This is a genomic window from Longispora urticae (assembly GCF_053902585.1).
Genome location: NZ_JAQZSH010000035.1, coordinates 172,559 through 588,810, shown reverse-complemented (window position 1 = coordinate 588,810; position 416,252 = coordinate 172,559). Strand labels below are relative to the sequence as shown.

Annotated in this window: 412 protein-coding genes, 6 tRNA genes, 1 other RNA gene, 7 pseudogenes and 1 riboswitch (1 of these 427 cut by a window edge); of the genes and pseudogenes, 287 read left to right on the top strand and 139 right to left on the bottom strand. The window is 69.7% G+C overall.

All coding sequences use genetic code 11. The features are described 5' to 3' along the window. The 4 genes and pseudogenes from PT931_RS25435 to PT931_RS25420 form a co-directional block, all read left to right on the top strand. Positions 1-223, top strand: a pseudogene (locus PT931_RS25435) (hypothetical protein); the annotation flags it as partial. 271 nt (positions 224-494) lie between these two features. Then, the gene (locus tag PT931_RS25430) at positions 495-968 is read left to right on the top strand and encodes a hypothetical protein (RefSeq protein ID WP_456248185.1); all 474 of its coding nucleotides are present in this window, start codon (positions 495-497) and stop codon (positions 966-968) included. Positions 969-1,225: 257 nt separating this feature from the next. Beyond that, the gene (locus PT931_RS25425) at positions 1,226-1,744 is read left to right on the top strand and encodes a hypothetical protein (RefSeq protein ID WP_456248184.1); all 519 of its coding nucleotides are present in this window, start codon (positions 1,226-1,228) and stop codon (positions 1,742-1,744) included. A 148-nt stretch (positions 1,745-1,892) separates the two neighbouring features. Further along, positions 1,893-2,483, top strand: coding sequence for a hypothetical protein (locus tag PT931_RS25420; RefSeq protein WP_456248183.1), 591 nt, complete (start codon positions 1,893-1,895; stop codon positions 2,481-2,483). Here PT931_RS25420 and PT931_RS25415 read toward each other — a convergent pair. The 5 genes and pseudogenes from PT931_RS25415 to PT931_RS25395 all read right to left on the bottom strand — a co-directional run bounded on the left by PT931_RS25415 (position 2,480) and on the right by PT931_RS25395 (position 6,280). After that, entirely contained in the window at positions 2,480-3,097 is a 618-nt protein-coding gene (locus PT931_RS25415) for an IS5 family transposase (RefSeq protein ID WP_456248215.1), read from the bottom strand. The genes PT931_RS25420 and PT931_RS25415 overlap by 4 nt on opposite strands. A gap of 5 nt (positions 3,098-3,102) precedes the next feature. Then, positions 3,103-3,336 (bottom strand): annotated as a pseudogene (locus tag PT931_RS25410) (transposase); the annotation flags it as partial. A gap of 290 nt (positions 3,337-3,626) precedes the next feature. Further along, on the bottom strand, positions 3,627-5,147 hold the full coding sequence (locus PT931_RS25405; protein WP_456248182.1) for a tyrosine-type recombinase/integrase: 1,521 nt from the start codon (positions 5,145-5,147) through the stop codon (positions 3,627-3,629). A gap of 84 nt (positions 5,148-5,231) precedes the next feature. Further along, positions 5,232-5,492, bottom strand: a complete 261-nt coding sequence (locus PT931_RS25400) for a helix-turn-helix domain-containing protein (protein ID WP_456248181.1) — start codon at positions 5,490-5,492, stop codon at positions 5,232-5,234. Positions 5,493-5,770: 278 nt separating this feature from the next. After that, positions 5,771-6,280: a hypothetical protein gene (locus PT931_RS25395; protein WP_456248180.1), complete on the bottom strand. Its 510-nt coding sequence runs from the start codon at positions 6,278-6,280 to the stop codon at positions 5,771-5,773. A 640-nt stretch (positions 6,281-6,920) separates the two neighbouring features. Here PT931_RS25395 and PT931_RS25390 point away from each other — a divergent pair. The 10 genes and pseudogenes from PT931_RS25390 (at position 6,921) to PT931_RS25345 (ending at position 20,591) form a co-directional block, all read left to right on the top strand. Next, the gene (locus tag PT931_RS25390) at positions 6,921-7,799 is read left to right on the top strand and encodes a hypothetical protein (RefSeq protein WP_456248179.1); all 879 of its coding nucleotides are present in this window, start codon (positions 6,921-6,923) and stop codon (positions 7,797-7,799) included. Between the two features lie 529 nt (positions 7,800-8,328). Continuing rightward, positions 8,329-10,825: pseudogene (locus PT931_RS25385) on the top strand (type IV secretion system DNA-binding domain-containing protein). A 174-nt stretch (positions 10,826-10,999) separates the two neighbouring features. Beyond that, positions 11,000-11,863, top strand: a complete 864-nt coding sequence (locus tag PT931_RS25380) for a replication-relaxation family protein (RefSeq protein ID WP_456248178.1) — start codon at positions 11,000-11,002, stop codon at positions 11,861-11,863. Positions 11,864-12,642: 779 nt separating this feature from the next. Next, complete coding sequence (locus PT931_RS25375) at positions 12,643-13,131, top strand: hypothetical protein (RefSeq protein ID WP_456248177.1); 489 nt, start codon at positions 12,643-12,645, stop codon at positions 13,129-13,131. Positions 13,132-14,087: 956 nt separating this feature from the next. Beyond that, the gene (locus PT931_RS25370) at positions 14,088-14,891 is read left to right on the top strand and encodes a hypothetical protein (RefSeq protein WP_456248176.1); all 804 of its coding nucleotides are present in this window, start codon (positions 14,088-14,090) and stop codon (positions 14,889-14,891) included. After that, complete coding sequence (locus tag PT931_RS25365) at positions 14,888-16,084, top strand: ImmA/IrrE family metallo-endopeptidase (protein ID WP_456248175.1); 1,197 nt, start codon at positions 14,888-14,890, stop codon at positions 16,082-16,084. Before PT931_RS25370 ends, PT931_RS25365 begins: the two co-directional genes overlap by 4 nt. Before the next feature lie 213 nt (positions 16,085-16,297). Next, the gene (locus tag PT931_RS25360) at positions 16,298-16,939 is read left to right on the top strand and encodes a 5' nucleotidase, NT5C type (protein WP_456248174.1); all 642 of its coding nucleotides are present in this window, start codon (positions 16,298-16,300) and stop codon (positions 16,937-16,939) included. A 505-nt stretch (positions 16,940-17,444) separates the two neighbouring features. Continuing rightward, on the top strand, positions 17,445-18,626 hold the full coding sequence (locus PT931_RS25355) for a DNA cytosine methyltransferase (protein ID WP_456248173.1): 1,182 nt from the start codon (positions 17,445-17,447) through the stop codon (positions 18,624-18,626). 53 nt (positions 18,627-18,679) lie between these two features. Continuing rightward, positions 18,680-19,051 (top strand): very short patch repair endonuclease, encoded by a 372-nt coding sequence (locus PT931_RS25350; RefSeq protein WP_456248172.1) that lies wholly within the window; start codon positions 18,680-18,682, stop codon positions 19,049-19,051. Between the two features lie 40 nt (positions 19,052-19,091). Further along, a complete protein-coding gene (locus PT931_RS25345) occupies positions 19,092-20,591 on the top strand; it encodes an AAA family ATPase (RefSeq protein ID WP_456248171.1) in 1,500 nt (499 codons plus the stop codon). A 1,928-nt stretch (positions 20,592-22,519) separates the two neighbouring features. Here the strand turns inward: PT931_RS25345 and PT931_RS25340 are convergent. Continuing rightward, the gene (locus PT931_RS25340; protein ID WP_456248170.1) at positions 22,520-23,740 is read right to left on the bottom strand and encodes a DNA cytosine methyltransferase; all 1,221 of its coding nucleotides are present in this window, start codon (positions 23,738-23,740) and stop codon (positions 22,520-22,522) included. Between the two features lie 549 nt (positions 23,741-24,289). Between PT931_RS25340 and PT931_RS25335 the strand changes: the two genes are divergently transcribed. The 3 genes from PT931_RS25335 to PT931_RS25325 are packed head-to-tail and all read left to right on the top strand — an operon-like array spanning position 24,290 to position 32,609. Further along, positions 24,290-26,122, top strand: a complete 1,833-nt coding sequence (locus tag PT931_RS25335; protein ID WP_456248169.1) for a hypothetical protein — start codon at positions 24,290-24,292, stop codon at positions 26,120-26,122. Next, positions 26,122-27,573: a hypothetical protein gene (locus PT931_RS25330; protein ID WP_456248168.1), complete on the top strand. Its 1,452-nt coding sequence runs from the start codon at positions 26,122-26,124 to the stop codon at positions 27,571-27,573. Before PT931_RS25335 ends, PT931_RS25330 begins: the two co-directional genes overlap by 1 nt. Then, positions 27,570-32,609 carry an FtsK/SpoIIIE domain-containing protein gene (locus PT931_RS25325; protein ID WP_456248167.1) on the top strand — a complete coding sequence of 1,680 codons (5,040 nt, stop codon included), beginning with the start codon at positions 27,570-27,572 and terminating at the stop codon, positions 32,607-32,609. Before PT931_RS25330 ends, PT931_RS25325 begins: the two co-directional genes overlap by 4 nt. A gap of 734 nt (positions 32,610-33,343) precedes the next feature. Here the strand turns inward: PT931_RS25325 and PT931_RS25320 are convergent. Both PT931_RS25320 and PT931_RS25315 read right to left on the bottom strand, forming a co-directional pair. Further along, positions 33,344-33,877 (bottom strand): nucleoside monophosphate kinase, encoded by a 534-nt coding sequence (locus PT931_RS25320; RefSeq protein ID WP_456248166.1) that lies wholly within the window; start codon positions 33,875-33,877, stop codon positions 33,344-33,346. Between the two features lie 170 nt (positions 33,878-34,047). Further along, positions 34,048-35,244, bottom strand: a complete 1,197-nt coding sequence (locus PT931_RS25315) for a tetratricopeptide repeat protein (RefSeq protein ID WP_456248214.1) — start codon at positions 35,242-35,244, stop codon at positions 34,048-34,050. Positions 35,245-36,876: 1,632 nt separating this feature from the next. Between PT931_RS25315 and PT931_RS25310 the strand changes: the two genes are divergently transcribed. Then, complete coding sequence (locus PT931_RS25310) at positions 36,877-37,620, top strand: hypothetical protein (RefSeq protein ID WP_456248165.1); 744 nt, start codon at positions 36,877-36,879, stop codon at positions 37,618-37,620. A gap of 21 nt (positions 37,621-37,641) precedes the next feature. On the opposite strand, the gene PT931_RS25305 is transcribed toward PT931_RS25310, so the two are convergent. The 3 genes from PT931_RS25305 to PT931_RS25295 all read right to left on the bottom strand — a co-directional run bounded on the left by PT931_RS25305 (position 37,642) and on the right by PT931_RS25295 (position 39,797). Continuing rightward, positions 37,642-37,962 carry a hypothetical protein gene (locus tag PT931_RS25305; protein WP_456248164.1) on the bottom strand — a complete coding sequence of 107 codons (321 nt, stop codon included), beginning with the start codon at positions 37,960-37,962 and terminating at the stop codon, positions 37,642-37,644. A 298-nt stretch (positions 37,963-38,260) separates the two neighbouring features. Then, positions 38,261-38,473, bottom strand: coding sequence for a DUF7639 domain-containing protein (locus PT931_RS25300; protein WP_456248163.1), 213 nt, complete (start codon positions 38,471-38,473; stop codon positions 38,261-38,263). A gap of 319 nt (positions 38,474-38,792) precedes the next feature. Beyond that, the gene (locus tag PT931_RS25295) at positions 38,793-39,797 is read right to left on the bottom strand and encodes a response regulator transcription factor (protein WP_456248162.1); all 1,005 of its coding nucleotides are present in this window, start codon (positions 39,795-39,797) and stop codon (positions 38,793-38,795) included. 453 nt (positions 39,798-40,250) lie between these two features. Here PT931_RS25295 and PT931_RS25290 point away from each other — a divergent pair, with 453 nt between their 5' ends. The 3 genes from PT931_RS25290 (at position 40,251) to argS (ending at position 43,773) form a co-directional block, all read left to right on the top strand. Further along, positions 40,251-40,928, top strand: a complete 678-nt coding sequence (locus PT931_RS25290) for a hypothetical protein (RefSeq protein WP_456248161.1) — start codon at positions 40,251-40,253, stop codon at positions 40,926-40,928. Between the two features lie 377 nt (positions 40,929-41,305). Then, positions 41,306-41,908, top strand: coding sequence for an AAA family ATPase (locus tag PT931_RS25285; RefSeq protein ID WP_456248160.1), 603 nt, complete (start codon positions 41,306-41,308; stop codon positions 41,906-41,908). Between the two features lie 125 nt (positions 41,909-42,033). Continuing rightward, the gene (gene argS / locus PT931_RS25280) at positions 42,034-43,773 is read left to right on the top strand and encodes an arginine--tRNA ligase (RefSeq protein WP_456248159.1); all 1,740 of its coding nucleotides are present in this window, start codon (positions 42,034-42,036) and stop codon (positions 43,771-43,773) included. A gap of 50 nt (positions 43,774-43,823) precedes the next feature. On the opposite strand, the gene PT931_RS25275 is transcribed toward argS, so the two are convergent. Next, positions 43,824-45,491: an insulinase family protein gene (locus tag PT931_RS25275; RefSeq protein ID WP_456248158.1), complete on the bottom strand. Its 1,668-nt coding sequence runs from the start codon at positions 45,489-45,491 to the stop codon at positions 43,824-43,826. A gap of 2 nt (positions 45,492-45,493) precedes the next feature. Continuing rightward, entirely contained in the window at positions 45,494-46,438 is a 945-nt protein-coding gene (locus PT931_RS25270; RefSeq protein ID WP_456248157.1) for a hypothetical protein, read from the bottom strand. A 242-nt stretch (positions 46,439-46,680) separates the two neighbouring features. Between PT931_RS25270 and PT931_RS25265 the strand changes: the two genes are divergently transcribed. Together PT931_RS25265 and PT931_RS25260 are read left to right on the top strand one after the other, a co-directional pair. Continuing rightward, complete coding sequence (locus tag PT931_RS25265; protein WP_456248156.1) at positions 46,681-47,277, top strand: ClpP family protease; 597 nt, start codon at positions 46,681-46,683, stop codon at positions 47,275-47,277. Between the two features lie 4 nt (positions 47,278-47,281). Beyond that, on the top strand, positions 47,282-47,905 hold the full coding sequence (locus PT931_RS25260) for a ClpP family protease (RefSeq protein WP_456248155.1): 624 nt from the start codon (positions 47,282-47,284) through the stop codon (positions 47,903-47,905). A 134-nt stretch (positions 47,906-48,039) separates the two neighbouring features. On the opposite strand, the pseudogene PT931_RS25255 reads toward PT931_RS25260, so the two are convergent. The 6 genes and pseudogenes from PT931_RS25255 to PT931_RS25230 all read right to left on the bottom strand — a co-directional run. After that, positions 48,040-48,285, bottom strand: a pseudogene (locus tag PT931_RS25255) (helix-turn-helix domain-containing protein); the annotation flags it as partial. A gap of 169 nt (positions 48,286-48,454) precedes the next feature. Continuing rightward, on the bottom strand, positions 48,455-49,285 hold the full coding sequence (locus tag PT931_RS25250; RefSeq protein ID WP_456248154.1) for an SDR family oxidoreductase: 831 nt from the start codon (positions 49,283-49,285) through the stop codon (positions 48,455-48,457). Between the two features lie 204 nt (positions 49,286-49,489). Further along, the gene (locus tag PT931_RS25245; RefSeq protein WP_456248153.1) at positions 49,490-50,395 is read right to left on the bottom strand and encodes a 5'-methylthioadenosine/S-adenosylhomocysteine nucleosidase family protein; all 906 of its coding nucleotides are present in this window, start codon (positions 50,393-50,395) and stop codon (positions 49,490-49,492) included. Further along, positions 50,392-52,116 carry a hypothetical protein gene (locus tag PT931_RS25240; RefSeq protein ID WP_456248152.1) on the bottom strand — a complete coding sequence of 575 codons (1,725 nt, stop codon included), beginning with the start codon at positions 52,114-52,116 and terminating at the stop codon, positions 50,392-50,394. Before PT931_RS25240 ends, PT931_RS25245 begins: the two co-directional genes overlap by 4 nt. A 203-nt stretch (positions 52,117-52,319) precedes the next feature. Further along, positions 52,320-52,898, bottom strand: coding sequence for a hypothetical protein (locus tag PT931_RS25235; protein ID WP_456248151.1), 579 nt, complete (start codon positions 52,896-52,898; stop codon positions 52,320-52,322). Positions 52,899-53,058: 160 nt separating this feature from the next. Further along, entirely contained in the window at positions 53,059-53,757 is a 699-nt protein-coding gene (locus PT931_RS25230) for a LysR family substrate-binding domain-containing protein (RefSeq protein ID WP_456248150.1), read from the bottom strand. A gap of 58 nt (positions 53,758-53,815) precedes the next feature. Between PT931_RS25230 and PT931_RS25225 the strand changes: the two genes are divergently transcribed. Next, complete coding sequence (locus PT931_RS25225) at positions 53,816-54,184, top strand: DUF5997 family protein (RefSeq protein WP_456248149.1); 369 nt, start codon at positions 53,816-53,818, stop codon at positions 54,182-54,184. 81 nt (positions 54,185-54,265) lie between these two features. On the opposite strand, the gene PT931_RS25220 is transcribed toward PT931_RS25225, so the two are convergent. Then, positions 54,266-54,964 carry a nitroreductase family protein gene (locus tag PT931_RS25220; RefSeq protein ID WP_456248148.1) on the bottom strand — a complete coding sequence of 233 codons (699 nt, stop codon included), beginning with the start codon at positions 54,962-54,964 and terminating at the stop codon, positions 54,266-54,268. A 186-nt stretch (positions 54,965-55,150) separates the two neighbouring features. On the opposite strand from PT931_RS25220, the gene PT931_RS25215 reads away from it, so the two are divergent. The 7 genes from PT931_RS25215 to PT931_RS25185 all read left to right on the top strand — a co-directional run bounded on the left by PT931_RS25215 (position 55,151) and on the right by PT931_RS25185 (position 66,329). Further along, positions 55,151-55,300 carry a hypothetical protein gene (locus PT931_RS25215; RefSeq protein ID WP_456248147.1) on the top strand — a complete coding sequence of 50 codons (150 nt, stop codon included), beginning with the start codon at positions 55,151-55,153 and terminating at the stop codon, positions 55,298-55,300. A gap of 6 nt (positions 55,301-55,306) precedes the next feature. Next, on the top strand, positions 55,307-55,930 hold the full coding sequence (locus tag PT931_RS25210; RefSeq protein WP_456248146.1) for an SdpA family antimicrobial peptide system protein: 624 nt from the start codon (positions 55,307-55,309) through the stop codon (positions 55,928-55,930). 13 nt (positions 55,931-55,943) lie between these two features. After that, complete coding sequence (locus PT931_RS25205; RefSeq protein ID WP_456248145.1) at positions 55,944-56,873, top strand: sporulation-delaying protein SdpB family protein; 930 nt, start codon at positions 55,944-55,946, stop codon at positions 56,871-56,873. Positions 56,874-56,964: 91 nt separating this feature from the next. Then, entirely contained in the window at positions 56,965-60,039 is a 3,075-nt protein-coding gene (locus PT931_RS25200) for a BTAD domain-containing putative transcriptional regulator (RefSeq protein WP_456248144.1), read from the top strand. A gap of 126 nt (positions 60,040-60,165) precedes the next feature. Then, positions 60,166-62,733, top strand: a complete 2,568-nt coding sequence (gene lanKC / locus PT931_RS25195) for a class III lanthionine synthetase LanKC (protein WP_456248143.1) — start codon at positions 60,166-60,168, stop codon at positions 62,731-62,733. A gap of 132 nt (positions 62,734-62,865) precedes the next feature. After that, positions 62,866-64,614 (top strand): ABC transporter ATP-binding protein, encoded by a 1,749-nt coding sequence (locus tag PT931_RS25190; protein WP_456248142.1) that lies wholly within the window; start codon positions 62,866-62,868, stop codon positions 64,612-64,614. Continuing rightward, positions 64,611-66,329: an ATP-binding cassette domain-containing protein gene (locus tag PT931_RS25185; RefSeq protein ID WP_456248141.1), complete on the top strand. Its 1,719-nt coding sequence runs from the start codon at positions 64,611-64,613 to the stop codon at positions 66,327-66,329. The genes PT931_RS25190 and PT931_RS25185 overlap by 4 nt, the downstream gene beginning before the upstream one ends. 241 nt (positions 66,330-66,570) lie before the next feature. Here the strand turns inward: PT931_RS25185 and PT931_RS25180 are convergent, their stop codons facing one another. From PT931_RS25180 to PT931_RS25160, 5 genes are all read right to left on the bottom strand, one after another. Continuing rightward, positions 66,571-67,572, bottom strand: coding sequence for a CU044_5270 family protein (locus PT931_RS25180; protein WP_456248140.1), 1,002 nt, complete (start codon positions 67,570-67,572; stop codon positions 66,571-66,573). Then, positions 67,562-68,155, bottom strand: a complete 594-nt coding sequence (locus PT931_RS25175; RefSeq protein WP_456248139.1) for an RNA polymerase sigma factor — start codon at positions 68,153-68,155, stop codon at positions 67,562-67,564. Before PT931_RS25175 ends, PT931_RS25180 begins: the two co-directional genes overlap by 11 nt. 127 nt (positions 68,156-68,282) lie before the next feature. Next, the gene (locus PT931_RS25170; protein WP_456248138.1) at positions 68,283-69,299 is read right to left on the bottom strand and encodes a hypothetical protein; all 1,017 of its coding nucleotides are present in this window, start codon (positions 69,297-69,299) and stop codon (positions 68,283-68,285) included. After that, positions 69,296-69,778, bottom strand: coding sequence for a SigE family RNA polymerase sigma factor (locus PT931_RS25165; protein WP_456248137.1), 483 nt, complete (start codon positions 69,776-69,778; stop codon positions 69,296-69,298). The genes PT931_RS25170 and PT931_RS25165 overlap by 4 nt, the downstream gene beginning before the upstream one ends. Next, positions 69,775-70,245 (bottom strand): hypothetical protein, encoded by a 471-nt coding sequence (locus PT931_RS25160; protein ID WP_456248136.1) that lies wholly within the window; start codon positions 70,243-70,245, stop codon positions 69,775-69,777. The genes PT931_RS25165 and PT931_RS25160 overlap by 4 nt, the downstream gene beginning before the upstream one ends. Positions 70,246-70,337: 92 nt before the next feature. On the opposite strand from PT931_RS25160, the gene PT931_RS25155 reads away from it, so the two are divergent. Both PT931_RS25155 and PT931_RS25150 read left to right on the top strand, forming a co-directional pair. Beyond that, positions 70,338-70,814: a zinc-binding dehydrogenase gene (locus tag PT931_RS25155; RefSeq protein WP_456248135.1), complete on the top strand. Its 477-nt coding sequence runs from the start codon at positions 70,338-70,340 to the stop codon at positions 70,812-70,814. A 60-nt stretch (positions 70,815-70,874) separates the two neighbouring features. Further along, positions 70,875-71,078, top strand: coding sequence for a hypothetical protein (locus tag PT931_RS25150; RefSeq protein ID WP_456248134.1), 204 nt, complete (start codon positions 70,875-70,877; stop codon positions 71,076-71,078). A 178-nt stretch (positions 71,079-71,256) separates the two neighbouring features. Here the strand turns inward: PT931_RS25150 and PT931_RS25145 are convergent, their stop codons facing one another. Next, positions 71,257-71,442: a DUF3073 domain-containing protein gene (locus PT931_RS25145; RefSeq protein WP_363732434.1), complete on the bottom strand. Its 186-nt coding sequence runs from the start codon at positions 71,440-71,442 to the stop codon at positions 71,257-71,259. A gap of 358 nt (positions 71,443-71,800) precedes the next feature. Here PT931_RS25145 and PT931_RS25140 point away from each other — a divergent pair, with 358 nt between their 5' ends. The 10 genes from PT931_RS25140 (at position 71,801) to PT931_RS25095 (ending at position 80,333) form a co-directional block, all read left to right on the top strand. Continuing rightward, positions 71,801-72,973 carry a bis-aminopropyl spermidine synthase family protein gene (locus PT931_RS25140; protein WP_456248133.1) on the top strand — a complete coding sequence of 391 codons (1,173 nt, stop codon included), beginning with the start codon at positions 71,801-71,803 and terminating at the stop codon, positions 72,971-72,973. A gap of 5 nt (positions 72,974-72,978) precedes the next feature. Continuing rightward, entirely contained in the window at positions 72,979-73,437 is a 459-nt protein-coding gene (locus tag PT931_RS25135; protein ID WP_456248132.1) for an N-acetyltransferase family protein, read from the top strand. Further along, positions 73,434-74,462 carry a hypothetical protein gene (locus PT931_RS25130; protein ID WP_456248131.1) on the top strand — a complete coding sequence of 343 codons (1,029 nt, stop codon included), beginning with the start codon at positions 73,434-73,436 and terminating at the stop codon, positions 74,460-74,462. Before PT931_RS25135 ends, PT931_RS25130 begins: the two co-directional genes overlap by 4 nt. Next, a complete protein-coding gene (locus PT931_RS25125; RefSeq protein WP_456248130.1) occupies positions 74,459-74,758 on the top strand; it encodes a phosphopantetheine-binding protein in 300 nt (99 codons plus the stop codon). Before PT931_RS25130 ends, PT931_RS25125 begins: the two co-directional genes overlap by 4 nt. Positions 74,759-74,860: 102 nt before the next feature. Further along, positions 74,861-75,238: an adenosylmethionine decarboxylase gene (speD, locus tag PT931_RS25120; protein ID WP_456248129.1), complete on the top strand. Its 378-nt coding sequence runs from the start codon at positions 74,861-74,863 to the stop codon at positions 75,236-75,238. Positions 75,239-75,281: 43 nt separating this feature from the next. Continuing rightward, positions 75,282-75,818 carry a SigE family RNA polymerase sigma factor gene (locus PT931_RS25115; RefSeq protein WP_456248128.1) on the top strand — a complete coding sequence of 179 codons (537 nt, stop codon included), beginning with the start codon at positions 75,282-75,284 and terminating at the stop codon, positions 75,816-75,818. Beyond that, the gene (locus PT931_RS25110; protein ID WP_456248127.1) at positions 75,808-76,539 is read left to right on the top strand and encodes a hypothetical protein; all 732 of its coding nucleotides are present in this window, start codon (positions 75,808-75,810) and stop codon (positions 76,537-76,539) included. Before PT931_RS25115 ends, PT931_RS25110 begins: the two co-directional genes overlap by 11 nt. A gap of 129 nt (positions 76,540-76,668) precedes the next feature. Then, positions 76,669-77,772: a C45 family autoproteolytic acyltransferase/hydolase gene (locus PT931_RS25105; RefSeq protein WP_456248126.1), complete on the top strand. Its 1,104-nt coding sequence runs from the start codon at positions 76,669-76,671 to the stop codon at positions 77,770-77,772. 313 nt (positions 77,773-78,085) lie between these two features. Further along, positions 78,086-78,703: a DUF6230 family protein gene (locus PT931_RS25100; protein ID WP_456248125.1), complete on the top strand. Its 618-nt coding sequence runs from the start codon at positions 78,086-78,088 to the stop codon at positions 78,701-78,703. Positions 78,704-78,794: 91 nt separating this feature from the next. Next, positions 78,795-80,333 carry a DUF6114 domain-containing protein gene (locus tag PT931_RS25095; protein ID WP_456248124.1) on the top strand — a complete coding sequence of 513 codons (1,539 nt, stop codon included), beginning with the start codon at positions 78,795-78,797 and terminating at the stop codon, positions 80,331-80,333. Positions 80,334-80,455: 122 nt separating this feature from the next. Here the strand turns inward: PT931_RS25095 and PT931_RS25090 are convergent, their stop codons facing one another. Continuing rightward, entirely contained in the window at positions 80,456-82,120 is a 1,665-nt protein-coding gene (locus PT931_RS25090) for a DUF885 domain-containing protein (protein WP_456248123.1), read from the bottom strand. A 92-nt stretch (positions 82,121-82,212) separates the two neighbouring features. Beyond that, positions 82,213-83,070, bottom strand: coding sequence for a prephenate dehydrogenase (locus PT931_RS25085; protein WP_456248122.1), 858 nt, complete (start codon positions 83,068-83,070; stop codon positions 82,213-82,215). Positions 83,071-83,237: 167 nt separating this feature from the next. Here PT931_RS25085 and PT931_RS25080 point away from each other — a divergent pair, with 167 nt between their 5' ends. From PT931_RS25080 to PT931_RS25055, 6 genes are all read left to right on the top strand, one after another. Then, positions 83,238-83,549, top strand: a complete 312-nt coding sequence (locus PT931_RS25080) for a hypothetical protein (protein WP_456248213.1) — start codon at positions 83,238-83,240, stop codon at positions 83,547-83,549. A 79-nt stretch (positions 83,550-83,628) separates the two neighbouring features. Beyond that, positions 83,629-83,796, top strand: a complete 168-nt coding sequence (locus tag PT931_RS25075; RefSeq protein WP_412541328.1) for a hypothetical protein — start codon at positions 83,629-83,631, stop codon at positions 83,794-83,796. A 79-nt stretch (positions 83,797-83,875) separates the two neighbouring features. Beyond that, positions 83,876-84,379 carry a tRNA adenosine deaminase-associated protein gene (locus PT931_RS25070; RefSeq protein WP_456248121.1) on the top strand — a complete coding sequence of 168 codons (504 nt, stop codon included), beginning with the start codon at positions 83,876-83,878 and terminating at the stop codon, positions 84,377-84,379. Beyond that, a complete protein-coding gene (locus PT931_RS25065; RefSeq protein WP_456248120.1) occupies positions 84,357-84,821 on the top strand; it encodes a nucleoside deaminase in 465 nt (154 codons plus the stop codon). Before PT931_RS25070 ends, PT931_RS25065 begins: the two co-directional genes overlap by 23 nt. A gap of 62 nt (positions 84,822-84,883) precedes the next feature. Further along, on the top strand, positions 84,884-85,705 hold the full coding sequence (locus tag PT931_RS25060; protein WP_456248119.1) for a helix-turn-helix domain-containing protein: 822 nt from the start codon (positions 84,884-84,886) through the stop codon (positions 85,703-85,705). Then, positions 85,702-85,893 (top strand): DUF397 domain-containing protein, encoded by a 192-nt coding sequence (locus PT931_RS25055; RefSeq protein ID WP_456248118.1) that lies wholly within the window; start codon positions 85,702-85,704, stop codon positions 85,891-85,893. Before PT931_RS25060 ends, PT931_RS25055 begins: the two co-directional genes overlap by 4 nt. Positions 85,894-85,952: 59 nt before the next feature. Here PT931_RS25055 and PT931_RS25050 read toward each other — a convergent pair whose 3' ends face one another. Further along, on the bottom strand, positions 85,953-86,540 hold the full coding sequence (locus tag PT931_RS25050) for a pyridoxamine 5'-phosphate oxidase family protein (RefSeq protein ID WP_456248117.1): 588 nt from the start codon (positions 86,538-86,540) through the stop codon (positions 85,953-85,955). A 265-nt stretch (positions 86,541-86,805) separates the two neighbouring features. Then, positions 86,806-86,895: transfer RNA gene (locus PT931_RS25045), tRNA-Ser, on the bottom strand. Between the two features lie 187 nt (positions 86,896-87,082). Between PT931_RS25045 and deoD the strand changes: the two genes are divergently transcribed. Continuing rightward, positions 87,083-87,790: a purine-nucleoside phosphorylase gene (gene deoD, locus PT931_RS25040; protein WP_456248116.1), complete on the top strand. Its 708-nt coding sequence runs from the start codon at positions 87,083-87,085 to the stop codon at positions 87,788-87,790. Between the two features lie 51 nt (positions 87,791-87,841). Here the strand turns inward: deoD and PT931_RS25035 are convergent, their stop codons facing one another. Further along, positions 87,842-89,254, bottom strand: a complete 1,413-nt coding sequence (locus PT931_RS25035) for a hypothetical protein (RefSeq protein ID WP_456248115.1) — start codon at positions 89,252-89,254, stop codon at positions 87,842-87,844. 184 nt (positions 89,255-89,438) lie between these two features. Further along, a tRNA-Ser gene (locus tag PT931_RS25030) sits at positions 89,439-89,523 on the bottom strand. A gap of 61 nt (positions 89,524-89,584) precedes the next feature. Here PT931_RS25030 and ffs point away from each other — a divergent pair. Then, positions 89,585-89,681: signal recognition particle sRNA small type (gene ffs / locus PT931_RS25025), an RNA gene on the top strand. A 149-nt stretch (positions 89,682-89,830) separates the two neighbouring features. On the opposite strand, the gene PT931_RS25020 is transcribed toward ffs, so the two are convergent. After that, positions 89,831-90,322, bottom strand: coding sequence for a DUF402 domain-containing protein (locus tag PT931_RS25020; protein WP_456248114.1), 492 nt, complete (start codon positions 90,320-90,322; stop codon positions 89,831-89,833). Between the two features lie 199 nt (positions 90,323-90,521). Continuing rightward, on the bottom strand, positions 90,522-91,409 hold the full coding sequence (locus PT931_RS25015) for a sigma-70 family RNA polymerase sigma factor (RefSeq protein WP_456248113.1): 888 nt from the start codon (positions 91,407-91,409) through the stop codon (positions 90,522-90,524). A gap of 31 nt (positions 91,410-91,440) precedes the next feature. Here PT931_RS25015 and PT931_RS25010 point away from each other — a divergent pair, with 31 nt between their 5' ends. The 3 genes from PT931_RS25010 to PT931_RS25000 all read left to right on the top strand — a co-directional run bounded on the left by PT931_RS25010 (position 91,441) and on the right by PT931_RS25000 (position 94,014). Beyond that, positions 91,441-92,286, top strand: coding sequence for a polyphosphate kinase 2 family protein (locus tag PT931_RS25010; protein ID WP_456248112.1), 846 nt, complete (start codon positions 91,441-91,443; stop codon positions 92,284-92,286). A 115-nt stretch (positions 92,287-92,401) separates the two neighbouring features. After that, entirely contained in the window at positions 92,402-93,028 is a 627-nt protein-coding gene (locus tag PT931_RS25005) for a DUF47 domain-containing protein (RefSeq protein ID WP_456248111.1), read from the top strand. Next, the gene (locus PT931_RS25000) at positions 93,025-94,014 is read left to right on the top strand and encodes an anion permease (protein WP_456248110.1); all 990 of its coding nucleotides are present in this window, start codon (positions 93,025-93,027) and stop codon (positions 94,012-94,014) included. Before PT931_RS25005 ends, PT931_RS25000 begins: the two co-directional genes overlap by 4 nt. Positions 94,015-94,214: 200 nt before the next feature. On the opposite strand, the gene PT931_RS24995 is transcribed toward PT931_RS25000, so the two are convergent. From PT931_RS24995 to PT931_RS24985, 3 genes are all read right to left on the bottom strand, one after another. After that, a complete protein-coding gene (locus PT931_RS24995) occupies positions 94,215-94,376 on the bottom strand; it encodes a hypothetical protein (protein WP_456248109.1) in 162 nt (53 codons plus the stop codon). 65 nt (positions 94,377-94,441) lie between these two features. Continuing rightward, positions 94,442-95,077: an NUDIX hydrolase gene (locus PT931_RS24990; protein ID WP_456248108.1), complete on the bottom strand. Its 636-nt coding sequence runs from the start codon at positions 95,075-95,077 to the stop codon at positions 94,442-94,444. Beyond that, positions 95,074-95,859 carry a GNAT family N-acetyltransferase gene (locus tag PT931_RS24985; protein WP_456248107.1) on the bottom strand — a complete coding sequence of 262 codons (786 nt, stop codon included), beginning with the start codon at positions 95,857-95,859 and terminating at the stop codon, positions 95,074-95,076. Before PT931_RS24985 ends, PT931_RS24990 begins: the two co-directional genes overlap by 4 nt. Before the next feature lie 23 nt (positions 95,860-95,882). Between PT931_RS24985 and PT931_RS24980 the strand changes: the two genes are divergently transcribed. After that, the gene (locus PT931_RS24980) at positions 95,883-97,040 is read left to right on the top strand and encodes a thiolase family protein (protein WP_456248106.1); all 1,158 of its coding nucleotides are present in this window, start codon (positions 95,883-95,885) and stop codon (positions 97,038-97,040) included. A 175-nt stretch (positions 97,041-97,215) separates the two neighbouring features. Here the strand turns inward: PT931_RS24980 and PT931_RS24975 are convergent, their stop codons facing one another. After that, on the bottom strand, positions 97,216-97,731 hold the full coding sequence (locus PT931_RS24975) for an RNA 2'-phosphotransferase (RefSeq protein WP_456248105.1): 516 nt from the start codon (positions 97,729-97,731) through the stop codon (positions 97,216-97,218). A 51-nt stretch (positions 97,732-97,782) separates the two neighbouring features. Here PT931_RS24975 and PT931_RS24970 point away from each other — a divergent pair, with 51 nt between their 5' ends. Beyond that, positions 97,783-98,508, top strand: coding sequence for a hypothetical protein (locus PT931_RS24970; RefSeq protein ID WP_456248104.1), 726 nt, complete (start codon positions 97,783-97,785; stop codon positions 98,506-98,508). A 31-nt stretch (positions 98,509-98,539) separates the two neighbouring features. Here the strand turns inward: PT931_RS24970 and pstB are convergent, their stop codons facing one another. From pstB to PT931_RS24935, 7 genes are all read right to left on the bottom strand, one after another. Next, positions 98,540-99,316 carry a phosphate ABC transporter ATP-binding protein PstB gene (gene pstB / locus PT931_RS24965; RefSeq protein WP_456248103.1) on the bottom strand — a complete coding sequence of 259 codons (777 nt, stop codon included), beginning with the start codon at positions 99,314-99,316 and terminating at the stop codon, positions 98,540-98,542. A gap of 6 nt (positions 99,317-99,322) precedes the next feature. Beyond that, positions 99,323-100,366: a phosphate ABC transporter permease PstA gene (pstA, locus tag PT931_RS24960; protein ID WP_456248212.1), complete on the bottom strand. Its 1,044-nt coding sequence runs from the start codon at positions 100,364-100,366 to the stop codon at positions 99,323-99,325. Beyond that, positions 100,366-101,331, bottom strand: a complete 966-nt coding sequence (pstC, locus tag PT931_RS24955; RefSeq protein WP_456248102.1) for a phosphate ABC transporter permease subunit PstC — start codon at positions 101,329-101,331, stop codon at positions 100,366-100,368. Before pstC ends, pstA begins: the two co-directional genes overlap by 1 nt. Next, positions 101,331-102,434 carry a phosphate ABC transporter substrate-binding protein PstS gene (pstS, locus tag PT931_RS24950; RefSeq protein WP_456248101.1) on the bottom strand — a complete coding sequence of 368 codons (1,104 nt, stop codon included), beginning with the start codon at positions 102,432-102,434 and terminating at the stop codon, positions 101,331-101,333. The genes pstC and pstS overlap by 1 nt, the downstream gene beginning before the upstream one ends. Before the next feature lie 177 nt (positions 102,435-102,611). Next, a complete protein-coding gene (locus PT931_RS24945) occupies positions 102,612-104,090 on the bottom strand; it encodes a hypothetical protein (RefSeq protein ID WP_456248100.1) in 1,479 nt (492 codons plus the stop codon). Positions 104,091-104,132: 42 nt separating this feature from the next. After that, positions 104,133-105,044, bottom strand: a complete 912-nt coding sequence (mshD, locus tag PT931_RS24940; protein ID WP_456248099.1) for a mycothiol synthase — start codon at positions 105,042-105,044, stop codon at positions 104,133-104,135. Next, a complete protein-coding gene (locus PT931_RS24935; RefSeq protein ID WP_363729850.1) occupies positions 105,041-105,745 on the bottom strand; it encodes a winged helix-turn-helix transcriptional regulator in 705 nt (234 codons plus the stop codon). Before PT931_RS24935 ends, mshD begins: the two co-directional genes overlap by 4 nt. A 153-nt stretch (positions 105,746-105,898) precedes the next feature. Between PT931_RS24935 and PT931_RS24930 the strand changes: the two genes are divergently transcribed. From PT931_RS24930 to PT931_RS24910, 5 genes are all read left to right on the top strand, one after another. Further along, on the top strand, positions 105,899-106,729 hold the full coding sequence (locus PT931_RS24930; RefSeq protein ID WP_456248098.1) for a hypothetical protein: 831 nt from the start codon (positions 105,899-105,901) through the stop codon (positions 106,727-106,729). Positions 106,730-106,765: 36 nt separating this feature from the next. Then, the gene (locus PT931_RS24925; RefSeq protein ID WP_456248097.1) at positions 106,766-107,491 is read left to right on the top strand and encodes an LmeA family phospholipid-binding protein; all 726 of its coding nucleotides are present in this window, start codon (positions 106,766-106,768) and stop codon (positions 107,489-107,491) included. Between the two features lie 51 nt (positions 107,492-107,542). Next, a complete protein-coding gene (locus PT931_RS24920; protein WP_363729929.1) occupies positions 107,543-107,617 on the top strand; it encodes a putative leader peptide in 75 nt (24 codons plus the stop codon). A 164-nt stretch (positions 107,618-107,781) separates the two neighbouring features. Beyond that, complete coding sequence (locus PT931_RS24915) at positions 107,782-108,621, top strand: sulfurtransferase (protein ID WP_456248096.1); 840 nt, start codon at positions 107,782-107,784, stop codon at positions 108,619-108,621. Between the two features lie 2 nt (positions 108,622-108,623). Then, positions 108,624-108,947 (top strand): DUF1416 domain-containing protein, encoded by a 324-nt coding sequence (locus PT931_RS24910; RefSeq protein WP_363729840.1) that lies wholly within the window; start codon positions 108,624-108,626, stop codon positions 108,945-108,947. A gap of 169 nt (positions 108,948-109,116) precedes the next feature. Here PT931_RS24910 and PT931_RS24905 read toward each other — a convergent pair whose 3' ends face one another. Further along, positions 109,117-110,622, bottom strand: a complete 1,506-nt coding sequence (locus PT931_RS24905) for an Ig-like domain repeat protein (RefSeq protein ID WP_456248095.1) — start codon at positions 110,620-110,622, stop codon at positions 109,117-109,119. Between the two features lie 112 nt (positions 110,623-110,734). After that, positions 110,735-111,454, bottom strand: coding sequence for a TetR/AcrR family transcriptional regulator (locus PT931_RS24900; RefSeq protein ID WP_456248094.1), 720 nt, complete (start codon positions 111,452-111,454; stop codon positions 110,735-110,737). A 118-nt stretch (positions 111,455-111,572) separates the two neighbouring features. Here PT931_RS24900 and PT931_RS24895 point away from each other — a divergent pair, with 118 nt between their 5' ends. The 4 genes from PT931_RS24895 to PT931_RS24880 all read left to right on the top strand — a co-directional run bounded on the left by PT931_RS24895 (position 111,573) and on the right by PT931_RS24880 (position 116,394). Beyond that, the gene (locus PT931_RS24895; protein ID WP_456248093.1) at positions 111,573-113,027 is read left to right on the top strand and encodes an MFS transporter; all 1,455 of its coding nucleotides are present in this window, start codon (positions 111,573-111,575) and stop codon (positions 113,025-113,027) included. A 148-nt stretch (positions 113,028-113,175) separates the two neighbouring features. Beyond that, a complete protein-coding gene (locus PT931_RS24890; protein WP_456248092.1) occupies positions 113,176-114,405 on the top strand; it encodes an MFS transporter in 1,230 nt (409 codons plus the stop codon). 234 nt (positions 114,406-114,639) lie between these two features. Further along, positions 114,640-115,395, top strand: coding sequence for a hypothetical protein (locus PT931_RS24885; RefSeq protein WP_456248091.1), 756 nt, complete (start codon positions 114,640-114,642; stop codon positions 115,393-115,395). Positions 115,396-115,506: 111 nt separating this feature from the next. Beyond that, positions 115,507-116,394: an SdrD B-like domain-containing protein gene (locus PT931_RS24880; RefSeq protein ID WP_456248090.1), complete on the top strand. Its 888-nt coding sequence runs from the start codon at positions 115,507-115,509 to the stop codon at positions 116,392-116,394. Between the two features lie 48 nt (positions 116,395-116,442). Here PT931_RS24880 and PT931_RS24875 read toward each other — a convergent pair whose 3' ends face one another. Then, entirely contained in the window at positions 116,443-116,805 is a 363-nt protein-coding gene (locus PT931_RS24875; protein ID WP_456248089.1) for a DsrE family protein, read from the bottom strand. 22 nt (positions 116,806-116,827) lie between these two features. On the opposite strand from PT931_RS24875, the gene mtfM reads away from it, so the two are divergent. Further along, the gene (mtfM, locus tag PT931_RS24870) at positions 116,828-116,929 is read left to right on the top strand and encodes a small membrane protein MtfM (protein ID WP_018347585.1); all 102 of its coding nucleotides are present in this window, start codon (positions 116,828-116,830) and stop codon (positions 116,927-116,929) included. A 15-nt stretch (positions 116,930-116,944) separates the two neighbouring features. After that, entirely contained in the window at positions 116,945-117,520 is a 576-nt protein-coding gene (locus tag PT931_RS24865) for an FABP family protein (RefSeq protein ID WP_456248088.1), read from the top strand. A gap of 64 nt (positions 117,521-117,584) precedes the next feature. On the opposite strand, the gene PT931_RS24860 is transcribed toward PT931_RS24865, so the two are convergent. Further along, the gene (locus PT931_RS24860) at positions 117,585-120,638 is read right to left on the bottom strand and encodes a Kelch repeat-containing protein (RefSeq protein WP_456248211.1); all 3,054 of its coding nucleotides are present in this window, start codon (positions 120,636-120,638) and stop codon (positions 117,585-117,587) included. Positions 120,639-121,127: 489 nt separating this feature from the next. Between PT931_RS24860 and PT931_RS24855 the strand changes: the two genes are divergently transcribed. Continuing rightward, positions 121,128-121,520: a winged helix-turn-helix domain-containing protein gene (locus PT931_RS24855; protein WP_363729927.1), complete on the top strand. Its 393-nt coding sequence runs from the start codon at positions 121,128-121,130 to the stop codon at positions 121,518-121,520. A 209-nt stretch (positions 121,521-121,729) separates the two neighbouring features. Here PT931_RS24855 and PT931_RS24850 read toward each other — a convergent pair whose 3' ends face one another. The 7 genes from PT931_RS24850 to PT931_RS24820 all read right to left on the bottom strand — a co-directional run bounded on the left by PT931_RS24850 (position 121,730) and on the right by PT931_RS24820 (position 127,927). Continuing rightward, positions 121,730-122,569 (bottom strand): aminotransferase class IV, encoded by an 840-nt coding sequence (locus PT931_RS24850; protein ID WP_456248087.1) that lies wholly within the window; start codon positions 122,567-122,569, stop codon positions 121,730-121,732. A gap of 100 nt (positions 122,570-122,669) precedes the next feature. Then, the gene (locus PT931_RS24845) at positions 122,670-123,779 is read right to left on the bottom strand and encodes a tyrosine-type recombinase/integrase (protein WP_456248086.1); all 1,110 of its coding nucleotides are present in this window, start codon (positions 123,777-123,779) and stop codon (positions 122,670-122,672) included. After that, positions 123,763-124,335, bottom strand: coding sequence for a hypothetical protein (locus PT931_RS24840; protein WP_456248085.1), 573 nt, complete (start codon positions 124,333-124,335; stop codon positions 123,763-123,765). The genes PT931_RS24845 and PT931_RS24840 overlap by 17 nt, the downstream gene beginning before the upstream one ends. Positions 124,336-124,804: 469 nt before the next feature. Further along, a complete protein-coding gene (locus tag PT931_RS24835; RefSeq protein ID WP_456248084.1) occupies positions 124,805-125,206 on the bottom strand; it encodes a hypothetical protein in 402 nt (133 codons plus the stop codon). 1 nt (position 125,207) lies between these two features. After that, positions 125,208-125,756 carry a hypothetical protein gene (locus tag PT931_RS24830; RefSeq protein ID WP_456248083.1) on the bottom strand — a complete coding sequence of 183 codons (549 nt, stop codon included), beginning with the start codon at positions 125,754-125,756 and terminating at the stop codon, positions 125,208-125,210. Positions 125,757-126,282: 526 nt separating this feature from the next. Next, the gene (locus PT931_RS24825; RefSeq protein ID WP_456248082.1) at positions 126,283-127,383 is read right to left on the bottom strand and encodes a hypothetical protein; all 1,101 of its coding nucleotides are present in this window, start codon (positions 127,381-127,383) and stop codon (positions 126,283-126,285) included. A gap of 205 nt (positions 127,384-127,588) precedes the next feature. Then, positions 127,589-127,927, bottom strand: a complete 339-nt coding sequence (locus PT931_RS24820) for a hypothetical protein (protein ID WP_456248081.1) — start codon at positions 127,925-127,927, stop codon at positions 127,589-127,591. Positions 127,928-128,172: 245 nt separating this feature from the next. Here PT931_RS24820 and PT931_RS24815 point away from each other — a divergent pair, with 245 nt between their 5' ends. The 3 genes from PT931_RS24815 (at position 128,173) to PT931_RS24805 (ending at position 131,184) form a co-directional block, all read left to right on the top strand. Continuing rightward, entirely contained in the window at positions 128,173-128,880 is a 708-nt protein-coding gene (locus PT931_RS24815; RefSeq protein WP_456248080.1) for a hypothetical protein, read from the top strand. 517 nt (positions 128,881-129,397) lie between these two features. Further along, positions 129,398-129,940, top strand: coding sequence for a DUF4365 domain-containing protein (locus PT931_RS24810; RefSeq protein WP_456248079.1), 543 nt, complete (start codon positions 129,398-129,400; stop codon positions 129,938-129,940). Between the two features lie 167 nt (positions 129,941-130,107). After that, complete coding sequence (locus PT931_RS24805; RefSeq protein ID WP_456248078.1) at positions 130,108-131,184, top strand: hypothetical protein; 1,077 nt, start codon at positions 130,108-130,110, stop codon at positions 131,182-131,184. Positions 131,185-131,352: 168 nt separating this feature from the next. Here PT931_RS24805 and PT931_RS24800 read toward each other — a convergent pair whose 3' ends face one another. From PT931_RS24800 to PT931_RS24785, 4 genes are all read right to left on the bottom strand, one after another. Continuing rightward, positions 131,353-131,766 (bottom strand): Imm1 family immunity protein, encoded by a 414-nt coding sequence (locus PT931_RS24800; RefSeq protein ID WP_456248077.1) that lies wholly within the window; start codon positions 131,764-131,766, stop codon positions 131,353-131,355. Further along, entirely contained in the window at positions 131,763-132,287 is a 525-nt protein-coding gene (locus tag PT931_RS24795) for a DddA-like double-stranded DNA deaminase toxin (protein WP_456248076.1), read from the bottom strand. Before PT931_RS24795 ends, PT931_RS24800 begins: the two co-directional genes overlap by 4 nt. A 27-nt stretch (positions 132,288-132,314) precedes the next feature. Continuing rightward, positions 132,315-132,575: a hypothetical protein gene (locus PT931_RS24790; RefSeq protein ID WP_456248075.1), complete on the bottom strand. Its 261-nt coding sequence runs from the start codon at positions 132,573-132,575 to the stop codon at positions 132,315-132,317. A gap of 327 nt (positions 132,576-132,902) precedes the next feature. Continuing rightward, positions 132,903-133,190 carry a hypothetical protein gene (locus PT931_RS24785; protein WP_456248074.1) on the bottom strand — a complete coding sequence of 96 codons (288 nt, stop codon included), beginning with the start codon at positions 133,188-133,190 and terminating at the stop codon, positions 132,903-132,905. Between the two features lie 333 nt (positions 133,191-133,523). Here PT931_RS24785 and PT931_RS24780 point away from each other — a divergent pair, with 333 nt between their 5' ends. Both PT931_RS24780 and ygfZ read left to right on the top strand, forming a co-directional pair. Further along, the gene (locus PT931_RS24780) at positions 133,524-134,657 is read left to right on the top strand and encodes a helix-turn-helix domain-containing protein (protein WP_456248073.1); all 1,134 of its coding nucleotides are present in this window, start codon (positions 133,524-133,526) and stop codon (positions 134,655-134,657) included. A gap of 185 nt (positions 134,658-134,842) precedes the next feature. Further along, complete coding sequence (gene ygfZ / locus PT931_RS24775; protein ID WP_456248072.1) at positions 134,843-135,850, top strand: CAF17-like 4Fe-4S cluster assembly/insertion protein YgfZ; 1,008 nt, start codon at positions 134,843-134,845, stop codon at positions 135,848-135,850. On the opposite strand, the gene PT931_RS24770 is transcribed toward ygfZ, so the two are convergent. Together PT931_RS24770 and PT931_RS24765 are read right to left on the bottom strand one after the other, a co-directional pair. Beyond that, the gene (locus tag PT931_RS24770; RefSeq protein WP_456248071.1) at positions 135,776-136,999 is read right to left on the bottom strand and encodes an MFS transporter; all 1,224 of its coding nucleotides are present in this window, start codon (positions 136,997-136,999) and stop codon (positions 135,776-135,778) included. The genes ygfZ and PT931_RS24770 overlap by 75 nt on opposite strands. Before the next feature lie 54 nt (positions 137,000-137,053). Continuing rightward, a complete protein-coding gene (locus PT931_RS24765; protein WP_456248070.1) occupies positions 137,054-137,593 on the bottom strand; it encodes an ArsR/SmtB family transcription factor in 540 nt (179 codons plus the stop codon). Here PT931_RS24765 and PT931_RS24760 point away from each other — a divergent pair. The 8 genes and pseudogenes from PT931_RS24760 (at position 137,574) to PT931_RS24725 (ending at position 143,870) form a co-directional block, all read left to right on the top strand. Then, on the top strand, positions 137,574-138,554 hold the full coding sequence (locus PT931_RS24760; RefSeq protein WP_456248069.1) for a dihydrofolate reductase family protein: 981 nt from the start codon (positions 137,574-137,576) through the stop codon (positions 138,552-138,554). The genes PT931_RS24765 and PT931_RS24760 overlap by 20 nt on opposite strands. Continuing rightward, entirely contained in the window at positions 138,551-139,378 is an 828-nt protein-coding gene (locus PT931_RS24755; protein WP_363729801.1) for a BKACE family enzyme, read from the top strand. The genes PT931_RS24760 and PT931_RS24755 overlap by 4 nt, the downstream gene beginning before the upstream one ends. 46 nt (positions 139,379-139,424) lie before the next feature. Continuing rightward, the gene (locus PT931_RS24750; protein ID WP_456248068.1) at positions 139,425-140,390 is read left to right on the top strand and encodes an asparaginase; all 966 of its coding nucleotides are present in this window, start codon (positions 139,425-139,427) and stop codon (positions 140,388-140,390) included. A 42-nt stretch (positions 140,391-140,432) separates the two neighbouring features. Continuing rightward, positions 140,433-140,768 (top strand): annotated as a pseudogene (locus tag PT931_RS24745) (helix-turn-helix domain-containing protein); the annotation flags it as partial. Positions 140,769-140,797: 29 nt separating this feature from the next. Further along, entirely contained in the window at positions 140,798-141,409 is a 612-nt protein-coding gene (locus PT931_RS24740) for a hypothetical protein (protein WP_456248067.1), read from the top strand. A 229-nt stretch (positions 141,410-141,638) separates the two neighbouring features. Next, positions 141,639-141,974, top strand: a complete 336-nt coding sequence (locus PT931_RS24735; RefSeq protein ID WP_363729794.1) for a DUF2516 family protein — start codon at positions 141,639-141,641, stop codon at positions 141,972-141,974. Continuing rightward, positions 141,968-142,750 carry an alpha/beta fold hydrolase gene (locus PT931_RS24730; RefSeq protein ID WP_456248210.1) on the top strand — a complete coding sequence of 261 codons (783 nt, stop codon included), beginning with the start codon at positions 141,968-141,970 and terminating at the stop codon, positions 142,748-142,750. The genes PT931_RS24735 and PT931_RS24730 overlap by 7 nt, the downstream gene beginning before the upstream one ends. A gap of 349 nt (positions 142,751-143,099) precedes the next feature. Then, a complete protein-coding gene (locus PT931_RS24725; RefSeq protein ID WP_456248066.1) occupies positions 143,100-143,870 on the top strand; it encodes an EI24 domain-containing protein in 771 nt (256 codons plus the stop codon). On the opposite strand, the gene PT931_RS24720 is transcribed toward PT931_RS24725, so the two are convergent. Together PT931_RS24720 and PT931_RS24715 are read right to left on the bottom strand one after the other, a co-directional pair. Beyond that, positions 143,835-145,034, bottom strand: a complete 1,200-nt coding sequence (locus PT931_RS24720; protein ID WP_456248065.1) for an allantoate amidohydrolase — start codon at positions 145,032-145,034, stop codon at positions 143,835-143,837. The genes PT931_RS24725 and PT931_RS24720 overlap by 36 nt on opposite strands. Continuing rightward, the gene (locus PT931_RS24715; protein WP_456248064.1) at positions 145,031-147,826 is read right to left on the bottom strand and encodes an AAA family ATPase; all 2,796 of its coding nucleotides are present in this window, start codon (positions 147,824-147,826) and stop codon (positions 145,031-145,033) included. Before PT931_RS24715 ends, PT931_RS24720 begins: the two co-directional genes overlap by 4 nt. A 118-nt stretch (positions 147,827-147,944) precedes the next feature. On the opposite strand from PT931_RS24715, the gene PT931_RS24710 reads away from it, so the two are divergent. The 4 genes from PT931_RS24710 (at position 147,945) to PT931_RS24695 (ending at position 150,457) form a co-directional block, all read left to right on the top strand. Further along, positions 147,945-148,307: a nuclear transport factor 2 family protein gene (locus PT931_RS24710; RefSeq protein ID WP_456248063.1), complete on the top strand. Its 363-nt coding sequence runs from the start codon at positions 147,945-147,947 to the stop codon at positions 148,305-148,307. Between the two features lie 163 nt (positions 148,308-148,470). Further along, complete coding sequence (locus tag PT931_RS24705; protein WP_456248062.1) at positions 148,471-148,842, top strand: hypothetical protein; 372 nt, start codon at positions 148,471-148,473, stop codon at positions 148,840-148,842. A gap of 9 nt (positions 148,843-148,851) precedes the next feature. Continuing rightward, a complete protein-coding gene (locus PT931_RS24700; RefSeq protein ID WP_456248061.1) occupies positions 148,852-149,361 on the top strand; it encodes an O-acetyl-ADP-ribose deacetylase in 510 nt (169 codons plus the stop codon). Between the two features lie 103 nt (positions 149,362-149,464). Further along, a complete protein-coding gene (locus PT931_RS24695) occupies positions 149,465-150,457 on the top strand; it encodes a UDP-N-acetylmuramate dehydrogenase (RefSeq protein ID WP_456248060.1) in 993 nt (330 codons plus the stop codon). Between the two features lie 173 nt (positions 150,458-150,630). On the opposite strand, the gene PT931_RS24690 is transcribed toward PT931_RS24695, so the two are convergent. Then, entirely contained in the window at positions 150,631-150,831 is a 201-nt protein-coding gene (locus PT931_RS24690; protein ID WP_456248059.1) for a hypothetical protein, read from the bottom strand. Beyond that, complete coding sequence (locus PT931_RS24685; RefSeq protein WP_456248058.1) at positions 150,810-151,136, bottom strand: hypothetical protein; 327 nt, start codon at positions 151,134-151,136, stop codon at positions 150,810-150,812. The genes PT931_RS24690 and PT931_RS24685 overlap by 22 nt, the downstream gene beginning before the upstream one ends. A gap of 257 nt (positions 151,137-151,393) precedes the next feature. Here PT931_RS24685 and PT931_RS24680 point away from each other — a divergent pair, with 257 nt between their 5' ends. After that, positions 151,394-152,008 carry an SRPBCC family protein gene (locus PT931_RS24680; RefSeq protein ID WP_456248057.1) on the top strand — a complete coding sequence of 205 codons (615 nt, stop codon included), beginning with the start codon at positions 151,394-151,396 and terminating at the stop codon, positions 152,006-152,008. Between the two features lie 13 nt (positions 152,009-152,021). Here the strand turns inward: PT931_RS24680 and PT931_RS24675 are convergent, their stop codons facing one another. The 3 genes from PT931_RS24675 to PT931_RS24665 form a co-directional block, all read right to left on the bottom strand. Next, positions 152,022-152,144 (bottom strand): hypothetical protein, encoded by a 123-nt coding sequence (locus PT931_RS24675; RefSeq protein ID WP_456248056.1) that lies wholly within the window; start codon positions 152,142-152,144, stop codon positions 152,022-152,024. A 140-nt stretch (positions 152,145-152,284) separates the two neighbouring features. Further along, positions 152,285-153,037: a class I SAM-dependent methyltransferase gene (locus PT931_RS24670; RefSeq protein WP_456248055.1), complete on the bottom strand. Its 753-nt coding sequence runs from the start codon at positions 153,035-153,037 to the stop codon at positions 152,285-152,287. Positions 153,038-153,092: 55 nt separating this feature from the next. Beyond that, positions 153,093-153,827, bottom strand: coding sequence for an SDR family oxidoreductase (locus PT931_RS24665; protein ID WP_456248054.1), 735 nt, complete (start codon positions 153,825-153,827; stop codon positions 153,093-153,095). A 144-nt stretch (positions 153,828-153,971) separates the two neighbouring features. Here PT931_RS24665 and mshA point away from each other — a divergent pair, with 144 nt between their 5' ends. Then, positions 153,972-155,246, top strand: coding sequence for a D-inositol-3-phosphate glycosyltransferase (gene mshA, locus PT931_RS24660; protein ID WP_456248053.1), 1,275 nt, complete (start codon positions 153,972-153,974; stop codon positions 155,244-155,246). After that, positions 155,243-155,743 carry a type III secretion system chaperone family protein gene (locus PT931_RS24655; RefSeq protein ID WP_363729761.1) on the top strand — a complete coding sequence of 167 codons (501 nt, stop codon included), beginning with the start codon at positions 155,243-155,245 and terminating at the stop codon, positions 155,741-155,743. Before mshA ends, PT931_RS24655 begins: the two co-directional genes overlap by 4 nt. Positions 155,744-156,055: 312 nt before the next feature. On the opposite strand, the gene PT931_RS24650 is transcribed toward PT931_RS24655, so the two are convergent. From PT931_RS24650 to PT931_RS24640, 3 genes are all read right to left on the bottom strand, one after another. Further along, on the bottom strand, positions 156,056-157,237 hold the full coding sequence (locus PT931_RS24650; protein ID WP_456248052.1) for an MFS transporter: 1,182 nt from the start codon (positions 157,235-157,237) through the stop codon (positions 156,056-156,058). Between the two features lie 488 nt (positions 157,238-157,725). Continuing rightward, positions 157,726-158,940, bottom strand: coding sequence for an MFS transporter (locus PT931_RS24645; protein WP_456248051.1), 1,215 nt, complete (start codon positions 158,938-158,940; stop codon positions 157,726-157,728). After that, a complete protein-coding gene (locus PT931_RS24640) occupies positions 158,937-160,190 on the bottom strand; it encodes an MDR family MFS transporter (RefSeq protein ID WP_456248050.1) in 1,254 nt (417 codons plus the stop codon). The genes PT931_RS24645 and PT931_RS24640 overlap by 4 nt, the downstream gene beginning before the upstream one ends. 107 nt (positions 160,191-160,297) lie before the next feature. On the opposite strand from PT931_RS24640, the gene PT931_RS24635 reads away from it, so the two are divergent. Next, on the top strand, positions 160,298-161,041 hold the full coding sequence (locus PT931_RS24635) for a phosphoglyceromutase (protein ID WP_456248049.1): 744 nt from the start codon (positions 160,298-160,300) through the stop codon (positions 161,039-161,041). Between the two features lie 194 nt (positions 161,042-161,235). Here PT931_RS24635 and phoU read toward each other — a convergent pair whose 3' ends face one another. After that, entirely contained in the window at positions 161,236-161,883 is a 648-nt protein-coding gene (phoU, locus tag PT931_RS24630; protein ID WP_456248048.1) for a phosphate signaling complex protein PhoU, read from the bottom strand. 162 nt (positions 161,884-162,045) lie between these two features. Between phoU and PT931_RS24625 the strand changes: the two genes are divergently transcribed. Both PT931_RS24625 and PT931_RS24620 read left to right on the top strand, forming a co-directional pair. Then, the gene (locus PT931_RS24625; protein WP_363729919.1) at positions 162,046-163,194 is read left to right on the top strand and encodes an ATP-binding protein; all 1,149 of its coding nucleotides are present in this window, start codon (positions 162,046-162,048) and stop codon (positions 163,192-163,194) included. Next, the gene (locus tag PT931_RS24620; RefSeq protein ID WP_363729736.1) at positions 163,191-163,871 is read left to right on the top strand and encodes a response regulator transcription factor; all 681 of its coding nucleotides are present in this window, start codon (positions 163,191-163,193) and stop codon (positions 163,869-163,871) included. Before PT931_RS24625 ends, PT931_RS24620 begins: the two co-directional genes overlap by 4 nt. A gap of 222 nt (positions 163,872-164,093) precedes the next feature. Here the strand turns inward: PT931_RS24620 and PT931_RS24615 are convergent, their stop codons facing one another. Next, positions 164,094-164,843, bottom strand: a complete 750-nt coding sequence (locus PT931_RS24615; RefSeq protein ID WP_456248209.1) for a hypothetical protein — start codon at positions 164,841-164,843, stop codon at positions 164,094-164,096. A 64-nt stretch (positions 164,844-164,907) separates the two neighbouring features. Here PT931_RS24615 and PT931_RS24610 point away from each other — a divergent pair, with 64 nt between their 5' ends. The 3 genes from PT931_RS24610 to PT931_RS24600 all read left to right on the top strand — a co-directional run bounded on the left by PT931_RS24610 (position 164,908) and on the right by PT931_RS24600 (position 167,375). After that, complete coding sequence (locus PT931_RS24610; RefSeq protein ID WP_456248047.1) at positions 164,908-165,504, top strand: hypothetical protein; 597 nt, start codon at positions 164,908-164,910, stop codon at positions 165,502-165,504. 2 nt (positions 165,505-165,506) lie between these two features. After that, positions 165,507-166,406 (top strand): Ppx/GppA phosphatase family protein, encoded by a 900-nt coding sequence (locus PT931_RS24605; protein WP_456248046.1) that lies wholly within the window; start codon positions 165,507-165,509, stop codon positions 166,404-166,406. Between the two features lie 159 nt (positions 166,407-166,565). Next, the gene (locus PT931_RS24600; protein ID WP_456248045.1) at positions 166,566-167,375 is read left to right on the top strand and encodes a sugar phosphate isomerase/epimerase family protein; all 810 of its coding nucleotides are present in this window, start codon (positions 166,566-166,568) and stop codon (positions 167,373-167,375) included. On the opposite strand, the gene PT931_RS24595 is transcribed toward PT931_RS24600, so the two are convergent. Next, positions 167,339-167,944: a CGNR zinc finger domain-containing protein gene (locus PT931_RS24595; protein ID WP_456248044.1), complete on the bottom strand. Its 606-nt coding sequence runs from the start codon at positions 167,942-167,944 to the stop codon at positions 167,339-167,341. The genes PT931_RS24600 and PT931_RS24595 overlap by 37 nt on opposite strands. Before the next feature lie 133 nt (positions 167,945-168,077). On the opposite strand from PT931_RS24595, the gene PT931_RS24590 reads away from it, so the two are divergent. From PT931_RS24590 to PT931_RS24570, 5 genes are all read left to right on the top strand, one after another. After that, positions 168,078-168,998, top strand: coding sequence for a proline dehydrogenase family protein (locus PT931_RS24590; protein WP_363729725.1), 921 nt, complete (start codon positions 168,078-168,080; stop codon positions 168,996-168,998). A 406-nt stretch (positions 168,999-169,404) separates the two neighbouring features. After that, complete coding sequence (locus PT931_RS24585; protein ID WP_363729722.1) at positions 169,405-169,614, top strand: helix-turn-helix domain-containing protein; 210 nt, start codon at positions 169,405-169,407, stop codon at positions 169,612-169,614. A gap of 84 nt (positions 169,615-169,698) precedes the next feature. Beyond that, positions 169,699-169,800: a 30S ribosomal protein bS22 gene (locus PT931_RS24580; protein ID WP_007465623.1), complete on the top strand. Its 102-nt coding sequence runs from the start codon at positions 169,699-169,701 to the stop codon at positions 169,798-169,800. 57 nt (positions 169,801-169,857) lie between these two features. Then, complete coding sequence (locus PT931_RS24575; RefSeq protein ID WP_456248043.1) at positions 169,858-170,886, top strand: NAD-dependent epimerase/dehydratase family protein; 1,029 nt, start codon at positions 169,858-169,860, stop codon at positions 170,884-170,886. Next, positions 170,849-171,688 carry a lysophospholipid acyltransferase family protein gene (locus PT931_RS24570; protein WP_456248208.1) on the top strand — a complete coding sequence of 280 codons (840 nt, stop codon included), beginning with the start codon at positions 170,849-170,851 and terminating at the stop codon, positions 171,686-171,688. The genes PT931_RS24575 and PT931_RS24570 overlap by 38 nt, the downstream gene beginning before the upstream one ends. A gap of 115 nt (positions 171,689-171,803) precedes the next feature. Here the strand turns inward: PT931_RS24570 and PT931_RS24565 are convergent, their stop codons facing one another. The 3 genes and pseudogenes from PT931_RS24565 to PT931_RS24555 all read right to left on the bottom strand — a co-directional run bounded on the left by PT931_RS24565 (position 171,804) and on the right by PT931_RS24555 (position 174,708). Next, positions 171,804-172,631 (bottom strand): HAD family hydrolase, encoded by an 828-nt coding sequence (locus tag PT931_RS24565; protein ID WP_363729719.1) that lies wholly within the window; start codon positions 172,629-172,631, stop codon positions 171,804-171,806. A gap of 297 nt (positions 172,632-172,928) precedes the next feature. Beyond that, positions 172,929-173,786: pseudogene (locus PT931_RS24560) on the bottom strand (DUF5667 domain-containing protein); the annotation flags it as partial. 106 nt (positions 173,787-173,892) lie between these two features. Then, complete coding sequence (locus tag PT931_RS24555; RefSeq protein ID WP_456248207.1) at positions 173,893-174,708, bottom strand: ECF subfamily RNA polymerase sigma factor, BldN family; 816 nt, start codon at positions 174,706-174,708, stop codon at positions 173,893-173,895. Positions 174,709-175,124: 416 nt separating this feature from the next. Between PT931_RS24555 and PT931_RS24550 the strand changes: the two genes are divergently transcribed. The 3 genes from PT931_RS24550 to PT931_RS24540 are packed head-to-tail and all read left to right on the top strand — an operon-like array spanning position 175,125 to position 177,528. Continuing rightward, a complete protein-coding gene (locus PT931_RS24550) occupies positions 175,125-176,615 on the top strand; it encodes an AMP-binding protein (protein ID WP_456248042.1) in 1,491 nt (496 codons plus the stop codon). Then, positions 176,612-176,839: a glutaredoxin family protein gene (locus tag PT931_RS24545; RefSeq protein ID WP_456248041.1), complete on the top strand. Its 228-nt coding sequence runs from the start codon at positions 176,612-176,614 to the stop codon at positions 176,837-176,839. The genes PT931_RS24550 and PT931_RS24545 overlap by 4 nt, the downstream gene beginning before the upstream one ends. Positions 176,840-176,889: 50 nt before the next feature. After that, on the top strand, positions 176,890-177,528 hold the full coding sequence (locus PT931_RS24540) for an HAD family hydrolase (protein ID WP_456248040.1): 639 nt from the start codon (positions 176,890-176,892) through the stop codon (positions 177,526-177,528). 73 nt (positions 177,529-177,601) lie between these two features. On the opposite strand, the gene PT931_RS24535 is transcribed toward PT931_RS24540, so the two are convergent. Together PT931_RS24535 and PT931_RS24530 are read right to left on the bottom strand one after the other, a co-directional pair. Then, positions 177,602-178,243 (bottom strand): response regulator, encoded by a 642-nt coding sequence (locus tag PT931_RS24535; protein ID WP_456248206.1) that lies wholly within the window; start codon positions 178,241-178,243, stop codon positions 177,602-177,604. Positions 178,244-178,250: 7 nt separating this feature from the next. Continuing rightward, positions 178,251-179,498 (bottom strand): sensor histidine kinase, encoded by a 1,248-nt coding sequence (locus PT931_RS24530; RefSeq protein ID WP_456248039.1) that lies wholly within the window; start codon positions 179,496-179,498, stop codon positions 178,251-178,253. Between the two features lie 436 nt (positions 179,499-179,934). Here PT931_RS24530 and PT931_RS24525 point away from each other — a divergent pair, with 436 nt between their 5' ends. From PT931_RS24525 to hemB, 5 genes are read left to right on the top strand one after another with little or no spacing between them, the layout of a single operon-like run. Further along, positions 179,935-180,633 carry a redox-sensing transcriptional repressor Rex gene (locus tag PT931_RS24525; RefSeq protein WP_363729703.1) on the top strand — a complete coding sequence of 233 codons (699 nt, stop codon included), beginning with the start codon at positions 179,935-179,937 and terminating at the stop codon, positions 180,631-180,633. After that, positions 180,630-181,937, top strand: coding sequence for a glutamyl-tRNA reductase (locus PT931_RS24520; RefSeq protein ID WP_456248038.1), 1,308 nt, complete (start codon positions 180,630-180,632; stop codon positions 181,935-181,937). The genes PT931_RS24525 and PT931_RS24520 overlap by 4 nt, the downstream gene beginning before the upstream one ends. A gap of 34 nt (positions 181,938-181,971) precedes the next feature. Then, positions 181,972-182,880: a hydroxymethylbilane synthase gene (gene hemC / locus PT931_RS24515; protein ID WP_363729697.1), complete on the top strand. Its 909-nt coding sequence runs from the start codon at positions 181,972-181,974 to the stop codon at positions 182,878-182,880. Then, positions 182,877-184,475 carry a uroporphyrinogen-III synthase gene (locus PT931_RS24510; protein WP_456248037.1) on the top strand — a complete coding sequence of 533 codons (1,599 nt, stop codon included), beginning with the start codon at positions 182,877-182,879 and terminating at the stop codon, positions 184,473-184,475. Before hemC ends, PT931_RS24510 begins: the two co-directional genes overlap by 4 nt. A 22-nt stretch (positions 184,476-184,497) precedes the next feature. Then, positions 184,498-185,481 carry a porphobilinogen synthase gene (gene hemB / locus PT931_RS24505; RefSeq protein WP_456248036.1) on the top strand — a complete coding sequence of 328 codons (984 nt, stop codon included), beginning with the start codon at positions 184,498-184,500 and terminating at the stop codon, positions 185,479-185,481. A gap of 1 nt (position 185,482) precedes the next feature. Here hemB and PT931_RS24500 read toward each other — a convergent pair whose 3' ends face one another. From PT931_RS24500 to PT931_RS24490, 3 genes are all read right to left on the bottom strand, one after another. Beyond that, entirely contained in the window at positions 185,483-185,818 is a 336-nt protein-coding gene (locus PT931_RS24500; protein WP_363729691.1) for a helix-turn-helix domain-containing protein, read from the bottom strand. Then, complete coding sequence (locus tag PT931_RS24495) at positions 185,815-186,183, bottom strand: type II toxin-antitoxin system RelE/ParE family toxin (RefSeq protein ID WP_363729688.1); 369 nt, start codon at positions 186,181-186,183, stop codon at positions 185,815-185,817. The genes PT931_RS24500 and PT931_RS24495 overlap by 4 nt, the downstream gene beginning before the upstream one ends. Before the next feature lie 186 nt (positions 186,184-186,369). Then, positions 186,370-189,069 carry an ATP-binding protein gene (locus tag PT931_RS24490; protein ID WP_456248205.1) on the bottom strand — a complete coding sequence of 900 codons (2,700 nt, stop codon included), beginning with the start codon at positions 189,067-189,069 and terminating at the stop codon, positions 186,370-186,372. Positions 189,070-189,480: 411 nt separating this feature from the next. Here PT931_RS24490 and PT931_RS24485 point away from each other — a divergent pair, with 411 nt between their 5' ends. The 8 genes from PT931_RS24485 (at position 189,481) to ccsB (ending at position 197,060) form a co-directional block, all read left to right on the top strand. Further along, positions 189,481-190,137 (top strand): lytic transglycosylase domain-containing protein, encoded by a 657-nt coding sequence (locus tag PT931_RS24485; RefSeq protein WP_456248035.1) that lies wholly within the window; start codon positions 189,481-189,483, stop codon positions 190,135-190,137. A gap of 83 nt (positions 190,138-190,220) precedes the next feature. Next, positions 190,221-191,207, top strand: coding sequence for an N-acetyltransferase family protein (locus PT931_RS24480; RefSeq protein WP_456248034.1), 987 nt, complete (start codon positions 190,221-190,223; stop codon positions 191,205-191,207). A 72-nt stretch (positions 191,208-191,279) separates the two neighbouring features. After that, the gene (gene hemL, locus PT931_RS24475) at positions 191,280-192,581 is read left to right on the top strand and encodes a glutamate-1-semialdehyde 2,1-aminomutase (protein ID WP_456248033.1); all 1,302 of its coding nucleotides are present in this window, start codon (positions 191,280-191,282) and stop codon (positions 192,579-192,581) included. Continuing rightward, a complete protein-coding gene (locus PT931_RS24470; RefSeq protein ID WP_456248032.1) occupies positions 192,578-193,231 on the top strand; it encodes a histidine phosphatase family protein in 654 nt (217 codons plus the stop codon). Before hemL ends, PT931_RS24470 begins: the two co-directional genes overlap by 4 nt. A 1-nt stretch (position 193,232) precedes the next feature. Further along, the gene (locus PT931_RS24465) at positions 193,233-193,787 is read left to right on the top strand and encodes a TlpA family protein disulfide reductase (RefSeq protein WP_456248031.1); all 555 of its coding nucleotides are present in this window, start codon (positions 193,233-193,235) and stop codon (positions 193,785-193,787) included. Between the two features lie 2 nt (positions 193,788-193,789). Further along, entirely contained in the window at positions 193,790-194,545 is a 756-nt protein-coding gene (locus PT931_RS24460) for a cytochrome c biogenesis CcdA family protein (RefSeq protein WP_456248030.1), read from the top strand. Beyond that, positions 194,545-196,077: a cytochrome c biogenesis protein ResB gene (resB, locus tag PT931_RS24455; RefSeq protein WP_456248029.1), complete on the top strand. Its 1,533-nt coding sequence runs from the start codon at positions 194,545-194,547 to the stop codon at positions 196,075-196,077. The genes PT931_RS24460 and resB overlap by 1 nt, the downstream gene beginning before the upstream one ends. Next, positions 196,077-197,060: a c-type cytochrome biogenesis protein CcsB gene (ccsB, locus tag PT931_RS24450; RefSeq protein WP_456248028.1), complete on the top strand. Its 984-nt coding sequence runs from the start codon at positions 196,077-196,079 to the stop codon at positions 197,058-197,060. Before resB ends, ccsB begins: the two co-directional genes overlap by 1 nt. 133 nt (positions 197,061-197,193) lie before the next feature. On the opposite strand, the gene PT931_RS24445 is transcribed toward ccsB, so the two are convergent. The 4 genes from PT931_RS24445 to PT931_RS24430 form a co-directional block, all read right to left on the bottom strand. Then, positions 197,194-197,616 (bottom strand): Imm1 family immunity protein, encoded by a 423-nt coding sequence (locus PT931_RS24445; protein WP_456248027.1) that lies wholly within the window; start codon positions 197,614-197,616, stop codon positions 197,194-197,196. Beyond that, positions 197,613-198,020, bottom strand: a complete 408-nt coding sequence (locus PT931_RS24440; protein ID WP_456248204.1) for a DddA-like double-stranded DNA deaminase toxin — start codon at positions 198,018-198,020, stop codon at positions 197,613-197,615. The genes PT931_RS24445 and PT931_RS24440 overlap by 4 nt, the downstream gene beginning before the upstream one ends. A 105-nt stretch (positions 198,021-198,125) precedes the next feature. After that, on the bottom strand, positions 198,126-198,386 hold the full coding sequence (locus PT931_RS24435) for a hypothetical protein (RefSeq protein ID WP_456248026.1): 261 nt from the start codon (positions 198,384-198,386) through the stop codon (positions 198,126-198,128). A 357-nt stretch (positions 198,387-198,743) separates the two neighbouring features. Further along, positions 198,744-199,031, bottom strand: a complete 288-nt coding sequence (locus tag PT931_RS24430) for a hypothetical protein (protein ID WP_456248025.1) — start codon at positions 199,029-199,031, stop codon at positions 198,744-198,746. A 194-nt stretch (positions 199,032-199,225) separates the two neighbouring features. Here PT931_RS24430 and PT931_RS24425 point away from each other — a divergent pair, with 194 nt between their 5' ends. Genes PT931_RS24425 through mqnP form a run of 4 tightly spaced genes read left to right on the top strand, consistent with a single transcriptional unit; the run spans position 199,226 to position 202,669 of the window. Next, positions 199,226-199,882 carry an NUDIX domain-containing protein gene (locus PT931_RS24425; protein ID WP_456248024.1) on the top strand — a complete coding sequence of 219 codons (657 nt, stop codon included), beginning with the start codon at positions 199,226-199,228 and terminating at the stop codon, positions 199,880-199,882. Next, the gene (locus PT931_RS24420) at positions 199,866-200,279 is read left to right on the top strand and encodes an NUDIX hydrolase (protein WP_456248023.1); all 414 of its coding nucleotides are present in this window, start codon (positions 199,866-199,868) and stop codon (positions 200,277-200,279) included. Before PT931_RS24425 ends, PT931_RS24420 begins: the two co-directional genes overlap by 17 nt. 39 nt (positions 200,280-200,318) lie before the next feature. Then, the gene (locus tag PT931_RS24415) at positions 200,319-201,779 is read left to right on the top strand and encodes a menaquinone biosynthesis decarboxylase (protein WP_456248203.1); all 1,461 of its coding nucleotides are present in this window, start codon (positions 200,319-200,321) and stop codon (positions 201,777-201,779) included. Continuing rightward, on the top strand, positions 201,776-202,669 hold the full coding sequence (mqnP, locus tag PT931_RS24410) for a menaquinone biosynthesis prenyltransferase MqnP (protein WP_456248022.1): 894 nt from the start codon (positions 201,776-201,778) through the stop codon (positions 202,667-202,669). The genes PT931_RS24415 and mqnP overlap by 4 nt, the downstream gene beginning before the upstream one ends. A 145-nt stretch (positions 202,670-202,814) precedes the next feature. On the opposite strand, the gene PT931_RS24405 is transcribed toward mqnP, so the two are convergent. Then, positions 202,815-203,258 carry an Lrp/AsnC family transcriptional regulator gene (locus PT931_RS24405; RefSeq protein ID WP_456248021.1) on the bottom strand — a complete coding sequence of 148 codons (444 nt, stop codon included), beginning with the start codon at positions 203,256-203,258 and terminating at the stop codon, positions 202,815-202,817. A 136-nt stretch (positions 203,259-203,394) separates the two neighbouring features. On the opposite strand from PT931_RS24405, the gene PT931_RS24400 reads away from it, so the two are divergent. Further along, positions 203,395-203,637, top strand: a complete 243-nt coding sequence (locus PT931_RS24400) for a BldC family transcriptional regulator (protein WP_456248020.1) — start codon at positions 203,395-203,397, stop codon at positions 203,635-203,637. A 150-nt stretch (positions 203,638-203,787) separates the two neighbouring features. Here the strand turns inward: PT931_RS24400 and PT931_RS24395 are convergent, their stop codons facing one another. Beyond that, positions 203,788-204,408: a UbiX family flavin prenyltransferase gene (locus tag PT931_RS24395; RefSeq protein WP_456248019.1), complete on the bottom strand. Its 621-nt coding sequence runs from the start codon at positions 204,406-204,408 to the stop codon at positions 203,788-203,790. 221 nt (positions 204,409-204,629) lie between these two features. Here PT931_RS24395 and cds1 point away from each other — a divergent pair, with 221 nt between their 5' ends. Then, positions 204,630-205,715, top strand: a complete 1,086-nt coding sequence (gene cds1, locus PT931_RS24390; protein ID WP_456248018.1) for an L-cysteine desulfhydrase Cds1 — start codon at positions 204,630-204,632, stop codon at positions 205,713-205,715. 59 nt (positions 205,716-205,774) lie between these two features. Here the strand turns inward: cds1 and PT931_RS24385 are convergent, their stop codons facing one another. Next, a complete protein-coding gene (locus PT931_RS24385) occupies positions 205,775-207,367 on the bottom strand; it encodes a DEAD/DEAH box helicase (protein ID WP_456248017.1) in 1,593 nt (530 codons plus the stop codon). Positions 207,368-207,622: 255 nt separating this feature from the next. Between PT931_RS24385 and PT931_RS24380 the strand changes: the two genes are divergently transcribed. After that, on the top strand, positions 207,623-208,765 hold the full coding sequence (locus PT931_RS24380; protein WP_456248016.1) for a MalY/PatB family protein: 1,143 nt from the start codon (positions 207,623-207,625) through the stop codon (positions 208,763-208,765). Positions 208,766-209,172: 407 nt separating this feature from the next. On the opposite strand, the gene PT931_RS24375 is transcribed toward PT931_RS24380, so the two are convergent. Next, positions 209,173-215,232, bottom strand: coding sequence for a hypothetical protein (locus PT931_RS24375; protein WP_456248015.1), 6,060 nt, complete (start codon positions 215,230-215,232; stop codon positions 209,173-209,175). Positions 215,233-215,439: 207 nt separating this feature from the next. After that, positions 215,440-216,843 carry a C40 family peptidase gene (locus PT931_RS24370; protein WP_456248014.1) on the bottom strand — a complete coding sequence of 468 codons (1,404 nt, stop codon included), beginning with the start codon at positions 216,841-216,843 and terminating at the stop codon, positions 215,440-215,442. A 183-nt stretch (positions 216,844-217,026) separates the two neighbouring features. Between PT931_RS24370 and mqnE the strand changes: the two genes are divergently transcribed. Next, positions 217,027-218,196 carry an aminofutalosine synthase MqnE gene (mqnE, locus tag PT931_RS24365; protein WP_456248013.1) on the top strand — a complete coding sequence of 390 codons (1,170 nt, stop codon included), beginning with the start codon at positions 217,027-217,029 and terminating at the stop codon, positions 218,194-218,196. Here mqnE and PT931_RS24360 read toward each other — a convergent pair. After that, positions 218,193-218,996 carry an arylamine N-acetyltransferase family protein gene (locus PT931_RS24360; RefSeq protein WP_456248012.1) on the bottom strand — a complete coding sequence of 268 codons (804 nt, stop codon included), beginning with the start codon at positions 218,994-218,996 and terminating at the stop codon, positions 218,193-218,195. The genes mqnE and PT931_RS24360 overlap by 4 nt on opposite strands. Positions 218,997-219,049: 53 nt before the next feature. Continuing rightward, positions 219,050-219,595, bottom strand: a complete 546-nt coding sequence (locus tag PT931_RS24355; RefSeq protein ID WP_456248011.1) for a hypothetical protein — start codon at positions 219,593-219,595, stop codon at positions 219,050-219,052. 65 nt (positions 219,596-219,660) lie between these two features. Between PT931_RS24355 and PT931_RS24350 the strand changes: the two genes are divergently transcribed. From PT931_RS24350 to PT931_RS24340, 3 genes are read left to right on the top strand one after another with little or no spacing between them, the layout of a single operon-like run. Next, entirely contained in the window at positions 219,661-220,617 is a 957-nt protein-coding gene (locus tag PT931_RS24350) for an endonuclease/exonuclease/phosphatase family protein (RefSeq protein WP_456248010.1), read from the top strand. Positions 220,618-220,620: 3 nt separating this feature from the next. Beyond that, positions 220,621-221,043: a hypothetical protein gene (locus PT931_RS24345; RefSeq protein ID WP_363729624.1), complete on the top strand. Its 423-nt coding sequence runs from the start codon at positions 220,621-220,623 to the stop codon at positions 221,041-221,043. Positions 221,044-221,047: 4 nt separating this feature from the next. Then, positions 221,048-221,335, top strand: a complete 288-nt coding sequence (locus tag PT931_RS24340; RefSeq protein WP_456248009.1) for a DUF4229 domain-containing protein — start codon at positions 221,048-221,050, stop codon at positions 221,333-221,335. On the opposite strand, the gene PT931_RS24335 is transcribed toward PT931_RS24340, so the two are convergent. The 3 genes from PT931_RS24335 to PT931_RS24325 all read right to left on the bottom strand — a co-directional run bounded on the left by PT931_RS24335 (position 221,332) and on the right by PT931_RS24325 (position 225,447). Beyond that, positions 221,332-222,567, bottom strand: a complete 1,236-nt coding sequence (locus PT931_RS24335; protein WP_456248008.1) for a metallophosphoesterase family protein — start codon at positions 222,565-222,567, stop codon at positions 221,332-221,334. The genes PT931_RS24340 and PT931_RS24335 overlap by 4 nt on opposite strands. An 82-nt stretch (positions 222,568-222,649) precedes the next feature. Continuing rightward, positions 222,650-223,480, bottom strand: coding sequence for a DUF2510 domain-containing protein (locus PT931_RS24330; protein WP_456248007.1), 831 nt, complete (start codon positions 223,478-223,480; stop codon positions 222,650-222,652). Next, positions 223,477-225,447, bottom strand: coding sequence for a HelD family protein (locus PT931_RS24325; RefSeq protein ID WP_456248006.1), 1,971 nt, complete (start codon positions 225,445-225,447; stop codon positions 223,477-223,479). Before PT931_RS24325 ends, PT931_RS24330 begins: the two co-directional genes overlap by 4 nt. A gap of 212 nt (positions 225,448-225,659) precedes the next feature. Here PT931_RS24325 and PT931_RS24320 point away from each other — a divergent pair, with 212 nt between their 5' ends. The 8 genes from PT931_RS24320 (at position 225,660) to PT931_RS24285 (ending at position 233,127) form a co-directional block, all read left to right on the top strand. Next, entirely contained in the window at positions 225,660-226,505 is an 846-nt protein-coding gene (locus PT931_RS24320) for a menaquinone biosynthetic enzyme MqnA/MqnD family protein (protein WP_363729613.1), read from the top strand. 232 nt (positions 226,506-226,737) lie between these two features. Further along, entirely contained in the window at positions 226,738-227,823 is a 1,086-nt protein-coding gene (gene paaA, locus PT931_RS24315) for a 1,2-phenylacetyl-CoA epoxidase subunit PaaA (RefSeq protein ID WP_363729612.1), read from the top strand. Then, positions 227,820-228,107, top strand: coding sequence for a 1,2-phenylacetyl-CoA epoxidase subunit PaaB (gene paaB / locus PT931_RS24310; RefSeq protein WP_363729609.1), 288 nt, complete (start codon positions 227,820-227,822; stop codon positions 228,105-228,107). The genes paaA and paaB overlap by 4 nt, the downstream gene beginning before the upstream one ends. Before the next feature lie 35 nt (positions 228,108-228,142). Continuing rightward, positions 228,143-228,805, top strand: a complete 663-nt coding sequence (paaC, locus tag PT931_RS24305; RefSeq protein WP_456248202.1) for a 1,2-phenylacetyl-CoA epoxidase subunit PaaC — start codon at positions 228,143-228,145, stop codon at positions 228,803-228,805. Positions 228,806-228,873: 68 nt separating this feature from the next. Then, complete coding sequence (gene paaD, locus PT931_RS24300) at positions 228,874-229,338, top strand: 1,2-phenylacetyl-CoA epoxidase subunit PaaD (protein WP_456248201.1); 465 nt, start codon at positions 228,874-228,876, stop codon at positions 229,336-229,338. A 2-nt stretch (positions 229,339-229,340) separates the two neighbouring features. Next, positions 229,341-230,420, top strand: a complete 1,080-nt coding sequence (gene paaE / locus PT931_RS24295) for a 1,2-phenylacetyl-CoA epoxidase subunit PaaE (protein WP_456248005.1) — start codon at positions 229,341-229,343, stop codon at positions 230,418-230,420. A 71-nt stretch (positions 230,421-230,491) separates the two neighbouring features. Next, on the top strand, positions 230,492-231,658 hold the full coding sequence (gene mqnC, locus PT931_RS24290) for a cyclic dehypoxanthinyl futalosine synthase (protein ID WP_456248004.1): 1,167 nt from the start codon (positions 230,492-230,494) through the stop codon (positions 231,656-231,658). A 131-nt stretch (positions 231,659-231,789) separates the two neighbouring features. Further along, complete coding sequence (locus PT931_RS24285; RefSeq protein ID WP_456248003.1) at positions 231,790-233,127, top strand: hypothetical protein; 1,338 nt, start codon at positions 231,790-231,792, stop codon at positions 233,125-233,127. A gap of 63 nt (positions 233,128-233,190) precedes the next feature. Here the strand turns inward: PT931_RS24285 and PT931_RS24280 are convergent, their stop codons facing one another. Next, positions 233,191-234,423, bottom strand: a complete 1,233-nt coding sequence (locus tag PT931_RS24280) for a hypothetical protein (RefSeq protein ID WP_456248002.1) — start codon at positions 234,421-234,423, stop codon at positions 233,191-233,193. A gap of 21 nt (positions 234,424-234,444) precedes the next feature. Continuing rightward, positions 234,445-235,818, bottom strand: coding sequence for a hypothetical protein (locus tag PT931_RS24275; protein WP_456248001.1), 1,374 nt, complete (start codon positions 235,816-235,818; stop codon positions 234,445-234,447). 118 nt (positions 235,819-235,936) lie between these two features. Here PT931_RS24275 and PT931_RS24270 point away from each other — a divergent pair, with 118 nt between their 5' ends. From PT931_RS24270 to PT931_RS24190, 17 genes and pseudogenes are all read left to right on the top strand, one after another. Next, the gene (locus PT931_RS24270) at positions 235,937-236,623 is read left to right on the top strand and encodes a demethylmenaquinone methyltransferase (protein ID WP_456248000.1); all 687 of its coding nucleotides are present in this window, start codon (positions 235,937-235,939) and stop codon (positions 236,621-236,623) included. Positions 236,624-236,808: 185 nt separating this feature from the next. Next, positions 236,809-238,092, top strand: a complete 1,284-nt coding sequence (locus PT931_RS24265) for a geranylgeranyl reductase family protein (RefSeq protein WP_456247999.1) — start codon at positions 236,809-236,811, stop codon at positions 238,090-238,092. Positions 238,093-238,153: 61 nt separating this feature from the next. Beyond that, positions 238,154-238,519 (top strand): NADH-quinone oxidoreductase subunit A, encoded by a 366-nt coding sequence (locus PT931_RS24260; RefSeq protein ID WP_197006597.1) that lies wholly within the window; start codon positions 238,154-238,156, stop codon positions 238,517-238,519. 1 nt (position 238,520) lies between these two features. After that, positions 238,521-239,165 (top strand): NuoB/complex I 20 kDa subunit family protein, encoded by a 645-nt coding sequence (locus PT931_RS24255; protein ID WP_363729593.1) that lies wholly within the window; start codon positions 238,521-238,523, stop codon positions 239,163-239,165. A 73-nt stretch (positions 239,166-239,238) separates the two neighbouring features. Next, complete coding sequence (locus PT931_RS24250) at positions 239,239-239,907, top strand: NADH-quinone oxidoreductase subunit C (RefSeq protein ID WP_456247998.1); 669 nt, start codon at positions 239,239-239,241, stop codon at positions 239,905-239,907. Beyond that, on the top strand, positions 239,904-241,226 hold the full coding sequence (locus tag PT931_RS24245; protein WP_456247997.1) for an NADH-quinone oxidoreductase subunit D: 1,323 nt from the start codon (positions 239,904-239,906) through the stop codon (positions 241,224-241,226). Before PT931_RS24250 ends, PT931_RS24245 begins: the two co-directional genes overlap by 4 nt. Beyond that, positions 241,226-241,903, top strand: a pseudogene (gene nuoE, locus PT931_RS24240) (NADH-quinone oxidoreductase subunit NuoE); the annotation flags it as partial. The gene PT931_RS24245 and the pseudogene nuoE, both read left to right, overlap by 1 nt. Before the next feature lie 11 nt (positions 241,904-241,914). Beyond that, complete coding sequence (gene nuoF / locus PT931_RS24235; protein ID WP_456247996.1) at positions 241,915-243,216, top strand: NADH-quinone oxidoreductase subunit NuoF; 1,302 nt, start codon at positions 241,915-241,917, stop codon at positions 243,214-243,216. Position 243,217: 1 nt separating this feature from the next. Next, on the top strand, positions 243,218-245,602 hold the full coding sequence (locus tag PT931_RS24230) for an NADH-quinone oxidoreductase subunit G (RefSeq protein ID WP_456247995.1): 2,385 nt from the start codon (positions 243,218-243,220) through the stop codon (positions 245,600-245,602). Continuing rightward, complete coding sequence (gene nuoH / locus PT931_RS24225) at positions 245,599-246,924, top strand: NADH-quinone oxidoreductase subunit NuoH (protein ID WP_456247994.1); 1,326 nt, start codon at positions 245,599-245,601, stop codon at positions 246,922-246,924. Before PT931_RS24230 ends, nuoH begins: the two co-directional genes overlap by 4 nt. Before the next feature lie 2 nt (positions 246,925-246,926). Beyond that, positions 246,927-247,472: an NADH-quinone oxidoreductase subunit NuoI gene (nuoI, locus tag PT931_RS24220; RefSeq protein ID WP_197006605.1), complete on the top strand. Its 546-nt coding sequence runs from the start codon at positions 246,927-246,929 to the stop codon at positions 247,470-247,472. Further along, positions 247,469-248,239 (top strand): NADH-quinone oxidoreductase subunit J, encoded by a 771-nt coding sequence (locus PT931_RS24215; RefSeq protein ID WP_456247993.1) that lies wholly within the window; start codon positions 247,469-247,471, stop codon positions 248,237-248,239. The genes nuoI and PT931_RS24215 overlap by 4 nt, the downstream gene beginning before the upstream one ends. Further along, positions 248,239-248,547 carry an NADH-quinone oxidoreductase subunit NuoK gene (gene nuoK, locus PT931_RS24210; protein ID WP_456247992.1) on the top strand — a complete coding sequence of 103 codons (309 nt, stop codon included), beginning with the start codon at positions 248,239-248,241 and terminating at the stop codon, positions 248,545-248,547. The genes PT931_RS24215 and nuoK (PT931_RS24210) overlap by 1 nt, the downstream gene beginning before the upstream one ends. Positions 248,548-248,592: 45 nt before the next feature. Then, on the top strand, positions 248,593-250,467 hold the full coding sequence (gene nuoL, locus PT931_RS24205; RefSeq protein ID WP_456248200.1) for an NADH-quinone oxidoreductase subunit L: 1,875 nt from the start codon (positions 248,593-248,595) through the stop codon (positions 250,465-250,467). Beyond that, a complete protein-coding gene (locus PT931_RS24200) occupies positions 250,464-251,999 on the top strand; it encodes an NADH-quinone oxidoreductase subunit M (protein ID WP_456247991.1) in 1,536 nt (511 codons plus the stop codon). Before nuoL ends, PT931_RS24200 begins: the two co-directional genes overlap by 4 nt. Positions 252,000-252,040: 41 nt before the next feature. Then, positions 252,041-253,555, top strand: a complete 1,515-nt coding sequence (nuoN, locus tag PT931_RS24195; RefSeq protein ID WP_456248199.1) for an NADH-quinone oxidoreductase subunit NuoN — start codon at positions 252,041-252,043, stop codon at positions 253,553-253,555. Between the two features lie 26 nt (positions 253,556-253,581). Further along, entirely contained in the window at positions 253,582-254,586 is a 1,005-nt protein-coding gene (locus PT931_RS24190) for a polyprenyl synthetase family protein (RefSeq protein ID WP_456247990.1), read from the top strand. A 141-nt stretch (positions 254,587-254,727) separates the two neighbouring features. Here PT931_RS24190 and PT931_RS24185 read toward each other — a convergent pair whose 3' ends face one another. Continuing rightward, positions 254,728-255,933 (bottom strand): MFS transporter, encoded by a 1,206-nt coding sequence (locus tag PT931_RS24185; protein WP_456247989.1) that lies wholly within the window; start codon positions 255,931-255,933, stop codon positions 254,728-254,730. Positions 255,934-256,189: 256 nt separating this feature from the next. Here PT931_RS24185 and PT931_RS24180 point away from each other — a divergent pair, with 256 nt between their 5' ends. Then, positions 256,190-256,939: an IclR family transcriptional regulator gene (locus PT931_RS24180; RefSeq protein ID WP_456247988.1), complete on the top strand. Its 750-nt coding sequence runs from the start codon at positions 256,190-256,192 to the stop codon at positions 256,937-256,939. A gap of 99 nt (positions 256,940-257,038) precedes the next feature. Here PT931_RS24180 and rarD read toward each other — a convergent pair whose 3' ends face one another. The 5 genes from rarD to PT931_RS24155 all read right to left on the bottom strand — a co-directional run bounded on the left by rarD (position 257,039) and on the right by PT931_RS24155 (position 262,899). Next, entirely contained in the window at positions 257,039-257,953 is a 915-nt protein-coding gene (rarD, locus tag PT931_RS24175; RefSeq protein WP_363729571.1) for an EamA family transporter RarD, read from the bottom strand. 211 nt (positions 257,954-258,164) lie between these two features. Then, a complete protein-coding gene (locus tag PT931_RS24170) occupies positions 258,165-258,542 on the bottom strand; it encodes a phage holin family protein (protein WP_456247987.1) in 378 nt (125 codons plus the stop codon). 101 nt (positions 258,543-258,643) lie between these two features. Further along, the gene (locus PT931_RS24165) at positions 258,644-259,915 is read right to left on the bottom strand and encodes an acyltransferase family protein (protein ID WP_456247986.1); all 1,272 of its coding nucleotides are present in this window, start codon (positions 259,913-259,915) and stop codon (positions 258,644-258,646) included. 139 nt (positions 259,916-260,054) lie between these two features. Further along, on the bottom strand, positions 260,055-261,065 hold the full coding sequence (locus PT931_RS24160) for a 2-oxoacid:ferredoxin oxidoreductase subunit beta (RefSeq protein ID WP_456247985.1): 1,011 nt from the start codon (positions 261,063-261,065) through the stop codon (positions 260,055-260,057). Beyond that, complete coding sequence (locus PT931_RS24155; protein WP_456247984.1) at positions 261,052-262,899, bottom strand: 2-oxoacid:acceptor oxidoreductase subunit alpha; 1,848 nt, start codon at positions 262,897-262,899, stop codon at positions 261,052-261,054. Before PT931_RS24155 ends, PT931_RS24160 begins: the two co-directional genes overlap by 14 nt. 128 nt (positions 262,900-263,027) lie before the next feature. Here PT931_RS24155 and PT931_RS24150 point away from each other — a divergent pair, with 128 nt between their 5' ends. Next, on the top strand, positions 263,028-264,599 hold the full coding sequence (locus PT931_RS24150; protein WP_456247983.1) for a molybdopterin-dependent oxidoreductase: 1,572 nt from the start codon (positions 263,028-263,030) through the stop codon (positions 264,597-264,599). Positions 264,600-264,664: 65 nt separating this feature from the next. Here the strand turns inward: PT931_RS24150 and PT931_RS24145 are convergent, their stop codons facing one another. Both PT931_RS24145 and PT931_RS24140 read right to left on the bottom strand, forming a co-directional pair. Next, the gene (locus tag PT931_RS24145; RefSeq protein WP_456247982.1) at positions 264,665-265,705 is read right to left on the bottom strand and encodes a hypothetical protein; all 1,041 of its coding nucleotides are present in this window, start codon (positions 265,703-265,705) and stop codon (positions 264,665-264,667) included. Then, entirely contained in the window at positions 265,702-266,202 is a 501-nt protein-coding gene (locus tag PT931_RS24140) for a SigE family RNA polymerase sigma factor (RefSeq protein ID WP_363729553.1), read from the bottom strand. The genes PT931_RS24145 and PT931_RS24140 overlap by 4 nt, the downstream gene beginning before the upstream one ends. A 99-nt stretch (positions 266,203-266,301) precedes the next feature. Here PT931_RS24140 and PT931_RS24135 point away from each other — a divergent pair, with 99 nt between their 5' ends. The 13 genes from PT931_RS24135 (at position 266,302) to htpX (ending at position 277,168) form a co-directional block, all read left to right on the top strand. After that, positions 266,302-266,673, top strand: coding sequence for an NADH-quinone oxidoreductase subunit A (locus tag PT931_RS24135; RefSeq protein ID WP_363729551.1), 372 nt, complete (start codon positions 266,302-266,304; stop codon positions 266,671-266,673). Positions 266,674-266,722: 49 nt separating this feature from the next. Continuing rightward, the gene (locus PT931_RS24130) at positions 266,723-267,238 is read left to right on the top strand and encodes an NADH-quinone oxidoreductase subunit B (protein WP_456247981.1); all 516 of its coding nucleotides are present in this window, start codon (positions 266,723-266,725) and stop codon (positions 267,236-267,238) included. Between the two features lie 105 nt (positions 267,239-267,343). Next, positions 267,344-267,913, top strand: coding sequence for a DUF4352 domain-containing protein (locus PT931_RS24125; RefSeq protein WP_456247980.1), 570 nt, complete (start codon positions 267,344-267,346; stop codon positions 267,911-267,913). A gap of 263 nt (positions 267,914-268,176) precedes the next feature. Further along, positions 268,177-268,782, top strand: coding sequence for a DUF4352 domain-containing protein (locus PT931_RS24120; RefSeq protein WP_456247979.1), 606 nt, complete (start codon positions 268,177-268,179; stop codon positions 268,780-268,782). A 28-nt stretch (positions 268,783-268,810) separates the two neighbouring features. Then, positions 268,811-269,374 (top strand): NADH-quinone oxidoreductase subunit C, encoded by a 564-nt coding sequence (locus PT931_RS24115; RefSeq protein WP_456247978.1) that lies wholly within the window; start codon positions 268,811-268,813, stop codon positions 269,372-269,374. Beyond that, positions 269,356-270,324, top strand: a complete 969-nt coding sequence (locus PT931_RS24110; RefSeq protein ID WP_456247977.1) for a complex I subunit 1/NuoH family protein — start codon at positions 269,356-269,358, stop codon at positions 270,322-270,324. Before PT931_RS24115 ends, PT931_RS24110 begins: the two co-directional genes overlap by 19 nt. After that, on the top strand, positions 270,317-270,817 hold the full coding sequence (locus tag PT931_RS24105; protein WP_456247976.1) for a NuoI/complex I 23 kDa subunit family protein: 501 nt from the start codon (positions 270,317-270,319) through the stop codon (positions 270,815-270,817). The genes PT931_RS24110 and PT931_RS24105 overlap by 8 nt, the downstream gene beginning before the upstream one ends. Beyond that, entirely contained in the window at positions 270,814-271,311 is a 498-nt protein-coding gene (locus tag PT931_RS24100) for an NADH-quinone oxidoreductase subunit J family protein (RefSeq protein ID WP_456247975.1), read from the top strand. Before PT931_RS24105 ends, PT931_RS24100 begins: the two co-directional genes overlap by 4 nt. Continuing rightward, complete coding sequence (nuoK, locus tag PT931_RS24095; RefSeq protein ID WP_456247974.1) at positions 271,311-271,688, top strand: NADH-quinone oxidoreductase subunit NuoK; 378 nt, start codon at positions 271,311-271,313, stop codon at positions 271,686-271,688. The genes PT931_RS24100 and nuoK (PT931_RS24095) overlap by 1 nt, the downstream gene beginning before the upstream one ends. Continuing rightward, complete coding sequence (locus tag PT931_RS24090; RefSeq protein ID WP_456247973.1) at positions 271,685-273,484, top strand: NADH-quinone oxidoreductase subunit 5 family protein; 1,800 nt, start codon at positions 271,685-271,687, stop codon at positions 273,482-273,484. The genes nuoK (PT931_RS24095) and PT931_RS24090 overlap by 4 nt, the downstream gene beginning before the upstream one ends. After that, positions 273,481-274,881 (top strand): complex I subunit 4 family protein, encoded by a 1,401-nt coding sequence (locus PT931_RS24085; RefSeq protein WP_456247972.1) that lies wholly within the window; start codon positions 273,481-273,483, stop codon positions 274,879-274,881. Before PT931_RS24090 ends, PT931_RS24085 begins: the two co-directional genes overlap by 4 nt. Then, positions 274,878-276,263: an NADH-quinone oxidoreductase subunit N gene (locus tag PT931_RS24080; protein ID WP_456247971.1), complete on the top strand. Its 1,386-nt coding sequence runs from the start codon at positions 274,878-274,880 to the stop codon at positions 276,261-276,263. Before PT931_RS24085 ends, PT931_RS24080 begins: the two co-directional genes overlap by 4 nt. A gap of 41 nt (positions 276,264-276,304) precedes the next feature. Continuing rightward, a complete protein-coding gene (htpX, locus tag PT931_RS24075; RefSeq protein ID WP_456247970.1) occupies positions 276,305-277,168 on the top strand; it encodes a zinc metalloprotease HtpX in 864 nt (287 codons plus the stop codon). Positions 277,169-277,265: 97 nt separating this feature from the next. On the opposite strand, the gene PT931_RS24070 is transcribed toward htpX, so the two are convergent. Further along, positions 277,266-277,757 carry a YajQ family cyclic di-GMP-binding protein gene (locus tag PT931_RS24070; protein WP_456247969.1) on the bottom strand — a complete coding sequence of 164 codons (492 nt, stop codon included), beginning with the start codon at positions 277,755-277,757 and terminating at the stop codon, positions 277,266-277,268. Between the two features lie 126 nt (positions 277,758-277,883). Here PT931_RS24070 and PT931_RS24065 point away from each other — a divergent pair. From PT931_RS24065 to PT931_RS24055, 3 genes are all read left to right on the top strand, one after another. Next, positions 277,884-277,964, top strand: a tRNA-Tyr gene (locus tag PT931_RS24065). A gap of 288 nt (positions 277,965-278,252) precedes the next feature. Continuing rightward, positions 278,253-278,666 carry an SSI family serine proteinase inhibitor gene (locus PT931_RS24060; RefSeq protein WP_456247968.1) on the top strand — a complete coding sequence of 138 codons (414 nt, stop codon included), beginning with the start codon at positions 278,253-278,255 and terminating at the stop codon, positions 278,664-278,666. 291 nt (positions 278,667-278,957) lie between these two features. Next, positions 278,958-279,257, top strand: coding sequence for a hypothetical protein (locus PT931_RS24055; protein WP_456247967.1), 300 nt, complete (start codon positions 278,958-278,960; stop codon positions 279,255-279,257). A 42-nt stretch (positions 279,258-279,299) separates the two neighbouring features. Here PT931_RS24055 and PT931_RS24050 read toward each other — a convergent pair whose 3' ends face one another. From PT931_RS24050 to PT931_RS24030, 5 genes are all read right to left on the bottom strand, one after another. Further along, positions 279,300-280,520 (bottom strand): ABC transporter permease, encoded by a 1,221-nt coding sequence (locus PT931_RS24050; protein ID WP_456247966.1) that lies wholly within the window; start codon positions 280,518-280,520, stop codon positions 279,300-279,302. Further along, positions 280,517-281,209 (bottom strand): ABC transporter ATP-binding protein, encoded by a 693-nt coding sequence (locus PT931_RS24045; protein WP_456247965.1) that lies wholly within the window; start codon positions 281,207-281,209, stop codon positions 280,517-280,519. Before PT931_RS24045 ends, PT931_RS24050 begins: the two co-directional genes overlap by 4 nt. Then, a complete protein-coding gene (locus PT931_RS24040) occupies positions 281,206-282,570 on the bottom strand; it encodes a peptidoglycan-binding protein (protein ID WP_456247964.1) in 1,365 nt (454 codons plus the stop codon). The genes PT931_RS24045 and PT931_RS24040 overlap by 4 nt, the downstream gene beginning before the upstream one ends. Beyond that, positions 282,567-283,511 carry a hypothetical protein gene (locus PT931_RS24035; protein WP_456247963.1) on the bottom strand — a complete coding sequence of 315 codons (945 nt, stop codon included), beginning with the start codon at positions 283,509-283,511 and terminating at the stop codon, positions 282,567-282,569. The genes PT931_RS24040 and PT931_RS24035 overlap by 4 nt, the downstream gene beginning before the upstream one ends. Before the next feature lie 79 nt (positions 283,512-283,590). Further along, positions 283,591-283,998, bottom strand: coding sequence for a hypothetical protein (locus tag PT931_RS24030; RefSeq protein ID WP_456247962.1), 408 nt, complete (start codon positions 283,996-283,998; stop codon positions 283,591-283,593). Between the two features lie 537 nt (positions 283,999-284,535). On the opposite strand from PT931_RS24030, the gene PT931_RS24025 reads away from it, so the two are divergent. The 9 genes from PT931_RS24025 (at position 284,536) to PT931_RS23985 (ending at position 291,110) form a co-directional block, all read left to right on the top strand. Beyond that, positions 284,536-286,098, top strand: coding sequence for an MFS transporter (locus PT931_RS24025; protein ID WP_456247961.1), 1,563 nt, complete (start codon positions 284,536-284,538; stop codon positions 286,096-286,098). A 95-nt stretch (positions 286,099-286,193) separates the two neighbouring features. Continuing rightward, positions 286,194-286,709 (top strand): TetR/AcrR family transcriptional regulator, encoded by a 516-nt coding sequence (locus tag PT931_RS24020; protein WP_456247960.1) that lies wholly within the window; start codon positions 286,194-286,196, stop codon positions 286,707-286,709. A 185-nt stretch (positions 286,710-286,894) separates the two neighbouring features. Further along, positions 286,895-287,059: a hypothetical protein gene (locus PT931_RS24015; RefSeq protein ID WP_456247959.1), complete on the top strand. Its 165-nt coding sequence runs from the start codon at positions 286,895-286,897 to the stop codon at positions 287,057-287,059. A gap of 66 nt (positions 287,060-287,125) precedes the next feature. Further along, a complete protein-coding gene (locus PT931_RS24010) occupies positions 287,126-289,648 on the top strand; it encodes a putative bifunctional diguanylate cyclase/phosphodiesterase (RefSeq protein ID WP_456248198.1) in 2,523 nt (840 codons plus the stop codon). A gap of 63 nt (positions 289,649-289,711) precedes the next feature. Then, positions 289,712-289,784 (top strand) — tRNA-Thr (locus PT931_RS24005). A 66-nt stretch (positions 289,785-289,850) separates the two neighbouring features. Next, positions 289,851-289,923, top strand: a tRNA-Met gene (locus PT931_RS24000). 97 nt (positions 289,924-290,020) lie between these two features. Beyond that, entirely contained in the window at positions 290,021-290,188 is a 168-nt protein-coding gene (rpmG, locus tag PT931_RS23995; RefSeq protein WP_197006641.1) for a 50S ribosomal protein L33, read from the top strand. Positions 290,189-290,268: 80 nt separating this feature from the next. Continuing rightward, positions 290,269-290,709, top strand: a complete 441-nt coding sequence (locus PT931_RS23990; RefSeq protein ID WP_456247958.1) for an FAS1-like dehydratase domain-containing protein — start codon at positions 290,269-290,271, stop codon at positions 290,707-290,709. Then, complete coding sequence (locus PT931_RS23985) at positions 290,709-291,110, top strand: MaoC/PaaZ C-terminal domain-containing protein (RefSeq protein ID WP_363729503.1); 402 nt, start codon at positions 290,709-290,711, stop codon at positions 291,108-291,110. The genes PT931_RS23990 and PT931_RS23985 overlap by 1 nt, the downstream gene beginning before the upstream one ends. Here PT931_RS23985 and PT931_RS23980 read toward each other — a convergent pair. Then, positions 291,107-292,348 carry an RNA polymerase sigma factor gene (locus PT931_RS23980; protein ID WP_456247957.1) on the bottom strand — a complete coding sequence of 414 codons (1,242 nt, stop codon included), beginning with the start codon at positions 292,346-292,348 and terminating at the stop codon, positions 291,107-291,109. The two genes, PT931_RS23985 and PT931_RS23980, sit on opposite strands and share 4 nt — an antisense overlap. A 213-nt stretch (positions 292,349-292,561) precedes the next feature. Between PT931_RS23980 and PT931_RS23975 the strand changes: the two genes are divergently transcribed. The 40 genes from PT931_RS23975 to map all read left to right on the top strand — a co-directional run bounded on the left by PT931_RS23975 (position 292,562) and on the right by map (position 324,505). Then, positions 292,562-292,634 (top strand) — tRNA-Trp (locus tag PT931_RS23975). 114 nt (positions 292,635-292,748) lie between these two features. After that, positions 292,749-293,123 carry a preprotein translocase subunit SecE gene (gene secE, locus PT931_RS23970; protein ID WP_456247956.1) on the top strand — a complete coding sequence of 125 codons (375 nt, stop codon included), beginning with the start codon at positions 292,749-292,751 and terminating at the stop codon, positions 293,121-293,123. 27 nt (positions 293,124-293,150) lie between these two features. After that, complete coding sequence (nusG, locus tag PT931_RS23965) at positions 293,151-293,906, top strand: transcription termination/antitermination protein NusG (protein WP_456247955.1); 756 nt, start codon at positions 293,151-293,153, stop codon at positions 293,904-293,906. 74 nt (positions 293,907-293,980) lie between these two features. After that, positions 293,981-294,415: a 50S ribosomal protein L11 gene (gene rplK, locus PT931_RS23960; protein WP_197006647.1), complete on the top strand. Its 435-nt coding sequence runs from the start codon at positions 293,981-293,983 to the stop codon at positions 294,413-294,415. 71 nt (positions 294,416-294,486) lie between these two features. Beyond that, entirely contained in the window at positions 294,487-295,206 is a 720-nt protein-coding gene (gene rplA, locus PT931_RS23955; RefSeq protein ID WP_456247954.1) for a 50S ribosomal protein L1, read from the top strand. 174 nt (positions 295,207-295,380) lie between these two features. Next, entirely contained in the window at positions 295,381-296,670 is a 1,290-nt protein-coding gene (locus PT931_RS23950; RefSeq protein ID WP_456247953.1) for a S8 family serine peptidase, read from the top strand. 108 nt (positions 296,671-296,778) lie between these two features. Then, positions 296,779-297,366, top strand: a complete 588-nt coding sequence (gene rplJ / locus PT931_RS23945; RefSeq protein ID WP_456247952.1) for a 50S ribosomal protein L10 — start codon at positions 296,779-296,781, stop codon at positions 297,364-297,366. Positions 297,367-297,426: 60 nt separating this feature from the next. Then, entirely contained in the window at positions 297,427-297,810 is a 384-nt protein-coding gene (gene rplL / locus PT931_RS23940; protein ID WP_456247951.1) for a 50S ribosomal protein L7/L12, read from the top strand. A gap of 463 nt (positions 297,811-298,273) precedes the next feature. Further along, on the top strand, positions 298,274-301,708 hold the full coding sequence (rpoB, locus tag PT931_RS23935; RefSeq protein ID WP_363729487.1) for a DNA-directed RNA polymerase subunit beta: 3,435 nt from the start codon (positions 298,274-298,276) through the stop codon (positions 301,706-301,708). A gap of 83 nt (positions 301,709-301,791) precedes the next feature. After that, positions 301,792-305,679 carry a DNA-directed RNA polymerase subunit beta' gene (locus PT931_RS23930; RefSeq protein WP_363729484.1) on the top strand — a complete coding sequence of 1,296 codons (3,888 nt, stop codon included), beginning with the start codon at positions 301,792-301,794 and terminating at the stop codon, positions 305,677-305,679. Positions 305,680-305,741: 62 nt separating this feature from the next. After that, positions 305,742-306,095, top strand: a complete 354-nt coding sequence (locus tag PT931_RS23925; protein WP_456247950.1) for a hypothetical protein — start codon at positions 305,742-305,744, stop codon at positions 306,093-306,095. A 239-nt stretch (positions 306,096-306,334) separates the two neighbouring features. After that, complete coding sequence (locus PT931_RS23920) at positions 306,335-306,712, top strand: hypothetical protein (protein WP_456247949.1); 378 nt, start codon at positions 306,335-306,337, stop codon at positions 306,710-306,712. Positions 306,713-307,094: 382 nt separating this feature from the next. Next, entirely contained in the window at positions 307,095-307,469 is a 375-nt protein-coding gene (gene rpsL / locus PT931_RS23915; protein WP_197006655.1) for a 30S ribosomal protein S12, read from the top strand. Continuing rightward, positions 307,469-307,939 (top strand): 30S ribosomal protein S7, encoded by a 471-nt coding sequence (rpsG, locus tag PT931_RS23910; RefSeq protein WP_197006656.1) that lies wholly within the window; start codon positions 307,469-307,471, stop codon positions 307,937-307,939. Before rpsL ends, rpsG begins: the two co-directional genes overlap by 1 nt. Before the next feature lie 142 nt (positions 307,940-308,081). Then, the gene (gene fusA / locus PT931_RS23905) at positions 308,082-310,187 is read left to right on the top strand and encodes an elongation factor G (protein ID WP_456248197.1); all 2,106 of its coding nucleotides are present in this window, start codon (positions 308,082-308,084) and stop codon (positions 310,185-310,187) included. Positions 310,188-310,280: 93 nt separating this feature from the next. Further along, a complete protein-coding gene (gene tuf / locus PT931_RS23900) occupies positions 310,281-311,474 on the top strand; it encodes an elongation factor Tu (protein WP_363729476.1) in 1,194 nt (397 codons plus the stop codon). 284 nt (positions 311,475-311,758) lie between these two features. Further along, entirely contained in the window at positions 311,759-312,067 is a 309-nt protein-coding gene (rpsJ, locus tag PT931_RS23895) for a 30S ribosomal protein S10 (protein ID WP_018347762.1), read from the top strand. A gap of 10 nt (positions 312,068-312,077) precedes the next feature. Then, entirely contained in the window at positions 312,078-312,740 is a 663-nt protein-coding gene (gene rplC / locus PT931_RS23890) for a 50S ribosomal protein L3 (protein ID WP_363729472.1), read from the top strand. Further along, positions 312,740-313,384: a 50S ribosomal protein L4 gene (rplD, locus tag PT931_RS23885; RefSeq protein WP_363729471.1), complete on the top strand. Its 645-nt coding sequence runs from the start codon at positions 312,740-312,742 to the stop codon at positions 313,382-313,384. The genes rplC and rplD overlap by 1 nt, the downstream gene beginning before the upstream one ends. After that, complete coding sequence (gene rplW / locus PT931_RS23880) at positions 313,381-313,689, top strand: 50S ribosomal protein L23 (protein WP_197006660.1); 309 nt, start codon at positions 313,381-313,383, stop codon at positions 313,687-313,689. The genes rplD and rplW overlap by 4 nt, the downstream gene beginning before the upstream one ends. 14 nt (positions 313,690-313,703) lie before the next feature. Then, positions 313,704-314,543, top strand: coding sequence for a 50S ribosomal protein L2 (gene rplB / locus PT931_RS23875; protein ID WP_363729468.1), 840 nt, complete (start codon positions 313,704-313,706; stop codon positions 314,541-314,543). 17 nt (positions 314,544-314,560) lie between these two features. Further along, on the top strand, positions 314,561-314,842 hold the full coding sequence (gene rpsS, locus PT931_RS23870) for a 30S ribosomal protein S19 (protein ID WP_018347767.1): 282 nt from the start codon (positions 314,561-314,563) through the stop codon (positions 314,840-314,842). A 34-nt stretch (positions 314,843-314,876) separates the two neighbouring features. Continuing rightward, positions 314,877-315,326: a 50S ribosomal protein L22 gene (gene rplV / locus PT931_RS23865; protein ID WP_197006662.1), complete on the top strand. Its 450-nt coding sequence runs from the start codon at positions 314,877-314,879 to the stop codon at positions 315,324-315,326. Beyond that, positions 315,326-316,183, top strand: a complete 858-nt coding sequence (rpsC, locus tag PT931_RS23860) for a 30S ribosomal protein S3 (RefSeq protein ID WP_363729466.1) — start codon at positions 315,326-315,328, stop codon at positions 316,181-316,183. The genes rplV and rpsC overlap by 1 nt, the downstream gene beginning before the upstream one ends. Positions 316,184-316,189: 6 nt before the next feature. Further along, a complete protein-coding gene (gene rplP / locus PT931_RS23855) occupies positions 316,190-316,615 on the top strand; it encodes a 50S ribosomal protein L16 (RefSeq protein ID WP_197006664.1) in 426 nt (141 codons plus the stop codon). Then, positions 316,615-316,848, top strand: coding sequence for a 50S ribosomal protein L29 (gene rpmC, locus PT931_RS23850; protein ID WP_363729464.1), 234 nt, complete (start codon positions 316,615-316,617; stop codon positions 316,846-316,848). The genes rplP and rpmC overlap by 1 nt, the downstream gene beginning before the upstream one ends. Continuing rightward, complete coding sequence (gene rpsQ / locus PT931_RS23845; RefSeq protein WP_197006666.1) at positions 316,845-317,132, top strand: 30S ribosomal protein S17; 288 nt, start codon at positions 316,845-316,847, stop codon at positions 317,130-317,132. The genes rpmC and rpsQ overlap by 4 nt, the downstream gene beginning before the upstream one ends. 70 nt (positions 317,133-317,202) lie before the next feature. Then, on the top strand, positions 317,203-317,571 hold the full coding sequence (gene rplN, locus PT931_RS23840; RefSeq protein ID WP_363729462.1) for a 50S ribosomal protein L14: 369 nt from the start codon (positions 317,203-317,205) through the stop codon (positions 317,569-317,571). Positions 317,572-317,574: 3 nt separating this feature from the next. Beyond that, positions 317,575-317,889: a 50S ribosomal protein L24 gene (gene rplX, locus PT931_RS23835; protein WP_363729459.1), complete on the top strand. Its 315-nt coding sequence runs from the start codon at positions 317,575-317,577 to the stop codon at positions 317,887-317,889. Then, the gene (gene rplE, locus PT931_RS23830; protein ID WP_363729457.1) at positions 317,889-318,452 is read left to right on the top strand and encodes a 50S ribosomal protein L5; all 564 of its coding nucleotides are present in this window, start codon (positions 317,889-317,891) and stop codon (positions 318,450-318,452) included. The genes rplX and rplE overlap by 1 nt, the downstream gene beginning before the upstream one ends. After that, positions 318,452-318,637 (top strand): type Z 30S ribosomal protein S14, encoded by a 186-nt coding sequence (locus PT931_RS23825; protein ID WP_197006670.1) that lies wholly within the window; start codon positions 318,452-318,454, stop codon positions 318,635-318,637. The genes rplE and PT931_RS23825 overlap by 1 nt, the downstream gene beginning before the upstream one ends. A gap of 79 nt (positions 318,638-318,716) precedes the next feature. Next, positions 318,717-319,124, top strand: a complete 408-nt coding sequence (gene rpsH / locus PT931_RS23820; RefSeq protein WP_197006671.1) for a 30S ribosomal protein S8 — start codon at positions 318,717-318,719, stop codon at positions 319,122-319,124. An 11-nt stretch (positions 319,125-319,135) separates the two neighbouring features. After that, entirely contained in the window at positions 319,136-319,678 is a 543-nt protein-coding gene (rplF, locus tag PT931_RS23815; protein WP_363729454.1) for a 50S ribosomal protein L6, read from the top strand. Beyond that, positions 319,675-320,070 carry a 50S ribosomal protein L18 gene (rplR, locus tag PT931_RS23810; protein ID WP_456247948.1) on the top strand — a complete coding sequence of 132 codons (396 nt, stop codon included), beginning with the start codon at positions 319,675-319,677 and terminating at the stop codon, positions 320,068-320,070. The genes rplF and rplR overlap by 4 nt, the downstream gene beginning before the upstream one ends. A gap of 24 nt (positions 320,071-320,094) precedes the next feature. Beyond that, a complete protein-coding gene (gene rpsE, locus PT931_RS23805; protein WP_197006673.1) occupies positions 320,095-320,733 on the top strand; it encodes a 30S ribosomal protein S5 in 639 nt (212 codons plus the stop codon). 1 nt (position 320,734) lies between these two features. Continuing rightward, positions 320,735-320,917 (top strand): 50S ribosomal protein L30, encoded by a 183-nt coding sequence (gene rpmD, locus PT931_RS23800; RefSeq protein WP_197006674.1) that lies wholly within the window; start codon positions 320,735-320,737, stop codon positions 320,915-320,917. A gap of 2 nt (positions 320,918-320,919) precedes the next feature. After that, positions 320,920-321,363, top strand: a complete 444-nt coding sequence (gene rplO, locus PT931_RS23795) for a 50S ribosomal protein L15 (protein ID WP_363729450.1) — start codon at positions 320,920-320,922, stop codon at positions 321,361-321,363. A gap of 263 nt (positions 321,364-321,626) precedes the next feature. Next, positions 321,627-322,958 carry a preprotein translocase subunit SecY gene (gene secY / locus PT931_RS23790; protein ID WP_456247947.1) on the top strand — a complete coding sequence of 444 codons (1,332 nt, stop codon included), beginning with the start codon at positions 321,627-321,629 and terminating at the stop codon, positions 322,956-322,958. A 37-nt stretch (positions 322,959-322,995) separates the two neighbouring features. After that, positions 322,996-323,649, top strand: coding sequence for an adenylate kinase (locus tag PT931_RS23785; protein WP_363729447.1), 654 nt, complete (start codon positions 322,996-322,998; stop codon positions 323,647-323,649). A 10-nt stretch (positions 323,650-323,659) separates the two neighbouring features. After that, positions 323,660-324,505 carry a type I methionyl aminopeptidase gene (gene map, locus PT931_RS23780; RefSeq protein ID WP_456247946.1) on the top strand — a complete coding sequence of 282 codons (846 nt, stop codon included), beginning with the start codon at positions 323,660-323,662 and terminating at the stop codon, positions 324,503-324,505. 205 nt (positions 324,506-324,710) lie between these two features. On the opposite strand, the gene PT931_RS23775 is transcribed toward map, so the two are convergent. Further along, on the bottom strand, positions 324,711-325,259 hold the full coding sequence (locus tag PT931_RS23775) for a DUF1707 SHOCT-like domain-containing protein (RefSeq protein WP_456247945.1): 549 nt from the start codon (positions 325,257-325,259) through the stop codon (positions 324,711-324,713). A 173-nt stretch (positions 325,260-325,432) separates the two neighbouring features. On the opposite strand from PT931_RS23775, the gene PT931_RS23770 reads away from it, so the two are divergent. From PT931_RS23770 to truA, 9 genes are all read left to right on the top strand, one after another. Further along, positions 325,433-326,209, top strand: coding sequence for a class I SAM-dependent methyltransferase (locus PT931_RS23770; protein ID WP_456247944.1), 777 nt, complete (start codon positions 325,433-325,435; stop codon positions 326,207-326,209). Between the two features lie 204 nt (positions 326,210-326,413). Continuing rightward, on the top strand, positions 326,414-326,635 hold the full coding sequence (gene infA / locus PT931_RS23765; protein ID WP_007073013.1) for a translation initiation factor IF-1: 222 nt from the start codon (positions 326,414-326,416) through the stop codon (positions 326,633-326,635). Positions 326,636-326,679: 44 nt separating this feature from the next. Further along, on the top strand, positions 326,680-326,793 hold the full coding sequence (gene rpmJ / locus PT931_RS23760) for a 50S ribosomal protein L36 (protein ID WP_197006680.1): 114 nt from the start codon (positions 326,680-326,682) through the stop codon (positions 326,791-326,793). A gap of 184 nt (positions 326,794-326,977) precedes the next feature. Continuing rightward, positions 326,978-327,358 carry a 30S ribosomal protein S13 gene (gene rpsM, locus PT931_RS23755; RefSeq protein ID WP_197006681.1) on the top strand — a complete coding sequence of 127 codons (381 nt, stop codon included), beginning with the start codon at positions 326,978-326,980 and terminating at the stop codon, positions 327,356-327,358. Between the two features lie 37 nt (positions 327,359-327,395). Beyond that, the gene (rpsK, locus tag PT931_RS23750) at positions 327,396-327,800 is read left to right on the top strand and encodes a 30S ribosomal protein S11 (protein WP_197006682.1); all 405 of its coding nucleotides are present in this window, start codon (positions 327,396-327,398) and stop codon (positions 327,798-327,800) included. 19 nt (positions 327,801-327,819) lie between these two features. Continuing rightward, a complete protein-coding gene (gene rpsD / locus PT931_RS23745; RefSeq protein ID WP_363729437.1) occupies positions 327,820-328,446 on the top strand; it encodes a 30S ribosomal protein S4 in 627 nt (208 codons plus the stop codon). A gap of 84 nt (positions 328,447-328,530) precedes the next feature. Beyond that, positions 328,531-329,619: a DNA-directed RNA polymerase subunit alpha gene (locus PT931_RS23740; RefSeq protein ID WP_197006684.1), complete on the top strand. Its 1,089-nt coding sequence runs from the start codon at positions 328,531-328,533 to the stop codon at positions 329,617-329,619. A gap of 30 nt (positions 329,620-329,649) precedes the next feature. Next, positions 329,650-330,180 carry a 50S ribosomal protein L17 gene (gene rplQ, locus PT931_RS23735; RefSeq protein ID WP_456247943.1) on the top strand — a complete coding sequence of 177 codons (531 nt, stop codon included), beginning with the start codon at positions 329,650-329,652 and terminating at the stop codon, positions 330,178-330,180. A 257-nt stretch (positions 330,181-330,437) separates the two neighbouring features. Beyond that, on the top strand, positions 330,438-331,280 hold the full coding sequence (truA, locus tag PT931_RS23730) for a tRNA pseudouridine(38-40) synthase TruA (protein ID WP_456248196.1): 843 nt from the start codon (positions 330,438-330,440) through the stop codon (positions 331,278-331,280). Positions 331,281-331,350: 70 nt separating this feature from the next. Here truA and PT931_RS23725 read toward each other — a convergent pair whose 3' ends face one another. Then, positions 331,351-332,403 carry a hypothetical protein gene (locus tag PT931_RS23725; protein WP_456247942.1) on the bottom strand — a complete coding sequence of 351 codons (1,053 nt, stop codon included), beginning with the start codon at positions 332,401-332,403 and terminating at the stop codon, positions 331,351-331,353. On the opposite strand from PT931_RS23725, the gene PT931_RS23720 reads away from it, so the two are divergent. Both PT931_RS23720 and PT931_RS23715 read left to right on the top strand, forming a co-directional pair. Continuing rightward, positions 332,402-333,070 carry a class I SAM-dependent methyltransferase gene (locus tag PT931_RS23720; protein WP_456247941.1) on the top strand — a complete coding sequence of 223 codons (669 nt, stop codon included), beginning with the start codon at positions 332,402-332,404 and terminating at the stop codon, positions 333,068-333,070. The genes PT931_RS23725 and PT931_RS23720 overlap by 2 nt on opposite strands. A 16-nt stretch (positions 333,071-333,086) precedes the next feature. Next, a complete protein-coding gene (locus PT931_RS23715; RefSeq protein ID WP_456247940.1) occupies positions 333,087-334,763 on the top strand; it encodes an ABC-F family ATP-binding cassette domain-containing protein in 1,677 nt (558 codons plus the stop codon). A 43-nt stretch (positions 334,764-334,806) separates the two neighbouring features. Here PT931_RS23715 and PT931_RS23710 read toward each other — a convergent pair whose 3' ends face one another. Further along, positions 334,807-335,157, bottom strand: coding sequence for a hypothetical protein (locus PT931_RS23710; protein ID WP_456247939.1), 351 nt, complete (start codon positions 335,155-335,157; stop codon positions 334,807-334,809). After that, entirely contained in the window at positions 335,154-335,333 is a 180-nt protein-coding gene (locus PT931_RS23705) for a hypothetical protein (RefSeq protein WP_456247938.1), read from the bottom strand. Before PT931_RS23705 ends, PT931_RS23710 begins: the two co-directional genes overlap by 4 nt. 196 nt (positions 335,334-335,529) lie before the next feature. On the opposite strand from PT931_RS23705, the gene PT931_RS23700 reads away from it, so the two are divergent. Beyond that, entirely contained in the window at positions 335,530-336,603 is a 1,074-nt protein-coding gene (locus tag PT931_RS23700) for a hypothetical protein (protein WP_456247937.1), read from the top strand. Here the strand turns inward: PT931_RS23700 and PT931_RS23695 are convergent. Continuing rightward, a complete protein-coding gene (locus PT931_RS23695; RefSeq protein ID WP_456247936.1) occupies positions 336,592-337,611 on the bottom strand; it encodes an NAD-dependent epimerase/dehydratase family protein in 1,020 nt (339 codons plus the stop codon). The genes PT931_RS23700 and PT931_RS23695 overlap by 12 nt on opposite strands. Positions 337,612-337,724: 113 nt before the next feature. Then, positions 337,725-337,834: riboswitch (TPP riboswitch) on the top strand. Between PT931_RS23695 and thiE the strand changes: the two genes are divergently transcribed. From thiE to PT931_RS23655, 8 genes are all read left to right on the top strand, one after another. Continuing rightward, positions 337,829-338,437, top strand: a complete 609-nt coding sequence (thiE, locus tag PT931_RS23690; protein WP_456247935.1) for a thiamine phosphate synthase — start codon at positions 337,829-337,831, stop codon at positions 338,435-338,437. Its footprint overlaps the riboswitch before it by 6 nt. Further along, on the top strand, positions 338,434-339,483 hold the full coding sequence (gene thiO / locus PT931_RS23685; RefSeq protein ID WP_456247934.1) for a glycine oxidase ThiO: 1,050 nt from the start codon (positions 338,434-338,436) through the stop codon (positions 339,481-339,483). The genes thiE and thiO overlap by 4 nt, the downstream gene beginning before the upstream one ends. Then, positions 339,480-339,662 carry a sulfur carrier protein ThiS gene (thiS, locus tag PT931_RS23680; RefSeq protein WP_197006695.1) on the top strand — a complete coding sequence of 61 codons (183 nt, stop codon included), beginning with the start codon at positions 339,480-339,482 and terminating at the stop codon, positions 339,660-339,662. The genes thiO and thiS overlap by 4 nt, the downstream gene beginning before the upstream one ends. Continuing rightward, positions 339,655-340,437 carry a thiazole synthase gene (locus tag PT931_RS23675; protein WP_456247933.1) on the top strand — a complete coding sequence of 261 codons (783 nt, stop codon included), beginning with the start codon at positions 339,655-339,657 and terminating at the stop codon, positions 340,435-340,437. The genes thiS and PT931_RS23675 overlap by 8 nt, the downstream gene beginning before the upstream one ends. 69 nt (positions 340,438-340,506) lie before the next feature. Continuing rightward, on the top strand, positions 340,507-341,028 hold the full coding sequence (locus PT931_RS23670) for a thiamine phosphate synthase (RefSeq protein WP_456247932.1): 522 nt from the start codon (positions 340,507-340,509) through the stop codon (positions 341,026-341,028). Then, positions 341,025-341,816 (top strand): bifunctional hydroxymethylpyrimidine kinase/phosphomethylpyrimidine kinase, encoded by a 792-nt coding sequence (gene thiD / locus PT931_RS23665; protein WP_456247931.1) that lies wholly within the window; start codon positions 341,025-341,027, stop codon positions 341,814-341,816. The genes PT931_RS23670 and thiD overlap by 4 nt, the downstream gene beginning before the upstream one ends. Further along, positions 341,813-343,429 (top strand): phosphomethylpyrimidine synthase ThiC, encoded by a 1,617-nt coding sequence (gene thiC / locus PT931_RS23660; protein WP_456248195.1) that lies wholly within the window; start codon positions 341,813-341,815, stop codon positions 343,427-343,429. The genes thiD and thiC overlap by 4 nt, the downstream gene beginning before the upstream one ends. An 8-nt stretch (positions 343,430-343,437) precedes the next feature. Further along, positions 343,438-343,677 carry a DUF397 domain-containing protein gene (locus tag PT931_RS23655; protein ID WP_363729422.1) on the top strand — a complete coding sequence of 80 codons (240 nt, stop codon included), beginning with the start codon at positions 343,438-343,440 and terminating at the stop codon, positions 343,675-343,677. A 117-nt stretch (positions 343,678-343,794) separates the two neighbouring features. Here PT931_RS23655 and PT931_RS23650 read toward each other — a convergent pair whose 3' ends face one another. Continuing rightward, positions 343,795-343,938, bottom strand: a complete 144-nt coding sequence (locus PT931_RS23650; protein ID WP_363729421.1) for a hypothetical protein — start codon at positions 343,936-343,938, stop codon at positions 343,795-343,797. A 393-nt stretch (positions 343,939-344,331) separates the two neighbouring features. Here PT931_RS23650 and rplM point away from each other — a divergent pair, with 393 nt between their 5' ends. The 4 genes from rplM (at position 344,332) to glmS (ending at position 348,882) form a co-directional block, all read left to right on the top strand. Beyond that, positions 344,332-344,775 carry a 50S ribosomal protein L13 gene (gene rplM, locus PT931_RS23645; protein WP_363729420.1) on the top strand — a complete coding sequence of 148 codons (444 nt, stop codon included), beginning with the start codon at positions 344,332-344,334 and terminating at the stop codon, positions 344,773-344,775. A gap of 14 nt (positions 344,776-344,789) precedes the next feature. After that, a complete protein-coding gene (gene rpsI / locus PT931_RS23640; RefSeq protein WP_363729419.1) occupies positions 344,790-345,272 on the top strand; it encodes a 30S ribosomal protein S9 in 483 nt (160 codons plus the stop codon). Between the two features lie 190 nt (positions 345,273-345,462). After that, a complete protein-coding gene (gene glmM / locus PT931_RS23635; RefSeq protein WP_456247930.1) occupies positions 345,463-346,803 on the top strand; it encodes a phosphoglucosamine mutase in 1,341 nt (446 codons plus the stop codon). A gap of 231 nt (positions 346,804-347,034) precedes the next feature. Further along, positions 347,035-348,882 (top strand): glutamine--fructose-6-phosphate transaminase (isomerizing), encoded by a 1,848-nt coding sequence (glmS, locus tag PT931_RS23630; protein ID WP_456247929.1) that lies wholly within the window; start codon positions 347,035-347,037, stop codon positions 348,880-348,882. Between the two features lie 157 nt (positions 348,883-349,039). Here the strand turns inward: glmS and PT931_RS23625 are convergent, their stop codons facing one another. Both PT931_RS23625 and PT931_RS23620 read right to left on the bottom strand, forming a co-directional pair. Then, positions 349,040-349,420 carry a DUF5615 family PIN-like protein gene (locus PT931_RS23625; protein ID WP_456247928.1) on the bottom strand — a complete coding sequence of 127 codons (381 nt, stop codon included), beginning with the start codon at positions 349,418-349,420 and terminating at the stop codon, positions 349,040-349,042. Then, positions 349,417-349,839, bottom strand: coding sequence for a hypothetical protein (locus PT931_RS23620; RefSeq protein WP_456247927.1), 423 nt, complete (start codon positions 349,837-349,839; stop codon positions 349,417-349,419). The genes PT931_RS23625 and PT931_RS23620 overlap by 4 nt, the downstream gene beginning before the upstream one ends. Positions 349,840-349,964: 125 nt before the next feature. On the opposite strand from PT931_RS23620, the gene PT931_RS23615 reads away from it, so the two are divergent. Genes PT931_RS23615 through tsaB form a run of 7 tightly spaced genes read left to right on the top strand, consistent with a single transcriptional unit; the run spans position 349,965 to position 355,675 of the window. Further along, positions 349,965-350,339, top strand: coding sequence for a holo-ACP synthase (locus PT931_RS23615; protein WP_456247926.1), 375 nt, complete (start codon positions 349,965-349,967; stop codon positions 350,337-350,339). A 40-nt stretch (positions 350,340-350,379) separates the two neighbouring features. Continuing rightward, positions 350,380-351,843, top strand: a complete 1,464-nt coding sequence (locus PT931_RS23610; protein WP_456247925.1) for an NAD(P)H-hydrate dehydratase — start codon at positions 350,380-350,382, stop codon at positions 351,841-351,843. Between the two features lie 4 nt (positions 351,844-351,847). Continuing rightward, positions 351,848-352,957: an alanine racemase gene (alr, locus tag PT931_RS23605; protein ID WP_456247924.1), complete on the top strand. Its 1,110-nt coding sequence runs from the start codon at positions 351,848-351,850 to the stop codon at positions 352,955-352,957. Beyond that, positions 352,954-354,042, top strand: a complete 1,089-nt coding sequence (locus tag PT931_RS23600; protein ID WP_456247923.1) for an alpha/beta fold hydrolase — start codon at positions 352,954-352,956, stop codon at positions 354,040-354,042. Before alr ends, PT931_RS23600 begins: the two co-directional genes overlap by 4 nt. Then, positions 354,032-354,604, top strand: coding sequence for a uracil-DNA glycosylase (locus PT931_RS23595; RefSeq protein ID WP_456247922.1), 573 nt, complete (start codon positions 354,032-354,034; stop codon positions 354,602-354,604). Before PT931_RS23600 ends, PT931_RS23595 begins: the two co-directional genes overlap by 11 nt. Then, positions 354,601-355,050, top strand: a complete 450-nt coding sequence (gene tsaE, locus PT931_RS23590; RefSeq protein WP_456247921.1) for a tRNA (adenosine(37)-N6)-threonylcarbamoyltransferase complex ATPase subunit type 1 TsaE — start codon at positions 354,601-354,603, stop codon at positions 355,048-355,050. Before PT931_RS23595 ends, tsaE begins: the two co-directional genes overlap by 4 nt. Then, positions 355,043-355,675 (top strand): tRNA (adenosine(37)-N6)-threonylcarbamoyltransferase complex dimerization subunit type 1 TsaB, encoded by a 633-nt coding sequence (gene tsaB, locus PT931_RS23585; RefSeq protein ID WP_456247920.1) that lies wholly within the window; start codon positions 355,043-355,045, stop codon positions 355,673-355,675. Before tsaE ends, tsaB begins: the two co-directional genes overlap by 8 nt. A 62-nt stretch (positions 355,676-355,737) precedes the next feature. Here the strand turns inward: tsaB and PT931_RS23580 are convergent, their stop codons facing one another. Genes PT931_RS23580 through PT931_RS23570 form a run of 3 tightly spaced genes read right to left on the bottom strand, consistent with a single transcriptional unit; the run spans position 355,738 to position 357,368 of the window. Continuing rightward, on the bottom strand, positions 355,738-355,992 hold the full coding sequence (locus PT931_RS23580; protein WP_363729400.1) for a hypothetical protein: 255 nt from the start codon (positions 355,990-355,992) through the stop codon (positions 355,738-355,740). Between the two features lie 11 nt (positions 355,993-356,003). Continuing rightward, complete coding sequence (rimI, locus tag PT931_RS23575) at positions 356,004-356,447, bottom strand: ribosomal protein S18-alanine N-acetyltransferase (protein ID WP_456247919.1); 444 nt, start codon at positions 356,445-356,447, stop codon at positions 356,004-356,006. A gap of 3 nt (positions 356,448-356,450) precedes the next feature. Next, on the bottom strand, positions 356,451-357,368 hold the full coding sequence (locus PT931_RS23570; protein ID WP_456247918.1) for an NADP-dependent oxidoreductase: 918 nt from the start codon (positions 357,366-357,368) through the stop codon (positions 356,451-356,453). Between the two features lie 84 nt (positions 357,369-357,452). On the opposite strand from PT931_RS23570, the gene PT931_RS23565 reads away from it, so the two are divergent. The 3 genes from PT931_RS23565 (at position 357,453) to PT931_RS23555 (ending at position 361,356) form a co-directional block, all read left to right on the top strand. Further along, entirely contained in the window at positions 357,453-357,842 is a 390-nt protein-coding gene (locus PT931_RS23565; protein WP_456247917.1) for a winged helix-turn-helix transcriptional regulator, read from the top strand. Between the two features lie 77 nt (positions 357,843-357,919). Further along, entirely contained in the window at positions 357,920-359,614 is a 1,695-nt protein-coding gene (locus PT931_RS23560; protein ID WP_456247916.1) for an ABC transporter transmembrane domain-containing protein, read from the top strand. Next, on the top strand, positions 359,611-361,356 hold the full coding sequence (locus PT931_RS23555; protein ID WP_456247915.1) for an ABC transporter ATP-binding protein: 1,746 nt from the start codon (positions 359,611-359,613) through the stop codon (positions 361,354-361,356). The genes PT931_RS23560 and PT931_RS23555 overlap by 4 nt, the downstream gene beginning before the upstream one ends. Positions 361,357-361,598: 242 nt before the next feature. Here PT931_RS23555 and PT931_RS23550 read toward each other — a convergent pair whose 3' ends face one another. Continuing rightward, the gene (locus tag PT931_RS23550) at positions 361,599-362,768 is read right to left on the bottom strand and encodes a class I SAM-dependent methyltransferase (RefSeq protein ID WP_456247914.1); all 1,170 of its coding nucleotides are present in this window, start codon (positions 362,766-362,768) and stop codon (positions 361,599-361,601) included. Between the two features lie 162 nt (positions 362,769-362,930). On the opposite strand from PT931_RS23550, the gene groES reads away from it, so the two are divergent. The 4 genes from groES (at position 362,931) to PT931_RS23530 (ending at position 366,619) form a co-directional block, all read left to right on the top strand. Next, on the top strand, positions 362,931-363,245 hold the full coding sequence (groES, locus tag PT931_RS23545) for a co-chaperone GroES (RefSeq protein ID WP_197006721.1): 315 nt from the start codon (positions 362,931-362,933) through the stop codon (positions 363,243-363,245). A gap of 63 nt (positions 363,246-363,308) precedes the next feature. Continuing rightward, positions 363,309-364,937: a chaperonin GroEL gene (gene groL / locus PT931_RS23540; RefSeq protein WP_456247913.1), complete on the top strand. Its 1,629-nt coding sequence runs from the start codon at positions 363,309-363,311 to the stop codon at positions 364,935-364,937. Positions 364,938-365,051: 114 nt separating this feature from the next. Beyond that, the gene (shbA, locus tag PT931_RS23535; RefSeq protein ID WP_456247912.1) at positions 365,052-365,624 is read left to right on the top strand and encodes an RNA polymerase sigma factor ShbA; all 573 of its coding nucleotides are present in this window, start codon (positions 365,052-365,054) and stop codon (positions 365,622-365,624) included. Continuing rightward, entirely contained in the window at positions 365,621-366,619 is a 999-nt protein-coding gene (locus tag PT931_RS23530) for an anti-sigma-D factor RsdA (protein WP_456247911.1), read from the top strand. Before shbA ends, PT931_RS23530 begins: the two co-directional genes overlap by 4 nt. Before the next feature lie 148 nt (positions 366,620-366,767). Here the strand turns inward: PT931_RS23530 and PT931_RS23525 are convergent, their stop codons facing one another. Then, positions 366,768-367,151, bottom strand: coding sequence for a DUF5319 domain-containing protein (locus PT931_RS23525; RefSeq protein ID WP_197006725.1), 384 nt, complete (start codon positions 367,149-367,151; stop codon positions 366,768-366,770). Between the two features lie 457 nt (positions 367,152-367,608). On the opposite strand from PT931_RS23525, the gene guaB reads away from it, so the two are divergent. The 6 genes from guaB (at position 367,609) to guaA (ending at position 376,028) form a co-directional block, all read left to right on the top strand. Beyond that, positions 367,609-369,111: an IMP dehydrogenase gene (gene guaB, locus PT931_RS23520; RefSeq protein ID WP_456247910.1), complete on the top strand. Its 1,503-nt coding sequence runs from the start codon at positions 367,609-367,611 to the stop codon at positions 369,109-369,111. Between the two features lie 10 nt (positions 369,112-369,121). Continuing rightward, the gene (locus tag PT931_RS23515) at positions 369,122-370,234 is read left to right on the top strand and encodes a GuaB3 family IMP dehydrogenase-related protein (protein ID WP_363729389.1); all 1,113 of its coding nucleotides are present in this window, start codon (positions 369,122-369,124) and stop codon (positions 370,232-370,234) included. Between the two features lie 250 nt (positions 370,235-370,484). Beyond that, positions 370,485-372,140: a GMC oxidoreductase gene (locus PT931_RS23510; protein ID WP_456247909.1), complete on the top strand. Its 1,656-nt coding sequence runs from the start codon at positions 370,485-370,487 to the stop codon at positions 372,138-372,140. Between the two features lie 163 nt (positions 372,141-372,303). Then, entirely contained in the window at positions 372,304-373,848 is a 1,545-nt protein-coding gene (locus tag PT931_RS23505) for a DHA2 family efflux MFS transporter permease subunit (RefSeq protein WP_456247908.1), read from the top strand. Further along, entirely contained in the window at positions 373,845-374,477 is a 633-nt protein-coding gene (locus PT931_RS23500) for a TetR/AcrR family transcriptional regulator (RefSeq protein ID WP_456247907.1), read from the top strand. The genes PT931_RS23505 and PT931_RS23500 overlap by 4 nt, the downstream gene beginning before the upstream one ends. 9 nt (positions 374,478-374,486) lie before the next feature. Then, on the top strand, positions 374,487-376,028 hold the full coding sequence (gene guaA, locus PT931_RS23495; protein ID WP_456247906.1) for a glutamine-hydrolyzing GMP synthase: 1,542 nt from the start codon (positions 374,487-374,489) through the stop codon (positions 376,026-376,028). 291 nt (positions 376,029-376,319) lie between these two features. Here guaA and PT931_RS23490 read toward each other — a convergent pair whose 3' ends face one another. Further along, a complete protein-coding gene (locus tag PT931_RS23490; protein ID WP_456247905.1) occupies positions 376,320-377,195 on the bottom strand; it encodes a PspC domain-containing protein in 876 nt (291 codons plus the stop codon). Positions 377,196-377,413: 218 nt separating this feature from the next. On the opposite strand from PT931_RS23490, the gene PT931_RS23485 reads away from it, so the two are divergent. The 3 genes from PT931_RS23485 to PT931_RS23475 all read left to right on the top strand — a co-directional run bounded on the left by PT931_RS23485 (position 377,414) and on the right by PT931_RS23475 (position 380,474). Next, positions 377,414-378,346 (top strand): NUDIX domain-containing protein, encoded by a 933-nt coding sequence (locus PT931_RS23485; protein WP_456247904.1) that lies wholly within the window; start codon positions 377,414-377,416, stop codon positions 378,344-378,346. Beyond that, positions 378,343-379,260: an NUDIX domain-containing protein gene (locus PT931_RS23480; RefSeq protein WP_456247903.1), complete on the top strand. Its 918-nt coding sequence runs from the start codon at positions 378,343-378,345 to the stop codon at positions 379,258-379,260. The genes PT931_RS23485 and PT931_RS23480 overlap by 4 nt, the downstream gene beginning before the upstream one ends. A gap of 311 nt (positions 379,261-379,571) precedes the next feature. Continuing rightward, a complete protein-coding gene (locus PT931_RS23475; protein WP_456247902.1) occupies positions 379,572-380,474 on the top strand; it encodes a CDP-alcohol phosphatidyltransferase family protein in 903 nt (300 codons plus the stop codon). A gap of 56 nt (positions 380,475-380,530) precedes the next feature. Here PT931_RS23475 and PT931_RS23470 read toward each other — a convergent pair whose 3' ends face one another. The 3 genes from PT931_RS23470 to PT931_RS23460 all read right to left on the bottom strand — a co-directional run bounded on the left by PT931_RS23470 (position 380,531) and on the right by PT931_RS23460 (position 383,326). After that, complete coding sequence (locus PT931_RS23470) at positions 380,531-381,736, bottom strand: phosphatidylserine decarboxylase (protein WP_456247901.1); 1,206 nt, start codon at positions 381,734-381,736, stop codon at positions 380,531-380,533. A gap of 85 nt (positions 381,737-381,821) precedes the next feature. Beyond that, entirely contained in the window at positions 381,822-382,046 is a 225-nt protein-coding gene (locus tag PT931_RS23465) for a hypothetical protein (protein ID WP_456247900.1), read from the bottom strand. After that, complete coding sequence (locus tag PT931_RS23460) at positions 382,043-383,326, bottom strand: PspC domain-containing protein (protein WP_456247899.1); 1,284 nt, start codon at positions 383,324-383,326, stop codon at positions 382,043-382,045. Before PT931_RS23460 ends, PT931_RS23465 begins: the two co-directional genes overlap by 4 nt. 135 nt (positions 383,327-383,461) lie before the next feature. Between PT931_RS23460 and PT931_RS23455 the strand changes: the two genes are divergently transcribed. The 3 genes from PT931_RS23455 (at position 383,462) to PT931_RS23445 (ending at position 386,582) form a co-directional block, all read left to right on the top strand. Further along, the gene (locus PT931_RS23455) at positions 383,462-384,697 is read left to right on the top strand and encodes an ATP-binding protein (protein WP_456247898.1); all 1,236 of its coding nucleotides are present in this window, start codon (positions 383,462-383,464) and stop codon (positions 384,695-384,697) included. Positions 384,698-384,701: 4 nt separating this feature from the next. After that, a complete protein-coding gene (locus tag PT931_RS23450) occupies positions 384,702-385,343 on the top strand; it encodes a response regulator transcription factor (RefSeq protein WP_363729370.1) in 642 nt (213 codons plus the stop codon). A 147-nt stretch (positions 385,344-385,490) separates the two neighbouring features. Beyond that, positions 385,491-386,582: a thioester domain-containing protein gene (locus PT931_RS23445; RefSeq protein ID WP_456247897.1), complete on the top strand. Its 1,092-nt coding sequence runs from the start codon at positions 385,491-385,493 to the stop codon at positions 386,580-386,582. A 485-nt stretch (positions 386,583-387,067) separates the two neighbouring features. Here the strand turns inward: PT931_RS23445 and PT931_RS23440 are convergent, their stop codons facing one another. The 3 genes from PT931_RS23440 to PT931_RS23430 form a co-directional block, all read right to left on the bottom strand. Next, positions 387,068-387,361, bottom strand: a complete 294-nt coding sequence (locus PT931_RS23440; RefSeq protein WP_456247896.1) for a chorismate mutase — start codon at positions 387,359-387,361, stop codon at positions 387,068-387,070. Between the two features lie 234 nt (positions 387,362-387,595). Then, positions 387,596-388,948 (bottom strand): M20/M25/M40 family metallo-hydrolase, encoded by a 1,353-nt coding sequence (locus tag PT931_RS23435; RefSeq protein ID WP_456247895.1) that lies wholly within the window; start codon positions 388,946-388,948, stop codon positions 387,596-387,598. Positions 388,949-389,021: 73 nt separating this feature from the next. Further along, entirely contained in the window at positions 389,022-391,019 is a 1,998-nt protein-coding gene (locus PT931_RS23430) for a M4 family metallopeptidase (RefSeq protein WP_456247894.1), read from the bottom strand. A 131-nt stretch (positions 391,020-391,150) separates the two neighbouring features. Between PT931_RS23430 and PT931_RS23425 the strand changes: the two genes are divergently transcribed. From PT931_RS23425 to PT931_RS23410, 4 genes are all read left to right on the top strand, one after another. Next, a complete protein-coding gene (locus tag PT931_RS23425) occupies positions 391,151-392,305 on the top strand; it encodes a helix-turn-helix domain-containing protein (RefSeq protein WP_456247893.1) in 1,155 nt (384 codons plus the stop codon). A 44-nt stretch (positions 392,306-392,349) separates the two neighbouring features. Further along, on the top strand, positions 392,350-394,815 hold the full coding sequence (locus PT931_RS23420) for a UvrD-helicase domain-containing protein (protein ID WP_456247892.1): 2,466 nt from the start codon (positions 392,350-392,352) through the stop codon (positions 394,813-394,815). A 65-nt stretch (positions 394,816-394,880) separates the two neighbouring features. Next, a complete protein-coding gene (locus tag PT931_RS23415) occupies positions 394,881-395,108 on the top strand; it encodes a DUF2809 domain-containing protein (RefSeq protein WP_456247891.1) in 228 nt (75 codons plus the stop codon). Between the two features lie 154 nt (positions 395,109-395,262). Continuing rightward, positions 395,263-395,949, top strand: a complete 687-nt coding sequence (locus tag PT931_RS23410; protein WP_456247890.1) for a DUF4386 domain-containing protein — start codon at positions 395,263-395,265, stop codon at positions 395,947-395,949. 184 nt (positions 395,950-396,133) lie between these two features. Here PT931_RS23410 and PT931_RS23405 read toward each other — a convergent pair whose 3' ends face one another. Beyond that, positions 396,134-396,928, bottom strand: coding sequence for a M23 family metallopeptidase (locus PT931_RS23405; RefSeq protein ID WP_456247889.1), 795 nt, complete (start codon positions 396,926-396,928; stop codon positions 396,134-396,136). Positions 396,929-396,984: 56 nt separating this feature from the next. Here PT931_RS23405 and PT931_RS23400 point away from each other — a divergent pair, with 56 nt between their 5' ends. The 5 genes from PT931_RS23400 (at position 396,985) to PT931_RS23380 (ending at position 401,684) form a co-directional block, all read left to right on the top strand. Beyond that, entirely contained in the window at positions 396,985-397,161 is a 177-nt protein-coding gene (locus PT931_RS23400) for a hypothetical protein (RefSeq protein WP_456247888.1), read from the top strand. A gap of 13 nt (positions 397,162-397,174) precedes the next feature. Continuing rightward, a complete protein-coding gene (locus tag PT931_RS23395) occupies positions 397,175-397,579 on the top strand; it encodes a cobalamin B12-binding domain-containing protein (RefSeq protein ID WP_456247887.1) in 405 nt (134 codons plus the stop codon). A 601-nt stretch (positions 397,580-398,180) separates the two neighbouring features. Continuing rightward, complete coding sequence (gene sucC / locus PT931_RS23390; protein WP_456247886.1) at positions 398,181-399,359, top strand: ADP-forming succinate--CoA ligase subunit beta; 1,179 nt, start codon at positions 398,181-398,183, stop codon at positions 399,357-399,359. Between the two features lie 3 nt (positions 399,360-399,362). Then, entirely contained in the window at positions 399,363-400,250 is an 888-nt protein-coding gene (sucD, locus tag PT931_RS23385) for a succinate--CoA ligase subunit alpha (protein WP_363729351.1), read from the top strand. Positions 400,251-400,424: 174 nt separating this feature from the next. Continuing rightward, on the top strand, positions 400,425-401,684 hold the full coding sequence (locus PT931_RS23380; protein WP_456247885.1) for a cell division protein PerM: 1,260 nt from the start codon (positions 400,425-400,427) through the stop codon (positions 401,682-401,684). A gap of 89 nt (positions 401,685-401,773) precedes the next feature. Here PT931_RS23380 and PT931_RS23375 read toward each other — a convergent pair whose 3' ends face one another. Together PT931_RS23375 and PT931_RS23370 are read right to left on the bottom strand one after the other, a co-directional pair. Next, positions 401,774-402,589, bottom strand: coding sequence for a DUF4190 domain-containing protein (locus tag PT931_RS23375; protein WP_456247884.1), 816 nt, complete (start codon positions 402,587-402,589; stop codon positions 401,774-401,776). A gap of 96 nt (positions 402,590-402,685) precedes the next feature. Next, complete coding sequence (locus tag PT931_RS23370) at positions 402,686-403,120, bottom strand: CD225/dispanin family protein (protein WP_456247883.1); 435 nt, start codon at positions 403,118-403,120, stop codon at positions 402,686-402,688. A 135-nt stretch (positions 403,121-403,255) separates the two neighbouring features. On the opposite strand from PT931_RS23370, the gene purN reads away from it, so the two are divergent. From purN to PT931_RS23350, 4 genes are read left to right on the top strand one after another with little or no spacing between them, the layout of a single operon-like run. Continuing rightward, the gene (gene purN / locus PT931_RS23365) at positions 403,256-403,885 is read left to right on the top strand and encodes a phosphoribosylglycinamide formyltransferase (protein WP_456247882.1); all 630 of its coding nucleotides are present in this window, start codon (positions 403,256-403,258) and stop codon (positions 403,883-403,885) included. Beyond that, positions 403,882-405,426 (top strand): bifunctional phosphoribosylaminoimidazolecarboxamide formyltransferase/IMP cyclohydrolase, encoded by a 1,545-nt coding sequence (gene purH / locus PT931_RS23360; protein WP_456247881.1) that lies wholly within the window; start codon positions 403,882-403,884, stop codon positions 405,424-405,426. The genes purN and purH overlap by 4 nt, the downstream gene beginning before the upstream one ends. Positions 405,427-405,436: 10 nt before the next feature. Next, positions 405,437-407,011 (top strand): Na+/H+ antiporter, encoded by a 1,575-nt coding sequence (locus tag PT931_RS23355; protein WP_456247880.1) that lies wholly within the window; start codon positions 405,437-405,439, stop codon positions 407,009-407,011. Beyond that, on the top strand, positions 407,004-407,264 hold the full coding sequence (locus PT931_RS23350; protein ID WP_456247879.1) for a UBP-type zinc finger domain-containing protein: 261 nt from the start codon (positions 407,004-407,006) through the stop codon (positions 407,262-407,264). The genes PT931_RS23355 and PT931_RS23350 overlap by 8 nt, the downstream gene beginning before the upstream one ends. Before the next feature lie 37 nt (positions 407,265-407,301). On the opposite strand, the gene PT931_RS23345 is transcribed toward PT931_RS23350, so the two are convergent. Further along, entirely contained in the window at positions 407,302-408,162 is an 861-nt protein-coding gene (locus PT931_RS23345) for a bifunctional methylenetetrahydrofolate dehydrogenase/methenyltetrahydrofolate cyclohydrolase (RefSeq protein ID WP_456247878.1), read from the bottom strand. Positions 408,163-408,276: 114 nt separating this feature from the next. On the opposite strand from PT931_RS23345, the gene PT931_RS23340 reads away from it, so the two are divergent. From PT931_RS23340 to PT931_RS23315, 6 genes are all read left to right on the top strand, one after another. Further along, positions 408,277-409,869 (top strand): peptide ABC transporter substrate-binding protein, encoded by a 1,593-nt coding sequence (locus tag PT931_RS23340; RefSeq protein ID WP_456247877.1) that lies wholly within the window; start codon positions 408,277-408,279, stop codon positions 409,867-409,869. A gap of 409 nt (positions 409,870-410,278) precedes the next feature. Continuing rightward, entirely contained in the window at positions 410,279-411,880 is a 1,602-nt protein-coding gene (locus PT931_RS23335) for a peptide ABC transporter substrate-binding protein (protein WP_456247876.1), read from the top strand. Positions 411,881-411,977: 97 nt separating this feature from the next. Beyond that, positions 411,978-412,904: an ABC transporter permease gene (locus PT931_RS23330; protein ID WP_363729340.1), complete on the top strand. Its 927-nt coding sequence runs from the start codon at positions 411,978-411,980 to the stop codon at positions 412,902-412,904. An 84-nt stretch (positions 412,905-412,988) separates the two neighbouring features. Then, positions 412,989-413,951, top strand: coding sequence for an ABC transporter permease (locus PT931_RS23325; RefSeq protein ID WP_363729339.1), 963 nt, complete (start codon positions 412,989-412,991; stop codon positions 413,949-413,951). A 2-nt stretch (positions 413,952-413,953) separates the two neighbouring features. Beyond that, positions 413,954-414,937, top strand: a complete 984-nt coding sequence (locus tag PT931_RS23320) for an ABC transporter ATP-binding protein (protein ID WP_456247875.1) — start codon at positions 413,954-413,956, stop codon at positions 414,935-414,937. After that, entirely contained in the window at positions 414,930-415,931 is a 1,002-nt protein-coding gene (locus tag PT931_RS23315; RefSeq protein WP_456247874.1) for an ABC transporter ATP-binding protein, read from the top strand. Before PT931_RS23320 ends, PT931_RS23315 begins: the two co-directional genes overlap by 8 nt. Before the next feature lie 73 nt (positions 415,932-416,004). On the opposite strand, the gene PT931_RS23310 is transcribed toward PT931_RS23315, so the two are convergent. Next, positions 416,005-416,252: the end of an endo-alpha-N-acetylgalactosaminidase family protein gene (locus PT931_RS23310; RefSeq protein ID WP_456247873.1), read on the bottom strand. 3,694 nt of this gene lie beyond the right edge of the window; 248 of the gene's 3,942 nt are visible here — the last part of the coding sequence; its start codon lies off the right edge, out of view; the stop codon is at positions 416,005-416,007.

Below are 416,252 nucleotides of genomic sequence, written 5' to 3'. Positions count from 1 at the left end.
GTTCGCCGAGAGCATCAAAGCGGTACGCCGGACCGCCGTCGGCAACGGGCTGCGCCTGGTTCAGGAAGTCGACGGAGAACAGCACGTCATTTCACTCACCGAGGAGTCGGTCTACCAGCCACTGCGAGACGTGGTCGCGGCGCTATTCGCGACCGAGGGCGAACCTCAGGTGTACCTCAAAGTGGGCCGGAAGGTCGCCCGCATCTCGCCGGTTCAAGGCTGACCGCGCGCCTCGGCGGTCGGGCCTACCGTTGCTGCGGGTTCAGGTGCGGTCACCGGACGGCCGCCTTGTTCTCCGGTGCCGCCGGCGGGCAGGTACGAGGCGATCCGATGCCACTCGGTGTCGTCGGCGTCCGACGGATAGTGGTGCCGACGGCAGGCGGCCAGGTGCTCGAGTGCAGGTGACAGGGGTGTGGCAGCAGGCTGGCCGCAAGTACGTCAACGCCCTGACCTAGGTGCCCTACTGGTTCTAGGGAAGGGTTAGGCTCCGCGCTGTGCGACTCCCGGAAGTCATCCCGATCAAGTATGAGCCCGACTATCGCACCAATCTCGTCGGTCGGTATGCGGGTGGACAGTTCTTCGCTGACGTCACTGGCGCGTACCAGGAAGGTGTCGCTCTGGGGTCTGATTGGGCTCACCACCAGCGGATGTATGCGGTTCTCCATCGCTTCGACGAAGCCGGGCATCACATGGGCTCGGACCTATGGTTCGCGGGAGTCAGGGCCGGCGGCGATGCGGTCGTGGAAAGCGCCGAGCAGGTGGTGTCAGGCTGGCTCTCGGACATCGGGCCGGTCACCTTCTGCGACATCGCCATCCGGCCATTCCGGGTCGACTTCGACGGTGTTCTCTTCGGTCTCATCGACGAATCCGACGACGATCCGGAAGAGGGCCACGGCGGCCCCTGGGCCGAACTCTATCCTCAACGGCTCGGGTTCCATGAGCCCTGGGACGGCGAGTACGACACCTAGAATGCCCGCCGACCTGGCTATTCAACAGGTGCTCAGGTCGCCTGAGCGGTTCGTAGGAGCGTGCGAGGGGACGCCACAAAGGTGATCTTCACCCAGGCGTTCCAGGTCAGGCGTATCGGTGGAGTTCTGACGGCCGTGCCGAAGGCTGTGTGCCGCAAATGCCAGGTCGACTATCTTGACCGGTCTAACTTCGTGCCGGGTGTGAAGGGCGAGACAGGCGGAATTCGGGGGGACAGCTAGTGGCTACGGCAGAACTTATGGGCATCGAGATCGCGTTGCGGGACTGGGGGAGCATGCGTTGCGGATGCGGCGAGCCGGCGGCGCATCTTCCGGATCTGCTCGCGCGGTTCGTCCGGGCCCGGTCGGTGGAGGAGATGGAGGCGGTCGACGTCAGGGCGCACGTGAAGCCCGACGGCTATCTGGCCGAGCCGGCTGCTCCGGCGGTGTCGGTACTGCTGGCTGCGCTCGCGGAGGGCGTTTCTCCGGTCGCGCGCTACGAGATCTGCCGACTCCTTCACGGATTCCTGGCGGCCGAGGGGCCGACCTGGGGCGTGAGTCCCGACCGGGATCTGGAGGCAGAGTGCGCGACGGCGACTCGGTGCGGGTTGTGGCTCCTCTACGCGGAGGTGCTCTCGGGACGCGACGTGGACACCGCCAGCTACGCCTTCGAGGTGCTGGACCTCGTCGAGGAGGACCGACGGCGCCTGGAACGGCTACGTGCCATAGCCGGTCACCGGTTGGCTCCCGACCTACGCGAGCCAGATGTTGAGAAGTAAGGCTCCGGAGCGGGGGCGACAGCTCTGGTACGGCAGGAGATCGCGCGGCACGACTGGGCAGCGTTCTATCCGACGTTCTGCCGACCTCTGATCCGGGCCACTGGGGGCGGATCATCACACCCCGAAGAGCGGAGTAGTGAAAGTGGCTATGACTGATTCCAGTGGTTCCCGGGCGGAACTGGTCGACGCGGTGGGCCTGTGCCTGGCCGTCGCGGCAGCGGAACGTGTGACCTCGATCGTGCCGCTGTTTTTCGGACACCTGGCGGGACTGGCGAACACCGATGCCTTCGATATTAAAGAGGGCGTCTATCTCTCGTGGCGCCGGGTGAATGGGCGGCCCGGCTCCGACGCCCTGGAACGTGAGGTGGTGCGGAGGCTACCCGGGGCGCGCCGGGTGGTGGAGGAGTGCGGCGTGCGGGGTGCGTCGGCGGTCCTTCCCGCCCTGGACGCCGTCTCTGCGCTCGTGGGGAATGCGGTGAGCGTTCAGGACCGGTTCCAGCGGGCGTTCAGGGCGGGCGTCGCTGTGGCGGTCGAATACGACTTGCTCGGGGTGCGCCCGCCCGCCGGGCACTCCACATGGCTGGCGTACGAACTGCACGGACAGGCCGTGCTCTGTGCGACGTTGCCCGTCACCGCTCGGGAACTGACGCGGGAGCTGGCCTTCGCTCTGGAAGAGTGCTCGGGGATGGAGGCCATGAACTACGGCAACGCCATGGAGGAACTGCTCCGAACGGGCTAGGTTCTGTCTCGTGGATCAAGGCCGTCGGGTACGGCACGTAGCCAGTCGAGCGCTTCGATCAGGTCGAGGGTGGCTTGATAGTGGGTGGCGAGTTTGTCGTAGCGGGTTGCTAGTCCGCGCCAGTGTTTGCGGCGGTTGAAGCCTCGTTCTACCTGGTTACGGAGCTTGTAGGCGTCGGGGTCGAAGTTCGGAGGCCTGCCTCCCGCTCGGCCTCGGCGCTTCCGGTTGGCGATCTGATCGTTGGGTTCTGGGATGACCGTGGTGATGCGTTTGTCTCGCAGAGAGGCCCGGTTGGCTCGTGATGAGTAGGCCTTGTCGCCGGTGAGGGAGTCGGGCCGCTTTCGAGGGCGGCTGATGCCGCCGGGACGGGCGACGGCGACCTGGTCCAGCAGTGGTATCAGCTGGCGGGTGTCTGCCGCCTGGCCTGGGGTGATGAGGGTGGCAAGGGATCGGCCGCGTCCGTCGGCGAGGGTGTGAACCTTGGTGGTCAGGCCGCCGCGGGACCGGCCGATGCCTTGCCGTGCCTGCGATTCGACCGCGTCGAGCCCCCTTTTCGAGCCCCGGCGGCATGCTGGTGCACCCGCACGATCGTGGCATCGACCTGGGCGTTCCAGTCGACATCACCGTCGGCCTCGGCCAGCGCGATCACCCGCGACCTCAGCATCGCCCACGTCCCATCGGCCGCCCACCTGCGGAAACGTTGATACGGAGTCTTCCACGGCCCGTAGCGCTCCGGCAGATCACGCCACGGAGAACCCGTCCGCTTCACCCAACAGATCGCGTTGATGACCTGCCGGTGATCACGCCACCGACCGCCACGAGTGGGCTGTGCTGGCAGCAACGGCTCCAGCACAGCCCACTCCGCGTTACTCAAATCCCCACGAGCCACAACAGGTCTAACGAACCAAACCCAAGATCCGCGAGACAGAACCTAGCCGAGACGGGCTGTCGTGCGGGGCGAGTCTTCGGATCTCCGGCAACGATGAGTTCGGCTTGATCTCGATCGGGCGGGTCGGATACCGACCCGCCCGGTCATGTTCGGCGGTGTCCGATGAGATGCATGAGCAGGGCAATACGGTGGAGCCCCGTCAATGGGAGTTCGGCTAGCCCCGGCCGAGAGGGCCGCTCCAACCGTCCGCGATGTCAGGCGGCCCGACGGGTCCGGGGTATCAGTTTGGCGGTCCTTTCCGCTGTTTCTAGTTCGACTTCGCGGAGTAGTGAGGTGTAGATGTCGCCGGTGGTGGAGAGGTTGGCGTGTCCGAGGAGTTCCTGGATTTCTTTGAGGTCGCCTCCGGCGGCTTTGGTGAACGTGGCGGCGGCGTGGCGGCCGTCGTGGATGCCGACGGGTGGGAGGCCGGAGCCGCGGACGTGGCGGTCCCAGCGTTCTGACACCAGGTCGGGGTTCCAGGCCCGGCCGTCGGGGCGGCGGAAGAACAGGTCGACGTCGACGTGCTGGACGCCGCAGTCAGCGGTGGGTGTGCGCATGCGGATCGTGGCCGGCCAGGCCGGTCCGGCGGCGAGTTTCTGGGCGTTGCGGCGGATGCGGTAGGCGTTGAGGTCGGCCACGGTCTCGGTGTCCAGGCCGAAGGTGCGGTCGCCGTTGCGGGTCTTGACCGGCTTGTACACCAGCTCGCTGCCGGCGTGCAGACTGATCTGGTGGGTGATGACGGCGCTGCGGTCGGTCAGGTCGAGCTGTTCGGTGGCGATGCCGATCGCTTCGCCTCGGCGTGGTCCGCGTCGCAGGATGAACGCGAACACCGGGTACAGCTCCGGGTCGCGGACCTCGACGTAGTCGAGGAACTCTCCGGCCTGTGCCGGGGTCCAGACCATCACGGAGCTGGGGACCTGTCCGGTGGCCTTCCATTTCTCCACCCTTTTCGCGGTCCAGATCCGCGGGACGGGTTTGTCGGCTGGGGGGAGTTCGGCGTGGGCGGCTGCGTTGAACTCGATCAGCCGGTCCTTGCGGATCGCGTCGTTCAATGCGGTCCGCAACGTGGCGCGGATGCGCTGCATGGACGCCGCCCCCACCGACTTCTTCCCCCGGACACTGGCGCGCACGAGCGGGTCGGGGTCCTCGCGGGCGGTGAGGAGGTCGGCGTTGCGGGTGATGATCGCGGCGAACATGGCCTGGATGTGCGCGCGGCTGAGCTTGTCCAGGGCGACGGCCCCGAGGTGGGGGATGAAGTAGTTGTTGATGTGGCCGAGGTAGTTGACCTTCGTCTTCTCATCGACGTGGCGCTGGCCGATCCAGTTGGTCAGGTACTCGGCGACGGTGACGCTGATCGCGGCGGGCACCCCGGCGCGCAGCCGGCGTGCGAGGGCGTCGCGGTCGGGGAGCGGCACGCCGGGCTTGAGGGCCTTGAGCAGGGTGGCGATCTCGTCGCGCACCGCCTTGTCATCGCCGGCGAGCCGGAGCAGCTCGCGGGCCTGGTCGCGTTCGGCGATCGCCGCGTCCTTGCTGTTGCGTTCGCCGGCCGGCTCCCGACGCAGCTGCCGGCGGGTATTGGCGAGTGTCTTGGGCAGTTCGAACTGGTAGGCCCAGCTGCCGTGGTGGGGGTGCCAGTTCCCGTCGGTGCGCCGCAGGTCGGGGCATTTGGCGCCGAGCCGTTTACCGGTCGGGGTCTTGCAGGTGCACCACTTGAAGATCGAACCTTCAGAAGCCATAACGGGGTCTCATTCTGTGCGGGGTGGCCATCGCTGGCCGGGTATCTGATTTCGTGTCGATGGACGCTCGACTCCGTGACGTGATCAAGTCACCGGCGGCGGTTCCTGCCCGTCGTTGTGCGGATCGCGGCAGGGTTGGTGTCTGGCGGCGGCGAGGATGGGCGCGGTGGGTACGCGCCATTGGCGGCCGACGCGGATGACCGGTACCGGGAAGTTGCCGGCGTTGGCCAGTTCGTAGGCGTGGTTTTCTGAAAGGGCGAAGATCTCGGCGGCGATGAGCAGCGAGGTGAAAGCACCCAGCGCTTCGATCGCCTCGACGGTCCAGGTGTGTGTGACGGGGCGCATGGGGTGCTCCTGAAACAGAAAAGGAGGCTCCCTTGCGGGAGCCCCCTGAGGGCGAAGGTGCGGATTCAGATGTGGGTGTGCCGTGCGGGTCGGATCAGTCGGCGTGCCGGCTCGGCGTGTCTGCGTCCGGGCGGTTCGGCGGGGATGCTCAGGACGCGCATGGCGGCCCGCTGGACTGCGGCGATGTCGTCGGGCGTTGGCCTGCAGGGCGCCTGGGCTGATCGCCTGCCGAGTACCTCGCCCCTGGTTCAGCTAACGTGAGCTGCCGTCTTGTCGACTCAACAAATGCATTCGAACGACAGGTGGCTGCTGACCGGGGTGGTGCTCCAGATGGCTCGCAGTTGCCGATGGCGTTGCATGTCGGTGCGCATCGCGGCGAGCTCGGCGGTCCGGACGTGTCCCACGGGGCTGAAGCACCATCCGGTGTCCGAGGTGTTCAACGCGTCGAGATCGGCCAGGTTCGGTTCGTTGTCGAAGCTGAGCCGCAGTTCGACCTGCCACAGGATCGCCTGCGAGTCCGGATAGGCCTGGTCGCCGGTCGCGATGGCGAGTTGCCTGGTGAAGGACAGTGAAGGGCGTCCGTCGTTCCAGCTCCACCGCCCCCACTGAACGATGAAGCCATCTCCGTCTGAACCCGGGGCCGGGTCGATGCCTTCCACGTCGGCTTGAAGGAATTCGCAGTACGCGTCCCATGCCGCTGCGACGTTGGTGACCGCCTCGGGATCTACGCCATGGTCGCGAAGCAGTTGCCCGAAGATCGCCGCACTCCGCTGCCAGTGAAAACGCACGGGGCAGGCTAGCAGGCGACTGATCCGACCAGCGGCCCCGTGACTCGGGGGCGACCGTCCCGCCGGCCATCGAGCCTGGGCACGCCGTGATGCGCTGACACCTACCAATCGGCATTTGGAAGAGCTGACGAACAGGCCCCGGCCGACTCGTCTCTTCCACGCTCTTCCACGCCGCCTCTTCCAAACGGCGCCCCGGCGTGGAAGAGGCCGCCGAACAGCACCGCCCTCTTTCAGCCTCTTCCACGCGAGGGCCTGGCGACCTCTTCCAAACAGGTGAACACAATGGAAGAGGATCCGATTTCAATGCTTATAAGGCTTTCATGAATTGGTGGCAGAGCCTGGAAGAGGCCGTGAGAGCCACCCTGCGCCTCGTTCTTGGTCAGCAATGGGTACCAAGGGGTGGGCGGAGGGAATCGAGGCCCTGCGTGTCACTGGCGGCAAAAGCCCAGGTCAGAGCATCGAAATGCGGTGGGATGGTCGACAGGTGTGGATAGTCCGTAGCGTACGGAGCCCGCGAACGATGGCGGGCAAAACAGGCTCTGACCTGCGGTGTTAGAGGCGTGGCAGACGTTGGTGCGTCACTGGTGGCTCCGTCCGGCGCCCGATCGGGGCCGGAGCCCACCCCGCGAGGAGCCCCGCCATGACCACCACCGCACCGAGCCTGACGACCCGGTCATCCGCCCTAGCCGCCGTCGACCACGCGTGGAACCTGCTCACGCGTGAACCTGACCCTCCGCTTGTCTTGGACTGCGACGCCCTCGCCGCACGCCGGGACATTCCGGCCGACACCCTGCCCGTGGGTGTGTGGTCGTTGCGGGGGTTGCGTGACTGGATGCTCGAGCGCCCTCACGCCCATCTGGCCCGTGACGTGATCTGGCGGGAGACCGTGACGAGGGCGCGGAAAGGTGAACCCGGCTGGGTTATCGCCGCCGTCGGGCTGGCGATGCCGGCGATGGTGCGCTGCGCTGGCAGGCTCACCGCCGGCTACCAGGGCGAGGCTGTCGACATCGACGCGGAAATCCTCGCCGGCTACCTCACCGCCCTGCACGGCGCGGACCTGGACCTGACCCGGCCTGCGGTGTACGCGAGGTTGTGCTGGGCCGGGTGGCGGGCCGGGCGTGCGCTGCGTCGCGCGGATGAGGTCGAGGTGCCGCTGGCGGACATGGACACCGTGCCCGGGTCGCGGGCGCCGGTGGTTCCGTGGCGTCATGTCGATCTGCTCGTGCACCGCGCCCGCGACCTCGGACTCATCAGCCCGGACGACGCCGAGTCCTGGATCGACGTGCGCCTCGGCGACAAAAGCTGCTACCTGATCGCCGAGACCCGCGGCCTCAACGTCGACGTGCTGCGCATGCGCTTGAACCGCGCGGACCGACGCATCGCCGCCGCGCTCGCCGACGGTCGGCTCACCGGCCACGCCTTCCACGACGCCGCCCGCGACCTCGCCCGCACCACCACCGGTGTCACCGTCCCGGCACGGACCTTAACCATCGGCCCGCGCCGGGCGACGGCAGCCTGACCGCACACTCGAGTCCTCGGCGGGCCAGCCGCTGTGGAGCATCACCGCCTACCGGGGGTGCTCGGGTTCAGGATGCGTGGCTTCGCCGGCCACGTATCCGGAACAAGGAGACCGCGAAGTGGGCGCTTCGCCCAGGTCCGGATGTCGCTGGGAGGTTTGACGCGCTGCTCTGCCAGGTCGGGATGTCGTCTGGCAGAGGACGGCGGCGGACATTGCGGACGACGCGGGCCTGCTCTCACAGTGCTCTTCCATCGGTGAAAGAGGCGTGGAAGAGACCTGGCGTGGGTCGACGCGTTCGCCAGCTCTTCCAAACGCCGATTGGTAAGTGTCAGGGCAACGCGCCCAGACCCCGGCGGGACCACCCCCCCCGCCTCATCGGCACCGGTCACGTCCCGGACATCTCGCGGGGCACGAACCCCACCTGTCAACGGAAACGGAATTCGTCATGTCCTCACCCCTCCTCGCCCCACCCACCCCTGCGCCACCCACCCCTGTCCCTTCGACGCCGGCGGTGCACGTCGAGCCGGTGATGCGTCTGTACGAGCGGCTCGAACATGCCGTCGGTTGGGTGATCGACCGGCCGTGGCTGGCCGCCGTCGCCCTCGTCGTCGTGTTCGGTGTTGTCGCCGCACGCAATCTGATCGCCACCCGCCGGCACCGGTACCACGCCGCGAACGCCCGGCTGATCACCATCGCCCCACCGCCCGACGTCAACGCGAAAGGCGCACGCGCGCTGTGGTCCAACCTCGGCGGCGCCCTGGCACCGTCGTGGTGGCGGCGTGTGGTGTTCGGCGCGCCGCACGTGGTGTGGCAGTACGCCTGGGCCGGCCGGCAGCTGACCATCTCCCTCTGGGTACCGGGCACGATCCCGCCCGGCGCGGTGGAGACGTTCGTGCGCTCGGCGTGGCCGAGCGCGTCGTGCACGATCGACAACAACCCGGAAGGTCCGATCCCCGCCGGGCGGGCCGCTGCGGGTCGTCATCTGCTGCCGCACGCCTCGGAGTGGCTGCCCTTCGCGACCGGGCATGACCTGGACCCCCTGCGCCCGGTGCTGGCCGCCGGTTCCCAGGTGCATGACAGTGGGTACGCCGCCGTGCAGATCCTCGCCCGCCCCGCCAGACCTTCTCGAGTGCGCCGCGCACGCCGTGCCGCCGAGCGGCTGCGCGCGGGCAAGTCGGCGACAGCCCAGTTCAACCCGGCCAAACCCCTCGTGTGGATCCTGGACCTGTTCGTGTCGAACAAGACGCCCGCGACGGCGGCGCCGCGGCCGCAGCCGGATCTGTTCGCCCAGCGTGATGTGAAGGGGATCGCGGAGAAGGTGTCGGCGATCCCGCTGTGGGAGACGGCCGTGCGCTACGCCATCGCCGCCGACCCCCGCCTGCCCAAGGCCAAGGCTCGGGGCAGGTTGCGGGGGTTGGGGGACGGGATCGCAGCGGCGTTCGCGATCTACTCCGCCCGCAACGGCCTGACCCGCCGCACCCGTATGCACGCCCCGGCCGCGACGCTGGCCGCCCGAAGGCTGGGCGCGGGGTTCCTGACCAGCACCCCGGAACTCGCAGCCCTCGCCGGTCTGCCCCAGGACGTGGCCGTCGCCGGGCTCACGCGGGCGAGGGCGAAGTCGGCCCCGGCGCCGACCGCCGTGACGGGCGGGGGTCGGGCGCTCAAGATGCTCGGCACGACCGAGGTCGACGGCCGCGCCGTCGGCCTGACGCCGGCGGACGCGCGGTATCACGTGCACATGGTCGGCACCACCGGCTCAGGGAAGACGACCCTTTTGGCGAACATGATCCTCGACGACATCAACGCCGGACGCGGCACCGTCGTGATCGATCCGCACGGCGACCTCGCGCTCGACATCCTCGACCGCCTCCCCCTGGACGCCGCCGACCGGGTGGTGCTGTTCGACCCGCTGCAAAACCGCACCGACCGCGACCACCCCGCAGGCGTCCTGCACCCGCCGACCCTCAACCCCCTCGAACTGCGCGACGGCGCCGACAAGGACCTGATCGTCGACAACCTCGTGTCGATCTGCGGGTCGATCTTCGCCAAAGGGTGGGGGCCACGCATGGACGACGTCATGCGCGTCGCGTGTCTGACCCTGCTGCGCAAGCCTGACGTGTCGCTGCAGTTGATCCCGCCGCTGCTCAACAACTCCCAACTGCGTGCGGAGATCACCGCCGACCTGCACGACTCCAGCGGCCTCGGCGGGTTCTGGGACTGGTACGACAGCATGCCCATCGCGCTGCGCTCCCAGGTCATCGGACCCGTCCTCGCCCGGCTGCGGGCGTTCCTGCTGCGTGACTTCGTGCGCAAGACCATGAGCTACGCGAAGTCCTCGTTCAACATGGCCGACATCCTCAACGGCGGGATCCTCATCGTCCGCATCCCCAAAGGAACCCTCGGCGAAGACACCTCCCGCCTCCTCGGCTCACTCATCCTCGCCCAGGTGTGGCAGGCCGCCACCGCCCGCGCAGCCATCAAGCCCGAACAACGTAAAGACTGCTCGGTGTACCTGGACGAGGCGCACAACTTCCTCACCCTCGCCACGGGGATCGGGGAGATGCTCGCCGAGGCCCGCAAGTACCGGCAGCATGGTCCTCGCACACCAAGACCTCGCTCAGTTCCCCAAGGACCTGCTCTCGGCGGTCAGCGCGAACGCCCGCAACAAGATCTACTTCACCGTCGCCCCCGAGGACGCCAAAACCCTCGGCGTGCACGTCGAACCCGAACTCGACATGCACGACCTCGCCCACCTCGACGCCTACACCGCCATCGCCCGCCTCGTCGTCGACGGCCGCCAGGAACCAGCGTTCACCGTCAAAACCAGCCCGCCCAAACCGATCCAAGGCCACGGTGAGGCGATCCGGCGCGCCGCCAGTGACCGGGTGCCACAGCAGAACAAGGGCACCTGGGAACTGCGCGCCGAGCACCTCGCCGCCGCCAACACCGCAGAACACGAACGCCGACAGCGTCACAACGGACCGGGCGAACCCAGCCACGGCCGGCCGTGGGAACCCGCACGTTGACCTCCACGTCGAGCCCCACGTCCTGATCCACGTCACGACACGAACACGTCCCACCCGCCAACTGGTGGGTGGGACGTGTTCGTGCAGCACACGGCCCTGACCGAGCCACCTCATACCCGTCCGCCGTTCAGACACCCTCCAACGGAGGGACCCTTCCGCATGGAGATCTCCCACATGACCCCGTCACGACCCCGCACCCACACCGCAGCCCTGTTCGACAACACCCGCCACATCACACCCCGGGACCAGCTACTTCTCGACCTCCTTGCCGAGCACCACATCCTCACCACTAGGCAGGTCGCCAGCCTGTTCTACCCGAGCCTGCGCCGGGCGCAAGACCGTCTCGCGGTGCTGCACCGTGCTGAGGTGCTGTCCCGGCACGCCTGGGCCAAGGCCACCGGCGGCGTCACCGAATACCTCTACTCCCTCGGACCCCTCGGGGCCCGGCTACGCCCCAACGCCTCCTACGACCCCGACAACCCGCGCCGAGTGTCACCCCGCAACCACATGGAACGCATGGCACGCCTCGCCGGCAGCCCCAAACTCGCCCACACCATCGCCGTCAACCAATTCTTCGTCGACCTCACAGCCGCGACCCGCACCACCCCCGGCAGCGAGCTCCTGCGGTGGTGGTCGGAGAACCACACCACCAACGTCTACGAACGCTTCGGCATCCACCCCGACGCACACGGCATCTGGCGATCCGCCGGACGCACGGTCGGGTTCTTCCTCGAACACGACAACGGGACCGAGAACCACGCCCGCGTGCTGTCCAAGTTCACCGCCTACCGCGAACTCCACCATCAAGGCGGACCCACCTACCCCGTACTTCTCTGGGTGCCCAGCACCGGCCGCCGCGACAACCTCCTCGAGGCACTCGCCGGCATCGACATCCCCGTCGCCATCGCCACCCACGGACCCCACCCCTCAGGACGGGTTTGGCACCTTGCTGGGTACGGCGGCCCCTACCCCCTCAACGACCTACCCAGCGACCACGGACCCGTTGGCCTCAGCAATCCCGGGCGCTACGACGCATAGCCCACGCCAACCCACCCCAGGCGGAAGCGGTCCACCGGGTCGGCGAGCAGCCGCCTGCGGGCAACGACTTGACCTTTCGGCGAAGTGGAGCGCTGATCGACGCACCCGCCAACCTCCCACCAGCGCGGGCGTAGACACCGACCTGAAGGGCAACGCCGTGCCAACGACTACGACACCCGGACTGCACGTCGCGGGCAGTATCGAACTCGCCCTGCTGTGGAACCTCGCAGTGCCGGTACTGGCCGCACACCAACCCGACCCCGACGACCCGCACCAGTGCGTGAGCCTCCTGTGTCGCCGCGAGACCTACCCCTGCCCAGCCGCCCGTGCCGCCCACCGCGCACAACACCTCGCCACCGGACCGACCCAGGAGGCACCGGCCGAGGCCGGCACCGTCGAACGACCGGTGCAGGCGATCGGCCGAGCCCCGGCCGGGCCCGCGCCGATGCCCGCGAACGGGACACGCTTCTGGGCTCCCCGCCCGGCACCCGACCGGGGCCCTTCTTGGCGACGCGCGTCTGACCGCTACCACGGCAGGCACCGAGCATCGCAAAGAACCACAGCCCCGCCCCAACCGTGGCAGGACGGCCGGTCGTTGAGGCAGGCCGCGGCCTGACTCCGTACACCTCTCCAAGGCTGGGGATCCAAGACGCCAGAAACTGGGATCCAGGCTTCCCGCGTGCTGGAAGCGCGCGCCCCTGGCACCTCCGGAACCGGCCAGCCTGGAGGTCGAACATGCGCACTCCGAGTATTCAAACTCCGGGTATACGCAGTCAGACTTGCTGGTCAACGCCGTTTCAGGCGCGCACGATGAGTCAACGGCGCCAACCAGCCATTGGCCAGCCGACCTCGAGGAGGCATCCGATATGAGCCAGTCCCACGCAACCGACCCTGTCGCACTCGCCCAGGCCGAAAGCGCCACAGCCGTCACACTCGTCGCCACCGCGGCCGAAACCCAGACCCGCATCCGCGAACTGGTGACCCAGCTCGCCGCCGCCGAAGCCCGCTACGCCACCGAGTACAAAGCCGTCCAGGACACCTGGGGGACCGCCAAGACCTCGAAGTTCGGACTCCTCTCCCCCGACAAGGTCACCGCCGCACCCCCGCCGAGCAAGACACGACGTACCCCCAAACGCCCGAGAGGCACCACACCTCCAGCGGCCACCGATCGTGTCACCAGTGCGGCTACGCGAACCGAAACGCCGCCCCAACCGCGTGAGGACTCCGCCCGGTCAGCCGCCGGCCAACCAACACCCGTCCTGACCTGACGAGGCACCAGTAGCTGCCCACAGTCCAGCCCGTCACCATCGCCACCGTGGCATGAGGACATTTCTCGCAGTTGTGGCAGGTGCCGTGTGCTGGAGACCATGGCCCTGGACGTGGTGGTTGACCATCGGCGTAAGCGTGCCCGGAGCCGGTGGGTTCCAGGAACCACGAGAGTTCCCGCGGCATTCAGGGCCGCTCGTAACGACGGCGACAGCGAGCTCTGGCAGGCGGTGGCGATCAATACCCGACGCCCATCAGCAACGGGATGCCCGTCTGATCCGCGCATCATCGACGGCTATCTGACCTGAGTCGATGCGGCCGGAGCGAGTCTTTCCTGGTTCATCTGACATGCCCGGAGCTGGTGCTACACGCGCGGTCGGATCGGCGTCGCGGGTCCAGCGTGAACGGCCTCGATTCGAACCCCAGCGCCCTTCGCCGAGACCCGCTCAACACGAACCCCAGTTAGATGAGGCAACAGGGCCGACATCAGTTCCACATAGGAAAGCCATCGTGGTCAGCTCACGTCGATCACTGAATGTGTGCAACAGACCATTTTCAGACGTCGTTGACACTGGGGAACATGCCGGCCGTCGGCACGTTGCTGACCGATGGTCGGCAACGGTTCGAGCAGTTGCTCGCGGGCATCCCGATCGACAACAGTCTCTTGCGGTACGAGCTCTCTCCCCGATGTCGAGCGGATCCAGGAGTGGCTTGGCGACGCGATCCGCGCAACCAGTCGGTTGAATGTTCCGATCGCGCCAATTCACCCTCGGCAGACCGGGGCGCACATCGGTCGCTTCGTCCCCGGGCGCCCTAACCGCCACCTCGAAGGCCGCAGCTTGGCAGGAGACCGTGCGGCTGGGCCAACCGTGGTTGCACCATCAGGCAAGTAAAAGTGATTCAAATCACAAAGTTCAGTTCTGCGCAAGATCTTGGGGCTTCGAGTAGAGTCTTCGACATGAATGAACGGCAGCAGGTGGAGGAGGTGCTCCGCATTGCGGGGATCCTTCCGGCGCTCGGGTGGGCTCACGGTTCGGCGGCGGCGCGCACGTACTCCGACTATGACCCGGCCGCAGGGTATGACGCGCGCCTGATGGGCTACATGGGCTACGTGCTGCTGGAGAACCGGCTCGACCGGGTGTTCTCGTGCGGCGACTTCGTGGCTGACGACGCGGGTGTGGGCCTTGACCTGGTCGCCGACGGGCTCTTGCCGGGTGAGTTCGAGACGATGCCGAGCATCTTCCCCGGCCTGGTGGTCCGAAAGAACCTCAACAACTCGCCGGGCTGGATGTACGACCGGATCCGGTGGCTGCTGACCTCCTACCAGTTCGGTGCGGTCAACGACATCCGCTGGGCGGCGAAAGGCCCGACGAAGCAGCGAGTCGCAACGCAGGACAAGACCCTGCACCCCGACCAGACGCTGCTCCTGGACAACGACATGTTCCTCGTCGAGGCGCACACCACGGTCCGTGAGCTCAACGCCCAGGACGACGACACGCTCACCCTCGTGCTCGCCCACTCCCTAGACCCAGCCACCGGCCGCATCGAGACGCACCTCGGGCGCCCCTCGATGAACCGGAACGGCGAGCCGGCCTGGGACTGGACGATCCGGATCAACGGCGACGCCGGTCCCGGCGCGGCCGGAGTCCGCCCCGGCCCGATTGACGCCACCCCGCTCGACCCGAACGACCTGCCGGACGCCCCGGTGCGCCTGCGCCCCGAGTCGGGTTCTGAGCACGGCCGCGCGGCTGGGCAGGCATGAATGGCCAGCGGACGTCGGCACAGCTGCGGGGTGTAACTCAAGGATTCAGCGGCCGTCGTCTCACGCTTGCCCGGCAACTGGCCGGGCTGAGGAAGAACGGCCTTGCCGAACGGATCGGCAGGACGGGGACCGCCGTCGCCAGCTACGAGAACGGTTCGAAGAAGCCGTCGTCGAGCACCGTGGCGCAGTTGGCCCTGGTCTTGGGCGTAGAGCCGGAGTTCTTCTTGCCCACCGGCGTGGAGAACACAGACCGCGACCCGTTGCGCGCCGCGCCACACTTTCGGTCGCTTCGGTCCACCACCCAGGTGGACCGCGACCGGGCCGGTGCGTACGGCGCTCTCGTTCACGACATCGCCGCCGTCCTTGAGCGGCACGTCGAACTACCCGAACGTGATGTACCGCCGTACCCGGTGTCACCGGACCACGCGTCCTTCGGCGAGCCGGAGGAGGCGGCCCGGAGGCTGCGCAAGGCATGGGAGATGCCGCCCGGACCGGCAGGACACCTGGTTCGGCTCGCCGAGCATCACGGGATCCTCGTAGTGTTCGCCATCGCCCAGTCGGCGTCGGTGGACGCCTACTCCATCGACACCGCCTACCGGCCGATGATCCTGCTCAATCCGCTGAAGAACGACTACTTCCGGCAGCGCTTCGACGTCGCGCACGAGATCGGGCACCTCGTCATGCACTCCGACGCCGAACCTGGAGGCCGGACCGTCGAGGACCAGGCCCACCGGTTCGCCGCCGAGTTCCTCATGCCTGCAGACGAGATCGCTGGACACCTGCCCCAGCGGGCCGACTGGCAGAAACTCCTGACCCTCAAAGCCCGCTGGAAGGTGAGCCTCCAGGCACTGCTCATGCGCGCCCGCCAACTGTCCATCATGAACGAGAACACATACACCAACGCCATGGCGGCACTGTCTAGCAAAGGCTGGCGCCGTCAGGAACCCGGAGCCATGCAGGTACAAGAACACCCATCACTCCTGCCCCGCAGCATCGAGCTGATGAGCGAAGCCGGCTACGACATCGAACGCCTTGCCCGCGAGTACAAGATTCCGCTGCAAGCCTTCCGTGCGGCAACCTCCCGCGTCCCGTCACTAGACATCCAGGAGATCCTCCCCGTCACAGGAGGAGACTTGGCCGATGTTGACACGGATGAGGCGACGCTAGTCGACCTCGCGGCATTCCGGCGGTAGCCGTCCGTCGGTGCATCAATCCTTCCTGGGCTGAGTGCTAGCTCTGCTGGCGCCTTGGCTGTTCGGGTCCGGAAGAGGGCGGGTGGGCTGTACGGGTACCGAGAGCGGAAGCTACAAATTACTCGAAGAGATTTCACAATTTTCCCCGACTGGAAGATGGGGGGCATAGGCTGATCTGGGGATGCATCGACGAAGCTGACGGCGGAGGCGGGCATGGCCGAAGAGCAGAGATTCATACTTGGGGTCGACCTGGACGGCGTTGTCGCTGACTTCTACGGCTACATGCGAAAAGTCACCGCCGAATGGCGAGGAGTGCCGGAAGCTCAGCTCACCACTGAAGTCACGTACGGACTTCCCGAGTGGGGGCTGCTACCCGGCGAGTACAAGCACCTCCATCGATTCGCGGTCGATCAACGGAGACTCTTCGCCGATGAGGATCCAATCCCTGGGGCTCCTCAAGCCCTAAGGCACCTGAGCACGGAGGGAATCCGCATCAGGATCATCACCCATCGGCTCTTCATCAGTCGCGTTCACCAGGCGGCTGTCGAGCAGACGGTGCAATGGCTTGACGGTCACGGAGTGCCCTATTGGGATCTCTGCTTCATGAAAGAGAAGGGTGACGTCGGTGCCGAGTTGTATATCGAGGACAGTCCGGACAACGTTGCCCGACTCAGAGAGGCTGGGAAGGATGTCATCATCTTCACGAACTCAACTAACCGACAGGTTCCTGATGGTCCAGGCGGTCGAGTAGACGCATGGCCCGATGCCGAGCGGCTGATCCGCGAGCGCTACTACGCCTGGCGAAACGCTCGCTCCCTCCCGCTTCCGTCCGCACCCGGCCACAAGCCAGCCTGACCCATCGACCCTGCGACGGGCGATCGTGGTGTAACTGGTTGGACTGTGTCGCCCCGCGCGAAATGCGATACGACTGACTGATGAGAACCGCAGCCTGACGTTCGGAATGACAGATGATCAATGGGCGATCGCCGCCGAGCAGGTACGCGAGAAGCGATCCTTCAGGCAGTCTACGACCGGCGGATGACGTGTCGTCATCGTCGCGGCACCCGCACCGGCGGAAGAACAAAGCACTTCCAACTATGACAAGACCTTCTTCAGTCTCATCATGACCGCGCAGCTGCCGACGCGGGAGCCGAGCCGTCAACCGTCGAACGTCTTCTTACGGTGATCTGGGTGACTCACGCGTTCGGTTGGATCTGCCTTGCGCGAGAACTTGGGTTGGAGCAGTGAACCGTCTAGGCTGCCAGCAGCTACTCGAACAGGCGTCTCGAGGCGAGTGTCGGAGATCATCATGTTGCGAGGAGATTCGCAGTCCGCAGCCGAGGGGTGTCATGATGCACACATGTCGGACGATTCGCCCCACCATGAGGCCTCATTCACAGTTGCCGGGCTATTCGCTGGCATAGGGGGAATCGAGCAGGGGTTCGTGTCTGCCGGAGGACACGCGAAGCTTCTGTGTGAGGTTTGGGAGCCGGCACGGTTGGTCTTGGAGCATCGGTTCAAAGGTGTGCCGGTCGCAGCTGATGTTCGTGAGCTGGACTCCATCCCTGAGGTGGATGTGCTTTCCGCAGGCTTTCCCTGCACAGACTTGTCGCAGGCCGGCCGCATGGCAGGCATCCGCGGCGAGCAGTCCGGGCTCGTGACTCACCTGTTCAGGCTGCTCGAACAGGCCCGTCCCCGATGGGTCGTAATCGAGAACGTCCGCAACATGCTCGTCCTTGACAAGGGCGGCGCCATGGCATTTCTGGTCGCCGAGCTCGAACGCCTCGGGTACAGGTGGGCATACCGATTGGTGGACTCCCGTTTCACCGGAGTACCCCAACGGCGACAGCGTGTAATCGTCGTAGCTTCCAGAGACGACGATCCCCGCGACGTGCTGTTCGCCGACGACGCAGGTGAGCCTGCTCCCGAGACCTTCGCCCGAGATGCGTTCGGCTTTTACTGGACAGAAGGTCTCACCGGCCTGGGGTGGGCCCAAGACGCGACGCCTACCCTCAAGGGCGGCTCTACCATCGGCATTCCCTCACCGCCGGGCATCTGGGTACGTGACGCCGCTGTCGGACGCGCAATTGTCACCCCAGGAATCAGCGCAGGAGAGCAACTCCAGGGGTTCCCTGCAGGCTGGACGGAAGCAGCCAAAGACCATGGACGCCGGAATGCGAGTAGATGGAAGCTCCTCGGCAACGCGGTGACGGTCGGCGTCGCAGAATGGCTGGGTGGGAGACTGTCGAAGCCGGGGGAGTCTATAGCGAACACCGGATCCGAGCTAGCACTAGGCGCTCGATGGCCGAACGCGGCCTGGGGATCCGCCGGAAAGCGTTGGCAGGCATCCGTTTCGATGTGGCCGACCCGGAAGACATACCGTCACCTGCTCGACGTCGTCGACCTTGCAGAAGCCGTTCCGTTGAGCCTCAGGGCGAGCGCCGGGTTCTTCAGCCGTATGGAGCGAAGCACACTCCGGTTCGACGAGTCATTTCAGCTGGCCATGAAGCAACATGTAGAGGCAATGCGGATCGCACCATGACCCTCCCGTCGACGCCGCGTCCTGCTGCGGCAGATCCAGCGGTACAGAGACGCATGAGCAGGCAGCGCCGTAGAGACACCGCTCCTGAACTTGCCCTTCGCAAGCTCGTTCATAAACGAGGCCTAAGGTATCTGGTCGACGCCGCGTTGCCCGGGATGCGACGCCGGGCGGACATGCTGTTCCCCAGGCTACGGATCGCAGTCTTCGTCGATGGATGCTTCTGGCACAGCTGCCCGCTGCACGGCACAACCCCCAAGACGAACACCATATGGTGGACTCAGAAGCTCTCCACCAACGTCGCCCGCGATCGCGACACCGACGAGCGGCTTGCGGCCGAAGGTTGGCTCGTCATACGGATCTGGGCCCACGAAGCCGTCGAGGAAGCAGCCTGCCGCGTCGAGGACGCCGTCCAGTCCAGGAGATGATCAGCGCCGAACTGTCGGAGGGCGTTGCTAGTCTCGAAAAGTGAGCATTCCCTCGCCCCAAAACGTGGACCCAGCCGTCGAGATGAACCAACTCCTCGCCTCGATCGAGCACTCATCTAAGAACGTGTCGAAGTATCGGAGCTTCGAGGCCTATGTGGCCGGCCTGACGGGCCTGGAACCTTCGGCTGTTTATGCCTCATATATTTCTAAAGCGGGCAATCTGTCGGTAAGGTTCGAGCAGTCAGGCAGGGCACGCGACGCTAAGCTCTTGATCGCGTTGGTAGACCCGAGGCAGGGCGAGACGGCCGGGCAGTCCTTCGAAGCCCTGATGCGTTTGTGTGCGAAGAAACGACCCGGCACCGAGGCTCTGATACTCCAGAGGCCTAACGAACTCTGGGAAGTGACTCACGCAATCGTTCCGAGCGGGTTGCCGGACGAGCCCCACTTGTACCAGGCCCCGAGCTTGATCACAGGCGTACACCCGCACAAATATCTGTACAAACCTGCGCGGGAAGCGCCTGACGAGGTCTCGCAGCCGTTCTTCACAGCTCCAGAGCAGCGGACGGATCGCACGCCACCGCCACTCGTGCTCGATGAGAGAGTTCTGCGGATGCTGCGCACGGCAATCGCTTCGCATCGGGCTGTAATGCTCGTGGGTCCGCCGGGCACCGGTAAATCGACGCTCGTACATCAGCTCCTGGCCCAGGTGCAGCAGTCTCCAGGTGCCATCGGAATGACGATGGCGCATGAATTGATGACTGTCACACCTGATGAAAGCTGGACGACTCGGGAACTTGTCGGGGGGGACAGTGTGGACTCCGATGGCCGTATCGGCTTCGCGCCTGGCTATGTCCTCCAGGCTGTACAGGAGGACAAGTGGCTATTGTTGGACGAGGCCAACAGGGCCGATCTCGACAGGATCTTCGGCGGCTTGATGACGTGGCTCACGGGACGGCCCGTTACGGTGGGGCGCCCGAATCCCAGCTCCGACTCCGAGATCGTGCTCGGCTGGAACGATGACGTCTCCTCTACCGTGATCGGCAAAATCGAGGAGCCTGACGACGATACCCACTATCGAGCCGGGACTGAATGGCGATTGATCGGGACCTACAATTCGATCGATGCGCATACCGTCTTCCGTTTCGGCCTGGCCTTGGGGCGGCGGTTCGCTCAAGTGCCCGTGCCTCCCCCGCAGCCAGGACTGTTCGCGGCGTTCCTGGGCGAACATCATGCCAACCACGACGAGACTGTACGAGCCCGTCTCGCCGAGGTGTACCGCGCCCATTTTGAGATCCCTGGCCTGGCGATGGGGCCAGCTTCTTTTCTGGGCATCCTCGACCAGCTCCGATCGAGCCTCCACACTGATCCTCAAGCTGAAGCCACAGAGCTTTTCGCAGAGGCTTATCTTGCGGCACTCGGAACTTGGATCCGACGCTCTGACGAAACCATTCAGGACGAGCTGGGTGCGAAGCTTTCGGTAGTCGAGGCTCTCGGCGATCAATGGGAATGGGTTAAGGAAAACCTGCGGTACCTGGCATGACAAAAAACTTTCCGGACCCGCAGGTAGACATTCACTGGGAGGGGCTGGACCAGGTCAGTCGAGGATGGAGTGGAAAGGGGCAGTTATATCTGGCGCTGGCTGCGGTTGTTGACGATTTGGACAACGTTCGCTGGCAACAGAGAGATATAGAGCGCCGCGCCAATCGGATCTTTTTCGAAGAGCTAGCTCCATGGCTCGAAAAGTGGCCGTCGACCACCAACAGCTGGATCGACGCCATCCCAGCCCAGAGCCTTCGCCGACGCAAAATTACAACGACACTTCAACCGGGCACCGATTGGGTCGCGACCCGGGTAACAAGTGGCTGGCCCCCAGACCAATACGTTGTACGTGAGCGAAACCGCGTCGCTGACCAGGCAACGATTCGCACACTTCGGTGGGCACTCGATCACCTGAGAAAGGTGCGAAAAGACGCTATCTCGGTCGAATCCAGCCTGGAGCGGACTGCGCGCGAGCAATGTAGAGCTGCTTTACGGCTCCTCCAGGCACGCGGAGCCGTAAAAGATGCCGTTCCGGCGAATCCGCTTCCTAGCGAGGTAGAAGCCCTCTCGCGCTCAGGGAAGCCTTGGACACTTCTAGCTCCGGTCGTATCGGCCATCCGCAAGCAAGAAACGGCCTCCCTCATCGAGTACGCTCGACGGCATCTAATGCCCGATAAGGAGCTCGACTGGCGTATTTTCCACCTAGGCGCACTCGGCGCACTCTTGATGAGGCTTCGTCAGTCCGGTGCCCGCATCGTGGACCACCGGCCACTATCGGGGTCGACTTTTGAAGGCCCAAATTTCAAAGTCGAAATGAACGGGGGAGAAGAATGGGACCTGTGGTTCGAGGCTTCCCGCTGTTGGAAGTACTACGACCATCCTTCGGCCTATGCTGAAGCCACCAGCGGAGTACAGGGAGGAGGGTTCGCAGCCGGAGCCGACATCCTGCTTGTCCGACCAGGGCACTCGGCGGCTGTTTTTGAGTGCAAGTATGGAACGGATGCTTTAGTCCGAAAGGGTTACCACCAGGCATGCAGCTATGGGATTGAGGTCCAAAGTCTCCTTGCACCTACAGTAGCCTCATACGTAGTAGGTCCGCCCACCATGGTTCAGCCTGCGCAACCCCGGCGCGTAGGGGGCCTCACCGTGGAATTCGTTTCACCCTCGATTATTGCCGACCCGACGCATCACCTGGCGCCATTACCTTCCCGAATCAGGTGAGGGCGACTCGGCCGGCAAGATCGGGTTGGCAACTCACTCGGCCGCTTGCTGAATCGATGAAGTTCAAGGTCGGTCATGAGCGCTGCGGGGCGCGCCTTCGTTCGGCGTACCCAGTAGGCGGTCATCGAAGCAGCCGACCGATGTCATCGCCGAGAATCGGCCTGCGGAGTCCGCAAGTAATGCAGCTATCGGGCCCTCGGCTGCTTCCACAAGAAGATAGCGGATGGATCTGATGGTGTCTGGACCCCGCGAGTGTTGGGTTCACCCTCGGACAATTTCGCCGTCAGGTCCGTCACGCGCTCGTACAACCTTGACTGGATACTGGCGTCGAGCCCTAGAAGGGAAATGCCTTCCTTGACCGACCACACTGACTCTCTCGCCGGCCGGGCAGGCGGAGCATGAAAGTGAGAGGGCCTTCGACAGTTCCTCGGGCGGACACAAAAGAAGCCCCGAGGAACATCGGCCGGCCCCAGCGCAGCAACCCGTTTCGGGCGGTCCTGGCTCCGGTCCGTGCGAAACGCCGGTCGGTAGCCGCGAGCCGTCGCGTGGGGCCGACTGCAAGGAGTGCGACGTGGAGAACGCGGTCGACCTCGGAGGCGTAGGCGTGGCTGAACCATTGGCTCTGGATCGTAGAAGGGAGCCTGGTGCCGGTTCGGGACTGGGAGTTGGCCGCGTCGTTGAAGAACTACCGGTTCCGATACGAATTCATCAGGCGAGATCAACGGTAGGGGCAGCGTAGTCGTCCTCAAGCAATTGGGGAACGTCTTCTTTCGTCTGCAGAACGCCAACGTCGAAGAGCTTGGAGGCCAGAGCTTCGCCCAGAGGCGGCGGTACAGCGTTGCCAATGATGATCTGAACCTCAGTGCGAGTTAGCTTGTACCGAGGCTTGATCCTCTCGTCAACGAAGGCAAAATAGTCCGGGAAACCCTGGATGCGCGCGGCCTCATGGGCGGTCAGGCACCGGGGGACCTCAGGGTGGACAAAACGTCCGCGACCCATAGTCCCGAAACCGCTGGTGATGGTCTGAGACGGACGGTCCCACCACAAGCGACCGTACATTGAGATGTAGTTGTGTTCGCCCTGGTGACACTCGGGACGCTCTTCGTTCGGCAGGTTGTGTTCATCGTTCTCGAAGAGATACTTCATACGTCGCTGGTTGTCTGGGCTAGGTACTGCAGCTTCATCGAAGAAGGACTTCGGTCGTGCATCAAGTAGGTCGCCAATTGCCCAACGCAGATCATGGGGTGTGGCGTCCTGGTGTTGTTCGATCTGCAGCAGGTCAGCAGCTGAAAATCCATCAGGCAACGCATCTTCGTGGATAGCAAGCAGTATGTGGCGCTTGCGTGTCTGGGCGACCCCGAGCTTGAGCAGGTCAATACGATTAGTGGCGACATCGTATCCGAGCTTCTTGAGGTGAACGATGGCGCGGGAGACCACCTGCTGCTTGTCATTCACAACGGCCAGCACGTTTTCGATGACGACTGCACGGGGAGCAAGAACCTCTGCGGCGCGAACCATGCGCAGGTACAGGCGGTTCTTGGGGTCATCGCGGCGGGTGTGGTTGTTGAGGTTGCTGTGCCCTTGACACGGCGGCCCGCCGATCAGGAGTCCCACGTCGTCACCCACAATGGAGACAGTCGCAGATTCCACATCGGACAAGGTGGAGCCGAGGGAACCATCGAAGTAGGACTCGACGGTGCCCTCTCGGACGTTGGCCTTGGGGAAGTTGGCCTTGAAGACCTTGGTGGGAGCTGCCTCGAAGTCAACCGCGAGACGCACATCGAGTGCGACGCCGTTCTTGCGGGCTGCCTGGGCAATACCGAGGGTGAGGCCACCGCAGCCAGCGAAGAGGTCCACGACTCGCAAGGAGCCGATACCCTCCTCGAACTTCGGACGCCGCTTGGCCCGCAGAGGGTGCCGCTCGCCCACGTATGACCCCTATCTGCGCTTGCTCGTAGAACTGGCGGAACGAGCCGCCATCGTACTCGATCAAGCATGAGCAGGATCGGCAGACCGATACTTGTGCGTGGATTCACCAACCAGGACCGTGAAAGCTGACTCAACCGAGAATACGTGCTTCGTGACCGGTCTACGGAAGTTCGCAGGCCAGCCCAGCACTGCGACCTGCTGGCCGGTGGCGGCCAGGTCATAGACCAGGTCATGGACCTGGACATCGGCTAGCAGATCTACGGCGTCGGCATGCAGAGCGGCGAGTACGGCAACACCAAAGCGCGGAGACTGCACTTCCCAATCGTCCGCCTCGGCTCTGCGGTCAGCCCAGACGTTCGTGGCCACCCGCCTGGGTCAGGGTTCAGCGAACTCCGCGAAGCGCGCGACCTCCCTGATCGCGGAGGCCGTGACGGAGCGCCTCCGAACCAGGGTGTACCTAGCGCTCTGACGTGGAATCTGGCCTGTCGCCAGGGGTGCTGACAGATAGACTTCAGCGGCGAACCGCGTCGGTCTACGAAGGACGAAAGCATGCCGCTTGAGGTCAACAAACACGTCCAACGGATACGGCGATACCAGCCGTTCGACGCTGACACCTCGGAGATGATCTACGAGTTGCAAGCGGACTGGACGCAGTCACTGTTCCCTGTCGTAACGCTGGACTACCTGCTAAATGTCATTGAGCGACCGACGGCGAAGACCATCGTCCTCACCGGGGACGCCGGGCATGGCAAGACGAGCCTGTGCGCCAGCCTTCTGGCCGAGCTGCGGAGAGATGCCGAGGCGATAACACCAGATGATCGAAAGATGGTTTTCCGCGAGCTGTCCGACGCTGGAGACGCCAGCCGACCTATCGGCTGGACTCGTAGCGGACGACCGCTGTACATCCTCAAGGATCTCAGCGAGCTCAGTCTGCAGGCGGGCGCTCACAAGCTCGTTGAGCTACTTGCCCCGCCGGACGAAGGCGTCGCGATCGTCTGCGCGAACGAGGGCCAGCTACGAAAGTGCGTCGCCGAAGACGACAACCTAGACAAAGGCGGCACAGGGCGCGCCAAGATACTGGTGGAGACCCTCACGGAAGGCATCGTCCGCGGGCAGGTCAGCAGCCCTGATGGCACAGTTACTGTCCTCAATCTCAACTACCAGTCCGTAGCGGCAGGTAGGTCCAACGGCGGCCTCATCTCTTGGGTCCTGAAGCAGTGGACGACGACGCAATGGTCGCGGTGGAAACCTTGCGAGACCTGTGATGCGCGGAATGTCTGCCCAATCCTGGCCAACCGCACCGAGCTGGCGGATCCCACGCGCGGACCTCAGCGCCGGACTGCGGTCCGGGACGTGTTCGCGGCGGCCGAACGAACCGGAGCGGTTGTCACGACGCGTCAGGCGCTCTCGGTGATCAGCTACATGCTCACTGGTGGTCTATCCTGCGAGAATGTCCACGCCAAGTACCAGTGGTCGCATTCGAACAGGTCTTGGCAGGCGCCCCACTTGTATCACCAATCGCTCTTCGGTGACCGACTGACCCAGCAACAGCGTCATCTGGTTCCTGCCTTCTTCGCGCTGCGAAAGCTGGACCCTGGCAAGGTCTCCCGCCGTCAGGTCGACGACCGGCTGGATCCGGACACGGCTGGCGACTTCCCTCCTGCCGACGCCACTAGTTACCTGCAAAGGGTCCGTACGAGTCGGGACGTCCAGAAGCAGGCCGAACAGTTGCGGGGCTTGTACGCATTCCTGCGACGCGCAGACTTCTTCAACAGCGACGACGACAAGGATCGGTTTGCCCGCATGGGTCTGCAGGCTGGTGACGACTTCGTCAGTGTCGAGGACGGGAATCGAGACTCGGCAGACACCAAGGTGCGAGACCGCTTCCTCAAGGGCCTGGAGGCGGTCCAGGGCATCCACCGGGCGGGGAGCAACCCTGACTTCTTCGTTCTCGACCCCGCTTTTTTTACTCACCGCGCCCGCGCGGCCGTGATCTCCCGGCGAGTACCCAGCAAGGGCGCTGAGGTTGTTGACCAGGTCAGCCAGTGGCATGCGGAAGGCCGCGCGGGTGTCACTCCAGAGATGCAGAACGCCGTAGAGTGGCTCAATCGAGCCATCTACATCCGCATCCCGGCTGTCGACCCTAACCAGGAGGCAGTCTCGGTGGAAGCGGACCTTCTACGCTTCGAGTTGCTGACACGGTGGGCCGCAGGTCTACGTAGCGAGGTCCAACACGAAGCCGAGATCCGGGGCCTGAGTGGATCCCTTGCAGAGCTGGCCGACACCTCGAACAAGGACGACGAGATCCAGGTACTCGTGGGCAACGTCATGAGAAAGCTCATGATCGACGTCGGAGACAAGATCAGGTCGGTGCGTGCGTAATGGCTGATCGTTCCAAAGCAGAGGTCGTCCTGCGTCTCTTCGGGGTGAATCTCGAGCAGCAGGGCCGCGGTTTCTACATCCCGCTTGAGATGCTCGCGATTGCACGTGGCGTCCACCAAGTACACCAGGAAGATCCGGAGAACTTCGCAGGACTCCTGGACAGCGGAGTCGACACGGTCTACAAGAGGACGTCACACGACCTGGCTCGGCGGATCGCTACCAAGACCCCCATCGTTGAGGGCGACGAGGAACTCGGCAAGGCCGTGGAGCTGGACTCCCCCGAGACGTTGGAGACCCTTCACGCCCTGTTCTCGTCCCTGTTGGTCGAGATTCCTGGGCGTCGGAGCCGGCCCAGCTGGTTTGGCGCACACATCTATCCGTTCGTCGGTGAGCTCATCCACTACGACGCAGTCGAGCGACGGATCAGGCAAGCAGATGCCTCCCCCAAGAAGGGCACGAAGAAGAGCAAGCAGGCCGGCAAGGTTGATGCGGGCATCAACGCTCCGAGTATAGAGCGCTATCTCTTCCGGGATGGTGGGAGCTGGGCATACAAGGTCCTACGCAGCGACCCCGATTGTGACCGCAAGGAAGTGACCCGACAGGGTCTGGGCGACCTCGTACAGGACAGCGGCACGCCGCTGGGCAACCTTGCCAAGGCCCTCAGTGCGCACGACTTCGACTACGACGAAACGCCCGTGGTGGCTTCAGACGAGGGAATCATGCTGCACGATGATCTGAGCCCGTGGCCTGATCTGCTTAGGGAGGGAGCTCGCAACATCGTCGCTCGAGCTGCGACAGTCCCGAGGGCAAAGCGCACCGAGAGCCTCATGCACTGGGTTCCCTACTGCTTGGCACGCCACCAGCTACACCTTGCACGCAGGAAGCTCGGCGCCTCCGATCCTGGGTTGATCATATTGGACTTCGGCAACGAAGCTACCCCGCTGCGCAGAGAGTCGCAGAAGAACCTCACCAATTTCCGCAACGACATCGTCAACGCGATCAACCGCCAGGCTTCGGAAATGATCGACGAATTCGGAACCAACGGCGACGAAGCCAGTAAGCGCCGCTATGAACGATTCACCAAGGATGCCGGCAATGCGGTCGCATCGCCCCGAGCTTTCTTCAGCGAGACCCTCGCGGCAGTGGGAGCCCTGAACGCGACGGTCGGGCGCCGACACTTCACCATGAAGCCCCCGATGCTTGAGGGGCTGGCATCTGCCACTGTCCCTCAGGGTACCGAGATGGAGTTCGACCAGTTTTGCGAGTTGCTGTATGCGAAATACGGGCTCGTGGTAGAGAGCAAGGTCGCAGTCGCGAGCCCGTTGGCTTACGAGGTCGACCCATCGATCCTTGAACACAACGGTAGGGCTTTCAGGGAGAAGCTGGCCGCTATCGGTCTGCTCACTCAATATTCAGATGCAACCAGCATGGTTCGAGGGGAGCCCCGGTGACCGGCGACAGCATCCGAGCGCTCGGTCGGTTTATCGCCGACGAAGCACTCCGCAAGGTCACTGAGATCAGCGGAGCCCGTGCCGTCCTACGAGTCAGCGGGTTTGACCGGCCGACAGTCGCCGAAGCTCTCCGCCATACAGCCCGTAAACTGCTGGAGTCGCCAGATCCGCAGGTCGTTGTGAAGGTCGGCACCTCGGACCCGATCGAAGGCGTACCTGATGATTATCTGCTAGGACCGCAGGACCAGCTGACTAAGTGGCGAAATTCTGGACAGGGTACGGCCGTGTTGCTCTTCGAGTGGGGGCAGTCTCCGGACGCGCAGGGGCTAGCGGCCATGAACGCCCTTGATGATGCCACAATTTTTGGCGACCACCACGACACCTCCGCCGAGCGGGGGTTCGACAGGTTTATGTCAGAGGCCTGGCGGGAGGCTGGCGGTATTGACACCGTTCCGGCCGTGATGGCCACCTCTCTGCCGGAAATCTGGCGCGCCGTCACCGATGAGGAGCCCAGGTCTGTGCACCGCTGGGCGGCCTTCTTGGTCGAGACCGCGCAGAAGGTCGCAGTGGCTCAGGTCCGCACTCCTGAAGTGGTCTACCTTGAGATCTCTGCAGCCCTGACCGCCCTTGACCTCTTCCCGGACCGTGGACTTTTCTTGAAGCCCGGAGCGCTGGCCATCCGAATCAAGAAGAACGTCTGGGTCAGTGCCTTCAAGCAGGCTAACGGCAAGGAGATCGCTGATGAAGACCTGATAGATCGAATCGGCATGGCTGAATTCAGCGAGGAGTCTCTGGACTGCATCGGTACAGACGCCGAGACTGCCAAAACACGCATGCGCGGACTCATAAGCAACGTTAATCGCAGTGGGCCTACCCCGCAGGAACTTCGGCAGCTGCGCTGTGAGCAGGACCTGACCCTCTGGCTCGAGGTCTTCGAACTGAAGACCAAGAAGATTGGCTTGGGCCAGCACGTCCGGCAGGAGATCGAGAAGACCGCCGGTGAGAGGGTCGACGAATTCGATGCCATGATGATCGAAGATGCGCTTGATCGCGGTGATCAGGAATCCGCGCAGCGCTTCCTTGACGAGGCGCCCGTCGGCGGGGCCGAACCACTGGCCGACCTGTTGTCCAAGCGGTCACGCCGCAAAGTTGAGAAGCTCGCCTTCCCGGACTCTCAGTTCGTTCAGGACCCGCTACGTACCCTGTTGCGCGAGCTGACCTACTTCTCCGACGAAGAGGAGGGCGCCGTCGTCGTCGGGCTTGAAGGCAATGAGGAAGCCGGGCGTTGGAGCCGTTGGCTGTTCGCCTTCCTGTACGCACGCACCCTGCGTGACATTCAGGACTCTACCGGTCTTCACTTGACCCTGGAGATCGAAGACTGCCTGCTCAACCTAATTAAGCCGCCTCTGCCGAAAGACAATGAGCCATTCGACTCGAACACTGAATGGGCCGCGCTGCGCATCCTGGTCAAGATGGACGGCGCCGCCCAGCGACGCTTTCGCTGGGACCCCCTCGGGATCCCTGGACAGATCGCCCTGGCAGCCCTCATCAACGGCTGGAAGAACCTCCCTGGCCATGCCAGCAATCTGACCTTTGACGCCTTCCTCGAGAATTTCAACGACCCCAGGCAATGGCAGACCGACGAACCTGTGCCTATCCCCGAATCGCATTTCGCCGCCCAGCTGGAGCACATCAAAAGGGACCACTTCGACCGGTTCTCCGAAGGGCTTGACGCCGAAAACATCAAAGACTACGTACGCGAGTGGCAAGGCATCCTCCTTGAAGCTCGCACCAACCTGGTACCCGAAAACGCCCCAGACGCAGACCTTGAGGCCGTCGTCCTAACCGATGTCGTCCGGCTGGCTGATCACCGCATGATGATGCTGGCCACTCACCCACTGAAGCTGCGCTGGCTGGCAGAGAACTACGTAGAGGCCGCCGGCAGCATCAAGACCGCTCTGAACAAGGTGGGAGGCCTGAGCCTCAACCAAGAGAACGAGGATCTCTTCTTCGACGCCATCGACCGTATCTCGCCACACGGAACACCGGCAGTCCTCGTCGGGCCCGGCGGCACGGTCGCCATCCCTATGCGCGAATCGGCCGGGCACGAGGAGTACGCACCGGTCCGCCACGGCGGAAACGAGTCCAAGGAATGGCTTTCCAGCATCGACGAGACCGCGATCGACGAGATGGTCCGCGTCATCACCGACTACTTGACGACCTACCCTCACAAGCTTGATGGCCTACGCGTACTGCTTTTGGATCGCAACGGCGACCCCGTACTGCCAATGCGCGTGGCCAAGCAGGTACGGGCCAAGAATCCTCGTCTGAAAGTTGACCTGGTCGTACTGGCTCCCCAGGCCACCCATCACGAGATCATCCAGGGTTTCGACCTGCAGTTCTCCGGCACAGAGATGTCCGAGGACAGCTTCCTGCCCGATGTCCAACTAATCCTGCAGGCATGGGAGCCCGACCAGGAAGCAGACCTGTCAGGGCTGGAAGACACCATCGACCTCGCCCTGGCTCCAGCGCTGTTCGGCACACAGACCAGTATCAAGGAGAGCACCAAGAAGGAATCCCTGTCGGGCTCCTTCAACCCCTGGAAGCACCCAGCTTCACACAACCTGGCTCAGACCAGCGAGAACGTCGTGAGAGCGCTATTGCCCGAGACCTCCGACGAGACTCTCGAGTCCTGGTCCACCTTGTGCGTGCGCTACGACCGCCGCTCCCCGGTATCCCGGGAGAGTGTCGACGGCATCGACTACTTCGAGATGCAGGTGCAGTTCGACCAGCACCAGGACTTGTTCGCCACTCTGCACCGCGTGGCTCATTGGGTCGTTACCCTCGACAGTTTTATCGGCCGTGAGCAGATCGACGCCCTGCGCAACCGCCCTGACGTCATCCTCGTCAAGCCCGGTGTCGGCAAGAACGAGTCCTACACCCTCATTGTCAGTTCACAGACCGGTCGGCAGTTCGTCGTCCAGAGACTGCGGCGCCGCCTGGAGCAGATCCGTGTCGTCACTTCCCAGGACTCCGAAGGCACCGCGAAGCGGATCTATGAGGTCGGCCGCAACGTGACCCCCGGCGCCGTGCTGCGCTCACTCGGCATCGGCACCACGGTCAACGAAGTCGTCGGCCTGGTCGCCACGCGGTTCGTCATTGACCAGCATTTCCCCGTCCCGCAGCAGGACACTAGCCTGGTCACCTGGATCAGCTTTGACGACCACCACCGCTGGTTCGGCCGCGGACACAAAACCCGTGCCGATCTAGGCCGGTTCGTCCTGACTGTCCAGAGCGATGGCGCGATTCGGTTGGATGTCCTCGTCGCCGAGTCCAAGTTCCGCCAGACCTTCGACGTCGGCTCAGCCGAGGAACAACTCACCCGCACCACCGACCTTTGCAGAGATGCCTTCCGCTCGGACGGCGAGGCTCGCCACGACCGTCCCTTCTGGCTCGACGAACTTGCAGCCGCGATCGCTCAAACCAGCGGGAACGCCCTACGAGCCGCAGACCTTCCGGCTCGTACCATGATCGGTAAAGAAGATCATCGCCAGCTTGAGGCGATGGTCCTTGACGCTTTGCGCTCCGAGGATGTCCAGCTCGGCCAAGTCACAGGCGTTGCTGTGGCCATCTCGGCCGAGGACGACCTGCCGGCACCTGCAGTCGGAAAACTCGGTAAGCACACTCTAGTGAGGTTGAACAAGCACGAGCTTCTGAAGCTCATCGGTGCCCTACGCGCCAACCAGGACCCCGCCGATGCCGACGCCCTTGTCGTCTCTGGGGACCTCGTTAGGACCCCAACAGATCGCGCCTCCTTCATCAACACCTCCTCAATAGGCGATTCCGTTGAACTACCTACTCCGGAAGAATCAGCGGCACCTGTCGAGGTTGCGGGGGCGACTGTGCCGACAACCGTGCCGAGCCCGGTAGTGCCGCCCACGCCTGCCTCCGAAGGCGATTCCGTCACTCTGGAAGCTCATCGTGGCGGCCTCCGCGATGAGGAGTTGAGGATTCGGTACAACAGGGTCGTCGACGTTTTCGCACGACACAAGGTTGCGGTCACCGCCCCGGAGGCCGGCAAGTGGCAAGAAGGACCCGGCTTCTACATCTTTCGGTTCATCCCCGATCCTGGGGTCACCGTGGACAAGCTGACCAACAGGCGAGATGAGATCTTTCTGGCTCTGGCTCTGCCCTCCGGGTTCAGTATTCGCACCCGCAGCGACCGCGGCTCTGTGCTCTTCGAGATTCCCAAGATCGACGAGGAGAAGTACGGGGTCGATGCCAAGGCGCTATGGCAGCAGTGCCCGGCCGATCCCGAGTGCCTCATTGCCCCACTGGGCACCGACATCGAAGGCAACCCCGTCACCATTGACCTGTCCTCCGCAGACTCACCGCACTTGCTGGTGGCCGGTACTACGGGATCGGGAAAATCCGTCGCCCTGGACACGATCCTCAAAGGGCTGGTCCGGTACGACAAGAGTGCCCTCCGACTTCGTCTCGTCGATCCCAAGGGCACCGAGCTTGTCGACTTCGAGGACGACCCTCACCTCGACGGAGTGATCGGTATGGATGCTGCCGACGCCATCCAGATTCTTGAGGAAACCGTCGAAGAGATGGCGGTGCGCTACAAGGACATGAAAGCGATCCGCACACGCAAGCTCGTCGAGTACAACGCTAAAGTTGACAAGGCAGACCGAAAGCCCTGGATCGTCATTGTCCTGGACGAGTACGCCGACCTAACCAGCGATCCCGAAGAGAAGAAGCAGATCGAAGCGCTGCTCAAGCGACTGACTCAGAAGGCCCGCGCTGCGGGCATCCATGTCATCGCGGCCACGCAGCGCCCGAGCGCGGACGTTATCTCGACAACCATCCGCTCCAACTTCCCCGCTCAGCTCGCGCTGCGAGTCAAGACAGCGACCGACAGCCGCATCATTCTGGACGAGATCGGAGCCGAAGCTCTGGCTGGACAGGGCGATGCATTCCTGCATACAGCAAAGGGCACCATACGAATGCAGGTTGCCTATGACGGCAGCTGACCAGGCCCCACGAATTTTTTGGACAGCGATGTTGCGCTCGCCGTACCAGGCATTGCCAGAAGCCACCGCCTTCCGAAGGGCGATGGTCATCGAAGCCGCCGCCGAAGAGGTCACAGTTCAAGACCGTCCTTTGACCGGTCGTGGTCGTGGCGTTGGTGGAGGGATGGCGATCGGCTGGTCTGCGGTGCTCGGCTCGTGATCGTCAGGTGGCAGGGCTGAGCGACCATGAGATGCCTGGTCGGATAGTCAACGGCGAATCTAGGCGCAGGAGCAACAACGGAGCAACAAGGCCAAGTTTCAGACCCAATGGGCTCCAATTCGATCATTGTTTTGCCAGGTCAGGATGATATTTCGAGTATCTAACCTGGAATCCTACGGATCAGAAGGTTAGGGGTTCGAGTCCCTTCGGGCGCACATAGTTTGACCTGGGCTCCTTCCGTTTGGAGGATAGGGGCCTAGGTCATTTTTCGGCCCGGCGCGGGGCGGTTTCCCGCGCTTTCCCGCCTGTTCCCGCTGGTGACCGGAACACGCGAGCAACAACGGAGCAACACAACGGGCCGCTGGTGGGTGGTTCATGGCGCCGAAGTTGTCTCGCCGGGACTGGGCGACAGCTCGGGCCGCTGTTTGAACATTTCACCCCGTACAGGAGCAGCGCCCAAAGCAGGGGTTGTCACCGGGGTCCAGTTCCGTGAAGGCCCACGGATGGTGACGGTGGGGCTCAGGACCGTCTCCGGTCAGGAGGTGCCGTTGCCGCTGGACACGATCGCGGCCAGCCTCGCCACCACGTCCTCGTCTGCTCCGCCGGCGTGCGCGAGGTGGTAGATGCCCCGGGCACGGAAGTGGTCACGCACCGGTTCCGCCCGGTTCTCGTGTGCGGTCATGCGGGCGAGGATGTCGGGGCGCTGCTGGGCCTGCCACCAGTGCCGGTCGAGGTCTTCTTCGCCCACGTACAACTCGATCATGATCTCGGGCTCGTGGCCGCACTCGGCTAGCAGTTCCGCCTGTCCGACCGTGCGGGGATAGTCCGACAGCATCCGGCCCGTTTCGGCGGCACTGAGGACTGGGGCCACGACCTCCGTGACCAGCTCCACGGGCACGAGTTCCCCTGCATCGATGTGGTTGCGAATCCGCATGCCTTGAGGCGTCCGCCGTTGCGCGTGCTCACGGATGAGATCACTCGCGCTGACAAAGGCCAGGCCCAGGTCACTCGCGAGGATCGCGGCCGGGGACACCACGCCCGGCCCCAGAAACAGGGCGATCCTCCGCATGCGCTGCTCCCGTCCTCAGCTCCTCGCAGGATAGTGCGACCACACGCGCCGACGTGTTCCCTACGGGGCCGAACGGCCGAACGGTCACACCGTCGAGCCCGGTGCGTACCTCGGCCGTCGGGCCACCACCGTCAGCGGTGGCCCGAAACTGGATGCCACCCACGAGCACGTCAACGACGCTTCTCCCACCAGGCGAGGTCGCGGCGGGTGGTGAGGGTGTGGGGGTGGTCGGGTCCGAGGACGCGGGTCTGGTCGGTGAGGAGTTCGGAGAGCGCGGCTACCGCGCCGGCAGTGTTCCCGGCTTTCCCCGTCCACCACGCGAGGTCGCGGCGGGTGATGAGGGTGTGGGGGTGGTCGGGTCCGAGGACGCGGATCCGGTCGGGAAGGAGTTCGGAGAGCGCGGCTACCGCGCCGGCAGTGTCCCCGGCTTGCCCCGTCCACCAGGCGAGGTAGCTGCGGGTGATGAGGGTGTGGGGGTGGTCGGGTCCGAGGACGCGGGTCTGGTCGGTGAGGAGTTCGGAGAGCGCGGCTACCGCGCCGGCAGTGTCCCCGGCTTGCCCCATCCGCCAGGCGAGGTCGCGGCGGGTGGTGAGGGTGTGGGGGTGGTCGGGTCCGAGGACGCGGGTCTGGTCGGTGAGGAGTTCAGAGAGCGCGGCTACCGCGCCGGCAGGGTCCCCGGCTTCGTCTTTCCACCTCGCGAGGTTGTGGCGGGTGGTGAGGGTATGGGGGTGGTCGGGTCCGAGGACCCGGATCCGATCGGTGAGGAGTTCGGCGAACGCGGCCACCGCCCCGGTGACATCCCCGGACCTTACTTTCCACTCCGCGAGGTTGTGGCGGGTGGTGAGGGTGTGAGGGTGGTCGGGTCCGAGGACCCGAATCCGGTCGGTGAGGAGTTCGGCGAACGCGTCCACCGCCCCGGTGACATCCCCGGAACTTCCTTTCCACTCCGCTAGGTTGTGGCGGGTGGTGAGGGTGTCGGGGTGGTCGGGTCCGAGGACCCGGATCCGGTCGGTGAGGAGTTCGGAGAGCGCGGCCGCCGCCCCGGCGACGTCCCCCGCGTGGCCTTGCCAGTCAGCGACGGCGGCACGGGTGATGAGGTTGGCCGGGTGATCGGGTCCGAACGTCTGGAGGTAGTAGTCCAGGAGCGCGAGCACGGGAGCGGTCCCGATCTTCCCCACCAGGTAGGCGAGCGTCAGGGCACCTAAGCCTGCAGCCGCCTCGGGTTGGTTGTCGTCGTCCTCAGCGAGCTCAGGGCTTGGGTGGCCGGTTGAGCCTGGCACCGGTGCCGGGCGCTGGGTGGGGAGGTTTTGCTCGGCACGCCGTGCGGTCTTCCACAGTTCCCGGTACTCCTCGATGTCGCCGCCCATCGCCTCCACGAGCAGCTCGACCGTGCCCCAGGACGGGACCTTCGGGCCGCGGAACGCCGCGGCGACGGTGGTGTAGGTGATCGCGGTGCCTCGGGCCAGGGCGCGGGAGCTGGGTTCACCGGCGTGTAAGTGCAGGTCGTGTAGCTGGTCGAAGAAGGTCGTGACCGGCCCTGGAGGGGTCGCTGCTCGGGTGAAAGCCACCTGCGGTTCTCCACACTGTCCGTGATCGTGTCGGGGCGTTCAACATTGTCAGGAACCGTGCGATCGACTCCAGCCGCCGTGTTGTCGGCTGTGTGACAGCGACAGGATCGTGTGCGGTGTCGGCAAGATCTGCGCGACTTCGATACGCATCGTGAACACCGCCCGTGGCGGTCACAACCTGGAAATCACCACCCCCGGCACACCGCCAGGGGCACGGGGATACAGAAGGACGTGACCGACCATGACCATCGCGTGGCGAGCCCTCCGCGACCACCGAGCCACCCGCACCGCTCTCGCCGTCGCGCTCACCGCCGTCGGTGCCGTGCTGTGGCACCACACCACCGGTGACTGGCCGACCGTCGTCGACCTTGCCGCGGCCCTGAGCACCTTGCACCAGATCCTCGCCCCCGGTCCTCGGGCACCCAGGTCCGTCCACCACCGGCGGCCGATCGCGCCCCCGCGTTCAATAGATCCGGGAGGGACAACCTGAGGTTGTCCCCTGATTCCGGGGCCAACAACCTCAGGTTGTCCCTTCCGCTGACGGGGGTTGGCGTCGACCAGGTCCTCGCGGTGGGGGAGCCGGCCCTGGCGAGCCGGGGCCCGGTCGCCGGCGGGAGTCCCGTCCCGAGCGCCCCGAGGGGTGCCGGTCCGGTACTCCGCGCCACCGCCCGGGACGGCTCGTCGGCGGCGTCGGCCCACTGCTCGGCGCGGCCTGCTGGGTGCCGCCGCCCTGGCGAGCGTCGAGCACCACGGCGGCCGCGCCTCGAACCAGGGGCCGCCACTACCGACGAGAGTGAGCTATAGGAGAGGGACGCTTATCGGGCCTGGCGGCCCTCAGCTTCCTCTCCATAGCTCGCCCCGCGCTCCCTTCGGTCGCCCCGGGGAGGATCGGTCCTACGGACCGATGGCCCGCCGCGGGGCGGCGGGCCCGGCCGTGCTCGCTGCGCTCGAACCGGCCGAACACCCATCCGTCTGCTGCGACCGTGGAGGTCAACGACCGCGGCTCAGTGCCGATGCCTGGCGAGCTCCTGGCCGACCTCGTCGTCGTGGGGAAGGGCGCGGCTCGGTCGGCGTGATCCCCCAGATGAAGTAGTGGTGCCCGGCCGACGTCGGGGCGGGCGAGCGCGACCGCCGGGGCGCGGCGGAGCTTGCCCACGTCGTTGATGACGATGGCCTCGGTCATGCCGTTCTTCACGGGGTCCGGACCACTCTCCACTGCGCCGGATCGACGTCAGGGGGCTCTACAGACAGTTGCTGCGACTACAGCTTCCACAGGCGAAAGGTCCGGTCTTTCACGCGTGCAACGACGTTTTTGTACTTGACATTGTGACGTGAAGCCACGCTCCCTTGCAGAGCGTGAGTACGCGGGTAAGGCGATTCGGACGGGCGTTCCGCAGCCTGTCGGGAAGCGGTCGATCCGTAGTGTTGTCGATGATGATGAGGTTTGGTGCCGTGCTCGGGCGGCTGCTGACACACCGTGCGGTGGATCCTGCCCAAGTCGCGCGTACGGCGCGTCTGCCCGGAGGCGAACTCGACGCCGTCCTGGCAGGCGGTCCGGCACAACCCGCCCTACTGCGTGCCTTGGCGCCCGCGCTCGGTTTCCATGTCGCGGATCTGTTCGTGATGGCCGGCCTCGACCCGCCCGGGGACCTGGCTCCAGCGGAAACCTCGCCCTGGCACGTCGGGCACGTCATCTTCCGTGCCTATCGGCTGACGCCCCCAGCCCGCCGTCGAGTGCACGAAGCCATCTTGTCCATGCCGGCTGCGGCCGCTGGGGAACCGGCGCGTTTTGACCGGGCGCGCGCCTGCGAGCCCGGCGGGCTGGCGGTCCGGTTGCTGATCAACCGGAACATCCGCCCCTGGTGCGCGAAGGCGTTGTGCGTCATCGGTGGCGGGCCGTACGTCTCGGATTCCACGGTCTCCCTGGTTGGTCAGGGCCGGGTCGAGCTGACGCCCCAGTACGTCATCGCGTTCTCCCGGTTGCTGAACTACTCTCCCGGCGACATGGGGGCGCTGACCGGCGTCGCGTTGCCGGAGAACGTCCCGCCGGCGTCTTCAGATGTTGTAGAGGTCGCGCGGATGGCCTGGGACGCCCGACGCCTGGACAGCGATCAGCTGTCCACGGTGATGGAGAGGCTTCACGTATTGCGACACAACGAGCAGCGACCTGGCTAAGAGCCGTCCCCCACAGCCTTGCTACTCGTCGAAGGGTTCATCACTCCAGCGGAACCACGCCTGACCGTCCTGGATGTGCAGCAGGAACTCAGCCACCGGCCCACCAGGGGCGACGAGTTCGACTGCAGCCCGAACCTGTCCGTAGGCCGACTCCCACGCCTGGACGGACTCATCGGTGTTGAGGTCATCGACCAGTGCAAGCTCCTGATCGAACAGGTGCTTGACCGCAGCGAACCCGGGCCCTGGAGCGAACCGACCGTTGAGCCAGGGAAATTCCGCATCCTCGATAGTGATCTCGCCAACGGGGTGCCCGTCGGACATGACTAGCCAGACCTGGCCCACGTATCCCATCGCATCTCCGCCTTCGTGAGCTGTCAGAGCTGGAAGCACTTTCGCACGCAGGTCTGACACTCCGGCCACACACGGCGCGATTCGAGCAACCACTTTTGGCGCGGCCGCCGCCCGGCTTCTTCGGCCACGCCGGCCTCGTCCAGGCCAAGGACGGCAGCCGCAGCATGACCGACCGTGGCCGCCCGAGCCTGAGGTGGTCGTGTGGTGAGGGCCGAACAGCTGTGCGGTGTCGATCGCGGGTGCGAGGTTCTAGGAGAGGGCGATGTCTGTGGCGAGTTCGGAGCGGTGATCAGGATCCGCAGGGGCCGGCCCCGTAGTCCATGTCGCCGAGCGTGTAGTGACGCAGATGCTCGGGGATGTCCAGGTACCGGTCGCGGACGATGTGCCGATTGTCCTCGGTCATGTTCGCGAGATACGCGTTGACCGCGAGCATGCACCTGCATGTGGAGTCGGGCTGGTCGTGGAGCCGGTCGATCTCGTCGGCGACCTCGGCGAGGAGCATGTCGGGGCTGATCCCGGTCAGCAGAAGGTGGCTGCCGAATTGTTCGCTACACAGGCGCGCCTCGCGGCGCGCGATGTGGATGCGGAGTCCCGTCCGGCGGAGCCACTCCGGCCTTCTCTTCGGCCGACCAGGGGGCGGGAAGCCGGCAAACCCGCCGTGCCCAACAAAACCAGGGCGACGCACCCCGGCCCGGCGGTACCTGCGGGGTGACCTGACGTTCCGCGACGCGGGCTGCCTGGACGTGAGGACCTACAACCTGGGCGAGCAGGTCTTCCAGTGGCTCGCCATGGTGGGACCGGCCGGCGGTGGCGGACCTGGTCTAGGACGCCAGGGCGGTGACCAGTTCCTCGCGGCTGGTCACGCCCGTCTTGCGGTAGACGGCCTGGAGATGATCGTTCACCGTGTACGGCGACAGGTCGAGCCGGCGGGCGATCTGCTTGACCGGGAGGCCGAGCAGGGCCTGCTCGACGACCGCTTGTTCGCGGGCCGTGATCCGGTACCAGCCGACCAGCGCTGGTAGCAGCATCGATCCGCAGGTGGGGCCGAGCGTGACCGCCACGTCGGTCGTCCCGTCGATCGCCTGCGCGCTCATCGCCACCCAGCCGTGCGAGGTCGGCACCCGGGTGAGGGCGGGTTGGCGACGGGCGGGCAGGGCCACGGTCAGTACCAGGGTGCACACCTCGTCGTCGCCGCGCACGGCCGTCTCGCGTCGCAGGATGTCCAGCCAGTGTCGGCCCGCCGGGGTGGCCGCGCCGATCCGGTTGTCCGCGCCCACCAGCACCACCCCGTGCGGCCCGGCGGGCACGACCGGGCGGAGCAGGCGTCCCGCGACGAAACACCGGACCGCCGCGGCCAACTCGCCGGCCAGCCGGCTGGCCACCTCGGCCTCCTGCGCGGAGAACGGCCGCCGACCGCGCTCGCGGAGCAGGAACAGCCTGCCCCGGGGCACGCCCCGCTCGGCCAGCGTCAGGTACAGCTCGGCGCCGAAGCCCTCCGCCGCCATCAGACCGTGCAGGTAGTCGCTGTGCCGCTCGTCCACGAAGCCCGACCCGGTCACCTCGACCGGGGAGCCGCCGCCGAACGGGCCGGGGCTGCGGTGCGGGCCGATGCCGTCGGCGTCAGCGATGCGGATCCGGAGCCGGGCACCCGGGGTGTAGCAGTCCCGCCGAGTCAACAGGCAACCGGTCCCGGTGACCGGATCCAGACCCACGAGGATGTACCCGTCGTGCGGCACGGAACTCTGCAGACATCCTGACAGGGCCTCACCGAGCTCCGGCATCGTCATCGCCTCGGTGGCCGCGCCGCGCAGATCCGCCCGCACCATGACCGCTCCCAGCCTTCGCCACAGCGGCATCCGCGCCGCGCGCCGCCTGAAAAATCGTACCCCCCGAATTTTAGGGATTGTCCGGTTTTCGGGGCTCCGGGAAGGTGCAGGAGGGCCCTGCTGTGGGGGCGGCATCGGAGGGGAGCGGTCAGATGCACACTCGGACGGTAGTGGCCGCAGGGGCGTTCGGGCCGGTGTCGGGCAGGGCCGCCTCGGCAGCGTCGGGCGAGTTCTGACCGTTGGGGTTCCCCGTTGCCGGCCAGTCCTTGAGTGGCTCCGGTGGGATGGACGCCGCGACCGGCGCTTGTCCGCAGCATTCGGAGGAGGCCGTGTTCCTCGTTGTCGAGGCCTCCTGGCGTCCCTTGGTGGGTTCGGCGTCACCCCGGACGGCAGGAACTTGAACGCGTTCAACTCTGGTGTTAGCGTGACTTGAACACGTTCAAGGGAGTGCTCATGGGCCCGACCGTCCACACCGCCCACTGGCAGCGCGCACTCGTCGCGGTCGCCGTGGCCAACACCGTCGCCGCCTCGGTGTACGCCACCGTCTACCTGACCCACCACGCCACCCAGGTCACCTGGGGCGCGGTCTGGCTCATCCACGCCGTCCTGGTCGTGCTCACCGCCCTGCCGCTGCTCTGCCGGCGCGAGGCCTCCTTCCAAATCACCAGCTGGTCGGTCGCCGGGGTGCTCGCCCTCGCCCAGTGCCCCGGCCTGTGGATGCACCTCGGTTGGTCCTTCCTGGGGGTACCGCTCCTGCTGCTGGCCGCGACCCACTGGCCCCGGCGGCTGCCCGTCGCCTGCCGGCTCGCGCTCCCGCTCCTGATGGTCGCCGCGCTCGCCTCCCTGTGGGGGCCCACGACGTACTCCACCTTCCTCGACACCCGCAACGCCTACATCGTGACGCTGCCCGACGGGACGCCGTACCTGTCGTACAAATCCCTGCTCATGGGGGACGGCTCCGGGATCGGGGCCGGAGCGGACAACGTCTTCACAGGACCCGGTCCCGGACGGATCTACGTCGGCTTCGGCGACGACAGTCAGGCGGAGGTCCTTCGGCGGCACCTGCTTGCGGTGCTGCCGCCGGGTACCCGGGTGGAGCGGTGTCACGGGAGCCCGTGTGTGGAGGGTTGAGGGGCCTGCAGCGAGGGAGAGGGTCGCGGGTTTCCTTGGCAGGGGATTGCGCGCCGACGCGGGGCCGGTCCCGAGCGGTACCACCGAATCCGGTTCTGCGCGCGGCACCTCCCGCACAGTTGGGATGGCCCGGTGCATCCACACGCCCCTGTCGCCTCCTGTTTCGAGTCAGTAGATGGACCCGGGCTCCGGAGAATAGGAGCCCAGCTTCGGAGCGGACCGGCCACCCGCGCATTCCCCCCGGCCCACGACACCCTGTCGAAACGGCCGCACCTGACCAACATCGGCCACCAGGTGCTGCTCACCAACCACAACGCCCCCCAGCGCCGCCCGCCACGATCGCTCATCGGCTGCCGCTCGGCTGGTAGTTTGGTGCGGTGCAGGCGGCCGCGTTCATCGTGGCGGGGGCCCCGGGAGCGGGAAAGAGCACCCTCGCCGAGCTGCTGCTCGCCCGTCTGGATCCGCCACCGGCGTTGCTGGACAAGGACACCGTCTACGGCCGGTTCGTGGCGACCACCCTCTCGGTCGCGGGTCGGCCGCACGGTGAGCGGGAAGGCGCCTGGTACAACGCCAACGTCAAGCCGCACGAGTACGGCGGGCTGGCGCAGACCGCTGCCCAGGTTCGTGCCCACGGTTGCGCGGTGCTGCTGTGCGCCCCGTTCACCGAGCAGATCCACGATCACGGGGTGTGGGCCGGCTACGTCGACGCGCTCGGCGGCGGGCACGTGGAGTTGATCTGGGTGCGGTCGGACGCGGACACCCTGCGGGCGCGGATCACGGCCCGGGGTCTGGAGCGCGACGCCGGCAAACTCCAGTACTGGGACGCGTTCCTCGCCGGTGTGCGAGTGGGTGCCGTGCCGGTGGTGGCGCACCGCGAGATCGACAACCGGATCGGCGCGCCCGGTCTGGCCGGGCAGGTCGATGCCCTGGTCGCGGCCCTCGTCGACCGTCGACGACCGTCGATCACGCCTGTCGGCTAGCCGCACCGTTCCCTCTCGGGCACTCGGGTGCGCCGGTCACGCGGGCGTGATCGCCCCGGGCCCTGCTGCGGTCTCTGCCTGCCCCTGTGTCTTGACGCCTGTGTGTTCTTGCGAGGAGTTCTGCCATGTCCCTGTTATCGGTGATCGAACAACACGTCCGGGTGGCGGTGGCGGGCGCGTTGGATGTCGACGCAGCTCTCGTCGACCCGATGATCCGCCGTTCCGACTACGGTGACCTGCAGGTCAACGGTGTCCTGGCCCTGGCCCGGAAGCTGGGCCACGACCCACGGACGGCAGCGTCGACCGTCGCCGACCTCCTCGGCCGAGAGGAGTCGATCGAGGCTTCGGAGGTGTCCGGGCCGGGATTCGTGAACCTGACGGTGTCCGGAAGCGCGCTCTGGCAACGGGTGTCGGTGCTCGCCCGGGACCCGCGACTCGGAGTGCCCAGCGCCGAGGGTGGTACGGCGGTGGTGGACTACTCCCAGCCCAACGTCGCCAAGTCCATGCACGTCGGCCACCTGCGCAGCACCGTGATCGGTGACGCCCTGGTCCGGTGTCTGGAGTTCACCGGCACCACGGTCGTCCGGCGCAACCATGTCGGGGACTGGGGCACCCAGTTCGGCATGCTCCTGGAACTGATGCTCGAACAGCCGGAGCGCTGGGCGGTGCCCGTTCACGAGTCCGGGTCGCAGGCCATCGCCCGGCTCAACGTCCTCTACCGCGACGCGCGGGCCCGGTTCACCACCGACCCGATCTTCGCCGACCGGGCCCGCACCCGGGTCGTGGCGCTGCAGGCGGGCGACCCGGCGACCCTGGAGGCATGGGCCGACATCGTCGGAGAATCGAAAATCTACTTCCAGGAGGTGTACGACCGGCTCGGTGTCCTGCTCACCGACGCGGACGTGGTGGGTGAGAGTTTCTACAATCCGCACCTGCACGACATCGCCGACGACCTGCACCGGCGGGGCATCGCAGTGCACAGCGAGGGCGCGCTGTGCGTGTTCTTCGACGACCTCGTCGGCCCCGACGGCAGTCCGGTCCCGCTGATCGTCCGCAAGAGCGACGGCGGATTCGGGTACGCGGCCACCGACCTCGCCGCCATCCGTGACCGGGTGGAGAACCTCGGTGCCACCCGGCTGTCGTACGTCGTGGACTCCCGCCAGGCCCTGCACTTCCGGATGGTCATCGACACCGCCCGGCGCGCCGGTTACCTGCCCGCCCACGTCACCGCCGAGCACGTCTCCTTCGGGTCGGTCCTGCGCGCCGACGGCCGGCCGTTCAAGACCCGTGACGGGGACACGTTCCGGCTGATCGAACTGCTCGACGAGGCGGTGGACCGCGCCCGGGTCACCGTGCGGGCCAAGAACCCCGCACTCGACGCCGATGCCCTCGCAGAGCGGGCGCGGCAGGTGGCCATCGCCGGGGTGAAGTACGCCGACCTGTCGACCAGTAGGACCCGGGACTATCTGTTCGACCTGGACCGGATGCTCAGTCTGCAGGGCAACACCGGCGTGTACCTGCAGTACGCCCACGCCAGGATCAGCTCCATTCTCGCCAAGGCCCCGGCACCCGCCGGCATCACCGACAGCGTCGAACTGGAACCGGCCGAGCGGGCGCTGGTACTGAAGCTCGACGGGTTCGCCGATGCCGTCACCGCCGTGGTCCAAGGATCCGAGCCCCACCGGCTGTGCGGGTACCTCTACGACCTCGCCCAGACCTACAGCGCCTTCCACGAGAGCTGCCCCGTCATCAAGGCCCCCAGCACCGGGATCCGCGACAACCGGACAGTCCTGTGCCAGGTCACCAGGGCGACCCTGCGTCTCGGCCTCAACCTGCTCGGCATCGCCGCCCCCGAGCAGCTGTAGGAACCGGCCCGGGCACCCCGTCCCGGGTGCCCGGGCCGGTGACCACCGCGTCAGCGGAGGGCGCGGATGAGGAGTCCCGCTGTCCAGAAGACCGCGATGAACGCGTAGATGCCGTTGTGCTCCGCCACCGCGAGGGCCAGGAACACCACCGCCATGACCGCCATCGCGGCCAGTTTCAGCATCCCGGCGAGGCCGCCCCGGAACACGCTGAACCGGTGCAGTCGCGCCCGCCATGGCAGCAGCCCGCCCCTGAGCCGGCGGCGCAGGCTGCGGAGCCTGGACACCCTGGGGATGTCGGCTGGATCACGGGTGGGCATGTCGACGATCGCGGAGGCGGGCACCGCGGCGTCGATCCGGGCCAGGACGTCGGCGGGCAGGCCGTACACGCCCGGTTCGATCGTGGCGCCGATGCCGTCCGCGCCGATCAGGCGCCGGGCGCCGTCGGGCCAGCGGAGCATGGCGGAGCAGTCCGCGAACAGTACGGTGACCGGGCAGTGCGGGGTGTCGAGGCTGACCCCGTCCTCGGCGACGATCAGCGCGACGTCGTGCTGGGCCCGGGACCGGTACCGGGTGCCGATCACCCGGAACCGGGACGCGTTCGGGGCGGCTTCGAAGCCGACGGGTGGCGTCCGGACCGTCTCCGGGATCATCAGCAGCGCCGTGTCGCGCACCGATCGGGCGACGTCGCGGACCTCGGCGGCGGTCACGTGCTCGAAGCCGGCGACCAGCTCCGGGGTACTCCGGCTCGGGAACCCGGTCAGGAGATCGGTGGCCCGCCGGGGCAGCAGCCGCGCCTCCACCTCCGGATCACTGAGCCCCTCCACCTCGAGGGTGCGGATCGTGTTCAGCTCGTCCTGGTCGAGGTCGGCGTCGGCGAGCCGGTCCAGCTCGGTCAGGAAGCCCGCGAGCGCGGCGTCGACCTGCTCGGGCTGGGCGTCGGCGACCGCGACCAGGGTCGCCTCCGGCCGACCGTCCGTGCGGTACGCCGTCGCGGCGGTGTAGGACAGGCCCTTGGCCTGCCGGAGTTCCCGGAACAGCGCGCGTTCCAGGGCCCGGGCGTACACGGTCGACGGCGCGGTTCGGGGCACCGGTGCGTCGAGGACGATGAGCTGCCGGCCCGCCGAGAAGTACGCCGGCACGACCGGCAACGCCGAGGACGCGGTCGGCAACGGCCACCGGCGCCCGGACGGCAGGTCCAACCGCAGCCCCTCGGGGATCCGCTCGCCGGCGATCCACAGCACCGCGTTCTCCCGGGTGAAGCGCTCGGCCGCCCAGGCGGTGACCCGCGCCGCGGTGAGGGTCCGCACGCCCCACTGCGGGTAGCTGACCAGCCCGAAGTCGCGGGCGCCGTGCCGCCACAGCGGGTGCTGCTGATCGGCGGGCATCGTCGCGCCGTCCTGCTCGGTCTCGATGATGCGCAGCTCGGTGGGGATCCGGTCCAGCGGCAGGTCGCGCAGGCCCGCGCACACGTCCGCCAGGAAGGTCACCACCGACTCGGGTGTGCCCTGGCTGATGAACTCGGTGGTGGTGGCGCTCGTCGACCCGTTGTAGTGGTAGTCGGCGGTGCCGTGCCGGTGCAGGGCGAGGTGTTCCACGAGGTGGGTGATCCCGGCGGTGGCGAGGGTCTCGTCGGCCCGGCCCACCCGGAACACGAGGCCCGCCCGGGTCGGACCGGGGCTCGGGGCGAACAGGACCGGCACGCCGTCGATCTCGGTCACGGTCATCCCTTCCGGGTGGTACGGCTGGCGGTGCGGAACGCCTTGCGCCACTTGTCGTCGAGGTTGTCCCAGCCGAAGGACGTGGCCCGCCGGCCGAGGGCGGCGAAATGGGGGGCGGCCAGGGTGCGGTAGCCGCCCTGCCAGAAGGCGAACGCGAAGGCGGAGTGGGCGGCCACCCAGCCGTGCACCGGCCGGAACTCGGGATGCAGGACGGTCTGCTCGGCGGCGGCCACCAGCTCGTCGCGGACCTGCCGTTCCCCCAGCCGGTCGGTGATCATGCTGATGTAGTCGAAGGTCAGGGCGTGCTCGATGTGCGCGTGGGCGACAGCGGCGCCGGCCAGCGTGCCCGGCCGGCCCGTCCGCAGCCGCTCCTGGGTGAACGCGTGCAGCGCACCCGTCGAGCCACCCCACTTCGGGCACAGGTTCTGCACGAGCTGGGATTCCGCGACGAACGGCGCGTCGCAGTACTCGGCGGCCCGGTCGTGACGGCGCCGGGCCTCCGCGTTCGGCAGGCTCAGCCCCCGGGCCACGATGATCCGCTCCGTCCAGGCCGCCGCGTTGGTGGGATCGAGCGCGGTCGCGTCGGCGAGTACCCGCTCGGCCCGGTTGAGCAGGTCGTGGAAGATCTGCCACTGGGCCATGCTCACGTACTGCGACTGCGCCGCGCTGCGGGCCTGCCAGGCCAACACGATCAGCCGTGCGCCGAGCAGGGTCCTGACGAGCGAGGATTCACGCTCCGTGTCGAGCATCCGCTCCAGGAACCGCTCCGAGCGGGGCGTCTCAGCGACCAGCCGGACCGCGACGGACCGGTCCGCCCGGTCGGGCAGCGCCGCGAAGTAGCCGGCCACCGCCGCCCAGTCGGCGGAGCGGATCGCCCTGCGCAGACCGGTGAGGTCCGGGTACAGGTCGGTCAGCTTGGTCTGGAGCGAGCCGGGCATCGTGAACACCGCGGCAGCCTAACGGCCGGCGCCGGACCGGGCCGGCCCGCCGGAAGAGATCCCCGTCACACGGAGTGATGAGACGCGATGCGCGGGCGCGCGGCACGGCGGATACGCGTCCTTCGTCGTGAAGTCCGCGCGGGCGCCCGGTCTGCCCTCAGCTAAGTCGCTCTCAGCAGATTGTCTTGGTGTGCCGCACCGTCGGGCCAGATCGTGGGAGGCGAACACGCCGAGGGAACAGGAGTGCGGACATGGACACCACCGCCACGTTGGATGACGACCTCAGTAAGAGGTTGCTGCACGAGCGGATCATCGTGCTCGGGTCCGATGTCGAGGACCAGATCGCCAACCGGATCTGCGCGCAGCTGCTGGCCCTGTCCGCCGAGGACCCGCGCCGTGACGTCGCGCTGTACCTGAACTCGCGGGGCGGATCGGTGCTCGCCGGGCTGGCCGTCTACGACATGATGCAGCTCATCCCCAATGATGTGATCACCGTGGCGATGGGGCTGGCCGGGAGCATGGCGCAGTTCCTGCTGTGCGCCGGTACCCCGGGAAAGAGGTTTGCCCTGCCCAACGCGCAGATCCTCATGCACCAGGGGTCGGCGGGGCTGGGCGGCACCGCCGCGGACGTGGAGATCTACGCCAGCCAGCTGGAACGGATCAGCACTGTGATGAGTACGTTGACCGCCGGGCACACCGGGCAGCCGGTCGAGACGATCCTGCGGGACGGGCTGCGGGACCGCTGGTTCAGCGCGCAGGAGGCGCTCGACTACGGGATGGTCGACCACGTCGTCGAGCGCGTCGACGACATCCGTCCGGGCATGGTCAAGCACCGGTTGGGGGCGTAGGGCGATGGGGCAGTACACGATTCCGACGGTCATCGAGCGGACCCCGCGTGGTGAGCGCGCCTTCGACATCTACTCCCGGCTGTTGTCGGAGCGGATCATCTTCCTGGGTACGGAGATCACGGACGACGTCGCCAACGTGATCATCGCGCAGTTGCTGCACCTGCAGTCCGAGAGCGCCGACCTGGAGATCGCGTTCTACATCAACTCGCGGGGCGGCTCCTACAGCGCGCTGACCGCGATCTACGACACGATGCAGTACGTCCGGCCGGACGTCGCCACGTTGTGCGTCGGGCAGGCGTCCTCGGCGGCGGCCGTGCTGCTGGCGGCGGGCACGCCCGGGAAGCGGACGGTGCTCCGGCACGCCAAGGTGGTGCTGCATCAGCCCTCCACGGAGGAGGGCTCGTTCGACGTGACCCAGGGGACGCTGCCGGACCTGGCGATCCGGGCGCGGGAGGTGTCGCGGGTGCGGGCCGAGATGGATGACATTCTCAGCCGGCACACGGGTCATCCGGTGCAGAAGATCCACCATGACATCGACCGGCACAAGACGTTCAGTGCGGCCGAGGCGGTGGAGTACGGCCTGGCCGACCAGGTCATCGAGTCGGTGAAAGCGGTGCCGGGCGGCTAGGCGGCCAGGGCGTAGGCGTCGCCGGCCCGTCGGACCGGCGACGTCGCCACCTCGAACTGGCCCGAGGTCTGCCGGCGGATCGGAATCGCCGTGGCCACGCCGTTCTTCGCCGAGATCTGGAAGGCGACGGCGACGAGCAGCTCCGACAGCTCGATGCCGAGCGCGGCGCACAGGGCCGCGAGCACCTCCGAGGAGGCCTCCTTCAGGCCGCGTTCCAGCTCCGACAGGTAGGGCATGGAGACCCGGGCCCGGAGCGCGACCTCGGCCAGGGTGCGCCCCTGTTCGAGGCGCAAGCGCCGCAGGGTGTCGCCCAGCGCGGAGCGCAGCAGCACGCGACGCGGGGTCGCCTGGGCGTGGGCACCGTCCGCCGGATTCAGCATGAGACCTTTATATCGAGGTGGGCTCCGCCCCGACACCCGAGTTCGCTACGGGCAGAGAAGACTCCGGGCCCGGGTGCAGTCCCGAACCCCGCTGGACGCAGCGGACGCGCGGCACAGTGCCGAGGCGGCCAGCGAGCTCCGGGAACACCCTTCTCCATCAGACGGGTACTCAGGCGCCGAGCAGTTTCTCCACGATCGCCCTGGAGTCGGTGAGCGCCGTCTGCCGGTGCGCCACCACCGGGGTGAGCATGTCCTCCGCGGCGCCACCGAAGACGAGCCGCAGCGGCGGTTCTGCCATCGCCGCGAGCCCGGTGACGACCGTCGCGTAGGTGTCGGGCCGGGCGATGTCGGTGTTGTCGCGCATGCCCCGCAGGCCGGTGTCCACGGGCGCGACCACGTCCCGGTACGCCTCGATCCGGGTGTCGGGTTGGAGCACCTTGTCGCCGTAGGAGGTGCTGAAGCCGCCGAGTTGCAGGATGCTCACCTTCACGCCCAGGTGGCCGGCCTCCATGTGCACCGACTCGGCGAGTCCCTCCAACGCGTGCTTGCTGGCCGTGTACGCCGACAGGCCGGGGAGGGCGAACATGCCGGACACCGAGGAGGCGAAGATGGCGTGCCCGCGCCCGGCGGCCCGCCAGTACGGCAGCGCGGCGCGTACCAGTCGCCAGGGTCCGTAGAGGTTCGCGTCGAGTTGGGCGTGCAGTTCGGAGTCGGTGACCTCCTCGACCACCCCGAACTGGCCGTAGCCGGCATTGTTGACCAGCACGTCCAGGCCGCCGAACCGTTCGACGGCCAGCTCGACGGCGGCGGTGCACTGCGCGGGGTCGGTGACGTCGAGGGCGGCGGTCACGATGTGCGGGCCCGCAGCGGCGAGGTCGGTGAGGGAGGACTCGTCCCGGGCGGTGATCACGGCCCGGGTGCCGGTGTCGGCGAGGCGTTGGGCGAGCGCCCGACCCAGACCGCTGGAGCAACCGGTTACCAGCCAACGTCGTTCAGTCATCGTGCCAGGGTGGAGACGTCCGACCACTGTGTCCAGTCAACTGGCGGTTGGCCGACAGTTCGGATCGGCGCGTCGCCCGGTGCTGGCGTCCCTGACGGTGACCCCGGGCAGCGGGCCGAGCCCGACCAGGGTTGGGAGCCCGGCGTGGCCCGCACCGGGCCCGGTCGCGCCCCGACGGCGACGCGACCGGGTGCCCCGGACGGCTCACAGGAACGGCACCAACTCCTCGAACGTCCGGGCGGCGTGCGCGGCGGCCAGCTCGTGGTCGGCGTACCCCTTGTGCTGGTCGGCGTTGTCGGAGACGCCGCGCACCACCAACCAGCCGTCCAGGTCCGAGCGGGAGTCGTACTCCTCGGCGAACGCCTGGGTCAGGCCGCCGGCCTCGGTCTCCACGGCCAGCACCTTCTCGTTGAAGGTGTTGAGGTAGTCCCGGATCGGCGAACCCTGGTAGGTGATCACCGCCTCGCCGGTGCCGATCGGGCCGCGCCGGACCAGGAACGGCCGGCCGGTCCGGCCCGGCACGACCAGCGGGCAGGGCTCGCCCCGGGTGCTGAAGAAGTCGTTCAGCGCACGGAGGATCCGGGCCGACGAGGTCGCGCTGCTGCCTCGGTGCCGCGCCCCCTGGTCGGTCTCCCTCCGGGCGTCGTAGTGGATCACCGTGGAGGCGACCACCACGTCGCCCACCTGCATGGTGGGGTTGATCCCGCCGGCGATGCCGATCAGCGCGACGATCGGCGGGCTGAAGTGCCGGCGCAGTTGGTGGTACGCGACGGCCATGGACCGCTGGCCCCGGTCCACGGTCTGCATCGCGACGGTGCGCACCGGTCGGGAGGGCGGGCCCAGGTACGCCTCGTGCACGGTGCTGCGGTCCGGGAGTTGCCGGCTGGTGTAGCCCGCGCCCCGGCGGAGCATCGCGACCACGGCCGCCGTCTCCTGGCTGAGCACGGTCAGGATGCCCAGGTCGGCGCGCTCCGCGGCGTGTGGCCCGGCGCCGGCCCGGAGGTCGGGGAGAGTGGATCCGACGGAGTTGCTCACCGGGCCGATGGTGCTGCCGTGCACCCCGGAGATGATCACTCCGTTGTTGCCGCCGCCCGGCACCGGGCCGGTCATGACGGGCTGCCCGACGTGTTGTTGGTGATCGGGCCGATCTTGCTGTCGGACACCCCGTTGATGAGCACGCCGTTGTTCAGGATCGCCTGGGCGCGCTGCCGGTACTCGGTGGTGTCCACGTCCCGCGACTCCAGGAAGTCCAGCACCGCCGCGACCACCCGCCGCTCGACGATCTTCTTGTACTTCGACACGTCCTGGAGCTGGAAGTCGTTGTTGGCCGCGTCGTCGGTCGCGTACTCCCGCATGCTCCACCGCGCGCCGTAGTCGAAGCCGCGCTGCACCGTCCCGCCCGACGTCTGCTCGCCGGCCGCCGAGGCGCCGATCAACTGGATCCCGGCCTTGACCAGGTTGGGCACCGCCCGTGCCAGGGTCCTGGGCGCGTCGGCGAACCCGGAGACGATCGCCCGCAGGTACGGCATCGCGCCGGAGTTGCCGACGTAGTCGATCGAGCGGTACAGGTCCCGGCACGGGGCCAGCGCCCAGGAGGACAGCTCGACATACAGCGAGCGGCCCTGCACGGCGATGTGCACGTACACGTTGGTCACCAGCTCGCCGTCCCAGGACACCACCCGGCACTCCAGGTAGTGCCGGACGGGGGCCGTGGGGTTGCGGATCACGTTTCCGACGGTCTGGGCGTCGAGGTGGGAGGTCAGGGCGCTCATCTCGGTACCGGCCATGAACAGCCGGTGCTCGACGGTCAGCCCGGGGATCCGCCGCTCGGGCTCGGCGTCGAAGCGCAATGCGGAGAGCCGGTCGTGCACGTACCCGATCAGGTCCTGGGCCGGGAACGGCGCCACGTCGAACTCGCGGTGCGCCTCGGGGGTGGGGGTGATCGGATTCGGGTCGGCCCGGATCAGCCGCTGGGCGAAGCTGGTGGTCTCGATCTCCTCGCCCGAACCGATGAACGGCCGGAATCCTGAGTAGACGGTCGTGTTCCCGGCCTCCTGGCGGCGGATCTCCAGCAGCCGCCGATCCTCCGGGCCCGGCCGGACGGCGGACCGTCCGGGGCCGAGCTGGGAGACGATCGTCCACGGCCAGACCCGGGCCCCGACGCTGACCACGAAGACGAACACCAGGGCCAGCAGCGTCGACACCATCGACAGGCCGGCCGGGAGCGCGGCCGAGTCCCCGGTCCCCGGGTCGACGAACATGCTGCCGAGGGTCGCGGCGAACGCGATGAGGCTGACGAGGAGGTAGAGGCCGAACACCGCCACCAGTTGCACCGATCGGAGCACGATCGTGACCAGCGCGGACACACCGCCGCCGGACCGCAGCGAGCGGAGGGCCTCGCGCTGGAGCCGGACCATGCCGACCACCAGGTGGAAGCCGATCAGGGCGGTGGCCAGGCTGAGCAGTCCGGGGAACGACAGGCAGGCCATGCCGATGAGGAGCGCGGCCAGCGCGCCGTCGCGGATCAGGGTGACCGTGCGGGCGTGCAGGCAGTGCCGGAGCACGGTCACGAGGTCGAAGCCGTGCGAGGGCGCGACGAGCCTGCGCGGCTGGTGGTAGATCTCGGCGAGGCTGAGCTGGCAGAAGTCGTCGTCGAGGTAGGCCGCGGCGCTCAGGTGCCGGGTCGCGGCGTTGCTGGACTGCCCGACGGCTACCTGCTGGGCGCTGTGCTGGCCGGCCGGCGGGCCGGCGGGACCTGGGGCGGTCTGCTGGGACTGCTGCCAGGTGTTCCGGTGCGGGTCGGGGTTTTCTGGGTACGACGGCACGGTCATCGACACTGCTCCAGGGGGAGACTGTCCACCGATTGCATGATCCAGGGTGGACTCATGGCGGGGAGCCGCATCGAGGCGACTCGTTATCGTTAGGGTGACGATAAGCTGGGCCGCAGTTTGTGTCAAGTTGACCTTTACCTGTCCGGAGAGGCGCGGCGCGCCGGGTGACGGCCCCTCGGACGTCACCCGGCGCGCCGGTCCGGTCAGTGGTTGGGATCCACCGAGACGTGGATGTGGTCGTAGTGGCAGGTCGTCCACTGGTTCTTGTACCTCGACGGGTTCGTCTTCTTCAGCTTCTGGAGCGCCGCCAGCTTGGTCCGCGGGTAGTCGCACCCGCCCCCGCCCCGGCTCGTGTTCCAGCCGCCGTCGGCGTACGCGAACGCCCCGTACCAGATCTCGTAGGCCATGCCCTTGTTGTTGCCGTTGGTCCGCAGCCAACCAGCCAGCTTGTCGCCGTTGGTCTTGTTGAGGAACAGGTCGCAGGCGTCGCCGGTGTTGTGCGCGCTGCCGGGATCCTTCCGCCGGCAGCCGTAGCTGAAGCTGTAGCCGGCCGACTTGGCGTGCGCCTGGGTGTACCTGAGGAGGTTGCACATCTTCTGCGACGTCTGGCCGGGGTTCTTCTTCCAGTCCTTGACGCACGCGGCCACCGCGGCGGACGACTCGCCCGCGACGGAGTCACCGGCGGCGCTGGCGGCCAGCGAACCCCCGGCGACCAGGGCGCCGATCGCGGCGACGGCGATGGCGAGCTGTGCGAACCGCGACAGGCCTGACAGACGTTTCATGGCGGACTCCTCCGAGGTGGCAGGGGGCGGGGTGCCCCGGTGCCACCAGCAGAAGGCCGGTCAGGGGTGGCTCACAACGCGTCCGACGGTCCGGGTCAGTCCCGGACAGTCCGGGCCGGCCGGGACCACAGTGCGAAATCACAGACCCTCGACGGGTACGTCAGCGCTTCCCCCGCCGGGGGTTCGGAGCGCCACGCCGGTGACCCGACCGCTTGGCCGACTCGGCGTCCGGCGCCTGCGCCCGGCCACGGGTGCTGTTCGCGGTCCGGCCACGCACGATGCCGATCATCTCCTCGACCAGTTCGGTCTGCCGGTCCCGCCGCCACACGAGCGCGACGGAGGACTGCGGCGCGTCGGTGACCACCCGGTACGCGAGATCGCGCCGGTTGTGCAGCCGGGCGAGGGACTGGGGAACGAGCATGACGCCGACGCTCGCGGCCACGAACTCGACCGCGGACGCGGTGGTGGCCGGGCGGTGTTCGGTCGCCGGGGCGGCCGAGGCGCCGGTCCAGTCGAGCACGTCGTCCAGGGGCTGGGTCAGGGTCTGACCGGCGAGGTCGGCGAGGCTGAGTTCGTCCTCGGCCTCGGCGAGCTGGTGATCGCGGGAGAACACGACAACCGTCGCCTCGGTGTACAGCGGAATGGCGTGGAATGTGTCTGTATCCACCGGAAGTCGTACCAGTCCGGCGTCCGCCTGCTCCGACAGCAGCGGCCCGAGCTGGGCGTGTTCGGTCGGCGTGACCCGCAGTTCCACCTGCGGCAGCCGCTCGGACCACACCCGGCTCCACTTGTCCACCGTGACGCCGGGGACGATCAGCAACCGGAAAGTCGGGGGACGGCGATCCTCGGCGGCGGGCATGCTGGTCAGGGTACTGGGGGATCCGCCCGGCCGGTTCCCGGCCCGCTAATCTGACCTGGTGAGCAAGCCTAAGAAATCCCAGATGATGAAGCCCTCGACGGCGGCGCTGAAGCTCGAGGTGTACCTGCCGGCCACCCCTCCCGAGTTCCAGGACGGCATGGTGTCCCGCGAGGAACTCGACGACCTCCAGCGCAACCCGCCGCCGTGGCTCGCCGAACTGCGCAAGAACGGCCCGCACCCCCGGCACGTCATCGCCGCCCGGCTGCGGGTGTCCAACAGCGGGCTGGCGCGCGGGGGCATCACGGATCCGCTCACGACCACGGAGATCGCGGCTCTGATCGCCGACCCGCCGGCGTGGCTGATCCGCGAGCGGGAGACGTACGCGGAGGTGCTCCGCGAGCAGCGCATCCAGCAGGGGCGCGACTAACGCTCATAGCGGGGAAGGAATCGTCGCTCGTTCGGGCGACGATTCCCGAGTAGCTCGACATTCGGGCTCGCGCCGGCGAAATTACCGTCCATTTCCTATTATTAGCATTTTGGGTGGTTCATCAGGGTCTGGCGGGTCGGCTGCCTGCCTGGTCTGCTGCCCCCACTGCCCGTAGTGGAACACGGTGCCCACCTCCTTGCGCCGCTCGTCATGCCAGGCGCTCTGTGGTTTCAGGTCGGGCGACCGGTAGCCGATGGCGATGGCGCCGATGGGGGAGTACTCGGGGGGAACTCCGAACTCTGTTCGGAAGGCATCCAGATGCTTGGTGGTGGTGCCTGGAGTGCCGAGATCGGCGACAGAAGGAAGCAGCCAGAAGAAGAAGGCACCGAGTCCCTCGTCGACGGCGGTGAGCAGCATGGACAGTGATGCCATGCCCGCGTCGATGAACCAGTACGGCGCGGGCCAGTCCTCTTCGCTCAGGCCGCCCCTGCTCGGCTCCGCGTACCTCTGAACATAGGCCTCCTTGCACGCCATCGGCACGACAATCAGCGGCGCATCCCGCATCGTCGGAGTGTGCGGGACCTGGTTCGGCGCGAACTGCCAGAGTCGATCGCGGTCGGCGCGGTCGATGAGAGCGAGGAAGGCCCAGCCGAGAGTCAGCCCAGCTGACGGAGCGCGCAGTGCGCTCGCCATGATCTTGTCAACGACCTCCGACGTGAGCGGTCGGTCACAGAACTGTCGCACCATGCGGCGGCGGCGAAGTACCTCGCTGAACTCCATGAGGCCGAATTCTGCCATGGTTCGACCAGCTTCTGGGGACTCCCGACGCGTCGGTAGGGAACGAGTAGCGCGTGGGTAGTGAATGGTCGCCGTTGGGCACGGACGTCGATGTACAGTGAGCGCTCGAACGGGGGCAGCCAATTGGCCTCCTTGCCTCAATCTCACCAAGGCAGGAGCGTGCAACAGATGAAGAAGTCCGCATTGATTGGCGCACTGATCGCCACCCTCGCGTTGATTCTGGCAGCGATGCTGGGAAACGCGAGCGGTGCTTCGGCCGGCAATCCGACGCTGGACCAAACCGACGGAACCTGCTCAGGATGCAGCGCGCAGGGGTAGACGCGTATGCACGCTGAAGAGTCCATGCGGTCGTTGGAGTCGTCATTCGGATCAGGTACCGATCAGGCCGGGCAGGGCGCGGACGAGGCTTCAGCCGAACGGGGGTTTCGCCTGACGGCGGGCATGCTCTTGACGTGCCTGATAGTGGGCCTCGTAACGCAACTGCCACTCGGCGTCGCGCCGTCCTGGTTGGAAGCTCAGCGCGGCACGTACCGGCTGATCTGGCCGCAAGGATGGGGGTTCTTCAGCGCGGCCGCAACGATGGAGGTCACAGTCGCCTACCGGGCGAGTAGCGATGGTTCTCTGATGGAAATGGCGACTCAGCCTGGGGCGGCCCCAGAGAATCTGTGGGGCCTGGACAGGCGCGGTTACTCGCAACTACTCGAGGTCTACGACTTGGCCCGTCAGATTCCAGGCAATCGTTGGGCCGCATGCAATGACGAGCGGGCCTGCGTTGCCGAGCGCCGGTCCACTACCCCGTTGACGGTGCGGAATCGGTCGCGGCTGCCCACCGTCTGCGGGGTCGTGGCACTCGTCGGAGAGCGGCTGGACGCGCAGGGCACGTACAGCGGCCGCGACATGCCGCGGAGACCTGTCAGAACCGTCGTTCTTCGCGTCACATGTGAGTAGCGAAGGAATGGGCATGGCGGCAATCAGGCAGGCGTTGGCGGCCTTCGAACCCAGGACCGTGCTGTTCGGCGCGGCAAGGTCGCTCCTTGCCCTGGCCCAGTTGAGCATCTTCGTGTTCAGCTCTGACCTGGCGCTCTTCTCGTACACGACACAGGCACCGGACGGCTTTCGCTGCGACGGTCTTCGCGCGGCCTCTCTATGGTGTCTGGGGAGCTCCGGTTCGACAGGTCTGGTTGTTACCAGGGTTCTGGTGTTCGCTGTTCTGGTGGCGGTGGCGGCTGGCTACCGTCCGAGACTGACCTGCGTGCCGCATTGGTACGTCACCTACAGCATCAGTGCGAGTGTCACCCAGACAAACGGTGGCGAGCAGGTGGCCCTGATCATGACCGTTCTCCTAGTCCCGATGTGTCTGGGCGACGGGCGTGCTTGGCATTGGAGCCCGCCAGAGCAGCTGTTGCAGCCCGCATGGCGGGGCGCGGCGTATGCCGGCGGTCTCACGCTGCGCGTTCAGGCCGCCATTGTCTACCTCTGGGCCGCAGTCGCGAAGCTGACTGTTGCGGAATGGCGGGACGGTACGGCTATCTCCAACATCGCCCACCATCCATACCATGGTTTCCTTGAGAGCTTGCAGGCCTCGATCCCGCCGGTGTTCTCGTCGCAACCTGCGGTCGCTGCCCTGACCTGGGGGACGGTATCGGTGGAGCTGCTCATTGCGGTGTTGGTGCTTGGGAGCAAACGCATGTGTTGGTACGCGCTGCTTCTCGGCATCGCCCTCCACCTGCCGATCGCGGTGCTGATGGGACTGCCGAGCTTCAGCCTCGTCATGGTTGCGCTGTTGTCCATGTTGTACGCGAGCTGCGGCGCTTCACCCCGGGAAGGTCACCGGTTGCCACGGGTAGAGCCCGCTGGGCATACTGAGCGGCGGTCGACGGAAGGCTGTTGACTGCTGGCAGGCTCAGGAGGGGGCGAGCATGCAGGCAGCACACTTGACACCAGATCCACGTGGTTCACGGAACGATCTGACATTCCGATTGTTGGGCCAGCTCGAGGCGAGTTCATCGGGCGAGGTCATTCCACTCGGGGGAGCTAGGCAGGTCCGTCTTTTGGCTGCGCTTCTCCTCAGTGAGGATGCCGTCGTTCCATTGGACCGCATCGGGGAGGTGCTGTGGGACAACCCACCGCAGTCGGCTCGCCAGCAAATCCACAACGCGATCGCCGGTCTTCGGCGCGCGCTTGCTGTTCTTCGTGATACCGACCTCATTACCTCACAGGCCGGCTATCGGTTGGTTGTCGCCGATCAAACCGTCGACGTGCGCATGTTTCACGCCGCGATGCGTGAGTCGGAACGCGAGGAGAGCGGTGGTGACCTGGCCGCGGCCAGAGAGCGGCTCCAGGCCGCGCTCGGGCTCTGGCGGGGACCGGCGTTGTCCGGAATCACGGCTGGCAATCGCTACTTGCAAGGCGTGGCAGCGCGGCTCGACGAAGAGCGCATGGTCGCAGTGGAACGTTTGATGTCCCTGCGATTGCGGCTGGACCCGTCCAGCTCTCTCGTCGGAGATCTGGTCGGACTGGTGGCAGCCAACCCATTGAGGGAATCCCTACGTGGGACCCTCATGCTCGCGCTGCAGTACAGCGGTCGGCAGAGCGACGCGTTGAGTGTCTACGAAGAAGGGCGTCGACTTCTAGCCGACGAAATTGGCCTCGATCCCGGGCCAGACCTCCGAAGAATTCAACGGTCGATCCTCCGTGGCGAACTGCCGGTTGGGCCGCCGCCCAGCGTCGGGATAGTGCACGGCGCATCCGCGTCGATGTCGTTCCTACCTCGCGACACGATCGAGTTCACGGGGCGGAGCGCGGATATCCACGCACTGCTTTCAGCTGTGGACGACCCGTCGTCCACTGCGCTGGTGATCTCGGCGATCGAGGGTATGGGCGGGGTAGGCAAGACCGCTCTCGCAGTGCGAGTTGCGCATCAGATCTCAGAGCAGTATCCCGACGGGCACTACTTTGTCGACCTGCATGGATTCACGGTAGGGACGAAGCCTGCCACGCCGAACCAGGCGCTGGAGGTCCTGCTCAGGCAAGCTGGCGTGCCTGTTGAGCTGATCCCGGCCGACATGTCGGCTCGAACTGATCTGTGGAGATCGCGGCTTGCCGGGAAACGCGCTCTGGTGCTGCTCGACAATGTGACCGATGAGGCCCAGGTAAGGCCGCTACTGCCCAGCTCGCCGGGCACCCGGGTGTTCGTCACAAGTCGACGCCGGCTGACTGCGTTGGAAGGTGCAGTTCCGTTGGCACTGGACATCCTGCCCAGAGGTGAAGCGGCAGAGCTCTTTGTGCAGATCTCGGGTCGGGAACGGTCCTCCCTACGGGTGGAGACCCTCAATGAGATTGTCGATCTCTGTGGTCGGTTGCCCCTCGCGGTACGGATTGCCGCCGCGCGCTTCCGTGACCGAGCGAGTTGGACGGTGGAGGACCTGCTCGGTCAGCTGAGAACGCATCGGCGGCGAACCCGATTTCTCACTTCGGGGGATCGCAGTGTCATGGCGGTACTACGGCTGTCGTACGAATATCTGACGGCTGTCGAACGCTCGCTGTTCAGGCTGCTCAGCCTGCATCCGGTTGCCGACTTCGACTCCCGAATCGCGGCGGCGCTCGCCAATATGAGTGTCGAGGACGCCGAGCTGTGCTTGGAAAGCCTGTTCGAGTACAGCTTGCTGTTGCAGCATTCGGCCGGACGCTACGAGTTCCACGATCTGGTGAGGGACTGCTCCCAGGAACTGTTGTATCTGCATGACGACGAACCTACCCGGCATTCTGCGACCCACCGAATGCTGGACTACTACCTGGCAACTACGCACGCGTGGTGCCGTTCGTGGGCAATCGGCGTTTTCCGTTTTGACATCGAACTGGAGAACGCGCCCAACTCTTTCGAACTGCCCTGCTCGGACGAGGAGCGGGCCGAGTTGCTCAAGCAGAACTACCAGGGGCTGGTTGCCGCAAGTCGGTTCGCCGCCGAAAATGGATGGCTTTCCCATACGTGGCAGCTCCCGTGTGCCCTGATGCCCTACCTGCCCTCCCTGAACTACGGCGGTGACGCCGCAGACCTGTTCGAGATGGCGCTGGCCGCGGCGAGAGCGACTGGTGTGCGAGTCGGTGAAGTCGCGTCGTTGGCGGCGCTCGCAGTGATCGCACGTGACCGGGAGTCGGATACCGTCACCGCCCGCAGGCATCTTGAGACGGCGATACGACTGTCGGAGGAGGCAGGTGAGATCACCTGGCAGGCCTATCTCACCACCGATCTCGGAATTGCGTGTCTGAAAGGTGGAGACGTCGAGGATGCTCGCCAGGCATTTTCCGGAGCGCTGTCGATGGCGCGGTCCGCTGACGATCAACGGTTGGCAGCCAACCTGACCAACAACCTTGGCGTCATCTGTCTGCACACCGGCCAGTACCAAGAGGCGCTGGCCCTGTTCGAATGGGTTGCGGGGCTGGGTGACGTTCTCGTTTCGCAGTACACGCAGGTACTGACCCAGGTCAACATCGGATTGGTCCATCACCTCGACCGCCGATTCGTCGCCGCATTGGAGACGCTGAGCGCGGCGGCGGATCGGAGTCAGCAAGCCGGGATGAAGTCCGCCGAGGCGTGGGCACTGTCTCGGCGCTCGGCCGTCTACCGGTCGCTCGGGGCCTTTGGACCCGCCCTGTCCGACGGACGGAAGGCGTTGGAGATCGCGCGAAGCCTGGGCCAGGCTGAGGCCGAGTGCGAGGCGCTCAATGCTCTCGGAGAGCTGTTCGTGTCGCAACGGGAGCTCCAGCCGGCATCCACGGTCTTTCTCCAGGTCCACGCACTGGCGAAAGAACACGGTTTGAGTCACCAAGCTGCCCGAGCGGCCGAGGGCCTGGCGCATCTGGCCATCGTGTCCGGGGACGCAGATGGTGCCCTGCGGTTCTGGAAGGAGGCTGTGGACAGCTATCCCGAGGGCTATGCCGCGGTCTCCTATGCCGGGGATCATCTCGACGCGGTCGGAGATCCGGATGTGGTGTGCCCTCGCTGCGAGGTACTTCCCGACGCTCGACACGTGAGGATCGCCGATCCGGTGACGTGAAACCCGCCCTGACCAGCAGTGGTACTTCGCCGGTAGCTGACGAGTAGGCGCTGCTGCGAGGCTCGTCTTGTTCGTAGCGAAGGGGTGCTGCGGATACGGGGCGGGAACACAACGGGGGGTCGGAAGTTGAGACTGAACTGGCAGGTCCTTGCGCCGTACTGTCTGGCAGACGAGGACTTCTACGAGGCTCCCGACCAGGTCGCCGACTTTGGGGACCTGTTTCCGCAAACCATGGCTCCTCCGCCGGCGGGTTGGCGAAGGCATGAAAGGGGGTGGTGGATCGTACTCCGCCCGCTCGGCGCCCTTCTACCAGCGCAAGGCTGGAAGATTCACGTCTCCGCTCGGGCGGAGGATGCGGAACAGGTGTGTCAGGTGGTGTGGGAGCACTGCGTCAGTGCCGGTCTCGCGTTCAAATTCCTCCGCAGTCACCGGGTGTCTCGATTCATGAACGGCAAGCACGTCGACCGGGGAATCAGCGGCAAACTGATCACGATCTATCCCGCCGACGAGTGTCAGATGGAGCGCGCGGTCAAAGCATTGGCGGCCGAACTTGAGGGAGTCGAAGGGCCCTACGTTCTCAGCGATCTACGGATCGGTGCCGGGCCGGTCCATGTCCGATACGGCTCGTTCACGGACCGCAGCTTTCTCGGCGAGGATGGTGAACCGGTACCCGCGATCGCCACACCCGACGGTCAACTGGTGCCCGACTCTCGACGGCCGGTGTTCACCGTTCCCGAATGGGTCACCGTGCCCGAGTTCCTCGAAGAGCATCGCGCCGCACAGCAAGCGGTATCCGAGGCGGACTTCCCGTTTCAGATTGAAGCAGTGCTGCATTTCTCAAATGGTGGAGGCGTGTATCGGGCCCGCGACGAGCGCGACGGGCGTCGAGTCGTTCTTCTGGAGGCCCGACCACATGCTGGGCTGGATGCTGATGGGTTAGATGCCGTGGCCCGTCTGTACCGACAGCGGGAAATACTGTCTGTTCTGTCGGAGACGGGTTTCGTCCCTGAATGCCTGGGGATTTTCCAGGCCTGGGAACACCACTATCTAGTGCTCGAACACATAGAAGGCAATCCCCTCACCGAGGAGATCCATGCCCGCTACCCGCTGGCGCATCATCCGGGCGGCCCGACGGCTCAGCAGCTGGCCTCCTACACGACGTGGGCTACGAGTGTGGTCGGGCAACTGCGGAGCGCCGTGGCGGAGATTCACGAACGCGGACTGTTCTACGGCGACATTCATCCACACAATCTCATCGTCCGGCCCGACGGCCGGTTGGCGCTGATCGACTTTGAGTTCGCGGGCGCCGCACGCGACAAACGTCGTAGTCGAGTTGCGGCACCGGGCTTCATGCCCCCTGAGGGGGTCGATGGCTTGGATGCGGACGAATACCAGATGAGCGCCGTGGAGTTGTATCTGCTCATGCCCATGAACCTACGTCGCGTTCGTGCACCTGCGCAGGTGGGACATGTGATCGCTGGTGCCCAGCAGATCTTCCCAGTCGATGGGGACTTCGGTGCGCGACTGGGCGTCGGTTTCCGATCAGAGGGACCCACACCCTTCGACCCGGCTGATCCGTTGGTCGCATCCGCTGAACCGGACTGGCCTGCCATCCGAGCGTCACTGATCGCGGGAATCGAAGCGAGTGCGACCCCTTCGCGTTTCGATCGGTTGTTTCCCGGCGACCCGTCTCAGTACGCCTCGGGACCGTTCACTCTCGCATACGGCGCAGCCGGGGTGCTGTATACGCTCGGAACCTGTGGGGGCAACGTCCGGCAGGAACACGTGGACTGGTTGGTTCAGGCCAGCCTTCGGGCGAAGGCTGCCAGGCCTGGGTTCTACGACGGGCTGCACGGCGTTGCCTATGCGCTCGACGCGCTTGGTGACACAGCAAACGCCCTGAACGTGCTCGACCGGGCAATGGCGCTCGACGCCTCCGGGCTACCTGTCGGGCTGGTGGGCGGACGAGCGGGCATGGGCCTCAACCTGGTGCACTTCGCCGAAGTCACCGGCGACGGCACACTGATGGAGTCCGCCGCCCGGACGGCAGACGGACTCATGAGCGTCCCGACGCGGGGCACCGGGCTATTGCGAGGGATGACCGGAGCCGCGATGTTGTACCTCAGACTCGCGGAGGCAACCGGCGACACGAGCTTCCTCGACCATGCCGCCACGGCCCTCCGCTGTGATCTGGACCGGGGCGAAATGATGGCCAACGGCACCTTCCAGCTGGTCGAGCGCGGTGCGAGAACGAGATACCTCATCTACCTTGATGGCGGAAGCGGCGGCCTGGCGATGGTGCTCGACTGGTATCTCCGGCATAGGGACGACGAGCGGATGCGAGCAGTCGTCGACGCCGTCCGCGTCGCCTGCCGAGCGACATTCGTCCGAGAGCCGGGTCTGTTCCGCGGTCGGATGGGGTTGATGGCGACCCTTGTGCAATTGGGTCGCCCTGAGGATCGGGCTGTCATCGACGGCCACATTCGCCGGCTGGCTTGGCATGCCCAGCCATATGCGGGTCACCTGGCGTTTCCTGGCCGCAAGTTGCGCCGGCTCTCCATGGACTTGGCTACCGGATCAGCGGGCATCCTGCTCGCGCTGAACGCCGTATTCAGCGGAAAGGGGTCGGTCTTGCCGCACCTTCCTCCGCTGGATCGCGGTTGCACCATCCCAACCATGAATGAGAGGAGGTGAGACATCATGGCGAACATTCTCGACCTGCAGGGCCTGGCCTCGGAGCACCCGGACCACAACTGCATGAGCCTGGTTACCGGCGACCTCGACTAGGTGGAACGCCAGTGGTGTCTTGCCGCCGGCATGGACTAGATGCCGGCGGCAAGACATCCAACTCTATGCGAGAACACGAAGGGCGGCGAGGTTTCGATGCTAGACCAGGCGGATCGGCTGCTCCTCCGACTGGCTCGCCGGGCGCCTGGCTGGACGGCGGTGCTAGCCGCAGCGACTCTCACCAGCACAGTTACGGCCCTTGTAGCGCCCAGTCTGTTGGCTGAGGCGGTGGACGAAGCTCTGCACAGTTCGGACGACGCCACGGCAGTCTCCTGGTTCGCCGCCGCAACGGTGGTTGCGGTGCTTGCCGCCATCCTGAGCGCGGTGGCGGAAGGCGGCTGTATCTCGGTCGGTACGGCATGGCTCAGGCACACCGTTCTGCGGCATCTGCTCGGCATGGGTGTGGAAGGCCAGCGCACGATCGATGCGGGTGATGCGACCAGCCGGCTGATCGCCAGCACTGGGGATGCCGCAGGGATCGTTCCTACGATGCTCCGAGCCGTCATGAGCCTGATCACCTCAGTGGGGGGAGTCGTGGCACTGGGGCTGATTGACTGGCGGCTGGCTGTGACGTTCGTACTCGCCGTCCCACCCTCGGCGCTCTTGGTCAAGCGACTCGTCAAAGGCGCCTCCACCGTGTTCACGGACTATCGGAACGCGCAGTCGGTCATCGTTGCCCGCCTCACCGACGCATTCGCAGGGGCTCGAACTATCCACGCGACTGGTCGACGTGACCAGGAGGTGGAGCGCATTCTCCGTCCGCTACCGGAGCTCAGCTCGAAGGGATATGCGATCTGGGCGGTGCAGCGTCGGGTGATCTGGCAGTCGCTGTTGCTGATGTCCGTCATCGAGGTGATCGTGCTGGCGGTGGCCGGCTTCCGAGTGGCTGAGGGCACTGTGAGTGCGGGTGACTTTCTCGCCGCGGCCGGGTACACGGTGATGGGGCTCGGGCTGCTCGGACAGGTCGAGGCGTTCATGGCGCTGTCATATGCACGGGCCGGCACCCGCCGGATAACCGAGGTTCTCGCTGAGCAACCGACGGTGCGGGCCCGGAGCCGGAGCGTATTGCCTGACGGGCCCGGCACGCTCACCCTCACCGGCGTGGTCTATCACGGCGCGGATGGAACTGCCATTCTCAATGACCTCGAGTTGGAGGTACCCGGCGGTCAGACCGTCGCAGTCGTCGGCGAATCAGGGTCAGGCAAGAGCACCCTGGCGGCAGTCGCGGGCGGACTGCTGAGCCCACACGCCGGGACGGTCTTGCTGGACGGTAGTCCGCTGGCGGACCTGGATCCCCGCGCAGCTGTCGCCTACGCGTTCGAGCGCCCACATCTGCTTGGAGCCACGATCGGTGCCACGATCGGCTACGCGAATCCAACCGCCACCACTGCGGAGATCCAACGTGCGGCGGCGGCGGCGCACGCCGACCCGTTCATTCTGCGACTACCCAAGGGCTATGACACTTCGCTTTTTGACGCTCCGATGTCCGGTGGCGAGATTCAGAGGTTGGGCCTCGCTCGAGCCCTCGCGCAGGGAGCACGTGTCGTGATTCTCGACGATGCCACCTCAAGTCTGGACACAGTGACTGAGGCCGAGGTCAGGCAGGCGATGACCACGCACCTTGCCGGCCGGACCCGTGTCGTGGTCGCACATCGGGCGGCTACCGCCGGGCAGGCTGATCTGGTTGCCTGGCTGCATGAAGGGCGAATTCGGGCGTTGGCGCCGCACAGGGACCTGTGGCTCGATGCCGACTACCGAGCGACGTTCGGTACGGAGACAGCTTCATGACCAGTGGCTGGGCCCTACTCCGCGAATGTCTTCGTGGCAGGGGAAAGACGTACGCATGGCTGGCGTTCTGGTCTGTAGTGGAGGCAGCCCCGGCATTGACCGGGGGGTGGTTGGTCGCCGCAGCCGTGGATCGAGGGTTTCTCCGCGGTGAACTTCTGACTGGGTTTGCCTTCCTCGGCCTGTTGGGGATCAGCGTTGCGGTCAAGGCGCTGGCGACCCGCCAGTTGCTGCCCTCACTGGCGGCTGTCGTGGAGCCGATGCGTGACGCGCTCGTGCGGGTCGTCGTCAGTGGCGCGCTGGACCGGGTCATCGCCGGGCAGAGGCCGGACCTCGCCGGAGCTGCCCGGATCACCGGCCAGGTCGAGTCGGTACGAACTCATGTCTCGATACTGATGCGGTCCTTGCGCGAGGTGGCCATGACCATGCTCGCGACGGCCGTGGGTCTCACAGCACTGGCTCCTGCGGCAGCCGGGATCGTACTGACCCCGCTCATTGCCGTGGTCGCCCTCTACCTACTTCTCCTGCGAGCCCTGGCCCGCCGCCAGCGTGAGCTGATCGTCGCTGACGAGGTGATCGCCACGGAAGCCGGACGGGCTCTGCTCGGGATTCGGGACGTCGTCGCCTCGGCAGCCGTGGAACGGGTGGCCACCGACGTGGGTGCCGCCATCGACGCGCAGGCCCGGGCATCGCGTGCGCTGGCCAGGGCCGGAGCGGTTCGACTGGTTGTGGTCGCTGTCGGAGGGCAACTTCCAACGGTCCTGCTGCTCGCCCTCGCACCATTGCTGGTACGGAATGGGCAACTGTCCGCCGGGCAGATACTCGGAGTGTTGACGTACCTGTTGACGAGTCTCGCGCCAGCCGTACGAACGCTGGTCGGTTCTGTCGGCACCCGGATCACACAGCTCGGCGTTGTTCTGGCCAGAATCGCACAGGCTGCGGATGCTCCGTCGGCGCAGGCGAACTCCGGGTGTTCTTTGCCCGTGGAAGCTGCTCTGGAGGCGCGGGACATCACCTTCGCATATGGCCCGCACGCGGTGCCGGTCATCGCGAAGCTGACCTTGACGTTGCCGGAAGGTGGTCATCTGGCTGTTGTCGGACCGAGCGGGATCGGCAAGTCGACGCTGGCGAGCATCCTTGCCGGGCTAACCGAGCCGGACCACGGCATTGTGACGCTGGGCGGCGTTCCCGTGAACCTCATCACGCCAAGGCTCCTGCGAACAGCCATCACAGTCATCCCGCAGCAGTCGTACGTCTTCGCGGGTACCTTGCGAGAAAATCTTTGCTATCAGCAGCCCGATGCGACTGAAGCCGACATTGACGCAGCGGTCGAGGCCATTGGCCTGCGCAGCCTTGTCGACCGGCTCGGTGGGTACGGCGCGATGCTCGTAGCCCCAACCGCCACGCTGTCGAGCGGCGAGAGACAGCAGATCTCCCTGGCTCGGGTCTATCTCTCCTCTGCCCGAGTTGTGATCCTGGACGAGGCGACATGTCACCTGGATCCGGTCGCTGAGGAGTTGGTGGAGAAGGCGTTCGCAGCTCGGCCAGGCAGCCTGATCATCATCGCCCACCGGATCTCCTCCGCCCGCCGAGCGGACCACATCCTGCTGCTCGACGGCGATCAGGCCATCTCCGGTAGTCACTCGGAGCTGATCGAGAGTTCTCCGTTGTACTCCGATCTCGCAGGCAACTGGAGCTGGGAACGGGACGCCGAGTGATCAGAACGCGGCGGTGATCTTCGGCTACACGCCAGCGTGGCGGTTGTCGTGGAACCTGGCGCGCCTGATCACGTCTGTGCTGGACCGACCAGGGCTCACGGGCGGCGGTCGGCCCCGGCATTGCACCGGGGCCGACCTGTCACGCGCTACACCCCAACCAGCACGGATCCTGCTTCGGGGCATCCAGCACAACGCGCCTGGAAGTCCCGGGGGCGGAACTGGTCAACAAGTTCTTCGGGGGTCAGGGGCGCTGGCCCAGGTTGTCCACGATGGCCAACTCCGAGACCCCCCCACCCCCACTCATCCCCAGATACTCATGCGACTGCTTGTCGAACACGAGCACCTGGAGCGGGCTCCCGTAGTGCGACCACCCGATCCCGATCCCGTGCCGCCCGGCACCGTCGACGGCGTCCGGCACCACGGTCACCCCGTCGAACCGGGACAGCGCCTCGAACAGCGCCGCCCGGGCCTTCGGCCGCAGGTAGCGGGCCTCCAGCAGGTTCAGCGCCTCCTTCGCGGCGGCGTTGGTCGGGCTGGTGTTGCCGGCGGCCTCCCCGTTCAGGTGGGCGAGCATGCCGTCGGCGGTGTCGGGCAGTTTCGGGTAGGCCGGGCTGGGCACGCACGGCTCGGTGATGCCGGGCTGGACCTTGTCGTTCTTGTCTACCGTCGCCCGGACGCCGTTCCTGCAGCCCGGGAGCGGGCTGACCTCCGAGGAACCGGTCTGGGTCATCTGGCCGTCGCGGGTGCCGTCCATGGACAGCCAGAGCTCGCCGCTGGCGCGCTTCACGTAGAGGAACTGGTCGGGGCGGGGCTCGATGTCGGGCAGGGTGGCGGCTGAGACCGCCGCCCGGTGCAGGATGTCGGCGGCGTGGGCCGGCTGCGTCGGTCCCGTGATCGGGTCGGCGGGGGCGAGGATGAGCAGGCCGGCGACCACGGCGGCGGCGGTCAGGGCGGGCACCCCGAAGCCGAGCGCGAACCGGAACTTCCGCCGGGGCGGCCGGGCGGCGCGGGCGGCGCCGAGCTCCACAGCCTGCGGAGCCGCGGTCAGTGTGGCCGCGGCCGGCACGTCCGAGGCCGGCGCGGCAGCCGCGACGACCAGTCCGGCCCGGCGACCGTTCATCGCCGGTGCCGGCTCAGAGCCGAAGGAGAGCAGCAGGCGGGTACGGACGTCCGACAGCTCGTCCGCCGTCCGCAGCGGGGTGTCCTGGCCGAGCTCGTGGACCAGGCGGAGGTCATCGACCATGGTGCAGCACCTCTTCGATCGTCGTCGTCATGGGCTCGGAGGCGCCGAGCGCGGCCCGCACCTGCTGGCGGGCCCGGTGGAGTCGGGACCGTACGGTGCCGACCGGGATCGCCAGCGCGGTGGCGACCTCCTCGTAGCTGAGTTGTTCCTGGGCGACCAGGAGCAGGACGTCCCGGTCGCCGTCGGAGATGCCGGCGAGCGCGTCGAGGAGCAGTCCGCGCAGGGCCTGGCTGGTCACGTCGAGGGCGACCCGTTCGGCGTGGCCGGGCTCGTCGCCGGCGGGCGGGACGGCCTGGACCAGTCGGTACCGGCGCACCTCGTCCCGGCGGTGCTGGGCCACGAGGTGGGTGGCGATGCCGTACAGCCAGGGTCGGGCGTCGGGCCGGTCGGCGGCGTACCTGTCACGTTTGCCGAAGGCGACCAGGAAGGTCTCGGCGAGCAGGTCGTCGGCGGGTTCGTGCCCGAGCCGCCGGGCCAGGTACCGGTGGATGTGCGGACCGTGCCGGTTGAACAGCACACCGAAGTGCTCCGGCTCCCTGAGGGAGGCGGTGATGACCTCGGCGTCGGACCCGGTATGCGTCATGCGTGGGCCTCTCACGATGGGGGGCGTGGACGCCTGTTATCCGTGATCCGCGCCGATCGGGTTCACGGGGGTCCGGCACCCCGGGCTGTGCACCGTCACGGTAGCCCGGTGGGTGCGCGGACCCGGTCTAGTTTCCGCCCGCGATGGAGCTGGTCGCCGGGAACCACGTGGCCTCGCTCACGCAGTCGGGTGCCATGGTGATCCCACGCACGAGTTCCTCCAGGTAGGGCGGGTTGGGGGCGGAGAGCGTCCGGAAGTGCAGGGTGCACTGGCCCATGTCGACGTACTGGCTGAGGTTCTTCGGGACCCACTTGGACGGGTGGCCGGCGACGGTGAGGTTCTGGTGTTCGGCGGTGAGCGAGTCGACGTCGCGGGTGGGAAGCACGTACATGTACACCGTCGTGGCCGGCTCGCTCCCGGTGGGCAGCGTCCGGAAGCTGACGTTGAAGTAGCCCCACTGCACGCCCGCCAGTTCGTGGCCGGCGGGCAGCTGCGCGATCCGCAGCGGTACCCGGGTGACGACCGGTGGGCCGAACGACACCCGCTCCGCCAACACCGGAGGCGGTCCGATCTGGGGGATGCCCTCGGACTGCTCCAGGATGGCCCAGCCGCCGGGTGCCCATTCCCAGACCAGTGCGCGGTGGGTCGCGGGCCCGGTGGGGTGCACGTCGCGGACGGCGTAGTGCGCGGGCCGCCCCGCGACCGTCACCGCCGGGGCGCCGTCGACGGGCAGGTACTTCTCGTGCAGCGGCCGGCCCTGCACGTACACCATGAGCGTGCCCTGGAACGCCGGCGCCGTCGACGAGACGTTGAACGCCTGCAGGTTCTTCGACAGGAAACTCACGTTGAAACGCGTCCCGTTCACGTCCCCCTCGCGGACGGTGATCGCCAGCGCGGGGCGGGAGCTCGGGGTCGTCGGGGTCGTCGGGGGTGTCGCCGGTGGTGCGGGGGGTTTGTGGCTCAGGGCGGGCACCAGCAGGGCCGCGAGCACGACGAGTGCCCCCAGGGTCGCGGCGACCGCGATCCGCCGCCGGCGTCGGCGCACGATCAACCGTCCGACCGCCGCGAGCATCGGGTCCGGGGAGATGTGGCCGGGTTCGTCCGCGCGGAGAGCGAGGAGCAGGTCTTCCTCGGTACGGTTCATCGGGTCTCCTGGGTGAGGTGCACCCGGGGCGATACCCGGAGCGTGGCCAGGGCGCGGGAGGCGTAGCCGCGGACGGTGCCCGGGCTGCACCCGAGGGCGTCGGCGATCTCCGCGTCGGTGAGGCCCTCGTAGTACCGGAGGACGATCACGGCGCGCTGTCGGCGGGGCAGCAGTGCGAGCTCGGCGCGGAGTGCCTCGCGGTCGGCGTGGCTGGTCGCGTGGTCGGGGGCGTCGGAGGGCGGGAGGCCGACCGAGGCGTGTGGGACGACCCGCGACCAGCGCCGCCGCCACGACAGGTACTCGTTGACGACCATGCGTCGCAGGTAACTCTCGGGTTCGTCGATCCGCCGCCACCGGGCGTGTGCGCGGACGAGGACCTCCTGCACCACGTCCTCGGCGAGCGCCCGCTCACCGGTCAGAACCGTGGCGTACCGCAACAGCGCGGGCAACCGCGCCGCCGCGTACTCCTCGAACGTCATGCGATCCCCTTCGCCAGCGGTCCGTGCCCACTACACACGCACGCCGGGGCGGATCTGTTGTGCGGGGAGCCGGAAGAGTCTCGCAGCGCCGCCGCCGACCCCAGCAGCCGCGCGGCCCGGTCCGGCTCGCCGTCGAGCAGCGCCACCCCGGCCAACCCTTCCAGCGCCAACGCCACCGCGCGCGGATCGCCACCTTCCCGGGCCGCCGCCAGCCCCTCCTTGTGCAGGGCGCCGGCCGCCGCGGCGTCGGAGCGGAGTTCGGCGGCGAAGCCCAGTTCGGCGAGGAGCAGGGGGAGGCCGTAGAACGGGACGCCGTAGTCGGTCGCGAGGCGGCGGTTCCAGGCGAGGGCGGCGCGCAGGTGCCGTTCGGCCGTGTCCAGGTCGCCCTGCCGCCGGGCGGTGAGCCCGAGCCCGACCTGGGCGAACTCCGCCGCGAACGGGTTGGCCTGCTCCTCGGCGAGCCGCATGCCCCGCTCGTGCAGCTCCCGGGCGCCCGCGTGGTCCCCGGTCAGCAGGCTGATCCGCCGGCCAGCTGGCCCGCGTACTGGGCGCGTCGAGGGTGATCGGCTCGGCGGGCGGCCCGGCGAAGACCCGGAAACTGCTCGACACCTTCGGCTACGACGCGGCGCTGGACTACAAGGCCGGCGACCTCGCCGGACAGCTCGCGGCGGCGGCCCCCGACGGGATCGACGTCTACCTGGACAGCGTCGGCGGCGACCACCTGGAGGCCGCGATCGGCGCGATCCGTCCCCAGGGCCGGATCGCCATGGTGGGCGCGATCAGCGGATACAACGCGCCGACCGCCGGCCCCGCGAACCTGTTCCTGGCCGCGTCCCGGGAGGCCACCCTGCGCGGCATGCTCGTGACCAGCTACTTCCACCTGTTCCCGGAGTGGATCGGCAAGGCCGCCGGCTGGCTGGCCGACGGGTCGCTGCGGACCGAGGAGACGGTGGTGGACGGGTTGGCCGAGGCTCCGGCGGCGCTGCTGGGCGTGCTCGGCGGGGCGAACGTGGGCAAGATGCTGGTCCGCCTCTGAGCCCCGCGCGGATCCCGGGCGCTCGCGGAGGGCCCGGGACCTGCGCGTACGCTGGAGCCCATGCCCCGCCGTCCCGCCGCGCCCGTCTGTCCCCGCAACGGCGGCCACCGGATCCGGCTGCTCGGACCCATCGAACGCGTCACCGGCCCCGAGGTCACCTACCGGGTCCGCTACGACTGCCCGGCGTGCAACGTCAAGAACGCCGTGGCCCCGGCCGACCCGGAGTGGGCGACAAGCGCCCCGCGCCCCGTCGTCGACGTCTGAGCCCCCGCGCGCTCGGCCCTCCGGCCGCCTGAGCCTCGGCTCCGGCCGACGCGCACGACGAAGACAGCTGTGCCGCGGAACGCGGAACCCCTGATCAGGGGTCCGGTCGCGGGCGGGCCGAAAAAGCCCCGGAGCGTCAGCCCCGGGACCTCCCGGTGAATAGTGTCAGCTCAGACGGTCAGAGCCGGGAGAACCGTGGTGTCCACGGGTCGTCGTCCTCGTCGACGTCGTCCCGCTGCCCGGCGGGCAGCGAACCTCCGCCGGCAAGCTCGCGTTGAAGCTGGTCGAAGTCCGTAGTGGGGGAGGAATACTTCAACTCCCGAGCCACCTTCGCCTGCTTGGCCTTCGCACGGCCGCGCCCCATGGCCGCTCCCCTCGCACACAATCGGGGCGGCCCTCAACAGGCGGGCCCCGAAGACGTCAGGTATCACTCGTGCGGACCACAGTACAGCGCTTCGGCCACGTGCAGAACTCACCCTGCCGGACACTTTCCGGGCGGTCCAGATGTCGGGATCCGGCACCGGTGGTCGGGTTCGCGGCACCCGGCCCGGCCACGCCCACGCAGGCGACAGCCCACGCCCACGCGGCCGACAGCCCACGCCCGCGCGGCCGGCAGCCCGCGCCCGCCCACCCGACCGGGTGCCCGGTCAGCAGGGCGTGGCCTGGCCCAACGGTAGACTTGCCCCGCTCGCCGGAACGGCCGCCGGAACAAAGGACAACGCATGATCAACGGCGACCTCGCCGGTCTGCTCACCGAAGTGGCCGAGGCGGTCGGCCTCCAGGAGGGTGAATCCGGGGTCGAGCGGGTGCTGCGTGCCATCCGGGAGCTGGAGCCGGCCTCCACCAAGGCCGTGAGCAGGCACGTCGGCCTGCCGCTCCCCGTGATCGCGGCGATCAACAACGAGCTGCGCACCCGGGGTGTCGTGACGAAGGACCGGCCGAGCCGGCTCACCGACGAGGGCCGCACCCTGCTGGAGAGCCTGCCGATCGACCTGAGCGTGGCGGCGACCTGCCAGTGCTGCGACGGGCACTCGGTGGAGATCCCGGCGGACTTCGACCCGATCCTCGCCCAGCTCGCCAAGATCATGGAGGGCGCGCCCGGGGTCGACCTGACCCTGGACCAGTCGTTCGCGACGGTCGAGACGAAGGTGCGCCGGGTCCTGCTCCTGATGCGGTACGGGCTGCTGCCGTCGCGCGCCGCCCTCTGCGTGGGGGACGACGACCTGATGGCGGTCGCGATCGCCGCGGTGGGGGCCGCCATCGACCGGCCGCTCGTACAGCGGCTCGCGGTGGTGGACATCTCGCCGGAGATCCTGGAGTACACCCGGGCGTGTCTGGCCGAGCTGGGGGTCACGGCCGAGCTGGTCGAGCACGATCTGCGCGAACCGCTGCCGGAGGCGCTCCGCACGGGCTTCGACCTGGCGTTGACGGATCCGCCGTACACGACGGAGGGTGCCGGGTTGTTCCTGTCCCGGGCCGTGGAGGCGCTGGTCCCGGGGCCGGGCCGGTCGGTGGTGTTCTCGTTCGGGCCGAAGGGGCCGTCGAACACGCTCCAGGTGCAGCGGGTGATCACGGAGCTGGGGCTGACGGTGCAGGCGATGCACCGCAACTTCAACGAGTACCTCGGGGCGGGGGTCATCGCGGGCGTCAGCCACCTGCAGTACCTGTCGACGACGGCCGAGACCGCGCCCCTCATCACGAGCGCGCACGCCGGCCCGCTGTACACGGCCGACCAGCGCAGCGCCTCCCGGGAGTACGTGTGCAACAAGTGCGCGACCCGGTACGCGGTCGGCAAGGACGCCGAGTGGCCCACCATCGCGGCCCTCAAGGAAGCCACGTGCCGGGAGTGCGGCGGGGACCGCTTCCGGCCCCTGCAACTGATCCGGGACAGGTGACCTGAATGGCGCACACACTCCGCCAGGCGACGGAAGCAGACCTCGACGCCCTGGTGGCCTACGAGATCGTGATCGCGGAGGTGTCCTTCGGCGCGGACGCCGTGGTCGACCCCGAGGTGCACCGGGGCAAGCTGCGCAAGGGGCTGGTCCGCGACGCCGAGGGCATGATCGTGGCCGCCGACGACGCGGACCAGGTGATCGGCTGGATGTGGCTGGCCGTGAACACCAACTTCCTCACCGAGGACCGCTACATCAACTTCCGCTCCCTGGCCGTGTCCCCGGGCCCGGACAGCGAGGCGGTCGGCGAGTCGCTGCTGGCCCACGGGCTGGAGTTCGCGAAAGCCAAGGGGGCCGGGGAGATCGTCGGCAAGGTGTACATGGGCAACCAGGGCATGCGGGTGCTGTACCGGAAGTTCGACTTCGAGCCCGTACACCTCACGCTCCGCAGGAAGATCGAACCGTGAAGTGCGTGGTCTGGGACCTCGACGGCACGGTCTGGCCCGGGGTCGCGATCGAAGGGCCGGAGAACACCCTCCCAACCCCCTTTCCCTGGGTACTCGCCGCGATGGCCGCCCTGGAGGCCCGCGGCGTCGTGAACAGCGTGGCCAGCCGGACCGACCCGACCCTCGCGGCGGCGCTCGCCGGACACCCGGACCTGGCCGACCGGTTCGTCGCCCCGCAGCTCGGCTGGGGGGACAAGAGCGAGGCCATCGGTCGGATCGCGGCGGCGCTCGGCATCGCGGTGGACGCGGTCGCGTTCGTGGACGACAACCCGTTCGAGCGGGCCGAGGTGGCGGCGCTGCTGCCCGGGGTGCTGGTGCTGTCCCCGGAGGAGCTGCGCGAACAGTTCGAGGACCTGTTCCCCGAGGCGGTGACCGACGAGGCCAGGAAGCGCCCCGACCGGTACCGCGAGGAGCAGCGCCGGCTCGCCGCCGAGCAGGACTTCACCGGCTCCCGGGACGAGTTCCTCCGCTCCTGCGGGATGGTGCTCACCGTCAGCGGGGCGGACCGGGCCGACGTGCCGAGGATCGCGGAACTGGTCGCGCGCACCCACCGGTTCAACACGACCGGCGAGCAGTGGTCCGCGGCGCAGCTGTCGGCGCTGGTCGACGACCCGGACTGGTTCGTGCCGGTGGCCCGCCTGGCGGACCGGTTCGGCGAGTACGGCCAGATCAGCACCGCCCTCGTCCAGCGCGGCCCGTCCTGGCGGCTCCGGCTGTTCATGGTGTCCTGCCGCGCGGCCGGCCGGGACGTACCGGTGGCCCTCCTCGGCTGGCTGGTCGACCGGGCCCGCGCCGACGGGGCGCGCGAACTGCTCGTCGAGATCCGCACGGACCTGGCGAACCTGGAACTCCGGATGCTGCTCCGCAGGGTGGGCTTCGAGGCGGTCCCCGGCGAGGCGCCGACCGCCGGCGGGGCGCTGCTGCTCCGCCGCGACCTCACCGAGATTCCCCCGGTGGCCCACCTGACCCTGGAGGAGAAGGCATGACCAGTGCGGAAGCCGGTTCCGAGGCCGGCACCAACGGCGCCCAGGCCGCCCCCGACGACGTCGAAACGGGCGTCCGCGCGGCCCTCACCGAGGTCCTCGACCTCGACGTCTCGGCGTTCCCGGTCGACACCCCCCTCTTCGACGGCGGCCTGGGCCTCGGCTCCCTCAACGGCGTCCGCCTGCTCGAACTCGTCAAGGCCCGGTACGGCGTGGACGTCGCCGCCGAGGACTGGGCGCTGGAGTCCCTGCGCTCGATCGGCTCGCTGTGCGCGTTCATCCGGGCTGCCGCCGTATAGCACACGGTGCCCGGTTCAGGGCCCTGAGCTGCCCGTAGTCGTCTGTACACTGGGCGGAGCGGTGCGCCGGTCGTGGCAGGCCGTCCATCGAAGGGTTCCCAGATGAGCGAGGCACCGCTGCCGGGCGAGCACGGCAAAGCGGATGAGATGTGTTCCTACGCCGTGGACGTGTGGCTGAAGGACACCGCCCTGCTCACCGACGACGCGGGCCTGATGGCGCTGATGCGCGACGCCGCCGAGGCCGGGCACGCCCAGGTGCTGGGCGAGTCGGTGCACCGCTTCCCGAACGGCGCGGTCACCGGGGTGCTGGTGCTGTCGCAGTCGCACCTGAGCGTGCACACCTGGCCGGAGTACCAGTCGGCGAATTTCGATCTGTTGACCTGCGGCCGGCTGAACGGCGAGCGGATCATCGAGCATCTGCGCACCGCGCTGGACATCACCCGGATCAACATCACCAGGGTGCTGCGCGACGTCCAGTAGAACCCGGGTGTGACCTTCCGGCCCGCCCGCGCGTGTTCTGACCATGATGATGACCTACGCCCGGGACGGGACACTGGCGACCAGCTCGTTGGAACCGGGCTTCGTGGAGTTCTACGGGGCCAACTTCTCCGACCTGGCCGCCCAGCTGTACGTGTACCTGGGCGACATGGCCGAGGCGCAGGACGTGGTCCAGGAGGCGTTCTGCCGGGCCTGGGTCCGATGGGGACGGATCAGCCGGTACGAGGAGCCCGTCGGTTGGGTCCGCCGTGTCGCCTGGAACCTGGCCACCAGTCGGATCCGCCGCATGATCATCGCCCGCCGGTACGCCCGGCTGGACCGGCCGCGCACCGTCGAGGGCCCCGCCCCCGACCGGGTCGCGTTGATGGCCGCCCTGGCCACCCTGCCGGCGAACCAGCGCCGCGCGGTCGTCCTGCACTACCTGGCGGACATGTCGGTGGCCCAGATCGCCGACATGTGCGGGGCCCGCGAAGGGGCCGTCAAGACGTGGCTCTACCGAGGTCGGGCCGCCCTGGCCACCCAGCTCCGCGAATCCGAGGAGGCATTCCCCCATGCCCGATGAGTTCCGTACCCAGGACGACATGCTGCTGCGTCGGGCCCTGACCGGGGTACACGACGAGGCCCGGCTCGAACTGTCCCCGCACCGGGTCGGCGCCGTCCGCGGGGCCGCCCGGCGGCGCACCGTCGGGATCGTGGCGGTGGCGGGGGTCGCGCCGCTGGTGCTCGCGGCGACCGCGGCCGCCGCGTTCAGCATCGGAGGCTCCGGCCCCGACACGGCGGTGAGCCCGGCCGACGGCGGCTCGGTGACCTGCATGCCCGTGCCCGGTATCTCGTGGCTGCTCCAGCCGTCCGGCACCCCCACGGTGACGACGGCCCCGCAGGGCGGTACCCCGCCGACCACCGCGCCGACGTCATCCAGCCCGGGGACGCCCGTCCCGTCGAGCCCGCCGCCGAACTGGCCGACCCCGTCCCCCGGAAGCACCCCTGGAACGTTCCCGACTCCGAGCCCGGAGCAGCCCCAGCCCTCGCCGGTCGAGGAGCCGTGCCTGCGCGTGACCCCTTCTCCGTCGGGCCCGGGTGGCTCCACGACGCACCCGACGCCGAGCCCTGCGGGCCCCGGGACGCAGGCGCCGCCGAGCCCGTCGGGCGGAGCCACCCACCCGACACCGACCCCGTCCGGGCCGCCCCAGCACCCGACCCCTACCCCGTCGAGCCCCTTCCAGCCGACCCCGGCCCCGCCGGGTCCCTTCCCGTCGACGCTGTCCAGCACGCCCGGACAGTGACCCCGGACTGAGCGCGCGGCAGCTCGTACCAGGAAAAAGAGGTGTCCTTGATCCGTTCGCGGTCAGGGGCACCCTTCCCGGGTCGGAATCCTCCTGGCTAACGCGTCCCCGCCTCGCTAGCCTCGGGGCATGACGCTGCCCCTGATCATCGCCGAAGGCACCCCCACGGAGATCGGGGTCAGCTACGGCCGCCAGGCCGCGGAGCTGATCGCCGGCAACTTCGCCGACTACCTGGTGAAGTTCCAGGTCACGGGCGGACACGACCCGGCAGAGGTGACCCGGCTGGGCGAGGAGTTCCGGGCGACGACGCTCCGGTACACGCCCAGGATCGCGGCCATGCTCGACGGGGTCGCCGAGGGCTCCGGCCTGCCGGTGGGCGACATCTACGCCCTCAACGCGCGGACCGAGCTGATGGTCCCGCCGATCACGGAGTGCACGGGCGTGGCGGTCCTGCCCGAGCACACCGCCACCGGGCACACCCTGCTCGGCCAGAACTGGGACTGGTACCCGTCCCAGAGCCCCTTCACCCTGGTCCTGGCCACCCGCGACGAACGCGGCCACGAGGTGCTCGCGCTCGCCGAGGCGGGCATGCTCGCCAAGGCCGGGCTGAACTCGCACGGCGTCGGGGTGGGCGTCAACCTGCTGACCAGCGACCGCGACGGCGCCCCGGGCGGCGTGCCGTACCACGTGCTGATCCGCGCGGTCCTGGACGCCCGGCACGGCATCGCGGGCTCCCTCGGGGTGTGCTCGCTGCCGCGCAGCGCGTCGATCAACCTGCTGGTCGGGGTGGCCGGCGGCACCGCCGTGGACCTGGAGCTGACCCCGGGCCTGACCGGTCGGGTCCTGCCCCAGGCCGGCATCCTGACCCACGCCAACCACTTCGTCTCCGGCATCGACGTCCGGGACCGGTTCTACGACCTCGGCGGCGGTTCCTCGCTGTTCCGGGACTTCCGCCTCCGCCAGGTACTGGAGACCGCCGCGGCCGAGCGCCGGGTGACCGACAAGGACGTGATGGCGGCGTTGCAGGACCACCTCGGGTTCCCGCACGCGATCTGCCGGCACGTCAACGCCGAGGACCCGCAGGAGCTGTGGTCGTTGACCGCGAGCTCGGTGGTGATGGATCTCGACGAGCGCCGGATGCTGGTCACGAGCGGTCCGCCGTGCGAGAACCCATACCAGACCATCGATCTGGGCGACGTATTCGGGAGTGCTCGTCCGAATTCCGGCTTCTAGAACCGAAGTTGTTACCTAACCGTAACTTGTAGGTTCTCGTCGCGGACAGTGAGTCGATCGAGAGCGTTCGCGCGGTGTTTCATCCGTGTTTCGGCGGAATATCCACGCCGTTGACTACCGAGCGCAAAGCCGGTCGAGCGACAGGTTACCCGAGAGTGTTACTGGCGGGTAGCCACAGGGGTTGTCCTGTGACGTGGATCGCGGCAGCATCTGCACCACTGGAGTGGGTGACCCTCATCACCCCCGCAGGAGACCACACCCCGCGCCCGTCCGCGCCCCCCGTGCGGACGGTGGCGCCGCCCGAGGAGGAATTGTGAAGGAAACACTGGTTGGTCGTACCCGGTGGCGTAAGTTCGCCATCGCGATGGTCCCCGCCACCGCCGCCGCCGCTGTCATGGTGATGGGGATGAGCAACGGGGCCATCGCCGCCTCGTTCGCGGTCTCCGGTCAGCAGTTCCAGATCTCCGCCGACGAGATGGTCGTCGACGGCTTCGCGCAGTACGGCAGCATCGACAAAGAGGTCGGCGCCGACAAGGACCCGTCGAAGGTCCACGTTGTCGCGGTCGCCGCGGCCAAGTCCGCCACCGTCAAGAACCTCTGTCAGTCGGTCGTCTCCCCGACCCCGATCGGCACCGTCACGATGCAGATCCACGCCGGTGGCGCGGGCAGCGCCCCGGTCACGGCCGAGAACCTGTTCCTCGACATGACCTCCCTGACCGGCGACGCGGTCTTCGAGAACATCGAGATCGGCGTCGACGCCTCGACGATGACCAAGGGCGCCGGCGCGGGCATGGTCGGCGGCTTCGGCCAGCAGGCCAGCCGGGCCACCATCACCAACGTCAAGCAGGTCGCGTGGGCGACCAACGCCGGCACCTTCCGGCTCAAGGGCATGCACCTCGAGGTCCTGATGGGCAACAAGCCCTGCTTCTAGGCAGTAAACGCTGACCGGGCCCGCCGGAACACTCGGCGGGCCCCGTCACGCGACATCCCCCTTTACTGGTTAGGAAAAGCAGGAGGCACGCGTGTCCACCAACCTGGGTCAGGTTTGGCGGTCCTTCGGGACCTGGCGGCGCGGCCGTCCGTTCTGGGGCGGCCTGCTCGCCCTGCTCTCCGGCTCGTTGCTCATCTGGCTGCCGTGGACGACCATCGGCACGATCATCCGCGCCGGGATGGGCGCGCTCGGCGGCGTCATCCTCGGCTCGCTGATCGCGCTCTGCGGCGTACTGATGTGGTTCCAGCCGGCGCAGCGCGTCTTCTACAGCGTCATCACGATCGTGGCGGGGCTGGCGGCGTTCCCGTTCACCAACTTCGGCGGCTTCGTCATCGGTACGCTGCTGGCGCTCGTCGGCGGCTCGTTGGGGTTCGCGTGGACGCCGGTCACCCCGGCGGGTGGCGCACCGCCGGCCCCCCGGGTGGCGGACGACGGGGACTACTCGACGGCGATCCTGCCGGGATTCGAGGACCCGGACGCCGATCTGCCCGAGGCCGACGTCCGTACCGAGGCTGATGGCGAACCCCGGGCGGCGGGGCAGGCCGAGCCCGCGGCGGAGCCGACACCCGAACACCCCGGCCAGCCTGGCCACGCCGGCCAACCCGGCCCCGGCCACGCCGGTCAGCACGACCCCGGTGCGGCCCCCGGCATCCGGCCGCACCAGCCCCGGCACCGCCAGAACAGCGACGCCCCCGCCGTCGTGGTTCCGGAGGACGCCCGGTCCGGCGCACGGTCCCGGCAGGCCATGGGCGTGGCGATCCTCGCCCTGTCCGTGGCGGCCACCGGCCTGATGGCCATGGGCATGGACAGCCCCGTCCAGGCCGCACCGCCGTCCGGCGCCGTCCCGTGCGCCCCGGGTCAGACCGCCCCGGGGCAGCCGCCGGCCGGCCAGCCCACCAAGTCCGGTCAGCCGGCCCCCGGGCCGACGACGAAGCCGGAACCCACGAAGAGCGGTCAGCCCGCGCCGACCCCGACCGCCACGGCCCCCGCCCCGGGGGCGTCGCCGGAACCCACCAAGCCGTGGTGGTGGCCGTTCGACCTCAAGCGCGAGACGGACTCCTCGGCCCCGCGCAGGGTCGCGGCGGCCCCGGCGAAGGCGACCCCGACGCCGACCGGCAGCCCCATGTGCCACCGGCAGTTGGCCGCGGCGGCCGGCGACCCGGTCCCGTCGGCGAAGTTCTCGGACATGCGTGCCGCCAAGCAGCAGATGTGGGGCATGCACTACGACGGGGTCAAGACCCTCAAGACCAAGGAGGGCGGCTCGATCCGGGTACTGAAGTTCACGATGACCAAGGCCCAGTCGACGCCGTTCGAGATGACCAGCCCCGACAAGGGCAACGGCAGAAGCGTGAACCAGAAGTCGACGCAGCTCACGGTCAGCGGCAACGTCGAGTTCTACACCAGCCGGTTCCACGGGTGGCTGTTCGGCATCATCCCGCTGACGTTCACCCCGGACTCGCCGCCGCCGCTGCAGATCGCTGACCCGATCTTCACCAGCGCGGAGATCGAGCTGGTCTACCTGAAGTGCGACCGGCTCCAGGCGGACAACCTGCGCCTCACCGAGGTCTAGGCGCCAACGACGCGAAGGGAGGGCACCCCGCCCGGGTGCCCTCCCTTCGTCGCGTCCTGCGCCCGGGAGTCAGGCGCCCGGGCCGGAGGAGGCCGCCGGGCCCGAGCCCGGCGGCGTCCGCGTCAGATCCGGGCCAGTGCCGCCCGCAACGGGTCCAGCCCCAGCGAACCCAGATCCAGGGCCGCCCGGTGGAACTCCTTCAGGTCGAAGTCGGCACCCTTGCGCGCCTCGGCGTCCGCCCGCGCCTGCAGCCAGATCCGCTCGCCCACCTTGTACGACGGCGCCTGCCCCGGCCACCCGAGGTACCGGTCCAGCTCGAACCGCAGGAACTCGTCCTGCATCATGCAGTTCGCGCGCAGGAACTCGTACGCGATCTCCGGCGTCCACGTCCGCCCCGCGTACTGGTCCCAGCCGACCCCCTTCGGGATCTCCAGCTCCAGGTGCAGGCCGATGTCCACGACCACCCGGGCGGCGCGGAACAGCTGCGCGTCGAGCATGCCGAGCCGGTCGCCGGCGTCGTCGAGGTAGCCGAGCTCACCCATGAGGCGCTCGGCGTACAGGGCCCAGCCCTCGCCGTGGCCGGAGCACCAGGAGAGCACCCGCTGCCACCGGTTGAGGACCTCGCTGCGGTACGCGGTCTGCGCGACCTGGAGGTGGTGCCCCGGTACCCCCTCGTGGAAGACCGTGGTGACCTCCCGCCAGGTGGCGAACGACGTGACGCCCGCCGGCACGGCCCACCACATCCGGCCGGGCCGGCTGAAGTCCTCGCTGGGGCCCGTGTAGTAGATGCCGCCGTCGCTGGTGGGCGCGATCATGCACTCCATGCGGCGGACGGGCTCGGGGATGTCGAAGTGGGTGTCGGCGAGGTCGGCGACGGACTTGTCGGCGACGGCCTGCATCCAGTCCCGGAACTCCTCCTTGGAGCCGATCGTGCGGGCCGGGTCGTTGTCGAGCGCCGCGGCGGCCTGTTCGACGGTGCCGCCCGGCACGATCTGGTCGGCGGTCACGAGCATGTCGGCGCGCAGCCGGGCGACCTCCTCGAAGCCCCACGCGTACGTCTCGTCGAGGTCGACGGTCGCGCCGAGGAAGTACCGCGAACACAGCTGGTACAGCTCCCGGCCGGCCGCCTCGCGCTCCTGACCCAGCGGGGCCAGTTCCTCGCGGAGGAAGCGGGCAAAGTCGACGGTGGCGGCGTTGGCGGCGGCCGCCCCGGCGTCGAGGCGTTCGCGGAGCTCCCCGGTGGCTTCGAGCCGGCGGACCAGGCCCGGGTAGAAGTCGTCGCCGTCCGGGTCGGTCCAGGTGTCGCACTGCGCGGCGACCTTCTCCATCTGGGCCCGCGCCCCGACGTAGCCCTCGCGCGCGTCGTGGAGCAGCGTCTCCTTGTACCCGTCGAGCGCGCCCGGCACGAGTGCCAGCCGGGTGGCGATGTTCTCCACGGCCTCGACGGTGTCCGTCGGCATCAGGTCGAAGGAGCCGCGCACCTCGTGCAGGGGGCTGGAGATCACGTTGATCCGGGACCGGTACCGGATCTCGTCCAGTTCGACCGAGAGCCCGAGCCGCTCGACCATGGCCTCCTGGGCGACGCGCTGGTGCTCGTCGTCGGGGGTGGCCGCGAGGAGGGCCGCGAGGGTCCGACGGTTGAGCTCCGTGAGGGCGTCGAGCCCGGCCGGACTCAGGTCGGACATCTTGTCGTCGTAGCCTGCGATGCCGACGCCGGACGCGCCGAGGGGCTCCAACGGTGCCCACTCGTCGACGTACCGGTTGGCGATGTCGTCGATGTTTCCCATGCGCAGAGACCCTACGGCACTCCTGAGGCGCCCTGTGCCCGGTTTTCCAGGCCACGGAGTGGCGTGCCCGGGCCCACCCAGCGGCCCCGCCCTCAGGTGACGGAGTGCCCCCTGCGGCCAAGATCCAGCAGCCCCTCCCGGTCCGTCGGCACCTCGCCCGCGGGGGTCGCCCGCAGCGGCCACCGTTTGCGCACCTCGTGCCCCCGGCCGAGCCATCCGGTCAGCCCCGCCCGGTCGTCCAGGGCGTCCCGGGCCTCGGTGAGCGCCGCGATCAGCTCGTCGAGCACGGGCCGCACGGCGGTGGCGTTGCCCGAGCACATGGCGGCGACCAGGGCCGGCGCGGTGGACGCCACCCGGGTGCCGTCCCGGAACGAGCCGGCGGCCAGCGCCAGCACCCCCGGTTCGGCGGCGGAGGCGGCGATGGCGGAGGCGACGAGGTGCGGCACGTGGCTGATCCGGGCGACGGCCGCGTCGTGCTCGGCGCTGGTGGCGGGGATGATCCGGGCGCGCAGGCCGCCGAGCAGTTCGGCCATGGCCCGCCAGTCGGCGAGGTCGGTCTCGGGGTCCAGGCACAGCACCCAGGGCTGGTCGCGGAACAGCAGCGGGTCGGAGGAGCCGAAGCCGGAGTGCTCCTTGCCGGCCATCGGGTGCCCGCCGACGAACCGCCGGCCGGCCATCAGCGCGGCCACCGGCCCCTTCACGGAGGTCACGTCGCTGATCAGCCCGGGGTACCCGTCGAGGTCGGCGAGGAGGTCGGGCAGCACGGGCAGGGGCACGGCGAGGAACACCACGTCGGTACCGCGCACGGCCTCGCGCACCGAACCGGCCGCCCCGGCGAGCTGCCGGGTGACCGGGTCCGCGTCGTAGCCGGTCACCTGGTGCCCGGCCGCCGTGAGCGCCCGGAGGAGTGACCCGCCGATGAGGCCGAGCCCGAGTACCGCGATCCGCATGGCCACAGCCTAAACTCCCCGCCCCCGAGCCCTTTCACCCCTTCAACACCTTTTTCCGGGTACGCGGCCCGCGTACCCCTCACCGGGTCTGGCTCCTCAGTGGACCCGGCGCGCCCACCCGATCGAGCAGCTCAGGGTGGTCCCGGTGGGCTAGGCTCGACGGTGTGATGCCCTATCCCCGGCCCGGCCGGCCGCAGTTCCGGGAGCCGAACCCGGTCCGGCTGCCGGCGCTGGCAGCGGGGGCCGGCGCGACGGCGGCATGGTTCCTGCTGTTCGCCTTCGTCTGGGGCGGCGCGGCGGGCTACGCGTGGCTGACCCTGCTCGCCGGCACCCTGGCGTCCCTCGCGGCCGGGTTACTGGCCCTGCGCGGAGATCGCGGCGTGGCGGTCGGTATCGCGCTCGCCGCCGGGTTCGCGCTCGCCGCGCTCGGTGTGGTCCTCACCACCTACTGGGTCGGCGGCGACTGGCTGCTCTGGTAGCCTTACTCAACGTATTGGTCTATGCCCAATTTGCATGTCGAGCTTGACGGACCTCCTGTGGGTTCGGCACGGTGGGACCATGTCGATGAGGCTCGAGCGACTTGAACCCGATCGCCGTCGCCGCCGGTTGCAGCTCCTCGCCGAGCTCGCCGACGTGAAGGCGCTGCGGGACAGGATGCAGCCGCGTCGGGCCCGCTCCGAGCGCCTCCGGGAGCTCATCGCACTACGCCGCCGTTGGGCCACGTAGCCCCAGCGCGCGCGCCGCTTGTTGGCACGACTGCCGGCCAGGTACGCTCCGGCAAGTTGACGACTTGGCCGGGGGGATCGTGTCGCACTTTGCTGTAGCAGTCGTACGGGATGGCTCCGGATGGACCGTCTCGGAGCTCGAGCTGCGTGGGGTCCGGGACGTCGAGGAAGCCGGCGACCGGCTCCGTGACGTGGCCGACGGAGAGCTCTCCCTACTGTTCGTCGAAGCCGAGGACGAGTATCTCGTCGTCGTGCGGATCGACGAGGACAATGACCTGCGCGTCTTCGGCTCCGACGCCGAATACGCCGAGGAGACCGCCCTCGGGGCCGCCCTCCTCGGGGACCTGGAGCCCGAGCGGCTGCCGGACCTCGACGACGAGGACGAAGACGAGGAAGAGGACGAGCGCCCCGCCGCCGACCCGGACAGCAACCCGGTGGGCGACGCGGACCTGCTCGCCGATCTGGGCATCCCCTCCGTGGCCCTGCTCAAGCTCTGCGCCCAGGAGGGCATGCTGCCGTCCGAGGTGACGACGAAGATCTGCGAGACGCTCGGCTGCGCGGATGACGTCGAGGAGCTCCGCTAACGAGCGGTGGGTTCGTCGCGCGCTGGCGGTCGCCGGCACCGCGGACCCGCTGGACGTCCCGGTCGGCGCCGTCGTCTACGACGCCGCCGGCCGTGAGCTCGCCACCGGCTTCAACACCCGCGAACGCACCGGCGACCCGACCGGCCACGCCGAGATGAACGCCCTGCGCGCCGCCGCCGACGTCCTCGGCACCTGGCGGCTCGACGGCTGCTCCCTCGCGGTGACCCTGGAGCCGTGCACGATGTGCGCGGGCGCCCTCGTCCTCGCCCGGATCTCCACGGTCGTCTTCGGCGCCTGGGAACCCAAGACCGGCGCGGTCGGTTCACTGTGGGACGTCGTCCGGGACCAACGCCTCAACCACCGCCCCGAGGTGTACGCCGGGGTGTGCGAAACCGAGTGCGCCGAAGCCCTCCGCGAGTGGTTCCAGACAAACCGCCGCTAGCGCCGCTGTCCGTGGCCGGACAAGATAGACGGGTGACTTCGGCGGCCCGAAAGGGAAACTCGATGGATGTCCGGCGGGTTCGGTTCGGTGAGGCGCTCCGGCGGCTCCGCGAGGAACGGGACCTGACCCTGGAGCAGGTCGGCGGCGAGATCGGCTGGTCCTATGTGCGGCTGCACCGGCTGGAGACGGCCGAGACCCGGCCCAGTGTGGACCGCGTGCGCCCCCTGCTGGACCTGTACGGGATCAGGGAGCCCGAATACGGCAACCTCCTCGACCAGGCGCAGGACCTCTCCGTCGAGGGCTGGTGGCGAGAACACCGGGGCTCCAAACCGGGCCAGCGCACGTACGCCGAACTGGAGAGCGGCGTCACCGCGATCAACGCCTACAGTGGCGCGATCGTGCCCGGCCTGCTCCAGACGGAGGACTACGCCCGGTACCGGATCCGCTCCGAGCTCGGCGACAGCGACCAGATCGCCACCGACGCCAACCTCGCCGTGCGCCTCGGCCGGCAGAAGGTGATCGGCTCCATCGACTTCGAGGTCATCCTCGACGAGGTCGTCCTCCTCCGCCCGTCCTGCCCGCCGGCCGTGATGGCCCAGCAACTACGGCACCTGGCGGCGGACCTGCCCCGGGTCACCGTGCGGGTTCTGCTGCTCAACCGCGTGATCGACGATTTCCTTTTACCGCAGAACACATTCGCCCTGTACCGACTTCCGGGCGGCGACGAGATCGGTTTGATCGACACGATGGCAATTGGTCCGCAGCCAATTGATGCTGACAAGTTGCCGTCCTATCGACACGCCTATGATCGGCTGCGGGACGCGGCCCTGAATATCGAGGATTCGCGGGAGTTCATTCTTCAGTCAGCGGAAGCGAAGAGATGATTATCAGCAATTGGCGGAAGAGCCTCCGGAGCGACGGCGGTGCCAACTGCGTAGAAGTGGGAACGGGCCGGGGCGTCGTCGGCGTGCGCGACACCAAGCAGCGGGGACGGGGCCCGGTGCTGGCGTTCGAGGCCCGTGCGTGGGTCAGTTTCGTGACGGCGGCCAAGCGGGGCAGCTTCGACCGCTAGGTGCCCGTCGTGACCCTGGGAGCCGGTACCCGACGGGTACCGGCTCCCAGCGTCCGCGCCTACGGGTTCCGCACGCCGCTGACCTCGTCCTGCTCCGCCCCGTGGGAGACCACGTTGACCTCGTGCGGCGGCGGGAACCGCGTGATGAAATCGCACACGGTGACATGGGTCGGAACAATGGAGATCACCGCCATCTCGGTCGTGGTCTCCCGCTTGATCCGCTCCCACTCGTCGCACATGGCCTTGTCCACGATCATCCGTCGCGAACCGTCGACGTGCGCCTGCGGCAGCCCCTGCTGGATCTCGACCGTGGCCGTCCCGCGCACCAACATGATGATCGGCACGAACTGCGCGACCTGCGGACCGAGCGCCGCCGCCACCTTCGCGCGCGCCTCGTTCCCCGCGCTGCCGGGCGCGACGTCGATCGTGAAGCTGACCTGCGGATGCGCCCTGATCGCCCTGACCTTGTACGCCGTGGTCGGACTCGCGAACACGAACGCGCTGCCATCCCAGATGTGCGCGACCGGCACCGTGCGCGGATGGCCGTCCAGCCCCACGTAGCCGAGCCGCATGGGGATCGGCGCCTCATTCAGGGTCTGTATCACCGGGTCGGTGTTCACCAGGTGCACGAGCTCCAGGTAGTCCACGGGTGTCCTTCCGGATGGGCGGAGCGGGGCGGCGGACTTCGCGCTCACCCTCGGCAGTGGTGCGGACTCCCGACGTACGGGGTGCTGGATGCGCACGAACACGGTCAGTATCGCGAGGTGTGAGGGGCGCCACTTCTCTGAGATTGCCCTCTCCGGCCGCGGCGGGGGGACAGCGCACGGGGGAAGACGAGCAGCGGGGTGAGACGAACAGCGGGGTGAGACGAGCAGAGCCGGCACCCATGGGGCACCGGCTCTGTGTTCTTGCTGGCGGTGGCGGAGGGATTTGAACCCTCGGAGGGCTTGCACCCTCACACGCTTTCGAGGCGTGCTCCTTAGGCCACTCGGACACGCCACCGCCAGCAAGGCTACAGGATCCCCCCGGGCGCTGTCCTCCTGGGTTGCGCCGGGCACTCCGAGCCGGGCGCGGGTGCCCGCTGAGCACCGGAACCTCGGCCCGCGGCGGCCCGGGGCGGGGTGATGTGGGTCGCGGGATCCGGCGAGCGGCCCGCCTCCGGGGTGCGGGGCCTGGCAGGATCACTGGCATGAGTACGCACATCGGAGCGAAGCCGGGCGAGATCGCCGAACGGGTACTGATGCCAGGGGACCCGCTGCGCGCGAAATGGATCGCTGAGACCTACCTCGAGGATGCCCAGTGCTACTCGACGGTGCGCAATATGTTTGGTTTCACCGGGAAGTACAAAGGAATAGATGTTTCTGTCCAGGGTTCCGGGATGGGAATGCCCTCGTGTTCGATCTACGTGCACGAGTTGCTCGCCGAATACGGCGTGAAGACCATCATGCGGGTCGGTAGTTGCGGCTCTATCCAGGAGGATCTGGATCTCCGCGACGTCGTGGCCGCCATCGGCGCGACCACCGACTCCGCCATGAACCGGCAGCGCTTCGACAATTTCGTCGACTTCGCGCCGGTCGCCGACTTCAGCCTGCTGCGCACCGCCGTCGACACGGCCGCCGCGAAGGGCATCGACCTCCGGGTCGGCTCCGTCATGGCGGCGGACGCGTTCTACGGCGACCAGCCGGACCTGTACGGCAAGCTCGCCAAGTACGGCGTGCTCGCGGTCGAGATGGAGACGGCGGCGCTGTACACGATCGCGGCGCGGTTCCGGGCGCGGGCGCTGACCCTGTTGACGGTGAGCGACCACATCCTGCAGGGGACGGCCATGCCGGCGGAGGACCGGGAGCGGACGTTCTCGCAGATGGCGGAGATCGCGCTGGACACGATCATCGCGTAGCGCCCGTCAGCGCCCCGCGTACGACGTGGGGCGCTGACCCGCCACGGGTCCTCAGTTCTGGTTGCCCTTGACGGGGACAGCGTCGACGCAGACCGTGGTGTTGATGACCACCGGGGAGCCGTGCGGCGAGGGGTGGCTCAACCCGTGCATCGCGCACCCGTAGATGATCACGACGCCGGCCGCCATGGCCAGGAACCAGGGCCAGACGCGCCTGCCGTCTGCCGTGCGTGCGAAGACGGTCGGTGCGCCCGCGACACCCGCGACGGCGACCATGATGATCGGCAGGGCGAACCGGGTCTCCGTGGCCGACGTGCCCACCGCCGCGCTGGCCCCGAGCAGCGCGCACAGCAGGATCAACGGGTAACCGCGCAGGCCCGACCGGCCGCCGCGTACGAGCATGAGGCCCAGAGTCAGGGCGCCGACCATCACGATCGCGGCGATCGGGATCGTCAGGCCGAAGCTCTCGTCGTTGGGCAGGGCGCTGTAGGGGGTGGACAGCGGCCAGGCGAGCGAGGCGGAGAACTTCTCCAGCAGGAACTGCGCCGACCAGGGCAGATTCGACAGGAGGGCCTGGGCCAGATCCGTTGTTGACGAGATCTTCTGGTCGCCGATCAGCCCGGCCATCCGGGGATCGCAGTAGAACTGCTGGTGGGGCGCCGTGTCGATGAGGACCGTGTCATATCTCACGACGTAGGGCGCGACGCCGGCCTGGAGATTCACCAGCCCGGCCGTGCCCGGTGGCAACGGTGTCCATCCCCAGTCGTGCCGCAGGTTGAACAGGATCTGCGGCGCCAGGCCGACGGCGAGCCCGGGGACGAACAACAGGCTGCGCAGCGGCGTCCTCGCGAACAGGGCGAGGGAGACCGCGGCCAGGGGAAGCATGTACGCGGGCCGCAGGTTGAGCGCGAGCCCCGCGCACAGTCCGGCCAGTGCGACGCCCGTCGCGGAGCGCTTCGCCAAGAACAGCACGACGCACAGGAACAGACCGACTGCGGGAATGTCCATCAACGGGTACGGCGTGAACCGCGCGCAGACCAGCCAGGTGAGCCCGACACAGATCCAGGTGGACCACGCGGACCGAACGCCCAGTGCCCCGACGATCCTGGGCAGGATCAGCGCCCCGATCAGCGCGACGAACACCGAGTTCTCGATGAGGACCGCGCTCGATCCGAGCCCAGGAACGACCTTGTCGGCCAGGGCTGTCGGCGCGTACACGAAAGGCGTCAGAATCCCGCGGATTCCCAGCATGCCCCGGGCGACCAGCGAGTCGCCCTCGACGAGCGCCGTCGACGCCTCCCGGTAGCTCCAGGCGTCGGCGTAGAGGACCGACATGGGGCGCTGGCCGACGCTGAACAGGAAGAGCAGCAGCCCTGCCACGACCGACTGGGAACGCCACCACGGCTGACCGGAAGCAACGTCACCGCTGTTCTCAGCCGTCGCCTCCGTGGAGACGGGAGTAGTCATGAGACGGCTGTTCCTTCCCGGGCGGGATCGTCGGAGTCTGCGGGGCGCCGGCTCCGGATCTGTGCCGCAGCATAGCGGGGGAGGGGGTGCAGGCCGGGCCGCCCGTCTGCTGTCCATCGTCGGGGACGCGGGGCGGTGGAAACACGCGAGGCCCGTACCGGTGGGTACGGGCCTCGCTTCCGTGCGGAGGATACGAGATTCGAACTCGTGAGGGCTTTCACCCAACACGCTTTCCAAGCGTGCGCCCTAGGCCACTAGGCGAATCCTCCGTGGGAGAGGCTACAGGATGCCCCCCGGTCCGCGCATTCCGGGACTCCCCGGTATGGTTGTCGAAGCTCCTCGTGCGGCGTGTATCTCGTGAACCTCCCCAGGGCCGGAAGGCAGCAAGGATAAGCGGGCTCTGACGGGTGCACGGGGGGCCCTTATTTTTTCCCGGGCCAGCCCCGGTGCTTCCCTCCAGGCCGCGCCGGCCCCGAGCCGCGCCGCCGGCCAGCCCAGGAGCGATCCGCCGGCCCCGAGCCGCGTCGCCGGCCAGCCCAGGAGCGACCCGCCGGCCACGCGCCACGCCGCCGGCGTCTACGGCACGAGCCGCAACCACTCCTCGTGGATCCCGTCGAAGGGCGCCTGCCGCTCCCGCACGGCACGCAACAGCCAGTCCGCCGAGGCCTGCGCGGACTTGACCACCTCGGGCGGGTAGTCGTACTTCACCTGGTGCTCGATGAACTCGTCCTCGTCGAGAAGGTTCACCGTGCCGTCGCGCCACCGGGTGACGTCGAGGTCCAGGTCGACCATGGTGACCTCGTCCGGGGTGAGGACGGGGACGGTGGTGATGTCGCAGTACAGCTCGGTGCGGGTGGGTTGGGCGTTGAAGCAGGCCGTCCACCACGCGTCCCGGGGGAAAAGCATGACAAATTTATACGAAAGCGTCTTCGGGGTCGTGTCCCGCAGGAGGGTCGCGCCGGCCGGGATCCCGAGCCACGTCCCGTGCTGGTCCTCACCCAGATAGGTCGCCGGGTGGTTCCAGTGCAGACTGCCGTCGTATTTCGTGTACCGAACGAAAGTCTCCATCTGTAGACACTAACCGGAGACTCCGGTCACAGCCGTCACATCCCGGGCCGGGGCCCGTCACCTCCCGTTCACCAGGGCGACGATCAAACCCGTTCGACGGGTACGGGGTGCCCGGCGCCCCGGGACGTGGACCCCGGCCGGCCGCACCCGGGCGTCGGGCGTCGGCGGTTCCCGGAGCGTGGGGAGCTGCCCGCGCCGCCTAGAAGGCGATCGAGCGGGTCGGATCCGCCTGGGGCAGGTGCCGGAGCTTCTCCGGGTTGAGCTGGTCGTAGATCGCGGTGACCGTCCCGTCGGCGATGGCGAACGACATCACGACCGTGGACGTCCCGTCCTGGATGAGCAGTCCGAGGTCTCCGTTGACGTGGACGAGCTCGGCGGAGGCCTGGGCCTTCCGCCCCTGTCGGGCCAGCCCGAGCATGAACCGGGCCACCCGCAGCGCGCCCCCGATCGGGGTGGCGGCGGCCGGGGCGAGTCCGTTGCTGTCGCCGGTGACGACGACGTTCGGGGCCAGGACGGCGAGCAGGCCCTCCAGGTCACCGCCCTGGACCGCGTTGAGGAACGCGCCGACGACCCTCTCCTGTTCGGCGCGGTTGGTGGTGTGCCGGGTGCGGCCGTCGGCGACGGCGCGGCGGGCGCGGGTGGCGAGCTGGCGGGCCGCGGCGGGGGTGGTGCCCAGGGTCTCGGCGAGGGTCTCGAACGGTACGCCGAAGACGTCGTGCAGGACGAAGGCGGCGCGCTGCTCGGGGCCGAGGGTCTCCAGTACGACGAGCAGCGCCATGCTGATGTCCTCGCCGAGGGTGACGCTGTCGGCCGGGTCCGGGTCGGTGGCCGGGCGGGTGACGAGGGGCTCGGGAAGCCACTGGCCGATGTAGGCCTCGCGGCGGACCCGGGCGGAGCGCAGCACGTCGAGGCAGATCCGGCCGGTGACGGTGGTCAGCCACGCGCGCGGCTCGTTGATGGTGGCCTGGTCGGCGGCCGCGTACCGCAGCCAGGTCTCCTGGACGGCGTCCTCCGCGTCGGCCCGGGTACCGAGCAGGCGGTAGGCCACGCCGAACAGGTGGGGGCGGTGCTCCTCGAAAACGTCCACACGGACACCGTAACGGGGGCAGGATTGCAGGATGTTGACCTCCGACCTGCTCAGGGCGCGACCGGGTGTGCGTCTCGCCGACATCGACCCGCGCGGCACGCCCGGGGTCACGTCGAGAAAGGACCCGAAACAGTGGTCCCGGGTCGAGGTGTCGCTGATCGGGGCGGAGCTCGCCGCGTACCAGGAGATGTTGTACGCGGACGCGAAGGCCGGCTCGGATCCGCGCCGGGTGCTCCTGGTCCTGCAGGCGATGGACTGCGGGGGCAAGGACGGCACGGTGAAGAACGTGGTGGGCCAGTTCGACCCGCTCGGCTTGCGGATCGTGAGCTTCGGGCCGCCGACGAAGGAGGAGCTGGAGCACCCGTTCCTGTGGCGGATCCGCAACGCGCTGCCGCCGGCCGGGTACGTGGGCGTGTTCAACCGGTCGCACTACGAGGACGTGCTGATCGTCCGGGTGCACGACCTGGTGCCCCGCCGGGTGTGGGCGCGGCGGTACGACACGATCAACCGGTTCGAGGCGGAGCTGGTGGCCGACGGGTACACCCTGGTCAAGGTCATGTTGCACATCTCCAAGGAGGAGCAGCGCAAACGGCTGGCCGAGCGGTTGACGGACCCGACGAAGCACTGGAAGTACAACCCGGGGGACATCGACGAGCGGGCGTTCTGGGACGACTACCAGGAGGCGTACGAGGCGGTGCTGGAGCGGTGCTCGACCGAGGCCGCCCCGTGGCACGTGGTGCCGGCCGACCGGAAGTGGTACCGGAACTACGCGGTGGCGACCCTGCTGAGGGAGGCGTTCGAGCGCCTCGACCTGAAGTACCCTAAACCAGACTTTGATCTGAAAAAGGAGGTCAAACGTCTGGAGTCCAGCGGGTGAACGCCAGGTGAACTGGCGTTGAATCGTTGACAAATTAGGGTACGCGCCTGTAACTGCCGCCGAGGTAGTGCCTAGCATTCCCCAGGACCTGCCCATACACGCTCATGAGGTTGCCGTGCGATTCAAGCTTCGTCCCAGCGAGGACGCGTTCTACGAGTTCTTCAGTCGGGCCGCGCAGAACCTTGTCAAGGGCGCGGAGATCCTGAGCGAGCTGGGACTGCCGGAGGTCGACATCCCGTCGGTCGCCGAGCGCCTGGTCGACGTCGAGCACGACAGCGACCAGATCACGCACGAGCTGTACAACAAGATCAACTCTTCGTTCATCACGCCGTTCGACCGGGAGGACATCTACCGGCTCGGCTCGCTGCTGGACGACTGCATGGACCACATCGAGGCCGTCGGCAGCCTGGTGTACCTCTACGGCCTGACCAGCCTGCCGAACCTGCCCCGGGAGATGCACGACCTGGTCGAGGTCATCAACGAGCAGGCCCGGGTCACCGCGGCCGCCATGCCGGGCCTGAAGGGCATGAAGGGCCTCAAGGACTACTGGGTCGAGATCAACCGCCTGGAGAACGCCGGCGACAAGGCGTACCGGATGCTGCTGGTCCGGCTCTTCTCGGGCGAGTACGACGCCCTGACCGTGCTGAAGATGAAGGAGGTCGCCGACGAGCTGGAGGCCGCCTGTGACGCCTTCGAGCACGTGGCGAACACCATCGAGACGATCTCGGTCAAGGAGTCATGACCGCCCAACTCGTCGGCACGATCGTGGTGATCGCGCTGGCCATGGGCTTCAACTACACCAACGGCTTCCACGACGCCGCGAACGCCATCGCCACCTCGGTCTCCACCCGCGCCCTGACGCCCAGGATCGCCCTCGGCATGGCCGCGCTCGGCAACCTGCTCGGCTCGTTCTTCGGCGCGAAGGTGGCCGCCACGGTCGGCAAGGGCATCATCGACAAGCCGGTGCTGGCGGTGGTCGGGGCCGGCCTGATCGGCGCGATCGTGTGGAACCTGATCACCTGGTACTACGGCCTGCCGTCCTCCTCCTCGCACGCCCTGATCGGCGGGCTGGTCGGCGCGGCGCTGGCGGGCGGCACGGTCGTGCTCTGGGACGGCATCATCAAGAAGGTCCTCATCCCGATGGTGGTGTCCCCGGTGGTCGGCTTCGGGCTCGGCTTCCTGGTGATGCTGGCGGTGATGTGGATCTTCCGCAACGGGCACCCGGGCAAGCTCAACCGGGGCTTCCGGCTCGCCCAGACCGTGTCGGCGGCCGGGATGGCGTTCGGCCACGGCCTCCAGGACGCGGCCAAGACCATGGGCATCGTGGTGCTCGCCCTCTACGCCGGCGGCGTGCAGGACAACCTGACCCACATTCCGCTCTGGGTGTACTTCATGACGGCGGCCGTCCTGGCGGCGGGCACGTACTCGGGCGGCTGGCGGATCATCAAGACCCTCGGCCGCAAGGTGATCGACCTGGGCCCCGCCCAGGGCTTCTCCGCGGAGACGGCGGCCAGCACTGTGCTGTACGTCGCCGCGATCGGCTACGGCGCGCCCATCTCGACCACGCACACCATCACCTCGGCGATCATGGGCGTGGGTGCGACCAAGAAGCTGTCGGCGGTGCGCTGGGGGGTGGCCGGCAACATCGTGGTCGCCTGGGTGCTGACGTTCCCTGCCGCCGCGGCGGTGGCGGCGCTGGCCTACTTCGTGTTCACGCGGTTCACGTAGCCGGCCCGGCCCGCTGTGGGGCAGCTTCCGGCCCGCTCTGGGCTAGCGTCGGGCCCGCTCTGGGCCCGCTCTGGGCTAGCTTCGGGCCCGCTGCGGGGCAGCTTCCGGCCCGCGAAGGGCACGTTTCCGGCCGGTGACGGACAAGGCGAAGGCGCGGCATCCCTGGTGGGGGTGCCGCGCCTTCCGCGTTCTGGGCCCGGTCAGGCCTTGCGGGCCCTGCGGCCCTTCGTCAGCGCCAGCCCGGCGCCCACGAGGGCGAGCGCGCCGACGAGGAGCGCGATCTTCTTCCCGCGCCCACCGTGGACCGCCCCGTCGTCGACCGTCGGATCCGTCGTCGACTCCCATGCGTCCTGCTTGGCCATCCCCGCCCCCTTCGCCACGCGCGACTCTTCGCCCGTAGCCTAAGCGACAAATCCCCCGTTACCGGTCAGTATCCGGGCTCGCCGGGCAGGACCATCCGCGCGCCGTCCGCCGTGACCACCGCGCGCGGCACGATCGGGGTCTCCGCGTCCCGGCCGGCCGCCGCCGCCAGCACGGCCGCCACGTCGGGCAGTCCGGACAGCTCGCGCAGGGTCTCCGCCGTCGGCGGCAACATCGCCAGGTCCCCGGCCGCGTGCCGGGCCACCGCCTCGGCCGGGCGCAGCCAGACCACGTGGTCGGCCTCCCCGCCCTCGAAGTACTCGGGGGCCTGGCCCTCCGGCAGCGCCGCCACGAAGAACCAGGTGTCGTACCGGCGCGGCTCGAACTCCGGGGTGATCCAGCGCGCCCACGGCACCAGGTCGGTCAGCCGCAGCCCGGTCTCCTCCAGCACCTCGCGCACGGCGGTCGCCACGATGTCCGGGTCCTCCGGCTCGGCCGCCCCACCGGGGAACGCGTGCATCTCGGCGGCGAACTTCATCGTGGTGGCCCGGCGGAACAGGTAGACCTCGGGGCCGGCCGGGGTGTCCCGCAGGATCGCCACCGTCGCCGCCCGGCGGGGCTGCACCGGGGTGCCGGGCAGCTCGGCCCAGGCTCGGGCCCGTTCGACGAGCCAGTCGGGGAGGACGCGCGCCGGGTCGGTCATGCCGGCTCCCCCGTCATCGCGGTGCCGACCTGGCGGAAGCCCACGTGCTCGTACAGCCGGGCCACGTCCGGGTCGCCGGCCGACAGGAACACCGTGCGCACCCCCGACGACAGCGCGTCGGCCGCCAGCGCCCGGGTCACGGCCGCGCCGAGGCCCCTGCGCCGCGCCGAGGGCAGCGTGGCCACCCCGACGATCTCGGTCACCTCGCCCACGGGCTGGTGGATGCCGGCGGCCACCGGGCCCTCGGGGCCGAACGCCGCGTACACGATGGTGGTGTTGGCCCTGATCCTGGCGCGCAGCGCGTCCAGCGGTTCCCCGTCGACGACGGCCGTGTCGCGTTCCGTGGCGCCGGCCGCGCCGACCGCCGTGCCCGGGGTGCCGAAGCCCACGTTCTGCACGCCGCGCACCCGGCCCAGGTCGGGGTCGTCGGCCGTGACCCGCCGGACCCGGTCGTCCACGGGGTCGGCGCTGAGCTGGTCCAGCACCAGGATCGGGTGGGCCTCGACCCGCAGCCCGGCCTCCTCGGCGGCCTCCCGCATGCTCGGGGTGAGCTCGGCCACCCACTCGAACGTCTCGGGCAGGCCCAGTTCGCGCTGGCGGTCCCGGACCTTGGTCACGTCCGCCGCGGTGATCGACGCGTCGAGGCCCAGGCCGGGGCGGGCGTAGTAGGGCCAGCCGCCGTCAATGGTGACAAAGAGGGTGAGAGGCCCATAAGTCTCCGTTCGCGCGGCCGTGCGGGGGACGGCGTCGAAATACGCCTCGAGCTGGAGAAGTTCGGTCACGCCCCCAGACTAGGCTCTGCCCCGTGGACGCCTACCTCATCAACGCCGTGCGGACCCCCTTCGGCAAGCACCGCGGCGGTCTCTCGCACATCCGCACCGACGACCTGGCAGCGTTGCCGATCGTCGAGCTGCTCCGTCGTACGCCCGGCCTGGACCCGGCGAGGATCGACGACGTCATCCTCGGCGACACCAACGGGGCGGGCGAGGACAACCGCAACGTCGCCCGGATGGCCGCCCTGCTCGCCGGCCTGCCGGTGACCGTGCCCGGCGTGACCGTCAACCGGCTGTGCGCCTCCGGCGGCGAGGCCATCACCCAGGCGGCCCGCGCCATCGGCTCCGGCGACGCCACCGTGATGCTCGCCGGCGGGGTGGAGAGCATGAGCCGCGCGCCGTTCGTGCTGGCCAAGCCCGACAAGCACCTGCCGCCGTCCATGGAGCTGGTGCAGACCCAGGTCGGCTGGCGGATGGTCAACCCGCAGTTCCCCGACACCTGGACCCGGTCGCTCGGGGCCTGCGCGGAGTCCGTGGCCGCCGAACTGGGCGTGAGCCGCGCCGACCAGGACGAGTGGGCGCTGCGCTCGCACACCCTCGCCGCTGAGGCCTGGAAGCAGGGGCTGCACGACTACGTCCTCCCCGTCGGCGACGTCACCCGCGACGAGTGCATCCGGGCGTCGACGATCGAGCAGCTGGCGGCCCTGAAGCCGGCGTTCACGAAGGACGGCACGGTCACCGCCGGCAACTCCTCCCCGATCAACGACGGAGCCATCGCGGTACTGATGGGCAACCGCGCCGTCGCCGACGAACTCGGCGGCCCCATGGGCCAGATCATCTCCTCGGCGACCGTGGGCGTGGAGCCCGACCGGTTCTCCGTCGCGCCCGTGCCCGCGATCGAGAAGGCGCTGGCCAAGGCGGGGCTGACGGCCGACGACATCGACGTGTGGGAGATCAACGAGGCGTTCGCGGCGATGGTGCTGTCCTGCCTGACCCTGCTGAAGATCGACCGGGACAAGGTGAACCCGCATGGCGGGGCGCTCGCGATCGGGCACCCGCTGGGGGCGTCGGCACCCCGGGTGATCGTGGACCTGTGCCGGGAGCTCAAGCGGCGCGGCGGCGGGTACGGGGTCGCGGCCGCGTGCATCGGGGTCGGGCAGGGGACCGCGATGGTGGTCAAGGTCGAGTAGCGCTTCGCCTCGTCGGGGCCGCGTGGGGAGCCCGCCCGCGCGGTACCCGTCGGATGGGTTTCGGGGTTGCCGGCCTGGGGCAGGCCGGGGCCGACGGGGGAACCAGTGCCGGACGGGAGCTGGCCGGCCGACCTGGGAACCGGAGCCCGGCGTGTGGTCGTCGGCTGGTCCGGGGCTACTCGGCCGTCACGTACTCCGCCGGCACATGCTCCGCCAGCCACACCCCGTTCGTCGACCGGTAGAACACGTGCCCGTCGGCGGCCATCCGCCCGGCGTGCACGGTCAGCACCACCGGCCGCCCGCGCCGCGCCCCCACCTGCACCGCCGTCGCCGTGTCCCCCGACAGGTGCACGTGGTGCCGGTTGCCCTTCAGGAGCCCCTGCGCGAGGATCGCGGCCACGTTCCCGGCGGGCGTGCCGTGGTACAACACGGCAGGGGGCTCGGCCGGCTCATACCCCAGGTCCACGTCCACGGAGTGCCCCTGGCTGGCCCTGATCCGCCCGTCGACGACCTCGAAGCGCTTCTTGTTGTTCTCCGCGACCACCACGTCGAGCTGCTCCCGGGTGAGGTGCATCGCGGCGAGCAGGTCGGCCACGTCGACCCAGCCGGCGGAATCGAGGGTGAGGCCGAGTCGCTCGGGCTGGTGCCGCAGTGCCTTCGACATCCGCTTGCTGACCTTTACTACGTCCATACCCTGCAACCTAGTGAGCCGGCCGACAGCGGGCGATGGGATATTCGACGGATGCGGGACACGGATAGCTCCTTCGAGAACTGGCTCGACGCCCTGCGTGGCCTGACCGGTAGCCGTGAGCTTCTGGAGAACTGGCAGGAACGACGTTTCGCCTTCGCCCACCGGGTGGCCAACGCGCTGGTGGGCCCGCCCAAGTCACCCGAGATCACAGGACCGGTGCTCTACGGTGTCTACCTCAGCGGTTCGCGCCTCGTCTACATCGGGCAAACCCTGGATGCCAACCGTCGACTCCGAGACCTCCTGGTGGGGGAGAGCCACCATCTGGCGAACACCGTTCCACCCGAGTTGTGGGAGCGGATCGTCGTGGTTCGGTGGCCGGAACTGCTCGACCCTGAGGACCTGGCGCAGATAGCCGTTCTGGATTCATTGCCCAGAAAGAAGAGTCCTGAGCCCCGAAACGACGGGCTCGCCGTCTGTGGCCTCGCGCTGGAGCATCACCTGCAGCTTGCCCTGCGCCCTCCGCTGAACAGCAGGCGAAGAGAGGCGGCCGGCGTCTGGAAGGTGCGGAATCTGGATGTCAGCAAGTCGGTGGGAGCGGCGAGTGCTTCGCGGTTCGCCCGCTTGTGCCAGGAGCTACGTGGCGAGTGGGAGAACCTGGAACTCATGCCGTCGAGCGGATCCCGGTTCGAGGCTTTGCGCGAAACAACCTTTGGCAGGGCCGTCTTTCCAGGGCTGATGGTTTCCGCGGAAACGGTGCAGGGCCTGCGCCAACACTGAGTGTTCGCACAGGCCCCGATGGGCGGATCCTCTACCCGAACCGGCCCGTGATGTAGTCCTCGGTCTTGCGCTCGGTCGGGTTGGTGAAGATCTTCTGCGTGTCGTCGTACTCGACCAGCCGGCCCGGGTCGCCCGTCTTCTCGATGGAGAAGAACGCCGTCCGGTCCGACACCCGCGCCGCCTGCTGCATGTTGTGCGTGACGATCACGATGGTGTAGCGGTCCTTGAGCTGCGAGATCAGGTCCTCGATCGCGAGCGTGGAGATCGGGTCGAGGGCCGAACACGGCTCGTCCATGAGCACGATCTGCGGCTCGACGGCGATGGTCCGGGCGATGCACAGCCGCTGCTGCTGACCGCCGGACAGCCCGCCGCCGGGCTTCTTGAGCCGGTCCTTGACCTCGTTCCACAGGTTCGCGCCGCGCAGCGCCTTCTCGGCGGCCTCCTCCAGGGTGGCCTTGCCGCGCACCCCGTTGAGCCGCAGCCCGGCCACCACGTTGTCCATGATCGACATTGTGGGGAACGGGTTGGGGCGCTGGAACACCATGCCGATCATGCGGCGCACGGCGGTGACGTCGACGTCGCGGCCGTACACGTCCTGGTGGTCGACCGTCAGGCGGCCCTCGACGCGCGCGCCCGGCAGTACCTCGTGCATGCGGTTGATCGACCGCAGGAACGTGGACTTTCCGCAGCCGGAGGGCCCGATGAGCGCCGTCACCGACTTGGGCTCGATCGTCATGCTGACGCTGTCGATCGCCTTGAATGCTCCGTAGTACGCGGTCACTCCGGCCGCTTCGATGCGCTTGGCCATCTCAGGTCACCTCGAGAGCTTGCTGCGGCGTGCCAGGAGCTTGGCCGCGACGGTCAGGGTCAGAACGATGACGATCAGGGTGAGCGCCGCGGTCCAGGCCCGCCCGGGGGCGAACTTGGAGGAGTCGGTGGCCTGGTCGTACACGTAGAGCGCCAGGGAGGACTGGCTGGAGAACGGGTCGAAGTTGATCGCCTTGCTCGCACCGGCCACGAGCAGCACCGGGGCGGTCTCACCGGCGGCCCGGGCGATCGCCAGCATGACGCCGGTGACGATGCCGGGGGCGGCGGTCGGGAGCACGATCTTGGTGATCGTCTTCCACTTCGGGATGCCGAGCGCGTACGAGCCCTCGCGGAGCTCGTTCGGCACCAGGCGCAGCATCTCCTCCGTGGACCGGACCACGGTCGGGAGCATCAGCACCGCCAGCGCCAGGGAGGCCGCGAAGCCGGAGAGCACCGGGCGGCCGTCGGCCGAGAACATCGGGGTGATCACCATGACCCAGAAGGCCAGGATGAACAGGCCGGCCACGATCGACGGGATGCCGGTCATGACGTCCACGAAGAACTGGATGGCCTTGGCGAGCTTGCCCCGGCCGTACTCGACGATGTAGACCGCGCCGAGGATGCCCAGCGGCACCGCGATCACCACCGCGATGGCCACCTGCTCCAGGGTCCCGATGATCGCGTGGTACGCCCCGCCGTGCGCGTCGCGCGCCGTGATCAGGTTCATCGAGGTGCCGAAGAAGTTGCCGTCCAGCCGCGCCGTGCCCTTGGTCAGCACCGTGACGATGACCGAGACCAGAGGGATCAGGGCCAGCAGGAACGCGCCGTAGATGAACGACGTGGCAACCCGGTTCCGGGCGGCCCGGGGGCCCTCGACGATCCGGGTCGCGACGTACAGGCCGACGACGAACAGGACCGCGCTGAACAGGCCCGTCAGGACCACGCCGCCCAGGCCCAGCCCGAAGCAGAGCGCGGCGGCCACGACCACGGCGGCCGCACCGACGCCGGCCGGTGCGAACCGGGGCAACCTGCGTGCGGTGAGTGCGACCATCACCGGAACTCCCTCCGCCGGTACACGATGATCCGGGCGGTCATGTTGACGATCAGGGTGATGGTGAACAGCACCAGACCGGACGCGATGAGCGCGCCGCGACCGATCTCGCCCGCCTCACCGAAGCCGTTGGCGATGTTGGCGGCGATGGAGTTGCCGCCGACCTCGATCAGGTTGAACGAGATGAGGAAACCCGCGCCGAGGGTCATCGCCAGGGCGATGGTCTCGCCGAGCGCCCGGCCGAGGCCGAGCAGGACGGCCGCGATGATGCCGGGGCGGCCGTAGGGGAGGACGGAGGTGCGGATCATCTCCCACTTGGTCGCGCCGAGGGCGATGGCCGCCTCTTCGTTCGCGGTGGGGGTCTGCATGAACACCTCGCGGGAGAGCGAGGTGATGATCGGCAGCACCATGATGGCGAGCACGACCGAGCCGAGCAGCACCGACTTGCCGAACGGGCCGTCGCCGCCGAAGATCGGCAGCCAGCCCAGGTTCTCGTTCAGCCAGGTCGACAGTTCGGCGACGGGACCGACCAGGTACTCCCGGCCCCAGAGACCGAACACGATGCTGGGTACCGCGGCGAGCAGGTCGATCACGAAACCGAGGGCCGTGGCCACCCGGCGCGGAGCGTAGTGCGACAGGAAGAGGGCGATCCCGAGCGCGACCGGCACCGCGAGCAGCAGCGCGATCGTCGCGGACAGCACAGTGCCGAACGCGAGGGACGCGATGCCGAACTTGGGGTTCGCGTCGTTGGGGAACCAGCCCTCGTAGGTGAGGAAGTTTTCCTTGTTCGCGTTCAGGGCGGGGATGGCCTTCACGATCAGGAACGTCGCGATGGCCACGATGATCACCAGGACGGTGACGCCCGCGCCGGTGGTCAGCCACCGGAAGATGGTCTCCGCGCCGAAGCGCCGCCGCCGGGGGAGAAGCTCCCCGGCGACGGGCTCGGTGGTCGTACTCGGCAGCATTAGGCTGCGATCTTCGCCGCGACCGCTGCGACCTTGGCCCGGACCGTCTCGTCCAGCGGGGCGTAGCCCAGCTTGGTGAGCACGGCCTGACCGTCCTTGCTGGAGGTGTAGGTCAGGAAGGACTTGATCAGCGGGGCCTTGTCGGTGTTGCCCGCGGTGCAGACGATCTCGTAGGTCACCAGGACCAGCGGGTACGCCTTCGCCTCGGTCGTGTTGTAGTCGATCTTCAGCTTCAGGTCGTCGCCCGTGCCGGTGACCTTGGCGCTCGCGACGGTCGCCGCGGCGGCCTCCGGGGTGAGCGCGACGGCCGCGCCGGACGCGTTGTAGACCTTGGCGATCTTCAGGCCGGCCGACTCCGCGTACGACAGCTCGACGTAGCCGATGGAGCCGGAGGTCTTCGCGACGTCAGCCGCGACGCCGTCGGAACCCTTGGAGCCGACGCCGCCCGGGGCCTTCCACTCCTTGGCCTTGCCGAACGTCCACGCGTCCTTGGCGGCGGAGGTCAGGTAGTCCGTGAAGTTGTCCGTGGTGCCCGAGCTGTCCGAGCGGTGCACGGACTGGATCGCGGTCTCCGGGAGCTTGACGCCCGCGTTGTCGGCCGCGATGAGCGGGTCGTTCCACTTCGTGATCTTGCCCGAGTAGATCCCGGCGATGGTGGCCGGCTTCAGGGACAGGTTGTCGACCCCGTCGACCTTGAAGACGATCGCGATCGGGCCGGTGACCATCGGCAGGTTGACGGCCTTGCCGGTGACGCACCGGGCGTCGGCCGGGCCCTGCTCGGTGTCCTTGAGGGCCGAGTCGGAGCCGGCGAAGTCGGCGGTCTTGGCGGTGAAGCCCTGGATGCCGGCGCCGGAGCCGTTGCCGTTGTACTCGATCTTCCCGCCGGGGCAGGCGGTGGTGTAGTTCTTGATCCACTCCGCCATCGCGTTCTTCTGCGCGGAGGAGCCAGCCACGGCGAGCGAGCCGGTCGCACACTCGATCTTGGCGGCGGCCGTGGAGTTGCTGGCACCGGGAGTCGGGGTGTTGTCCGAACCACATGCCGTCAGCGCTAGCGTCGCCGTCAGGCCTACGCCGGCGATCATGCCGAGCCGCTGGAGCTTCACTTCGGTACCTCTCAACGCAGGGAGCCGGCTTACTCACCGGATGCCTGGGACGTTAAGAGCGCCAGGTTGCGGGTTCCCCGAAGTCGGGTGAACGAAGAGTGAACAGGTCTAGCGCTCAGGGTGACGCCGTGCTGTTGGCGAGATGTATGTCACGTTAACGAGGTCACGGGTGACAGGTCAGGACAACGACGGAACTGAAACCCTGTCCGCCGAGTGCAAGCCGCTGACCAGGGACAACTTCCCGGAGTTCACGTCCCATGCGACCAACGGCCGATAGCTGGGATCCCCCAGACGGACGAGGACGACGCCGTCGGCGAGCCAGCCGAGAACGACCGGCGCCGATGGAATGGAACTGTTCAGGAGTTGCTGGACGAGCACTCCGCGCACCTTTCCGGACCGGTCGACGACGACCGTGGCGAACTGCGGAGTGCCGAAACCCTTCTTCGCCGGTACCCGCATCGAGCCCGCGTTGGCCGCGCGCACGATCAGGTCCCCGCGCAGCCACGCCGTACCCTCCCAGAACCCGACCCACTGCAACCCGTCGTTCACGGCGATCGGGGTGACCTGGCGCGGTGCGCCGGTGGGCAGCGGAGCCAACTCGGAACTGGGCGGCTCGGCCTCGGTGGCGCTCGCCGGCCAGACCGAGATCGACGGCGCCCTGCCCCCGATCGTGTGGTCGAGCACCACGAGATCCGGGCCGGAGCCGACCGCCACCGAGGACACGTCGTACGCGACCGGGCGGGCCACGACCGCCGTCGGGTCGAACACCCGGGACCGGGCGCCGTCCGCGCTGAGCAGCCGGCCGTCCGGCAGCCAGGTCAACTGGGCGTGGAAGCCCTTCACCTCGAACCGGCGGACCACCCCGGTCGGCATGTCCGCCACGAAGATCACGCCCCGCTGGCCGAACGCGGCCCGGGTGCCGTCCGCGGACAGGGAGCTGGGCTGCACCCAGCCCGGGATGGACGGGTCGAGGAACTGCACGAGCCGGTACTCGCCGTCGGCGCCCAGCACGAACACGCCGATGTCGTTGGCGACCAGGGCCAGCGCCCGGGGCGTCGGCCGGCTGGCCAGCGTCGGCGCCTCGGCCGGCGGCTTGAGCTGGGTGGGCAACGGGGTCGACCGGCGGGGCAGCACCGACAGCTCGGCCGGCTCGGGGACGAACGAGACGACCTTCGGCAGCGAGGCGGGCGGCGGTTCGACGGTCGACTCGGGGGCGGGCGTGGTGGTGACCTGGCTGCTCACGGCGAACAGCCCGACCAGGGCCACGGCCCCGCCGCCGATCAGGAACCGGCGCCGGCGGATCAGCCCCGCGCCGGCCCACGCGGCGGCGGCCAACTGCTCCGGGGTCTGCACCCAGGACCGGCCGCGCAGGCCCACCTGCACCGGTTCGCCACCGGCCGCGCCGATGTCCAGGTGCCCGCCGTGCGGGTCGTCGCGCCACTCCTGGAGGTTCTGTTCCAGCCGGTGGGTCACGAACGGCAGCCGCTGGCCCTCCGGGAGCTTCTTCCACCGGGTGGCCAGCGCGCCGAGGGCCTCGCGGAGCGCCGACTCGGTCTGTTGGTCGTGTCCGACGTAGGCGGTCGCGGCGTGACGCAGTTGCCCCACGTGCGTGGAGACGAAGTCCACGTACTCCTCAGGCGGCGACCCCTCCAGCATGGCATTGATACTGGCCGTAACCGGAGGGCAGTGGAAGGGACATCACGTGTTTGTAATGCGTTGGAAACCGACGTCGACCGTCCAACGGGAAAAGCCCAGTTTTTCGTACAGCTTCACGGCGTTCGGGTTGTCCTCGTCCACGTAAAGCATTGTTTGAGATAGACCAAGATCCCTGAGATGGCGCAATCCGGCCACTGTGACCGCCCTGCCGAGTCCGAGGCCCTGGGCGTCCGGGTCGACGCCCACCACGTACACCTCTCCGATCGGTTCTTTTCCGTCGGTGTGCACCTTTGTCCAGTGGTAGGCGAGCAATTCCCCACTGCGCACCGCGAGCAGGAAACCGGCCGGGGAGAACCACGGCTCGGCCATCCGCAGGTCCAGGTCGGCGCGGGTCAGCTTGCCCTGCTCCGGGTGGTGCGCGAACGCCCGGGCGTTGACCCGCAGCCACGCGTCCTCGTCCCTGCCCGGTTCGAAGGCCCGGAGCTCCACCCCCTCGGGCAGCCGCGGGGCCTCGATCGGCGCGAACAGCGACCGGCGCATCTGCCACAGCGAACGGTGCCGGGCGAAACCGAGCCGGATCGCCAGGGCGCTGGCCGACGGGTGGTCGCCGTGCGCCCACAGCCGCAGCCGGCCCCTGGGGTCGGCCTCCTCCGCGATGGCCACCACGGCGTCGACCAGCCGGCGGCCGTGCCCGCGCCGCCGGTGCTGCGGGTGCACGACCAGCTCGGCGGCCGGCCCGTCGACCGGGTCGGAGGTGTCGACGTGGGCGTAGCCGACCAGGTCCGCGCCCGCCCGGACCAGCGCGTGCTGGCCGGGCGCACCCGACTTGATCTGAAGAACGACATGCTCCGACAGGGGGTACGCCCCGTCGGTGTTTCCTGCGGCCGACGCGAGCGCCAGCACCTCGTCGACCTGGTCAGGCGTGAGCCGCGCCTCGCGCGTTACAACGATCACCGGGCAACGGTAACCGGCTCCGGTGCCTTGACCTGTTCGCGGCTCGACGGCGGGGTGACGAACTTGTAGCCGACCTGGCGCACGGTGCCGATCATCGACTCGTACTCGCTGCCGAGTTTGGCGCGCAGCCGACGGACGTGCACGTCGACCGTCCGGGTGCCGCCGAAGTAGTCGTAGCCCCAGACCTCGCGGAGCAGCTGGTCGCGGGTGAACACCCGGCCCTGGTGCTGGGCGAGGAACTTGAGCAGCTCGAACTCCTTGTACGTGAGGTCGAGCGGCCGGCCCTTCAACTTCGCCGCGTACGTGTCCGGGTCGATCGTCAGCTCGCCGGCCTTGATCAGCCCCTCGCCGGGGGCGACGCCGCCGAGCCGGCCCACCGCGAGCCGCAACCGGGCCTCGACCTCGGCCGGGCCGGCGGAGGCGAGCAGCAGGTCGTCGAGGCCCCAGTCGGCGGAGACGGCGATCAGGCCGGCCTCTTCGACCACGGCGAGCATCGGGACGCCCAGGCCGGTCGCGTGCAGGAGCCGGCAGGTCGAACGGGCGTCGGCCAGCTCGCGGCGCGCGTCGACGAGCACGGCGTCGGGGCTCGGACCGGACATCAGCGCCCGGACGTCGCGTTCGGCCACCCGGATCGTGTGCGGGAGAAGGTCGAGGGCGGGCAGCACGGGAAGCTGGGCGGTCGTCAGGACCAGAATCTCCACGTTCGTCACCTCCGGGCGCAATAAAACGCTACCCCGGCTGCAGTGGCGGGCGGATGCAACGAGAATAACAAGGTGACCGCCCCTGACATAGCCTTGAACGAACCGCCGCGTCGTGCCGGCCGCCACACATCGCGGCAGGCCAGGCGTGAGGCGTTGGCCTCCGGCGAGGTGCACAAGGTCCCGGTGTACAAGCTCCGGTCCCTGGTGCTGGCCGGGATCGCCGTGCTGCTCACCGGACTGCTGCTGGCCGGCGCCCGCCAGGACCACTGGGTGTACGCCGGGGTCCTGCTCGCCGTCCAGGCCCTCTGCGTGGCCACCTGGCTCAAGGCGACCAGGCCGGCCGGCTGGCCCTTCGTGGGCGGCGTGGCGCTGCTCGTCGGCGCGCTGGCCGACCTCGGCGCGGTGCTGTGGACGAGCACGTCCCTGGCCCCGGTGGCGTACGCGCTCGCCAGCGGCTTCCTGCTCGCCGTCTTCGGCCAGCTCGCCCGGCGCGACGGCCGGGCCCGGCTCACGGAGGCGTTCGCGGCGAACCTGGCCCTGAACGTGCTGGTCGTGGGGTTCCCGGTCGCGTTGGTCCTCATTCGACAGGACAGCGGGGCCCGCACCCTGGGCGTGTGCCTGCTCGCGGCCGGCGCCGCGGTGGCGGTCGCCCGGATCGTGGACATCGTGCCGGTCGGCCCGCGGCTGGCCCCCGACGTGCCCCGTCCGATCCTGGGCCTGCTGCTCGGGATCGCGGCCGGGGTCGGGGTCGCGGTGGCCGCCGCGCAGCTGCGTACGGACCTGCCGGTGCTGCACGCCGTCCTGATGGGCGTCGTCACAGCGGGTGCCGCCGTGCTCGCTGATCTGGCGGTCGCGTACTTCGAAGGGGACGAGAGTGGCAGTGAGTGGACGAACTGGCTAGCCTCGGCGCGGGGACCGGTGACCGCGTTCGCGGTGGCGATCCCCGTGGCGTACGTGGCGAGCGTTCTGATCCAAGGGGTCTAATCCGTGAAGAGTCATCGGCCAGGCGAGCGTCGGACCATGCCCAAGTGGGCGAAGGTCGTGGTGATCGTCGTGGTGATCCTCGGCATCGCCCTCGTGGCCGCCGACCGGGTGCTGGCCATGGTCGCGGAGAACGTGCTGGCCGACAAGGTCGCCGAGCAGCTCAAGAGCCGTGACATCACGGCCACGGGCAAGCCGGACGCCACGATCGAGGGCTTCCCCTTCCTCACCCAGGCCGCGGGCGGCGAGTTCGACGCGGTGGAGGTGCACGCCGCCGGGCTGAAGTCCCAGGGCGTGGCGCTCACCGACCTCACGGTCCGCGCGACCGGGGTGAAGGCCGACGTGTCCGCCCTGGCCTCCGGTACGGGCGAGGTGACCGCCGCGAAGGTCACCGGCACCGGCACCGTGCCGTACTCCTCCATCGCGGGCCTCCTCCAGCACGCCGACCTGACCATCACCGCCGAGAACGGCAAGCTCAAGCTGCGTACCCCGTTCCGGGTCGCCGGCCAGACGTTCCGGGTCGTCGCGACCGGCACGGTGGCCCTGGAGAACGGCCGGGTCCGGCTCACGGTCACGGACTTCCAGGCCGACGGCGGCGCGCTGCCCCCGGGCGCGCAGGCGCTGCTGCGGGCACTGGCCTCCAAGTTGTCCCAGGACATCGCGCTGCCGACCCTGCCCTACGACCTGAAGCTCGAGAAGATCGAGACGGGGAACGAAGGACTCACAGTGCACGCAAGCGCACTGAACGTGCCATTGTCGGGCTGAGACCCGACTCACCCTTCAGTTGACTGGCCGCCCCTGCTAAGGTCCCTGACTATGGCTATGCGGCTCACGAAGCGCCGGGCGATCGACTTGTGTCGAGTCGCCGCCGCACTGTGTCGTCAGGGCTGAGTAGACCCGTCTCTTCGACGCGGCGCCCCTGAAGCTGTGAGCCCCGGCCGTTCCGGCCAGATCTCCGTTGTTCTTCTGTGCAGCCGAACTCTGTATTCCGGCAGAGTTCGGTCGTGGCGTCGCATCCCCACACCACCTAATCTATGCACAAAAGGGGCAACTCTATGAGCCGCGACACCGCGCTCGTCTCCGCCGAGTGGGCGGAGCAGAACCTCGACCAGGCCGGCCTTGTTTTCGTCGAGGTCGACGAGGACACCGCCGCATACGCCACCGGGCACATCCCCGGCGCCGTCCGGCTGGACTGGAAGACCGAGCTGCAGGACCAGGTCCGCCGCGACTTCGTCGACCAGAACCAGTTCTCCGAGCTGCTGTCCTCCAAGGGCATCAGCAACGACGACACCGTGATCCTGTACGGCGGCAACAACAACTGGTTCGCCGCCTACGCGTACTGGTACTTCAAGCTGTACGGCCACGGCGACGTCAAGCTGCTCGACGGCGGCCGCAAGAAGTGGGAGCTCGACGGTCGGGCCCTCACCACCGAGGTGGCGGACCGCAAGCCGACCGAGTACGCGGCCCAGCCGCAGGACCTGTCGATCCGCGCGTTCCGCGACGAGGTGCTCGACGCGATCGGCGTCGCGAACCTGGTCGACGTGCGCAGCCCCGACGAGTACGCGGGCCGGCTCCTCGCCCCCGCGCACCTGCCGCAGGAGCAGTCGCAGCGCGCCGGTCACATCCCGACCGCCATCAGCGTCCCGTGGTCGAAGGCGGCCAACGAGGACGGCACCTTCAAGTCCGACGCGGAGCTGCAGGCGCTCTACGCGGATCTCGAGGACAAGCCGACCATCGCGTACTGCCGGATCGGCGAGCGTTCCTCGCACACCTGGTTCGTGCTGAAGGAGCTGCTCGGGCAGCAGAACGTGAAGAACTACGACGGATCCTGGACCGAGTACGGCTCGCTGGTGGGCGTTCCCGTCGCCCTCGGCGACAACCCTGGAGGTAAGTAGACATGGCTACTGCGACTGTTTCCGCCGCGAGCTGCGCTGCCCCCGACCAGGCGGCACCGATCCCGGCCAGTGTGGACCTGGAGAAGGAGACCGTGGTCTCCGGCGTCGTGCTGGCGGGCGACCAGCCGGTCCCGGGCGCGTACGTGCGCCTGCTCGACGCCACGGGTGAGTTCACGGCCGAGGTCGTGACGTCGGCGGAGGGTGTCTTCCGCTTCTTCGCCGCGCCGGGCACGTGGACTCTTCGGGCGCTGTCCCGGGCCGGCAACGGCGACGCCGTCGTCGCTGTCGACCGGGGCGTGTCCCAGGTGACCGTCAAGGTCGCATAGGTTTACCGGTCCGCCTATCGGGCCGGTAAGAAAAGGGAGTCGGTACGCGGGCGGCGCACCGACTCCCTTTTTCATGCCCGCGCCCCGGCGTACCCGTCAAGAGGTTGTGGCGCACGGAAAAGCGCCCGGCCCCCTGTGAGGGAGCCGGGCGCTTCGCCGTGTCGGAGAACTAGCAGAGGCTCAGCCACGCGCGGTCCGAGCGGTCGCTCGTCCCCGTGCGGTTGGCGTCGCCCGCGTAGGTCGCGTCGTACTTGCCGCCCAGGATCACCCAGGCCAGCAGCTCGATCGTGAGCTTCCGCGTGCTGCACGCCGCCTCGCCGTCCGCGTCGGTGACGGCGGTGCAGTAGACGATGCCGTTGCGGGACATCGCGACGGTCTTGCCGGCCAGCGGCGAGCCGTCACCGGCGGTGAGCCGCGCGGAGAACGTGATGCTCAGCTGCGCGATCCGCAGGTGCGCGCCCTCGGCGACCAGCTTGGAGCCGGCCTTCGAGACGACCTGGGTGTACGTGCCGGTGCTGCCCGAGTGCGTCGCGTCGCCCGCGTAGGTGGCGGTCACCGCGTGGCTGCCCACGGCCAGGGTGGCCACGGAGATGCTGGCCTGACCGGTGCCGTTGAGCGTGCCGGTGCCCAGGACGGTGGCGCCCTCGGTGAAGGTGACGGTGCCGGTCGCGACCGGGCCGGCGGAGCTGACGGTCGCGGTCAGGGTGGCGGCCGCGCCGTAGACGGTCGGCGCGCCGGTCAGGGCGAGGGTGGTCTCGTTGCTGAACGTCGCGTCGCCCTCGACGGCGGTGCTGGCGGTGTTGCCGGCCGCGTCGGTGACCCGCAGCTCGATCCGCTTCGGGCCGTTGCCGGCGGACAGCGCGAACGGCGCGCCGCTGGCGCACGGGGCCCAGGCGGTCTCGGCGGGCAGCGTGTTGCGGCACTCGGTGGCCGCGACGCCCGACAGGGTCGGCTGGTCGGCCGCGGTGAACGTCAGCGCGACGGTCGCCGTGGTGGCGTGGAAGCCGGTCGCCGGGGCGGTCAGCGACACGGTCGGGGCGACCTTGTCGATGCCGAGGACGGTGTCGACCTCGGTCGGCAGCGCGGAGACGGTGTCATTGGGGCCGATGGCGACCGTGTAGAGGCCCCAGAGGCCGTTGGCCGGCTTGTTGGGGAACGTGGACACGATCTGCCCGTCCGGGCTGTCCGGGGTCACCTCGGAGCCGCTGGTGATGTGGCTGGAGCCGACCCGACGCCCGCCGGGGCCGCACGGGTCCGCCCGGGTGTGGCTGGTCGGCATCGTGAACAGCCCGGTGGCGTCGCCGCCCGCCGGGATGGCCTCGGCCGAGTAGATGCCGCACATCACGGCGGAGTAGCGACCGACGGCCGGGTCGCCGCTGCTGGCGTAGAAGCCGCTGGTGACCTCGACGCCGTTGTACCAGAGCTTGGCGGGCGCGGCGGCGTGCGCGGAGAGCACACCGGCGGCGGCCAGGGAGCGGGCCGCGAATCCGGCCGGGGCGTCCTCGGCCTGGGCGTCGGCGTACGCGATGTCGGCGGCCAGGAGAGCGTCGTTGGCGTAGCTGTACTCGTCCTCCCAGTCGGCGAGCGCCGACCCCGGGGTGACGGCGACCAGGGCGACCGCGCAGAGGGCTGCGGTGCGCACGGCGCGACGGATTCGTACTTTCTGAGTGGTCATGCGACATCCCTGCGATCGAGGGGGAGAGTAATGCTCGCAGGAGATTTATCGTGCCGGATGCCGCCAGCGCAAATCCTGATCGGAATGGCGTCGGAACACTTGACGCTGAAAGCTATTCGTGGTTACTCGCGGCGTCCGCCGCACGCGAGGCCAGGCCACGGATCAGCAGGTCGAGTCCGAATTCGAATCGCACGTCGCCGTCACCGGTAGTCAATAGTCCGGCCAGCTCGACAATATTGGGAAAGCGGTCAGTCGGCAACTGGCGGAAATACTGACCGATGGCGGCCACATAGGCTATTCCCTCTTCCTCGCCGCCGGCCTGGAGCAGCTGTAGGCCGTTCTCGTAGGCGTATGCGACCGCGTACAGCGAGAGGATGTCCGCCGCCCACGCGCAGTCCTGGTCGGGCACGCGGCCGGCCCGCAGGATCGCGAGCAGCGCCTCGGAGGCGGCCAGCGCGTTCGGCCCGGTGGGGATGCGGGCGAGCGCGGCCCGGCCGAGGTCCTTGTGGCTGACGAGCACCCGTTCCAGTTCGCGGACGAACTCCTTGGTCCGGTCCTGCCAGCCGTCGGCGTCCGGCTCGGGCAGCCGCATCTCGCCGGCCGCCTGGTCGAGCAGCAGCGCGTACAGCTCGTCCTTGTTGGCCACGTGCGCGTACAGCGACGCGGGGCCGGTGTCGAGCTCGTCGGCGATCCGGCGCATCGTGACCGCGTCCAGCCCCTCGGCGTCCAGGATCCGGAACGCGGCGGCCAGGATCGCCTCCCGGGTCAGCGGGAGCTTGGCCGGGCGGCGCTTGGGGGCGCGCTGTTCCCAGGGGGGTACCGGAAGGGTCATGCCGGCCAGCGTACTCCATCGCGAACGGCGTTCGTCCAGCGAACAATGTTCTTGACGCGAACACTGTTCCACATGTAGAACGGTGTTCGTTAATAACGAACAACGTTCGGAGACTCCGATGACTCTGACCCAGGCCGCCCCCGCCGACACCGGCGCGGCCCCCTACAAACACCGGTGGCTGGTCCTGGCCACCGTCCTGGCCGCCGAGGTCATGGACCTGCTCGACGCCACGATCATCAATGTGGCGGCACCGTCGATCCAACGGTCGGTCGGCGGCACGTTCACCACCATCCAGTGGATCGCCGCCGGCTACACGCTCGCCTTCGCCGTCATGCTGATCACCGGCGGCCGGCTCGGCGACATCTTCGGCCGGAAACGGATGTTCCTGCTCGGCGCGGCCGGCTTCACGCTCGCCTCCGTCGCCTGCGCCGTCTGCCAGACCCCCGGCCAGCTGATCGTCGCCCGCGTCCTCCAGGGCGCCCTCGGCGCGATCATGATTCCCCAGGGCCTCGGCGTCATCAAGGCCGTGTTCCCGCCGAAGGAGATGGGCGCCGCGTTCGGGGCGTTCGGGCCGGTCATGGGCCTGTCCGCCGTCTGCGGCCCCATCCTCGCCGGCAGCCTGATCAGCGCCGACTGGTTCGGTACCGGCTGGCGGATGATCTTCCTGGTCAACGTGCCGCTGGGCCTGATCGCGTTCCTCGCCGCGTGGAAGTTCATGCCCGAGGGCGGCTCCCCCGACAAGCCCCGCCTCGACCTGCTCGGCGCGTTCCTCGTCACCGCCGGCTCGCTCGCCCTGATCTACCCGCTGGTCCAGGGCCAGGAGCAGGGCTGGCCGGTCTGGATGTACGTCCTGATGGCCTCGTCCGTGCCGATCTTCGCCCTCTTCACCTGGTACCAGAGCCGCCGCAAGGACTCCCCGCTCATCGAGCCCACCCTTCTCCGGCAGCGCGCGTTCACCGGCGGCCTCGCGGTCTTCCTGGTCTTCTTCGCCGCCATGGTCGGCTTCATGCTGATCTTCGGCCTGTTCGCGCAGTTCGGCCTGGGCTACAGCCCCCTCAAGGCCGGCCTGAACATGGCCCCGTGGTCCTTCGGGATCGCGATCGGCGCGGTGCTGGCCGGCGCGGTGCTGGCCCCCCGGTTGGGCCGCCGGGTCGTACACCTCGGACTGGTCGTGATGGGTGTCGGCCTGGTCGGGATCTGGTTCACCCTCCAGCACTACGGCACCGCCGTCACCGTGTGGAACTTCCTGCCCGCGACCCTGCTCAGCGGCATCGGGATGGGCCTGGCCATGGTGCCGCTGTTCGACTTCATCCTGGCCGGGGTGAGCGAGCGCGAGGTCGGCTCGGCCTCCGGCGTGCTCAACGCGTTCCAGCAGCTGGGCGGCGCCATCGGCGTGGCCCTGCTGGGCACGCTCTTCTTCAGGGGCCTCAGTGCCCAGGGCCACGAGCCGACGGGTACGGACTTCGTGCACGTCACCCAGAACATGCTCTGGATCAGCATGGCCCTCTACGCGCTCACGTTCGCCCTGGTCTTCCTCCTGCCGAAGCGCGCCCGGGATGAACAGAGCCACTAGACGGGACCGACACCCGCGCCAACGGTTCAGCGAGCAGGTTCGCCGCCAGGTGTCCGGGCGGCAGGGAGCCACTGGAGAGTTCGGTCGAAAGCGCCTACCGTGACAGGCGCTGTCCCGTTTCGAGGGCGTCCGACGGGGGTGGGGTTCGGTGCTGGTCCGTATCGTGTCGTCGGTCTCGGGAACCTTCGCCACCTGGCGTCGCCTTCCGCGCGCGGTGTGGTTGTTGACGGCCGCGCGTGCCGTCAACAGGCTCGGCGCGTTCACGATGGCGTTCCTGACCATCGCGGTGACCGCCCGGGGGTTCACCGTCGCGGACGCGGGCCTGCTGATGTCGGCGTTCGGCCTGGCGGGCATCATCTCCCGGCTGATCGGCGGACGACTCGCCGACCGGATCGGGCGACGCACCACGATCGTGGGCGGCCTCGTCGCCACGTCCGCCGCGCAACTGGGCCTGGCGGCGTCGACATCCCGCCCCGCCCTGATCCTCGCCGTGATCGCCGTCGGCCTGGCGTTCGAACTCTACGAACCAGCCAGCCAGTCACTCATCAGCGACGTCACCGAACCCGCCGACCGACCCGTCGCGTACGGCCTGTTCGGCGCCGCGATGGCCGCCGCCGGGATCGCCGCCGGCGCCCTGGCCACGATCCTGGGCGGACTGGACGTCCGGTGGCTGTTCGTCGCCGACGCCGTCACCTGCCTACTCTGTGCCCTGCTCATCGCCCTGACCCTGCCCGCCGTCGGCACCACCACGACAACTCCGACCGGCGACACCACGGCCGCCGCTCGCAGCCCGTGGCGCGACCCGCTCCTCCTGGCCCTCCTGGCCACGGGGACCGTCTTCGCCGTCCTGTACCTGCAACTGGTGACGACGTTGCCCCTGACCCTGGCCCGCCACCACCTCGGCCCCGACGCGTTCGGCCTGCTGCTGACCCTGTCGGCGGTCACCGTCGTCGCCGGCCAACCCCTCCTGGCCGCGCGGGTCACCCCCATGAAAGCGATGACCGCCGGGTACGTCCTGCTCGGCGCCGGCCTGGCGCTCAACGCGGCGGCGGTGAACCTGCCCACGTTCATCGCGGCCACCGTGATCTGGAGCATCGGCGACCTGTTGCTCCTCGGACACGCGTACGCCCTGGTCAGCGCCATCGCGCCCACCGCAGCCAAGGCACGCTACCTGTCCGCGTACGGCATCAGCTGGGGCATCGCCGCCCTCGTCGGCCCCCTCGCGGGAACCCAACTCCTCGCGCACGCCGGCCAGACCTGGCTGTGGACCACCGCCGCGGCCTGCAGTCTGGCCCTGGCCGCCCTCCAACCCCGACTCCACCGCACCGCCGGGCACCGCGCCGACACCCATCGACCCGCACCGGCGACAGCCGCGTAGAGCGCGACCTGTCCCTTCCGATGACTGTCCTCGGCGGGGTGACGGGGTTGGGCGCCAGCGCTGGCCGAGGAAGGTAGCGCTTCGGGGTCGGGCATCCCCTTTGGGGTAATCGTCACTCCTGTCCCCGGGCGCGCCGCTACCCGGGGTGGTGTCGGGGTGACCTGTCGCGATCAGGTTGCCGGGGGCGCGTACCCGCTGGTGGGCGATGTTGACGGGGCCTGTCACGATGTGCGGATGACCAAGCAGCGTCGGTGGCTCGTGTGGTTCAGCGTGGCGTGGGGCGTCGTGCTCGTCGTCGCGGCGCTGTACGCCGTCGCCAACGGCAAGCCGACCGTCAAGGAACAGCGCACGATCACGCAGGCGCAGCCCGTGGTGGACCGCGCGACGGAGACGGTCGTGCTGGCGGCCGGGCCGGTGGCGGTGCGGATCGGCGGGTACGACCAACGGGACACGTGTGACGTCACCGTCGCCCGGGCCGGGCTCAGCTTCCAGCGGATCATTCAGCTGTACACGAAGGCCGGCGAGGAGAAGGCGCTGCTCACGGGGCTGGCGGCGCGGCTGCCGAAGGCGTACCGGGCGTCGGTGACCGGGGACTCGCTGTACGCGGACGCCGGGGAGTTCATCCGGGTCACCGGCAGCGTGACCGGGCCCGGGCAGGTCCGGGTGCTGGCCGCCACGGGTTGCCGGCCGGCCGGGGACGGGCCGACCCGCACCAAGGAGGAGCCCGACCGCCCGCCGGTGGCCGCCGTGTTCGCGAAGCTGGGCGTCGAGCCGCTGGACTGGGCCGCGCACAGCGCCGGGTGCGTCGACACCACCATCGCCACGACCCGGAGCAAGGTGGCCGGGCAGCTGCCGGCGAAATTCGAAGGCCGAGAGCTTCTGCTGGGTACTCCGGAGCTGGTCGTCTTCCGGGACGGCGCCGCGAGCGTCGTGGTGACCGTGACCACCGACAGCGTGAGCGTCTCCCGCACGGTCTCCACCTGCCAGTAGGCGGGAGAGCCAGCTCACGAATGACGGGGCAGCGGGAACGCGGACTCTTGGCTAGGGTGCCGCCTGGATGCGCGAACACGTCCGCGTCCATGGCACCCCCGGGGGACCCCTTTGCGTACCAAGATCGCGGCGACGGCCGCCGCCCTGACACTCGGCGCCCTGCTGGTCGGCGGCCTCGCAGCGCCGGCCCAGGCCGCTGAACTACCCGACGTGCAGGTCACCGTTTCCTTCGACAAGCGCCTGGTCTCGTTCGGGGACAAGGCCGTGGAGACCATCACGGTCAAGAACGCCGGCAAGGTGGACGCGCACAACGTCAAGGTGCTCGGGTCCGACGGCAGCGGGTTCAAGTGGCTGACCCCGTGGTCGAACAAGCCGTTCGAGCTGAAGGCCGGGGAGACGAAGGTCTTCAAGATCGATGGCGAGGTCTACGACGAGGGCGGCACCAGAATCGTTTCCCACTCGATCGGCTTCGGGGCGGATGGCGGGGACGCCAACGACGAGGACAACATCGACGGGGCTCGGATGGGGATCATCGGCCTGAAGGGCTACGTGGGCGTCCGGGTCTACCACGAGGCCGACGGCAACCCCGACACGATCGAGGACGAGTCCGTGCCGGGGGTCAAGGTCGAGGTTGTCGATCCGGCGGAGAAGAAGGTGGTGCACAGCGGGGTCACGGACGCCAAGGGGATCTACCGCGTCGAGGGCCTCCAGGTCGGGGAGTACCTGATCCGCTTCACCAGCCCGGCGGGGTGGAAGGTCACCCGTCCGGAGTTCGAGCGCGTGGTGGGCTCCAGCGAGGGCGGTGAGCAGCCGATCGCCGCGACCAAGGTGGCGGTCACCCCGACCCCCTCGCCGTCGGCCTCGCCGAGCCCGGCCGCCGGTGGGCTGCCGGTGACCGGCTCGAACGCGGCACTCGTCGCCGGTGCCGGGGCGGGCGTCCTCGCGCTCGGCGCGGTGCTGTTCGTCGTGGCCCGTCGTCGCCGGACGTTCAGCGCCTGACGTGGCTTGGCGAAGGCCCCGGACTGCTGGTCCGGGGCCTTCGCCGTGCTAGTAGACGAGGGCCTGGGCGTTGTCGGTCAGGCACTCCTCGACGAAGAGGGCGGCGCCGGCGATGCGTACCCCCGGGATGAGATCTTCTTCCGTGATGCCGCGTCGGACCGCGCACTGGGTGCACAGCGTCACCGTGCCGGCGGCCAGTACGGCGTCCAGCAGGTCCGGCAGCGGCGCGGAGTGCGGCAGTTCGAACGTGGCGGCCCGGTCCGGGAGCGCGAACCAGGAGGCCTCCCCGGTCAGCCACAGCGACACCTGGGCCCCGGCGGCGACGGCCGTGGCGGCCACGGTGAACGCCTGGGCGCAGCGTTCCGGCGCGTCCGACCCGGCGGTGACCTTGACAATCAGTGAGCGAGCCATCCGGGCAGTCTAGACTTCTCCGGTGACCGAGATCGGGTTTGTCAGCCTGCTGGTGGCGGGCTTCGGCGCGCTGGCCGGTGGCCTGGGCTACCTGGCATTGCGGGTCGCGAGAAGTCGCTGGTAGAAGGAGAATCGCAGCATGGAAACGCCTCCGTGGCTCAACGCGCCGCCGGTTGAGGAGTACCCGTACGAGGAGACCCACGACCTGCGGGTCGGGCCGGACCTGCACCCGGGCCTGCTGGCGCTGCTGCCGTACGTGGGCGTGTGGCGCGGCCGGGGCCAGGGCGGCTACCCGGATATCGAGGACTTCCAGTTCGCCCAGGAGATCCGGTTCAGCCACGACGGCCGGCCGTTCCTCGCCTACGAGTCGCGGACCTGGCTGCTCGACGCCGACAGCAAGCCGATCCGGCCGGCGGCCCGCGAGGTGGGCTGGTGGCGGCCGGTGCTCAAGGACGGGCAGGCCACCGATGACGTGGAGATCCTGCTGACGGAGCCGACCGGGTTCCTGGAGCTGTACCTGGGCACCGTGTCCGGGCTGAAGGTCGAGATGTCCACCGACGCGGTGGTGCGCACGGCCACGGCCAAGGAGGTCACGGGCGGTCACCGGCTGTACGGGATCGTCGAGGGCGCGCTGCTGTACGCGTACGACCTGGCGGCCGTCGGGAAGCCGTTGCAGCCGCACCTGTCGGCCCGGCTGCTGCGGGTCGCGGGCTAGGAGACGAACGGACCGCCCCGGGAGGAGTACTCCCCGGGGCGGTCCGCTTTTCAGGCGTTGTCCGTTACTGCAGTGCCAGCCTCGAACCCATCGTGCACGGGCTCGACGGGCGCAGGTTGAAGTCCACGGTGTGGACCTGGCCCGCCGTCAACGACTGGCTCTTGACCTGCGGGATCCAGCCGTCCTTGGCGACGATGATCTGGTACGTGCCGCGCGGCACCCAGTACTGGTACTTGCCGTCGGCGACCGAGGACTTCAGCGTGAACTGGTTGCTCCCCGATCCGTTGACCTGCACGGTCGCGCCGACCGGGCTGGTGCCGCCGGAGCACGACGTGCCCGTGACGGTGCCGGTGAGCTTGCTCCAGTTGGACGGCGGCAGGGCGTGCATCAGGATGTCGACCTTCGGGGCCGCGTACGGGGTGGCCCCGGTCGCGGACAGCTCGGCCCGGTAATCGCCCGGCTGGGCCACGCCGTTCTCCGGAGTGGCGGTGAGCTGGACCAGGATCTTCGCGGACTTGCCGGGCTGCAGCGTGACCGTCTTCGGGGTCTCGTTCAGCCACGGCACGTCAGCCCCGCCGGGGCCGGCGTCGCCGCACTGGTCGTAGCCGGTCAGCTTCTCGACACCGGCGGACGGCTCGAACGGGCCCGTCCAGCCGCCGACCTTGTACGAGCCGCAGGCACCCGCGCCACGGGCGGTGGGCACCCGGGACTCGGGCAGCTCGGTCCAGGTGTTGTCCGCCGGGTTGTACGCGAAGCCCCGGTTGGTCAGCGCCGTCGACTGGCCGGTGATGCCGCCCAGCAGCAGGAACTGTCCGTTGGCCGAGGCGCCGGCCGAACCCCACAGGTCGATCGGGAGGTCCGCGATCGGGCTCCACGCGTCCGCGGCCGGGTCGTAGGAGTACCCGTCGGTGTACGCCATGTCGGCGGTGCCACCGGCGCAGTACGCCTTGCCGGCCAGGTTCGCGCAGTCGATCCACGAGACGCCGTGCGGGTACGCCGCGGCGGTGCCGAACGTGCCGGCGACCGGGTCGTACACCCGGACGTCCGAGGTGTCGGTGCACGAGGAGCCGTCGCAACCGCCCACGATGTAGATCTTGCCGCCGAGGACGGCCGAACCGGCGCCGGCCTTGGGTGCGGGGTTGGTCGCGGCGGCCGTGGTCCACGTGTTGGACGCGAGGTCGTACACGTCGACGGTGGCGTTGTTGCCCGCCGCGCCGAACCCGCCGAACGCGTAGAGCTTGCCGCCGACGATCGCGATCTGCGGCTTCGAGCGGGCCGAGGGCGCGTCGGCGGCGGCGGTCCAGGTGTTGGTCGCCGAGTCGTACACCCAGAGCTTGCGGGTGTTCGTGCCGTCCGAGTTGCCGCCGAGCGAGTAGACCTTGCCCTGGTGGCCCACCGCGGTGTTGTCGGAGATGGCACTCGGGAACGAGGCCACGTCCTCCCAGCTGCCGTCAGCGACCGCGCCGAGGTTGCCCGGCTTGTGGGTGACCCCCTGCGAGCCCTTGCTGTCGGCGGCCACGAAGCCCTTGTCGACCCCGCCGGCGACGACGACGTTGCGGACGCCGGCACCCTTCTTCTGGACGGTCGGCGTGGTCGCCCCGGCCTGCTCACTGAGGGTGACGTCCACCGGCGCGGAACCGGTGTTCTTCACCGACACGTAGGTGTTGCGGTTCGCGCCGACCGACTGGAACATCTCGATGTTCGTCGTGTCGAGTTCGAGCCGGGGCGCCTTCAGCGAGCTGTTGGCGCGTACGACACCGTCGCCCACCACGTTCGCGGTGACGCTGTCAGAGACATAACCGGACTTGGACACGGCGAACGGGTGCGAGCCGGTGATCGTCGAGAACAGCCAGTAGAAGCCGTCGGCGACGTTCGGGTCGTCCGGGGTCGGGCCCGAGGTGGTCTTCTCGGCCGGCTTGTCCGTGCTGGTCACCGACGCGCCGTTGACCGGCTTGCCCGTGTTCACGTCGAACGTGTTGCCCAGGACGATGCCGCCCGCGACCGGGTCGCAGCTCCGGTTCTGGAGCACGATGTTGTCGAGCTCCCACCAGTAGTCGTAGGAGCCGGTGAAGTGGAAGCGGAGCTGCGCGGCGGCGGCGCCGGCGGCGGCGGCGAGCGAGACCTCGTTGGTGACGGGGCCGCGCTGGCTCTGACCGGCCTCGCGGTGCCACACGTTCGTCCAGGTGGTGCCGCCGTCGGTCGTCACGTCGACGTTGACGGCGTCCCGCAGGAACGACCGGTAGTCGCTGTTGAACTTGAGGGTCGGCGCGGCGGCGGCGCTCAGGTCGACGACCGGGGACAGCAGGGAGCTGTCCTGGACCTTGCCCGAGCCGAAGCTGTCACTGTCCACGATGGCGAACTTGCCCGTGCCACCGGTCAGGTTGCCGCGGTTCTTGACGTCGTTGAAGACCCAGCCGCCCTGCGTGGTCTGGTCCACGACGGTCCAGCCGGTGGGAGCGCCGCTGGCCGAGTCGAACGCCTCGTTCAGGATCGGGGTGCCCAGGTTGACGGCGTACCCGGCCGCGGTGCAGGCCGCGTCGACCTTCAGCTTCGCGTCCTTGACGACGTTGGTGTCCGACGCGGGCAGCGTGACCGTGCCGCCGGTGTAACCCGGGTAGACCGGCGTGTAGCTGATCACGGACTTGACGCCCTTGGGCACCGAGAGGGTGTACTCGCCCGTCACCGGGTTCGTGTAGGTGCTCGCGGGCGTGCCGACGACCGACACCTTGCTGTAGAGCGGGTAGCCGTGGCCCGAGTCGTCCAGCACCTTGCCGGTGACGGCGACGCTCGGCACGGGCTGCAGGTTGAAGCCCTGGGTCACGGTACCGTCTTCGACAACGTTGACGGTGACACTCTGCGGCGCGAATCCGTACGCCGAGACGTCCACCGGCTGCGCGCCGGCCGGGACGTTCAGCGTGTAGCGGCCGTCGGAGCCGGTGACCGCGGAGATGCCGCTGACCTCGACCCGGGCGCCGACGATGACCTGGCCGGTGCTCGCGTCGTACACGAGACCCGTGACCGCACCGATGCCCTCGACGTTCTGGACGCTGTTCTGACCGACTGCCGCGGCCGGGGTGACGGGCGCGGCGAGTGCCAGCTGGTTGCCGGCACCCAACATCGCCAGCACGGTGGTGCCGACAATGACTGGTGGTGCGAGTAAACGTCTTACGTGGACAGATGCCACGTGTGACCTCCCCAACTCCGAGGTGCGGTCCGGGGCCGCGACGCTTTTCCGCCACGCCAGACCTTAAGGCGTCATGCTCCCTATAGGAGAATGAAGCATTCAAGATCGTGAGTCTGGCAGTTTCTGGGCAGGATCCTGTCAATAGGTAACGACATCGATGGTTACGCGGAGTAGTGGGGGCTTGACGTCGGCCTTCCGGACGGCTTGGCTGTACACGAACGACCCATGGGCAAGCTCGCCCGAGAGGTGGTACAGATGGCGGCTCCAGTCCTCCGATTGGTGGAGGCCGGTCGGACGCAGAAGCGTCGGACCGACCTCGGGCAGGCCCTTGACGGAGAGTTACCTCTCGTCGTCTGCGTCACGCCCGACGCCGGCCTGCGACTGCGGCTGGCCAGAGAGCTGGACGGCACCGGCGTCGTGCTGATGTGCCCCGACCTCGACACGCTGCGCTCGCTGCTGGCCCTGCCCGGCACGCAGCAGCAGGCCGCCCCACCTCCCCCGATGCCCGAGCCGGGCGTCGTCGCGGTCGGTGAGCTGACCATGGACCGGCGCGCCGCCCAGGTCACCTGGCGGGGCAGCCCGGTCGAGCTGACCCGGCTCGAACGCGAACTGCTCGACAGCCTCGCGACCCCCGTCGGTCGGGTGTGGAGCTACGAACGGTTGTACCGGAGGGTGTGGCGCTCCGCGTACCTCGGGGACGCGTCGGTTCTGCACTCGGCGATCAAGCGGCTGCGGCGCAAACTGCGGGAGGCCGGGGTGGCCGTCGGGGTCGAAACCGTCCGCGGGGTCGGTTACCGACTGCGTCAGACCGGGTGAGTGAATAGCCGCCCGGTCACCGGGCGGCTGACAATATCTGTCACGGGTCGGGCAGGCCTCAGACCGGGGCGGACCGGCCCCGGATCGGGCCGGACAGCTCCCGGGTCGAGCGCGACGGCTCCCAGGTCGAGCCGGGCAGCTCCCGGGTCCGGCGCGGGGGCCCGACGTGCCGGGCGGGGCGGACCGGCCCCGGGTCGGCGCGGCGCGGCCTAGACCGGGTACCCCACCAGCTCCTGCAACGCCCGGGTCGCCCCCGCGCCTGCCAGAGCGGCCCCGTCGATGGACGTCACCTCGACCAGCCCGCGCACGGACGACGCCAACCACACCCCGCGCGACGCGAGCAACTCGGCCGGCGTGACCAGCTTCTCGCCGGCCGTCAGCCCCAGCTCCCCGGCGTGGTCGAGGACGAACCGCGCGGTCGTGCCGGCGAGTACCCCGGTCGAGGTCGGGGTGGTCAGGAGTTCTTCGCCGACCTGCCAGAGCAGGGTGGAGGTGGGGGCCTCCAGGGCGTACCCGTCGGTGGACAGCCACAGGGCGTCGTCGTAGCCGTTGCGGACGGCCCAGCGCTGGCACGCCATGTTCATCGCGTACGACACGCTCTTCACGCCGCCCAGCAGCCACGGGGCCGGGGTGCGCGCGTGGGTGGTGACGCCCAGCGGCAGGGTGGCGGTGGACACGCCCCCGGCCCGGTACGTCTTGAGCTTGGGGGAGACGGGGGCCAGGGTCGCGTACACCGTCGGCGGGCCGCCGTCCTCCGGGCCCCGGGTGCACACCAGACGCAGCGCGCCCTCCTCGTCGTGCGGCCACGCGGCGCACGCCTGGCGGGCCAGCTCGATCAGGTCGGTGACGGGCGGCAGGTCCAGGTCCAGGCGGTCCGCCGAGTTGATCATGCGGGCGAGGTGCTCGTCGAGCAGCCAGGGGGCCCCGGCGCGGACGTGCAGCGTCTCGAAGACCCCGTCGCCGCGCACGGCCCCCAGGTCGTCGGCGCGCAGCAGCGGAGTGTCGGCGGGCACCAGGCCCCGGCCCAGGACGGCGACTATGCGGTTCACGGAAAAGGATGGTAGTCGGCCGACCGGCATATGATCGGTAGGTGTCGGTAAGACGCTCTGACCTGCGGTGACAGCTAGGCCGCTCATGCTGTACTCATGCTCAGGCAGCGAGCAGGGCCTTACTCATGACGTCGACACCGTCTAGCAGCGTGTCAGGCCGGTAGTGCCCGTAGGTGTTGAGCGTAACGGACGGGTCCTTGTGTCCCAGCCACGCGGACACGGCGAAGATGTCGATCCCGGCTCGAATCCAAGTGGTCGCTGCGAAGTGCCGGAGCGCGTGGGGCGTGAACTCCGTGGTCGCCTTGGCCCACAGGCTGTACACCGTGTCATGGCTGGGGACACGGCTACGGCCGCTCTGGAACAGCTCCCCGTTGGGTCCGGTGCCGAACTTGCCGATGTGCCAGGCAAGCATCTCGGACACGTACTCCGCCACGGGTGCGGTCCGCGTCTCGCCCTCAACGCGGTGCTTGAGAGGGGCGTAGACGCCCCGGCGGACCACCTGACGGGCCACGGTGACCTTGCGGGGCTGGAAGTCGCTCAAGCGCGCCGCCATCGCTTCAGAGATGCGAAGCCCCGAGCCTGCTTGAAGCCAGGGCATCAGCCGGTACTGCTCCGGAAGCTTCCCAGCCGCGTTTCCGATCTCGGTCAGAGTCGGAACGTAGATCTTGGCCTTGGCTATCTGGCGTGCCTTGGCGGCGCTGGGCTTGGCGGCGACCTTCAGGAATGGGTTTCGCTGGGAAGGGATGTAGTCGTTGGCTACGCCCCACTTGAAGCACCCTGCCAGCATGCCCCAGCGGCCGACGATGGTGTTCTCGGCGTAGCCCTTGCCGTTGTTGGCCTTGGTGCGCATCCACGTGAGCCAGGCTTCGAGATCTTCGCCCCGAACGGCGCTGGCTCCTCGGGTTCCCCAGTAAGGCTCAAGCGTCGTGTTGCGTGTGACCCGGATGGCCTGCTCGGTGTTGCCTGCCCTGTCGCCCAAGGCGGCCCACTTGTCGAACAGCGCGAGTAGGCCGATCTTCGCGCGCTGAGGGTCGATGTAGTTGCCGGACCGCTTCGCGTGGTCAATCTCGGTCTTCTTGGCCTCTGCCTCGTCCTTGGTGTCGAAGGACAGTTCAGACTGCTTGCCGTCTGCGGTCCAACGGCAGATCCACTTGTGCTTGCACTTGCCGGGGGTGGGGTTGCACTCGCACCGCTTAGTCACTTTGGCCACTGGATCGGCTGTCCTTAGGTATGAGGGATGAGAGGGTCTTGCGGGCAAGGCTGGTCAGCTCTCCTCCGGCGTAGCCGGTAGAAGGTGAGGTCAGGTAGTCGCGCTTGCGTGCCTCGCGGATGTGGTTCTTCAACGTGCCGGGGTTCTTGCCGAGACCGTCCGCGAGGATCTGAATCGGTCGGGCGTTGGGCACTCCGGCTAGCTGCACGTAGGCCCAGCTGAGGGCTGACAGGTATTCGGGCGTGAGGCCCGAGGCGACGCTGTCGGCTTGCCTCACCGTGTCTATGAGAGCTTCGGTGTTCTGCCCGATGCCGTGAGCGTCGTCTAGTGCCTTGCGCGCGGCCTGGGCAATCTCGGTCAGGGGGATGTCTCGAAGGACTCCCGTTGTGATGCCCCGCGCTAGCGGGGCGTTGGCGTCTGCCGGTTGGATCGTGAGCCCGATCGCGTCCGGGACGTCAGCAGTGAAGGTGAGCGTGGCCTGAAGCTCGCCAAGCTGCACTACCGCGCTGGCCGTGCCGTCTGCGTTGAGCGTGATCGCGTACGTGGGTTTTCTCATGGCGTGACAGTACCTCCGCCATGCCGGTCTGACTGACCGGCACTGATGCAACAGTCCCACTCATAGTGCCGGCCTGTCAAGCCAGCATCATTGAAGGTTGGGGAGGTTCGCCGGCTGATCGTCGGCGGCACTCGCGTGGTCGCCCTGGTGTGGGTGCCGGGCGTCCTGGTGCACGTGCCCCGTGGTGCTGATCGCGGGACGGTCACGAGTGCGGCGCGTGATGCGAGCCAGAGGCGGAGGGGCGGGGGCATGACCCCCTCGGGTTCGAATGCAGGACCGCCACGTCGTAGCAGCTCGGGCTTTGCCACGGTTCCGAAGTCGACCTGAGTGCGTGAAGCCCATCCCGACCAGGCTACTTACTGATTTAGTAGCCACCTAAACCACCGTTTTCGATTGCCGTGTTCCTCCGGCGCGGCCCAACTCGCCCACGTCTCCAACTGCACGACTCGAATGGATGCCCGCGTGCCGCTCAGGTTTTAAGCATTTTCCGGGCGGACCAGAGTCCGCCAACCTGCGCAACGCTGGAACCGGCAAGAACAACTGCAATTAGATAGACCACGCAAAAGGCTGCGAGGACAGGATCGTAATCACGCCAAGAGGGGTTCGACAACCGATGCAGAAAGCCACAGACGATACTCCCGGCAGTTGGGCCGAACACTATGACAAAGGCGAGCGCCGAGCCCGCAAGAGGTCCTGCGCGACCCATCGCCTGCCGCACTTCCTTTAGTGCGGCATCGCGGTCAAGAGTTTGGAGTTTGGGTTCTACGTTTATTGCCTTCTCAATTTGGGCGTGCCAAGTGCTGTACAGCAATCCGATAGATGCCACAAGCATCGACGCCGCCGCAAGGAGGTCCGAGTCAATTTGGCGCATTTCATGCGCCAACTATTTCTTTGAGCTTCGCATATGAAGACTTATTGACCCTGTACATCCCCAATGTTTCGCGCATCTTGATGATCGGGGGAAACTCCGAACCGCCCACAGTGCTCGCAAGCATTCCGTTGAGAATGGACACGGTTTGCGCGTCAGTAGTAATTAGCCAAACGTCCTCCCCGTTGGTTCTATGGGGCTTCGCCTTACTCAGAATGCTGCCGGCGGAGCTCCTTACTGATTCAAAGAGTTCTTCTTGGAAAGCTGCCATCGTTGACCTGATCAGGGCGACGCTCTGAGTCCTGGTTGTATGAAACAGGCGACCTACTTGATCCTCAGTGGGCATCTTGTGTTGGAATATTGTCCTAAACAGTAGTAGCAGTCTAAATTCGCGAACTTCGTCGATGTGGCGAAATGAGCGCTGCCCTAGAATGACGCGAACGTACTCCTCAAAGGCTGCCTCTTGAAGAGCCTTCTTTGCAGAAGCCAGCCCGGTGTCAGTAACACCTAATGCGCGGGCGAGCTGGGCATTCTCATCATCTGTCAGTTCCATCTTGTCCCCCCGTCAAGCTGACCTTCTGATCATGCACCCATCAGGTCGGTTCCGACGCTCGAATCGAGTAACCTATGTGTACCGTCGGTTGAGAACCCGTCATGTTGGCCGCTCTGCGGATTCCCGGGCTGGGGCTCCTCGCCACCCCGGCAACGAGCCCCTCCCGGGGTCATTCGCGTCGTCCTCTGAGACTTCCCTCGCGTGGGTTGTCGCTGCGGTTGAGTCGACAGGCTCCTTTGCGGCCTATCGGCCGCACCGCGTGTGCGCTTTGATCCAGCTCGTCACCCCGGCATCGGGAAAGCGCACAGACGCACCTACCTTCACGTACGGGATGCCTTCACGCCGGTAGTTGTGTGCCACCCAGCTCGGCGACTTTCGTAGCCGTTGGGCGAGTTCTTTCATGTCCAACACGTACATTCCTCCTTCAGTTGTCGCACGGTTGCGACATGAGCCCCCTTTCTCTCGGGTTTCCGGTCGGCTTTCCTCGCCGCGCCCTGCGTTGCATCCGGGCCCACCGCCGCCCTTGTCAGGCGTCGGGTACCACGCTGACGAAGGTGTATTCGGCAGCAAGCCTCAGCACCTTCAAGCCGTGGCGCTCAGCAGGAGCGATTCGCGCAACGCTGGCCTTTTCGATCCGGCCAAGGTAGCCCGCGAATTCCCCGTTCGCCTGCTCAACAGTGCGCGTGATTCTGTCGCCTAAGAGATTCGTCGGCAGCGTGGACCAGGCGTCCACTGTCACCTCTACGACGCGTCGCATGGTGTCGCCATCGCGTACCGCCGAGGCCAGAAGATGCCCCTCGGCGCGGGCATGGATATTGGACACCAGGTCGTTTGACGATCCGCCGCTCCTTGAAACCCCAGCCTCCCTCAACTGACCCCGGTTGACGACATCCTGCGCCACATCCTGGGCGAACGCCCGGAAGCGATCATCGGAGACGTCCTCCACGATGGTCGGGATAGCGACCTTCACGCGACGAAGTCGGATCACGATCACCAGGCACGCCGCGCTCTCCAGACTCTGTGCCTGTGAACGGACGTACTCGACATCGGCAATGCGGTGGGTGTTGACGTGCTTTTCCAGCGCCGCTTCGATCTGAGCGGAGTTGACCTCCACCCCCTTCGGCACGACAACGGCCATTTTGACTTCTCCGGCCAGGAGGCCGGAAACGTGATCTTCCTCCGTCGCCTTTTCCTGATACAGGAACACAGCAGGCCCCACGGCGTCCTTCGGCAACTCCCGGACAACCTCAATCGGGAAGCCGAATAGCCCGAAGTCGAAGACGTGCTCCTCCGCGATGTCACGCAACAGCTCCGCCAGCGTCGGAGCATCCTGCGCCCGAGCCTTGTTCGCAGCCCGCACAGCGACCTTCATTGCCGCGCGGGCATGCTCAAGCAGCTTTTCTGCACGCCTGACGGCGTGGCCGACAAGGTTCATTGATTCCGCCGTCACGGAGTCGTCACCCCTGTCAAGGCGGGCATCCAAGGCGCTCTGTTCGTCCCGGGCCGTTTCCAGTTCGGCCGCTCTCTGAGTCAGCAGTAGCCGAGCGTCGGCAGCAACCTCAGCTGGGGTGTTCGCCGGTTCGGGTTTCTTGTTAACCAATTGCGTATACTCCTTGGTTTTAGACATGGAGGGGCCTTCGGCCCCTATCGGTAGCTTGGATTCGGGGCCGAAGGCCCCAACAGAATTGGTGGATTCTGAGGTATAGCTAGTGATCTGGCCTTGTTCTGGTCGGCCCCATCTGTCTTGCCGCCGCTGCCCTAACTAGATAGAGAAGCGCTCTACGTTTCCGCAGGTCACGGCAATTCGACTTCACGTCACGCGTGAAATGGGTTCACGCCACACGTGAAGGCTTGACGGCGCCGGCCACCCTCAGCCCGTGCGTGCGACACGAACCCGTGCCGATTCCAGCCTTCTGGAACTGATGCGGCGGCAGCACCAGACATCGAGCGTTTGAGGAAGGCGCGATCAGAGCACGGTCCTTCGCCCGCGCCAGGGCGTTGGACAGGCTCTGAGCCCCCAGCGGCTTGCCGTCCTTGCCGACCAACAGACGGCCCAGGCCACCCGGCGCGAACTCCGCGTGTCCGATGCGGTTCGCCCAGCCGAGCGCCGCGAAGAAAACGCGTGTACCCAGCTCGTGCCGTTCGTCCCTGGCCATCCGCTGGAACTCCACCTGCGAAATCGCCGCCCAGGGTCGGCCAGGGCCGAACTCAATCCCTGGCACCCACTCGCCCCAGTCCTGGGGTTCTCGCGCGTGTTCCCTCGCGCACCTCGTGATCGAAGCGCAGCGCTGCCACCTCCCTCCATCGTGCGACGCGTCCGGCTGTCTGCCGATGCCAGGAACATTACACGAGATGGTGAAGGCGTCAACCCCATTCACGATATAGTGTGTTGACGGTCTCATGATATGGTCGACTCATGGCGAAGCAACCAGACACCCTCAGCACAGTTCTGGCAGATGCGGCTGAAAGCGGCGCAGGAAGCAGGCTGTGCGCCGACGGTGCGGCTCGACTCATCGCCATCCGTCACGAGCAGGACGGACAGGTGTACGTCGTCGGGTTCAGGCTCGTGCCGGCAGGTGAGCACGCCGGGGAATGGCACATGGCGGAGTTCGCGACTCGCACTGTCGATGATCAACCAGCCAGGGGGATGACGGGCAAGACTGTCCGGGAGCTGCCCATCGGGCAGCTACTCACCCAAGCTCGCAACCTGGCCGGCCAGAGCCGTGCCACCCGACCCCCCGGCCAGCCCTTTGCCTTCGCGCGCCCTGATGAACTGGCCCTGGACGCCTTCCTTACCGAAGGCCGCGGGAAACGCCGCCGTGACGACTTCGCCTTCGCGGAACTGGCGCTGACGTATGCCTTCCTCGTGGAAGAGGGTGACACCACCCCGGCGAAGACGCTTGCCGCCAGGCATGGCGGCTCGGCCGGCACGTGGGCCAACCGGATTGCCGAAGCCCGAAGGCGAGGGATGCTCACCCCTGTCCGCCCCGGAGAGGCGGGTGGGACGCTCACAGACAAAGCCATGCAGCTACTCACCGCCAACGACCCAACAGACGACGAGATCGACTACCTCAACGAACACGCAGCACAACGCGCCGCTCAGCAGACACAACCAACTCTGTGACGCCGTTGGCCACCCACTGTGGATTGCCGGGGCGACTACTCCGCACGCGCAGCGAAAGACTCCCTTCACCTAGCGAAACCAGGAACCTGGCCCACCGCACGCGCCCATAAATCCCAGCCAGCCCCGGACTGGACGTGAACAGCGCTTTACGGGTACCTAGAGGCCACCTCCCACGCTCGCACCCGAGCTTCGCCCAGCTCTTGGGCACCTGGCCACCTCCGCGCGGAGCACTCACGGACAAGGCGCTGAGCCTTCTCGGCGCATTCCACTCGGCAACTGAGTAGCATCTTCACTGGGCATCGCAAATTTGGACCAAGGCGACATCGCGACTGAGGCTCCGTGCAGCTGGATGTGGAGCCTTGCTATACCCCACTACGCCGGCACTGTCTGCTGTCGCGTCGCATAGCTGCCTCAGTGTGTTCGAGCAAGCTGTTTGTCTGTAATGAGTACCTTCGGGGGATGGACCGACCACATACGCAGCGTCATACTGTCCTCACTCGATAGGCGAGGGGTGCTGATGACGATTGTTGCGGGTGCGCCAACGCCGCATCGTGGAGACTTGGACGAGAAGCAATGCATGGAGACTCTTCAAAACGCCTATCTTCATGCAGTCGCTGCCGCCGCGCGCTGCGCAATCGCAAAACCATCACATGATCGCGGCATCGACTGGATTGTTACTCACCAATCGGGCCATCACACTGCCGACTGGGAGGCAGTCCTCCGCATTCAGCTCAAGAGTACCTATCAGACCGCGCCGGATGTCTCGTTGCAAGAAGTTCCGATCACAATACGGAACGACCGACTTCGACGCCTGACTGCATCCCCAGTGACCAATTCCTCGATATTGGTTGCGATGCTAATTCCTCGGTCGATTGACGAGTGGGTGCATGTGCAGATGGACTCCTTAACGATGCGCCACTCCTGTTACTGGGTAAACCTGGAAGGTTTTGCAATAACAGGAAAGGAGAAGACTGTCGTAAAGGTGCCCACGGCCCAGGTATTTGACGAACATGCTCTATGTGAGATGATGGACAGAATTGGCAAAGGCGGTAAGGCTTGATGACACCCTCGGATCTTGTGGAAGTCAATGGTGCATGGGTAAGCCCCAGTGGCATCGTCGGCTTCCTTGAGCGCCGTGGGTGGCAACCAAGGGGAGGCCAAGCGGGGCTCTATCTTCGATTTGCTCCACCACCTGGCATCCCTGATGTTCAATCCCTCATCGTCCCAATGGATCCACAAGCCGGGGACTTTTTGGACCTCCTCCAAGACGCATTGGCGCAACTTGCTAGTCAAAGTGGCCTAGGGGATCAAAAGCTGCTGGCTGCACTTGACGTTGTCATTGGTGACACTATCCGGTTCAGAAAAGAGCTGTCGTCGCCGTACGGCTCGATCCCGTGGCTTTCTGGGGAAGCGTTGATCACGTCTTCGACGAAGTTGCTTGAAGCTGCGGCTAAGGCAGAAAGGGAACGTGCCCCTTACTTCGGCAATAAGCAATGGACTTCGGCTCGGGCTTACCTTGAAGAGGTTCGAATGGGTCAGACTGAGGTCGGCAGCTACGTAGTGACGGCGTTTTCTCCGGTCGGTGAAATTTCTGGTCCCGCACTCCCACTTTTTGAGTATGGGGATCCTGTTACCGGAAGGGCTGTGGCGAAGACTCTCACCACTGCACTGGAGGCAACCCGAGAGGCTATTGACTACTTCAATAGCCGAGCCTCACTTGTAGCGTTTGACGCTGCTGTAGAGCACGGTGTCTCTTACGAGCTGGCCAAGGGTCTAACGGGGTTGATTGCCCAATCTGATGGCGCTGACGTAAGCGTTTCCTGGAGTCAAAATCGCGGGATCGAAGAGGTTGGCCCGGCAAGTTCGCGTTTTGAGTTCGAGCCATCTGACATTCCAGCTTTGGAGAGAGCCAGAGATCGATTCGCTATCACCGAACCCCCGATTGAAGTAACCGTGATTGGAACAGTTACGCTCCTCGACCGAGCTAGGTCGGGGACCGCAGGGGTAATACGGCTCGACGTGATCGAAGGCTCGCAGGCGAAAAAGCTGAGGGTGCGAATGCCTCAGAAGATGTATGAACTTGCTATTCAGGCGCATCGTCGCGGTATGGCAATTCGAGTAAGTGGCAGACAGAAAAAAAGTGGTCGGTATTTCTGGCTCTCCGACCCTCGCAACGTTGAGCTAATTCCAATCGAGGCGTTCCGATTCGCAGAAGTTGCCATGGCCGACGAGGAATATGAAGATGAGCCGCTGCCTTTAGGTGCGGAATACCCGAACGGCGAGTCTTGGCTAGGAACTGAATAGTGGAGCGTCGCACGCGAAACTGTTCAACCTGCGCCTCCTGTGGCATCTGCTAACGCGGCAACTAGGCGGCGGCATGCATTGCCTTGGGAGTTGAAATCCTCACCACAAAGAGTGAGAAAGCCCCGACCTGTCATCTGCGGGCGGGGCTTTCGTGCAATTACGGCATTCTTAGGCTGCCGCCCATTGCACACAGGTGGGCCGTTCACCCGTCTGCACATACTCGCTGAGAGCGCGAGCGCCGGTCTCGGGCCGAACCCGTGTCCAGTCGGGTGGATAGGGGCACTCATCTGCCCCGTACATAAAGATGATCTCTTCGGAGGTTGAGGCTACTTCAGGCTCGTAGCCATAGAACACGCCATCAGGCGTGCTAAATTCGATGGTCGCGCGGGCGGGGTGTCCTAGCCCGACATTCATCGAGTGGTTGAGGATCTCACCGGACTTTCCAGGCGGGCTCACGTGCACGATGGTTGGGGACTGGATACCTTCGATGATTGACGCAATGTCACCCACGTTAGCAACCTCGGAAGTGTGCTGTCGCTCCGGGTTTTCCGGCTGCAATCCCCAAAGAAACGAAAAGCTCATTCGTTCAGCGCCTTTCCTGTGCCTCTGAAAATGTACTGTTCAACCGCGCCCGAAGGCTTCACGTAGTAGGCAGTCAACCGGGCTCCGCCCGGTAGGACATGGCCGATGTTGGTCTGGCAGCCCAATGGGCCAGGGCACGGCGGTCGGTTGAGGTAGATGACAGCATCCATGATGCCGTCTCGGCGCATGATTGCGGCAGCGTGTCCCTCGCTGTGCTCAACCAAGCTGCTGAGTTGACGCCATCGACCATCCTCACGGATCCCCGGACCGCCTTCGGCAGGGCCTTTCTCCCCGCTCCACAGCGGTCCGCTGATCATCTTCCCCAGTCGGTTGAACAGAACCCCGATCGTCTTCGTATGCCCCCGTGACGGCTCGACAAGCGCGGCCTTGCTCTGGTCAAACTCAGGAGGAGGGCTGTTCGGGTGAGGCTTCCGCTCGCGCGCAGGCTTGGAAACCTCGTCTGTGGGCCCTCCGCGCTGCGGTGGCTTGTGGAGTGGGTCGACCGGCCCCGCTCGCGCCATGGATACGCCTGCGGCCGGTGCCGCTCCTCAAGCCGACTCTTGCGCGACGACCGTCCCGGAGTGCACCTCCTCAAGCTTCGCGGTGATGTTCTCCGTCATCGACATGGCCTCACGGGCCAACTGCGCAGCGCCACGACAGGCGGCAGCGCGGGTGTGGAAGCCCAGTGCCGCGACGGAGGAGGCCATCTCTTCGAGGAGTTCCGCGATCGTCCCAGTGCTCTCCACGACAAGCTCAACCTCTTGCTTCGTGTTCTCGATCTTCTGGTAGACGTCACCGAATTCGGCCATGGCTCCTCCGTAGGGTGCGGGGGTTTGATATGGATCGGGCTGGATGGTTGCGACATTTCCCGTGGTCAGCCGTACAGCGCCCGCGCGATGCCGGCGACCGTGCAGACGGCCAGCATCACGCCGAGCAGGGCCAGGGCGATCAACGCCGGGTGTCGGGGCTCTCTGTGATCCGCCACGGCTACGGCAGCAAGCGGAATGCCGCAGCGATGCCGTAGGCCAAGATGCCCACCACGAACGCGGCTACGGTGATCAGGCAGACGCCTTCGAGGAACGCTCCGGGGTCATCCGTTCGACTCCGGACCACTGGCAGCTCTAGTGTCCGGTCGGTCATTGCAGAGTCACCGACTCGCACACCGCATCCACGAACGCAGCCAGCCTCGCTGGAACCTCGAAGTCCTCCGGCACGAAGACATGGGTCACCATCAGCCGGTCGACCTGGGCGCGCGTGATGACGGGCTCACAGCCCGCCGGGGCATCCGGTCCGGGGCCGACGCCGAAGCGGCCGATCCGGTCGCGGAAGATCAACGCGTCCAGGTCGCCCGGTCCGTACTCGGCCACGAGGCCGACCACACACATGGACAAAAGGTTGCGCTGATCGTCGGAAAGCTTGAGCATGGGTGTTGCCCTTCGGGGTAGTAAGGAGGCCGGGCATGTCCCGGGAAGGCTTCCCGGCCTCCTGCCTTCACTGCCTGCCTGGCTAGTCCGTCTCCGGCGTCTCGCCGTCGCCCTGGTCGACGGGGTCGCCGTTCGGCTTCGTGTCCAACACGTCCGCGAGCACCCTCAAGAAGTCACGCATCCTCTCCACCTCCTCCCGGTGTAGGTGAGCGTTCCGGCGGGACCCTGTGGACTGTCCATGACCTGGGGAAGAACGGTGGTCTGTCCGGTGTAGGTCTTCCCGCCGGAAACGCTCTATGGGTAGTCTCGTGCTCACTGGGCGATATATAGAAGATGTCGACTGTCGTCATGCTGTCGTCAATTTCCGAGGGACCTCGTCAGATGACTTACCTAGGTGCGAACATGCGAGCAGCCCGGTTGCGGGCGGGGCTCAGCCTGACCGACATGGCTCAACAGACCCACTTCCACCGGGGGCACCTGGGGAACGTGGAGAAGGGCAAGCGCGCCGCGACGGCTGATGTGATCGAGGCATACGAGCGCGTCCTGGGAGAAGAGATCATGTACAGACGAGGTGTCCTCACGGGACTCGCAGCCGGTGCGTTGGCCCCACTCATCACTCCCGAGGCAGTCCAGGCGGGATTCGCTTCCGCGTTGGAGCCGGGGCGCACGATCGAGCAGTGGCGGGAACTCTTGGCCACGGTGGGCCGGGACCACATTCACCTTGGTTCCGAGGACATGTACAAGCTGCTTCTGGGTGAGCTGGCGACGATGCCCCAGCACATGACCGACCCAGCTCTCTACGACATCGCGGCCCGGTTGCTCGTCATGATCGGCAACAGCTCGTCACGCACAGCGATCAAGCACGGTGCTGGGGAGTGGTACCACCTGGCGATCAAGTACGCGGACAGGGGCGGCGACCTGTCCACGCGCGTGATGGCCCGGGGGCGTGCCGCTCTCTCCATGGCGCAAGGTGGCGCGCAGCCTGACGAGGCGCTACAGCTCTCGCGTGAGGCCCTAGAGCTGTCGGCCAACTCCTCCGTGGGTCGCCTCGATTCCTACCTGGCTCAGTCCCACGTGCTGGCCAGGGTGGGCAATGTCGCCGGCAGCCTGACGCTCCTCGGTAAGGCGAGAAAGGTCTTCTCCCAGATCGGCCATACCGGATACGGCTCGGACGACTCCATGCCCGAGTGGAGGCACGGCCTCACAGAATCCCTGATCCTGTCCCGGGTGGGCCACAAGGCTGCCCAAGAGGCTCAGAAGTGGGTGCTGGACACGATGCCCAAGGGCATAGCCCGGATCTCCACCCAGATCGAGATGCACCGGGGCATGATGCTGGCGGCCCAGGGCGACCGCAGCGGAGTCGAGTACGCGCGTGACGCGTTGAACAAGCTTCCCGAGGCGGCGCGGACCGCCACCCTCAACATGGTTCTCGCGGAGACGGCAGCGGCGGCCCAGCGCGCGGCATGAACCCAGAAAACGCGCCCCCAGCCAGGTCAGGCCGGGGGCGCGCTTCGTACTCATGAAAACTCATGACGGGGCTGACAAGCCCCAACATCACAAGGCTATGACCTGCATGTTTGTCCGCTTCACCTCGTGTGTGTTAACGAGCGAAGTTCGCATATGATCGGTAGGTGTCGGACAGGAGAGTGCCCATGACCGCGGTTTTCGGTGAGGGTCGAGACGCCAAGGTGCCCGCGCACTACGGCGACCCGGCGCGCGAGCAGCGGACCCTCGCCACGGAGGCGGGTCTCGTCGACCGGTCGCACCGGGGCGTGCTGGCCATCCCCGGCGAGGACAGGTTGAGCTGGCTGCACAGCCTGACCACCCAGTTCCTCGAGGGCGCGGTGGAGGGCACGGAGACCCTGTTCCTGTCCCCGCACGGGCACGTGGAGCACCACGCCGTGCTGGCGGACCTCGACGGCACCCTGTGGCTGGACGTGGAACCGGGCACGGCGGGCGACCTGTACACGTACCTCCAGCGGATGCGGTTCATGCTCCGGGTCGAGCCGGTGGACCTGAGCGCCGAGATGGCCGTCTGGTCCGTGGTCGGCCCCGAGGCGCTCAAGCACCTGCCCGAGCTGGGCCCGGTGAGCACCTCGCCGGTGCCGGTGGCCAAGTTCGCGTCCGTGGACGTGGCGCGGCGGCCCACCACGGGCTATCCGGTCGTGGCGCTGCCGGGCGGCGGGTTCGTCCGCCGGATGTCGTACGGGGCGGATCTCGTCCTGCCCCGGACCTCCACCTTCCTGGACACCCTCGACCTGCCGCGGGCCGGCCTGTGGGCGTTCGAGGCGCTCCGGGTGGAGGCCCGCCGGCCCCGGCTCGGCTTCGAGACGGACCACAGGACGCTGCCGGCGGAGGTGGACTGGCTGGCGCCCGCCGTACACCTCGACAAGGGTTGTTACCGGGGGCAGGAGACCGTCGCCCGGGTGCACAACCTGGGCCGCCCGCCCCGCAGGCTGGTCATGCTGCACCTCGACGGGGTGGACGAGGAGCTGCCGGCGGTCGGCGCGGCCGTCGAGCTGGACGGCCGGCAGGTCGGCTTCGTCGGCACCACGGTCCGCCACCACGAGCTGGGCCAGGTCTCCCTAGCGGTGCTCAAGCGCAACGTCGCCGACGACGCCAAGCTCATGGTCGGCGCGCGGGCCGCGGCGATCGACTAGCCGGGTCGCGGTCACGGCCAGCGCCACCAGGACCAGGCCGCCCCCGATCGCGAAGACCAGCCGGGACGGCAGCACCGAGGTGAGGATCCCGCCCGCCACCAGGGCGAACACCATCGACGTGTTGCTGACCGCCGCGCTGGCCGCCGCCGCGCTGCCCCGGTGCTCGGCGGGGACGTCCCGGCCGACCGTGGTCTGCCGGGCCACGACGAACGCCGAGCCGACCGCGCCCTCCAGTGCCATGATCACGAACAGCACCGGCAGGTGGTACGTGACCGCGATCGACAGGATCAGCAGCCCCGACAGCCCGGCGGCCACGAACGCGACCCTCGCGGTGGGCCGGTTGCCGAGGTAGTTGCCCGCGAGCCACGCCCCGCCCATCTGGCCGGCCGCGCACACCATGGTCAGGGCCCCGAAGGCGGTGGCGCTGCCGCGCAGGTCGTCGCGGACCAGGAAGACCTCGGCGACGTTCATCAGCTGTACCGAGAAGCCGAGGACGGCGCCCAGGATCAGGAGCCGGAACACGAGGCTGTGCTCGCGCATGACCCGCACGCCGACCAGGAAGCCGGACCGGGCGGGGCGGACGTGCTCCTCGCCGGGCGCGAGCCTCGGGAACGCGTACCCGGCGAGGAGGATCCCCAGGTAGCTGGCCGCGTCGATCAGGAGCACCTCGCGCAGGGTGAGCCGGTCGAGGAGGAAGCCGCCGAGCGCCGTGCCGAGCAGGATGCCGAGGCTGCCGCCCGCCGAGACCCGGGCGCTGGCCCGGCTGAGCAGCTCGCCCGGCGCGGACCGGGTGACCGCGACGAACACCGCCGGGGACACGACCGTCATCAGCGCGGACAGCACCGCGAACAGGGCCAGGAGCAGCGGGACCGACTCGACGAACGCCATTCCCGTGCACACCGCGACCAGGGCCGCGCCGACCGGGGGCAGCAGCCGGCGGGGCGGCACCCGGTCCACGATCCGGCCGGAGACCCCGGCGAGCAGGACGGCCGGCAGGGACATGGCCGCGAACAGCGCCGCGATGGCCGAGGCCCCGGCGTGCCGGTCGTGGAGGTCGAGCATCAGGGCGGTGATGGCGAGCCCGTCGCCGAGCATGGTCACGGCGAACGCGGCGGCGACGGCATGGATCTGACGCGGCAACGGGGTCATACTCCGAAGCATAAACTTCGAAGTTTTTACTTCACAAGACCCGAACGGCCCGCGTCACAGCAGCGGAACGGCCCGGAACGAGATCGACACCTTCCGCGCGTTGTCGTCCCCGGTGTCCCGGTACTCCTCCAGCAGGACGTGCACGCGCTCCATCAGTTCGAGCAGGCGCTCCGGGTTCACGGTCACCCGCACGTTGTCCACCCGGACCACGTCCCGCCACTCCTCCGACTGCTCCTGCTCCTGGTCCATCCAGTCGTCCAGGGCCTGGTCCTGCCGGGCCAGCCACGCCTTGAGCAGGTGCCGACCGGCCGTCCGCGACTCGGGCGTGTCCTGGTGCACGTGCATGTGCGTCGACCTCGACTGCCACACCGTCTCCCGGCCGTCGCCCCGGGACTCGGCCTTCTCGATCAGTCCGTAGTCGGCGAGCGCGCGCAGGTGGTAGCTCGTCGCGGACGGCGACAGCCCCGTGACCTCGGCGCACTCCGTCGCCGTGGTGGGGCCGTGCTGATGGAGGCGGGTCAGGATGGCCAGCCGGGCGGGGTGCGCCAGGGCTCTCATGACCTTCGGGTCATCGATGTGCACAGGACTCGTCACACTAGAGATTATGTATGTGGTTCTGAGCTGCGCCGCTTCCATCGACGGCTACCTCGATGACAGTTCCGACACCCGGCTCCTGCTGTCCAACGCCGCCGACTTCGACCGGGTCGACGAGGTCCGGGCCGGCTGCGACGCGATCATGGTCGGGGGGAACACGTTCCGGCGGGACCAGCCCCGGCTCCGGATCCGCTCGAAGGACAGGGTCGCCGCGCGGGTCGCCGCCGGGCTGCCGGAGCACCCGCTGCGCGTCGTGGTCAGCCGGAGTGTGGCCGCGGGGGACGACTGGTTGGCGTACCCGTCGATCGATCTGGCTCTGAAAGATCTTGCAGCTCGGGGGGTACGCCGCCTCATGGTCGAAGGCGGCGCCGACGTGCTCGCCCAGTTCCTCGACCGGGGCCTCGCCGACGAACTGCAGCTCGCGGTCGCGCCCCGGTTCGTCGGCGACCCCCGGGGCACCCGGCTGCACGGCGTCGCCGAGGCCACCCTCGCCTCAGTCACGCAGCTCGACCAGGTCGTCGTCCTGCGCTACCTGCTCCGCGACCACGCCTTCATGCGCCAGGCCATCGAACTGTCCAAGCTCTGCCCGCCCTCGGAGACGGCCTTCGCGGTCGGCGCGGTCATCGTCCGGGACGGCGAGGTCCTGTCCACCGGGTACTCCCGGGAGACCGACCCCACCGTGCACGCCGAACAGGCCGCGCTCAACAAGCTCACCGACGCCCGGGGCGCCACCGTCTACTCCTCGCTCGAACCGTGCAGCATCCGCAAGTCCGGCGCCCGCCCCTGCGCCGACCGCCTGATTGAAGCCGGAATCGCCCGGGTCGTGTACGCGTGGCGGGAGCCGCCCGTCTTCGTCCAGGGCGACGGGGACGCGGTGCTGAAAGCCGTCGGTATCGAGGTCGTGGAGCTGACCGAACTGGCAGCCGAGGCCCGGGCCACCAATGTCATGATGGGGCCATGACGCTGATCACTGTGGCCCCGACCGGGGCGGAGACGAGCAAGACCGACGTCCCCGCGCTCCCGGTGACCCTCCCCGAACTGGTCGGCACCGCGCAGGAGTGCGAGGCGCTGGGGGCCAGCGTCATCCACATCCACGTCCGCGACGCCGACGCCAAGCCCTCCCTGGACCCCGCGCTCCTCCGGGACACCGTGCAGGCCGTGCGCGCCGAGACGAACCTGATCGTCCAGCTGTCCACCGGCGGCGCCGTCACCGACCCGGAGGCCGCCCGGCTCGCCGTCGTCGACGCCGGCCCCGACATGGGCTCCTGCACCATGGGCACGCTCAACTTCGGCGACGACGTGTTCATGAACCGCTGGGAGTTCATCGTCGCCCTGCACCAGAAGATGCAGGAGAACGGCGTCGTCCCCGAGTACGAGATCTTCGACCTCGGCCACCTGCACGCGCTCGGCAAGCTGCTCGACAAGTACGGGCTGCCGGCCGGCGGGCACGTGCACGTGGACTTCGTCCTCGGGGTGCCCGGCGGCGCGCCCGGGACCGTGGAGACGCTCGTCGCGTTCAAGCACGCGCTGCGCGACCTGCCGGCCGGGGCCACGTTCTCGGCCACCGGCGTCGGGCGCTCCAGCCTGCCCGTGATGCTCGCGGCGCTGTCCGCCGGCGGGCACCTGCGGGTCGGGATGGAGGACACGCTGACGTACGCCAAGGGGCAGCCCGTCGACGGGAACATGCAGCTCGTGGCGCGGGCGGCCGGGTTCGCGCGGCTGGCGCAGCGGCCGCCCCTCACGCCCGATGAGGCGCGCAGCATGTTGGGGATCAAGGGCCGATGACCGGCCACTGTCCGCCGCCGGTCGCGGCCGGGGCGCGGTGCGGGCGATGACCCGCCGGTACCAGGGCGGGCGGCTCCTCGTCGAGGTCGTCCGCTCCGGGTTCGTCGAATGCCTGCACCACGGCTCCGTCGTCGTCCTCGGCGCGGACGGCGGGGAGGTCAGCGTGTCCGGCGACGCCGACGCCCCGATCTTCCCCCGGTCCTCCAACAAGCCACTGCAGACCGTGGCGATGCTGCGGTCCGGGCTCGACCTCGACGACACCGCCGACCTGGCCATGGCCTCCGCCAGCCACTACGGCGAGCCCCGGCACGTGGCCAGGGTCCGCGCGATGCTCAAGGCCGGGGGCCTGACCGAGGCGGACCTGGCCTGCCCGGCGGACCTGCCCCTGTTCGAGCACGCCCGCCGCGAGGTACTGGCCTCCGGCGGCACCCCGGCCCCGATCTACATGAACTGCTCCGGCAAGCACACCGCGATGCTCCTGACCTGCCGGGCGGCCGGCTGGCCCCTCGACGGGTACCGCGAGGCCGACCACCCGTTGCAGGTCGCCACCCGCCGCACCCTGGAGGACCTGGTCGGCGGGCCGGTCGTCGCGACCGGGGTGGACGGCTGCGGCGCGCCCGTGTTCTCCCTGACCCTGCGCGAACTGGCGGCAGCCTTCCTGAAGCTGGTGTCCGCCGAGCCCGGCAGCCCCGAGCGCCGGGTGGCCGACGCGATGCGGGAGTACCCGGACCTGATCGCCGGGACCGGCGCGGACGACACGCTGCTGATGACCGGGATCCCCGGGCTGCTGTCCAAGGGCGGGGCCGAGGGCGTGTCCGCGGTGGCCGTACCGGGGGTCGGCGCGGTGGCCGCGAAGATCGACGACGGGGCGATGCGCGCGCGTACCCCTGTGACGGTCGCCGCACTCCGCCGCCTGGGCCTTTCCGCCCCGGTCCTCGAAGACCTGGCTGAGCAGGTACTTCTCGGCGGCGGCCGCCCCGTCGGAAAGGTACGTGTGCTATCTCTCAGCTAGCGCTTGCTTGCAACAGTTAGCACGCCGAGGTACCGTCGGGTCATGACAGATGGCCCCCGGGACCTCGGCGAATTCATTCGCGGCCTCCGCCGCAACGCCCAGATCTCCCTCCGCGAGCTCGCGGAGCGTGCCGGGGTCAGCAACCCCTACCTGAGCCAGATCGAGCGCGGGCTCCGCAAGCCCAGCGCTGAGGTGCTGCAACAGATCGCCGCGGCCCTGCGGGTCTCCACCCCGATCATGTATCTGCGGGCGGGTCTCCTCGACATCAAGGACGACCAGGGTGTGCCGGCCGCCATCGCCGCCGACCCGGGCCTCGACGTGTCGCAGAAGCAGACCCTGATCCAGATCTACGAGTCTTTCCGGCAGCAGAACCAGCGAGCCGAAACCCCCGAGCACGAGGAGTCGAAGTGACCACCGAGACCAAGCTCCCCACCGCCCTCTACGCCGCGGCCGGCGCCGCCGACATCGCCCGCGAGCAGATCGAGAAGATCCCGGCCCAGGCCGCGAAGCTCTCGGCGAAGGTCCGCGAGGGCAACATCAAGGACAAGGCCCTCGACCTGGGCGGCCGCGCGGCCGGCGACATCGCCGAGCTGGGCGCCCGCGCCTACGTCGAGATCTCCGGCCTGCGTCGCAAGGTCCGCAAGGGCCAGGCGAAGGAATACCTGGTCAGCGAGGCCGAGAAGGCCCGCGAGGCCGCCAAGCGCAGCGCCGACAAGATCGCCGAGCGCGCCCAGTCGACGTTCGAGAAGCTCGTCGAGCGCGGCACCGTCGTCCTCGACGGCGAGCCGACCCCGGAGCCGGTCAAGGCCGAGGCCACGATCGACACCGTCGCGCACACCGCGCCCGACGCGCCGAAGGACCCGGCCGAGGCCGCCGAGTTCATCGCGTCCGCCCCGGCGGAGCCGAAGCACACGACCGAGACGCCGACCGTCAAGGCCGAGGCCGCCGCCCCGAAGACTCCGGCCAAGAAGGTCGCCAAGAAGGCCGTGAAGAAGGCCACCCCGCCCGCCGCGGAGTAGTCACCACCTCGCCGCAGGAGCCCCGGTCCACCGACCAGGGCTCCTGCGGCGTCTCCGTGCCCGGCACGAGGTCGCCGTGGTCGGTTCGTGCGCCCGGGGACGGTGTGCGCCAGCCCGCCGCGCCGATGCGCGTCGCCGTGGTCGGTTCGTGCGCCCGGGGACGGTGTGGGTGGAATCGGGCGTGGTGTGACGCGCCGGGTCCGGTGGTGGGCGGCAGTAGGCTGGGGGGATGAGCAACCTCCTTCCGCTGGGCGGTCCGTGGGTCTACTCGGTGATCACCCTGGTCAACATGGTGATCGCCATCTTCGCCATGATCATCTCGGCGGCGGCCCTGTTCCACTGCGTGCGGCAGCGCGCCGACGCGTTCACCGCCGTCGGCACCCTCGCCAAGGGCCCGTGGATGGCGCTGCTCGGCGGGGCCACCCTGATCTCCCTGGTCACGATCCTGGTCGGCGTCGGCCGGCAGGCCCCGGGCCTGTTCAGCATGCTCGCGATCCTCGCCTCCTCGGTGTACCTGCTCGACGTCCGCCCCGGCATCCGGGACGCGACCAACGGCCACTGGTGACCATCGAGGTCGCGCCCGGGGTGCGCCTGGAGAGCCTGACCACCGGCTCCGGCACCCCGGTCACCGTCTTCGCCCACGGCCTGGCCGGCGGGATCGCCGACACCCGGCCCCTCGGCGGCGGGGTCACCGGCAGCCGGGTGTTCTTCCAGTTCCGGGGGCACGGCGCGTCGACCGCCCCGCCCGGCGCGTGGACGTACGCGGATCTGGCCGAGGACCTGCGCGCCGTCGCCGACCAGTCCGGGGCGACCCGGGCGGTGGGAGTGAGCCTCGGGGCCGGCGCGCTCTGCCGACTGCTGGCCGCCGAGCCGACCCGGTTCAGCAAGATCGTGCTTTTTCTGCCCGCCGTGTTGGACGAACCCCGGCCGGCCGCCGCGCGTATCCGTCTCGGGGGTCTGCTCCGCGCCATCGCCAGCGCCGACCGGGAAGCGGTGGCAGCCGAGGTCGCCGCCGAGGTCCCGGCGGAACTGCGCGGCACCAGCGCCGCCCGCGCCTTCCTCACCCTGCGGACCACCGCCCTGCTCAGCAGCGGCCTGGGCGCCTCCCTCGCCGGCCTGCCCGACCAGACCGCCGTCGACTCCGCCGAGCCCCTGAAGGCCGTCACCGCCGAGGCCCTCGTGATCGGCTGCCGGGGCGACACCCTGCACCCGGCCGAGACCGCCGAACGCGTCGCGGACCTCCTGCCCCGCGCCACCCTGCACGTCTACGACGAACCGCACCCCCTGTGGCGCCACCGCCACGACCTGCGCGAACGCATCTCCACCTTCCTGAACACCTGAACCCCGGACCAAGACCACAAACCTCAGACGGTTACGAGGTGCCGTGGCCCCGGCATCCGGCGGCACCTCCACGGGCTGCCCGGGCCGCGCCGCCGAAACGGTGCCGGCACCCGGCTCCCGCGACACCCCGGCGTGCACCACGCCGCGCGGTGGACCGCCGCCTCCCCGCTCCGGCACGGGCATCCGGCCGGGCCTCACACCACCTGATCCCTGGCGTGCGGCGTGCCTACGGCTGGCGCCTCCCGTGGACGCGGCCCCCCGGCCGGGTACCAAGGCGGTGAGCTGCGGAGTCGCCGGCGGGGAGGCGTACCCCGATGAAGGGTTTGGGGTGGTCCCCTACTCTGTGGCGATGAGTGTCGCGCGGGACTTCTTCGCCGGGGTCGGCTATCTCGGCAAGGGGCTGGGACTGTGGTTCCGTTCGCCCCGACTGTTGGCGCTGGGCCTGATCCCCGCCGTCATCGCCGGGATCGTCATGCTCACCGCCCTGATCTTCTTCTGGGCCAACGTCGGCGACATCGCCACCTGGATCACCCCGTTCGCGGACTCCTGGGACGACACCGGCCGCGACCTGCTGCGCTTCACGGCGGCGGCGCTCCTCGTCGGGCTGTCCCTGCTCCTCGGCGTGCTGCTGTACACGGCGCTGACCCTGGCGATCGGCGACCCGTTCTACGAGAAGATCTCCGAGAAGGTCGAGGACGCCCGGGGCGGCGTGACCGGCGAGGTGGAGATCTCCCTGGCCCGGTCCATCGGACGGTCGATCGTGGACTCGCTGCGGCTCGTCGCCAAGTCCCTGCTGTTCGGGATCGTGCTGTTCGCGCTGGGGTTCATCCCGGTGATCGGTCAGACCGTGGTGCCGGTGCTCGGCGCGCTCGTCGGCGGCTGGTTCCTGACCATGGAACTCACGTCGGTGCCGTTCCAGCGCCGGGGGCTGCGGGTCTGGGACCGGCGGCGGATCCTCAAGGGGCGGCGCGCGCTCGCCGTCGGGTTCGGGACGGCCACGTTCCTGTGCTTCCTCATCCCGGGCGGGGTCATCCTGGTCACCCCGGCGGCCGTGGCCGGGGCGACCCTGCTGGCGCGCGAGGTGCTAGGCGAGCGAGCGCAGTACGTCGACCAGCGCTGACACCCCGGACAGGCAGTCGGGGATCTCGGCGTACTCGTCGGGGGAGTGCGACACGCCCGTCGGGTTCCGGACGAACAGCATCGCCGTCGTCACCCCCGCCACGGCCAGCACGCCCGCGTCGTGGCCGGCCCCGGTGCCCAGGACCGGCGCGTTGCCCAGCAGCGAGGCCAACTGGTCCCGCAGCGAGGGGTCGAACGCCGTCTCGCCCGTGTAGGACTCGTTCACCATCGTGAACCCGGTCTCGTCCCGGCCGGCGCGCTCGTTCGACGCCTTCTCGATCTCCGTGACGACCTCGCGCAGGGTCGACTCGCGGGGCGCGCGGGCGTCCAGCCAGGCCGTGACCCGCGACGGCACCGCGTTCGTGCCGTTCGGCTCGCAGACCAGCTTGCCGATCGTGGCGACCGCGCCGCCCAGCCGGGCCTTCTTGCGCGCGGCGAGCACCGTGTTCGCGTACGTCAGCATGGGGTCGCGGCGGTCCTCCAGCCGGGTCGTACCCGCGTGGTTCGCCTCGCCGGTGAAGTCCAGCCGCCAGCGGCCGTGCGGCCAGATCGCCTCGCCGACCGCCACCGGCCGGTCCATGTCGATCAGGCCGCGACCCTGCTCGACGTGCAGCTCGATGTACACGCCAACCTTCGCCATCAGCGCCGGATCCGGCCCGATCGCCGCCGGGTCGAAGCCCGCGCCGGCCATCGCGTCACCGAACGTGACCCCCGACGCGTCCGTCAGACCGAGCGCCTTGTCGACGGTGATCGCCCCCGCCATCAGCCGCGAACCCAGGCACGCGATCCCGAACCGCGCACCCTCCTCCTCCGCGAACGCCGTCACCGCGATCGGCCGCCTCGGCACGAAACCCTCCGCCCGCAGCCGGTCCACGGCCGCGAAGGCACTCACCACCCCGAGCGGACCGTCGAAAGCCCCGCCGTCGGGTACGGAGTCCAGGTGGCTGCCCGTGACCACCGCGTCCCCCGCGTCCGGGTCGCCCCACCACGCCCACAGGTTGCCGTTGCCGTCCACCCGCACCGGCATGTCCCGGCGCGCCGCCTCCGCGACGAACCAGGCGCGGCACTCCAACTCGGCGGCCCCGAGTGTGTACCTCCGGTAGCCACCCGTCGCCTCGAACCGTCCGACCGGGGCCAGGTCCCGCCACATTTCCTCGAAGCTCATGCCACCAACTTAGTCAGCTCGCCCCGGGACAGGATCCCCAGCTTGGGATACGCCTTGTACAGGTGGTGCCCGACCGTCCTCGGGCTCAGGAACAGCCGGGCGGCGATGTCCCGGTTCGACAGGCCCCCGGCGGCGAGCTGGACGATCGCGAGCTCCTGCGGGGTGAGGGTCGACAGGAGGCCGGTCGGGTGGGCGGGGGCCTGCTCGCCGGTCGCGGTGAGTTCGGCGCGGGCCCGGTCGGCCCACGGGGTCGCGCCGAGACGTTCGAAGACCTCCATCGCGGTACGCAGGTGCGGGCGGGCCTCCGCCTTGCGCCTTCCCCGGCGGAGCCATTCGCCGTAGAGGAGGTCGGTGCGGGCCTGCTCGAAGGGGCGACCGGTCGGGGGCTGGCTGGTGCCGGCCGGGTCGGGGCCGGGCTGTGCGGCGCGGTCCTGGTCGGGCGGGACGGTGCCCGGCAAGGAGGTGCCCCGGGCCGCTTCGTAGGCGGCTTCGTCGCTGGTCAGGAGGGCGTGGCAGCGGTGGACCAGGGCGTGCGCCCACGGCTGGCCGGTGTGCGCGGCCCACGTCTCGAACCGGGCCAGGGGTGCGCGCGCCCGCTCCGGCCGGCCCAGCCGGACGGCGGCCTCCACCAGGTCGGGTACGCACCGGGTCGCCGACACGTGGAACCCCAGCGGCCCGCCGGCCAGCGCCTCGAACCGGACCAGCGCCGCCTCCACCCGACCCAGCCCCAGGTCGAGCATCCCCAGCGCCCAGTCCGTCCACGGCCCACCGGCCTCGGCGCGCCGGGCGGCCGCGGCGTGCGCCTGGCAGGAGTCCTCGTCGCCCCGGATCGCGGCAAGGTACGCCAACAACGCGTTGACCTGGCTCAACCACTGCCGCTGCCCGGTGTCCTCCGCGATCCGCACCGCCTCGCGCGCCGTCGCGGTGGCCTCCGCGTGCCGCCCGGCGAACAACTCCCCCTCGGCCAGGAAGAACAGCACCGTGGGCAGCAGGCCGCACCGGCCCTCCGCGCGCCCGGCCGCCGCGAGTGCCGCCGCCTCACGGTGGGTCACGTCGTCCCTGCCGACCACGAGCGCCCCGCCGAGCACCATGGCCAGGTCGCGCGGGCTGTCCGCCACGGCCCGCAGCGCGGCGTCGAGGGTGTCGCCCACCGGCACGGGTCGGCCGGTGAGCGGCGACACGGCGGCGGTCAGGAACCGGGTCACGGGCGAGGCTTCGAGGGCGCCCAACCGGGTGACGACGTCGACCACGGCCGCCTCGTCGGTGTACCACGCGGTGTGGAACGCCTGGACCAGCAGCTTCGTCGCGTGCTCCTGGTCGCCGGCCGTCTCCGCGCCGGTCACGAGGAGCTGATGGGCGGCCCGGAAGTCCCCGCGCCAGAAGCCGACCGTGCCCCGGAGCAGGGCGAGCCGCGTGTGCCCGGCGGCGCGCACAGCCCCAGCGTCCCGCGTGTACCGCGCGGCAGCCGCCTCGTCCGCGAGCCGCCCCGCCTCGTCCAGGTCACCCGCGTCCACCGCGGACTCCGCCGCCAGCGTGAGCCGTTCGCCCCGGGCGGCCCGGTCCACACTCAACCGGGCGGCCCGCTCGTACGCCGTCGTCGCCGCCGCGTGCCCGCTCCGGGACCGGGAGCGCTCCGCCGCCCGCTCCAGCGCCGCCGCGACCTGCTCGTCCGGGCCCGTCGCGGCGGCCGCCAGGTGCCAGGCGCGCCGGTCGGAGTCCTCGCCGTCCAGCGCGTCGGCGAGCGCGCGGTGCGCGGCGATCCGGTCGAGCAGCGCCGCGCCCTGGTAGACCGCCGCCCGGACCAGCGGATGCCGGAACGCCACGGTCCCGTCGCCCTCGTCCAGCAGGTGCTCGGCGGGGGCCACGTCGGCGAGGCCCGCACCGAGGGTCGCGCCGGCCCGCAGGATCAGCCCGGGGTCCCCGGTGTCGTCGGCCGCCGCGATGAGCAGCAGGGTCCGGGTGGCCTCCGGCAGCCGGGCGGCCTGGGCGTGGAAGGCGTCCTGGAGGCGACCGGTCAGGGGGAGCGTGCCCGGGGTGGTGGCCGCGGCGGGCTCGGAGGTGAGGGCGGCGGGGAGTTCCAGCAAGGCCAGGGGGTTGCCGACGGACTCGGCGAGTACCCGGTACCGGACGGTCGGCGCGAGACCCGGCTCCCGCTCGTCGAGCAGGGCGGCGGACGACTCCGGGGCGAGGCCGGTCAGGGCCAGGGACGGCACGCCCGGGGCGGTGAACTCGGGCCGGGCGGCGAGGAGCAGACCGACGCCCTCCGCGTCGAGCCGGCGGGCGGCGAACAGCAGGACCTCGGCGGACGCCCGGTCGAGCCACTGCGCGTCGTCCACCACGCACAACACGGGACCCAGCTCGGACAGCAGCGTCAGGACAGCCAGGCTGGTGAGCAGGCGGTCGGCGGGCTCCCGGGACGCGGGAGCGGTCGTGGAGCCAGCGCCGGTGCCGGCCGCGACGACCGACGCCGACCCCGCGCCCGACCCCGCGTCCGGGTCCAGGCCGAATGCCGTGCGCAGGGCCGCGCGTTGTGGGCCCGGGAGGGTGTCGAGGCGGTCGAGGACCGGGCGGAGCACCATGTGCAACCCGGCGAACGGCAGTTCGGCCTCCGACTCGATGCCCGTGGCGCGCAGGAGGCGGAGGTCGGTGGCCTGCCCGGTGGCGTACCGCAGAAGAGCGGTTTTTCCGATTCCCGGTTCTCCACTGAGGAGCAGGGCGCCGCTCGTGCCGGCGCGACAGTCGGCCAGCAGCCTGTCGATCGCCGTTCGTTCCCCCGTCCGGCCATGCAGCATCCGCCGACCCTACCTATGGGCCACGGGTGAAGTACCTATGCGTGACAGATTCCGGGGCCGGCGGAACTCCGTAGCGTTCTCCTCAGCAGAACGAAGCACCCGAACAAGGAGAAAAGCCATGAGTGACGCAACCGAGCTGGTCGGCCGCTACCTCGCCAGCTGGAACGAGACCGACCCGGCCGCCCGGCGCGCCGCGATCGAGGAGATCTGGACCGCCGACGCCGTCTACATCGACCCGCTGGTGTCCGTCCAGGGCCGCGACGCGGTCGACGCGGTGATCGGCGCGGTGCAGGCCCAGTTCCCGGGGCTGGTGTTCACGCTGGTCGGGACGGTGGACGCGCACCACGACCTGGCGCGGTTCCAGTGGGGACTGGGGCCGGTCGGCGCCGAGCCGATCGTGGTCGGGTTCGACGTGGTCACCCTGGTCGACGGCCGGATCGGCACGGTGCACGGCTTCCTCGACAGGGTCCCGACCGCCTGACCCCGGATCCGCACCCGGATCCGCGCCCGCGCCCGGGGCCGGACGACCCCGGTTACACGTTTCCGGCCCGGGTCGGCCTACCCGACGGCTCCGGGACTCCGGCCCGACCGCCCGTGGTCGGGCGACCAGCCCCCTCCGCACCACACCCCCGATTGGACCCACCATGAAGCTCCTGCGCATCGCCCTCCGCCTCGACGCCCTGGTCACCGCAGGCAACGGCCTGGCCTACCTCGCGCTGGCCGGACCCCTGCACGACCTCCTCGGGTACCCGAAGGAACTCTTTATCCCGGTCGGCATCTTCCTGATCCTCTTCGGGGCGGGCGTGTGGCTCGCCTCGATGCCGGCGACCGCGAACCGCCCGCTCGTCGGCACGATCATCGTCGCGAACGTGCTGTGGGCCGTCGTCAGTGTGGTCGAGCTGGCCACCGGCGCCCTGGAGGCGAGCACGGTCGGCGCGGTCTGGGCCGTGCTCCAGGCCGGGACCGTCGCGGGGTTCGCGGGATTCCAGATGCTCGCGCTGCGCCGGGCGGGTTAGATCAGCGGAATGCGCATCGAACTCGTGGCCGGCGACATCACCACCCAGCACGTGGACGCGATCGTCAACGCCGCCAACTCCGCACTCCTCGGCGGGGGCGGCGTGGACGGCGCGATCCACCGCAAGGGTGGCCCGGAGATCCTGGCCGAGTGCCGGGCGCTCCGGGCCGGCCACTACGGCAAGGGGCTGAGGACGGGTCAGGCGGTCGCCACGACGGCCGGCAGGCTCCCGGCCCGCTGGGTGATCCACACCGTCGGCCCGGTGTACTCGCCCACCCTCGACCGCTCGGCCGAGCTCCGGTCCTGCTACACGGAGTCCCTGCGGGTGGCCGACGAGCTGGGCGCGGCGACGGTGGCGTTCCCCCTGATCTCGGCGGGGATCTACCGGTGGCCCGCCGAGGACGCGATCCGCGTCGCCCTGGCGGCGCTCCGCACCGCCGAAACCTCCGTGCGCACAGCCACCCTCGTCCTCTTCGAGGCCGACCGCCTGCCCCTGGCGGAGCGCCTCCTCAGGGAGTGACCGGGCAGCGCCGGCCCGTGCGACGCACCCGGCGACCGTGCCCCGAATCATCCGATCAAGAGCCATCAACGGACCGCGACAGCCCCCCGCCTAGGCTGGGGTCGTGCGCGAGACGACTGAGGACCGGCTGGACCAGTACACGACGCTGCGGTTGGGCGGGCCGGCCGAGCGGCTGATCGAGGTGGCCGACGCGGCGGAGACGGTGGCGGCGGTGAAGACCCCGGGGCCGCTGTTCGTGCTGGCCGGCGGGAGCAACGTGGTGGTCTCCGACGCCGGGTTCGCCGGCACGGTGGTGCTGCTGCGGTCCCGTGGCCTGCGGTTCCACGGGGATCAGGTGCACGTCGAGGCGGGTCACCCGTGGGATGAGGTGGTCGCCGAGGCCATCGCGGAGGGGTACTCCGGGATCGAGGCCCTCTCGGGCATCCCCGGTTCGGCGGGCGCGACCCCGATCCAGAACGTTGGGGCCTACGGCCAGGAGATCGCCGAGCGCGTGGTCAGCGTCGAGCTGTACGACCGGCGGCGCGACGTCACCGAGACGTGGGGGCCGGGGGACTGCGGGTTCGCGTACCGCAGCAGTGTCTTCAAGAATAATGACCGGTTCGTCCTGCTAGGCGTGACGCTCCAGCTCGCCAAGGATCCGCGATCAGCCCCCGTCCGGTACGCCGAACTGGCCCGCGCCCTCGGCGTCGAGATCGGGGACCGGGTGCCCCTGGCGACGGCCCGCGACACGGTGCTCCGGCTGCGCGCCGGCAAGGGGATGCTGCTCGACGGGGCCGACCCGGACACGTACAGCGTGGGGTCGTTCTTCACGAATCCGCTGGTCACGCCGGAGGTCGCGGCGGGGCTGCCCGAGGACGCGCCGCGCTGGCCGCACGGTGACCTGGTGAAGGTGCCGGCGGCGTGGCTGATCGAGCGGTCGGGCTTCCCGAAGGGCTACGCCCGGGGCAATGTCGCCATCTCGTCCAAGCACACCCTGGCCCTGACGAACCGGGGCGGGGGCACGACGGCGGAGCTCCTGGCGCTCGCCGACGAGATCGCGGCGGGCGTGTCGGCCCGGTTCGGCGTGGCGCTGCACCCCGAACCGGTCCTGGTCTGACCCGTCCCGGGTCCACGCCGGGCCACCCGGGCCCGAGCCGAGCCACGCGGGTCCACGCCGGGCCACCCGGGCCCGAGCCGAGCCACGCGGGTCCACGCCGACCCGCCCGGGTCCACGCCGCCCGAGCCGGGCCCGTGCCGGGCCACCCGGGCCCGCACCCGCGAACCCCCAGGTCAGATCCGCCACCCCCGCCTGGCCCGGGTATGGAACATCCCCGGAAACGTCGGACACTCGAACACCTCGACCCGACTGAGCTGCTGCGCGGAGAACGCCTCCACCTCGGCCCTGGTGAACCGGCTCCGTTCCATCCGGCCGTCGAAACAGCTCGGATGCTTGCACTGCGGCGGCACGGTCACCCGCACCGCGACAGCCACCAGTCACCCTCTCCGGCATGGTGTATCAGGTACTCGTGCGACGGCAGCAAAACGACCTCTCCCCGATCCGTCGGTACGGACACCAGGGGCATCCCCGCGCGGGTCAGCCGGTAGCTGTGCCCCGTCACGAACCACGAACCCCCGGTGACCTGCCAGTGGAAGCCCACGAACCGGAGCCGGTAGGTGTCGCCGGGCACCAGCCAGTACGTGTGGAACCCGTCGTTGTCGAGTCGCAGACTGACGACGGCGGCGCGGCCGGCCTGGACAGTGGTCTCCACTGTGGCAAGTCGGGTGATCGTGGGCATGGTGGACCTCCTCGTCGGTTAGTTCGTGTCGCAGGGTGGTTTTTGTTACACGCTCGGTGGAGGGATTTCGGCGGGCACCGTACGCCCAGTCAGACTCGCACCGCCTGCGGAGCTAACGCAGCGTAATCGCCGGCCCCGGCGTGAGTGAGTGTCGCCGACCGGATCCGGCGCGCGGCCGGCACCCGGCCCGTTCCGGGACTACGGTCGAGGGCGGACCGCCGCACCGGGCGGGACCTGCCACACGGAAGGGAACGGTCATGGTCGACATTGCCAGTGAGGTGGACGCGGTGCGCCGCATGGTCGGCGGGCGCGCCACGTTGACCGGCCAGGACCGCACCGTCCTCCTGCAACGCGCGTTCCCCGAGCCGGTCGCCGAGGTCTGGGCCGCCTGTACGGACCCGGAGCGGCTCCGGACCTGGTTCCTGCCGGTCACGGGTGACCTGCGGGTCGGGGGGACGTACCAGCTGGAGGGCAACGCGGGCGGTGGGATCCGGCGCTGCGAGCCGCCGCACCTGCTGACCGTGAGCTGGGTGTTCGGCGAGAGCGCCACCGAACTCGAACTGCGGCTGTCGGAGGATTCGGCGGGCGGCACGGTGCTCGACCTCGAACACGCCGTGGCGGTGGACGAACACTGGGCGGAGTTCGGGCCGGGCGCGGTCGGCGTGGGCTGGGACCTGGCCGTCCTGAGCCTGGGCCGGCACCTGCGCGGCGAGCCGATCACGGACCCGGTGGCCTGGCAGTCCTCCCCGGAGGCCCGGGAGTTCGTGACCCGCGCGGGCATGGCCTGGGGGAACGCGCACGCGCTGTCCGGGGCCTCGGCGCTGGACGCGGCGGCGGCAGCGGCCCGCACGACGGCGGCCTACGCCCCGTGACCCGTGGTACCGCCTAGGGTCGGACGATACTGATCCACATCGCGACGCCCGCGGCCGCGAGCAGGGCGGTCAGGATCGACGCGCCGATCGTCCACCACCGGTGCGAACGCTCGCCGTCGCCGGCAACTCCGTGCACCCTGCCTCCCCGCGCCGAACCGCTGGTCGAAACGCCGAGGCTACAACTCCCGGGCCACACAGCAAAAACAAGGAACAACAATCCACTTTGGAGGGTACGAGTACCCGCGGCGGCCGGGTCCCCGTGAGCAGGACCGCCCGTCAGGCTCCGGGTTGTGCGGGGACCGGCCAGTCCACGGTCAGCTCGCCCAGCCGCCAGCGCCCGGGCCGGTCGCGCACCGGCCAGCCCGCGTCCCGGAGCACCGTCACGGCGCGTACCCACCGGTCCCGGGCCCCGAACGCCTTGTACGGCGCGGCGGCCAGCCACGCGGCGTCGAGCGCGGCCAGCAGCTCGTGGACCCGTTCGCCGGGTACGTTGCGGTGGATCAGCGCCTTGGGCAGCCGTTCGGCGATCACCGCCGGCCGTTCCAGGTCCGCGAGGCCCACGGAGAACGTCAGCGACACGGGCCCGGCCGGGGTGACGGCGAGCCACGCGCACACCCGGCCGAGCTCGTCGCACGTGCCCTCGACGAGTACCCCGCCGGGCGCGAGCGTGGAGGTCATCTGCCGCCACGCGTCGGCGACCGCCCCCTCGTCGTACTGGCGGAGGACGTTGCACGCCCGGATCAGGGTCGGCCGCAGCCCGGCGAGCTCGAAGCCGCCCCGCTGGAAGGAGAGCGTGTCGGTGCCGAAGGGCTGGGCCGCCAGTACCCGGAAAGGATCTATCTCCAGGCCCACGGTGCGCGCCGGGCGCAGCCGACGGTGCATCTCGACGGTCGTGACCGGGGAGGCCCCGTAGCCGAGGTCGACGACGAGGCCGAGCAGCTCCGGGTACCGCCAGGCGATCCACCGGTCGAACCTGCGCAACCGGTTGGGGTTGGTGGTCCCCCGGGTGACCTCCCCGACGGGCTTCACCGGGCCGGCCCGGTGCTCGGGGCCGGCCGCGTGCCCGGTGTGCCTCCGACCCGCCTCACAGCACCCGGTGCACCTTGTGGTTGGCCGCCTGGGCCAGCGGCCGGAGCACGATCCGGTCGATGTTCACGTAGTGCGGCCGGGTCACGGTCCACGCGACCGCGTCGGCCACGTCGTCGGCGACCAGCGGCTCGGCGACCCCGGCGTACACCTTGGCGGCCTTCTCCTGGTCCCCGAGCCGGTTGAGCGCGAACTCCTCGGTCCGCACCATGCCGGGGTCGATCTCGATCACCCGGACCGGCCGGCCGCACAGCTCCAGCCGCAGGGTCTCGGTGAGCGCGGTCTGGGCGTGCTTGGCGGCGACGTAGCCCCCGCCGCCCTCGTAGGCCGCCAGCGCCGCCGTGGACGAGATCATCACGATCGAGCCCCGGCCGGACGCCTCCAGCGCGGGCAGCAGGGCCTGGGTGACCCGGAGCGAGCCGAGGACGTTCACCTCGTACATCCAGGACCAGTCCTTGATCTTGCCCGCCTCGACGGTGTCCGCCCCGAACGCGCCACCGGCGTTGTTGACCAGCACCTCGACCTCGCCGACGGCGGCCGCGAGGGCCTCGACCTCGGCGTCGGAGGTGACGTCGCACGGCACGGCGGTGCCGCCCAGCTCGTCGGCCAGGGCCTTGATCCGGTCGGCGCGGCGCGCGGCGAGGACGACGTGGAAGCCCTCGGCGGCGAGCCTGCGCGCGGTGGCGGCCCCGATCCCGCTCGAAGCACCGGTGACGACGGCTGTGGGTCTCATGCGTCCGATCTTAGGCAGGCCGGACGGCCCCCTGACCGGGTGCTCCGGACCGCGACCGAGTTCAATGTCCGATTCCAGCTGTGAGTCACGCCACCCGGGGCCGCAGAGGGGAAGAGCCATGTTGAGAACACAGTTGACACTCGCGTGCCATTCTCTTCTGAGCTGCCGCGCCGGATTGCCACGCTTTCGGTGCATACGTCACCCCTGCACCAGCCGGGTACGGGTGACGCCGGCGGCATGAACGTGTACATCGTCGAGGTGTCGCGCCGGCTCGCCCAGGCGGGCGTCGAGGTGGAGATCTTCACCCGCGCCACGTCCAGCGACCTGCCGCCGACCGTCGAGATGGCCCCGGGCGTGACCGTCCGGCACGTGCACGCCGGTCCGTTCCAGGGCCTCAGCAAGGAGGAGCTGCCGGCGCAGCTGTGCGCGTTCACCAACGGCGTGCTCCGCGCCGAGGCGGCCCGCACCCCCGGCTGGTACGACCTGGTGCACTCGCACTACTGGCTCTCCGGGCAGGCCGGCTGGCTCGCCAAGGACCGCTGGGGCGTGCCGCTCGTGCACACCGCGCACACCCTGGCCAAGGTGAAGAACGCACAGCTCGCGGAGGGTGACCAGCCCGAACCGAAGGCGCGTGTGATCGGTGAGGAGCAGGTGGTCGCCGAGTCCGACCTCTTGATCGCCAACACACTGGCCGAGGCCCGGGACCTGATCAACCTGTACGACGCCGACTGCTCCCAGGTCGAGGTCGTGGAGCCCGGCGTGGACCTCGACCGGTTCAGCCCCGGCAGCCGGTCCACGGCGCGCCGCCGGTTCGGGCTGCACGACGACGCGTACGTGCTCGCCTTCGTCGGCCGGATCCAGCCGCTCAAGGCGCCCGACGTGCTGGTCCGGGCCGCCGCCGAGATGGTGGCCCGCGACCCGGAGCTGGCGAAGAAGCTGGTGGTCCTGATCTGCGGCGGCAACAGCGGCAGCGGCCTGGACCTCGCCGCCCTGACCAGCTCCCTGGGGCTGGGCGACGTCGTGCGCTTCATCCCGCCGCAGGGCGGTTCGGCGCTCGCCGACCTGTACCGCGCGGCCGACCTCGTCGCCGTACCCAGCTACAACGAGTCCTTCGGCCTGGTCGCCGTCGAGGCGCAGGCCTGCGGCACCCCGGTCGTCGCCGCGGCCGTCGGCGGGCTCACCACGGCCGTGAAGGACGAGGTCAGCGGCCTGCTGATCGACACCCACGACCCGCACGACTGGGCCACCGCGCTCACCCGGCTGGCGTACGCCCCGGCGCGTCGTGCCGAGTTGTCCGCCGGAGCCGTCGCGCATGCGCAAGACTTCTCCTGGGCGCGGACCACCGACGGGCTGCTCGCCGGCTACCGGGCCGCGCTCGCCGTGCACCGTTCCCGCCTGCTGGAGGTCGCCGGGCTGTGAGTCTCACCGAGTTGATCGAGACGACGCTGCGCGCCCGGGAACTGGAGTACGAGCGGACCGGGGACAGGTTCGTGGTGACCCTGCCCGGTACCCACAAGCTGAAGACCGTCTGCAACCTGACCGTCGGCGAGCACGCGCTGAAGGTCGAGGCGTTCGTGATCCGCCAGCCCGACGAGAACCGCGAGGCCGTCTGGGCGTACCTGCTCCGGCGCAACGCCGCGATGTTCGGCGTCTCGTTCGCGATCGACGCGGTCGGCGACGTGTACCTGACCGGCCGGGTGCCGCTGTCGGGGCTCACGGAGGACGACCTGGACCGGCTGCTGGGCTCCGTGCTCACCTACGCCGACGAGAGCTTCGACCCGCTGCTGGAGCTGGGCTTCAGTTCGGCGATCCGGCGCGAGTGGGCCTGGCGGGTCTCCCGTGGAGAGTCGCTGGCGAACCTGGCGGCGTTCCAGCACCTGGTGGGCGACACGGACGAGTCTAATAGCAGACAGTAGCCGTGTGAGGGATCGTACAGTTGGCAACGCTTGCGTATCAATTTGTTGATCACCTATGGTTACCCCTAGTTACGGGGGCAAGGTGTCGCGCGACACCAGGACAGTGGTCGGGGGGCTACGGGTCCGGTGTCGCGTGGCTGCTGTCGCTGAGCGCTGCCGGGGGGTGGCGGCCGCCGCGACGAAGGTTGGCGGGCGTGGGATCCGAGTCGGGGGGCTCCTTTCCTACGCCCGCTTCTCCGTTCCCCGCGAGCGCCGCAGGGCCTCGAGCCTCCAGCCGTGCCCCGCTGTGGGCGGCGGCTCGCTCCGGGCCCCTCAGGCGTCGACGAGTTCCCGCTGCTCCGCCACCCGGCGCTCCCGGGCCGGCCCCGTGACCAGGTGCCCTGCCGCCGTCGCGAGCCCCAGCCCCAGGCAGATCACCCAGTGCCAGTCGCCGAGCGTCTGCAGACTCAGCCCACCCAGCGCGGGCGCGGCGAACGCCGACGCGGCGAAGGACAGATTGAACACTCCCTGGTACTGGCCGCGCAGCCGCTCCGGGGACAACTCCGCGATGATCGCCGCGTTGGGCGGGGCCGCGAGCATCTGGCCGACGGTCCAGATCACGACCGTGATGGCGTACCCGGCGAGGGAGCCGACCAGCGCCGTCGCCCCGTAGCCGATCGCCACCAGGAGCAGGGCCAGGGCGAGCACCCGGGCCTTGCGCGCCCGGCCGATCAGCTTCGGCACGAACAGCTGCCCGGCGACGACCATGCCCGCGCTGAGCGCCATGACCAGCCCGTACTGGCCCGTGCTCAGGCCGTCGCCCTTCATCGCGAGCGGCAGCATCGTCGTACTCTGCGCGAAGATCATCGCCATCAGGAACGTCAGCCCGACGAACACGAGATACGGCCGGTCGGTCAGCGCGCGCCCGAGCCCCTTCCCGCCGGTGACGTGCGGGTGCCGGACCAGCGTCTCGGGCACCTTGAACAGGATGATCAGCACCGCGATCAGCGTGGCCGCCGCGTCCAGCCCGAAGAGGAGCAGGTAGGAGACGTCGGCGAGCACCCCGACCAGCAGGGCGGCGACGGCGGCCCCGCCGAAGAAGGCCCAGTACAGCAGGTTGAACGCCTGGAGCCGCCTGGGCTCGGGGACCACGTCGGTGATCGCCGCGACGGCCGCCGGTCCGCCCAGCTGGGTGGTGATCCCGAGCAGGGTGGCGGTGACGGCGATCGCGACGGGGGTACTCGACAGCCCGACGGCCATCATGAGCACCGCCGACGTGGAGTACGCCAGCAGCATGGTCTTCCGCCGGCCCCACCGGTCGGCGAGCACCCCGCCCGCGAGGACGCCGAGCGCGCCACCCGCGCCGTGCAGGCCGATCACGAGCCCGGTCGCGGCCGTACTCATGCCGCGGATGTCCTTGAGGTAGATCGCCAGGAAGATGATGGCGAAGCCGCCGAGCCGGTTGATCAGGAGCCCGGTCCAGATCGCCCAGTAGGTGCCTGACAGCCCGCGCACGGCGCTCCTCAGGAAAGAATGTGATCGGTAAGCGATTACCAACGCTACGAGCTGGGGCTCCCCGCCAACAGTGGTCGTCCCGACACCTGGACGTGTCCCTCGTCACTCGTCACGGTCGGTGACCCCGACGGCCCGGGCCCGGCCCCCGCGCAGGCCACAGCGTGACCGGGGGACCGCCCGGACTCGACCTGGCGACCGGGCAGCGCCTGCGCCGGCTCCGCGACCGAGCTGCCCCGCAACACCCAGGCCGGGCCGGCGACCGGGCCGCTCCGCACGCCCAGGCCGAGTTCCGCGATTTGGGCTGTTTCGTAGCGCCTGGTTCGGGTCCCATGACCGGGCCGCTCCGCACGCCCGGGCCGGGCCTCGTGTCCGGGCTGCTCCGCAGCGCCTGAGTCGGGCCCCACGACCGGGCCGCTCCGTAACGTCTAGGCCGGGCCCCGTGACCGGGCCTCGACGTCGTCCCGGAGCGGCCCCGGGGTCCACGGTGACTACGCCGCGACCAAGTCCCGTTCGCGGCTCGTCGCGCGCATGATCGCCACCCGCCGGGCCCGCGCCGGCCCCACCACCAGATTCGCGACGGCGACCGCCACGCCCAGCCCGGCCACCACCAGCCACAACGTCGTCGTCCCGAGGTGCTGGGCCACGAGCCCGCCGCCGACCGGTCCGAGAAACGTCGCGCCGGTGAAGCCGAAGGAGGCCACGCCCTGGTACCGGCCCCGGGCGTCCGGCGGGGACAGCTCCGCGACCAGCGCCGAGGTCGCCGGCACCATCAGCATCTCGCCGAACGTCCACACCCCGACGGTGACCATGTACACCCACAGGCTGTCGGCGAACACGACCAGCCCGAACCCGACCCCGATCATGAGGGCGGACACCGCGAGCATCCGGTCCCGGCGGAACCGGGCCACGAGCTTCGGCATGAACAGCTGGCCGACCACGATCATCAGGCCGTTGACGACGATGATCTGGCCGTAGGAGGTCGCGCCCAGCCCGTCCTCCGTCAGCGAGGCGGGCAGCATCTCGCACGCCTCGATCATGGTCCAGGTCAACAGGTTGATCAGCACGAACACCATGAACGTCCGGTCCCGGAACACCGCGCCGAGCCCGACGGCCGCCGGGCGTTCGGTGACCGGCGCGACCGGCCGGGTCTCGGGCACCTTGACCGCGATCAGCAACCCGACGAGGAGCAGTACGGCGGCGTTCGTCGTGAACAGCAGGATCGGCTTCGTGTGCGCGAGCAGCCCGGCGAGCAGCATCGCGGCGGAGAACCCGATGTTGATCGCCCAGTAGTTGAGGGTCAGCGCGCGGGCCCGGTCCTTGTCGCCCACCACGTCCACGATCGTCGCCCCGTACGCGGGCCGCGCGATGCCCAGCAGGGTGCCGAGCAGCAGGGACAGCGCGGGGATGACCCACTGGTTCTGGGTGAGGCCGAGAGCGACCATGGTGACCGCGGCGGGCACGGTCGCGCCGAGCATGGCGGGCCGGCGGCCCCACCTGTCCGCGACGATCCCGCCGATCAGGGTGCCGAGCGCGTTGCCCGCGCCGCCGAGTCCGATGACCAGGCCCGCGTAGGACACGTCGTAGTGCCGGACGGAGATCAGGTACACGCCGAGGTAGATGTTGGCGACGTTGCCGGTCCGGTTGATCAGGGTCGCGGTCCACAGGTACCAGAAGGTGCGGGGTAGGCCCTTCCACACGCTCACGCCGCCACCTTGGCCGCGACGACCCCGTTCTCCAGTGCGTGCAGCTCGGCGACCCGCTGGTTCCGCGACTTCGCGAGCAGCACGTTGGCCACGGCCCCGACCACCCCGACCACGAGGCAGCCCCACCACAGCCACGCGCCCCCGAGGTGCTGGATGACGAACCCACCCACCAGCGGGGCTGCGAACGCCGCCGCGGAGAAGGACAGCGAGAACCCGCCCTGGTACCGGCCCCGCGCGGCGGAGGGGGACAGCCGGGCGATCAGTTCGGAGTTCGACGGGGACTGGATCATCTCGCCGAGGGTCCAGATGATGACGGTGAGCGCGTACACCCCGAGGCCGCCGTGCGCGAACGCGGTCAGGCCGAACCCGACGCCCATCACGAGCGAGCCGAGCCCGAGCACCCAGGACGGGTCGCGGCCCCGGACCAGGAGCGGGATGAACAGCTGGCCGGCGACGATCAGGATGCCGTTGAGTGCGATGACCAGGCCGAAGTCGATGCTGGTCAGGCCCTCGCCCTGCATGATCAGCGGCAGCGAGGACAGGTGCTGCATGAACACCATCGAGGTGAGGAACGTCAGCGCCATCATGCCGAGGAACGCCCGGTCCCGGAACGGGTTGACCCCGACCTGCGTGGCGTCGGCGTTCGCAGCCGGGGGGACCGTCGGCAGGTCGGGCCGGGTCTCGGGCACCCGGAAGAAGACGACGAACGCGGTGGCCAGGTTGGTGGCGGCGTTCACCGCGAAGATCATGACCGGGTTGAAGTCGGCCAGCAGGCCGCCGAGCAGGGCGGAGATGGAAAAGCCGGCGTTGAGTACCCAGTAGTTGAGGCTGAAGGCGCGCACCCGGTCCTTGTCGGGCACGATGTCGACCATCATGGCGGAGAACGCCGGACGGGACATGTTCTGCGCGACGCCCATCAGGGTGCCGACGACGAGGATCGACCAGCGGTCGTCGACGAAGCCGAGCGCCAGGATCAGGGCCGAGGTGGCCACGTTGGCCGTCAGGAGGGTGCTGCGGCGGCCCCAGCGGTCGGCGAGCTGGCCGCCGATCAGCACGCCGGCCGCGCCGCCCGCGCCGATCAGGCCGATCACGAGGCCGATGAACTGCGCGTCGAGCTTGAGGGTGTCGTGCAGGTAGAACGTGAGCAGGAAGCCGACGAAGGCGCCCGCCCGGTTGATCAACGTTCCGGTCCACAGGTACCAGAATGTTCGGGGTAGACCGCCAGCCGTCTGCTGCCACCATCCGCGCACGGGCGACCTCCAGGGTAAGGATTCCAGGTCCGATGATTCCTTACCTCCCCGATCAAGGTCACCCAGTTTCCGACGTGTCCTCGGTCACGGGGCGTGACGTCCCTAGGATGGGCGTCATGACGATCGGAACCCTGGTTCTCCTGCGGCACGGCGAAAGTGTCTGGAACGCGAAGAATCTGTTCACCGGCTGGGTGGACGTCGACCTCACCGAGAAGGGCGAGGCCGAGGCCAAGCGGGCAGGCGAACTGCTCCGGTCGGCCGACGTGCTGCCCGATGTGTTGCACACCTCACTCCAGCGGCGGGCGATCCGCACCGCCGAGCTGGCCCTCGACGCGGCGGACCGGCACTGGATCCCGGTGCACCGTTCCTGGCGGCTCAACGAGCGGCACTACGGAGCGTTGCAGGGCAAGGACAAGAAGCAGACCCTCGCGGAGTACGGCGAGGAGCAGTTCATGCTCTGGCGGCGCTCGTACGACATCCCGCCGCCCCCCATCGACCCCAACGACGAGTACTCCCAGGCGGGCGACCCCCGGTACGCGGCCGTGCCCGCGCCCCTGGCCGAGTGCCTCGCGGACGTCGTCGACCGCGCCCTGCCGTACTGGTACGACGCGATCGTCCCGGACCTGCTCCTGGGCAAGACGGTGCTGGTCGCCGCGCACGGCAACTCGCTGCGCGCCCTGGTCAAGCACCTCGACAGCATCTCGGCGAGCGACATCGCCGGGCTGAACATCCCGACCGGCTTCCCGCTGCGCTACGAGCTCGACGAGGAGCTGCGGCCGGTGAAGTCGGAGTACCTGGACCCGGCGGGGGCCGCGCAGGCCGCCCAGGCCGTGGCGAACCAGGGCCGCTAGCACGACGACGAAGCGCCCGCCCTCCGCAAGGAAGGCGGGCGCTTCGTCGTAAACAAATAAAGATCTTGAAGCTCTTGAACTAAGGCGCAGTGGCCCGCTCAGGGCGAATCTGGCAAGCATCGCGGAGAGCCGCTAGGGCAGCGCCCTGCGGCTCTCCGGGATGCGCAGTCCAGATTCGTTCTGAGCGGGTCCCATCACTCCCCGAGCGGGGCGCCCGTGACGAGGTAGACGACCTGCTTGCCGGCGTTGACCGCGTGGTCCGCGTAGCGCTCGTAGAACCGGGCCAGCAGCGCCGTGTCCACCGCCGCCTCGATCCCGTGCTGCCACTCGCCCTCGAACAGCGCCTTGAAGAGCTGGCGCTCCAGGGCGTCCATCTCGTCGTCGTCCTTCTCCAGCTCGGCGCCCAGGGTGGCGTCGCGCTCGGCGAGCACCGCGACGACCTTCTTGGCCATCCGGTCGGCGACCTTCCCCATCTCGGTGAAGATCTCGTGCAGCTCGGCGGGCACCGCGATCTCGGGCTTGCGGCGCAGCGACGTCTTGGCGATGTGCTCGGCCAGGTCGCCCATCCGCTCGATGTCGGTGGCGATGTGCAGGCTGGTGATGATGGCCCGCAGGTCGCCGGCGACCGGGGACTGGCGGGCGAGCAGCTCGTAGACGGTCTCCTCGACGTTGCGGTACATCGTGTTGATGCCCTCGTCGTCGGCGAGCACGTTCTCGGCGAGGACCTGGTCTGCGGTGAGCAGGGCCCGGGTCGCCTGGCGGAGTGCGTGGCGCACCTCGCTGGCCATGGCCACGAGGGTGCCGGCGAGTTGGGCGAGGTCAGAGCGGAATAGGTCGCGCATGGTCCCCACCGTAGGGCTGATCGGCATACGGCGCGTGAACGTCGGTGAACGTGGACAATCCTGAGGGTGAACATTCGGGAGAACCGAGCGTTTCGAATACTTCCCACTGGTGGAATCCGGCGAAACTCACCCTACGATCGGCCTGTGAATGTGGTGCTGGCGATGGTTGTGGGCGCCGCTCTAGGTGCCGGAGTGACCGCGCTCTTTTTCAGGGCGTCCCGGGGGAGTAAGACAGTGCAGGTTGTGGAGACCGACCTCGCCAGGACCAGCCTCGACGGCCTGCGGGCCGGCGTCATCGTCCTGGACCCGACCGACAGGGTGGCTCTGGCCAATCCGGCAGCGATCGGGATGAAACTACTCAAGAACGACGAGAGCGGCCTTTCCCATGCGGTACTGCGCAGCCTGGTCGCCCAGGTCCGGCGCAGCGGCGACCCGCGCGACGTGGAGCTGGACCTGCCCCGCAGCGGCGGGCGCAACCCGCTGGGCGTCCGGGTCCGGGTGACCGTGCTCGACGACGACCACGTGCACCTGGAGGTCGAGGACGTCACCGAGGCGCACCGGGTGGCCCGGGTCCGCCGTGACTTCGTGGCCAACGTCAGCCACGAGCTCAAGACCCCGGTCGGCGCGTTGCAGCTGCTCAGCGAGGCCCTGCTGGAGGCCGTGGACGATCCGGAGACCGCCCGGCGGTTCACGGAGCGGATCCAGCACGAGTCCGCGCGGCTGGCCCGGCTGGTCAGCGAGCTGATCGAACTGTCCCGGCTCCAGGGCGCCGAACCGCTGCCCGAGCCGGAACCGGTCGGCGTCGACCGCATGATCAACGAGGTGCTGGACAGGTCGCGGACGGCCGCCGTCGCCAAGGAGATCACGGTGCGCTGGGAGGGCGAACACGGCCTCACGGTGTACGGGCACGAGGGCCAGCTCGTCACCGCGCTGGCGAACCTCGTGGAGAACGCGATCGCGTACAGCCCCGAGAAGACCGCGATCACCATTTTCTCGGAGAAATCCGGCAAGAGGGTGAAAATCGCAGTGGCGGACGAGGGGATCGGCATCGCCGCCGAGGACACGGATCGCATCTTCGAACGCTTCTACCGGGCCGACCAGGCGCGGTCCCGGGCGACCGGCGGAACGGGCCTTGGCCTGGCGATTGTCAAGCACATCGCCAGCAACCACGGGGGGAGGGTCGAAGTGAGCAGCGAAGTAGGGGTTGGTTCAACGTTCACCTTGCGGCTGCCGTCCCGACCCCCGGCCGGTGCCTCCGCGTTGAAGAGCCAGACTCGTATGGCTGACATGAAGACGAAGGGACGCCCGTGACCAGGGTACTTGTGGTCGAGGACGAGGAGTCGTTCTCCGACGCGCTGAGCTACATGCTGCGGAAGGAAGGGTTCGAGGTCGCTGTGGCCGCGACCGGCACCGCGGCGATCGTCGAGTTCGACCGGGCCGGAGCGGACATCGTCCTCCTCGACCTGATGCTGCCGGAGATGTCCGGCAGCGAGGTGTGCCGGCAACTGCGCACCCGGTCCAACGTGCCGATCATCATGGTCACCGCGCGGGACAGCGAGATCGACAAGGTCGTGGGCCTGGAGATCGGGGCCGACGACTACGTCACGAAGCCCTACTCCCCCCGCGAACTGGTCGCCCGGATCCGCGCCGTGCTCCGCCGCCAGATCGAGCCCGCCGAGCTGCTGCCCGGCACCCTCGAGGCCGGCCCGGTCCGGATGGACGTCGACCGGCACACGGTCAGCGTCTCCGGCGGGACGGTGCAGCTGCCGCTGAAGGAGTTCGAGCTGCTCGAACTGCTGCTGCGCAACGCCGGCCGGGTGCTGACCCGCGGCCAGCTGATCGACCGGGTGTGGGGCGCCGACTACGTGGGGGACACCAAGACCCTCGACGTGCACGTCAAGCGGCTGCGCTCGAAGATCGAGCCGGAGCCGTCGACGCCGCGCTACATCGTCACGGTGCGCGGTCTCGGCTACAAGTTCGAAGCCTAGGGGTTGTGCCGACCCGCTGAGAACGAATCTGGACTGCGCATCCCGAAGATCCGCAGGGCGCTGCCCTAGCGGCCCTCCGCGATGCTTGCCAGATTCGCCCTCAGCGGGCCACCTCGCCTTAGATCAAGAACCAGATCACCGGCGTTTGATGGTTACGCCGCGTTTCTGGGCCGGCGCGCGGCGGCCGATCCGTGGGGCGGCGCCCAGGCGCCTACGGCAGGGTCAGGCGTTCCCGGCGGCCACGGTCGCCGGGTGGATCGCGATCAGGCCGGTCTTCAGGCGGGCCGCGCACAACTCGGCCAGCTTGTCGTACGCCGGCTGTCCGAGCAGCGCGATCAGCTCGGGGCCGTACTCCAGGTACATCGGCTGGGTGCCCGTGTGCGCCTCAGGGGACGACGTGCACCACCAGTGCAGGTCGTGGCCACCCTCGCCCCAGCCGCGCCGGTCGAACTCCCCGACCACGTCCAGCAGCACCTTCGTGTCGTCGGGCCGCTGCACCCAGCTCTGTTCGCGGCGGATCGGCAGCTGCCAGCACACGTCCGGCTTGTACTCCAGCGGGTGCACCCCGTCCCGGAGCGCCTGGGCGTGCAGCGCGCACCCCGCGCCGCCCTCGAAGCCCGGACGGTTGAGGAACACGCACGCCTCGCCCTCGGTGGCGGTCCGCCGGGCGGGCTTGTCCTCCAGGTCGTCCATCTCGGTGTAGTTCTTGAAGCCCTTGCGGAAGTGCTGCCAGGTCTCCGGGGTGAGCTTCTTGACGGCCGCCTTCACCCGCTGCTCGTCATCGTCGTCGGTGAAGAACGCGCCGTGTGAGCAGCAGCCGTCGGGGGAGCCGCCGGGGGTGATCCCGTGGCAGCCGCGGCCGAAGATGCAGGTCCACCGGGACAGCAGCCAGGTCAGGTCGGCCCGGACCATGTGCTCGGCGTCGGCGGGGTCGGCGAACTCGATCCACTCGCGCGGAAAGTCCAGGGCCACTTCTTTCGTGGGTATTACACGCTGCGTCACCAGGTCAGATTACGCGCAGGGCATGATGGGGCGTGTGACTGATGATGTGTTCACCGTAGATTCGTTGCGCGGCGTGGCCCTGGCCCAGGGCTGGAGCTACCGGGAGAACGACCAGGGCTTCGCCGACCGGTGGGGCGGGCCGCCCTTCGACACCTGGTCGGGTTCGAAGCGGGCCGCCGACGTCGTGTCGGGCGAGTACCGGGAACGGCCCGTCGTGGCGTTCTGCCTGCTGACCGGCGACGAGAACTTCCTGGTCGTGGCCACCTCCCTGCCGGGCCGGTTGCCCCGGTTCGCGCTGGCCCCGCCGGTCGGCGCCGTGGACCCGGGCCCGTTCGGGTACGGCTTCGAGGCCGAGGACCCGGACCTGGCCCAGAAGTACGAGGTGTACGCGGCCGACGCGGACCTCGCCGCCGCCGTCCTGCACGTCGACGCCGTGGCGGTGCTCCGCAAGCACCGCAGCATGGACTGGCGGATCGAGGGCCGCGACCTGCTCGCCATCGAGCGGATGGACCGCGAGGTGTCGGAGGACGACCTGCTCGGCACGCTCGACGCCCTCGTCACGATCGCGGTGGGCATCCCGTCCGGGCTGTTCGACCGCTACCCGACCCCGACTCCGTACCCGGCAGTCTGACCATGCGGCTCGGCGTACTCGACGTCGGTTCCAACACCGTCCACCTGCTCGTCGTCGACGCCCACCGGGGCGGTCACCCGTGGCCGGCGCACTCCGAGAAGAGCGTCATCCGGCTGGCCGAGCACCTCGACGACAAGGGCCGGGTCACCGCCGAGGGGGCCGACGCGCTCGTGGCCGCCGTGGCCACCGCGCGCCAGGCGGCCGAGGACAACGGCGTCGAGGAGATGCTGGCGTTCGCGACGTCGGCGCTGCGGGACGCGGGCAACGGCAAGGAGGTGCTGGCCCGGGTCAAGGCCGAGACCGGCGTCGTCCTGGGCGTGCTCAGCGGCGAGGACGAGGCCCGGCTGACGTTCCTGGCCGGCCGGCGCTGGTTCGGCTGGTCGGCGGGCAAGCTGCTGCTCCTCGACATCGGCGGCGGCTCCCTGGAGCTCGCGGCCGGCGGCGACGAGCTGCCGGCGGTGGCCATGTCCCTGCCGCTCGGCGCGGGCCGGCTCACCCGGAACTGGGGCGACGACCTCGACGGCCTGACCGAGCACGTGGAGAAGCTGCTCGCCCCGGTCGTCGCGGACCTGCGCACCCACGGCTGGGACCGCGCGGCGGCCACGTCGAAGACGTTCCGCAGCCTGGCCCGGCTCGCCGGGGCCGCCCCGTCCCGGGCCGGCCTGTGGGCGCCGCGCACCCTGACCCGGGAGGGCGTGCACCAGGTGCTCGCGTTCATCCGGCGGATGGACCCGGCGGCGCTCGCCGAGCTGGACGGGGTCAGCCCCCGGCGCGCGCACCAGCTGGTCGCGGGGGCCGTGGTCGCGGAGGTCGCGATGCGCCAGCTCGGGGTGGAGAAGCTCGACATCTGCCCGTGGGCGCTGCGGGAGGGCATGATCCTGCGCTGGCTGGACTACGCCTGATCGCCGGGGCCCCGCCCGCGTGCGGTGGGGCCCCGGCGGCGGCCGACCCGGGCCCGGCCACGGCAGTCCTCGGAGTGCGGCGGCCGGGCCCGTCAGGCGTCACCTGGACGTAACACGCCCTACACACGGTGATCATCCGGACACGGCTACCCTGGGTAGGTGACGCCGATTCCGGTCCTGCTCTCAAGCTCCTCCGTCTATCCCGAGGCCACCCCCGCCGCGTTCGAGCTCGCGGCAGGCCTCGGCTACGACGGCGTCGAGGTCATGGTGTGGACTGACGCGGTCAGCCAGGACGCCACGGCCCTGCGCCAGCTCTCCGCGCACTACGGCGTGCCGGTGCTCGCCATCCACGCTCCGTGCCTGCTCGTCACCCAGCGTGTCTGGAGCCCGGATCCGTGGGAGCGCCTGCGCCGGGCCGCCGTGCTGGCCGAGGAGATGGGCGCGCCGACGGTCGTGGTGCACCCGCCGTTCGCCTGGCAGCGCGACTACGCCCGGACGTTCGTGACCGGCCTGGAGAAGCTGACCCGCCAGCACCCGGGTGTGCGGTTCGCCGTCGAGAACATGTACCCGATCCGGATGGCCCGCCGCGAGTTCGTGCCGTACTCGCCGCACTGGGACCCCACCGAGGTCGGCTACCAGGCGTACACCCTGGACCTCTCGCACTGCGCGGCGGCCAAGATGGACGGCCTGGACCTGCTCCGCACCATGGGCGACCAGATGGCGCACCTGCACCTGGGCGACGGCACGGGCAAGGGCACCGACGAGCACCTGGTGCCCGGGCGGGGCACCCAGCCGTGCGCGGAGGTGCTGACGGCCCTGGCCAACAGTGAGGGCTTCACGGGGCAGGTCTCGATGGAGGTCAACACCCGCAAGGCCGGCTCCCGGGCAGCCCGGGAGGCCGACCTCGCCGAGGCGTTGGCCTTCGCGCGCCGCTACCTGGCGACGTCGGCCGTGACCGCGGGCAGCTGACGCCCTGCGCCGACCGCCTCGACGGCCGCCGCCGGCAGTTGCTGGGCCTGGAGCTCGGCCTTCTTCCGGGCCCGGTGCGCGGCGACGTGCGACCGGGTGGCGCACCGTTCGGAGCAGAACCGGCGGCAACAGTTCGACGAGGTGTCCAGGTAGACGTTGCCGCACCGCTCGTCGGCACACACCCCGAACCGGGCGCTGCCGTGCTCGCACAGCCACACCGACAGGCCCCACACCGCGCCGGCGAGGTACTCGGCGCTCACCGCCTCGCCGCGACCGGTCACGTGCATGTGCCAGTCGGAGGAGTCGTGCCCGGAGATCCGGGGTTGCATCGGGTGGGCCTGCAGGAGAGCATTGAGCTCGGTGACGGCCTCGGGGTCGTTGCCGGTCGTGCCGGCCTCGAAGACTCCCCGGAGCCGCTTCTGGGCGCGGCGCATGGTGACGAGGTCCCGCTCGGAGAGCTTGCTCTGCCACCAGGGGTGCGCCTCGAAGAACGCCACGAGGGCGTCCATGTCGCCCAGAGGCGCGTTGACAAGATCAACGGCTGTCTGGGCGTACTCGTCGAAATCCACGCCCTAACGGTAGACAATCCCCGGCGAAGTAACCAGCATCGAGCGTCACAAGTCCTTACAGTTCACAGTCCTTACCCTGCCAGGGTGGTCCCCCTCGCCAAAGATGGGACGACCGCCGGATACCCTTCGAACCATGCTCCGTTCGGTAATCCTCGCCGCGGCCCGCAGCAAGCGGGTCGAGCGGCTGGTCGAGAAGGCCCCGGTCAGCCGGGACGTGGTCCGTCGCTTCGTCGCCGGAAACACCACCGACGACGCGCTGGCGGCGACCCGCGAGCTCGTCGCCGACGGCCTGGCCGTCACGCTGGACTTCCTCGGTGAGGACACCTTCACGGCCGAGCAGGCCACCGCGACGAAGGACGAGTACCTGCGGCTGCTCGCCGCCCTCGACGCCGCCGAGCTGACCCCGGAGGCCGAGGTCAGCCTGAAGCTGTCGGCGCTGGGGCAGAAGTTCGACGAGGAGCTGGCGCTGGCCAACGCGCGGGAGATCTGCGCCGCCGCCATGAAGGCCGGCACGACGGTGACCCTCGACATGGAGGACCACACCACCACGGACTCGACGCTGGACATGCTCGCCGAGCTGCGCAAGGACTTCCCGACCACGGGCGCGGTCCTCCAGTCGTACCTGCGGCGGACCGAGGCGGACTGCCGCGAGCTGGCGGTCTCCGGGTCGCGGGTGCGGCTGTGCAAGGGCGCGTACAAGGAGCCCGAGTCGGTGGCGTACCAGACCGCTCTGGACGTGGACAAGTCCTACGTGCGCTGCGTGAACACCCTGATGTCCGGCGCGGGCTACCCGATGCTGGCCACCCACGACCCGCGCCTGATCACCATCGGCGAGGACCGGTCGCGGTGGTTCGACCGGTCGGGCGACTCCTTCGAGTTCCAGATGCTCTACGGGGTGCGCCCCGAGGAGCAGCGCCGCCTGGTCCGGGACGGCTACACGGTCCGGGTCTACGTGCCCTACGGCACCGAGTGGTACGGCTACCTGATGCGCCGGCTCGCCGAGCGCCCCGCCAACCTGGGGTTCTTCGCCCGGGCGCTGGCCACGAAGAAGTAGTTCCGCTTCCCGTCGCCCCCGGTCCGGCTCCGTGCCTGCCGGGGGTGTCGTGTCTCCGGCCGGGCTGTGCCCGCGTGGGATTTCCGCCGCGCACGGCGACACCCATCGGGCAGGCCCGGCGCAGTGCCCGGTTGCCACATCCGAGCCTCGGCCGGCCCCGACCGGATGTCAACGCTTCTGTCGCATATTGGCGGAAATAAGTGACTAGTGGGCGTTTGAGCTGGGCAAACGTGAAGAGTCACACGCTTCGATTACGTAGAGCTATCGCGTTAGCCACACCCGTCCCGTTACCGTACAAGGAGCACGTGCGTGTCCGCTGATGGCGGCCCCGCCGTCGGCCGCCGTGCGGAACTGCGCGGACGTGCGGTGTCACCGCCGAGCGGCCGGGAGAGGCGCGGTGGTGGTCATGTCCCTGGCGCACAGCGACAGTCGGCTCGGAGAGGTGCGGTTCCTGACCGTCGCCGAGGTGGCGCTCTTGATGCGGGTCTCCAAGATGACGGTCTACCGGCTGGTGCACTCGGGCGAGCTGGCGGCCGTCCGGGTCGGACGGTCGTTCCGGGTCCCCGAGCAGGCGGTCCACACGTACCTTAAAGGGGCGTTTTCGGACTCAACCTGAGCATCCCGCCGGGCCGATTAGCTCGCCGTTGATGCGACGGCTACCCTGAACAGGTTCACCTTCCGACTCTCGAGGGGTTGCCGTATGGGCTCCGTGGTCAAGAAGCGCCGCAAGCGCATGGCTAAGAAGAAGCACCGCAAGCTGCTGCGCAAGACCCGCGTCCAGCGTCGCCGTCTCGGCAAGTGATCTCGGCGCCGGTCATTTCCGGCGCTGATTCACTTGCCATCCCCTGGGGAGCCGCCCATGTCTGAGTCAGTGGCGGCCTCCGCTCGTCCGGAGAAGTCTCCGGGCAACGCGTCGGCCGGTCAGTCATTGGCGGCCTCCGTCCGCCCGTCCGGCGGCACGGTCCTCGTGACCGGGGCCGGACGGTACCTGGGAGCACACACCGCGGCCAAGCTCGCCGCGGATGCGACGGTTTTCGCGGTGGATGTGGTTCCGCCCACGCCCGACCTGGCAAAAGTCCTGGCCGGCGCGGGGGTGGACTTCTCCGTTGTCGACCCGACTCAGGGCCCGGCTTTGGCCCAACTGCTGGACCGGGCCCGGGTCGAGACTGTGGTGCACATGGCCGTGGCGGCCATGCCGTTCCGCGACGGCGGCCGGGACGCGATGAAGGAACTCAACGTCATCGGGACGTTGCAGCTCCTCGCCGCCTGCCAGCGGGCCGAGAGCCTGCGCAAGGTGGTCGTCCGCTCCTCCAGCGCCGCCTACGGGGCCTCCTCCCGCGACCCCGCGATCTTCACCGAGGACACCGAGCTCCGCGACATCCCGCGCGGCGGTTTCGTGAAGGACATCCTCGACATCGAGGGGTACGTGCGCGGCTTCCGCCGCCGCCGCCCCGACGCCGTGGCCACCGTGCTGCGGTTCTCCCCTTTCCTGGGCCCTACGGCTGACACCGCCCTGACCAGGTATTTCGACCAGGCTTTCGTGCCGACCGCCGCCGGGTTCGACCCGCGGGTGCAGTTCGTGCACGTGGACGACGCGCTGGAGGTGCTCCGGCGCTCCGTCGTCGAGGACCACCCGGGCGTGTACAACGTGGCGGGCCCCGGCGTGCTGCTGCTGTCCCAGGCCATCCGGCGCGCCGGCAAGACCCCGGTGCCGGTCCCCGGGCTCGCCATGGGCGCCGTGGGCCGGTTGTTCGACATCTCCATCGACCAGCTGGAGTTCCTGGTGCACGGCCGGGTGGTGGACGTGTCCCGGCTCGTCGCGGAGTTCGGCTTCTCGCCCCGCTCCACTCCTGACACCTTCAAGGAGTTCGTCAGTGTCGTTCGGTGACTTCATCCGCCGTCGGCTCGACGGGGACTACGACGTCGACGAGTTCGGCTTCGACCCGGACATGACCGAGAACGTGTTCTTCCCGCTGCTCCGCCCGCTGTACAAGAAGTGGTTCCGGGTCGAGATGATCGGCCTGGAGAACATCCCGGACAACGGCCGGGCGCTGGTCGTCGGCAACCACTCGGGCACGATCGCCGTGGACGCGATGATGCTGTCCCTGGGCATCCACGACGAGCACCCGGCGCACCGGATGCTCCGGCTGCTGGGCGCGGACTTCGTGTTCGACACCCCCGTGCTGGGGGAGTACGCGCGCAAGTCCGGCGCGACCCTGGCCTGCAACCCCGACGCCGAGCGGCTGCTGAACACCGACGAGCTGGTGGGCGTGTTCCCCGAGGGCTTCAAGGGCGTGGGCAAGCCGTTCCGCGAGCGGTACAAGTTGCAGCGGTTCGGCCGGGGCGGGTTCGTCTCGGCGGCCCTGCGCACCGGCGCGCCGATCATCCCGGTGTCCATCGTGGGTGCCGAGGAGATCTACCCGCTGATCGGGGACATCAAGCCCCTGGCCCGGCTGCTGAAGATCCCGTACTTCCCGGTGACCCCGACGTTCCCGTGGCTCGGGCCGCTCGGCGCGGTGCCGCTGCCCAGCAAGTGGCTGATCGAGATCGGTAAGCCCATCGAGACGGCGGACTACGCCGACGCGGTGGACGACCCGGCGGTCATCTTCAACCTGGGCGACCAGGTCCGCGAAACGATCCAGACGACCCTGGACGCGCTACTCCTCAAGCGCCCCGACCCCTTCGCGTAGGTGGGTGGGGCCCGCCCTCAGCGGGCCAAGAGGTCAGATCAAGAGCGTAGATCAAGATCCTTTGGGGGTTACGCCGCGTTTCCGGGCCGCGGACGGCGGCACTTCCGGGGCGAGGTCACAGCCGCCTCCGTCGCGCCGCCCGCACGGCCCACACGACGGCGAGCGTCCCGAGCACCCCCGCCACCACCACCGGCGCGGTCACCTTCGCGGCCTTGCGCACGGTCCGGAAGTCCCGCACCTCCCAGCCGGCCCGGTGCGCGGCCCGGCGCAGCTTCGGATCGGGGTTCACGGCCACGGCGTGCCCCACGCAGGACAGCATCGGCACGTCGTTGGCCGAGTCGCTGTACGCGGTGCAGTGGGTCAGGTCCAGCCCCTCCTTGGCGGCGAGCTGGGCGATGGCCACGGGCTTCGCGGGCCCGTGCAGGAGGTCGGTGACGAGCCTGCCGGTGTAGATGCCGTCCACGACCTCCGCCTCGGTGCCCAGGGCCCCGGTGAGGCCCAGGCGGCGGGCGATGATGTCACCCAGCTCGGCGGGCGCGGCGGTGACGAGCCAGACCCGCTGGCCGGCGTCGAGGTGCAGCTGGGCGAGCGCCCGGGTGCCGGACCAGATCCGGTGTGCCATCAGCTCGTCGAAGATCTCCTCGCAGAGGCCGACGAGCTCGGAGACGCTGCGGCCCGCGACGAACGACAGCGCGGACTTCTTGGCCTCCTCGATCTCGGCCGGGTCCTCGGAGCCGCCGATCCTGAACTTGACCTGGGCCCAGGCGAACTTGGCCAGGTCGCGGTGCGAGAAGAACTTGCGCGAGGCGAGGCCCCGGGCGAAGTAGTAGATAGACGCGCCACGCACCATGGTGTTGTCGACGTCGAAGAAGGCCGCAGCGGTGGGATCCTGCGGAACCGTCAGGGCGGCCTCCACCTCGGCGGAGGCCCAACCCGTATTCATCTCCACATGCTGAGGGTAGCCCCGTCAGCCGAAGATCCCGCCGAGGATCTTTCCGACCGTGTCGAGGAGTCCCCCGCCACCCTGGTTGTTGGGACCGGCGCTGGCCGACGGGGTCGGCGCCGTGCTGGTCCCGACGATGGGCAGCTTGTCCAGCGGGCTGCCGCCGCCCGTGCCGCCGCCACCGGGGACGGCGGTCGGCACCACAGTGGGCAGGACCGGGGTCTTCGTGCTCGGCACCTGGTTGCTGGAGCCGCGCCCGGTACTGGTCGGCGCCGGGGTGTTCTCGGTGGTCCGGCCGCCGGTCGCGCCGCACTTCTGCGGGATCGGGCCCAGGTCGTCGAGGACACTGCCGCTGCTGGACATGCAGTTCAGTACGCCGCGCAGGCTCGTCGAGCGGGTCGCCACGTCGTCGAGCAGGGTCAGCGAGGTGACCACGCGGCCCCGGTCGCCCGAGGTCCGGGTGAGCAGGTCCGCGACGCCCTTGCGCTGGGCGGCCACGAACGCGTCGACGGAGTCGAGTGCCGTGGCGTCCCGCCGGTCGACGGCCCCGCTGGTGAGGAGCCGGATGCCCTGGCGCGTCTCGTTGTCCATGTCGTTCAGGACGGAGCCGAGCGCGTCGGGGTCCCCGGCGATGGTGAGCGCCTCGTCCATCCGGGTCCGGGCGAACTGCAGGTAGAGCTGGCCCCTGCTGATGTCCGTACCGGCGAGGGCCAGTTGGGCCTTCTCGGTGGAGCGCTTCATGCCGTAGAGCGCGTCGCCCGGGTTGGCGTCGCCGCTGGCCATGCTCATGCTGGACACGGCGAGCGTGCCCGCCGCGAGCCCGGCGATGGCCGCGATCCGCACCCGACGGCCCCGCGACGCACGGGGCGCCACCTCCACCTGCTGGTCGACAGCGGTGACCCCGATGCCGTCCCGCTCGATGGTGGCCATCAGCATGGCGTGCAGGTCGCGCTTGAAGTCCGGGGCAGCGGCCGTGTCGACCGCGCGTCCGAGGCCGGTCAGGCGTTCGACGACCGGGAACATGCCGGACAGGTCCGGGTCGTACTCGGTCCGGACGTGGTGCCGAGGCCCACCGTCCTGTTCGTCCAGGAGTTGGGCGAACCGTTCAGTCTGGCGCCGCTTGAGCAGAAATGCGTTCACCGTGCGCACCCCCATTCATTCGTGTGCCGCACCCTGACAAACTCCAGAGGCCGGCCAGGGGTTACGGGCCTGGTCACGAACGTGATTCGCATCATCCGTCGAACTTCGCAAATCCCCATATTCATAGCGTGAAGCCATCGGGGAGCAGGCGGGCCAGGGCCCGGACGGCGCGGTACTGGAGGGCTTTGATCGCGCCCTCGTTCTTCCCCATCGTCTGTGCCGTCTCGGCGACCGAGAACCCCTGGAGGAAGCGGAGCACGATGCACTCCTGCTGTTCGGGGTTGAGCTGCTTGACCGCGGTCAGCAGGGTCACGTTGGTGAGCTTGTCGATGACGGCGGCTTCGGGGCTGCCCTCGGGGCCGCGTTCCTCCCGGTCGGCGTCGAGGACGTCAGCCGTGGCGACCTCGAGCCGGTACCGGCCGGACTTGAAGTGGTCGGCGACCAGGTTCCGCGCGATGGTGACCAGCCATGCGCCCAGGTCCCTGCCCTGCCAGGTGAAGCTGCTGATCCGCTTCAGGGCGCGCAGGAAGGTGTCCGAGGTCAGGTCCTCGGCCAGGGGGCGGTTGCCGACCCGGAAGTAGATGTAGCGGAACACCGTGTCCACGTAGCGCTCGTAGAGCATCCCGAACGCCCGGGCCTCGCCGGCCTGGGCGCGTTCGACGAGCGCCCAGACCTCCGCGGCGGCGTCCCCGGGGTCGGGGCGGGCGGGCGGCGGGGGCGTCGGCTCCGGCGTGCCGCCGGGGATCACCAGCTCCTCGGTGGCCGGTGCGGCCTCGCCCGGGCCGGCGTTGCGCCGGGGCCCGGTGAGCGTGCCGCCGCCGGCGACCGAACCGCGCGCGGTCGGGCCGGCGTTGGGCCGGGGGCGTCGCACCACTCCCTCGTCGCTGCGCAGGGCACCGGCGAGCATGATCCGGATGGACTCGAGTCCGTCGGTCAGGGTCTGCCGCACACCGAACACGTCGTCTGCGGGCAGCGGAAGTCCGGTCACCGGTCGCCCTCCCGGGGACAGTGGTGGACAGATGGTGCTTCGACGGGCACAGGGGCCTCCTCAGGCGAGGGGTGTCGGGAGCGAGCACGCGCTGGAATGGCCGACTCGGTGATGATACGACCGTAAATCTTCCACATGTCCGAACTCCGATACGCAGTGAAACAGTATGCTGCCGCAGCGGGTAGTCGTCGCACTTACTGTCCGTCATTTGTGGCACGACACGCCCGTACCGGAATCCGACACGCCGCACTAAATGTCTGGAATGCAAGTTTGGACCGGGTTGGTTTGGGTGAAAACGCACATAGTGGGCGATCGAACCAGGGCTGGCCAGCACGGGACCAGCCGTTTGTGCCAGACTCGGCCGCGTGCACTCCCTCGATGAGCCTGAGAACCTCGCCGACCTGATCCGCCGTGCGGCGGCCCGTGACCCCGAGCGCACAGCGCTCGTCGCCGGGGCCCGCACCGTGACCTGGGGCGAGTTGGACAGTCTGGTGGACGCGACGGCCCGGGGCCTGCTGGTCCGAGCCGTGGCTCCAGGCGACCGGGTCGCGGTCATGCTACCGAACACAGTGGAGTTCGTCGCTGCCTTGTACGGCATCTGGCGGGCCGGCCTGATCGCGGTGCCCATCAATCCCGCGTACACCGACCGGGAGCGTGACCACGTCCTCGACGACTCCGGCGCGAGCCTGGTGATCGGCCCCGGCGGCGTCGACTTCGACGACATTCCGACAGACGGCGGGCCGGTCTCCGACGCGGGCGGCGGCCTGGCCGCACTCCTCTACACCTCCGGCACGGCGGGGGCGCCCAAGGGCGCGATGCTGACCCACCGGGCGCTGATCGCGAACCACGACCAGTTGGCGCAGGTCTCGCCGCCGATCGTGCGCTCCGACGACGTGGTGCTGCTCGCCGTACCGCTGTTCCACGCGTACGGGCTCAACTCGGGGCTCGGGGCGGTGGCGTACCACGGGGCGACCGGGGTGCTGGTGGAGCGCTTCGACCCCGTCGACACCCTCGACCAGGTGCGCCGGCACGCCGTGACCACGATCCTCGGGGTCCCGCCGATGTACGTCGCCTGGTCCCTGCTGCCCGACCTGGCCCTGTCCCTGGAGAACCTGCGGATCTCCGTCAGCGGCGCCGCGCCGTTGGACGTGGACACCGCGCGCCGGTTCCAGGCCGCCAGCGGACACCCGATCTTCGAGGGGTACGGCCTGACCGAGACCGCCCCCGTCCTGACCAGCACCCTGGTCGGCGGCACCCCGAAGCCGGGTTCCGTCGGCCGCCCGGTGCCCGGGGTCGAGATCCTGCTGACCGACCTCGACGGCGACGAGGCCGAACCCGGCGACCCCGGCGAGATCATGGCCAGGGGCGACAACCTCTTCGAGGGGTACTGGCCGGACCGCCGCGAGGGCCCGGACGCCGAGGGCTGGTGGCGCACCGGCGACGTCGCGTACGCCGACCCGGACGGGGACCTGTTCCTCGTCGACCGCCTCGGCGAGTTGATCCTGGTCTCCGGCTTCAACGTCTACCCGCACGAGGTCGAGCTGGTCCTGTGTGGCCACCCCGACGTCGTGGAGGCGGCGGTGGTCGGCGTGCCGCACCCGTACACCGGGCAGACCGTGAAGGCCTATGTCGTGGTCCGCGGGCCGGTCGGGGTCGAGGAGCTGATCGCGCACTGCGAACGCGGCCTGGCCCGGTTCAAGTGCCCGACGGCGATCGAGTTCGTGTCCGAGCTGCCGCACTCGGTCACCGGCAAGGTCCGCAAGCGGGAACTCGGGAACGAGGAGTGGCGGCGCGGCGTGGCCCCGGTCGTGGAGGACGCCGGGCCGGGCGTCCCGGTGGCCGAGGGGGAGCGGTGACCACCCGGATCACGCTGCTCACCCGCGAGGGTTGCGGCATGTGCCAGCCGGCCCGCGAGGCGCTCGACCGGATCGGGGAGCCGTGGGTGGAGGTCGACGTGGCCAGCGACCTCGCCCTGGAGCGCGAGTACGGCGACCGGCTGCCCGTGGTCCTGCTCGACGGCAGGGAACATGGCTACTGGCGGGTGGAAGAGGACCGATTGCGCCGAGATCTCGGTCACTGACGAGCCGTAAATCTTTCGTCAATGTCATACCCCGGCCTTAGCCTGCCGATGTGGGAAGACACCTGATCTGGGACTGGAACGGCACGCTCCTCGACGACATCACCCTCGTCGTGGCGGCATGCAACGAGGCTTTCGCCAGCGTTGGCGGCCCCGTGGTCGACGTCGATGAACACCGCCGCGGTTTCCGCCGCCCCATCGTGGAGTACTACGCCGAGGCCCTCGGCCGCCCCGTCGACGCCGAGGAGTTCGCCCGGCTCGACAAGATCTTCCATGACGCCTACCGGGTCGCCCTGCCCGACTGCGAGCTCCGCGAGGGCGTGGTCGAGGCGCTCACCGGCTGGGGCCCGCGCCAGTCGCTGCTGTCCATGTGGTTCCACGACGAGCTGGGCCCCTGCGTCGACGGGTACGGGCTGACGGAGTTCTTCCAGCGGATCGACGGCCTGCGCTCCGAGGTCGGCGGCGAGAGCAAGACCGACTCGCTGGCCGCGCACCTGGGCGAGCTGGGCCTGACCGGCGCCGACGCCGTGCTGATCGGCGACTCGATCGACGACGCGCTGGCCGCGACCAACGTCGGGGCGCACGTCGTCCTGGTGGGCGGCGGCTTCACGGACTCCGAGCGGCTCCGGGCGCACGGGGTGCCGTTCGCGGAGACGGTCACCGAGGCCGTGGCGCTCGCGGGTCGGATCTAGCGGCCCCGGGTCGCCGGGGGCCGATGCGCGACGGGTCGGCCCCCCACTCGTAACCCTCTGAAGATCTTGGTTCTTATCGCAGGTAGGCCAGCACCGCGAGCACCCGGCGGTGCTGGTCGGAGTCCTGCGGCAGGTCGAGCTTCGTGAAGATGTTGCGCACGTGCTTCTCCACCGCGCCCTCGGTCACGACCAGCTTGCGGGCCACGGCGGTGTTCGAGTAGCCCTCGGCCATGAGTTCGAGGACCTCCCGTTCGCGCGGGGTCAGGGTCGCGAGGGGATCGTTGCGCCTGCGCCGGACCATGAGCTGTGACACCACCTCGGGATCGAGGACCGTGCCGCCGCCGGCCACCCGGCGCAGCCCGTCGAGGAACTCGTCGAGGTCCACGACCCGGTCCTTGAGCAGGTAGCCGATCGCCCCGCGCGCGTCGGCGAGCAGGTCGTCGGCGTAGGACACCTCCACGTACTGGCTGAGCAGCAGCACCGGCGTGCCCGGCACCAGCCGGCGGGCCTCCACCGCCGCCCGCAGCCCCTCGTCGGTGTGCGAGGGCGGCATCCGGACGTCCACGATGGAGACGTCCGGCCGGTGCTCGACCACGGCCGCGACCAGCGAGGGACCGTCCCCGACGGCGGCCACCACCTCGCAGCCGGCCTCGGCCAGCAACCGGACGAGGCCCTCCCGGAGGAGGACCGCGTCATCGGCCACGACGATCCGCAAACTCGGCTCAGTCAAAAGGCACCTCTGCTACTAGGACCGTCGGCCCCCCGGGCGGGCTGTCCACGGCGAGCTCGCCGTCGACCGCCCGGAGCCGGTCGGCGAGCCCGGCCAGACCGTGACCCTTGGCCACGTGCGCGCCGCCCGAGCCGTTGTCGGTGATGATCAGGTACAGCCGGTCATCCTTCCGGGTCAGCTCCAGCGTGCCGAGGGTGGCCCCCGAATGCTTGGCGACATTGGTCAGCGACTCGGCCGCCGTGAAGTACAGGGCGTTCTCCAGGGCGTCGGGCAGCCGGTCGGCGACCTTGATGTCCAGTTCCATCGGGACCATGGACCGGCTGGCCAGGGCCGTGAGCGCGGCCACGAGCCCCCGGTCGGCGAGGACCGGCGGGGCGATCCCCCGGGACAGGGCGCGCAGCTCGTCGAGGGTCTCGCGGGTCTGGCCGATCGCCTCGGTCAGGGTGGCGCTGACCGCCGTCGGGTCCTTCTCCAGCTGGCGCTGGGCCCGGGACAGCTCCATGGCGAGCCGGATCAGGCGCTGCTGCGGGCCGTCGTGGATGTCGCGCTCCAGCTTGCGCAGGGCGGTGGCCTCGGCGGACACGGCCGCGGCCCGGCTCTCGGTCAGGTCGGAGATCCGGCCCTGGAGCCCGGCGAGCCTGGTCAGCAGGGTCTGGGACACCCCGGCCTGGAGGGTGGCGAGCCCGCGCTGCACGAACGGCGTGATCAGGAAGAACAGGACGCCGATGATGGAGTACACCAGGATCCGGTTGCCGGGGGTGTCCGCGCCGATCGTGTACTTGACCACCGGGTCGAAGTCCTCGTCGCCGTCCGGCAGGAACCGGCCCCAGAACCAGTAGGTGACCCCGCCCGCGGCGGCGGCCCAGAACGACACCGTGACGCAGAACGTGGTGATCGCGATCGGGAAGTTGATGATGCCGTGCAGCAGGTCGAGCCAGCTCTGCCCGCTGCGGAGCGGGGTGGTCATCCGCTTGAACCAGCCGTGCTCCGGCTGGGCGCGGGTGTAGTGCGGCCGGGGTACCGGGTGGCCGAGGACCTGGCCGAGCCGGACCCGCTCCAGGTCGGCGAACGTCCGGGCCGACAGGAGGGCCACCGCCAGCACCGGGATCCCGACGAACGCCACGAGCGTGGAGACGCCGACGACGAAGAGTGTGAGGAGAACGACGAAGCTGAAGACGGCGATCGGAAAACCGGTCAGCAGGTACGTCGCGTCCCTGCCGATGTGGCGGCGGATGTTCATGCCGCTAACGCTAGGCACCCGGGACCCGGGTTCCCATCCGGGCGGCCGGCCTCTTAGGGGTGGGGTTATCCCCCCGTACCTGTGGGACGCGCCACGCCGAACGGCACTTATTTGTCCGTATACATCAGGCTTTCAGTGATAATTACGGCACAGTGCCCACCCGCCTTGCAGCGCGAGCCCGAGAATGGAGGGCCTAGTGCCGCGGGGGCATACCTCGAGCTCACGACGTGGGTGGGTGGGTGCTGGCCCGGCTTTGGGAGCTCCGAGGATATACACCGAGAGTGTGGCCTCCGGCACATCCCGTAACCCGTTGTCAAGATCGCGATTTGTGCACTCGTTCACAAGCGCATACGCTGTCTGCGCGAGGAGCCCCGATAGCACAGATCAACATCGTGCTGGGTGCGGGGGTCCGAAGTCCCCGTCGTCACGGAGTCAGATGAGCCAGCAGCGCACCGGCAACCCGGGTAACACACCCGGCACACCGGACTTCCCGGATATCCCGGAGGCGACCGTCGCGCGCCTACCGGAATATCTCCGGGCCCTGCACAGCCTCGCCGAAGCCGGCCATGACACCGCCTCCAGCGAGTCGCTGGCGGCGGCTGCCGGGGTCAACTCGGCGAAGCTCCGCAAGGACCTCTCCCACCTGGGTTCCAACGGCACCCGGGGCGTCGGGTACAACGTCGAACGCCTGATCGGCCAGATCGAGCACGTGCTCGGGCTGACCACGCTGCGGGCCGTCGCGCTCGTCGGCGTCGGTAACCTCGGCCACGCCCTCGCGGGCTACTCGGGCTTCACCACCCGCGGCTTCCACATCGCCGCCCTCTTCGACGCGGACGCCAGCCGGGTCGGCGAGAAGATCAACAACCTGGTGGTCCGGCACATCGACGAGCTCGCCGCCGTCGTGGACACCTGCCAGATCGCGATCGGCGTCATCGCCACCCCCGCGCACGCCGCTCAGGGGGTCGCGGACGTGCTGGTCAACTCCGGGGTCACCAGCATCCTCAACTTCGCACCCTGCGTCCTGTCCGTGCCCGAAGGCGTGGATGTCCGCAAGGTCGATCTGGCAGTAGAGTTGCAGATCCTCTCGTTCCACGAGCACCGTAAGGCAGCACTGACCGGGGCGGTGACCCTGTGAACCCGTTAGTCGTCGGGGTGTCCTACCGGACGGCCCCCGTCAGCCTGCTCGAGCGGGTGGCCGTGTCCGCCGACGCCGTGCCCGGGGTCCTCCGCGACCTGCTGGCCCAGAAGTCCGTCGGCGAGGCCGTGATCCTGTCGACCTGCAACCGGGTCGAGATCTACGCCGGGGTCTCCGCCTTCCACGCCGGCCTGCTCGAACTCTCCACGGTCCTCGCCGCGCACGCCGGCGTCGGCATCGAGGAACTCGTCGAACACCTCTACGTCCGGTACGACGACGAGGCCGTCCGGCACGCCTACCGCCTGGCCGCCGGTCTCGACTCCATGGTCGTCGGCGAGGCCCAGATCCTCGGCCAGCTCCGCGAGTCCTACCGGGTCGCCACCAGCGAGGACTCCGCCGGCCGGGTGCTGCACGAGCTGCTCCAGTCCGCCCTGCGGGTCGGCAAGCGGGTGCACGCCGAGACCGGCATCGACCGGGCCGGCCAGAGCGTCGTCACCGCAGCCCTCGAGCTGGGCGCCGCCGAGTCCGGCCTCGAACCCGCCAACGCGAACGTGCTGGTCATCGGCGCGGGAGCCATGGGCGCGCTGGCCTGCGCCACCCTGCAGCGCGCCGGGGTCGCCCAGCTCGTCGTCGCCAACCGCACCCTGGACAAGGCCCAGCGGCTCGCCGACTCCTACGGCGGCACCGCCATCGACTTCTCCGGCCTGCCCGCAGCCCTGCGCGCCGCCGACATCGTGCTGTGCGCCACCGCCTCGTCCGGACACGTGCTGTCCGCGACCGGCGAGGCCGGCGCCGCGTGGAACCTGACCGAGCCCCTCGGCGCGAAGCTCATCCTCGACCTGGCCGTGCCCCGCGACGTGGACCCGGCGCTCGGCGAACTGGCCGACGTCATCCTCCTCGACATCGAGCGGCTCGGCTCGGCCCTGGCCGGCCACACCAGTAGTACGGACGTGGCGGCCGCCGAGCTGATCGTCGACGACGAGGTGTCCGGCTACACGGCCTGGCTGCGCGGGGCCCAGGTCGCCCCGACCGTCGCCGCGCTCCGGGCCCGGGCCGACGACGTGGTGGCCACCGAGCTGCGCCGCCTCGACCAGCGCCGGCCCGAACTGACCGACGAGGTGCGCTCGGAGATCGCCCGGACGGTGCACCGCGTCGTCCAGCAGCTCCTGCACCAGCCCACCGTCCGGGTGCGTCAACTGGCGGCGGAGCCGGGCGGGGCGCAGTACGCGGCCCTGGTCCGCGAGCTCTTCGCCCTCGACGTCACCTCGGACAGCGTGCAAGAAGCCCTTGGGAGTACAGAGTGAACGAGCCTCAGGCCGCCCGCACCGAGGTGGACGCGTGAGCCTTCGCCTAGGGACCCGGGGCAGCGCGCTCGCCCTGGCCCAGTCCGGTCTGGTCGCCGCCGCCGTCGAGAAGGCCACCGGCCGCAAGGTCGAGCTGGTCGAGATCGTCACGCCCGGAGACCGGTCCTCCGCGCCCGTCGCCCAGCTCGGGGTCGGCGTGTTCGTCTCCGCGCTGCGGGACGCGCTGCTCGCCAAGGACATCGACTTCGCGGTCCACTCGTACAAGGACCTGCCGACCGCGCCCGCCGAGGGCCTGGTCATCGCCGCGATCCCGCCCCGCGAGGACCCGCGCGACGCCCTGGTGGCCCGCGACAACCTGACGCTGACCGAGCTGCCCTCCGGCGCCCGGATCGGCACCGGGGCCGTGCGGCGGATCGCGCAGATCAACGCCCTGCGGCTCGGCTTCGAGCTGGTCCCCATCCGGGGCAACGTCGACACCCGGATCGGGAAGGTCACGTCCGGCGAGCTCGACGCGGTCATCCTGGCCCGCGCCGGCATCGTCCGCCTCGGCCGCGCCGCCGAGATCACCGAGAGCCTCGACCCGATGCTGCTCCTGCCGGCCCCCGCACAGGGCGCGCTGGCAGTCGAGTGCCGGAGCGCGGACCTCGACCTGGTCGCGACCCTCGCGGCCCTCGATCACCCGTCCAGCCGGGCGGCCATCACGGCCGAACGGGCCCTGCTCGCGGCCCTGGAGGCCGGTTGCAGCGCCCCGGTCGCCGCCATGGCCGAGGTCACGGACGACGAAGAGATTTACCTGCGCGGTGGGGTGTACAGCCCGGATGGCACAGACGCCATCCGACTGTCGGCCACCGGGACGCTCACCGACGCCGAAGGGGTGGGAAGGCGGCTCGCCGCTGACCTGCTCGCCGACGGCGCCAACAATGTACTGGGGAGTGCAGCATGACCCGCACCCGTAAGTCCGTCGGCCGCATCACGTTCGTCGGGGCCGGCCCCGGCGACCCAGGTCTGCTCACCAGGCGCGCCTGGGACGCACTGACCGAGGCCGACCACATCGTGTACGACAGGGGCGTCCCCGAGGCGCTGCTGTCCGTGCTGCGCTCCGCCGTGGTTCCCGAGACCGAGGACGTGCACGGCCCCGAGTTCTCCCCGGCGGAGGGCGTCCCCGGCGACGTCGCCAAGGTGCTGCTGTCGGCGGCCCGCTCCGGGCTGCGCGCGGTGCACCTGGTGACCGGTGACCCGTTCGGCCACGACTCGGTGGTCAAGGAGGTCCAGGCCGTGGCCCGGACCGCCGTGCCGTTCGAGGTCGTCCCGGGTGTCGGCCAGGCGTCCGGCGTCGCGACGTACGCGGGCGTGCCGCTCGGTACGGCGCGGACGACCGTGGACGTGGACGACGTGGCCACCCTCGACTTCGAGGCGCTCGCCGCGGCCGTGGCCCGTGGTGGGCTGGCCGTCGCGGTCGACGCCGGTGACCTGGGCCAGATCCGGGACGGCCTGCTGGCCGCCGGGGTCGAGGGCTCCTCGCCGATCGCGGTGACCGGGGACGGCACGGGCGAGACGCAGTACACGACCGGTTCGGTGGTGGACAGCTTCGTCGAGGCCGCGCTGGGCTTCTCGGGCCGGGTCGTGCTGACCCTGGGCCACGGGGTCAAGGAGCGCGACAAGCTCGGCTGGTGGGAGAACCGCCCGCTGTACGGCTGGAAGGTCCTGGTGCCCCGCACCAAGGAGCAGGCCGGCGTGATGAGCGCCAAGCTGCGCGCGTACGGCGCGATCCCGTGCGAGGTGCCGACGATCGCCGTCGAGCCGCCGCGCACCCCCGCCCAGATGGAGCGGGCGATCAAGGGCCTGGTCGACGGCCGGTACGCGTGGGTGGTCTTCACCTCCGTGAACGCCGTCCGCGCGGTCTGGGAGAAGTTCGCCGAGCACGGCCTGGACGCCCGGCACTTCGGCGGCGTCAAGATCGCCTGTATCGGCGAGGCCACCGCCGACGCGGTGCGCGCGTTCGGCATCCAGCCGGAGCTGGTCCCGGTCGGCGAGCAGTCCTCGGACGGCCTGCTGACCGAGTTCGCGCCGTTCGACGAGGTGCTCGACCCGGTGGGCCGGGTGCTGCTGCCCCGCGCGGACATCGCGACCGAGACCCTCGCGGCCGGCCTGACCGAACGCGGCTGGGAGGTGGACGACGTCACGGCCTACCGGACCGTGCGGGCCGCCCCGCCGCCGGCCGACATCCGCGACGCCATCAAGTCCGGTGGCTTCGACGCGGTGCTCTTCACCTCGTCCTCGACAGTGCGCAATCTGGTGGGTATCGCCGGCAAGCCGCACGCTCGTACCGTGGTGGCTGTGATCGGACCGAAGACCTCGGACACCGCGACGGAGTTCGGACTGCGCGTCGACGTGCAGCCCGACCACGCCGCTGTGCCCGACCTGGTCGAGGCCCTGGCCCAGTACGCGGTCGAACTGCGCGACAAGCTCGCCGCCATGCCGGCCAAGCAGCGTCGCGGCTCCAAGGTGCAGGGCCCGACGGCTCTGCGGTTCCGCTAGACCCCTCTCCCAGGAGGACCGGATGTCGTTCCCGAATATCCGCCCGAGAAGGCTCCGGACCAGCCCGGCCATGCGCCGGCTGGTCTCGGAGACCCGGCTCAGCCCGGCGGAGTTCGTGCTGCCGCTGTTCGTGAAGGAGGGGCTCACCGAGCCCCGCCCGATCGCCTCGATGCCGGGGGTCGTGCAGCACTCCCGGGACTCCCTGCGCAAGGCCGCCGTCGAGGCGGTCCGCGCGGGGGTCGGCGGGCTGATGCTGTTCGGGGTGCCGGAGAACCGGGACCCCGAGGGCTCGGGCGGGATCGACCCGTCCGGCATCCTGAACGTGGCGATCCGCGACGTCATCCACGAGGTCGGCGACTCGACCGTGGTCATGAGCGACCTGTGCCTGGACGAGTTCACCTCGCACGGGCACTGCGGGGTCCTCGACGCGTCGGGTGAGGTCGACAACGACAGGACCCTCGACCGGTACGCCGAGATGGCGCTCGCCCAGGCCGCCGCCGGGGTGCACGTCCTCGGCCCGTCGGGGATGATGGACGGCCAGGTCGGGGCGGTCCGCACCGCCCTGGACGCCGCCGGCTACTCCGACCGCACGATCCTGGCGTACTCGGCCAAGTACGCCTCGGCGTTCTTCGGCCCGTTCCGCGAGGCCGTGGAGTCCGAGCTCGACGGCGACCGCCGCACGTACCAGCAGGACCCGGGCAACCTCCGCGAGGCGCTCCGCGAGGTGGAGCTCGACATCGCCGAGGGCGCGGACATGGTCATGGTCAAGCCGGCGCTGGCGTACCTCGACGTGATCTCCGCCGTGGCCGAGCGGGTGACGGTGCCGGTCGCCGCGTACCAGGTCTCCGGCGAGTACGCGATGGTGGAGGCCGCCGCCGCGAACGGGTGGATCGACCGGGAGCGGGCGATCCTGGAGACCCTGACGGCGATCCGTCGGGCCGGCGCCCAGATCACCCTGACGTACTGGGCGACCGAAGCGGCCCGCCTGCTCCGCGACCGGTACTGATCTACGCCACGTTGAGCTGGATGTTTCCGATTCTCGCGACGATGTCGAGCTGGCCGCCGAGGCCCAGTACGTAGGCGCGCAGGGTCTCCAGACTGGTCGCGGTGCCATTTTCGATCTGGCTGATCCTGGCCTGTGACAATCCTGTCGCCTCGGCGAGCTGGGTCTGGGTGATGCCGAGTTCCTTGCGGATCTCGGCCAGCCGGGCACCGCTCACGGAGGCCAGCATCTCCTGACGCATGTCGGCCCGACGCCCGACGCGCTCCTCGGTGTCCCAGGTCGGGTCGATGGCGCGGGCCTTGGCCTTGACGTCTCGCCAGTTCGATGGGCTGGTGGTCATGACCTGTCCTCCTTCAACCTCGTGAGATGTTCCTGGAACCGTGAGTCTGCCAGAGGAACGGCCTCCTGGTACCAGGACTGCCAGTGGCCGGACTTGTCGCCCGCCACCAGGAACACCGCCTCCCGGGCCGGGTCGAACGCGAAGATCAACCGGATCTCGGTCGTGCCGGACGAGCCTGGGCGCAGCTCCTTCATGTGGTGGAACATGCTGCCTTTGAGGCGGTCGACGAGGGGGCGGCCCAGCGCGGGGCCGTGTTCTGCCAGAACATCGATCGCTTCGGCGACCCGGTCCGCACTCACCGGGTCGTGCTCGCACAGGTCGAGGAACCAGGCTTCGACTTCGTGGTGCAGGGAGACCTCCCACATACAGTCAATATAAGCACAACTTATATTGACTGACTACCTTCCAGGTCAGGGCGATGTGCCACGTGAGTGGAGTGGCTGCCGGGCGCTGTGCTCCATGGGGTCGTGCAAGGCGCATGCCGGCCAACCCCCGGGGGCCTCGCCACCGTCGAGCTGATGCGCGGGGGTTCAGAAACGTGGCGTAACCGGCTAATGGTCCTGGTTGTTGGGTTTGACCCTGATCGGGACCGTGGGGGCCTCCGCGGCCGAGGACTGGGCCGCGTACACCCCGCCGGAGGACAGGTCCGGGTGCTCCACGGCCAGGGCCACCGCGACCGCCTCGGTGAGCGGCAGGGCACTGCCCTCCGCGTAGAGCGCGTCGAAGCGGCGGTCGCCGAGGAGGGCCCGGGTGCGGCCGAGCTGCTCGGCCCAGTAGACCGCGTAGGAGCCGGCCGAGCAGCGCAGCCGGCTGCGTTCGGCCTCCGAGGCGCCGAACAGCAGGGCCGCCGTCTCCGGGAGTCCGCCGAGGTGGCAGCGCACCCCGATCGCGTTGAGAGTCTCCACGGCGCGGGCCCCGAAGCCGTAGGCCATCCGGGACCGGAGCGCGACCTGGAGGTGTTCGTGCGCGGCCACCAGGTCGCCGCGCTCCAGGGCCACGAGCCCGAGCAGCATGTCCACGGTGCGCCGGCCGCGTTCGGCGGGCCGGGCGGCTTCGAGGGGGCGGGCGGAGGCCAGCAGGTTGGCGGACTCGTCGAGTTCGCCGCGCCGCCAGAGGAGCTGGGCCAGGTAGAACACGGCGAACAGCGCGTCGGCCTCGACGTCCAGCTCGGCGGCCAGCCGGAGGGTCTCCCAGCAGCTGCGTTCGGCCTCGGCGGTCAGTCCGATGTCGACGAGGGGGGCGCCCCTGCCGGCCAGGACCCGGACGAGCAGGCCCGGGTCGCCGGCCTGGCGGGCGGCGGCCTCGGCGCGCTGGGAGAACCGCAGGGCCTCGGCGAACTCGCCGTCGACCCCGGCGTGCGCGGCGTGCATGTGGTACGCCATGGCCAGTTCCTTGCTGGGTACCGGGGCGTCGGTGGACGTCATCCGCTCGTACAGCCGGTACAGCCAGACCCGGCCCTCCCGGGCCAGCCCGCGCTCCCGCCACCACTGGTCGAGCGCCCCGGCCAGCCGCAGGCCCTCGCGGACGTCGCCGCCCGTGGTGCTCCACCGCAGGGCGGCGCGCAGCTCGACGGCGAGCGGGTCGAGGGTGTGCATGGACAGGGTGACCGGGCGGCCCTCGGCGTCGCGGCCGGCGCGTTCGGCGGCGTGCCGGCACCAGGCGACGTGCCGGTCGCGGGCGGCCTCCTCCTCGCCGGCGCGGACGAGTTTGCGCTGGCCGTACGCGCGGATCGGGTCGAGCATCCGGTACGTGGTGCCCACGGCGGTCGGCTCGGCCTGGACGAGGGACTTGTCGACGAGGACGGCGAGCGGGTCGAGCGGGTCGGCCCCGAGCAGCCACTCGATGGCGTCCAGCTCGACGGGCCCGGCGAACACCGACAGGTACCGCAGCAGCTTGGCGGCCCTGGGCCCGAGCGTCTTGTACGACCACGACACGGTCGCGCTCAGCGTCTCGTGCCGGTTGGGCGAGTCGCCCGGCCCGGACAGCAGCAGGTCCTCGATCCGCTCGGCGAGCTGGCCGGCGGCGAGCAGCCGGAGCCGGGCGGCGGCGAGTTCGAGGGCGAGGGGCAGGCCGTCGAGCCGGCGGGCGACCCGGTCGAAGTGCGGCATCTCGGCGGGGTCGGCCTTGCGCCCGCCCCGGGCGGCGGCGGCCCGGTCGAGCAGTAACGCTACGGCGTCGGACGGGCCGCCGTCGGTGGGGGACGTGACCGACAGTGACGGGATCCGCCAGACGGCCTCGCCGGGCAGCCCGATCGGCTCCCGGCTGGTGGCGAGCACGGTCAGGCCGGGGCAGCCGGCGAGCATCCGGGTGATCAGCGGCGCCAGCGAGGACAGCTGGTGGTCGCAGGTGTCGAGGACCAGCAGGCAGGTCCGCCGGGCGGCGTGCTCGACGAGGGTGTCCGGCATCGGCCGGCCGGGCTCGGGGCGCAGCCCGAACGCGCCGGCCACCCCGACCGCGATCAGGGCCGGGTCGGTGACGGAGGCGAGGTCGGCGAACCAGACCCCGTCCGGGTAGGAGTCGACGAGTTCGGTGGCGACCGCGACGGCGAGCCGGCTCTTGCCCGCCCCGCCCGCGCCCACCACGGTGACCAGCCGCTGTTCACTGATCAGCTGGCGGAGTTTCACCTGTTCGTCGACCCGGCCGATGAAGCTGGTCGGAGCCGCGGGCAGGTTGTGCGGCGTGGCGTCCATGGTCCTCGGCCGGGGGAAGCGGATCTCGAGGCCGGGGGCGACGAGCTGGAAGAGGCGTTCGCGGTCGTCGAAGTCGCGCAGCCGGTGCAGGCCGAGGTCCATGAGGGACAGTCCCTCGGGCAGCTCCTCGACCCGGCGGGCGGTGGACTGCGAGCACAGCACCTGGCCACCGTGCGCGGCGGCGGCGACCCGGGCGGCGCGGTGCACCTCGTACGTGGCGTACTCGCCGGCGTGCGGGACCGCGTACCCGGTGTGGAGTCCCATTCGGACCCGGGGCCGGGCGGCCGGCGTGGGCCAGGTGTGGCTGGCGAGGGCCCGCTGGGCGGTGACGCAGGCGATCAGCGCGGCGGTGGCATCGGCGAACGCGACGAAGAAGGAGTCACCCTCAGTGAGTAGTTCGGCGCCGTCGCAGTCACCGAAAGTGAGGCGCATCAGGTTTCGGTGGTCATTGAGGACAGGCCGGTACCCGTCACCGAGTAGCTGGGCGAGCCGAGTCGAGCCCTCGATATCGGTGAAGAGGAACGTCACCTGTCCGCTCGGCAGGTGGAAACGTGCCGCCAAGCCCTTGACCTCCGCCCATGCGAGTGGACTCATGGTGCCGCATCCCCGCCGGGTAAACGTATCGGGAGAACGGTTGGTCGATGTGTCGATCACCGTGTGCCCGCGGGGGGAGCGGTCGGATTCCGTCGCGTGTGATTGCGCTATGACGCCTGGGGCAACGAGGTTACGCCGCCCTGGTTGCGGGTGGAAGACGAATCTTGATCTTTTTCCCGTGAATGGGCGATACTCGGGTTCGTGTTGCGCCGACTGCCTTATTCCATCGCCCATGCAGCGTGCTGGGCTGCGATGAAAGTGTACGGCTGGGCTGGCGCCCCCCGGCTGAGGTTGGCCGCGACCAGCCTCTTCGGGACCCTGGTGTTGATCTCCGTGCTGATAGTGGGAAATTTTCTTTTGCCCGCGGGTAAACCCGCCGTGGCCGACGGATTGCCGGATCCCGAACCGACCGGCGCGGAATGGCCTTCCGCGAGTCCGAATCCGACGACCCTCCCGGACCCGAATCCGTCGACGGCCAGCCTCGCGGCCTGGGCCACCCGGCTGTCCCCGAAACTCGACATTCCGGCCGTGGCGATCCAGGCCTACGGCAACGCGGAGCTCAAGCTCGCCCAGACCCGGCCGAGCTGCCACCTGGCGTGGACGACGCTCGCCGGCCTCGGCGGGATCGAGTCCAACCACGGCCGGACCGGTGGCACCACCCTCAATCCGGACGGCAACACCTCGAAGCCGATCTGGGGCATCCCCTTGGACGGCACCAACAACACGCAGGTCATCAAGGACACGGACCAGGGCCAACAGGACCTCGACCGGGTGTACGACCGGGCGATGGGTCCGATGCAGTTCATCCCGACCACCTGGAAGACCTGGGGCGCCGACGGCAACGGCGACGGCGACGTGAACCCGCACAACATCTTCGACGCGGCCCTCGCGGCGGGGAACTACCTCTGCTCCGGCACCCGGGACCTGTCGAACCCGGCGGACTGGCAGAACGCGGTGCTGTCCTACAACGCGGTGCAGATCTATCTGCGCGACGTCTTCGCCAAAGCTGACGCATACGGCAAGCTCAGCTACTAGTTGTAGTCATGTGGACACAAGCCGTACAGAATTTCTCCGTTTGAGGTCTCGCGTTCACCGCCAAGGTCGGGTAAGCAAAGAGAGTGCACGTACGCGAATGGAATCCAGCCACGGCCCCAGGCAGTGACCTGGAGGCCTGGCGTCTGCTGTACAACGAGATGCTGGCCGCCGACATGCCCGGCGAACCCCACTGGCGGGCCGACAACCTCCGCGCCTACATGGCCGTGACCATGCCCGACGAGAACCGGGCCGACTGGTTCGCCGAGCACGACGGCGCGGTCGTCGGGGTCGCCGACCTCCTGCTGCTCGACGACCTCGGCGTGGTCGAGGTGTACGTCAGCCCCGACCACCGGCGCAAGGGTGTGGCGCGCACCCTGCTGGCCCACGCCGTCCGCCGCGCCCACGAGTCGGGCCGGACCGTCCTCGGGGCGGAGGTGGCCGCAGGGACCCCCGCGACGGCCTTCTACAAGGCGTACGGCTTCCAGCTCACCTGTGTGGAGCAACGCAACCTGCTCGACCTGGCCACCGTGGACTGGGACCGGCTCCGCGAGCACGCGGCCCGCACCGGCTCGGGCTACCGGATCGAGTACTTCCCCGGCGGGCCGCCCACCGACCTGCTGACCGCGTACGCGACCGCCAAGCAGGTCGTCCAGGGGGACTGGGAGCTGCACCCGAGCTCGTACTCGCCGGACCGGCTCGCGCACAGCCTCGCGACCCTGCACGCCCGGGGGCTCACCCCGCACGTCGTGTGCGCCGTGCACAACCGGACCGGGGCGGTCGCGGGGCTCACCGAGGTGGTCGCCTCGGCGCTGCACCCGGAGCGGGCGGACCAGTACGACACGGTGGTGGTGCCCGCGCACCGCGGCTACGGGCTGGGGCTCGCGATGAAGGCCCGGATGCTCCTGGAGCTGCGGGACGCCGTGCCGGACCTGCGCGACGTGCAGACCTGGCAGTCGGTGGAGAACGAGCCGATGGCCCGGGTGAACGCCGAGCTGGGGTTCCTGCCGGACCGGGAGTGGCACGAGTACGAGGCGAGCGTGCCGGCGCTGGCGGCCCAGCTGGGAGTATGAAAAGGGTGAACTTCGACACTCTGTAGAGGGTGAAGTCGATCTCCGTAGAGGCTCTGCCAGAATTACGAGATTGTGAAGCAGTATCCGGCCGACGCACCGGCCTCCCAGGAGCTCTTCGACCGCGCCCAGGCCATCGTGCCGGGCGGGGTCAACTCCCCCGTGCGCGCGTTCAAGTCGGTCGGCGGCACCCCCCGGTTCATGGTTCGGGGCGACGGTTGCCGGATGTGGGACGCGGACGACCGCGCCTACGTCGACCTCGTCTGCTCGTGGGGCCCGCTGCTGCTGGGCCACGCGCACCCCGAGGTCGTGGCCGCGATCTCCGACGCCGCGACGCGGGGTACCAGCTTCGGCACCCCGACGCCGGGGGAGGTGACGCTGGCGGAGGAGCTGGTGTCGCGTACCCCGATGGAGCAGGTCCGGTTGGTCAGTTCGGGCACCGAGGCGACCATGTCGGCGCTGAGGCTCGCGCGCGGGTTCACCGGCCGCTCGAAGATCATCAAGTTCGCCGGGTGCTACCACGGCCACTCGGACGGCCTGCTCGCCGCCGCCGGCTCCGGGGTGGCCACGTTCGCGCTGCCGGACTCGCCGGGCGTGCCCGCGACGATGGCCGGCGAGACGATCGTGCTGCCGTACAACGACGTCGAGGCGGTGCGCGCGGCGTTCGCGGCGCACCCCGGCGAGATCGCGGCGATCATCACCGAGGCGGCGCCCGGCAACATGGGCGTGGTCGCGCCCCGGGACGGCTTCAACTTCCAGATCGCGGCGATCGCGCACGCCGACGGCGCCCTGCTGATCTCCGACGAGGTGATGACCGGGTTCCGGGTGTCCCGGGGCGGCTGGGAGGGCCTGGAAGCCACCGGCGCGGATCTCTACACCTACGGCAAGGTCATGGGCGGTGGCCTGCCCGCCGCCGCGTTCGGTGGCCGCGCCGACGTGATGGCCATGCTGGCCCCGTCCGGCCCGGTCTACCAGGCCGGCACCCTGTCCGGTAACCCGCTGGCCTGCGCGGCCGGCCTCGCGACCCTGCGCCTGGCGACCGACGAGGTGTACGCCACCCTCGACCGCAACTCCGCGTTCATCCAGGCCGAGGCGACCGCCGCCCTGGCCAAGGAGGGCGTGCCGCACCGGGTCTCCACGGCCGGCAACATGTTCTCGATCTTCTTCACCGACGCCGACGTGTACGACTACGAGTCGGCCAAGGTCCAGAACATCGCCGCCTTCCGGGCCTTCTTCCATGCGATGCTGTCGCGCGGCGTCTACCTGCCGCCGAGCGCGTTCGAATCGTGGTTCGTGTCCGCCGCCCTCGACGAAGAGGCGATGGAGACCATCGTCGCCGCGCTGCCGTACGCCGCGAGAGAGGCGGGTGCCGCATGAGTGGTACCGAGACGATCGTGCACGTGCTCCGGCACGGCGAGGTGCACAATCCGGACAAGATCCTCTACGGTCGGCTGCCGGGCTACCGGCTCTCCGACCTTGGTATCCGGATGGCCGAGGCCGCCGCCGAGTGGCTCGCCCCGCGCGATGTCACCCACGTGGTGTCCAGCCCGCTGGAGCGCGCGGTGCAGACCGCCGAGCCGATCGCCGGCAAGTTCGGGATCGAGATCGCCAAGGACGACCGGCTGCTGGAGAGCACGAACTACTTCGAGGGCAAGCGGGTCAGCGTCGGCGACGGCGCGCTGCGGTCGCCGCGCAACTGGCACGTGCTGTGGAACCCGTTCCGGCCGTCCTGGGGTGAGCCGTACCTGGAGATCGCGGAGCGGATGTACGCCGCCCTGCTCGACGCGCGGGCCGCCGCCGAGGGCCACGAGGCCGTCTGCGTGTCCCACCAGCTGCCGATCTGGACGCTGCGCCGCTACGCCCAGCACGAGAAGCTCTGGCACGACCCCCGCAAGCGCGAGTGCGGTCTGGCCAGCCTGACGAGCTTCCGGTTCGCGGGTACGTCGCTGATCGGCGTCAAGTACGCCGAGCCGGCCGCGCACCTCGTCGCGCTGTCCCCGACAGCGAGGAAGGCCAAGGGGGCCTGAGATGAGGCGTGCCGTCTGGGCGCTGGTGGCCGTGCTGGCACTGGCCGGTTGCCAGGGCGGCAAGGACTCACAGAGCGTGACCAATCAGCAGCGGTACGTCGCGGGCGACGGTACCTCCCAGGTGTTCGAGGCCGGGCAGCGCAAGAAGGCGCCGACGGTCTCGGGCACCCTGCTGGACGGCGCGAAGTTCGCCCTGCCCACCGGCCGGGTCACCGTGATCAACTTCTGGGCGTCCTGGTGCGCGCCGTGCCGCACCGAGGCCGACGACCTGGAGCAGGTGTACCAGGCCAGCAAGGACAAGGGCGTCGACTTCCTGGGTATCGACTTCCGGGACGGCCAGGACGCGGCGCGCAGCTTCGCCGAGGGCCGGATGACGTACCCGAGCCTGTTCGACCCGGCCGGCAAGGTCGCGCTGAGCTTCCGGGACGTGCCGCCGAACACCATCCCGGCGACGATCATCCTGGACAAGCAGGGCCGGGTCGCCGCCGTGATCCGCAAACCGGTCGGGCGCGACGAGCTCCAGAAGCTCGTCGACCCGATCGCGGCGGAGCAGTAGCCGTGGGCGACAAGTTCGCGAACATCGCCAGCACCGGGCCGTTGATGCTCGCGGTCCTCGTCGCGGCCATCGCCGGCCTGGTCAGCTTCCTGTCCCCGTGCATCCTGCCGCTGGTCCCCGGCTACCTGTCCTACGTCACCGGCCTGGCCGGCGCGGACCTCGACGCCGACGACAAGCAGGCCCGCCGGCGGATGCTGGCCGGCGCGTCCCTGTTCGTGGCCGGGTTCACGGTCGTCTTCGTCGCGACGGGCACCGCCATCGCCGGGCTCGGCCGCCTCCTCCTCGAACATCAGCGGACCGTCGACCTCGTCACCGGCATCCTGATCATCGGCCTCGGGCTGACCTTCGCCGGCCTCGTACCCGGGTTGCAGCGCGAGTTCCGGCTGCGGAAGATGCCCGCCGTCGGGCTCGCCGGCGCCCCCCTGCTCGGTGCCGTGTTCGCCCTCGGCTGGGTGCCGTGCGTCGGCCCCACGCTCGGGGCGGTGCTCGGCCTGGCCGCCGCCGAGGGCTCCGTGGGCCGCGGCGCGCTGCTGACCGTGGCGTACTGCGCCGGGCTCGGCATCCCGTTCCTGCTGTTCAGCATGGGGTTCCGTTCCGTGATGGGGCTGCTGGGCGTCGTCCGGCGGCACAGCCGGTGGGTGACCCGGATCGGCGGGGCGCTGCTCGTGCTGGTCGGGTTGGCGCTGGCCACGGGCGTGTGGGGCGAGTTCCTGAACTGGCTGCGGGCGACCGTCGGGCCGGGGAGCGTGGGGATCTGATGGCGACCCGGGAAGCCCAGACCACCGGCACCGTCCCGCCCGCGCGCCCCGGGGCCGGGTTCGTAGCGCTCCTCCGCAACGCCTGGCGCCAGCTCACCAGCATGCGCACGGCCCTCCTGCTGCTGTTCCTGCTGGCCGTCGCCGCGGTCCCCGGCTCCCTGCTGCCCCAGCGCGGCGTCGCCGCCGAGAAGGTCGCCGACTACCTGCGCGCCAACCCGGACTCCGGCCCGTGGCTGGACCGGCTCTACCTCTTCGACGTGTACTCGTCCCCCTGGTTCGCCGCGATCTACCTGCTGCTGTTCACCTCCCTGATCGGCTGCATCCTGCCCCGGCTGCGCGGCCAGGTGGAGTCGCTGCTCCGTCCCCCGCCGGCCGCCCCGGCCCGGCTCGACCGCCTGCCGGTGTCCCTGTCCCACCCGACGGACCGCTCCCTGGACGACGTCGCGACCGTGCTGAAGAAGGCCCGGTTCCGGGTGGCCGTCCGCGACGGGGCGGTCAGCGCCGAGAAGGGGTACCTGCGCGAGACCGGCAATCTGCTCTTCCACAGCGCCCTGATCGTGCTGCTCGTCGGCGTGGCCCTGGGCTCCTGGTACGGCTGGCACGGCAACCGGATCGTCGTCGAGGGCCCGGACGGCGAGTTCTGCAACACCCTCCAGCAGTACGACGAGTACGGGCTCGGCCCGCGCCTCGGTGCCGAGGACCTGCCGCCCTTCTGCGTGCGGCTGGACAGCTTCCACGCGACGTACCAGGCGAACGGTCAGCCCTTGACCTTCTCGGCGGACGTCACGTACTCCGAGAACGGCCCCGAGAAGCAGCAGTCCGTGGCCGTGAACAGCCCCCTGCGGCTCGACGGCGCGAACGTCTACCTCCTCGGCCACGGCTACGCCCCGATCCTGGAGTTCACCGACCGCTACGGCCGCAAGCAGACCACCACGGCCGTGTTCCTGCCCCAGGACGCGATGCTGACCAGCTCCGGGGTCGCGATCTTCCCGGACGCCAACCTCGACCCGGCGACCGGCAAGCGGGACCCGTCCCAGCAGCTCGGCTTCCAGGGCGTGTACCTGCCGACCGTGCCCGACAACGTCGCCGACGGCAGCTCCAAGCACCCCGCCGAGAACAACCCGGCCCTGATGCTGGTGGCCTACCAGGGCAACCTGGGCGTCGACAACGGCATCCCGCGCTCCGTGTACTCCCTGGACAAGGCCCAGATCGACGCCGGCCGGCTGAAGAAGCTCGGCGAGCCGCACATGCTGCTCAAGGGCGGCGAGCCGTGGAAGCTCGACGACGGCTCCTCGATCCGGTTCGTCGGCACCCGGCAGTGGGCGACGGTGTCCGTCCGGCACGACCCGGGCGAGCCGATCATGCTGGTCGGCGCGGTGCTGCTGCTCCTCGGGCTGCTGCCGTCGCTGGCCCTGCGCCGCCGCCGGGTGTTCGTCCGGGTGACCGACGGTGTGTTGACGGCGGGCGCGCTCGCCAAGAACGAGTACCCGGGGCTCGCCGAGGAACTCGAGCTTCTGCTGAAGGAGAAGTGATGGCCGCCCTGTCCGATCAGTTGCTGACCGTGACGATCTTCCTGTACACGATGGCGATGCTCGGGTACGCCGTCGAGTACGCGTTCGGCACCCGGGGCGTGGTCGCCGCGGCCGCCGTCCGGGAGCCCGTGCTCGTCGGCGGCTCGGCCGGTTACGAGTCCGTGGGCGGGGAGACCTGGACCGCCCCCGTCTCCGAGCCGCCCGCCCCGGACCAGCGCGCCGGCCGGGCCGCGCTCGGCGGCAAGGTGGCCGTCGCGCTGACCCTCCTCGGCGTCCTGGCCCACACCGGCTCCGTGGTGCTGCGCGGCATCGACGCGCACCGGATGCCGCTCGGCAACATGTACGAGTTCGTCGTCTTCGGCTGCCTCGTCACCATGGCCGTCTGGCTGGGCATCGCGATCCGCAAGCCGTCCCTGCGCGCCCTGGGCCTGTTCGCCACCCTCGTGACCGTGCTGCTGCTCGCCGTCGCCGCGACCACGCTCTACGTGAAGATCAGCCCGCTCCAGCCGGCCCTGAACTCGTACTGGCTGGCCATCCACGTCACCGCCGCCTCGATCTCCTCGGGCGTGTTCATGATCGGCTTCGTACCCGCCGTCATGTTCCTGCTCCGCCGCCGCTGGGAACGCACCAACAGCCAGAGCTTCCCGGTCTCCCTGGGCGCCCGGATGCCCGCCTCCGACGTCCTCGAACGCCTCACGTTCCGGATCCACGTGTTCGCGTTCCCGATCTGGACGTTCGCCGGCATCTCCGGCGCCATCTGGGCCGAGGCCGCCTGGGGCCGCTACTGGGGCTGGGACCCCAAGGAGATCTGGCTCTTCATCTCCTGGGTCGTCTACGCCATGTACCTGCACGCCCGCGCCACCCCGAGCATCCGCCGCACCACGGTCACCTGGATCGCGATCATCGGCTGGCTCACGATGCTCGTCAACCTGTTCGGCATCAACCTCTTCGTCTCGGGCCTGCACTCCTACGCCGGCCTCTAAACCCAGATCAAATTCATCAGAGGGTTACGGAGATCGCCGACCCGACACGTGAAGGTTGGAGCCCAGTCAGCGCTCCACACCGGGGCCCTGGCCTCTCAAGGGCTAGGCTGCCATCCTTGGTCGGAACTGCCAGCTACCCCTTGAACCACTCAAGCCCGGTGGGGCGCTGGCCAGTCATCATGAACTCCCGCGCGGCTTCAAGCGCGGCTGCGGGCAGAACCCTCAGCGTCTCGGGGGTTTCCTCAGTTGGCACGTGGCCGAAATTGAACGCGATCTCCTCGCCCATCCACGGAGATACGTCAGGGCTGTAGCCCTCGCTATCGCCGTTCCCCATCCATTGAACTCGGGCGCGCTGTTCTGCAATCCCCACCTGTAGACCTTCCGGGTCCCCCTCTCCTTGGACGTCTGCCAGATTCCACACGCCAACGAGATACGGGAGCCCATCACTGTCCCGTGCCGCCGTGGCTTCAGCCAACACAGCATCAAGTTCCGCGAGCGTTGCGACTGTGCGGGTGACATAGGGTTCGTCGCCCCACCCAACGTGAAGGGTCTTCACAGCTTTACTCCAGTTCCAGTTCCGACGTACGTCTTGTGGTGCCTAAGCGTGCCGTCCGGATTCTTAATGTAGATGGTCAGGGTCGATGCGAAGGGCAGCATCTTCGGCAGCGTCCGTTCGCAACCGTTAGGGATGTCCGGGCATGGTTCGCGGGTGAGCACCGCTGTGGCGTGCACGTGCCTGCCCGTGGCTTTGACGCGCGCCCGAATGATTGCCGCCATGTGCCCTTCCACATGAGTCAACCCGACATTGCCGCGTCGCCCGAACGGCTCCACCATCTGGTCAAGGGTCGCCGCGTTGTCGACAACTTGTCCCTGGGTCCCGTTTGTGATCACACCGGGGTGAAGTCGCCCCCCATCGTTGATGAGCACCGCCCCAGCGACCTTGACGCCAGGACTGAGAATGACCCCGTCCGCGATGTCCTGAACAAGCTTCGAGATGAATGGCTTCCGTGGCAGCTCGCCCGGCCCCGCTGGCGATCCTGGTCCGCTGGCGGCCGGTGGCGGCCCTCAACCGTTGCCCATCGCGCGGTGCACGCCGCCGAGTGCTTCCTGGATCTGATTCTTCGCCGACGCGATGACGTTGGTTGCTTCCTCTGTTTGTTGGCGTGCGTACAGTGCGTTTTCGAGACCGCGGCTGTCTCCCACCTCGGAGAACAGCGCCACCGAGCCATCAAGTCCTTCCTGGGCGGCTGCGCCCATTTCGATTGCTGCGTCTGCTTGCTGGTCCATCTCGGTCAACTGGCCGAGCACGTCGTCAAGCCGGGACACGAGTGCCTCCAAGAGCGGAAGGTTCTCAAAGAAATGTGTTGGAAGGTTTGGAACGTTCCGGCTACGTGATCAACAGCCACGCGACGGATAGACCCGCGCAGGCAAGCACCAGTGCGCCCACGACGGCGATCATGACCAGAGCTGGATGGCTCGGCGTTCGGTGGTCGGCCATGATTCACGGCTTCCAGCCGAACATGTTCGCTGCGCAATAGGCGAACATCAGCGCCGAGAAGACCACCACGACCGGCAGGCACAGCGCTTCGATCAGGTCAACCATCCGGCGTCGTCTGGCCGAAGGCCGGCGGGCGTGGCGCGGCGGTTGCCTGTCGATGATCGGCAACTCCCGAGTTGGACTGGTCACGGAAGCCACGCGCTTTCGACCACGAGTTCCACGAACGCGTCCAAACCTTCCGGTCGGGACAGGTCCAGCAGGGTGTAGCAGTGCAGGACCATCAACCGGTCCACGCCCGCCCGGTTGATCAGCAACTGACAGCCTGCTGGCGCCTCTGGACCATCGGAGTAGCCGAACTTACCGTCCACGTCGACGTACAGCACAGCGTCAACGTTGGTCGGGCCGTAGCTGTTCAGGAAGCCGGTGATCTTCTTTCCAAGCGCGTTGCGCTGCTCAGGGGTTGTCTTGAGCATGTGCCAGCCCTCCCAATCCTGAGAGGCCTCTGCCCCTCGGGGATAGGTTCGCGCCGAACAGCGGCCGCATCGACGAGTCTGATGTGCAGTCCCGTGGCAATCCGCGACCATCCACGGTGCAATGCTTGGGGCGTCGAATGCCTTCGGGGCTAGATTGGGCGCAGTGTCAGAGCCTCGAAGCCATGGGGAGCGTCGTGCACATCGTCGATCAGTGGACAGGGCGCCTTGCGACTGCGTTGCAGTTCTCGCTCCGGATGACGCACGACGAGTTCGCGGAACTGCTCGGGGTGGCACGCAGAACTGTCGCAGCGTGGCATGAACGACCGGAAACCGTGCTTCGCGCGGAGCTACAGCGGGCTCTGGACACCTGTTATGAGCGTTCCTCGGACGCGGCGCAAACCAGGTTTGTCCGCCAACTGGAGCGAGTCGGTCGTGCGCAAGAAGGCGTACCTCTGACGGCTGCTGTTGCGATCGTGGTTCTGGACAGCACTGTGTTGCTTGTGTGCCGGAGGGATGCGGGTGGGTCGGGAACCGGTTGGCAGTTTCCAGCCGGTGTGGTCAAGCCAGGAGCGTTGGCTGCTCAGGTAGCCGTCCGAGAGACGTTTGCCGAAACCGGGGTGCACTGTGTGGTGCATCGCAACCTCGGGGACAGGATTCATCCGATTACCCGCGTGCATTGCGAGTACTTCCTCTGTCACTACCTCGCCGGGACAGTTGAGAATCTGGATGTGGCAGAAAACAGCAGCGTGCTGTGGGTGCCGCGAGGTGACATCGGTCGTTTCATACCAGTCAAGACAATCTTCTCGCCAATTCTGCCTGCTCTGGAGGAATTCGATGACCGAACTCGATAGCCCGCGACCGCCGATCGCTGCTGCCATCGTTGTTCTCGCTGGTCGGGTGCTCCTCGTCCGGCGGCGTGTATCGGAGGGCTCGTTGTCCTGGCAGTTCCCAGCCGGGGCCGTGGAGGACGGAGAGTCGGGCATGCAGGCCGCAGTTCGGGAGACTTCGGAGGAGACGGGCGTCGAGGTCCGAGCGCTGACGACGCTCGGCGAGCGGGTGCACCCGGCCACCGGGCGCACGATGGTCTACGTGGCCTGCGAGGTCGTGGCGGGCACTGCCCGGGTCGCCGATGCCGAGGAACTGGCCGAAGTCGCTTGGGCCGACCGCGAACTCCTGGCCGAGCTCATCCCGTATCCACTGTTCGGGCCGGTCGCGGCCCACCTCGACGGGTTGCTGCGGGTCACCTGATGGCGGGCTCCCCGTACCGCCGGGTAGGGGGCTGGGATACTGGCGCGCATGGGGTTTCCGTACACGGATCTGAAGGACTTTCTCCGGGCGTTGGAGAAGGCCGGTGAGCTGGTCCGGATCAGCGCGCCCGTCGACCCCGACCTGGAGATCAGCGAGATCGTCCAGCGCGTGGTGAAGGCGAAGGGGCCGGCGCTGCTGTTCGAGCGGCCGACCCGGGGGGACATGCCCCTGGTGATCAACCTGTTCGGTACCGAGAAGCGGATGGCCATGGCGCTGGGCGTCGAGCGGCTGGACGAGATCGGCGAGCGGATCGGCGCGCTGCTCAAGCCGGAGCTGCCCCAGGGCTGGTCGGGCATCAAGGACGGCATCTCGAAGGTGATGCAGCTCAAGTCCGTACCCCCCAAAAAGGTCAAGACGGCTCCCTGTCAGGAGCTGGTCATGCAGGGTGACGCGGTCGACCTGAACAAGCTTCCCGCGTTGCAGACCTGGCCGGACGACGGCGGCGTGTTCCACAACTTCGGGCTCACGCACACCAAGCACCCGGAGACGGGCAAGCGCAACCTGGGGCTGTACCGGCTCCAGCAGCACTCCAAGAACACCCTCGGCATGCACTGGCAGATCCACAAGGACTCCACGGCGCACCACGCGGTCGCCGAGCGCCTGGGGCAGCGGCTGCCGGTGGCCATCGCGATCGGCTGCGACCCCGTGGTCACCTACGCGGCGACGGCCCCGCTGCCGAGCGACATCGACGAGTACCTGTTCGCCGGGTTCCTCCGGGGTGAGCGGGTCGAGATGGTCGACTGCCTCACCGTGCCGTTGCAGGTGCCGGCCCAGGCCCAGATCGTCATCGAGGGGTACCTGGAGCCGGGCGAGCGCCAGGACGAGGGCCCCTTCGGCGACCACACCGGGTTCTACACGCCGGTCGAGCCGTTCCCGGTCCTGCACGTCACCGCGATCACCATGCAGCGCGAGCCGATCTACCACACGATCGTGACCTCGAAGCCCCCGCAGGAGGACGGCCCGATCGGCAAGGCCACCGAGCGGATCTTCCTCCCGCTGCTCAAGCTCGTGGTGCCCGACATCCACGACTACGACATGCCGGAGCCCGGCGTGTTCCACAACTGCGTGATCGTGTCGATCAAGAAGCGGTACCCCAAGCACGCCCAGAAGGTGATGAACGCCATCTGGGGCGCGCACCTGATGTCGCTGACGAAGCTGATCGTGATCGTGGACGACGACTGTGACGTGCACGACTACAACGAGGTCGCCTTCCGGGCCTTCGGCAACGTCGACTACTCCCGGGACCTGCTGCTCACCGAGGGGCCGGTCGACCACCTCGACCACGCCTCGTACAACCAGTTCTACGGCGGCAAGCTCGGCATCGACGCGACCCGCAAACTTCCCAGCGAGGGGTACCACCGGGGCTGGCCGGACGAGCTGGTCATGTCGCCGGACGTGGTCGACAAGGTCAGCAAGCGCTGGAAGGAATACGGCCTGTGAGCGACGTGGCGACGAAGTCCAGGGACTTCCTGAAGCTCGTGCGGATCGAGCACTCGGTCTTCGCGCTGCCGTTCGCCTACCTGGCCGCGTTGACCGCGATGACCCGCGACGGCGGGCGCGTCCAGTGGCTCACGCTGCTGATCGTCACCGTGGCCATGGTCGGGGCGCGGACCTTCGCGATGGCCGTGAACCGGATCATCGACCGGCACATCGACGCGCAGAACCCGCGGACCGCCGAACGCGAACTGGTCACGGGCGCGCTGTCGGTGCGCACGGCGTGGATCGGCGCGCTCGTCGCCCTCGTCGTGTTCCTCGGCGCGGCCCTGCTGCTCAACCCGCTGTGCGCCGCCCTGTCCCCGCTGGCGGTCGCCCCCCTGATCATCTACCCGTACGCGAAGCGGTTCACCGACTTCCCGCAGGGCGTCCTCGCGCTGGCCCAGATGGTCGGACCGGCCGGCGGCTGGCTCGCGGTCACCGGCACGTTCGACGGCTTCGGCCCCGCGTTCGTCCTCAGTGTCGGGGTCGGACTGTGGATCGGCGGCTTCGACCTGATCTACGCCTCCCAGGACGCCGAGGTGGACCGGCGGATCGGGGTGCGCTCGGTGCCGGCGCGCTTCGGGGTGCGCGCCGCACTTCACGCGTCGTCTGTCGTACACCTGCTTGCGTTCGGCCTGTTCGTATGGTTTGGCCAGTGGGCCGGTTTCGGCTGGCTGTGGTGGATCGGGCTCGCCCTGACGGCCGCGTCCTTCGTCTACCAGCACTCCATCGTCCGACCCGACGACCTTTCCCGGGCAAACCGGGCCTTCTTCACCGCCAACGGCTTCGTCGGAATCGCCCTGTTTGTCTTCGCGCTGGCCGATCTCGTCTTTCTCCAGCATCTGCGGGTGTAATTCACTCACGTGTCGGGTAGTGACACACTGGGAGTTCGCCCCTTGAAGGAGGCGCCATGCTCAGGTACCCGAACGAGCCCCTAGACATGTGGGCCGAAGACGAAGAGCTGGAATCCGCCGAGGCTGCGGAGGATGTCGGCGACGGCTAGGCCGGATGCTGCGGTCGCCCCTCCCACTTGGTGGAGAGGGCGATCGTGGTCCGGGTCCGCGACACCCCGGAGATGCGGTTCATCCGGGCGATCAGCTGCTCCAACTGTGCGATCGTGCCCACCCGGGCCTTGCAGAGGAACGACTCCTCGCCGGCCATGAAGTAACACGACTCGATCTCCACCAGCTCGTGCAGCGCCGCGCTGATCTCCTCGATCTCGCCCTCGTTCGTGATGATCCCGATCAGCGCGGTCACCCCGAGCCCGATGGCCTCCGGGTTCACGGCGGCCTGGTAGCCGAGCAGCACCCCGCTGGACTCCAGTTTGCCCACCCGCTCGTGGACGGCCGGCGCGGACAGTCCCACCTGCCGGGCCAGCTCCGCGTACGACAGGCGGGCGTTGATGCGGAGAAGCTGGACGAGTTGGCGGTCGATGGCATCCACACCGCAGACCCTATCCGGAGGGTGGCAAGGTACTCCAAAAACCACCCAAGTAAGTGCTCTTTTGTTGTTTCCGGGATGAGCACCCAACGACGGTGCTCTAATGGTCAGTACGTCCATTGCGACGTAAGGGGGGGTTGTGGACACAGGCGATCGTCTATTGACGCCGGGCGAGGTGGCGGCACTGTTCCGCGTCGACCCGAAGACTGTCACCCGATGGGCAGCGGCGGGGCGGATCGGAAGCATCCGGACACCCGGCGGCCACCGGAGGTTCCGGGAGTCTGAGGTCAAGGAGCTGCTGGGTTCCGAGGGGCTGCACGAAGAGCAGCCCGTCGCGGCGACTCCTCCGCCGACGCAGACGCACCGGCCGCCGCAGCACTAGACCCCGGGCCGCGAGGCTCAGCAGGGGCCGCGAGGCTCAGGACGGGCCGCTAGGCCCAGCAGGGGTCCAGGGTTCGGGTCGAGGGTTGGCCCGGGCGGACACGGACATGCGGCCCGCGGTGGTTGAGCGGGCCGCCGGGTCCCTTTGTGCCTATCGGGCTGAGCCGAGCTCTCCCGCCCAGCGCTGGAACAACGTGTGTGGCACGCCCACCGCGTCCAGGATCTTTCCCGCCACGAAGTCGACCAGCTGGTCGACCGTCTTCGTGCCCGCGTAGAAGCCCGGGCTGGCCGGCAGGACCACGGCACCCGCGTCGTGCAGCCGGAGCAGATGCTCCAGGTGGCTCCGCGACACCGGCGTCTCCCGGGGCACCACCACGACCGGGCGGCGCTCCTTCAGGTTGACGTCCGCCGCGCGTTGCAGCAGGTCCTTCGACAGGCCCATGGCGATCCCGGCGCACGCGGCTGTGGACGCCGGGACGACGAGCATGCCCCGGACCGGGTAGCTGCCGCTGCTGGGTCCGGCGGCGAGGTCACCGGCGGGCCAGTAACGGACGTCCCCGGCCCCTGAGCGGCCCAGCCAGAGGGCCAGGTCCTCCGCCCAGTGCGCGTCCCGGAACGCGATCCCGGTCTCGTCGAGGATCGTCAGCCGGGCCGCCCGGGACACGACGAGGTCCACGGGGAGGCCGGCGTCCAGGAGGGCGTTCAGGGTCGATTTGGCATACGGCGTCCCCGACGCCCCGGAGATCCCGACCACCCACGGCACACGCTGCATCCCTACAGCCTGCCAGCCGCCCCCGACACCGCCCCGCCCAGGCCGCGCTTCGGGCCCGGAGCCGCCCGGTTGCCAGGGGCCTGGAGCCTGCCGGCATGCCCGCGTGTCCAGCCGCCCGGCCCGGGCATCCGCGTCCCATCGCCGCCCATGGTCGGGGACGAGTTCCCTCAACTTGTTCCCTCCGAGGAGCCGGTCCGCAGGTCGGAGGTAGCCTTCGGATCATGGAGCAGTTGGATCGGGGTTGTGACGATGCCCGCGCATGGGTGACCGAGGCGATCAGGAAGGTGGCCGCGGACGCCAACCGTTCGGCCGACACCCACCTGCTGCCGTTCCCGCTCCCGCCGGAATGGGGCATCGACCTCTACCTCAAGGACGAGTCCGTCCACCCGACCGGCTCCCTCAAGCACCGCCTGGCCAGGTCGCTCTTCCTGTACGCGCTGTGCAACGGCTGGATCGGCCCGCGCACCACGATCGTCGAGGCGTCCTCGGGCTCCACGGCCGTCTCCGAGGCGTACTTCGCCCGGATGCTCGGGCTGCCCTTCGTCGCAGTCATGCCGGCCAGCACCTCCCCGGAGAAGTGCGCGCTGATCGAGTTCTACGGCGGCAGGTGCCACCTGGTGGACGACCCGGCCAACGTCGTCGTGGAGGCGCGCTGGCTCGCCGACGACATCAAGGGCCACTTCATGGACCAGTTCACGTACGCGGAGCGGGCCACCGACTGGCGGGGCAACAACAACATCGCCGAGTCGATCCACGACCAGCTCAAGCTCGAACGGCACCCCATCCCGGCGTGGATCGTGGTCGGGGCCGGCACCGGGGGTACGAGCGCGACGATCGGCCGCTACCTGCGCTACCAGATGCACTGCACCAAGCTCGCCGTCGTCGACCCGGAGAACTCCGCCTTCTACGCAGCCTGGAAGGCCCTCGACTACACCGTCAACACGGGCAAGGGGTCGCGGATCGAGGGCATCGGACGGCCCACCGTCGAGGCCTCGTTCATGCCGACCGTGGTCGACCGGATGATGTCCGTGCCCGACGCGGCGTCGCTGGCCGCGATGCGGCGCGCCTCGGAACTGCTGGGGCGGAAGGTGGGCGGCTCCACCGGTACCAATCTGTGGGGGGTCTTCGGGTTGATCGCCGAGATGCTGGCGGCCGGCGAGCAGGGCTCCATCGTCACGCTGCTCTGCGACGGCGGCGAGCGCTACGTCGACACCTACTACTCCGACGAGTGGGTGGCCGCCCAGCACATGGACCTCGCCCCGCACCTCGCCCGGATCGACAAGTTCCTCGACACCGGGGCCTGGTAGCCGCTTCAGACGAGAAAGGCCCGACACCGTTGCTGGTGTCGGGCCTTTCTCAGCTGGTACTAGCGGGGCGCGTTGTCCCGCGAGCCACGGTAGCCACCCTCACGGGGGCCAGCGTCACGGTAGCTGCGCGGGGCGCTGTCCCGGGCGCCACGGTAGCCGCCCTCACGGGGAGCGCTGGTCGCGCCGCGGTAACCGCCGGTCGACGGGGCGCCACCCTCGCGGGTGCCCCGGTAGCCGCCCTCGCGCGGAGCGCTGGAGCCGCCACGGTAACCACCCTCGGAGGAAGCGCCACGGTAGCCGCCACCCTCGCTCGAGCCGCGGTAGCCGCCGCCCTCGGAGGAGCCACGGTAACCGCCGCCTTCGGAGGAACCGCCCCGGTAACCGCCCGGCCGGCCGCCGTCACGGTAGCCGCCACCCTGACGGTAGCCGCCGCCCTGCGGGCGACCGCCCCGGCGCGGACGCTCGGCCCGCGGGTCCGGCACGGTGGTGGGCTCGTAGCTGGGAACGCTCGCGCCGGTGATCTCGATCAGCTTGGCGTCGCCCGGGCGGACCCGGGTCTCGGTCGGCTTGACGCCGGCCTTGTCCATCAGCTGCGTGATGGAACGACGCTGCTTCGGCAGACCCAGCGTGACGACCGAACCGGTCTCGCCGGCCCGGGCGGTACGACCCGCGCGGTGCAGGTAGTCCTTCGGGTCGGCCGGCGGGTCGATGTGCACGACGAGCGAGACGTTGTCGACGTGGATGCCGCGGGCCGCGACGTCCGTGGCGACGAGGACGTTGACGACGCCGTCCTTGAACTGCGCCAGCGTCCGGGTCCGCAGGCCCTGCGGCTTGCCGCCGTGCAGGCCGACAGCCGGAACCCCGGCGGCGAGGAGCTGGTCGGTGACCCGGTCCACGGCCATCTGGGTACGGACGAACATGATCGTCCGGCCCGAGCGGTTGGCGATCTCGGCGACGATGGAGAACTTCTCCTGCGGCGGTACCAGCAGGATGTGGTGGTCCATGGTGTCGACGGCCGGGCCCTCGGGCACGATCGAGTGGGTCACCGGGTTGGTCATGTAGCCCTTGACCAGCTTGTCGACGTCGCCGTCGAGCGTCGCGGAGAACAGCAGGCGCTGGCCGTCACGCGGGGTGCGGTCGAGGATCGCCATGACGTCGGCCTGGAAGCCCATGTCACACATCTGGTCGGCCTCGTCGAGAACGGTCATCTCGATCTCGGAGAGGTCGCACACGTTGCGGTCACACAGGTCGGTGAGCCGACCCGGGGTGGCCACCAGCACCTCGGTGCCCCGGCGCAGGGCGTCGATCTGCCGGTCGTACTTCACGCCGCCGACGGCGGTGTTGACCCGCAGCCGCAGCGAGCGGGCCAGCGGGGCGAGCGCGTCCGTGACCTGCATCGCGAGCTCGCGGGTCGGGACGAGGATCAGGGCCAGCGGCTTGTGGGCCTTGGCGGACCGGCCGTCGAGCCGGGCCAGGAGCGGCAGGCCGAAGGCGAGGGTCTTGCCGGAACCGGTGGAGGCCCGGCCCAGCACGTCGTAACCGGACATAGCATCCGGGATCGCCACGTTCTGGATGGCGAACGGCGCGTCGATGCCACGGGCAGCGAGCGCGGTGATCAGAGAATTGGGCAGGCCAAGCTCAGCGAAGGACAACAGAAACCTTCCGAATACAGGCGCGCCATCCAGAAGGACCCCTATGATTCGAGCTCTGGTGATCCAGGCTCTTGGGGTTCCGGGCAGCGCCTGATTAATTGCGCTGGCTGGCCGACGGGCCGGGCACGCAAAAACAGCGCGCCGTCAACATGATGAGACCCAGTCTAGCGGACGGGGGGCCAACCCCGCTCCACGTGGTGACGCAGTCGACTGTGACCTGCCCAACTGTCCAGGTCCTCGGGCAGGATGTAAGGCATGGGAAACCCTCTCAGTCAGTACACCCTGGATGAGCTCCGCCAGCGCCGGAGCATGAAGTGGCGGCAGTACCCCGACGACGTCCTGCCGCTGTGGGTCGCGGAGATGGACACGCCGCCCGCCGAGCCGATCCGCGCCGCCCTCGCCGCCGCGCTCGACCGGGGCGACCTCGGCTACTCCACCCCCGGCGGGGCCGTCGAGGCGTTCACCGGGTTCGCCGCCACGCGGTACGGCTGGACCGTCGACCCCGCCGACGCCCGGCTCTCGCCCAACGTGATGCTCGGCGTCTCCGAAGTGCTCCGTCACGTCACCCGACCCGGCGACGGCGTCGTCGTCAACCCGCCCGTGTACCCGCCGTTCTACCACTACATCCCCGACGCCGGCCGGCGGATCATCGAGTCCCCGCTGGTCAGAGTGGACGGACAGTGGACGCTCGACCTCGAACGGCTCGAACGCGACTTCGCCGACGCGTCCGCGTACCTGCTGTGCAACCCGCAGAACCCGACCGGGGTGGCGTACTCCCGCTCCACGTTGCTGGCCATCGCCGACCTGGCGGAACGGTACGACGTCCGGGTCCTCGTCGACGAGATCCACGCGCCGCTGACGTATCCCGGGGTGACCCATGTGCCGTTCCTCAGCCTCGACACGGCCGCGTCGCACCGCGCCATCGCCTTCCACTCCGCGTCCAAGGCGTGGAACCTCGCCGGCCTGACCACCGCGGTCATCGTCGGCGGGCCCGGGGCACGCGCCGACCTGAACCGGATCAGCCACAACTTCGGCGACGCCGTCGGCATTTTCGGGGTACTCGCCACCGAGGCCGCCTTCGCCCACGGCACCCCCTGGCTCGACTCGCTCCTCGCCGGACTCGACGCCAACCGCCAGCTCCTCGGCGACCTGCTGCGCTCCTCCCTCCCGACCGTCGGGTACGTCCAGCCCCAGGCCACCTACCTCGCCTGGCTGGACTGCTCCGACCTCGGACTCGGGGACGACCCGGCGGCCGTGTTCCTGGAACGCGGGCGGGTGGCGTTCAACGCGGGGAACGCGTTCGGGAAGCCCGGGGCCGGGCATGTCCGGCTGAACCTGGCCACGTCCGGGGAACGGGTCGAGGAAGGGGTCCGGCGGATGGTGGCGACCCTGGGTTAGGTGGTCGGGGCGCCGTGGGCGTGGAGCTTGGCGGCCGCGCGCCGTGGGCGTGGTTTCGCGCGTCGGCCGGGCCCGGGAGGTGGGTGACGTGGTCCGGCCGGGTCGCGGTCGGCGTGAGCTGCCGGGGCCGGTTCGGGCCCCGCGACAGGGCCCACTTCGGGTGCGGGCAGGCCTTTTGGGTGGGAGGCCGCACGCAGCGGGCTGGCAGTTCGTTGTGATGCACGGATGCCCCGGGGCGTGTCGGGTGACACGTCCGGGGCCGTCCGGTCAGGTGCCGGGTGCCCTGTTGGGGGCCGGTCCGGTCAGGTGCCGGGTGGCCTGTTCGTGGCTGGGCCGGTCAGCTGCCGGGCGGCTTGTTCGTGGCCGGTCCGGTCAGGTGCCGGGAGGCCTGTCCGGGGCAGGGTCGGTCAGCTGCTGAACATCCAGGCCAGCAGGTCCTGCATGAAGAACCCGGCCGCGACGCCGAGCCCCACCATCACCGTGAGCACGATGCCCAGAATGATCAGGACCCGACGGTTACTGTTCCGCTCCGGCTCCGGCTCCGGGGGCGGCAACGCGAACGGGTTCCGGGGGCCGAAGATCTGGCCCGTCAGGGAGCCGTTCGTGGACTCCAGCGGGGTGAGGACGCCGTAGCCGCCGGTGTTGCCGTACGGGTGGGCGGTGGGTGGTGGGGTGGTGCCGCCGTAGACGGTGCCCCGGGCGGAGTCCGTGGCGGGTGCCGGTGGTGTGTGGGGTGCCGATGGCGTGTGGGGTGCCGATGGCGTGTGGGGTGCTGAGGGCGGCTGGGGTGCTGGGGGCCGGGCCTGGGCGGAGGGTGCCGGGGCCGGGGCCGGGGCCGGGGCCTGTGCCGGGGCAGCCGGAGCTGGGGCCGGGGTCGGGGCTTGGGCGGCCGGGGCGTAGGCGGCGGGGGCCGGGGGTGCGGCGTGGTGTGCCGGGGGCGGCTGGGACTCGTACCCGTCGAGGGGTCTGGTTTGTTCCGCCTGGGGTGCCGGCTCAGGCCAGAGAGGTGCCGACTGAGCTGGGGTTTCGGGAGCAGGGACGATCGGCAGGGCCTGCGAGTGGCTCGGGACCTGGGCGCGGCCCTGGAACCGCCCGGCACGCGGCGGAGGCACGGCGCCCGGCTGGACCGGTGCCGAGCTCTCGGCGGACGCGGACCAGGCGGACGGTGCTGACGGTGAGCGCTCGGGTTCGACGGATGCGGACTCGGGCTGCGGAGCGAGCGCGGCATCCTCGGTGCCGGTGCCTGTGTAGGAGCCCGTGTTTGTGCCGAAGCCTGAGTCCGTGCCGGAGCCTATGCCTGTGTCGGAGCCGGTGTCCGTGCCCGTGCCCGTGCCTGAGCCCGTGTCGGTGCCGGCTTCGGAAGGCGAAGCGGGCAGGGACGAGCCCGACGACTGCGCGGGAATCCTCGTCGTCGGAATCGTCGAGACCGCCGGCACCTTCGTCGTCGGGATCAGCGGCGAGTCCGAACCGGGACCGCGCCGCGGCGGAGTCTCCTCGCCCCGCTCACCACTGAACGAGGCGCGCACCGCACCCGGTGCACCGGCCGGCTCCGGCGGCCACGACTGACCGGGCGCGCCGAATGCCGACGGGGTCTGGAACTGGCCGCCACCGCTGGGCGCGGGCCACTCCTCGGCGGGCATACCGTCACGCGGGGTGTCGTAGCCGGCGGCCGGCGGGTAGCCCACCGGGGTCGGATTCGCCGGGGCGGTGTAGTTGGCCTGCGCCGGACCGGGCGGCGGACCCTGCGGAGCGGGAGCCTGCTGCTCCGGGACGGGGCGTGCGAAATCATGCCAGACGGGTACCGGCGGGGACACGGCCTGTCCCTGATCCGCCCACTGCCCCTGGGGAGCGCCGAGCTGGCCACCCTGTGCCGACGGGTCCTGAGGCCACTGGGCCTGCTGGGGGTGCCCCGGAGCCTGCTGCCCGTGTCCTGAGGCCTGCTGCCCGTGTCCCGGGGCCTGCTGATCGCCGGGCTGCTGGCTGGTGCCGGCTCCCTGGTTCCACTGGCCCTGCGCGGGGTCACCCCACTGCCCGGGCGCGGGCGGCTGGCCCTGCGGCGCGGGACTGGACGGTGCCGGCCACGGCACGGGCCCCGAGGACTGCTCCCCTGGGCCGGGCGGCGGCGCGGGCTGGTTCCACTGCCCCTGGCCGGGCTGCTGGCCCGGCTGCCCCGTACCGGGGACCTGTCCCTGCGCGGGGCCTGACGGCGCGGGCCACGGCGACGGGCCGGAACCGGCCTGCTCCCACTGCCCGGGGGCGGGAGGCTGCCCCTGCGGGGCGGGGCTCGATGGTGCGGGCCACGGCGACGGGCCGGAACCGGCCTGCTCCCACTGCCCGGGAGCGGGAGGCTGCCCCTGCGGGGCGGGGCTCGATGGTGCGGGCCACGGCGACGGGCCGGAGCCGGCCTGGTCCCATTGCCCGGGGGCGGGAGGCTGCCCTTGCGGGGCAGGGCTGGACGGCGCGGGCCACGGCACCGAGCCGGAACCAGCTTGGTCCCATTGCCCGGGGACGGGAGGCTGCCCTTGCGGGGCGGGACTGGACGGCGCGGGCCACGGCACCGGGCCGGAACCGGGGCCCGACGGGGCCTGGTTCCACTGCCCTGGCGGAGTCTGGCCCTGCGGGGTCGGGCTGGAGGGCGCCGGCCACGGCACGGGACCCGACGCCTGATTCCACTGCCCCGGGCTGCCCTGATCGCCGGGAACGGGCTGTCCCTGCGGGGCGGGGCTCGACGGCGCCGGCCACGGCACCGGGCCGGATCCGGGAGCTGTGGCCGGTGATGCGGCCTGGTCCCACTGCCCGGCAGGAGCCTGGCTCTGCGGTGCCGGGCTGCCGGGTGCCGGCCACGGCGCGGGGCCGGACGCCTGGTTCCACTGCCCTGGGCCGGCCTGATCGGTGGGGCCGGACGGGGCCTGGCCCTGGGGACCCGGGCTGGACGGCGCGGGCCACGCCACCGGGTCGGACCCGGTGCCCGGCGCGGCCTGGTTCCACTGTCCGGGCGCGGCCTGGTCACCCGGCCCGGCGGGAACCCCCTGGGAGCCGGACGGCGGAGCCCCGTTCCACTGCGCGGAAGGGGCCTGGCCCGGTCCGGCGGGGCTGGTCGGTGCTGGCCACGGCACTGGGCCCGAGGCCGGGTCGGGCACGGGCGGCGCGGCCTGGTCCCACTGGCCGGACGGCGTCTGGCCCTGCGGGGCCGGGCTGGTCGGCGCGGGCCACGGCACGGGGCCGGGCGCAGCCTGGGGCTGGTCCCACTGGCCCTGCGGTGCGGGGGCGGCGGGCTGGTCCCACTTGCCCTGCGGTGCCGGGGCGGCGGGCTGCTGCCACTGGCCGGGCGTCCCTGGAGCGCCCGGAGTCGGTGCGCCCTCGTTGGGGTTCGCGGCCGGTGGTCCCCACTGGCCTGGCGCGGGCTGCTGGTTCCACTGGTCCGCAGGCGGGGGCGCGGTCGGGTTCCACGCGCCGGGCTGACCCGCCGCAGGCTCCCCCGGATGGGGCCACTGCTCGACCTGGGCTCCCGAACCCGGCTGGCCGGGCGCAGCCCTGTGCTCGACCTGGGCTCCGGAACCCGCCTGGCCGGTCGTGGGCCTGTGCTCGACCTGGGCTCCGGAACCCGGCTGGCCGGGCGCGGGCCACTGTTCGACCTGGACACCTGACCCGGGCTGGCCGGGCGCGGGCCACTGCTGGACCTGCGGGGGCTGGTGGGGTGCGGGCCACTGCTCGCCCGGGGCGCCGGGGCTCGACTGGTCGGGCTGCGGCTGCTGGTCCTGAGCCTGCCCGGGCGGCGGCCAGGCGGCGGACTGGCCCGGGGCCTGATCCCGCTGCGGCGCCTGAGCCTGGTCCTGAGCGCCGGGGGGTACTGCCGGATCCCACTGACCGGCAGCCGAACCCGGTACCGGCGCCGACCACTGTTCGACGGCGGGGAGCCCCTGGTCGGGCTGGTCGGCGGACTGGGCGGCGCGGTACACCCGGGGCTGGGACTGGCCGGTCAGGGCGGACACCTCGTCGGCCGTGACCGGGGCACCCGCGACCCGGGCGACACCGCGGGCGGCGACGGACTGGTTGCCGGACGGGCCGGTCCACGCGGCGGGCTCCGGTGCCGCCAGATCTGCGGCCGGTTCCACGGCGGGGGAGTCGGATCCCGCCACCACGGAGTCGGACCGTTCGAAATCGCCAGGCTCCGACGACGCGGAAGCGTGCTGCGGCTCAAGCCCGGCCGGGTCTGCCGGCGCGGAAGCGGGGTGCGGCTCGGCGCCGGTGGGGGACGCCGGAGCGGCCCCGGGCGCGGGTGGCTCGAACTGTGCGGCGAACGCCGACCACGGGGCTTCCGCCGACGGCTGTGCGAGCTGCCCGGACGGGGGCGCGGCCAGGTCGGCGTTCGGGGCGGGGTCGTCGCTGGGGGACGCGTACCCGGAAGAGGGGGTGATCTTGTGGTCTTGTGGGGCCTCGGCGAGCGGGGCCGGAGGCGGGGACATCGGGGGCCAGGCGTCGGCGGGCGGCGGCGCGTCATGGCCGGGCGCACCGGACTCGGGCTGCGGCCACTCGGCGGGGGCGTCGTTCCCGGACGGGGACTGCGCCGCGGGCCACGGGTCCCGGGGAGCGGCCGGCGGCGCCGACACGGGTGCGGACTGTGACCAGGACACGGAAGGGCCGAAGTCGTGACCTGCGGATTCGGGCGCGGGCCAGGCACCGTGTGACGCGTCCGGCGCGGGCGTTCCGAACGGCACGGAGTCCTGTGCCGGCGTCCCGAAGGGATCCTGGGCGGGTGATCCGAAGGAACCGGAGTGCTGCGCGGGCGGATCGAACGCCCCGGACGCCGGCGCCTCCTGGTGGGAGGACGACCACGGCTCCGCCGGCGGTGCGGTCTGCGCGGGCAGCTCGAAGGAACCCGAGTCCAGGACGCCGTGGCTGGAGGAGGGCCACGGCTCAGCGGCGGGCGGCGCGGCCTGCGCAGGTGCCCCGAAGGACTGCGCACCCAGGGCGTCCTGCCCGGAAGGGGGCCATTCGTCCGCCGGAGATCCGGGCGCGGCCTGCGGGGGCGTTCCCAGGGAATCGGGTGCGGCCTGGTCGGGCGTGGGCCACGGGTCCGCCGGAGGTGCGGACGCCGGTTCGGCCCCGGCCGGGCTCGCGGCCTGCTCAGGGGTGCGGGCGGGCCACGGGTCGGCGGGCGGCGCCTCGGCGGACCACGCGGCGGCCGGAGGCGCTGACACGGGCGCGGCCGGTGCGGGCGCGTCGAGGGCGCTCGGGGCGGGCCAGGCGTCGGCCGGCGGCTGGGCGGAGTCGCTCGGGCTCCATGCCGCCGGGTCGTTCGGGCTCGACGCGATCGGGTCGTTCGGGCTCGGCGCCGCAGGCGGGGCGGGGTCCGGGGCGGCCGGGGACGAGGACGGCCATGCGGCCGGGGCCTCGGCGGCCGGGTTGTCCGCGGGTGCGGCGACGGACGGCACCCCCGAGGACGGGGTCGGCCACCGGTCGGCGGGTGCGCTGTCCTGCGGGGGCCACGGGTCCGAGGCCGGCGGGGGGCCCGCGGGCTGGTCGGCGGCGAGTTCGCCGGAGCGGTACACCCGGGACTGGCCGGGGGCCTGGGCCATGCCCGGTTCCGGGGCGAGCGCGCCGGGCACGGTGGCCCGGCCGACGATGGCGACGACGGGGACGATCTCGGCGGGCGAGTGCGGGACCAGGTCCGCCGCGGACAGCGCCGTCAGCGGGCGCGGCTCGGGAACCTGGTCCGCGACGGGTGGGGGCTCATGGGTGGCCCACGGCGCGGAGCTGGCCGGGGCCACGGACTCCGCCCACGGGGACTCCTCGGGCGGCGGGAAGCCGGCTCCGGAGGTGGGCGCGACGACGAGGTCGGCGGGCGGTGCCCACGGGTCCGCGGGCGCAGGAGCGGAAGAAACCTCGACGGGTACGTCGGGCTCCGGGTCGAACGCGCCCTCCCAGATCGCACCGTCGGGCGGCGGCGGGGGCAGCTCGAACGCCTCCGGCAGGTCCTCCTCGGCGAACTCCTCCTCGGGCAGCACCGTGCCGACCGGCGGCGGCTCCTCGAGGGGCGGCAGGTTGGCGTCGACGGGGGCGTTGGCCTCGGCTTCGGCGGCCCGGATCGCGGCGGGGTCGTAACCGGCTCGGTCGTCGGGGGCGTCGAACGGGTCGGGGCCGGGTTCGGGGCTCCACGTGGCGGGGGGACGCTCGCTGGACTCGTCCGGGTCGAGAGGGTGCGGCTCAGCGGACGCGTGCGGCTCACGGGACTCGTCGGAGTCGAGCAGGTGTGCCCCGGACGAGCGCGGCTCCGCGTCCTCGAACGGGTTCCGGCCGAGCGGATCGGCGTCCTGTCCGGAACGGCCGGTGTCCTGCCCGTGGGCCCGAGCGTCGCCCGCATGACCAGCAAGTATGTCGCCGCCGGCACCCTGGGCCCGATGGGCCCCCGGATCCGCCGAGACGGGCCCACTCCCCACGTCCCACTGACCCAACGCGTTCCGCATCGGCGGCCACGTGGGCGGTCCGACATGGTGGGCGGGGCGACCACAGCTCGGGCAGGCCGCCGCCTCGGAACCGAGGGGCGAACCACAGGCCTCACACAACTCGTCGCTCACCGGAGCCCTCCCACTGCCGAGCGCTCACCAATACTGTCACGGATCGACGCAGCTCTTCGAAGTTGTACCACTAGCGATGTCAGCTGGGCGTGAACCCTAACCCGCCGGGACCACCTGAGCGGAACCGGCCACCGGGGTTCCCGCGGCCGGCTCGGAGCCCGGGGCAGGAGCCGACCCGGAGCCCGGGGACGCGGGCACGGCGCCCGGCGCGTCGGGGCTGGCCGGAGCGTCACCGGACCCGGCGGGAGGCGTGCCGGCACCCGTGGGCGTGTCAGCGGGGGTGGTGGTGGGCGGGGTGGTCGGCGGCGTCGTGGGGGGCCGCGGAGTGGGGGTCGACGGCGTGGTCGGCGTGGGGGAAGGCGTGGGCGTGGGCGTCGGAGTCGGCTTGGGAGTGGCCTGGATCTCGTCGACCACGCGGGTGGCGCGGTAGAAGTCCCCGGTGCTGATCGTGGAGATCTTCACCACGTCCCCGGGCTCGGGGGCCTGGATGACCTTGTTGTCGCCGATGTACATGACGACGTGGTAGATGCTCCGCCAGTCCGTCTTGGACGTGTTGTAGAAGAGCAGGTCACCGGGCAGGAGCTGGGAGGCGTCGACCTCGCGGGTCGTCTTGTACTGGTCGTTCGCGATCCGGGTCACCGACACCCCGGCGGCCTTGTACGACCACTGGACGAGCCCGGAGCAGTCGAAGGTGTTGTTCGCCCCGTTGGCGCCCCACACGTACGGCCGGCCGAGCCGGGTCTTCGCCCACGCGACGGCTTCGAGGGCCTTCGGGTTGGGCAGCTGGCCGAGCGAGTTCGGCTTGAGGTTGGAGAGCTTGAGCTTGTTGAGCTCCGTGGCGACCCGGTCGGCCTGGGCCTTGGTGAGCTGGGTCGCGTACTCCGCGCGGAGGGTGGTCAGGGCGGCGGCCCGCTGGTCGTACTGCGCCTTGAGGGTCGTGAACGCCGTCGTCGCGGTGGCCGAGGCGGTGACCGCCGTGTCGTAGGCGGCCTTCGCGGTCTGCTCGTTGCGCTGCGCGGTCAGGTAGTCCTTGGCCGTGTACTGCCCCTGGGTGCCGCCGTGGTCCTTCAGCCCGGGGGCGAGGACGGACAGGTCGCGCAGGTCCTTGCCGAGCGGGCCGAGCGGGGCGAGGGCCTGGGCCTCGCGGTAGCTGGCGGCGGCGGCGTCGGAGGCCTGGCTCTCCCAGCCGGTGAGGATGGCGGTGGCCGCGGCCAGGGACTCCCTGGTCTGGGTGACGACCTGGGTGGCGGTGTCAGCCGTGATCTTGGCCGCGAGGGACTGCTGTTCGAGGAGCTTGACGGCGACGGCCTCGGCGTTCACCTTGGCCTCGATGGCCCGGATGGCCGGGTCGTCGAGGTCGCCGCGCACGGTGGGGACGGCGGCGGCCGCGTTCGGCACGGGCGGGCGGACCCCGGCGTCGGGGATCCCGCTGACGGCGGGGCGGTTGGGGGTTCCGGGGTCGGCGGCGGAGGGGGCTGCGAACGCGAGAGCTCCGATCAAGGCGCACAGAAAAAACCATGCGGTCTTTCTCGTCTTCATTCCGCCCCCTGTGTCGCCGAACACTGACCTCTGCCACAGTACGAAAGCCGCACTCGCGTTGCTACCCCAAAATCGGTCGGTAATCAGGCTGTGACCCATAGGGCAACGGAATCCCTGGTGAAGTCGCGACGTACTCTCGGGTACATGGACGCCGGACTGAAGCGCGAGCTCGAAGCAAAGGTCTACGCCGGGGAGCGACTGACCCGCGCAGACGGTGAGGCACTCTACGCGACGGACGACCTCGCCTGGCTGGGCCGGCTCGCGCACCACAAGCGCACCGAGCTCAACGGCGAGAACGTCATGTTCAACGTCAACCGGCACCTGAACCTGACGAACGTCTGCTCCGCCTCCTGCGCGTACTGCTCCTTCCAGCGCAAGCCGGGGGAGAAGGACGCGTACACGATGCGGGTCGAGGAGGCCGTCCGCCTCGCCAAGCAGATGGAGGACGAGCAGCTCACGGAGTTGCACATCGTCAACGGCCTGCACCCGACCCTGCCGTGGAAGTACTACCCGCGGGTCCTGCGCGAGCTGAAGGCCGCCCTGCCGAACGTGAAGCTCAAGGCGTTCACCGCGACCGAGGTGCAGTGGTTCGAGAAGATCTCCGGCCTGCCGGCCACCGAGATCCTCGACGAGCTGATGGACGCGGGCATGGAGTCGCTGACCGGCGGCGGCGCGGAGATCTTCGACTGGGAGGTCCGCCAGCACATCGTGGACCACGCCTGCCACTGGGAGGACTGGTCGCGGATCCACCGGCTCGCGCACGAGAAGGGCATGAAGACCCCGTCGACCATGCTCTACGGCCACATCGAGGAGCCCCGGCACCGGGTCGACCACGTGATGCGGCTGCGTGAGCTCCAGGACGAGACCGGCGGCTTCGCGGTGTTCATCCCGCTGCGCTACCAGCACGACTTCGTGGACTCCAAGGACGGCGTGATCCGCAACAAGCTCCAGGCCCGCACGACGATGGCGAGCCCGGCGGAGTCGCTGAAGACGTTCGCGGTGTCCCGGCTGATGTTCGACAACGTGCCGCACGTGAAGAACTTCTGGGTCATGCACGGCCTGTCGCTGGCCCAGCTGTCGCTGAACTTCGGCGCGGACGACCTGGACGGCTCGGTCGTGGAGTACAAGATCACGCACGACGCGGACCAGTACGGCACGCCGGACAAGATGACGCGGGACGACCTGCTGGAGCTGATCCGCGACGCCGGCTTCATCCCGGTCGAGCGCAACACCCGCTACGAGATCGTCAAGACGTACGAGCCCGGCCCGAAGCTGGCCGAGCGCCGGGCCGAGCCGCAGCAGGTCTGGGCCTAGGGACGTCCGGCGGCGACCCACGCCTCGTGCTGGGCCGCCGCCAGTTCCCACAACCCCTCTTCCTCGGGTACGCCGAGGCGGCGCACCACGTCCTCGAACCCGGCCCGGTCCAGCTCGACGGTCTCGTCGCCCCCCGCTGTCCGCACGATGTGGTTCCGGGCGCGCACGGTCTCGGTCCGGTCGGGGTACATCCGCTGCACGACGAACGTCCTGACGAACGGCGAGTCGGGCTCGCCGGACAGCCGGAGGTGCGCGGCGGTGAAGTCGGCGAGCTGCCGCGGGGCGGTGCGCAGTTCGAAGCCGGGCGGCGAGGTGCGGCCGTCGAGCCCGATCCACCAGTGTTCACCCTGGTCGGCCACCGTGAACGTGGCCGGGCCCTGGGTGTGGCCGCCCGGTTCCAGCGGTAGCGGTTCCAGGAAGCCGTCGCCGAGCCCCGCGTCCGCGATCCAGGTCCGGCCGTCGAGGTGTACGAGGAGCACCAGGTGGTTGCCCCACGCGGACTCGCCGGTGCGGGCCCGGTTCACGGCGGCCTCCGCGTACGTGACCGTGAAGCCGAGGGCCGTGAGCAGCGCGCCGAACAGGCCGTTGAGCTGGTAGCAGTAGCCGCCGCCGCCCCGGTGCACGATCTGGTGTTCCAGCGCCGCGAGGTCCAGGGCGGCGGTGGTGCCGAGCTGGATGGTCGCGTTCTCGTACGGCACCGCGAGGAGCTGGGCGCGGTGCACGGCGCGCAGGGTGTCGAGGGTGGGCGCGAGCTGCCCGTCGTAGCCGATCCGCCGCAGATAGCCGTCCACATCGATCATGGCCGCCACCCTATCCAGCGGATCACTCCACCGGCTGTCCGAAAAGGCCCGGGTCAGGGCGTGCTGGGCGCGGACTTCGAGGGGCGGCGGAGCCAGGCCAGTACCCCCAGGACGGCCGCCGCGAGCACGCACGCGCCGACCGCGGCCGACTTCAGGCTGGTCAGGACGTTGGTGATCGTCGCGACGGCGTCGAGGCGGTCGGGATAGCCGAGCAGCATGGTGACGATGCCGGCGTTCTCGGCGTAGTCGGCGAGGACGTAGAGGACCGGGAGGGCCAGGACCCAGCGGCCGACCCGGGCGCGCCGGGCCAGCGAAGCGAACGCGACCAGGCCGAACAGGACGGTCACGGCCGGCAGGAGCACGTCGCCGGTCAGGGAGAGGATCAGGTGCCAGCGCCGGCCGTCGGCCCCGTAGGCCGTGAGCAGGTCGTACGCGCCCTGCGGGGTGTAGCCCTCCGGGCGCGGGTCGGCGCCGTTGCGGCCCCCGGCGAAGTCGAGGATGCCCGCGCCGAACCGGTCGTGGAACCAGGTCGCGGCCCCGTTCATGATGACCAGGACGGCGAGGGCCACGCCGGCCGTGCGGGGAACGGTGAGCCTCACGGGTGTCCTTCCGGGGCGGTGGCGATCGGGTAGCAGGGTGCGCCGGCCTGGCTACTGTGTCAAGGATGAGAATCCTGTCGATCATGGCGTGGGTGGCCACCGCCGCGTGGGGCGTGTTCGCCGCGGTCCGGCTCGGTGGGCTCGAACACGGCTGGCCGCTGCGCCCGGCGATGGCGTACACGCCGTACATCGCGCTCGGGGTCCTCGTACCCGTCGGACTGGCTCTTGTCGCCCGGAACTGGCGCGCGTCGGCGGCGGCGCTGGTGGTGGCGGTGGCCCTGGGCTCGGCGGTGCTGCCCCGGTGGGTGCCGGGCGACGCGGGCAGCGCGGACGGCCCGAGGATCCGGGTGCTCAGCGCCAACCTGCTCGGCGGGGGCGCCGACATGGGGGTCCTGCGCCGGCTGATCGCCGAGCAGCGGGTGGACGTGCTCAGCGTGCAGGAACTCACCCACGAGGCCGACCGGCAGTTGGCGGCCCTGTTCCCGCACCGGGTCGCCCTGCCCGAGGACGGCGTCGCCGGCACCGGGCTGTACTCCCGGTACCCGCTCACCCGGCTGCCGCACCTGGAGCCGGTCAGCTCCTTCCGGATGCCGGCCGCCCGGCTCGACCTGCCCGGCGCCAGCGTCGAACTGCTCGCCGTGCACCCGATGGCCCCCAGTGAGCGGATCAACATGGCGCTCACCTACGCCGAGCTCAACCGGATCCCCCGGGCGACCCCGGGCGGGGCGGTCCGGGTGCTGGTCGGGGACTTCAACGCCACCCTCGACCACGTCGAGGTCCGGGAACTGCTCGACAGCGGGTACCGGGACGCCGCCGACGCCCTCGGACACGGCCTGACCTGGACCTGGCCCAACATCAAGCACCCCGCGACCACGGCGCTCGGCGTCTCGCTGCCGCCGGTGACCATCGACCACGTCCTCGTCGACGAGCGGGTGGCCGTCCGGGGGTTCGACGTCTACGACCTGCCCGGCTCCGACCACCGGCCGGTGCTGGCCGAGCTGACCCTGCCCCGTACCCTCTGAGGTGTGTCTGAGCGGGCGACGTTCCCGAAACGGGACGAAGATGGGCGGGTCACGGCGTACGCGGACATGTTCGCGGCGACGCTCGCCATGCTGCTCCTGTCCCTCGTCGTCGTCCTGCTGATCGACCTGGTCACCGTCGCGTTCGGGGCGGAGTTCGGCGGCTCCAGCGGCTGGTTGGCCATCGTGCTCCCGGCGTGGCTGTTCGTCGAGGAGTACCGGGCCTGGCGGGTGCCCGGCCGGATCGCGATCGCGGCGCTCGGCATCCTGTTCGGCGCGGTGGCTGGAATCGCCTCCTTCGACCTGGCCGGCTACCTGCCGCCGGTGTTCTCGGGCGGCGTCGGTGCGGCGGTGACCGCGCTGGTCTACGCCACGTTCTGGTTCTTTGGTATCCGGTGGCTCGCCCGGCGTACCGGTGATGGGGGTTAGTTCGATGAGTCCGTTCGTCAAGTACACGCTGGCCCGGCTGGGCATGTTCGCGGCCATCATGGTCGTGCTCCTGCTGCTGCCGATCCCGGTGTCCCTCGTCGTCAAGGTGATGATCGCGCTCCTGATCTCCCTGGTGCTGTCGTTCTTCCTGCTCAAGAAGATGCGGGACGAGATGAGCGACTACATCGCGGGCAGTGTCGAGCGCCGCAAGGCCGAGAAGGACAAGCTCCGCGCGGCGCTGGCCGGCGAGGACGAGGACGCCCCGCCGGCCGACGGGCCGAAGACGGTCTAGCAGCGCACGCTGCCGGTTCCGGGCACGCCCCCGGGATCGGCGACCACCTGGCCGGCCGGGTCCCGGTACGCCCAGTCCAGCCGGTCCCCGCGCGCCTGCACGTAGAGCGCGCCGGGCTGGTCGCTGGCCTGCCACACCCCGTGCCGGGGCATCGGGTCGTCGTGCGGGATGTGCCCGCCGCTGCCCGCGATGAGCTGGACGAGGTGGCCGCCGGGCCGCAGGTCCCCGGTCAGTGGCTCGTACTCCTCCATGTCGTGCTGGTGCCCGTTGAGGACCAGGTCACCGCCGTTGTCGGCGAGCAGCGCCCACAGGTCGGACATCTTCTCGTGCGGGATGGGGCCCATCAGGGGCCGGTGCCAGGTGGCGATCACGCACTTCTCGGGGCTGTCCCGCAGCACCTGCTCGGCCCACTCGTACTGCGGACTGCGCGGCCCGCAGCCGCCGGCGACCCCGCACTCGGAGTTGAGGATCAGGAACCGGACGCCGCGCCAGGTGAACGTCTCGTAGTCGGGCCGGCCGTGCCAGTAGTCCCGCCACGCGTCGAGGTGGTGCGCCTCGTGGTTGCCGAGGGTGGGCTTGGTGAACGCGGCGAGCCGGCCCCAGTCCCTGCCGCCGGCAGGGTCGTCGAGGCTGGACCGGCCGTAGTTGTAGTCCCACTCGGCGGCGGTACCCGTCTCGTAGACGTCGCCGAGGAAGAGCAGCAGGCCGGCCCGCGAGTCGAGGACGGACTGGGCCACCGCCGCGCTGGCCCGGGTGCCGTCCCCGCCGTCGCCGACCGCCGCGATCAGCGGGTCGCCGTCGAACTGCCGGGGCGCGAACCTCTGCTGCCAGTCGTCCGGGGCGCCGGCGCGCGGCGGGTTGTCGATGGTCAGCGGGAGCAGGACGGCCTCGCCGAGTTCGGCGCTGTGCGGTTTGACGGAGACGCCGAGCCGGCCGGGGCCGTTCGGGAACCGGTCGGTGGGCCAGACGAAGGTCCACGGCGGCTGGAAGTCGAACAGCAGGTCGTCGCTCTCCCAGGTGAAGACCAGGTCGTAGGGGGTCTTGCCCTCGATGGTGGCGGTGACCGGCACGTCCCCGGTCAGGGTGTCCGACGGGACCGAGATGCAGACCGTCACCCCGCCGGACTCCCCGCACGCGCGGGGGGCGGGACCGGCGGCCGCGACAGTGGCGACGGCCGTGGTGAGCAGGAGGGCGCCGACGACGAGGCCGCGGCGGAAAATAGTCGCTTTCACGACTCTTATAACGAGTTGCCCGGCTGATCATGACGGCCGGTCGCGGGCCCGGCCCGGCGCCTCCACGGCGCGCCCCGACCCGTCAGGGGGCCTCGGGCGCCGCCCCCCGGATCCGGTCCCCGATCGAGGCCGCGACCCAGCGCAGCCCGTTCGTCGCGTACTTGAACCCGTGCATGACCAGCCACAACAGCGCCACCACGCCCCAGATGGCCCAGAACACCAGGCTCCGCACCAGCCCCAGCACCACGGCGACCGTGGAGTGCGTCGTGCGCCGGCCCTGCCCGGTGCTCGCCAGGTGCTTGACGAAGCCCCACAGCCGGTCGACGGCCCCGGTCAGCGCCGTCACCACCCGATCGGCGACGAGCAGCGGCAACGACAGCCAGGTCAGCGTGGCCAGCGGCCCGGCCGGTTCGTCGGCGCGGGACGGCTGCTGGTGCGGGGCGGCCCGGGCCAGGGCGCGCCGGGCCGCCGGGATCGCCAGGATCGACCAGGTGCCCGCCCAGAACGCCCACACCGTCCACCCGGGCCAGTCGGCGAACCGGCGGACCGCCCAGGCGAAGGGCAACAGGCAGACCAACGCGACGGGTACCAGCAGGAGGAAGGCCCCCACCAGCGCGAACACGTTCCCGGTGCCCCGGGCGGCCGGTTCCTCCGGGGTCGGCTCCGGCCGGGGCCGGGGCACGGCCTGCGGGGGAGGCGGCGGCGGATCCATCGTGTCCACCCGCGGGGCCGGCGACACCGGCACCGGCAACGCCTCGGTGGCCTCCGGGGTGGTCGGGCCCGGGTCGAGGAAGTCGAGCGGCGGGAGGTCCTCGGAGGAGATGGGACGGCTGCGGTCGGTCCAGCCGCCGTCCCAATAGCGCATGGCCGGCTCGCCATCCGGATCGACATACCAACCGGGCGCCCTGGTCATGCCCCTGAGAGTACCGCCGGGAGGGGCTGGGAGTGCAGTACGTCCAGGCGGGAGACCGCGCGGGTGAGCACCACGTACAGCCGGTGCAGACCGCGCGGCTCGGCGGCCACGATGGCGGCCGGCTCGGGCACGATCACGTGGTCGTACTCCAAGCCCTTCGCGAGCGTCGCCGGCATCACCGTGATTCGCTCGTCCTCCTCGGGGCCGCCGACGGTCAGCCCGGCGCTCTCCAACGCCGCCACCAGCCCGGGCACCGCCGCGTCGGCCGCGATCACGCCCACCGAACCCTCGTGCCCCAGCGCGGCCAGCACCGCCCGCACGGTCTCCGCCACCACGTCGGGTGTCGCGGTGACCGACAACGAACCGTCCCTGCGCATGGAGACCCCGGCCGGCACGTTGACGTCGAGGGCCGGGAGCAGCCGGTTCGCCAGCTCGATGATGGCCTCCGGCACCCGGAAGCCGGTGGTCAGCGGCACCACGGCCGTACCCGGCTTGCCCAGGTGTCCGAGGCTGTCGGCCCAGTCCGCCGCCGCCCACGGCGCGGTGCCCTGGGCCAGGTCGCCGAGCACGGTGAGCGACGCGTGCTCGCTGCGCCGCGCGATCACCCGGCACTGCATCGGGGACAGGTCCTGGGCCTCGTCGAGGACGACGTGCCCGTAGCTGGCCTCGCGGTCGAGCAGTCCGGCGGCCTCGTCCAGCAGCACCAGGTCCGCCGCCGACCACTTCGCGGACTTCGGGCTCTTCGGCGGCTTCGCCCAGCGCAGCGCCTCGAAGCCCTCCGGCGGGTCGGTGAGCAGTTCGCAGACCAGGCTCTCCGGGGTCACGGCCGGCCAGCAGGCCTCCAGGACGGCCTTGACCTGGGAATGCTTGCCCATCGCGCGCTGCCAGGACTCCGACGGCGACTCGCCCGAGCGGGCCTCGGCCTGGCGGAGCAGGAGGTTGACGATCCGGGCCCGGAGCCGCTCCCGGCCGATACCGTAGGGCAGGTTCGCCCTCCTGACCTCCGCGACCGCCGCGCGCAGGTCGTCCGGCGACAGCCGCCACCGCCACGCCCCGTCGGAGATCATCAGCCCCTCGGTGGGCTTGGCCACCTTCGTCCACAGCAGCCGGCCCAGCACGTCGGCCATCGCCGCGGAGTGCTTGAGCACGGCGGCCTCCAGCGGGTCGGTGGCCCGGACCGGATGCCGCGCGATCAGGTCGTCGATCGTGTACTGGTCCACCTCCACCTCGCCCAACGCCGGCAGCACGGCCGCGATGTAGCCGAGGAACGCCCGGTTCGGGCCGATGATCAGGACGCCGGCGCGCTTGAGGCGCTCGCGGTGCGCGTAGAGCAGGTAGGCGGCCCGGTGCAGGCCCACGGCCGTCTTCCCCGTGCCCGGGGCGCCCTGCACGCACACCGACTCGCCCAGCTCGGCCCGGACCAGGACGTCCTGCTCCGGCTGGATGGTGGCCACGATGTCGCGCATCGGCCCGACGCGGGGCCGTTCGATCTCGGCGGTGAGCAGGGCGCTCTTCGTACCCAGCTCCTCGCCCCGGGAGATGTGCTCGTCCTCGAAGCTGGTCAGCTCGCCCTTGACGAACCCGAACCGGCGGCGCTGGTCCACGCCCATCGGGTCGGCGACGCTGGCCTGGTAGAAGGCGGTGCACAGCGGGGCGCGCCAGTCGAGCACCAGCGGTTCGCCGCCGGCCTTGTCCACGACGTGCCGGCGGCCGATGTGCCAGCTCTCGGCGCCGGGCCGGTCCGGGAGCCGCATGTCCAACCGCCCGAAGAACAGCGGGGTACTCGGGTCGACGGCCAGTTGCTTCATCCGGTCCCGCATGGCGCGGCCCAGGGTCTCCGCCGAGTAGGCGTCGCCGGCCACGGTCGCGCCGGTGGTGTGGAGTTCGTCGGCGGTCCGCAGCATCCGCTCCAGCGCGGCGCGGGACCTGGTGAGGTGTTCCTGTTCGGCGAGCAGCTCTTCCTGCACGGGGGACGTCCTTTGCAGCGTCGGGGGTGATCTCCCACTGCCCTTGGCCCCGGAGGGCCCGGCTTCGACGGGCGCACGAACGTGCCAGCCTACCCGCGTCGGGGCAGGTCGGCGCGGGGTTTTCCCGCAGGCCCGCGACACGCGGGTGGTCCCGCGCACCCCCACGGCTGCGTGACGCCCGTCACGATCACCGCAGGCGTAGCTTGGACGACATGAGTCCGAGCAGGCCCCGGGTCGGCCACATCCAGTTCCTGAACTGTCTGCCGATCTACTGGGGCCTCGGCCGCACCGGCGCGCTGCTCGACGTCGAACTGCACAAGGACAGCCCCGACCAGCTCAACGAGCGCCTGGTCGACGGCCGGCTCGACATCGGCCCGATCAGCCTGGTGGAGTACCTGCGCGCGGCCGACGACCTGCTCCTCCTCCCGGACCTCGCGGTCGGCAGCGACGGCCCCGTGCTCTCGGTCAACATCGTGTCGAAGAAGCCGCTCGCGGAGCTGGACGGCGCCCGGGTCGCGCTCGGCTCGACCAGCAGGACCGGGGTGCTCCTGGCCCAGCTGCTGCTCGCCGGCCGGTACGGGGTGACCCCGACCTACACCCGCACCGCCCCCGACCTGGACGCGATGCTCGCCGACGCCGAGGCGGCCGTCGTGATCGGCGACGTCGCGCTGCGCGCCCTGTACGAGGCGCCGTCGCAGGGCCTGCACGTCACCGACCTGGGCCAGGCGTGGCGGGACTGGACCGGGCTGCCGATGGTCTTCGCCGTCTGGGCGGTCCGGCGCGACTTCGCCGAGGCGCACCCGGGCCTGGTCAAGGACGTGCACGAGGCGTTCCTGCGGTCCCGGGACCTGTGCCTGTCCGAGCTGGACGAGGTGGCCGAGTCGGCGGCCCGCTGGGAGCCGTTCGACGCCGCGACCCTCGCCGGCTACTTCCGGGCGCTGGACTTCTCGCTGGGCGCGCGGCAGGTCGCGGGGCTGCGGGAGTTCGCGGCCCGGGCGGCGGCGCACGGGGCGGCCCCGGCGCTCCCGGCCGACGGCCCGCTGTTCGTCTTCGACTGACAAACCCCTTCGACGGGTACCGAGGCCCGCTCCCGCTGTCGGGGGCGGGCCTCTCCGCGTGCGCGCGCCGGGCCGGCCGCCCGGGCTGTGCCCGACCGGGCCTGTCGCGCGTTCCGGTCCCGGCGTGCCCGGTCGGGTCGGAGTCGGACATCGAGCGCGATAACGCCAACCCCATGGGCCAACTCTGTTACAGGACTTGGTCGAGTGGGTTGGTGGGTGTAACACTTGTGGGGTGTATGGCAACGACTTCTCCGAGCCCCCCGAGCAGCCGGGCGCGCGCAGCCTGCTCGACCAGGTGGCCGACGCGGAACGTGACCTCCAGCTCGCGGCCCAGCAGGACCGGCCGACGGGCTCCGAGGACGACTACTTCATGGCGGTCATCGCCGCCGACCAGAAGATCGAGCCCCGGGACTGGATGCCGGAGAAGTACCGGAAGAATCTGATCCGGCAGATCGCCCAGCACGCGCACTCCGAGATCATCGGCATGCAGCCCGAGGGCAACTGGATCTCCCGGGCCCCCACGCTCAAGCGCAAGGCCATCCTGCTCGCCAAAGTGCAGGACGAGGCCGGCCACGGGCTGTATCTCTACGCTGCGGCCGAGACCCTCGGCATCGACCGCGCCGAGATGTCGGACATGCTGATCGACGGCCGGCAGAAGTACAGCTCGATCTTCAACTACCCCACCCTGACCTGGGCGGACGTCGGCGCGATCGGCTGGCTGGTCGACGGCGCGGCCATCGTCAACCAGGTCCCGCTGTGCCGCGCCTCCTACGGGCCGTACGCGCGGGCGATGATCCGGGTGTGCAAGGAGGAGTCCTTCCACCAGCGCCAGGGGTACGAGATCCTGCACGTCCTCAGCCACGGCACCGCCGAGCAGAAGGCGATGGCCCAGGACGCGGTCGACCGCTGGTGGTATCCGTCGCTGGCCATGTTCGGCCCGCCCGAGGGCGAGTCGCCCAACACGGCGCAGTCGATGGCCTGGAAGGTGAAGCGGTTCACCAACGACGAGCTGCGCCAGCGGTTCGTGGACATGTGCGTCGGCCAGGCCGAGATCCTGGGCCTGACCCTGCCGGACCCGGGCCTGGTGTGGAACGAGGCCGAGGGCCGGCACGACTACACCCAGCCCGACTACGACGAGCTGTTCCGGGTGATCAAGGGCAATGGCCCGTGCAACCGGGAACGGATCGCGCACCGGAAGGCCGCCCACGAGGGTGGCCAGTGGGTCCGCGACGCCGCGGAGGCGTACGCGCGCAAGCAGCAGGCCAAGAAGGAGCAGCTCGCCATGGCGGGCGCAGCGACGACAGGAGTCCCCGCGTGAGCACGACAGACTGGCCCCTGTGGGAGGTCTTCGTCCGGCCCCGGCGCGGGCTGGCGCACACCCACGTCGGCAGCCTGCACGCGCCCGACGCCGAGTTGGCGCTGCGTAACGCGCGGGACCTGTACACCCGGCGGCAGGAGGGCGTGTCCCTCTGGGTGGTGCCCGCCGTCGCGATCACGGCGAGCAGCCCGGACGAGAAGGACGCGTTCTTCGAGCCGGCCGCCGACAAGGTGTACCGGCACCCGACCTTCTACGACGTCCCCGAAGGCGTGGCCCACCTGTGAGCGCGCACCCGGACCTCAGCCACGCCGACGACCCGGTGACCCGGGGCGTCGGCAGCGACCTCAACCTCGGCGACGACGCGCTGATCGCGGCGCAGCGGCTCGCGGAGTGGACCTCCCGGGGCCCCGAGCTGGAGGAGGACGTGGCCCTGGCCAACATCGCCCTCGACCTGCTCGGCCAGGCCCGGATGTTCCTGTCCCGGACGGGCCACGAGGACGAACTCGCCTTCCTGCGTACCGACCGGCAGTTCACGAACGTCCAACTCGTGGAGCTGCCGAACGGGGACTTCGCGCACGCGATCGTCCGGCTGCTGTTCTTCTCGGCGTACCAGCGCGAGCTGTACACGGCCATGCGGGGCGACGAGATCGCGGACAAGGCGATCAAGGAGGTCGCGTACCACGTCGACCACGCCCGGCTGTGGACGCTGCGGCTCGGCGACGGTACGGACGAGTCGCACGCGCGGGCCCAGGCGGCGGTGGACGAGCTGTGGCCGTACACCCATGAGCTGTTCGAGGGTAATGATCTCCGGTCCGGCTGGCTGGCGGTGGTCGAGCCGATCCTGGCCGAGGCGACCCTGACCCGGCCCGAGGACGGCTGGGCGCCCACCGGCGGCCGGCAGGGCCTGCACACCACGCACCTGAGCTACCTGCTCGCGGAGATGCAGGTGCTGCACCGCGCGCACCCGGGGGCGACCTGGTGAACGCCGTCCACGCGGAGCCGGTGACCGTGCCCGGGGCGTCCCGGGCCGGGGAGCAGCGCGCGGCCGAGCTGGCCGAGCTGCGGGCCGCCGTCGCCGCCGTCCCCGACCCGGAGATCCCGACCGTCACGATCGACGACCTGGGCATCCTGCGGGACGTCGAGGTCGTCGGCGACCGCGTGGTCGTGACCATCACCCCGACCTACTCGGGCTGCCCCGCGATGGACGCCATCCGCACGGACATCCGCCGCGCGCTGCCCGGCCGCGACGTCGAGGTCCGCACCGTGCTGGCCCCCGCCTGGACCACGGACTGGATCACGGAGTCCGGCCAGGAGAAGCTCCGCCAGGCCCGGATCGCGCCCCCGTCGGGCGTGGCTCGCGTCGGCACCACCCTGACCCTGAGCATCTCCGTCCGCTGCCCGAACTGCGGCTCCCCGGACACCCGGGAACTGAGCCGGTTCGGCTCGACGGCCTGCAAGTCCCTGTGGAGCTGCCGGGAGTGCGGCGACCCCTTCGACCACTTTAAGGCGATATAGAAGTGACCGTCACCCTGAGCAAGCCGGCCCGGCGCCGTCCGGTGTTCCACCCGCTGACCGTCCAGGCCGTGGACCAGCTCACCGAGGACGCGGTGGCGGTCTCCTTCCTGGTACCCGAGGACCTGCGCGCCACCTACGCCTTCCGCCCCGGCCAGCACCTCACCGTGCGGCTGCTGTCCGGCGGCGAGGACATCCGGCGCAGCTACTCGATCTGCTCCACCCCCGCCGAGCTGGCCAGCGACGGGGTGCTCCGGGTCGGCGTGAAGCAGGTGCCCGGCGGCGCGTTCTCCACCTACGCCAACGGGGCGCTCGACGCCGGCCACACCGTCGAGGTCATGCCGCCGATCGGGCACTTCACGACGGAGTTCGCGGCCGGGCGCGCGCGCCGGTACGTGGCGGTCGTCGCCGGATCCGGGATCACCCCGGTGCTGTCGTTGCTGGCCACGGGCCTGGCCGCCGAGCCGGACAGCGAGTGGACGGTGCTGTTCGGCAACCGGTACGCGCGGTCGGTCATGTTCCTGGAGGAGCTGGCGGACCTCAAGGACCGGTACCCGAGCCGGGTGCAGCTCGTGCACGTGCTGTCCCGCGAGCCCCAGGACGCCGAGCTGCTGTCGGGGCGGATCGACGCCGAACGGCTGCCCCGGCTCCTGGAGGCCTTCGCGCCCGAGGCGGACGAGTACTTCCTGTGCGGCCCGTACGGCATGGTCGTCGCGGCCCAGACGCTGCTGGACGGCTCCCTCGTACACTCCGAGCTGTTCTACGCCGACGACGCCCCCGCGACGACGCCCACGGAGGCCGACGCCCACGAGGCCGACGTCACGATCCTGCTCGACGGCCGGGCGACCAGCTTCGGCATGCGCCGCGACGAGAAGGTGCTGGACGCGGCCCTGAAGGTCCGCTCCGAACTGCCCTACGCCTGCAAGGGCGGGGTGTGCTCCACCTGCAAGGCGAAGGTCGTCGAGGGCGAGGTCCGGATGGCCCGCAACTACGCCCTGGAGCCCGACGAGGTCGCCGCCGGCTTCGTCCTGACCTGCCAGTCGTCGCCGGTCACCGACCGGGTGGTCGTCGACTACGACGCGTGACGCTGTGACGTGGCAGCCGGGTGCCCAAGGTGCCCGGCTCCGCGCACCGACCGAGAGGTAACCTCGGGGACATGAGCGTGGAGATCAGCAAGATTCTGCAGCGAGCAGCTGACGGGGGCCGGATCAGCCCGGAGGAGGCGCTGCTGCTCTACACGGAGGCGCCGTTCCACGCGCTGGGCGAGGCGGCGGACACGGTGCGCCGGCGGCGGTACCCGGAAGGGATCGTCACCTACCTCATCGACCGCAACATCAACTACACGAACGTCTGCGTCACCGCGTGCAAGTTCTGCGCGTTCTACCGCGCGCCCAAGCACGCCGAGGGCTGGACGCACGACACCGCCGAGATCCTCCGGCGCTGCGCCGAGGCCGTCGAGCTGGGCGCCACCCAGGTCATGCTCCAGGGCGGCCACCACCCCGACTACGGCGTGGAGTACTACGAGGAGCTGTTCGGCGCGGTCTCCACGGCGTACCCGGACCTGGTGATCCACTCGATCGGCCCGTCCGAGGTCCTGCACATGGCCAAGGTGTCCGGCGTCAGCCTGGAGGAGGCCATCCGGCGGATCCACGCGGCCGGGCTCGCCTCCATCGCGGGCGCCGGGGCCGAGATGCTCCCCGACCGGCCGCGCAAGGCCATCGCACCGCTCAAGGAGTCCGGCGCGCGCTGGCTCGAGGTGATGGGCATCGCGCACCGGCAGGGCATCGAGTCCACGGCCACCATGATGATGGGTACCGGCGAGACGAACGCCGAGCGCATCGAGCACATGACCATGATCCGGGACCTGCAGGACGAGACCGGCGGCTTCCGCTCCTTCATCCCGTGGACGTACCAGCCGGAGAACAACCACCTCAAGGGCCGCACCCAGGCGACGACCCTGGAATACCTGCGCCTGATCGCGGTCGCCCGGCTGTTCTTCGACAACATCAACCACCTGCAGGCCTCGTGGCTGACGACGGGCAAGGACGCCGGCCAGCTGTCCCTGCACATGGGTGTCGACGACCTCGGCAGCATCATGCTCGAGGAGAACGTGATCTCCTCGGCGGGCGCGAAGCACCGGTCCAACCTGCACGACCTGGTGTGGATGATCCGGACCGCCGACCGGATCCCGGCCCAGCGCGACACGCTCTACCGGCACCTGAACGTGCACTGGACCCCCGCCGACGACCCGACCGACGAGCGCGTGACGTCGCACTTCTCCTCGATCACCAACGTCGACCGGCAGCTGACGGTCCTCCAGTAACACTTACGCAACGGTTTGCGAGCCCCCGCCGGTCGTTTGACCGGCGGGGGTTCTTTTGCCCGGTAGTAACGGGGAGTGGCGGCCTGTATGGTCCCTCGAAGTTCCATCCATCACTCACCCTCGGTGGATCCATGAAGCGTTTCCTCGCAGGCGCGGCTCTCACGACGCTCGCAGCCAGCACCCTCACTCTCGGCCTCGGCACCGCGGCGCACGCCAAGGTCACTCCGGCCGATCTCGCCGTGGACATCAAGGCCCGCCAGATCGCGGTCGACTCCAACGGCAAGACCTTCTTCGTGGAGGTACAGAACAAGGGCGGCTCGACCGCGACCCACACCAAGGTCGTGTTCGACATGTCCAAGCTCGGCCCGAACGTCGTCGCGGACCTCCCCGGCTGGCCGTGCACCGGTGACCGCACCGCGTACGTCTGCGACCTCGGCGAGCTGGAGCCCGGCTACCTCGACAGCACCCTGGGCGTGAACCTCCGCCCGGTCAGCCCCGACGCGCCCCTCGGCCGCGCCGGCAAGCTCACGGTGTCGATCAGCTCGGACTACCGCGAGGACGTGGCCCACAAGGGCGACAACTCCACCACGTACAGCGTGGACCTGATGGCCTCGTCCATCGACTACGGCGTCCTCGTCGGCAACGTCGGCGGCCTGGCCCCGGGCGTCCCGAGCGACCTGTGGATCGCCGTGGACAACAACGGCACCCAGACCGGCGCGGGCCTGTCCCTGGCGCTGACCCTCCCCGAGCACGTCGTGTTCAGCGAGGAGGTGCGCGGCTGCTCGTACACGAACAAGCGGTCGGCCGTGTGCGCCTGGTCGACGTACATCGACTCCGACGGCACCGAGCAGCCGATCGTCCTGGCGCCCGGCGCGAGCTTCGACACCCTGGCCCTCGGCCTGCGGGTCCAGGCGACCGCCGACGCCACCCCGAACACCAACCTGGGCGCGGCCGTCGTGCAGGTCGGCCCGTACGGCGACTTCCAGCCCGAGGCCGGCACCGCCCGGGGCGCCGTGGTGAAGCAGGCCAAGGTCGCCGCCAAGCAGGTCGACGGGGACAAGGTCGACAACTCGGCCCGGTTCACGCTGACCACCGGCACGCCGTACTCGGACCTGGCGCTGTCCGGAGCCACCGTCACGGGCAAGGTCGGCGAGGTCGTCGACTACAAGGTCACGGTCACGAACAACGGCGCGTGGGCCAGCCCCAAGACCTCGAAGATCATCGTCACCGCTCCGGAGGGCACGAAGTTCGCCACCCCGCCGAAGCCGTGCCACACGATCATCAGCAAGGTCAGCTACGAGTGCACCCTGCCGACGCTGGTCGGCGGCGAGAGCTACGACCTGGCGCTGTCGCTGCGGTTCTCGCAGGAGGTGGCCGGGGTGAGCAGCACCAACACGGTCACCGGCACCCTGCCGGACCCGGTCGACGGCAACAACAGCGCGATCGTGACCGCCACGGCCACGAAGTAACACCCGCACCGACGCGAAGGGCCCCGGGATGTTCCCGGGGCCCTTCGCGTCGCAGTGGGCCGGTCATGCGGCGAGGCGCTGGTCCGCGAAGGTCAGGGTGGAGCGTTCATCCAGGTGGGGACGGATGGCGGCCAGCAGCCTGGTGGCCTGCTCGGGGCGGTCCAGCTCGATCAGCGCCAGCACCTCGGCCAGGCGCGCCCGGGCCCGGATCCTCCGGTTCGGTGCGTGTCGCGCGGCGGCCCGCGCGAGCGCCACCGCCGCGCTCGGATCGCCGTCGACGAGGGCCCAGACGGCGGCCATCGTCTTCGCGTTGGCCACCGGGAGGTGGGCGACCATCTCCGGAAGGGCGGTCCGGGCCCGGGTGACCAGGTCCGTCGGGACCGCTTTCCCGCAGGCCAGAGCCTCCCCGACGCCGTAGCACAGCATCGCGTTCAAGCCGAAGTCCCCAGCACTTTCCGGGTACCGATCCATGTGTTCCGCCATGGCCACCGCCGTCGCGAGGGCGTTCCCGTCGTAGGCCGAGCGCTGCACACTGAGGAAGCTCGCGACCTGGGGCTCGGGGGCCAGGGCGAGCAGTTGGTCGATGATCTGCTGGATCTGACGGGCCCGCTCCCCGGTCTGGTAGCGCAGCCACAGCAGACCCTCGGCCGAGTTCCGGTGGTCCGGCTGGAGGAAGGGATGCTGCCGTCTCAACCCCGCCCGGAAGTACCACGCGTTCACCACCGGGCGGTCGACGACGGAGGGCCAACCGATGGTCAGCCAGTGCAGCACCACCACGCACACGCCGATCGTCGACACCGACCAGCTCCGGTGCGCGTCCGGCAGGGGCGGCACGGGCGGCTCCGCCCACGGGGCCCAGATGTCCGGTACCTCCGGAGGTTCCGGCGCTGTGGCCACGGCCGCCACGCCCAACACCGTGAAGACGAGCACCGGCACCGCGTACGGGAGCCAGTTCCGCCAGCGGCTCCCCGACGCGGGGAGGATCCAGCCGAGACTCAGTGCGACCGGCCACCGGCACAACGTGAGCAGCACCGGACCGATCCAGAAGTCGCGGGACCTCCCCATTCCCACGACCAGCCGGTAGGGCCGGATCCAGCTGACGAGAAGGCCCAGCATCTGGGCGGCGACGTAGACGAGGTGCGCCGCGACGAGGAGGGCCGCGACCCGGCCGGCCTCAGCCCAGGTCGGCAGCTGGGGCACGCCTTCCAGGCAGTACCGGGTCACGAAGTAGTAGATCGCGGTGCCGACCAGGGCGGTCAGGACACGGGCGTTGAGCGCGGAGTGGCGGTGTGGCACCCCGCGAGGCTAAGGGTTCGGCTAGAGCTTGGCGAGGGTGCCCGTCGCGACCTGGGTGGCGAGGCCCCGGAGCTGCTCGATCTCGGGGGCCGTCCAGTCCTTGTCCTCGCGGTTGGCGACCAGCACGAAGCTGAGCAGCACGTTGTCGTCGAGGACGTGCACGGTCACAGTGACGGTTTTGCCGGCCGGGACGGTGACCATGCCCGCCTGGGACCCCACCGTGGTCAGCAGCGTGGTCGACGGCTCGGTGAGCTTCGCGCCGTACGCGGTGACGGCCTCGGCGCCGCTCGGGAAGTACGTGGCCGTGCCGGCCAGGCTGCCGCTCCGGTGCTGCGGCGGCTTCGGCGGCGTACCGGCCGGCGGCTTGAACTCCAGGGACGCCGTGCAGGTCAGGCCGGTGGGCGCGCCCGCGCCCACCGTCGGGTACAGCCCCTTGACCGGGGCCGTGTCGAGCTTCGTGCACAGCTCGGTGACCGGCTTGTGCCTCACGGCCGTCGGGGTGGGAGACGGGGCCGGCGGCAGGGTCTGCGCGACCGGCTGGGCCGGCGTCGGCTTCCGGGCGTCCTTCTCCTCCGGGATCATCACGTTGAGCACGAGCAGCCCGGCGACGATCAGCGCGATGACGCCGACCGCGCCCGCGAGGACCCGGCGGACGGTGAGCGGCTTGACGGCCCCGATGATCGGCAGGATCATCGTCGGGCTCTCGTCGGGCTTGGGGAGCGGGGGCTGCGCGGGGGGCAGGGGCGCGGGTGCCCCGGTACCCCCGAGTGGTGTTCCGCTCTGGTCGGAGCCGGGAGAGCCGGCGCTGCCGAAACCGGCCGCACCGCCGGGGGGCGGGCCACCGAAGCCGCCCGGAGCCGAACCGCCGAAGGCTGACGCGCCGCCCGGGTCCTGCGCCCCACCCGGGGCGGATCCGCCGAAGCCCGACGTCGCCGGGGCCGCCCCGCCGAACGTGCCGGCCCCGCCGAACGAGGACCCGCCACTACTGAACGAGGCCCCGCCGGGCACGTGCCCACTGGCCGCGCCGCCGGGCACATCCCCGCCGAACGCCCCACCGGGCAACGCGGAGTAACCGGCCGGCGCGGGCTGGACGGGCCCGGGGATGCCCGCGTCGGCGGAGGACAGCGACTCGCCGCCCCCGATCACGGGGTAGCTCCGCGCGGGGGTGTCCGGCACGGGCCGCACCGACGCGCTGGCCGAGATCTGCCGCATGTCCGGCGGTAGCTCGGAACTCTGGCCGTGGATGCCCTGGCCGGGCCGCACGGACCGGCGGACGGGCCTGGCCTGGTCCGTCGCGGACAGGTCCGCGAGGGTGGCCGGCCGGGCGTTGTGCAGCGTCGACAGCTCCTCCGGCGTTTCCGCGCCGGAGGCGGGGTCATGCGCTGACTGGGTCACGGTCCGTCACACTCCTTCAACCATTCCCCCGCATACCGGGTCGCCGCACGCGGCTTTAGCAGCCATTGTTGACCATCGGCGAGTCAGCGCTGCAGGCGGCACACGTAGAGTGCAGGGCGTGACGCGAGCTTCGCTGGACAAGCAGCCGCACGAGGTAGCCGAGATGTTCGACGGCGTGGCCCGGCGGTATGACCTGACCAATACCGTACTGTCCTTCGGCCAGGATCGGGCCTGGCGACGGGCAACCCGACAGGCACTTGACCTGAAACCGGGCGAGCGGTGCCTCGACCTGGGCGCGGGAACGGGTGTGTCGACTGAGGAACTCGCCCGAAGCGGTGCCTATGTGGTCGGCGCGGACATCTCAGTCGGAATGCTCCGCGAGGGCCGGAACCGGGGCGTTCCCCTGCTGGCCGGCGACGCGCTGGCCCTTCCGTTCGCGGACGGCAGCTTCGACGCGGTGACGATCTCCTACGCGATCCGCAACGTGCACGACCCCGACGCGGCGCTGCGGGAGATGGCCCGGGTGACGAAGCCGGGCGGGCGGCTCGTGGTGTGCGAGTTCAGCCGGCCGACGAACCCCGTGTTCCGGACCGTGTACCTGGAGTACCTGATGAAGGCTCTTCCGGCGGTCGCGAGCCGGGTCAGCAGCAACCCGGACGCCTACGTCTACCTCGCCGAGTCGATCCGGGCCTGGCCGAGCCAGGCGGAGTGGGCGGAACGCATCGGTGTCAATGGGTGGAAAAACGTCGCCTGGCGGAACATGACCGGCGGCATCTCGGCGTTGCACCGGGCCACTCGGGCCTGAAACCCCGCGCGATGCCCCTCAAATAAGGTACAAAAGGCACAAGCCGCCGTCAGTGGAGTTAGGCTCGCCTAACCCGCCGGGGGGATGGCGGCGGCCTTAGACTGCACGCGATAGGGCTCGTGAAAGTCTTCACAAACTCGGCTGGACCGGGAAAACGTGGAGCGCGCACAGGAGAGGCCAGGGTCGTGACAGTGCCGCATGCCAGCGATTCCGCTGCTGAAGCGGACGTCATCGTTGTTGGAGCCGGCCCCGGAGGTTCGGCCGCCGCCCACCACCTCGCCGCGCACGGCGCGAACGTGCTCCTCCTGGAGAAGACCGAGTTCCCCCGTGAGAAGGTCTGCGGCGACGGCCTGACCCCGCGCGCGGTCAAGCAGCTGATCCGGATGGGCGTCGACATCGAGGCCCCGGGCTGGCTGAAGAACAAGGGCCTGCGGGTGATCGGCGGCGGCATGCGCCTCGAACTCGACTGGCCCGACCTGGAGAGCTTCCCCAACTACGGCCTGACCCGGACCCGGATGGACTTCGACGACATCCTGGCGAAGCGGGCGGTCGAGGCCGGCGCGCGGCTGATCACCAACACGAACGTGCAGGGCCCGATCCTGGACGCGGCCGGCCGGGTGATCGGTGTGAAGGCGACCGGTCCGGGCAAGGAGCCGAAGGAGTACCGCGCGCCGATCGTCATCGCCGCCGACGGGGTCTCCGGCCGGTTCCCGCTGTCGATGGGGCTCACCAAGCGTGAGGACCGCCCGATCGGGGTGGCCGTCCGGCGGTACTACAAGTCCGAGCTCAAGCACGACGACGAGTACCTGGAGTCGTGGCTGGAACTCCGCAGCAAGGAGGGCGGCGACAAGCTGCTCCCCGGCTACGGCTGGATCTTCGGCATGGGCGACGGCCGGGTCAACGTCGGCCTGGGCGTGCTGAACAGCAGCTCGGCGTTCGGCAAGACGGACTACCGGCAGATGCTCACCGACTGGCTCGACAACACTCCCGAGGAGTGGGGCCTGCGCGAGGAGAACGCCGACGGCAAGATCCTGGGCGCGGCGCTGCCCATGGGCTTCAACCGGGTGCCGCACTACACCCGGGGCGTGATGCTCGTCGGTGACTCCGGCGGCATGGTGAACCCCTTCAACGGCGAGGGCATCGCGTACGCGATGGAGTCGGGCGTGCTGGCCGCGGAGATCGCGGTGCAGGCGCTGGCCCGGGGCACCACCCCCGAGCGCGAGCGGGCGCTGCGGCTGTACCCGCAGGAGCTCAAGCTGCGCTACGGCGGCTACTACCGGCTCGGCGGAGTGTTCGTGAAGATGATCGGCAACCCGCAGATCATGAAGATCGCCACGAGGCACGGTATGCCGCACCCGACGTTGATGAAGTTCGTCCTCAAGCTGCTCGCGAACCTGACCGACCCGCGCGGCGGCGACGCGATGGACAAGATCATCAACGGGCTGACCAGGATCGCCCCCGCTGTCTAGCGGGTCAAACGTACACATTAGGGTTATCAGGTTTCTGGACGGAGAGGAAGGCGGATAGCGTATGTCGCTCTCCCCATACATACCCATCGTGGGGTTGATCGCCCTCGCGTTCGGTTTCGCGCTCTTCTCCGTCGCGTCTGCGCCGATGACCGGCCCACGCCGGTACAACCGCGCGAAGCTCGACGCCTACGAGTGCGGCATCGAGCCCACCCCGCAGGGTGCCGGCGGTGGCAAGTTCCCGGTCAAGTTCTACCTGACCGCGATGCTGTTCATCGTCTTCGACATCGAGATCATCTTCCTGTACCCGTGGGCCGTGTCCTTCAACGCGCTCGGCCTCTTCGGGTTCGTCGAGATGGTTCTGTTCATCGGCACGGTCTTCGTCGCGTACGCCTACGTGTGGCGTCGCGGCGGGCTGGATTGGGACTGACATGGGCATCGAAGAGAAGCTTCCGGCAGGGGTCCTCCTGACCTCGGTCGAGAAGCTGGTCAACTGGACCCGCAAGTCGAGCTTCTGGCCGGCGACGTTCGGGCTCGCCTGTTGCGCCATCGAGATGATGGCGTCGGGCGGCGCCCGGTACGACCTCGGCCGGTTCGGCATGGAGGTCTTCCGGGCCAGCCCCCGCCAGGCGGACCTGATGATCGTCGCGGGCCGGGTGAGCCAGAAGATGGCCCCGGTCCTTCGCCAGATCTACGACCAGATGCCGGAGCCCCGCTGGGTGCTCTCCATGGGCGTCTGCGCCTCCAGCGGCGGCATGTTCAACAACTACGCGATCGTGCAGGGCGTCGACCACATCGTGCCGGTCGACATGTACCTGCCGGGCTGCCCCCCGCGCCCCGAGATGCTGATGGACGCGATCCTCAAGCTGCACGAGAAGGTCATGCACGAGCCGCTCGGCGAGAAGCGCCGCCAGATCCTGGCCGCGCAGCCGGCCCCGATCGTCAAGGTCGGGTCGATGCCGTCGAGCTACCGGTTCAACAAGGCCAAGAAGAAGCAGTGGACCGAGGCCGTGGCCGCCGGGACCGAGGAGCAGCTCCGCATCGAGAACTGGATGAAGGAGAGGGCCGGGCTGTGAGCGAGCGATCAGCGAGCGAACCGGGAACTCAGGGGACGCGTGCGCACCTCCTTGACCAGAGTGGGGTGAACGCGTGAGCGAGCGCGAGCTTGGCACTTCCACGGTCGCCAAGGGGGCCTTCGGGGTCACCGGCACCGGCGACGTCTCCGGCTACGGCGGCCTCGTCCGCCGCCGCCCGGTCACCATCGCCACGGAGAAGCCCTACGGCGGGTACTTCGACGAGGTCACCGACGCGCTCGAAGAGGCCTTCCCCGAGTTCCACGACGCCATCGAGATGGTCGTCGTGGACCGGGGCGAGCTGACCCTGCACGTCAAGGCCGACCGGATCCTCGACGTCGCCCGGATCCTGCGCGACGACGCCTCGCTGCGGTACGAGATGTGCTCCTCGGTGTCCGGGGTGGACTACCTCGACGCCGCGGACGACCCGCGCCGGCTGCACGTGGTCTACCACCTGACCTCGATGACGTACCGGCGCCGGATCCGGCTCGAAGCCGCCGTCACGGCCGAGAACGCGAAGCTGCCGAGCGTCACGTCGATCTACCCGACCGCCGACTGGCAGGAGCGGGAGACGTTCGACATGTTCGGCATCGACTTCGAGGGCCACCCGGGTCTGACCCGGATCCTGATGCCGGACGACTGGGAGGGCCACCCCCAGCGCAAGGACTACCCGCTCGGCGGCGTGCCGGTCGAGTACAAGGGCGCGGAAATTCCTCCGCCGGACCAGCGGAGGGCGTACAAGTGACCGACACCTACGCAGACGCACGGGAGACCACCGAGGGGCGGGTCTTCACCGTCACCGGTGGCGACTGGGACGCCGTCCTCGGTGGCGACGACCCGATCCACGACGAGAAGATCGTCGTCAACATGGGCCCGCAGCACCCGTCGACGCACGGCGTGCTCCGGCTCGTCCTCGAACTCGAGGGTGAGACGGTCACCGACGCGCGCACGGTCGTGGGCTACCTGCACACCGGCATCGAGAAGAACCTCGAGTACCGGACCTGGACCCAGGGCACCACGTTCGTCACCCGGATGGACTACCTGGCCCCGATCTTCAACGAAACGGGCTACTGCCTGGCCGTGGAGAAGCTGCTCGGCATCGAGGAGCAGATCCCGGACCGGGTGAACGTGATCCGGATCCTGATGATGGAGCTCAACCGGATCTCCTCGCACCTGGTCTGGCTGGCGACGACGGGCATGGAGCTCGGCGCGCTGTCCATGATGATCTACGGGTTCCGCGAGCGCGAGTACATCCTGGACATCTTCGAGCTGTGCTCCGGGCTGCGGATGAACATGGCGTACGTCCGGCCGGGCGGCGTCGCCCAGGACGTGCCGGACGAGGCGATCGCGAAGATCAAAGAGTTCCTCGGCTGGATGCCGGCCCGGATCAACATGTACGAGGACCTGCTCTCCGGCAGCCCGATCTGGCAGTCGCGCACCCAGGGCGTCGCGTACCTCGACGCGGCCGGGTGCGTCGCGCTCGGCATCACCGGCCCGGTGCTCCGCAGCGCCGGCCTCGCGTGGGACCTGCGCAAGACGATGCCGTACTCCGGCTACGAGAACTACGACTTCGAGGTCCCGACCCACCCGGACGGCGACGTCTGGGCCCGGTACCAGGTCCGGCTCGGCGAGATGCGCGAGTCGCTGAAGATCATCCAGCAGGCGCTCGACCGCCTGGAGCCCGGCCCGATCATGGTCGCGGACAAGAAGATCGCCTGGCCCGCGCAGCTCGCGATGGGCGGCGACGGCCTGGGCAACTCCCTGGAGCACGTCGCGAACATCATGGGCCAGTCCATGGAGTCCCTGATCCACCACTTCAAGCTCGTCACCGAGGGCTTCCGGGTCCCCGCCGGGCAGGTGTTCACCGAGATCGAGGCCCCGCGCGGCACGCTCGGGGTGCACGCGGTGTCCAGTGGTGGCACCCGGCCGTACCGGGTGCACTTCCGGGAGCCGAGCTTCATCAACCTGCAGGCGATCCCGGCCATGGCCGAGGGCGGACTGCTGGCAGACGTAATCGCAGGCGGGGCCTCACTGGACCCCGTGATGGGTGGGTGTGACCGCTAATGGCTTTCTCCGAAGAGACCTTCGTCCGGGCGAAGGAGATCATCGCCCGGTACCCGGAGGGGCACTCCCGGTCGGCTCTCCTGCCGCTGCTGCACCTGGTGCAGGCCGAGGACGGCTACATCACGCCCGAGGGGATCGGCTTCTGCGCCGACCAGCTCGGGATCACCAAGGCGCAGGTCAACGCCGTGGCGACGTTCTACACGATGTACAAGCGCAAGCCCACGGGCGACTGGCTGGTCAGCGTGTGCACGAACACCATGTGCGACCGGATGGGCGGCCAGAAGGCCTACGAGGCGCTGAGCGAGTACCTGGGTGTCGGGCACGAGGAGACCACCTCCGACGGCAAGATCACCCTGGAGCACGCCGAGTGCCTGGCCGCGTGCGACTACGCGCCGGTCATGACGGTCAACTACGACTTCTTCGACGGTACCCAGGCCGCTGACGCCCTGGAGATCGTCAAGCAGCTCCAGAGCGGCGAGGTCCCGGTACCCTCCCGGGCGCCGCGGCTCTGCTCGTTCCGCGAGATCCAGCTGCAGCTGGCCGGCTTCCCCGACGAGCGGCCCGGCGCGGTCGCCGAGGGCGTGGCGGGCGACCCCACCCTGGCCGGCGCGAGGCTCGCGGCGGACAACGGCGTCGCGGTGCCCGGGTTCGACCCGAACACCCCGATCGCGCGTAAGGAGGCAAAGGCATGAGCGGGCCCATCCACAAGCTCACCCCCGTGCTGACCAAGCGCTGGCTGTCGCCGGACGCCTGGAAGCTCGCCACCTACGAGCGCCTCGACGGCTACGCGGCCCTGCGCAAGGCGCTCAAGGCCGAGCCCGACGACCTGATCCAGCTCGTCAAGGACTCCGGTCTGCGCGGCCGGGGCGGCGCGGGCTTCCCCACCGGCATGAAGTGGGGCTTCATCCCGCAGGGTGACGGCAAGCCGCACTACCTCGTGGTCAACGCCGACGAGGGCGAGCCGGGCACCTGCAAGGACCTGCCGCTCATGTCGCACGACCCGCACTCGCTGATCGAGGGCGTCATCATCTCCTCGTACGCGATCCGGGCCAACTTCGCCGCCATCTACATCCGGGGCGAGGCCGTGCAGGCGGCGCGTCGGCTGCGGGCGGCCGTGCAGGAGGCGTACACCCGGGGCTACCTGGGGCGGAACATCCTCGGCTCGGGCTACAACCTGGACCTGGTGATCCACTCCGGCGCGGGCGCGTACATCTGCGGCGAGGAGACGGCGCTGCTCGACTCCCTCGAGGGCTTCCGCGGCCAGCCCCGGCTGCGCCCGCCGTTCCCGGCGACCCACGGCCTCTACTCGAAGCCCACGGTCATCAACAACGTCGGCACCATCGCCAGCGTGCCCTACATCGTCCTGGGCGGCGCGGACTGGTGGAAGTCGATGGGTACGGAGAAGTCCTCCGGCCCGATGATCTACTCGCTCTCCGGCCGGGTGAAGAACCCGGGCCAGTACGAGTGCGGCATGGGCATCACCCTCCGCGAGCTCATCGAGCTGGCCGGCGGCATGCAGGACGGCCACCAGCTGCGGTTCTGGACCCCGGGCGGTTCCTCGACCCCGCTGCTCACCGCCGACCACCTGGACATGCCGCTGGACTTCGAGGGCGTGGGCGCGCAGGGCTCGATGCTCGGCACCACGGCCACCCAGCTGTTCAGCCAGCAGGACTGCCCCGTGTACGCGACGTACCGGTGGATCAAGTTCTACGCCCACGAGTCGTGCGGCAAGTGCACGCCGTGCCGCGAGGGCAACTACTGGATGATCCAGATCCTGCACCGCATTCTGGCCGGTCAGGGCGTCAAGAAGGACCTCGACACCCTGCTCGACGCGTGTGACAACCTGCTCGGCCGGTCGTTCTGCGGCCTGGGCGACGGCGCGACCAGCTCGGTCACCTCGTCCATCAAGTGGTTCGAGCAGGACTACCTCGACTACATCGAGGGTCGCAAGGCCCCGATGTTGAAGCCCGAACTCGTAGGGGCGCACTGATATGACCGACAAGGTAACCCTCACGATCGACGGCATCGAGGTCAGCGTCCCCAAGGGCACGCTGGTCATCCGGGCCGCCGAGCAGCTGGGCATCGACATCCCCCGGTTCTGCGACCACCCGCTGCTCGAGCCGGCCGGTGCCTGTCGGCAGTGTCTGGTCGACGTGGAGGGCCAGCGCAAGCCGGTCGCCTCCTGCACCCAGACCTGCGCCGACGGTATGGTCGTCAAGACCCAGCACACCTCGCAGGTGGCCGAGAAGGCCCAGGCCGGGATCATGGAGTTCCTGCTCCTGAACCACCCGCTGGACTGCCCGGTCTGCGACAAGGGCGGCGAGTGCCCCCTGCAGAACCAGGCCATGACGGCCGGCCGGACCGAGGCCCGGTTCTCCGAGGTCAAGCGGGAGTTCCGCAAGCCGCTGCCGATCTCGTCCCAGGTGCTCCTGGACCGCGAGCGCTGCATCCTCTGCCAGCGCTGCACCCGGTTCTCCGAGGAGATCGCCGGCGACCCGTTCATCGACCTGATGGAGCGCGGCGCGTCCGAGCAGATCGGCGTCGCCGAGGGGGAGCCGTTCAACTCCTACTTCTCCGGCAACACCGTGCAGATCTGCCCGGTGGGCGCGCTGACCGGTGCCCAGTACCGGTTCCGGGCCCGCCCGTTCGACCTGGTTTCCACGCCGAGCGCCTGCGAGCACTGCGCCGCCGGCTGCGACCTGCGCACCGACTCCCGGCGGGGCAAGGTCATGCGCCGCCTCGCGGGGGACGACACGCAGGTCAACGAGGAGTGGAGCTGCGACAAGGGCCGCTGGGGCTTCCAGTACGTCAACGCGTTCGACCGGCTCACCGACCCGCTGATCCGCGACAAGGAGACCGGCGAGTTCCGTAAGGCGTCGTGGTCCGAGGCGCTGCGGTTCGCGGCCGAGGGCCTGCGCGGCAAGAAGGCCGGCGTGCTCACCGGCGGCCGGCTGACCGTCGAGGACGCCTACGCGTACGCGAAGTTCGCCCGGGTCGCCCTGGGCACCAACGACATCGACTTCCGGGCCCGGCCGCACTCCGCGGAGGAGGCCGACTTCCTGGCCGCCGCCGTCGCCGCCGAGGGTTCCGCGAGCTACCTGGACATCGAGGCCGCCCCGGCGGTCATCCTCGCGGGCCTGGAGCCCGAGGAGGAGTGCCCGATCCTGTTCCTCCGACTGCGCAAGTCGTCGGTGAAGCACGGCGTGCGGGTGTTCTCGGTCCAGCCGTTCGCGACCGGGTCGGTCACGAAGACCAGCGGCACGCTGATCCCCGCCGCCCCGGGCACCGAGTCCGAGGTCCTCGACGCCCTGATCGGCGGCGAGCCCATCTCCGGTGCCTCCCCGGCGGTCGAGGCCGCGCGCCTCGCCCTCCGCGAGCCGGGCGCGATCCTGCTGGTCGGCGAGCGGCTGGCCACGGTGCCGGGCGCGCTCAGCGCGGCCGTCGCCCTGGCGGAGGCCACCGGCGCGAAGCTCGCGTGGGTGCCGCGCCGGGCCGGCGACCGGGGCGCGATCGACGCCGGCTGCCTGCCGAACCTGCTCCCCGGCGGCCGCGTGGTGGACGACCTGTCCGCCCGCGCCCAGCTGGCCGAGCGCTGGGGCGTCGAGTCCCTGCCGTCCACCCCGGGCCGCGACACGGCGGGCATCCTCGCCGCCGCCGCGTCCGGTGACGTCGAGGCGCTGGTCGTCGCGGGTGTCGACCCGCACGACCTGGCCGACGTCCGGGGTGCCGAGGCCGCGCTGGACAGCGTCGGCTTCCTGGTCTCCCTCGAACTGCGGATGAGCGCGGTGGCCCGGCGGGCCGACGTGATCTTCCCGGTCGCGGCGACCGTGGAGAAGGCCGGCTCCTTCCTGAACTGGGAGGGCCGGGTCCGCACCTTCGACCAGGTCCTCAGCCCGGGCACCATGCCCGACGCGCGGGTGCTGTCCGCGATCGCCGCCGAGCTGGGCGTGACCCTGGGCGGGGAGGTGGCCGCGCTGCGCAAGGAGCTCGGTCAGCTGCCGGCCGTCACGACCCGGCCGTCCGCCCCCCGGGTCCGCCCGGAGGAGCCGCTGTCCCCCGGTCGGGGCCAGGCGGTGCTGGCGAGCTGGCGGATGCTGGTCGACCTGGGCGCGATGCTCGACGGCGACGACCACCTGGGTGGTACGGCGCGCACGCCCGTCGCCCGGCTCTCGCAGGCCACCGCGGACGCCATCGGCGCGACCGAGTCGGTGACCGTGGGGACCGGGACCGGTGCGATCACGCTGCCGCTGCAGGTCACGCACATGCCGGACCACGTGGTCTGGGTGCCGACGAACTCACCCGGCTCCACCGTGCACCGCACGCTGGGCACGGTCGCCGGTGACGTGGTCAACATCAGTGCTGGAGGGGCGCAGTGATCCTCGCGGACAGCCCGAAACTGGAGGACTTCGGCCACGACGTGTGGTGGATCATCCTCATCAAGGTCGTCGGCATCTTCGCGTTCCTGGTCGTGATGACGCTCTTCACGATCTGGTACGAGCGCAAGGTCGTCGGTCGGATGCAGCACCGGCCCGGCCCGAACCGGGTCGGCCCGATCGGTCTGCTCCAGTCTCTCGCGGACGGCCTGAAGCTGGCGTTCAAGGAAGACATCATGCCGAAGCTGGCCGACAAGGCGGTGTTCTTCATCGCCCCGGTCATCTCGACGGTGTGCGCCTTCACCGCCTTCGCGATCATGCCGCTCGGCCCGAACGTGAGCATGTTCGGCGAGAAGACGCCGTTGCAGCTCACGGACCTGCCGGTCGCGGTGCTGCTCGTCCTCGCGTGCTCGGGCCTGGGCATCTACGGGATCGTGCTGGGCGGTTGGGCCTCCGGCTCGACGTACCCGCTGCTCGGCGGTCTGCGGTCCGCCGCGCAGATGATCTCCTACGAGGTCGCGATGGGGCTGTCCATCGTGGCCGTCTTCATGACCGCCGGCTCGATGTCGACGAGCGAGATCGTGGCCGCGCAGGCCGACGGCCGCCAGCAGCAGATCTTCGGCACGGACGTCACGCTGCCCGGCTGGTACGCGATCCTGCTGCTGCCGAGCTTCCTGATCTACTTCATCTCGGCGGTCGGTGAGACCAACCGGGCCCCGTTCGACCTGCCCGAGGCGGAGTCGGAGCTGGTCGGTGGCTTCCACACCGAGTACTCCTCGCTGAAGTTCGCCCTGTTCTTCCTCGCCGAGTACATCAACATGGTGACCGTGTCGGGCCTGTGCACGACGCTGTTCCTCGGCGGCTGGCGGGCACCGGCGCCGATCAGCACCTGGTGGGCCGGCGCGAACGCCGGCTGGTGGCCGCTGCTGTGGTTCACGGCCAAGGTCCTGATCCTGCTGTTCGTGTTCGTCTGGCTGCGGGGCACGCTGCCCCGGCTGCGGTACGACCAGTTCATGCGCTTCGGCTGGAAGGTCCTGGTCCCGGTCAACCTGGTCTGGATCCTGCTGGTCGCGGGCGTCCGGGTGGCCCCGAAGGCGGACCGGGCGGTGCAGATCGCGATCTGGACCGGGTTCGCCGTGCTCTTCGCGGTCATCATCCTGTTCTGGCCGAAGAAGCAGCCGACGCTGCCGGCCCGGGCCGCGGACGAGAGGCGGCCCAAGGGCAGCTTCCCGATGCCGCCGATGGATCTCGTGGTCCCGCCGAGCCCCCGGCTCAAGCGCGTGGCCGTCGAACATGCCGCCGCCAGCGGCGAGCAGGGAGAGTAACGGTGTTCGAGTCTGTCAAGGGCTTCGGCGTCACCTTCGCGCACATGTTCAAGAAGGTCGTGACCGAGGAGTACCCGGAGTACCGCAAGCCGACCGCGCCGCGCTACCACGGCCGGCACATCCTCAACCGTCACCCCGACGGGCTGGAGAAGTGTGTCGGCTGCGAGCTGTGCGCGTGGGCGTGCCCGGCCGACGCGATCTACGTCGAGGGCGCGGACAACTCCGACGGCGAGCGCTACTCGCCCGGTGAGCGCTACGCCGGCGTGTACCAGATCAACTACGCCCGCTGCATCTTCTGCGGGCTGTGCATCGAGGCCTGCCCGACGCGTTCGCTGACGATGAGCAACGAGTACGAGCTGGCCAGCGACTCCCGCAAGGACCTGATCTTCACGAAGGAGCAGCTGCTCGCGCCGCTGCTGCCGGGCATGGAGCAGCCGCCGCACCCGATGCGGCTCGGCGAGTCGGAGAAGGACTACTACGTCGGCGCGCTGACCAACCCGGGCACCAGCGCCGGCGCGGAGCGCGTGAAGCCCGGAGGTGTCGCGTGAACACCGCTCTCCTGGCGGCTGACGCCACCGCCGTGCCGGGCTGGGCCTGGATCGTCTGGAGCCTGCTCGCCCTGGTCGCGGTCGCGGGCGGCGTGGGCATGGTGCTCGCCAAGAACGCCGTGCACTCGGCGCTGTTCCTGGTCTGCACGATGCTCACCCTGGGTGTCTTCTACATCATCCAGGCCGGTCCGTTCATCGGCATGGTGCAGATCATCGTCTACACCGGCGCGATCATGATGCTGTTCCTGTTCGTGCTGATGCTGATCGGCCGGGACGCCTCCGACTCGCTGATCGAGACGCTGCGCGGCCAGCGCACCGCCGCGCTGCTGCTGGGCATCGGCTTCGCCGGCCTGGTCGTGACCGGCGTGGTCCGGGCGCTGGGCAAGGCCCCGGTGGCCGGCCTGGCGCAGGCCAACGCGGAAGGCAACACGCAGGGGATCGCCAAGGACCTGTTCACCTCCTACGTGTTCGCGTTCGAGGTCTCCAGCGCCCTGCTGATCACCGCGGCCGTCGGCGCGATGCTGCTGGCCCACGTCGAGAAGACCAAGGCGGAGAAGGTCACCCAGCGCGACCTGATGCAGGCCCGGTTCGCGCCGGGCAACTACCCGGCCCCCAAGCCGGGCCCGGGTGTGTTCGCGTCGACCAACTCCGTGGCCGCCCCCGGGCTGCTGCCCGACGGCTCGGTGGCCGGCCGGAGCCTGACCGCGCTGGTGCCGACCCGGGAGCTCACCGAGGCCGAGGCCAAGCCGAAGGGGACGGAGAAGTAATGGGGAACATCGACCCGAGCGCGTACATCGGGCTCTCCGCCCTGCTCTTCACGATCGGCGCGGTGGGCGTACTGGTCCGCCGGAACGCCATTGTGGTGTTCATGTGCATCGAGCTCATGCTGAACGCCGCGAACCTGGCCCTGGTCACGTTCAGCCGGATGAACGGCAACCTCGACGGGCAGATCATCGCCTTCTTCGTGATGGTCGTGGCCGCCGCCGAGGTCGTCATCGGCCTGGCGATCATCATGTCTATCTTCCGGACCCGCCGCTCGGCCTCGGTCGACGACGCCAACCTGCTGAAGTACTAAGAGGTACCGGTGGAAAACCCTGTGCACTTCGCCGACGCGACCGGGATGTTGACCAACATCTGGCTGCTCGTCGCGATCCCGCTCGCCAGCTCGGCTGTGCTCTTCCTGCTCGGCAAGCGTGCCGACAAGTGGGGTCACTGGCTGGGCGTCGCGAGCGTCGCGGCTTCCTTCGTCCTCGGGTTGATCTTCTTCTTCCAGCTCAAGGGCCTGGATGAGAACGCCCGCTCGGCCCAGGTGACTCTCTTCGAGTTCATCCCGGTCGGCGAGCTGAAGATCGACTTCGGGCTGCTGTTCGACCCGTTGTCGGCGGTCTTCGTACTGCTGATCACCGGGGTCGGCTCGCTGATCCACCTGTACGCGACCGGGTACATGGCCCACGACCCGGGCCGTCGGCGGTTCTTCGCCTTCTTCAACCTGTTCGTGGCCGCGATGTTGCTGCTGGTTCTCGGCAACAACTACGTGATGCTGTACTTCGGCTGGGAGGGCGTCGGTCTCGCCTCGTACCTGCTGATCTCGTTCTTCTTCGACAAGCCCAGCGCGGCGACGGCCGGCAAGAAGGCCTTCCTGATGAACCGGGTGGGTGACGCCGGGTTCGCGATCGCGCTGTTCCTGATGTTCGCCCAGCTCGGCACCGTCGACTACGAGGGCGTCTTCAACGGGGTCACGGGGCTGTCGCAGACCGTGGTCCTGATGATGGGCCTGCTGCTCCTGATCGGGGCGTGCGGCAAGTCCGGCCAGTTCCCGCTCCAGGCGTGGTTGCCGGACGCGATGGAGGGCCCGACCCCCGTGTCGGCCCTCATCCACGCGGCGACGATGGTCACGGCCGGCGTCTACCTGATCGCCCGCTCCAACGCCGTCTTCAGCGCCAACGCGACGCTGCAGACGATCGTGGTGAGCGTCGGGGCGTTGACCCTGCTGATCGGGTGCATCATCGGCTGCGCGAAGGACGACATCAAGCGGGTACTCGCCTACTCGACCGTCTCCCAGATCGGCTACATGTTCCTGGGCGTCGGACTGGGCGGGGCGGCGTACGCGCTGGCGATCATCCACCTCCTCGCGCACGGCTTCTTCAAGGCCGGCATGTTCCTCGGGGCCGGTTCGGTCATGCACGGCATGGGCGACCAGGTGGACATCCGCCGGTTCGGCGGGCTGTGGAAGTACATGAAGATCACCTGGATCACCTTCGGCCTCGGCTACCTGGCGATCATCGGGCTCTTCCCGTTCTCCGGCTTCTTCACCAAGGACCCGATCATCCTGGCCGCCTTCAACCGGCCCGGCTGGACCGGTTGGCTGTTCGGCGGCGCCGCCCTGCTGGGCGCCGGGCTGACGGCGTTCTACATGACCCGGCTGTTCGTGCTCACGTTCCACGGCCCGAAGCGGTGGACCGAGGACCAGCACCCGCACGAGTCGCCGGCCGTGATGACGATCCCGCTGATCCTGCTGGCGGTCGGCTCCGTCGCCGCCGGTTGGCTCATGTCGACCTCGGTCGTCGACTGGCTGACCCCGGTGCTCGGCGAGCACGAGGAGGCCCACGGCCACCTCGGGCACTGGACCGTCACCGCGCTGACCATCGGCATCGTGCTGCTCGGCGCCGGCCTCGGCTGGGCGCTGTTCCGCAAGGGCACCGCGTTCGAGGAGCAGCCGGCCGGCCCGCTCGTCACCGCGGCCCGCAACAACCTGTACGCCGACACGTTCAACGAGTTGGTGTTCGAGCTTCCCGGTAAGTACCTGACCCGGGCGCTGGTGTACTTCGACAACAAGGGCGTCGACGGCCTCGTCAACGGACTCGCGGCCATGGTCGGGGGCGGCTCCGGCCGACTCCGCCGGACGCAGACCGGTTTCGTGCGCACGTACGCCCTGTCCATGCTGGGAGGTGCGCTGCTCGTGGTAGCCGCGCTGATGGCGGTGACGCTCGGATGAGCAACTTTCCGTATCTGAGTCTGCTCGTCGGGCTGCCCCTGGTGGGCTCCGCGGTGCTGGCGTTCCTGCCCCGGAGTCAGGGGGCGCTGGCCAAGAAGCTCGCGCTCGCCTGGACCCTGGTGGTACTCGGTCTGACGGCGGCCCTGTGGTTCGCCTACAAGGCCAAGGGGGACCGCTTCCAGTTCCGGGAGTCCTACCCGTGGATCCCGCAGTGGGACGTCCGCTTCTCGTTCGAGGTGGACGGCATCGCCCTGGTCATGATCGCGCTGATCGGCGTGCTCGTCCCGCTGGTCGTCGTGGCCAGCTGGAAGACCGTGGAGAAGCTGGACGGCAAGCGGAGCGTCCCGGCGTACTTCGCCCTCCTCCTCGCCCTGCAGGGCCTGATGACCGGCGCGTTCGCGTCGAGTGACGTCCTGCTGTTCTACGTGTTCTTCGAGGCCATGCTGGTCCCGATGTACTTCCTGATCGGCTCGTACGGGGAGACCCAGCGTCGGCAGTACGCCGCCGTGAAGTTCTTCCTCTACTCCCTGGTCGGCGGCCTGTTCATGCTCGCCGCGGTCATCGGCCTGTGGGTGTACGGCGGGAACACGTTCAACTGGCACACCCTCCAGCAGGCCGAGTTCTCCACGATGGCCGAGCGCTGGATGTTCCTCGGGTTCTTCATCGCGTTCGCGATCAAGGCGCCGTTCTTCCCGTTCCACACCTGGCTGCCCGACGCCGGTGGCGCGGCTCCGGCCCCGGCCGCCGCGCTGCTCGTCGCGGTCATGGACAAGGTGGGTACGTTCGGCATCCTGCGGTACTGCCTGTCGCTCTTCCCGAACGCCTCGAAGTACTTCGCGCCCCTGGCCATCGCGCTGTCGCTCGTCGGCATCATCTACGCGGCGCTGCTCGCGGTCGGCCAGGACAACCTGAAGCGCCTCGTCGCGTACACCTCCGTGGCGCACTTCGGCTTCATCGGCATCGGGATCTTCGCGTTCACCACCCAGTCGGGTACGGGCGCGGTGCTCTACATGCTCAACCACGGCCTCGCGACCGGCCTGCTGTTCCTGGTCGTCGGCTTCCTGGTCGCCCGGCGCGGCAGCGCGTCGATCAAGGACTTCGGCGGCGCGGGCAAGCTGATGCCGATCCTCGCCGGGGTGTTCTTCATCGCCGGCCTGGCCTCGCTGGCCCTGCCGGGTACCAGCCCGTTCGTGTCCGAGTTCCTGGTGCTGATCGGCGTGTTCTCGGTCAACAAGACCGTGGCCGTGATCGCCACCCTCGGCATCGTGCTGGCCGCCGGCTACGTCCTGTGGATGTACCAGCGGACCATGCAGGGCACTCTCAACCCGGCCCTGAAGGAGGTGCCGGCGATGAACAGGGACATCAAGGTCCGTGAGCTCGTCGTCGTCACCCCGCTGATCGCGTTGATCCTGCTGCTCGGCTTTTACCCGAAGCCGGTCCTCGAAGTGATCAACCCGGCGGTCAGGGCCACGCTCATCCAGGATCTCGGGAAGAGCGACCCGGCTCCGATCTCGACGGAGGCAAAGAAGTGACGTTCCAGTTGCCGAACCTCGACTACCTGGCGCTGGCGCCGATGCTGGTCCTGTTCGCGGCCGCGTGCGCGAGCATCCTGGTCGAGGCAGCGGTCCCGCGCGACTGGCGCTACCGGGTCCAGGTTCCGCTGACGTTGGTCTCCCTGCTCGTGGCCGGGGTGTTCCTGGTCAAGCTGGCGACGAAGTACGCCGACGACACCACCGGGGTCATCTCGCAGGGCACGCTCACCGCGGGCAAGGCCGTGGCGATCGACGGCCCGGCGCTGTTCCTGCAGGGCGCGCTGGTCGTGCTCGGGATCATCGCGGTGCTGCTGATCTCGGAGCGCAGGCTGGAGGCCGGGGGCGCGTTCGTGGCCCAGGCCGCTGTCACGGCCGGCTCGCAGGCCGACCGCCGGCAGGCGAAGGCCGGCGGCGCCACCGAGGTGTACGCCATGGTGCTGTTCGCCCTGGCCGGCATGATGCTGTTCTGTGCCGCCAACGACCTGCTGACCATGTTCGTGGCGCTCGAGGTGTTCTCGCTGCCGCTGTACCTGCTCTGCGCGCTGGCCCGCCGTCGCCGGCTGCTCAGCCAGGAGGCGTCGCTCAAGTACTTCCTGCTGGGCGCGTTCGCCTCGGCGTTCTTCCTGTACGGCGTCGCCATGATCTACGGCTACGCCGGCCGGATCGACTTCGCGAGCATCCACCAGGCGGTGGCCACCTCCGACCGGAGCCGGACGCTGCTGCTGATCGGCATCGCGATGCTCGCCATCGGGCTGCTGTTCAAGATCGCGGCCGTGCCGTTCCACGTGTGGACCCCGGACGTCTACCAGGGCGCCCCGACCCCGGTCACCGCCTTCATGGCGGCGTGCACCAAGGTCGCGGCGTTCGGTGGCCTGGTCCGGGTGCTGTACGTGGCGTTCGAGCGGTCGAGCTGGGACTTCCGGCCGGTCCTCGGCGTCATCGCGGCGCTCACCATGGTCATCGGCGCGGTGCTCGCGGTCACCCAGACGGACATCAAGCGCCTGCTGGCCTACTCCTCGATCGCCAACGCCGGTTACCTGCTGACCGGCGCGCTGGCGATGAACGCGGACGGCCTGCGGTACACGATGTTCTACCTGGTCGCGTACGGCTTCACCGTGCTCGCCGCGTTCGGGATCATCACGCTGGTCCGCGACGCCGACGGCGAGGCCACCCACCTGTCCCGGTGGGCCGGGCTGGGCCGGCGCTCGCCGCTGGTCGCCGCGGTGTTCACGTTCCTGATGCTGGCCTTCGCGGGTATCCCCCTGACGAGCGGGTTCACCGCCAAGTTCGGGGTGTTCGCGGCGGCCGTGGGCGGGAACATGACCTGGCTGGTACTCGTCGGCGTGGTCAGCAGCATGATCATCGCGTTCCCGTACCTGCGGGTCGTGGTCCTCATGTGGCTGTCCGAAGCCGGGGAGGACACCCCGACCGTGTCCATTCCGGGAATGTTCACCTCGATCGCCGTGGCGTTCGGTGTGATCCTGACCCTCGTACTGGGTATCGTCCCGCAGGCGGCTCTCCAGCTCGCCATCAACGCGGGTACTTTCCTGAGATAGATACGTCGTATGGCATCGTGGGGGGCGTGGTGACAACGCAGAGCCTGACCAGTGCGATCGGGCTGGAGTTCGCTGACTCGGAGCTCGAGGCTGCCGTTCTGGCCGGCCTCGACACCGTGGAGACGGAGCTCCGCTCGGCGGTGGCCAGCGCCGACCCGTTCGTCACCGAGGCCGCCCGGCACCTCGTGGAGGCGGGCGGCAAGCGGGTCCGACCGATGTTGACGCTGCTCTCGGCGCACTTCGGCGACCCGGCCGCGCCCCTGGTGGTGCCGAGCGCCCTGGTGCTCGAGCTGACCCACCTCGCCACGCTGTACCACGACGACGTGATGGACGAGGCCGCCGTCCGCCGGGGGGCGCCCAGCGCCAACTCCCGGTGGACGAACACGGTCGCCATCCTGACCGGCGACTACCTGTTCGCGAAGGCCGCCTCGATCGCCGCGGAACTGGGCACCGAGGCGGTCCGGATCCAGGCCGAGACGTTCGCCCGGCTGGTCCAGGGCCAGATCCGGGAGACGGTCGGCCCCCGCGAGGGCGTCGACCCGATCGAGCACCACCTGGATGTGCACCGGGACAAGACCGGTTCGCTGATCGCCACCTGCTGCCGGTTCGGCGCGATGTTCGGCGGCGCGGACGAGAAGGTGACGAACACGGTCACCCAGTTCGGCGAGGTGTTCGGGATCGCGTTCCAGCTGTCCGACGACCTGTTGGACATCGCCTCGGAGTCGGTCTACTCGGGCAAGGTGCCCGGCACGGACCTGCGCGAGGGCATCGCCACCCTCCCGGTGCTGTACGCGCTGGAGGGCCCCGACAACCGGCTCCGCCAGCTGCTGGCCCAGGGGCCGCTGACCGACGACGCCGAGCACGCCGAGGCGCTGGGGCTGCTGCGACACTCGCCGGCGATGGGCCGGGCCCGGGCGACGCTGGAGGAGTACGTGTCGGAGGCCCGCCGGCTGCTCGGCGAGCTGCCGGACGTGCCGGCGCGGCAGGCCCTGGCGTCGATGTGCGACTTCGTCACGGCCCGGATGGGCTAGCCAGACCACGTTGACCGCCCGCCACGCACTGTGGCGGGCGGTTTCCGTTTCCCCGGTGCCGACCGGCGGCGGCCCACACGGGGCACCCGAGCCCACACGAGGCGCCCCTGCCGGGCGTGCCGGCACCCGGGCCGGCCGTGCTCACCCCGTACCCGTCGAGGCCTGGATCCTGTCCCTGTTGGCCCGCAGCATCCGCGCCCCCGACAGCATCCCCACCGCCGCCAACCCCATCGACCCGGCCGCACACAACCACGTCACCGTGTACGACGTGTGCGCCGTGACCGTCCCCAGCGTCAACGGCCCCACGAACGCCCCCAGATACACCCCGGTCTGCGTGATCGCCGTGGCCGAGGCCGGAGCCGTGGGGTGCAGCTGGACCACGGCGTAGTTCATCAGCCCCGGCCAGGCCCAGCCCAGCCCGAACGCGAGCAGCACCCCGGCGATCATGGTCGGCACCCCGGCGACGCTCAACAGGGCCATCCCGAGCGCCCCGACGCCCAGCATCCCGGCCAGCACCGACACGTGTCCGCCGTCGGGCCGGCGGTCCGCGAGCCAGCCGACCAGGATCCGGGCGGCCACGCACACGGCGCTGCCGGCGGTCAGGGTCAACGCCGCGACGGCCGGGTCGATGCCCCGGGCGACGCTGGAGGACACCAGGAACGTGCCCAGCGCGTTGGCCGCCGCCGAGGCGAAGGTCGCGCTGGCCCCGATGACGACGAGGGCGGTGGTGGCCCCGCGTTCGCGCCGCCCGGTGCGCCGGACCGGCCGGGCCAGGTCGGGCTGCACGAGCGGCAGGGCGGCGAGCGCGACGGCGGCGGCGAACACCCAGGCCCACCGCCAGCCGACGGTGAGCGCGAGCAGCGGCACGGTCGTACCCGCCAGCAGGGTCGAGATAGGAACCGCGGCCTGCTTGATGCCGAACACCAGGCCCTGCCGCCCGGCCGGGATCCGTTGCGCGAGCGTGGTGTTCGCGGCGAGCTGGCCGACGGAGTTGGCGACACTGCCGAAGAGCAGGAACAACACCAGTTGGAGGTACGAGTGGGCCAGCGCCGCCACCGCCAGCATCGACGTGGCGGCCACCAGGATGGCGCCCCGACTGCTGGCAGCGGCCCCGAAGCGTTCCACGATCGCCCCGGCGGGGATGCCGGCCAGCGCGCTGCCGCCGAAGTACGTGGCGACGACCAGGCCGAGGCCCGCCGGGTCGAAGTGCAGCTCGGCCGACAGCTGGACGGCGAGGCCTCCGATGAGGAACACGGGGATCACGGAGGCGATGGTCGTGCTGACCCCGCCGAGGGTCGCGCGGCGGGTCTGCGCCCGGGTCGGGGCGGCCGCCGTCAGCACTGTCATGGTTCCGACACTAGGGAGGTGTGTCGGAAAAAGCAGTGGCCCGCATCGCAGTACGTGTCCGCGCGTTAATAGATAGTGGTGATGGGTGCCCGTCGGGGTGTTCCCTGATGGGGTTTTGTTCCCTATCGTGAAGGGTGGCGCACCTCACCCTGAGGCCGTCGTGGAGGTTGTTGTGAGAGAACTCGGTGATCACGAGCTGGGCCGGGAGCCAACTCGCGCCTTGGGCAGTGAGCCGCCGCCAGATCTCATCCGCAGCGTGTCCCGGGCATTCCGGATCGTTGAGGCGGTGGGTGACACCCCGAAGGGGTTGACGCCCAAGCAGATCGCCCGCAGATGTGAGCTCAACCTGGCGACTGTTTACCACCTGGTCCGTACCCTCTCCTACGAGGGCTACCTGCACCGTCGGGACAACGGCACGTTTGTCGCCGGCCTCAACTTCTCCGACCGGTACCGGGAGATGTCCGCCGCCTTCAGCGCGCCGGTCAACGTCGCGGACGGTCTGCGCCGTGCCGCCGGCCGCACCGGGCACAGCCACTTCCTCGGCCGGTTCATCAACGGCCGGGTGGCGATCACGGGCGTGGCCGAGGGCGCGCGTTCGCCGCACCTGGAGGACCTGATCGTCGGGTTCGACGACGGCGCGCACGCCACCGCGCTCGGCAAGGCCCTGCTGGGCACGCTCAGCGCGCCGGCCCGCAGCCGGTACCTGCGCGAGTCCGGGATGCGGAAGTACACGGCGAAGACGATCACGGAGCACGACCGCCTGGAGTACGAGCTGACCCTGCACGGGCAGCGCGGGCTCTTCGTCGAGGTCGGGCAGTACCGGCCGAACGTCGCCTGTGCCGCGACCATGGTCTCCTACGGGCCGGACCCGGACCAGATCGTGGTCCTGACCTGCACGTTGCCGATGGAGGAGTTCGTGACCACGGCGGCGACGGTCAACCAGCGGATCCGCGCGGCGGCTCAGGGGTTGGCGAACGCCCTGACCAACTCGGAGGAAACCCGCTAGATCATTCTCTGGGTACGGCTGGCCGCCGACCGTCAGCTTCCGGGCTGGCGCGGCGGCCTTCGCCATTCCCGGGGGCGCTCGGCGCCGGGTCCCGCGTGGTCAGGCCGCGGTGGAGGCCAGGGCCGCGGCCTGGGTGGCCTGGCGGGTGCGGCGGGCCGAGCGCAGGCCGTCCACGGTGAAGATCACCAGCGCGAGCCAGACGAGGCTGAACCCGGCCAGCCGGAGCGGCGGCAGCGACTCGCCCAGGATCAGCACCCCGCACGCCAGCTGGAGAACCGGCGCGATGTACTGCAGGATCCCGATCGTCGACAGCGGCAGCCGGTTCGCCGCGCCCGCGAAGAACAGCAGCGGGATCGCGGTGGCCGCCCCGCCGCCGATCAGCAGCAGGGTGTGCCCGAGCCCGTGCCCGGTGAACGTGGCGCCCCCGTCGGCGGTCAGCCACGCCAGGTAGCCCAGGGCGGGCAGCGCGAGCACGGCGGACTCGACGAACATGCCCTCGGCCGCCGGGACCCCCAGGCGCTTCTTGATGAACCCGTACAGCGCGAAGGACGTGGCCAGGGTCAGCGCGATGTACGGCGGGTGCCCGTAGTCGTACGTCAGCACGCCGACGGCCGCCGCCCCGACCGCGAGCGCGCCCCACTGCCACGGCCGGAGCCGCTCGCGGAGCACCAGGACCCCGAGGAGCACGTTGAACAGCGGGTTGATGAAGTAGCCGAGCGAGGTCTCCACGACCCGGTGCGCGTTGACGCCGTAGATGTAGAAACCCCAGTTCACGGCGAGGACGACCGAGGCGGCGGTGATCCCGAGGACCGTCCGGAGCGGCAGCGCGCGCAGCCAGCTCCAGTGCCGCTTGACGGCGAGCAGCAGGGCGACGAAGGCGACGGACCACAGCACCCGGTGGGCGAGGATCTCGACGGCGCCGGCCGAGGCGAGGAGGTGCCAGTAGAGCGGGAAGAAGCCCCAGCAGACGTAGGCCAGTAGCCCGAACAGGTAGCCACGCCGGAGTTCGCTCACGCACAAACGGTAGTACCGGGCACCGATGGCGGCCTATGGTCTCGGTCACCCGATGACCCGAGGACTCCCGAGGATCGTGCTGTGCTGGGGCGGGGCGGAGTCGGTGTCGGGCCGAACATGGGGCCGGACATGCGGAAGGGCGGCCCGGACCGTGGTCCAGAGCCGCCCCGGCGGATTGCGTCAGCCGGTCACGCCGGCCGGCGCGCGCCGTCTAGTCGTTGTCCGCACCGGGCGTGATCAGGCTGAGTACCCAGCTCACGATGGCGACGATGATGCCGCCCCAGAACGCGGCCCAGAAGCCGGTGATGTGGAACGGCAGGTCGATCTTGTCCGCGATCCAGCTGGTGAGCCAGAACAGCAGCGCGTTCACGACCAGGGCGACGAGGCCCAGGGTGAGCGCGTAGAAGGCGCAGCCGATCGTCTGGATGATCGGCTTGATGACGGCGTTGATCAGTCCGAAGATCAGCGCGACCAGAAGGAGCGTGCCGACCTTTTTCCAGCCGGATGCGCCGATCTCGATCCCGGACACCAGGAGCGAGGCGACCCACACCGCGACAGCGGTGACGATGGTGCGGATGATGAAACCCATGGGCACATACTCTCAGAGCAGGCCGATCTTGTCAGGAGATACGTTCTGAGCCGGTAACCGGGCGCTGGGCGCCGGGATCGCGGTTGCCGCCGTGAGGCTGGTCAGGGCGCGTGATCCGAGCCCGTGCGGGTGCGCCGGACCGGGGCGGGGACGCGGGGCGTGCCCAGGACGCGGGGCGGGGTCTGGGCCTGGGGCGGCGTCAGGGCCGGGATGGGCGGCCGGGGCTGGGGCGACGGCGACAGGATGACCGGGCCCAGCGGACGTGACCGGGGGCGGGGCAGCGCCGTGGCGGGGGACTCGGCCGGGAGGGGACCGGGGCCGGGCCGGCGTGGGCTGGTCCGGAGCAGGAGTTTGCGGCAGGGGCTCTCGACGCCCGTGTACAGGGCCCAGGACAGGGTCAGGGCCACCGTGAAGGACGCCAGGGTCGCGGCGAGGCCCCCGGCGGCGCCCAGCTTGGGGTGCGAGACGAAGAGCGCTTCCCCGGTACGCATCACCAGAATGTGGATCATGTAGAAGGCGAACGACAGCTCCCCGAGCCGGACCATGACCGGGTGCCGCCACACCGACCGCGCACCGGTCAGGTCGGCGCCCGCCGCGGCCGCGATCACGAGGGCGAACCCGGGCACGGTGCACGCCGCGTACCGGAACGGGTCGGGCACCCACGCCGCCAGCGCGTACCCGGCGGCGAGCACGCCGAGCGACACGGCCATCCCGGGCCCCGGCCAGCGCCCGGCCCGCACCAGGCAGGCGAGCGCGACCCCGAGGACGAACTCCGGCAGCCGGACCAGCGGAAAGTACCGCGAGAGGTGGTCGTCGACGAGGAGCGGAAGGAGCACGGTCGCGGCCAGGCCGGCCCCGGCGGCGCACCACGCCCCCCGGGTTCCGAACCGGCGGACCAGCCAGAACAGCGCGGGGAACAGGGCGTAGAACAGGGCCTCGCAGGCCAGCGACCAGCTGACCGGGTTGACGCTCTGGCTGTACCCGATGGCGGTGTTCCACGGGTGCACCAGGAGCGCGTTGGCGGCCAGGGCGCCCCGGGACGGCAGCGAACCGGGGAGCAGCAGCCAGCCGAGCAGCAGCGCCAGGACGGCGGTCGCGGCGTGCAGCGGGTAGACCCGGGCGAACCGGCGGTGCCAGAAGGCGAGCGGGCGGTCGCGTTCGCGGGCCGACCAGGCCAGCACGAAGCCGGAGAGGACGAAGAAGAACGACACCCCGGTCGCGCCCGCGCCGAACAGGCCGTGCACGAGGTGGCCGGCGGGGCTGTCGCGGGCGAAGTACTCGACCGTGTGGACGTGCAGCCCGAACACCAGCAGCGCGGCGATCCAGCGGAGGCCGGTGAGGGAAAGGAGTTGATTTGCCGTAGTCGGCGGCATCCGGACGATGTTATAGACGTATGCCCATAGCTACAAGTCGCCGGCGCACCGGCACTCCGGAGAGGACGGTGCTCGCATCCGATGTGGAACGGGGGAGCCGGTGTCGCCGCCGCGCGGGGCGGCTACCGACGCCGGCCGGCTACGCCAGCGTCCAGGTGTCCCCGGTGCGCAGCAGCGCCGCGAGGTCCCCTTCGCCGTTGGCCCGGGCGGCCGCGACCTGCGACCGGACCAGCTCGTCGTACACCGGCCGGTGGACGTTGCGGAACACGCCGATCGGGGTGTGGCTCAGGTCGGCCTCGGGGAGCCGGGACAGCGCGAACGCGTAGGCCGGTTCGGCGACGGTCTCGTCGTGCACGATGATCTCGTCGGCGGCGACCTCGGCGGTGGCGGTGACCCGCAGCCCGAAGCCGCGCGGATCCTTGATCACGCACTTGTCGCCGAACACCAACGGCTGGCCGTGTTCCAGGCGGATCAGGGCCGCGTCGCGGGTGTCGGAGTCCTTGAGCAGGTCGAACGCGCCGTCGTTGAAGATGTTGCAGTTCTGGTAGATCTCGACGAACGCGGAGCCCTCGTGCGCGGCGGCGGCCCGGAGCACCGAGGTGAGGTGCTTGCGGTCGGAGTCGATGGTGCGGGCGACGAACGACGCCTCGGCCCCCAGCGCCAGGGAGATCGGGTTGAACGGCCAGTCGGTGGACCCCATCGGAGTGGACTTGGTGACCTTGCCGAGCTCGGAGGTGGGGGAGTACTGCCCCTTGGTCAGGCCGTAGATCCGGTTGTTGAACAGCAGGATCTTCAGGTTGACGTTGCGCCGGAGGGCGTGGATGAGGTGGTTGCCGCCGATGGACAGGGCGTCGCCGTCGCCGGTGACGACCCAGACGGACAGGTCCGGGCGGGACACCGACAGGCCGGTGGCGATGGCGGGGGCGCGGCCGTGGATGGAGTGCAGGCCGTAGGTGGACAGGTAGTACGGGAAGCGGGAGGAGCAGCCGATGCCGGAGACGAACACGGTGTTCTCGCGCTTGATGCCGAGTTCGGGCAGGAAGCCCTGCATGGCGGCCAGGATCGCGTAGTCCCCGCAGCCGGGGCACCAGCGGACCTCCTGGTCGGACTTGAAGTCCCGGGCGGTCAGCTTCAACTCAGTGCTGGTCATCGAGAACACGCTCCAACTCGGTTTCGAGTTCGTGAGAGGTGAACGGCAGGCCCCGGACCCTGTTGTACCCGACGGCGTCGATGAGGTACTTCGCGCGGAGCACGTGCGCGAGCTGGCCGAGGTTCATCTCGGGGATGACGACCCGGTCGTAGCCGGCCAGGACCTCGCCGAGGTTGGCCGGCAGCGGGGACAGGTGGCGCAGGTGGGCCTGGGCGATGTTCCGGTCCCGGGCGCGCAGGGCCCGGCAGGCGGCCCCGATCGGGCCGTAGGTGGAGCCCCAGCCCAGGACCAGCACGCGGGCCGCGCCGCTCGGATCCTCGACCTCGACATCGGGTACGACGATCCCGTCGATCTTGGCCGCCCGGGTCCGGACCATGAACTCGTGGTTGTCCGGGTCGTAGGAGATGTCGCCGGTCTCGTCGGCCTTCTCGATCCCGCCGATCCGGTGCTCCAGCCCGGGGGTGCCGGGCACCGCCCACGGCCGGGCCAGGGTCTCGGGATCCCGCAGGTAGGGCAGGAATCTGCCGTCCGGCGCGTTCGGCTCGGTGGCGAAGGAGACGTGCAGGTCGGGCAGGTCGTCCACGTTCGGGAGCAGCCACGGCTCGGAGCCGTTGGCCAGGTACCCGTCGGACAGCAGCAGCACCGGCGTCCGGTACGTCAGGGCGATCCGGGCCGCCTCCAGGGCCGCGTCGAAACAGTCGGACGGCGACCGGGGCGCGATGACCGCGACGGGGGCCTCGCCGTGCCGGCCGAACAGGGCCATGTTCAGGTCGGCCTGCTCGGTCTTGGTCGGCATTCCCGTGGACGGTCCGGCGCGCTGCACGTCCACGACGACCAGCGGGAGTTCCAGGGCGATGGCCAGGCTGATCGTCTCGCCCTTGAGCGCGACCCCGGGCCCGGAGGTGGTGGTCACGCCGATCGCCCCGCCGTAGGAGGCGCCCAGGGCCAGGCCGATCGCGGCGATCTCGTCCTCGGCCTGCACCGTGGTCACGCCGAACTTCTTGTGCTTGCTCAACTCGTGCAGGATGTCGGAGGCCGGGGTGATCGGGTACGCGCCGAGGAACACCGGCAGCCCGGAGCGCACCCCCGCCGCGACCAGCCCGTACGCGAGCGCCACGTTGCCCGTGATGTTGCGGTAGTCGCCCTTGGGCATCGCGGCCGGCTTCACCTCGTACTGCACGGCGAAGTCCTCGGTCGTCTCCCCGAACGACCAGCCCGCCTGGAACGCGGTGATGTTCGCGGCGGCCAGCTCGGGCCGGGCGGCGAACTTGCGCGCCAGGAACGCCAGGGTGCTCTCCGTCGGCCGGTGGTACAGCCAGGACAGCAGCCCGAGGGCGAACATGTTCTTGGCCCGCTCGGCGTCCTTCTTCCCGACCGGCTGCTCGGCCAGGGCCTTGACGGTCAGGGAGGTCAGCGGCACCGGGTGCACGGAGAACTTCTCCAGCGACCCGTCCTCGAGCGGATTGGCGGCGTAACCGACCTTGGTGAGTGCCCGGGTGGTGAACTCGTCGGTGTTGACGATGATCTCCGCGCCCGCGATCAGGTCGCCCACGTTGGCCTTCAGCGCCGCCGGGTTCATCGCGACCAGCACGTGCGGCGCGTCCCCGGGGGTCAGGATGTCGTAGTCGGCGAAGTGCACCTGGAAGCTGGACACGCCGGGCAGGGTGCCGGCGGGGGCCCGGATCTCAGCGGGGAAGTTCGGCAGGGTCGACAGGTCGTTGCCGAACTGCGCGGTTTCCGACGTGAACCGGTCCCCGGTCAGCTGCATGCCGTCCCCTGAGTCACCCGCGAACCGGATCACGACCCGGTCGAGCTGACGGAGCTGCTTCGTCACGCTGTTGCCTCCTTCGGAAGCTCCCTGGCACTGCGATGCTAGTCCGTAACCGGGCGAAAGACTTCTTCGCTTCTTACCGAATAGTGACGCCACCGCCCATCGGGGCCGTCCGGCGGAAGAATGAGTGAATGAGAAAGCTGACCCCCGCGCTGACCGGTCTGGTCTCGGCCGGCGGGGCGCTGGCCGTCGCCGAGCTCGTGGCGGCCTGGCTGAACCCGACCTCCTCGCCGGTGCTCGCGGTGGGCGCCGCCGTCGTCGACCTCACCCCGCAGTGGGCGAAAGAACTCGCGATCCAGCTTTTCGGTACCAATGACAAGCTCTTTCTGTTGACTGTCATCTATCTGTCACTGGCCGCGTACGCGGTGCTCGTCGGCATCCTCGCCCAGCTCCGACCCTGGGCCGGACCGGTCGGCGTGGCCCTGTTCGGGGCGGTCGGAGTGGCCGCGGCCCTGGGGCGGCCGACCGCCGGCCCGGCCGACGTGCTGCCCACGGTCGCCGGCACCCTGGCCGGAATCTGGCTGATCCTGTTCCTCGGGAAACGGGCCCGCGCGCTGGCCGACAGCGCCCAGGAATTCGCCGAATACGTCCAGGAGCAGGGAAAACGTGCCCCGACCCCGGGGCGGGAGCCCGGTCGGCGCGCCCTGGCCCGGGACCAGCGCCGGTCGTTCCTGGTGCTCGGCGGGTTCGCCGTCGGGGCCCTCGCGCTGGGGGGTGGCGCCCGGTTGTGGGCGGTGGCCCGTTCCGTCGGCACCCGGTCCCGCGAGGCCGTGAAGCTGCCCGTCTCGACCATGCCGACCCCCGAGGGTGCGGACCTGAGACTGCCCGGTTTGAGTAGCTTCCACACCGAGAACCGGGACTTCTACCGGATCGACACCGCTCTGTCCGTGCCGCAGGTGGACGCCGGGGCCTGGAAGCTCAAGATCCACGGGATGGTCGACCGGCCGGTGACGATCACCTTCGACCAGTTGCGGGCCATGCCGACCCTGGAACGGGACATCACCCTCAACTGCGTCTCCAACGAGGTCGGCGGGCCGTACATCGGCACAGCTCGCTGGCTCGGCGTGTCGCTCGGCGCCCTGCTCCGCGAGGCCGGGGTGCGGCCGGGCGCGGACCAGGTGGTCAGCCGCTCCACCGACGGCTGGACCTGCGGCACCCCGGTCGCCACCCTGCTCGACGGGCGGGACGCGATGCTCGCCTACGGGATGAACGGCGAGCCGCTGCCCGTCGAGCACGGCTTCCCGGTCCGCATGATCGTCCCCGGCCTGTACGGCTACGTCTCCGCGTGCAAGTGGCTCGCCGAACTGGAGGTGACCACGTTCGCCGAGTTCGACGCGTACTGGGTCCGCCGCGGCTGGTCCGCCCTCGGCCCGGTGAAGACCGCGTCCCGGATCGACACCCCCGGCGGCCGGGCCAAGGCGGGGCCGGTGTCCGTCGCGGGCGTCGCCTGGGCCCAGCACCGGGGCATCTCGAAGGTCGAGGTGCAGGTCGACGACGGGCCGTGGCAGGAGGCCCGGCTGGCCGCCGAGCCCACGGTCGACACGTGGCGGCAGTGGGTACACGTCTGGGACGCCACCCCGGGCAGCCACCGGCTCCGGGTCCGGGCCACCGACGGCACCGGGGCGCTCCAGACGTCCGAACGGGTCGGCGTGGTGCCGGACGGCGCGACCGGCTGGCACGAGGTGACGGTGGCGGTCAGCTGACCGGCGCCGAACGATTCAGCCGACCGCGTGCCGGGGCGCCCGGCCGGACCGCGCGCCCGGCCCGCTCAGCTGAACCGTTTCCCGTCCCAGTTCAGCGTCTGACTCTGCTTCGTCGTGTACAGCGTGAGCTGCGGATTGTGCAGCTCCCACGCCTCCAACGCGGTGGCCGGCGTCCGCTCCCACGCGTACGGCGTCGCGACGACCGTGAACGCCGTGCCCACCTCGGTCATCCGGAGCACGAACAGCGCGGTCTCCAGCCCCCGGGCCAGCGGCTTCGTACGCGGCACGCAGGTCACCGGGGTCAGCATCTCGCTCACGCCGTCCTTGTCCAGGTCGGCGAACTCGGCGATGCCCAGGTTGCTGCCGATCCGGTACTCCGCGCCGGGGGTGCGCGCGATGCCGCCCTCGAAGGTGAGCTTCCCGCCGGGGCACTCCGGGTTCCCGCCGTCGGGCAGCGTGAGGGTGGTGTTGTTCGCGTCGACCGTCCCCCGGTACTTCGTGACCTGGCTGAACTGGCCGTCCCGGAACACGTAGACCCGCTGCTGGGTGGGTGCGAGCGCGGTACTCGCCGGCGGGTTCATGCCGACCGTGACCGTGTCCCCGGTGACCTGCACCGCGTCCACCCGGATCTGGCTGCCCGGGTCGACCACGGCGACGGCCGACAGGGTGCCGCCCGGGGTGTTGCGGACGAACACGAGCGGGGTGTTCTCGGGGCAGCTCACGGGCACGATGGCCACCGGGGCGCCCATGCCGGCGACCTCGCCGTAGCCGACCGGGTTGCTGCCGCCGATCGTGGTGCCGCCCGGGCAGCCTGGCACGGCCGGCACCGGGACGCGCTCGGTGGACCAGTTCACCTTGGAGAAGTCGGCGGCGGGTCGGCCGAGGTTCTGGGCCGGCTCGTGGCGCTCCGGCCAGTGCGTGACGGTCAACCCCGCCCCGACGAGGACGACCGCGGCCACGCTCGTGACCGTGAGCCGGTGCCGGCGGGTCCGCCGGGCGGCCCGGGCGCGCAGCTCGGTGGAACCGGGGCCGACGACCTCCTCGCGGACCGCCGTGCGCAGGCCCGCGAAGGCCGAGGCCAGCGGGTCGGGCTCGAGCTCCGTCACGGCGCGACCTCTTCCTCTTTGAGCAGGCTGGCCATTGCGGCCCTGCCCCGGTGCAGCCAGGACTTGACCGTGCCGGACGGCACGGACAACTCGCGGGCGATGTCGTCGACGGGCAGGTCGGCGAGGTAGTGCAGCACGAGGGCTTTCCGCTGCCCGGTCGGCAGGGTCCGCAGGGCCGCGACGAGGGCGACCCTGTTCGGGCTCAACTCGGGGGCGTTCTCCACCCGGCTGCGTTCGAGGAAGCGCCGGGCCACGCCGCGCCGCCGCCAACGGCTGGTCGCGAGGTTATAGCCGACCCGGCGCAGCCAGGCGACCGGGTCGTCGTAGGTGACGACGGCCGACCAGCGCTGCCAGGCGCGTGCGAACGACTCCTGTGCCATGTCCTGTGCGTCGCCCAGGTCGCCGCACAGGGCGTAGAGCATCGCGACGAGTTCGCTGTAGTGCGCCGCGTAGAGCGCGTGGAAGTCGGCGCTGTCCGCAGGGGTGGAGCGAGACATCCGCTCCTCCGAGGGGTGATATGAAGCGGCAACCGACATCGTAGTCACGCAAGGACAGACGCGCAGCCCCGCCTTCCGGTTGCGGGTACGCTGCCCCTCGTGGAGGAATATCTGAGCACGTACCGGCTGCTGGGCCTGCTGTTGGTCCTCGCTGGTGGCTTCTTCACGGTCGCGTTCACCGCCAACCGGCTGCTGAGCCGCCGGGTGCCGTCGCCGGGCAAGGGCGCCAGCTACGAGTGCGGCATCGACCCGGTCGGCGGGGACTGGGCCCAGACCCAGGTGCGCTACTACGTGTACGCCTACCTCTACGTCCTCTTCGCCGTCGAGAGCGTGTTCCTCTTCCCGTGGGCCGTGACCTTCGACCTCCAGGGGTACGGGATGACCACGGTCGTGGAGATGGCCGTGTTCGTGGCGGTCCTGGCCCTCGGCCTGCTGTACGCCTGGCGCAAGCGCGTCCTGCGGTGGACATAGGCTGGCTCTCCGGGACTCACGAACCGGGGCCGACAAGGGAGACAGTCGCATGGGTGTAGGTGGAGTGCTCGGCGAGCCGATCCGGTTCGTGCTGAACTGGGGCCGCAAGTACTCGCTCTGGGTCTTCAACTTCGGCCTGGCCTGCTGCGCGATCGAGTTCATCGCCGCGTCGATGGGCCGGCACGACTTCATCCGGCTCGGCGTGATCCCGTTCGCGCACGGCCCTCGGCAGGCGGACCTGATGGTGGTCTCCGGCACGGTCACCGACAAGATGGCCCCGGCGATCAAGCGGCTGTACGACCAGATGCCCGAGCCGAAGTACGTGATCTCGTTCGGCGCGTGCTCCAACTCCGGCGGCCCCTACTGGGACTCCTACAGCGTCACCAAGGGCGTCGACCAGCTCATCCCCGTGGACGTCTACGTGCCCGGCTGCCCGCCCCGGCCCGAGGCGCTGCTGCACGGCATCCTGACCCTCCAGGCGCAGATCGCCAAGGAGCGCTCCGGCTTCGGCGGGGTCCAGCGCGACGCGGGGTCCCTGACCGCGCCGCTGGTCACCCGCCCCTGACCTCGCCTCCTGATCCGCCGCCCCTGACCCGACAGCCGCCTCGCCGGCCCCGGACGATCTCGGCGTTTCTCCGACAGCCGGCCGCCCGGCGTGTCCAATGAAGTGATGAGCGATTTACCCGAGCCGGTCGAGGAAGAGCCACCCCGCAGGAGCCGCAAGGGGTGGTACGTCACGCTCGGGCTCGCCGGGGTCGCGTGCCTGCTCGCCGTCCTGTGCTGCGCCGGCCTGGCCGTGGTGGTCGCGCACCGGATCGACGAGAACGACGAACCTTCCGGGGGGTACGCGCTGAACGCGCCCGCCCGGGACGGCCGGTTCGAGTTCGTGGTCGCCAAGGTGGACTGCGGGATCCCGCAGATCGGCCAGGACTTCGTGATCAAGAAGGCCCAGGGTCAGTTCTGTGTCGTGACGCTGTCCGTGCGCAACATCGGGGACACCCCGCAGACGTTCTCCGTGGTCAACCAGCACGGCTGGGGCCCGAAGGGGGTCTACTACGACTCCGACGAGGTGGCCACGGCGTTCGCGAACGTCGAGCAGAGCCTGTGGATGAGCCGGGTCAACCCGGGCAACAGCATCTCCGGGGTGATCGTGTTCGACATCCCGACCGACGCGGCGCTGCGGAAGCTGGAGCTGCACGACGCGCCGTCCTCGGGCGGGGTGACGGTCAAGGTCGTCTGACGGGTACGCCGCCCGGCCGGTTCCGGGCCCCGTACCGGAGCGCACCGTCCGAGCCCCCTCCGGTGAGCGCCGCATGCCGGACGCCATGCGGGGTGCCACGGGCCCGGAGGATGCGCTCTCCTGGTCACGCCCCACCGTAACCATCAAATGATCTTAGTTATTTGTCCTTTTCCTGCCCTGGAATATCCAATATTCCGATGTTGATCAAGGATTTGGCGGTGGGCCGGGTCCCGCTCCGGAGCTCTACCTTGTTCAATGGACCAATGAGCACCCCGGGTGAGCGGACCGAGACGAGGAACTGGCGGTACGTCGTCCTCCTCTGCGGCATCCTCACAGCCTTCGTCGCCTCGGGCCTCGGCATCTGGGTGCTCGGCGGTCCGGGCGACAGCGACGACACCTCGCCGATCACCCCGCCCGCCTCCTACGAGACGGAGAACGCCGGCTTCCTGTTCGGCCCGCCCCCCGGCGGCCCGCCGACCACGATGCTGCCCCCGGTCCGCGACGGCGCGCTCGAGTTCGCCGTCGCCCCCGGCCGGTGCGGGATCGTGCGGATCGGCGGCATCGAGGCCAAGGGCGAGTTCTGCGCGGTCCGGCTCCAGGTCCGCAACAACGGCGACGTGAAGCGCCGGCTCGTCCTGACCGACCAGTCCGCCCTCGGCTCGGACGGCGTCCGCTACACCGTGGACCCGGCCGTGGTCGCCGCCGGCGCCGCCGAGAACGGCCGGGACAACCCGTGGACCGCCGACATCGCACCGGGCGAGGTCCGGTTCGGCGTGTTCCTCTTCGATGTCGGCCGCCGCACGAAGCTGGTCTCCCTGGAGCTCCACGAGTCACCATCCTCCCCGGGAGCGAAGGTCACCCTCAACTAACCGGCTCCCGACCCCTAGGATCTGGGACATGACAGCCGAGGAGCTTGCGAACCGACTCGCCGGACGGGTGGGCGGCGAGGTCAGCGTGAGCGGTGGCGGCGACTGGTCCCGGCAGGTCCTCGACGTGCCGGTGGACGGGTGGCTGCGCACGCTGGAGGCGGCCCGGGGCGAGGGTCTGACCTTCTTCGACTGGCTCAGCGCCGTGGACGAACTGGACGAAGGCTTCCGGATCGTGGCCCACCTGTGGTCGGTGCCCGACAGGGTCGGCCTGCTGATCCGCACCCTGACCCCGCGCGAGTCCCCCTCGGTGCCCAGCGCGACCGGCGTGTTCCCCGGCGCGGCGTGGCACGAGCGGGAGACCCACGAGATGTTCGGAGTGGAGTTCCCCGGCAACGACAACCTGGTCCCGCTGCTGCTGCCGCCCGAGTTCGAGGGCCAGCCGCTGCGCAAGGAGTTCGTGCTGGCCAGCCGGGTCGCCAAGCCGTGGCCGGGCGCCAAGGAGCCCGGCGAGGGCGCCGAGGGCTCGGCCAAGCGCGCGCCCATGCGCCCGCCCGGCGTGCCGACGGCCGAGGAATGGGGTCCCCGCCGGTGATTCTCGACATCGCGATCAGGCTCGCCGCCGTACTGGCCGCCTTCCTGACCCTGCCGCTGATCGTGGGCCAGATGGAACACAAGGTCATGGCGCACATGCAGGGCCGGCTCGGTCCGATGTACGCGGGCGCCTTCCACGGCTGGGCCCAGCTCATCGCGGACGGCGTCAAGTTCGTGCAGAAGGAGGAGATCGTCCCCGACGCGGCGGACAAGCGGATCTTCCGCCTCGCGCCGGTGATGGCCCTGCTCCCGTATCTGCTGATCCTGCTCGTCATCCCGCTCGGCCCGGACGGCCTGGTCGCCCAGGGCCTCGACATCGGGCTGTTCTTCGTGCTGGCCGTGATGGGCCTGGGCGTGGTCGCCGTCCTGATGGCGGCCTGGTCGAGCGGGTCGAAGTACTCCCTCCTCGGTGGTCTGCGCGCCGCCGCCCAGCTCCTCGGCTACGAACTGCCCCTGGTGCTGTCCGCCGCGAGCGTCGCGATGGCGGCCGGCACCCTCTCGCTGAACGGCATCGTGGTCGCCTGGCGGCCCTGGTGGATCCTCTGGCAGCTCCCGGCCCTGTTCGTCTTCTTCGTCGCCGGGCTCGCCGAGCTGCGCCGGCCCCCGTTCGACGCGCCGATCGCGGACTCGGAGCTGGTGTTCGGCTACATGACCGAGTACACCGGACTGCGGTTCGCGTTCTTCCTGCTCGCCGAGTACGTGGGCATCGTCGTCATCTCCGCGCTGACCGCCGTCCTGTTCCTCGGCGGCTGGAAGGGCCCGTTCGACGACGCGCACCTGGGCTGGGCCTGGATGCTGCTCAAGACGATGGCGGTCGCGTTCGTGATCATCTGGCTGCGGGTGGCCTATCCACGGCTGCGCGAGGACCAGATCCAGAAGCTGTGCTGGCTGGGGCTCGTACCCCTGGCACTGGCCCAGCTCGTACTGACGGCGGTGGTGAGGGTTGTCTGAGATCCCCGGCAAGGGCCTGCTCCAGGGGCTCGCCGTCACGATGAAAACGATGCTGAAGCCGGCGCACACGCACCAGTACCCGGACACCCAGCCGGAGCTGCCGCCGCGCACCCGGGGCGTGATCGCCCTCGCGGAGGAGAACTGCACCTCCTGCATGCTCTGCGCGCGCGAGTGCCCCGACTGGTGCATCTACATCGACTCGCACAAGGAGACGGTGGAGGTGCCCGGCGGGCGGCCCCGGCAGAAGAACATGCTGGACCGGTTCGCGATCGACTTCTCCCTCTGCATGTACTGCGGGATCTGCATCGAGGTCTGCCCCTTCGACGCGCTGTTCTGGTCCCCGGAGTTCGAGTACGCCGAGGGCGACATCCGCAACCTGCTGCACGAGAAGGACCACCTCGGGCAGTGGATGGCCACCGTGCCGGCCCCGACCGCGCACGACCCCAACGGGGAGCCGGCGAAGGAACAGACCGCCGCGGAGAAGAAGAAGTGACGGTCACCGACATCCTGCTGTGCGCCCTGGGCGCCGTGGCCATCGGCGCGGCCCTGCGCGTGGTCACCACGCGACACCTCGTCCGGGCCGGGTTGTGGCTGGTCGTGGCCCTGGCCGCGATGGCCGGCTGCTACCTGGTGCTCACCGCCGAACTGGTCGCCTGGGTCCAGGTGCTGATCTACGTCGGCGCGGTCGTCGTGCTGCTGCTGTTCGCCACGATGCTGACCCGGGCGCCGATCGGCCCGAGCGACGAGCTGGACCGGGCCCGGATCCCGGCGGCGCTGGTCGGCCTCGGCGCGGGCGGCGGCCTGGCGGCGGTCCTCATTTTCGGGTACCGGTGGACCAAGGTCGAACTCGCCGCCCCCGGCACGGCCGCCAAGCTCGGCCAGGAGATCTTCTCCGGCTGGGTGCTGCCGTTCGAGGTGCTGTCCGTGCTGCTGCTCGCCGCGCTGGTCGGCGCGATCGTCGTCTCGCGCAAGGGGGCTGAACGCTGATGCACCCCGTCATCCCGTACGTGATCGCCGCTCTCCTGTTCGGCATCGGCGTGTACGGCGTCCTGGTCCGCCGCAACGCCGTCCTCGTCCTGATGGCCGTCGAGCTGATGCTCAACGCGGTCAACCTGGTGCTCGTGACGGCGGACGCGACGGTGCGCGCGTACACCGGGCAGACGTTCGCCCTGTTCGTGATCGTGCTGGCCGCCGCCGAGATCGGGGTCGGCCTGGCGCTCGTGTTGCAGCTGTTCCGGCTGAAGGGCGCGATCGTGCTGGACGACGTGGCTGTGGACGACACCGCGCTGGTGGCTGTGGACAACGTCGCGGCTGTGGACAACCCTGTGGATAACCTTGTGGACAAGCCTGTGGACAACTCATGACGGGCCTCGCCTGGCTGCTCCCGGGGGCCCCGCTGCTGGCCGCCCTGATCGGCTTCTTCCTGCCCGCGCCCGCCCGCCGCCCCGCCGCCCTGGTCGGCGCAGCCGGTGCCCTGGTCGCCCTCGGCGCCGCCGTCGCGCTGCTGCTCGGCGACCCGGTGGCCGGGCACGTGAAGCTCGCCTCGTTCGGGGCGCTCGACGTCACCCTCGGGGTCAGCGTCACCTCGGTGGCCGCCCTGGTCGCGGTCGCCGTCGGGGTGGTCGCGCTGTGCGTCCAGGTCTACTCGGCCGCCTACCTGCACTCCGACCGCAACTACGCCCCCTACGCGGCCCAGATCAGCCTCTTCACCGCCGCGATGCTCACCGTCGTGGTGGCCGACGACCTGCTGATCCTGCTGATCGGCTGGGAGGTGATGGGCGCGTGCTCGTACCTGCTCATCGCCCACGACCGGTCGCTGCCCGAGGCGCCGGCCGCCGCCGTGAAGGCGTTCCTGGTCACCCGGGTCGGCGACGTCGGCTTCCTGCTCGGCATCGCCGTGCTCGCCGTCGACGCCGAGACCCTGGACATCGGGAAGGTGCTCGCCCACGACTACAGCACCGGCACCCTGACCGCGGCCACGTTGCTGCTGCTCGCGGGCGTGTTCGGCAAGAGCGCCCAGTTCCCGCTGCACTCCTGGCTGCCCGACGCGATGGCCGGCCCGACCCCGATCAGCGCCCTGATCCACGCGGCCACGATGGTCGCCGCCGGCGTGTACGTCGTCGCCCGGCTGTACCCGCTGTTCGGGGCCTCGGGGGCGGCGATGGCCGTCCTCGCGGTCGCCGCCGCGATCACGATGCTCTGGGGCGCGTGCTGCGCGATGGCCGCCACCGACATCAAGAAGGTGCTCGCCTGGTCGACGGTCAGCCAGCTCGGCTACATGACCGGCGCGCTGGCCGTGGGCTCGCCGCCCGCCGCGCTGTTCCACCTGCTCAGCCACGCCGGGTTCAAGGCCCTGCTGTTCCTGTGCGCGGGCGCCGTGATCCACGCGATCGGCTCCAACGCCATCGAGGACGCCGGCGGCCTGCGCAGGCGGATGCCGGTCACCTTCTGGACCATGACCATCGGGCTCGCGGCCCTGGTCGGCCTGCCCCCGGTCAGCGGCTTCTGGTCCAAGGAGAACGTGCTGGTCCAGGCCGAGCACGCCCACGGCTGGCAGGGTCGCCTGATCCTCGTCGCCGGCCTGGTCACGGTCATGCTGACGGCCTGGTACTCGACCCGGCTCTGGCTGCGCACCTTCTTCGGCCACTACCGGGGCACGGCCAAGCCGCACGACCCGCCGGCCCTGATGCGTCTGCCGCTCCTGGTGCTGGCCGTCCCCTCGGCCCTGTTCGGCCTGCTGGCGCTCGGGAAGTGGCTCGGACCGAAGCTGGGCGGGGACCTGCTCGACCTGAACACCATGACCCTGGTCGCGCTGTTCCTCGCCGGGATCGGGGCGGTCGCCGCGTCGGCCGGCGCGTCGCACACCGACCCGGCCCGGTACCTGGGCCCGCTGCGGCCCCTGTTCGCCAACGCCTTCTACTTCGACACCGTCCAGGACTTCCTGGTCGTGCGCCCGGTGAAGGCGCTGGCCCGGGTCACGGGCTTCCTCGACGCCACGGTGGTCGACGGCGCGGTCGAGGGCGTGGGCACCGGCTCCCGCTGGTTCGGCGGGCTGGTCAACCGGCTGAACGCGCCGGGCCTGCCCCGGTACGCGACGGCCGCCCTGGCCGGCGTCCTGCTGATCGCCGTCGCGGCGCTGGCCACGGAGGTGCTCCGATGATCCTGATCGTGCTGCTGGCACTGCCGGCCCTGGGCGCGCTGCTCGCGTTCCTGCCCGGGCGGACCGGCCGGCTGGCCGCCACCTGCGCGGCCGGGCTGACGTTCGGACTGAGCCTGCGGCTGTACTCGACGGACTCCGGCTACTGGTACGAGTTCGACCGGGCCTGGGTGCCGGCCCTGCACCTGCGCTTCCACCTCGGCATCGACGGCATCTCGTGGCCGCTGGTCGTGCTCACCACGCTGCTGACCCTGCTCTGCTGCCTCTACTCGCTGTGGAAGACCCCGGACAACCGCCTGATCGGGCTGCTCCTGGCGTTGCAGGTCGGCCTGCTCGGTGTGTTCGTGGCCCTGGACCTGGTGCTGTTCTTCGTGGCCTTCGAGGTCGTCCTCCTCCCGATGTTCGCGATCATCGCCGGCTGGGGCGGCCCGAAGCGCCGGCACGCGGCCCGCAAGTTCGTGCTGTACACCCTGCTCGGCTCGATGCTGCTCCTGATCGGCGTGGTGCTCGTCGTCAACCAGACCGGGACGGCCGACCTGGCCCGCCCGGCCGGCACGGCGAGCCTGGCCGCGTTCGTGTTCCTCGCGCTCGGCTTCGCGGTCAAGGCGCCCCTGTGGCCGCTGCACTCCTGGCTGCCCGACGCGCACAGCGAGGCCCCGACCGTGGGCTCCGTGCTGCTGGCGGGCGTGCTGCTGAAGCTCGGCACGTACGGGCTGATCCGGGTCGCGATCCCGGTGGCCCCCGACGGCGCGCGCGAGGCGGCGCCGGTGCTCGCCGCGCTGGCGGTCGGGGCGATCCTGATCGGTGGCCTGATCTGCCTCGCGCAGAAGGAACTCAAGCGCCTGATCGCGTACTCCTCCGTCGGGCACATGGGCTTCGTCCTGCTCGGCATCGCCACCATGACCGCCACCGGCCTGCAGGCCGCGCTGATCGGCAACCTGGCGCACGGCCTGATCACGGGCCTGCTGTTCTTCCTGGTCGGCGCGCTCAAGGACCGGGCGCACACGGGGGAGCTGTCCGAGCTCGGCGGCCTGCGGGAGAGTTCGCCGCAGCTCGCCGGCCTGCTGGGCTTCGCGGCCCTGGCGTCGCTCGGCCTGCCCGGGCTCGCCGGCTTCTGGGGCGAGGCGTTCGCGGTGATCGCGGCCGCCCAGCGCGGCTGGTGGCTCGCCGCCGTGCTGGCCGCCGTCGGTGGCGCGCTCGCCGCCGCGTACCTGCTGCGCCTGCTCCGCAAGGTCACCCACGGCCCCTCGACCCTCAAGCTGACCGGCCCCGCCGGGTACGAGCTGGCCGCCTGGGCCCCGCTCGTCGTCCTGACCGTGGCGGTCGGGCTCGCCCCCCTGCTGGTGACCGGTGTGACCGGCCCGGCCGTCGACGCGCTGGTGGAGGCGTTCACCAAATGATCCAGTCGATTGACCACGCGATCCTGCTGCCGGCGTACCTGGCGGCCGGGACCGCCGTGCTGGTGTTCGTCGCGGATCTGGTCACGCCCCGCCGCGCGGTCTCGCTGAGCCTCGGCGTGCTCGGCGTGCTGGCGGTCGTCGGCGCCGCCCTGCGCGCCCCGCAGGGCCGGCGCACGTTCTGCCTGCCCGAGGGCTGCTCGTACATCTACGACAAGCAGGCGGCCGTCGTCGCGGTGGCGTTCGCGGCGCTGACGGCCATCGTGCTGGTGCTGTCGGCGACGACCCGGGCGGAGCCGGGGGAGTACTCGTTCCTGCTCGCCTGCTCCATGACCGGCGGCGTGGTCCTGGGCGCCGCGGGCGACCTGATCACCCTGATCGTCGGCCTGGAGACCCTCACCCTGCCGTTGTACGCGCTGGTCGCGCTCCGCCGGGGCATCCGCAGCGCCGAGGGCGCCCTGTCCCTCTTCGTCGTCTCGGTGATCTCCACGGCGGTGGCCCTGTTCGGCGCGGCCCTCGTGTACGCCACCTTCGGCGGGGTGCACCTGGAGAAGCTCGCCAAGGCCACCCCGACGGCCCAGCTCGTCCCGGTCGCCACCCTCGGCGCGGTGCTCCTGGTCGCCGGGCTCGCGTTCAAGGTGGCCGCGGTGCCGCTGCACGGCTGGGCCCCGGCCACGTACGACGGCGCCCCGCTGCCCGTCACCGCGTACCTGTCCACCGCCTCGAAGCTGGGCGGCGTCATCGCGCTGCTCCTGGTCTCGGGCGCGCTGCTCGACGTGCGCCCCACCACCCGCGCCGTGCTGGCCATCCTCGCCGTGGCGACCATGACCGTGGGCAACCTCGGCGCGCTCCGGCAGACCCGGATGGTCCGGCTGCTCGCCTGGTCCTCGATCGCCCAGGCCGGCTACGTGCTGGCCGCGCTGGTCGTGTCGGGCCCGGCGGCCGTGGCGTACACCCTCTTCTTCGTGATCATGGAGATCGTGGCCTTCGGCGTCGTGATCGCGGCCCGCAACGACGGCGACGGCGGCCGGGTCGACGACTACCGGGGCCTCGCCCGCCGCTCCCCGTGGCTCGCCGGGGCCCTCGTGGTCGCCCTGGCCGGCCTGGCGGGCCTGCCGCCCGGGTTCGCCGGCCTGTTCGCGAAGGTCACCGTCGTGCAGGCCCTCGTCAACGGGCACTGGACCTGGCTGGCCGTCATCGTGGTGCTCAACGCGGTCCTCGCCCTGGCCTACTACGTCCGGGTCGGCGCGGCCCTGTTCGCCAGCTCGGAGGAGACCCCGACGCCGACCCGCTGGCCGATCACCGCCGCCCTCGCGGTCGCCACGGCCGTCGCGCTGGTCGTCGGCTTCCTCCCCCAATGGGTACTCTCCGCAGTCGGTTACTGACGTCACGGAAGCGCCGAGGGGTACCCGCTGTTACACCGGTTATGCGGAACGGCCTGAAGACAGCGGTACTCCTCGGACTCCTCACCGGCATGATCATGCTCGTCGGCGCGTGGCTCGGCGGCGGCACGGGCCTGCTCATCGCCGTGGTGCTGTCCCTCGCCCTCAACGGCGCGACCTACTTCTTCTCCGACAAGCTCGCCCTGCGCGCGATGGGCGCCGTCCCGGTGACCCCGGAACAGGTCCCCGAGCTCTACTCGATGGTCCGCGAGCTCGCCGACCGGGCCCGCCAGCCCATGCCCAGGCTCTACGTGAGCCCCACGATGCAGCCCAACGCCTTCGCGACCGGGCGAAACCCCGAACACGCCGCTGTGGCCGTCACAGAGGGCATTCTGCGGGTACTGGACCGCAGGGAGCTGCGCGCCGTCATCGGCCACGAACTCTCCCACGTCTACAACCGCGACATCCTGATCTCCAGCGTCGCCGCCGGGCTCGCCGGCATCATCACGATGCTCGCGAACCTCGCCTGGTTCATCCCGTTCGGGCGCTCCGACGATGACGACGGGCCGGGCATCCTGGGCGTGCTGCTGCTGATGATCCTGGGGCCGGTGGCCGCCGGGCTGGTACAGCTGGCGATCAGCCGGAGCCGGGAGTACCAGGCGGACGCGTCCGGGGCCTCGCTGACCGGGGACCCGCTGGGGCTGGCCAGCGCGCTGCGGAAGATCGACGCGGGGGCGCGGGCCATGCCGCTGGCCGAGGACGCGCAGCTCGCGAGCACGGCGCACCTGATGATCGCGAACCCGTTCTCCGGCGGGGGCCTGACCAGGCTGTTCGCGACGCACCCGCCGATGGCGGACCGGATCGCGCGGCTGGAGGCGATGGCAACCGGGACGAGTTACCGGGTGTAGTCCGCGGCGCGATGGTCGGGCGAAGTCCTGCCCGACCATCGCGCACCGCCCCGGTGGCCGGCGGGGCATGGTCGACCCGCCAACCGCCCGTACCCGTCTAGCGGTAGTTCGTGAACTGCAGGGCGACGTCGAAGTCCTGCCCCTTGAGCAGCGCGATCGTCACCTGGAGGTCGTCGAGCTTCTTGCCCGTGACCCGGATCTGGTCCCCCTGGATCTGGGCCTGGACACCCTTGGGGCCCTCGTCCCGGATCACCTTGGTGATCTTCTTCGCCTTCTCCTGGTCGATCCCCTGCACGATCTTGCAGTCGATCTTGTAGATCTTGCCGGACGAGCGCGCCTCGCCCGCGTCGAGAGCCTTCAGCGAGATGTTCCGCTTGATCAGCTTCTCCTTGAGGACCTCCAGCGCGGCGAGGACCCGGTCCTCGGTCTCGGCCTGCAGCGCGATCGCGTCCTCACCCGACTTGGTGATCTCCGCGCCCGTGCCCCGGAAGTCGAAACGCTGCGACAGCTCCTTGGCCGTCTGGTTGACCGCGTTGTCGACCTCCTGCTGGTCGGTCTTGCTGACGATGTCGAAGGAGGGATTAGCCAACGTAGCTCCCAAAATCTGCGTGTACTCGACCAAAGGTGGAACCCACTGACGGTACCCGGTTGCGAACCCCCCGGGTGTTACGGCTATCCTTGCTTCCGCTGCCACTGATGTTGGCCGCAACACCCCGGCGGGTTGCCCGAGCGGCCAATGGGAGCGGACTGTAAATCCGTCGCGTAAGCTACACAAGTTCGAATCTTGTACCCGCCACGCGGTGTAAGGAAAGGCCCCCGACCTGGGGAAACTCAGGTCGGGGGCCTTTCTCGTGCTCCAGGCCCGATCGGGGCGCCCACCCGAGCCGAATCACCGCCGACCCGCCACTCTGCCCGCGCCATCGGGGTGAGTTGGATCACAACCGCAGCCTCGGTCCGCCAGGAAACGCCTCAGAAACCCCAAATACCCGCATTACACGGGTACGGGACTATATTCACGGACGGGTCCGCGGACCGCCGCAGCGCGCCCCGCGCCCCGCCGACGGATCCCCGAATAGGAGCCCGTGTGAACGCGCTGGTCACCCGCTGCTGCGTCGTCCTCGCCGCCGGCTGCGCCCTGCTCGCCCCCACCGCCCCGGCCCAGGCCGACACCACGACGCTGCCCGCCCCGGCCGACTCCGGAGCCGCGGCCCTCGTCCTCACCGTCACCCCGCAGGAAGGCCCAGCCTCCGAGGTCACCCTGACGTGCGACCCGGCCGGAGGCACCCACCCCGCCGCCGAGGACGCCTGCGCGAAGCTGGCGGCGGCCGGCGGGAACTTCCTGAGGCTCCAGCCGACCAACGAGGCCTGCACCCTGGAGTACGCGCCGGTGCGGGTGCGCGTCCTCGGCGCCTGGCGCGGCGGGCTGACCGACTTCATGGCCACCTACTCCAACCGGTGCGTCGCGATCACGCAGACCGACGGCATCCTGGACTTCTGACGCCGCACGACGCCCGAACGACGCCGCGATGCCCGAGTGACGCCGCGCGATGCCCGAGAGGCGCCCCGCGATGCCCGAACGACGCCGCACGACGCCCGAACGACGCGCCGCGATGCCGGAGAGACACCCCGCGATGCCCGAGAGACGCCCCGCGATGCCCCGTGATGCCGCGCGACGCCACCCCGCCCGTCCGCCGCGAGAAAGCCGGCACGGGACGAGGCGGTCCGTGGCCCGGGTCTCTCCCTGCGCCGAAACGCCGACCCCGACCGTTCCACGTCGTAGCGTGGAGCCATGACTGACGCCCGCTTCGCCGCCCTGGACGAGCTGACCACCGAGGAACTCCGGCACCGGGCCTTCGACCTGGCCCGGGAGCGCAAGGACCTCGCGTTCCTCGTGGACGTGATGCAGCACTCGCCGGACGCCTACGCCTACGAACAGGTCGACGGCTCCCTCGGTTCCGTGGTGACGTCCGTGGACGAGGCGATCGGCATGTGGTCGGAGTTCGCGGGCGAGGGCCGCGGCTACGGCGACGCCGAGCCTCTCCTCCGCGCCGCGTTCATCGACTACCTGCTCCGCCACGGCACGGCCTGACCCGACCCCGGAAACCATTCGCCGGGTACGCCGTCCGGCACGTCACTGGCGCAGCGCCTCCGCCGGTTGGATACGGCTGGCGCGGATCGAGGGGTACAGGCCGGCCAGGAGCCCGGTGAGCGCCCCGACAACGGGAGCCGCGGCGACGGTCCACGGCTCCAGGACGGGCGTCCACTGGCGGGTGACGGCGACCGCCACCACCACGGTGACGCCGAGCCCGGCCGCGACCAGCCCGCCGATCGCCCCCAACGTGGTGCTCTCGCAGAGGAACTGGGCCGCGATGTGCCGTCGTTGCGCGCCGAGGGCGCGGCGGAGCCCGATCTCCGGCACCCGTTCGAGCACGGCGACGAGGGTCGTGTTGGCGATGCCGACCGCGCCGATGGCCAGGCTGATCGCGGCCAGCGTCAGGAAGAGTGAGGAGAGGTCCGTGCCCACGTCGTCGCGGAGCTGGCGGGGGTCGGGCGGGGTGATGGTGCGGAAGGCGCCGGGCCGGTCCGGACGTACCGCGAGTGCCGCCTGTTGGGCGACGACACCGGCCGCCCCGAGCCGGGTGTCGATGACCATCGTCGGAGGCGAGCGCTGCTCGATGGCGCCGGGCCACAGGGTCTCCGCCGTGTGCCGGGGCACGAGCACGTCGGCGAGGAAGTCGGGACGGCGCTGCACGGTGTCGATGATCCCGATGACGGTGAACGGCGCGTCGTTGATGTAGATGACGGGCCGGACGTCCAACCGGGTGATCCCCAGTTGCCGGGCCACGAACCCGCCCAGTACGACGACGCGCTCGGCCCGGGCGTCGAGGGCCTGGTCGTAGGTCCGGCCGGCGCTGACGTGGGCGCGCAGCGCGTCGAACAGGCCGGGTGAGGCGGCGATGACGGGGATCTGGTCGCTGGTGGACGCGCCGGGGATGCGTACCCCGGTGACGGCGCCCACGGTGCGCGACGGCAGCTGCCAGTACACCCCGGCGTGGTTGACGCCGTTGACGGCCCTGGCCCGGGCGTCGGCGTCCGCGGGGAACGCGGTGCCGGTGGTGTTGGGGTCCAGGGCCGTGGTGTCCTCGACGGTCACCTCGGTGGCCGCCAGCTCGGTGAAGCGTTTGCTGATCTGCCCGGTGGCGGTGGCGGTCAGCCCGAGCACCGCGACGAACGACCCGATACCGAGCAGGATGCCCACCACGGTCATGGCGGTCCGGCCGGGGCGCTGCAGGATGCCCGCCACGGACTCGCTGACCAGGTCGGCCGGCCGCAGCCGGTTGGAGCCCCTCATCCGGACGACCGGGTGTGCTCGGTGAGCTGCCCGTCGGTGATGGTGACGGTCCGGCCGGCGCGGGCGGCCACCGACGGATCATGCGTGATCATGATGATGGTCAACCCGTCCTGGTGGAGATCGTCGATGAGGCCGAGGACCGTCTCCGCCGTGGCGGTGTCGAGGTTGCCGGTGGGTTCGTCGCACAGCAGCAGGGCCGGACGGGCGATCAGGGCGCGGGCGATGGCCACCCGCTGTCGTTCTCCGCCGGACATGCGCGAGGCCACGGCGTCGGCGCGGTGGTCGAGGCCCACCCGGTGCAGGGCCGCCCGGGCCTCGGCGCGGCGGACCCGGGCACTGCGGCCCTGGTAGAGGAGGCCGAGCGCGACGTTGTCCGTCGCGGTGCGGTGCGCGAGGAGGTGGAACGCCTGGAACACCAGGCCGATCCGGCTGGCACGCAGCGTGGTGCGGGCGGAGTCGCGCATCGTCGCGGTGTCGACGCCGTCGAGGAGGTAGGCCCCCGCCGTGGGCGCGTCGATCAGGCCGAGGACGTTGAGCAGCGTGGACTTTCCGGATCCGGACCGGCCGACGACGGCGACGTACTCTCCGGCCTGGACCACGAGATCGGTCGACCGCAGCGCGGGTACCGGAGGCGGCCCGGGATAGGTGAGGGCGACGCCGCGCAGCTCGATCAGGGGCTGGTCGGTCATCTGCCGGTCCCGACCCCGACGGTGACGAGGTCGCCGACCTCCAGGGCGCCGGGGGCGGTCCGCACGGCGACGTAGCCCTGGGCGCTCATCCCGGCCTCGACCGGTACCGCGCTCTCCGCGCCGTCCTTGCCGCGCCGGGTGACGTAGGTGCGGCCGTCGGCGCTGGCGTAGAGCGCCGAAACCGGGACGACGAGCTGTTCGGTGCCGCTGGACGCGGACTCGACGGTCAGGCGGACGTTCTGGCCGCTGAGTCTGGGGTCGAGCGGGATCGTGGGCGTGATCACGGCCGGGTACCCGGAGGTGCTCGGCGTCCCGGCGGGTGCCTTGTCGGAGGGGCCGGCCACCTCGAGTTCCCCGATGGAGGTGATGACGCCCTTGACGGTGACGTTGTTGTCGCCGGTGATCTCCACGGCCGCGCCCGGCTTGCACAGGCCCTGCTGGGCGGCCGTGAGTTTGGCCGTCACCACCAGGACGCCGGCGGAGAAGGTGACCGCCGGCGAGGCCACGGGCTGTCCGACGGTGGCCTTGAGCGCGTCGACCCGGGCGGGGAAGGCGGGCAGGAAGGTGTACTCGCCCTGCGGGAGCATGGGGCCGGTGACGGCTTCGAGGTCCGTGAGCGCCTTGCGGGCCTCGGCGAGGTCCTGCTGGGAGCGCGCGAGGGCCTTGGTCGCGGCGGACCGCTGGGCGGCGGTGGCCGACGGGTCCTTCGCGAGCGCCTCCGAGGCCTCCCGGGCGTCGGCGACCTGCCGGACCGCGGCGTTGACCTGCTTGGTGGCGTCGGCGACCTGCCGGGCGTCGCTGTCGCTGACCGGTAGCGGCGCGTAGCCCCGTGCCTTGTAGAAGGCGGTCAGGGCGCGCTTGGTACCCGCGCCGAAGAGACCGTTGCGCTCGCCGGGGTCGAACCCGAGCCCGGCGAGGGCCGCCTGGAGCTGCGCGATGTCCTTGCCGTCCGCGCCCGGCTTGAGGTCCCGGTAGGCGGGGACGGCCCCCGGCAGCGCGAACAGCGGGCGTCCGGCGACCTCCAGGACGGTCATCCCCGCGCTGACCGTCTCCCCGGCCTTGACCTTCACCGCTGTGACGATCGCGGTCCCCCCGACCCGGGACGACGGAGTGACCTCCACCGACAGGGAGGGCCGGACGTCGCCGCGCAGGATCACGGTGTCCCGCAGGATCTTGCGTTCCACCGGCGCGGTCAGCACCGTCAGCGCGGGCGGCCGGGCATCGGCGGCCACCTGCTGGGGGGATTTGATCCACAGCGGGGAGGATCCGCCGACGCCGGCCGCGACCACCGCGACGGCCAGCACGATCAGCAGTGCGCGCCGCCGGCGAACCAGCGGCACCGCCTCCGCACGCCCGCTCATCCCGCCGCGATGATCTTGCTGGCACGATCCACGTACGGGTCGTACAGGGTGATCGAGGCGCGGAGTGCGGTGACGTTCCGGTCCACCAGCACCTTCTGGTACGCGACATCGGCGGCCAGCGTGGTCCCGAACAGCTTGGTGGAGGCCTTGCACGCCACGTCGGCGGAGGCGGCCTTCTTCTCCTCCGCGCTGATCACCGCGTTGCGCTTGTCGTTGCCCCGTTTGGTGGACCAGGCGTCGAACGGGGCCATCGGATCCGGGTAGTCGAAGCCTGCGGTCTTCATGCAGGTCCGCCACTGTTCGCTGAGCTTCACCACCCGGCTGTCCTGGCGCGCCCGGGTGAGGGACTCCTTGAACAGGGTCGGTCCGACCATGTCGTCCTGGGGCGGGGTCGAGGTGCCGAAGACGGCCCGGATCGCCTCGCCGTTGCAGCCGCCCGGCGGGACGGCCTTGCCCAGGTACGTCTGCACGGTGCCCTGCCAGACCCCGGTGGCGGCCTCGGTGATGTACGGCATCCCGAAGCTCTGCTTGCCGGTGCTGGCGGTCGTCGACCAGTAGCCGTGCGCGGCGGCGTCCTCGGCCTTCCAGAGCCCGTAGCGGGTGGTCCAGTCCGTCTGTTCGGCGGCGGCCTCCTCCTGCCAGCCGAATTCGGGCTGGAAGCCGAAGTCCTTCATGCACTTGTCGCGGACGAGCGCGCTGGCGCGCCTGAACATCTTCAGGGTGTTGTTGTTGACCACGTACGCGCCGAGCGGCTGGTCGACCCTGTTCGGGTCCGCCGTGGCGACGACCGAGGCGTCCAGCGCCGGTTCGCCGCCGGGCAGCGGGCTCAGAGGGGCCGCCTTCCCGTCCCCGGTCGGCGCGGGGTCGGACTGCGGGCTGCATCCGGTGGCGACAGCGATGGCGACCGCGGCGACCATCACCGTCCAGACAGTACGAGCCATGCCTCTCCTCGAGGGAGGTGAAGGGGGAGGGAGGGATGCCCCCGTGCAGTCACGGAGGGCATCCCCTGCGATGACGCGTCTAGCAGATGTTCTGGACCAGATTGAACAGTTGGACCATGTTCTTCTGGTAACCGTAACCGAGGCCCGTGTCGTAGACGTAGATCGTGTTGAAGGTGTTCTGCGCCTGGCCCGAGTACGTGGCCACAGTGGAGATCCACTTGCGGTCGTAGTAGGTGTCCGCCAGCTGGACGACGGGCTGGCCGTTGTTCTGGCAGTCCCCGTCGTAGGTCTGGGCGTTGTAGCTCGACGCCGTGTTGTCGACGTGGCTCGACATGCCGATCCAGCCGCTGTACTGGGTGACCGAGCCGCGGCCGCCCGTCTGGTTGTAGTACGTGTACCAGCAGAACCCGCCGCTGTAGCAGGTGTCGCCCGCCTGGGCGACGCCCGGCGCGAGGAGCGCCCCGGCCCCCAGGCCGGCGACGGCCAAGGCTGCGGTGAGTAGTGACCGAGTGAATCTGAACCCCGTGTTGTTCTTCACGATTCTCCCTGTGGTGTCCGGCGGCCGATGGGCGGGCCCCGTGAACCGCCGCATGAGTCATCCCGGTCGGGACGGGGAGAACGTATGTGTGCCGCCGGAGGGCCGGCAACCCCGTTGACCTGCGGTAACAGGTGGGTACAAGTTGCCGGCCCACGCATGCTGACCAACGGTCACCGTCGATCACTCTCGGTAGGATCCGGCCGTCCTGAGGGCGGCTGCATAGTGGACGCCCGGCGCTGGCGTCGACCCCTTCGATGTGACGTAGATCGCAGGGTCTTCGAGGGCTTCGGTCACGCTCCGTAGTTGAACCCTGGAGTGGCCGCGGCTGACCCGGCGGGGCGTTGGTGTGGCCCGCCCCGCATCCCCCTCCCACCCCGAACAGTTGATTGAGCAGTGGAAATGTGACCCGCGATACAGAACGGTTCCGTATCGTAAAGACCGAGCATAGGGTTACGGAACAGTCTCGTATCTAAATTTGGAGTGCACGTGGACGCACCCCCGACCGGCCACCCGCAGCGCTGGAAGATCCTCGGCGTGCTGGTCGTCAGCCTGCTAGTCGTCGTTCTCGACAACACCATCCTCAACGTGGCGATGAAGACCATCGCCGACCCGAAGGCCGGACTCGGCGCGAGCCAGAGCCAGCTGGAGTGGGCGATCAACTCGTACACCCTCGTGTTTGCGGGTCTGCTCTTCACCTTCGGCGTCCTCGGTGACCGCGTCGGCCGGAAGCGGATGCTCGTCGCCGGCCTGATCGTCTTCGGCATCGCCTCGCTGGCCTCGGCCTACGCGCAGGACCCCGGCCAGCTGATCGCGGCGCGCGCCCTGATGGGTCTCGGCGGCGCGGCCATCATGCCGGCCACCCTCTCGATCATCTCGAACGTGTTCGACCCCCGGGAGCGGGCGAAGGCGATCGGCGTCTGGGCGGGTTCCGTCGGCCTGGCCGTGGCGATCGGCCCGGTCGTCGGCGGCGCCCTGCTGGAGCACTTCTGGTGGGGTTCGGTCTTCCTGATCAACGTGCCGATCATCATCGTCGGCGTCGCCGCGGTGCTGCTCCTGGTCCCGGAGTCGAGAGACCCGAAACCCGGAAAGATCGACGTCGCGGGGGTACTGCTCTCGATCGTCGGCCTGACCCTCTTCGTGTACGGCATCATCACCGGCGGCGACTCGGGCGACTGGGGCCAGCTGGAGGTGTGGGGCTCGATCGCGGCGGGCGTCGTGATCCTGGCGGCCTTCGTCCTCTACGAGCGGCGCATCGACCACCCGGCCCTCGACGTCAAGCTGTTCCGCGACCCGCGCTTCTCGGCGGCCGTCGCGGCGGTCGGCCTCGCGTTCTTCGCGGCGATGGGCGTCATGTTCTTCGGCGCGTTCTACCTGCAGATGGTGCGCGGCTACAGCCCGCTGCAGACCGGCCTGCTGTTCCTGCCGTTCGCCGGCGCGCAGCTGATCTTCGCTCCGCAGAGCGCCGGCCTGGTGAAGAAGTTCGGGGCGAAGGCGGTGTGCGCGGTCGGCATGGCGCTGGTGGCCGTCGCGCTGAGCGCGTTCGTGTTCGTCATCGACGAGAACACCCCGATCTGGGTGCTGTGCACCGTGTTCTTCATCCAGGGTGCCGGCATGGCCAACGTCATCCCGCCGACCACGGAGGCCGTGATGGCGTCCCTGCCGCGGGAGAAGGCCGGCGTCGGCTCGGCGGTGAACAACACGATCCGTCAGGTCGGCGGCGCGCTGGGCGTCGCGGTCCTCGGTTCGCTCCTCTCCCAGGTGTACCGGGACCAGATGGCGAGCCACCTCGTCGCCTTTCCGGAGAACGTCCGCCACGTGGCATCGGAGTCGATCGCGGCGACGTACGCGGTCGCGGCCAAGATCGGGCCGGCCGGCAACTCGCTGATCCCGTCGGCCAACGAGTCCTTCGTGCACGCGATGCACTGGGTGGCCGCGATCGCCGCGAGCGTGGCCCTCCTGGGCGCCCTGGCCGTACTGCGCTGGCTGCCCGGGAAGCCGGCTCCGGTGCCGGCCAAGGCGGAAGAACCGCAGCTTGTCGATGTCCGCTAATCTGACGCACGATGTCTGAGACGACTACGCAGAGCACTCCGAGGCCGCCAGGGCGGCCCCGGAGTGCCCGCGCGGATGAAGCGATCATCGACGCGGTGCTGGAGTTCCTCGCGGAGGGCACCACGGTCGAGGCGTTGTCCATGGAAGCGGTCGCCTCCCGGGCCGGGGTCGGCAAGGCCACGGTGTACCGGCGCTGGCCGCACAAGGAAGCCCTGATCCTCGACGCGATCGCGACCCTCAAGCAGCCGTTGGACGTGCCGCCCGGCGAGAGCGTGCGCGATGATCTCGTCGCGCTCATGCAGCAGTCGTGGGAGGCCCGGGACAGCCGGGCGGGCCGGATCATGCCGTGCCTGATTCCCGAGTTGCAGCGCCAGGGGCCGCTCCGGACCCAGTTCATCAAGTTCATGGACCACCGCCGGGATGTGATCCGCGACGTACTCCGCCGTGGCATAGTCACCGGTGAATTACGTTCTGATATCGATGTCGAGCTCGCGCTCATACTGTTGTCGGGGCCCATGTTCATGACTTTGATTGGCAATGCCCCAAATGTGGGCACGGATGACCTGGCAGAACGCGTAGTTGACAACGTTCTGCAGGGTATCGCTTGCTAGTTTTTCTGGATAAAACGGGCAATGATCTCCCGCAACTGCGCAGAGTGGCGTAGCCTGATCGCTACTTACTTGCCTCTGACCGTTCGGCTGTGTGATCACGCCGTTTCGTACTTCCGTGTCCGCTCAAGGGTGTGGCAGGATGGACCGCAACTACCTGTCCATAGGCCGGTCTCGAGGTGCTAGTGATGAACACTTTCAAGGTCCGGCGAAGGCTCGCCGCGATCCTGCTCGGCGCGGTCTGCGCCGGCATTGCAGTCCTGGGTGTGGCCGCAGTCGACACCCCCAGTCAGGGTGCCCACGAGGTCGTGGTGGCAACTGCGACCACCGAAGCCGACATCATCTGGACCTGATGGATCACATCGAGGTCCACGCCATAAAGCAGCATTAGGGCAAGTCGGCATATGCCCCGTGTGGACATGAAGAAGGCTATCGGCGCTCAGGCTAGGGCCTGGATGGCGACCGTGGCTATCACTTTGTGTGCCGCAGCACTAATCGCCCCCGTGGTGGCGAAGTCCGACTATCAGGCCAACCCTGTGATTGTCGGGATATTTTTCGTATTGTTTTTGATCGCGGAGCGCACGCTACTACAGGTTGAGCTCCGGCAACACACTTACGCATATACGGCTGTCGAAATCCCGCTGCTGTTGGCCCTGGTCTACCTCCAACCGGGTTGGGTCATCATTCTGCGGATCTCGGCAGCCGCGCTCGTGCACTTCGTGCGGCTGACACCGATCAAGGCGATGTACAACGTCGCGGTGCGAGGGGCCAGCACGGCGGTGTCGGTTCTCGTCCTGCTGCCCTTCCTCGCCCTGCCCGTCGGTCTGGGCATCATGGACAAGCCCAGTACCTGGCTGCTGTTGATCCTGTCCACGGAGCTGGGGAACCTGGTCACGCTGGTGGCCATCGCGGCCATCATGACCACCGTCCAAGGCTGGATGGGCACCCGGCAATTCGCCCGCAGTGGCTGGCAGAGCGCCACCGTCTGCCTCGTCAATTCGATTCTGGGCCTCCTGGCGCTGTTCGCGCTGCGCACATCGAACTGGGCAATCGTCTGCCTGGCGATTCTCGCGGTCCTCGTCGGCGCCGGATACCGGGCGTACCAACGTTTTCTCCAGCAGCACCGCAGCCTCACCGAGCTCTACGACTTCACCCAGGCCGCCGCCCAGGCCCGTGAGGCCGGCAATCTCGCGGACGTTCTTCTGGTCCGTGCCCGCAAATTGCTCAGCTCCGAGTACGCGACGCTGTGGCTCCCCGGTAGCCGTCGGCATCCCGAGGTCCTGCTCACCGCGCGGATCGACGACAAGGGGCTCGGCGACCGCCCGGTCACCCCGAACGCGCTGCGGAACAAGGCCGTCAGCTCGGACACGACGCTCGTGATCGGCTCCAAGGTCGGGGATCCGGCGCTGCGGGCGCAACTCGCCGAGTACAACAAGAAAGACGTGATCGTCGTTCCGCTGCGCTCGGGTACCGCCGTGATCGGCACCCTCGAGGTCGTCAACCGGATCGGCGAGATGCTGACCTTCGAGCCGCACGAGGTCCGGCTGCTGGAGACGCTCGCCGCGCACGTCGCCGTGGCCGTCGAGAACTCCCGCCTCGTCGACCGGCTCCGTTTCGACGCCTACCACGACAGCCTCACCGGCCTGCCGAACCGCCGCCGGATGACCGCGATGCTGGAGGAGGCCGTCAAGGTCAGCGCCCCGGACGTGGTCGCCGTGCTGCTGTTCGATGTGGACGGCATGCGCGACGTCAACGAGTCGATGGGCCACCAGGCCGGCGACAAGCTCCTCGCCGAGGTCTCCCAGCGCCTGCGGGACCTGGCGCCCCCGGCCGCGCTGGTCGCCCGGGTCGGCGGCGACAAGTTCGCCGTCACATTGCGGGCGGAGAGCGCCGCCGAGGCCGTCGAACTGGCCGGCAAGCTCCGGGCCGCGCTGCAGGAGCCGATGCGGCTCGGCACCCTGAACCTGGACGTGGACACCGCGGTCGGCCTGGCCCTGCACCCGGAACACGGCAGCGAACCCGAGGTGCTGCTGCGCCGCGCGGATCTGGCCGTGCACGCCGCGAAGCAGACCAACTCGCACATCCAGCAGTTCCACCTGGCTCTGGAGTCCGGTTCGACCCGGCGGATCGGCCTCGCCGGCGACCTGAGGCGCGCGCTGGACGCGGGGGAACTCGAGGTGTACTTCCAGCCGAAGGTCGCCCTCTCCGACCGCCGCCTGGTGGGCGTGGAGTGCCTGTCCCGCTGGGAGCACCCGGTGCACGGCTCGGTGAGCCCGCAGGACTTCATCGCGGTCGCCGAGCACACCGGTCAGCTGGGTCGGCTCACCGAGGTGGTGCTCCGCGAGGGGCTGCGCCGCTGCCGGGAGTGGGCCGACGAGGGCCGCCCGCTGAGCGTCGCCGTGAACCTCTCGCCCCGCACCCTGGTCGACCCGGACTTCCCGAGCCAGGTCGGCGAACTGCTCGCGGAGTACGGGGTGCCGGCCGAGCGGCTCACGCTGGAGATCACCGAGGACGGCATGGTCGCCGGCCCGGACCGCCCGATGCCGACCCTGCACCGCCTGCACGACCTGGGTGTCCGGTTGTCGGTGGACGACTTCGGCACCGGCTACTCCTCTCTCTCCTACCTCCGCCGGCTGCCGGTGCACGAGGTGAAGGTCGACCGGATGTTCGTCCAGGGCATGGCGACCGATCCGGGGGACCTGGCGATCGTCCGGGCCGTGGTGGACCTGAGCCGGCACTTCGGGCTGAGCGTCGTCGCGGAGGGTGTCGAGAGCGAGCTCACGCTGGCCCTGCTGGAGGAGATGGGCTGCGACATCGGCCAGGGATTCTTCTTCAGCCGCGCCCTGCCGTACGAGCGCCTGGAGACCTGGTTCGCCGCACAGACTGTGACCGAGGAAGTGGGCGTCGGAGGCTCCGTACGGCGCCTCAGGGCCGTCCCCTGACCCCGTTTTGCGCCCTGGACTACGGCTGTGTATGGTTACCCCTGCGCGCCTCACGGAGTGCACGCCCCTTTAGCTCAGTCGGCAGAGCGTCTCCATGGTAAGGAGAAGGTCTACGGTTCGATTCCGTAAAGGGGCTCTCGTTTGCTGGTTCGTCCCAGCAGGCATCAGCGGGAGGCCAGGTTTGTCCTGGCTGGCCGGCTTTGGCGGTGTAGCTCAGATGGTAGAGCAAACGGCTCATAATCGTTGTGTCGCCGGTTCAAGTCCGGCCACCGCTACTGCGGCGGGCGCCACAGTGCGCCCGATTACCATGTTCGCGTAGACGCAGGTAGGCTGTCAGATCGACAGACCCCCAGAGCTAGGAAAGGCACTCCCGTGGGTAAAGCGACTGACGTACGGCCGAAGATCACGCTGGCGTGCGTGGAGTGCAAGGAGCGGAACTACATCACGAAGAAGAACCGGCGGAACGACCCCGACCGGCTCGAGATGAACAAGTTCTGCCCGCGCTGCGGCAAGCACACCGCCCACCGCGAGACGCGCTAGTCACCGTCTGCAAGACTTCAGGAAGGCGTCGCCCGACACGGGCGGCGCCTTCTTCGTGTGTGTCACTAGGATCCATACCCATGCCCTTGGACCAGACACAGATTGGTCGGACGTACCCGCCGACCGCCCCGTACGAGGTGGGACGGGAGAAGATCCGGGAGTTCGCCGAGGCGATCGGCGACCCCAACCCGGCCTACCGCGACCCCGACGTGGCCCGCAAGCTCGGCCACCCGGACGTGATCGCGCCGCCGACCTTCCCGATCCTGCTCACCCTGGACGCGAGCGGGGTCGCCCTCGCCGCGCTCGGCGTCGAGCTGCGCAACGTGCTGCACCGCGAGCAGAAGTTCGAGTACAGCCGCCCCGTGGTCGCGGGGGACACCCTCGTCTGCGTCGTGGTCGTCGAGGGCATCCGCACCGTCGCCGGGAACGACATCCTGACCACCCGCACGGACGTGACGGACGGCTCCGGCGAGCTGGTCGTGGCCGTGTGGTCGACGCTCGTGGTTCGCGAGGAGGCGTGATGTACGAGGTCGGTACGCAACTGCCGGAGCGCGTGTTCCGGGTGACCCGCGCGGACCTGGTCCGGTACGCCGGCGCGTCGGGGGACTTCAACCCGATCCACTGGAGCGACCGGGTGGCCGCCGAGGTCGGACTGCCCAGCGTCATCGCGCACGGCATGCTCACCATGGCCCTGGCGGCCCGCGCGGTCACCGACTGGGTGGGCGACCCGGGCGCGCTGGTGGCGTACACCGCGAAGTTCACCCGGCCGGTGCCGGTACCCGATGACGAGAACGGCGCGGAGCTCGGGGTGTCGGCCGTCGTGAAGAAGGTCGACGGCGACCTGGTGACCGTCGACCTGTCCGTCGTCGCGGAGGGCGAGAAGGTCCTGGGCGCCGCGCGGGCGACCCTGCGGACCCGCTAACACACGTCGAGAGTCTGCCCGGCGGTCCGCACCACGCGGTTGCCGGGCAGCGTCGCCTCCACGTACCAGTCCGTCGGGATGTATCCCCAGCTCGTCGTGCTCCACTTCCCGGCACTGGAGGACATGTCCTCGGCGAAGTTGCCGGAGCTGTCGTGCAGGATCAGCCGGACCTTGCTCGGCGTGCCGCCCGTGACGGTCGCGGTCACGCCGAAGCTCTGCCAACCGCCCTGGCACCGCGGGTTCGTGATGCTGGCGGTCACCTTGGGGCCGACGAAGGTCGTCTGCGAGGCCGAGGGCCCCGCGGTGGTCGGGGCCACTGTCGGCTTGGCACTGGTCGCGCTCGGTCGGGGGGTACTGCTGGGGCTCGCGCTCGGACTGCGCCGGCTCGGCGTCGGGGAGGCCGCGAGAGCCCCCTCCGCCCGGTGCTCACCGGACGGGAGCGGCATCGGGGGCGCCTCGATGGTCTGCCGGCGCCCCTCGGGCGTCCCCGTCTCCTGCTGGGCGAACACCACCCCCGCGCCGACCAGCACGGAGGCCGCGACCCCCGTACCGAGGAGCGCCCACCGGCCCGGCCGGGGACCGTTGCGCTGGTCGGGCTGGCGGGGGAAACCGGCGGCGTCGAGCGGGCCGACCCTGCGGGCCACCTCGGTGAGCAGCGCGGGGAGCGTGGTCTCCCGGGTCTTCCGCAACCGGGGCCACAACTGCCCGGTCACCTTGGGAAACGGCAGCGCCGCGTACCGGGTGATCAGTGCGGGGGCGCCCTGTCGCGCGATCCGGTCCATGGCCTTGCCGAGCCGGGTGGTGACCGCCGCGGCGGACAGCCCGGTGACGAGCGCGATCTCCTCGGGGCCCAGGTCGTGCCGGGCGGACAGTTCCACGAGTTCGCGGTCGGCGATCCGGAGGCTGTTCGCGGCGGCGGCGACGGCCGCGGTGGTCTCCGCCGTGTGCACCACGGACCCGAGATCGATCGTCTCGGCCGCCGGACCGCCCGCCGGAGCGGGGCCCGCGGGCCGGTTCTGGTCGCGGCACTCGCGGCGCACGAGGGCGTACAGCCATGCCCGGGTGTGGTCCCGATCGGCCAGCTCAGGGGCCTTTTCAGTGGCGATGATGAATGCGTCGTGCACCGCGTCGGCGGCTCCCGCGCTGTTGAGGCCCAGGGAGAGGCAGTATGCGTAGAGTCGGTCGGCGTGTTCCCTGAAGGCCCGTTCGAGCCAGGGTGAGTCGCCGAAGTCGTCCATGCGAAGGCACGGTAGCGGGCTCCGGCTCTGAGGGCCACCCGCGCATCGGTTCGGTCTCGGCTCTGGCGCCCGGGGAGCCCGAGTTGGGAGAATCGCCGCCGTACCCGTACACTGGTCGACCTAGGGGTGAGTGGCCCCTGCTCCAGCATGCCTAACAAGTGCATACTGGGCGGGAACCGCTTGTCCCTTGCGCGGAACCTCCGGGGTTCGCAAAGGGGTGTGGCGCAATTGGCAGCGCAGCGGTCTCCAAAACCGCAGGTTGCAGGTTCGAGTCCTGTCGCCCCTGCGCCGAGCACTGTCCGGTGTTGCCTGTGGCTGGGTTGACGGAAGTACGTGTTAGCTGGAGCTATGGCGACGCTGGCCCTCTGGGTCGGCGTGGAGAGTGCAACGGAGAGGGCAAATGGCCGAGAGCAAGCGGCGCGACAACGACGCCGTCGACGGTGAGATCAACGAGACTGATGATCTCGTTGTAACCGACGACGCTTCTGACGCCAAGCCCGCAGAGGACAAGTCGGACAAGGCTGAGAAGTCATCCGATAAAGTAAAGACCGAGAAGTCCACCGAGAAGCGGGGCAACCCGCTCAGCCGGCTCGGGCGGTTCATCCGCGAGGTCGTCAGCGAGCTGCGCAAGGTCATCTGGCCGACGCGCAAGGAACTCCTGACCTACACCACGGTCGTCGTGGTGTTCGTCGCGGTGATGCTGACCATCGTCGCCTCCCTGGACTGGGCATTCGCCAAGGGCGTGCTGTGGGTCTTCGCCGACGGTAAAAAGTAGTTAGACGAGCAGGGGAAGAGAGCCAGCGTGCCTGAGTACGACGAGACCGAGAACGGCGCTGTCGCGGCGACGATCGAGGAGTCGACCGACGTCGAAGACGCCGGTGCCGTCGAGAACAAGGACACGGTCGAGGCTCCTGTCGCCGTCGCCGGCGAGGACAACGAGCAGCCGCTCGTCGCCTCGCCGGACGACGAGGACTTCGACCCGGTCAAGGAACTGCGCGAGGCGCTCCGGTTCGCTCCGGGCGACTGGTACGTCGTGCACTCCTACGCCGGGTACGAGAACAAGGTCAAGACCAACCTCGAGACCCGCATCGTGTCCCTCGACATGGAGGAGTTCATCTTCCAGGTCGAGGTCCCGACCCGTGAAGAGGTCGAGGTCAAGAACGGCAAGCGCCAGCAGGTGATGTCGAAGGTGTTCCCCGGCTACATCCTGGTCCGGATGGAGCTGACGCCGGAGTCCTACTCCTGCGTCCGGAACACCCCCGGGGTGACGGGCTTCGTCGGCGCGACGGACCGGGCAGACCGCCCGGCGCCGCTCTCGCTGAACGAGGTCCTCAAGTGGCTCGCCCCGGCGGTCACGGAGAAGAAGAAGAAGCCCGAGATCAAGGTCCTCGACTTTGAGGTGGGCGATTCGGTCACGGTCACCGACGGGGCGTTCTCGTCCATGCCGGCGACGATCTCCGAGATCAACCCGGACCAGCAGAAGCTGAAGGTCCTCGTGTCCATCTTCGGTCGTGAGACCCCGGTTGAGTTGAACTTCAACCAGGTCGCGAAGATCTGACCGAGAGTCGATCAGCTACCGTTGATGTCCCCGCGGATTGCGTGGGGGTTATCCACAAGCCCAGGAAGTAAGACATGCCTCCGAAGAAGAAGAAGCTCGTCACGACCTTCACGCTGCAGCTCCCCGCAGGTCAGGCCACCCCGGCTCCGCCGGTCGGCCCGGCCCTGGGTCAGCACGGCGTGAACATCATGGAGTTCTGCAAGGCGTACAACGCGCAGAGCGAGGCCCAGCGCGGCGACATCGTGCCGGCCGAGATCAGCGTGTACGAGGACCGGACGTTCTCGTTCATCCTCAAGACGCCGCCGGCCGCGCGCCTGATCCTCAAGGCCGCCGGTGTGGCCAAGGGCTCCGGTGAGCCGCAGAAGACCAAGGTCGCCAACCTGACGCGCGCCCAGGTGCGGGACATCGCTGAGAAGAAGATGCCCGACCTGAACGCCAACGACCTCGACGCCGCCGAGAAGATCATCGCCGGTACCGCCCGTCAGATGGGCATCACGGTCTCCGACTAGTCGGCAGTCCGTCAGCGTCAACCGTGGGAGGGCCCCCGATGGCCCGCCAGACACCACAGGAGTACAGAGCTATGTCGTTCGGAAAGAACTACCGCAAGGCCGCTGAGCAGATCGACCGGGACAAGATCTACAGCCCGTCCGAGGCGATCAAGCTCGCCAAGGCCACCAGTGGCGCCAAGTTCGACGAGACCGTCGAGATCTCGATGCGGATCGGCGTCGACCCCCGCAAGGCGGACCAGATGGTCCGTGGCGTGGTCAACCTGCCGCACGGCACCGGTAAGACCGCCCGCGTGATCGTGTTCGCGTCCGGCGCGAAGGCCGAAGAGGCCGTCGCCGCCGGTGCTGACGAGGTCGGCTCCGAGGAGCTGGTCGCCCGGATCCAGGGTGGTTGGCTGGACTTCGACGCCGCGATCGCGACGCCGGACCAGATGGCCAAGATCGGTAAGATCGCGCGGATTCTGGGCCCGCGCGGCCTCATGCCGAACCCGAAGACCGGCACGGTGACCATGGACGTCACCAAGGCGATCACCGAGATCAAGGGTGGAAAGATCACCTTCCGGGTGGACAAGCACTCGAACCTGCACCTCATCATCGGCAAGGCGTCGTTCGACGAGTCCAAGCTCATCGACAACTACGCCGCCGCGCTCGAAGAGGTGCTGCGGGCGAAGCCGTCCTCGGCCAAGGGCAAGTACCTGAAGAAGGTCACCGTCGCCACGACGATGGGCCCGGGCATCCAGGTCGACCCGAACCGCTACCGCAACCTGCACGAGGACGCCCCCGTCGAGGGCTAGGCAATCCTCTTCCCGACAGGGCACTCCCGCGAGGGGGTGCCCTGTCGGCGTTTGTCCCTGTTTAACTCCTGGGAAGGGGTTCCCTTCCGATGAGGACTGTGGCACGCTGCCCGACATGCGTTGTGCTGCGGCATCGGCGCGCGTTGGGACTCGTGTGTACGGGGAGGGTGGCAGGTGGCTGTGCGGGCAAGGGCGTTCGTGTGCCGGCACGTCGCTCTCGCGGCCATTCTCACCGTCGGCGGCGGGCTGGTGGCGACCCCCGCGCAGGCCGGCCCCGACCAGCCGCCGAACCTGCGCGAGCGCTCGTGGTACCTGGGCGCGATGAACATCCCCGCGGCCCAGTCCGTGATCCGCGGCGCGGGTACGACGGTCGCGGTCATCGACACCGGGGTGGACCCCGACGGCCCGGCGCTGAGCGGCCAGGTGCTGCACGGTACGGAGATCACGAACGCGGGGACGACCGGTGACGGCCGCAACGACGAGGACGGCCACGGCACCGGCATGGCCAGCCTGATCGCGGGCAAGGGCGGGGACGACGACCGGCTGCTCGGGGCGGCCCCCGAGGCCAAGATCCTCCCGGTGAAGATCACCCGGCAGGCGGACGGCGCGTTCAGCACCGAGAACGTGTACCGGGCGGTCGTGTGGGCCGTAGACCACGGCGCCAAGGTGATCAGCATGTCGCTCGGCGGCCCGCCGACCCCGGACGCGGAGTGGAAGCGCCGCCTGGTGCAGTACGCGCTGGACCACGACGTGGTGATCGTCGCCGCCGCCGGGAACATCCAGCAGGGCCAGGACGGCCCCCAGGTGTCCGAACCGGCCGCGTTCCCCGGGGTTGTCGCGGTGAGCGCGCTGAACCGGCACGGGGAGATCTGGGCGGGTTCGCAGACCGGGCCGGAGGTCGTGGTGGCCGCCCCGGGCGAGCTGCTGCCGTTCGAGACCCGCACGGGCTACACGTCCGCCTCCGGTACGTCCGGGGCGACGGCGCTGGTCTCGGGGGTGGTGGCGCTGATCCGGGCGCGCTATCCGGACATGTCCGCCGCCGATGTCGTGAACCGCCTGATCCGCACGGCACAGGACAAGGGCCCCAAGGGTCGCGACCTGCAGTACGGCTTCGGGGCCGTGGACGCCATGGCCGCCGTCGTCGCGGAGGTGCCCCGGGTCGACCGGTACCCGCTGCCGACCGTCTCCGGCGAGACCGTACGGCCGCAGGCGCTGACCGCCGGGCCGTCCCAGGAGCGGGCGGACATCGCGCCGTGGCTGCTCGTCGGGGCGGTGCTCGCCGGGTTGGCGCTGATGGCGACCGTGTTCTGGAGGGCGCAGATCACGGTGCCCCGATTTGGCGGAACGGCTCCCGGCCGCGTACTGTGGTCGAAGTTCACCCAGAGACCGCTGGTCACCGTACCTGAAAATGGTGTGGTTGAAGGTTCCGCATTGAGCGGACGGCCCGCGCAGGATGACGGATAGCCGATCGACGCGGAACCTTTCGCGTCCAACGCTCCGTGCGCCCTGCGCCGGGGCGTTTTCTCGTTACCGCGGACGGCCATGTGGTCGGAGTAACGAGAGAGGAGGGACATGGCGGACAAGCCGGTCCGGGCCGACAAGGCCGATGGCGTCGCAGAGCTCGCGGACAAGTTCCGGAACTCTTCGGCGACTGTTCTGACCGAGTACCGGGGCCTCAAGGTCTCCCAGCTGACTCAGCTGCGGCGGTCGCTCGGACGTGAGACCACGTACGCCGTCGCCAAGAACACGCTGGCGAAGCGTGCTGCGGTGGAGGCGGGCCTCGAGGGGCTCGACGAGCTGTTCACCGGTCCTACCGCGCTCGCATTCGTCGGCGGCGACGCTGTCGAGGCAGCGAAGGGGCTCCGCGACTTCGCGAAGGCCCACCCGCTCCTCGTGATCAAGGGCGGCGTCTTCGAGGGCAAGGCCATCTCGGCCGCTGAGGTCCAGAAGCTCGCCGATCTCGAGTCGCGCGAGGTGCTGCTGGCCAAGCTGGCCGGTGCCATGAAGGCGAACCTGAGCAAGGCTGCCGCCGTGTTCCAGGCTCCGCTGTCGAAGATGGCGCGTACGGCTGCTGCACTGCAGGACAAGAAGGCCGCCGGTGCCGAGGCGCCGGCCGCTGGCGCCGAGGCGCCGGCCGACGAGGCGAGCGCCGAGGCCTAACCCCAGGACTTCTGTCCTGTACATCCACCGACGTACCCGTTACACGAAAGGACGCCTACCATGGCGAAGCTCACCCAGGACGAGCTGCTCGGCCAGTTCGAGAACATGACCCTTATCGAGCTCTCCGAGTTCGTGAAGGCGTTCGAGGACAAGTTCGACGTCACCGCCGCCGCCCCGGTCGCCATCGCGGGCCCGGCCGGCCCCGGTGCCGCTGCCGAGGTCGTCGAGGAGAAGGACGAGTTCACCGTCGTCCTCGACAGCGCCGGCGAGAAGAAGATCCAGGTCATCAAGGAGGTGCGCGCGCTCACCAACCTCGGTCTCAAGGAGGCCAAGGACCTGGTCGAGGGTGCCCCGGCCAACATCCTGGAGAACGTCGCCAAGGACGCCGCCGAGAAGGCCAAGGCTCAGCTCGAGGCTGCCGGCGGTTCGGTCACGCTGAAGTAGTTTCACGTTTCACCGCGGGGGTGACCACTCTTCTGAGTGGTCACCCCCGCGTCGTTATCCCGTCTGTGTCCTGGAGCGACAAGCCTCTGACCTGCGTCGGAACGGGTCGCCGCCAGAACCGTTCGGCGTGGCGGCCGCGTTAGAGCGTGTGCCCCTTGACGGAGGGGGTCGGCTCCGGCAGGCTGTTTCCAGTAACACCGCTGCACCCAGAGGGCCGCTGCCAGTCACCGGAGCCTCCGCGGGTGGGGCCCACACCGGCGCTATGACCGGGGGCTGCCGCGCCGCGTAGAGGCAGACCTGGCACCCGCCTGGACAGCCGTGCGCCTTTCGGCTACACTGCTAGTTTGCGCTGCCTTCTGACACCGGCCCAGTCTATAATGTCCGTTCTCGGCCATTTTCGGTCTGGTCTTTCAGGGTGCGCGTAAAACGGCCGTTGCAGTACAGGTCCTCGGAAGGACGCATCTTGGCAGCTTCCCGCCCTGCGAAGACCAGTTTCACGACTAGCGCATACGCCCCGCGCCGGGTCTCATTCGGCAGGATCAAAGAAAACCTCGAGGTCCCGAACCTCCTCGCTATCCAGACCGAGTCGTTCGACTGGCTCGTCGGGAACGAAGCGTGGCAGTTCCGGAACGCGGACGAGCAGATCGCCCGCGCCGGCCTCGAGGAGATCCTCGAAGAGATCAGTCCGATCGAGGACTTCTCCGGCACGATGTCCCTGTCTTTCTCCGCACCGCGCTTCGACGAGGTCAAGGCCTCGATCGAAGAGTGCAAGGAGAAGGACCTGACGTACTGCGCTCCTCTCTTCGTAACCGCAGAGTTCACTAACCACGGCACCGGCGAGATCAAGAGCCAGACGGTGTTCATGGGTGACTTCCCGATGATGACGCCGAAGGGCACTTTCATCATCAATGGCACCGAGCGTGTCGTCGTCTCCCAGCTCGTCCGGTCTCCGGGTGTCTACTACACCAAAGAGCCTGACAAGACGTCTGACCGCGACCTGTCGAGCGTCAAGGTCATCCCGAGCCGGGGGGCCTGGCTCGAGTTCGACATCGACAAGCGCGAGACGGTCGGTGTGCGTATCGACCGCAAGCGTCGGCAGGCTGTGACCGTCCTTCTGAAGGCCATCGGCTGGTCGGATGAGCAGATCCGGGAGCGTTTCTCCTGGTCCGAGCTCATGATGACCACCCTGGAGAAGGACCACATCGCCACGCAGGACGAGGCGTTGCTGGACATCTACCGGAAGTTGCGTCCCGGCGAGCCGCCGACGCGGGAGAACGCCCAGAACCTCCTCGACAACCTCTTCTTCAACCCGAAGCGGTACGACCTCGCGAAGGTCGGCCGGTACAAGGTCAACAAGAAGCTGGCTGTGGACGCCCCGATCACCACGGGCGTTCTGACCGACGAGGACGTCGTGTCGACGATCGAGTACCTCTGCCGGCTGCACGCCGGTGAGGAGGGCTACGAGTCCGACGACATCGACCACTTCGGCAACCGGCGGCTGCGCACGGTGGGCGAGCTCATCCAGAACCAGGTGCGCGTCGGCCTGAGCCGGATGGAGCGCGTCGTCCGTGAGCGGATGACCACGCAGGACGTCGAGGCGATCACCCCGCAGACCCTGATCAACATCCGTCCCGTCGTGGCGGCGATCAAGGAGTTCTTCGGGACGTCCCAGTTGTCCCAGTTCATGGACCAGAACAACCCCCTGGCGGGTCTGACCCACCGCCGGCGCCTCAGCGCGCTGGGCCCGGGTGGTCTGTCCCGTGAGCGGGCCGGCTTCGAGGTCCGTGACGTGCACCCGTCCCACTACGGCCGGATGTGCCCGATCGAGACCCCGGAAGGCCCGAACATCGGCCTGATCGGCGCTCTCTCGACGTTCGCGCGGGTCAACCCGTTCGGCTTCATCGAGACGCCGTACCGCAAGGTCGACGACTCCGGTCGGGTCACCGAACAGGTCGACTACCTGACCGCGGACGAAGAGGACCGGCACGTCATCGCGCAGGCGAACGCCCCGCTGCGCGCCGACGGCACGTTCCTCGAGGACCGCGTCCTGGTGCGTCGGAAGGGCGGCGAGGTCGACTTCGTCACCCCGAAGGCCGTCGACTACATGGATGTCTCGCCGCGTCAGATGACGTCGGTCGCGACCGCCATGATCCCGTTCCTCGAGCACGACGACGCCAACCGTGCCCTCATGGGTGCGAACATGCAGCGTCAGGCCGTGCCGCTGATCAAGAGCGACGCTCCTCTGGTCGGTACGGGTATGGAGTACCGGGCAGCGGTCGACGCCGGTGACGTGGTCGTCGCCGAGGTCGCCGGTGTCGTAGAGGACGTCTGTGCCGACTACGTGACGGTGCACCAGGACGACGGCCACCGCCGTACGTACCTGCTGCACAAGTTCCGTCGGTCGAACTCCGGTTCCTGCGTGAACCAGAAGCCGGTCGTCATCGAGGGCTCCCGTGTCGAGGCCGGCCAGGTCATCGCCGACGGTCCGTGTACGGACCAGGGCGAGATGGCGCTCGGCAAGAACCTGCTCGTGGCGTTCATGCCGTGGGAGGGTCACAACTACGAGGACGCGATCATCCTGTCGCAGCGCCTCGTGCAGGAGGACGTGCTCACCTCGATCCACATCGAGGAGCACGAGGTCGACGCCCGCGACACCAAGTTGGGGCCGGAGGAGATCACCCGCGACATCCCGAATGTCAGCGAGGAGATGCTCGCCGACCTCGACGAGCGCGGCATCATCCGGATCGGTGCCGAGGTCGTCCCCGGCGACATCCTGGTCGGCAAGGTCACGCCCAAGGGTGAGACCGAGCTGACCCCGGAGGAGCGCCTGCTGCGCGCCATCTTCGGCGAGAAGGCCCGCGAGGTGCGGGACACGTCGCTGAAGGTTCCGCACGGCGAGACCGGCACGGTCATCGGGGTCCGCACGTTCAGCCGCGACGACGGCGACGAGCTGCCCCCGGGCGTCAACGAGCTGGTCCGCGTCTACGTGGCCCAGAAGCGGAAGATCCAGGACGGCGACAAGCTCGCCGGACGCCACGGCAACAAGGGTGTCATCTCCAAGATCCTCCCGGTCGAGGACATGCCGTTCCTCCAGGACGGCACGCCGGTCGACATCGTGCTCAACCCGCTCGGTGTTCCGGGCCGTATGAACATCGGCCAGGTGCTCGAGATGCACCTCGGCTGGGTGGCCAAGACGGGCTGGAAGGTCGAGGGCGAGGACGCCGAGTGGAAGAAGGCCCTTCGGGCGATCGGTGCGGACGAGTCCGGGCCGAACACCCGGGTCGGAACCCCGGTGTTCGACGGTGCCCGCGAGGAGGAGATCACCGGTCTTCTCGCGTCCACGATCCGCACCCGTGACGGGCAGCAGCTCGTCGAGGGCAACGGTAAGGCGAAGCTGTTCGACGGCCGCTCCGGCGAGCCGTTGCCGCACCCGATCGCGGTCGGCTACGTCTACATCCTCAAGCTGAACCACCTGGTGGATGACAAGATCCACGCGCGGTCGACGGGTCCCTACTCGATGATCACGCAGCAGCCGCTCGGTGGTAAGGCCCAGTTCGGTGGTCAGCGCTTCGGTGAGATGGAGTGCTGGGCCATGCAGGCGTACGGCGCCGCCTACGCCCTGCAGGAACTGCTCACCATCAAGTCGGACGACGTGCTCGGCCGCGTGAAGGTCTACGAGGCCATCGTCAAGGGGGAGAACATCCCCGAGCCGGGTATCCCGGAGTCCTTCAAGGTGCTGCTCAAGGAGCTCCAGTCGCTCTGCCTGAACGTCGAGGTCCTCTCGTCGGACGGCGTGCCCCTGGAAATGCGGGACCAGGACGACGAGGTCTTCCGCGCTGCCGAGGAGCTGGGGATCGACCTGTCGCGGCGTGAGCCGAGCAGCGTCGAAGAGGTCTGAAGTCGCGGCCGGCCCCGTGAGGGGCCGGCCACACCTCCGACAGACACTGACTGCCCGAGTAACTGAGTAAGGACGTAGACGAAGTGCTCGATGTGAACTACTTCGATGAGCTGCGGATCGGTCTGGCTACGGCTGACGACATCCGTCAGTGGTCGCACGGCGAGGTCAAGAAGCCCGAGACCATCAACTACCGCACCCTGAAGCCTGAGAAGGACGGACTCTTCTGCGAGAAGATCTTCGGTCCGACCCGGGACTGGGAGTGCTACTGCGGCAAGTACAAGCGGGTTCGTTTCAAGGGCATCATCTGTGAGCGCTGCGGCGTCGAGGTGACCCGGGCGAAGGTCCGCCGTGAACGCATGGGCCACATCGAGCTCGCCGCCTCGGTGACCCACATCTGGTACTTCAAGGGCGTGCCGAGCCGGCTGGGTTACCTGCTGGACCTCGCGCCGAAGGACCTGGAAAAGATCATCTACTTCGCCTCGTACGTCGTCACCAGTGTCGACACCGAGGCCCGGCACCGCGACCTGCAGACGATCGAGAACGAGATCCTCGCGGAGAAGCGCCAGCTGGAGAACCGCCGGGACGTCGACGTCGACGGCCGGGCCAAGAAGCTCGAGGCCGACCTGGGCGAGCTGGAGGCCGAGGGCGCGAAGGCTGACGTCCGCCGCAAGGTGAAGGAAGCCGGCGAGCGCGAGATGCGCCAGATCCGGGACCGGATCCAGCGGGAGATCGACCGCCTCGACGAGGTGCTCGACACCTTCCGCAAGCTCGAGCCGAAGCAGCTCGTCCCGGACGAGATGCTCTACCGCGAGCTCCGCGACCGGTTCGAGGACTACTTCACCGGCGGCATGGGTGCCGAGGCGATCAAGGCCCTCCTGCAGAACCTCGACCTGAACGAAGAGGCCGAGCTGCTGCGGGAGACCATCCGTTCGGGCAAGGGCCAGCGCAAGATCCGTGCCCTCAAGCGCCTGAAGGTCGTCGCCGCGTTCCTGAGCACCGGCAACTCGCCGCTCGGCATGGTGCTGGACTGCGTCCCGGTCATCCCGCCGGACCTGCGCCCGATGGTGCAGCTCGACGGTGGCCGGTTCGCGACGTCCGACCTGAACGACCTGTACCGGCGCGTGATCAACCGGAACAACCGCCTCAAGCGTCTGATCGACCTCGGTGCCCCCGAGATCATCGTGAACAACGAGAAGCGGATGCTCCAGGAGGCCGTCGACGCGCTGTTCGACAACGGCCGTCGTGGTCGTCCGGTCACGGGTCCGGGTAACCGGCCGCTGAAGTCCCTCAGCGACATGCTGAAGGGCAAGCAGGGCCGGTTCCGTCAGAACCTGCTCGGCAAGCGCGTGGACTACTCCGGTCGTTCCGTCATCGTCGTCGGCCCGCGGCTCAAGCTGCACCAGTGCGGCCTGCCGAAGCAGATGGCGTTGGAGCTGTTCAAGCCGTTCGTGATGAAGCGGCTGGTCGACCTCAACCACGCCCAGAACATCAAGTCGGCCAAGCGGATGGTCGAGCGTCAGCGCCCGGTCGTGTGGGACGTCCTCGAAGAGGTCATCACCGAGCACCCGGTCCTGCTGAACCGCGCGCCCACCCTGCACCGTCTGGGCATCCAGGCCTTCGAGCCGCAGCTGGTCGAGGGCAAGGCGATCCAGATCCACCCGCTCGTGTGTACGGCGTTCAACGCCGACTTCGACGGTGACCAGATGGCGGTCCACGTGCCGCTGTCCGCCGAGGCCCAGGCCGAGGCGCGGGTGCTGATGCTCTCGAGCAACAACATCCTCAAGCCGTCGGACGGCAAGCCGGTCACCATGCCCACCCAGGACATGATCATCGGGCTGTACCACCTGAGCCACGTGTCGCCGAAGGCGCAGCCGGACCCCCGGGTGTTCTCGAACGACGCCGAGGCCCGGATGGCGTTCGACGCGGGCGAGCTGCACCTGCAGCAGCCGGTCAAGATCCGCCTCGACGGCCTCACCGAGGTCGACAACGGCGCGTTCGACGCCCCGTGGGAGGCCCCCGAGGGCTGGGAGCCGGGTTCGCCGCTCATCGTCACCACGACGCTGGGCCGGGTCCTGTTCAACGAGACGCTGCCGGTGGACTACCGGTTCGTGAACTACGAGATCCGCAAGGGTCAGCTCTCGGTGATCGTCAACGACCTGGCGGAGCGGTACCCGAAGGTGCAGCTGGCGGCGACGCTGGACGCGCTCAAGGAGTACGGCTTCCACTGGGCGACCTGGTCCGGGGTCACGATCTCGATCGAGGACGTCGTCCAGCCGCCCAAGAAGTGGGAGATCCTCGGCCGGTACGAGAAGGACGCCGACCTGATCGAGAAGCAGTACAGCCGTGGTCTCATGACCGGTGAGGAGCGCCGCGGCGAGCTCATCGAGATCTGGACCAAGGCGACCAACGAGGTCGCCAAGGAGATGGAGACGGCGCTTCCGCAGGAGAACCCGCTGTGGGTCATGATCCACTCGGGTGCCCGTGGAAACATGCTCCAGCTCCGGCAGATCTCCGCGATCCGTGGTCTGGTGGCCAACCCCAAGGGCGAGATCATCCCGCGTCCGATCAAGTCCTCGTTCCGCGAGGGCCTGTCGGTCCTGGAGTACTTCATCGCGACCCACGGTGCCCGTAAGGGCCTCGCGGACACGGCCCTGCGTACCGCCGACTCGGGTTACCTGACCCGTCGTCTGGTGGACGTCTCGCAGGACGTCATCATCCGCGAGGAGGACTGCGGCACGGACCGCGCGATCCGGATGGCCATCGCGAAGGAGTTCGACGGCAAGCTGGTCGTCGACGAGCACGCGGAGTCCGGCGTCCACGCCCGCACCCTGGGCGACGACGTCAAGGACGCCAAGGGCAACGTCATCGCCACGGCCGGTTCGGACCTCAACACCCTGCTCACCGAGCAGCTGGTGGCCGCCGGGATCAAGGAGCTCCGGCTCCGCTCGGTGCTCACCTGCGAGTCCAAGCTCGGCGTCTGCGCGGCCTGCTACGGCCGGTCGCTGCCGACGGGTAAGAACGTGGACATCGGCGAGGCGGTCGGCATCATCGCCGCCCAGTCGATCGGTGAGCCCGGTACCCAGCTGACGATGCGTACCTTCCACACCGGTGGTGTGGCGGGTGACGACATCACGCAGGGTCTGCCGCGTGTCCAGGAGATCTTCGAGGCCCGGGTTCCGAAGGGTAAGGCTCCGATCGCGGAGACCCCCGGAAAGATCCGGATCGAGGACGGCGAGCGGATGCGCAAGATCATCATCGTGCCGGACGACGGCAGCGAGGAGATCGTGCACGACAAGCTCTCCAAGCGCTCGAAGCTCCGGGTGCACGAGGGTGGTCGGGTCGAGGTCGGCGAGAAGCTGGTCGAGGGCACGATCGACCCCCACGAGCTGCTGCGCATCATGGGTCCCCGCGCGGTTCAGGTCCACCTGACCGCCGAGGTCCAGAACGTGTACCGCTCGCAGGGTGTGCAGATCCACGACAAGCACATCGAGATCATCATTCGGCAGATGCTCAAGCGGGTCACGGTCATCGACTCGGGCTCCACGGAGTTCCTGCCGGGTTCGGTGGTCGACCGGGCGCAGTTCGAGGCGGAGAACCGTCGCCTCGTCGCCGAGGGTGGCGAGCCCGCCTCCGGCCGTCCGGTCCTGATGGGTATCACCAAGGCCTCGCTGGCCACGGACTCGTGGCTGTCGGCCGCCTCCTTCCAGGAGACGACCCGGGTGCTCACCGACGCGGCGATCAACGCCAAGTCGGACTCCCTGATCGGCCTGAAGGAGAACGTGATCATCGGAAAGCTCATCCCGGCGGGTACTGGCATCAGCAAGTACCGCAACATCCGGGTGGAGCCGACCGAGGAGGCCAAGGCCCGCGTGTACTCCATGACGGGCTACACCGAGGTCGACTACGGCTTCGGTCCGGCGAGTGGTCAGGCCGTCCCGCTGGACGACTTCGACCTGGGCTCGTTCCGGTAGAAGTACCGCTGTAACTCTGGCCGGGTCCCTACGGGGGCCCGGCCAGAGTGCATGATGGGGGTGTGGCGTACCCGATGCTCACCCAACCGCTCCGGCACCCCGCCGACCCCGACCCGACGGCGTCGACCAAGGCGCGCGCCGTCCTGGTGCTCGGGATCGTCGCGCTCGTCACGGGTCCGATGGTCGGGGGCCTGGTCCCCGCGTGGATCGCGCTGCTCCTGGCCCGCCAGGCGACGGCGGATATCGACGCCGCGGCCGGTTTCCTCACCGGACGGCGTGCTGTCCGGATCGGCACCGCCCTGGCCTGGGTCGGCGTCGCGCTCGCGGCCACCGCGCTCGTACTCGCGGTCGTGATCGGCCTGCTGCACCTCGTGCCGACCGGTGCGGGACAGGACTTCGACTCGCACACGTCGTAGTCGTAGGTCAAGATGGCTGCATGACGCAGGACCACGGGCAGACACCGCCACCCCCGCCGGAGCCGACACCGTGGGCGGCTCCCTCGCCGTGGGAGGTGTCACGGGAGCAGGCTCCCGTGGTCGCCGCCCCACCGGCCCCACCGGCCCCGCCGGTGCCCCAGATGCCCACCGGGCCCGCTCCGGTGCCGCAGTGGCACCGCCCGCCGCCACCACCCCGCCAGCCGGGCCCTGGTGTCGCCATGGCCGCCGTGCTCCCCGGCCCCGGCGGTGACTTCAATCTCGCCTACCCCGCGGTGCGCCCGATCCAGTCCGGGGTCGCCCTCGGGTCGCTGGTCGCCGGGATCGCCTCCCTGCTGGTCTCCATCGCCGTGCTCTGCTTCGGGGTGACCGGGGCCCAGGGCGGCTGGGGCGCCCAGGTGGCCGGCGCGTTCGCCGTGCTGGGGGCTGCCGCGGGGCTCGCGGGGCTCGCGCTCGGGTTGGCCGCGCTCCGCCAGATCCGGCGGGCCCGAGGGGAACTCACCGGCAAGGGGATCGCCGTCGCGGGGCTGTGCTGCGCCGGGGTCGGGCTGATCTCCAGCGTGGGGGCGCTCCTCCTGGCAGTGGTGTTGAGCACCTGACGGGTACCGGCGCGGGGTCTACAACCCGACCAGGTACTCTGGTATAGAGCATCCGCCACGGTGACTCGGGCCACGATGAGCACGCCTCGGCACTCCTCGTTTTGACCTACGTTCTCATAGTGGGTACTCTTTCCCCTTGTGCCTGGGCATCCCCAGGCCATCGTGCGTGCGTGCCGGCTAACCCCGCACGTGTGCACGAGCCCAGATCCGATCGGATCCCCATCCGATCGGGGAGCGCAGACGGCGACACGCCCGAGCGCGGGGGTCGAAGCTCAGGCTTCATCAGCACAGGCATGCACTATCTGACAGCTTTGCTTTAAGAGCTAGTGAACGGCCCGGCCGCGGCGCGCGGCGCCGAGGCCGGAGGGAGCGGAGAGACCCGGTGCCAACAATCCAGCAGCTGGTCCGCAAGGGCCGTCAGGCGAAGACGAGCAAGACGAAGACGCCTGCGCTCAAGGGCAGCCCGCAGCGGCGTGGCGTGTGCACTCGCGTGTACACCACCACCCCCAAGAAGCCGAACTCGGCCCTGCGGAAGGTCGCTCGTGTGCGACTCACCAGCGGCATCGAGGTAACGGCCTACATCCCGGGCGTCGGCCACAACCTGCAGGAGCACTCGATCGTGCTCGTGCGTGGTGGTCGTGTGAAGGACCTTCCCGGTGTCCGTTACAAGATCATTCGCGGTTCGCTCGACACCCAGGGTGTCCGGAACCGTAAGCAGGCTCGCAGCCGCTACGGCGCGAAGAAGGAGAAGAGCTAATGCCGCGTAAGGGCCCCGCCCCGCGCCGGCCGCTCGTTGCGGACCCGGTCTACAACTCCACGATCGTCACCCAGCTGGTCAACAAGATCCTGCTGGAAGGCAAGCGTGGCCTGGCTGAGCGCCTCGTCTACGGTGCCCTCGAGGGCGCCAAGGAGAAGGCTGGCACCGACCCGGTCGTCATCCTGAAGCGCGCGCTGGACAACATCAAGCCGACCCTCGAGGTCCGCAGCCGCCGTGTTGGTGGCGCGACCTACCAGGTGCCGGTCGAGGTGCGCCCGCAGCGTGCCGTCACCCTCGGCATGCGTTGGCTGGTTCAGTACAGCCGGGCCCGTCGGGAGAAGACGATGACCGAGCGGCTCATGAACGAGCTGCTCGACGCCAGCAACGGCCTCGGTGCCGCGGTGAAGCGTCGCGAGGACACGCACAAGATGGCCGAGTCGAACAAGGCCTTCGCGCACTACCGCTGGTAGGAGCGAAGCGGATACCAGCGGTAGCAGAAACTCTGCCGCAGGAACGCCGCAGCTTGGTCCCGGCGGCCGGTGAAAAACCCGGTCGCCAGGACCTGCAAACTAGTGAGTGCAAACTCCAGGACTTTCTAGAGACGAAGTAGGGATCACAGTGGCTGCCGCCGACAACGCGCTCGCCAAGGTTCGCAACATCGGGATCATGGCGCACATCGACGCCGGTAAGACGACGACCACCGAGCGGATCCTGTTCTACACCGGCATCACGTACAAGATCGGTGAGGTCCACGAGGGCGCTGCCGTCATGGACTGGATGGAGCAGGAGCAGGAGCGCGGGATCACGATCACGTCCGCCGCCACCAAGTGCGAGTGGGCTGGTCACACGATCCAGATCATCGACACCCCGGGTCACGTCGACTTCACGGTTGAGGTCGAGCGGTCCCTGCGGGTGCTCGACGGCGCGGTCGCGGTCTACGACGGCGTCGCCGGCGTGGAGCCGCAGACGGAGAACGTCTGGCGTCAGGCCGACAAGTACCACGTGCCCCGCATGTGCTTCGTCAACAAGCTCGACCGCACCGGCGCGAACTTCGACCGCTGCGTCGAGATGATGGTCGACCGGCTCAACGCCACCCCGCTGGTGCTCCAGATCCCGATCGGGCTCGAGGGCGACCACATCGGTGTCGTGGACGTCATCGGCATGCGTGCCCTGACCTGGCGTGGCGAGACCACCAAGGGCGAGGACTACGCCGTCGAGGCGATCCCGGCCGACCTGGTCGACGCCGCGGACCAGGCTCGCGAGACGCTGCTCGAGACCCTCGCGGACGTGGACGACCACTTCGCCGAGCTGTTCCTCAGTGGGGACGAGATCTCGAACACCGAGATCAAGGCCGCGATCCGTCGCGCCACCCTCGCCTCGAAGGCCAACCCGGTGCTGTGTGGTTCGGCGTTCAAGAACAAGGGCATCCAGCCGATGCTCGACGCCGTCATCGACTACCTGCCGTCGCCCCTGGACGTTCCGGCGTACGAGGGCACCGCGCTCAACGGCGAGACCGTCGTCATCCGTCACCCGGACCCGAAGGAGCCCTTCTCGGGCCTCGCCTTCAAGATCCAGACAGACAAGCACCTCGGCAAGCTGACCTACGTCCGGGTCTACTCGGGCACGCTCGAGTCGGGCACCCAGGTCAGCAACTCGACCAAGGAGCGCAAGGAGCGGATCGGCAAGATCTACCAGATGCACGCCAACAAGCGCGAAGAGCGTTCGTCGGCGTCGGCTGGTGACATCATCGCGGTGCAGGGTCTGAAGCAGACCACCACCGGTGACACGCTGTGTGACCCGGCGAACCCGGTGATCCTCGAGTCGATGACGTTCCCGGCCCCGGTCATCTCGGTGGCGATCGAGCCGAAGTCGAAGGCCGACCAGGAGAAGCTGGGCACCGCGATCCAGCGCCTGGCCGAGGAGGACCCGACCTTCCAGGTCAAGACCGACGAGGACACCGGCCAGACCGTCATCTCCGGTATGGGCGAGCTGCACCTCGACATCCTGGTCGACCGGATGCGTCGCGAGTTCAGCGTCGAGGCCAACATCGGCAAGCCGCAGGTGGCCTACCGCGAGACGATCAAGGGCACCGTCGACAAGCTCGACTACGTGCACAAGAAGCAGACCGGTGGATCCGGCCAGTACGCCAAGGTCATCGTCAAGGTCGAGCCGTTGGAGATGACTCCCGACGGCCCGACGTACGAGTTCGTGAACGCCGTCTCCGGCGGCCGTATCCCGAAGGAGTACATCCCCTCGGTCGACGCCGGTGCGCAGGACTCCCTGCAGTACGGTGTCCTCGCTGGGTACCCGCTGGTGGGCGTGAAGTTCACGCTCCTCGACGGTGCGTACCACGAGGTCGACTCGTCCGAGATGGCATTCAAGATCGCCGGCTCGATCGTGATGAAGGAGGCCGCCCGCAAGGCGAACCCCACCATCCTCGAGCCGATGATGGCAGTCGAGGTCGTCACCCCCGAGGACAACATGGGTGACGTCATCGGCGACCTCAACTCCCGGCGTGGCATCATCCAGGCGATGGAGGAGCGCTCCGGCGCCCGAGTCGTCCGGGCCCTGGTGCCGCTGTCGGAGATGTTCGGCTACGTCGGCGACCTGCGGTCGAAGACCCAGGGCCGGGCGAGCTATTCGATGCAGTTCGACTCCTACGCCGAGGTTCCGGCCAACGTGGCGAAGGAGATCATCGCGAAGGCCACCGGCGAGTAGTTCGCCGGTAGTCACGCCCGGGCAGCATCACCGGGCCGGTCCCACCCGGACCAGACCCAGATCGACGTAACCAACGGTCCACAGGAGGACACAGTGGCGAAGGCGAAGTTCGAGCGGACTAAGCCGCACGTCAACATCGGCACCATCGGTCACATTGACCACGGTAAGACGACGCTGACTGCGGCCATCACGAAGGTCCTGCACGACAAGTACCCGGACCTCAACCCGTACACGCCGTTCGACGAGATCGACAAGGCGCCCGAGGAGAAGGCTCGTGGTATCACGATCTCCATCGCGCACGTCGAGTACCAGACCGAGTCGCGGCACTACGCCCACGTTGACTGCCCGGGTCACGCGGACTACATCAAGAACATGATCACCGGTGCCGCGCAGATGGACGGCGCGATCCTGGTGGTCGCGGCGACCGACGGCCCGATGCCGCAGACCAAGGAGCACGTGCTCCTGGCCCGCCAGGTCGGCGTTCCGTACATCGTCGTGGCGCTCAACAAGAGCGACATGGTCGAGGACGAGGAGCTCCTCGAGCTCGTCGAGATGGAGGTCCGGGAGCTGCTCTCGACCTACGAGTTCCCGGGTGACGACCTTCCGGTCGTCCAGGTCTCGGCGCTCAAGGCTCTCGAGGGCGACCCGACCTGGTCCGCCAAGCTGCTCGAGCTGATGGACGCGGTCGACACCGCGATCCCGCAGCCGGAGCGCGAGGTTGACAAGCCGTTCCTCATGCCGGTCGAGGACGTGTTCACGATCACCGGTCGTGGCACCGTCGCCACCGGGCGTATCGAGCGGGGCATCATCAAGGTCAACGAGACTGTCGACATCATCGGCATCAAGACGACCAAGCAGTCGACCACCGTCACCGGTGTCGAGATGTTCCGCAAGCTGCTCGACGAGGGCCGCGCTGGCGAGAACGTCGGTCTGCTGCTCCGTGGTGTGAAGCGTGAGGACATCGAGCGCGGCCAGGTCATCATCAAGCCGGGCACGACCACTCCGCACACCGACTTCGAGGCGAACGTCTACATCCTCTCGAAGGAAGAGGGCGGCCGTCACACGCCGTTCTTCAACAACTACCGTCCGCAGTTCTACTTCCGGACGACTGACGTCACCGGCGTCGTCACGCTGCCCGAGGGCACCGAGATGGTCATGCCCGGCGACAACACCGAGATGACTGTGGCGCTGATCCAGCCCATCGCGATGGAGGACGGTCTCCGTTTCGCCATCCGCGAGGGCTCCCGCACCGTGGGTGCGGGGCGCGTCACTAAGATTCTTAAGTAACCCGATTTCACTTTGCCGTACCTCGTACGGCATAATGAATAGGTTGTGCGTTGCGGGGCGGCCTCGGCTGTCCGGTCTCCGGAGTCATCCAGGGCCGCCCCGTCTCGCGGTGTTCGACCCCGCTCGAACACCCCGACCCCGTCGTCGCACCGGGGCCCGCTGTCCGTCCTCCGGGGCGGAGTATGGCCCTAGAGCGCGACACGCCCGAGCGCGGGGGTCGGAAGCAATCGAGGCGAAACTGGCCTCGGCCAGCAGCGGCACGAGAGAAGGAAACAGAAGCCACCATGGCGGGACAGAAGATCCGCATCCGGCTCAAGGCCTACGACCACGAGGTCGTGGACTCTTCGGCTCGGAAGATCGTCGAGACCGTGACGCGTACCGGCGCTCAGGTCGCAGGCCCGGTGCCGCTGCCGACGGAGATCAACCGCTACTGCGTCATCCGCTCGCCGCACAAGTACAAGGACTCGCGCGAGCACTTCGAGATGCGCACGCACAAGCGTCTGATCGACATCATCGACCCGACCCCGAAGACGGTCGACTCGCTCATGCGACTCGACCTTCCGGCTGGTGTCGACATCGAGATCAAGCTGTAGGGACCGGACAATGGACAGGCAAGTCAAGGGCATCCTGGGCGCCAAGCTCGGCATGACCCAGGTCTGGGACAACAACAAGGTTGTCCCGGTGACTGTGGTGCAGGCCGGCCCGTGCGTGGTCAGCCAGGTTCGCAGCACCGACAAGGACGGCTACGCCGCCGTTCAGCTCGCGTACGGGTCGATCGACCCGCGCAAGGTGAACAAGCCGCTGGCCGGTCACTACGAGAAGGCCGGGGTCGCTCCGCGCCGTCACGTCGTCGAGATTCGGACGCCGGACGCCGACGCGTACGCCCTGGGCCAGGAGATCACCGCCGAGGAGTTCCCGGTCGGTGTCACCGTGGACGTCACGGGTCGGACCAAGGGCAAGGGCTACGCCGGCGTCATGAAGCGGCACGGCTTCCACGGTCTCCGCGCGACGCACGGTGTGCAGCGCAAGCACCGTTCGCCCGGTTCCATCGGCGCCTGCGCGACCCCCGGTCGCGTCTTCAGGGGCACGCGGATGGCCGGTCGGATGGGTGGCGTTCGCTTCACCGTCCAGAACCTGTCGGTGCACGCGGTTGACGTTGAGAACAACCTCATCCTGGTTCGGGGCGCTGTCCCGGGACCGAAGGGCGCTGTTGTCCTCATCCGTACCGCTGCGAAGACGAACTTGAAGAAGGGCGGTGTGAAGTAATGACCGCGGTTGACATCCGTGACGCCGAGGGCGCCACGACCGGCTCGGTCGAGCTCCCCGCTGCGATCTTCGACGTCCAGTCGAACATCCCGCTGATGCACCAGGTCGTGGTCGCGCAGCTCGCTGCCGCCCGCCAGGGCACGCACAAGGTGAAGACCCGCGCTGAGGTTTCCGGCGGCGGTCGCAAGCCTTACAAGCAGAAGGGGACCGGCCGCGCCCGTCAGGGCTCGACTCGTTCTCCCCAGTTCGCTGGTGGTGGCGTCTCGCACGGGCCCGTCCCGCGTGACTACTCGCAGCGGACCCCCAAGAAGATGAAGGCCGCCGCCCTGCGTGGCGCTCTCTCCGACCGGGCCCGTAACGGCCAGGTCTTCGTCATCGAGTCGTTCGTGTCCGGCGAGAAGCCGTCCACGAAGACCGCGATGGCCGCGCTCAACAAGGTCTCGGACGCCACCCGCGCCCTGATCGTGCTGAGCCGCACGGAGGAGACCTCCTGGCTGAGCCTGCGGAACGTGCCCACGGTGCACCTGCTCGCCGTCGACCAGCTCAACACGTACGACGTGCTGGTCAACGACGACGTGGTCTTCACCGTCGAGGCTCTGAACGAGTTCCTGGGTACCAAGCAGGAGCAGGAGGAGAGCAAGTGAGCGGCGTGAGCTTCGGGGATCCCCGAGACGTCATCCTGCAGCCGGTCGTCTCCGAGAAGAGCTACGGCCTGCTGGACCAGAACAAGTACACGTTCCTGGTTCACCCGGACGCCAACAAGACGCACATCAAGATCGCTATCCAGCAGATCTTCAGCGTCAAGGTGGAGTCGGTGAACACGCTCAACCGCGAGGGTAAGCGCAAGCGCACCAAGTTCGGCTGGGGCAAGCGCAAGGACACCAAGCGCGCGATCGTGACGTTGGCCCCGGGTGACCGGATTGAGGCCTTCGGCGGCCCGGTCAGCTGACGAGGAGTAGGTAAATGGGCATCCGCAAGTACAAGCCGACGACCCCGGGTCGCCGTGGTTCCAGCGTTGCTGACTTCGCTGAGATCACGCGCAGCACTCCCGAGAAGTCGCTGCTGCGCCCGCTGCACTCCAAGGGCGGCCGGAACGCGCAGGGTCGGATCACGACTCGCCACCAGGGTGGCGGTCACAAGCGTCAGTACCGTCTGATCGATTTCAAGCGGGCGGACAAGGACGGCGTGCCGGCCAAGGTCGCGCACATCGAGTACGACCCGAACCGTACGGCTCGGATCGCGCTCCTGCACTTCGCTGACGGCGAGAAGCGGTACATCATCGCGCCGAAGGACCTGAAGCAGGGCGACCGTATTGAGGCCGGCGTTGGTGCCGACATCAAGCCGGGCAACAACCTGCCGCTGCGCAACATCCCGACCGGTACGACGATCCACGCTGTGGAGCTTCGTCCCGGCGGCGGGGCCAAGATGGCCCGCTCCGCGGGTGTTGGCATCCAGCTCCTGGGCAAGGAGGGGCCGTACGCGACCCTTCGTCTGCCCTCGGGTGAGATGCGGCGGGTGGACATCCGCTGCCGTGCCACCATCGGTGAGATCGGCAACGCAGAGCAGTCCAACATCAACTGGGGTAAGGCCGGCCGTATGCGGTGGAAGGGCAAGCGCCCGACCGTCCGTGGTGTCGCGATGAACCCGGTTGACCACCCGCACGGTGGTGGTGAGGGCAAGACCTCCGGTGGTCGTCACCCGGTCAACCCGAACGGCAAGCCCGAGGGGCGTACGCGCCGCAAGGGTAAGGCCAGCGACAAGCTCATCGTCCGCCGTCGCTACGCGACCCGCAAGCGCGGTTAGTCCGGGAGTAACGAGAGATGCCTCGCAGTCTCAAGAAGGGCCCCTTCGTAGACGACCACCTTCAGAAGAAGGTGGATGTCCAGAACGAAAAGGGCACCAAGAACGTCATCAAGACCTGGTCGCGGCGCTCGACCATCACCCCGGACTTCCTGGGGCACACGATCGCCGTGCACGACGGGCGCAAGCACGTGCCCGTCTTTATCTCGGAGGCGATGGTCGGGCACAAGCTCGGCGAGTTCGCTCTGACCCGGACGTTCAAGGGTCACGAGAAGGACGACCGCAAGAGCCGTCGGCGCTAACCGGCCGGGAATCGACGAGTAGGGGTTTACAGCGATGCCAGTTAAGGGCGACGCTCCAGCGCTTCCGGGCGCGAGGGCGGTTGCGCGCCACGTGCGCGTCTCGGCGAGTAAGGCACGCCGGGTGATCAACCTGGTCCGTGGCCTGCCCGCCAACAGGGCGCTCACGGTTCTCAAGTTTGCGCCGCAGGCAGCCAGCGAGCCGATCTACAAGGTGCTCGCAAGTGCGATCGCCAACGCCGAGAACAACGAGCGGCTCGACCCCGACTCGCTGCTCGTGGCCGAGGCTTTCGTCGATGAGGGTCCGACGCTGAAGCGGTTCAGGCCGCGGGCTCAGGGTCGGGCGTACCGGATCCGCAAGCGCACCTGCCACATCACGATCGTGGTCGAGAGCGTGCAGGCGGCGGCTCCGCGTACCGTCAAGAAGGCCGCGAAGGCTGCCGAGGCCGCTCCGGCGGTTGAGGCCGAGAAGGAGAGCGCCGAGTAATGGGTCAGAAAGTTCACCCGCACGGGTTCCGACTCGGCATCAGCACCGAGTACAAGTCCCGGTGGTACGCGGACAAGCTGTACAAGGACTACGTCGGCGAGGATGTCAAGATCCGTCGTCTCATGTCCAAGGGGCTTGAGCGCGCGGGTATCTCGAAGGTTGACATCGAGCGCACTCGGGACCGGGTCCGCATCGACATCCACACCGCCCGGCCGGGCATTGTCATCGGCCGGAAGGGTGCGGAGGCCGAGCGGCTCCGCGACGTGCTCGAGAAGCTCACGGGCAAGCAGATCCAGCTGAACATCCTCGAGGTCAAGAACCCCGAGTCGGACGCGCAGCTGGTCGCCCAGGGCGTGGCCGAGCAGCTCTCCAGCCGGGTTTCGTTCCGGCGGGCGATGCGTAAGTCGATGCAGTCGGCGATGAAGAACCCGCTCGTCAAGGGCATCCGGGTTCAGGTCTCCGGCCGTCTCGGCGGCGCCGAGATGAGCCGCACGGAGTTCTACCGTGAGGGTCGCGTTCCGCTGCACACGCTGCGTGCGGGCATCGACTACGGCTTCTTCGAGGCCCGGACCACCTTCGGTCGGATCGGCGTGAAGGTCTGGATCTACAAGGGCGACGCCGTTCCGGGTCGCGACGCGCTCGAGCAGCAGGCGGCCGCTGGCCGTCCGCGCCGCGAGCCCCGCGGTGGCGGTGCGGACCGTCCCCGTCGTGGTGGTCGCTCGGGTGCGACCGGTACGACCGGGCACAGCACTGAGGCTGGACGTGCGGCTGCGGCCGAGTTCGGCGGTACCAAGAACACCGACGCCGCTGCTGCTGTTGAGGCCGCTCCGGTGACTGAAAACGGGCAGGAGGGCTGACCTGACATGTTGATGCCACGTAAGCCCCCGAAGGGCTTCCGTAAGCCGCACAACCCGAAGCGCTCGGGCGCTGCCAAGGGCGGCACCAGGGTCGTCTTCGGCGAGTTCGGCATCCAGGCTCTGGAGCCCGCGTACGTGACGAACCGGCAGATCGAGTCGGCACGTATCGCGATGACCCGTCACATCAAGCGTGGCGGTAAGGTCTGGATCACGATCTTCCCGGACCAGTCCATCACGAAGAAGCCCGCCGAGACCCGCATGGGTTCCGGTAAGGGTTCCCCCGAGTGGTGGGTGGCGAACGTCAAGCCGGGCCGGATCCTGTTCGAGATGGCGTTCCCGAACGAGGTGATCGCGCGTGAAGCAATGCGACGCGCGATCCACAAGCTGCCGATGAAGTGCCGCATTGTTAAGCGCGAAGTGGGTGAGGCGTGATGGCAGCGGTTACTCCGGCTGCTGAGGTTCGGGAAGTCTCCGACGAGGAGCTCAAGACCCGACTCTCGGAAGCCAAGGCAGAGCTGTTCAACCTTCGGGTGCAGGCGGCGACGGGGCAGCTGGACAACAACCGGCGGCTCCAGACGGTCCGGCGTGAGGTTGCCCGGATCTACACGATCATGCGCGAGCGCGAGCTTGGTCTGAGCGCCGCGCCTACTGAGGTGGCGTCATGAGCGAGACCGTGAACGAAACCGCTGAGACCGAGGAGCGCAGCCGTCGCAAGACGCGCGAGGGCCTGGTCGTCAGCGACAAGATGGACAAGACCGTCGTCGTGGCTGTCGAGGACCGGGTCAAGCACCCGCTCTACGGCAAGGTTCTGCGGCGGACTCGCAAGCTCAAGGCGCACGACGAGCAGAACGCCTGCGGCATCGGCGACCGCGTTGTCCTCATGGAGACGCGTCCGCTGTCGGCCACCAAGCGTTGGCGGATCGTGGAGATCCTCGAGAAGGCCAAGTAAGTAACCGGCTAGTTCCGCCAGGCTCTGCTGCTGTGGGCGGTAGAGAACCGGCGAGACAACAGGAGTTCACGTGATCCAGCAGGAGTCGCGACTGCGCGTCGCCGACAACACAGGTGCCAAGGAAATCCTTTGCATCCGTGTTCTCGGTGGCTCCGGTCGGCGCTACGCGAGCATTGGCGACGTCATCGTGGCCACGGTCAAGGACGCGATCCCCGCGGCCGGTGTGAAGAAGGGTGACGTCGTGAAGGCTGTCATCGTTCGCACCGCCAAGGAGAAGCGCCGGCCGGACGGCTCGTACATTCGCTTCGACGAGAACGCCGCCGTCATCATCAAGGATGGTGGCGACCCCCGCGGTACCCGCATCTTCGGCCCGGTCGGCCGTGAGCTGCGGGACAAGCGGTTCATGAAGATCATCTCCCTCGCACCGGAGGTGTTGTAGACCGTGAAGATCAAGAAGGGCGACACGGTCGTCGTCATCGCGGGCAAGGACAAGGGCGCCAAGGGCAAGGTCATCGCGGCCTACCCGACGCTCGACAAGGTCCTGGTCGAGGGCGTGAACCGGGTCAAGAAGCACACCAGCATCCGTACCACCCAGCGTGGCGCGAAGACCGGTGGCATCATCACCCAGGAGGCCCCGATCCACGTGAGCAACGTGGCCGTGGTCGACAGCGACGGCAAGCCGACCCGCGTGGGAGCTCGCGTTGACGAGTCCGGCGTGAAGGTTCGCATCGCGCGCAGCAACGGTAAGGACCTGTGATGACGACGGTTGAGAAGGTGGCCCCGCGCCTCAAGACGCGGTACCGCGACGAGGTCAAGTCCGAGCTGCAGAAGCAGTTCGAGTACAAGAACTCGATGCTGATCCCCGGCCTGGTCAAGATCGTCGTGAACATGGGTGTCGGCGAGGCTGCTCGCGACGCCAAGCTGATCGACGGCGCCGTCCGCGACCTGACCACGATCACCGGTCAGAAGCCGCTGATCCGCAAGGCGACCAAGTCGATCGCGCAGTTCAAGCTCCGTGAGGGCATGCCGATCGGCGCGAAGGTCACCCTGCGGGGCGACCGGATGTGGGAGTTCCTGGACCGACTGCTGTCGATCTCGCTGCCCCGTATCCGTGACTTCCGCGGTCTGGACGGGCGCAAGCTCGACGGCAACGGCAACTACACGTTCGGTCTGACCGAGCAGTCGACGTTCCACGAGATCGACCAGGACAAGATCGACCGCGTCCGCGGTATGGACATCACCGTGGTCACGACCGCGAAGACCGACGACGAGGGCCGGGCGCTGCTGAAGCTCCTGGGCTTCCCGTTCAAGGAGAACTGATGGCTAAGAAGGCGCTGATTCTCAAGGCGGCCGCGAAGCCGAAGTTCGCGGTCCGTGCGTACACCCGCTGCCAGCGTTGCGGACGTCCGAAGGCCGTGTACCGCAAGTTCGGCCTCTGCCGGATCTGCATCCGGGAGATGGCCCACCGCGGCGAGCTCCCCGGCGTGACCAAGGCCTCCTGGTAACCGAACTACTTAGCCACCGCGCTTCGCCGTAGGCCCTAGTAATTCCGGGAACCGCGGCGAGAAAGGCTGATTTAAACCGATGACGATGACCGACCCGATCGCAGACATGCTCACGCGTCTGCGCAACGCCAATCAGGCGTACCACGACCAGGTGAAGATGCCCTACTCGAAGATCAAGGCGAACATCGCCGAGGTCCTCAAGGCCGAGGGCTACATCACCGGCTGGACCGTCGAGGAGCCCGCTGAGGGCGCCGTTGGCAGGACTCTCCACGTGGAGCTCAAGTTCGGCCAGAACCGGGAGCGGAGCCTCGCCGGCATCCGCCGCGTGTCCAAGCCCGGTCTCCGGGTGTACGCCAAGTCTCCCGAGCTTCCTCGGGTGCTCGGCGGCCTGGGCGTTGCGATCATCTCGACGTCACAGGGGCTGCTCACCGACCGGCAGGCCCGCAAGCGAGGGGTAGGCGGGGAAGTCCTCGCCTACGTCTGGTAAGGGGCAGATACATGTCGCGTATTGGGCGTAAGCCGATTGATGTCCCCACCGGGGTCGACATCACCATTGACGGCCAGACCGTCAAGGTGAAGGGCCCCAAGGGGTCGCTGGAGCACACCCTCGCCGAGCCGATCACGGCTGAGCGCGAGGAGAACGGCCAGATCGCAGTTGTCCGGCCGAACGACGAGCGCAAGGCCAAGGAGCTGCACGGGCTTTCCCGTACGCTCGTGGCCAACATGATCGTCGGTGTGACCACCGGCTACAAGAAGGTTCTGGAAATTCAGGGCACCGGTTACCGCGTGACCGCCAAGGGCTCGGACCTGGAGTTCGCTCTGGGCTTCTCCCACCCGGTTGTCGTCCCCGCCCCGGCGGGTATCACCTTCGCCGTCGAGAAGCCGACGATCTTCTCGATCGAGGGCATCGACAAGCAGCAGGTGGGCGAGGTCGCCGCGAACATCCGCAAGATCCGCCCGCCGGAGCCGTACAAGGGCAAGGGTGTGCGGTACCAGGGCGAGAACGTCCGCCGCAAGGCTGGAAAGGCAGGCAAGAAGTGACCGCCACGCTGCTCAAGCGCCGGAACGGTGGGGGCATCTCTGCCAACCGTCGGGTCGCGCGTGCGCGCCGGCACTTCCGGGTGCGCAAGAACGTCAACGGCACCTCCGAGCGTCCGCGCCTGGTGGTCACCCGTTCGCTGCGGCACATGGTCGCTCAGATCGTGGACGACACCAAGGGCATCACCCTGGCGTCGGCGTCCACGCTCGAGGCGTCCTTCCGCGGGGCCGAGGGCGACAAGCGCGCTCTCGCCACCAAGGTCGGTGCACTGGTAGCGGAGCGCGCCAAGGCCGCCGGGATCAGCGCTGTGGTCTTCGACCGCGGTGGCGACCGGTACACGGGGCGCATCGCCGCCCTGGCCGACGCGGCCCGCGAAGCCGGACTTGAGTTCTAGAAACCGTCACGAGAGGAGAGTCTGATGCCAGGAGCACAGCGCCGTGGCGGTGGGTCCGGTACCGCTGGCACGAGTAACGAGGGTGGTGGCCAGGGCAATCGTCGCGACAACCGTCGCGAGGGTGGTCGGGGTCAGGCCCAGGAGAAGACGCCGCACCTGGAGCGCGTGGTTGCTATCAACCGCGTGGCCAAGGTGGTCAAGGGTGGTCGTCGGTTCAGCTTCACCGCGCTCGTCGTGGTCGGAGACGGCGACGGCACCGTAGGCGTCGGGTACGGCAAGGCCAAGGAGGTGCCCGCGGCGATCGCCAAGGGTGTCGAAGAGGCCAAGAAGCACTTCTTCAAGGTGCCGCGGATCGGTTCGACGATCCCGCACCCGGTGCTCGGTGAGGACGCGGCGGGCAAGGTCCTGCTGAAGCCCGCCAGCGCTGGTACCGGTGTCATCGCCGGTGGTCCGGTGCGCGCCGTGCTGGAGTGCGTCGGTATCCACGACGTTCTGTCCAAGAGCCAGGGTTCGTCGAACGCGATCAACATCGTGCACGCGACGGTCGCTGCTCTGAAGTCGTTGGAATCGCCGGAGGCTGTGGCCGCGCGCCGTGGGCTCCCGGTCGAGGATGTCGCACCGGCCGCCATGCTGCGGGCTCGTGCGGCGGCTGCGGGGGCATGACATGGCACGTCTGAAGGTCACCCAGCTCCGGTCCGGTATCGGTGGCAAGCAGAACCAGCGGGACACGCTGCGGACGCTTGGCCTGAAGCGGATCAACGATGAGGTGGTCAAAGAGGACCGCCCCGAGATTCGGGGCATGATCAAGACCGTGATTCACCTCGTCAAGGTCGAGGAGGTCGAGTAGCGATGACGATCAAGGTTCACCACCTGCGCCCGGCTCCCGGTGCGAAGACGGTCAAGACCCGCGTTGGTCGCGGTGAGGGCTCGAAGGGCAAGACCGCCGGTCGTGGCACGAAGGGCACCAAGGCCCGTCGTTCCGTGCACCAGTGGTTCGAGGGTGGGCAGATGCCCATTCACATGCGCCTGCCGAAGCTCAAGGGTTTCAAGAACAAGTTCAAGGTGGAGTTCCAGGTCGTGAACCTGGAGCGTCTGGCTGAGCTGTTCCCGAACGGCGGCACCATCGGCGTGCTCGAGCTGGTTCAGGCCGGCGCGGTGCGCAAGGGGCAGCTCGTCAAGGTTCTCGGCAGCGGGGACCTGGGCGGCGTGAAGCTCGACATCTCGGCCAACGCGTTCAGCGCGTCGGCCAAGGAGAAGATCGAGGCTGCCGGCGGCTCGGTCACCGAGCTGTAACAAGTGGCGATGGACCCTGTCCAGTGACCGCAGTCCCCAGCACAATGGGGACGGCGTTCCGGGCAGGGTCCGCGTCTCGTTCGGGGTGGTTTCTGCGGCCCCGGATGAAATAGTCCGGCCGGCCCTCCTGACCGGAGGGGCCATGTGCTGTTAGAGTCCGGTCGCATATAGGCTTCACCCCCCCCATGCGGTGGGCCCGCCGGGCCCAACACCGCTCACCGGCAATCGGCCGCCCCCCGTGGCCGCTCGCGCAGGAGGATCTGTTGCTCTCCGCATTTTTCAGTGCGTTCCGCACGCCTGACCTGCGCAAGAAACTGTTGTTCACCCTGTTCATCGTCGCCATCTACCGGCTGGGCGCCACCATCCCCAGCCCCGGTGTGAACTACGGCAACGTGCAGCGGTGTATCGACCGGATGAGCACGGGCGACAGCAACGAGGTCTTCACGCTGCTGAACCTGTTCTCCGGTGGAGCCCTCCTCCAGCTGACGGTGTTCGCGCTGGGCATCATGCCCTACATCACGGCGAGCATCATCCTGCAGCTGCTGACCGTGGTCATCCCGCGGCTCGAGCAGTTGAAGAAGGAGGGGCAGTCGGGGCAGGCGAAGATCACGCAGTACACGCGGTACCTGACGCTGGGCCTCGCGGTCCTCCAGGCCTCCGGGTTCGTGGCTCTCGCCAAGTCGGGGCAGCTCTTCAACAACCAGTGCAGCACCGCTGACACCGAGCCGATCCCGGTCAGCTCGATCATGCCGAACTGGCTCACGCTGACGTGCCTGGTCATCACGATGACCGCCGGAACCGGTGTGATCATGTGGCTCGGCGAGATGGTCACGGACAAGGGCGTCGGCAACGGCATGTCCGTCCTGATCTTCACCTCGATCGCGGCCCGGCTCCCCGCCGAGGGCCTGCAGATCTGGCAGCAGAACAAGCTGAACTTCGCGATCGTCGTCGGCATCGGCCTCATCGTGATCGCGCTGGTCATCTTCATCGAGCAGGCACAGCGCCGGGTCCCGGTGCAGTACGCCAAGCGGATGGTCGGCCGCCGGATGTACGGGGGCACCTCCACCTACATCCCGCTGAAGGTCAACCAGGCCGGCGTCATCCCGGTCATCTTCGCCTCGTCGCTGCTGTACCTGCCGACGCTCGGCCTCCAGCTGATGGACCAGAACAACCTGCCCGCGTGGGGCGCGTGGATCAACAAGTGGGTCATCCCCCAGGACAGCTGGGTGCACATCCTGCTGTACTTCGCGATGATCCTGTTCTTCACGTACTTCTACGTGGCCATCACGTTCAACCCGACCGAGGTCGCGGACAACATGAAGAAGTACGGCGGCTTCATCCCGGGTATCCGCCCGGGCAAGCCGACCGCCGAGTACCTCGACTTCATCCTGAGCCGCATCACGCTCCCGGGTGCTCTCTACCTCGGTATCATCGCCGTCCTGCCGAACCTGTTCATGGGCCTGGCCGGCGGCAACCAACAGAACTTCCCGTTCGGTGGTACAGCGGTGCTGATCATCGTCGGCGTGGGCCTGGAGACGGTCAAGCAGATCGAGAGCCAGCTCATGCAGCGCAACTACGAAGGGTTCCTGAGGTAGTGGCGCGGGTTCGCAGGCGCAGTGAGGTGGGTTCCGCGTGAGGCTCGTTCTGGTAGGACCACCCGGGGCCGGTAAGGGCACCCAGGCGCAGTTCATCGCGTCGCACCTCGCGGTTCCGGGGATCTCGACCGGGGACATCTTCCGGGCCAACGTGACCCAGAAGACCCCCCTCGGGCTCGAGGCGAAGCGGTACATGGACGCGGGTGACCTGGTCCCGGACGAGGTCACCATCAACATGGTCCGCGACCGGCTGGCCGAGTCCGACGCGAGCGACGGCTTCCTGCTCGACGGCTTCCCGCGTACCGTGCCGCAGGCCGTGGCGCTGGACAAGCTGCTCGTCGACCTGGGCTTCACGCTGGACCTGGTGCTGGAGCTCGTCGTGGACGACGACGAGGTCATCCGGCGGCTGTCCGGCCGGCGGATGTGCCGCAGCTGCGGCCGGATCTGGCACGTCGAGTTCGAGCCGACGGCCAAGCCGGGCGTGTGCGACAACTGCCAGGGCGAGCTCTTCCAGCGCGACGACGACAACCCGGCGACGATCGCCAACCGGTTGAAGGAGTACGCGGAGAAGACCGCCCCGCTGGTCGACTTCTACGGCGCCCAGGGCAAGCTCGTGGGCATCGACGCGACCGGACCGGTCGAGGACATTACGAACCGGGCGATCGACGCGCTCCGGTCGTACGGGGGATAAGCAGGCCCGAGTGGCCGAGAGCGGGGACAGCACTTTGTACGGCGACGACATCCAGATCAAGACGCCCGAGCAGTTGCACAAGATGCGGGCGGCGGGTCTGATCGTGGCGGACACGCTCGCGAAGCTGCGGGCGGCGGTGCGCCCCGGCGTCTCGACCGGTGAGCTCGACGCCCTGGCGGAGGAGCATATCCGGTCGGTGGGCGCGGTCCCGTCGTTCAAGGGGTACCACGGCTTCCCGGCCACGATCTGCGCCTCCGTGAACGAGCAGGTCGTGCACGGCATCCCGTCGACGAAGCAGGTCCTTCGCGACGGGGACCTGGTCTCGATAGACTGCGGCGCGATCCTGGACGGCTGGCACGGCGACTCGGCGATCACGGTGCCGGTCGGCGAGGTCCGTCCGGAGCTGCTGACGATGATCGAGGCCGCCGAGTCGGGCATGTGGGCCGGGATCGCGGCCGCGCAGGCCGGCGCCCGGCTCTCCGACATCGGGCACGCGGTGGAGACCGGCGTCCGCAAGGTCGGCAAGTACGGCACGGTGCGCGGCTACGGCGGGCACGGCATCGGCACGGAGATGCACCAGGACCCGCACGTGCACAACTACGGCCGGCCGGGTCGCGGCCCGGAGCTGGTGGCGGGCATGGCGCTGGCCATCGAGCCGATGATCACCGAGGGCTCCGCGAAGGTGGTCGAGCTCAACGACGGCTGGACGGTCGTCACCAAGGACGCCTCGATGGCGGTGCACGTCGAGCACTCGATCGCGATCTTCGACGACGGGGTCTGGGTGCTGACCGCGCACGACGGCGGAGTGGGCCACCTGCCGGCCGCAGCGCTCAGCGCCAACGCCACCCGCGCCTGAGCCGCCGCTCGGTCGGGCTGGCGCCGACCGGGTCGCCGTGGAGCGGGCGGCGGTGCCTCGAATCGACGCGGACCACCGCCCCGGCGCGGAGCGGGAAACGAAGCCCGCACCGGTACCCAACCCGCGGCGTACCCGGAAAAGGTCTGTGGGGCACAGAACGGCCCCGGGACCCTGACCGGGTCGACCGGGGCACGATCGGTGCGGATCAGTCCCGACGGTCCCCGTGGTGGCCGTGCGGGTGGTGGCCGTGGCCGTGGACCCCACGGCGTTCCTCGCGACGGGCCCGGCGCTGCTCGCGGTCGCTGCGCTCGCGCTCCTCGTGGGCACTGCCCTTGATCAGCTTGGCGACCACGGCCGCGCCCATCGGCAGGATGACCCAGATCGGCCAGAAGTAGTGCGGGTGGCCGGTCGAGATGCTGATCGCCGCCCAGATCCCGGTCGTGATCAGCGACGCGCTGGCCCACCCGGCGATGGCGTTGCGGACAAAACCCGATTTCCCGGGTACGACCGGAGCTCCCAGTGGCATCGGCGCCCCCGGCTGCGGCACGGCCAACTGGGACTGGGCCGCGGGCACCGGCCCGGGCAGGTCGGCGGTGATCGGCGCGAGCTCCGCGTACGTCTTCGCGGCGTAGACGGCCTGCAACCGCTCGTCGAACTCGGAGAGGTCGAGCCGCCCCTCGTTGAGCGCGACGCGCAGGGTCTCCGCCACCCGCTCGCGGTCCGCGTCGGCGGCCCGCAGCTCCGGCTGCTCCAACGTGTGCTCCTTCGTGACTCTCGCCGGCGGCCGGGGCGGCGGTGGTCACCACCACGCGTGGTGCACCGGGTCGGCCAGGACGGCGGGCGACGGAACGCGAGGGGCGTCCCCACACAGGATGCACCGTGCTCCTCGGTGGCGGCAACCACGGGTCGCTGGCACTATCGGGACACATGAGCGCGCTGACGAGCAGGGACCACAACGTCCAACAGTATGCGAACCAGGGCAATCTGGCTGCCCGCCAGTCAGTGTGGGAGTACCGGACGGGACCGGCGATCTTCGATGTCGCCCTGGACATCGCGGGCCTGACCGGGGACGAGTCCGTCCTGGAGGTCGGCTGCGGGAACGGCCGCTACCTCCAGACCCTCCGGGAACGCGGCCACCGGGGCCCGGTCCTGGGCCTGGACTACTCGCCCGGGATGGCCGCCGAGGCGGGGCGGCACGCGTCGACCGTGGTGGCGGACGCGCAGCGGCTCCCGGTCGGTACCCGGAAATTCGATCTCGTTCTGTGCATGCACATGCTCTACCACGTGCCGGATGTCCCGATGGCCGTCGCCGAGCTGGCCCGGGCGCTCCGACCGGGCGGCACGGTCCTGGTCGCGACCAACGGGCTCGCGCACTGCCGGGAGACGATGGAGATCCTCCGCAGGGCCACGGAGCTGGTGGGCGTCGAGCACCGGCAGCTGTGGAACCGAGAGTCCTTCACCGCGGAGGCCGCCCCGGCGTTCCTCGACCCGGTGTTCGCCTCGGTGGTCGCGCACCCGGAACTGGAGGAGCTCCGGATCCCGGACGTCGACGCGGTGCTCGGCTACGTCGCCAGCCTGAACTCCACCCAGAGCTACGGCCCCGAGGTACTGGCGGCGGCGGAGCGGCTGGTCCGGGAGGAGTTCGACCGTCGCGGGCATTTCGCCCTGACGCGCTCGATGACCGTCTTCGCGTGCCGGCCCTGACCCGTCGGGGTGTTAGCCGTGACACGCCCGACCCCGGGTGTCGGCCCCAGTTTGGTGTTCCGACACGGGGGTGGGTAGACTCATCAATCGGCGCGCTGCGTCCACCCTGCCATGTCTTCGAGCGCTTCTGAGGACGGCGGGGCCGCGGCTGGCAGGACGGGCGTGCCACCTTGCAGTAGACCCTACGTCACGTTAGCGGAGGACATGCCGAAGAAGGACGGGGCCATCGAGATCGAGGGCCGAGTCATCGAGCCACTGCCGAACGCCATGTTCCGGGTGGAGCTCGCGAACGGTCACAAGGTACTGGCTCACATCAGCGGCAAGATGCGGCAGCACTACATTCGTATTCTGCCGGAGGACAGGGTTGTCGTGGAGCTCTCGCCCTACGACCTGACCCGTGGTCGCATTGTCTACCGTTACAAGTGACGTGCGGTTGAATTCCGTGTCCGTCTTTGAAGTAAGGCGCAGCCGTGAAGGTTAAGCCGAGCGTTAAGAAGATCTGCAACAAGTGCCGCGTCATCCGCCGCCACGGCCGGGTCATGGTCATCTGTGACGACCCGCGCCACAAGCAGCGCCAGGGCTAAGCACCACCACCAGATCTTCTACCGCCAAGGTAGTAAAGGCTCGTCCCAGCCGCGGGGGATCTCGAAGCGCATTGCGTGACGACTCCTCGTGGCCGAACCCCCGGTCGGAGGCCGGGGCCCCGCCCGGGCAGGTGGGGATGGGATGGGCGCAGACCTCCGAGACTGACGAGGAGCACGCCCACATATGGCACGTCTAGTCGGCGTCGATCTCCCCCGCGACAAGCGGCTCGAGATCGCGCTCACTTACATTTACGGGGTTGGTCGTACCCGCGCTATCGAGCTCTGCTCGGCGACGGGCATCGACCCCAACAAGCGGACCAAGGACCTCACGGACGAAGAGGTTCTCGCGCTCCGCGACCACATCGAGCAGAACTTCAAGGTCGAGGGTGACCTCCGCCGTGAAGTTGCCGCCGACATCCGCCGTAAGATCGAGATCGGCTGCTACCAGGGTATCCGGCACCGTCGCGGCCTCCCCGTGCGTGGTCAGCGGACCCGCACCAACGCTCGTACCCGTAAGGGTCCGAAGCGCACCGTGGCTGGCAAGAAGAAGCCGGGCAAGAAGTAACCCCGTAGCAGTTCGAGTCTCTAGGAGCGCATAGCTAATGCCGCCGAAGGCACGCGCTGGGGCCGTCAAGAAGGTCCGGCGCAAGGAAAAGAAGAACGTGGCCCACGGCCACGCTTACATCAAGAGCACGTTCAACAACACGATCGTGTCGATCACCGACCCGAACGGTGCCGTCATCTCCTGGGCCTCTTCCGGCCAGGTGGGCTTCAAGGGTTCGCGTAAGTCGACCCCGTTCGCCGCGCAGCTGGCCGCCGAGGCCGCCGCTCGTCGGGCGATGGAGCACGGCATGCGCAAGGTCGACGTGTTCGTCAAGGGACCCGGCTCGGGCCGCGAGACGGCGATTCGTTCGCTGACCGCCGCAGGCCTCGAGGTCGGCACGATCTCCGACGTGACGCCGCAGCCGCACAACGGTTGCCGTCCGCCGAAGCGTCGTCGGGTCTAGGTAGCGGAGGAATAGGTCAATGGCTCGTTACACAGGTGCTGACTGCCGCCGCTGCCGGCGCGAGAAGGTCAAGCTGTTCCTCAAGGGCAGCAAGTGCGATGGTCCGAAGTGCCCGCTGGAGTCCCGGCCCTACCCGCCCGGTCAGCACGGGCGCGGTCGGCCGAAGGAGACGGAGTACCTGCTCCAGCTCCGTGAGAAGCAGAAGGCCCGCCGCATCTACGGCGTACTGGAGAAGCAGTTCGTCCGGTACTACGAAGAGGCCAACCGGCGCACCGGCAAGACCGGTGAGAACCTGCTGCAGATCCTCGAGACCCGTCTCGACAACGTCGTGTTCCGCGCGGGCCTGGCCCAGTCGCGTGACATGGCGCGTCAGGTCGTCAAGCACGGCCACGTGCTCGTGAACGGCAAGAAGGTCGACATCCCGTCGTACCGGGTCGCCGAGCACGACATCATCGAGATCCGCGAGAAGTCCCGCGAGCTCACCCCGTTCGTGGTGGCCCAGGCCCAGGCCGGCAGCAAGACCGTGCCGGCGTGGCTCGAGGTCATCCCGGCCGCGCTCAAGGTTCTCGTGCACAACCTCCCGGTCCGTCAGATCATTGACACCCAGGTCCAGGAACAGCTCATCGTCGAGCTCTACTCCAAGTAGTGCTCCACAGGCCGGCCCGGCGCGAGTCGGGCCGGCCACCCCAACATTCGGCGTCATATAGCGGACGCCCGTTTTGGAGGCATAGTGCTTATCACCCAGCGGCCGACCCTCTCCGAGGAGTCGATCACCGAGGCGCGGTCGAAGTTCACGATCGAGCCGCTCGAGCCGGGCTTCGGCTACACGCTCGGCAACTCGCTCCGGCGTACCCTGCTGAGCTCGATCCCGGGCGCGGCGGTCACGAGCATCAAGATCGACGGCGTGCTGCACGAGTTCACCACGATCCCCGGTGTCAAGGAGGACGTGGTTGAGCTGGTGCTCAACGTCAAGCAGCTCTGCGTGAGCTCCGAGCACGACGAGCCGGTCACCATGTACCTGCGCAAGCAGGGCCCGGGCCCGGTCACCGCTGGGGACATCCAGCCGCCGGCCGGCGTGTCGGTCCACAACCCGGACCTGCACCTGGCCACCCTGAACGGCAAGGGCCGGCTCGACATCGAGCTGACCGTCGAGCGGGGCCGCGGCTACGTCAACGCGGCGCAGAACAAGCAGGCCGGACAGGAGATCGGGCGCATCCCGGTCGACTCGATCTACACCCCGGTCCTGAAGGTCACCTACCGTGTCGAGGCGACCCGTGTCGAGCAGCGGACCGACTTCGACAAGCTGATCATCGACGTCGAGACCAAGAACTCGATCAGCCCCCGCACGGCGCTGGCCTCGGCCGGCTCCACCCTCGTCGAGCTGTTCGGCCTGTGCCGCGAGCTGGACGAGACCGCCGAGGGCATCGACATCGGCCCGTCGCCGCAGGACGCGCAGCTCGCTGCCGACCTGGCGCTGCCGATCGAGGAGCTGGACCTCACCGTCCGGTCCTACAACTGCCTCAAGCGCGAGGGCATCAACACGGTTGGTGAGCTGATCGGCCGCACGGAGGCTGACCTGCTCGACATCCGCAACTTCGGTCAGAAGTCCATCGATGAGGTCAAGCTGAAGCTCATCGGCATGGGCCTCGGCCTGAAGGACTCCGCGCCGAACTTCGACCCGTCGACCATCGTGGGGGACTACTCCGACGATGACTACGACGAGGAGCTCGACGAGGACGCCGCCGGTTCTGTCGCCCCCGTGGCGGCTGACGACTCCGACGACGACGGCAACGACTACCGCGAGACCGAGCAGCTCTAAGCGCTGCGGCTTACCTGAGGAGCTACACCGATGCCCACGCCCACAAAGGGTGCCCGCCTTGGCGGCAGTCCCGCGCACCAGCGGCTGATCCTGGCCAACCTGGCGACGCAGCTATTCGAGCACGGCAAGATCCAGACGACCGAGGCCAAGGCCCGTCGCCTGCGTCCGTACGCCGAGAAGCTGGTCACGCACGCCAAGCGCGGTGACCTGCACTCGCGTCGTCAGGTCGCGAAGCTGATCCGGGACAAGGACGTCGTCTACCGTCTGTTCGACGAGCTGGCCCAGAACTGGACCGAGCGCCAGGGCGGCTACACCCGGATCATCAAGAACGGTCTCCGCAAGGGCGACTCCGCCCCCATGGCGATCATCGAGCTGGTGCTCGAGCCGGTCGCGCCGAAGACGAACAAGAAGACCGCGGCCCGCAAGGCTGCCGCTGCCAAGACCGAGGCCGTGACGGCTCCGGTCGAGGACGCCCCGGTCGAGGAGAACGTCCAGCACGCCGACTCGCCCGCCGCCGACGAGGCTCCGGCCGCCGAGGCTGCTGAGAAGGACGAGAAGTAATTCTCGAGTACGACTCCGACGAGCCCGTTCTCCCCGCTGGGGAGGGCGGGCTCGCCCGTTTCCGCCAGGAGGTCGTTGTGGCTGAGGTTCCAGAACCTGTGACGGGTACCGGAGGAGCCGGGTCGGCCGACGCCGACCGGGCCGCGGCGGCTTCCGAGGCCGCGGGGCCTTCCGCGGCTGTGCCCGGGGCCGTCGACGCCGGGCTCTCCGGGGCCGGCGACGCCGAGCCGGTCGGGACGCCGCCCGGTGCGCCCCGGATCCCCGAGGGCTCGATCCGGCTGCGGCTGGCCGTCTCCTACGACGGGACCGACTTCTCCGGCTGGGCGCACCAGCCGACCCGCCGCACCGTCGCCGGGGTACTGCTCGGGGAGCTGACCCGGGTGTTCCGGACCGTGGCCAACCTGACCGTCGCCGGCCGGACCGACGCGGGCGTGCACGCCACCGGCCAGGTCTGCCACATCGACGTGCCGGCCGCCGCCTGGGAGGAGCTCGCGCCCAGCATCATCCGCCGGCTCGCCGGGCTGCTGCCGGGGGATGTCCGGGTGCTGGCCGTGGAGCCCGCGCCCGAGTACTTCGACGCGCGGTTCGCGGCGCTGCGGCGGCGGTACGAGTACCGGGTCAGTGACGCCCCCAGTGGGCCGGCGCCGCTCGCCAGGCGCAACACCCTCGGTTGGCCCCGCCCGTTGGACCTGGAGGCTCTCAGTGCCGCCTCCCGGGGCCTGCTGGGCGAGCACGACTTCGCCGCGTACTGCAAACGGCGGGACGGCGCGACCACCATCCGCAACCTGCTCCGGCTCGACTGGCGGCGCGACCCGGACGGCGTCCTCGTGGCCACGGTCGAGGCGGACGCGTTCTGCCACTCGATGGTGCGCAGCCTGATCGGGGCGCTGATCGCGGTGGGCGAGGGCCGGCGGCCGGTGGAGTGGCCGGGGGAGCAGCTGGCCAGCTCGGCGCGGGTGGACGCGGTGGGGGTGGCGCCCGCGCACGGGCTGACCCTGGTGAACGTGGACTATCCGGCGCCGGGGGAGTACCGGGCGCGGATGGCGGTCACCCGCAACATGCGGACGCTCACCGCTCCGGACGGGTCGCCAGGGGCCTGAGGCCGCCGCCGGGCCGTGGCCTGGGGGCGGCCAGGGTCCCAAGCCTGGTGGTGGCCTGGGGCGCCCGGGCTCACGCCTGGGCGCGCAGTGCCACCTGCCCCTTGAGGTACGTCTCCGCCGTGTCGGTGAGGACCTGCTGCACCGCCGGGTCGGCCGGGTCGGGCTTCTTGCCGTCGGCGCGGGCCACGACGCAGTACACCAGGTAGTGGCCGACCGGGAGCCAGGACAGGTACGTCTCCGAGGCGGTGATGACGTCGGTGCCGTTGCCCACGGCCCAGCCGGCGATCGCGCCCTTGCCGGAGCCGAGCAGCGTCTTCGTGTCCGCCTTCGCGGCGGTGGCGGTGGCCGCGTCCTTGAAGTTGAGCACCCCGATCGTGGCCACGAACGTCTTGCCCGGCGAGAACAGGGTCGCGCGGACCAGCTGGGTGCAGCCCAGTTTCGTGTACGCCGTACCGAGGTCGCCCGTCGTGGCCAGCTTGCAGTCGGTCAGGGACTGGGTCTTCTGGATCGCGTACGCCCGGCCGTCGATGGCGACCGTGGCCGCGGGGAACAGCTCGCTCTCGGTCAGCGGGGACGGGTCCGTGGCCTGGGAGTTGATGTCCTTCTTGCCCGGGACCGGGGAGGCGGTGCCGCTGGGGGCGGCCGACGGCGGGGCGGAGGTCGGCGCGGGGGCCTTCGCGGCCGGCTTTTCCTCGTCGATCAGGAAGAACGCGCCGATCCCGAAGGCGAGCAGCAGGAGCACCGCCAGCACCCCGGCGAGCGCGCCCAGCCAGCCCTTGGAGGACCGCTTGCGGGTCGGGGGCGGCGGGTCGAACGCCGGCGGCGGGGCGGAGACGGGCTCGTAGGCCGGCTGCGGGTACGGGTCGGCCTCGGGCTGGGGCTGTTCCCAGCCGTACGGCGCGTACGGGTCCACGGTCTGCTGGCCGAACGGGGTGCCACCGGGCGGCGGGCTGTAGCCGGGGTCCGGGGCGGTCGCGTAGCCCGGCTCCGGGGCGTAGCCGCCCTGTTGGCCATACTGACCGGGGATGTACTCGTGGGAATCGTCCGGCTCGGCAGCTCGCCGCCGCCGGGGCTGGGACTGACCGGGGTCAGGGTCGTCGTAGCCTCGGTCGCCGTAGGTCATGCCCGCCAGGTTACCCAAGTGGTGCCCGGACAGCATCAGCCGAAGATGTCGGGAGAATGAGCGCGTGGACCATTTCTTCAGTGAGACACCAGCTACACCTGATAAGCGTCGGATTATTGACGTTTCAGTGGGCTCGTCCGAGTACCAGTTCATGGTGTCTTCAGGGGTTTTCTCCGCTAATCGGCTCGACCCCGGCACCGCTGTGCTGTTCCGGAAGGCCCCCCGCCCCGGTCGCGGCGTCTTCCTCGACCTCGGTTGCGGCTACGGCCCGATCAGCTGTGTGTTCGCTCACCAGTCGCCCAAGGTGACGATGTACGCGGTGGACGTCAACGAGCGCGCCCTGGAACTCGTCGAGGAGAATGCCCGGACCCTGGAGGTGTCGGACCGGGTGATCGCGGCCAAGCCGGACGGCGTACCCGCCGATGTGGTGTTCGACGGGATCTACAGCAACCCGCCCATCCACGTGGGCAAGGAGGCGCTGCACGACATGCTCCGGCTCTGGCTGCCCCGGCTCGGCCCGGACGCGCTGGCCTGGCTCGTCGTCGCCCGGCACCTCGGCGGCGACTCGCTGCGCGACTGGCTGGAGGCCGAGGGCTGGGTGGCGGAGAAGCACGCCAGCCAGAAGGGGTACCGCATCCTGAAAGTCGGTCGCGCGGAGACCGAGTAGGCCGGAGGATGCCACCGTGGGATACATAGACGTCGCAGGGGTCGGGTTCACGCTGCCGGATGGCCGTGAGCTGTTTCGGGACGTGTCGTTCCGGGTCGGGGAGGGCGCCAAGGTCGCGCTCGTCGGGCCCAACGGCGCGGGGAAGACGACCCTGCTGCGGATGGTCGCCGGCGACCTGCACAGCAAGGAGGGCGCCATCGCCCGGGTCGGCGGGCTCGGCGTGATGCGGCAGTTCTTCCGCCCCGTGGTCGGCCGGTTCGACGACGACGTGCCGTGGAGCATGGTCGACCGCGAGGACGCCACCCTCGCCGAACTCGCGATGACCCTCGCGCCGGTCCGGGTCCGGGCCGCCGGGCTCGCCCTGGCCCGCGCCGAGGCCGCGTTGTCGGACAGCGAGAAGACCCAGATGCGGTACGCGACGGCGCTGTCCGCCTGGGGCGAGGTCGGCGGGTACGAGGCGGAGGTCGCCTTCGACACCGCCAGCGTCTCCGTCCTCGACATCCCCTGGGACACCGCCCGGCACCGGCTCGTGCGCACCCTGTCCGGCGGCGAGCAGAAACGCTTCGTCCTCGAACTGCTCCTCCGCGGCCCCGACGAGGTCCTCCTCCTCGACGAGCCGGACAACTTCCTCGACGTCCCCGCGAAACGCTGGCTCGAACAGCGCCTCCGAGAGTCCCCGAAGAGCGTCCTGTACGTCAGCCACGACCGCGAACTCCTCGCCAACACCGCCGACCGGGTCGTCGCCGTCGAGGGCGGTTCCGCGTGGACGCATCCGGGCGGGTTCGCCAGCTGGCACGAGGCCCGGGTCAACCGGCACGACAGCATGGAGGAGACCCGGCGGCGCTGGGACGAGGAGCACCAGAAGCTCAAGGACCTGGTGCTGATGTACAAGCAGAAGGCCGCCTACAACGACGGGCTGGCCTCGCGGTACCAGGCGGCGAAGACCCGGCTCGCCAAGTTCGAGGGCGACGGGCCGCCACCGCTGCCGCCGAAGGACCAGGACATCCGGATGAAGCTCGACGGCGGCCGGACCGCCAAACGCTCCGTCATCTGCGAACAGCTGGAACTCGACGACCTGACGTTCCCGTTCGACTTCGAGGTCTGGTACGGCGACCGGGTCGCGGTCCTCGGCGCCAACGGCACCGGCAAGTCCCACTTCCTCCGCCTACTCGGCCGGGGCGGCACGGACCCGCTGGAGGTGCCCCTCGTGGAGCTGGCCCCCGTCGCGCACGGCGGGGTCGCCCGGCTCGGCGCGCGGGTCCGGCCCGGACACTTCTCCCAGGTGCACGACCGGCCCGAACTGCACGACAAGACCCTGGTCGAGATCCTCTGGCGGGGCGACGACTACCGGGCCGGCCGGGTCCGGCACGACGCGATGAACGTCCTCGGCCGGTACGAGCTGGCCGCGCAGGGGGACCAGACGTTCGGCACCCTGTCCGGCGGGCAGCAGGCCCGGTTCCTCGTCCTGATGCTGGAGCTGTCCGGGGCCACGTTGCTGCTGCTCGACGAGCCGACGGACAACCTGGACCTGGCGTCCGCCGAGGCGCTGGAGGAGGGGCTGAAGGGGTTCGAAGGGACCGTGATCGCGGTGACCCACGACCGGTGGTTCACCCGGGGGTTCGACCGGTTCCTGCTGTTCGGGACCGACGGGGAGGTCACCGAGGTGCCGGAGCCGGTGTGGGACGTGCGCTGACGCTGATGTGGGGCGCGCCGGTTCGCGCGCCCCGCCCGCCGGCTCAGGAGTTGTAGCGCCAGAGCTCCCAGCCGCCCGGCCCGTGGTGCGTCACGTGGCCGTGGTCCGGGTCCAGCCACTCGTCGCCGTGCTCCGTCGGCACCAGCATCGTCGGCTGACCGTTCCTGAGCAGCCGGTACGTGTGCCCCGGCTCCGTCCACGCGCCGCCCGCCACCGTCCAGGTCACGCCGTCGTGGTGCAGGCCGTAGCTCTCGCCGGGGACGAGCCAGTAGGCGTACACGCCGTCGCCCTCCTCCGCCTGGTCGTCGTGCAGGCAGAGCGTGAGGATCCGGTGCAGGCCGTCGGCCTCGTGGGTGTCCAGTGTGCCCAGTGCCGTCGCGGTGTCCTCCGTCATGACTGCCTCGCCAGCACCTTGACCCGGGACGCGCCGTCGCACACCGCCTGGGTGGTCGACCACACCTTCGCGGTGGCCAGTGCCTGCACCCGGGTGTCGAACACCGCCATCCGGGTGATCGGTTCGGGGAACTCGCCGGTGACCTTGGTCATCAGCACCTGGTACGTCATCGTCATGCCGCCCACCGTCCGTCCGACGGGGACGACGGTGCCACGACATTGGAACGACATTGAAACGACATTCCATTTTGGTACAGCTGTATAGGCGGAACCACGTCATCGGTACGACATTGGGACGACGTTTCCCGCTGACGCTGGATGAGGGAAAGGCGCGGAGGTAGCGTCGGAATCCGGGCTGCGGAAGGCGGGGGCGGTGGACCGGACTCGACTCGAATATCTGATCCGGCGGAGCGAACACACCATCGACGAGTGGTGCGCGCGGTTCGACCGGGCCGCGCGGGTCCTGGGCGAGCCGGCCACGCTGTCGACCCGCCAACTACAGCGGTGGATGGCCGGACAGGTGGGAAACGCCAGGCCGTCGGCGCGGCGGGTGGCGAGCACGCTGTGGCAGGAGCCTTTCGCTGTGCTCGTCGGCCCGGTCACCACTTCCGCCGTGTCGTGGCCGCGTTCGCCGGTTCTGGAGCGCACCGCCGCGCATGAGGCCGCCCTGGAGTCCACCGAACATGTTCGCCGGATCGGGGGCGCTGTGGACGACGCGACCATCGGACAATTGCAGGCGGAGGTGCGCCGGTTGGCGTACACCTATGTGGAAGTTCCGCCCTTGCTCTTTCTCGCCGAGGCACGCCGGGCCCGCGACTTCGCCTACACCCTTCTAGAACGCACCCGCCGCCCTGGTCAGTTGACCGACCTGTATCTCATTGCGGGCCAACTCTGCGGTCTGATGTCCTCCGCCTCCTTCGACATGGCGGCCTGGGCTCCCGCCATCGCCCAGGCGAAAGCCGCCTACCGCTACGCCGAACTGATCGACCACGCCCCGCTCCGGACCTGGGCCCGGGGCAACATGGCCCTGATGTCCTACTGGACCGGCAGACCGGGCCAGGCGGTCGTGCACGTCGAGGCGGCTCTCGCGAGCCATCCGGTGGGGGCGGCCGCCGCCGGACTGCGCTGCATCGAGGCCCGGGCCTGGGCCTGCCTCGGGGCCGCCGACAAGGTCCGCCTCGCAGAACGCGACCGGCACAGTCGGACCGTTCCGTCCCGGGCGCGCATCGACCTCGCGACCGCCGAGGTCCTGAACGGTCACATCGATGCGGCGACGAAGATCCTGAACCCGATGCAGCAGCGTGTGCACAGCCTCACCGAACGGTTGCTGCAGCTGAGGCAGGCTCTGGGCGGCGCGCGGTGGTTGTTCGACCGGCAGGCGACGGAGTTGCAGGACCGGATCCGGACCTTCCATCGCGAGGCGGACGTGCAGGCCCTACCGGAATGACCGCCATCGCGTGAGGAGTTCGGTCTCCTTGTCCGGTGCCAGCCCGTGCTCGTTCTGGCGTTCGTGGCGGGTCGGGTGACCGGTGCGGAGCCAGGTCCACGTGTCGGCGACTGTTTCCCGGAGCGGACGGCACTCCAGGCCGGCGGCTCGGGCGCTCGACCCGTCGACCGCCCAGGTGCCTGGTGCGGTCCGCCACAGCGGGATCTCCGTCCATTGGCGCACCTCCTGCGCGGTGAGCCAGTCCGACGGGATCCACACCAGGTCCGCAGTCCCACCTGTGACCTCGACGCAGGTCCGTAGTAGCTCGCCGTAGGTGGCGTGCGCGGGAGGGGCGACCGTGTTGTGGACGCCCGTGGCCTCCGCCGACGCCAAGCGGAGCAGGAACGTGGCGAGGTCGCGCACATCGATCGGCTGGACAGGCTGGTCGGGGCCGCCGGCCGCGAGCATCGCCCCGCCTCGGGCGGCGCGGAGCAGCAGCCACGGCAGCCGACCGACGTACTCGTGCGGACCCAGGATCACGCCCGGACGAAGGATCAGCGTGTCGGTGCCGAAGACCTGCTGGGCGACCAGTTCGCAGCCAGCCTTGAGCGTGCCGTAGCCGGCGGTCGGACTCATCGCGTCGATGGCCGGATCGGCCCGGCTCGCTGTCGGGGACGACGGCCACAACGATGACCCCTCCGAGACTGGAGCCGCAGGCCAGCCCTGGTACGCCGACACCGTGGACATCAGCACGTAGCGGCAGGCACACGGGCGCAGTGCCCTGGCCGAGCGACCCACGTCGGCGGGCTCGCGGGCACTCGTGTCCACGACGACGTCCCAGGGCCCGGCCTCGGTCAACCGGCTCAGGTCGGCGGTCGAGGTCCGGTCCCCGCGCACGGAGCGCACGCCGGGGACATCCTCGCCGGTCAGTCCGCGGTTGAAACACGTCACGGACCAGCCCCGCGCGAGGGCGCCCTCCGCCGCGTACCGGCCGAGGAGCCATGTGCCACCCAGCACCAGCATCCGCATGTACCCATCATCGCGGCGCCCGGCAAACCATGGTGAACGGGGCGTAGCCGTGCAGTGAGGCATCAGTTACGCGGCGCTTCCCTCCTCGGCTGAGGTGCGCTAACGTGTGCCGCAAGAGAACCCACGGGAGTCCGGTAGACCGGGCTGAGAGGGCGGATGTGAGCCGCCGACCGTAGAACCTGATCCGGATCATGCCGGCGCAGGGAGGAGATTCATCATGCTCGGTCGCCTCCATGTCCTCACCGACGCCCGACCCGGGCGGGACGCCGTCGCTGTCGCCCGGGCCGCGTTGGCCGCGGGCGCACCCCTTTTCCAGGTACGGGTGGAAGACGGCGTGCACGACCGCGACTTCCTCGACTTCGCCGCCGAGATCCGGGCGTTGTGCCGGGTCTACGGGGCGACGTGCCTCATCAACGACCGGGTCGACATCGCGCTGGCCGTGCAGGCGGACGGCGTGCACCTCGGCGCCCTCGACCTGCCCGTTTCCGTGGCCCGGCGGCTCCTGGGCTCCTCCGCGATCATCGGTGCGACGTCCCGCGACGCCGTCGGGGCCCGGGCCGCCCTGGTCGACGGGGCCGACTACGTGGGCGTCGGGCCCTGCTACCACACGTCCACGAAGGACGGACTGTCCGACCCGATCGGCCCTGCCGGGCTGGAGGCGGCGGCGCACGTCGGGCTGCCTGCCATCGCGATCGGCGGCGTCACCCTCGAACGGGTCCCCGAACTGCTGGAGGCCGGGGCGTACGGCGTCGCCGTGGTCGGCGCGGTCAGTGCGGCCGACGATCCCGGGGTGGCCACGAAGGCGCTGCTCAGGGCCCTGTCATGAAGGTCGCGGTCCAGGGGGCCGGGATCATCGGGTTGTCCGTCGCGTGGCGCGCGCTGTCGGCGGGCCTCGACGTCACGGTGTACGACGACGACCCCGCCCGGGGCGCCTCCAACGTCGCGGCCGGCATGCTCGCCCCCGTCGCCGAGGCCTACTTCGGCGAGGCCGACCTGCTCCGGTTGTCGCTGGCCAGTGCCGCGCGGTGGCCGGAGTTCGCGGCCGGGCTCGGCGAGGTCGGCTACCGCGACGACGGCACGCTGCTCGTCGGGCGGACAGGCGACGACCTGCGCGAACTCGCCCGCCTCCTCCAGCTGTACACGGACTGGGACCTGCCGGCCGAGAAGGTGGATCCGCGCGCGTTGGAGCCCTCGTTGACGCCCCGGCTCCGGGGTGGGCTGCTGACGCCCGGTGACCACCAGGTGGATCCGCGACGGGTACTGGCGGCGCTGCGTGACCGGGTGCCGGTGGCCGGGTACCCGCCGGACGGGGTCGATGTGACGGTGGTCGCCACCGGGGCCTGGGCCGGGCGGCTCGGTGGCGCGGCCGGCGTCCCCGGCGGGCTCGGCGGTGCGGTCGCCCCGAGCGGCGCGGTGGCCGGGTTGCCCGTGCGGCCCGTGCACGGCGAGGTGCTCCGGCTGCGCGGGAAGCCGTCGATCCGGCACGTGATCCGGGGCTACATTGACGGGAAATATGTCTATATTGTGCCGCGAAAGGACGGGGAGGTCGTCGTGGGCGCCACCACCGCCGAGCGCGGCTTCTCCACCCGGGTCACCGCCGAGGGCGTCCGCGACCTCCTCGACACCGCGATCGAGGTCCTCCCGGAACTGGCCGAGTACGAGCTGGTGGAGGCGCGGGCCGGCCTGCGCCCCGGTACCCCGGACAACGCCCCGCTGATCGGCTGGCTCGACGACCGCACGCTCGCCGCGACCGGGCACTACCGGCACGGCGTCCTGCTCGCACCCATCACCGCCGAGGTGGTCACGGCGCTGCTCCTGAACCGGGAACCCAGCGTCGACCTCGCGCCCTTCGCCCCCGGGAGGTTTTCGTGAAGATAGTCGTCAACGGCGTGGAGACCGAGTTCGAGGGGACGGTGTCGGCGCTCACCGGGGACCGGCGCGGGGTGGCCGTCGCGGTCAACGGGACCGTGGTGCCCCGGAGCACGTGGACGTCCACGGCGTTGGCCGACGGCGACGTGGTGGAGCTGCTCACGGCGGTGCAGGGTGGCTAGCCCGAACGGCGACCCGCTCGTCATCGCCGGCGAGACCCTGCACTCCCGACTCATCCTCGGCACCGGCGGCGCGGCCAGCCTCACCGCCCTCCGCGAGGCCGTCGAGGCCTCCGGCACCGCCATGGTCACCGTCGCCCTCCGTCGCCTCGACCCGAACGCCCCCGGCGGCCTGCTGGAGATGCTCGACGAGACCGGCGTGCGGATCCTGCCCAACACCGCCGGCTGCTACACCGCCACCGAGGCGGTCAAGCTCGCCCACCTGGCCCGGGAGGCGTTCGAGACGCACTGGGTGAAGCTCGAGGTGATCGGGGACGACCGGACCCTGCTGCCGGACGCCGTCGAGCTCGTGGCCGCCGCCGCCCGGCTGGTGGACGACGGGTTCGTGGTGCTGCCGTACACGACCGACGATCCGGTGCTCGCGCGGCGGCTGGTCGACGTCGGGTGCGCGGCGGTCATGCCGGCCGGGGCGCCGATCGGGTCGGGGGCGGGGATCCGGAACCCGTACAACCTCGCGTTGATCCGGGAGATGGTGTCGGTACCCGTCATCCTCGACGCCGGGATCGGCACCGCCTCGGACGCGGCCCTCGCGATGGAACTGGGCTGCGACGCCGTGCTGCTGGCCAGCGCGGTGACCCGGGCGGCCGATCCGACCCGGATGGCGGTGGCGATGCGGCACGCGGTACTCGCCGGGAGGCTGGCGGCCGGGGCCGGCCGGATCCCGCGCCGCGACTACGCCACCGCCTCCACCAGCCCGGAAGGGCTGCCGTCGTGGTGAGCCGCCGTGTGCCGCGTGCCCGGAGCGCGCCGCCGGCGCCCGCATCCCGTCCGACCATGGAGGCGTCCGATGAGTGACCGGCTGATCGTCGTCCTGGAGACCCCCGACCTGCACCTCGCGCGCACGGTGATCGACGCCGGGGTGACGCTGCTGGCGGGCACGTTCTTCGACCTGGAGTTCGACTGGCGGGTCGAGGAGCTCGGCGGCCGGGTGCTCACCCTCGGCCCGACCGCGACCCCGGTGCACGGCCGCCGGGACATGCTCTGGCGCTGCCACGGCCTGGCCGAGCTGCCGTCGGCCGCCGACGCGGAGTTCGTCAGCCTGTCGCCGATCTTCGAGACCGCCACCAAGCCCGGCTACGGGCCGCCGCTCGGCGTGGACGTGCTCGGGCGGGCCGGCCGGCCGGTCTACGCCCTCGGCGGCGTCGACGGTCCGGCCCGCGCCGCCGAGTGTGTGGCGGCGGGTGCGCAGGGGGTGGCGGTGCTGGGGGCGGTGTCGCGGTCGAGTGACCCGGCGCGGGCCGTCCGCAACCTGCTCACGGCCCTGGAGGCCGCCGCGCCGGCCGGAACCCGGGTCGGTGGCGCGTCGTGAGCCAGCCCCCGATCGCCCTCACCGTCGCCGGCTCCGACTCCGGCGGCGGCGCCGGCATCCAGGCCGACCTGAAGACCTTCGCGGCACACCACGTCTTCGGCACCTCCGTCGTCACGGCCTTGACAGCCCAGAACACCTCGGGGGTACTGGGCGTGCACCCCACCCCCCTCGACTTCGTGGCCCTCCAGCTCGACGCCGTCCTGTCCGACCTGCCCCCGGCGGCGGTGAAGACGGGCATGCTCGCGAGCGCGGAGGTGATCGCGTACCTGGCCACCCGGGAGCTACCCCACCTGGTCGTGGACCCGGTGATGGTGGCGTCCACGGGGAACCCGCTGTTCCTGGGCGCGGCCGACGCGTACCGGGTCCTGCTGCCCCGGGCCCTGGTCCTGACCCCGAACCTGCCCGAGACCCGGGCGCTCCTCGACCGGGACGTCCGCACGGTCGAGGACATGGCGGCCGCGGCGACCGACCTGGCCGCGCTCGGCCCGCGCTGCGTCGTCGTGAAGGGTGGCCACCTCGCGGGGAGCCACGGCGCGGACCCGGACGCCGTGGACGTCGTCTGGTTCGACGGCGAGCTGTCGTACCTGCGGGCGCCCTGGGTCAGTACCCCCAACAACCACGGCACGGGCTGCACCTTCGCGGCCGCGGTGACCGCGCACCTCGCACTGGGGTCCTCGCTGCCGGACGCGCTCCGGGCCGCGAAGACCTATGTCACCCGTGCCCTCGCCGGCTCGGCCGACTGGCGGCTGGGCTCGGGACACGGTCCCCTCTCCTGGAAGGAAATCTGATGACGCGTCGCAAGTTCTATGTGGAGGGTTCTCGTCCCGACATCCAGGTGCCCTTCGCCGAGGTGCACCTGACGAACGACGACCCGCCGGTCCGGCTGTACGACACCTCGGGCCCCGGCTCGGACCCGGAGGTCGGGCTGCCCCAGCTCCGGGCGCACTGGATCATGGAGCGGGGCGACGTGGAGGAGGTGCCCGCGGAGGGTACGGCCACGATCGGGCAGACGGTCCGCAAGGCGAAGGCCGGCAAGCGCCCCACCCAGCTCTACTACGCCCGGCAGGGCACGGTCACGCCCGAGATGGAGTTCGTGGCGATCCGCGAGGGGGTCGCGCCGGAGTTCGTCCGGGACGAGATCGCGGCCGGCCGGGCGATCATCCCGAACAACGTGAACCACGCCGAGAGCGAGCCGATGATCATCGGGTCGGCGTTCCTGGTGAAGATCAACGCGAACATCGGCACGTCCGCCGTGTCCTCCTCGATCGCGGAGGAGGTCGACAAGCTCACCTGGGCCACCAAGTGGGGCGGCGACACAGTGATGGACCTGTCCACGGGCAAGCACATCCACGCCACCCGGGAGGCGATCGTCCGCAACTCGGCGGTGCCGATCGGCACGGTGCCGATCTACCAGGCCCTGGAGAAGTGCAACGGCGACCCGCTGGGCCTGACCTGGGAGCTGTACCGGGACACGATCATCGAGCAGGCCGAGCAGGGCGTCGACTACATGACGGTGCACGCCGGGGTACTCCTCGCGCACGTGCCCCTGGCCGCCGACCGGGTCACCGGCATCGTCTCCCGGGGCGGTTCGATCATGGCCGCCTGGTGTCTGGCGGGGCACCGGGAGAACTTCCTCTACACCCGGTACCGCGAGCTGTGCGAGCTCTTCGCCCAGTACGACATCGCGTTCTCCCTCGGCGACGGCCTGCGCCCCGGCTCGATCGCGGACGCCAACGACGAGGCCCAGTTCGCCGAGCTGAAGACCCTGGGCGAGCTCACGAAGATCGCGTGGGAGTACGACGTCCAGGTCATGATCGAGGGCCCCGGGCACGTCCCGATGCACAAGATCAAGGAGAACATGGACCTGCAGAAGGAGTGGTGCATGGACGCCCCCTTCTACACGCTCGGCCCGCTGACCACCGACGTCGCGCCCGGCTACGACCACATCACCTCCGCGATCGGCGCCGCGATCATCGGCAGCATGGGCACCGCGATGCTCTGCTACGTCACGCCCAAGGAGCACCTGGGCCTGCCGAACCGCGACGACGTGAAGGCCGGCGTGATCGCGTACAAGATCGCCGCGCACGCCGCCGACCTGGCCAAGGGGCACAAGGGCGCGCAGGACTGGGACGACGCGCTGTCCAAGGCCCGGTTCGAGTTCCGGTGGGAGGACCAGTTCAACCTGTCCCTGGACCCCGACACGGCCCGCTCGTTCCACGACGAGACGCTGCCGGCCACCGGGGCCAAGACGGCGCACTTCTGCTCGATGTGCGGACCCAAGTTCTGCTCGATGAAGATCAGTGCGGAACTCAAGGAGTACGCGGCGAAGGGCATGGCGGACAAGTCGGTAGAGTTTGTCAACGGCGGCGGAAAGGTCTACCTGCCGGTGGTGGCGAGCTAGGAGCTCACATGGTGGAACATCCCCTGAAGGGGCAGTTTGACGAGACCCGCGCGGTCTGGCAGCGCGCCGAGAACCCGGACGGCTCGCCCGGTCGGATCGGCGTGGCCTTCGTCGACGACCTGATCGGCATGCGCGACATGGCCGAGGAGAACGGGCCGATCCTGGTCTTCACCCCGGCCGAATGGGACGCCTTCATCGGAGGGGTCCAGGACGGCGAGTTCGACATCGAACTGGACGACGCTCAGTAGCTGTTCCGGCGGCGCGGGCCGGGGAGACTCCGGCCCGCCCCGCGAACGCCGCGTAGCCGGATGGCGAGCGCAAAAAGGAATGCCCCACCGAGGGGGTGGGGCATTCCTTCGCGTCCTTCAGTCCTGGGAGTCCTGATCCAGGACCATGTCGAGTGCCTCTTCGCGGCTACGACCCTCGACCGTGTGTAACCACACCCGGGTGAGGAAGTCGAGCCCCATCTCTTGGTCTTCGTCACGTAGCGCGACCGCCAGCTTCTCCACGATGCCTCCTGATCGCTGCCGCCGTGTTCCAGAGTAGTCGGGCGGGGGCTATCCGGGGGAGGGTGCGAGCGGTTGAGTCCCAGGTCACCCTTACGGTCAAATCCCCATAATTTATGCGCGGGTACTGTGAATCCGCTCCCATCGACGCGCGGGGGTGCTCCCGGATAGGTCATACTGGCAGCCGTGCACGGCCCCTTCGGCGCGCACGGAAACTCCGGGTGCGGCGGCTCGTTTTGACCAATGCGGAGCCCGCCCGATATCATCAGCGACTGTTGTGCGACAGTTGCAAGGCGGACCCCCACGGGTACGCTTGTCGCCTATGCGCCGCCGCCGGGTCTCACGCCGGGCCAGCGGTACCCAGGCCCTAGACCCACGACGAGACAAGGTAGACCTGTGCGTACGTACAGCCCGAAGCCGGGTGAGATCGAGCGTCAGTGGCACATCATCGATGCGTCTGACGTCGTGCTTGGCCGTTTGGCGACCCACGCCGCCACTCTGCTGCGCGGTAAGCACAAGCCGACTTTCGCGCCGCACGTCGACACCGGCGACTTCGTGATCGTCATCAACGCAGGCAAGGTTGCCCTGACGGGCAACAAGCGGGCGACCAAGGTCGCCTACCGCCACTCGGGTTACCCGGGCGGTCTGCGCAAGACCTCCTACGAGGAGCTGCTGACCAAGCGCCCCGACCGCGCCGTCGAGCTCGCCGTCAAGGGCATGCTCCCGCACAACAAGCTCGGTGCGAAGCAGATCAAGAAGCTCAAGGTCTACGCGGGCGACGTGCACCCGCACGCCTCGCAGCAGCCCGTGCCTTTCGAGATTAAGCAGATCGCGCAGTGACCGAAGGAAGCAGCATGACCGAGAGCGTCGCGACCGTGCTCGAGCCGGTTGACACCGAAGCCGTAGTCGCCGAGGCCGTCGTGGCCGTGCCGAAGGCCGCCCCCCGGGGTGACCGTCCGGTGCAGACCGTCGGTCGTCGTAAGCAGGCCATCGTCCGCGTCCGGCTCGTGCCGGGTTCGGGCAAGGTCACCTGCAACGGCCGCACGCTGGAGGAGTACTTCCCCAGCAAGGTCTCCCAGCAGCTCGTCAAGGAGCCGCTGGTGATCACCGAGCGTCTCGAGAGCTTCGACGTCATCGCCAACCTCAAGGGCGGCGGCATCACCGGGCAGGCCGGCGCGCTGCGTCTCGGCATCGCCCGGGCCCTGATCGAGGTCGAGCCCGACGACCGTCCGGCCCTCAAGAAGGCCGGCTTCCTGACCCGTGACGCCCGCGTCACCGAGTCGAAGAAGTACGGTCTGAAGAAGGCCCGTAAGGCTCCGCAGTACTCGAAGCGCTAAATCTCTTCCACCACGGCCGGCCGCCTTTCCAAGGTGCCCGGCCGTGGTGCTTTTTGCATGGAAACTGCTCTTTGCGCGCTCAACCGGTCGGGGGGTCGGTGTGGGAGCCTGGTTTGTGACCCTCGCCTGAGGTCCGTGCCGCGTCGCTGACGCCCGGGCGCTCGGCTTTTGAGTATCTGGGGAGATGTGTATGGGACGGCTGTTCGGCACCGACGGGGTTCGCGGTCTGGCCAACGCCAGCCTGACTCCCGACCTGGCTCTGCGGCTGGCTGCGTCCGCCGCGCACATCCTGAGCCAACGGGACCGGACCCATCCGCCGGTGGCGATCGTCGGCCGTGACCCGCGGGCGAGCGGGGAGATGCTGGAGGCCGCCGTCGTGGCGGGCCTGACCAGCGCCGGCGCGACCGTCGTCCGGGTGGGTGTGCTGCCGACCCCGGCCGTGGCGTTCCTCGTGGGCCAGACCCGCGCGGACCTGGGCGTGATGATCTCCGCCTCGCACAACCCGATGCCCGACAACGGGATCAAGTTCTTCGCGGCCGGCGGCCACAAGCTCGCCGACGAACTCGAGGACGCCATCGAGGCGCACCTGGAGGAGGACTGGGTCCGCCCGACCGGGGCGAACGTGGGCCGGGTGCACGACCTGCTCGACGGTGCCGAGGCGTACATCACGCACCTGGCCGAGTCCGTGCCGGTGTCCCTCGAGGGGCTCAAGGTCGTCATCGACTGCGCGAACGGCGCGGCGTTCGAGGTGGCCCCGGAGGCGTACCGGCGGGCGGGTGCCGATGTCGTCGTCATCCACGGTGAGCCGGACGGCCTGAACATCAACGACGAGTGCGGCTCCACCCACCTGGCGGACCTGCAGGCGGCCGTCGTCGAGCACGGCGCGCACCTGGGGGTCGGCCTCGACGGCGACGCGGACCGCTGCCTGGCCGTGGCCGCCGACGGTTCCGTGGTCGACGGCGACCAGCTGATGGCGATCATGGCCGTGTCGATGCGGGACAACGGCACCCTGGTCAAGGACACCCTGGTCGCGACGGTGATGAGCAACCTGGGCCTGCGGATCGCGATGCGCGAGCACGGGATCACGCTGCTGGAGACCAAGGTCGGCGACCGGTACGTGCTGGAGGAGCTGCGCAACAGCGGGCTGTCCCTCGGCGGGGAGCAGAGCGGGCACGTGATCGTGCCGGAGTACGCGACGACGGGGGACGGGTCGCTGACCCTGCTCCAGGTGATGGCGCGGATGGCGGCCACGGGTCGTACGCTCGCGGACCTGGCCTCGATCGTCACCCCGCTGCCGCAGGTGCTGATCAACGTGCCCGTGGCCGACCGGGCCGCCGCCGCGGTGGACACCGACGTGCTGGCCGCCGTGGCCGTGGCGGGTGCCGAGCTGGGCGAGACGGGCCGGGTGCTGCTGCGCCCGTCCGGTACGGAGCAGCTGGTCCGGGTCATGGTCGAGGCGCCGAGCGCGGAACTGGCCGCCGAGGTGGCCGAGCGGATCGTCGTACTGGTCCGGGCGTCCAGCCCCGTCTGACCCGAGTTCTTCGAAGAGCACGGCACCTCCGGTACCCCCGGAAGTGCCGTGCTCTTTTGTCTTCTAGGCCCGATTGGTCGGCCCGCTTGGCACGCTGGGCGGATGATGGGTATATCGATGGATCTTCGGGCGCGGACCTGGCTGGAGTCACCATGTTTCGAGCAAATACCCTGCTCGAAGGTGCACCATGTGAGCATGCACTTTGCTTGAAACTCGGCTAGGCTCTCCCTCATGTGTGGCATCGTCGGTTATGTAGGGGGCCGCTCGGCCCTGGGTATCGTGGTGGACGGCCTGCGCCGGCTGGAGTACCGGGGCTATGACTCCGCCGGCGTCGCGATCGTCGAGGGCGACGCCCTCCGGTCCGTCAAGAAGGCCGGCAAGCTGGCCAACCTGGAGAAGGAGCTCGGCGAGGTCGAGCTGACCGGCTCCACCGGTATCGGGCACACCCGGTGGGCGACCCACGGCGGGCCCACCGACCGCAACGCGCACCCGCACCTGTCCGCCGACGAGCGGGTCGCCGTCATCCACAACGGCATCATCGAGAACTTCGCCCACCTGCGCGCCGAGCTGACCGCCGCCGGGATCGAGTTCGCTTCCGACACCGACTCCGAGGTCGTCGCGCACCTGATCCAGGCCGCGCTCGCCAACGGTTCGAAGGACCTCACCCACGCGATGCGCGCCGTCGTCGCCCGGCTGGAGGGCGCGTTCACGCTGCTCGCCGTGCGGGCCGAGGAGCCCGGCGTCGTCGTCGGGGCCCGGCGCAACTCGCCGCTCGTCGTCGGCCGGGGCGTCGGCGAGAACTTCCTCGCCTCCGACGTGTCCGCGTTCATCGAGCACACCCGCGACGCCGTCGAACTCGGCCAGGACCAGGTCGTCACCATCACCCCCGAGTCGATCGAGATCACCGACTTCGACGGGCACCCGGAAGCCGGGACCGACTACCACGTCGACTGGGACGCGAGCGCCGCCGAGAAGGGCGGCTACGACTGGTTCATGCTCAAGGAGATCGACGAGCAGCCGCACGCCCTCGCCGACACGCTCCGGGGCCGGCTCACCGACTCCGGCGAGATCATGCTCGACGAGGTCCGGCTCACCGACCAGGACCTGCGCGACGTGGACAAGATCTTCATCGTGGCCTGCGGGACGTCGTTCAACACCGGGCTGGTCGCGAAGTACGCGATCGAGCACTGGACCCGGATCCCGTGCGAGGTGGAGCTGGCCAGCGAGTTCCGGTACCGCGACCCGGTCCTCGACCGGTCCACCCTCGTGATCGTGATCTCCCAGTCCGGCGAGACCATGGACACGATCATGGCGCTGCGGCACGCGAAGGGCCAGAAGGCCCGGGTGCTGGCCATCTGCAACACCAACGGATCGACCATCCCGCGCGAGTCCGACGCCGTGCTCTACACCCGGGGCGGGCCCGAGGTGGCCGTCGCCTCCACCAAGGCGTTCCTCACCCAGCTCGCCGCCTGCTACCTGGTCGGGCTGCACCTGGCCCAGGTCCGGGGCGTCAAGTACGCCGACGAGGTCGGGGCCGTCCTCACCGAGCTCCAGGCCACCCCCGACAAGGTCGCCCGGCTGCTCAGCGAGATGACCCCGGTCCGCCAGCTCGCCCGGGACCTGTCCGCCGCGCCGACCGTGCTGTTCATCGGCCGGCACGTCGGCTACCCGGTGGCCCTGGAGGGCGCGCTGAAGCTGAAGGAGCTGGCGTACATCCACGCGGAGGGCTTCGCGGCCGGCGAGCTCAAGCACGGCCCGATCGCGCTCATCGACCAGGGCACCCCGGTGATCTGCATCGTGCCGTCGCCGCGCGGCCGGAGCATCCTCCGCGACAAGATCGTGTCGAACATCCAGGAGGTCCGGGCCCGGGGCGCGCGGACCATCGTCATCGCGGAGGAGGGCGACCTCGACGTCGCCCAGTTCGCCGACGACCTGATCTACGTGCCGAGCACGCCGACCCTGCTCGCGCCGCTGATGACCGCGGTGCCGATGCAGGTGCTGGCGGCGGAGATCGCGGCGACCCGGGGACACGACGTGGACCAGCCCCGGAACCTGGCGAAGTCCGTCACCGTCGAGTAGGTATCCGCTGGTGGGGGCCCCGCATGCGACACGCGTGCGGGGCCCCGCCGTGTCCGGGGCGCGGCAGGTCGAGAGCGAAGACCACAAACATCAGAGGGTTACGCCGCGCGCCTGGTCCGACGCGCATCGGCACTTCTGTGGTCCTGTGGACCCTGGTTCACGCCTCCGGAGCCGGGCGGGGCCGGGGTGCCTTCAGCCAGGCCTCCGTACCGGGCGCGTGCGGTGCCCCGATCCACGCCACCAGCGCCTCCACGAACGGCCCGAAGTCCCGGCGGCTCCGCTTGAACGTCCGACTGCTCGTGTACAGCAGCCGGGTCCGGGGCGCGCCCGTCTCCTCGGCCCGCGCGTGCAGCCGGCGGAAGTCCTTCACGTTCTCCGTGACGACGCACCGGTCGTGGGCGACCGCGTACAGGTACACCTCGTCGTCGGGGAGGGACCGGAGTTCGGGGTGCTCGGCGATCGCGATGACGTCGTGGTGCAGGGCGCGCAGGGCGCGGGCGACGGCGGGGGAGTGCATCTCGTCGAGGAGGATCTTCACGCGAGCAGCCGCTGCTCGGCCTCCCAGGCTGCCTGGGCCGCTGCGGACTCGGCGTCCGCCTGGGCTATCTCGAAGTCGATCTCGGCGGCGTAGTCCGCGTAGTACCGAATGGCGATCTTGATCTGGGGTTGCTGGAGCGACAGGATCTCGGCGGTGGCGGCGACGGCGGACGGGCCGCGCTCGTCGACCTCGCGGAGCACCTGGATGACCTCCCAGACGTCGGGCCCGGCGACGAGGGCCGCGCGCCGGCCGCTGGGGCCGTCCTTGAACACGACGCCGGGGTGCTCGGCGAGCCGGAGCCCCTCGTCGACCAGCCGCTGGACCAGCCCGGACACGCTCGCACCGGGAGTGCCGGCGGCGCGGCGGCGCAGCCGGGTGAGGAGTTGCTCCTCGAAACGCACAGACAGAGGCGTGGACATGCACTACACCGTAGCGCGTGCACTACAGTGTCGCCACTCCCCGGCCGTGAGTGAAGTTCTCCCATCGTGCGGGAGTGCGGCACCGGCACAGCCCCGGGCACCACGGAACCAATAGGGTGAACGGCATGATTGTCGGGGTTGGGATAGACGTCGTCCTGGTCGAGCGGTTCACCCAGGCGCTGCACCGCACGCCCCTGCTCTCGGAGCGGCTGTTCACCGAGTCCGAGCGGCTCACCTCCTCCGGCAACCCGCGCGCCCCGGAGTCCCTCGCGGCCCGGTTCGCGGCCAAGGAGGCCGTGGCCAAGGCGTTGGGCGCGCCCAGCGGGCTGATGTGGCACGACTGCGAGATCGTCACCGATCCCGATGGCCGACCGTGGCTGACGGTGTCCGGCACCGTGGCGGCGGCGGCGACGTCCCGGGGGGTGGCGCGGTGGCATCTGTCGCTGTCGCACGACGGGGGGATCGCCTCGGCCATGGTGGTGGCGGAGGGGGAGCTGTGAGCGCCCCCGGAGCTGGCTCGGGCCGCCCGGGCTGTGCCGCATGAGAGGTGTGTGGGGCGTCGCCGACGTGCGGGCGGCCGAGGCTCCGCTGCTGGCCGCCGGTGAGCCCCTGATGGCCCGGGCGGCCGCCGGCCTCGCCCGCCGCTGTGCCGAGATCCTGCCCCGGGTGTACGGATCCCGGGTCCTGCTACTCGTCGGCTCCGGTGACAACGGCGGGGACGCGCTGTTCGCGGGGGCGTTGCTGGCCAGGCGGGGCGCGCAGGTGTCGGCGCTGCTGCTGGGCTCCCCGGCGCATCGGGCCGCCGAACCGCACGTCGGATCCGGTGCCCACCGGGCGGGCGACCAGCCAGGCGGCACCCGCGTGCACGCGACGGGGCTCGCGGCGCTCCGGGCAGCCGGTGGCCGGGTCGTCACCGCCGTGGGCAGCCCCGACCTGGTCCTGGACGGGATCGTCGGCATCGGCGCGTCCGGCCCGCTCCGGGTCGAGCTGCCGGAGCTGCCGGCCGACGTGCCGGTCGTGGCCGTGGACGTGCCCAGCGGCGTGGACGCCGACACCGGGGACGTGCCGGGCCGGGCGCTGCGCGCGGACGTGACCGTGACGTTCGGCTGCCTGAAGCCGGGGCTGGTGGTGGGCGAGGGCGCGCGGTACGTGGGGCAGGTCGAGGTGGTGGACATCGGGCTGACCCTGCCGCCGACCGACCTCAATATTCCCGACATGGCGGACATTCACGCGCACTGGCCCCGGTCGCGCAGCTACGACGACAAGTACACCCGGGGGGTGGTCGGGGTGTCGGCCGGCTCCCGGCGGTACCCCGGAGCTGGTGTTCTGGCGGTCGCCGGCGCTTCGGCGGGGCCGACCGGTTACATCCGGTACGCGGGCGCGGGCGCCTCCGCCGTCCGGGCCCGGCACCCGCACGTCGTCGTCACCGACCGGGTCTCCGACGCGGGCCGGGTGCAGGCCTGGGTGGTCGGCCCGGGGCTCAGCCTCGACTCCCCGGCCCAGGCGGACCTGCGCACCGCGATCGCCGAACGGGTGCCGCTGTGCCTGGACGCCGACGCGCTGACCCTGATCTCCACCCACCCGGACTGGCTCGCCGGCCGGGAGGTACCGCTGGTCGTGACCCCGCACGACGGGGAGTACGAGCGGCTGGCCGGCGCGCCGCCCGGCCCCGACCGGGTGGCCGCCGCCCGCGGGCTCGCGAAGACGATGAACGCGACGGTGCTGCTCAAGGGGCCCCGGACCATCGTGGCCGCCCCGGACGGGACGGCGTTCGTCAACCCGACGGGGACCCGGGCGCTGGCCACCGCCGGCACGGGGGACGTGCTGGCCGGGCTGCTGGGCTCCCTGCTGGCCGGCGGGGTCGAGCCGACGTGGGCGGCGGTGTGCGCGGCGTACGTGCACGGACTCGCCGGGCAACACGCCGCGCAGGCCGGCCCGGTGACCGCCTCCGACGTGGCCGGCGCGCTCCGGAACGTGGTCGCCGAGGTGCTCAGCTACGGTTAACGGCATGTGGCAGGCCGAGGCGAGCATCGAGTTGGGCGCGATCCGGGCCAACGTGGCGCGGGTGTGCTCGAGCACGTCGGCGGAGGTCATGGCGGTCGTCAAGGCCGACGGGTACGGGCACGGGGCCGTCCAGGTCGCCCGCGCCGCCCTGTCGGCGGGCGCGACCCGGCTGGGCGTCGCGACCCTGTCCGAGGCCCTCGAACTGCGCGACGCCGGGATCACCGCCCCGGTGCTGGCCTGGCTGCTGGCCCCCGGTCAGCCCCGCGAGCAGGCCGTGGCCGCCGACATCGAGGTGTCCGCCGCCTCCCTGACCGAGCTGGCCGAGGTGACCGCGGGCGCGGCGACGGCCGGCCGGAACGCGCGGCTGCACCTCAAGGTCGACACCGGGCTGGGCCGCAACGGCGCGCAGCCCCGGGACTGGCTGGAACTCGTCGAGGCCGCCGCGAAGGCCGAGGCCACCGGTCTGGTCGAGGTCGTCGGCGTGTGGAGCCACTTCGCGTGCTCCGACGAGCCGGAACACCCGGCGAACAACCTCCAGCTGGAGCGGTACGCGTGGGCGCTCGACGTCGCCGCCACCGCCGGCCTGCGCCCCACCCAGCGGCACATCGCCAACTCGGCCGCGATCCTCACCCGCCCCGACGCGCACTACGACGTGGTCCGGCTCGGCGTCGCGATGTACGGGCTGACCCCGATCCCGGGGCGCGACTTCGGGCTCCGGCCGGCGATGACCGTGCGGGCCCGGGTCGCCCTGACCAAGCGGGTGCCGGCCGGCCACGGCGTCTCCTACGGCCTGACCTACGCGACGGCCGGGGAGTCGACCCTGGCCCTGGTGCCGATCGGGTACTTCGACGGGCTGCCCCGCACCGCGTCCGGCGTCGGCCCGGTGCAGCTCGGGGGCGCGCGCCGGTCGATCGCGGGCCGGGTCGCCATGGACCAGTTCGTCGTGGACTGCGGGGACGACGACGTGCACGCGGGCGACATCGCGACCCTGTTCGGGCCGGGCGACGACGGGGAGCCGACCGCCGACGACTGGGCCGAGGTCCTGGGCACCATCAACTACGAGGTGCTGACCAGCTTCGGCAGCCAGCGCCGCATCCCCCGGGTGTACCGGTGAGCCGGAAGAAGAAGGTCGGCGTCATCGGCGCCCTCCTGGGCGTCGCCGCGGCCGGGGTCGCGGCCGGGGTGGCCGCCGAACGGGTCCTGGTCCGCCGCACCCGCCGGGTCGCCGAGGACCCGTGCGCGGGCGAACCGTTCGACCGGCTGCCGTTCGACGAGCAGCGCACGGTCGTCACCGAGGACGACGTCGACATCTACGTGGAGATCTGCAAGCGCGAGAAGGCCAAGCCGGGCACTGCCAAACCGGACCGGCCAGCGCCGACTCTCCTCTTCGTCCACGGCTTCTGCCTCGACATGGGCACCTTCCACTTCCAGCGCAAGGCCCTCTGGCGTCAGTACCGGATGGTGTTCTTCGACCAGCCCGGCCACGGCCGCTCCGGCAGGCTCGCCGCCGGCGACTACGACCTCGGCGCCCTGGCCGCGACCCTGCGCCGCGTCATCGAGGAGACCACCCCGACGGGCCCGATCGTGCTGGTCGGCCACTCGATGGGCGCGATGGCCATCATGGCGCTGGCCGAACAGTGGCCGGACCTGATCCGCAAGCGGATCGTCGGCGTGGCCCTGATCAACACGTCCTCCGGCAAGCTCGACGAGGTGACGTTCGGGCTGCCGGCGCTGCTGGGGTTGCTCCGCAAGCCGATCCTGCCGGTGATCTCCACGGCGGGCCGGCTGACCCCGGGCGCGATCGACCGGGCGCGCCGGGCCTCGACAGACCTGTTCTGGCTGCTGACCCGCAAGTACGGCTTCGGCAGCCCCAAGCCGAGCCCCGCCCTGGTCTCCTACGTGGAGCGGATGATCTCCCGTACCTCGGTGGAGATCATCGCGGGGTACCTCAAGACGCTGTTGAGCCATTCCCGGGCCGAGGCGCTGGTCGCGTTCGCGGACCGGGAGGTGCTGGTCATCGCCGGGGACAAGGACCTGTTCACGCCGCGCAGCCACGGTGAGGAGATCGTCCGGCTGCTGCCGCACGCCGAGTTCGTGGCGATCGCCGACGGCGGGCACCTGGCGCTGCTGGAGCACCCGGTCCCGGTCACCGAGGCCCTGACCGAGCTGCTGAGCCGGGTGTCGCGGCGTGAACGGTGACTGGGACGACCTGACGACCCGGATCCGCACCTGCGTCCTCTGCAAGGATCTCGTCGCGTCCCGCAACACCGTGGTCCCCGGCGACCCGGGCATGTTCACCCGCCGCCTCGCGGTGGTCGGCGAGGCCCCGGGCGCGCAGGAGGACGCGGCGGGCCGGCCGTTCGTCGGGCTGTCCGGCCAGCTCCTCGACCAGCTGCTCGCGGACGCGGGCCTGGCCCGGCACGAGACGGCGGTGCTGAGCGCGATCAAGTGCCGCCCGCCCGGCAACCGCACGCCCCGGGCCGCCGAGGTGGACAACTGCAGGCCGTGGCTGGCGGCCCAGCTGGACCTTCTCAATCCCCGCCTGATCGTCGCCCTGGGGCTGACCGCGGCGACATGGTTCCTGGGACCCAGGACTACCCTGGCGGGGGTGCGTGGTGTTGTGCACGAGGTCGACGGGCGTGCCGTGGTCGCGACCTACCACCCGTCGGCCGCCATCCGGTTCGGCCCGAACGGCAAGCCCCTCGCCGCGCTCAGAGACGACCTGGCCCTGGCCGCCCGACTGTTGGGGGACTCGCTGTGAAGTTTCCGACCGTGGACGACACCCGCGCGTTCGGCGTCCGGCTCGCGCTCTACCTCCGACCCGGTGACCTGCTGGTCCTGACCGGTCCGCTCGGCGCGGGCAAGACGGCGTTGGCCCAGGGCATCGGTACCGGGCTGGGGGTGTCCGGCGCGGTGACCAGTCCGACGTTCGTGATCGCCCGGGTGCATCCGGGGCCGCTGCCGATGGTGCACGTGGACGCGTACCGGCTGGGCTCGATCGGCGAGGTGGACGACCTGGACCTCGACGCCACCGCCGAGGAGGCGGTCACGGTCGTGGAGTGGGGCCACGGGCTGGTGGAGCGGATGGTCGAGGAGTACCTGGAGATCCGGCTCGACCGGCTGGACGACGACACCCGGATCGTGACGCTGGAGCCGCATGGCGACTCCTGGACGGAGAGGCTGACCCGTGCTGACCTTGGTGATTGACACGGCTACGGCGGCGGTGACGGCCGGCGTCCTGGAAGTCGGCGAGTCGGTGGAGGTGCTGGCGGAGAAGGTCACGGTCAACGGCAAGGCGCACGGCGAGCTGCTCGCCCCGTCGATCCGGCTGGCCCTGACCGAGGCCGGTTTCGTGACGAAGGACCTGCGGGCGATCGTCGCCGGGGTCGGTCCGGGGCCGTTCACGGGCCTGCGGGTCGGCCTGGTCACGGCCACCGCCCTCGGCCACGCGCTGGGCATCCCGACCTACGCCGTCGGCACCCTCGACGCGTTGGGCCACGGCACCGTCGGCCGGCTGCTGGTGGCGACCGACGCGCGCCGCAAGGAGCTCTACTACGGGGTGTACGCCGACGGGGTCCCCGTCACCGGCCCGTCCGTCGCGAAGCCGGCCGACATCTCCGGGGACTACGAGGCGGCGGTCGGCGCGGGCGCGCACCTGTACCCGCTGGGCGTCCCGGTGCTCGACGAGCCGCTGTACCCGTCGGTGCGCGCGTTCGGGGAGCTGGCGGCGGAGCGGATCCGGTCGGGTGCCCCGGACGAGAAGCTGACCCCGCTGTACCTGCGCCGGCCGGACGCGGTGCCGCCGGGCGCCCCGAAGCCACCCCGGGCCTAGTTCGGTGCCGTCCCGGGCATGAGGTCGGCCAGGGCCTGGCGCCGCGCCCCGGCGGTACCCCTCTAGAACTCGACGGGTGTGAAGTCCCACGAGTGCGGCGGCCGCGCCACCAACCGGGCCGGCGGACTCGGCAGCGGCGCGGGCAACCCCCGCCACCGCGACAGCCACACGATCCGGTCGTCGGTGGAGCTGAACACCTCACTGTCCAGATGGGACGGATGGTGCTCGACGTTGGGGACGGCGTACTCACAGATCCAGGCCAGCAGCTCCTCGAACCCGTCCGGCTCGGCCCTGACCTCCCACATGCGCACCATCACGTCTGTTGACACTAGGGCCGCCCCCTCAGCATGACCAGAGCGTCTTTGCCGCTCGGCTGGTAGTAGCGTTTCCGGACGCCGACGATCTCGAAGCCGTACCGGGCGTAGAGCCGCTGGGCCGGGTTGTCGGAGGCCACCTCCAGCCCGACGGCCCGGTCGCCGGCCGCCGCGAGGAGGTCCTCCAGCAGCAGCCGGCCGATCCCGTGACCCTGGCTCTCCGCCCGGACCGCGATGTTCTGCACCCAGGCCTCGGTGTCGTCGACGATGGCCAGGCCCGCGTACCCGACGAGCTCGCCGCCGGACATGGCCGCCCGGTAGTGGTGCCCCTCGTCCAGCTCGCTCTGCACCATCCACCGGCTCCACGCCTCGCGGCCGAACAACTCCTTCTCGATGGCCAGGACCGCCGGCACGTGCGCGCGGAGGAGCGGTTCGAGGGTGACGAGTTCGGGTTGCATCCTTCAGATGGTAAGCACCACCTTGCCCCGGGTCCGACCGGTGGCCACCAGCTCGTGCGCCTTGGCCACCTCCTCCAGCGCCAGGGTCTCGGCGACCTCGACCCGCAGGGTCCCCGCGTCGACCAGCGCGGTGAGCGCGCGCAGCCCGGGGCCGTCGGGGAACACCAGGTGCCCGGTGGCCCGCACGCCGGCCCGTTCGGCCGCCTCGGTCATCTCGGGGCTCAGACCGGCGGGCAGGGTCACCACGACGCCCCCGGGCTTCAGGGCGGCCACCAGGGCCGGGTCGTTCATGCCGTCGAGTACCGCGTCGACCTTTTCGAGGGCCTCCAGCCAGCCCGGCACGGTGTAGTCCACCGGCTCGTCCACCCCGATCGAGCGGAGGAACCCGTGGTTGGCGGCCCGGGCGGTGCCGACGACGTACGCGCCGCGCGCCTTCGCCAGCTGCACCGCCAGGTGCCCCACCCCGCCGGCCGCCGCGTGCACGAGCACCCGCTGCCCGGCGGTGACCCCGGCCACGTCGAGGGACTGGAGCGCGGTGAGACCGGCCAGGGGCAGCGCGGCGGCTCCCACGTGGTCGAGTCCGGCCGGCTTGGCGGCGATGGCGTCGACCGGGGCCGTGACGTACTCCGCGTAGCCGCCGACCAGGTCCGGGAACCGGGGCATGCCGTAGACCTCGTCGCCGGCCGCGAACGCGGTGACCCCCTCGCCGACCGCCTCGACCGTGCCGGACACGTCCCAGCCCCACACGTAGGGCCCGTCGTCGAACCAGCTGGCGACGTGGCCGGCGTGCGCCTTCCAGTCGACCGGGTTCACGCCGGCCGCCGCCACCCGGACCAGCACCTCGCCGGCCGCCGGGGCGGGGACGGGCAGCTCGACCAGGGTGATCGGGTCGCCGTACTTCTGGGCCTGCATCGCACGCATCTCGTGCTCCTCTCCGTCGGGCTCCATCCTCTGCGAGTCGGTATCCGTTGGGAAGTAGGCAGCTTTTTGTGCTATAGGTACCTGATGGAAACCGACTGCGGCGCGACCTGGCACGACAGCTTCCTCAAGGCGTGCCCGTCCCGCCAGGTGCTCGACATGCTCGCCGACAAGTGGGCGCTGCTCGCGATCTGCGCGCTCACCGACGGCCCGATGCGCTTCGGGGAGCTGCGCCGCCGGCTCGACGGGATCAGCCAGAAGGTGCTCACCCAGACCCTGCGCACCCTCGAACGCGACGGCCTCCTGCACCGCCGGGTGTATCCGACCACCCCACCCAAGGTGGAGTACTCGCTCGCGGACCTCGGCCGCAGTGTCCTGGTGCTCACGGCCCAGCTCCGGACGTGGGCCGAGGAGAACACGGACGCGGTGGAAGCGGCCCGGGCGGCGTACGACACCCGGGAACTCGTAGCGGTCTAGCGGGCAGTTCGCCCCTTACACATCACACCGAAAACCGGAGGCGTTCCGGGGCCGATCCGCGTAGCGTCGGGGGCGCCATGCGAAAACTTCCCGAAGCCGATCCCGGCGAGCCCGATGTCCGTTCGGCGACCCGCTACCTGCTGTGGGTGATCCGCATGCAGGGTTCCGCGGTCGCCGGCCTGGTCAGTTTCGGCATCGTCTGGATGGTCGCCCAGTCCCTGTTGCCCTACACCGTGGGCAAGTCCATCGACAAGATCGGGGCCAAGGACCTCTCCGGGCTCCTGACCTGGACCGGCATGATCCTGGCCCTCGGCCTCGTGATCGTGTTCTCCGGCCTGGCCCGGCACCGGTTCGCCGTGACGAACTGGCTGGCCGCCGCCTACCGCACGATCCAGGTCACCGGCCGGCAGGCCACCCGCCTCGGCGCGACCCTGCCGAAGCGGCTCGCGGCCGGCGAGGTCGTCGCGGTCGGCAACTCCGACGTGTCCCGGATCGGCAGCGCGATCGACGTGCTCGGCCGGGGCAGCGGCGCGGTGATCGCCATCTTCGTGATCGCCGCGATCATGCTCAGCACCTCGGTCAAGCTCGGCCTGCTGGTGCTCGTCGGCGTGCCGCTGCTGCTCTCCCTGATCGGGCCGCTGTTCCGCCCGCTGCACCGCCGGCAGAGCGCCCAGCGCGAGCTGTACGGCGGCCTGACCTCCCGGGCCAACGACATCGTCGCCGGCCTGCGGGTGCTGCGCGGGGTCGGCGGCGAGCAGGCGTTCAACGAGCGCTACCGGGCCGAGTCCCAGCGGGTCCGGCACTCCGGGGTCCGGGTGGGCCGGGTCCAGTCGCTGCTGGAGGCCGCCCAGTTCCTGATCCCGGGCGTGTTCCTGGTCCTGGTCACCTGGGTGGGGGCCCGCCTGGCCCTGGCCGGTGACGTGACCCCGGGCCAGCTGGTCTCCTTCTACGGGTACGCGGCCTTCATGGTCACGCCGATGCGCACCCTCACCGAGGTCGCCGACAAGATGATCAAGGCGAACGTGGCGGCCAAGCGGGTCGTCCGCATCCTCACCCTCGAACCCGAGGTCGTCTCGACCGGGGACGCGGTCCTGCCCACCAGCGGGGAACTGCACGACCCCGAGTCGGGCACGATCATCGGCCCCGGCCGGCTGACCGCGATCGCGGCGGCCACCCCGGAGGACGCGGCGGCGATCGTCGACCGGCTCGGCCGGTACACCGAAAGTGTCGCGACCTGGGGTGGGGTTCCGCTCCGCGACGCGCCCCTGGCGGCCGTGCGCGAACGCATCCTGGTCGCCGACAACGAGTCGCTGATCTTCGCCGGCGAACTGCGCGCCGAACTCGACCCGACCGGCGCGGCCGACGCCGCGACCCTCGACGACGCCCTGCACGTGGCGAGCGCCGCCGACATCGTCGAGGCCCTGCCCGACGGGCTCGCCGAGCACGTCGCCCAGCGCGGCCGGTCCTTCTCCGGCGGCCAGCAGCAGCGGCTCCGGCTGGTCCGGGCCCTGCTCATCGACCCGGACGTCCTGCTCCTGGTCGAGCCGACCAGCGCCGTCGACGCGCACACCGAGGCCCGGATCGCCGAGCGGCTCCGGGGCGCCCGCGAGGGCCGCACGACCGTGGTGTGCACGACCAGCCCGCTGATGCTCGACCGCGCCGACCGGGTCCTCTACGTCGAGGACGGCAAGGTGGTCGCGGAGGGCGCGCACCGCGAGCTGTTGAAGACCGAGCCCAGGTACCTGGCGACTGTGACGAGAGGTGAGGCGTGAAACAGCTCCTGCCGATCGCGGACGGCCCCGAGGTCCGGCGCTACGCCCTGGTCCTGATGCGCCGGCACCCCGGCGACCTGCTCCTCACCGTCGGGCTCTACGCGGCCGCGGCGGTGTCCGGCCTGTTCGCGCCGCGCCTGCTCGGCGACCTCGTGGGCGAGGTGTCCAAGCACGGCAGCAGGGTCACCGTGGACAAGATCGCGATCGCCATCGCGGCGTTCCTCGTGGTCCAGGCCCTCCTGATCCGGTACGCGCGGCTGGCCAGCGCCAAGTTCGGCGAGAAGATGCTCGCCGAGCTGCGCGAGGACTTCATCGAGCAGACCCTGGCCCTGCCGCTGTCCACGGTCGAGAAGGCCGGCTCGGGCGACCTGCTGACCCGCAGCTCCCGGGACGTGGACGAGATGTCCGAGGCCGTGCGGTACGCGGTCCCCGCCACCCTCGTCGCCATCGTCACCGTGGTGCTCACGATCGGCGCGCTGGCCCTGGTCAGCCCGATCATGGCCCTGCCGTGGCTGGTCACCGTGCCGCTGCTGTACTTCGGCACCCGCTGGTACCTCAAGCGCGCCACCCCCGGCTACCTGCGCGAGAACGCCGCGTACGCCTCGATCAACGACAACCTGGCCGAGACCGTCGACGGCGCGCGCACCGTGGAGGCCCTGCGCCTCGCCGACCGGCGCCGCGACCGGCTCGACGACGCGCTGAAGGAGTCCTGGGCGGCGGAGCGCTACACCCTCTGGCTGCGCAGCATCTGGTTCCCGATCGTCGAGTTCGGCTACGTGCTCCCCGTCGCGGCCACCGCGCTCGGGGCGGGCATCTTCTACACCAACGACTGGGTGACCCTGCCGCAGGCGGTGGCCGGCGTGCTGTACATCCAGCAGCTGATCAACCCGCTGGACGAGCTGCTCAGCTGGCTGGACCGGCTCCAGGTTGGCGGCGTGTCCCTGGCCCGGCTGCTCGGCGTGGCCCAGGTGCCGGCCGACCGCGAGGCCACCGGCAAGGTCCCGATCGGCTCGGACATCGAGGCCCGCGACGTGCGGTACTCCTACGGCACCCGCGATGTCCTGCACGGCATCGACCTGGAGATCCGCCCCGGCGAACGCCTGGCCATGGTCGGGCCGTCCGGGGCCGGCAAGTCGACCCTCGGCCGGCTGCTGGCCGGCATCCACGGGCCCCGGACCGGCTCGGTCGACGTCGGCGCGGTGCCCCTGATCGAACTGCCGCTGGACGACCTGCGCGGCCAGGTGGCCCTGGTCACCCAGGAGCACCACGTGTTCCTCGGCACCCTGTCGGAGAACGTGGCCCTGGCCCGCCCCGACGCCGACGACGACCAGATCCGCACGGCGCTGGCCGCCGTCGACGCCCTGGACTGGGTGCAGGCCCTGCCCGAGGGCCTGGAGACGAAGGTCGGCTCCGGGGAGCACACCCTGTCCCCGGCGGAGGCCCAGCAGATCGCCCTGGCCCGCCTGGTCCTGGCCGACCCGCACACCCTGGTCCTGGACGAGGCGACCTCGCTGCTCGACCCGAGGGCCGCCCGGCACCTGGAACGTTCGCTGGCCGCGGTCCTGGAGGGCCGGACCGTGATCGCCATCGCGCACCGGCTGCACACCGCGCACGACGCGGACCGGGTCGCGGTGGTCGAGGACGGGCTGATCTCCGAGCTGGGCAGCCACGAGGAACTGGTGGCCGCCAACGGCGCGTACGCGGCGCTGTGGAGTTCCTGGCACGGCGGAAAGAACGACTAGTTCCCCGCTACGCTGTGTCCCGCCGGCGCGCTCGGCTCCGGTCGGCGGGACACGGGAGGGGACCATGCGGCGGTTGGTACTGAGCGCTGCTGCCGTCGTGCTGTTCGTCGGCGTGCTGGCCGTGCCGGTCACGCACTTCGCCGAGCAGGAGCTCGCCGAGTGCGAGGGTCACCGGTTCTCCGCCGAGGAGACCTGGCGGGAACGCGCCGTGGACGACGCAGGCTGCCGGACCTGGCAGCGGTTCACGAAACGTCGGCCGGCTGGCACACCAGCGTCACCGGGGCCCCGGCCACCCGGGTCAGGATCACCGTCGCCTCGTTCGGGCCGTCGAGCCTGAGCTGCTTGCGGAGCGCCTCCGGCTCCAGGGCCGAGCCGCGCTTCTTGATGGTCAGCCGCCCGACCCCACGCTCGCGCAGGGTGGCCCGCAACCGCTTCAACCCGAAGGGCAACACCAGCTCTATCCGGTACGCCCTGGCGAAGGGCGTCGCGCGCACCTCGTCCGCGTAGAGGTACGCGATCGTCGGGTCGGCGATGTTCGCCCCGAGGGTGTCGGCCAGCTCGGCGACCAGGTGCGCCCGGATGACCGCCCCGTCGGGGTCGTAGACGTACCCCCGGGTCGGCCCGACGTCGGCCTCGCGGTCCCCGCCCCCGGTCAACTGGGCCACATCCCCGCCCCGGTGGTCGGCGGGCAGCACCGTGGCCCGGCGGGGCACCTCCGCGAGCCGGTCGCACCACAGCGCTGCCTCGACCACCTCCCCGCCGACGCTGACCCACTCGGCCTCGGCCCCGGCCGGCAGCAGCGCGTGGTCGATCCCGGGCCCGAGCTTGATCACGGCCGCCCGCTTCGTGAGGCTCTCGATGAAGTCCCACGGCGGCGAGTACGACCGGGGGTCGAACACCCGCCGGTTGCCCGCCCGGCGCGCCGGGTCGCAGAACACCGCGTCGAAACCGGACAGGTCCACCGACTGGGCGTCGCGGTGCTCGACGGTCACGGGCAGCCCGGCGGTGTTCGCGGCGGCGATCTCGGCGGTGCCGGGGTCGGCCTCCACCGCGTACACCGTGATGCCGGCCCTCGCGAACGCCCGCGCGTCGGCGCCGATCCCGCAGCCCAGGTCCGCGATCGTGCGCACCCCGGCGGCGGCCAGCCGGGCGGCGCGCCGGTCGGCCACGGTCAGCCGGGTGGCCTGCTCCAGCCCGGCCCGGGTGAAGAACATCTCCGCCGCGTCCGGCCCGAACTTGCCGACCGCGCGAGCCCGCAGGGTGGCCTGGGTGAGCGCCTCACCTGCGAGTTCGGGGCCGGCCCCGGTGGCCCGGAGCGCCTCGACGGCGCGCAGTTGGTCCCCGTCCACCAGGTCGGCGGCGAGGGCCAGGAGGGCATTTCCGGCGGGGCTCCGCAGCTCGGTGAGACTCACCACGACAGCTTACGGCTGGCACTCTGGTTGACGGAGTGCCAGCCACGACATAACCTTCGGTTAGCACTCTCCACCCGAGGGTGCCAGCACTCGGCGGTCCCGGACCCGCGACGACGGTTCCGTCGGTGGAGTTGGCATACACACCAAGTACCCCAGGAGGGTATGTCCATGAGCACCGCGACCAAGGTTGCGATCAAGCCTCTCGAGGACCGCATCGTGGTCCAGGCGAACGAGGCTGAGACCACGACCGCATCTGGCCTCGTGATCCCCGACACCGCCAAGGAGAAGCCCCAGGAGGGCACCGTCCTGGCCGTCGGGCCCGGCCGCTTCGACGACAACGGCGCTCGCGTGCCGGTGGATGTCCAGGTCGGTGACGTGGTGATCTACTCGAAGTACGGCGGCACCGAGGTCAAGTACGCCGGCGAGGAGTACCTGATCCTGTCCGCCCGCGACGTTCTCGCGGTCGTCGAGAAGTAGTCGTGAAGTGATGGGTCACCCCTCGTGGGGTGGCCCATCACTTTTTTCGAAAGGGATTCACACATGTCGAAGATCCTCAGCTTCTCCGACGACGCCCGCAAGCACCTCGAGTCCGGCGTCGACCAGCTCGCCAACGCCGTCCGCGTGACGCTCGGCCCCAAGGGCCGCAACGTCGTGCTGGACAAGAAGTTCGGCGCTCCGCTCATCACCAACGACGGTGTCACCATCGCCAAGGAGATCGAGCTCACCAACCCGTACGAGAACCTCGGCGCGCAGTTGGCCAAGGAGGTGGCGACGAAGACCAACGACGTCGCCGGCGACGGGACCACCACCGCGACCGTGCTCGCCCAGGCCATGGTGCACGAGGGCCTGCGCAACGTGGCCGCCGGCGCGAACCCGAGCGGCATCAAGCGGGGCATCGACGCGGCCGTCGAGGCCGTCTCGGGCGTGCTGCTCGACCGCGCCGTCGAGGTGTCGACCAAGGAAGCCATCGCCAACGTCGCGACGGTCTCCGCGCAGGACGCCACGATCGGCCAGCTCCTCGCCGAGGCCATGGACCGGGTCGGCCGCGACGGTGTCATCACCGTCGAGGAGGGCTCGACCCTGACCACGGAGCTCGAGGTCACCGAGGGCCTGCAGTTCGACAAGGGCTTCGTGTCCCCGCACTTCGTGACCGACGCCGAGGCCGGCGAGGCGGTGCTGGAGGACCCCTACATCCTCATCACCGGCCAGAAGGTCTCCGCGCTCGAGGAGATCCTCCCGCTGCTCGAGAAGATCATCGGCGCGAACAAGCAGCTGCTGATCATCGCCGAGGACGTGGACGGCCAGGCGCTGTCGACCCTCGTCGTCAACGCCGTGCGCAAGACGTTCAAGTCCGTGGCCGTCAAGGCCCCGGGCTTCGGCGACCGGCGCAAGGCGATGCTCGAGGACATCGCGGTCCTGACCGGCGGTCAGGTCATCACCGCCGACCTCGGCCACAAGCTGTCCGACGTGACCCTCGACATGCTGGGCACCGCCCGGCGGGTCGTGGTGACCAAGGACAACACCACGGTCGTGGAGGGCGGCGGCGACGCCGAGCAGGTGAAGATCCAGGCGAACAAGATCAAGTCTGAGATCGAGGCTTCGGACTCCGACTGGGACCGCGAGAAGCTCCAGGAGCGGCTCGCGAAGCTCGGCGACGGCGTGGCGGTCATCAAGGTGGGCGCCGCGACCGAGGTCGAGATGAAGGAGAAGAAGCACCGGATCGAGGACGCGATCGCCGCGACCAAGGCCGCTGTCGAGGAGGGCATCGTGCCCGGAGGCGGCGCGGCGCTCGTCCAGGCGACCGAGGTGCTCGACAAGGACCTCGGCCTCACCGGTGACGAGGGCGTCGGCGTGCGGCTCGTCCGCAAGGCGCTCGACGAGCCGCTGCGCTGGATCGCCCAGAACGCCGGCCACGACGGGTACGTCGTCGTCGGCAAGGTCCGGGCGCTCCCGTGGGGCCAGGGCCTCAACGCCGCGACGGGTGAGTACGTCGACCTGCTCGCCGCCGGCATCGTCGACCCGGTCAAGGTCACCCGCAGCGCGGTCGCCAACGCGGCCAGCATCGCGGCGCTGCTCCTGACGACCGAGACGCTGATCGTCGAGAAGCCCGAGAACGACAGTGACGCAGGTCACGGCCACTCTCACGGCGGTCACGGGCACGCGCACTAGCAAAACCGTGCACAGTGGACGGGCACCCGGCGAAAGCTGGGTGCTCGTTCTTTTTGCACGCGTCCGTTACGGTGCGAATACACGGGCACCGTAACGGAGGGTCTGTCTTCAACGATGGTCGAAGAGGATGAGCTCACGGGGCTCGCGGTCCGGGCGGCGGCAGGCGATCAGCAGGCCCTGTCCGACCTGCTGGTCAAGCTGAGGCCACTGATCCTGCGCTACTGCCGGGCGCGCCTCGGACGGGTCGGTGGTGGCTACCTGACCGCCGACGACGTCGCCCAGGAGGTGTGCCTCGCTGTGCTGGCCGCCCTGCCGCGATATCAGGACCTGGGCCGCCCCTTCGCCGCGTTCGTGTTCGGGATCGCCGGGCACAAGGTGACCGACGCGCACCGCGCGGCCCAGCGGGCCCTCACCGTCGCGCCCGTCGAGCAGGTCCCCGAACGCCCCGACCCGGGCGCCGACCCCGAGGCCCAGGCCGTGGCCGCCGACCTGTCCCGCCAGCTCGCCGGCCTGCTGGAACGCCTGACCCCCGTGCAGCGCGAGATCATCCTGCTCCGGGTGGCCGTCGGCCTCTCCGCCGAGGAGGCCGGCACCGTACTCGGCATGACCGCCGGGGCGATCCGGGTCGCCCAGCACCGGGCGCTGGCCCGGCTGCGGACGTTCGCGGACGAGGAGGTGTCAGCGTGACGCCGTTCGAGGAGTTCGCGCGCACGGACGCGCTGCTCGACGCCCTCGGCCGGGGCGGGCCCGTGCCGGCGGGGGATCCGCTGGTGGACGCGTTGGCGGCGTGGCGCGCGGACGTGACGGCCGACGAGGACCCGTCGCTCCGGGCGGGCGGCTCATTCGGCCTGACCGCGAACAGCTCGCTCGATCCCGACGCCGCGATTCGCCTGGATGATTCCGTGCGGGACGGCGCGGCCCGTCTGGACCTGGTTGCGGTCGAGTCCGGGGACCGTGCCCGGACCGGGGGCAGCGTCGAGTCCGGTGACCTCGGCAGGTCCGGAGGTGCCGGTCGGCCCGCTGGTCCAGGCAAGCCCGCTGGGCCTGGTGGGATCGGTGGTTCTCCGGGAGTCGCGGTTGTCAGGGGTGGGCGGTCGCGGCGGAGGCTCGTGTTGGCCGCTGCCGCCGTGGTGGTGCTGGCCGCCGGGGGTAGCGGGGTGGCCGCCGCCGGGAACGCCCGGCCGGGCAGCCCGCTGTGGCCGGTGACCCGGGTGGTGTACGCCGACCGCGCCGCCTCCACCCTCGCCGAGACCCGCGCGGAGGAATCCCTGAACCTGGCGACCCAGGCGCTGGAGACGGGCCGGCCGGAGGACGCGCAGAAGTACCTGGCCGAGGCCGAACGCTGGCTGGACAAGGTCACCTCGGACCAGGCGGGCCGCCGGCTGCGGCAGCGCACGGAGGATCTCAGGGGGGTCGCCGGGGGAGTGGAGGGGGTGCCGGGGCGGGCCGATCCGAGGTTCGCGCCCACGCCGAGGGCCAGCAAGCCTGTGGATAACCCTGGGGACAAGTCCCGGCCGACCGGCGGCACCGGTGATTCCGGGGACAAACCGGGCGGCGGTCCGGGCGCCGAGGGCGGCAAGAAGGACGACGGCGACAAGGGCGGGGACGACAAGGACCGCGGCGGGCACAAGGGCGACCGGCCGCCGAGGAACCCCCCGAAGCCACCCAGGCAGAACGCCTGACAGCCGGGGATTCCGCGTCGGGTCGACAGCGCCACGGGCTGGGCCTGCGGAAAGTCGTCAGCACCACGGGCCGGCCGGCCGAAACCGGGGCGCGGGCGCGCAGTGGGCGGGGAGGGGCGGGCGGGTCCCCAGTACCCCAATGGTGGGGTTAGGGGGTGTCCTCGGCCGCGAGGGTGTCCTGCACGCCGTCGGTGTAGCCGCGCGCGTAGTCCCAGGTCACGTAGTGCTCAGGGTCCGGGTTGAACGCGGGCTCGTGCACCCGGGGCCGGCCGTCGTCCAGCAGGTGGCGCAGGTTGGCGCGCAGGAGCTCCCAGTTGAAGTAGTGCGGCTCGCGGCAGTCCTCGCAGTCCACGACGAGGCCCTTCACGCCGGACGGCTCCAGAAGGGTCTGGTAGAGCTCCAGGTCCTCCAGGTCATCGAGGACGTCCTGCTTCTCGTCCTCGGACAGCGGATCGGTCGGCTCCTCGGGGTCGAGCCCCGCGGAGGGGTCGCCCGGATCACCGGCGAAAGGGTCGATCGGCTCGTCGTGCACGCCTCCTACCGTATCGCTCCGAGGCCCCTGCGCGCTCCACCTGCTTCCTGGCGCGCTCGGGCCGACCCCGACGATCAAGAACCTCCGACGGGTACGCGTCCCGCCCGGCCTGCCCCGCGGCGCGCGCCGAACTCCCGGGCCCCGCGTCGTTTCCGCCGGCCGGGGGCCGTTGTGTCGCTCGACGGGCACCGGCGCGGTCGCCGTCCGGGGGCCCGGTGACCGACCCGGGCGTCCAACTCCCGCCAGCGCGGCGGGTCGACCCGTGCCGGGTGCGGTGGCCGACGCCTGCCAGCGCGGTAGGCGCCCCGTGCCGGGAGCGGTGGTGGGCCCGTCGCCGGCCTGAGTCGGGCTCGGGTGACGCCCGCAGGTTCCGGCCCTGGTCACGGCCCGCGAGACCGGGGTCCAGATCACAGAGGGTGCCGCCGAGGTGCGAGTTTCCCGCTGGGTAGGATTGCGTATGCCGCAGCATCTGGAATCGGACACCGCCATGAACACCCTGCCACTGGGTCTGACCTTCGACGACGTGCTTCTCCTGCCCGCCGAAGCCGACATCGAACCGGGGTCCACGCGGACCACGACCCGGCTCACCAAGAACATCACTCTCGAGATCCCGTTGGTCTCCAGTGCCATGGACACGGTGACCGAGGCCCGGATGGCCATCGCGATGGCGCGCAACGGCGGCATCGGGGTCCTGCACCGCAACCTCTCCGTCGAGGACCAGGCGACCCAGGTGGACCTGGTGAAGCGGTCCGAGTCCGGCATGATCACGAACCCGGTGACCTGTCAGCCGAACGACACCCTCCGCGACGTCGACGCGTTGTGCGCGAAGTTCCGGATCTCGGGCGTCCCGGTGATCGACGCCGACGGCACGCTGGTCGGCATCGTGACCAACCGTGACATGCGCTTCGTCACCGACGGCGCGACCCCGGTCCGCGAGATCATGACGAAGATGCCCCTGGTCACGGCCCCGGTCGGGGTCTCCAAGGACGACGCGCTCGCCTTGCTGCGGCAGCACAAGATCGAGAAGCTCCCGTTGGTCGACGGCACGGGCAAGTTGCGCGGGCTGATCACGGTCAAGGACTTCACGAAGAGCGAGCAGTTCCCGAACGCCACCAAGGACGACGCGGGCCGGCTGCGGGTCGCGGCGGCCGTCGGGGTCGGCGAGGACGGGTACAAGCGGGCGCGCGCCCTGGTCGACGCCGGCGTGGACGTGATCATGGTCGACGTGGCGCACGGGCACAGCCGGCACCTCCTCGACATGATCAAGCTGCTGAAGAAGGAGACGTCGGTCGACGTCGTCGGCGGCAACATCGCCACCTACGCCGGTGCCCTGGCCATCGCCGAGGCCGGCGCGGACGCGGTCAAGGTCGGCGTGGGCCCGGGCTCGATCTGTACGACGCGGGTGGTCGCCGGCGTCGGCGCCCCCCAGGTCACGGCCATCATGGACGCGGCCCGCGCGTGCCGCCCGCTCGGCGTGCCGGTGATCGGCGACGGCGGGATGCAGTACTCGGGCGACATCGCCAAGGCCATCGTCGCGGGCGCGGACACCGTGATGCTCGGTTCGCTGCTGGCGGGCTGCGAGGAGTCCCCGGGCGAGCTGATCTTCATCAACGGCAAGCAGTTCAAGTCGTACCGGGGCATGGGTTCCCTCGGGGCCATGCAGTCCCGGGGCGACCGCCGGTCGTACTCCAAGGACCGGTACTTCCAGCAGGACGTCTCCGAGGACAGGCTGGTCCCGGAGGGCATCGAGGGCCAGGTTCCGTACCGCGGCCCGCTCTCCGCCGTCGCCCACCAGTTGGTGGGTGGCCTGGGGCAGGCGCTGTTCTACTGCGGTGCCGATAGCATCAGTGAGCTACAGCGGCGGGGCAAGCTCATCCGGATCACGTCGGCTGGCCTCAAGGAGAGCCACCCGCACGACATCCAGATGACCGTCGAGGCACCCAACTACCACTCCCGTTAAGGAGCGCGCCGTGCGAGACGTCGTCGAGATCGGGCTGGGCAAGGTCGCCCGGCGGGGATATCACCTGTCGGATGTCGCGATCGTGCCGAGCCGCCGAACCCGGGATGTCGACGACGTCTCCACGGCCTGGCAGCTCGACGCCTACCGGTTCGAGATCCCCTGCGTGGCCCACCCCACCGATGCCACGATGAGCCCCGCCTCGGCGGTCGCCCTCGGTCGGCTGGGCGGGCTGGGCGTGCTGAACGCCGAGGGCCTGTGGTGCCGGTACGAGGACCCGTCGAAGCTCCTGGCCGAGCTCGCCGACCTCGACCAGCCCGCGACCGCGCGGCTCCAGGAGATCTACGCCGAGCCGATCAAGCCCGAGCTGATCGCCGAGCGGGTCCGCGAGATGCGGCTCGGCGGCGGCACGGTGGCCGTCCGGGTGTCCCCGCAGCACACCCTGGCCCTCGCGCCGGTCATCCTCGACGCGGGCGTGGACCTGCTGGTCATCCAGGGCACCCTGGTGTCCGCCGAGCACGTGTCGACCACGGACGAGCCGCTGAACCTCAAGGAGTTCATCGCGGACCTCGACCTGCCGGTGATCGTCGGCGGCTGCACCAACTACCAGACCGCACTGCACCTGATGCGTACCGGCGCGGCCGGCGTGATCATCGGGATCGGCGCGGACGACTTCTCCACCACCGACCAGGTGCTCGGCATCCGGGTCCCGATGGCCTCGGCGATCGCGGACGCGGCGGCCGCCCGGCGGGACTACCTCGACGAGACGGGCGGGCGCTACGTCCACCTGATCGCCGACGGCGACATCTCCACCTCGGGTGACATCGCGCGCGCCCTGGCCTGCGGCGCGGACGCCGTGATGCTCGGCCAGCCGCTCGCGCTCGCGGAGGACTCGCCGGCCGGCGGCGCGTGGTGGCACTCCTCGGCGAGCCACCCGAAGCTGGCCCGGGGCATGTACGTGCCCGGGGACGAGCCGCTCGGTTCGCTGGAGGAGCTGCTCTACGGCCCGTCGGACGACCCGAGCGGTGCGCTGAACCTGTTCGGCGGCCTGAAGCGCGCGATGGCCAAGTGCGGCTACCGCGACCTGAAGGAGTTCCAGAAGGTCGAGCTGAGCCTCGACATCTAGTTCGCGATCGTGTGGGGCCCGACCGGCGTGCTGCTGGTCGGGCCTCTCGCGTTCCTGGTGCGGCCCGGAGACGCCCGCTCGGAGGCACGGCCCGGAGGCGCCGGCTCGGAGGCACGGTCCGGAGACGCCCGCTCGGAGGCACGGTCTGGTCGGCCTACCGCGCCGCCGAGCCGGACCCCGCGATTCCGCGCACCGGTCGTGCGCGCCACCCCCTTCCCCGGAAAGCTACCCGCGAGTAGCATCCCGAGGCATGGCGGACTTCGATGTCATCGTGATCGGCTCCGGGTTCGGGGGCAGCGTCTCCGCGCTCCGGCTCGTCGAGAAGGGCTACCGCGTCGCGGTCCTGGAGGCCGGGCGAAGGTTCGCCGACGACGAGTTCCCCAAGACCTCCTGGCGGCTGAGCAGCTTCCTCTGGGCCCCGAAGGTGCGCTTCTTCGGCATCCAGCGGATCAACCTGCTCCGCGACGCGCTGATCCTGTCCGGCGCGGGCGTCGGCGGCGGCAGCCTGGTGTACGCGAACACGCTGTACGAGCCGCTGCCCGCGTTCTTCGCCGACCGGCAGTGGGCGCACATCACGGACTGGAAGGCCGAGCTGGCCCCGTACTACGACCAGGCGAAGCGGATGCTGGGCGTGGTCACGTACGACCGGATGACCAGCGCCGACCTCATGATCAAGGCGGTGGCCGACGACATGGGGGTCGGGGACACGTTCCACCAGACCCCGGTCGGCGTGTACTTCGGCGAGCCCGGCGTGGACCCCTTCTTCGGCGGGGTCGGCCCCGAGCGCCAGCCGTGCCGGGAGTGCGGGGCGTGCATGACGGGCTGCCGGTACAACGCGAAGAACACGCTGGTCAAGAACTACCTCTTCCTCGCGGAGCAGGCCGGTGCGCAGGTGCACGCGCTGACGACGGTCACCTCGGTGCGCCCGCACAACGGCGGCTACGAGGTGCGGACCCGACGCACCGGCGGGTACCGGAAGAAGGCCTTCACCGCCGACCAGGTCGTCTTCGCGGCCGGGGCGCTCGGCACCCAGCGGCTGCTGCACCGGTTCAAGGCGCGCGAACTGCCCCGGCTGTCCGACCGGCTCGGCTACCTGACCAGGACGAATTCCGAGTCCATCATCGGCGCGCGGTCGTTCGCCAAGGGCGCCGACTACACCGACGGGGTGGCGATCACCAGCTCGTTCCACCCGGACGCCGACACCCACATCGAGCCGGTGCGCTACGGCAAGGGCTCCAACGCGATGGGCCTGCTCCAGACCGTGCTCACCGACGGCGGCTCGCGCTGGCCGCGCTGGCTGGTCGGGATCGCCACCCTGTTCCGAGAGCCGAAGACCCTGCGCGCGCTGTCGATCCGCAAGTGGTCCGAGCGGACGATCATCGCGCTCGTCATGCAGACCCGGGACAACTCGCTGACCGTGAGCCTGAAGCGCACCTGGTACGGCCGCCGCAAGCTCACCTCCCGGCAGGGGCACGGCGAGCCCAACCCGTCGTGGATCCCGGCCGGCAACGAGGCGGTCCGCCGGCTCGCCGAGAAGATGGGCGGCGTGGCCGGCGGCACCTGGAACGACCTGTTCAACATCCCGCTGACCGCGCACATCCTGGGTGGCTGCGCGATCGGGGACTCGCCGGAGACGGGCGTGATCGACCCCTACCACCGGGTGTACGGCTACCCCGGGCTGCACATCGTCGACGGCGCGGCGGTGAGCGCGAACCTGGGCGTGAACCCGTCCCTGACGATCACGGCGCAGGCGGAACGGGCCCTGTCCTTCTGGCCGAACTACGGCGAGCCCGACCCGCGCCCGGCACTGGGCAGCGCGTACGAGCAGGTCGGGCCGGTGTCGCCGGAGAGTCCGGTGGTGCCGGAGCACGCGCCGGCGGTGCTGCGGCTGACCGTGCGTCCCTGAGCCTCCCGCGGGCCCGGAGCGGCGACGCCGCAGGCCCGGAGCGGCAGCCTCCCACAGGGGCCACCCGCAGTCCCGGGTGACATCCGCCATACCCCCTCCCCATTCCGATACCGCCGGGTCTAGTTTCTATTACTAGACCCCTCGGTATCGGAAAGAGGCTCCGATGGACACTGCCGTCATCCACCGCCGACGCTGGGCCACCCTCGGCGTCCTCTGCGTCTCGCTGCTCATCATCGGCCTGGACAACACCGTCCTGAACGTCGCGCTCGCCACCCTCCAGCGCGAACTCGACGCCACCGCCGGCCAGCTCCAGTGGATCGTGGACTCCTACACCCTCGCCTTCGCCGGGCTGCTGCTGCTCGCGGGCGCGTGGGGGGACAAGTACGGGCGGCGGAAGGCGTTGCTGATCGGCCTCGTCATCTTCGGCGCGTCCTCGCTGTGGGCGGCGCTGTGCGAGAGCCCCGAGCAGCTGATCGCCGCCCGCGCCGTTATGGGCGTCGGCGCGGCCCTGATCATGCCGAGCACCCTGTCGATCCTCACGAACTCCTTCACCAACCAGAAGGAGCGCAAGTCCGCGATCGGGATCTGGGCCGGGGTCTCCGGGATCGGGATCGCCGCCGGGCCGGCCCTCGGCGGGTACCTGCTCGACCATTTCGACTGGTCCAGCGTGTTCTACATCAACGTGTTCGTCGTCGTGGCCGGCATCGTGGGCGCGCTGCTCATCGTCCCGGAGTCCCGCGACGCGCACGCCCCGAAGCTCGACCTGGTCGGCGGGCTGCTCAGCGTCATCGGCCTCGTCGCGCTCGTGTGGGCCATCATCGAGGCCCCGGGCGCCGGCTGGGGGGCCACCAAGGTCGTGGTCGGCTTCGGGGTGGCGGCCGTGACGCTGGTGGCGTTCGCGGTATGGGAGCTGCGGCACCCGTACCCGATGCTCGACATGCGGTTCTTCGCGAACCGGCGGTTCTCCGTACCCGCCATCGCCGTCACGCTCGTGTTCTTCGTCCTGATGGGCTCGGCGTTCTTCCTCTCGATCCACCTCCAGACCGTCATGGGGTACGACGCCCTGGAGGCCGGCCTGCGGATCATGCCGATCGCCGCCGGCCTGGTGTTCGGGGCCCCGCTCGCGATGGCCATCGCCCAGAAGGTCGGCGAGAAGATCCCGGTCGTGTTCGGGCTGGTCCTGCTCGCGGCGTCCTTCTGGGTGATCGCCGGCACCCAGGTCGACTCCGGGTACGGCCGGGTACTCACCGCCGTCCTGATCATGGGCTTCGGGATGTCGTTCGCGATGGCCCCGGCCACCGAGGCGGTCATGGGTTCGCTGCCGATCGAGAAGGCCGGCGTGGGCTCGGCCGTCAACGACGCGGTGCGCCAGATCGGCGGCGCGCTCGGCGTCGCGGTGCTCGGCTCGATCATCAACTCGGTGTACCGGCATAGGATGGTCGACGCCGTCGCCGGCCTGCCCGCGCAGGCCCAGGACACGGCGAAGGACAATGTGCAGGGCGCGATGCAGGTCGCGGCCGCGCCGGGCATGCCCCCGCAGGCGGGCGGACAGCTGACGGGTACCGCCTTCCAGGCCTTCGTCGAGGGGCTGCACGTGGTCGCGTGGGTCTCGGTGGCGCTGTGCGTGGTCGGTGCGCTCGTGGCCGCCGTCTGGCTGCCGGCGCACGCGGCCGTCGCTGAGGAACCGGAGCTCGTGGAGGTCAAGTGAGCAAGCGCGAGGCCCCCGACGCGGGGGACCCGGCCACGGCTCCCCGCGGCCGCCCCCGCGACCCCGAGGTCGCCGAACGCGTCCGCCGCGCCGCCGCCGAACTCCTCTTCGAGGTCGGCTTCGAGGGCACGACCGTCGACGAGGTCGCCAAACGGGCCGGCGTGGCCAAGGCGACCCTGTACCGCCGCTGGGCCAGCAAGGACGAGCTGGTCCTGGAGGCGTTCGCGAGCCTGATCGACTACCGGGTACCCCTGCCCGACACCGGGCACATCGCCACCGACCTGCGCACGGTCTACACCTCCGCCGTCACCATGTTCTCCACCGAGCAGGGCGCCGCCTGGATCCGGACCGTGGCCATGGAGGCCGCCCGCAACCCGAAGGTCGCCGCCCTGCTCGTCACGGGGATGGACGCCCGGATCTCGATGGCCCAGACGCTGCTCGACCGGGCCGGGGCGCGCGGCCAGGTCCGGCCCGGGGTCAACGCCAAGCTCGTCATGGAACTGTTCAACGGGGTCACGGTCAACCGGGCCCTGGCGCACCAGCCGATGCCGGACCCGGCGGAGATCGACCAGCTCGTCCAGCTCACACTGCGGGGGATCGCCGCCGGGGCCCCGGAAGGGGATGACTAGGCTCTTGACATGCAGCAGCCCGTCCTCGTTGTTGATTTTGGGGCGCAGTACGCCCAGTTGATCGCCCGCCGCGTCCGCGAGGCCCGGGTGTACTCCGAGATCGTCCCGTCCTCGATGCCCGTGGCCGAGATGCTCGCGAAGAACCCGGCCGCGATCATCCTGTCCGGTGGCCCCTCGTCCGTCTACGAGCCCGGCGCCCCGCAGGTCTCCGACGCGTTGTTCGAAGCCGGCGTGCCGGTCTTCGGCATCTGCTACGGATTCCAGGCGATGGCCCGCGCGCTCGGCGGCACGGTGGCCCGTACCGGCCTCCGGGAGTTCGGCGGCACCCCGGTGTCCGTCGTGACCCCCGGTGTCCTGCTCGCCGACCTGCCGACCGACCTGTCGGTGTGGATGAGCCACGGGGACAGCGTCTCCGAGGCGCCCGCCGGCTTCACGGTCACGGCCACCTCGGAGGGCGCCCCCGTGGCCGCCTTCGAGGACGTGTCGCGCCGGTTCGCCGGGGTGCAGTACCACCCGGAGGTCAAGCACTCCGCGCACGGCCAGACGGTGCTGGAGCACTTCCTGTACGACATCGCCGGCCTCACCCCCGAGTGGACCTCCGCGAACGTCATCGAGGAGCAGGTCGCCGCGATCCGCGCCCAGGTGGGCGACAAGCAGGTGCTCTGCGCCCTGTCCGGCGGCGTGGACTCCGCCGTGGCCGCCGCCCTGGTACACAAGGCCGTCGGCGACCAGCTGACCTGCGTGTTCGTCGACCACGGCCTGCTGCGCGCCGGCGAGGCCGCCCAGGTCGAGACCGACTACGTGGCCGCCACCGGCATCAAGCTCCGGGTCTTCAACGCGCAGGACCAGTTCCTGGGCGCGCTCGCCGGGGTCACCGACCCCGAGGAGAAGCGCAAGATCATCGGCCGGGAGTTCATCCGGTGCTTCGAGGCCGCGGCCCGCGACCTCGCCGCCGAGGGTGTCGAGTACCTGGTCCAGGGCACGCTGTACCCGGACGTGGTCGAGTCGGGCGGCGGCACCGGTACCGCCAACATCAAGTCCCACCACAACGTCGGCGGCCTGCCGGAGGACCTGAAGTTCTCCCTGGTCGAGCCGCTGCGCACCCTGTTCAAGGACGAGGTCCGCACGATCGGCCTCGAACTGGGCCTGCCCCCGGAGATGATCTGGCGGCACCCGTTCCCGGGCCCCGGTCTCGCGATCCGGATCATCGGCGCCGTCGACCGGGAGCGGATCGACATCCTGCGCCAGGCCGACCTGATCGCCCGCGAGGAGCTCACCGCCTCCGGCCTCGACCGCGACGTCTGGCAGTTCCCGGTGGTCCTCCTCGCCGACGTCCGCTCCGTGGGCGTCCAGGGCGACGGCCGCACCTACGGCCACCCGGTGGTCCTGCGCCCCGTCTCGTCCGAGGACGCGATGACCGCCGACTGGTCCCGCCTGCCCTACGACCTGATCGCCAGGATCTCGACCCGGATCACCAACGAGGTCGCGGAGATCAACCGGGTCACCCTCGACGTCACGAGCAAGCCCCCGGGCACCATCGAGTGGGAGTAGCGCACCGGCGCTACCAGCCGAAATCGGGAGTAAACTAAGAAGTCTGCGGGACCCGCCACGCTTGCATGGACGCCGTGGCGGGTCCCGCATCTTTCCACCCAACCCCCATCCGGGTACGCCACCCGACAGCCCCACGGCACGGCACTCCACAACGACCAGTACAGGTCCGTGGCGGTTCGTTGGAAGAGAGTCAAAGGCTCTTCTCTCTTCCAACGAACCGCCACGGACCGCCCCACCTGAACGCTGATCGCCGCCCCGGACATCCGGAACGGCGATCAGCGTGAGCGGTTGCTACTTCTCCGGCTCGGCCGGCAACTTCTTCGTACCGTCATCCTTGGCGGCGGGCAGAACCGTCGTGGCCGGATCCGCGTCACCGGGCAGAACCGTGGTCTCGTCCCGCGTGTCGGCCGGCAGCGCCGTGGTGTCGGAGCTGACGGGGATCACCGTCGTCGCGGCCGGGATGACCGTGGTCTCGGTGTCCGCCGGCACGAACGTCGTCTCGGTAACGGACGTGTCCGTCGAGTCGGCGGGCAGCACGGTTGTCTCACCGGGCAGCACGGTCGTCGACCCGGGCTGGGCCCGGAGGATCTCGGTCGGCTCCGGAGCGCTGTCGCCCCCGACGCTGTCGGTGGCGGCCGGGACCGGCTCCGTCGAGGAGACCGGGGTCGGCTTGGCCGGGGCCTCGTCCGCCGGCTCCTCGTAGGGCTCCTCGATCACCGTCTCCGGGATCGAAGGCGCCACCGGAGCGACGGCCGGAGCCGCAGCGGCCGGGGCGGCCGGTACGACCGGGTCGACCGGTGCGACGAACGGCTCGGCGGGCGGCGGGACCACGGTGAACGGCGCGGGCTGCGTCGCGTAGGTCGGCGGGGTGTAGCCGCCGGCCGCCGGGTACCCGGCACTGGGCGTCCACGTGGCCCCGGCCGGAGCCCAACCGGGAGCCCCCGGTCCACCGGGTGCCCCCGGGTGCCCCTCCTCCGGCATGATCAGCCACGCGGCGACGTACGCGAGGAGCGACCAGCCGCCGGTGAAGAACACGGAGACGATGAAGAGGACCCGGACGAGGGTGGGGTCGAAGTCGAAGTACCTGGCGGTACCGCCGCAGACGCCCGAGATCTTCCGGTCGGAGCGGGAGCGGCGAAGCTGCTTGATGGCGGTGTGCTCAGTCATGTCTACAGCGTGACCGACAAAGACCCCCGTCGACATCGGTGACCGCCCTGACCGTACCCCTGAGCCGCCCCTGAGCCCGGGGTCACCCGAAGGTCGTACCCGGGGCCACCGGACGTGAACGCGCCCCGTACACCGTCCAAACAGAACCGGGCAATCACTGTCATATGTCCGGCAAACTCTTGACCTTGAAGCGTGGACCCTCGTCACACTTGTGATTCATGACCCCCGCGCTAGAGCCGCTGCGCCGCATCGCCGCGTACGGCATATGTTCCGATTCAGCCGGCAACATCCTGCTGGTCCGGGCCTCGGCCACCGCCGCCAACCCGGGCTCGTGGTCGTTGCCGGGCGGAGGGGTCGACCACGGCGAGCACCCCGAGGCCGCCGTGATCCGCGAGACGGACGAGGAGACGGGCCTCGCCGTCGTGGTCACCGAGCTGCGCGACGTGCTCTCCGACCTGCGCGCCCTCCCGCACCGCGGCCTGGCCCTGCACACCGACCGCCTGCTCTACACGGTCAAGGTCACCGGCGGCGGCCTGCGCGACGTGCTGTCGGGGAGTACGGACCTGGCCCGCTGGGTGCCGCCGCACGAGGCCGAGCAGCTGGCCCTGCGCCCGTTCACGGCGACGGCGCTCGGGCTGCCGGGCACGGGTGACCTGCGCCCGGACGACCCGCCGGAGCTGCCGTCGTTCCTGCTGGTCCCCGGGCCGGACGGCCGCCCCCGGGCGCAGCGCTTCGCCGCGTACGCGGTGGCGACCGACCCCGCCGACCGGGTCCTGCTGACCCGGGTCTCGGCGGGCTACCCGGGAGCGGGGCGCTGGCACCTGCCCGGCGGGGGGATCGACTTCGGGGAGCAGCCCGACGCGGCGCTGATGCGGGAGCTGTCCGAGGAGACGGGCCAGCGCGGCCGGCTGCTGGCCCTGCTGGGGGTCGCGAGCCACCGGGACACGGCCCAGGTCGGCCCCGAGGGGTACCCGATCGACTGGCACGGCGTGCGGGCCTTCTACCGGGTCGCCGTCGACAACCCCCGACCTCCACGGGTGTACGACACCGTGGGCTCCACCTGTGAGGCGCGCTGGTTCACCCGGGCGGAACTCGCCGGGCTCCCGCTGACGGAGGTGACGGAGGAGGCGCTGGCTAAGGTCAGTACATGACCTTGAGCCAGGAACGTCGGATCGCAGCGTACGGGGTGTGCCGGGACGAGTCCGGACGGGTTCTGCTCGTCCAGGCGTCCCCGGCCTCCGCGAGCTCCGGCAGCTGGAATCTGCCCGGCGGCGGCCTCGACCACGGGGAGGACCCGGCGGTCGCGGTGGTCCGGGAGTTCCTGGAGGAGACCGGCCTCGTCGTGAAGGTCACCGGCCTGCACTCGGTCTCCGTGGAGGTGAACGACATCCCGCACCTGGGGGTCCGCCGGCACCAGGACCAGATCGTCTACGACGTCCGGGTCGTCGGCGGCCTGCTGACCCCCGAGGTGGACGGCAGTTCGCACCGGGTGGAGTGGCTGTCCGAGGCGCAGATCGAGGGCCTGCCCCTGTTCGAGCGGGTCCGGACCGCCCTGGGCGTGACGGGCCTGCCGGAGCTGCGGCACCCGAACCCGCCGGTCAGCACGCCGGAGGAGCCGAACCCGGACCGCGGCCAGCGCTTCAGCGCGTACGGCGTGGTCACCGACCCGGCCGGCCGGATCCTGCTGACCCTGATCGCCGAGAACTACCCGGGCGCGGGCACCTGGCACCTGCCGGGCGGGGGCACCGACTTCGGCGAGGACTCGGCGGACGGCGTGCTCCGGGAGCTGCGGGAGGAGACCGGCCAGACAGGGCGGATCACACAGCTCCTTACCGTGTCGAACATGCACAATCCAGCCGCATGGGGCCCAGAAGGGCGCGCAATGGACTGGCATGGGGTGCGCGTCACGTACCGGGTGATTATTGACACCCCCACCGACCCGGTCGTGGGGGAGGTCGGCGGATCGACGGCTGCTGCTGGCTGGTTCACTCCGGCGGAGGCTGCGACGCTTCGCCTGAACAGGCCCACTTTCGAGGCTCTCACCCGCGCGCGACTGTTAAGTTGATCTACCTCTCACCGGCCGTGGTCATCGACTACCGCTAGTAATATTGATAGCGAAGCGTCCATATGCCGACACTCACAGTAGTGTCGCTTCATCCCTATTTGGTAGTTTTGCCCGTAATCGAGGGAAAGTTTGTGCGAGCGGGCGTCGCCAAGGGTGGCATCCATATGCCATCGTTTAACGCATTGGCTTGACGGCCGCCGAGGTGGCGGAGACACCCGATCCGGCCATTTGGAGGGACTGGAGTGCCGAGAGCACCCTGGCGGCGCAGTGGTGACACACCACGACCCGCTGGCCGTCGTTGGACCGGCGCGATGCGCCGCAGTGGCACGCTTGCGCGCAGCGTGCTCGTCCGCACGGCCCTGGTTGGCCGTCGTCGTCGCGACGGCGGAGACCTGCTGACCACCACCGGATCCGCGGACGTCGTCCCGGACGACCTCGCGAGCCTGGACCGCCGGGACCTCGTGGTCCCGCGCAACCCGGCCGCGCAGTCGCCCGCGCTGGACGAGCCGCTGGCCGGTCCGATCTCCATCCCGCTCCTCCCCGGCGAGCGCACCCTCGACCGGCGGATCAAGTTCGGCCTGGTCAACGCCTGCACCATCTCCAGCATCATGTGGGGGATGTTCGCGGTGTTCCTGAGCATGCAGGGGCACGTGCCGTGGGCCGCCGCCTGCATCCTGGCGTGCGTCACGTTCGACGGGCTCGACGGCGCGCTGGCCCGCAAGTTCGGGGTCGCCAGCCCGTTCGGCGCCCAGATGGACTCGATGGCGGACATGTCGTCGTTCGGGCTCGCGGTGCCGGTCGTGCTGTTCAGCTGGCTGCAGCCGGTCGCGCCGGTCTGGCTGCTGGGCCCGGCCTGCGCCCTGATCGCGGTCTGCTCGGCGATCCGGCTGGCCCGGTTCAACGTCTCGCCCAAGGACGGCCGGTTCTTCTGCGGCGTCCCGACCACGATGGCGGCGACGATCCTGGCGCTGTCCGTGCTGCTGATCAAGCCCACCATGGGGCTCGCCGTGGCGGTCGCGGTCATCGCGCTGCTGATGGTCACCACGTTCCCGTACGCGAAGCTGGCCCGGGTGCTGCGCCTGCCGCGCTGGCTCCTGGTGGTGCCGGTGCTCGGCGGCCTCGCCGACTACCAGATCACCTTCATGGTGCTGATCGGCGCCTACCTGGTCAGCGGCCCCGTCCTCTGGCTCCGGCACCGCGAAGCCGCCCTGTAGAACGCGCGCAAAGGCCCCGTACCCATCAAGGGTGCGGGGCCTTTTGCTTGGGGTCTCTAGAGCCAGCGGGCGATGACCGTGGAGCCGCCGACCACGCGGTCGCCCGGGGCCACCAGGGGCTCGGCCGCGTCCACGGGCAGGTAGACGTCGGTGCGGGAGCCGAACCGGATCAGCCCGTACCGCTCGCCCCTGGCCAGCATCGAACCGACCGGCGCGCGGCGCACGATCCGGCGGGCGATCAGCCCGGTGCGCTGGGCGACCACGACCCGGCCGTGCGTGCTGTCCAGCACCGTGTACGCCGCGACGTTGTGCTCGGCCTCGGGCTTCATCGCCGCGGCGAACCCGCCGTCCTCGACGAACGAGTCGACCACCCGGCCGGCGACCGGCGCGCGGTTGACGTGCACGTCGAGCACCGAGAGGAACACGGCGATCCGCAGCCACTCGACCTGCTCGCCGAACCGGTCGTCGGTGAGCCGCTCGACGGAGAGCACCTTGCCATCGGACGCGGCGACCACGGCCGACGGGTCCTCGGGGACGTCGCGCTCGGGGTCGCGGAAGAACGCGGCGACCGGCAGGGCCAGCGCGGCCGGGAGCAGCCAGAGCTTGGTCCGGGGCGCGACGACCTTGGCGGCCGTGGCCAGCCCGACGCAGATGCCGAACGCGGCCACGCCGTTGGAGTCGATGTTCATGCCCCCGGCGAGGGGGACGCTGCTCGTCCGGAACGCCGGGGCCAGGTCGGCCGCCGACTCCACGCTGCCCGGGGTGAACCGCAGCCGGTGCACGCGGACCGGCGGGGTGGACCGCAGGACGAGGTCGCTGCCGACCCCGTACGCGGTGACCTGGCGCGCGATCTCGTCGTTGGCCTGGCTGCCCGTACCCGGCAGGACCGGCACGGCCAGGGACAGCACGCCGCCGGGGGTGAGCAGGGCCCGCAGCGCCGCCAGGGTGTCGTGGGCGTCATCGGCGCTGCCGACGATCTGGCCGGCCACGATGACCACGTCGGCGGGCTTGGCCTGGGACAACTTCTCGATCACCTCGACGCCCGGGGCGCTGAACGCGTCCTCGCTGAGCACCGTGAGGGTGTCGTCGGGGCCGAGCGCGTCGAGCACCGCGACCAGGAGGGGCGAACCGACCTCGGCGCCGACCAGGAGGCCCGACTTGGGGCCGGGGTGGCGGGTGAACTCGGCGGCGAGCGCGCGGGCGGTCCGGTCGTTGATCCTGGCCGGGGCGAGCGCGAGCTCGGTGACGATGGATTGGGTCATGGTGTGAGGCTCTTCTCGACGGGCTGGGCCTGTTCCAACAGCCAGCATATGCGGCGGTCGGAACAGGCCCGGGTGCCGACCTGGCTCAGATATCGACGGGTTCGTCGGGACGCTCCTCCGGGCGGGGCCGGCCGCCCAAGATCGACGTGGTGATCCCGAGTACCCCGATCCCGACCAGCGCGGCCGCTCCGGCCCAGGCCAGGGTCGCTCCGGAGACGTCCACGACCTGGGCGAGGACCCACCAACCGGTCCCGGCGAGGAACAGCACGCCGAAGACGAGGGACACGGCGTCGAGCCGGTGCGGCTTCACCGGGTCACCCGCGCGGTGCCGAACTTCACGTTCAGGTTGATGATCAACTTGCCGCCTCCCGCTCCGTCGATCCCCAGGTCGGTGATCGTCGACTGCTGGCCCTCGGGGGCCACGTGGGTACCGAGGATCGTCGCCTCGCCGTTGCTCACGTTCGGGCGCACCTCGACGTCGACCTTCGAGGGCAGCAGGACCCGCATCTCGCCGGCCTCGGTGCTCACCGCGACGGTGACGGTCCTGTCGGTGAAGTCGACGGCCCGCAGGTCCAGGGTGCCGAGGCCGACCCGGATCGAGTACTCGGGGTCGATCACGCCCACGCTCTGCGGGATCCAGGTGCGCTGGCCGCCGTCCCGGACGACGGACTTGCGGACCTCCGTGGCCGAGGCCGAGACGGCCAGCCCGAACGCGAGCACGAGACCCAGGGCGATCAGCTTGTAGCCACGGCCGAGGAACGTGCCGACCACCAGGCCGGCGCCGACGATGCCGAGCGCGACGCCGAAGTACGAGGCGACCGAAACGCCCCAGCCGGTCGCGTCGAGGATGCCGAGGACGCCGAGGCCGATCAGCACCGCGAACAGCGTCAGCCGGCTGAGGATGGACTTCTCCTTCGGCCGCTTCGGGGGCTTCGGGAGCCGGGGCGGCACCTGGGGCGGGATCCATGCCGGCTGGTAGGGGCCGTGCGGCGCGAAGGGTACGTTCCCAGCCGGCTGGTACGGCCCGTGCGGGGCGAACGGCACGCTTCCGGCCGGCGGGGCCACCGGCGGGCCCGCGGGGTTCTGGGTGGCCTGTGCGGGCATGTAGTAGGCCACGGGGGCCGGCGTCGCGGGCGGTCCGAACGCGGGCGGGCCGCCCGGGACCCCGGTCGGAGCCCCGCTCGGCCGCTTGTTCACCAGCAGCACCACCCCGACGACGATCAGCGCGAGCATCGCGGCGAACTCGAAGTTCGTGTCCGCGACCACGATCGCCCCGATCACCGAGCCGATCGCGACCAGGATCGTCACGAACGCCGGGGTACTGGACTGCCCCCGGCCGAGCAGGGCCTCGATCGGGGAGGCGGTGTCGCCGTCCTCGGACAGGAACAGCCACCCGGCGGCGTACGCCACGAGCCCCGCCCCGCCGAACAGCGCGAACACGGCGAACACGACCCGCCACAGCACCGGGTCCGTGTTGGTGGCCCTGCCCAGGGCGGCACACACGCCGGCCAGCTTGCGGCCCTCCTTGGGCCTGCTGTACCGCGAGCGGAAGTCCGCCGGCGGGGGCGGAACATGGGACGGAGTGGTCATGGTGTCGATACTGTCGGCTGCCGGACGTTTCCGCGTCGGGGATGCCACCCTGAGTCGACCCTGAACTTCCTCAGGGTTGCGGCCGACGAAAGATCCGGTGGTCGTCGGGTGACGGGGCGTGTGACGATCAACGGCATGGAGACAGCCACCAACAAGCTGCGCCGCCGGTCCGAGGGCCGGGTGCTCGCCGGGGTCGCCGCGGGCATCGCGGACCACCTCCGGGTGCCCCCGCTCGCCGTCCGCGCGGTGTTCATGGTGCTGCTCACCTTCTCGGGGCTCGGCGCCGTGCTGTACGCGCTGTTCTGGATCGTGCTGCCCACCTCCCAGCCCGCCGCCGGCATCCAGAAACGGAAGGGCCGCGACAGCGCCCAGCTGGTCGCGTTCACCGCCCTCGCGCTCGGCATCCTGCTGATCGCGAACCCGGGCGGCACCGCCGGGGTCCGGATGCTGCTCGGCTGGGTGGTCGCGCTGGTCCTGGTCGGCGCGGGCATCATCTGGCACCAGGCCGAGCCCGAGCGCTGGCAGCAGTGGAGCAGCGGCGGCCAGGCGATGCCGTGGCTGGCCCGGTTCCTCACCCACAACGACCGCCGGATGCTGCTCCTGCGGCTCGTCGGCGGCGGCATGCTGGTCATCGTCGGCATCATCGGCGTCATCGCGCTGACCAACATCATCCCGGGCGGCAGCGTCCTGGCCCTGATCAACGGCGCGCTGTTCGCCCTGATCGCGCTCGCCGGCCTCGCCCTGGCGTCCGGCCCGCTGCTGTGGCGGATGTGGGTCCAGCTCCGCGACGAGCGCGAGGGTCGGATCCGGGAGACCGAACGGGCCGAGTTCGCCGCGATCGTGCACGACCAGGTGCTGCACACCCTGGCGCTGGTCCAGCGGCACGCGGAGGACCCGAAGATGGTGCTCCGGCTCGCCCGGGGCCAGGAGCGGACCCTGCGCAACTGGCTGTACAAGCCGTCCGGCTCGCCCGACGAGCGGTTCGCCGCCGCGCTGGAGGCCGCCGCCGCCGAGGTCGAGGACAGCTTCACGCTCGGCGTCGACCTGGTCGTCGTCGGGGACTGCGCCGTGGACGACCAGGTCAGGGCTCTGGTCCAGGCGGCCCGCGAGGCGATGGTCAACGCGGGCAAACACGCGGGCGTGGAAACCATCTCCGTGTACGCCGAGGCGGAGCCCACCGAACTCAGCGTCTTCGTGCGCGACCGGGGGATCGGGTTCGACATGGCGGGGGTCGGCGAGGACCGGCACGGCGTCAAGGGTTCGATCATCGGACGGATGGAACGGCACGGCGGGCGGGCGGAGATCCGCAGCACGCCGGGCGATGGCACAGAGGTGCGGTTGACCGTGACCCGCCGCAAAGAAGGAGAATGAGGGCATGGACGCGCTGAGGGTGTTTCTGGTGGACGACCACGCGATGTTCCGCGCGGGGGTGCGGGCCGAGCTGGGCAAGCGGGTCAACGTGATCGGCGAGGCCGGTACGGTGGCCGCCGCCGTGGCCGCCATCAACGCCGAGAAGCCGGACGTCGTGCTCCTCGACGTGCACATGCCCGACGGGGGCGGCCGGGCCGTGCTGGAGGCCGTCCGGCGCGCGAGCCCCGACGTGAAGTTCCTGGCGCTGTCGGTCTCCGACGCCGCCGAGGACGTGATCGGCCTGATCCGGGCCGGTGCCCGCGGCTACGTGACCAAGACGATCTCCCCGGACGAGCTGGCCGACGCGGTCCGCCGGGTCGCCGACGGGGACGCGGTGTTCAGCCCCCGGCTGGCCGGGTTCGTCCTGGACGCGTTCGCGTCGCGCTCCGAGGCGCCGGTGGCCGACCCGGAACTCGACCAGCTGACGAACCGCGAGCGCGAGGTGTTGCGGCTGCTGGCGCGCGGTTACGCGTACAAGGAAATCGCCAAGGAGCTCTACATCTCCATCAAGACCGTTGAGACCCATGTGTCCAATGTGTTGCGGAAGCTCCAGATGTCAAATCGGTATGAGCTATCACGTTGGGCGGCAGATCGACGTCTGGTGTAGGTAAATTGATCAGCGTGTCACTGTAGACAAATTGGGCGGTTCTGGGGCGGGCCTGGGATTTGCACCTCGCAGGGGGATGTGTTGATCTCGGTTCGGGGCCAATAATGCGGCGTCGCGTCACCCGATCTCGGGAAGGACCCATCCGCAGTGCTCATCACCAGACTCCGCACGGCCGTCGCAATGGTCGCCATCGGTGTGGCGACCGTTGGCCTCGCGTCACCGGCGCTCGCCGCTGACCCGGTACAGGGCCAGATCGGCACCGTCTCGCACGACGGCAAGTACACGAACAACTACCTGAACGGGTCGATCAGCGACGGTAAGGCCGCGGACCACCCGGTGGGCCTGATCGGCCTGACCACCCCGGTGCAGGGGGGCGAGCAGAAGCTCGTCTACTGCATCGACATCAAGACCAGCCTGGGCGCCTCCGAGAAGCCGATCTACAACGAGGCCGACTGGTCCGTCGCGAAGCACATCTCCGAGGCGAACCTGCTCAAGATCAACTGGATCTTGCACAACAGCTACCCGAGCAAGAGCGCCGCCTCGGTGCGCGACGCCGCCAAGGCCGCCGCCGAGAACAAGACGCTGGCCGTGCCTGCCGACGAGTACATCGTGTACGCGGCGACCCAGGCCGCCATCTGGCACTACAGCGACAACTTCAAGCTGCTCGGCAACGCCGCTGACCACGACAAGCGGAAGTTCACCGAGGCCGAGTACGCGCAGGTCAAGAAGATCTACGACTACCTGCTCGGCGTCGGCGTCAAGGCCCCGGCCAAGCTCGGCATCTCCATCACCCCGCCCAGCGCGGACGGCAAGGTCGGCGACAAGGTCGGCCCCTACGCCGTGACCAGCACCGTCGGCGACGTCGCGCTCTCCGCGACCGGCGGCAAGGTCGTCGACACCGACGGCAAGGCCATCACCAAGCTCGCCGACGGCGGCAAGTTCTGGCTGACCGGCGACGCCGAGGGCACCGTCAAGGCCACCGCCACCGGCTCCGGCGTCATCGAGCTGGCCCGGGTCTTCGTGAACTCCCGCGGCGCGGACTTGACCCAGAAGGTCATCCTGCCCGGTGACAAGAAGGTCGACGTCAAGGCCGAGGCCGTCGCGAACCTCACCGCGACCCCGACCCTGCCGGTCACCGGTGCCGCCGCCGCTGGCATCGCCGGCGCCGGGGTGCTGCTGCTCGGAGTGGGCGGCGGGCTGGTGCTGATGCGCCGCCGCCGGATCAACTTCCAGGCGTAACGACCCAGAGCAAGCCACAGAGGGGGGTACCCGTTGCGGGTGCCTCCCTTTTGGCGTTCCGGCGGCGTGGGCGGCACAGGGCCGGGCCCGTCCGAGGCACTGTTCGGGCGGGCTTGCTCTCTGCCCCGCACAGAGCCCGAGTCCGCAGCCGAGCCCGCGCATCCCGCAGGAGGAGCTGGGCAAGCTGCTCCAACGGGTGCTGCTGCCCCGGGAGGCTTCGGCGGCGTCAAGGTCTAGCCGGCGGGGTCACGGCACAGCCGGCCGGGCTGGCTCGTCGGAAGAGCGGGCGGCGGTCGGGGCGAGTGGGCCCGGCCACCGGGCACGCCGCGTGCTCCGAGACGGCGCGCACCCCGAGATGGCGCGCGTGTCCCGAGGCGCCGCGTGCCCCGAGACGACAGCGGCACCCTGCGCGGACATGCGCGCGGGTGCCGACTGGCGGGGATCGGGGCGGGGGAGCCCGTACCCGGAAAAGGGGTGGGGTAGAACTAGAGCCTGCCCCGGCCTGCGCGGAGGATGAGCAGCGCCAACTGGGTGCCGTCCTCGCCGAGCTCCGCCTTGAACTGCTCCAGGATCTCCCGCTCGCGGGCCAGCATCAGCCTGGTGCCCCCGGCCGCGACCCGCACGGTGCCGACCTCCTGGGACAGGCTCGCGCGTTCACGCCAGAGCCTGATGAGTTGTTCGTCGATACTGTTGATCCTGGTGCGGAGCTCGGAGATGCGGTCGGCGGACTCGCCGGTGGCTCCGGTGGTGTTGCTGGGGGCGATCGCTGCGGCGCTCATGTCGTTTCTCCTGGGGTGAAAAGGTTCTGGCCTTTGCCCGGAAACGAGAAAACGCCCCGAGCTGTGAGCCCGAGGCGTTCGTAGGTCAGTTACGCGAGACCTACGGCTGCCGGGACCCCGGTGCCGTAGTAAAAAAATCGCGCACAGTGCTGCATGGGTCCGAGTATGCCACAGGAACCGGGAGATGGAAGTGGCCCCGATCGAAAATGATCGGGGCCACCGCGTGCCGTGTGACTAGACAGTCAGTGTCCAACTGTCGATCTTGCCGGTGTCGGCGGAGTACATGTCCTGGACCTTGAGGGTCCAGACGCCGTTGGCGGCGTGGGAGGAGACGTTGACCGTGTACGTCGTGTTGATGTTGGCCGCGCTGTCGTTGCTCTCGGTCTTCAGGCGGTACGAGGTGCCGTTCGGGGTGACCAGGTCGATCCGGACGTCACCGCGGTAGGTGTGCGGGATGACGACGGCGACCTTCGTGCTGGCCGACGCGTTGCGGTTGCAGCCGGAGATCGTGATCTTGCTGGTCACGGCCGCGCCCTTGTCCGGGATCGCGACGTCCGTCCCGTTCGTCACCGGTGCGCAGCTGCCGCCGGTCGGCTGGACGGTCGGGGTCGGCGACGGGGTGGACGTCGTGCCGGTCAGGTCCCACAGGGCGTAGGAGATGACGTCGGCGTGCCGGTCGAGCGACGTGTCGTTGATGTTGCTGATCGTGTCGCAGGACCGGTGGTAGCAGGGGTCGTAGGCCGCGTTGGCCGTGCCGCCCCACTTGGTCGCCTGGGCGGAGGTCTTGGTGCCCTCGGCCCCGGAGAACGTGCCGCCGGTCGGGATGCCCACGTTGTAGAAGGAGCCGTGGTCGCTGCGGCCGTCCACGTCGATGTACTCGGTCTGCACGTTGAGCGACGTGAAGCCCCGCACGAGGAGGTCGCGCAGGGCGGTCCCGTTGGTGTCGTCGTTGTAGACGAAGTACCCGGGGTTCGGCGAACCGGTCATGTCGAAGTTCAGGTACGCCTTGATCCGGGTCCGCTCGGCGCTCGACAGCGAGTTCACGTAGGCCTTCGAGCCGAGCAGCCCCAGCTCCTCGGCACCCCACCAGGCGAACCTGACGGTGACCCCCGGGGTGGGCCGGGCGTTCTTGAACGCCTTGGCGACCGCGAGCAGCGAGGCGCTACCGGTGCCGTTGTCGTTGATGCCGGGGCCGGACGAGACGCTGTCCAGGTGGCCGCCGAGCATGATCACCTTGGACGTGTCGGTGCCGACCAGTTCGGCGGTCACGTTGTAGCTGGTGCCGGCCGAGGTGGAGAACGACTGCTCCTTGACGGTGAGGCCCAGGGCGGTCATCTCGGACTTGACGTGGTCGACGGAGGCCCGGTAGCCGGTGCGGCCGGTGTACCGGTTGCCGCTGTTGTTGTTCGCGATGGTCTGCAGGTTGGTGAGCTGCGCCTTCACGTCGGCGACCGCGATGTCGGGGGCGCCGTTCGGCAGTGCCGCGAGCGCGGTGGACGGGGCGGCGTTGGCCGTCGGACCCGCCAGGGCGACTCCGATGGCCAGGATGGCGGCTGCGGCCGCCGCGAGGGGAAGCTTGCGGTTCATGCTGTCCGTGCCTTTCCCAGGATGAGGGGAGGGCCGGCCACCCGAGGGTGACCGGCCCCGATGCTGGGCGTACCTAGACCGTCAGGGTCCAGCTGTCGATGTTGCCGGTGTCGTACGAGTACAGGTCCTGCACCTTGAGGGTCCAGGTGCCGTTCGCCTGCTGGGCCGAGACGTTGACGGTGTACGTCGTGTTGACGTTCGCCGCGCTGTCGTTGATGTTCTCGGTCTTCAGGCGGTACGAGGCGCCGTTCGGTCCGACCAGGTCGATCCGGACGTCACCGCGGTAGGTGTGCGGGATGACCACGGCGACCTTGGTGGTGGCCGAGGCGTTCCGGGCGCACCCGGTGATGGTGATGGTGCTGGTCACGGCCGCGCCGGCGTCCGGGATCGCCACGTCGGCGCCGTTGGTGACGGCGGCGCAGGTGGTCGGCGAGCCGGTCGGGGAGGCGGTCGGCGAGGACGTCGGGCCGACGGTGGGGGTGCCACCGCACGGCGCGTCGTTGCCGGCCACGTTCACCGCGGTCCAGGCGGCCTGGACGGCGCGGTACTCGGCCGAGCAGTTGCCGTACAGGTCCGTGGCGGCCTTGAGGGTGTAGGCACGGGACGTGTTGGCCGGGTTGGCCGTGTTCACGTAGGAGGTGTTCGACGTGAAGTACGCGTCGAGCGCCTTCCACCAGATCTTCTCGGCCTTGGCGCGGCCGATACCGACGACGGCGGGGGCCGAACCGCAGACCGGCGAGGTGCCGTACGCGGTGGAGCCGGTGCCCTCGGCGAGGTTGAAGTAGAAGTGGTTCGCGACACCGGACGAGTAGTGCACGTCGATGTTCTTGGTGCTGGTCGACCAGCAGCCGTGCGACGAACCGTCCAGGGTCGGGTTGTACATGTACCGCAGCGGCGTGCCGTTGCCGTTGATGTCGATCTTCTCGCCGACCTGGTAGTCACCCGGGTCCGAGGAGGTGTTCGCGTAGAACTCGACCATGTTGCCGAAGATGTCGGAGGTCGCCTCGTTCAGGCCACCGGACTCGCCGGAGTAGGTCAGGCCGCCGGAGACCACGGACTCGGTGACGCCGTGGCTCATCTCGTGGCCGGCCACGTCGAGGGAGACCAGCGGCTTGTTGTTGCCGTCGCCGTAGGTCATCTGGGAACCGTCCCAGAAGGCGTTCACGTAGTTGCTGCCGTAGTGCACCCGGCTCGGCACGCCCGCGCCGTTGCCGAAGATGCCGTTGCGGCCGTGGGTGTTCTTGAAGTAGTCGAACGTCATCGCGGCACCGAAGTGCGCGTCCACGGCGGCGGACTGGCGGTTGGCGTTGGTGCCGGTGCCCCAGGTGTTGTCCGCGTCGGTGAAGTTGGTACACGTCGACGTGCCGTTGTTCATGTCGCACGTGTTGCCGTTGCCGTGCGACGGGTCGATCATCGTGTACGTGCTGCCCGACTGCGTCGTGTCGACGGTGACCGTGCCCGAGTACAGGCTGTTGCCGGTGCCGTTGATCGACTCGATCTCGTCGAACGAGCCGCGCACCGCACCCGTGCGGGCGTCGGTGATGACGTGCAGCTTGCTCGGGGTCTGGCCGTTCATTCCTTCGACGACAGTTTCGAAGGCGAGAACGCCGTTACCGTCGGCGGCGTCGACCATCAGCTCGGGCGTGCCGACGCGGGCGACAGTTCCCACGAAGGTGCGCTCGGCGGACGACTTGGCCGCGTCGGCGGTGATGCCGGGGGTGGTGCTGATCGCCAGCGGTGAGTTCAGCGCGTTGCTCACGCTGGACAGGGCGCCGCCGGGCGCGTTGTGCACGACGAAGTCGCCGCCGTAGACCCGCAGCCCGTTGTACTGGCGGGTGTAGCGCACGTGCGTGGCGCCGGTCGCGGCGTCGACGCGCGAGCTGAAGACCTTGTACTGGTCGTTCGCCGTGCCCCGGATCGCGGCACGGTTGCCCGACAGGACCGAGTTGGCCTGGGCCACGGCCTGCGACTGGGTGGGTATCTGTGGGGTCGCGCTGGCCATGCTGGCCACCCCGACCGCCATGCCGGCGAAGAGCGCTACCGCTCCCGCCGCGGCTAGAGACCGTTTCACCCGGTGCCTCCCATTCACTGAGGGGAATGTGACTGCTGTCACGAACGCATGTATAACAGTGTGCGTAACTCGAGTAAAGGGGCCTGTAACACCTTGGCCGTGATCAAACCGGATGGGTTACGGTGTGTGTTATGGCGGGTGCAGTGAGCAGTCGGGAGTCCCTGGGCGCTCGGTTATACCGACTTCGTACACAAAAAGGGCTCACGCAGAAGGAGCTCGCGGGCGACAGGTACACCGCCGCGTACATCTCCACGGTCGAGGCCGAGCGGCGTACCCCGTCCACCGACGCGCTGGCGTACTTCGCGTCCCGGCTGGGCGTCTCACCCGCCGAACTGAGCACCGGGCGCCCCACCGAGCTGCCCGTCGACCTGCTCATCTCCCTCGCCGAGGCCGACCTGGCCGGCAAGCCCGGCGCGTACGGCCGGATCCGGACCCGGGCCGCCGAGCACGGACTGACCCGGATCGAGGCCCTCGCGCTCACCGGCATGGGCGAACTCGACGGGGCCGACGAGCTGCTCGCCGCCGAGCCGATCACCGTGCGGGTGCCGCTGCTCACCGCGCGGGCGCGGGCGGTCCGGCCGGCGGAGGCCGCGTACCTCCTGGAGAACGCCCTCGCCCAGCTGCACGCCGACGGCCTGCCCGACCCCGACGCCGAGGCCGAACTCCGCTACGCCCTCGTGCACACCTACACCGACCTCGGCCTCACCGAGCGCGCCGTCGAACAGGCCGACGCCGCCGGTGCCCTCGTCGGGCCGACCGCCGAGGCCGCCGCCGTCGTCGAGCGGTACCTGCGCACCGCCCGCACCCTGCGCGACCAGGGCCGGTGGGCCGACGCCGAGGCCGCCGCCGAACGGGCCCGGGCCGCCTGCCGCCGCCGCGAACAACGGCACTCCGCCGCCGTCGGCCAGTGGGCGCGCGGCCGGCTGCTCGCCCGGTCCGGGGAACACGCCGCCGCCGTCGCCGAACTCACCCACGCCCGGGACCTGCTCGGCGCCGCCGTCGCCGGGGACCTCGCGGAGATGCTCTGGCGGGTCGGGCGGACCGGGGACGCGTTGGCGGTGGCGGCGGAGGCCGAGCCGGCCGTGGCGTACCGGATCAAGGGGTTGATCGCCCGGGACGCCGGTGAGCTGGAGGCCGCCGAGCGCGAACTCCGGGCGGCGCTGGGGGTGTCCGTGGGGCTGGAGACGTGCACCGTCGCCCGTGAGCTGGGGGATCTGCTCCGCGCGGCCGGCCGGGAGATGGAAGCCATCGACGTGTACCGGCAGGGGCTCGAAGCCGTCGAGTGAGGCTCAGCGGGATTTGTCGGGGGTGCGGCCTAGACTTTGACGCGATGGACACGCTGTTTGACACCTCGCCCCTGCTCGACGGACTCAACGACCAGCAACGCGCGGCGGTGGAGCACGCGGGCACGCCGCTGCTGATCGTGGCCGGGGCCGGATCCGGCAAGACCCGGGTCCTCACCCACCGGATCGCCTACCTGCTGGCCCACCGGGGGGTGCAGCCCGGCGAGATCCTGGCCATCACCTTCACGAACAAGGCGGCCGGGGAGCTCAAGGAGCGGGTCGCGCACCTGGTCGGCGGCCGGGCGCGGATGATGTGGGTGTCGACGTTCCACTCGGCCTGCGTGCGGATCCTGCGCGCCGAGCACGCCCTCGCCGGCCTGAAGTCCACCTTCTCGATCTACGACGCGGACGACTCCCGCCGCCTGGTGACCCTCGTCGCCCGCGAGCTGGACCTCGACCCGAAGCGCTACCCGGCCCGGGGCCTGGCCGCCCAGATCAGCAACCTGAAGAACGAGCTGGTCGACCCCGAGGACTTCTCCACCAAGGCCGAGGGCCCGGCGCAGCGCACCCTCGCCGAGGTGTACGCGCTGTACCAGCGCCGGCTCCGCGAGGCGCACGCGCTGGACTTCGACGACATCATCATGACGACGGTGCACCTGCTCCAGGCGTTCCCCGACGTGGCCGGGCACTACCGGCGGCGGTTCCGGCACGTGCTGGTGGACGAGTACCAGGACACCAACATCGCGCAGTACACGCTGATCCGTGAGCTCGTCGGCGACACCGGGGAGCTGTGCGTCGTCGGTGACGCCGACCAGTCCATCTACGCCTTCCGGGGCGCCACGATCCGCAACATCCTCGAGTTCGAGCGGGACTACCCGCAGGCCAAGACGATCCTGCTGGAGCAGAACTACCGCTCCACCCAGACCATCCTCACCGCCGCGAACGCCGTCATCTCCCGCAACTCCGACCGCCGGCCCAAGCGGCTGTGGAGCGACGCGGGCGACGGCGAGCAGATCGTCGGGTTCGTCGCCGACACCGAGCACGACGAGGCCAGCTGGGTCTCCCGCGAGATCGACCGGCTCGTGGACACCAAGGAGGTCCGCCCGGCCGACATCGCGCTGTTCTACCGGACCAACGCGCAGTCCCGGGTGTTCGAGGAGGTGTTCATCCGGGTCGGCCTGCCGTACAAGGTCGTCGGCGGGGTGCGCTTCTACGAGCGCAAGGAGGTCCGCGACGCCCTCGCGTACCTGCGGGCCATCGCCAACCCCGACGACCTGGTCAGCGTCCGGCGGATCCTGAACACCCCCAAGCGCGGCATCGGGGACCGGGCCGAGGCGTGCGTCGAGGCACTGTCCTTCCGGGACCGGATCTCCTTCGGCGCGGCCCTGCACCGCGCCGCCGAGGCCCCGGGCATCGCCGCCCGGTCCGCCAACGCCATCGCCGGCTTCGTCGACCTGATGGACGAGCTGCGGGCGCTCGCCGAGGTGGCTCCCCCCGAGGAGGTGCTGGAGGCGGTGCTGTCCCGCACCGGGTACCTGGAGGAGCTGGAGAACAGCGAGGACCACCAGGACGCCGGGCGGGTGGAGAACCTGCAGGAGCTCGTGAGCGTGGCCCGGGAGTACACGGAGCGGGTCGAGGCCCTGGAGGGGTTGGACGGGGACGTCGCGGCGGGGTCCGGGGACGGGGTCGGGTCGCTGGCCGGGGCGCCCGGGTCATCCGCGGCCCCCTCGGGCGGGCTTCCGGCCGGGGCCTCCGACGTGCTCCCGGCTGGCTCTCCGGCCGGGGGCGGCACGGGTTCCGGGGCGCGCGGCGCCGCCGCCGTCGCGCCCGGTGTCGGCGGGGCCGGGGCGACGCTCGCCGGGTTTTTGGAGCAGGTCGCGCTCGTCGCCGACGCCGACCAGATCCCGTCCGACACCGACGACGCGGGCGTGGTCACGCTGATGACCCTGCACACCGCCAAGGGGCTCGAGTTCCCCGTCGTGTTCCTCACCGGCCTGGAGGACGGCGTGTTCCCGCACATGCGGGCGCTCGGCGAACCCAAGGAGCTGGAGGAGGAGCGCCGGCTCGCGTACGTCGGCATCACCCGGGCCCGGCAGCGGCTGTACCTGTCGCGGGCGGTGACCCGGAGCGCGTGGGGGCAGCCGCAGTACAACCCGGCGTCGCGGTTCCTGGAGGAGCTGCCGCCGGAACTGCTGCGCTGGGAGTACGGCACGGGCACCACCGGCATCGGGATCGGCGCGGGCGTCACCGTGAGCCGCGGCGGCGGATCCGGGGCGACCGGCGCGCGGGGCATCGCGGCCCGGCTCGGCCTCGACTCGGGCATGCTCCGCTCCGCCAGTGAACTGGCGAAGGTGCCGAACCTGGAGCCGGGCGACCGGGTGAACCACGACAAGTACGGGCTCGGTCGGGTGCTGGCGGTCGAGGGGGTCGGGGCCAAGGCCCGGGCGCAGATCGACTTCGGCGACCAGACCCTGTGGCTGATGCTCCGCCACGCCCCGGTCTCCAAGCTCTGACCGGTGGCAGGGGCGGTCGGCCGGGCCGGAGCGGACGGACCTGACCAGGGGCGGATCGATCGGACATGGGTCGGCCGCTGCCGGCCGGCGCCGTCGCGGTCGGGTTCTGCTGGCTGGTGGAGCTGTCCCAGCTGACGCCCGTTCCGGCGGCCCTCTCGGAACGCAGCCTGGTGGCCCGGCTGGTGCTGGATGCCCGGTTCGACTGGGTGGACCTCGCCTGGTACCCGGTTGGCGTGCTGGCACTTCTCGCCCTGCACCTGCTGCTCCGCGCCCGGACGCGCGGCCCGGGCTAGCGCCACCAGCACGACTCCGCCGAGCCCCGACGACGACTCCCGATGGTCGGGGTGGGGGACCCGTACCCCTCTGAGGTTAAGTTTTCTTGACATGGTGTTGGGTTTGTTTTACCTTCACCATGTCAAGTTTGCTTTACATGAGAGGGGAGAGGCCATGCGTCCCCAGCGCCTCGCCAGGCTCGCCGGACTGTTCTATCTGATCGTCGGCGTCTTCGCCGGCTTCGCCTTCTACGGCCGCGCGGAGGTCCACGTCCCGGGCGACGCCGCCACCACCGCGCGCAACGTCGCCGAGCACGCCGGGCTGGTCCGGTACGGCTTCGTGGCGGACCTGGTGCAGGCCACGTTCTTCCTGTTCCTGGCCATGGCGCTGTATGTGCTGCTCAAGCACGTGCACCACAACGCGGCCCGCGCCATGGTCCTCTTCGTGGCGGTCGCCGTCGCCCTGATGTGCGCCAACATGCTGCACCAGTTCGGGGCGCTGCTCGTCGCCACCGACAGCTCCTACGCGGACGCTCTGGGCAGGCCGGGGGCCGACGCGCTGGTGCTCCTGCTGCTCGACCTGCACCAGTACGGCTTCCTCGTCGCGCAGATCTTCTTCGGCATGTGGCTGCTGCCGCTGGGGTACCTGGTGCACAGGTCCGGCATGCTGCCCCGGGCGCTGGCCTACCTGCTCTACGTCGGCGGCGTCGGGTATCTCGTGGACCTGCTCGCGCGGTTCCTGGTCCCGGACGTGGGGGACATCGTGAGCCCGTTCCTCGTCGCGCCGGCCGCGGTCGCGGAGATCTCGATGGTGCTCTGGCTGCTGATCAAGGGCGTCCGCACACCCCGACCCACAGCCTGACCCCGAGAGCGGATCAGCTCGACGGGTACGCGGCCGCGAGCCCCGGACAGCACGATGCCGGGTCGGTCTCCGGAGTGTTCACGGAGGCCGGCCCGGCATCGTCGCGGAGCAGCTGGCTGTCGTGCGGACCGCCGGTGGCACACATGCGACCGGCGCGCGCTCAGTTCAGCTTGACGCTACGCGCTCAGTTCAGCTTGACGCCGCGCGCGGCCATGAACGCCTGCGGGTCCACGGCGTTGCCGTTGTTCGCGCTGTCGCCGCCCACGTGCACCTCGAAGTGGCAGTGCGAGCCCATCGAGTTGCCCGTGTTGCCCATCAGGGCGATGTTCTGGCCCGCCTCGACGCGCTGGCCCTCGTGCACCTGGACGGCGGAGTTGTGGCCGTAGAGGGTGCGGACGCCGCCGCCGTGGTTGATGATCACGGCGAAGCCGTAGCCGCCGTAGTCGTAGGTGGCGGCCAGCTCGACGGTGCCGGCTGCTGCGGCCCGGATCTGGGTGCCCTCGCCGTTGGCCAGGTCGACGCCGGCGTGCAGGGCGCCCCAGCGCTCGCCGAACTCGCTGGTGAAGGTGTAGTCCGCGACGGGCGAGACCCAGGCGGGCTTCGGCGGCGGCGGGGGAGGCGGCGGCGGGGCCGCCGGGGAGGGGGTCGCCTCGGGCGAGGGGGTGGTCGCCGCGGCGGTGGACGGCGCGGGGGCGGGGTCCTGGCGCTGTGCGCGGTCGGCCCGGGCAGAGAGGTTGCGGTCACTCTCAGTTACGGCCGTCGAGGCGGTCGCGGGCTTGTCGCTGTTGACGGAAACGAGGGAGGCGACGGCCGCGAGGGTCACGGCGGCGATCGCGAGAGAGGCTCCGACGTAGCGGTTGCGCAGGGCGCCGGTCAGCGAGACCCGGTGCCGAATGACCTTGCTGGATCTTGCTGCATCCTGCTGAAGTGCATGTTCGTCAGGTTCGAACTGTTCTTCAGCGTCCTTGGTATGTCGCACGCGACAACCTCCGTAGCTAGCGAGTTGGCCGTCGCTAAGGCTGTCCCCTGACATCGATGACTGCCAAGCGTGATCATGGTTTCGTGACCTTTCGCTCGCGCTTGCTGACCGTCCGGATGAAAAATCAGGTGAGTCTCGTTACGGAAAGTGAGATTCGAGTGACCCTGCTCACTGTGGATGCGGTGTGGGTCACCCCCGAACCGCTGCGGTACCGTCAGCGGCAGGACGCGTGACAAGGGAGTCTCGATGAGTGCACGGATTCGGGTGGTCGTCGCCAAGCCTGGCCTCGACGGTCACGACCGCGGTGCGAAGGTGGTGGCCCGCGCCCTGCGCGACGCCGGCATGGAGGTCATCTACACCGGCCTGCACCAGACCCCCGAGCAGATCGTCGAGACCGCCATACAGGAGGACGCCGACGTCGTCGGGCTGTCCGTCCTCTCCGGCGCGCACATGACCCTCTTCGCGAAGGTCCTCGAACTGCTCCGCGAGCGCGGCGCGGACGACATCGTCGTCTTCGGCGGCGGCATCGTGCCGGACGACGACCTGCCGGAGCTCGAGCGGCTCGGCGTCGCGAAGATCTTCACCCCGGGCGCGACCACGACGTCGATCGTCGACTGGGTCCGCGAGCGGTTCGCCTCGACCACGGCCTGAGGGTCGGCCTCACCGACCGGTGGGCCCCGACACCACAGAACGACAGAAGTGCCGATGCGCGCCGAGCGAGGCGCGCGGCGTAACCATCAAAGGATCTTAGATCTTGATCTGACGCCTTGGCCCGCTGAGCGCGGGGAGGCGAAGGCGGAGGTGCGGCCGAATACCGGTGTTGTATTCGGGCGTGCCGACAACGCGCGCATCGTCGCGCTCAGCGGGCCCCACCCACAAAAGGTGAGGGACCAGACACACCCCTCACATGTCTGGTCCCTCGTGCACAACGCCCCGCCGCCACCCCTCGACCGACGAGGCATCGGCCGTTTTTCGTCGTCCCCAGTGGAGTCCGTTTCCTGGTGTTTCGTCCCCCGGGTCTGACATCCAGTTCAACGAGGCCCCGAGCCGGGGGTAACGCCCTCACCGGGGAGTTTTCGCAGTATTTTGTGGGGAGGCCCGCCCCGCCCGCTTCGGGAGGGAACGGCCGGCTGTGGATTAGCGCACAACGCGTACCCGCGTGTTCACCCGCGTGCGCGTGGACGGCTAGTCTGCGGCGTTAGGCCCGTCAATCCGGCGGGCGCGTCAGGACGACGGAACGGGACGCGCAAACGTGGACCTGTACGAGTACCAGGGGCGCGAGCTGTTCGAGCGGCACTCGTTGCCGGTCTTGAGCGGCGACGTAGCCACCACCCCTGAAGAAGCCCGCGAGATCGCCGAGAAGCTCGGCGTCCGGGTCGTAGTGAAAGCCCAGGTCAAGGTGGGCGGCCGAGGCAAGGCGGGCGGCATCAAGCTGGCCGACGACGCCGCAGAGGCCGAGACCCACGCCCGGGCGATCCTCGGCATGGACATCAAGGGCCACACGGTCGAGAAGGTCATGGTCACGACCACGGCCGACATCGTCGAGGAGTACTACTTCTCGTACCTGCTCGACCGGGCCAACCGCACCTTCCTCTGCATCGCCAGCGTCGCCGGCGGCATGGAGATCGAGGAGGTGGCGCACTCGGCACCCGAGAAGGTCGCCAAGGTCGCCATCGACGCCAGCAAGGGCGTGGACCTCGCGAAGGCCAAGGAGATCGTGGCGCAGGCCCAGTTCCCCGCCGAGGTCGCCGACCAGATCGCCGACATCGCCGTGAAGCTGTGGGCGGCGTTCGTGGCCGAGGACGCGACCCTGGTGGAGGTGAACCCGCTCGCCAAGCTCAGCGACGGCCGGGTCCTCCTGCTGGACGCGAAGGTCACCTTCGACGGCAACGCCGACTTCCGGCAGGCCGGGCACGAGGCGTACGAGGACAAGGACGCCGTCGACCCGCTCGAGCAGGCGGCGAAGGCCAAGGGCCTCAACTACGTCAAGCTCGACGGCCAGGTCGGCATCATCGGCAACGGCGCGGGCCTGGTCATGTCGACGCTGGACGTCGTGTCGTACGCCGGTGAGGAGTTCGGTGGCGTCAAGCCGGCCAACTTCCTCGACATCGGTGGCGGCGCCTCGGCCGAGGTCATGGCCGACTCGCTGGAGATCGTCATGTCGGACCCCGATGTGAAGAGCATCTTCGTCAACGTGTTCGGCGGCATCACCGCGTGCGACGCGGTCGCCAACGGCATCGTCTCCGCCCTCGCGCTGCTGCACGAGCGCGGCGAGGACGTCACCAAGCCGCTCGTCGTCCGGCTGGACGGCAACAACGCCGAAGAGGGTCGCCGCATCCTCGACGAGGCGAACCACGCGCTGGTCCAGCGCGTAGACACGATGGACGGAGCGGCCCGCAAGGCCGCCGAGCTCGCGGCTGCGGGGGTCTGACACATGGCTATCTGGCTGACTGAGGACTCCAAGGTCATCGTGCAGGGCATGACCGGCTCCGAGGGTATGAAGCACACCCGGAAGATGCTGGCCGCCGGTACCAAGATCGTCGGTGGCGTGAACCCGCGCAAGGCCGGCACCACGGTCGACGTCGACGGCGTCTCGCTGCCGGTGTTCGCGTCCGTGGCCGAGGCCATGGGACAGACCGGGGCCGACACCACGGTCATCTTCGTCCCGCCGGCGCACACCAAGAGCGCCGTCCTCGAGGCGATCGACGCGGGCATCGAGCTGGCCGTCGTGATCACCGAGGGCGTGCCGGTGCACGACACCGCCGCGTTCTGGGCGCACGCCGTCGCCACGGGCAACAAGACCCGGATCATCGGGCCGAACTGCCCCGGCATCGCCTCCCCGGGCGCGTCCAACGCGGGCATCATCCCGGCGAGCATCTCCGGCTCCGGCCGGATCGGTCTCGTGTCGAAGTCGGGCACGCTGACCTACCAGATGATGTACGAGCTGTCCGACATCGGCTTCACCACGGCCGTCGGCATCGGCGGCGACCCGATCATCGGCACCACGCACATCGACGCGCTCGCCGCCTTCCAGGAGGACCCGGCGACCGAGGCGATCGTGATGATCGGCGAGATCGGTGGCGACGCCGAGGAGCGTGCCGCCGCGTACATCAAGGAGCACGTGACCAAGCCGGTCGTCGCCTACATCGCGGGCTTCACCGCCCCCGAGGGCAAGACCATGGGCCACGCGGGCGCGATCATCTCCGGCTCGTCCGGGACCGCCGACGCGAAGAAGCTGGCGCTCGAGGCCGTGGGCGTGAAGGTCGGCAAGACGCCGTCCGAGACCGCGCGGCTGATGCGCGAGGTTGTGCAGGCTCTGTAAGAAATGACGAGGCCCGCGCCACCGCGTCGAGCGGTGGGGCGGGCCTTTTCGTGCCCGGGGAGCGTCGTGTCGGCACTCCTGGCGCGGGGGAGGGCTCTTTTCCGGGTACGAGGGGTGCGCCGCGTCGTCCCTGGCCCGTCAAGGTGCGCGGATGTTCGCCTAGAGTGGACAGCGATGGACGAGGAGACCTATACCGCCGCGCAGCGCGACACGGTGCTGGTCCGCACGGGTGCCCCGACGACGCCGGCCCGGAAGCGGCAGAAGCCGGTCTCCGTGCTCACCGCCGCCGTCGTGACCAGCGGCTGGGCGGCGCTGATCTCCTTCGCGCCCGTGATCGTCCTCGTCGCCGCCGGCTGGCTCCTCGACGGCAGCAGCGCCGCGTCCGTGACCGCGACGGTCCGGTTCAGCGCCGTCGCCTGGCTACTCGGCCACGGGGTGCCCCTCCAGGCCGGCGACATCACCATCAGCCTCGCCCCGCTGGCCCTCACCGCCCTCATCCTGCACCGCCTCGTCCGGGCCGGCGCGCACACCGCCCGGGGCATCGGGCTCGGCGCCTCGATCACGGACGCGCCGACCGACCCGCGCGAGGTGGCCAAGCTGCTCGCCCCGGTGATCGGCGCCGTCGCCGCGGTGTACGCGATGATCGGCGGCCTCGCCGCCGCCGTCGCCAGTACCGACGGCCTCACCGTCTCCCCGTTGCGCGCCGCGCTCACCACGGGCCTGCTCGCCGCGGTCACGGCCGGCGGCGGTGCGCTCGCCGAGTCCGGGCTGTTCGGCGGGGTGTGGCGGCGGGTGCCACGCCAGTCCCAGCACGCGCTGCGCACCGCCGTCGTCGGGGTGCTGCTCCTCTTCGGAGCGGGCGCGGCGGCCGCCGGGGTGGCCACGGCCGTCACCGGGGGCGCGGCGGGCGGCATGTTCCGGTCCTACTCCACCGGGGTCGCCGGCCAGGCCGGGCTCACCGTCCTCTGCCTGGTGTACACGCCGACGGTCGCGATCTGGGCCATGAGCTACCTGGTCGGCCCCGGGTTCGCGTTCGGGGTGGACACCGTGGTGAGCCCGCTGAGCGTCGAGCTCGGCGCGCTGCCCGGTTTCCCGATCCTCTCGGGGCTGCCCGACCGGCCGGTGAGCTGGCTCGGCGGGCTCGCGATCCTGATCCCGCTGCTGGCCACGGCGCTGGCGGGGGCGCTGCTGGCGCGGCGGTCGGAGCTGCGTACCCCTCGACTGGCGAAGGCCGCGATGCTCGCCGGGATTCCGGCGGCGGTGATCTGCGCGCTGCTCGCGCTGGCCGCCAGCGGGTCGTTGGGGGCGGAGCGGTTGACGGAGATCGGGCCGAGCTGGTGGCAGTTCGGGTTGTTCGGGGGGTTGGCGGTCGCGATCGGGGCGCCGTTGGGCGCCGTGGGGTACCGGTTGCTGAGGACCCTGCGGCGTCGGTAGCGGCGGAGGTGGTGCCGCCCGACCCGCCGGGCCGGACGCGCGGGACGCCCGGTCGGCCGTGTGCCGACGCGGGCGTCACCCTGGTCCGCTCAGTAGCCGTTGTCCATGTCGCTGATCCGGTCGTTGATGGAGCCCCAGTCGGTGAGCGCGCACACCCCGATCCCGATCAGGATGGCCACCGCGCCGAGGATCAGGCCGATCAGCGAGAGCGTGCGGTTGTTGGCCTCCCCGGACTGGGCCTTGCGCATCCCGAGGACGCCCATGACGACGGCCGGGATGCCCGCGAGGATGCCGAGCCCGCAGCACCAGGACAGGACGACGCCGGCGATGCCGAAGCTCAGCGCCAGGATGCCGTAGATGTTGCCCTTGGGTTTGGGCTGCTCCATCGGGGCCGCACCGTACGGCGGCATCGTGGGCGGCATGCCCGCGCCGGGGTTGCCGGCCGGCGGGTACTGGTAGCCCTGGGGCACCCCGCCGGGCGGCGGGGGAATCGGCACGTCGTCGTGGGACGGCGGGGGCATCCCGCTCGGGCTGGAGCCGTAGGTGGTCGGCTGCGGGGAACCGTAGGTCCCCGGCTGCGGCGAGCCGTAGGTGCCGGGCGGCGCGGAGCTCGGCGGCGGCGCGCCGTACGTCCCGGGGCCGGTCTCGAACGGCGGGGAGCTGGTCGGCGGCGACCCGTAGGTGCCGGGCCCGCTGGGCGGGGTGCCGTACGGGCCGGGCTCGTGGCCGGGCGGCGGAGTCGGCGGCGCGCTGCCGTACGGCGGTGGGGGCGGGCTGCTCGGAGGGTCGGCGCCCAGGGGCGGTGGCACGGTCGGCGGCGGGACGATCTGCGGCACATCGTCCGGCGGTCGGGGCGTCTCCGGGTAGTCGGGCCCGCCCGGAGGTGGCGGCGGTGGCATCGTCATGAGCTGATCGTATGCACCGATGAATCATTTAGGAGTGTAAATCGGGGAGAAACGGACGGACCCGACCTCTGTCGAGGTCGGGTCCGGGTGTCCGTCCTAGTAGCCGCTGCTCGCGCTGCCGGCGTTGATGATCAGGCTGCCGATGCAGCAGATCGCGTAGAGGGCGTAGAGGCTACCGCCGACGATCGTCGCGATCTTGGCCCACTTCTTCGCGCCGGCGGAAGCCTCCTGCGCACCGGCGTAGTCGCCGGCGGCCAGGAGCCCGTTGACCTTCGACGCGTTGATGATCGCCGGGATCGCCAGCGGCCAGAACAGGAAGATGGTCAGGATCGACCACACCATGTAGTTCTGGATCTCGCCGGTGGGGGCGGGCTGGCCGTAGGCGGGCTGGCCGTACGGCTGGCCGTACTGCGGCTGCTGCGCGGCGTACGGGTCGGGCTGCTGACCGTACTGCGGCTGCTGGCCGTACGGGGGCTGCTGCGGCTGCTGCCCGTACGGCGGCTGGTTCGGGTCCTGGTTGGGGTAACCCATCGGGTTGGACTCCTCGTGCTGATGACAGGGGTTGCGACGTGCGCAGCGTACCCGCACGCCGCCAACCGGTACATCCCGATCCGGCCCTGGGTCCAGCCACGGTCGGCAACCCGACTAGGGTTGAGGCGAACCGACGTGTCACCTGCGAGGAGTCCTGCTGTGGCCGCCCGTCTCGTCCTCCTGCTGTCCGGCACCGGAAGCAACCTGGCCGCCATGATCGAAGCGTGCGCGGATCCGGCGTACGGCGCGCGGATCGTCGCCGTCGGGGCCGACCGCCCCGGGGCCAAGGGCCTGGAGATCGCCGCCGCCGCGGGCATCCCCACCTTCGTCGAGGTCGTGAAGGACCATCCGACCCGTGAGGACTGGGACGCGGCGCTGACCGCGCACGTCGCCGGGTACGAGCCCGACCTCGTCGTCTCCGTCGGCTTCCTCAAGCTGGTCGGCAAGGAGTTCCTCGCCCGGTTCGGCGACCGCTACATCAACACGCACAACGCGCTGCTGCCGTCCTTCCCGGGCATCCACGGCCCGCGCGACGCGCTGGAGTACGGCGTCCGGTTGGCGGGCGCGACTCTGTTCTTCGTCGACTCCGGCGTCGACACCGGGCAGATCATCGCCCAGGTCGCCGTACCCGTCGAGCTCGACGACACCGTGGAGACCCTCACCGAGCGGATCAAGGTCGCCGAACGGGCGCAGCTCGTTGAGTACGTAGGCAGGCTGGTCCGCGAGGGCTGGACGATCTCAGGCAGAAAGGTGTACATCCCGTGAGGCAGCCGATTCGACGGGCACTCATCTCCGTCTACGACAAGACCGGCCTCACCGAGCTGGCGCAGGCGCTGGGCGCGGCGGGCGTCGAGATCGTGTCGACGGGTTCGACGGCCAACACCATCGAGGCCGCCGGGGTCGCGGTGACCCGGGTCGAGGAGCTGACCGGTTTCCCCGAGTGCCTCGACGGCCGGGTGAAGACCCTGCACCCGAAGGTGCACGCGGGCCTGCTCGCCGACCGCCGGCTGGAGACGCACGTCCAGCAGCTTGAGGACCTCAAGATCGAGCCGTTCGACCTGCTGGTCAGCAACCTGTACCCGTTCGCGGCCACCGTCGCGTCGGGCGCGTCCGTCGACGAGTGCATCGAGCAGATCGACATCGGCGGCCCGGCCATGGTCCGCAGCTCGGCGAAGAACCACGCGAACGTGGCCGTGGTGACCTCCCCGGCGTTCTACCCGCAGCTCGTCGCGGCCGTCGCCGAGGGCGGCCTCACGCTGGCCGAGCGCCAGCAGCTCGCCGTCGAGGCGTTCCGGCACACCGCCTCCTACGACGTGGCCGTCGCGTCCTGGATGGGCAGCGTCGTCGCCCCGCCGGCCGACACCGCGTTCCCGGCCTGGATCGGCGGGACCTGGGACCGCTCGGCGGTGCTCCGCTACGGCGAGAACCCGCACCAGCAGGCCGCGCTCTACAGCCACGGCCGGGGCGGTCTCGCGAACGCCGAGCAGCTCGCCGGCAAGGAGATGTCCTACAACAACTACCTGGACGCCGACGCCGCCTGGCGGGCCGCGAACGACCACGACCGTCCGTGCGTGGCGATCATCAAGCACCAGAACCCGTGCGGCATCGCGGTCGCCGACGACGTGGCCACGGCGCACGCCCTCGCGAACGCGTGTGACGAGCAGAGCGCGTTCGGCGGCGTGATCGCGGTGAACCGCCCGGTCACCGAGGCGATGGCCCGACAGGTCGCGGAGGTGTTCACCGAGGTCATCGTGGCCCCGGCGTACGAGGACGCGGCCGTGGAGATCCTCAAGGCCCGCAAGATGTGCCGGATCCTGGTGATCGGCGACGCCCCGGCCGCACCGGTCGAGTCCCGGCCGATCTCCGGCGGGGTCCTGCTGCAGACCGCGGACCGGATCGACGCCGAGGGCGACAGCCCGGCCAACTGGACCCTGGCGACCGGGGCCCCAGCCGACGCCGCCACCCTCGAGGACCTGGAGTTCGCCTGGCGGGCGATCCGGGCCGTGAAGTCCAACGCGATCCTGCTCGCCAAGGGCGGCGCGACCGTGGGTGTGGGCATGGGCCAGGTCAACCGGGTCGACTCGGCGAAGCTGGCCGTCACCCGGGCCGGTGACCGGGCCGCCGGGTCCGCCGCCGCCTCGGACGCGTTCTTCCCGTTCCCGGACGGCCTCCAGGTCCTGCTCGACGCGGGGATCACCGCCGTCGTGCAGCCGGGCGGCTCGCGGAACGACCCGGCGGTGATCGAGGCGGCCGAGGCGGCTGGGATCACGCTCTATCTCACGGGGACCCGGCACTTCTTCCACTAACCTCGATCATGTGGAAGAGCTGCTCCTGATCGTCGGGCTGGTCGCGACCGTCGTCGCGACCACCGCCCTGGCCCGCCGGCTCGGGGTGCTCTCGCCGATCATGCTGCTCGTGGTCGGCATCGTCATCTCGTTCGTGCCGGGCGTGCTGGACATCAAGCTCGCCCCGGAGATGGTGCTGGTCGGCATCCTGCCGCCCCTGCTGTACGTGGCGGCCGTCGAGACCTCGGTGCCGGACTTCCTCCGTAACCTGCGCCCGATCCTGATGCTCGCGGTCGGGCACGCGCTGTTCATCGCCGCCGCGGTGGGGCTCACCCTGCACTGGATCGTGCCGGACGTGCCCCTCGCGGCGGCGTTCGCGTTGGGGGCCATCGTCGCCCCGCCCGACGCGGTGGCGGCGACGTCGCTGGCCAGCCGGATCGGCCTGCCCCGGCAGACGGTGACGATCCTGGAGGGCGAGAGCCTGGTCAACGACGCGACGGCGCTGGTCACGCTCCGGGTCGCGGTCGCGGCGGCCACCGGGCAGGCGCTGTCGGGGTGGGACATCACCCGCACGGCCACGATCGCGGTGGTGGGCGGCCTCGCGGTGGGGTTCGTCGGGGCGGTCCTGATCAGCTTCCTGCACCGGCGGATCACCAACGCCCTGCTGGACAACTCGCTGTCGCTGCTCACGCCGTTCCTGGTCTTCATCCCCGCCGAGGAGATCCACGCCTCCGGGGTCGTGGCGGTCGTGGTGTGCGGCCTGGTGGTGGGGCACCGCTGGCCGACGCTGATGTCGGCGGCCTCCCGGTTGCAGATGGAGGCGTTCTGGCGGATGGTCCGGTTCCTGCTGGAGGGCGCGGTCTTCCTGCTGGTCGGGCTCCAGCTGCGCCTGATCATCGAGAACCTCAACACCCCGATCGAGGTCGTGGTCGAGGCCACCGCCGGAGTGGTCCTGGTCGTGATCCTCGGCCGGTTCGTCTGGGTGTACGTCGGCACCTACCTCAGCCGGATGCTGCCCCGGGTACGGCACCGCAGCCCCCGGCCCAGCGTCGCCGTGATGGCGGTGCTGTCCTGGGCCGGCATGCGCGGCGTCGTGACCCTGGCGGCCGCGCTGAGCCTGCCCGCGCTGATGTCCGCCGACGGGGTGGACAACAGCCCCCTGCTGACCTGGTTGGCGTTCGCGGTCATCGTGGTGACGCTGCTGCTCCAGGGGTTGACCCTGCCCGCGCTGGCCAGGCGGCTGAAGCTGCCCCGGGACGATCCGCGCGCCGACGCCCTGGCCGAGGCCGGGGTGCAGCACGAGGCGGGCAAGGCGGCCCTCGACCGGCTGTACGCGCTGGCGGAGTCCGCCCCGGTGCACGTCATCGAGCGGCTGCGCGGGGTGGTGGACTACCGGACGAACGTGGCCTGGGAGCGGCTGGGCAACTCGGACGGCGAGACCCCCAGCCAGGCGTACTCGCGGCTGCGTCGCCAGATGCTCGACGCCGAGCGCGACGTGTTCCGGATCGCCCGGGACCAGGGCCGGGTGCCCGAGGCGGTCCTCCGCGCCGCCCAGCGCGACATGGACCTCGAAGAGTCCCTTCTCGAACGGAGACACGATGAATAACTGCCCGCACCTGGCCGCCCTGGGCGAGCCGCCGCCGCTCGCGGTGGACTTCTGTGAGGAGTGCGTGGCGGTGGGCAACACCGACTGGGTGCATCTGCGCCAGTGCCTGGAGTGCGGTCACGTCGCGTGCTGCGACTCCTCGCCGTACCGGCACGCGACGGGGCACTACGAGCGCGAGGGGCATCCGGTGATGCGGTCGGCGGAGCTGGGCGAGACCTGGCGCTGGTGCTACAAGGACGAGGTGCTGGGATAGCGAAAAGGGCCCGCCGTAGCGGGCCCTTTCACACTGGTCAGCCGCGTTCGGCGCGCTCCACCACGTTCGTGACCAGCAGCGCCCGGGTCATCGGCCCGACCCCGCCGGGCATCGGGGCCACGAACGAGGCCACCTCCGACACCTCGGGTGCCACGTCCCCGGTGTACCGGCCCTTGCCGTCGGCCCCGACGACCCGGGTGATGCCGACGTCCACGACCACGGCCCCGGGCCGGACCATGTCGGCGGTGAGCAGCCCGGGGTTGCCGGCGGCGACGATCACGATGTCGGCCTTCGCGGTGTGCGCGGCCAGGTCCTGGGTGCCGGTGTGGCACAGGGTGACGGTCGCGTTCTCGCTCTTGCGGGTGAGCAGGAGCCCGAGCGGCCGGCCGACGGTGTTGCCCCGGCCGATGACGACGACCTCGGCGCCCTTCAACGGCACGTCGTAGCGGCGGAGCAGCTCGACGATGCCGCGCGGGGTGCAGGGCAGGGGGCCGTCGAACCCGAGTACCAGTCGGCCGAGGTTGACCGGGTGCAGCCCGTCGGCGTCCTTGTCGGGGTCGATGGCCTCGAGGATCCGCTGGGTGTCGATCTGCGCCGGCAGGGGGAGCTGCACGATGTAGCCGTGGCAGGTCGGGTCGGCGTTGAGTTCGGCGACGACGGCCGCGACCTGCTCGTGGGTGGCGTCCGCCGGCAGTTGGCGGGCGATGGACGCGACGCCGACCTCGGCGCAGTCGCGGTGCTTGCCGGCCACGTACGCGTGCGAGCCGGGGTCGTCACCGACCAGGATCGTGCCGAGCCCGGGGACGACGCCCCGTTCGGCGAGCTTCGCCACCCGCTGGCGGAGCTCTTCCTTGATAGCGGTGGCGGTGGCCTTGCCGTCCAGAATTGTCGCGGTCACAGGGCTGATTCTTCCACGCCCCCGCACGTGACGAAAATTGGTGTTCTACCCAGGTAGGTGATGGTTTGCGCCTAACCTGTAGACGCCAATTTCACGATCACGAAGCGAGGCAACATGCGGGTCCGCAGAGTCGCCGCCCTGGTTGTCGTTCCCGTCATCGCCAGCGTGGCCCTCGCGGCCTGTGGCGGCGGGGACTCCGGCAGCAGTGGCGGGACGGTCAGCATCGGGATCGGTGAGCCGAGGTTCATCGTCCCGACGAACACGAACGACACGGCCGGCGGCCAGGTGGTCGACGCGCTGTTCACCCCCCTGGTCAAGTTCGACGCGAGCAACAAGGCCGTCGAGGACGCCGCCGAGAAGATCAGCACCCCCGACAGCAAGGTGTGGACCGTCAAGCTGAAGGAGGGCTGGACGTTCCACAACGGCGACAAGGTCACCGCCGACGACTACATCGCGGCGTGGAACTACGGCGCCTACGCCCCCAACGCGCAGCAGAACAACACGTTCTTCGCCTCGATCGACGGGTACGCGGCCCTCAACCCCGCCGACAAGAACGCCACCCCTCCGACCAAGGAACTGTCCGGCCTGAAGAAGGTCAGCGACACGGAGTTCACGGTCACGCTGACGGAGCCGTACGCGGACTTCCGTTCGGTGCTCGGCTACAGCGCGTTCGTGCCCATGCCGAAGGTGGCCTTCACCAGCATGGACACGTACAAGGAGGCGCCGATCGGCCAGGGGCCCTTCAAGATGAAGGGGACGTGGGTCCACGACCAGAAGATCGAGGTCGAGGCGTTCGACGGGTACAAGGGCACCAAGCCCAAGATCAAGGGCGTCAACTTCAAGGTGTACCAGCAGCCCACGGCGCAGTACTCCGAGCTGCTCGCCAACACGGTCGACGTGATGACCTCCCTGCCGACCTCGGTGCTGTCCAGCGCGAAGGCCGACCTGGGGGACCGGTACAAGACGAGCCCGAGTTCGTCGTTCACCTTCATCGCGCTGCCGCTGTACAACGCGAAGTTCACGAACGTGGACGTCCGTAGGGCGATCTCGATGGCGATCGACCGCGAGGAGATCACCAAGGTCGTCTTCAAGGACTCGCGCACCCCGGCGCACGCCTTCGTGTCCCCGGTGGTGCCCGGCTACCGGGCCGACGCGTGCGGCGAGGGCTGCAAGTTCGAGCCGGTGAAGGCCAAGGAGCTGCTGACCAAGGCGGGCGGCTTCCCGGGCGGGACGCTGACGATCACCTACAACGTCGACGGGGACCACAAGGAGTGGGTCGACGCGGTGTGCAACCAGATCATCAAGAACCTGGGCATCCAGTGCGTCGGCGCGGGTGAGCCGAAGTTCGCGGACCTGCGGACCAAGGCGCAGGCGAAGCAGGACATCGGGGCGTTCCGGCTGGGCTGGGCGATGGACTACCCGTCGATGGAGAACTACCTGACGCCGCTGTACTCCACGACCGGTTCCTCGAACTACTACGGCTACGCGAACAAGGAGTTCGACGACACCGTGGCGGCGGGCAACCGGGAGCCGACGGCGGACGGCGCGATCAAGAAGTACCAGGCGGCGGAGGACATGCTCGCCCGGGACATCCCGGTCGCCCCGCTGTTCTACGGCCAGAACGTCTTCGGCTACTCCACCAAGGTCACCAACGTGGAGGTCAACCCGTTCACCAGGGTCGATCTGCTGAAGATCGAGACCAAGTAGGGCTGTCCATGGGGTCCGGCGGTCGCGCTGACCGCCGGGCCCACGGCCGGTTTCGATGTCATGGCATTCATCACTCTGCGTAGTCGAGAGTGGACCTTAACTCCCCGGTATCCCTTCTTATCCGCTTATCCATGAGTTACCTATGATAGATAATCCTCAATCTTGCGACCTCTGCCACAGCATGGGGTATAGCGTTAAACCACGCAATCCGGTACATACATGCCATGAATGCGCCGGAAATCCATTACCATCTCGACGGAGGTTCTGCAAATAGTTGAGCTGATCATCGTTACGGTCCCGTAATCGTTCTGGTTTGCCGGTGCAGTGGAGTGGACTTTACGTTTGCTTGGCTGTCCATCGGTCCATACGCGGCAACGGTGGCACAGCGTGATGGAAACGAGGAGGATCAATGCAGGTACGCAAGATTGCCGCACTGGTTGCCGTTCCCGTCGCAGCTGCCATCGCGCTGACGGCGTGTGGCAACAGCGGCTCGGAGTCCGGCAAGAGCGGCGGGACGGTCAGCATCGGCATCGCTGAGCCCAAGTTCCTGACGCCCACCAACACGAACGACACCTCGGGCAGCCAGGTCCTGGAGGCGCTGTTCGTCGGTCTGGTGGACATCAACCCCACCACGAACAAGGCCGAGCTGGACGTCGCCGAGAAGATCGAGACCAAGGACAGCAAGACCTGGTCGATCAAGATCAAGGACGGCTACACCTTCCACAACGGCGAGAAGTTGACGTCCGACAGCTTCATCGACGCGTGGAACTACGGCGCGTACGGCCCGAACGGCCAGGAGAGCAACAACTTCTTCGCCAAGATCAAGGGCTACGCCGACCTGAACCCGGCCGACACCAAGGCCATCCCGACCACGAAGACCCTCGCCGGGCTGAAGAAGGTCGACGACCTCAACTTCACCGTCGAGCTCGACGCCCCGTTCGCGGACTGGCTGTCGGTCGTCGGGTACACCGCGTTCTACCCGATGCCGAAGGCCGCCTTCACCGACGTCAAGGCGTACAACGAGGCCCCGATCGGCAACGGCCCCTTCAAGATGAAGGGCACCTGGACCCACGACCAGAAGGTCGAGGTCGAGGCGTACGACGGCTACAAGGGCACCAAGCCCAAGGTCAAGGGCATCGCGTTCAAGATCTACCAGCAGGCGACCGCTCAGTACTCCGAGCTGCTCGCCAACACGAACGACATCATGACCACGATCCCGACCTCCTCGCTGAGCAGCGCGACCGCTGACCTCGGGGACCGGTACAAGACCAGCCCGAGCTCGAGCTTCACGTTCATGGCTCTGCCGGTCTACAACCCGAAGTTCGCCAACGCCGACGTCCGCAAGGCGATCTCGATGGCGATCGACCGCGAGGAGATCGTGAAGACGATCTTCAAGGGTTCGCGCAAGGCCGCCGACTCGTTCGTCTCGCCGGTCGTCCCGGGCTACAAGCCGGGTGCGGGTGGCGACGCGGTCAAGTTCGACCCGACCAAGGCGAAGGCCCTGCTGGACGGCGCGGGCGGCTTCCCGGGCGGCACCGTGACGATCACGTACAACGTCGACGGCGACCACAAGGAATGGGTCGACGCGGTCTGCAACCAGCTCATCAAGAACCTGGGCATCAAGTGCGTCGGCGCCGGCGAGCCGAAGTTCGCCGACCTGCGCACCAAGGCCAAGGCCAAGCAGGACATCGGCGCGTTCCGGATGGGCTGGTCCATGGACTACGCCTCGATGGAGAACTACCTCGACCCGCTGTACGGCACGGGCGGCTCCTCCAACTACTACGGCTACGACAACAAGGCGTTCAACGCCCTGGTGGCCGCTGGTAACCAGGAGGCGACGGCCGACGGTGCGATCCGCAAGTACCAGGAGGCCGAGGCGCTGCTCGCCAAGGACGTCCCGGTCGCGCCGCTGTTCTTCGGTCAGAACGTCTACGGCTACTCGACCAAGGTCAAGGACGTCTTCGTCGACGCCCGCGGCCACGTCGACCTGCTGAAGCTCGACACCAAGTGATCACCGACGCTGCCCGGTCAGCTCGCGCCCGTCGCGCGCTGCCGGGCAGCGTCGTCTGTCGTTGCCCAGGCCGGACCCGGCTCTCGTCGGAGGAACCATGCTCCGTTACATAGTTCGACGCCTGCTCCAGATGGTGCTGGCGTTCTTCTGCACCACCTTCATCGTGTACTCGATGATGTTCGCCACCGGCGACCCGCTGACATCGCTGGCCGGCGAGGGCAAAGAGCTCAACGACGCGGTGAAGGCCAAGCTCACGCGGGACTTCCACCTGGATGAGCCCTTCCTGGTCCGGTACTGGTACTACATCAAGGGTCTGCTGACCTTCGACCTCGGCGACTCGCTGTCCCAGCGCCCGATCGCCGAGATCCTCGGCGAGGCCTGGAGCTACACCATCCAGCTCGCCGCGATCGCCTTCGTGTTCGTCGTCATCCTCGGCGTCGTCGGCGGCGTGATCGCCGGCATGCGGCGCGGCGGCGTGTTCGACAACGTCACGCTGTTCCTGACCCTGGTCGTGATCGGCATCCCGAGCTTCGTGATCGGCCTGATGCTGAGCACGTTCCCGGGCGGCAAGTGGGGCTGGTTCACGCCCGGCTACGACGCCGACAAGGGCATCGCCACCCTGATCGTGCCCGGCTTCGTGCTCGGCGCGCTCGCCCTGGCCACCGCCGTCCGGCTCACCCGGACCTCGGTCGCGGAGAACCTGCGCTCCGACTACGTGCGCACGGCCAAGGCCAAGGGCCTGAAGAAGACCCGGATCATCGGGGTACACGTGTTGCGCAACTCGCTGATCCCCGTCGTGACCTTCCTGGGTGTCGAGATCGGCAACCTGATGGGCGGCGCGATCGTCACCGAGCGGATCTTCAACATCCCGGGCGTCGGCTTCCAGCTCTTCAAGGGCATCAACCTGTCCGACGGCCCCGTCGTGGTCACGATCGTCAGCGTGCTGGTCGTCGTCTACCTGCTGGCCAACCTGCTCGTGGACATCCTGTACGCCGTCCTCGATCCGCGAATCCGTTACTCGTAGAGGGGGCCGGCATGAGTGAGCGAAGCGAACGAATCATTGACTCAGAGTGCCGCGAACGCGGTACCGAGTGTAGCGAGGTGCCGGGTGAGTGATTTCGAAACCATCGCCGCGTCGGAGAACCACGCGGCCGTACCCGGCCCGGCCGGCAGCACCGGCGCGCCGAACCAGCCCGACAACACGAGCAAGGTCCGCAGCCTGGCGGGCGACGCCTGGCGCGACCTGCGGCGCAGTCCGGTCTTCATCATCTCGTCCCTGGTCATCCTGGTCATGGTCGTGATGGCGGCGTTCCCGGGCCTGTTCAGCTCCGCCGACCCGCACTCCTGCGAGCTGTCCCGCTCGATGCAGGGGCCGAGCGGCGACGCGATCTTCGGCTACAACCTGCAGGGCTGCGACGTGTACGCCCGGACGGTGCACGGCGCCAGTACCTCGATGCAGGTCGGTTTCTACTCGGCGCTGCTCGCCGGGCTGATCGCGGTCGTGGTCGGCATGCTCGCCGGCTTCTACGGCGGCCTGCTCGACGCGATCCTCGCCCGGATCATCGACATCGTGCTCGGCATCCCGCTGCTGCTCGCCGCGATCGTGGCCCTGAAGGCCCGGTCCAGCTCCGAGGACGGGTACTGGGGGCAACTGCTCCTCGTCGTCGTCGTACTCAGCATCTTCGGTTGGACGACGGCGGCCCGGATCGTGCGGTCCTCGGTGATCTCGGCGAAGAACCAGGACTACGTGCACGCGGCGCGGATGCTCGGCGCGAGCAACGGCCGGATCATGCTCAAGCACATCCTGCCGAACGCCATGGCCCCCGTGATCGTGGTGATGACCATCGCCCTGGGCGCGTTCATCACCGCCGAGGCCACGCTGTCCTTCCTCGGCGTCGGTCTCAAGGACCCGATCATCTCCTGGGGCAAGGACATCTCCGAGTCCACCCAGCGGGTCCGGGAGAGCGCGATTCCGCTCGTCGCCCCGTCGGTGTTCCTGTCCCTGACCGTGCTGGCGTTCATCATGCTCGGCGACGCCGTGCGTGAGGCCTTCGACCCGAGGCTCCGGTGACCATGAGTAACCATCTTCTCGAAGTCGACGACCTGCACATCGAGTTCCGGACCAGGGACGGGGTCGCGCGGGTCATCAACGGCGTCTCGTACCACCTGGACGCGGGGGAGACCCTCGCCGTGCTCGGTGAGTCGGGCTCCGGCAAGTCGGTGACCGCGCAGGCGATCATGGGCATCCTCGACATGCCGCCCGGGTTCATCACGAAGGGCGAGATCCGGTACAACGGCCGGAACCTGCTCACGAGCCCTGAGGAGGAGCGGCGCAAGCTGCGCGGCAAGGAGATCGCCATGGTCTTCCAGGACGCGCTCTCCGCCCTCAACCCGGTGTTCACGGTCGGGTTCCAGATCTCCGAGGCGCTCCGGAAGAACGACGGGCTCAGCAAGAAGGACGCGTACAAGCGGGCCGTCGAGCTGATGGAACTCGTCAAGATCCCGGCGGCCAAGGAGCGGCTGCACAACTACCCGCACGAGTTCTCCGGCGGCATGCGCCAGCGGGTCATGATCGCGATGTCGCTGGCCCAGGACCCGAAGGTGCTGATCGCCGACGAGCCGACCACGGCCCTCGACGTGACCGTGCAGGCCCAGATCATGGACCTGCTCGCGGAGCTGCGCCGTGACCTGAACATGGGCCTGATCCTGATCACCCACGACCTGGGTGTCGTCGCGGACGTGGCCGACCGGATCGCCGTCATGTACGCGGGCCGGATCGTCGAGCACGCCGACGTGCACGACATCTACGCGAAGCCGGCGCACCCGTACACCCGGGGGCTGTTGGAGTCGATTCCCCGGCTGGACTCCAAGGGCCAGGAACTGGCCACCATCAAGGGCCTGCCGCCGAACCTGATGCGCCCGCCGACGGGCTGCGCCTTCCACCCGCGCTGCCCGATGGTCCAGCAGGTCTGCCGGGACGTCGTCCCGCCGCTGCTGGTCCTGGACAACGGCCGGACGAGCGCCTGCCACTTCGCCGAGGAGGTCCTTCATGGCTGAGCCGATCCTCCAGGTCGACAACCTGGTGAAGCACTTCCCGATCAAGCAGGGCATCCTGTTCCAGACCCAGGTCGGGGCGGTCAAGGCCGTCGACGGGGTGTCGTTCGAGCTGAACAAGGGCGAGACGCTCGGCATCGTCGGCGAGTCCGGCTGCGGCAAGTCGACCCTCGCCAAGCTGATCATGCAGCTGGAGCACCCGACCGCGGGCACCGTCACCTTCAAGGGCGAGAAGATCTTCGGCCTGAAGGGTGAACGGCTGCGCAAGGTGCGGCGGAACATCCAGATGGTGATGCAGGACCCGTACACCTCGCTGAACCCGCGGATGACCGTCGGCGACATCATCGGGGAGCCGTACGAGATCCACCCCGAGGTGGCGCCGAAGGGCGACCGGGAGCGCCGGGTCAAGGAGCTGCTGGAACTGGTCGGGCTCAGCCCGGAGCACATCAACCGGTACCCGCACCAGTTCTCCGGCGGCCAGCGCCAGCGGATCGGGATCGCCCGGGCCCTGGCCCTGCGGCCCGAGGTGATCGTGTGCGACGAGCCGGTGTCGGCCCTGGACGTGTCCATCCAGGCCCAGGTGATCAACCTGCTCGGCAAGTTGCAGCGCGAGATGGGGCTGTCCTACATCTTCATCGCGCACGACCTGTCCGTGGTCCGGCACATCTCCGACCGGGTCGGGGTCATGTACCTCGGCAAGATGGTCGAGATCGGCACCGAGGACGAGATCTACGAGCGCCCGACGCACCCGTACACCCAGGCGCTGCTGTCGGCGGTGCCGGTGGCGGACCCGGCGGCGCGGCGCAACCGGGACATCATCCGGCTGGAGGGTGACGTGCCGTCGCCGGCCAACCCGCCGTCGGGGTGCCGGTTCCGGACCCGGTGCTGGAAGGCGCAGGACATCTGCGCTTCGGAGGAGCCGCTGCTCATCGGCCGTGCGCCGGATCCGCATCCGAGTGCGTGTCACTTCGCGGAGTTGAAGCACGTGGTGGCGTAGCGACCGCCGACTTCGACCGCATACGAGAACGGGCCCACCCCCGCCAGGGTGGGCCCGTTCTTCTTCCTACCGGCTAGGCCGGCACTCCTGTGACGTTCAGTTCCGCCACTGACGTCCAGGCAGCTCCGTTCACCTCACTGGTGGCCCGCAGCCTCACGTACCGGCCGGTCTTGGCCGTGAAGCACGCGGACTGCTCGGTGGCCACGTTCGTCCAGGTGCCGGTGGCGACCGCGGACCCCCAGGTCACGCCGTCGGTGGACACGTACACCTCGTAGCCCGCGATTCTGCCGTTGACGTTGGTCTGCCGGGGCAGCTGGTGCA

What these genes read in the sequence shown, in the direction of transcription:
- PT931_RS25425 (WP_456248184.1), top strand. Translation starts at nt 1,226, where the DNA reads ATGGGCATCGAGATCGCGTTGCGGGACTGGGGGAGCATGCGTTGCGGA.
- PT931_RS25420 (WP_456248183.1), top strand. Translation starts at nt 1,893, where the DNA reads ATGACTGATTCCAGTGGTTCCCGGGCGGAACTGGTCGACGCGGTGGGC.
- PT931_RS25405 (WP_456248182.1), bottom strand. Translation starts at nt 5,147, where the DNA reads ATGGCTTCTGAAGGTTCGATCTTCAAGTGGTGCACCTGCAAGACCCCG.
- PT931_RS25400 (WP_456248181.1), bottom strand. Translation starts at nt 5,492, where the DNA reads ATGCGCCCCGTCACACACACCTGGACCGTCGAGGCGATCGAAGCGCTG.
- PT931_RS25390 (WP_456248179.1), top strand. Translation starts at nt 6,921, where the DNA reads ATGACCACCACCGCACCGAGCCTGACGACCCGGTCATCCGCCCTAGCC.
- PT931_RS25380 (WP_456248178.1), top strand. Translation starts at nt 11,000, where the DNA reads ATGACCCCGTCACGACCCCGCACCCACACCGCAGCCCTGTTCGACAAC.
- PT931_RS25370 (WP_456248176.1), top strand. Translation starts at nt 14,088, where the DNA reads ATGAATGAACGGCAGCAGGTGGAGGAGGTGCTCCGCATTGCGGGGATC.
- PT931_RS25365 (WP_456248175.1), top strand. Translation starts at nt 14,888, where the DNA reads ATGAATGGCCAGCGGACGTCGGCACAGCTGCGGGGTGTAACTCAAGGA.
- PT931_RS25360 (WP_456248174.1), top strand. Translation starts at nt 16,298, where the DNA reads ATGGCCGAAGAGCAGAGATTCATACTTGGGGTCGACCTGGACGGCGTT.
- PT931_RS25355 (WP_456248173.1), top strand. Translation starts at nt 17,445, where the DNA reads ATGTCGGACGATTCGCCCCACCATGAGGCCTCATTCACAGTTGCCGGG.
- PT931_RS25350 (WP_456248172.1), top strand. Translation starts at nt 18,680, where the DNA reads ATGAGCAGGCAGCGCCGTAGAGACACCGCTCCTGAACTTGCCCTTCGC.
- PT931_RS25335 (WP_456248169.1), top strand. Translation starts at nt 24,290, where the DNA reads ATGCCGCTTGAGGTCAACAAACACGTCCAACGGATACGGCGATACCAG.
- PT931_RS25330 (WP_456248168.1), top strand. Translation starts at nt 26,122, where the DNA reads ATGGCTGATCGTTCCAAAGCAGAGGTCGTCCTGCGTCTCTTCGGGGTG.
- PT931_RS25320 (WP_456248166.1), bottom strand. Translation starts at nt 33,877, where the DNA reads ATGCGGAGGATCGCCCTGTTTCTGGGGCCGGGCGTGGTGTCCCCGGCC.
- PT931_RS25315 (WP_456248214.1), bottom strand. Translation starts at nt 35,244, where the DNA reads ATGGGCGGCGACATCGAGGAGTACCGGGAACTGTGGAAGACCGCACGG.
- PT931_RS25310 (WP_456248165.1), top strand. Translation starts at nt 36,877, where the DNA reads ATGATGATGAGGTTTGGTGCCGTGCTCGGGCGGCTGCTGACACACCGT.
- PT931_RS25300 (WP_456248163.1), bottom strand. Translation starts at nt 38,473, where the DNA reads ATGCTCCTCGCCGAGGTCGCCGACGAGATCGACCGGCTCCACGACCAG.
- PT931_RS25295 (WP_456248162.1), bottom strand. Translation starts at nt 39,797, where the DNA reads ATGGTGCGGGCGGATCTGCGCGGCGCGGCCACCGAGGCGATGACGATG.
- PT931_RS25290 (WP_456248161.1), top strand. Translation starts at nt 40,251, where the DNA reads ATGGGCCCGACCGTCCACACCGCCCACTGGCAGCGCGCACTCGTCGCG.
- argS (WP_456248159.1), top strand. Translation starts at nt 42,034, where the DNA reads ATGTCCCTGTTATCGGTGATCGAACAACACGTCCGGGTGGCGGTGGCG.
- PT931_RS25265 (WP_456248156.1), top strand. Translation starts at nt 46,681, where the DNA reads ATGGACACCACCGCCACGTTGGATGACGACCTCAGTAAGAGGTTGCTG.
- PT931_RS25260 (WP_456248155.1), top strand. Translation starts at nt 47,282, where the DNA reads ATGGGGCAGTACACGATTCCGACGGTCATCGAGCGGACCCCGCGTGGT.
- PT931_RS25250 (WP_456248154.1), bottom strand. Translation starts at nt 49,285, where the DNA reads ATGACTGAACGACGTTGGCTGGTAACCGGTTGCTCCAGCGGTCTGGGT.
- PT931_RS25245 (WP_456248153.1), bottom strand. Translation starts at nt 50,395, where the DNA reads ATGACCGGCCCGGTGCCGGGCGGCGGCAACAACGGAGTGATCATCTCC.
- PT931_RS25240 (WP_456248152.1), bottom strand. Translation starts at nt 52,116, where the DNA reads ATGACCGTGCCGTCGTACCCAGAAAACCCCGACCCGCACCGGAACACC.
- PT931_RS25235 (WP_456248151.1), bottom strand. Translation starts at nt 52,898, where the DNA reads ATGAAACGTCTGTCAGGCCTGTCGCGGTTCGCACAGCTCGCCATCGCC.
- PT931_RS25230 (WP_456248150.1), bottom strand. Translation starts at nt 53,757, where the DNA reads ATGCCCGCCGCCGAGGATCGCCGTCCCCCGACTTTCCGGTTGCTGATC.
- PT931_RS25220 (WP_456248148.1), bottom strand. Translation starts at nt 54,964, where the DNA reads ATGGAGTTCAGCGAGGTACTTCGCCGCCGCCGCATGGTGCGACAGTTC.
- PT931_RS25215 (WP_456248147.1), top strand. Translation starts at nt 55,151, where the DNA reads ATGAAGAAGTCCGCATTGATTGGCGCACTGATCGCCACCCTCGCGTTG.
- PT931_RS25210 (WP_456248146.1), top strand. Translation starts at nt 55,307, where the DNA reads ATGCACGCTGAAGAGTCCATGCGGTCGTTGGAGTCGTCATTCGGATCA.
- PT931_RS25205 (WP_456248145.1), top strand. Translation starts at nt 55,944, where the DNA reads ATGGCGGCAATCAGGCAGGCGTTGGCGGCCTTCGAACCCAGGACCGTG.
- PT931_RS25190 (WP_456248142.1), top strand. Translation starts at nt 62,866, where the DNA reads ATGCCGGCGGCAAGACATCCAACTCTATGCGAGAACACGAAGGGCGGC.
- PT931_RS25185 (WP_456248141.1), top strand. Translation starts at nt 64,611, where the DNA reads ATGACCAGTGGCTGGGCCCTACTCCGCGAATGTCTTCGTGGCAGGGGA.
- PT931_RS25180 (WP_456248140.1), bottom strand. Translation starts at nt 67,572, where the DNA reads ATGGTCGATGACCTCCGCCTGGTCCACGAGCTCGGCCAGGACACCCCG.
- PT931_RS25175 (WP_456248139.1), bottom strand. Translation starts at nt 68,155, where the DNA reads ATGACGCATACCGGGTCCGACGCCGAGGTCATCACCGCCTCCCTCAGG.
- PT931_RS25170 (WP_456248138.1), bottom strand. Translation starts at nt 69,299, where the DNA reads ATGAACCGTACCGAGGAAGACCTGCTCCTCGCTCTCCGCGCGGACGAA.
- PT931_RS25165 (WP_456248137.1), bottom strand. Translation starts at nt 69,778, where the DNA reads ATGACGTTCGAGGAGTACGCGGCGGCGCGGTTGCCCGCGCTGTTGCGG.
- PT931_RS25160 (WP_456248136.1), bottom strand. Translation starts at nt 70,245, where the DNA reads ATGCGGCTCGCCGAGGAGCAGGCCAACCCGTTCGCGGCGGAGTTCGCC.
- PT931_RS25150 (WP_456248134.1), top strand. Translation starts at nt 70,875, where the DNA reads ATGCCCCGCCGTCCCGCCGCGCCCGTCTGTCCCCGCAACGGCGGCCAC.
- PT931_RS25145 (WP_363732434.1), bottom strand. Translation starts at nt 71,442, where the DNA reads ATGGGGCGCGGCCGTGCGAAGGCCAAGCAGGCGAAGGTGGCTCGGGAG.
- PT931_RS25140 (WP_456248133.1), top strand. Translation starts at nt 71,801, where the DNA reads ATGATCAACGGCGACCTCGCCGGTCTGCTCACCGAAGTGGCCGAGGCG.
- PT931_RS25135 (WP_456248132.1), top strand. Translation starts at nt 72,979, where the DNA reads ATGGCGCACACACTCCGCCAGGCGACGGAAGCAGACCTCGACGCCCTG.
- PT931_RS25125 (WP_456248130.1), top strand. Translation starts at nt 74,459, where the DNA reads ATGACCAGTGCGGAAGCCGGTTCCGAGGCCGGCACCAACGGCGCCCAG.
- speD (WP_456248129.1), top strand. Translation starts at nt 74,861, where the DNA reads ATGAGCGAGGCACCGCTGCCGGGCGAGCACGGCAAAGCGGATGAGATG.
- PT931_RS25115 (WP_456248128.1), top strand. Translation starts at nt 75,282, where the DNA reads ATGATGATGACCTACGCCCGGGACGGGACACTGGCGACCAGCTCGTTG.
- PT931_RS25110 (WP_456248127.1), top strand. Translation starts at nt 75,808, where the DNA reads ATGCCCGATGAGTTCCGTACCCAGGACGACATGCTGCTGCGTCGGGCC.
- PT931_RS25105 (WP_456248126.1), top strand. Translation starts at nt 76,669, where the DNA reads ATGACGCTGCCCCTGATCATCGCCGAAGGCACCCCCACGGAGATCGGG.
- PT931_RS25090 (WP_456248123.1), bottom strand. Translation starts at nt 82,120, where the DNA reads ATGGGAAACATCGACGACATCGCCAACCGGTACGTCGACGAGTGGGCA.
- PT931_RS25085 (WP_456248122.1), bottom strand. Translation starts at nt 83,070, where the DNA reads ATGCGGATCGCGGTACTCGGGCTCGGCCTCATCGGCGGGTCACTCCTC.
- PT931_RS25080 (WP_456248213.1), top strand. Translation starts at nt 83,238, where the DNA reads ATGCCCTATCCCCGGCCCGGCCGGCCGCAGTTCCGGGAGCCGAACCCG.
- PT931_RS25075 (WP_412541328.1), top strand. Translation starts at nt 83,629, where the DNA reads ATGTCGATGAGGCTCGAGCGACTTGAACCCGATCGCCGTCGCCGCCGG.
- PT931_RS25065 (WP_456248120.1), top strand. Translation starts at nt 84,357, where the DNA reads ATGACGTCGAGGAGCTCCGCTAACGAGCGGTGGGTTCGTCGCGCGCTG.
- PT931_RS25060 (WP_456248119.1), top strand. Translation starts at nt 84,884, where the DNA reads ATGGATGTCCGGCGGGTTCGGTTCGGTGAGGCGCTCCGGCGGCTCCGC.
- PT931_RS25055 (WP_456248118.1), top strand. Translation starts at nt 85,702, where the DNA reads ATGATTATCAGCAATTGGCGGAAGAGCCTCCGGAGCGACGGCGGTGCC.
- deoD (WP_456248116.1), top strand. Translation starts at nt 87,083, where the DNA reads ATGAGTACGCACATCGGAGCGAAGCCGGGCGAGATCGCCGAACGGGTA.
- PT931_RS25035 (WP_456248115.1), bottom strand. Translation starts at nt 89,254, where the DNA reads ATGACTACTCCCGTCTCCACGGAGGCGACGGCTGAGAACAGCGGTGAC.
- PT931_RS25020 (WP_456248114.1), bottom strand. Translation starts at nt 90,322, where the DNA reads ATGGAGACTTTCGTTCGGTACACGAAATACGACGGCAGTCTGCACTGG.
- PT931_RS25010 (WP_456248112.1), top strand. Translation starts at nt 91,441, where the DNA reads ATGTTGACCTCCGACCTGCTCAGGGCGCGACCGGGTGTGCGTCTCGCC.
- PT931_RS25000 (WP_456248110.1), top strand. Translation starts at nt 93,025, where the DNA reads ATGACCGCCCAACTCGTCGGCACGATCGTGGTGATCGCGCTGGCCATG.
- PT931_RS24995 (WP_456248109.1), bottom strand. Translation starts at nt 94,376, where the DNA reads ATGGCCAAGCAGGACGCATGGGAGTCGACGACGGATCCGACGGTCGAC.
- PT931_RS24990 (WP_456248108.1), bottom strand. Translation starts at nt 95,077, where the DNA reads ATGACCGACCCGGCGCGCGTCCTCCCCGACTGGCTCGTCGAACGGGCC.
- PT931_RS24975 (WP_456248105.1), bottom strand. Translation starts at nt 97,731, where the DNA reads ATGGACGTAGTAAAGGTCAGCAAGCGGATGTCGAAGGCACTGCGGCAC.
- PT931_RS24970 (WP_456248104.1), top strand. Translation starts at nt 97,783, where the DNA reads ATGCGGGACACGGATAGCTCCTTCGAGAACTGGCTCGACGCCCTGCGT.
- pstB (WP_456248103.1), bottom strand. Translation starts at nt 99,316, where the DNA reads ATGGCCAAGCGCATCGAAGCGGCCGGAGTGACCGCGTACTACGGAGCA.
- pstA (WP_456248212.1), bottom strand. Translation starts at nt 100,366, where the DNA reads ATGGTCGCACTCACCGCACGCAGGTTGCCCCGGTTCGCACCGGCCGGC.
- pstC (WP_456248102.1), bottom strand. Translation starts at nt 101,331, where the DNA reads ATGCTGCCGAGTACGACCACCGAGCCCGTCGCCGGGGAGCTTCTCCCC.
- PT931_RS24945 (WP_456248100.1), bottom strand. Translation starts at nt 104,090, where the DNA reads ATGCTGGAGGGGTCGCCGCCTGAGGAGTACGTGGACTTCGTCTCCACG.
- PT931_RS24925 (WP_456248097.1), top strand. Translation starts at nt 106,766, where the DNA reads ATGCCCAAGTGGGCGAAGGTCGTGGTGATCGTCGTGGTGATCCTCGGC.
- PT931_RS24915 (WP_456248096.1), top strand. Translation starts at nt 107,782, where the DNA reads ATGAGCCGCGACACCGCGCTCGTCTCCGCCGAGTGGGCGGAGCAGAAC.
- PT931_RS24910 (WP_363729840.1), top strand. Translation starts at nt 108,624, where the DNA reads ATGGCTACTGCGACTGTTTCCGCCGCGAGCTGCGCTGCCCCCGACCAG.
- PT931_RS24905 (WP_456248095.1), bottom strand. Translation starts at nt 110,622, where the DNA reads ATGACCACTCAGAAAGTACGAATCCGTCGCGCCGTGCGCACCGCAGCC.
- PT931_RS24900 (WP_456248094.1), bottom strand. Translation starts at nt 111,454, where the DNA reads ATGACCCTTCCGGTACCCCCCTGGGAACAGCGCGCCCCCAAGCGCCGC.
- PT931_RS24895 (WP_456248093.1), top strand. Translation starts at nt 111,573, where the DNA reads ATGACTCTGACCCAGGCCGCCCCCGCCGACACCGGCGCGGCCCCCTAC.
- PT931_RS24885 (WP_456248091.1), top strand. Translation starts at nt 114,640, where the DNA reads ATGACCAAGCAGCGTCGGTGGCTCGTGTGGTTCAGCGTGGCGTGGGGC.
- PT931_RS24875 (WP_456248089.1), bottom strand. Translation starts at nt 116,805, where the DNA reads ATGGCTCGCTCACTGATTGTCAAGGTCACCGCCGGGTCGGACGCGCCG.
- PT931_RS24865 (WP_456248088.1), top strand. Translation starts at nt 116,945, where the DNA reads ATGGAAACGCCTCCGTGGCTCAACGCGCCGCCGGTTGAGGAGTACCCG.
- PT931_RS24860 (WP_456248211.1), bottom strand. Translation starts at nt 120,638, where the DNA reads ATGTTGGGTGCCGGCAACCAGCTGGCACTCGCCGCGCCCGTCACCCCG.
- PT931_RS24855 (WP_363729927.1), top strand. Translation starts at nt 121,128, where the DNA reads ATGTGCCCCGACCTCGACACGCTGCGCTCGCTGCTGGCCCTGCCCGGC.
- PT931_RS24840 (WP_456248085.1), bottom strand. Translation starts at nt 124,335, where the DNA reads ATGAGAAAACCCACGTACGCGATCACGCTCAACGCAGACGGCACGGCC.
- PT931_RS24835 (WP_456248084.1), bottom strand. Translation starts at nt 125,206, where the DNA reads ATGCGCCAAATTGACTCGGACCTCCTTGCGGCGGCGTCGATGCTTGTG.
- PT931_RS24830 (WP_456248083.1), bottom strand. Translation starts at nt 125,756, where the DNA reads ATGGAACTGACAGATGATGAGAATGCCCAGCTCGCCCGCGCATTAGGT.
- PT931_RS24825 (WP_456248082.1), bottom strand. Translation starts at nt 127,383, where the DNA reads ATGTCTAAAACCAAGGAGTATACGCAATTGGTTAACAAGAAACCCGAA.
- PT931_RS24815 (WP_456248080.1), top strand. Translation starts at nt 128,173, where the DNA reads ATGGCGAAGCAACCAGACACCCTCAGCACAGTTCTGGCAGATGCGGCT.
- PT931_RS24810 (WP_456248079.1), top strand. Translation starts at nt 129,398, where the DNA reads ATGACGATTGTTGCGGGTGCGCCAACGCCGCATCGTGGAGACTTGGAC.
- PT931_RS24805 (WP_456248078.1), top strand. Translation starts at nt 130,108, where the DNA reads ATGGATCCACAAGCCGGGGACTTTTTGGACCTCCTCCAAGACGCATTG.
- PT931_RS24800 (WP_456248077.1), bottom strand. Translation starts at nt 131,766, where the DNA reads ATGAGCTTTTCGTTTCTTTGGGGATTGCAGCCGGAAAACCCGGAGCGA.
- PT931_RS24795 (WP_456248076.1), bottom strand. Translation starts at nt 132,287, where the DNA reads ATGGCGCGAGCGGGGCCGGTCGACCCACTCCACAAGCCACCGCAGCGC.
- PT931_RS24790 (WP_456248075.1), bottom strand. Translation starts at nt 132,575, where the DNA reads ATGGCCGAATTCGGTGACGTCTACCAGAAGATCGAGAACACGAAGCAA.
- PT931_RS24785 (WP_456248074.1), bottom strand. Translation starts at nt 133,190, where the DNA reads ATGCTCAAGCTTTCCGACGATCAGCGCAACCTTTTGTCCATGTGTGTG.
- PT931_RS24780 (WP_456248073.1), top strand. Translation starts at nt 133,524, where the DNA reads ATGTCGACTGTCGTCATGCTGTCGTCAATTTCCGAGGGACCTCGTCAG.
- ygfZ (WP_456248072.1), top strand. Translation starts at nt 134,843, where the DNA reads ATGACCGCGGTTTTCGGTGAGGGTCGAGACGCCAAGGTGCCCGCGCAC.
- PT931_RS24770 (WP_456248071.1), bottom strand. Translation starts at nt 136,999, where the DNA reads ATGACCCCGTTGCCGCGTCAGATCCATGCCGTCGCCGCCGCGTTCGCC.
- PT931_RS24760 (WP_456248069.1), top strand. Translation starts at nt 137,574, where the DNA reads ATGTGCACAGGACTCGTCACACTAGAGATTATGTATGTGGTTCTGAGC.
- PT931_RS24755 (WP_363729801.1), top strand. Translation starts at nt 138,551, where the DNA reads ATGACGCTGATCACTGTGGCCCCGACCGGGGCGGAGACGAGCAAGACC.
- PT931_RS24750 (WP_456248068.1), top strand. Translation starts at nt 139,425, where the DNA reads ATGACCCGCCGGTACCAGGGCGGGCGGCTCCTCGTCGAGGTCGTCCGC.
- PT931_RS24735 (WP_363729794.1), top strand. Translation starts at nt 141,639, where the DNA reads ATGAGCAACCTCCTTCCGCTGGGCGGTCCGTGGGTCTACTCGGTGATC.
- PT931_RS24725 (WP_456248066.1), top strand. Translation starts at nt 143,100, where the DNA reads ATGAGTGTCGCGCGGGACTTCTTCGCCGGGGTCGGCTATCTCGGCAAG.
- PT931_RS24720 (WP_456248065.1), bottom strand. Translation starts at nt 145,034, where the DNA reads ATGAGCTTCGAGGAAATGTGGCGGGACCTGGCCCCGGTCGGACGGTTC.
- PT931_RS24715 (WP_456248064.1), bottom strand. Translation starts at nt 147,826, where the DNA reads ATGCTGCATGGCCGGACGGGGGAACGAACGGCGATCGACAGGCTGCTG.
- PT931_RS24710 (WP_456248063.1), top strand. Translation starts at nt 147,945, where the DNA reads ATGAGTGACGCAACCGAGCTGGTCGGCCGCTACCTCGCCAGCTGGAAC.
- PT931_RS24705 (WP_456248062.1), top strand. Translation starts at nt 148,471, where the DNA reads ATGAAGCTCCTGCGCATCGCCCTCCGCCTCGACGCCCTGGTCACCGCA.
- PT931_RS24700 (WP_456248061.1), top strand. Translation starts at nt 148,852, where the DNA reads ATGCGCATCGAACTCGTGGCCGGCGACATCACCACCCAGCACGTGGAC.
- PT931_RS24685 (WP_456248058.1), bottom strand. Translation starts at nt 151,136, where the DNA reads ATGCCCACGATCACCCGACTTGCCACAGTGGAGACCACTGTCCAGGCC.
- PT931_RS24680 (WP_456248057.1), top strand. Translation starts at nt 151,394, where the DNA reads ATGGTCGACATTGCCAGTGAGGTGGACGCGGTGCGCCGCATGGTCGGC.
- PT931_RS24665 (WP_456248054.1), bottom strand. Translation starts at nt 153,827, where the DNA reads ATGAGACCCACAGCCGTCGTCACCGGTGCTTCGAGCGGGATCGGGGCC.
- PT931_RS24635 (WP_456248049.1), top strand. Translation starts at nt 160,298, where the DNA reads ATGGGCGTCATGACGATCGGAACCCTGGTTCTCCTGCGGCACGGCGAA.
- phoU (WP_456248048.1), bottom strand. Translation starts at nt 161,883, where the DNA reads ATGCGCGACCTATTCCGCTCTGACCTCGCCCAACTCGCCGGCACCCTC.
- PT931_RS24625 (WP_363729919.1), top strand. Translation starts at nt 162,046, where the DNA reads ATGGTTGTGGGCGCCGCTCTAGGTGCCGGAGTGACCGCGCTCTTTTTC.
- PT931_RS24605 (WP_456248046.1), top strand. Translation starts at nt 165,507, where the DNA reads ATGCGGCTCGGCGTACTCGACGTCGGTTCCAACACCGTCCACCTGCTC.
- PT931_RS24590 (WP_363729725.1), top strand. Translation starts at nt 168,078, where the DNA reads ATGCTCCGTTCGGTAATCCTCGCCGCGGCCCGCAGCAAGCGGGTCGAG.
- PT931_RS24585 (WP_363729722.1), top strand. Translation starts at nt 169,405, where the DNA reads ATGTCCCTGGCGCACAGCGACAGTCGGCTCGGAGAGGTGCGGTTCCTG.
- PT931_RS24580 (WP_007465623.1), top strand. Translation starts at nt 169,699, where the DNA reads ATGGGCTCCGTGGTCAAGAAGCGCCGCAAGCGCATGGCTAAGAAGAAG.
- PT931_RS24575 (WP_456248043.1), top strand. Translation starts at nt 169,858, where the DNA reads ATGTCTGAGTCAGTGGCGGCCTCCGCTCGTCCGGAGAAGTCTCCGGGC.
- PT931_RS24565 (WP_363729719.1), bottom strand. Translation starts at nt 172,631, where the DNA reads ATGAATACGGGTTGGGCCTCCGCCGAGGTGGAGGCCGCCCTGACGGTT.
- PT931_RS24530 (WP_456248039.1), bottom strand. Translation starts at nt 179,498, where the DNA reads ATGAACATCCGCCGCCACATCGGCAGGGACGCGACGTACCTGCTGACC.
- PT931_RS24525 (WP_363729703.1), top strand. Translation starts at nt 179,935, where the DNA reads ATGAGCCAGCAGCGCACCGGCAACCCGGGTAACACACCCGGCACACCG.
- PT931_RS24510 (WP_456248037.1), top strand. Translation starts at nt 182,877, where the DNA reads ATGACCCGCACCCGTAAGTCCGTCGGCCGCATCACGTTCGTCGGGGCC.
- hemB (WP_456248036.1), top strand. Translation starts at nt 184,498, where the DNA reads ATGTCGTTCCCGAATATCCGCCCGAGAAGGCTCCGGACCAGCCCGGCC.
- PT931_RS24500 (WP_363729691.1), bottom strand. Translation starts at nt 185,818, where the DNA reads ATGACCACCAGCCCATCGAACTGGCGAGACGTCAAGGCCAAGGCCCGC.
- PT931_RS24495 (WP_363729688.1), bottom strand. Translation starts at nt 186,183, where the DNA reads ATGTGGGAGGTCTCCCTGCACCACGAAGTCGAAGCCTGGTTCCTCGAC.
- PT931_RS24470 (WP_456248032.1), top strand. Translation starts at nt 192,578, where the DNA reads ATGAGTGGTACCGAGACGATCGTGCACGTGCTCCGGCACGGCGAGGTG.
- PT931_RS24465 (WP_456248031.1), top strand. Translation starts at nt 193,233, where the DNA reads ATGAGGCGTGCCGTCTGGGCGCTGGTGGCCGTGCTGGCACTGGCCGGT.
- resB (WP_456248029.1), top strand. Translation starts at nt 194,545, where the DNA reads ATGGCGACCCGGGAAGCCCAGACCACCGGCACCGTCCCGCCCGCGCGC.
- ccsB (WP_456248028.1), top strand. Translation starts at nt 196,077, where the DNA reads ATGGCCGCCCTGTCCGATCAGTTGCTGACCGTGACGATCTTCCTGTAC.
- PT931_RS24430 (WP_456248025.1), bottom strand. Translation starts at nt 199,031, where the DNA reads ATGCTCAAGACAACCCCTGAGCAGCGCAACGCGCTTGGAAAGAAGATC.
- PT931_RS24420 (WP_456248023.1), top strand. Translation starts at nt 199,866, where the DNA reads ATGACCGAACTCGATAGCCCGCGACCGCCGATCGCTGCTGCCATCGTT.
- PT931_RS24395 (WP_456248019.1), bottom strand. Translation starts at nt 204,408, where the DNA reads ATGCAGCGTGTGCCGTGGGTGGTCGGGATCTCCGGGGCGTCGGGGACG.
- cds1 (WP_456248018.1), top strand. Translation starts at nt 204,630, where the DNA reads ATGGAGCAGTTGGATCGGGGTTGTGACGATGCCCGCGCATGGGTGACC.
- PT931_RS24380 (WP_456248016.1), top strand. Translation starts at nt 207,623, where the DNA reads ATGGGAAACCCTCTCAGTCAGTACACCCTGGATGAGCTCCGCCAGCGC.
- PT931_RS24375 (WP_456248015.1), bottom strand. Translation starts at nt 215,232, where the DNA reads ATGCGGAACGCGTTGGGTCAGTGGGACGTGGGGAGTGGGCCCGTCTCG.
- mqnE (WP_456248013.1), top strand. Translation starts at nt 217,027, where the DNA reads ATGGACGCCGGACTGAAGCGCGAGCTCGAAGCAAAGGTCTACGCCGGG.
- PT931_RS24360 (WP_456248012.1), bottom strand. Translation starts at nt 218,996, where the DNA reads ATGATCGATGTGGACGGCTATCTGCGGCGGATCGGCTACGACGGGCAG.
- PT931_RS24350 (WP_456248010.1), top strand. Translation starts at nt 219,661, where the DNA reads ATGAGAATCCTGTCGATCATGGCGTGGGTGGCCACCGCCGCGTGGGGC.
- PT931_RS24340 (WP_456248009.1), top strand. Translation starts at nt 221,048, where the DNA reads ATGAGTCCGTTCGTCAAGTACACGCTGGCCCGGCTGGGCATGTTCGCG.
- PT931_RS24330 (WP_456248007.1), bottom strand. Translation starts at nt 223,480, where the DNA reads ATGACCAGGGCGCCCGGTTGGTATGTCGATCCGGATGGCGAGCCGGCC.
- PT931_RS24320 (WP_363729613.1), top strand. Translation starts at nt 225,660, where the DNA reads ATGAGTCCGAGCAGGCCCCGGGTCGGCCACATCCAGTTCCTGAACTGT.
- mqnC (WP_456248004.1), top strand. Translation starts at nt 230,492, where the DNA reads ATGAGCGTGGAGATCAGCAAGATTCTGCAGCGAGCAGCTGACGGGGGC.
- PT931_RS24285 (WP_456248003.1), top strand. Translation starts at nt 231,790, where the DNA reads ATGAAGCGTTTCCTCGCAGGCGCGGCTCTCACGACGCTCGCAGCCAGC.
- PT931_RS24260 (WP_197006597.1), top strand. Translation starts at nt 238,154, where the DNA reads ATGTCGCTCTCCCCATACATACCCATCGTGGGGTTGATCGCCCTCGCG.
- PT931_RS24255 (WP_363729593.1), top strand. Translation starts at nt 238,521, where the DNA reads ATGGGCATCGAAGAGAAGCTTCCGGCAGGGGTCCTCCTGACCTCGGTC.
- nuoF (WP_456247996.1), top strand. Translation starts at nt 241,915, where the DNA reads ATGAGCGGGCCCATCCACAAGCTCACCCCCGTGCTGACCAAGCGCTGG.
- PT931_RS24230 (WP_456247995.1), top strand. Translation starts at nt 243,218, where the DNA reads ATGACCGACAAGGTAACCCTCACGATCGACGGCATCGAGGTCAGCGTC.
- nuoK (WP_456247992.1), top strand. Translation starts at nt 248,239, where the DNA reads ATGGGGAACATCGACCCGAGCGCGTACATCGGGCTCTCCGCCCTGCTC.
- nuoL (WP_456248200.1), top strand. Translation starts at nt 248,593, where the DNA reads ATGTTGACCAACATCTGGCTGCTCGTCGCGATCCCGCTCGCCAGCTCG.
- PT931_RS24200 (WP_456247991.1), top strand. Translation starts at nt 250,464, where the DNA reads ATGAGCAACTTTCCGTATCTGAGTCTGCTCGTCGGGCTGCCCCTGGTG.
- nuoN (WP_456248199.1), top strand. Translation starts at nt 252,041, where the DNA reads ATGCTGGTCCTGTTCGCGGCCGCGTGCGCGAGCATCCTGGTCGAGGCA.
- PT931_RS24185 (WP_456247989.1), bottom strand. Translation starts at nt 255,933, where the DNA reads ATGACAGTGCTGACGGCGGCCGCCCCGACCCGGGCGCAGACCCGCCGC.
- PT931_RS24170 (WP_456247987.1), bottom strand. Translation starts at nt 258,542, where the DNA reads ATGGGTTTCATCATCCGCACCATCGTCACCGCTGTCGCGGTGTGGGTC.
- PT931_RS24165 (WP_456247986.1), bottom strand. Translation starts at nt 259,915, where the DNA reads ATGCCGCCGACTACGGCAAATCAACTCCTTTCCCTCACCGGCCTCCGC.
- PT931_RS24160 (WP_456247985.1), bottom strand. Translation starts at nt 261,065, where the DNA reads ATGACCAGCACTGAGTTGAAGCTGACCGCCCGGGACTTCAAGTCCGAC.
- PT931_RS24150 (WP_456247983.1), top strand. Translation starts at nt 263,028, where the DNA reads ATGAGAAAGCTGACCCCCGCGCTGACCGGTCTGGTCTCGGCCGGCGGG.
- PT931_RS24140 (WP_363729553.1), bottom strand. Translation starts at nt 266,202, where the DNA reads ATGTCTCGCTCCACCCCTGCGGACAGCGCCGACTTCCACGCGCTCTAC.
- PT931_RS24130 (WP_456247981.1), top strand. Translation starts at nt 266,723, where the DNA reads ATGGGTGTAGGTGGAGTGCTCGGCGAGCCGATCCGGTTCGTGCTGAAC.
- PT931_RS24125 (WP_456247980.1), top strand. Translation starts at nt 267,344, where the DNA reads ATGAGCGATTTACCCGAGCCGGTCGAGGAAGAGCCACCCCGCAGGAGC.
- PT931_RS24120 (WP_456247979.1), top strand. Translation starts at nt 268,177, where the DNA reads ATGAGCACCCCGGGTGAGCGGACCGAGACGAGGAACTGGCGGTACGTC.
- PT931_RS24115 (WP_456247978.1), top strand. Translation starts at nt 268,811, where the DNA reads ATGACAGCCGAGGAGCTTGCGAACCGACTCGCCGGACGGGTGGGCGGC.
- PT931_RS24110 (WP_456247977.1), top strand. Translation starts at nt 269,356, where the DNA reads ATGGGGTCCCCGCCGGTGATTCTCGACATCGCGATCAGGCTCGCCGCC.
- nuoK (WP_456247974.1), top strand. Translation starts at nt 271,311, where the DNA reads ATGCACCCCGTCATCCCGTACGTGATCGCCGCTCTCCTGTTCGGCATC.
- PT931_RS24090 (WP_456247973.1), top strand. Translation starts at nt 271,685, where the DNA reads ATGACGGGCCTCGCCTGGCTGCTCCCGGGGGCCCCGCTGCTGGCCGCC.
- PT931_RS24085 (WP_456247972.1), top strand. Translation starts at nt 273,481, where the DNA reads ATGATCCTGATCGTGCTGCTGGCACTGCCGGCCCTGGGCGCGCTGCTC.
- PT931_RS24080 (WP_456247971.1), top strand. Translation starts at nt 274,878, where the DNA reads ATGATCCAGTCGATTGACCACGCGATCCTGCTGCCGGCGTACCTGGCG.
- htpX (WP_456247970.1), top strand. Translation starts at nt 276,305, where the DNA reads ATGCGGAACGGCCTGAAGACAGCGGTACTCCTCGGACTCCTCACCGGC.
- PT931_RS24055 (WP_456247967.1), top strand. Translation starts at nt 278,958, where the DNA reads ATGACTGACGCCCGCTTCGCCGCCCTGGACGAGCTGACCACCGAGGAA.
- PT931_RS24050 (WP_456247966.1), bottom strand. Translation starts at nt 280,520, where the DNA reads ATGAGGGGCTCCAACCGGCTGCGGCCGGCCGACCTGGTCAGCGAGTCC.
- PT931_RS24045 (WP_456247965.1), bottom strand. Translation starts at nt 281,209, where the DNA reads ATGACCGACCAGCCCCTGATCGAGCTGCGCGGCGTCGCCCTCACCTAT.
- PT931_RS24040 (WP_456247964.1), bottom strand. Translation starts at nt 282,570, where the DNA reads ATGAGCGGGCGTGCGGAGGCGGTGCCGCTGGTTCGCCGGCGGCGCGCA.
- PT931_RS24035 (WP_456247963.1), bottom strand. Translation starts at nt 283,511, where the DNA reads ATGGCTCGTACTGTCTGGACGGTGATGGTCGCCGCGGTCGCCATCGCT.
- PT931_RS24015 (WP_456247959.1), top strand. Translation starts at nt 286,895, where the DNA reads ATGAACACTTTCAAGGTCCGGCGAAGGCTCGCCGCGATCCTGCTCGGC.
- PT931_RS24010 (WP_456248198.1), top strand. Translation starts at nt 287,126, where the DNA reads ATGAAGAAGGCTATCGGCGCTCAGGCTAGGGCCTGGATGGCGACCGTG.
- PT931_RS23990 (WP_456247958.1), top strand. Translation starts at nt 290,269, where the DNA reads ATGCCCTTGGACCAGACACAGATTGGTCGGACGTACCCGCCGACCGCC.
- PT931_RS23985 (WP_363729503.1), top strand. Translation starts at nt 290,709, where the DNA reads ATGTACGAGGTCGGTACGCAACTGCCGGAGCGCGTGTTCCGGGTGACC.
- PT931_RS23980 (WP_456247957.1), bottom strand. Translation starts at nt 292,348, where the DNA reads ATGGACGACTTCGGCGACTCACCCTGGCTCGAACGGGCCTTCAGGGAA.
- secE (WP_456247956.1), top strand. Translation starts at nt 292,749, where the DNA reads ATGGCCGAGAGCAAGCGGCGCGACAACGACGCCGTCGACGGTGAGATC.
- rplK (WP_197006647.1), top strand. Translation starts at nt 293,981, where the DNA reads ATGCCTCCGAAGAAGAAGAAGCTCGTCACGACCTTCACGCTGCAGCTC.
- rplA (WP_456247954.1), top strand. Translation starts at nt 294,487, where the DNA reads ATGTCGTTCGGAAAGAACTACCGCAAGGCCGCTGAGCAGATCGACCGG.
- rplJ (WP_456247952.1), top strand. Translation starts at nt 296,779, where the DNA reads ATGGCGGACAAGCCGGTCCGGGCCGACAAGGCCGATGGCGTCGCAGAG.
- rplL (WP_456247951.1), top strand. Translation starts at nt 297,427, where the DNA reads ATGGCGAAGCTCACCCAGGACGAGCTGCTCGGCCAGTTCGAGAACATG.
- PT931_RS23920 (WP_456247949.1), top strand. Translation starts at nt 306,335, where the DNA reads ATGGCCGCCGTGCTCCCCGGCCCCGGCGGTGACTTCAATCTCGCCTAC.
- rpsG (WP_197006656.1), top strand. Translation starts at nt 307,469, where the DNA reads ATGCCGCGTAAGGGCCCCGCCCCGCGCCGGCCGCTCGTTGCGGACCCG.
- rpsJ (WP_018347762.1), top strand. Translation starts at nt 311,759, where the DNA reads ATGGCGGGACAGAAGATCCGCATCCGGCTCAAGGCCTACGACCACGAG.
- rplC (WP_363729472.1), top strand. Translation starts at nt 312,078, where the DNA reads ATGGACAGGCAAGTCAAGGGCATCCTGGGCGCCAAGCTCGGCATGACC.
- rplD (WP_363729471.1), top strand. Translation starts at nt 312,740, where the DNA reads ATGACCGCGGTTGACATCCGTGACGCCGAGGGCGCCACGACCGGCTCG.
- rplB (WP_363729468.1), top strand. Translation starts at nt 313,704, where the DNA reads ATGGGCATCCGCAAGTACAAGCCGACGACCCCGGGTCGCCGTGGTTCC.
- rpsS (WP_018347767.1), top strand. Translation starts at nt 314,561, where the DNA reads ATGCCTCGCAGTCTCAAGAAGGGCCCCTTCGTAGACGACCACCTTCAG.
- rplV (WP_197006662.1), top strand. Translation starts at nt 314,877, where the DNA reads ATGCCAGTTAAGGGCGACGCTCCAGCGCTTCCGGGCGCGAGGGCGGTT.
- rpsC (WP_363729466.1), top strand. Translation starts at nt 315,326, where the DNA reads ATGGGTCAGAAAGTTCACCCGCACGGGTTCCGACTCGGCATCAGCACC.
- rplP (WP_197006664.1), top strand. Translation starts at nt 316,190, where the DNA reads ATGTTGATGCCACGTAAGCCCCCGAAGGGCTTCCGTAAGCCGCACAAC.
- rpmC (WP_363729464.1), top strand. Translation starts at nt 316,615, where the DNA reads ATGGCAGCGGTTACTCCGGCTGCTGAGGTTCGGGAAGTCTCCGACGAG.
- rpsQ (WP_197006666.1), top strand. Translation starts at nt 316,845, where the DNA reads ATGAGCGAGACCGTGAACGAAACCGCTGAGACCGAGGAGCGCAGCCGT.
- rplE (WP_363729457.1), top strand. Translation starts at nt 317,889, where the DNA reads ATGACGACGGTTGAGAAGGTGGCCCCGCGCCTCAAGACGCGGTACCGC.
- PT931_RS23825 (WP_197006670.1), top strand. Translation starts at nt 318,452, where the DNA reads ATGGCTAAGAAGGCGCTGATTCTCAAGGCGGCCGCGAAGCCGAAGTTC.
- rpsH (WP_197006671.1), top strand. Translation starts at nt 318,717, where the DNA reads ATGACGATGACCGACCCGATCGCAGACATGCTCACGCGTCTGCGCAAC.
- rplF (WP_363729454.1), top strand. Translation starts at nt 319,136, where the DNA reads ATGTCGCGTATTGGGCGTAAGCCGATTGATGTCCCCACCGGGGTCGAC.
- rpsE (WP_197006673.1), top strand. Translation starts at nt 320,095, where the DNA reads ATGCCAGGAGCACAGCGCCGTGGCGGTGGGTCCGGTACCGCTGGCACG.
- rpmD (WP_197006674.1), top strand. Translation starts at nt 320,735, where the DNA reads ATGGCACGTCTGAAGGTCACCCAGCTCCGGTCCGGTATCGGTGGCAAG.
- rplO (WP_363729450.1), top strand. Translation starts at nt 320,920, where the DNA reads ATGACGATCAAGGTTCACCACCTGCGCCCGGCTCCCGGTGCGAAGACG.
- PT931_RS23770 (WP_456247944.1), top strand. Translation starts at nt 325,433, where the DNA reads ATGAGCGCGCTGACGAGCAGGGACCACAACGTCCAACAGTATGCGAAC.
- infA (WP_007073013.1), top strand. Translation starts at nt 326,414, where the DNA reads ATGCCGAAGAAGGACGGGGCCATCGAGATCGAGGGCCGAGTCATCGAG.
- rpsM (WP_197006681.1), top strand. Translation starts at nt 326,978, where the DNA reads ATGGCACGTCTAGTCGGCGTCGATCTCCCCCGCGACAAGCGGCTCGAG.
- rpsK (WP_197006682.1), top strand. Translation starts at nt 327,396, where the DNA reads ATGCCGCCGAAGGCACGCGCTGGGGCCGTCAAGAAGGTCCGGCGCAAG.
- rpsD (WP_363729437.1), top strand. Translation starts at nt 327,820, where the DNA reads ATGGCTCGTTACACAGGTGCTGACTGCCGCCGCTGCCGGCGCGAGAAG.
- rplQ (WP_456247943.1), top strand. Translation starts at nt 329,650, where the DNA reads ATGCCCACGCCCACAAAGGGTGCCCGCCTTGGCGGCAGTCCCGCGCAC.
- PT931_RS23720 (WP_456247941.1), top strand. Translation starts at nt 332,402, where the DNA reads ATGCCCGCCAGGTTACCCAAGTGGTGCCCGGACAGCATCAGCCGAAGA.
- PT931_RS23725 (WP_456247942.1), bottom strand. Translation starts at nt 332,403, where the DNA reads ATGACCTACGGCGACCGAGGCTACGACGACCCTGACCCCGGTCAGTCC.
- PT931_RS23710 (WP_456247939.1), bottom strand. Translation starts at nt 335,157, where the DNA reads ATGACGGAGGACACCGCGACGGCACTGGGCACACTGGACACCCACGAG.
- PT931_RS23705 (WP_456247938.1), bottom strand. Translation starts at nt 335,333, where the DNA reads ATGACGATGACGTACCAGGTGCTGATGACCAAGGTCACCGGCGAGTTC.
- PT931_RS23695 (WP_456247936.1), bottom strand. Translation starts at nt 337,611, where the DNA reads ATGCGGATGCTGGTGCTGGGTGGCACATGGCTCCTCGGCCGGTACGCG.
- thiE (WP_456247935.1), top strand. Translation starts at nt 337,829, where the DNA reads ATGCTCGGTCGCCTCCATGTCCTCACCGACGCCCGACCCGGGCGGGAC.
- thiO (WP_456247934.1), top strand. Translation starts at nt 338,434, where the DNA reads ATGAAGGTCGCGGTCCAGGGGGCCGGGATCATCGGGTTGTCCGTCGCG.
- PT931_RS23670 (WP_456247932.1), top strand. Translation starts at nt 340,507, where the DNA reads ATGAGTGACCGGCTGATCGTCGTCCTGGAGACCCCCGACCTGCACCTC.
- PT931_RS23655 (WP_363729422.1), top strand. Translation starts at nt 343,438, where the DNA reads ATGGTGGAACATCCCCTGAAGGGGCAGTTTGACGAGACCCGCGCGGTC.
- rpsI (WP_363729419.1), top strand. Translation starts at nt 344,790, where the DNA reads ATGACCGAGAGCGTCGCGACCGTGCTCGAGCCGGTTGACACCGAAGCC.
- glmM (WP_456247930.1), top strand. Translation starts at nt 345,463, where the DNA reads ATGGGACGGCTGTTCGGCACCGACGGGGTTCGCGGTCTGGCCAACGCC.
- glmS (WP_456247929.1), top strand. Translation starts at nt 347,035, where the DNA reads ATGTGTGGCATCGTCGGTTATGTAGGGGGCCGCTCGGCCCTGGGTATC.
- PT931_RS23620 (WP_456247927.1), bottom strand. Translation starts at nt 349,839, where the DNA reads ATGTCCACGCCTCTGTCTGTGCGTTTCGAGGAGCAACTCCTCACCCGG.
- PT931_RS23615 (WP_456247926.1), top strand. Translation starts at nt 349,965, where the DNA reads ATGATTGTCGGGGTTGGGATAGACGTCGTCCTGGTCGAGCGGTTCACC.
- PT931_RS23610 (WP_456247925.1), top strand. Translation starts at nt 350,380, where the DNA reads ATGAGAGGTGTGTGGGGCGTCGCCGACGTGCGGGCGGCCGAGGCTCCG.
- alr (WP_456247924.1), top strand. Translation starts at nt 351,848, where the DNA reads ATGTGGCAGGCCGAGGCGAGCATCGAGTTGGGCGCGATCCGGGCCAAC.
- rimI (WP_456247919.1), bottom strand. Translation starts at nt 356,447, where the DNA reads ATGCAACCCGAACTCGTCACCCTCGAACCGCTCCTCCGCGCGCACGTG.
- PT931_RS23570 (WP_456247918.1), bottom strand. Translation starts at nt 357,368, where the DNA reads ATGCGTGCGATGCAGGCCCAGAAGTACGGCGACCCGATCACCCTGGTC.
- PT931_RS23565 (WP_456247917.1), top strand. Translation starts at nt 357,453, where the DNA reads ATGGAAACCGACTGCGGCGCGACCTGGCACGACAGCTTCCTCAAGGCG.
- PT931_RS23560 (WP_456247916.1), top strand. Translation starts at nt 357,920, where the DNA reads ATGCGAAAACTTCCCGAAGCCGATCCCGGCGAGCCCGATGTCCGTTCG.
- groES (WP_197006721.1), top strand. Translation starts at nt 362,931, where the DNA reads ATGTCCATGAGCACCGCGACCAAGGTTGCGATCAAGCCTCTCGAGGAC.
- groL (WP_456247913.1), top strand. Translation starts at nt 363,309, where the DNA reads ATGTCGAAGATCCTCAGCTTCTCCGACGACGCCCGCAAGCACCTCGAG.
- shbA (WP_456247912.1), top strand. Translation starts at nt 365,052, where the DNA reads ATGGTCGAAGAGGATGAGCTCACGGGGCTCGCGGTCCGGGCGGCGGCA.
- guaB (WP_456247910.1), top strand. Translation starts at nt 367,609, where the DNA reads ATGCCGCAGCATCTGGAATCGGACACCGCCATGAACACCCTGCCACTG.
- PT931_RS23510 (WP_456247909.1), top strand. Translation starts at nt 370,485, where the DNA reads ATGGCGGACTTCGATGTCATCGTGATCGGCTCCGGGTTCGGGGGCAGC.
- PT931_RS23505 (WP_456247908.1), top strand. Translation starts at nt 372,304, where the DNA reads ATGGACACTGCCGTCATCCACCGCCGACGCTGGGCCACCCTCGGCGTC.
- guaA (WP_456247906.1), top strand. Translation starts at nt 374,487, where the DNA reads ATGCAGCAGCCCGTCCTCGTTGTTGATTTTGGGGCGCAGTACGCCCAG.
- PT931_RS23490 (WP_456247905.1), bottom strand. Translation starts at nt 377,195, where the DNA reads ATGACTGAGCACACCGCCATCAAGCAGCTTCGCCGCTCCCGCTCCGAC.
- PT931_RS23485 (WP_456247904.1), top strand. Translation starts at nt 377,414, where the DNA reads ATGACCCCCGCGCTAGAGCCGCTGCGCCGCATCGCCGCGTACGGCATA.
- PT931_RS23480 (WP_456247903.1), top strand. Translation starts at nt 378,343, where the DNA reads ATGACCTTGAGCCAGGAACGTCGGATCGCAGCGTACGGGGTGTGCCGG.
- PT931_RS23475 (WP_456247902.1), top strand. Translation starts at nt 379,572, where the DNA reads ATGCGCCGCAGTGGCACGCTTGCGCGCAGCGTGCTCGTCCGCACGGCC.
- PT931_RS23470 (WP_456247901.1), bottom strand. Translation starts at nt 381,736, where the DNA reads ATGACCCAATCCATCGTCACCGAGCTCGCGCTCGCCCCGGCCAGGATC.
- PT931_RS23460 (WP_456247899.1), bottom strand. Translation starts at nt 383,326, where the DNA reads ATGACCACTCCGTCCCATGTTCCGCCCCCGCCGGCGGACTTCCGCTCG.
- PT931_RS23455 (WP_456247898.1), top strand. Translation starts at nt 383,462, where the DNA reads ATGGAGACAGCCACCAACAAGCTGCGCCGCCGGTCCGAGGGCCGGGTG.
- PT931_RS23450 (WP_363729370.1), top strand. Translation starts at nt 384,702, where the DNA reads ATGGACGCGCTGAGGGTGTTTCTGGTGGACGACCACGCGATGTTCCGC.
- PT931_RS23440 (WP_456247896.1), bottom strand. Translation starts at nt 387,361, where the DNA reads ATGAGCGCCGCAGCGATCGCCCCCAGCAACACCACCGGAGCCACCGGC.
- PT931_RS23435 (WP_456247895.1), bottom strand. Translation starts at nt 388,948, where the DNA reads ATGAACCGCAAGCTTCCCCTCGCGGCGGCCGCAGCCGCCATCCTGGCC.
- PT931_RS23425 (WP_456247893.1), top strand. Translation starts at nt 391,151, where the DNA reads ATGGCGGGTGCAGTGAGCAGTCGGGAGTCCCTGGGCGCTCGGTTATAC.
- PT931_RS23420 (WP_456247892.1), top strand. Translation starts at nt 392,350, where the DNA reads ATGGACACGCTGTTTGACACCTCGCCCCTGCTCGACGGACTCAACGAC.
- PT931_RS23415 (WP_456247891.1), top strand. Translation starts at nt 394,881, where the DNA reads ATGGGTCGGCCGCTGCCGGCCGGCGCCGTCGCGGTCGGGTTCTGCTGG.
- PT931_RS23410 (WP_456247890.1), top strand. Translation starts at nt 395,263, where the DNA reads ATGCGTCCCCAGCGCCTCGCCAGGCTCGCCGGACTGTTCTATCTGATC.
- PT931_RS23400 (WP_456247888.1), top strand. Translation starts at nt 396,985, where the DNA reads ATGACTGCCAAGCGTGATCATGGTTTCGTGACCTTTCGCTCGCGCTTG.
- PT931_RS23395 (WP_456247887.1), top strand. Translation starts at nt 397,175, where the DNA reads ATGAGTGCACGGATTCGGGTGGTCGTCGCCAAGCCTGGCCTCGACGGT.
- sucD (WP_363729351.1), top strand. Translation starts at nt 399,363, where the DNA reads ATGGCTATCTGGCTGACTGAGGACTCCAAGGTCATCGTGCAGGGCATG.
- PT931_RS23380 (WP_456247885.1), top strand. Translation starts at nt 400,425, where the DNA reads ATGGACGAGGAGACCTATACCGCCGCGCAGCGCGACACGGTGCTGGTC.
- PT931_RS23375 (WP_456247884.1), bottom strand. Translation starts at nt 402,589, where the DNA reads ATGACGATGCCACCGCCGCCACCTCCGGGCGGGCCCGACTACCCGGAG.
- PT931_RS23370 (WP_456247883.1), bottom strand. Translation starts at nt 403,120, where the DNA reads ATGGGTTACCCCAACCAGGACCCGAACCAGCCGCCGTACGGGCAGCAG.
- PT931_RS23350 (WP_456247879.1), top strand. Translation starts at nt 407,004, where the DNA reads ATGAATAACTGCCCGCACCTGGCCGCCCTGGGCGAGCCGCCGCCGCTC.
- PT931_RS23340 (WP_456247877.1), top strand. Translation starts at nt 408,277, where the DNA reads ATGCGGGTCCGCAGAGTCGCCGCCCTGGTTGTCGTTCCCGTCATCGCC.
- PT931_RS23335 (WP_456247876.1), top strand. Translation starts at nt 410,279, where the DNA reads ATGCAGGTACGCAAGATTGCCGCACTGGTTGCCGTTCCCGTCGCAGCT.
- PT931_RS23330 (WP_363729340.1), top strand. Translation starts at nt 411,978, where the DNA reads ATGCTCCGTTACATAGTTCGACGCCTGCTCCAGATGGTGCTGGCGTTC.
- PT931_RS23320 (WP_456247875.1), top strand. Translation starts at nt 413,954, where the DNA reads ATGAGTAACCATCTTCTCGAAGTCGACGACCTGCACATCGAGTTCCGG.
- PT931_RS23315 (WP_456247874.1), top strand. Translation starts at nt 414,930, where the DNA reads ATGGCTGAGCCGATCCTCCAGGTCGACAACCTGGTGAAGCACTTCCCG.